Genomic DNA, 446,608 nt, shown 5'->3' with positions numbered 1-446,608 from the left:
TCGCTACGTTATCCCCCACTCTTGGGTACGTTCCGATATATTACTCACCCGTTCGCCACTCGCCGCCAGGTTGCCCCGCGCTGCCGTTCGACTTGCATGTGTAAAGCATGCCGCCAGCGTTCAATCTGAGCCAGGATCAAACTCTTCAGTTTAATCTCTGTTTGTTGACATTTCTGTCACTACCATTGCTGGTAGGTCGCTCACTCAAAATACTGACCGTTACTCATTGCTGAGCAACGTATTTCTTTTTTGTGAACATTTGATAATTTAAGTATTCAAGAACCGAAGTTCCTGGCACCTTCATCAAACGCCCACACTTATCGACTGTTAATTTTTAAAGAACTTTATTCGGTTGGCACGCGCCGAGCGGTGCTTGCTTGCTACTTGTCGACAAAGCGTTGTGTTTGTCAGCAGCAGAGAAGTGAGATTATGCAGCGTTTCGCGTTTTTCGTCAACTTCTTTTTTCCTGCTTTCCCCTCTTGCGACCACCTGAAATCGGCGTGCTTTTCAGCGGGGAGGCGAACTATAGCAAAGGTCGTCCAACCTTGGCAAGGCCCTCCCGGTTAAAATGTCGGCTTTCCTGTTTCACCGCCCGCCATGACGATCCTGCTGTCCACCCTGAACGCCCGCTACACCCATGCATCCCTTGGGCTGCGCTACCTGCTGGCGAACATGGGCTCTTTTAAAGACCAGACGCGCATCCAGGAATTCGTCATCGGTGCGAAGACAACCGACGTCGTCGAGAAGCTCCTCTCTTACGAGCCAAAGGTGATCGGTTTTGGCGTCTATATATGGAACGTCGACGAAACCACCAAAGTCGTCGCAATGCTCAAACGCGTCGCACCCCATGTAACCATCGTTCTGGGCGGCCCTGAAGTCTCCTTCGAGCCGGGCGAACAATGCATCGTCCAGCTGGCGGACTACCTGGTAACAGGCTGGGGTGACGTCACCTTCCCCAAGCTGTGCGGCGAAATCATCAATGGCCCGAAGCCGCTGATGAAGATCCACGCCGGCATGCAGCCTCCCCTGCCCGAGATCACCATGCCTTACGCGCTGTACTCGGACGAGGACATCGCCCACCGCACCTTATATGTAGAAGCTTCGCGTGGCTGTCCGTTCAAGTGCGAGTTCTGCCTGTCGTCGCTGGACAAAACCGCCTGGCCGTTCCCGCTCGACGCCTTCCTGGCCGAGATGGAATCGCTGCACGCCCGCGGCGCCCGTTTGTTCAAGTTTGTCGACCGCACCTTCAACCTGAACATCAAGACCAGCCTGAAGATCATGCAGTTCTTCCTCGACAAGCTGGAAGCGAACCCGGATGACCCGGTCTACGCCCACTTCGAGCTGGTGCCCGACCACCTCCCGGAAGCGCTGAAAGAGACGATCGCCAAATTCCCGCCCGGCGCGCTGCAGTTCGAGATCGGCATCCAGAGCTTCAACCCTGAAGTGCAGGCATTGGTCAGCCGCCGCCAGGACAACGCCAAGGCCGCCGATAACATCCGCTGGCTGTGCACCGAGTCGCACGCCCACCTGCACGTCGACCTGATCGCCGGCCTGCCGGGCGAGGACGTGGCCAGCTTTGCGCGCGGCTTCAACCAGCTGGTGGCGCTGAAGCCGCACGAGATCCAGTTCGGCATCCTCAAGCGCCTGCGCGGCACGCCGATCATCCGCCATACCGAAGGATTCGGCATGGTGTTCGACTCTTACGCGCCCTATACCATCCTGGCCACCAACCTGGTCGACTTCCCCACCATGCAGCGCCTGGTGCGCTTCGCCCGCTACTGGGACCTGGTTGCCAACTCCGGCCGCTTCGCCAACACCATCGAGTACATGCTGGGCGACGCCCCGTTCGAGAACTTCATGGCATTCTCCGACTGGATCTACACCAAGACGGACGCCACCCACCGTATCGCCCTTGAGCGCCTTGCCAAGCTGGTAGCCGAATGGCTGCAGGTCACTGGCATGACCAAAGCCGAGGCCACCGCACTGGTGGCGAGCGATTACGCCGGCCGCGTCGATACCCCTGCCGAAAAACAAGCGGCCGCGGTCGTCGCGCCAATGCGCCAGGCGCGCCATCTTGCAGCCTGAACACTGTAGAGAACACCGGTAGCAGGAAGGCCGAAAGTCTTTTACACTGGCGCAATGCCAATTGAAAATGCGCCAACATTAACCATAAACCACGCCACCGGTGAAGCGGCGCAGTCCGTTGTCGCCACGGGAATCTGGCAGGTGCATGCGTTGGCGCAGTGCGGAGCGATCAAAAAGATCACCGCAACCCTGAAGTCGCTCGACAACAAGCCCGGAATCGAGTGGGACTTGTCGACCGTGACCAGCCTCGATCACATCGGCGCGCAGATGTTCTGGAATGCCTGGGGCAAGAAGCGCCCTGCGCTGCTGAAGCTGGCAGCGCAGCAGGAAGAACTCTTCAAACGCCTCGAAGCGGCCAACGCGCTCAAGCTGCCGCGCGCGCGCCGCAGCCACCTTACCTGGGTGATGGTGCTCGGCTTCGGCATCTTGTCCTTCTTCGAGCACATGCACGGCTTTATCCGCCTGATCGGCCAGGTCGTGCAGGACATCGGGCGCTTCATCCGCCATCCGCGCACGGGCCCGTGGCGCGAAATCTCGGCCAATATCTTCCACTCCGGCTTCCAGGCGCTTGGCATCACCGCGCTGGTCGGCTTTTTGATCGGGGTGGTGCTGTCCTACCTGTCGTCGCAGCAGCTGCAGATGTTCGGCGGCGATATGTACATCGTCAATATCCTCGGCATGAGCGTGATCCGCGAACTGGGCCCGCTGCTGGCGGCGATCCTGGTGGCGGGCCGATCCGGCTCGTCGATTACGGCGCAGCTTGGCGTCATGCGCGTCACCGAAGAACTCGACGCGATGCTCGTCATGGGCATTTCGCACGGCTACCGGCTGATCATGCCGAAGGTCGTCGCGCTGGCGATCTCGATGCCGCTGCTGGTGGTGTGGACCGACGCCATGGCCCTATTGGGCGGCATGGCCTCCGCGATGGTGGAACTGAACCTGTCGCCGCGCTACTTCATCCAGAAGCTGCCCGACGCCGTACCGCTGGCGAACTACACGATCGGCCTGCTGAAAGGGGCCACCTTCGGCATCCTGATCGCACTGGTGTCATGCCACTTCGGCCTGCGCATCAAGCCGAACACCGAGAGCCTCGGCCGCGGCACCACCACTTCGGTGGTCACGGCGATTACGGTGGTTATCCTCGCGGACGCTGTGTTCGCGATCATTTTCAGCGATGTGGGGTTCTGATGACTGACACTGCACCCGACCGCGAACCGCAGCGCCTCAACATGCGCCCGCACGAGGATGTCGGCCCGCCGGTCGTCCAGATACGCGACCTGCGCACCCAGTTCGGCCGCACGGTGGTGCACCAGGACCTGAACCTCGATATCTACAAAGGCGAAATCCTGAGCATCGTCGGCGGTTCCGGCACCGGCAAGACAGTACTGCTGCGCCAGATGCTGGGACTCGAAACCCCGGCGCGAGGCTCGGTGCGGGTATTCGGGGAAGACATCAGCGAGGCCGACGCCCAGCAGCTGCAGCGCATGCGCAACCACTGGGGCATGCTGTTCCAGCAGGGCGCGATGTATTCAGCCCTGACGGTGTTCGACAATATCGCGCAGCCGATGCGCGAGCTGCGCGCCCTGCCTGAAGACGTGATTCGTGACGCGGTGCTGCTGAAGATGGACATGGTAGGCTTGGGCATCGGCGATGCAAACAAGATGCCGGCCGACCTGTCGGGCGGGATGATCAAGCGCGCGTCGCTGGCGCGCGCCTTGGCGCTTGAGCCGCAACTGCTGTTCCTGGACGAGCCGACTGCCGGCCTCGATCCCGACCTGTCGGACGCCTTCGTGGCGCTGATCCAGTCGCTGCACCGCGAGCTGGGCCTGACGGTGGTGATGGTCACCCACGATCTCGACACGCTGTTTGCGCTGTCGTCGCGGATCGCGGTGCTGGCCGAAAAACACGTGATCGCCATCGGCCCGCCGCACGAAGTACTCAAGGTGAAGCATCCCTTCATCGAACAATTTTTCCTGGGCGGCCGCGGCCTGCGAGCGCTGGAAGTGCTCGACGAGCGCTGCGAAGAAGCCAACGAAACAAAGGAATAAGACATGGAAAACAGATCACACGCACTAATGACGGGTTTCTTCACGATCGCCCTGCTGGTCGCCGCAGTCATGGTCGGCCTCTGGCTGAACCGCGACAAAGTCGAGTGGGTGCCCTACCAGATCGCCACCACCCAATCGATTCCGGGCCTGAACCCGCAAGCTGCGGTGCGTTACCGTGGCCTTGAAGTGGGCAAGGTCGACGAGATCACCTTCGATCCGACCACCTCCGGCCGCATCCTGATCCGCCTGTCGGTCGATCCGGAAGCGCCGGTCACCACCACCACCTTCGCGTCGCTCGGCTACCAGGGCGTGACGGGCATCGCCTTTATCCAGCTCGACGACGACAAGACCGGCTCGCCGCTGCTCAAGACGGACCAGGAACGGGTGGCCGTGATTCCGCTGCGTCCCGGCTTCCTCGACCAGCTGGAAAAGCGCGGGCTCGTCATCCTCGAAAAAACCGAAGAACTGATGACGCGCGCCGACAACTTGCTGAGCCCCGAAAACCAGAAGACCATGCTGGCCGCGTTCGAAAATGTCAGCAAGACCGCCGAGGCCTACGCCGAGATCCCGCGCCAGCTTGAGCCGACCCTGGCGCGCCTGCCCCAGCTCACCCGCCAGGCCGAGCAGAGCATGGCCTCGTTTAACGAGCTGTCCAACAGCGCCACCAGCATGACGCGCAACTTCGACCAGCTGGCCACCACCCTGCAAGCGCCGGACGGCCCGATCGCGCGCCTGAACACCACGGTCGACCGGGTCGGCGGCTCGCTGGAAGCGGTCACCAGCGACCTCGAACTGCAAACCCTGCCGCACCTGGTGGCGATGACCGACGAAGCACGCACTTCGCTGCGTGCGGTGCGCCGTACCGCGACCAGCCTGACCGACCGCCCGCAAAGCATCCTGTTCGGCGCGCCCGATGGCGAGCCTGGACCGGGCGAGCCAGGCTTCTCCGCACCGACCAAATGAGGACCACCGTGAACCACACCATGAACCTGACTCTCCGCCGGCTTGTGCTGGCCACGGCACTGGGCGCAGCGGCGCTGCTGGCAGGCTGCTCCAGCACCACCAAAAATTCTGGCAATTCGACCTATGACTTCGGTCCGGCGCCCGCGCCCGCAGCGGCCCAGGCGGCGCCGCCGATGAGCGTGCTGGTGGTGACCGACGTGACTGGCGTCGCGGCGCTCGACAGCGAGCGCATGTTCTACCGCCTTGCCTATTCCGACCCGCTGCGCGCGCGCAGCTATGCGAACAGCCGCTGGGCCAGCACGCCGCTCAGCATGGTCACGCAGCGCATCAAGTCGCGCCTGTCGCAGTCCGGCATCAAGGTGCTGGCCACCACCGACGCGGCGGCTGGCATGCCGATCCTGCGCATGGAGATCGACGACTTCACCCACACCTTCGACAGCGCCACCCAAAGTTACGGCCAGCTGGTGCTGCGCGCATCGCTGTTCCACGGCCATAAGCTGATCGACCAGCGCGTCTTCAACCAGAAGACCAGCGCAGCCACGCTCGACGCCGCCGGCGGCGCACGCGCACTGGCCGAATCGACCGACGCCGCCGCCGCCGGCATGCTCGCCTGGCTGGCCACGCTGCAGCTGCTCAAACAATGATCACGCCTGACGCGCCAGCGGAGAAACGCGGTTCCGCTGTCTCGCGCGCCTCCCTGCTGGCCTACCTGCTGCTGATTATCTACGCCAGCTGGTTCCCGTTTTCGGGCTGGCGCGGCAGCGGCCTGTCGCCGTTCATCTTCCTGAACACCACGATGCCGCAGTACTGGACCGGCTTCGACGTGGTGGTCAACATCATTGGCTACATCCCGCTCGGCATGCTGTTTGCGCTGGCGGTGTACCCGCGCGTGCATGGCATCTGGGCGATCCTTCTCGCGAGCATACTGAGCATGCTAGTGTCGGGCACGGTGGAAGCAGTGCAGACCTACCTGCCGAGCCGGGTGCCGTCCAACCTCGACTTCTTCACCAATTCCGCCGGCGGCTTCGTGGGCGCGATCATAGGCGCCTTCGGCGCGCGCAGCTACCTGGACGAGAGCCGCCTGTACCGGCTGCGCCAACGCCTGTTTGCGCAGCACGCCAGCCTGGGACTGGTGCTGCTGGCCTTGTGGCCGCTGGCGCAGATCTATCCCCAGCCCTACCTGTTCGGCCACGGCCAGATCCTGCCGATCCTGTCGAACTGGCTGTCGCGGTTACTGGATACGAGTGTCGACCTGATCGCCCTGCTGCGTCCCGGCGCGGCGATGAGCGTGGAACAGTACTGGCTGTCCGAGACCATCATCACCGCCTGCGGCATGACGGGCGCCGTGCTGACCTTGCTGTGCATTGCCCGACGCGGCGCACCGCGCGCCCTGCTGGTGGCCGGCCTGCTCATCGCTGCCGTCGTCTTCAAGGCGCTGGCAAGCTCGCTCTTCTTCACCCCGGAAAACGCCTTCGTCTGGGTGACGCCAGGCGCGCAGGGCGGCTTTTTGATCGGGCTGATCATGGTGTCCGGACTGGCGTTTGCGCCCCATGTCGCGCAGCGCCGGCTGGCGGCCGTGACCCTGGTGCTGAGCCTGCTGGTCGTCAATACAATTCCGGTCAACCCTTACTTCAGCGCCACTTTGTCAGGCTGGGTGCAGGGCAAGTTCCTGAACTTCAATGGCGCCGCCCAGTTCCTGTCGCTGATGTGGCCGTTCTTTGCGCTCTGGTTCCTGCTACTTCCATCGCATAAACTCAATCGCCAGTAAGAGCGTATCATTGCGGATTACGCATTCCTGCAAGAAAATTAGCTGACACCATGAGCGATCAATTCTTCCAACACCACGTCTTCTTCTGCATGAACCAGCGCGAGGACGGCCGCCCTTGCTGCGGCAAACAGGGCGCCGAGCAAGCCCAGAAGCACGCGAAAAAGCGCATCAAGGAAATGAACATGAATGGCCCGGGCAAGATCCGGGTCAACCAGGCCGGCTGCATGGACCGCTGCGAAGAAGGCCCGGTGGTCGTGGTCTACCCTGAAGGCACCTGGTACACCTACGTCGACACCAGCGACATCGACGACATCATCGACACCCACCTGGTCGGCGGCAAGGTCGTCGAACGCCTCAAGATCTGAGGCGGACGACCATGCTGAATATTCACTCGCAACGATTCACCCTGATGGGCAAGGCAGGCATGATGGAATGCCTGCTCGACGTGCCGGAAGGCCCGGCGATCGGCATCGCGCTGGTGGCCCACCCGCATCCGCTGTACGGCGGCACGATGGAAAACAAGGTCACGCAGACGCTGGCGCGCACGTTCGTGACGCTCGGCTATGTGGTGGCGCGCTTCAATTTCCGCGGCGTCGGCGCATCAGAGGGCGTGCATGACCGCGGCTTCGGCGAAACCGACGACATGGAAGTGATGCTCGACCACATGCAGCAGCGCTATCCGAACCTGCCGGTCGCCCTGTCGGGATTCTCGTTCGGCACCTTTGTGCAGGCCAGCCTGTACCAGCGCCTGCTGGCGCAGGGCCGCGCGATCGAACGCATGGTGCTGGTCGGCACCGCCGCCGGCAAATGGCCGGTGCCCGACGTACCACAGGACACCATCGTGATCCACGGCGAACAAGACGAAACAATTACCCTGACACAAGTGTTTGACTGGGCACGCCCGCTGGAATTGCCTGTAATCGTCATTCCTGGCGCCGACCACTTCTTCCACCGCAAGCTTGGCCACATTAAAAATCTTGTGATTCAACTGTGGCGCAAGCCCGGCGCGGCCGAAAGCTGAGGCTATAATTATTCGCCTCAGCAATTCTCACCTTTTTAAGTAGCAACTCCATGAAAAAATTATTCACGGCACTTGCTGCCAGCCTCATCGTTATCTCGGCTGCGCACGCGCAGTCCGTTCCGCCGCCAAGCATCGCCGCCAAATCGTGGACCCTGCTCGACGCCAGCAGCGGCCAGATCATCGCGGCACAAGACCAGAATGCCCGCATCGAGCCGGCATCGCTGACCAAGATCATGACCGCCTACGTCACCTTCGGCGCGCTGCGCGACAAGAAGCTGACCCTCGACCAGATGGTCAACGTGTCGGTGCGCGCCTGGAAAGTCGACGCCAGCAGCTCGAAGATGTTCATCGACCCGGCCGTACCTGTCAGCATCAACGACCTGCTGCATGGCCTGATGGTGCAGTCCGGTAACGACGCCGCGGTTGCGCTGGCCGAAGCCGTCGCCGGCGACGAAGGCACCTTCGTGGTGCTGATGAACCGCGAAGCGCAGCGCATGGGCCTGAAGAACACCAAATTCGCCAACCCGCACGGCCTGCCTAGCCCGGACAACTACTCGACCGCCTACGACCTGTCGATTTTGGCCGCCCGCGTGATCGCCGACTTCCCGCAGTTCTACAAGATCGACTCGGTCAAGAGCTTCACCTACAACAAGATCACCCAGCCGAACCGCAACCGCCTGCTGTGGCTCGACCCGACCGTTGACGGCATGAAGACCGGCCACACCGAAAGCTCCGGCTACTCGATGATCGCCTCGGCCAAGCGCCCGAACGGCAACTACAACCGCCGCCTGATTTCGGTGATGATCGGCACCAACTCGGACCAGACCCGCACGCAGGAAAGCCAGAAGCTGCTGAACTGGGGCTTCCAGAACTTCGACACGGTCAAGCTGTACTCGAAGGGCCAGGCAATCCAGACCCCGCAGGTGTTCAAGGGTTCGCAGGGTACGGTCAAGATCGGCTTTACCAACGACGTGATGGTCACCGTGCCGAAGGGCGTGGCTGGCAAGCTCAAGCCTGTGCTCGAGCGCAAAGACCCGCTGGTGGCGCCGCTGCCGCTGAACAGCCGTGTCGGCACGCTGAAGATGGTTGTCGACGGCAAGCCGCTGATGCAGCTGCCGGTGGTCGCGCTGGAAGAAGTGACGGAAGCGTCGATCTTCGGCCGCGCCTGGGATTCGATGCGCCTGATGCTGAAGTAAGCAACGACGAATTGCCGTAATCGGTAGGGCGGAAGAGCGGAGCGTCATCCGCCATGCAAGCGTCAACCAGGCGCAGGCATGGCGGATAACGCTTCGCTCTTCCGCCCTACGTCAATTTCCGGGCATATAATTAGCACAACCATTTTCCGAAAGAAATCATGCCGCATCGCCTCCCCGCCGACCTCCACTGCCCGCGCATCCAGACCACGCCCAACGGCCTCGAGCTGTCGCGCATCGTCGCCGGCATGTGGCGGATGACCGAGTGGGGCATGACGGTCGACCAGCGCATCGCCTTCATCGAGCAGTGCCTGGCGCTCGGCGTTACCAGCTTCGACCACGCCGACATCTACGGCAGCTATGGCGTCGAAGGCCTGTTCGGCGAAGCCCTCGGCCGCAAGCCTTCGCTGCGCGACCAGATGCAGCTGGTCAGCAAGTGCGGCATCAAGCTGGTCGTGCCGCAGCGGCCCCAGCATTCGATCCAGCACTACGACACCAGCGCCAGCCACATCATTGCCTCCGCCGAGGAATCGCTGCGCCAGCTGCAGACCGACCGCCTCGACCTGCTGCTGATCCACCGCCCCGACCCGCTGATGAACTTCGACGAGGTTGCCGAAGCCTTCAGCACGCTGCGCAAGTCCGGCAAGGTGCTGCATTTCGGCGTGTCCAATTTCAGCCGCCACCAGTTTGAGAGCCTCAACCGCCGCATCACGCTCGCGACCAACCAGGTCGAGCTGTCGCCGCTGCACACCGCGCCGATGTTCGATGAAACCCTGGACGGCCTGCAAGACCAGGGCGTGGCGCCGATGGCCTGGTCCCCGCTGGGCGGCGGACGCCTGTTCAACGGCACCGACGCGGCGGCGGAAAACCTGCGACTGGTGATCAAGGACATTGCCGACGAGCTGCAGCAGCCCTTCGCCAGCGTTGTGTTCGCGTGGATCATGCAGCTGCCGTCGCGGCCGGTCCCGCTGACCGGCACCGGCCGCATCGAAGCGATCGCGGTGGCCGTCGCCGGCACCCGCTTCACGCTTGAGCGCAGCGACTGGTTCAAGATCCTCCGCGCGGCGCGCGGCCACGAGGTGGCCTGATGGCCGGCGGGGGCGCCCTGAGCGCCGAACAGAAGAAGGACCTGATGAACCGGCTGGCCCGGGTCGAGGGTCAGTTACGCGGGGTTCAGAAACTGATCGCGATGGCGGAAACGCCGTCCGACTGCGACGCCGTAGCCCAGCAAATGTCGGCGGCGCGCAAGGCGCTCGACCGTTCGTTCGTCCAGCTGCTGGCGGGCGCCATCGTCACCCAGACCGGCAATGCCGAAAACCTCGACGACGCACAGGCGCGCGCCGCCCACCTGGCGGCCATGCTCGACAAGTTCGCCTGAAGCTCAGTCCTTGTAGACGCGCGGCTTCGCAAGGCCGCGCCAGCCCAGTTTCCAGCCGATGTTGATCAGCAAGGTGACGCTGATATACAACAGGAAGAACAGCACAAAGAACCGCATCTGCAGCCAGGCCAGCAGCGCCAGCCCTATGGCGATCAGCAGCATCACCAGCTTGTTCATTGGCTGCTTGGAACTCGGGAAGCGAATCGTCGAGACCATCAGGCCGCCTACTGATACCATCAAGGCGATGATGCCGAGCGCGTGCGGCAGCGAGTTGGCGGGGTCTGGCCACGCTACCACCACCGACGCCACGCAGGCCGCGCCCGCCGTAATAGGCATGCCGACAAAATAACGCGGATCGGTGCGGCCCACGCTGACGTTAAAGCGTGCAAGACGCAATGCGCCGCAGGTCACGAACATGAAACAGGCAACCGCGCCGGCGCGCAGCATGGTCGGGTGGTCCGCCCCCAGCGGCACGAAACCGTAGGTGTAGAGCAGCAGGGCCGGCGCGCAACCAAAGTTCATCACGTCGGCTATCGAGTCGAGCTGCACGCCGAATTCGGACGAGGTGCCAGTGGCGCGGGCAACAAAACCGTCGAGCGCGTCGAAAATGCCTGCCAGCACCAGCAAGATGGCCGCGAGCCGGTAATTGGCGGGATCGCCGACGTGGGCGTTATCGACCGTGATCACGATACTGCCGAAACCGCAGGCGATCGAGAGCAAGGTCACAAAACTCGGCAGCGCGAATTTAGCGCGCGCAAGATGTTGTCGTCGTGTTCGTTTTACATTCATATTTGGCATTCTACAGCGCGGTTAATTGCGCTGCGGTTCGGATGAGCAAATCAAATCTCACCAATTCTCATTTTCCCCTAGAATTGATGGCTGACGTAAATATGTATGGGAGTAAAACCATGAGCACATCGGGTCGCTGGAAGCTGTATACGGCTGGGCTCCTGACTGCACTGGCGCTGGCCGCCTGCGGCGGCGGCGGCGGTGGCGACACCGCCCAGGCAGTCGCGCCCGCATCGGTAGCGCCGAGTGTGCTTCCGCAGGAACCCGGCGCGCCCACACTCCTGAACAACGTGCCGCAAGACGGCATGAACTGGATTAATTACCGCCGCGCACAGGCGGGAATGCCGGTGCTGACCCGCAACGAGTTGCTCGACCGCGCAGCGGCCGGGCATTCCGAATACCAGAAAGCCAACAACATCGTCAGCCACGAGCAGACCGTCGGGAAACCCGGCTTTACCGGCGTGAACCAGGGCGACCGCATGCTCGCTGCCGGCTATGTCTACAACCGCGGAACTTACGCTTATGGCGAGGTCATATCGGCGACCTCCAACGGATCGGGGTTCTATATGGCGGAAGAACTGATTACCGCCATCTACCACCGCTTTGTCATCTTCGAACCAAAGTTCAAGGAAGTCGGCACCGGAGCGGCAACCACCAGCGCGGGCTACACCTACTTCACCACCAATTTCGCCGCCACCAACGGCTATGGCCCCGGCGTGGGCAGCCGCAACCTGGTGACCTGGCCGTTTAACGGACAAGTGAAAGTGGCAAGCAACTTTTTCAGCGACTACGAAGCGCCGGACCCGGTCCCGAACCTGAACGAAGTCGGCTATCCGGTCAGCGTCCATGCGGATATCGACGTCAACGTGGTGGTGCAGAGCTTCACCATGCGTCCACGCGGCGGCGCCGACCTGCAAACCAGGCTGATCAAGGCTGGCGAAAACACCAGCGCACGCACCTCGCCGGCCGCGGCCATCGTCCCGTTGGCGGTGTTGAAGGCCAATACCGTCTATGACGTGACCTTTACCGGCACCCTGAACGGTGTACCGACGACCAAAACGTGGTTCTTCACTACAAAGTAAGTTTCCAAATTACAGGATTTGGATGGAAATCTGATATCGTACGTTGACTCCAACGCATGACTCAGTAAGGCGATGACAGAAGACCACACCCCAGGCACGATCGAACTTCGCGCAGGCGCCGCGGCCCGTGAAGTGGTGGATGTTGGCGACGGCATCGACCGTGTCATGGGCGACCGCGACCTGTACGCGCGCATGCTGCGTCGCTTTCGCAAAGACTACAGCGACGGCGACCAGCCGATCCGCGCGGCACTCGACGCCGGCGACCGGGCGCTGGCCCACCGCCTGTCCCATACGCTCAAAGGCGCCGCCGGCATGATCGGCGCGCGGCCGCTGCACCAGGTGGCGAGCGCGCTGGAAACTGCGCTGCGCACCTCGTCGGGCAGTGAAGCGCAGTGCATGGACGCCCTCAAACCTGCCCTCGCGCAAGTTATCTCCATACTCGACATGCTGCTGAACGACGCGCCCCCTGCCATGGCGCACGCCAGCCCTGCGGGTGCGGCCACGGCCGACCCGGCGCTGCTCGCCGAGCTGCTCGACCTGCTGATGAATGGGGATGGTGCGGCGATCGACCTGCTCGATGAATCTGAAGCAAGCCTGCGGATGATCTTGGGCGACGCCCAGTTTGAAGAAGTCGCGGCGGCCGCCAACGAGTTCGATTACGAGCGCGCGCTTGGCGCATTGCGCCGTCCGGGCCAGGCCGGATAAGCGCTGGCGCGCTTCAGCGCGTGTATTCCGCTTCTTCGTCGAACGAATCCGCGCAATCCTTGCCGCAGAATCGGCGCACGCTGTCGAGCGGCTTCTCGCAGTACCAGCACGAACCCTTGGCCGGCAAAGCCTGGCGTGCGCAGACTGCACCCAGCGGCGGGGCGGCGGGCAACTCAACGTTGCCGTCATTCTCCGGCAAATTCTCCTGTATCGTTCCCAAGATTCACCCCTTCGCAGGCAGTCCATCAAAGTCTTACAGCAAGATTACTCAGTTGGAACTCCGTGGCAATGAGAATCCGCAAACCCGGCATTATTGGCGCGAAGTAAGTGAATTCCTACCGCGAAAAAACAACTCATCCTGCCGCCACTCGCCAGTGCCAGCTAACTGGCGTTGCCTTGCAGTTAAGCAACGCCAACCAGGCGTTGCACAGCTACGATCGCAGTCGTCGGGCAGCGCTGTTTACAACTCAGCTGGATAAATAATAGCAGGAATGCATAGCGGGTAAAGCGTTGCCGTGGACTCCGATGCAGGTATTTTTTTTAGCGTTCTGGTGAGGAAATCTGACGCATGAGATCGGTGCAATTCCTGTCGTCGATGCTGGTGCTGGCCGCCGTCTCCGCCTGTTCGGAACGTGCGCCGGACGCACGCATCGGCAGCGACCACGCGCCGCAGCCGTACGTGCTCGAGGGTACCGAGGTCCGCGATATCCGCGCGAAATCGCTGCACCGCGACTATCAGCTGTTCATCAGCCTGCCGCGGGGCTACGCCGAGAGCACGCGCCGCTATCCCGTGTTGTTTGTCACCGACGCCAACTACGCGTTTCCGCTCATCCGCAGCATCGCCAGACGCATCCGCAACGGCGGCGAAGACATGGAGGACTTCATCCTCGTCGGCCTGTCGTATGCCAAGGGCGAGACGCCGGAATACAGCCGCCGCCGCGATTACACGCCGACCGCGAATGGCGACCGGGATGCTGTGTCCGACATGCTCAGCCCGCCGCCCGTGTACGGCGAGGCCGAAGGATACCGCAAGTTCATCGCCGAAGAAGTCTTCCCGATGGTGGCGCATCATTATCGCGCCGACATGAAGCGCGCGATTTATGCCGGGCACTCGTTCGGCGGGCTGTTCGGGCTGCACGTGCTGTTCACGGAACCGTCGATGTTCGAGAAATACATCATCGGCAGTCCGTCGCTGTGGTTCGACCGGCGCGTGGCCTTTGCTACCGAGCGCAGCTATGCGAAGTCGCACAGCGACCTGCCGGCCAAAGTGTTCATGGCGGTGGCATCGTATGAGACCCTGAACTTCAGTTCAAACAATCCACGCTACAACAAGACGGTGGACATGGTGCGCGACCTGCAGGCGATGGAGCATGTGCTGGAGTCGCGCCGCTACAAGAGCCTTGAGGTGCAGACCCTGATCATCCCGGATGAGGATCACCTGACCGTGTTTCCGGCTGTGATTACGCGGGGGCTGAAGTGGGCCTTGCCGCCGGAGCGGATTGAGGATGGCGATTGATCGGGCATGCGTAGGGCGGAAGAGCACGAAGTGCGTCATCCGCCGAATCAGCGCCCCGTTGACGCAAATCGGCGGATGACGCTTCGCTCTTCCGCCCTACATTTCTAGAGGTTCGTTAGCGAACCGGTTCCAGCGTCACAAGCAGGGCGTCGCGCGCGGCGGTAATCCGGGTCGGCACAAACTGCACGCCCGCATAACGCAAATCTTCCGGCCTGAAGCTGTACACCGGCGTATCCCGCACCAGTTGATCTACCAGCACGTTGGCCACCTTGGTCACCTGCCGCTGGCGCGACTGGTCCATGCCGTCGATCGCGAACTGGTCCACCCGCGGCTCGGCCATCATCACGGCGCCGCGTGCAGCGTCGACATACAAACGCCCCGACATCGCCATGGTCCCCGTCCACGACTGGCGCAGGAACGGCGGCGCAACCGACGCATCCATGGTCAGCGCCACGCGGTTGGTATCGGGCAGCAAGGCGAGTTGCGGCCGGGTCAGCCTGATCTCGAAAAGTTCCAGCACCCGGTTGTTCAGCGGGAAGCGCCGTTCCATGCCGGCCTGCAGTTTATGCAGCGGCAGCTCGACCTGGCGCGGGCCGAACACGTTGGCGCAGGAAGCCAGCAAGGAGCAGGCCAGCAGAGTTGCCGCAAGACGAATTCCGGTCAGTGTTTTCATGCCAAAAGCCTAGCACAGTTCGCCAGGCCCGGCCGTCCGCGAGATCAGCCCGCGCCCAGCTTTCGCCCGCAGTCGCGCGCCCGCGCCAGCAGCAGTTCGCGCTCGCGCAGGTTGTTCGTCAGCGACGCCGCACGCTCGAATTCGGCGCGCGCCTCGGCGTCGCGGCCCAGCTTGGCCAGCAGGTCGCCGCGCACGCTTGGCAGCAGGTGGTAGTTGCGCAGTTGGGGTTCATTCGCCAGCTGGTCGGCCAGTTCCAGGCCCGCCGCAGGACCGTAAGCCATCGACAGCACGACCGCGCGGTTAAGCTCCACCACCGGCGATGGCGCCACTTGCGCGAGCGCGTCGTACAGCGCCGCGATGCGGGTCCAGTCGGTATCCTCCGCCCGCACTGCGCGGGCGTGGCAGGCGGCGATGGCAGCCTGCAGTCCGTACGGGCCAAGCGCCTCGCCGGGCTTTGCCGCCCGCGCCAAAGCAGCGAAGCCGCGGCGGATCAGCAGCTGGTCCCAACGCGCTCGGTCCTGGTCCATCAGCAGTACCGGCTCGCCTTTCGGGCCCATGCGCGCGCGGGTACGCGAGGACTGGATTTCCATCAGGGCGACAAGGCCATGCACTTCGCCTTCAGCTGGCATGCGCGCGGCGAGGATGCGGCCGAGCCGCAGCGCCTCCTCGCACAGTTTGGGACGCTGCCAGTCGTCGCCGGCACTGGCGGAATAACCCTCGTTGAAGATCAGGTAAATCACCTGCAGCACTGAACCGATGCGCGCCACCAGCTGGTCGGCAGCAGGCACCTCGAACGGCACGCGCGCTTCGGACAAGGTGCGCTTGGCCCGAACGATGCGTTGCGCCACCGTGGGTTCGGACACCAGGAAGGCGCGCGCGATTTCGTCGGTACTCAGGCCGCCCAGCAGGCGCAAGGCCAGCGCGGCGCGCGCCTCGGTCGACAGCACCGGGTGGCAGCAGACGAACATCAGCCGCAGCATGTCGTCGCCGAAGTCGTCGTCCAGCGCGGCGTCGAGGTCGGGCGCGGCGTCCTCCAGCTGCGTTTCGATTTCGTAGGTGAGCTCGGATTCCTTGGACTGGTGGAGCTTTACGTGGCGCAGGTGGTCGAGCGCGCGGTTCTTCGCCACCGCCATCAGCCAAGCGGCCGGGTTGTCGGGGACGCCGGACGCGGGCCAGCGTTCCAGCGCGCCCACCAGCGCATCCTGCGCCAGTTCCTCGGCCAGTCCGACGTCGCGCAGCATGCGCGCCAGCGCGCCGATGATGCGAGCCGACTCGATGCGCCAGACGCCCTCGATGACCCGGTGCGTGCTGTCCTTTGTCATCGACGGCGTCGCCTAGCGAGTGGCTTCGAGCTGCATCTGGCGCATGCGCTGCTCCGCGGCGCGCAGCTCCGGCGTGAAGTCGACATCGAGGTCATCGAGCTCGTACATCGGCCGGATTTCGACTTCGACATCAGGCCCGGTCGGGTACGGATTGCGCTTTGCCCATTCGATGGCATCGTTCATCGACGCCACGCGGATCATCCAATAGCCCGCGATCAGCTCCTTGATTTCGGTGAAGGGGCCATCGAGCACGGTTGCCTTGCCACCGTTGAACTGCACGCGGCTGGCGCGCGCGCTTGAACGCAAGCCGTCCGCCGCCAGCAGGACGCCCTTGGCCGCTTCCGCCGCGTTGTGGGCGTCGAGCCGGTCGAGCTTTTCCTGCGCTACCGGCTCCTCCGCCTCCAGCGCGGGGCTGGAGCGCAGCAGGACGGCGAAGCGCTTGCCTTCCGGGTTTGCGTCGGGGTTCGGGCGCACCTCGGCGCACCCGCCCGGGCAGCCAGCCTCGCGGATCTCGACGGTGACGTTGCCGCCGCCATCCTGCATGGGCCACTGCTTGATCCAGTTCACCACCTCCTCGCGCGAAGCGGCTTCGAAGACGGACAGGCCCGCGATCAGCTCCTTGGTTTCGGTGAACGGGCCATCGATGACGGTGGCCTGGCCGCTGGACAGCGTCATGCGCACCGCCTCGCGCGTGGGCCGCAAGCCTTCGCCGGCGCGCATCACACCTGCATCGACCAGCTGCTGGTTGTAGGCGCCCATCGCGGTCAACAGCTCGTCGCTGGGCATTGCGCCCTGCTCGGTGTCGGCATCGGCTTTTCGGAAGATCAGGAATCGCATGGCTGCTTCCTTTACTTAGTGTTTGGCTGCGATCTGTTCGCGCAGGGCTTCTTCCTGCGCGCGCAGCTCGGGCGTGAACTCGTCGCCGAAATCGGAGGCCTCGAACACCTGGCGGATCTCGATCTCGGAGTCGCCTTCCATCGGGTTCGGACAGCGCTTGACCCACTCGATCGCTTCCTCTTTCGACTTCACTTCCCACAGCCAGAAGCCGGCGACCAGCTCCTTGGTCTCGGTGAACGGGCCGTCGACAACGGTGCGCTCGGGCCCCGAGAATTTGACGCGCGCGCCTTTCGAGCTTGGGTGCAGGCCTTCGCCCGCGAGCATCACGCCAGCCTTCACCAGCTCTTCGTTGTACTTGCCCATGTCAGCCAGCAGCTTCTCGCTTGGCATCTTGCCTGCCTCCGATTCGGAGGTGGCTTTTACGATGATCATGAAACGCATGTTGTTCTCCTTATTGTTGTTGTACTTCGGCGCAGCCGGTTTTGGCAGCTGCCATCATTTCTTCCGGCGTCGCGTCACGGACGTGCGTGGCGATTGACCAGTTGTGCCCGAATGGATCGGTCACGACGCCATAGCGGTCGCCCCAGAACATTTCCGTTACCGGCATCATCGCGTTGGCGCCGCTGGCGACGGCCTGGGCGAAGACCGCGTCGGCGTCCTCGACGTACAAGTGTATCGTTACCGGCGAGCCTTTTAAATACTTCGGCCCAAACGCCTGCCACTGCGGGTTCTCGTCGACCAGCATGACGGTCGAGTCGCCGATGCGAAGCGCCCCGTGCATCAGTTTTCCATCCGGGCCCGGCAGGCGGTGCAGCTCGACGGCGCCGAACGCCTTTTTATAGAACTCCATTGCATCGGCGGCGCCGGCGCAAACCAGGTGCGGGGTCACTGTATGCATGCCTTCGGGAATCGGTTTCACGTTTTGCGTTGTCATGATAGTTCTCCTTTTGCAGTTAAGTTAGCCCAGCAGTGGCTGGTTGAGTTCGGTGCACCAGGTCGAAGGGTCGGGGTCGAGGTTTGGCCCTTTCACGTAGACCTCCCACAGGTCGGGCGCTTTTGGCAGGCCCTCCTCGTCGACCCAGGCCATGAACTGGCCCCAGCCGTCGGGCAGGGCTTCGTAGCCGCCATGCAATACGGTGCGCGCGACTTTCGCGCCAGGCAGTTCGCCTGGCTTGACGCGGCCGGTTGGTGCGACAGGGCGCGACACCGGCACGCCGATTTCAAAGTCGAAGGTGTCTGGCTGCATGCTGAAGTGGTGCGAAAAGACAGGGCCGGCGGGACCGATGCCCTGGGCCACAACCGTGTCGATGACTTCCTGGATGCCCGGCCCCATCACTGCGCGAATCTGGTCGCGCGGGATGGTCAGGTGGATGACCGCCGCCTGTTGCGGCGCCGACTGCGTGATGTGCGGAGTTTCAAGCATTGCTTTTCTCCCTGAAAGGTTGAGTGTTTTGGGTGCTGCTAACACTACGACGTATCAGATTCGCGGAAATCGACAGGGGTTGCGAAAAAAAGCAAAAATAATTCAGCGGTACGCGGCGGATGCGCGCGTTGCGCTTATCCGCCCTACCGATCACTGTGTGCGCAGGGCGGATAAGGCGAAGCCTACTTACCGATACAGAACCGGCTGAAGATGACGCCGAGAAGGTCGTCGGGCGAGAATTCGCCGGTGATGGTGGACAACTGTGCCTGTGCCAGCCGCAATTCTTCCGCAAACAGGTCGAGCGACTGGTCGCTCTGCGCCGCGTGCGCTGCAGCATGGTCGAGGTGGGCGCGGGCGTTGCGCAGGGCGATCAGGTGGCGCTCGCGCGCGAGGTACAGCGATTCGCCCGTCTGCTGCCAGCCGGCGATGCGCAGCAGTTCGGCGCGCAGCAGGTCGATGCCCTGGTGTTCATTTGCCGACAGGTACAGGTGGGTGGCGTCGGCGGCCACATCGAGGCCCGGCTTGTGCCCGGACAGGTCAATCTTGTTCCAGATCCGCAGCACCGGCACGCCTTGCGGGAAGGCGGCGCAGATGTGTTCGTCCGAAGCGCTCGGCCCCAGGTTGGCGTCGAGCAGGTGCAGGATCACGTCGGCCTTGGCCACCTCGCCCCAGGTGCGCTCGATGCCGATGCGCTCGACCACGTCGACCGCTTCGTCCACGGTGCGGATGCCTGCGGTGTCGATGATATTGAGCGGAATGCCTTCGATCTGGATTGTTTCGCTGACCTTGTCGCGTGTGGTTCCGGCGATCGGGGTGACGATGGCCACGTCGGAACCAGCCAGGGCGTTCAGCAGCGATGATTTGCCGACGTTCGGCTGGCCGACCAGCACGACGTTCAGGCCTTCGCGCAGCAGCGCGCCCTGGGCCGCCTGGCGGAAGACATGGTCGAGCGAGTCGATGATGACGGCCAGCTGGCCGCGCGCGTCGGATTTTTCAAGGAAGTCGATTTCTTCTTCCGGGAAGTCGAGCGTGGCTTCGACCAGCATGCGCAGGCCGATGGTTTGCTCGACCAGGGTGTTGATGGCTTTCGAGAACGCGCCGGACAGCGATTGCGAAGCGGACTTGGCTGCCGCTTCGGTAGAGGCGTCGATCAGGTCGGCAACAGCCTCGGCCTGGGCGAGGTCGAGCTTGTCGTTGAGGTAGGCGCGGCGGGTGAACTCGCCAGGCTCGGCAAGGCGCAGGCCGTCTTCCTGCCCGGCTTCGAGCACGCGGCCGAGCAGCATCTGGAGGACGACGGGGCCGCCGTGGCCTTGCAGCTCGAGCACATCTTCGCCGGTGTACGAGTGCGGGCCCTTGAAGAAGATCGCGATGCCCTGGTCGATGATGCTGCCGTCGGCTTGCTTGAACGGCAGGTAGCTGGCGTGGCGCGGGGCAAGCGTGGCGCCGGGGAACAAGGTCGCGATCAGGGAGGCGAGCGATTTGCCCGAGGCGCGGACAACGCCGATGCCGCCGCGGCCAGGGGCCGTCGCGATGGCGGCGATGGGGGATGTGTCGAGGTTCATGTTGGGATTGTAATTTATTGGGGGCTGGGTGTAGCAAGCTCAGCATGGGTCCCCGTTTTCACGGGGACGACGGATGCGCCCTATAAAAAAAATGCCCGCGCAACGCACGGGCATTTTCATCTCAGGCAGCCGTCTTACTTGGTTTTGCCCGATTCAAAGTTCTTGGTGATCACCCACTGCTGCGCGATCGACAGGATGTTGTTCACTACCCAGTACAGCACCAGGCCGGCTGGGAAGAAGAAGAACATCACCGAGAAGATCAGCGGCATCCACAGCATCATCTTGGCCTGCGCCGGATCGGCCGGCTGCGGGTTCAGCTTGGTGGTGATAAACATCGAAATCGCGTACAGCACCGGCAGGATGTAGTACGGGTCAGGCGCCGTCAGGTCCTGGATCCAGCCCACCCATGGCGCGCCGCGCATCTCGGCCGACGAGTTCAGCACCCAGTACAGGGCGATGAACACCGGCATCTGCACCAGGATCGGCAGGCAGCCGCCCAGCGGATTGATCTTTTCGGTCTTGTACAGTTCCATCGTGGCCTGGTTCATCTTGGCCGGATCGCCTTTGTACTTCTCGCGGATCGCCTGCATCTTCGGCGTGACCAGCTTCATCTTGGCCATGCTCTTGTAGCTTGCCGCCGACAGCGGGAAGAACAGCAGCTTGATCAGCACGGTCAGCGCGATGATCGTCCAGCCCCAGTTGCCCAGCACCTTGTTGATCTGGTCCATGACCCAGAAGATCGGCTTGGCGATGATGGTCAGCATGCCGTAGTCCTTGACCAGTTCCAGGCCAGGAGCGATGGTTTCCAGCTTGTTCTCATCCTGCGGGCCGGAGTACAGGCGCGCTTCGTTGCTCAGGGTTGCGCCCGGAGCGATCGGGCCCAGCGGGATCAGGTTGCCAATGGCGTACAGGTTGGTGTCGACCTTCTTGGTGTAGATGTCGCGCGGCGCCTTGTCTTGCGGGATGAATGCCGAGACGAAGTAGTGCTGCGAAATGGCGATCCAGCCGTCGTTCGACTTGGTCGAGTGCTCTGCCTTGCCATGCTTTTCGATGGTCTCGAAGTCCAGCTTCTGGTACTTGTCGGCATCGGTGTACAGGGTCGGGCCGGTGTAGCTGGCGTTGAACCAGCTTTCGCCTTCCGGCTCGTTACCATGGTGCAGCAGCTGCATGTACAGCGACGGCGCAACCGCGGCGGCGCCGAGGTTGGTCACGTCGTGGCGCAGGCCGATCAGGTAGTCACCCTTCTTGAAGGTGTAGGTCTTGGTCAGCTTGACGCCACCCTGCTCCGCTTCCAGCACCAGCTGGACTTCGCTGTTGCCATTGGTCGAACGCGGACCTGGCTTGGCAACGAAACCGGTGTTGTGGTTTGGCAGCGCGGTGCCGGTGTTGCTGATCAGTCCGGTCTGGGCAACGTAGATGCCGGTCGGCTTGACGTCGAACAGCACCTGGTTCTTGGTCTTGTCGAGCTTGTCGTGGAACTTCAGCAGTTCGAGGCGCTTGATGACGCCGCCAGCGGTGTCGATGTCGGCCTTGATGACGTCGGTCGTGATCGTGATGATCTCCGGCTTTAACGCCTGCACTGCCGGCGCCTCGCCAGGCAGGGCCGCGGCGCCAGCAACGGCGGGGGCGGTTGGCACTGCCGAGGCGGGTGCTTTTGCAACAGGAGCGGTCACGGCCGGCGGCGGAGGCGTCAGCGAGAACATGGACTGTTTGCCGTTGGCGACCATCCAGTCGTTCCACAGAACGACCAGCGAGACGGAAAACACGATCCACAGGATAGTACGTTTATTGAGTTCCATTGGAATTTCGGTCAGGAGTGGTTGCAGCCGCAATGGGCTGTTGGTGGATGCTTGCTGTGCGCAGGCGGCACGAGATCGACGCCGCCGTCATTGAACGGATGGCATTTGCAAATGCGGCGCAGGGCCAGCCAGCTTCCGCGGGCAGAGCCATGGGTGCGGACGGCTTCGATCGCGTAATTCGAGCAGGTCGGGTAGAAGCGGCAATTCTGCCCCAGCATCGGCGAGACCGCCAATTGATAGGCGCGCAGCAACCAGACGAGCAGCTTGTTCATGATGTGGCCGTTTTTGCCAGGCGCGGCGCTTGCGACGAGAACAGGCGCGCGATTTCCGTGCGCAGTTCCGCCTTCAGCGCGGCGGTGGTGGCCGGGCCGGTTTTGGCGTTGACCGGGCGCGACAGGCGCACCACGCAGTCGACGGCAGGCAGCTTCGCGACACGGAACAGTTCGCGGGTAACGCGCTTGATCGTGTTGCGGGTCACGGCGCGCGGCGCAAAGCGCTTGGCCACCACGACGCCCAGCCGCGCATGCGGCAGTTCGTTCGCGCGGGTATAAAGCACGAAATGCGCTGTCTTTTGCGCAGGGCGCAAACGAAAAACGGATGAAAACTCATCCGTTTTAACGATACGCCGAACGCGCGCGAAGTCGTGTGAACCTTCGCTTGACATGGTCAGGTGCGTCCTAAGCTGCAGCGGGCAGCTTTATACTGCCAGGCGCTTGCGGCCCTTGGCGCGGCGTGCGTTCAGAACCTGGCGGCCGCCACGGGTAGCCATACGTGCGCGGAAGCCGTGCGTGCGCTTGCGACGGACGACGGAAGGTTGGTAAGTACGTTTCATGGTGGTCTCGCTTAAAGCAAAAGTAAGTGCAAAATCGGGTCTGACGTCCCGTCAGTTTTCGGCGCTAAGGACATTTCGCAGATGTTTAAGCCAGCGACACGCCACAGCAAAAATACTCTTTTCTACCCGTGTAGCCAGCGTGATCGGAAGGTAAGGACTTACCAATTTGCACGGAGTACGGGCGGGGAACCCTGAATTAGACAGCATTTCGGGGTCCAATGTCAAGGATGGGTGTGGTTTTCGGCGGATTTTACCGCCTCCGCGTCGCTCCCGCGAAAGCCTCGGCTGCAACGACGAATCAGCGAAAAACTGTCCCGTGCCTGTGGATAACTTTGGCGTTCACAGGTAAAATAGCGTGTTACGTGTGGCGAAGCTCGCGCGCAAACCTGGCGCAGGGCAGCATCATCGAACCGCCTCCCACACACCTTATTTCAAAGACGATTCATGGAAAATTTCTGGCAGACCTGTTCCGCGCAGTTGGAACTGGAGCTGACTCCGCAGCAATACAGCGCGTGGATTAAACCGCTAGCCCCGCTCGATTACGAGGATGGCAAGCTGCGCATTGCTGCGCCCAACCGTTTCAAGCTCGACTGGGTAAAAACGCAGTTCGCCACCCGCATCACGGCGCTGGCCTGCCAATATTTCGAAGCGCCGACCGAAGTGCAGTTCGTGCTCGACCCGCGCAACGCCATGCCGAAAAAGGCCACCGTGCACACCCCGGTACCTGACGGCCCGGCCAACGGCCTTGGCATCAGCCAGGACCACCGCAACAACGACGGCCCGGCCGGCGCGCCGGAATTCAACGTCGGCAAGCAGCCGATGCGCGAGCAAAGCCGCGTCAACACCGAACTGACCTTCGACAGCTTCGTTACCGGTAAGGCCAACCAGCTGGCGCGCGCCGCCGCGATCCAGGTGGCCAACAACCCGGGCGTGTCGTACAACCCGCTGTTTTTCTACGGCGGCGTCGGCCTCGGCAAGACCCACCTGATCCACGCGATCGGCAACCAGGTGATGGCCGACCAGCCAGGCGCGCGTATCCGCTACATCCACGCCGAGCAGTACGTGCGCGACGTTGTGACCGCGTACCAGCGAAAAGGTTTCGACGACTTTAAGCATTACTACCATTCGCTGGACATGCTGCTGATCGACGATATTCAATTCTTCGGCGGCAAGAGCCGCACGCAGGAAGAATTCTTCTACGCGTTTGAAGCGCTGATCGCTGCCAAGAAGCAGATCATCATTACCAGCGACACTTACCCGAAAGAGATTACGGGCATGGACGACCGCCTGATTTCGCGCTTCGACTCCGGCCTGACGGTGGCGATCGAGCCGCCGGAACTGGAAATGCGCGTGGCGATTCTGCTGAAAAAGGCGCAGTCGGAAGGCGTGAGCTTCTCGGATGACGTGGCGTTCTTTGTCGCTAAGCACCTGCGCTCGAACGTGCGCGAGCTGGAAGGCGCGCTGCGCAAGATCCTGGCGTACTCGCGTTTCCACGGCAAGGACATCACGATCGATATCGTGAAAGAAGCGCTGAAGGACCTGCTGTCGGTGCAGAACCGCCAGATTTCTGTTGAGAACATCCAGAAGACGGTGGCGGACTTCTTCAACATCAAGGTTGCGGACATGTACTCGAAGCGCCGGCCAGCGAACATCGCCCGGCCGCGCCAGATTGCGATGTACCTGGCCAAGGAATTGACGCAGAAGAGCTTGCCGGAAATCGGTGAATTGTTCGGCGGACGCGATCACACGACGGTGCTGCATGCCGTGCGGAAAATCGCGCAGGACCGTACCAAGAATCCGGAATGCAACCATGAACTGCACGTGCTGGAGCAGACCCTGAAAGGGTAATTATTTAGCCACGGCAATTTCTGGCAAAATGAACGTTTTGGAACGTTTTGAATTCGGCGGATGACGCTGCGCTCTTCCGCCCTACATTGAGTCGGTGACTCTTGTAGGGCGGGTAAGTGAAGCGCACCAGCCGAGCTGCACCACACAAGAGCAAGCACTAACTAACAACCTTACCGAGGATTACTATGCAATTGGTCAAAACAACCCGAGATACCCTTCTCCGGCCACTGCAGATTGTGAGCGGTATTGTCGAGCGTCGGCACACTATGCCGATTCTGGCCAATATCCTCATCCGCAAGGACGGCGAAAACGTATCGTTCCTGTCGACCGACACCGAAGTGCAGATCACCACGCACGCGAACATCGGCGCCGGCCCGGAAGTTGAAGGCACCACGGTGGCCGCGCGCAAGCTGCTCGACATCCTGCGCGCCCTGCCTGAGTCCGGCGACGTGACGATGACGCTGCTGAACAAGCGCCTGACCGTCCAGAGCGGCAAGTCGCGCTTCGCGCTGCAAACCCTGGCAGCCGAAGAGTTCCCGACCGTCGCGGTTGCCGAAACGCATAACGCCTCGGTGACCCTGCCGCAAAAAACGCTGAAGCACCTGTTTAACATGGTGCACTTCTCGATGGCGCAGCAGGACATCCGCTACTACCTGAACGGCCTGCTGCTGGTGCTCGACGGCCGCAACGTGATCGCCGTGGCCACCGACGGCCACCGCCTCGCGTTCTGCCAGGTTGAGACGGAGCAGGAATTCACGCGCCAGGAAGTCATCATCCCGCGCAAGACGATCATTGAACTGCAGCGCCTGCTGGAAGAGAACGACGAACCGGTCCAGCTCGACATCGCCGCATCGCAGGTCAAGCTGACCTTTGCCGACATCGAACTGGTATCGAAGCTGGTCGAAGGCAAGTTCCCTGATTACACCCGCGTGATCCCGAAGGGCTACACCAACGACTTCACGATCGGCCGCGATGAACTGCTGCGTTCGCTGCAGCGCGCCGCGATCATGACCAGCGACAAGTTCAAGGGCGTGCGTTGCATCATTACCCCTGGCAGCATGAAGATCAGCTCGACCAACGCCGACCAGGAAGAAGCGGTTGAAGAACTCGAGATCGACTACGGCGGCGACAGCGTGGACATCGGCTTCAACGTGACCTACCTGCTCGACGTGCTGAATAACCTGAAGTGTGACCAGGTGAATATCGCGCTGGGCGACTCCAATTCGTCGGCCCTGATTTCGATCCCTGACAACGCGGACTTCAAGTACGTTGTCATGCCGATGCGGATTTAAGAGTAATCAAGAGGCGCCGGAGAACAGCCCGCCACCTCGACACCGTCATTCCCGCGCAGGCGGGAATCCATACAAGAGTGGATGATCCCGCTCAGCATGGGTTCCCGCCTCCGCGGGAACGACGATATAGCAGTAATTTGCAATCGTTTTTTGAGAAAGCAGTCCATGTCCGAGAACACCCCAGCAGTCCCCGCGAAAATTGAAGAATACGGCGCAGCCTCGATTCAAATCCTGGAAGGCCTGGAAGCCGTGCGCAAACGCCCTGGCATGTACATCGGCGACACCTCCGATGGCACCGGCTTGCACCACCTGGTGTTCGAAGTGCTGGACAACTCAATCGACGAATCGCTGGCCGGACACTGCACCGAAATCCACGTCACGATCCACTCCGACAATTCGATCTCGATTACCGACAACGGCCGCGGCGTACCGACCGGCCTGAAGTTCGACGACAAGCACGAGCCAAAGCGCTCGGCTGCCGAAATCGTGATGACCGAACTGCACGCAGGCGGCAAGTTCGACCAGAACTCGTACAAGGTATCGGGCGGCCTGCACGGCGTTGGTGTCTCGTGCGTGAACGCGCTGTCGAAAATGCTGAAGCTGACGATTCGCCGCGACGGCAAAGTGCACTACATGGAATTCGTGCGCGGCGTACCGCAAAACCGCGAACTCGAAGTGATCAACGGCATTGAAGTCTCGCCGATCAAGGTGATCGGCGAAACCGACAAGCGCGGCACCGACGTCCACTTCTGGGCCGACGAAGAGATCTTCACGCACGTCGAATTCCACTACGATATCCTGGCGAAGCGCATCCGCGAACTGTCATTCCTGAACAATGGCGTCAACATCAAGCTGACCGACCAGCGCACCGGCAAGGAAGAAATCTTCGCGTTTGAAGGCGGCACCCGCGGCTTCGTTGAATACATCAACAAGGCCAAGACCGTGCTGCACCCGACCGTGTTCCAGGCGACCGGCGAGCGCATGTCGGACCAGAACACCAATATCACCGTCGATGTTTCGATGCAGTGGAATGACGCGTTCAACGAACAGGTACTGTGCTTCACCAATAACATCCCGCAGCGCGACGGCGGCACCCACCTGACCGGCCTGCGCGCGGCGATGACCCGCGTGATCAACAAGTACATCGACGAGAACGACTTCGCCAAGAAGGCGAAAGTTGAGATCAGCGGCGACGACATGCGCGAAGGCCTGACCTGCGTGCTGTCCGTTAAAGTGCCGGAGCCGAAATTCAGCTCGCAGACCAAGGACAAGCTGGTGTCGTCCGAAGTGCGCGGCCCGGTTGAAGAAATCGTCGCCAAGACGCTGACCGACTACCTGCAGGAAAAGCCGAACGACGCCAAGATTATCTGCGGCAAAATCGTTGAAGCTGCCCGTGCGCGCGAAGCGGCACGCAAGGCGCGCGACCTGACCCGCCGCAAAGGCGTGATGGACGGCCTGGGCCTCTCCGCCAAGCTGGCCGACTGCCAGGAAAAAGACCCTGCCCTGTCCGAACTGTACATCGTCGAGGGTGACTCGGCGGGCGGCTCGGCCAAGCAAGGACGCGACCGTAAATTCCAGGCGATCCTGCCGCTGCGAGGCAAGGTGCTGAACGTGGAGAAGGCGCGCTTCGAGAAGATGCTGTCGTCCGAGCAGATCACGACACTGATCGCGACCCTGGGCACCAGCATCGGCCCGGACGAATTCAACGTCGACAAGCTGCGCTACCACCGCATTATCATCATGACCGATGCGGACGTCGACGGCGCCCACATCCGCACCCTGCTGCTGACGCTGTTCTACCGCCAGATGCCGCAGCTGGTCGAGCGCGGCCACATCTACATTGCGCAGCCGCCGCTGTACAAGGTGAAGGCCGGCCGCGACGAGCGCTACCTGAAGGACGACGTCGAAGAGGCGAGCTACATGATGACCGTGGCGCTCAACACGGCGGCGCTTGTTCCGCGCGAAGGCGCCGACCCGATCACGGGCGACGCGCTGGGCGAACTGGTACGCACGTTTAACATGTCGAACGCCATCATGATGCGCCTGACCCGCGTGATTGACCGCGCAGCGCTAACCGCCATCATGACCGGTGTGCAGCTTAACCTCGACACCGTGGAAGCCGCGCAGCAATCGGCTGAAGCGATGGAAAAGGTCATCGGCGACCGCGCTGTGAAAGTGCGCGTGCATTCAGACGACCTGAACGAGAAACACGCGCTGCGCATCGAGCGTATGCATCACGGTAACGTGAAGGTCAGCTCGATCGACGCTGACTTCGTGCAGGGCGCGGACTACGCGACCTTGTCGACGGCAGCTGCAACCTTCCAGGGCCTGATCGGCGAAGGCGCCTTCATCCGCCGCGGCGAAGGCGACCGCGTGAAGGAATCGGCCGTGGTCGACTTCCACCACGCGATGCAGTGGCTGCGCGATGAAGCGGAACGCACCGTGTCGAAGCAGCGCTATAAGGGTCTGGGCGAGATGAACCCGGAACAGCTGTGGGAAACCACAATGGACCCGACCGTGCGCCGCCTGCTGAAGGTGCAGATCGACGACGCGATTGCCGCGGACCAGATCTTCACCACGCTGATGGGTGATGAGGTTGAGCCGCGCAGGAACTTTATTGAGTCGAATGCGCTGCATGCGGATAACATCGATGCTTAAGACTGCATTGGCGAGCTGAAATACGGTTTCGCCAAGTCCTTCTTGCTCAAAAGCCAGCCTGAGGGCTGGCTTTTTTACGTCTACCCGCCGTCAATTGTGAAACATGCTTTCACCACCAATTCGTCGTTCCCGCGGACGCGGGAACCTAGACTGACCGTTTGCGCTTTCCATTCCAACATCGTAAATAGGTCCTCCTTTTTCCCGGAGGGCAGTACACTTACAGGAAAATGATGGCAGGTCAGCAATTGCTGACAGCCAAACCAGCATTCCAACCCTGTAGGCCAAAATCACCGTAGGCATCGAATTTGACAACAGCCCTCTTCAATCAGCGCGGGCCTGCTCGCTTGAGTACCGCAATGGTGCTCTCGGTGCTGTTTCACGTTCTGCTGTTGAGCATCACCTTTAGTGGTCAGACATTCGGACTTCCCGGCCTGAACTTTCCGTGGAAAGACAGGCGCCTGGGAGCCGATGAGCTGCGCATCATGCTTGCACCGGCGCAGCTTACGCCACCTGCTGCGGCACCGGCGCCGGCAATCGCCGCCCCCACAAAAATTGCCAACCCGGAGCCCGTCGCAGCAGACAAGCCCGCAGTTGCCAACAACCTGCCACCATTGACCACGCCATCTCCCGTCGTTAAGCGTCCTGAGGCAGCCGCAGTCTACATTCCCCCGCCCACACCGACGCAGTTACCCGCCACGCCGGCAGTGAAGCGGCCTGACGTGAAGCCGCCGATCGCGCCCGATGCGCCACCGGTGAGACCACGCGCGAAGTCTGACGCACAAGACCTTCCCGCACCAGTGAGTGAAGCACCGGTACGCGCTTCCACAGCGGACGATGCCGCGCAGAAGCAGCTCGAACAGGAAACCCGGGAACGCGAACTTGAGCAAGCCAGGCTCGAGCAGGAAAAACAGCGAACCGAAAGACTACGACAGGCCGAACTGATGGCCGAGGCCCAGCGCGAAGCGGCGCGGCAAGAGCAACTGCGACAAGAAGCTGTCCGCGCCGAGCAAGCGGCAAGGATTGCTGCTGCGCGAATGGAGGCCGAACGTCTGGAGCTGGCACGTCAAGAAAGCCTGCGTCGAGAGGCGTTGCAACAAGAGCAGGCAAGACAGGACGAGAAGGCGCAGCTGGAGGCGGCGCGACAGGAACGAGAACGTGCCGAGACCGCGCGCTTGGAAGCTGAGCGCAGGGAAGCCGCCCGACAGGAACAAGCAAGTCAAGCGCAGCTTGAAGCGGCTCGACAGGCCCAGGCCCAGGCCGCGAAGCAAGCGCAGGCTCAGCTGGAAGCCGCGCGCCAAGAGGCCATAAAGCAAGAGGCGGCGCGACAAGACGCACTAAAGCAAGAGGCGGCACGGCAAGAACAAGCAAGACAACAGCTGGCCCAGCGCGAGCGGGCTGAGCAGGAGGCGCAACGCGAAGAGCGGCTGCGCGCGATCGGCAATCAAATGAAAGAGGAAGCGGCCCAGCGTGACGCTGCGTTGAATCGTCCTTCAAGTGCGCTGCCGCCTACGGTAAGCAGCCTTCGGCGCGGATGGCTCTTCGGGCGCGCCGACGCTAATACGGATCTCGTCCTCTACGCAGAAGCCATGAGCAAAAAGATCGAGATGAACATGACCTTCGACATGGTGCGCGAAGCGGTGAAAAAGCCTCACGCCCAACCGACCGTGACGGTGGCAATCCGCGCCGACGGCTCGGTAGAGAAGGTGACCTTCGTGGTGTCAAGCGGTGTGGCCGCTATCGACGAAGCAATACGAAAAGTCGTGGCCAGCCAGGCGCCCTATGGCAAGTTCCCGCCAAGCCTGGCGCGCCAGTATGACGTGATCGAAATTCGCCGCACGTGGATATTCGACACGGCCATCCGCCTGCAGTGATGACGACAACTTCGGTTTGGGCTTCCTGCTCGACTTGCTGCCAGCGGTTATCTCTCAACGCATTACGCGTTTAAACTGCCAAAGCGCCAAGGTACCAAACAATGCAGCGAATCCCAGCTGCACGGCCATCGACATCCCCGCCACATCCATCCCAAGCCCACGCCAGGTAACAGCATCAAAGCCATCGACCGCCCAGCGCGTAGGCATGAACATCGTGACTGTCTGAACCCATTCAGGGAACAGGAAAGAAGGTACCCAAGCACCGCCCAGCATCACCAGGATCAGCGTCGCGAACATGGCAATGCCCCGTGCAGCATCAGGCGTGCTGCCGAAAGCCGCGATTAACAGGCCGAAGCTGGCAGTCATGACGGCAAAGCACAGTGCCACACCCAGGAACCCGGGAATATTGGACACCTTCACACCAAACACCAGCACCGCTACCGCAAAGATGATGCACATCAGGGCCATCGCGATAAACGTGCAAGATGTCGCGCGCGCCAGTATCACCGTGGTTTGCGAGATGGGCGCCGCCAATAACCGGTTCCAAATCCCCATTCGCCGCGCAAGCAGGACGCTCACGCCCATGTCGATTCCCATGAAGAGAATGAACTGCACGGCCATGCCAGCAAATGAGTGGGCGTAGCCGTTATACCCGGCCACAGCCTTCTCTGAAGTCATCGCGCGTTCGGTGGTTGAAAACGGAACGCTGAGCGTACCTCCACCCTGCCCAGCCGTTGCAGGTGACGCTTTCTGCTGTGCTTGATATCTCTGCAGGCTACCAAGAAAACCACGCAGCGGCTCGTCTTTGGAGGTCCCTTTCGCATCGATTTCCCGGATGCTCTTCTCGATAAATTTGTCCCCATCTGCACCACCTAGCATGCTCGCGCTGACGGCCTGCATCACATGCTGGGTGAGAATTCCCTTCACCATCGCGATGCCCATCTGCTGCGAAGGATCGTACAGCAGCGCGATAGTCGGTTTGGTGCCAGCGCTGAACAGCGCGGCTCCGGCGGCATCGCCAAAGCCCGCCGGGATAACGATAGCCACCTTTTGAGCGCCCTTGCGCACCAATCGCTCGGCTTCCGCCAGGGGCATTTCGGTCAGGCGGAGTGTGACGTCAGCCTTCAGGGCGCCTGCAATCTTGAGGCTTGTTGCGCTTGTGTCCTGCATTACAAGTGCTACGTTGAGACGGCCCGCCTCCTTCTTGCCGCTGCCGCCGAAAAGATAGCCGAAGAATGCGGCCAGCAAAATCGGCAACAGAAGGTTGATTACCAGCGCGCGGCGATCATGCAGGTACAACAGGATATCCTTGCGGACGAGTGCGATAAATGCCGTCATGTCAGTCGCGCAGCGAGCGTCCGGTCAGGTTGAGGAAGACTTCTTCGAGGCTGGTGCGCGCGGTTTGGAAATGGTTCGCATGCACTCCCTGTTGGGCGAGCCAGCCTGCCAGCGGCAGCGCGTCATCTGCTTCGCGCAGGCGCACCTCCAGCAACCGTTCGTTCTGCGCCACCGAGGTTACGCCCTCTACCGCGCGCATGCGTGTGAGCAGTGCTTCGTCAGGGGCATGGGCCAGTTCAAGGCGTAAGGCCGCCTGGGCTGGCAGCTTGCGATACAGGGCGGTTGGTGTATCGTCGGCCAGCACTTTGCCGTGGTCGATCACGACAATGCGGTCGGCCAGACGCTCGACTTCTTCCATGTAATGGCTGGTGTAGATCATTGAACAGCCAAGCGACTTCAGCTTTTCTAGCGTTTCGAAGATGGCGTTGCGGCTTTGTGGGTCGACGCCAACCGTGGGTTCGTCGAGAATCAACAGCTCGGGATCGTGCATCAATGCGGCGGCGATGTTCAAGCGGCGTTTCATGCCGCCGGAGAAGGTCGATGGGCGATCACTGGCACGGTCTGCGAGGTTGACCAGCGCCAGCACTTCACGGGCGCGTTCCTGGCTGCGCTTGCCTGATAGCCCGTATAGCGATGCGAACAAGCGGAGGTTCTCGAAAGCGGTCAAGTCCTCGTACAGAGCCAGGTCTTGCGGGACCAGTCCGATCTTGCGTTTGGTCGGACTTGCGCCGACGCCGATTGCTGAGTGATCCAGCATGACGCTGCCTGCGTCCGCGGTGAGCAAGCCGCAGATGATCGATACGGTGGTGGACTTGCCAGCTCCGTTGGGCCCGATCAGGCCTAAGGTTTGCCCGCGTTCCACGGTGAACGAAACCCCGTCCACAGCGCGCCTGGTGCCATAGCTTTTCACAACTCCGGATACTTCAAGCATTGATGCCATATACGACCCGTCACAAGGGATGAGAAAACCGTTTGTGCTCTGTCCACGCAGCAACAACGCCAATGTAAACACTTATTGATTAATTTTCAACATGTGGTATGAACGCATTCCTGGGCTTACCGAAGAGCAAATGCATACTGCTCGATATTTTCGGTGCTAGTTATCGGGTTGCTGATCACCCGCTCGGTCGCTCCCATCTGCTATTTCTAGCTCGCCCACCGACTCGAATTCGTTCAGGGTTGTCATGACTTGGGGAGTGGGGGCGTACTTTTTCTTGAGCCTGACCAGCTGCTTGTCCATACCTGTGCACAGGCGTCGAATCTCGCGTTTAACCTCACGCAGACGGGCTCTTTGGTTGGGCTCGGGGATTTCGCCACGAAAATGAGCGCAGCCTTCGCGCCTGGATACAAATGCTTCCACATCTTTCGGCAGCATCGCATTGGTGGGCAATCGTCTATCACGAGGTTCAAATGACCGTGCTCTGCAGTGTGGGCAATATAGATAAATTTTACGGCCGCTACTGAGCGACAAGGACCCGGCACGTAGCTGTTGAATACCCCAAACCCCGGTCATACCATTCTCGAACAGTACGTCACCACTTGCATAACAAGGTGACCAGTCGAGCATATGCAGATAATCGTCCTGTGTCACCTCTCGCGCGGCGAGAAGATAGTCTTTCACCTCGCCTATGGTCAGAACAAATCCTCCGCACTGTTCTTCCGATCCACTAGCCGCTGGCGAGCGCGCGGCGTTCTCCCGGATGCTGATTGATTTGATCGGGGGGAGTTTCGGATCTCGCATATCCGGTTCGACTACGTCCGCTTGCGCCGCATTTGACGAGAGCATGACTCCAATAGCGATGAGGAGGAAAATGTTCACCATACGGCACTTTTCGCTTCGGTTGGATTCTTCCTGGAGACCGTGGGATGCCGGAATATTTCAGTTATGGGTACTGAGAACGTTATGGCGAGTGCATGCACTAGCCATTTAAGCGAAGCATTTTGCCTCTGGTTGACGGCTTCATATACGCCTTTTTCTGCCGGCGACGCCCCATTTGGGGTTACTACGGCGCCGACAATTTCAATACCGATGCTGTCCTCGTTTGCGGGGTAACGGTCGGGTACCGACTTTGCCATTTCGTTCCGATGTTCGATCTTCGGATTAAAGCTGCCAAACAACTTCATCTCGACCTTGGTGCAGCGATACTCAGCGATGCAACGCGCGCGCAATGAACCGACGTGCCACGTTTGCTTGAACAGGGACGCCGTTTGATAGATCGTACCGTCCCGATCGATCAGAAAATGCGCGCCATTTGCTTTCGGTTTGACGTAGCTGCTTAAGCTCGAGTTCAGGGTCGCTCCTCCGGTCTGATGCACAATTATGCCGCTTACCCGCAGCAGCGGACCGCGCTCGATGTGTGGACTCGTCGCCCGTTTTATCCGCGCATTAAAAATATGGCCGAGCTTGTCAATTCGTAGCATGGGTCGGTCTCCTGTGAGCACGCTTGCGTGAATGGGATCCTTTATGGTGTCGCTATTGAGATTTGGAATGTTGACGGATCACAATCGTGACCAACAGTGCGAACGGACCACGCACTGTTAACGATGGCAGCGCCGTTATCCTTCCGCTGCAACGGGAACTGCCCTACCCCTCACGTATTAAAGGGAAATCGAAAAGTCGAACAGCCAGCTTGACGTGCCTTTGGAGGCCAGCGCGACGGCTTGAGCTGTCGCACTCACTAGCGACCTGAGCAGCGCATTCTTGAAACCTAGCGGACCACATCAAAAGGCATTCAGCCCGACAGGTGTCAGCAGCGGTTGTAAACTGATACAGGCAGCGATTGAAAACTGATACACCAATTTGAGAAGATGGTCGCTTTGCGGAGCGGCCTTGAAACCCAAAGAGGTGTACGTGGAAATTCAACTACTGAGTAAGCATGGGTTAAGTCTGCGGCAGATTGCCGCCGAGGTTGGCTGCGCAGTGAACACGGTGCGGCGGCACCTGGCGCTGGAGACGGTGCCCAGGTACGAGCGCAAGGTAAAGCGCCAGACGAAGCTGGCGCGGTTCGAGGAGTATCTGAGGGAGCGCCAGAAGGCTGCACACCCCGACACGATTCCCGCGACCGTGTTGTACCGCGAGATTGTGGCAAGCGGCTACCACGGCGGCATGAGCCAATTGCGCGCGTTCATGCGGACGCTGCGGCCAGCTTCACCTGCCGACCCGGTGGTGCGCTTCGAGACGGCAATGGGCGAACAGCTGCAGGTTGACTGGGTCGAGTTCCGCAAGGGTAGCGCGCCGTTGCATGCATTCTGCGCCACCCTGGGCTATAGCCGTGCCAGCTACGTAGAGTTCGTCAGCAACATGAAGGTGGAACGCTGATCGCCTGCCATGAGCGCGCCTTCGCGGCCTTCGGCGGCGTGACCAGGCGGGTCCTGTACGACAACATGAAGAAATCAAGCTGTGCCAGCCGTACCGTGCCAAGACCAAGGGCAAGGTCGAACGCTTCAACGGCTATTTGCGGCGCTCGTTCTATGTGCCGCTGGCCAGCCGACTGGCGCAAAGCGGCCAGAAGCTCGATGTCGTTACGGCCAACGTGGAAGTGGCGCACTGGCTGGCCGAAGTTGCCAATGCGCGCGTTCATGGCACAACGAAAGAGCCGCCGGCTGAAGCATTGAAGCGAGAGATGGCGCATCTGCAAGCGCTGCCGGCGCCATGGCGGGCGGACATTGCCGCTGCTAGGCCGCAGGCAGCCACGCCGCCACCGCTGCCGACACGACCAGTGGCGGTGGTGAGCCGGATTGCGCAGCCGCTGAGCGAAGCAGTCTGATCGTGACCAGCAACCTGCCGTTCGGCCAGTGGGACACGACGTTTGCGCAGGATGCGACCTTGACCGCCGCCCTGCTTGATCGCCTGCTGCACCATGCGCATATCGTGCCAATTGCCGGAGAGAGCTACCGGCTGAAGAACCAGCGCCAGGCCGGAATGATGAGGGGGAGTGATGTTGCAGAAATTGGCTGAACGCAGACTGTGTTCAGCGACGGAGGTGTATCAGTTTTAAATCGCCGTTGACACGGCACGGCTACCAGTCCGCATGCGTTCCTGCACACCGATGGCGTGATGTTAGACATAAACACGCTAGTGGATCCGCGCTGGGATGGGAGTTTGACGCGGCCCACGACATCAATGAGCGGGGGCAGATTCTTGCTACCGGGTGCAATCCAGATGGGTGTTTCGGCGTGCGGCTTGATCCCGGTAGCGACGCCAAACATTGAACCGTAGCCTTCGGCCTCCCCACGCCAAAATGCTGAGCCAGCGCGGGTTTCGGATAGAGTCTTTCTACTCAAAACGCTTCAGCAACTTATCCTTGGGGTTGGACAAGACTTCGAATGGTTGAGCGCGTCACTCGGCCCGCCATCCTGTGCAGAAAAAAAGCAAAGGGAGGTCTTCGTTTTCTACAGTTAAGCCCGACTGATCGTCATGCCTGCAGTGTTTCCTCATGGCGTGACAGCGAAGACTCGTTGAACGAGGGCAGTGATGATTCCTTATCCAGTCGCCCAAGAAGTTCGCCAAAAATTTTCCCCAGCGCCCGACCTAAGAGCGGCGGTACGGCGTTTCCAACCTGAGTATATTGCGGGACTTCGAATTTCCTCATCTTACCGCCAGTAGTGACCTTGGATCGAAATACAAAGGAATCGGGGAAGGATTGGATTCGCGCCATCTCACGAACACTAAGCGTCCTCAAATTCTCATAGTGGCAAGCATCATCAGGAATAGATAGCGCGGCCGGCGCCGGAACAAGTGGATCGAGCGCTTTTTGCGTTTGCTTTTTCGTCTTGTGTGCAAGCAAAAACGCGATCAGCTCATCTTTACCCGAACTCCCGAATTTTATCCGGCTCTGATCAGCCCCAACGTATTGATGCTTTGCCAGCAGGTCAAAGCTTTCGTCGGAAAGGACCAGTGAATCGCCGCTGAGGATGGCCTTAACTTCCCGCTGCACCTTTCGCGGAAGGGTGCTGAGCACCTGATAAATCCTGAAACGTCTTTGAACCAATGGACTATTCCGTCGCAGATCATGATTCTTCGGTGCCTTCCCGGGAACATGCGCGTAAATTGCAGGGACTCTCGTATGTCGGGCTAAGCTTGAGTCGAGATAGTCGACGTATCCTGACCGCGCGCCGCTTTTGCCCTTCAAGTCATCGATTGCATCGCGAACCGAGTACGGCTTATCACAAAACTTTACAAGCGGGCTCAAAAAGGAATTTCTGAACAACGAAAGATGCCGCGCATTGGCAACGTCGAAGCACGGTAACTCATCGGCGGAATATGCGAGAGAGGGGTCAGCCTTCGCTCTATCGTAGAATTGTTTCGAAGGCGCCATCAATGCTCGCTCATCTTCAGAACAGGTTTGCGCCAGAGAAAGGTACACATCCTTGCGAAACAGAACCATTAAAAATCTCGGACGATTTTGGGCAACGCCAGCAAACTTAGCGTTCACATGAAGGCACAACGGGACATAATTTGCCCCTACAAACGCCTTCGCCACTTCAAACCAAGCGTAAACCTTCTCGCCATCAACATCGAATGGACGAAGAATCCCCGTAACATTTTCAAGCAGCGCCATTTTAGGTTGCGTCATCTTCACAAAATTAGCGAACTCTTGCGGAAGAATATTTCGCGCGTTTGAATATTCCCGCATTCCGGCCATGCTGAAGCTTTGGCATGGTGGGCCACCCGAAACCAAATCAACTCCACCGGTTCCGAATCCGGTTTTTAGCGCGTTCAATGCATCATCATTCCGCGCAAGCCATTTGTTAAGTTCAACAATACTCCCAATTACAAGGCTCCCTTTGAGGTCTTTAGTCTCCTGCAAATCGGATATACCTTCGGCGACGGGTGGAGTACCTCGTGGATCTTCCCGCAAACGAGAAGCCATTTGATCCACGGCGAAGTTGCTGCTGAGCCATTTAGTTTTTGCCGGATGTTTCCGCACGGTTGCGCCGGCCGCTAACCCGTCCAAATCTTCGCCAAAAAAGTTGAACGCAAAGGTCTCTGCGGCCATCGGAGAGAGTTCGTTCGCGAGCAGCAGTTCGAAACCGGTTGATTCAAGCCCAAGCGAGAGACCGCCACAACCGGCAAATAGTTCAATGTGATTCATATGTTCTCCAATTCGCGCTGCCAGTCGTAGGCTTCTCATCCGTTAGCCTATCAACACCAAGTCGGCTCGAGAAAATACTGTACATTTAACCAGTAGTTTTAGCAAGAGTGTCGAACTGTAGGGCCAGTCGGTCGTGGGCTCCGGACGGCAAGTGACGTGCGGACGGCACGCGCAGCTAACATGCGATTGTATGGGAACTTCCAAGAAATGTCCAGGAGGAATTGAGGATCGTTGCTTAAAGCTCAGCGTCATCAGGCCTGCCGCGAATAGATCTGCTGCTTGTCGCGGCTATTGAAGCCGGAACTATTCCCTTGGTTCGGCTTTTGACCAGTGACTCCAGAACCCGATAGACTGTTGTAGGGAGTCGCTTAGGGTTTGTTGCGCATTCCCAGACCACTATCACCTTCCAGCCGGCCATGCGCAGTTGCCGAATGCTCCGAGCGTCGCGCGCACGGTTGGCTACGATTTTCCGACGCCAGAATTCACTATTCGACTTCGGTATATGGCCCGTAGGGCATTTATGTCCATGCCAAAAACAACCGTTTACGAACAAGACCGTTCGAGCTTTTCCAAACACCAAATCAGGCTTGCCAGGTAAGTCTCTCTTATGCAGGCGATACCTAACGCCCGCTGCGTGAAGTGCACGTCGCAACAGAAGTTCTGGTTTGGTGTTGCTTGAGCGAATCAACGACATGCGGTGACTTCGCTCAGCGGGTGTTAGGGAATCAGCCATGTGTGAGGTTTGGAAGACGGCCTCATAGCTTAACCGATCCAAAAATTCCACCGCGCATGAATGCCCAGGGGTGAGGGTTCGGTGCGTTTACGCGCCTTACTGTTCAAATACTATTAGTTGTGATAAATTGTTTCCTAGGTGTCTAGAGACCGCCCGCAGCCCGCAACAGCAAAGGCCCCTTTGTGCCATCTCCGTACATTCAACCCCCATAAGCACGTGTGCTTGGGTTTACTCGTGGGCAGTAACCCCGGTATGCGATTTTTTGGAGGTTCCCAAATGAAAGCTCCCCCGCGGTCATTCGACCGACTCCGCAAAGATGCAAAGCAATTAGCAAGTCAATCCAACGTTTCACTTACGCAAGCCCACGAGGAAGTGGCTCGGGCGAACGGTTATCCAAACTGGAAAGCCGTCGTCAAGTTCGTCGACCAGGCGCGAGCGTCAGCAGTGGTAACGCCCCCGATATCTACGCAGTTCGCCTTCGACGATTTTGGGATGGACCCGGCGTACATTAGCCGGGTTGAACGCCAAGAGGACATTCCCCTCGAAGCTAAGCTACTAGTAGCGGAAAATGCTGCCTTTTTCGGCGCGCAAGGCGTTGAATTCTCAGTTTTTGAGCCAACTCGCACTGGCCTCGAGAAGAGTATTTTAGACGCGACTCAGCCCATAAGGACCCACTTTGAAATTGAAAATCTACATTTTTTTAAAGAACAAGGACAAGGTCTAGAACATAAGGTGCAGAAGCCCGCGTTCTTTGTCGAGCCGCACGCGTTAGTGCCGTCGACGGTCAGTTTGTACCGACCCATGACGAAAAAGGGTGACCCAAGAATGTGGTTTAAAGGGCTTGGCCAGTTTGCCGTGCCGACAGACCAAATTGGTATCGTGGTATTGGATGATAGCCTCTATTTATTCAACCTCAGCCGCACATCGTTAGCGCGCGCCTCACCAGCAACCGAAATCCACAAGGTCATTGGTCGTTATGTGGCAACAAAAGGTAGCGTCGCGTTAGAACTTCTCCTAAAACTGCACGCGATCGCGAAAAGCTCAATTCGTTCTGTAAAACACGGAGATACCGCAGTCGGCATGGCCGTCGAAGCCGCCTTGGGTATCCCGCCAAACAGTGGAAAAAAGCCTGACTATCGCGGTATCGAATTGAAAGCTGGGCGGGGAAATAAGACTCGCTCCACAATCTTCGCTCAAGTCGCGATCTGGCCGCTCAGCAGGTTAAAAAGCAGCGCAGAGATACTGAATGCTTATGGATACGAGCGGGGCACGGATTTTAAGCTCTATTGCACGGTTTCAAGCCAAAAGTACAACAGTCAGGGACTTCGCTTGTTTGTCGATGAAGCAAGCGATTTGGTAGTCGAACGCGACAGGGAGAACAATGAGGTAGCCGTTTGGACCGGTGAGCTTCTCCGCCGAAGGCTGGCGGAAAAGCATGCCGAGACGTTTTGGATTGAAGCGACAAGCTCAACACGAGATGGCGTCGAACATTTTGACTTGCATACTGTCACCCATACGAAGACGCCTCTTTTGAGTCAGCTTATGCCGCTAATTCAATCCGGAGTGATCACGCTGGATCATTTGATCAAGCGGAAGGGTGCTGCTGTGACTGAAAAGGGGCCGCTTTTTAAGATGAATAAACGAGACCTGCCACTGCTGTTCCCGAGCCCCCGACGGCACGTCTTGAACCCAAAAAAGTAGAGATGCACGAAGTGTCGGCTCGATTGTCGAGCCGACAGTCCCGCATCGTCGAGTAAACAATCCCAGTGTTGCAGCGTTCAACTGGCGGACATTCGACTGTTAGATTCGCTTAAGCAACAGTTCAGCGGCGGCCTGTTCACTTAGCACCACGACCAGCTTCAACCGCGCCCGCGTCATCCCCACAAACAACTTCCGAAACACCAGCTCATCAATCTCCTCAAAGTCGATCTCAGTAAAAATCACCGCCGGCGCCGACTGCCCCTTAAACCTATACACCGACTCCGCCAGCAAGCCCCCCTCCCGAAACACCGGATTCCCAAACAAGTCGTACTCCCCAGTGAACGACTTCAGCGTATGCGCGTCGCCTAGCGTATCGCGCCCCAGAATCGCCGACTTCTCCCGTCCCCTGAACGACGCAATCGCAATATCCTGCCGCGCGAACCCTGCCGCCAGGCACAACGTGATCGCATGCTTGGTCTGCGCCAGCATCGCCTCCGTATCGCCCTCCGGGTACACCAGCGCCTCGATATCCGCGCCTTCGAAAGGACTAGCAGCCTCCACCGGCTGCCGCGCCTCGCCTATCGACGCCAGCATGTCGACAATCTGCCGCGGGCTGCGGTAGTTGGTGTGCGAATGCAGCGTCACCCACCCCGGCAGCGGCACCATGTCGCGGCCGTACAGGTTCTGCGTCGGGTCTTCCAGCCAGGTGGCGCGGCCGCCCTCTTTCAGCATGCGCAGCAAGATGTTGCGCCAGGCTACAGAAAAGTCCTGCCCCTCGTCGACGATCAGCACGTCGTACATCCAGGTTTCTGGCAGCTCGGCGGTGGCCAGCGCCTTCTCCATCTCGCCCCACACTTCTGGCGACGAGTAATCTGGTGTAATACCCTGTGCCCGCATGAAAGCGTCGCCCAACATGTGGAAGTTGGCCACGCGTCCACCCGGAGGAACCAGGCGCTGGATGTGATCGGCTAGCGGCCGGTTGAAGCACACGTACAAGGGGCGCAGGCCGGCGTCGATTGCGGCGGCGTATTCGGCCAGCGCCAGCTGGGTTTTGCCGCTGCCGGCTGTGCCCACCACGCGCAGCCGGTAGGGCGTGAAGTCCAGCCTGCGCGCCCATGTTGCCAGGCCGCCCGACAAGCGCGTGACCATATCGGTAGCGCAGCCAATCATGGCGCTCGGGTCGGGCCTCAAGCTGAGGGTGTCGCCGAGAAAGCGTGTGACTTTCTCGAACTGGTCGCTGAATTCGGTAACTGGCAGCACCTCGCGGATCACCTGGGCAAGCTTGGCCGCGGATGTGGCGTCGATGATGTGGCGCGGGTCGATGCCGGCCAGGTGCGGGTCGCGCACGGTGTAGTCGGGGCAATACAGCAGGTAGTCGATCGACAGTTCACTGCCGAAGCGTTTCACCAGTCCATCTATCGTACGCAAGATCTGGTTGCGGATCTTGCGGGGCTTGCCCTGGTAGCTCTTGACCAAGCCTTCCGGCGTCTCAGTCAGAAACCCGGATTTCTGCTCGATCAGCAGTACCCGCCCGTTCGGCGCGACGATGATGAAGTCGATCTCGCCGTAGGCAGAGAAGCCTTGTTCGACGTTGGTCCAGTGTACGCCGTGGTAGATGCTGTAGGGAACGTCTGACAGTTGCTCATCGAGGTAGGAGAGCGTTTCAATCTCGCGCGCGGCGGTGCCGGTGGTGGACATCTCGCGCCAGCCGGTCGGGTGGATGTGGGCCATGGGGTCGTGCGCGGCTGGGCCGCCTCGGAATTATGGGATGTGGCCAGACGGGTCGAAAACCTGTGCTTATGGCTAAGGCGCACTCAGCATGGGTTCCCGCTTTCGCGGGAACGACGTGCTGAGGGCAGCCTTCACGTGTGCGTGTGGGCGGAACGCGTCAATCGAAATCGAACAGCTCGCCCAGGAAGCCTTCGCGCTTCTTTTTCTTGTGGTGAGGATAGCCATGCGACGGCTGCGAATGCCCGAAACCTTGCGGCTGATGTTGTCCCTGGTAGGGATCGTGACGAACCTGCTGCTGAACCGATTGCTGCATCGGTTGCGCCGCGGCCGGTACCGAACGCTCAATGATCTTGTCCAGCTCGCCACGGTCCAGCCACACGCCGCGGCATGTCGGGCAGTAGTCAATCTCGATCCCCTGCCGGTCCGACATTACGAGTTGTACGTTTTTGCATACAGGACAATCCATAGCCTACTCCTTCGTTCAATAAGGTTGTTCAACAGCTTGAGCCGATACCATACCTCGTTTGCCGATGTACAGACGCGTACCGGCCGAAATGTACCGCATCTGAAAGATATGGGGGCTGAGTACAAAAACACAACGACCGGTGCGCTAGAATGAGGGGCTGTTCAACGACAACCGGTCCTCGCACTCGATTTTTCACAGGAGAATTCCATGAAATCAGTCAGCTTTGGTACTGCAGTTCTGTTCGCCCTCTTCACTTTTTCCGCCCACGCCTCGGACAATATGCCGGTCAAGAAAGCCGACGGCATGCTCGTTGATTCGAAGGGTATGACTGTTTATACCTACGACAAGGACTCTGCCGGCAAGAGCGCCTGCACTGGCAAGTGCGCCGAGAACTGGCCGCCAGTCATGGCCGCCGATGCGAAGCCTGCGGGGGACTATTCGACCATCACCCGCGCCGACGGGACCAAGCAGCTTGCCTACAAAGGTAAGCCGCTATACACCTTCATCAAGGACAAGAAGCCCGGGGACAAGACAGGCGACAAGGTGATGGATGCGTGGCATGTGGTGACAGATTGACCGTCTTTTCCCGCATTTAGTCGACGCCGATAACACCTCATTCACGCAAAAGCGGGGACGGGGTGTATCCGTCTTGCAGCCATCAAGTGCTTAATAAAAAATCTATTTAATTTAGAAAGAGGGAATTGTGGCGGTTCTCGGCGGATTGCTATGCCGGCAGTTGGGTCATCATGCTGCCAGTCCTAACGAAACCGACGCCGGAAACCATCATGCCCACGCAAAGCACCGCCATCTTCGCGCCCGACCTGCCGCTGACCGCAAAGCCACTCCGACCAGCCGTCCTTGCGGAAGCATCGGCATTGTCCCCGAACGCGCGCCGCGAAATCATGGCGCTGTCGGGTGCGCGGCCAAAGCGCTTCGCGGCCGAACTGGCATTCACCTGGGCCTCGATCGCGGCGTTTATCGTGGCCGGCGTGTACTTCGACAATCTCGCGGTCACGCTGTTTTGTGTTTTCCTGATCGGCACCCGCCAAATGGCGCTCGCACTGCTGTTGCACGAACAGGTACACCGCCTGGGCATGCGCAGCAAATACGCGGACTGGTTTATTAATGTGTTTGCGGTGTATCCGCTGTTTGTGACGACGGTGGAAGACTATGCCAAGGTGCACCTCTCGCATCACAAATACTGCTTCACGAAGGATGACCCGGACTTCCTGCGCAAATCCGGCGAGGAATGGACCTTTCCGAAGTCTTTAGGCCAGCTGGTGATGATCGCGGTAATAGACCTGACGGCGATGAACCTGATTCGCCTGATCCGCGGTAAAACAGCACCGCGAACCGACGAATTCGAACGCCGCAACCCATCGCCGAAATGGCTGCGCTATGCATTCTTTGCAGTGGCCGCGGGTGTATTAACCGCTGTCGGCGGCTGGACCGTATTCCTGATTTACTGGGTAGTGCCGGCAATGACCGTCACCCAGCTGATGGTGCGCTGGATCGCCGTGTGCGAGCATGAATACAATATTGAGAACGGCACCATCCACGAAACGACTCCGCTGATCCAGCTCACCTGGTGGCAGCGCGCGCTGATGCCTGACCTGAATTTTGGCTTGCATGCCTATCACCACATGCACCCTGGCGTTTCGTTCGCCAACCTGCCGAAGGTGCACGAGATTTACAAGCGCGAAGGCCTGGTGGATGAGAGTGCGATCTTCCACGGACAAGGCGCATATTTGAAGCACCTGTTAGCCCGGTAAAATCCAGCTATAAACTGACAGCGTCCAGCCGGCACACCGCGTGATCGGCCGACTGTTCGAAACTTATCTGCACCGGCAGGAACCGGCTGATCACTTCCGCATTCGTTATCGCGTGTTGCGATATGCGGTGCATGGTGAACTGGCCAGCGCCAGCCAGGGCCATCGGCAACATCACCTGGTCGGCCAGATGTTCGCCGACTGCCGCGCTGGAGCCGAGATAGTCTTCCACTTCAGCCACCACGGCCCCAGCGACTGACTCCGCGCGTACGCGCTTTTCGCCGATCGCCGTGAAGACCTCTGTCACCCCCTCGAAATCAAGCGTGATCAGCACGGCGTTGCCGGGTCCCTGGTCGCGCGGGAGCTCGTTGAGCCGCAGCTGCCCTGCCGTCCACCCAAGACGTTCGCCGACCAGCTGGAGCTCGCGTTCGGCAATGGCGCCTGGAAGGCCGGCCACAATTGCTTCCGCATAGGCACTTCGCAAGGCTCCCCTCTCGATCAGCGCAATCTGGCCGAGCTTTGTGCAGGGCTCGGTCGATGCCGACACCTCGCCACCGCCGGCCGGATAGAAACCGTAGCGCCGAAGCGTGATGTGGACCTTTGCTCCCATCAGTTCCAGCACCCGGCCGTATGCCTGCTGGAGAAACTGCACGGGCGGGGCCATGGGGTTGTGGGTACCGCCGCAGACCAGTACGGTTGACGGCTCGCTCGCGTACAGCAAGGCTGGAATCAAGGTCTGCAGGACGAGGGTTGAACTGCCCGCGGTTCCGATCGAAAACCTGTAGTCCCCCGCCTTGATGCGGCCTGGCCGGAACTCAAGCGCGCTGGAGCCGACTTCTGCGTGCGACACTTCCGCACCGCATACTTGTGCCGCGGCCTGCACCGCCACCAGGTGCTGGCGCATCAGGCCGGGCTTGGCGCGGTTGGCGCGAATGTTCGTCACGCGGAACGGAGTTCCGGTGATCATCGATAGCGTGAGCGAAGTGCGCAGGATCTGGCCTCCACCCTCACCTTGCGATCCGTCGAGTTCGATCATACGCGTCAGTCAATCCGGCGGATGAAACGCGATGCGCTCATCCGCCCTCCGTGCCCGTATCAATATTTAACTGCGGGCGCTGGCGCCGGCTTGGTGTCTTTCGCTGCCGGCGAAGGACGCACCGCACCCGGGGAAGTGTGGTCGTTGGCCTCGCCTGTTACTGGTGGCGACGTTGAGGTACCCGTCGTGCCCATGGTTCCGGAAGCTCCCCGCGACGTGTCCTTCGCCGCTGCCGGCGGTTTGACGGCGCCCGGCGAGGTGTGATCGTTCGCTTCGCCAGTTACAGGGGGCTTCACGCCCTTGGCGTCACTCTTGCCGCCGCCACCCTTGGTCATTGGCATTCCCTTGGCCGAGGTCAGGTGCTCCTCCACTGTCGGCATCATTTTCGACACGAGCGCCTTTACGTCCGGGTCTTTTGCACGGGTCGAATCCTTTTTCAGCATCGCGTGCACTTTCGTGTGGTCGGCAACGCCGGCCTGCTTCATGTACTCGCGGTCGAAGGCATCGCCTTCCAGCTTGTTGAGCTTGGCAGCCATTGCCTTGTGCTTGGAGTCCATCTCAGTCGGCAGGGTCACGCCCTTGTTCTGGGCCAGGGAGGTGACGTCGGCCAGCGCCTTGGTGTGGTCGTCGATCATGCGTTGGGCGTACGCCTTGACCTGCGCATTCTGGCTCTTGCTCACGGCAATTTTTCCAGCCTCGATTTCAGCCATGTTGGCGCGCGCCATGTCCATGACGATTTTCTGGTCAGCTTTATTTAGCGCACTCGCAGCCGGGGTGTTCATTCCGGCCGCCGGGGTTTGCGCCTGCACCGCCATCGGCGCGGCAAAGGCGGCAAGTACGCTTGCACTCAGCAGGGTCTTGATAACTTTTGTTTTCAGCATTTCGATCTCCATTAAAAGTGGACAACAATGCCGGATTAGCTAGCCCGGTTGCCGCAAAGTCTATCTGTGTAATATCTTTACGTGCGCCAGATAGCCTGTCCGCAAGTTTGAGTTCCCTCCACCAGTCGTCAGGGCCGCCTATGTTCCTCATCAATTCAAAGTTTGATCCACATGGATCGACCTCCCGGCTGAAGGTAGACACTTAAGTCCATGGCGGGGTAGCAAAATGGCAATGCGCCGGCCTGCAAAGCTGGCTAAGTTGGTTCGATTCCAACACCCGCCTCCAGCTTTTCGTGGAGGTCTTCTTGACCTCCGCTTGTCGTTCGTGTGACCGTTCCCTGCGGTCACCGGCTTCACTGCGAGGAACTCTCAATGACTTCTTTACTCCGCTCTGCGAGCAACGCGTGTACCGGCTTTTTGATCTGCACCGGTCTTGTGGTCCTCCTGGCCCACGCCGCCGCGGCGCCGCCTCCAGACAACGAGGCCACGCCAGCCAGCAAATACAACGTGTACGTCTCGCCGGACGGTTCAAACAGCAACCCCGGTACCGAAGCCTCCCCTTTCCAGACCATCCAGCATGCCGCCAGCGTCGCGCTGCCCGGCACTACGGTCCATGTCGCAAAGGGCACCTATGCGGGCGGATTTCGCACCACCATGAGCGGGGAATCGAACGCGCGCATCGTGTACAGGTCAGTGGTCAAGTGGGGCGCGCGCATCGTTCCGCCGGTAAAGTCGAGCAGCAACACTGCCTGGGATAACCGCGGCAGTTACGTGGACATCGTCGGCTTCGACATCGACGGACGCGGCTCTACCACGGGAACTGCCTGGCAACATGGCATCTACAACGGTGGTTCCTACGTTTCAGTGCGCAACAACCAGGTGCAGCACATTGGCGAGAAACGCGGTTGCGGCGGTAGCGGCAGTTCGGGGATCGGGCTGGACAGCTACTACAAGGGGGTCAAGTCAGATGTCATCGGCAACAGCGTGCACAATATCGGCACGCCAGGCTGCAAATTTTCCAAGGGAATCTACCTGAACACGACAGGCCGGGTGCAGAACAATGTGCTGTATGCCATCGGCGGCGCCGGCATCCAGCTCTGGCATGACGCGCACCACGCGACCGTGTCGAACAACACCGTGGTCGGCTCGACCAGCGGCATCCTGGTCGGCGGCGGGGACTACTATCACACCAAGGGCCCCAACGATTTCACGAATGTGCACAACAACATTGTTTTCGATAACAAGACGGGCATCACGGAAATCGGCTGGACCGGCACCAACAATACCTACCGAAACAACCTTGTTTTCCAGAACGCCGGCGGCGACTGGGGGCTGCGCAACGGGCTCAAGCACACCGGGACGATCAGCGCCGCGCCGAAGTTCGTCCACTATTCCAGGGATGGAACGCCCGACTTGCGCCTGCTGCCGACGTCGCCGGGCGTCGGCAAAGGCATCGCCTCGCTTACGCCCACGGTCGATATCAACGGCAAGGCGCGCAAGCTGGCCGCTTCCGATGTCGGGGCTTACCAGCGATAAGGCCAGTTGCGGCAAGTGCTGTCAGCCCTTGACGCACACCACCTGTTTGAGCGTGTGCACGACCTCGACCAGCTCGCGCTGGGCGTGCATCACCGCATCGATGTCCTTGTAGGCCATCGGGATCTCGTCGATGACGGCCGCATCCTTGCGGCATTCGACGCCCTTGGTGGCGCCTACATGGTCTTCCACGGTAAAACGGCGTTTGGCTTCGGTACGGCTCATGATGCGGCCGGCTCCGTGGCTGCAGCTATTGAAGCTTTCCGGATTGCCCTTGCCGCGCACGATGAAACTCTTTGCGCCCATCGAGCCTGGAATAATGCCCAGCTCGCCCGGCCGCGCCGACACCGCGCCCTTGCGCGTCACCAGTACATCCTTGCCGAAATGCTGTTCCTTCTGCACATAGTTGTGGTGGCAGTTGACTGCCTCCACGTGCGTCTCGAACGGCTTGGTGATCACCGTGCGCAGCGCGGCGATCAGGTTCTGCATCATCACTTCACGGTTGATGCGCGCAAATTTCTGCGCCCAGCCCACTGCCTGTATGTAGTCGTCGAAGTACTGGGTGCCTTCCGACAGGTAGGCCAGGTCCTGGTCAGGCAGGTTGACCTGGTGCTTGCGCATGTCCTGCTTGGCCAGCTCGATGAACTGGGTGCCGATCGCATTGCCGACGCCGCGCGAACCCGAGTGCAGCATCAGCCAGACGAACCCTTGCTCGTCCAGGCAGACCTCGACGAAATGATTGCCGCTGCCGAGGGTTCCCAGGTGCTTGTAGTTGTTGGTGTTTTTCAGGTTCGGGCGCTTGCGGCAGATTTCATCGAACTCGTCCTTCAGCTGGAGCCAGCCGGCGTCGACTGCCGAAGGCGCCTTGCTCCATGAGCCCTTGTCCGCGCCCTTGAAGCTGCGCGTTTTTGGCGACATGCCGTGCGGAATCGCCTGTTCGATGGCGCTGCGCAATTTCCCAAGGCTGTCGGGCAGGTCGTTTGCCGTCAAGGTGGTTTTTGCCGCCATCATGCCGCAGCCGATATCGACGCCCACCGCTGCCGGAATCACTGCGCCAAGCGTGGGTATCACGCTGCCAATGGTCGATCCCTTGCCAAGGTGTACATCCGGCATCACGGCGACGTGCTTGTAGATAAACGGCAGCTTTGCCGTGTTCGACAGTTGCTGCTTGGCGGCCTCTTCCACCGGCACACCCTTGGTCCACATCTTGATCGGGCGGCCACCTTCGTTATTGATGACCTCGTAGGTGGTGTCCTTCTTCATTGGTTTCTCCGCGTTGCGCTCACCGCCATGATCGCAAAAAACGCCCGGGCGCGGTGCGCGGCAGGAAGGCGCCCTCAGTAAAACTTATACGTGTGCAAGCGAACGGATGAAGTTGCACGCCGCATGTAGCATGAATGGCAAGCGCAACGGCGAAATATCAAATGACAACAATCCACTGGTTTATCCTGATCGGCTGCCTGATGCTGGCGCGCGGTCTCGCCGCGACGTCGATTTCACGTCTGCCGGTATCTTCAAGCATCGTCTACCTTGCCGTCGGGCTGCTCCTCGGTCCCATGGTGCTCGGTGTGTTTGCTTTCGATCCCACCGAAGAATCCCACCTGCTGGAAACGCTGACCGAGATCGCGGTACTGGTCTCGCTGTTTTCCGCAGGCGTCAAGATGCCTGTGCCGATCACCCGCAAGCGCTGGGGAACACCGATCCGGATGGCGTGGCTGTCGATGTCGCTGACGGTCGGCCTGATTGCCGCGTTTACCCATTTTGTGCTCGGCCTGCCCCTCGGAGCCGGCGTCTTGCTGGGCGCCATCCTTGCGCCGACCGACCCTGTGCTTGCCACCGACGTCCAGATCCGCCACGCCGGAGACCGCGATGAGCTGCGTTTTGCCCTGACCTCAGAGGCGGGCATGAACGATGGCTCCGCCTTCCCTTTTGTGATGCTTGGCCTGGGCCTGCTTGGCGCGCACGAGCTTGGCGAGTTCGGGTGGCGCTGGCTTGCCATTGACGTGGTCTGGGCTACCCTGGCCGCGGTTGCGCTGGGCATCGCCGGTGGCGCCCTGCTCGGCCGGCTTGGATGGAAACTACGCAACCGCGAGCCGAAGCACGAGGTGCTGGACGACCTGGTCGCCCTCGGACTGATCGGGGTGGTGTACGGACTGACCGTATTGGTCCATGCATGGGGATTCCTGGCGGTCTTTTTTGCTGGCGTCGCCCTGCGCCAGACCGAGCTGGTCCTGTCGGGCGCCCACAAGGACCGCCAGGGCTTGCTGGTGGCCGACGAGGTCGAGGACCAGGCAACCGGCGAGGAACACGAAGTGCCGCTGACAGTCAGCGGAGAATCGCTGGTGTTCAAGGAACACCTGGAACGGCTGTCCGAACTGACCCTGGTGCTGCTACTTGGCGGCATGGTTGCGAGCACGGACTTCAACTGGCGCTCGGTCAGCACCGCGGTGTTCCTGTTCCTGATCGCCAGGCCGCTGAGCATCATGCTGGGGCTGGCAGGTTCGAATGCATCGATGCGGGTGCGCTCGATCACCGGGTGGTTCGGGGTGCGCGGCATCGGTTCGCTGTATTACCTGATGTACGCAATTAACCATGGCTTGCCGCACCACCTGGCGCGCGACCTGATCCAGTTTACCGTCGTCACCATCATCCTCTCGATCGTCGTGCACGGCTCCAGCGTTACGCCGGCACTGGAGCGCTTCTGGCCAAAGGGAAGAAGGTCGTAGGCGGGAAAGTTTAACCGCCGGATATGAGCCACGGCAAAGCCGGGGCAAGTTGCACGCCTACAATCGGACTGATCAGTTGTCACGAGCGGAAAGGCGGTGCGGCCATGTCGCTGTTTTCCTTCAACCCATGCCGTCGGGCCAGCCTCGCGCTGGTGGCGCCCGCACTGCTGGCCTGCGGCGCCGTCCACGCCCAGACGCCGACGCAGAAGCAGGAAACTGTTCACTTCGGAACCTACGAGAACGATTCATTTTTCGATACCGACCGTTTTTATACCAATGGCGTGCAGCTGTCGATCAAGCGGTCGCGCGACCAGCGCAGCGATTTTGCCAAGGCGCTGACCCGGCGCGCCTGCGTCTGGTTTGACTGCGAAGACAGCGCCTTGCTGACCAGCCAGACCAACTACGGCCAGTTGATGTACACCCCCGGCAATATCACGCTCGCCGCTCCGCAGCCCCAAGACCGCCCGTGGGCGGGCCTGCTGTATGTCGAGCAGTCGTATGCGCTGCTGTCGCCGGACCAGCGGACCCTGACCACGCTGACCGCCCAGGTGGGCGTAACGGGCCCGGCATCGCTGTCCGAAGATGCGCAGAAACTGTTCCACAAGATCATGGACCGTCCCGCCCCCAAGGGCTGGCACAACCAGATTGGCGGATCGCTATCGGTGATGGCCAGCGCCGAGCGGCGCACGGCCCTGGAGGCCTTGTCGGCGGAGCTTCCTGGCGACGTGCAGTTGAACACCGCAGGCTACTGGCGCGTTGCCGCTGGTAATACCATGACGTACGCGGCGGGCGGGCTGGCGGTGGTGGTCGGCAAGGACCTCCCGGCCGTGTCTCCGCCGCCACCGGGAATCGGCAACAAGCTGGCGAAGGAAGCATTCGGGCCAACCACTTGCATGATCAAATGGTTGCAGTGCACGGCCTTCGGCGCGGTGGAAACCCGGCTGATGGCGCGCAACGTGTTCCTCGACGGCCGGATGTTCCGCGATGACCCGAGCGTGAAGCGCCGCCACTTCGTTACCGACCTGATTGTCGGCATGCGGCTCGACTTCCCCGACAGCCGTACCGCTTCGCACGGCCCGTGGTTTGTGCAATTCAAGGTCACGCGGCGTTCGCGCGAGTTCCGCTCATCCTTCCCCATCCCGCGCCACCGCATGGCGGCGATTACCTTCGGCACCGAGTTTTGAGGTTTGTTGCACCAGGTGCAAGCGCCGACTTATACTGCGCAGACTACTTTCGAGGGAAGCTGACATGCGCAGGACATGGGTATTACTGGCGCCGCTGGTGCTGGCGGGCTGCATCAAGGACTCGGAATCGCACTATATCGATGGCAACGAACACACGCTGAGCGTGCGCGTGGCGCAAGATTATTTCTGGAAGGATTCCGTCGACGTTACCGTAGTGGCGGCGCGCTGGCCAGATTGCCAGCGCCAGTTTGACTTTGGCGAGCTGCCGGTGGGCCAGATGGAGCTGGAACTGTTTGCGGCCGGCGAGAATGTGTACAGCTTCAGGGCAGGCCAGCGTACGTGGCAGCTCGAGACGCGCAGCTGCACCCTGCTGCCGACGCCGGCGCCGGAAGCGCTGGGCGAGCCGGTGGGGGTGTTCAGGATGGGTGAGGATAAGTTTGTGTTTGAGAAGGCTGCGGGGGCCTAGCGGAAGTCTTTTCGTGGCGACTCCGGCGGATGCGGGCAAGCCCTTGTCCGCCCTACACTGCTCGCCGTTCCATCAGTTCTTTCAGCCGCGCCACGGCTTTGGGCCGGCCGGCTTTTTCCAGCGCCAGCTCAAGCAAGGAACGCTCGCCTTCGCGCGCCATCGTCCACTGGGTAAAGTATTCATGCACCGTCCGCCACGGGGGAAACTCCTTCGGCAGGCTGCGCCATGCGGCGCCGGTGTCGAGGAAATACAGCATGGCGTTAAAAACGTCGTACAGGTCATGCTTGCGTGGCCTGGTCTTGCGGCGCGCCGCTTCCAGCATGCCGCGAACGGCTTCGAATTCTTCGCGCGAAATGTCAGTCGCGAATTCGGGTCTGGCCATCGCTTTCGCCTCAAATGATCATTTGAGACTTAAATAAGGAACAGGTTCCCTTGCAATGCCCCCTGGCGCAAAAAAGCGTTGGCAGCAGGCGCCGCTGGCCGCTCAGCCGGCCAGGCGTGCTGCCATCTGGCGCAATGCGCTGGCGCGGTCGCTGCGCCCGGTCCAGGCGCCCAGCTTTTCGGCAATGCGCGCCAACTGCGTACCATTGCGCTGGCTGGCGGGGGCCTCGATGCCCGACAGTTCGTTGATAATTTTTCCAGAAAGTCGGTCAATACGGTCGATGTCATGCGGCGCGAAATCCACCAGGCTTTGCAGGTAGGTGGCGCCCCACTGCAGGCGGGTTGCAGGTCCCTGCGCGCGGTCCCATGCCTGGGCGTACCAGTCGATGGCGCGGTCCGGGTCGCCGCGCTTCTTCGCGGTGGTGGCAAGCGTGTGCATGAAATAGAACGGAGAATGCGACCGCCCGAGTTCGCCTTCGAGCAGGGCTTCGGCGTCGTCCAGCAGGCCGCTGTCCGCCAGGATTCCCGCGCAGCTGTTGATCACAACGTGACGCAGCGCAGGCTCGCTGACGCCGGCCACGGCCGCGGCGACACGAGCCCGGACCAGCGCGGCCATGTCGTCGAGCGGGGCGCCCAGCCGCGCCAGCCGCACCCGTACGCGCAGGGCAGACAGCTGGTCGGCCACGCCCAGCGCGGTATCGGATTCCAGCGTGTCGAGCGCGGCGGCCCATGCCTGCGCGAAGGCGGCGCGCTGCTCCGAGCCGGGCTCGGTGAGGAAGCGGATCAGGTCAACCGCGTAGGTAATCACCAGGTCCATCTGCGCGCCGACCGTGCCGGGGTCGGCCAGCGCGGCGCCGATGCGGGCGATCACCGTGCGCTGGTCGATCCCGGCCTTCCCGCCCATCGCGGCGGCATGCAGCGCGTGCCATTCGAGGCGCTGGCGGGCTTCGTCGAGGGTACAGGCGCGCGTCATGCTGGCCAGCGCCGCTGCGAAATCGAGATTTTTGAGGACCTGGTGCTCGTCCGTGTCCCAGGAATAAAAACTGAGCATGCGCCATTCGTCGTCGGACAACGGCCGTTCGCGCGACAAGGCGGCGCTGAGCGATTGCGCCACCGTGTAGTTGGCGCGTAACGCGAGGCCGAGCGTGCGGACAAACAGGCCGCCTGCAAGTTCGCACGGCAGGCGGGCGATCTCGGTGCCGTCGGGGCGCAATACGACCAGGGTCGGATAGCTGCGCAGCTTGTACTGGGCCGCTATCTGCTGGGCGCCGGCGGCGTCGCCGTCGACATGCAAGGAAACGAACGACTCGGCGAGTTCGGCAAAATCAGGGCGCGCAAAGGTGCCCGACTTAAGGCGATTACATGGCGGGCACCAGCTGGCGCCCCAGTACAGGAACAGCGGACGGCCGGTTTCGCGTGCCTGCGCAAATGCGGCCTGCGCGTCGTTTTCGAACCAGGCGATCGTGCGCATCCGGCTCAGGATTCGCGCGCCAGCGCCAGGAATTCCGTGCGCAGTGCGAGGTTGGGCTGAAGCTCGCCAAGCATGGCGGAGGTAATGGTTTCTTCACCCGGCGTACGGATGCCGCGGCTTTCCATGCACAGGTGGCGGCACTTGATGACCACGCCAACTGCCTTCGGTTCGAGTACTTCCATCAGCGCGTTGGCGATCTGGATCGTCATGCGTTCCTGCACTTGCAGGCGCTTGGCGAAGCAGTCGACCAGCCGGGTCAGCTTCGACAAGCCGACAATCTTGCCGTTTGGCAGATAGCCGACGGTGGCCTTGCCGAAAAACGGCGCGAGATGGTGTTCGCAGTGACTGTAGACCGGGATGCCGCGCACCACAATCAGTTCGTTGTACTGCTCGGCGCCATCCTCGAAGGCCTTCAGCAGCTCGACCGGGTCCTGGTCGTAGCCGGAGGTCCAATGCTTCCAGGCCTTGGACACGCGGTGCGGCGTCTCCACCAAGCCTGGACGGTCGGGGTCTTCACCCAGGCTGGCCAACAGGCGGCGCCAGTCTTGTTCGGAGAAGGCTTCCTTGGACATATTTTCTCAACCCTAAATATTTCGATTGCCGACAGTATATAGAAAATGCGGGACCCTTACCCGCGGCGAGATGGCTTCGCCCTACCCGATTCGGGTAATTCACGCCGGTGATGAACCCCTTTCTTGCGCTAACCGGACTCATCCGAAGCGGGACCGCGCTAGCGTAAGTGGCATGTCCGTCCTCTCGGGAGAAAGCCATGTTTGGAAGCACTGTACTGGAAGTGGCAATCGGCCTCACGTTTTGCTATGCGGCGGTGGCGCTGATCGTCAGCACCCTGCAGGAGGCGCTGGCCTCGCTGCTGCGGCTGCGCGCCCGCACCCTGCTCGAGGGCGTCAAGACCATGCTGAACGACCCCGGCTACAACGCGCTGGCGCGCGAGCTGTACAGCCATGCGCTGGTCAATCCCCATGACGACGGCACCGCGGCCGACGAGCGCGCGCTCAAGTTCAAGCCATCATATATAGAGCCGAAGCTGTTTGCCATCGCCATGCTCGACACCATTCAAACGATACCGGGCAACTGGACCCAGCTTGGCCGCGACATCGACGCCATCGGCGACGAGCAGGTGCGGCGGGCGCTGCAAAGCATTTACCAGCAAGCCAACGGTGACCTGGCCAGGATGCAGGCAGGCATCGTGGGCTGGTTCGACAGTGCGATGGAGCGCGTGTCGGGCGCCTACAAGCGCAGGTCGCTGATGGTCAGCCTGGCGCTGTCGCTGTTGCTGGCGATCCTGTTCAACATCGACAGCATCCACCTGTTCCGCACGCTGTGGCAGCAGCCCGCGCTGGCGGCGCAACTGTCGGTTGAGGCCTTCGACAAGGGCGCGGTCAACGCGCTGATGACCTTACCGATCGGCTGGCAGAACTTCCCCGCCCGGGTCGACGGCGCGTTTGCGATGCAGGTGGCAGGCTGGCTGCTGACAGCGTCGACGGCGCTGTTCGGCGCGCCGTTCTGGTTCGACCTGCTGCAGCGCACCGTGCAGATCCGCGGCACCGGCGAAAAACCCGAGCAGCGCAGCAAGGAAGAGCGTTCAGCCGCCCGGCCTGTGGGCGTCGACCAGAACGCTTGAGATGGACATGTGCGGCACGCGTTCGGGCCATTCATCGTTCGGCCCGAACCAGCGTGCTTCCGACAGTTCGTTGGTGTCGATGCGGATTTCCCCATCGAGGTAATCGGCGGTAAACGCGATCATCAGCGAATGCGGGAAGGGCCATGACTGGCTCGAGAAATACTTCAGGTTGTGCACGCGCAGGCCGACTTCCTCGTAGACCTCGCGGTGCACCGCCTCCTCGATCGACTCCCCGGCTTCGAGGAAACCGGCCAGCGGCGTGAAGCGCTTGCTGGGCGATGCCGTGTGCATCGCCATCAGGTAAGAATCACCCTTGCGGATCAACACCATCATTGCCGGGGAAATCCGCGGATACGCGCTCATGCCGCAATTGCCGCACTTGAAGCACCGTTCGCCGGCCACCCGCTCCATCGGCGACGCACAGGCGCCGCAATAGCGGTGCGTGCGGGCCCATTCGGCAAGTTGCGAAGCCCGCCCGGCAACCGCAAGCAGGTCTTCGTCCACCGCACCGAACAGCGAGCGCAGGCCGCGCCACGCATAGCCCTCCGGGGCGGCCGGATCACCCTCGACCCAGCCCGTCTGGCAGTAGCGCTGGCCCAGCATGCCGACCGGTTGCAGGTGGCGCTCATCGAACCCGGCCGCGGCCGTGGTTTCCGCGCGCGGTAGCGCAAGGCTGGCCTCATGCACCAGCAGCTTTCCGCCATTGAAAATGAAGGTTAGCGGATCCGCTGCGGTGCGCGGGTCCATCACCGGGCTGAACGTAAGGGGGCTTTTTAGCATGTCGCGAACGCTTTCGATATAAACGTCCGACCATGATACCGCTGGCCGCCGCCGGCCGCTCAGCTGTCGGGAAATCTTACAGATGAGTTGGCCGAATTTGCGGCAAGCATGTAAGCATATGATTTTATTAATAATAATTTATTTGGCACAATAATTGCTTAATATTATTTTCCAAAACAAATACTATAGGGATAAAAAAATGTTCAAGAAAACTGTCGGGATGTTTGCACTTGCCATGTTGCTTGCTTCGTCCGCAGTGGCCGCTCCGGTCTCCATCAACTTCGGCACTTACGCTTCCGGCACCGCCATCACCAACCAAATCGCTGGCGTATCGTTCTCGCTGATGGGCGGCCCGCACTCCGACGGCGCACCCGTCACTGGCGGTTTTGGCGGCCCTGGCCTGGGCAACAGCACCACCACTGACTACCCGACCGCAGCAATCCTCAACGTGAAGTTCGATGGCGTGGCCAGCAATGTCTTCTTCACCTTCGACAACTACGGCTGGAACAGCTGGGGCGCCGGCGCGACCTTCTTCTCCGCGTTCAACAGCGCCGGAGCACTGCTGGAAACCGGCCTGGTCGGCGGCGGCGGCTCGTTTGCGCTGACCTCGAGCGGTATTGCCGATCTGCAGTTCAACAACAATACCGGCGGCGCCTCCAACTGGCTGTTCACGCTCAATTCGCTGCAAGCCGAAGTCACTGCCAACGACGTGCCTGAACCAGCATCGCTGGCACTGTTCGGCCTGGGCGCACTCGGCTTCGCGGTATCGCGCCGCCGCATCGCCGCCCGCCGCGCCGCGTAAGAACGCCGCTTCACAAGGCACAGCCCGCCGGTTGTCCGAGCGGGCTTTTTTACATCCCGACCGCTGATTTGGGCCACCGCTCAATCCCCGCCAGCCAGCCGAACTAATCCCCGCCGCCCCGCTCCAACTCGTATCGCCGCCGTTCAGCTATACGAGGAAAAAATGACCAATGAACCCCTTGTATTGGGCGTCAACCGCACGCAAGACGCCAGCGCCTGCCTCATGCAGGGTTCCACGATGCTGTGGGCGATCCAGAAAGAACGCCTGACCCGGCATAAGCACCACTGGGGCAAAATCGGCGACATTGGCAACATCTACCTGCCACGCATGCCAGGCCTCGACCGCGAAATCGATGTGCTGGTCGAGTGCTATTCGTCCGATGCAGAATTCGGCAACCTGGCCGGGTACGAGCAGGAGCTTGCGGCATCGCTGCGCCTTGCCCCCGGCTGCAAGCGCGCGCATGTGTCGCACCACCTGGCCCACGCCTACAGCGTCTTCCATCCGTCGCCCTTTGCCGATGCCGCAGTCATGGTTATCGACGGCCAGGGCAGCGCCGTATCCTCGTTTACCGAGCACTGGGACGGCGCCGCCGAAGTGCCGGGCCACTGGCGCGAAGTGTCATCGTTCTACCGCGCCGACCGCAAGCGCCTCGATTGCATCGGCAAGCAGTTGTGGGATTGCGACAACGGCGGCCTCGTGGGGCTGGGCATGTTCTACTTTTTGCTGACGCAAGCGATCTTCCCCGGCGAAGGCAACGAAGGCAAGGTGATGGGGCTTGCGCCCCACGGCGACGCCTCAGCAACGAGGCTGCCGCCGCTGGAGGTAGAGGGACCCCAGGTCAGCATCCCGCGCCCGTGGCGCGAGGTGCTGCGCGAACGTGGCCGCTTCCGCTACGACGGCGCCAGCGACGCGCGTTTCGCGTCGGTCGCCAACCTGGCCGCAGCCGGCCAGCGCGCGTTTGAAGAAGCGCTGCTCGAAGTGGCCCGCTGGCTGCACCGCCACACCGGCGCGGACAACTTATGCTTTGCGGGCGGCACGGCGCTCAACTGCTCCGCCAACGACCGGCTGCTGCGGGAAACGCCATTCAAACGCGTCTTCATCCCCCCCGCTCCAACCGATGCCGGCACGTCGCTGGGCTGCGCGGTGTATGGCCTGACAGAGCTGGCGGGGGCGCGCTGCGACTACCGGTGGCAGCACGACTACCTGGGACCGGAGCCGGCGCAAGCCGATATGGACGCGGCGCTGCAGGGAGCGGACGACCTGGTTGTCGAAAAAACCGGCGAGGTGCGTGCGCTGTGCCTGCGCATGGTGGACCTTCTGTGTGATGCGAAAGTCGTCGGGCTGTACCAGGGGCGCAGTGAATTCGGTCCGCGCGCGCTTGGCCACCGCAGCATTCTTGGCGACCCGCGCAACGAACGCATGCGCGACTGGATCAATGCCGAGGTCAAGCAGCGTGAATGGTTCCGGCCGCTGGCGCCGGTTGTCCTGCTCGACCGCGCCAGCGAGTACTTCGGCATCCATCGTCCGTCGCCATTCATGCAGTTTGCCGCGCCGGTACGACAGCATGCGGCGCCGGTGGTCCCCGCGGTGACCCACGTCGACTTTACCGCACGGCTGCAAACGGTCGGCAGCGACGACGACCCCTTGCTGTGGACGCTGTTGAACGCCTTTGAAGCGCGCACCGGCGTGCCGGTGCTGCTTAACACCTCGTTCAACCGCAAGGAAGAACCGATTGTGGAAACCCCGGCCGAAGCGCTTGAAACCTTCCGCCGAACCCCGATGCACGCGCTGGCAATGCCGCCCTACCTGATTCGTAAGCGCGTCGAGCCGCCCGCCGTCGGCTGATGCGCCATGCACTGCAAGCACGCCTGCCCGTCACTGCCGGCCGCCGCAGGCCTGGCCGCGACGAAAGGATCGCCACAATGGCCACTACGCGAACGGGGCTGGCGATGATCGCCGGATATCCGGCCAGCGCCAGCATCGATCCGGGCGACACCCTGGTGTTGCACGTATCGACAACGGCGCGGCGTTTCAGGGTGCTGTTTTACCGCTGGGCCGACGGCCTGGTACCGGTGCATGTGACCGGCTGGCTGCCCGGAAAATGTGCTGCACCCCGCAGCGCGGCAGACGACTGGGAGTGGCCCGCCTACCCGTTCAAACTTGAAGGCAACTGGCCATCGGCCGTCTACCTCGCATTCCTTGACGATGGCCGGGGCGCAGGGCTGTCACTGGCGGCAAGCAGCGCGGCAGCCTTGTTCATCGTGCGCGGCCAGGGCCAGGCCAGGCTGTTGTACAAGCTGCCGGTTGCCACCTGGCATGCCTACAACTTCACTGGCGGCGGCTGCTTCTACAAGAATCCGCCGCGCTCGCTCGATCCGCCGGGAGGAAAGGTGTGCTTCCGCCGGCCCGGCGGCGGCATCGGCGGCGCGGTCTGGTGCTCGCCCGACTATTACGACCTGAATTCGCCGCGCCAGACCTTCGCGCATTGGGACGCGCCCTTCATCCGCTGGCTCGCGCGCAACGGCTACACGGCCGAATTCTGTTCCGGACTCGACCTCGCGGCTGGCGGCGTACCCGACCATTACGGGCTTTTGCTCAGTGCCGGTCACGACGAATACTGGAGTGAACCTGAACGCGACGCCGTCGAGGCCTTCATCGCCAACGGCGGCAACGCCGCCTTCTTTGGCGGCAACACCTGCTGGTGGCGGGTACGCGTGGTCGATGACGGCGCGGCGATGGTCTGCCACCAGGGCGGGCCAGGCGGTGCGCTCGACCAATGGTGGCCCGACAGCGGCGCCGGCAGGCCTGAGGACGCGCTGTGCGGCCTCAGTTACCGGCATGGCGGCGGCTGGTGGGACGGCGCCCGCGAAACCGCAGGCTACATCGTCCAGCAATCGGCGCACTGGGTGTTTGAAGGAACGGGGCTGGCCGACGGGTGCGCCTTTGGCGCCTGCACAGCGCCGCCGCTCGTTGGCTATGAATGCGACGGTGCGCCGCTTGCCGCGTTCGACCACAGGCGCGGGCGTGCGACGCTCGCGCCCCTTCACGCACGGCACGCCACGCCGAAGGGCTTCGAGTTGCTCGCGGCGAGCGTGCTTGGCGACAGGTGGCAGGAATTACCAACACGGGAAGGCTCCGCTGCGAGGGAAGGCATCCACGCCGCAACAATGGGTATCTACTCCAACGGCGGCACCGTCTTCAGCGCCGGCACAACGGACTGGGCGCAGGTTCTCGGCACCATGCAGGAGCCCTGCGTCGACACCATTACGCGTAATGTGATTGACCGTCTTCAGGCATTGTGAACAAGGACTGAACCGCACAGCACTGCCACGGTCGAACTGGACGAGCACAAGTCAAAACCGACCGATGCGGGAGTAATGGATGAACGCGGAGCAAACACATCTGAAAAGCAGGCTACCCGAGCTCCACCTGCACAACCGCAAACCCGGTTCGCTCGTGATTTTCCGCGCGTTGCAGCTTGGGGACATGCTATGCGCGGTGCCCGCATTGCGGGCCCTGCGCACCGCCCTGCCCACCACGCGTATCGCACTGGTCGGGTTGCCGTGGGCCGTGCAGTTTGCCGAACGCTTTCCAGGCTACATTGATGAGTTCCTCGCGTTTCCGGGCCACCATTCGCTTCCCGAGCAACAGGTTAGAACTGACGCGGTTGCCCCGTTCTACACTGCCGTGCACCAGCGCAGCTTCGATCTTGCGCTGCAAATGCATGGCAACGGTGAAATCACCAATGCGATTGTGCAGTCGTTTGGGGCGCGCTGCGTGGCGGGCTTTGGCGTGCCACTGTTCCATCCGGGGCGCGATGATTATTTCTATCCGTACCCGGACAGCGGCCCTGAACCAATGCGCCTGCTTGAGCTGACCGAGCAGCTCGGGGCGCCGCCGATCGGCACGCACCTGGAATTTCCGCTCACTGCCGCCGACGAGCGTGAACTTGCGGTTAGCGGTGTCGCGGACGGGCTGGAACCTGGCACTTACGTTTGTATTCACCCCGGAGCGCGCTGGCGCGACAAGTGCTGGCAACCGCAGCTGTTCGCGCATGTCGCCGACAGGCTCGCCGCTGAGTTTGGGCTGCGGGTTGTACTGACCGGAGCATCCAACGAGGCCGCGCTCACGGCCGCCGTTGCGCGGCACATGCGCACCCCAGCGCTGGACGCCGCAGTTCCCCTGTCGATCGGTGCGATGGCGGCGCTGATGAGCCGCGCGAAGCTGCTGCTGTGTAATGACACGGGCGTATCGCACATTGCCGCAGGGCTTAAGCTGCGCAGCGTGGTCGTGTTCAGCAAAGCCGATATCCGGCGCTGGGCGCCGCTGGACCAGCAGCGTCACCGATGCTTGTGGGATCCGGAAGGCGAGCGTGCGGATGAGGTGCTGGCGGAGGCGCGCGCGTTGCTGTGCGGAGAATAGGAGCCGGACGGAGGCCGCGGACCCTTACGCCGATGACCTGCTGCGGTGCACCGGTCATTGGCATTCGCATTCGCATTGCATTGCATTGCATTGCATTGCATTACATTGCAGGTGAAGAGTACACGTTTATCGTCCGGCGCCGAATTACCGGCGATTCGGCGGATGACGGGCTACGCCCTCTTCCGCCCTACCGATCGCGACTGAACGCACGACAAAGCGCATGGCATGATCGTACGGCGGAAAAGCGAAGCGCATTCGCCTTGCTTGCCTAAGTTGGCTTTAGCAATCTTACGCTTGTCGATCTTGTTCTTTGCGGCTGAGCCGGCATACGCGATGACATGCCGGGTCGACCTCTTTCACCTCTCCCACACTCAATGTCATACACGCATCGACAGGGCCTAAAGCCGCTCAGTGAAGCGCAATTGCCGCATATTCACGCCGTCGTCCTCGCGAACGCGGGGACCCATACTGAGTCCGTTGAGCGGCTCAGCATGGATTCCCGTTTTCGCGGGAATGACGAGATATTGACTTCGATGGCTCAATTTGGCGGCCTAACCGCCGAGTCCGAACGCCGCCAAACCCGTCCTGGCCCCGCCATCCGTCCGCGTCGTTTGATCAACCGGTACCTGTCCTCATGCCGTCGACTCAAACAGCTCCAGCGCCATCGCCGTAACGTGATCGACCGGCACGTCATCGACAAAACAGACATCATGCTCGCACCGCGTCTTGCGGTTCTCCTGGCCGCACACGGGGCAATGTACCCGGACTGACATCGCGGCACGGTGCATGCCCTGTCGCAATGGGCACGCCTCCATCAGGTTGGTCAGCCAATACACGCCCACACAAGGCGTACCAATCGCAAGCGCGAGATGCAAGGGGCCGGAGTCGTTTGACACCACCATCGCCGCGCGCTCGACCAGGCCGCACAGCCCAGACAGCGACATCGCTCCAGTCAGGTCGATGGCTCGCGCGCGCATGTTGCCGATGACGCCCCTGACCAGGTCGGATTCCTCGACAGTTCCGTTGACGGCAACAACAGCACCGCTATCGGCAAGGGCATCGGCCACCGCAGCAAATTTCTCCACGGGCCATCGCCGCCGCGGGTCGCTCGACCCGGGATGCACGATCACCAGGCGTTCAGCGCGGTCGACAGGGAGCGCAGCTGCGGCCTCAAGCCGGTCGTTGTCGGTCACATGCAGTTCGTGCCCCATCCGCCATTGGTTTGCTCCGGCAAGCGCCACGATTTCCAGCATTTCCAGACGGCGGTTGTTGAAGTCCCCGTAGGCGATCCAGCGGTCAAGCAGCGCGGCGTCCGGCGTGCGGGCGCCAATCGTGACCCTTGCACCCAGCCGCTTGATAAATGGATTGGAGTAGCGCCCGCCCCCAAACATCTGTACGGCCAGGTCGAAACCTTCGCTGCGCATTTCGTCGACGAAGGCGTCAACGGCAACGTGGTCGACGTCAGCGTTTGGATGGGCGCCGACGCCGGGAACGGGAGGAATAACAGCCACCCTGTCGATCGGGCCAGGCCGTCCCATCATGAAGTCGGCATGCCACTGCTTGCCCACGTACCAGATTTCAGCAGCGGGGTAGGCATAGCGCAGGGCGTGTAAGGCAGGCAGCGAGAAGATAAAATCGCCGACGGCGTTGGGCCGCAAGGCGAGAATCTTCTGCACGCCCGAAAGCGCGCCTTCGGATGCCCGCGTCATGTGCCTCCCGCTGGATGCAGCATTTTTGGCGCGTCGAATTGCCGGGCATGGATCGTGGTCGGCAGTTCCATATGGTAAGCGCCAGAGGGGATGATTCCACATCCCCCATGCCTTGCCATCACCCGTACCTGCGCCAGTACGTCCTCACCGCAATGCTCTGCCGGCAGCTCTTGCCAAAAATCGAAACCACCGGCTTCGCGCAGTTTGGCAGTGTCGAACAGCACGCATCCGCCAACCCACGCGACGCGGTAATGCCGTGTCGTGTCGCGCGTCAGCTTCAGCCGCGACTGGACATGAAACAGGTTCGCCGCGCTATGCAGGCGGTGCCGCTCCCACGCAACGCAGTCAGGCGACATTGCCTCCGGCACGACCCGGCCGTCCCAGAATTCGATATGTTGTTCTTGCGGCCTTTGCTCGGCGTGGTAGCTCAGCCCGTGCAGCGCGCTGCCGACGAAGCCGCACTGTTGCTCGCGAATCGTATCGTGGAGACGCTGGAGCAAGTCGTTCTCGATGAGGACATCGTCGTCAAGGAACAGGCTGTATGGCGCGCCAGCGTTCGCTAGCAGGAACGCGCGTTGCTCCGCCATGCCACGTCGAGGCGTGTTGCGGAAGGCGAGGACAGGTATCTCGCGCGACCGCAAAATACGCGTCACCGCCATCACCTCGGGCGTCAGGAAAACACCCTCTTCATCCGACTGGTCCGACACGACGATCCTGATGCGTTCGAAATTTTGCCCGGCTAATGCGGTCAGCACCATCGCAAGGGCGTACGGCCTGTTGCAAGTCGGTATCAGGACGTCGATGACGGCCGCGCTGCTCATGAAGCTGCCTTATCCTGCGTGGCAGTTGAATGGCGCGCGTAAAGATACGGATTCAGCGCAGGGTCGTTGTACATCTTGAACTGGCGATAGACCTTGAAGTAAGCAAGCCCAACGCGCGCGTCAGCAAGCAGCTGGTCGAGACAGGAGGCGAGGTCGGCGCGCTGCATGGCGAGGCGCCGCATTTTGGTCATGCAGGCGCTGACATGATCGGCGCCTGCGTCGGTACGCCGCGTCTGCTCACGCATGTGGAAAATCTTGAGCGCCAAAATGGAAAGCCGGTCGATCATGGCGCCAGCCGTCTCACTGCTCAGGCGTGCGCCCGGAGAGCGCATGACATTACGGAGCATTTGCAGGATGACTTCGTCGATCGCCTCCACAGCATCGTTGCGCAACTGGTTGTGGCGGTCAATCAGCCGCTTGCTCGCCGCCACTTCGGCGGGATCGACATCGGTGCGCCGGGCCCGGTCCTCCTCGTGCCACAACAGGCCATTGAAGCGGTGGTTCGCGTCGATCCAGCGCCACGCATCTTCCAGCGCATGGGAAGTGGCCGCGTTCGGCCATGTGGGATCGATCAGTTTTGCGTCATGAAACTGCGCGATCGACAGGGCATCCAGGTCCACCAGCATGGCGTTTCTCCCAGCAAGGCTGTGCGGCTGCGAATGCAACCGTGCCAAGCTTGGAGAAATACCGACGCACCGAAGTTCTGCGTCACCGGGCGATCATTGATGTGCCCCAACCGCTCGCGGTGCGACAAAGTAAAAACCCCGGACAGCTTACACTGCCGGGGCTTCCTGATGCATCAAGCGTGCTTATCGCGCCGAGCGTTGCGCCTGAGCGCTGGTGTGCGGGCACAGCATTGGGCGAGACACACAACTGGAGGGAAGGGTTTGTGCTGCTGCCGGTCGTTGCGCCTTGGCAGTCTGACAGTGATGATCGAGGCAGGAAAAATAAAAAGCCCGACTCCCCTAAAAAGAGTCGGGCTTTTAAGGGATATTTCGTGCCGCCTCAATCCCTTCAATAGTCTTTCTTAGAAGGGTTGTAATTACCTTCCCAATGTAAACAAGACGTACATCCTTCTTTTAAATGAGGTTTTCCACATAATACGCTAACAGATTGTAAACAATTACCCTTCCGTGACCACCTTGTTTACGCTTTAGTGCAGGTTATGCAGCCGGAAGTGTGGACTTTGTCCCTGCCAGTTGGGTGAGGCCGGCTTCTCGCTCCGAGGCAGTACAGAGTGCGCCGACGTTATAGGTTGAGATTGGGTTGCCGCTATTTTGGCTAAGCATTCAAGCATTTTCTCTCAAGCATTTTCTTCTCAAGCATGTTTGTTTAGGGTAAGGTGATACATGGAGATCATTGCCGCTGGATTGCCCCATGACTGAACCGAAACGTGACCGCCTTCTGATTCCTGACAATAAGATCATTGTCGTTTTAGATACCGCGCCCGTGCGCGGCCTCGCTTACGCCACGGAGACGCCTCCCTGGGTCGACACCTTCACCCGCATGGCGCAGCAGAATTATTCGTTCTCCCTAGCCGACGGCGCTTTAAGTGAGCTCTTGGCTCAACGGCAAAGGAACGCGTTATCACCTGCAGACTGTCAAAGAGTTTTGGAGAGGCTGCAGAGCTTTCTGAACTTGCAAGTCCCTGTCCTACTTGGGAAGAAGGATCTCTTGGGCATGTTGCAAGTTAATGAGGAACCGTGGAGCGAGGATGAATGCCGTGCCGTGTCGCTCACTGGCTGGAAGTTGCTGATGCGTTGCGCGCATCCTAACGATCAACAACCTTCGCCGGAATGGGCGCTTGAGGAGGAGCGTGAGGATTGGAAAGGGCTGTTCGCAGGGTGGCAGAAGATTCTCGACAATATCAATGTTGAGGACCCAGCTGATCCGATTGACGTCAACGAATTGACTCCAATGCTCCTCGATGGCATGGAACGTGGGCAAGATAAGTGGAATTCGCTCGTGCCACCCATGTCGGTGCGTATGCATCTCCAAAACCGCTACCACTGGCGGCAGTTTGTCCGAATGCAACAGAAGAAGGGGGCATACAATCCCAACTCACCTAAGAAGCGAAATGACGGGATTGATGCCGATCTTTACCGTTATTTGGTATTGCCCGCTTTGATTATTACTGAGGATAACGGTTTCTTAACTAAGCTGGCCGATATTCAGAGTTTTCAAAAAAGTTGGCTTTACACACCGCAGCAATTGGCCGACGAGTGGATACAGGGCAACGAGCCCGCTCCAAACTGGCCCGAGCGCACCTAAATGGCGCTAAGTTCGTCATGCAAGAAGTTGTGCTATTAAGAGTACTAGTTTTTGCTTAGTTAGTGGCGCAGACTTCACATCCTTTCAAGGATTACATGGCTGGCATGCTTAATGTTAAGGTTATGTGGCCTACCGGAGCCTCGGCCATTGGTCGCTTTGATGAGATATTGGTGCGCCAAGTGGCCGATATCGAAAACTTGTCAGAAGCCATCGGGAAGATTTTCCTGCCCTCATGCCAAGTGCCCGACGCTTGGCGCTATTATCTCGATGTGACGGCGGGAACGATCACTTCTCCTTTAAGGCTGGCCCCACAGAGGGACTTGGTGCATTCGTGCTACCAGGATACCTTTGCGTGGAGGGCGGCCGGCAAGCAGCCTGTGCTCTTACTGCTTGAATCACCTCATGTCGATGAGTTTTTTTATGACACGGCCTGTGTTTTCAGGCCAAAGGGGCCGGCGCAGCGCAGCAACTACGGAGGGACTGGCTACGGGCTGCGCACGTACGGTAGTCAAGTGCTGTCGCAGCTAAGCCTCCCTACCGGTAGCTATCCCCTGATTGTGGTCAATCCAGTACCCTACCACACATCACTGCGTTGGCTTGTGACCGATGTGACCAAGAGCACTGGACGGCGCAAGCCAAAGGTGCGGGAGATAAATCCTGTCGTGCGCGACCATGTATGGAGTGTATTGTGGCAACTAGCGTTCATGCAGACTGATTTCTTAAGCCGCTGCAGAAACTATGCACCGGTCGCCGTTGTCAATGCCTGCACTCAGCTACTGCAACCGCAGGTCACGCAATTCCTGCGACATCATCCAGTCTGCTCGGCGCTATATGAATGTAGTTCGCATCCGTCCCACTGGACTCGTGCCTTTGGAAAGAACGGCCGAGGCGTGCAACTTACTCGTGTGTGAACTGCCCTTCAAAAAGCTCATCTGGGGGTTAGCGAAGCGGGTCAGCGCGTGAAGCAAAAACCAAAATACTAATCAAGGCCCCAGCACTTCTAGCTCGCTCAACCGTAGTCCTACTACTGCCAAACGATGCATGTCGCCTGACCGCGACGTTCGTTCACACAACTGCTTGGAGATGCTTTGGTTGCGTCTATCTGATCTCCCTGGACTTCGTCTCAGCGTTCCCAGCAAGGTCTTGTTCCACACCCTTGTAGCCGCTTACCGCAGTGCCGGATCTAAATCCTGCAGATGATCGTTTTGCAGAGTAGGCGCCGTCGAGTACTTCGAGGCCAAGTCCAATGTCCCAGACGTAGTCGCTAAACCGAATGAAGCGGTCGTGGGCATCATCGCGAAAGCCGGTGTTCGGCACCATAAAGACTTTGATGCGCTTGATGTTCTTGTGCGGCAATCTGCCGAAAACCAGGCGTAACTCAGCCTCAATGTCGTCGATGGATTTCCTGTTCGCGCCTGATAGGTCGGCAGTCCAAGCGGAATAAATCGTGACGTAGCGTTGGCCAGTGGCATCCGTATCCAGCAGCCGCAGGAAACGCTCAAGCCCGGAGAGTTGGTTCTGCGTGTGGGTAATGTGCTGACCAATGGCATATCGATCAACGACACTTATGAGTTTGATTGGTGCCTTAGCCAGCGCGCTGAAGCGTGCATCCCAAGTTACCTGGAAATTATCGCCAGCTTCGATGTGTGTGCCAGCCAACGCCGTCGCAGCTTGAAAAGCGTGCGCTTGTCCTACTGCCAAGAGACGACAGATAGAGACATCAATCCCGTCGCCCGGTTGAAGCGCCTGATCACAATCATCATTGAATCCAAATCCGACCTCGGCACATGTGTCATCTACCAGTGCCAACTGCGCAACTCCAGAGAAGTCACTCAGGGTTTCCGCGGCGACGTTGCCATTCCATTCGGGGGCGGTCAGTAGCGGGGCTCGTTCCAATACTTCTTGCCAGCGGGGGCGAATGTTCGGCGGTATGGTGGGAACAGCTTGGTGTAGACGTGATGCGGGCAGCGAGTCGCCGTCATGCACAAGCAATCCGGTCCGTTGCCACACGTCGAGCAAGTTGTTGTAACAGGAACGTTGTTGCGTCGGCGTCCATGCTGGATCTGGCGCAAGACTGTCGGCGTCGATTACGAAGGGAACCAGCATTCTTAGCGCCCCGCGAATTTTTCATGGAAAGATTCTTCAAAGAACCCGCCCGGCCATTCATCGGTGAAGTCGCCCTCTTCGTCGATACGCAACTCAATGAAACGACTCCCACGAGCCAAGGGCTCCACAAAAACGACACCAATATCATCTGGACTAACCGTCCCTTCACGGATTCGCCGCATTAGCCGCAAGATCAAATGCTCGCTGTGTGTTTCCAGGATGAAGGTGTTTCCACGCTCACCCAGCGCAGCTTCGATGAAGACGTCACCTAGCTCGGCCTGAAGCGCCGGATGCAAGTGAATTTCCGGCTGCTCCATGGCGAGCAACTTGTTACGGGAGCCATAAGCCATCACGAGCACAGGCAGTACTTGCGAGATGCCGATACCGACGTCGCGGTGGGTGACAACCGTGTTGGTGCGTTGATCGACGAGTACGAGCTCGCGGATGCGGTCTGCGTCAGATGATTCCATTGCACTAAGTAGGTCGGTAGTTGCGGCCTCTACATCTTTGATAATAGGCCAAGCGCCGCCGGTGACGTATTGGGACTCCTCCTCGTGCTCCATGTCGAGTCCGTCGTTTTGCAAACGCTCAAGCCCTTCTTCAAGTGGCACCTGCAACTGGTCCAATGCTACGAGCGACCGCACTACCAGCTTGTATGGTGTTTTCAGCTTGCTGGACCCGAGCCAACCATTCACTGCCTCACGTACGGCATCGTCTCGACGCACGACGTCCCAAGCGTAGCCACCACCGGCGTACCAGTTGGCATCCTCATGCTCGGCAAAGGCCAGATGGCGGGGGGGGAATGAGCGAAGCGGGCCTAGGTACTGCAACTGTTTAAGTTCGTCTGCCAGCGCATCAGCTAGGCCCTTGATCAGATCATTCAGCGTGCGAGGTAAGACGAAGCGAACTGCTTGCGCAATGTCCTCCTTACGGTTGCCCTTACTGACGGGAAACAGAATGCTGACCGGTGAAATATCAGCGCCGTCGCTCTTGGGCAACTCCACACTGGACGGAAAGAACTGGTCGACGCGTACCACGAGTTCCGGTAGCAGTGCGGTAATCGCTTCATTGGCGCCATCGAAATCTTCAGGGCGCATTTGCTCGGAGGTGGTCTGCGCCTCAACGATGGCTTTTAGCACCTGTCGAAACACTGGGTGATCACTGGCTAGGCGGTCTAATCGCAATGTGTTGATGCCATCGTTCGCTGAGAATGGTACCTGTTGCTCGGTCCTATTATTATCAAACAGATCGGACTGAATGCGTGGTCGACGTCTGCTCATGCGCAGCAATTCCGTACCGTCGCCGAGGATCTCGATGGAGTCGACCCGCGGCTCCGCACCCGGCTTAGGGCGGTCCTGATCGTCTAGCTCGATACCAAGGGTAATGTTCAGCGCTACGCTACTGATCGGCGCAAGCAGTTGCACCAATCGCTGATCCTTTCTTTGGGACAATGCTGACACCTTTAGCTCAGCCCCCCATTCCACGCGCTTGTTCAGTTGCCCACGATGAACGTATTGCCGAAAACCGCCCAGGTCAATAGCGCTGCCGCCAACATCGGTGTGGTGTACATCTAGACGAGCCAGGCTGCGCTTTTCACGGCCGAACTGCGCCTCGTGCGCCAGCGCGAGGCTGTGGATGAAGCTCGACTTGCCGGCGCTATTGGGACCGAAGATCAGCGTGATCGGCTTAAGCGGGATGCGCTGTGCATCGGCAAAGGCCTTGAAGTTGCCCACACGCAGGGCTTGCAGGCGGCGTGTCATGACCAGGTCTCCAGTTCTTTTGGTATTGGAAGATTCAGTGCGCGGGCTTGTTGCTCCATCTCGGCCAACAATTCCCGCATGTGAGCTTCACGCCATTTAGCAGTGAGCTGGCCGGAAAAGGCACGTTGAAGCAGATTCAACCACATCGAATCAACGCCCTCCGCTGCATATTTGGCTCGATTAAGAGCCTCCACGACTGACCATGCTAAGGACTCGAAACGCTCTTGCAGGTGAAATGGCGGGACGGGCACCGTAGTACGAAGCATTGCATCTTGGCTAATGTTCAACATTGATCCGCTGCTGCCAGACGAAGCTGCCCTAAATTTGTCCCTAATTCCGTCTCTCCAAAACAGCTCCTTGAGAAATACTCCAGATGCCTCACCGGGAATGGGAGTTAGGCGCCACAGCTTGTCAGGCAAGAACAGGTTTTTATAGTTCGACTCAACAACACAAGTGGCAGCTATAAGTTCGCGCGTATTAGCGCGACTGAAAAGCAGATCGCCGCGCTTTGGACTAATCAGCGAGCGAGCACCGTCCACATTCATAACTACTTTATTTTCTTCTGGCCGAAACACGCCGCTTGTGACCGCACTAACCTTTAGTACACCGTATTCGTCTCCCTTGCGCGGGCGTCCTTCGCTTGGTGCGCTCCAACCTGCCTCAACAGACTGGATGACTTTCGATAATTGCCTCTCCGGCCAGATCATCGGATTCATTGTCGGGTCACCGAACATCTCGAGAAACAGCGTAGGCAGAATGCGGGCGGCTTTGGCGTCGGCTTCTCGGCGCAGGCGGCGCAGGCGGTCGGCTTCGTCAAGCAGTTCGACAATGCGAGATTGTTCTTTTGGTGCAGGGATAGGCATCTCATGCGCCCAAAACCAATCCATGACCACACGTGGCATTTTGGCTCCCGCAACATGGTGTGAGGCTTTATTCACAAACCCAGGAGAACGCAGGTAGTAGGCAAGAAAACGCGGATTGAGTGCTTTCGGATCCGGACGCAGTGGAATCAATTCAGTTGTTGCAAACCCGGCCTCGTCAGGAATTACAACTTTGTTCAGGTAGGGCCGTAGCTTCGAATAGAGTACATTACCCGTATCGAAGTTAAACGTCGAAGTCCCGGCATCTGAAGCCGCGGCATAGCGCTTTCCGATAATTACACCGGTTCCACTCTCAATTTGATCAAGCGATAGCTGCCATACGTGATCATTAGGCGCGAAGGCGATTTGTGCGGGGACTGCCGGTGCCACCTTGCGCAGCGGTGCGGTAATCCACGTCATCGTGGCAACTCCTGCAGCAGTCGCTCCAATCCCGCCATAACCTCGCGGTAATCGCCCAGCACCCCGGCTACCAGCTCGCGCGGATCTTCATCGCTGGTCATTTCCGCCACGCGCGGCTTCCATTGGCCCGCGCCCAAGTTGTAGTCGGCATCGGCCAGCTTCTCGCTGGTGGTCCACCAGCAAGTGGGTTCCTCGCTGCTGTGTGGCAGCAGGGTGTTGGCTTCCAGCCCCGGCGGCGTGACGTAGCCACTAGCCTTGTACGTCTTCCACTGCGCGAGCAGGTCGGGGATGTCGTTTTTTTCCGGCGTTTCCACGCGGCCACCTCCGGAAATCTTGTCCGGGTCGTATCCGTCGTTGCGCACCTCGTAGAACCAGACTTTGTGTAGGCGCTTTGCGGCTTCAGAAGCCGGCTTGCGGAATACCAGCACAGCGGTCTTCACACCGGCATACGGTTTAAACACGCCAGTGGGCAGGCTAACCACCGCCAGCAGGTCGAAGTCGTGCACGAGCTTCTTACGGAGCTCCACATGCGCGCTTGTGGCGCCAAACAGCAGCCCTTCGGGCACCACCACCGCGCAGCGTCCGCCGGGTGCGAGGTGCAGCATCATCAGCGACAAGAACAGCAGCTCGCTCTTCTTGCTATTTGTGGGTAGGTCCGCGCGGATGGAGTCCTTGGGCAGCTGGCCGGCAAAGGGCGGGTTGGCCAGGATGACCTTGTAGCGACGGCGCAAATCATCTTCGGTCAAGCCGCCCATGTCGGATAGTGCGTTGGCACGCTTGAGCTTGGCGCGGCGAATGCCATGTAGCACTAGGTTCATCATGCTGATGCGCAGCATCTGGCGCGACACATCAGTGCCGTACACAGAGGCCTCAAGCAGACTCCAGTCCGGAATTTTCTCGCCCGCGCCCTTGCGGTAGGTTTGAAGGCGTGGGATTTCAGCCTTCAGTTCAGCCAGCGACTTGCCCTTTTTCTCTAGCCAGTCTTCGCCATAGATGGGGTACTCACTGATGTGGTCGGAATACTTGGCTAGCAGGTAGTCTACAGCGTCGATCAGGAAGCCAGCCGTGCCCATAGCCGGGTCAAACATGGAATCGCCGATGTCGGGGTCTACCATCTCGACCATGAAAGCGCGCACTTGGCGCGGGGTGCGGAACTGACCATTAAGCGAACTGGAACCCAGATGCACCAGCAGGTATTCGAAGATATCACCCTTCACATCGGGGCCGAGCTTACGAAACTCGAAGCCGTCCAACTCGTCGATCACCTGTTTGAGGACGTTGGGGTCAACGATTTCAAGCACAGCGTCGCGGAAATACTCGGCCACTTCCGGCTCATCATTGGCGAGCGAGGCCATGTAGGGGAAGACCTCGTCACGGATGAAGTCGCGTAACTCGATGCCGCTCTTGAACCGCCAGTGGGTCCAGCGGTAGCGCTCAGACTGCGCCGGGTACAGCAGCGTGGCGTTGCCCCCAGTGGCGCCAAGACGGGCTCGCAGTTCACGGTCGGACTCCTCCTCATCCAACAGCTTTAGAAAGATGAGGTAAGAGATTTGCTCGATGTAGGTGACCGGATTGGTCACGCCGCCCGCCCAGAGGATGTCAGTGATTTGGTCGAGCTTGCGGCGCAGTTGCTGGTTCATGTTATTTTCCTAATTTCGTCTTAGCATCATGCTGCCAAGACGGACTGATTGATCTCGTCCATCATGTTGCGTAGGCCTTGTTCGCCAAATAGTTCAATGCCGATGTTAGCGGCGTTGAGAATGGACAGCGGCGGGGCGAACAGGTCGTCGAGCGAAACCTTGCCTTTCACTAGGCCACGGTTTTTGAGCAGCGCAAGGTACTGCGCCTGATCGGGAGTGAGGCTCTTGGCCACGAGCCAGGCGCGGAAGTTGTCTTCCACCCGTTCCTCGCGACTCTTAATCTTGAGCATCCCCAAGGCAGCGCGGATGAAGTCCACCAAGTTACCACCTGGATTACGGTAGGCGCGGCGCAGGTTGTCTTCGTTGAAGTAGCGCTGAGGCTGGTTCAAGCGCTGGGCAAGCTGGGTCTCTTGTTCCTCCGTCAGAGCATCGCCAGCTTTGACTTTGGCGATGATGGGATCTGCCTCGGCCTCCTGCTGGACGGTGGCTTCCCAATCCGTCACGTATTCGCGCTTGTCGACGCGCTCGCCGTCCGGCCCCACTTCGATGTAGTGAACAGCATCCAGCCACTCGTCTTCAAGGCCGAGTTCGATCAGCTCACGCGGGGACTTGCCGCCGAGTTGCTTGGGTTTAGGCGTGTATCCGCCACCACCGCTGCCAGAGAAGATGTCAGTGTCCGAGTCGTTGAAGTACTCGTGATTGCGGAAGAAATCGTAAATGACGAACTTCTCTTTTCCGATGTGCGGCGCCGTGCGCGTGCCACGCCCACGCATTTGCTGGTACAGGATGGGGCTGCGCACACGGCGGCACATTACGAGGTGCAACACTTCGCGGCAGTCGAAACCGGTATCGAGCATCCCTACGCTCACCGCAACCATGGGCAGCTCGTCTTGTTTAAAACGGCGGATTAGGTCGTCTGCATTGGCTACGTCGGAGGTGATGACTTCGGCGTAACGGCCCTTGTGATCCGGATGGAGGTCATTGAGATACTGCGCTAGTCGGGCCGCATGGTGCTTAGTAATCGCAAACACCACGGACTTGCCCGGACCGTTCTTTTGCCCTGGCGCCAACTCCTTGTAGCTCTGCCAAGCCAGCCGATCAAACTCTTCCATCATCAGCCGATTGCTGGCCTCGTTGGTCCATTTGCGCTCGAACTCGGCGGGATCGTAGTGCTCCTCATCGACCTTGGTACCTTCGGAGACTAGCGTAGTGATTCCAGTGGCGAACTTGTAGGGGGCGAGGAAACCTTCCTTGAAGGCTTCCTGGATCGGATAAGAGTAGTCGGGCGTGTCGTCCTTACAGTGGTAGAACTGGAAGGTGTTGCGTTCGATGTAAATGGCTGGCGTAGCGGTGAGGCCGATGTGCAGAGCATCGAAGTGCGACAGTGCGGTCTGCCATGCGCCATAGATGGAGCGATGGCATTCGTCCATCACAACCACATCGAAGTAGCCGCTAGTAAGCTCGTGATAGCGCCCGATCATGGTTTGCAGCAGGCAGACGGTGATCTGTTTCTCCTGCCGAACCATGCCGGGCTTGAGCCAGTAGCTGGAATAACCAGGCAATAGGTCCTGAATGGCCTCGATGGCCTGCTTGGCCAGTTGATCGCGGTCGACCAGGAACAGCACGCGCTCGGCCTGTCCGGCCTGCACAAGGCGCTTGAGATAGAGTGCGATCAAGTCAGTCTTGCCGCAGCCAGTGGGCAATTCGATCAGGAAGCGGCGCTTGCCCAGTTCGACCGTTCGGTCGAGCGCCTGCATGGCCTCTTTCTGGTAAGGGCGCAGCAAACGCATTTCTCCCTGGCGCAGGTAGGTGTCCGGGATTGGCACAGTGGCCAATGGTTTGCGCTCGGCACGCATATGTACCAAACGTTCTAGGTCGCGCCTGGAGAAGAATGAGTTAACGATGCGAGCGTCGTCGTTTTGGTAATCCCAGAAATAGATCAGTTCACCGTTGGTGAGGAAGATGAACGGCGCACCGATTTGCTTGGCATAGGGCAGCGCTTGCTGCTTGGCAGTGTACGGCTGAATGGCCTGCTTCTTGGCCTCAATAATGGCCAATGGACGACCACGCTGGTCCAGTAATACATAGTCGGCACGGCCGGTCGGAACAACATCACCGTCCGACGTACTGAGAATGGCGGGTTGCGCCTCTGGCTCGGCCGCAAAATGACCTCGGGGAACCTTGACCTCGGTAAGCACCTGTGACTTGTCAGCGGGAGTCCAGCCGGCAGCGCGCAGTTGATCATCGATCAGGATGCGTGCATCGGTTTCTTTGTTCTGCGCGTTCAAGTCAGTACTCCGTGATTACAAGTTTACTTGTCAATGATAAGTTATAAGCACAAGCCGTGCCAATTAACTTACCCCATCTTTTGCTCCCAGCTACTAAAGGCCCGGTAGCTGCCCAGCCCCAACAGCTCGTTGGCAATCTGATTGCCCCCTCAGCCTTTAGTCTTTTGTGAACTCTTACCCGACGCCTTGATAGATCCCGGCAATGGTAGTGTCCGATCTCGGTTTACACGGGGCAGTGGCTGGCTTAGGAACTCCTTACTGAGCCCTCGCGAATGTGCGTTGTATGCCCACACGACGAATTGTTCCAGCAGTCGCTGGTTCTCTGCCTCGAGACGCTGGTTCTCTATCTCCAGCCGGGCTATTCGGGCCGTTGTCTCGTCCATGGGCTGTACATCACGCGAAACAGCCGATTCATCCCTGCCTGGAGCCCCTTTTCTCAACGTATAAGCTGCACGGATGCGTTCATGCTTATGCAAGGCCTGCCGTGTGTACCTGCAGTGCAGCCTGGCGACGACTGCTTCAATTAACCCTTCCCAAGTTAGCTTGCCGCTCCAGCCGTCAAGAATCCGAACGATCTGCTCGATCGCGTCATCGGTCAAGTTCTTGTCCCTCCGAGCCACGGTTTTTTTGTTCTGACACGCCATTTCAACCTCCCATCAACGCTTTAATGTCTGCTGGCAGGCCGGCCTGCTCGTCGGCTGGCTGCGACAAAATATCCTCGGCTCTATGCGCGGTTCGGAACGCAGTTTTCGGTGGCGACAGCTGAATTACCGCGCCGTCCGGCACGCTTGGGTCGTCCTTAATCTTAGCTAGTTGCGATAGTCGTTCTACGGTCAAGCGATGGTGCTCGATCCAACGATCGCTGCCCGAGTACGCTTCGCTTGCTGCAGCTTCCGCCTTGCGCATAAGTCCCTGTGCTTCGTCAAGCCGCTGCCGCAGCGTTGCCGCCTTCTCGGTATCCCCCTTCACGCACAATAGATCCTCGCACTGGATACAGTCTAAGTGCAGCTGACAAGGCGATGCCGTGTAGTCGTGTACACAGTAGCCAAGATCTGTGGTGTGAGCGGTTGGTATTACCAAGCGTGCAAATTCGTCCCGGCGAATCATCACCTTTTTGGAAAGCTCTGCTAAAGGGCCGAACATCTCGTCGCCACCGACCGCGGCACGGATCTTTTCGAGCATCTGCTCCGGCGTGACGTGGTCGTACGCCTCGTTCTGCCTGACATCCCGGCGGCCTGACCACTTTGCGATGTCCAGCTGGCTCAGATCGCCGGCCCGGGCGAGCGTATTGAGATAGTGGCGGAACTGAGCTTCATCCACAGCCTCGCGCTGGCGCACGAGGCTCGGCATACCAAAGCAGAGCCAGCTTAGCGGATGCAAGAAGCGAAGCAGTTACCGGCAGTCTCGAGAAGTCTAGATGCACATTGTCGATCGCGTCGCGATAAGCCCACCGGTTAGCACTCGGGTCGAACTCAACGCCGGACCGCGTCCGCGCCAGTGGGGGCAATTCGGGCGTAACACCTGGACTGGCTACAACTACTGCAAGCCTATTCATTTCTTCTCTTTTTCGACAAGTTGATGTTGCAACGCCAGAGACACCTCTTTGGCCTTATTGCGGACGTGGCGCCGCGTATATGCAGCGGCTGTGTCTGACGTCGGCGACCACCCCATCAAGTAACTGCGAGCCTGGCGCTCGCTTTCAGGCGTCACGCCGGCTGAATCCATCTTCGCCGAGAATGCATCGTTCCACGTGTGACGTAATACGTGCGCCGAGAGGCTCTCTGGCAAAGACGGAGCCTTCTCGCGCAACTCGTTAAATAGCTTCGCCACGGCCGCTAGACTCATCGGCTCGCCTGTGCGACTGGCTACAAAAAGGAAGGGGTGCTTCTTCGCGCTTGTCAAATTGGCACGATAGTTAAGGATATAGGCCTGAGTCTCAGCCACCAGCGTGGCGCTCAGCGGCAGCACTCGTGCGCGGGTTTTCGTCTGCGGCTGATTCCGGCGAGGATCGTCCGGGTCGTCCGCACGCCGATGGATCGTCACCTCTTTGCGACAAACGACGATATCGGAAACCCGCACCCCAAGCACCTCACCAATACGAAGCCCGAGATATAGCAGCCATCGGATCAGCAGCGCATTCCGATAGCGCGTGTGCGGGTCTCGCCAGGGATTGTCAGGGGAGCCCGGGTCAGTGATCCGCATCAACTCCGTAACATGTTCTTCGGCCAGGCCTTCGCGCTGAGTCAGCGCACCGAGCCCGGATTTGTGCGGAACTCGACTCTCGATGGCTTTAGATACCAACCGGACGGAGTCACTCAGCCTAGCTGCTGCCGCAGGATCAAAGCTATGCCGGCTCTGACGCTCATTTGCGAGCCACTGGATATACGCTCGAACGTAACGTAACATAGTCGCTGCAACAGCCGGATCTACCTCATCTTGAGAACTCTGTTGAACTTTCATTCGCGCCTGCTCATGCGAGACGAGCTTCGGAGCGTTCTGTTCGGCTGCTTTGGACAGCGCAGCTAACTTGGCAAATGGTAGCCGAAACACGCGCGCAAGATCCTCAACTTCCCCGAGAGACAGTAGAGAACAATTCTCGAGCCGTGTGTCCAGATCGATGCCGCGAGCGTCAAGAAACAGTTGAAAGGCCATCACGGCGCGAAGCACTCCGCCAACAGTGTTAGTGGCGAGATTTCTCCCCCGCACTTCGGTCAGAGCAAAGACAGTGGGTTCGAACATCGGCAGCCCTTCCCGATCAAGCAATATAGGAAGTCGCTCTCCCGATGAGAGCATGACTGTTCTGACCCGGTAGTCTGCTGGTGTGCGGGCACCGCATTGGGCGAGACACACAACTGGATGGAAGGATTTGTGCTGCTGCCGGTCGTTGCGCCTTGGCAGTCTGACAGTGATGATCGAGGCAGGAAAAATAAAAAGCCCGACTCCCCAAAAAGAGTCGGGCTTTTAAGGGATATTTCGTGCCGCCTCAATCCCTTCAATAGTCTTTCTTAAAACGGAATATCGTCATCCATATCCGAGAAGTTCGGCGCCGGACGTGGCGCTGGGCGCGCTGCCGGTGCCGGAGGTGCCTGGCGCTGTGGCGCCGGACGGCTCTGCTGTGGCGCGTCGTAGCCGCCACCGTCGTCCATGCCGCCGGCGTCGCCGCCCATGCCCTGGCGTCCGCCAAGCATCTGCATGTTTTCAGCGATGATGTCGGTCGCGTACTTCTCGACGCCGTCCTTGTCGGTGTACTTGCGGGTCTGCAGGCGGCCTTCGACGTAAACCGACGAGCCCTTCTTCAGGTACTGGCCAACGATTTCAGCCAGGCGGCCGAAGAACGAAATACGGTGCCACTCGGTCAACTCTTTCTGCTCGCCGGTGTTGCGGTCCTTCGACTTGTACGAGGTCGCGACGGCGATGTTGGCGATGGCGTCACCGCTCGGCATGTAGCGGATCTCCGGATCGCGCCCCAGGTTGCCGACGATGATGACTTTATTCACTGATGCCATTTATTACTCCTAATGAACGCGGCGGCGCGCGACGCGATGATTTATCCCTAAACGGGGATTATATGTCAGCCGCCCAGTGAAAAGCACTCAATATTGTGCACTCAACATGCGTTTGCATGGGGCATGAATACTGGTATTATATACAGTATCCCGCCACCGATTCCTGAGCGTTATCAATACGCTCTGTCCCCGCTTACGGACTCAGCCAACCGTAGCAGTCCAGAACGTCAAAAACGAATCACGGCTATAGTATGTGGCTGACCATCAAAGGCAAAAATACATGGAACAAATCCGCATTCGCGGCGCTCGTACGCACAACCTCAAGAACATCAATCTTGACCTTCCCCGCAACAAGCTGATCGTCATCACCGGCCTGTCCGGTTCGGGCAAGTCCTCGCTCGCTTTCGACACCTTGTATGCCGAGGGCCAGCGGCGCTATGTGGAATCGTTGTCGGCGTATGCGCGCCAGTTCCTGCAGTTGATGGAAAAGCCTGACGTCGACATGATCGAAGGCCTGTCGCCGGCGATCTCGATCGAGCAGAAAGCCACTTCGCACAACCCGCGTTCGACCGTCGGCACGGTCACCGAAATCCACGACTACCTGCGCCTGCTGTACGCGCGCGTGGGTACGCCTTACTGCATCAACCACCCTGAGAACGCGCTGGCCGCGCAGACCGTGTCGCAGATGGTCGACGCGGTGCTGGCGATGCCGGCCGAGACCAAGCTGATGATTCTGGCGCCGGTGGTGGCCAACCGCAAGGGCGAGCACTCCGACCTGTTTGAAGCGATGCAGGCGCAGGGCTTTGTGCGCTTCCGCATCCAGAGCGGCACGCACGCGGCCAAGATCTACGAGATCGACGACCTGCCGAAGCTGAAGAAAACCGAGAAGCACACCATCGACGTGGTGATCGACCGCGTCAAGGTCAACGACGAGATCAAGCAGCGCCTGGCCGAAAGCTTCGAGACCGCACTGCGCCTGGCCGACGGCCGCGCGGTGGTGCTCGAGATGGAAGGCGGCGCGGAGCACGTCTACTCCAACAAGTTCGCCTGTAACGAGTGCGGCTACTCGCTGCAGGAGCTCGAACCGCGCCTGTTCTCGTTTAATAACCCGATGGGCGCCTGCCCCGAATGCGATGGCCTTGGCCACATCGAGTTCTTCGACCCGAAGCGCATTGTCGCCTTCCCTAACCTGTCGCTCGCATCGGGCGCGGTAAAGGGCTGGGACCGCCGCAACCAGTTCTACTTCCAGATGCTGTCGAACCTGGCGGCCTACTACGACTTCGACATCGATGCGCCGTTTGAAAAGCTGCCGGAAGCGTCGCAGAAGGCGGTGCTGTACGGCTCGGGCAAAACCTCGATTCCGTTCACCTATGTGAACGAGCGTGGCCGCACCGTGATCCGCGAGCACACCTTCGAAGGCGTCGTCACCAACCTCCAGCGCCGCTACCGCGAGACCGATTCGATGGCCGTGAAAGAGGAGCTGGCGAAGTTCATCAACGAGAAGCAGTGCCCCTCGTGCGACGGCGCGCGCCTGCGCACCGAAGCGCGCTACGTCAAGGTCGGCACCGGCAAGCAGCAGCGCGCGATCTACGAAGTGGCCAACAAGCCGCTGCGCGACTGCCTCGATTTCTTCGAGAAGCTGGTGCTCAAGGGCGCCAAGAAGGACATCGCCGACCGCGTGATCAAGGAAATCGTCTCGCGGCTGAAGTTCCTGAATAACGTGGGCCTCGACTACCTGTCGCTCGACCGCAGCGCCGACACCCTGTCGGGCGGCGAAGCGCAGCGCATCCGTCTCGCGTCGCAGATCGGCTCGGGCCTGACCGGCGTGATGTATGTGCTCGACGAACCGTCGATCGGCCTGCACCAGCGCGACAACGACCGCCTGATCGAAACGCTGAAGCACCTGCGCGACATCGGCAACAGCGTGCTGGTGGTCGAGCACGACGAAGACGCGATCCGCACCGCCGACTACGTGGTCGACATGGGCCCGGGCGCGGGCGTGCACGGCGGCCAGGTGATCGCCGAAGGCACGGTCAAGGAGATTTTGAAGAACAAGAACTCGCTGACCGCCAAGTACCTGAATGGCACGCTGGGCATCGCGGTGCCGAAGAAGCGCCACGTGTCGAACCCGGACCGCCAGCTGGTCATCTCGGGCGCGACCGGCAACAACCTGAAGAAAGTGTCGCTGAAGCTGCCGGTTGGCTTGCTGACCTGCGTGACCGGCGTGTCCGGTTCAGGCAAGTCGACGCTGGTGAACGACACGCTGTATCCGGCGCTGTCGCGCCACCTGTATGGCTCGCAGACCGAACCTGCGCCGCACGACTCGATCAGCGGCCTTGAGCACTTCGACAAGGTGATCTCGGTCGACCAGGCGCCGATTGGCCGCACGCCACGTTCGAACCCGGCGACCTACACCGGCGTGTTCACGCCGATCCGCGATTTGTTCTCGACGGTGCCGGCGGCAAAGGAACGCGGCTACAGCGCCGGACGGTTCTCGTTCAACGTCAAGGGCGGGCGCTGCGAAGCCTGCCAGGGCGACGGCGTGATCAAGGTCGAAATGCACTTCCTGCCGGACGTGTATGTGCCGTGCGATGTCTGCCACGGCAAGCGCTACAACCGCGAGACACTCGAAGTGCAGTACAAGGGCAAGAGCATCACCGAAGTGCTGAACATGACGGTGGAAGACGCGCACGAGTTCTTCAAGCCGGTGCCGGTCATCGCGCGCAAGCTGCAAACCTTGCTCGATGTGGGCCTCGGGTACATCAAGCTGGGTCAGAGCGCGACCACCTTGTCGGGTGGCGAGGCCCAGCGGGTCAAGCTGTCGCTGGAGCTCTCCAAGCGCGATACCGGACGCACGCTGTACATCCTCGACGAGCCGACCACGGGCCTGCACTTCTACGACATCGAATTGCTGCTGAAGGTGATCCATCGCCTGCGCGACCAGGGCAATACGCTGGTCATCATTGAGCACAACCTCGATGTGATCAAGACCGCGGACTGGATTGTCGATCTGGGGCCGGAAGGCGGCGCTGGCGGCGGCAGGATCATCGCCTCGGGCACGCCGGAAGAAGTGGCAGCCAATCCGGAAAGCGTGACAGGCAAGTACCTGGGACCGTTGTTGAAGGTGAAATCGAAGGCGGCGTAATTCGGCCCGGATCCGTAGGGCGGACAAGGCCCGAAGGGCCGCCTCCGCCGAATTACGTAAACCAAAAAAGGGACTGCGCAGCAGTCCCTTTTTCACTTGAAGCGCAGTGTGAACTACGCCGACAAGCGCTTCTCCAGCTCCGCCTTCGCTGTCGCCAGCTCCTGCGGCACGCTGCCTTCCAGCTTCTGGAACAGCTCATCATGCAACTTGAGCTCTTCCTTCCACGCATCCGTGTCGATCGACGTAATCTGCTCGAACTGCTCCTGCGTGAAGTCGAGGCCATTCCAGTTGATATCGTCGTAGCGCGGGGTCGTGCCGAAGATATTCTCAGTGCCGCCCGCCGTGCCCTCGATGCGGTCCAGCTTCCACTTCAGCACGCGCATGTTGTCGCCGAAGCCAGGCCACACGAACTTGCCCTCCGCATCAGTACGGAACCAGTTCACGCAGAAGATCTTCGGCAGCACATCGCTGCCGTGCTGCTCGCCGACCTTCGAACCAAGGTTCAGCCAGTGCTTGAAGTAATTGCCCATGTTGTAGCCGATGAACGGCAGCATCGCAAACGGATCACGGCGCACGACGCCCATCTGGCCCGCAGCCGCGGCCGTGGTCTCGGAACCCATGGTCGCCGCCATGTACACGCCTTCGACCCAGTTGCGCGCTTCGGTAACGAGCGGCACCGTGGTCGAGCGGCGGCCGCCGAAAATGAACGCCGAAATCGGCACGCCGGCCGGATCATCCCAGGCCGGGTCGATCACCGGGTTCTGGGTCGCGGCAACGGTAAAGCGCGCGTTCGGGTGCGCTGCCTTGGTGCCCGATGCTGGCGTCCAGTCCTTGCCCTGCCAGTCGACCAGGTGCGCAGGCGGCTCCTTGGTCATGCCTTCCCACCACACGTCGCCGTCGTCGGTCAGCGCGACGTTGGTGAAGATGACGTTCTCGCGCAGCGAGGCCATGCAGTTGTAGTTGGTTTTTTCGTTGGTGCCCGGCGCCACGCCGAAGTAGCCCGCTTCCGGATTGATCGCGTACAGGCGGCCGTCGGCGCCCGGCTTGATCCAGGCGATGTCGTCACCGATGGTGGTGACTTTCCAGCCTTCGAAGCCCGCAGGCGGAATCAGCATCGCGTAATTGGTCTTGCCGCAGGCCGAAGGGAAGGCCGCCGCAACGTAGTGCTTCTTGCCCTCTGGCGATTGAACGCCAAGGATCAGCATGTGCTCGGCCAGCCAGCCGGCGCCGCCCTGCTCTGCCCCCTGGTGGCCCATGTTCGATGCGATGCGCAGCGCAAAGCACTTTTTGCCCAGCAGCGCATTGCCGCCGTAGCCGGAGCCGAACGACCAGATTTCACGCGTCTCTGGGTAGTGCACGATGTACTTGGTCGGGTTGCACGGCCACGATACGTCCTGCTGGCCCGGGCGCAGCGGTGCGCCGACGCTGTGCACGCACGGCACAAACTCGCCGTCCGCGCCCAGCACGTCGTACACGGCCTTGCCCATGCGCGTCATGATGCGCATGTTGACCGCGACGTAAGGCGAGTCGGACAGCTCGACGCCGATGTGGGCGATTGGCGAACCCAGTGGGCCCATCGAGAACGGGACGACGTACAAGGTGCGGCCAGTCATGCAGCCGTCGAACAGGTCGTGCAGGGTGCGGCGCATCTCAGCCGGGTCCATCCAGTTGTTGGTCGGGCCTGCCTGCTCCTTGGTTTCCGAGCAGATGAAGGTACGGTCCTCGACGCGCGCCACATCCGACGGGTCCGACCAGGCCAGGTAGGAATTCGGGCGCTTTGCCGGGTTCAGCTTTTTCATCGTCCCGGCGGCAACCATCTCGCCGCACAGGCGGTCGTACTCTTCCTGCGAACCGTCGCACCAGTAAATGCGGGCAGGCTTGGTCAGGGCCGCGACTTCGGCGACCCAATTGATGAGCTTTTGATGTTTGATGTAAGCTGGGACGTTCAGTGCCGCAACGCCACCCATGACGGGCTGATTCATAGTACCTCCAATTGCCAATTAAAATTCTTCGTGTCCTGCACGGCAGATCGTCGTCAGCTGGAGAGCTTGCGCGCGTGACGGCTGGAACGGGGTGGCGATCCGATGGTCCGGCGATACGGCGGTCATGTCGACAACCTTTTTGAAGGGCTGGTGGACTTGGTAGTGCGGGGATTCGAGGGCCTGGCGGCCCGGGCCAATCCCGATTTTAGAGGCCGATTGTACACCCGCTGTTACTCGTTTAATATGCAAAACCCACAAAAATGTAGGAATAATGACCGAGTAAAGTAGTAAGCTATTTCTATTGCCGCGATTCCTGTTATTTACTTACGTAGGCCACCCCAAGATCTGCCATCTCCCATGAAAATTGCGATTCTCGACGATTACCAGGACAGCGTCCGTGGGCTCTCCTGCTTCCGTTTATTGGACGGCCACGAGGTCAAAACATTCACTAATTCCTCACGCGGAATTGGCCAGCTGGCGATCCGGCTGGCCCCCTTCGATGCGCTGGTCCTGATCCGTGAACGCACTGCCTTTCCGCGCGCGCTGCTGTCGCGCCTGCCGAACCTGAAGCTGATTTCCCAGACCGGCAAGGTCAGCGGGCACATCGATGTTGCCGCGGCGACCGACATGGGTATCGCGATTGCCGAGGGTGCCGGCTCGCCGGTGGCGCCTGCCGAGCTGACCTGGGCGCTGATCATGGCCGCCAGCCGCAAGATCGTTCCCTACGCGATCAATCTGAAAGACGGGCTGTGGCAGACGGCGTCGGTAAACCCCGTGCTCAACGGCCTCGGCACGGTGCTGCGCGGACGTACCCTGGCGATCTGGGGTTATGGAAAGATCGGCCGCATGGTGGCCGGCTACGGCAAGGCGTTCGGGATGCAGGTGCTGGTGTGGGGAAGCGAAGCGAGCCGTGCTGCTGCGGTGGCCGATGGCTTTGATGCGGCCGGCAGCCGGGACGAATTGTTCGAACGCGCCGACGTGCTGACCGTGCACCTGCGCTTGTCCGACAACACCCGCGGCGTCGTCACACACGCGGAACTGGCGCGCATGAAGCCGACGGCATTGTTCGTCAACACCAGCCGCGCGGAACTGGTTGCCGAAGGCGCGCTGGAACAGGCACTAACCGAGGGCAGCCCCGGGTTCGCAGCACTTGACGTTTTCAACAGCGAACCACTGGCGCCTGGCGCGCCCATATTGCGCATTCCGACCGTACTGGCCACGCCGCACATCGGCTATGTCGAACAGGACAGCTACGAAACGTATTTCGGCGCGGCGTTCGAGAACATCGTCAGTTTCGCCAGGGGCGAACCGGCCAATATCCTGAATCCGGAAGCATTGGCGAAATGAGGACTTAGGTTGCAGGAATTGACGTCGTTCCTGCGAAGGCAGGAACCTATAGACCATATGTTCTGAGGTGTTATGGGTCCCTGCCTACGCAGGGACGACGTTGGTTATCGGGTTTCAGGTTTCATTAGCGGCTAGCGTTCTTCTTCCTGCGGCGTGAGGCGAATCTTTGGCGCAGGCATCACATGCGCGCGCGTCCACAGGCCGGCCCAGCCAGGCGGCCAGCCGATTGCCGGGCCCTTGTAAGCAGGCAGCGTTGCGCGCACGGGTATCACCGGCACTGGCGGCGTTTCACGCAAGCCGCCCGCCGCCGGCTTTTCCATATCCAGGCTGTACATGTAGCCGGGCAGCAGCGCGTCGCAAACATGGGCAAACCACGCCGTATGGTCCTCATCGCGGCCTAAAGCCTGTGCCAGTCCCTGCGGATCGAACTTCGCCAGCGCGTGCACCAGCTCCTCTGTGCTGGCGCCGGGCGTGTCGCCCCAGCCCATCACCGGGTTGACGTTGTAGTCGGCGCCCGAGCCATACCAGCCCTCGCGCCACGGGCGCTGCATCCAGTCGCGCTGGCCCGTGAACAGGTGCCAGCGCCAATGCAGGCCGGATGGCTTCGGCCAGGAATACAAGTACAGCTTCTCGTAGCCGGCCTCATGCAGCGAACGCACCATCGCCATCAGCCGCGCGTGCGGCATGCGGTCGGGCGGCGCGCGGCGGAACAGGATCGGCTCGCCGTCGGCGTGCTGCACTTCGTCGGTGGACAGGTTGAGGTCAAGGGTGCGTGATTCGGAGCCGAAGCGCGCGGAGATCCAGCCGGTGAGCAAGTTGACGTGCGTGATCACGCCGTAACCGCGGTGTCGGTGGAATATAACAGTTCCTGGAGCAAGCGCTTTCATCGGATAAGCCGGCAAAAATAAACAAACAGTGTACTGATGCGATACCGTGGATTCCAGCGCGGTCACAACCGGAAACATCATCGCCGCGTATTTCGACAGCAGCTGTGGTAACGGCTATCATAAGCCACTTTTACCCAACCTACATCCATCCATTATGAGCTTGCGCATCATTGCCACCGGCGGCACCTTCGACAAACATTACAACGAACTGACGGGCATCCTTGGCTTTTCCGACAGCCATCTTCCGCAGGTGCTGGCGCGCACGCGCATGACGATTCCGGTCGAGCTGGAAGTGCTGCCGCTGCTCGATTCGCTCGACATGAAGGACGACGACCGCCAGCGCGTGCTCGCATCCTGCCGCGCCGCGAAAGAGAAAGCCATCGTGATCGTGCATGGGACCGATACGATGAAGGAAACCGCGGAAGTGTTGGGCAATGCAGGCCTGGAACAGGCGATCGTGCTGACCGGCGCGATGATCCCTTACGAGATTGCGAACTCGGACGCGCTGTTCAACCTGGGATTTGCTACCGGGGTGGCGCAGACCTTGGCGCCGGGTGTGTATGTGGCGATGAATGGGCAGGTATTCACGTGGAATAACGTGACCAAGAACCGCGCGGCGGGAGTCTTCCAGCCCTTGTAAATAACGCGTCGTTCCCGCGAACGCGGGAACCCATGCGCCAGCGTATTCTGTTTGCCGCCTATGGGTTCCCGCTTCCGCGGGAACGACGTGCGGCTTACGCCTTGGCTTCCCCGCCCAAGGCTTCTACGATGTCGGCCATCATCTGCGACAGTTCGCCCGACATCAGCATCATGTCGTTGTCGAAACGTTCTTCGTCATTGCGCGTGCTGGTTTCGTTTTCCTTGATGACGTCCAAAGGCTTGATGCCCTTGATCGCCAGCGATTCGGTCAGCACGAACGAGATCTTGTCGTTCCACGTCATCGCCAGGCGCGTGCACTGCTTGCCCGCTGCGATGTGGCGGCGGATGTCGTCCGGCTCCAGCGTGTGCTTCACGTAACGCACCGCGGCCTTGCTCTCGCCCGTTGCGCGCAGTTCGGTGTCCTGGTCGACGGTAAAGCCGTGCGGCGCTTCGTCCATCTCCAGCCAAGCCGTCATCACCGCGACCGGCGAGCGCTGCACACGCAGGCTTTCCAGCGGCATGCGGTCGACCGCCTTGAGCAGCAGCTTGATCACGTCATCGGCCTTCGACGGGCTGGCCGCATCGACCACCAGCCAGCCGTTGACCGGGTCGATCCAGGTCCACACATTGCTGCGGATGCTGAATGCACGCGGCAGCAGTTCGTCGGCCACGCGCTCCTTCAATTCTTTCATCGCCTTCTTGCCCGGGGCGAAGCCTTGCGCTTCTTCCAGCTCGGCCGCCTTGGCCTTGGCCACCTGGTTGATGACCGAGGTTGGCAGCAGCTTCTTTTCGGTGCCCAGCAGGATCAGCATCTGCTTGTTGACGGTGTGCACCAGGTTGCCATTGCCGCGCGGCGAATCCCAGCCCTGGCGCAGCAACTCGTTGCTCGATGCCGGAGCAAAGCGCATCGGCGCCAGCGCCTCTTCCAGCTGCTCAGGTGTGTAAGCCCACGGTGCGGGCAGGCGGTAAATCTGTAGATTCTTAAACCACATTTTGCTATGCCTTGTTTCAGTCAGTATTTCCAGGGGAACGCCATTCTACACGCTCGATCCGGCCAGGGAAGGCTGGATGTTGCTTGCGATGACGCTTAAATTTCTCGCTCGCTGTCGGTGAACAAGCTGAGCTGTTCGACGCCTTCGGCCTCGCCCAGCCGCACGCCCAGGCCCAGCAGGCGCACTGGCCGCTTGCCGCGCTGCCACGCGGTTTCGATCAGGCTTTCAAAATGGCCGAGGGTGGGCACGGAAGCGGCGGACTCGACTGTCGTCTGGCGAAAATCGGAAAACTTGATCTTCACGAAAGGCTTCTGCGCCGCCAACTCGGTGCCCGAGCGTTTGATGCGCGCCTGCAGGCGCTCGAACAGTTCCGGCAGCATGGCGATGCAGGCCGCAAGGTCCGGCACGTCAGGCGTGTAGGTTTCCTCGACGCTGACCGACTTGCGCTCGCGCGAGGTAGAGACGGCACGGTTGTCGATGCCACGGCACAGGTCATGCAGGCGCGCGCCGAAGCTGCCGAAGTGGCGCTCGAGGTCGGCCAGGGTCCAGCTGCGCAGGTCGCCGCAGGTTTCCGCGCCGAGCTTGTTGAGTTTCGCTGCGGTCACCTTGCCAACACCCCACAGCTTCTTGACGGGCAAGACGGCGACGAAGGCATCGACTTCATTGGGACGCACGAGGAACAATCCGTCGGGCTTGTTCCAGTCGCTGGCAACCTTGGCCACGAATTTGTTTGGGCCAACGCCGGCCGACGCGGTAATGCCTACCGTCTCGAAAATGCGCTTGCGGATTTCCTGTGCGATCAAGGTCGCACTGCCCTTGCAGTGGGGCGAATCGGACACGTCGAGGTAAGCCTCGTCCAGCGACAGCGGCTCGACCACCTCGGTGTAGTCGTGATAAATCGCCAGGATCTGGCGCGACGCGACCCGGTATTTTTCCATGTTTGGCGGAATGACGACCAGGTCCGGGCACAGCTTGAGGGCTTGCGCCGTTGCCATGGCCGAATGGATGCCATAGCGGCGCGCCTCGTAATTGCAGGTGGCGACGACGCCGCGCTGGTCGGGCCGCCCGCCAACGGCCAGCGGAACCTCGCGCAGGGCCGGATTGTCGCGCATCTCGACGGATGCATAAAAACAATCGCAATCGCAATGGATGATTTTTCGGACGGGGGCGTTCACTCGGCGGCATGCCCCAGCGGGCGACTACTGTAATTCCATACAGTATTATCGGAAATCGGTTTTGTTGCAAGTAAACGCGAAAAAGGAAAGGGACGGATAGCAAACGCTACCCGCCCCTTCTTACACATCAAACGTTAGAACCTTGCTGGGGAATTACCAGGTCAGTTTCAGCGTGTAGGTGCCATTGGTGGAGCCCGTGCCGCCGCTGTAGTACGTTACGCGCACGTAACGGGCCAGCGTACCGGTACCGGTGTTGGTAACGGAAACCGTATCGACCGATCCAGTACCGTTCTCGCTCTGGCCGATCAGGGTGCCAGCGCTGTTGTAGACGTACAGGTCATAGTCCTTGCCCGCGCCTGGGGTCAGGACCGAGGTCAGCGTTTTGCCGGCTGGCAGCTGGACGACGAAGTAGTCGGTGTCGGTCGTGCTACCCATGTTGGCGTTGACGGTGGTGCCACTGGTGGCCACAGGGTCAGCCGTGCCAGTCGTGTTGTTCGACTCGCTTTCGGCCAGGGTGGTGCCACCGCCGCCGCCGCCAATCGCCGAATCAACCGCGGCGTTGGCATCGACGATGCCGGTGCCGCAGCTGGTGCAGGTTGCCGGGAAGGCGCGCGCAGTCGACTTCAGCTTGCTTTCGATCTCATCAGGCGTCAGCGCCGAATTCTTCGACAGCATCAGTGCAGCCACGCCAGCGACGTGCGGCGTCGCCATCGAGGTGCCCTGGTAGAACGCGTAGCTATCCGCACCTGGCGCGCCGGTGCCGGCGTTCAGGGTCGACAGGATGCCGTTGGCTGCAACGCTGGTGTCGCCACCCGGCGCTGCAACGTCGACCACGGTGCCGTAGTTCGAGTAGAAGGCGCGGCCACCGGAACGGTTGGTTGCGGCAACAGTTACCACGCCCGCGCAGTTGGCCGGGTTGGAGTTGCTGGCGTTCTGGTTTTCGTTACCTGCTGCTACGATCACGACGGTGCCGCGCGAACGTGCGCCGTTGATCGCGTTCTGCGTGGTGGTATCGCAAGCGCCGCCGCCGCCGAGCGACATGTTGATGACCTTGGCGACATTGGCATTGGCTGGAACGCCGCTGACGGTGCCGCCCGACGACCAGATGATCGCGTCGGCGATGTCAGAGGTGTAGCCGCCGCACTTGCCCAGTACGCGCACTGGAACAACCTTGGCGTTGTACGCCACGCCTGCGACGCCGGCGCCGTTGTTGGTCGCTGCCGCGATGGTGCCCGCCACGTGGGTGCCGTGCCAGCTGGAGTTCTGGTTCTGGGTTGGCTGGCCGCCGCCGCACTCGCCGACGACGATCTTGTCGCCCGGATCGCTCGCGTCGGAGTCACGGCCGTTGCCGTCGTTTGACACAAAGGTGTCGCTGATGAAGTCGTAACCGCCGACGATCCGGCCGCTCAGGTCGGCGTGTGGACGGTAGCCGGTATCGATCACGGCAACATTAACGCCAAGGCCGGTCGCCTTGTCCCAAGCCAGGTTGGCGCGCAGGCCGCCGGTGCTCTCGAAGTAGTGCCACTGTTCGTTGTAACGGGTGTCGTTCGGGGTGAACAACTTTTGCATGATGCGGTCTGGTTCAGCGTATTCGACGTTAGGATCGCGGTCCATCAGCTCGCGTGCCAATGCCTGCACTTCCGCCACGCTCATGCGCTTGTTCAGCTTCATGACGTGGGCGCCAGTGGCGATGCCGTGCGACAGTTTCATCGTCAGGCCGAACTGCTGGCCGGCGCGGGTCAGGATCGCCTCGCGGTCCTTGCCGACAGCGGCATGCTTCGCGGCGGCCTTGCCAGCAGGCGCGGAATCCTTGTATTTCACGATCATGCGGTCGGTGTGCATGGTCGGTGAGAGCGCCTCGGCCTTAAACTCAGGCACGGCGGCAGTGGCGGTCAGAGGCCCGCCGATGACTACTGCAGCTGCAAAAATCCCCAGCAGCGCTGGGTACGTCGAATGCTTCAGCTTCATGTCAAATCCTTTTTTTCCGTAAGAATTTTTATGGTGGCAGTCACCTCCGGTGTACCGGACGCGCTGCCGTTTTTTTTCTGCGCAATTGTTACGCAGACCCACTTTTTAAGCAGGCTCTGCAGATTACGCCTAAACGGAAAGAAAGATTCGTGAATTCATTCGAATTCGGCGTATTCACAACACTTGAACGGAATGTTTGATCAAAATCAAATGTTGTTCGGCTAAGAGCGGCTATTGCCGCTTTATCGCTTGTTTTTATTTGGACAATTCTTGGCGGAATTGTTAAAAAGATGATGTCAAAATGATGTCATCGAGAACGTGATTCAGGGATCCAGGCGGGCGGCGATGGCTTGAAAAAATCAATTGTCTCAACTTCGGGGTCAGACCCCAAAGCCAAGCAACTTTGGGGTCAGACCCCAAACCATGCAACTACGGGGTCAGACCCCAAACCATGAAGGGAAGCCGCAGAATGGAAAAAGGGCCCGACAAGTCGGACCCTTTTTCTTTTTTCTGGCGGAGCGGACGGGGCTCGCCTACGTGCCGCAGGCCGCGGATTTCCCTGCAGGGAAATCCCTTCGAGCCCCAATCCGTGTTCCCCGCAGGGGGAACACTCTGACCTCGGAATGGAAAAAGGGCCCGACAAGTCGGACCCTTTTTCTTTTTTCTGGCGGAGCGGACGGGGCTCGCCTACGTGCCGCAGGCCGCGGATTTCCCTGCAGGGAAATCCCTTCGAGCCCCAATCCGTGTTCCCCGCAGGGGGAACACTCTGATCTCGGAATGGAAAAAGGGCCCGACAAGTCGGACCCTTTTTCTTTTTTCTGGCGGAGCGGACGGGGCTCGAACCCGCGACCCCCGGCGTGACAGGCCGGTATTCTAACCAACTGAACTACCACTCCGTTTTTACTCTGATCGGTATTGCTGATCATGATGCAGGCCTCTGAGTGCTGGTGGGTGCTGAGAGGGTCGAACTCCCGACCTACGCCTTGTAAGGGCGCCGCTCTACCAACTGAGCTAAGCACCCATTTACGCTTAACCCAAAGACTTCTTGCATCCGACGCTTGTCATCGCGTCTGAAGAGGCCGAATCATAGCAAATACCTTTCGACCTGCGCAAGGGTTTTTCGAAAAATAGCGAAAAACTTGCTGCGACTTATGCGAACTTGAGCATCGGCTCGCCGCTCTCAACCCGGTTGCGCCCGCTGCTCTTGGCCTGGTACAGCGCCTGGTCGGCGCGCGCCAGCGCTGCGTTGATGTCCTCATTCGGGTCGATCAGCACCACGCCGATACTGACAGTCATCGCATAACCATGCTTGGGCAGGATCACCCGTTCGACCGCTTCGCGCAGCCGTTCGGCCGCTTGCAGCGCGCCAGGCAGGTCGGTGCCGGGCAGCGCCAGCGCGAATTCCTCGCCGCCCAGGCGGCCCATGATGTCGTGTTCTCGCAGCACGCCGCGCGAGGTGTCGGCAAACACGCACAGCGCTTCGTCGCCGCAGGCGTGGCCGAAACGGTCGTTGAGCGCCTTGAAGTGGTCGATGTCGAGCATCATCAGCGAGATCGGCTTGCGCATGCGCCCCGACAGCATGCGCGCGGCGTCGGTGCGGTCGAAGAAGGCGCGCCGGTTCACCAGTCCGGTCAGGCTGTCGGTCGTGGCCAGCAGCGCCATTTCGCGGTCGTCTTTTTCCATGCACAGCAGCAGGAAGCCGAAGCCGTTGACAATCACCAGCAGGTAGCCAGTGATGAAGGTGGAGGCGTGCGCCGCATGCGGGGTCAGCAAGGTGAAGCTGCCAGGGAACAGGATCGTCATCGCGAACGCGCCCGTCGCCAGGAAGAAGGCGCCGTCATTGACACCGATGATGCGCCGCAGGAGCGAGCTCTCGCCACCCGGTCGCAGCAACGCGAACGCCATGGCGCCGATCATCGCCGCGATCATGCCTGACATCAGGGCCGTGGCATACTCGACCGGCGCGCCCGCGATCCGCAGGCCAATGTAGGCAACAATCGACAGCGCCGCGAACGGGTACAGCACCCGCTTCCACCTGTTGAATCCGAAGAAAGTGCAATAGGCCGACACTTCCAGCATGATGCCGATCATGACCAGGCTGTTGGCGGAAATACTGTGCCACGGCGGTGAGCCGGGATGCTGGAACCAGCCCATCAGGTAGGCGGAGCCGACCATCAACTTGGACCAGGTCCAGATGCGCATCGCCGGATGGCGCTGCGAGCGGGCGTAGCCAGTCATCAGCATGGCCAGGCCGATGTTGCCGATGGCAAGCACCAGCATGAATGTTTTAAGGTCGATCACTACAGTTCCTCGTCAGGGTCACTACCGGCGGCGCAGGGATGGCCTGCGCTCCGTTCAATTTATTCAGCAAACATGCCGTTGTGGACACGCATCAGATAATAAAATTGTAACAGGTGTTTCCCAAAGGAACTATATTACACGGAATTTGCTGTGTACAGGGATGTGCACGCGGGATTAGTGTGTGGCGTCTATCCGATGTCAGGCGAGCACGCGCTGCGAACGCAGCAGTGCATCGAATTCCTCGGCCGGCATCGGCCGGGCGAACAGGTAGCCCTGCCCGTAATCGCAGCCGGCCGCCAGCAGCAGGTCGCGCTGTTCGGCGGTCTCGACACCCTCGGCCACCACCCTCAGCCCCAGCTTGTGGGCCATCACGATGATCGCCTCCGACAGCGCCATGTCGCTCGACTGCGGCGCCAGGTTACGGGTGAACGAGCGATCGATCTTCAGGTAGTCGATGTCGAACTTCTTCAGGTAGGAAAGCGACGAGTAGCCGGTGCCGAAGTCGTCCAGCGCCACCTGGATGCCGGCGTCGCGCAACTGCAACAGCTTGTCGGTGACGCCGGCGCTGGCGTCGAGCAGCAGGCCTTCGGTGATTTCCACCACCAATGCAGCGCCTTCCAGGCCGATGTCGTGCATATGCGCGAACCAGCGGTCGTAGGCCTGCCCCTCGCGCTGGAATTCCAGCGGCGACTGGTTGACGCTGACCTGGAAATCGGGATGGTGCTCGCCGCGCCAGCGCCGCGCCCAGCGCGCCGATTCCCTGAACATCCATTCGCCGATATCGACGATCAGCCCGCTCGACTCGGCCAGCGCGATGAAGTCGACCGGACTGACCAGCCCGCGCTGCGGATGCTGCCAGCGCACCAGCGCTTCGGCCTTGTGGATGCGCCCGGTGCGCAGGTGGACGATCGGCTGGAAGTACACGCGCAGCTGGTTGGCGCGGATCGCACCGCGCAGGTCGTTGGTCAGGCGCATGCGGTTGAGCGCGGCTACCTGCAGCGCCGGCGTGAAGTAGCTGAAGCGGTTGCGCCCCGCGCCCTTGGCCGCGTACATGGCCTGGTCGGCATGCTTGAGCAGGTCGTCAACGTCGTCGGCGTCGTCCGGGAACAGGGTGATGCCGATGCTGGCCGACACGAAAGCCTGTTCCTGGCCCAATTCGAACGGCGCCTGCATCGCATCGAGGATCTTGGCGGCAATCAGGTCGCTGCGGGCCGACTCGTCCAGCCCGGACAGGATCACCGTGAATTCGTCGCCGCCCAGGCGCGCGACCGTGTCGGTGACGCGCACGCAGGCGCGGATGCGCTCGGACGCCTCGACCAGCAGCACGTCGCCCTGGTGGTGGCCGAGGGTATCGTTAACTTCCTTGAAGTGGTCGAGGTCGATGAACAGGATGGCCGTGCGCAGGCCCTCGCGGCGGCTCTTGGCGATCTCGATTTCCAGGCGGTCATGGAACATGCGCCGGTTCGGCAGCTGTGTCAGGGAGTCGAAATTGGCTTGCTGCCAGATCAGCGCTTCCGATTTCTTCTTTTCAGTCACGTCCTCGATCATGCACAGGTGGTGCGGATGGCCGTGCGACTCGGTTTCGATCGCGGCGACCGACATGTCGATCCACACCACCGAGCCGTCCGGGCGCACCAGCCGCGTCGTCATCTTGAGCCCTGCGGTGCCGTTGGCGGCCAGCGCGGCCACGCATTCGGCGTCGTCCGGATGCACGAAATCGGCCCAGCTGCCGCGCAGCACCTCGTCGAACGAGCGCCCGGTGATCTGCGCGTAGCGCGGGTTGATGTCCTTGAACTCGCCGGTGGCCGAATCGATCAGCGCGATGCCCATCGGCGCTTCCTCGAACATGGTGCGGAAGCGCCGTTCGCCCTTGCGGATGGTCTCTCGCGCGCGCTTGCGTTCGCGCGCCAGCAGCCACAAATGCACCGCCATCGCGGCCAGCAAAACCAGGCAGGCGGCGACCGCGGCGCGGAACATCCATGTCTGGTGCAGCGGTGTTTCCGGCCGGTACAGGAAGCCAGGGAAGGAGGCATTGCGTGGAAGCATGCCCAGCTCCGCATAGCTGTCGGCAATATGGCGCCAGCGGTCCGGGTTCGTATAGCCCAGCTCGACCAGCACAGGCTGCACCAGCGGCACCATCTGGCGCGCCTCGTACAGCAGGTGCTCGCGTTCGTGGCGCGTGGTGTATTTCGCCCGGATCAGGTCGGCGATTTCTTCCTGGTGGCTCATCGCATAGGCCCAGCCCTTCATGCTGGCCGCGCGGAATGCGCGCACGCGCTCGGGATGCAGGGCGATCTCGCTTTCGCTGGTAAACAGGTTGTCGCCGTAGAAGTCGATGCCGGCTGCCCGCGGACTGTAGATGTCGTAGGCGAAGCCGATCCGGTCCAGGAAATACGGCTCATTCGTGATGTAGGCGGAATACGCATCAACCTTGCCGCTGACCAGGTCCTGCGGGTCGAAGCTATGGTCGACCCGCACCATGCTCGACATCGGGATGCCCTCCTTCTTCAGGTAGGCGAACAGCTCGTCGGCCTGGGTCAGTTCGTCGGTGAGCGAACCGATCATGACCCGTTTGCCCATGATCGAGCGCAGGTCCTTGACGCCATCCCGGCGCGCCACCAGCAGCACGTAAGGCGAATGCTGGAAGATGGTGCCGAGCACCACCACCGGCTTGCCGGCCAGCCGCGCCAGCAGCAGGCTGCTGCTGCCCACGCCGAACTGCGCCTTGCCGGCGATTACGTTGCGCTCCGGCTCGTTGCCGTCCTTGCCTTCGAGGATGCGCACATCGAGGCCGGCGTCGCGGTAATAGCCCTTTTCGAGCGCAGCGTAATAGCCGGCAAACTGGAACTGGTGGAGGTGCTTGAGCTGGAGCGTGACCCGCTCAAGCGCATGGGCCGGCAGCGCGGCGCCGAGGACGAGCGCCAGCACGGCAACCTGGCGCAGGTTGGCGAAGGTGCTCATCGTCCGTTGGGCCAGGTGCAGGGATGTCATCTCAGTGGGAGCGGCCGCCGGAACGGTGCGCTGGAGCAATGCATTCTAGTGAGATTGTACGTAAATTCCCTGCAGCCCGACGCGAGAATTGTAACAATCGACTGTTGCACCACAATCATGTAAAAAGGCCACTGCCGCGCGTGCGGAAGTGGCCCTGCCTGGTGTAAGGCGCAGCGCGCCGGGCGGCTTACTTGCGGCCCGTGCGTGCGCCCTTGGCGGCCGCGGCTGGCTTGGCCTTGGTCTTGATGGTCGACAGGATCGAAGGCCGGATCTTGCTTTCCGGCGCCATGAACGGTGTCGACGTCGCTGCGCGCGGCACGGCGCGCTTGCCTGGCGGGACAAACTTCTCCGGACCGAAGCCCGGCGCCATGCGCTTGCCGCGCTCGCCGCCAGCCGGCGCCGCCTCGCTGCCGGATGCGGGGATCAGGTGCTTGTCGCCGTTTCCGATCAGGTCGCCACGGCCCATCTTGACCAGCGCCTCGCGCAGGATCGGCCAGTTTTCCGGGTCCTGGTAGCGCAGGAATGCCTTGTGGATCTTGCGGATCTTGCCGCTGCGCGCCGTTTCGACGACCTCGGAATCCTCGGTCACCTTGTGCAGCGGATTCTTGCGCGTGTGGTACATCGTGGTTGCCATCGCCATCGGCGTCGGCGTGAAGGTCTGCACCTGGTCGAGCTGGAAATTGTTCTTCTTCAGCCACAGCGCCAGGTTCAGCATGTCCTCATCGGTCGTGCCCGGGTGAGCCGCGATGAAGTACGGAATCAGGTACTGCTTCTTGCCCGCTTCCAGCGAGAACTTGTCGAACATGCGCTTGAATTCATCGTAAGCGCCGATGCCCGGCTTCATCATCTTGGTCAGCGTGTTTTCTTCGGTGTGTTCCGGCGCGATCTTCAGCAGGCCGCCCACGTGGTGGGTCACCAGTTCCTTGACGTACTCCGGCGAACGCACGGCCAGGTCGTAGCGCAGGCCGGACGAAATCAAGACCTTCTTCACGCCAGGAATCGCGCGCGCCTTGCGGTACACGGAGATCAGCTTGCTGTGGTCGGTGCCAAGGTTGACGCAGATGCTCGGATACACGCACGACAGGCGGCGGCAGCTTTCCTCGATCTTCTTGTCCTTGCACTGCAGGCGGTACATGTTCGCGGTAGGGCCGCCCAGGTCGGAAATGGTGCCGGTAAAGCCCTTGGTCTTGTCGCGGATGTGCTCGATTTCGCGCAGGATCGACGGCTCCGAGCGGCTCTGGATGATGCGGCCCTCGTGCTCCGTAATCGAGCAGAAGGTGCAGCCGCCGAAGCAGCCGCGCATGATGTTGACCGAGAAGCGGATCATTTCCCACGCCGGGATGCGCGCGTTGCCATAGCTTGGGTGCGGCGCGCGCGCGTACGACAGGTCGAACACGCCGTCCATCTCGTCCATCTGCAAGGGCAGCGGCGGCGGGTTCAGCCACACGTCGCGTTCGCCGTGGGCCTGCACCAGCGCGCGCGCATTGCCCGGATTCGATTCCAGGTGGAACACGCGCGAGGCGTGCGCGTACATCACCGGGTCGTCCTTGACCACGTCGTAGGCTGGCAGGCGCACCACGGTCTTGTGGTGTTTTTCTTTCGCCGCGGCGGCGCGCTCTTCGCGCGTCATGATGCGGATCGGCTTGACGACTTCCGCTTCTTTCGCAGCGGCGTCGGTGGCGCAGGCGGTCTTGTCTTCCACCGTCATCGCGTACGGGTCGGGATGGGCCTCCACCTTGCCGGGCACATCGACGCGGGTCGAGTTGTGCACCGACCAGTCGTCGGCCGGCAGCCAGCCCTGCGGCACCATGAAGCCGGTACCGCGCAGGTCGCGGATGTCCTTGATGTTCTCGCCTGCGTTGAGGCGGTGCGCGAGGTCGACGATGGCGCGTTCGGCGTTACCGAACAGAAGCAGGTCAGCCTTGGAATCAGGCAGCACGGAGCGGCGAACCTTGTCCGACCAGTAATCGTAATGGGCGATGCGGCGCAGCGACGCCTCGATCGAACCGACGATGACCGGCACGTCCGGGTAGGCTTCGCGCGCGCGCTGGGCGTAGACGGTCACGGTGCGGTCCGGGCGCTTGTTCGGCTCGCCGTGGGCGGTGTACGCATCCTCGGAACGGATCTTGCGGTCGGCCGTGTAGCGGTTGATCATCGAATCCATGTTGCCGGCGGTGATGCCGAAGAACAGGCGAGGCTTGCCAAGCGCGCGGAACGGATCGGCCGAATGCCAGTCAGGCTGGCTGATGATGCCGACGCGGAAACCTTGGGCTTCCAGCACACGCCCGATCAGCGCCATGCCGAAGCTTGGATGGTCGATATAAGCGTCGCCGGTGACCACGATGACGTCGCACTGGTCCCAGCCGAGCTTGTCCATCTCCGCACGGGTCATGGGGAGGAAAGGCGCAGCAGCAGCGCGGCTAGACCGCTTCGGGACGGTCGCAAACAGGTTCGATGGGGAGCTCATTGGCCGGTATTGTACCGGAAAAAGGTAGGCGAAGCCGATCGCCAGCCATTTTGCAATGGCGGCCGAGCCCGAAAAATGTCTTAACTATCAATAACTTGTGTCCGGATTGCGACACCCGGACGTCGTTCCCGCGCATGCGGGAACCCATGCTGACTCTGTCGATGAGTTGGCGGATGAGTGCTGCGAACGGGGCATGGATTCCCGTTTTCACGGGAATGACGCCGTTAGGCAGGCCTAGATCCCCATGTTCTGCAGAATCCTGCCCAGCTCACGCAGCGTCGGCTCCAGCGTCGGATGCTCGACCGCAAACCGCGCCGTAATCTCCTGGGTCCGCTCAGCCAGCCCGTATGGCCCGCCCTCTTCCTCCAGCTCCTCCTCGGCGCCCTTCTCGAGCAGGTTCTTGATGTCGCCATCCAGCTGGCGCAGCAACTCCTGCAGCTCGTCATCGACATGTTCCGTCTGTTCGAGGTTAGCGTGCAGGCTCTTCAGGTGTGCCTTCAGGTTCGATGCATCGTCATTCAACATGTCAGGCTCGCTCTAGTTGGTAAAACGTGTGTTCAGGTACAAATCCTCGACTTCCTTGCGCGCCCACGGGGTCTTGCGCAGGAACTTCAGGCTCGACTTGATGCTCGGATCGCTGAGGAAACAATTAATCGCGACCCGCTTGCCCAGCTGGTCCCAACCGTAATGGTCGACCAGGCGGGTCAATATCGCTTCAAGGGTAATACCATGTAATTCCTGGACACTCATTGCTGCTGCGCTTCCGGTTGCGTTGTTGAGAGAAAGTATATACCGATCCTGTACAGGCAGCTCACACGGGCAGCGGCTGCAGGTCAGGGGCGACGAAGCGCTCGCGCGCCTCCGGGGTGTCGAGGCGCTGGCTTGAATAATGGCGGCCGAGGACGGCGCGGGCGTTGTGCATCAGCTCCTGGTTGGCGCTGACGAACTGGTACCAGCTGACGTTGCGGTCACCAGCGCCAGCGGCGCGCAGCAGGTGCATCAGCGCGACCGTGATCGTGGTGTGGAACTTGGTGGCGGCGCCGAGATGGGTGGCGTAGGCGCGGATGCCGCGGCAGGTGCCGTCGACGGCCTGGTCGAAGTCGTGGCGCTGGAGGTTGATCCACGCGAGGCGGATGTGGCCGGCGTGGCTGAACTGCTCGGGTGGCAGGGTGCAGGCATTGAAGCTGGCGAGGAATTCTTCGTCTGTCATATTGTTGTCTGCTCAAAAGGCGTAGGGCGGATAAGCTTGCGCATCCGCGTGCATGCGTCAACGAGACGCCAACACGCGGATGCGCTTTGCTTATCCGCCCTACGTAATACGAACTTCTTAGTTCGCGGTCAGGCCACGGCGGTCCAGCAGCGGCTCGATCTTTGCATCACGGCCGCGGAACTGGCGGTACATGTCCATCGCGTCCATGGTGCCGCCTTTCGACAGCAGCATCTTGCGGAAGTAGTCGCCGTTCTTGCGCGACAGGCCGCCGTTTTCCTTGAACCATTCCACCGTATCGGCGTCCAGCTTCTCGCTCCACAGGTAGCCGTAGTAGCCGGCCGAGTAACCGCCCGCGAACACGTGCGAGAAGTAGGTGGTGCGGTATCGTGCAGGCACCGGTGCGAAGTCAACGCCAGCGGCCTTCATCGCTTCGGCTTCAAAGCCCAGTACGTCGGTCGGGATCTGGTTGGCGCCCAGCTGGTGCCAGCGCTGGTCGAGCATCGACGCGGCCAGGTACTCGGTGGTGCGGAAGCCTTCGTTGAACTTCTTCGAGGCGATGACCTTGTCCAGCAGCGCCTTCGGCATCGGTTCGCCCGTCTTGTAGTGCTTGGCGTAGTTAGCCAGCACTTCAGGATAGACCGCCCACATCTCGTTGACCTGCGAAGGGAATTCGACGAAGTCGCGCGGCACACGGGTGCCTGCGAAGCGCGGGTATTTCACGTCCGAGAACATGCCGTGCAGCGCGTGGCCGAACTCGTGGAACAGCGTGCGCAGTTCGTCGTAGGTCAGCAGCGTCGCTTCGCCGGCAGGCGGCTTCGGAATGTTCAGGTGGTTGGCGATGACCGGCTTGGTGCCCATCAGCTTCGATTGCGAGACGTAGGCATTCATCCATGCGCCGCCACGCTTGTTACCGCGCGCGTAGAAGTCGGCCAGGAAGATGGCCAGCGGCTTGCCGTTGGCGTCGATGACGTCAAACACGCGCACGTCCGGGTCGTACACCGGCAGGTCCTTGCGTTCCTTGAACGTCAGCCCGTACACCTTGCCGGCGGCGAAGAACACGCCGTTGGTCAGCACGTTATTCAGCTCGAAGTAAGGCTTGAGCTGGTTCTGGTCGAAGGCGAAGCGCTCGGCGCGCACCTTGTCGCTGTAGTAGGACCAGTCATGCGCGGCCAGGCCGAAGCCGCCCTTCTCGGCGTCGATCATCTTCTGGATCTCGGCTGCTTCCTTCCTGGCGTTGGCGACGGCCGGCTTGGCGAATTCCGCCAGCAGCTTGTTGACCGATTCGGTGTTTTTCGCGGTCTGGTCTTCCAGCGCGTAGGCGGCGTGGCTTGGGTAGCCGAGCAGCGCCGCGCGTTCGGCGCGCAGCTTGGCGATCTTGACGACGACGCCGCGGTTGTCGAATTCGCCGCCGCGGCTGCCGCGGCCCATCGAGGCTTCGATCAGGCGCTGGCGGGTGGCGCGGTTGGTCAGCACTGCCAGCGGCGCCTGGCCGGTGGTGTTGGTGACCGGGATGACGAACTTGCCGTCCAGGCCACGGGCCTTGGCGTTAGCCGCGGCCGCGTCGATCGCCGCGTCGGACATGCCTGCCAGTTCTTCGCGCTTGTCGACCACCAGCGCCGCTGCATTGGCTTCCTTCAGCACGTTCTGCGCGAAAGTGGTCTGCAGGGTCGCGAGCTGCGAGTTGTAGGCCTTGAGCTTTTCCTTGTCGGCCGCGGACAGCTTGGCGCCGGCGCGCACGAAGTCGGTGTGATAGCGCTCGAGCAGGAACTTCGACTCGGCGTCGAGCTTGAGCTTGTCGCGCTTGTCGTACAGGCTCTTGATGCGCGCGTACAGTTTTTCATTCAGGCGGATCGCGTCGCTGTGCGCCGCCAGCTTTGGCGACAGGCTGCGCTGGATCGCCTGCATGGTGTCGTTGGTGTTCGCACCCGACAGGTTGCCGAATACGCTGCTGACGCGGTCGAGCAGCTGGCCCGAACGCTCCATCGCAACGATGGTGTTCTCAAACGTCGCTGGCTTCGGGTTGTTGGCGATGGCTTCGACTTCGAGCATCTCCTGGCGCATGCCTTCGGCGAAGGCTGGCTCGTAGTGTTCGTTCTTGATCTTGTCGAAGGCCGGGTAGTTCAGCGGCAGCGTGCTGACGCGGGCGAACGGATTGGACGCTTCCAGCATCGAGGCAGGTGCGGCGTATGCGGCATTGGCCACCGCCAGGCTGGCGGCGATGATCAGCATGTGTGGACGATTCATGTGTTTCTCTCTTGGTGGTGTTCAGTACGTCGTTCCCGCGAAGGCGGGAACCTATACCCCGGACGATCAGTAAGAAGGCAAGCGCCATCTTGACTCATGCGGGCATGGATTCCCGCGGTCGCGGGAACGACGGGTGACGTCGTTATTCGCCGGTCAGGCCGCGGCGCTCGAGCAGCGCTTCGATCCTGGCGTCGCGTCCGCGGAAGTTGCGGAACAGGTCCATCGCGTCGGCAGTGCCGCCGCGCGACAGCAGCGTCTTGCGGAAGTGGTCGCCGTTCTTGCGCTGCAGCCCGCCGTTCTCCTTGAACCATTCGACGGTGTCGGCGTCGAGCTTCTCGCTCCACAGGTAGGCGTAGTAGCCGGCCGAGTAGCCGCCCGAGAAGGCGTGCGAGAAGTAGGTGGTGCGGTAGCGCGGTGGCACCGGTGCGAAGTCGACGCCGGCTTCCTTCAGCGCGGCCGCTTCGAACCCCAGCACGTCGGTCGGCACCTGGTTGGCCGCCAGCTGGTGCCAGCGCTGGTCGACCAGCGACGCCGCCAGGTATTCGGTGGTGATGAAGCCCTGGTTGAACTTCTTCGACGCGACCACCTTGTCCAGCAGTTCCTTCGGCATTGGCGCGCCGGTCTTGTAATGCTTGGCGTAGTTGGCCAGCACTTCAGGCCAGATCATCCACATCTCGTTGACCTGCGACGGGTACTCGACGAAGTCGCGCGGGACGTTGGTGCCCGAGAAGCGCGGGTACTTCACGTTCGAGAAGATGCCGTGCAGCGCGTGGCCGAACTCGTGGAAGGTGGTCTTCACTTCGTCGTAGGTCAGCAGGGTCGGTTCGCCCGCAGGCGGCTTCGGGATGTTCAGGTGGTTGGCGACGACCGACCTGGTGCCCATCAGGCCGGACTGCGACACGTATTCGTTCATCCACGCGCCGCCCTGCTTGTTACCACGGGCGTACATGTCGGCCAGGAAGATCGCGATCTGCTTGCCGTTGGCGTCGAACACGTCGAACACGCGCACGTCCGGGTTGTACACCGGCAGGTCCTTTCGCTCCTTGAACGACAGGCCGTACAGCTTGTTCGCGGCGAAGAACACGCCCTTGACCAGCACGTTGTCCAGTTCGAAGTAAGGCTTGAGCTGGTTTTCGTCGAAGCTGAAACGCTCGGCGCGCACCTTGTCGGTGTAATAGGCCCAGTCATGCGCGGCGACCTTGAAGCCGCCCTTTTCCGCGTCGATCACCTTCTGGATCTCGGCCGCTTCCTTCCTGGCGTTGACGACCGCTGGCTTGGCCAGTTCGGACAGCAGCTTGTTGACGGCAGAGGTGTCTTTCGCCGTCTCGTTTTCAAGCGAATAGGCGGCGTAGTTCGGATAGCCGAGCAGTGCGGCGCGTTCGGCGCGCAGCTTGGCCAGCTTGACGACTTCATCGCGGTTGTCGAATTCGCCGCCGCGGCTGCCGCGCGCCATCGACGCCGCCAGCAGGCGTTCGCGGGTGCTGCGGTTGGTCAGCACGGCCAGCGGCGCCTGGCCGGTGGTGTTGATCAGGGCGACGACGAATTTGCCTTCCAGGCCGCGCTCCTTGGCGGCAGCGGCGGCGGCGTCGATGGCGGCGTCGGACATGCCGGCCAGTTCGGCGCGGGTGTCCACCACCAGCGCCGAGGCGTTGGTTTCCTTCAGCACGTTCTGGGTGAAGTCGGTCTGCAGCACGGCGATCTGGCCGTTCAGCGATTTGAGCTTTTCCTTGTCGGCCGCCGACAGCTTGGCGCCGGCGCGCACGAAGTCCTTGTTGTAGCGGTCGAGCAGGTGGGTCGCCTCAGCATCCAGCCCCAGCTTGGCGCGCTTGTCGTACAGGGTCTTCACGCGCTGGTACAGCTTCTCGTTGAGGAAGACCGCGTCGAAGTGGGCCGCCATTTTCGGCGACATCTCGCGGTCGATCGCGTCGAGCTTGTCGTTGGTGTTGGCGCCTTGCAGGTTGGCGAAGGTGGTGGCCACGCGGGTCAGCAGCTGGCCCGAGCGCTCCATCGCGACGATGGTGTTGTCGAAGGTTGGCGCCTTCGGATTGGTGGCGATGGCGTTAATTTCGCGCAGGTGCTCGCGCATGCCGGCAGCGTAGGCCGGCAGGAAGTGCTCGTCCTTGATCTTGTCGAACGCCGGATAGTGGAACGGCAGCGTGCTGAGTTTTGCAAACGGGTTCGATGCTTCCAGCACGGCGGCGGCGGGTGCGCCAGGGGCTGCGTGGGAAACATTCACCAGCGCGAGGCTGGCGGCAAGGATAAGCATGTGTGGACGGTTCATGGCATCTTTCACGGGCGCTAAGTAAAGCTGCCCGCGGATGGCAGGCAGCGCATGAGCGCTCGATCATAGCAGCAAGGAACTCAACCGTCACGACCCGGTTTGTATGGATATGTACAGTGTATGCACATCCGGAAAGGACCCGTATTGACAGGACCCGCGGGTGCGCGGCTCAGTAGTGGGGCGGCTTTTCGTTGAGCGGCATGGCGCCCGACTGCGCGTTGCTGCGGATATGCTCGGCAAGGCCGGCCACCACCGCTTCGAGCTGGTCGATGCGGCGGCTTTGCTGGTACACCATCTGGTTGAGCGATTCAACCAGGTCTTCCTGGTGCGCCAGCTTGATCTCGATATCGACAAAACGGTCTTCGTTACTCACGGCATGTCCCTTGCGGCAAAAACCGCCATTATGACAGCGCGGGTGCGCAGGCCGCTTTCCCTTATCCGATGTACGGAATGTACTCCGCGCCGTTCTCGATGACGCCAATCACCTGGGCCTTGTTTTCGGCGCTTTCGCTGAAGGCGACCAAAATCTCGGAACGGGCGACGCCCTTTTCTTCCAGCGCAACGACCCAGAAGTCGAAACCGGCCTGGTCGAGCGGACGGTGCAGCACATTCTGGTACAGCTTGCTGACGAAGACCTCGTTGCTCAAGGTGTTGATGGCGCCGTAAGTGGCGGTGAATTCGTCGCTTCTCAGGAACAGGTCGGCGACGCCGCGCAGGTCCAGCACCTTGCCCTCGTAGACAATTTTCTTGTCCAGGCGATCGATCCAGAAGCCCAGCCCGGCCAAATCGGGGGCGCGGGCCAACACCGCGGTGTAGAGCCGGTAAGCCTGGCCGCCATTGCCTTCGAGGTCGATCGCTACCGAGGCATCGCCGAACTTGATGCGCTCGATGCCCAGCAGCGAATCAAGGCCGTCGGCCGCGGAACTGACGGTATAGCCGTTGGTCGACTCCGCCACGGTATAGCTGCTGCGCGGACCGGCGTAGACCGCCGTGTCGATGCCGCCCAGGCCTTGCAAAGCGTTGTTGCCCGGCGTACTGACCATCAGGTCGTTACCGGTGCCGCCCGTCGCGTTGAGCGGACTGTTGACGCTGAAGGTCAGCGCCGCGCCGGCGGCGGTGACGTTGTCGGCCTCATCGACCGATTGCACGCTGACGCTGAAGCTGCCGTTGGCCAGCGGGTTGGACATGATGGCCCACTTGCCGTCCACACCGACCTTGGTCTCGCCGATCAGTTCGTAGCCGTTGTTGACCAGCAGGATGGTGGTGCCCACTTCGCCGGTGCCGCTGAACGAGGCCTGGTTGCCGCTGAGCTGATGGGTGCCGCTCGGCGCGCCTGGCGCCGTTGCATCGACCCGGAAGCTGACCGAGGTAGCTGCGGACACGTTTCCAGCCGCGTCGGTAGCGGTGGCCGCCAGGACATAGCTGCCGTTGGCCAGGCCTGGCACCGCAACCTGGAACAGGCCGGTCGTAATGTCAGCCTTGCCCGTTGCAATGTGGTTGCTGCCGCTGAAGATCTTCACGGTCGAACCGGCCTCGGCTACGCCGAAGACGATCGGGGTGTTGCCTTTGATGTAGCCGTTTTCGTTCGTCTCCACCGCGGCCGTTGGCGTCGCCGGGGCGCTGTTATCGACCAGCTGGCTGCGTGTAAACGTGCCGTCGAAAAACTGGAACAACTCGATCGATGCCAGCGTGTCGCTGCCATCGGGACCGCTGACCAGCAGCGTGTCCCCGGCCGCCACATTGAATGCAAATGCCGCGCGATTACCGCCAAAGACTGCGGTATCGGTTCCATCTCCTCCGTTTAACATGTCGTTCCCTTTTTCGCCTCGCAGCGTATCGTTATATTGCGTCCCGTTGATTGTATCGCCGAGGTTGCTACCGGTGAGATAACGCGCCCCGGTCGCCGAATTGACGCCGAGCGCGCCGCGCAGGCCATCGCGCCCGTACAGCCAGTCCAGCGCCGCGATGTCGAGACTGCTGAAGGCGGCATACGGGCCACCCAGGTGGTCATACGACATCAGTGTATTGGACGTGTTGTCTTGCGACGGTGACAGCTGGATCTCATCCTCGTGCGGATGCTTCAGGCCGAGCATGTGCCCCAGTTCGTGCAGCAAGGTCTCGTAGCCGTTGCCGCCCGGCGCCAGGTTGGCGTTGACTCCGGCAAATTCGCGGTTGTCCAGGTAGACATAGGCATCAGCCTGATAACTGACCAGCTCGCCTGTGACCGAATTCGAGCTATAAGCCACATTCCAGCTGCACAGCCCGACCGTGTTGGCGCTGGGGATGTCAAGGTTGGCCAGGTGGACCTGCGCGCTGGCGCCGTCGCTGGTTTCGCTAAACACGATGCCGGTCAGCTTGGAAATGTAGTCCATTGCGCTGCGCGCATGGAACTGCTGCGAGATGGAAAATGACTGCTGCCCGTTGACCGGGGTCCCGTTGCGCACCTCATTGCCCGAGGCGACCGAGAACGTGTACAGGATGGTGTTACCCAAAGGAGTCAGGTAATTCCAGTCCGGCCCCTCGTCAAGCAAGGCGTTGACGTGGTAGAGCGGGGACAGGAGGGTGGTCTCGATGTCGGAAAGTTTAGGCATGCTGGCGCTGCAATCTACAAAAATGGTGCACAAAGTATTTCCTGCCGGACCCTTCGTGTCAACTAAGCGGTTTCAACCGTGCGCACCCCTTTCAGTTGCTTTTTTTACACTTTTGGTGTTGCGAGCAGGGCTTTCAGGCTGGCCAGGCGGTCTTTCGGCGACAAGGTTTCGGCCTCGGTCGGCACCGCGTCGCCGACGTCGAGCGCCATCTCCTTGATGAAGCGCGATACGTCGCAGTGGACCTGCTCGCCCGCCCGCTTGCGCTTCTTGCACCAGGTGATCTGCAAGGTGCGCTGCGCGCGGGTGATGCCGACGTACATCAGGCGGCGCTCCTCCTCGACACGGGCGGCAATGGTTTCCACCGGTGCGTCCGGGTCACCCTTGTGCGGCAGGATGCCTTCCTCGACGCCCACCAGGAACACGTGCGGGTATTCCAGGCCCTTGGACGCGTGCAGGGTCGACATGCGGACCGCATCCTGCTCCTCGTCCGCGCCCTCCAGCATGGACATCAGGGCCACCATCTGGGTCAGCTCGAGCAGGTTCTTTTCCTCGCCCGACTTGTCCCTTCCGCCACAACCGCGTTCTTTCAGCCAGTTGGTAAATTCCAACACATTCTGCATCTTGCTTTGCGCGGCGCGTTCTTCAAAGGTGTCGTACAGATAACCTTCGTAGTTAATCTCTTTCATCATGTCGTCCAGCACCGAGGCCGCGTTCTCGCCGCTGCCCGAGGGTCCCGGCCGGCTGGCGCGCGACTCCAGCTGGTTGATGAAGTTGCAGAAGGCGCGCAGCGGCAGCAGCTGGCGGTCCGGCAGCTTGGCTTCCAGCCCGCCCTTGAACACCGCCTCGAACAGCGAGCAGTTCCACTGCTTGGAAAACTCGCCCAGCACCTCCAGGGTGGCCATGCCGACGCCGCGCTTGGGCGTGGTGACGGCGCGGATGAAGGCGGGGTCGTCGCCCTCGTTGGCGATCAGGCGCAGGTAGCTGATGATGTCCTTGATTTCGGCCTTGTCGAAGAAACTCTGGCCACCCGAGATGGTGTACGGAATGCGCTCCTTGCGCAGGCATTGCTCGATGATCCGCGCCTGGTGGTTGCCGCGGTACAAAATCGCGTAATCGGACCACTTGTTCTTGCGCTGGAAATGGTCGGCCGAAATCATGATCGCCACCTGCTCGGCTTCCTGCTCGTCGGTCTGCATGCCCAGCACCTTGATCGGCTCGCCCAGGCCGTGCTCGGACCACAGCGCTTTTTCGAACAATTTGGGGTTGTTCGAGATGACCGCGTTGGCCGCCTGCAAGATGCGGGTGGTGGAACGGTAGTTCTGTTCGAGCTTGATCACCTTGAGGTCGGGGAAATCGTCGCCCAGGGTTTTCAGGTTTTCGACCGAGGCCCCGCGCCAGGCATAGATGGCCTGGTCGTCGTCGCCCACGGCGGTAAACATCGGCTTCTTGCCGATGCCGGTGACCAGCAGCTTGACCAGCTCGTACTGGCAGGTATTGGTGTCCTGGTACTCGTCCATCAGCAGGTAGCGCAGGCGGCGCTGCCACTTGTCGCGGATCGGGTCGTTATTGCGGAACAGCTCGACCGGCAGGCGGATCAGGTCGTCGAAGTCGACCGCCTGGTAGGCCGCCAGCGTGGCCACATAGCTGCGGTAGATGCGCGCGGCCTGGGCCTCGTCCTCGTCCTTGGCGTTCTTGATCGCCAGCTCCGGGTCGACCAGGCCGTTTTTCCACAGCGAAATGGAATTCTGGATCTGGCGCACCAGTTGCTTGTCGGTCGTGATGGCCAGGTCGGACACCAGCGCAAAGCAATCGTCGCTGTCCATGATCGAAAAACGGTCCTTCAGCCCGACCCCGTTCGCCTCCTGGCGCAAAATCTTCACGCCCAGCGAGTGGAAGGTCGACACCGTCAGCTGCTTGGCCTGGCGCGGCTGCTTGAGCAGCTTGGCGATACGCTCCTGCATCTCCAGCGCCGCCTTGTTGGTAAAGGTCAGCGCCGCGATGGTGCGCGGATCGTAGCCGCGGTCCTCGATCAGGTGCGCGATTTTCTGGGTGATCACCCGCGTCTTGCCGGAACCTGCGCCAGCCAGCACCAGGCACGGACCGTCGAGATACATCACGGCTTCGCTCTGGGGAACGTTCAGGCCAAACTTGGGGGCATTCGACATCGGGAGGGACTTCTTGGAAGAAACAGCCGCCCATTGTAGCGCAAGCGCCGCCGGGCTGAAGCGGCGCCGCAAGCGCGCGCAGGACCTGTCGTAGAATGTCGTGGTGAAAAAAATATTGTTCCTTATGCTGGTCCTCGCGATGCCCCTGGCGCAGGCCGGCACCCTGCTGGTCGCCGCCGCATCGGACCTGGTCTATTGCATCGACGAACTCGGCGCCGCCTTCCGCCGGCAAACGCCGGGCGCCGACGTCAAGGTATCGACTGGAGCGTCGGGAAACTTTTTTGCACAAATCAAGCGCGGGGCCCCGTTCGACGTGTTTTTATCGGCCGACATGGACTACCCGCGCCAGCTGGCGCAGGAAGGCGCGGCCGACCTGGCCACGCTCAAGCCCTACGCCATCGGGCGGCTGGCCGTGTGGACGCTGGACCCGCGCTTCGACCTGGCCCGCGGCATGCGCGCCTTCGCCGACCCGCGCCTGGTGCGGGTCGCCATCGCCAACCCGGACGTCGCGCCATATGGGCGCGCCGCCCGCGCCGCGCTGATCCACCACGGCGCCTGGGAAGCGCTGCAAGGCAAGCTGGCGATTGGTGAAAACGTCGCCCAGGCCGCCCAGTTCGTGCAGACCGGGAACGCCCAGCTCGGCATCGTCTCGCTGGCGACGGTGCTGTCGCCAAGGCTCAAGGGAGTCGGGCGCTACTACCTGGTGCCGGAAGAAGGCATCGCGCCGATCGAACAGGGCGCGGTGGTGACGGCGCACGGGAAAGGCAATCCGCTGGCGGCGCGCTTCGTCCAGTTCTTGCAAACAAAAGCGGCGCGCGACATCCTGCAGCGCAGCGGTTTCGGGCTGCCGCGCGGGCCTGCTGGCGGGGGCGCATGAGCGGTTTCCCGCCCGAACTCTGGGGCGCCATCGGACTCACCCTGAAGCTTGCCTTCGCCTCATCGCTGGTGCTGCTGGTGCTTGGCGTGCCGCTCGCCAACTGGCTCAACAACAGCCGCATGCGCGGCGTCATCTTTATCGAAACCCTGGTCAGCCTGCCGATCGTGCTGCCGCCCACGGTGATTGGTTTCTACCTGCTGGTGCTGATGGCGCCGCAGCAACCGGTCGGCGCGGCCTGGGTATCGGTATTCGGGCAACCGCTGCCGTTCTCGTTTGCCGGGCTGGTGATCGGCTCGGTGATCTACAGCCTGCCGTTCGCGGTGCAACCGTTCCAGGCCGCATTCCGCTCGGTGCGGCGCGAAATGACCGACACCGCCCTCGCGCTGGGGCTGACGAAGCGGCAAATATTCTGGTCCATCGTCATGCCGCTATCGAAGCACGGCATCCTGACCGGCGTCTCGCTCAGCTTCGCGCACACGATGGGCGAGTTCGGCGTCGTCCTCATGCTCGGCGGCAACATCCCAGGCCAAACGCGGGTCGCATCGATTGCGCTATACGACGAAGCCCAGAAGCTCAACTACGCCAACGCCCACGCCTACGCGCTGATTTTGCTGGCGATCTCCTTCGGCATCCTGGTCGGCATCGCCTTCCTGCAACGGCGCCAGAACGCCATCCTGCTGTCCAACTAATTTCCAAAACCGGGGTCAGACCACACGTTTTTCGGAAGATTTTCAAAACCGAGGTCTGTCGCCGGAATTTCCAAAATCGGGGTCAGACCACACGTTTTTCGGAAGATTTTCAGAACCGGGGGTCTGTCGCCGGGACTGGCCCGATTTGGGGAGTTTTAGGAATGTTCTAAAAACCCGGTGGTCTGACCCCGATTTGAGCCCGGTGGTCTGACCCCGATTTGGGAAAGCTTGTTTTGGGAGGGGGGCCGGGGACAGGCCACGGGTCGGCCCGTCGCACCGGCGTGCGGGCTGCTAACGCCCTTTTCGGCGCAACAGCAGCATCGCGGCGAGCGCGGCTACGCTCAACCATAGCGTGTCCGGCTCCGGTATTTCGTGGAGATCGCCGTCGGGCAGGTCCGGCAACGTTCCGGGCGGCCATTCAGGCGGTGCAGGATACTGCCGTGGTGGCAACGGCGTTCCAGGGCCGCCGCCAGGGGATTCAACAGTCGGCGGCGTCACCTTCCCGGGTTTGGCAGGTGGGGCGCCCGGCGTGGGCCCAGCTGTACCGCCAGGCTTTAAGGGCAGCGCCCCGGGCAACACGGCCGATGGACGACCGGCGGCCAGTGGCGCTGCGGCGGGCGTGCCGCCTTTGCCTGCGCCCTCTGATTGCGAGGGCGCTAGCGCGTCCGGTGACCTGTCCGCGCTTCCCTCCTTCAGACTGCCGGGCCTGGAATGGCCGATCGATACGCGGCTGCGCGCTGCACCGGACGCGTTGCCGGCCGACGGCGGCTCGCTGCTGGCCAGCGCAGCACCAAGGCCATTGATCGCTCCGCCGGCGGCAAACTCAGGCTCATCCAGTCCAAGCCCACCCAGGTCCATCGAGACACCGATTACCGAGTCAAGTTCTTCCGCGGAAGGCTCGTTCACTTCGACCGGCAACTGGGGCTCATCGGATATCCGGTTGGCGCAGCGCGCCCGCATTTCGTTGCGGCCGTCCGAAAGCAGCGTTTCGCCTTCGACCAGCATGAGCTTCCTGGACGTCCAGTACACCTGGTCGCCCTTGCGATATGACACGTACACGGCGCGCGGCTTGCTGACCTTCACGTTGACGGCTTTATCCACGTCGAAAGAAGCGTAATGCGCCGCGACGACCTGGTCAGTCTTGATTACGCGCGCCAACTCGTCCCGGCCGGTTACGCCGCCGGGGATGATGGAATAGGGATACACGCGGCGCGCGACGGCCGCTGGCGCCGGCGTTTGCGCTGGCAGCGAGAGGCTGGGCGTGCCTGGCGCCGGCACCGCCGTGCCGCTTACCGACCCACGCGCCACACGGACCTCGTCCGTCCCCAGCAGCATTGCCAGCATCGCAACGCAAGCGGCCGCGCCAAGCACAGCGACGCCAACCAGGCGCTTTGTCACCCGTAAGGACGCTTTGCGGCGAAAATTGGCGGTGCGACGGTTCATACGATGGCAAAGTAGGATCTGTCCTACAGATTACCATTAATTCCGATAGCAAATATACATTCCTATGCGGAAAATTTCATTGACGTTGTAGAAATGTCGCTATGCGGACGCTGCCTACGTCCCGGTCAGATGGCGTGGTGGGCTGGGGCGGCCGCTTTAGATAGCTGCTGGAGAAGTTCCAATTGTTGCTTGTGCTGCTCGGCGAGCGCGTCGACTTTTTCATGCAGCGCCATAATTTCCAGCTCAGCCTTGAGGTTCACTTCGTAGTCGTTTTGCACGTTCTCGCGGTCGATCGCCGATTGCCGGTTCTGCGACATCAGGATCAGCGGCGCTTGCACCGAGGCCAGCATCGACAGGAACAGGTTGAGCAGGATGTAGGGGTAGGGGTCGAAGGCTTTGTGGCCGTTCTTGACCAGAAGGAAGGAGTTGGTGCCGATCCAGGCCGCCAGCACCAGCGCGAACACGATGATGAAGGTCCACGAGCCGCCGAACGTCGCTACCGCGTCCGCCGCCCGCTCGCCGAACGTCGATTCGTCCGGTTCCTCCATCTGGCTGCGCGTGATCGAGCTGCGCTTGGCAATCGATTGCGTGACCATGTCGATACTCTTCAGCTGGGTGGCCTGCAGCTGGTCCATGTACTTGGCGCGCCGGTACTTCATCTTGCTCTCCGTCGATCTTTTCGGGAAGGTCTATCCAATGCGAAATAGTCTATTCGCAGGGATGGTTTCGGGCGCGCACGAATGGCGTTCCGGTGCCCGGCCGCCCATTGCGTTACCATCACGCCTTAACTTACATGGCATGCCTTATGAAATTCGAACACCTGATTGAAATTAACGACCTGCTCAATCCACTGATGGATACCATCACGCGCGAGCAGCTGTGGCGCGGCCTGGTGCTGCGCGCGGAGGCGCCGAAGCTGTTCGTGCCCCAGCTCGACGAGGCGACCATCGACCAGAAGTCGGAAGCGGGATTCCGCCGCCGCCTGCGCTACGGCCAGCTGGTGGTGCTGGACCACGTGAAGCTGACGCCGATGGAGCACGTGCGCTACGACGTGCCTGCGCAGGGCGAGATTGTCGCCTCCAGCCTGGTGATGGCGATCGAGGCGCCGTCGGGAGGCCGCCTGTTCGTGCGCTTTACCTACGACGACGGCCATGCGGCGTCGTCCGATCCGGCCAGCGCGATGTACGACGATATCAAGCGTTCGCACTACCAGGCGGCCGACATCGATACCATCCGCATCCTGCGCGAGATGGCTGCGTCGGGACGCCTGGACGGCGACTACATCAACTGACGCCGCCTTAGACGCCCGGCGTGCAGTCGGGCGCTTTACTCTGCGCCGGCGCGCCCTTCTCAAGCTCCGCGGCGAGGTCGCGCAGCGCCGTGCGCATGCCTTCTTCGATCACCGGGTGATAGAACGGCATCTCCAGCATCTGCGCCACCGTCATGCGCGCCTGGCATGCCCATGCGAGGGTGTGCGACAGGTTCTCCGCGCGCGGGCCGATCATCTCGGCGCCCAGGAACAAGCCACTTCCATATTCGCCATACACGCGCAGCAGGCCGTGGTTCTGCAGCATCACACGGCTGCGTCCCTGGTTTTCAAACGATGCCTTCCCGACCGCGAACTTGTGGCTGCCGCCGGTGCACAGCTCACGGTAAGACGCGCCCAGCGTGGCCACCTGCGGCTCGGTGAAGGCGATCGCCAGCGGCGTGCGGCGCAGTCCCGGGTGCACGTTCGGATAGCGGCCGGCGTTGTCGCCTGCGATCTTGCCGTGGTCTGCCGCCTCGGGCAGCAAAGGCCGCTCGTTGTTGGCGTCGCCGGCGATGAAAATGGCGCTGGTCCCGCACTGCATGGTCAGCGGGTCGAACACCGGAATGCCCTTGGCATCGAGTTCCAGCCCCGTGGTCTCGATGCCGATATTGTCGACATTTGGCGTACGCCCCGCGGACACCAGCACATACTGGAACCGTTCGCTGCGCTCGGCGCCGGCCCCATCGCGTGTGGTAAGCAGCACTTCGGCGCCGTCCTGGCGCGCGCTGACAACCTTGTGCTGGAAGCGCAGGTCGAGTTCCGATCCCAGCACCCTGGCCGCCACATGCAGCACTTCGGGGTCGCTGATTTGCGCCACGCTGCCGCCGCGCGCAAAAATCGACACGCGCACGCCCAGCCGGTGCAGCGCCTGCCCCAGTTCGAGGCCGATCACGCCGGTGCCGATGACCGCTACCGATTCGGGCAGGTCGGTCCAGTCGAACACCTGGTCGCTGACAATGACCCCGGGCCCCACGCCGCGCAATTCTTCAGGCAGGTAGGGACGCGACCCGGTGGCGATGACGACCCGCGACACGTCGATGCTTGTATGGTCGTCGACCTGCAGCAAGTGCGGACCGAGGAACCGCGCGTGGCCGATGATCTTGTCCTGGTCGGGGATATTGTCGACGCCTTCCAGCACGAAGCCGACGAAGCGGTCGCGTTCGCGCCTCACCCGCGCCATGACTTCCTGCCCGTCGATCCGTACCTGGCCCGCGTGCACGCCGAAGCCGGCGGCCGCATGCACCATGTGGGCCGCTTCGCTGGCCGCGATCAGCAGTTTGCTCGGCATGCAGCCGACGCGGGCGCAGGTGGTGCCGTAGGGGCCGCTTTCGATCAGCACCGTGCGCTTGCCCTGCGCGCGCGCGGCGCGGTAGGCCGACAGGCCCGCGGTTCCGGTACCGATCACCGCTACGTCCACTGTCAACTTGTTCATCGCTTTTCCCGCTCCGGTAGGTGGCTTAAGGCTTGATTCTAGTGAAATCCGCGGCTTGCCGCTTGCGGCGGGCAAGTTCAGATGTCGAGCGGGTCGACTTCCAGCGACCATTTGACCCGGCTCTTCATGTCGCGCAGCGCCACGATCCATTCCTTCAGAAAGGCTTGCAGCGCGGGCCGCGACGGCGACTCCACCAGCAGCTGCGCGCGGTCGACGTTGTGCACGCGCGTCATGGTCATCGGGATCGGGTCGTTGATGGTGATGCCTTCGACCGCGCCGAGGTCGCGCGCCGCTTCCAGGAATTCGATCGCAATGGCCAGCTCGCGCGCCTCGGCACGCAGCAGCGCCTGGTACATATAGGGCGGCAGCGCGGCGCCGCGCCGTTCGTCGAGCAGGGTGTTGGCGAAGCGGTCGTAGTCGTGGCTGACCAGCGCGCCATACAGCGGATGCGAGGCGTAGCGCGTCTGCACCAGCACTTCGCTGGGGCTGCCGCCCTCGTTGCGCGCGGCCCTGCCGGCGCGCCCCGCCACCTGCATCAGCTGCGCGAACAGGCGTTCGCTGGCGCGGTAGTCCTGCGAAAACAGCGCGGTATCAGGGTTGAGGATGCCGACCAGCGTGAGCTTTTTAAAGTCGTGGCCCTTGGCGACCATCTGGGTGCCGATCAGGATGTCGACCTCGCCGCGGTGCACGGTATCGAACGCCGCCTGGGCGCTGCCCTTGCGGCGCGTGGAGTCGGCGTCGATGCGCAGGATGCGCGCTTCGGGGAACATCTGCTGCAGGCCTTCTTCGACCCTCTGGGTGCCGCGCCCGAGCGGCTGCAGGTCGACGTTGCCGCAGGTCGGGCAGTGGCGCGGGATGCGCAGTTCCAGGCTGCAGTGGTGGCAGCGCAGCCGGTGTTCCGGCTTGTGCAGCACCATGAACGAGGTGCAGCGGGTGCAGTCGCTGATCCAGCCGCAGGCGTCGCATGAAATCACCGGTGCGTAGCCGCGCCGGTTCAGGAACAGCAGCGATTGTTCGCCCCGGTCCATGCGCTGGCGCAGGGCCGCGATCAGGTGCGAGGTCAGCCCGTCCTTCGGTTTGTCGCGCTCCATGTCCAGCAGGCGCACGCGCGGCAGCACCGCATCCTTGACCGCGCGCTCGCGCAGCTCCAGTTTGCGGTAGCGGCCGGACCCGGCGTGGTGCCAGCTTTCCAGCGACGGCGTGGCCGATCCGAGCACGATCGGTATGCCCAGCTGGCGCGCGCGCCACACCGCCAGGTCGCGCGCCGAGTAGCGCAGACCTTCCTGCTGCTTGTACGAGGGGTCGTGTTCTTCGTCGATGACGATCAGCTTCAGCTGCGGCAGCGACGCCAGGATCGACAGCCGCGTGCCGAGGATGATGCGCGCGCGGCCCTGGTGCGCGGCCAGCCAGTGCAGCATGCGCTCGCCCTCGGACAGGCTGCTGTGCAGGGTCGCCAGCATCACGCCGGGGAAGCGCGCGCGGATATTCCCTTCCAGCTGGGGCGTCAGGTTGATTTCCGGGACCAGGATCAGTATCTGGGCGTCGGCTTCGCGTTCGAGCACCTGGGAGCAGGCCTGCAGGTACACCTCGGTCTTGCCGCTGCCTGTGACGCCGTACAGCAGGATCGGCGTGAAGCCGGTCGCGCCGCCGATCGCGTCGGCCGCCTGCTGCTGGGCGCCGTTCAGCACCGGTACCGAGATGGGGGTGGCGTCATGCACCGCGTCGTGCTTGTCCATCTTCTTGAGCGCGCGGTCGAGGTTGACCGTGGACGGCACGCGCAGGTTCTTCGGCAACCCGGGCAGCGCGACCTCGCCGAGCGGCCGCTGGTAATAGTCGGCGGCGAAGGCGGCCAGCGCCAGCCATTGGCCGGACAAAGGCGCGAGCTGGCTGCGCACGGCCAGGGCATCTTTCAGCTTTTCAGGGGGGACGTCGGTTTCATGCCCTACCCCGACAATGAGCCCGACTACTTCTCGGCGGCCAAAACTGACCAGCGCCAGCTGCCCCACCGCCGGCTCGCTTCCCGGGTCGCAAGGCCAGCGGTAGTCGAAGCAGCTGTCGAGGGGGGTGTCGAGGGCGACGCGAAGGATGCAGAAGCTCATCAGGCAGGCAACCGGTCAGGGTTTTGCGCCGCCAGCGCAGCCGAAAACACGCTTTTTCCCGAGATGCCTGCGCTTTGCACGAAGTTGTGGACAACTTTGTGAACAAACTCTGGATTTAGGGAACAAAATTTGTGCTTTGCACAAGACATGCACGGCTCCGCAAAAAATCAAATAAATTTATACGTTTAAATTCAAGAACTTGCGTACTGTACTTATTCACAGTGTTTTTCAGTCACGCCTGCGCCGCATTGTGCATAACTGTTGGCCGAAACGAAGTTTTTGTAGTCGTTTTTTGCCAGCCCGACGGCTTACGAACAATTTTCGCCTGCCTGGCCGGCCGCCCCGGAGATATTTACTTGAACCGTAAAGCTTATGCAGAAGATACGTATCAAAAATATCATGCGACGCAGCACATACCTCACCTGCTGCATGAGCTTTTCAGCTAAGTCCCGGTAAACGCTAGACATTTTTTGCTTATCCACAAAAGCTGTTGATAACTTTGTGGACAATGCTGGAAATTGTGCAGTCCCAGAGGGAAAATGCCTAATTTTTCAACAGCAGAGCTTACACCAGCAAAATTAAAATCTTTTTATAATCAATCACTTGCAAAACAGCTTACAGCGCAACAACTGCTGAGCGTTAAAGACATTGCAATAAATGCAATATGTGAATAAGTGTGATTTTCACAGTGCCGCATGGTACTGGAAGCGGGTCGGCCAGGAAGCCCTCGCCAACCCGCTTGTAGTGGAACTACATTATCCGCCGCGCTGCTTGCGGCTGAAGGCGTGCACCGCATCGACCATCGCCGTCACCGACTCAGGCGGCGTGAACTGCGAGATACCGTGGCCCAGGTTGAAGACATGGCCGTGGCCCGCCGACGGCGTACCGTAGGCGGTCAGCGAGCGCTCGACTTCAGCGCGGATCTGGTCTGGATTGGCGAACAGGATCGCCGGGTCGAGGTTACCCTGCAGCGCCACCTTGTCGCCGACCAGCGCGCGCGCCTTGCCCAGGTTGACAGTCCAGTCCAGCCCGACCGCGTCGGCGCCAATGCCGGCGATCTGGTCGAGCCACAGGCCGCCGCCCTTGGTGAAGACCACTGCCGGAATGCGCACGCCGTCTTTCTCGCGCTTCAGGCGGTTGACCACTTCCTGCATATAGTTCAGCGAGAACTCCTGGTAGGCGCCGTCGGCCAGCGCACCGCCCCACGAGTCGAAGATCATCACGGCCTGCGCGCCGGCGTCGATCTGCGCGTTCAGGTAGTCGGCTACCGCCGCCGCGTTGATCTTCAGGATGTGGTGCATCAGGTCCGGACGGCTGTACAGCATCTTTTTGATGGTATGCCATTCCTTGGAGCCGCCGCCCTCCACCATGTAGCAGGCCAGCGTCCACGGGCTGCCCGAGAAGCCGATCAGAGGCACGCGGCCGTTCAGCGCGGTGCGGATCTGGGTGACGGCGTTGAAGACATAGTCGAGCGAACCGAGGTCCGGCTCGCGCAGCGCCAGCACATCCGCTTCGGTGCGCAGCGGACGCTCGAACTTCGGCCCTTCGCCATCGGCAAAATACAGCCCCAAACCCATCGCGTCAGGCACGGTGAGGATGTCCGAGAACAGGATCGACGCATCCAGCGGGTAGCGGTCGATCGGCTGCAGGGTCACTTCGGTGGCGTAGTTCGGGTTCTTGGCCAGGCCCAGGAAGGAACCGGCGCGGGCGCGCGTTGCGCGGTATTCAGGCAGGTAGCGCCCCGCCTGGCGCATCAGCCACACCGGGGTGTAGTCGGTCGGTTGGCGCAGCAGCGCGCGCAGGAAGGTATCGTTCTGGAGCGGGGCGAATTGTGGCATGGCTGGCAATAAGGCGTGGGGAAAGCCGCTATTATCGCATTCCCGGGCCCGGCAAAGCGCATCGACGGGGCGCGTTGCACCGCCCCGGTGTATTCTCTATCATGCTGTCCTGCCCCCAACCTGCGCGAATCCCTCATGACCACACCTGAACAAACCGCCCCATTTGGCGCCTGGCCATCCCCGATCAGCGCCAGCATGGTTGCCGCCGGCGCCGCGCCGCTGTCCCAGGTCGCGCTGGACGGCGCCGATTGCAACTGGCTGGCCGGACGCGCCAGCGAGGCGGGCCGCACCACCCTGATGCGCCAGCGCGGCGACGCGGTTACCGAGATAACGCCGGCGCCGTTCAACGTCCGCTCGCGCGTGCACGAATACGGCGGCGGCGCGAGCCTGGTCGCGGGCGGGGTCGCCTGGTTCTCCCATTTTGCCGACAACCGCCTTTACGTTGCGGCCGATGGCGCGGCGCCTGCCCCACTGAGCGCACCGGGCGCCTGCCGCTACGCCGACTTCGTTGAAGATGCCGTGCGCGCGCGCCTGGTGTCGGTGCGCGAAGACCACAGCGCGGGCGGCGCGTACCCCGTCAATACCGTGTGCGCGGTCGGATTTGACGGCGCCGAGACGGTGCTGGTGCAGGGCGCCGACTTCTACGCGGCGCCGCGGGTGTCGCCGGACGGCCGTTCGCTGGCGTGGCTAAGCTGGGACCATCCGCGCATGCCATGGCAGGGCACCGAACTGTGGCTGGCCGACCTCGACGAGAACGGCGCGGTGGCGAATGCGCGGCTGGTGGCGGGCGGCCCGGACGAATCAATCTGCCAGCCCGAATGGTCGCCAGCGGGCGTACTGCACTTTGTGTCGGACCGCAGCGGCTGGTGGAACCTGTACCGGTTCGCCGGCGGCGAAGTACAGCCGCTGTGCAAGCGCACAGCCGAATTCGGCGGCCCACACTGGAGTTTCGGCGGTTCGATGTACGGCTTTCGCACGAACGACGAAATCATCTGCACGTTTATCGAAAATGGCGTGAGCCGCCTGGCCCGGCTTGCGACCGGCAGCGGCAAGCTGGAAGCGATCGCCAACCCATACCAGGAAATCCGCGAACTGCGCGTATCCGGCGACACCGTCGCGCTGCTGGGCGGCGCACCAACGATTCCGCTCGAACTGGCGCGCATCGACCTGGCCAGCGGCCGCCGCGACGTGCTGGCCCATTCGATTACCCAACTGCCGCCGGTGGCTTACCTGTCGGTCCCGGAAAGCATCAGCTACACCAGCACCGGCGGGCGCACCGCGCATGCCTTCTACTACCCGCCGTGCAACGCCGACATCAAGCCTGCGCCGGGCAGCAAGCCGCCCCTGATCGTCATCGGCCACGGCGGCCCGACCGGCATGGCCACCAGCACCCTGAAGCTGGCGACCCAATACTGGACCAGCCGCGGCTTCGCGGTGCTGGACGTGAACTACGGCGGCAGTACCGGCTTCGGGCGCGAGTACCGCGACTCGCTCAAGGGCCAATGGGGCATCGTCGACGTCGAGGACTGCGTCGCCGGCGCGCGCTACCTTGCCATGCGCGGCCTGGCCGACCCGGACCGCCTGGTCATCCGCGGCTCCAGCGCGGGCGGCCTGACCACCCTGTGCGCGCTCACCTTCCATGACGTATTCAAGGCCGGCGCCAGCTACTACGGCGTGTCCGACCTGAAGGGCCTGGACGCGGACTCGCACAAGTTCGAATCGCACTACAACGAATACCTGATCGCGCCAAAGCCGGAATCCGAAGCGCTGTACCTGTTGCGCTCCCCGATCAACCACACCGCGCAACTCAAGCGTCCCATGATCTTCTTCCAGGGCCTGGACGACAAGGTGGTGCCGCCGCAGCAGTCGTCGATGATGGTCGATGCCTTGCGCGCCAGCGGCGTGCCGGTGGCCTACATGACGCTCGAAGGCGAAGGCCATGGCTTCCGCAAGGCCGACAGCATCGTGCGCACGCTTGAAGCGGAGCTGTACTTCTACCAGCGCATCTTCGGCCTGGCAACGCCCGGCGCCCCGGCGCCGGTGGAGATCGAGAACATGCCGGAAACTGAATGACGGTTCAGGATTTGCGCGAAGGCTTCATGGCCTGCACGGCTGAGGACAAACTGGCCCTGGCGCTGCTGGCGCTCGCGGGCGAACCGATGGGCGCTGTCCGGGTTTATGAACACCTGCTTGCCGCCGGCCTGCTTGGCTACGATCCGGACGAAGGCATGGCGCGCCTGCGCAAAGCTGGCCTGGTGACCGCCGTGAACGGGCGTGGTTATGCGGTATCGCCGCAAGCCTCATGGCCTGCCATCAAACACGCCATCGACGACGGCCGGTTTGCCGGGCTGCGGCAGGCGTATGAACAGTGCACGCCACTGCGCAAGAACTGGCAAGGCTTCGTCATCCTGCGCAGCTACCGCCAGGGCGTCGCGCTGCTGCGCATGGCGCTGCTGGGCCGCGACCCGCCACGCCAGGTAGCGTCGCTGCTGTCGGCCTGCCTCGACTGCCACGAGGCTGCCTACCTGCACCCGCTGGTCGACATTTGCGGACGGCCGTTCGAGCCCGAACTGATGGACTACATCCACCCGCAGCTGCTCGACGAGGTGCTCACAGTCGTGGTCAACCACGTGCAGCGCGACCCGGCCAACGCCGCCGCGGTGCGCGCCTATGCGGAAGGGCATGTGGCCAAAGGCGCCGCGTCGATGAGCCTGCGCATCGTGCTGGCCGAACACCTTATCCTGTGCGGCCGCCTGGACGACGCCGCCGCCCAGCTGGCCGACCTGGACGCTTCGCTGGCGCTGTTCTTCCGCAGCGTGATCGAGCTGCTGCGCGACGGGCATGCGGCGGCGCTGGCCAGCTTCGACCAGGCCCTGAAGCTGCTGCGCCGCGAAACCGGCAAGCGCAAGATGTGCTTCTCCGGTATCGGTGGCCACCTCTACGTGCTGGCCCTGATACGCTCTGCCGATGCGAAGTGCGACAAGCTGGCCGAAACCTACCTCGACACCGCCACCCGCGCGGTCCAGAGCCACGACACCGCGGTCTACGAGCAACTGAGCATGCTGCGCCGTATTCGCGGCGGCACCGTCGATGTCGATGTGCTGCCATCGCGGAACTGGGAGGCAGCAATGCAGCCTTTCATGTTCCGCGCGCTGATGCACTACTGGCTGTCGCTGCCGCAGCTGGCCGAGCGCCGGGCGGGGCTGGAACAGATGCTCGAACAGTCCGAACTGGCGGGCTTCGACTTCATCTCGGCACAGCTGGCCGCGCTGCTTGGCCATCTGGGCAGCATCGTGCACGAGCAACGCGCAATCGTGCTGCGCCAGCGCCATCGCCTGCCGGACATGACAGCATGGTTCGAACGCGAGGAAGCATGGCAGCGCCAGCTCAACGCGCTGATCAACCTGCAACCGGCCGCCAGCACCGAGGTGGTCAAGGAAGGCCGCCTGGTCTGGCTGATCGACTTTGACGCCAACTACGGGGTGCGCGAGGTCGAGCCGCTGGAGCAGCGCCGCGATGCGCGCGGCGGCTGGAGCCGCGGCCGGCCAGTCAGCCTGAAGCGGCTGCACGGCGAGGGCAAGGACATTGACTTCGTCAGCGCCCACGACCTGGCCGCGATTGCCCTGATCGATACGCAGCGCTTCTACGGCAGCAATCAATACGTGCTCGACGCCGACAGGGCTGTCCTGGAGCTGGCCGGACACCCGCTGCTGTTCTGGAAGAACTCGCCGGGCACCCGCGTCGAAGTACTGCCCGGCGAACCGGAGCTGCTGGTGCGGGCCAACCGCGAAACCGTGACCATCACCATGCAGCCGCCTATCTGCGGCGGCAATGACGACGTGTGCGTGACGCGCGAAACGCCGACCCGCCTGCGCGTGGTGCGCGTCAGGCCCGAGCACCGCAGCGTCGGCGCCATCATCGGCGATGGGCTGGAGGTGCCCCTGCATGCGGAAAAGCAGGTGCTCAAGGCGATCAGCGCGATCTCGTCGATCGTCACCGTGCAGTCGGACATCGGCAGCAGCGCGGCGGACATCGTCCAGGTCGCGGCGGACGGCCGCATGCATGTGCACCTGCTGCCCTACCAGCATGGCCTGAAGATGCAGGTGCTGGTGCGCCCGCTCCCGGGTTCCGGCGCTTACTACGCACCTGGCAGCGGCGCCGAAAGCGTGATTGCCGACGTCGAAGGCGTGCGCACCGAAGCGAAGCGCGACCTGAATACAGAACGCGAAGCCGAGCGCCAGCTGGTCGGCGCCTGCATCGCGCTCGAAGAAGCCGAATCCGACCATGGCGAATGGCTTCTCGGCCAGCCGGTCGCCTGCCTGGAACTGCTGGCGCAGCTGCAGGAGCTGGACCCGGCCAAGGTGACGGTCGCGTGGCCGGAAGGCCAGTCGTTCCGGGTGACGCGCAAGGTCGATTCCAAATCGGTGCGTATCTCGATCAAGCGCGACAAGGACTGGTTCGCCGCCGATGGCGAAGTGCAGGTCGATGAAGGCAAGGTGCTCGACCTGCGCACCTTGCTCGAGATGCTCAAGTCCGGCAAGGGACGCTTCATCGAGCTGGGCGACAACCAGTTCGTGGCGCTAAGCTCGGAACTGCACCGGCGCCTGATGGAGCTCGCTTCGTTCGGCGAACAGCACGGCGACGGCGTGCGCGTACATCCGCTGGCCAGTTTCGCGCTGCAGGAGCTGGCGGCCGACGCCGGCGGCGTCAAGGCCGACAAGCTGTGGAAGGAACACCTGGCGCGGATCGACGCCAGCGCGGCCTTCGTGCCGCAGCTTCCTTCGACGCTGCAAGCCGAACTGCGCGACTACCAGGTCGAGGGCTTCGAATGGCTGGCGCGCCTGGCCCACTGGGGCGTGGGCGCCTGCCTGGCCGACGATATGGGGCTTGGCAAAACACTGCAGGCGCTCGCGCTGATCCTGTCGCGCGCGCCGCAGGGGCCGACCCTGGTGGTTGCGCCTACGTCCGTGTGCATGAACTGGATGGGCGAAGCGGCGCGCTTTGCGCCTACGCTCAACGTCAAGCTGTTCGGCGCGGGCGACCGCGGCGCCATGCTGGACGACGTCCAGCCATTCGACCTGGTGATCGCCAGCTACGGGCTGCTGCAACTGGAAGCGGATCTGTTCGCCAAGGTAAAGTGGAACACCATCGTGCTCGATGAAGCGCAGGCGATCAAGAACACCGCCACCAAGCGCTCGCACGCGGTGATGGCGCTGCAGGGCGACTTCCGCATGGTCGCCACCGGCACGCCGCTTGAGAACCACCTGGGCGAACTGTGGAACCTGTTCCGCTTTATTAATCCGGGGCTGCTCGGCACCAGCGACCAGTTCAATCTGAAGTTCGCCGGCCCGATCGAGCGCGCGCAAGACAAGCGGGCCGCTGCAGGCGCCCGTGCGCGACTCAAGCGCCTGATCCAGCCGTTCATCCTGCGCCGCACCAAGTCGCAGGTGCTGTCCGAACTGCCTCCGCGCACCGAGATCGTCCTGCCGGTCGACCTGACCGAAGACGAAGCGGCCTTGTACGAATCGCTGCGGCGCGGTGCGCTGGAAAAGCTGGCGTCGCTGGAAGGGCCGGAGAGCCAGAAGTCGATCCAGATCCTGGCGGAGATGATGAAGCTGCGCCGGGCATGCTGCAACCCGCAGCTGGTGGCGCCCGAACTTGGGCTCCAGAGCAGCAAGCTGACGGTGTTCAGCGGCCTGCTCGACGACCTGCTGGAAAACCGCCACAAGGTGCTGGTGTTCAGCCAGTTCGTCGATCACCTGACCCTGATCCGCAAGCACCTCGATGCGCGCGGCATCGGCTATCAGTATCTTGACGGCGCGACGCCCATGCAGGTCCGCAAGGAGCGTGTCGACGCCTTCCAGGCCGGCGAGGGCGACGTTTTCCTTATCAGCCTAAAGGCGGGCGGGGTTGGCATCAACCTGACGGCGGCCGACTACGTGATCCACATGGACCCGTGGTGGAATCCGGCAGTCGAAGACCAGGCGTCGGACCGCGCCCACCGCATGGGACAGCAGCGGCCAGTGACGATCTACCGCCTGGTCGCCAAGAACACCATCGAGGAAGGCATCGTCGACCTGCACAAGCACAAGCGCGACCTGGCCGACAGCCTTCTCGACGGCAGCGACGCGGCGGCGCGCATGTCTCCCGCCGACATGCTGCGCATGCTGCAGGACGGGCTGGGACACTGACGTCCGGCCGCTGTTACAAAACGGGCTGCGCTTTAGCGATTAATGCTAATCTGGCGGCCCGCCGCGCGTGCGCGCCATCATCTGCACGCCCAAGTACTTACGAGGCCAAACACAATGATCAAAACCAAAATAGCCCTGGCAGTCATGCTTGCTTCTTTCGTCCTTGCGCCTGTCGGCGCGGCGAAGCCGAAGAAGCAGGGCAAGGCCAAGGTCACCAAAACCGTCAAGGGAAAAAAAGCCAAGGCCAAGGCGCCGGTCGCGAAGAAGGCCGTGCTGGCCGCCGCGCCAGTCGCGGCAGCCACCAATGACAAGGCACAGGACCGCACCTTCAACACCCGCAGCATGCAGTTCCTGGTGGCGCTGTGGAAGCTCGATCCGGAATCGGCGATCACCGTCGGCAAATATGAGGGCGCTGCCAACCTGACCATCCCTAGCGCGGCGACGCGCGCGCAGCAGCTGGCGTTCACCAACGAATGGCTGGAAAAATTCGGCAAGCTCGATCCGAACAAGCTGTCCGACAAGCAGCGCACCGACCTCGCCCTCCTGGTTAACAAACTGGAAGCGGACCGCTGGTACCTGACCAGCTTCAGGGAGTACGAGTGGAATCCTTCGCTGTACAACATCGCGCAGCCGATCGACGTGGTCCTGAACACGCCCTACGCTTCCAAGCCGCAGCGCCTGCGCACACTGCTCAAGCGGATCACCCACGTGCCGGCCTACTTCGCCGCCGCGCAGTCGAGCATCAAGAACCCGACGCATGAACACCTGCAGCTGGCGCTTACCCAGGCGCCGGGCACCCTCGCGGTGCTCGCCGAACTTGGCAAGGCGGCGCAGGAGTCGATTTTGACCACCGCTGAAAAGAACCTGTTCGCGTCGCGCATCGCCAACGCGGGCACGGCGCTGCTTGGCTATGTCGACTTTTTGATCGCACTCGACAAGCAGCAGCAGGCGGCGGGCACGGCCCGCCCTTTCCGCATCGGCAAAGCGCTGTACGAGCAGAAGTTCAGGCATGACATCCAGTCGGTCAATTCGGCTGAGCAGACTTACCGCAAGGCGCTGGCCGCGCGCCAGGAGCTGCATGCGCGCATGGATGCGTTGTCGGACGAACTGTGGCCGAAGGTGATGGGCGCCGCACCGAAGCCGGCCGACCGCATCAAAAAGATCGGCATGGTGATCGACCGGCTGTCGGCCAACCACGTGCCGCGCGACCAGTTCTTCGCCGAGATCCGCCGCCAGATCCCGCAGCTGCAGCAGTGGGTGACCAGTAAAAATTTGCTGACCCTCGACCCGGACAAGCCGCTCGAAGTGCGCGAGACCCCGATGTACCAGCGCGGCGTGGCCGGCGCAAGCATCGAGGCGCCCGGCCCTTACCGCCCGCAGGACCGCACTTTCTACAATGTGACGCCGCTCGACGGCTTGACGGCCGAGCAGGCCGAAAGCAGCCTGCGCGAATATAACCACTGGATTTTGCAGATCCTGAATATCCACGAAGCGATCCCCGGCCACTACGCGCAGCTGGTCTACGCCAACAAGTCGCCCTCGCTGGTCAAGTCACTGTTCGGCAATGGCGCGATGGTGGAGGGCTGGGCGGTGTACGGCGAGCGCATGATGCTCGAATCGGGCTATGGCGACAACACGCCCGAGATGTGGCTGATGTGGTCTAAGTGGAACCTGCGCGTGGTGACCAACACGATCCTCGACTACAGCGTGCACGTGCTGGGCGCCAGCGAGGCCGACGCGATGGACATGCTGATGCGCCAGGCCTTCCAGACCCGCAGCGAGGCCACCGAAAAATGGCACCGCGCCAAGGTCAGCTCCGTGCAGCTGACCAGCTACTTCAGCGGCTACAGCGACATCATGGACTTGCGCGAGGAGCGCCGCCAGGCGCTGGGACCGAAGTTCGACCTGAAGGAATTCCACGAGCAGTTCCTCAGCTACGGCAGCGCGCCGGTGCGTGTGATCCGGGAGCTGATGCAGTAACCGTCCGATCCGGAAAGAGGTTTTACGCTTCCGGAATCAACATCAGCAGGTCGGTGGATCCCGGATCGACACCGGCCTGCGACAACAAGGTAGTCGCCTGGCCTCGGTGATGCGTCTGGTGGTTGAAAAAGTGCATTACCAGCGCGGAAAACGAGCGCGAGAATGGCGTTCCCTTGATGTTGTTGTACTTGAGCACGTGGCCGAGGTCAGCCTCGGTCAATTCCCCTGCCCATGCGACGATCACCCTGTCCAGCGCGGCGCGGCGTTCGCGCAGCGCCAGGAAGTCGCCTTGGCGCTCGTCGTAGGTGAATGGCCTGGGCATGGCGCGCACCGGGTCCAGCGAGCTGTGCGCCGCCGGGTGCGTGGCGAAGCGCTGAAGCCAGATCGTGTCGCCAAGCAGGATATGGTTCAGGGTGCCGTACAGCGAGCCGAAGAAGGCCCCCTTGTCCGCCAGCACCTCATCCGCAGGCAAACTCATCGCCGCGTCATACAGCCGGGTATTCATCCATTCGTTGTATTGCGCCATCAACCTGATGTGCTCGCACATGCTCATGGGAATCCCTCGTTTCCTGTAGAAATCGCATTGTAGGGCACGCGCATGCGCGTGTGCAATTACGCACACGCGGCGTGCCGGAACGAACCGCGAACACCGGTTTTTCTGCGGGACAATCGCAGTAGAATTCACCTGGGCTGTGATTTTCTGTGCATATTGCCCGGCCGCCAAAGCCTCCCCGCGCGGTCATCACCTTCACCATTTCCAAGAAACCACGTCCCGGACCCCGGCGGCTTCATTCCGCCTGTTCCGCCGTGGCGCTGCATCAGCAAAAAGAGCGAAAAGCCGAACCCACCCTTTAATCTTTAAAGAACGGAGACAGGATATGGCATTGACGATTACACCGACACTCGCAGCATGGGGCGCATCACTGGCGCTGCTGGCCCCCGCAGCCGCGCAGGCGCAGGTACAGGCCGGCCCGGGCACGTGGAGCGCAAACCAGACGTGGGCCAGCGACACCGTCAACGGCGGCGCGCTGACCGGCTACTACTACTGGCCGGCAACGCAGCCGGCTCTCGCGGGCAAGCGCGCGCTGGTCATCGTGCTGCACGGCTGCGCCATGACGGCGGCCGGCGACGTGATCGACAAGGCGGCCGACAAAGGCTTCAACTGGAAGGCCGCAGCCGACCAGTACGGGGCGGTGATCGTGGCGCCCAACGCCACCGGCAATGTGTATGGCTCGCATTGCTGGGACTACGCCAGCACCAGCCACAACCGCAGCACGGGGCATGACGGCATTTTGCTCGACCTGGTCAACCGTTTCGTCTCGAACACGCAGTATGCAATCGACCCCAAGCAGGTTTATATCGCCGGGTTGTCGTCGGGCGGTGGGCAGGCGATGGCGCTCGGCTGCATCGCGCCGGATATCTTTGCCGGCACCGGCATCAACGCAGGACCGCCGCCGGGCACCACCACCAGCCAGATCGGCTTCGTGCCATCCGGCTTTACCGCGACCACGGCGTCCAACAAGTGCAAGAGCCTCGCCGGCAGCTATGCACCAAGTTTCAGCACGCAAATCGCCAGCGTCATCTGGGGAACCAACGACTACACGGTGGCCCAGGCCTACGGGCCGATGGATGCGGCCGCGATGCGCCTGACCTATGGCGGCACGTACACCAAGGGCGCCGCCGTCACCGTGCCTACCGGCGGCAGCAATATTCCCTACACCGACAGCAACGGCAAGGTGCGCACCTCGGAAATCACTGTTACCGGCATGGGCCACGCCTGGCCTGCGGGCACCGGCGGGCAGAACGGTCATTATGTGGACGCCACCAAGGTCAACTACCCGATGTTCCTGATGAATTTCTGGTTCACCAATAACCTGCGGGTAGCACAGGTGCCGCCGCCAGTCATGAGCTCGTGCAGCGCCACGGTGTCGGGCAGCACGGTCACCGTCTCCGGCGCGGGCAGCAGTTCCGGCGGCTCGGTGACCAGCTACAAGGTGGTGCTGAACGGGCCGACACCGGTCAACGATGCGGCTGCGGGCAGCGGCGCCAGCTTCAGCAAGGCGTATGCGTCGCGGGCGGACGGCAATTACAGCGGCACCGTGACGGCGACCGACAGCGCCAAGGGCCTGACCTCGTCGGTGTGCAATATTCCAGGCTTCCTGGTCGGCCCGCCGCCGGCCATCCTGCCGCCATCGGGGCTGACGGTGGGCGCCAGGACCGCCAGTTCGATCGCGCTGTCGTGGAGCGCCGCGTCGGGCGCTACCGGCTACAACGTCTATCGTAACGGCGTGAAGGTGAACGCTTCGCCTGTCGCCGGCACGGCATACACCGATACCGGCCTTGCGGCCAGCACCACCTACAGCTACCAGGCATCGACTGTGGCGGGCGGATCGGAGAGCGCCCTGTCGGGAGCAGTGCAAGGGACCACCGCTTCGGCGTTCACCTGCAGCACGACCAACACCAGCAACTACAACCATGTGCAGGCGGGACGGGCGCATGACAGCGGCGGCTACGCGCTGGCCAACGGTTCAAACCAGAACATGGGGCTGAACAATACGTTCTACACGACCACGCTGGCGCAGACCTCGGCCGGGTATTACGTGATCGGAAACTGTCCGTAAGGAAGGGAGCCCTGCGCGCGGAAACGCGCGCAGGGATGAGGCTCAGACCGGCTCTTCAGGCACCTGGGTGGCGCGCACAAACACCGGCGCCAGCAGCAGGCCCAGTTCGTAGAGCAGGCACATCGGGATGGCCAGCGCCAGCTGGCTGACCACGTCCGGCGGGGTCACGATGGCGGCAATGACAAAGGCGCCGACGATGACGTAGGAACGGATTTCCTTGAGCTTGGCCACGCTGACGATGCCCATGCGCACCAGGATCACGACGACCACCGGCACTTCGAAGGTCACGCCGAAGGCCAGGCACATCGACATCACAAAGTCGAGGTAGTTCTCGATGTCCGGGGTTACCGCGATCGACTGCGGCGAGAAGCCGGCAATGAAGGCGAACACCCGCCCAAACACGAAGAAATAACAGAAGGCGACGCCGCCGATGAACAGCAGCGACGACGAAATCACCAGCGGCAGCACCAGTTTTTTTTCATGGGCATACAGCCCGGGCGCGATGAAGGCCCACACCTGGTAAAACACCCAGGGCAGCGCCAGCATGAAGGCAATCACGAGGGTCACTTTCATCGGCACCAGGAAAGGCGCGATGACGCCGGTGGCAATCATTTTTGACCCGACCGGCAGCGCAGCAATCATCGGCGCGGCCAGGATGTCGTAAATCGCAGCCGGGCCGGGCCACAGCGCCAGCAGGCCGAACATCAGGGCAATGCCGATCGAGGCCTTGACCAGGCGGTCGCGCAGTTCGATCAGGTGGGAGATAAAGGTCTCTTCGCCCGCAGCTTTTTCAGTCATTTAGAAGAACGAAGATTTGGATTGGACACCGGGGCGGAACTTGCGCACGCGGGCGGCGCCCGACATGATGTGGGTCTTGCCGCCATGGCGCTTCTTGTACCAGCCGGGAACGGCCGAATTGCGCACCAGCTTCTTGCGCCGGAAGTCGCGCGCCTTGCGTTCGATGTCGTCCATCGTGGCAGTGACGCCGGGGGACGAATCGTGGCCGCGCCATGCGGCTTCGACGTCGTCGCGGCTTTCGGCCAGCGTGTGCTCGACGTTTTCCTTGATCGAGTGCGCCGTCTCCTCGACTTCCTTCTGCAGGTTGCGCAGTTCGTCGAGTTCGATTTCGCGGCTGACTTCGGATTTGATGTCGTGCAGGTAGCGCTGCGCGCGGCCGTACAAAGTCCCGGCCATGCGCGCCACCTTGGGGAGCTTTTCAGGGCCGATGACTACCAGCGCCACCACGCCGATAATGGCGAGTTTGGAGAGTCCGAGATCGATCATTGAGGGGTAAACCTGGGCTGGCAGGCGTGCGCCAGGGCACGCCGGGCCGGCTTACAGCTTCGTCTTCTCTTTCGTGTCGACGTCGATCGTGGTCTTGTCAGCAACATGCTGGGTTGCAGCAGGCGCAGCCGGCTTGTCTTCCTCGCCCTTGACGCCGTCCTTGAAACCTTTGACTGCCTTGCCGATGTCGCCGCCCATGTTGCCCAGCTTTTTAGTGCCGAACACCAGCAGAATTACGACCAGCACGATCAGCCAGTGCCAAATACTCATTGAACCCATCATTTTCTCCTTGCGGGCAACCAACGGCCCATATCCATGAAACCTGCGGTATTTTACGCGATGCGCCCGGCTACGTCAGAATTAGCGCTGGCCTTTCCACGGGCGCGGACCGCCGTACATGTGCAAGTGCAAATGGTACACCTCCTGGCCGCCATCCGGGCCACTGTTAATCAGCGTCTTGTAGCCACCGCGCGGCTCGCCCTGCCCATCGAAGCTGACGGCGCAGCCATGTTCCGCGGCAAGCTTCGGCACCAGCGCCATCATGCGGCCCAGCATCGCGGCGTGGCCGTCGTTGCATTCGGACAGCGTGGCCACGTGCTGCTTCGGGATCACCAGGAGGTGCACCGGTGCGGCCGGGTTGATGTCCTTGAACGCCAGCAGCTCGTCGTCCTCATAGACGACATCGGCCGGAATCTGTTTTGCGGCGATCTTGCAGAAAATGCAGTTGCTCATGTTGGCTTCCTAGGTCGGTTATCGGATCCATCGTCGTTCCCGCCTGCGCGGGAACGACGCTTTGCTCTCTTATTCTTTGCGGGATGCTTTTTCTTCAATGCCCGACAGGCCTTCGCGCCGCGCCAGCTCGTCGAGCACCTGTTGCGGGCTCAGGTCGAAGCGGGCCAGCAGCACCATTGAATGGAACCACAGGTCGGCGCATTCATACAACACTTTCGACCGGTCGGCGCCGGCGCGCACGTCCTTGGCGGCCATCACCAGCTCGGTCGCTTCCTCGCCGATCTTTTTCAAAATGGCGTCGTCGCCCTTCGACATCAGCTTGGCGACATACGAGGTGGCGGGGTCACCGCCGTTTTCAGGTTTGCGCGATTCGATGGTGTCGGCCACGCGGGCTAGGGTCTGGCTCATTTTTTCTTTTTCGGTTTGGTATAGATGGTGGCCGGGTCCTGCAGCACCGGCTCGACGGACTGCCAGTCGCCGCTCATCACGTCGCCGTCGAACTTCTGGAAGAAGCACGAGTGGCGCCCGGTGTGGCAGGCGATGCCGCCGGCCTGTTCGATCTTGAGCAGCACCACGTCCTCGTCGCAGTCGAGGCGGATTTCAAGCACCTTCTGCACGTGGCCCGACTCCTCGCCCTTGTGCCACAGCTTCTTGCGCGAGCGGCTCCAGTACACCGCCTCGCCCAGCTCCACCGTCTTGCACAAGGCGTCGCGGTTCATCCAGGCGAACATCAGCACATCGCCGCTGCCCGCCTCCTGCGCGATCACCGGCACCAGGCCGTGTTCGTCCCACTTGACCTTCTTGAGCCATTTGGCGTTCGGCGCCGTCGTCGCTACTGTAACCATACGTGTTCCTGTTGTTCCTGGGCGGTCACGCGAGGCGCATCGGAATGCCCTGCGCGGCCATGAAGCGCTTGGCTTCGCCGACCGTGTGCTGCCCGTAGTGGAAGATGCTGGCCGCCAGTACCGCATCGGCATGGCCTTGCTTGATACCGTCGGCCAGGTCCTGCAGGCCGCCCACGCCGCCCGAGGCGATCACCGGAATGCCGATGGCGTCCGAAACCGCGCGGGTCAGGCCCAGGTCGAAGCCGGACCTGGTGCCGTCGCGGTCCATGCTGGTCAGCAGGATCTCTCCGGCGCCCAGGCTTTCCAGCTTGCGCGCCCATTCGACTGCATCAAGCCCGGTGGCGTTGCGCCCGCCGTGGGTGAACACTTCCCACTTGCCAGGTGCGACCTGCTTGGCGTCGATCGCCACCACAATGCACTGCGAACCGTGCTTTTGCGAGGCGTCGAATACCAGCTGGGGATTGGTGACGGCCGAGGTGTTCATGCTGACCTTGTCCGCGCCGGCATTGAGCAGGCGGCGCACATCCTCGACCTTGCGCACGCCGCCGCCGACCGTCAGCGGAATGAATACGCTGGACGCCACCTGCTCGATGATATGCAAAATGAGGTCGCGGCCATCGCTGGACGCGGTGATGTCGAGGAAGGTGATTTCGTCGGCGCCCTGTCCGTCGTAGCGGCGCGCGATCTCCACCGGGTCGCCGGCATCGCGCAGCTCGGTGAAGTTGACGCCCTTGACGACGCGGCCATCGGTCACGTCAAGGCAGGGAATGATTCGTTTAGCGAGCATATGATCAGGCTTCGCCGCTATCGGCCAGGCCGCCGTCGGTCAGTTCGTCGGCGCGTGCTTGCGCTTCCTGCAGGTTGATCGTGCCTTCGTAGATCGAGCGGCCGCAGATCACGCCTTCGATGCCTTCGTCCTGCACCGCGCACAGCGCCTCGATGTCGGCCAGGTTGTGCAGGCCGCCGGACGCGATGACCGGGATCTTCACGGCTTGCGCCAGCTTGACGGTGGCCTCGATGTTCACTCCGCCCATCATGCCGTCGCGGCCGATGTCGGTGTAGATGATCGATTCGACGCCGTAGGCTTCGAACTTCTTGGCCAGGTCGATTACTTCGTGGCCGGACATCTTGCTCCAGCCGTCGGTGGCGACCTTGCCGTCCTTGGCGTCCAGGCCGACGATGATGTGGCCAGGGAAGGCGCCGCAGGCGTCATGCAAAAAGCCCGGGTTCTTGACCGCGGCGGTGCCGACGATGATGTAGCTGATGCCCGCGTCGAGATAGCGCTCGATGGTGTCGAGGTCTCGGATGCCGCCGCCCAGCTGGACCGGGATCTCGTCGATGTCGTTTTCGACAGCGAAGTCCTGGACCGCCTTCAGGATGGCTTTCACGGCTGCCTCGTTCTTCGGCTTGCCGGCAAAAGCGCCGTTCAGGTCGACGAGGTGCAGGCGGCGCGCGCCCTGCTTGAGCCAGTGCAGCGCCATCTCGGCGGGATCTTCGGAAAATACGGTGGCAAGTTCCATGTCGCCTTGTTTCAGGCGGACGCAGTGACCGTCCTTGAGGTCGATGGCAGGAATGAGCAGCATGGCGATGTTCTTGGTTGGTGAAAGGTTAAGTCAGGGATTCCAGTGGACGAAATTCTTGTACAGCGTCAGTCCTGCGGCTGCACTTTTCTCCGGGTGGAACTGGGTGGCGACGATATTGTCGCGCGCGACCGCGCAGCAGAAATCGCCGCCGTAATCGGTCTCGCCGATGACGTCCGAAGGCAGCGAAGGCTGCGCATAAAAACTGTGCACGAAGTAGAAGTAGCTGTTGTCCTCGATGCCGTTCCACAGCGGGTGGGCGGCCGACTGGCGCACCCGGTTCCAGCCCATCTGCGGCACCTTGAAGCGCGAGCCGTCTCCTTGCCGCCGGCCTTCAAGCTGGAAGCGCACCACCTTGCCCGGCAACAGGCCGAGGCCGGGCGTGTCGCCTTCTTCGCTGACGTCGAACAGCATCTGCTCGCCCACGCACACGCCCATCATCGGGCGGGTTTTGGCGGCGCGCAGCAGCGCATCCTGCACGCCGGATTCGCGCAGGCTGCGCATGCAGTCGCGCATGGCGCCCTGGCCGGGCAGCACGATGCGGTCGGCGCTGTCGATGTCAGCTACTTCGCCGGAAATGAGCACCTCGGCGTCAGGCGCCACGGCCCGCAGCGCCTGCGCGACGGAGCGCAGGTTGCCCATGCCGTAATCGACTACAACAATTTTATTCATGAGAGTGGGCAGTCGGTTGGTTACAGGCTGCCTTTGGTCGACGGGATGGTGCCAAGCGCGCGGTCGTCGAGCTCGGCGGCCATGCGCAGCGCGCGGCCGAAGGCCTTGAACACGGTCTCGCACTGGTGGTGGGCGTTCTCGCCGCGCAGGTTATCGATGTGCAGCGACACCAGCGCGTGGTTGACGAAGCCCTGGAAGAATTCGTGCGCCAGGTCGACGTCGAAATTGCCGATCATCGCGCGCTTCCATGGCACGTGCATCTCCAGCCCCGGACGGCCCGAGAAATCGATCACCACGCGCGACAGCGCTTCGTCCAAGGGCACGTAGGCGTGGCCGTAGCGGCGGATGCCCTTCTTGTCGCCAATGGCCTGGGCGACCGCCATGCCGAGCGTGATGCCGGTGTCTTCGACCGAGTGGTGGGCGTCGATATGCAGGTCGCCGATGCACTCGATATCGAGGTCGATCAGGCCATGGCGCGCGATCTGGTCGAGCATGTGGTCCAGGAAGGGCACGCCGGTGTTCAGCTTTTGCTGGCCGGTGCCGTCAAGGTTGATCGCGACGCGGATTTTCGTCTCGTTGGTGTTGCGCGTTATTTCTGCGGTGCGGGTCATGAAAATGGCTCGGTTAATACGACATCATTGCAAACTCGTCGAAGGAATCAGCGCGTTTCGAGGGCGGCCCGCAGGGCCTCGACGAAGGCGGAATTTTCTTCTGGAGTACTCACGGTAACACGGATGCAATTCGCCAGCAGTCCGTGCATTTTACTCATATTTTTGATCATGATCTTGTCCGCTAGGAGTTGCGCGCAAGCACGATCAGCATCGGGTACGCGCACCAGCAGGAAGTTGGCGCGCGAAGGGAAAACGGTCACGCCGGGCAGCGTGGCGAGGCTTGCCGCCAGCTCGTTGCGCGCCGCATTGAGCGCGTCGGCCTGGGCGTTCAGCACGTCGATGTGATCGAGCGCAAATTCGGCGGCCACCTGGGTCAGCACGTTCACGTTGTAGGGCGGGCGTACCTTGTCCAGCTGCTCCAGCAGCGCCGGGCTGGCCGCCAGGTAGCCGAGGCGGATGCCGGCCAGGCCAAGCTTGGACAAGGTGCGCATCACCACCAGGTTCGGATAGCGCGGCAGGCGGTCCATGAAGCTTGCCTGGGCGAACGGCCCGTAGGCTTCGTCCACCACGGCGATGCCAGTGTCTCCCAGCGCCTCGATGATCGCCTCCATGTCCGCTTCGTCGAACAGGTTGCCGGTCGGGTTGTTCGGGTAGGCCAGGAACAGCGCCGCCGGCTTATGCTGGGCGATCGCGGCCAGCATGGCTTCGCGGTCGAGCGAGAAGTCGGCCTTGAGCGGCACGCCGACGAAGTCGCAGCCGGCCATCTGGGCCGAGCGCGCGAACATCACGAACGCGGGAACCGGCGCCATGATGACGGCGCGCCGGTCGGTACGCGCCACCGCGGTCGCGATGATGCTGATGATTTCGTCCGAACCGTTGCCGAGGATGACGTCGAAGCCTTCCGGCACGCCCAGGTTGGCGCGGATCTTCTGCTTCAGGGTGGCGTAGGTGGGAACCGGATAGCGGTTCAGCACCGCATCGGCCAGCCGCATCGCCAGCTCGGTGCGCAGGCGGTCCGGCAGCGCGTAGGGGTTTTCCATCGCGTCGAGCTTGATATAGCCGCTTGCATCGGGCACGTGGTAGGTGGCCAGCGCGCGCACGTCCGGACGGATGGTATTTTCAATCAGCTTTTCAAGCATGCCTTACTCCTGGTTCGCGACCGCGGTGGCGGCGGTCTTGCGTTTGGCGGCCTTGCGGGTCGGCTGCGGCCCGGGTGCGGCCAAACGGCTTTCGATAATCGCGCAGTAGTCGGCATTGAGCTCGAAGCCGACGAAGTTGCGCTCGCAGCGCTGGGCCGCCAGCGCCGTGGTACCGCTGCCCATGAATGGATCGAGCACCACGCCGCCAGGTGGGCAGGAGGCCTTGACCATGCGCTCGATGATTTCGAGCGGCTTCTGGGTCGGGTGGTCGGCGCGCTCCGGATGCTCGCGGTGAAGGCGCGACACGCTCCACAGGTCCTTCGGGTTGTAGCCTACTTCCAGCCATTTGGCGCCAACGAAAATCGAACGCGAACGCGCCTTCTTGGTGGCGGCGTCGTACGGGATGCGCACGGCGTCGAGGTCGAAATAGTAGTCCTTGCGGTTCACGAAGAAACCGATGGTGTCGTGCACCGACGAGAAGCTGCGCACGCTGCCGCCCATCGACGGCACCCGGCGGTCCCAGATAATCTCGTTCATCATCGTCATGCGCTTTTTCAGCATCACGAAGATCTCCGGCGAAAAGCGCCAGGTCAGGAAGATGTACAGGCTGCCGTTGGGTTTAAGCTTGGGCAGCGCCGCATCGATCCACTGCTCGGTCCAGGCCAGGTAGGCGTCGACGCTCTGCTGGTCGGACGCATTGCCATAGTCCTTGCCGAGGTTATAGGGCGGGTCGGTCAGGATCAGGTCGATCGACCCGTCCGGGATGCGCGCAAGGCCGCTCAAGGCGTCCTCGCAGAACACCTGGTTGACCCAAGCGGTCATGGCTGGGGCTTCAGGCGCAGTTCGGCGCTGCGGGCGTGCGCCTGCAGGCCTTCGCCGTAGGCCAGTTCGGCCGCGACCTTGCCGAGCGTTTGCGCGCCGGCTTCGCTGACGTAAAGGATCGACGAGCGCTTCTGGAAGTCGTACACGCCCAGCGGCGACGAGAAACGCGCAGTGCGCGACGTCGGCAGCACGTGGTTAGGGCCGCAGCAGTAGTCGCCCAGCGACTCTGACGAGAAGCGGCCGAGGAACATGGCGCCCGCATGGCGGATCTTGTCGGCCCACTGCTGCGGGTTCTCGGCGGAGATTTCAAGGTGCTCGGCGGCGATGGCGTTGGCGATCTCGCAGGCTTCCTCCATGTCGCGCACCTTGACCAGCGCGCCGCGGTCCGTCATCGAGGTGCGGATGGTGTCCTGGCGCGCCATCGTCGGCAGCAGCTTGTGGATGCTGGCCTCGACCTGCGCGATGTAGCCAGCGTCGGGGCACAGCATGATGGCCTGCGCCAGTTCGTCGTGCTCGGCCTGCGAGAACAGGTCCATCGCGACCCAGTCAGGGTCGGTGGTGCCGTCGCACAGCACCAGGATTTCGGAGGGGCCGGCGATCATGTCGATGCCGACGGTGCCGAACACGCGGCGCTTGGCGGCGGCCACGTAGGCGTTGCCGGGGCCGACGATCTTGTCGACCGCCGCAATGGTCTCGGTACCGTATGCGAGCGCGCCGACTGCCTGGGCGCCGCCGATGGTGATGACGCGGGTGACCCCGGCAATCGCGGCGGCGGCCAGCACGATCTGGTTCTTTACCCCGTCAGGCGTCGGCACCACCATGATGATCTCTGCGACGCCAGCCACCTTGGCGGGAATCGCGTTCATCAGCACCGAGGACGGATAGGTTGCCTTGCCGCCGGGGACATAGATGCCGACGCGGTCGAGCGGCGTGATGCGCTGGCCCAGCACCGTGCCGTCAGGCTCGGTGTAGGTAAAGCCGCCCAGTTCCTGCTTCTGGCGCTCGTGGAACACGCGGATGCGATGGGCGGCCACCTGCAGCGCCTCCCGCTGCGCCTGCGGCAGGCTGCTTAATGCTGCCTGCAATTCATCCTGGCCGATATCGAATGCGGCCATGCCTGACGCGCTGACCCGGTCGAAGCGGTTGGTATATTCCAGCACGGCGGCGTCGCCGCGCACTTTGACATCCTTCAAAATCTTCGCGACCGCGCTTTCGATGGCGTCGTCGGTGGACGCTTCGAACGCCAGCAATGTGTCCAGCTGCTGCCTGAAGCCGGCATCAAGGGAATCGAGTTTGCGGATCTGGATGGTCATGTTTGATTACTTTGCGATGCCCGAGGCGCGTTCGAACGCTGCCAGGATAGGTTGCAGACGCTCGCGCTTGAGTTTGAGTGCGGCCTGGTTGACGACGAGGCGCGACGAGATATCCATGATCTTCTCGACTTCGACCAGGTTGTTGGCGCGCAGCGTGCTGCCGGTGGAGACAACGTCGACGATGGCGTCCGACAGGCCGACCAGCGGGGCCAGCTCCATCGAGCCATACAGCTTGATCAGGTCGACGTGCACGCCCTTGGCGGCAAAGTGCTCGCGCGCGGTCTGGACGAACTTGGTGGCCACGCGCAGGCGCGCGCCCTGGCGCACGGCGGTCTCGTAATCGAAGCCGGCGTGCACCGCGACCGACATGCGGCAGGCGGCGATCTTCAGGTCGATCGGCTGGTACAGGCCTTCGCCGCCGTGCTCGAGCAGCACGTCCTTGCCGGCCACGCCGAAGTCGGCCGCCCCGTACTGCACGTAGGTCGGCACGTCGCTGGCGCGCACGATGATCACGCGCACGTCAGGGTCGCTGGTGTCGAGGATCAGCTTGCGCGAGGTCTCGGGATTTTCGGTGACGGTGATGCCGGCCGCCTCCAGCAGCGGCAGCGTGTCCTCGAAGATGCGGCCTTTCGACAGCGCCAAAATCAGCTGGCGCTTGGCCGGGTTGAATACTTCGCTCATTTACTTGATCCGGACGACGTCGGCGCCAACTGCCGACAGCTTCGCTTCCATGCGGTCATAGCCACGGTCGAGGTGATAGATGCGGTCGATAACGGTGGTGCCTTCGGCAGCCATCGCGGCGATCACCAGCGAGGCCGATGCGCGCAGGTCGGTCGCCATCACAGGTGCGCCCACGAGGCGCTCGACGCCTTTGATAAAGGCGGTGTTGCCCTCCGTCTGGATGCTGGCGCCAAGGCGGTTCATCTCCTGCACGTGCATGAAGCGGTTCTCGAAAATGGTCTCGGTGACGCGGCTGGTGCCCGACGCGATCGTGTTGACAGCCATGAACTGGGCCTGCATGTCGGTCGGGAAGCCCGGGTATTCGGTGGTACGGAACGAGACCGGGCGCGGGCGCGCGTTCATCGTCGCGCGGATCGAATTTGCGCCGACAACCATGTCAAGCCCGAGTTCGCGCAGCTTGTCGAGGGCGACGTCGAAGATGTCGGTCCGGGTGTTGGTGATGTTGATGTCGCCCCCTGTGGCGGCGACCGCGCACAGGAAAGTCGCCGCCTCGATGCGGTCGGAAATCACCGCGTGCTTCGCTCCATGCAGTTCCGGCACGCCCTGGATCACCAGGCGGTCAGTGCCGATACCGTCGATCTTCGCGCCCATCTTCACCAAGAGGTTGGCCAGGTCTGTCACTTCAGGCTCGCGCGCGGCGTTTTCCAGCACGGTCTCGCCTTCGGCCAGGGTGGCGGCCATCAGCAGGTTCTCGGTGCCGGTGACGGTAATCATGTCGGTGTGGATGCGCGCACCCTTGAGCTTTTTACACTTGGCGTAGATGTAGCCGCCTTCGATCGAGATCTCGGCGCCCAGTGCCTGCAGGCCCTTGATGTGCTGGTCGACAGGGCGCGAACCGATCGCGCAGCCGCCGGGCAGCGACACCTTGGCTTCGCCGAAACGCGCCAGCAGCGGGCCCAGTACCAGGATCGAGGCGCGCATCGTTTTCACCAGCTCGTAGGATGCTTCCAGCTTGTCGATGCCGCTGCCGTTCAGGGTCACGCGCTCGTCGTCGTGGTCGACCTTCAGCCCGGTCTCGGCGAGGATGCGCAGGATGGTCTTCACGTCATGCAGGCGCGGCACGTTGGTCAGTTCGAGGTCGCCCGCGGTCAGGAGGCCGGCGCACAGGATCGGCAATGCGGCGTTTTTGGCGCCGGAGATAGTGATGTCGCCATTGAGGCGCTTGCCGCCGACAATCTGGAGCTTGTCCATATTTTTATCCTTGGTATTCAGCAGGGGTGAGGGTCTTCATCGACAGCGCGTGGATCTCTTCACGCATGCGGTCTCCGAGTGCAGCATATACCAGCTGGTGGCGCTGGATCAGGCGCTTGCCTTCGAAGGCAGGCGACACGATCAGGGCGCTGAAGTGGCGGCCGTCGCCATCGACTTCGAGGTGGGTGCAAACGAGTCCGTTGCTGATGTAGCTGTGAATGAGTTCTGGCGTAGTTTCCACAATGGGTCCTATCGAATTAGTGGCGCAGCTTGTAGCCGCGCGAAAGCATGTTGATGGCGAATGCCGACAGGACCGCAAAGAACACCAGGGCGATGCCCAGGCTGGTCCATGGCGACACGTCCGAAACGCCGAAGAAACCGTGGCGGAACCCGTCAATCATATAAAAGAACGGGTTGAAATGCGAGACCGCCTGCCAGAACGGCGGTAGCGAGTGGATCGAGTAGAACACGCCGGCCAGGAAGGTGGCGGGCACGATCAGGAAGTTCTGGAAGGCGGCGAGCTGGTCGAACTTCTCGGCCCAGATGCCGGCGATGACGCCCATGGTGCCGAGGATGGCCGCGCCAATCAGCGCGAACACCGCGATCCATACCGGCTGCGCGAAGTGCAGGTCGGCGAACCATGCGGTGATGATGAAGACGCCCGCGCCCACCGCCAGCCCGCGCGTGACCGAGGCCAGCACGTAGGCCGAGATGATCTCCCAGTGCGACAGCGGCGGCAGCAGGATGAAGACCAGGTTGCCGGTGATTTTGGACTGGATCAGCGAGGACGAGGAGTTGGCGAACGCGTTCTGCAGCACGCTCATCATCACCAGGCCGGGCACCAGGAAGGCGGTGTAGCTCACGCCAGGGTAGACCTCGACCCGGCCTTCGAGCACATGGCCGAAGATCAACAGGTACAGCATGGCAGTCAGGATCGGGGCGGCGATGGTCTGGGTGGCGACCTTCCAGAAGCGCAGCGTCTCCTTGTAGAGCAAGGTCTGGAAGCCTACGGAAAACAAGTTCATACGGTGCCACGCTCCATGATCTGTAAAAAGATGTCTTCCAGGTCGGCCTGCTGCAGCTGCATGTCGTCGATGACGGCGCCCGATTCGCGCAGGCGCGCGAGGATGCCTTCGACTTCGCTGTATTCGTTGACGCGCAGGCTGTATTTGTTGCCGTCATGGTGCTCGTCATGCGAGACCAGGTGGCGCAGGCCCTCCGGCAGGTCGCCGCTGGCCAGGTGCACATTGAGCTGCGAGCCCGAGATGCGGCGCAGCAGGGCGGACATCTTTTCGAGTGCGACCACCTTGCCGCCCTTGAGCATGGCGACGCGCTGGCACATGGCCTGCGCTTCTTCCAGGTAGTGGGTGGTCAGCACGATGGTGTGGCCCTCGCGGTTCAGGCGCGAGATGAACTTCCACAGGGTCTGGCGCAATTCGACATCGACGCCGGCGGTCGGTTCATCGAGCACGATGACGGGCGGCTTGTGGACCAGCGCCTGCGCCACCAGCACGCGGCGCTTCATGCCGCCGGACAGTGCGCGCATGTTGGCGTCGGCCTTGTTGGTCAGGTCGAGGTTTTCCATGACCTCGTCGATCCACTTGTCGTTGTTCTTCAGGCCGAAGTAGCCGGACTGCAGGCGCAGCGTTTCGCGCACCGTGAAGAAGGGGTCGAACACCAGTTCCTGCGGAACCACGCCGAGGCTGCGGCGCGCGGCGCGGAAGTCCTTGACCACGTCATGGCCGTGGACGGACACGCTGCCGGCATCCGGCCGGATCAGGCCGGCGATGGTGGAAATCAGGGTGGTCTTGCCGGCGCCGTTGGGCCCAAGCAGCCCGAAAAATTCACCTTGCTCGATGGTCAATGATACGCCGCCCAGCGCCTTGAGCGACTTGTAGCTTTTTTCGACCTTGCTTATCTGGATAGCACTCATGCTCTTTTTGTTTTAAGCCTGTATAGACAGCATGCCCTTTAACGGCGGGCGCGCTTCGAAGCCCGCTTGGGGAAACAGGCAATTATAGGGGAAATCGGGGTCAGGCGAGTTGGGCGGGAATATTGCCCAGAGAATACGCCGGCGCAGGGCCGGCGTTATGACAGCAAGGTCAATGGTGATGCAGGTTGGCAGGGCTGTCGACCAGGAAGTCGTCAACGCCGTAGAGCGAGGTCAGGCCCTTGAGGCTTGCAGGCATGTTGGTATAAGCCAGCGTGGTGCCGGCCTTGCGCGCGGCGCGCTGCCACGCCAGCAGCACCGCCACGGCGGACGAGTCCGCCGTCTGGATGCAGCCCAGGTCAAACACAGTCTGGCCGTCCTTGATGGCCGCCAGGCCGCGCTCGAGCGCAGCCGTGGCGTTTTCAACGGTCAGGGTTTCAAACGATTCCACAAATGGTCTCCGCTGCCCGCTTACTTGGCGGCTTTAAGTGGCTTGCTGGCGAGCTTCTTGTTGCGCTCGGCCAGGGTCTTGATCAGGCCGTCGATACCCGACTTGTTGATCTCGGCAGCGAAGGTGCCCTTGTAGGTTTCCACCAGCCACGCGCCCAGCACGTTGATGTCGAAAATCTTCCAGCCGGCGGCCGACTTCGCCAGTCGGTAGTTCAGCTGGATCGGTTCGCCGCGGGTAACGTTGACCTGGGTGCGCACTTCCACCTGCTGGTCGGCCGGGTCGGCGCGCAGCGGCTTGAACTCGACGGTTTCATTCTTGATCTGCGACAGTGCACCGGCGTAGGTGAAGATCAGCAGGGTTTTGAATTCATTGGCCAGTTGCTGTTGCTGCTCAGGCGTCGCCTGGCGCCAGAAACGGCCAGCCGCCAGTGCGGTCATGCGCTGGAAATCGACGTGCGGCAGGATTTTCGACTCGACCAGCGCCATGACGCGCTTCTGGTCGCCGGCCTGGATTTCCTTGTCGTTCTTGGCCGTCTCGATGACGTCGGAGCTGATGCGCTTGATCAGGACATCTGGCGCTTCGGTCGCGGCCTGCGCGCCCGCAGCGGCAAATGCCAGCGTTGCCATTGCGAATAATTGTTTAACGAGTTTCATAGGCTCTCTTCTTAAATAGGTTAAGTACGTACCAGTCTAGCTGTCATCTGGCAATTTGCAGACGACAGTTACAATGGTTAACTACTTCGAGGGCTTTTCGGATGACACGGGTTTCTGCGCTGGCGCAGGCGCTTCGGTCGGACCAGGATCATCGGCATACGCTTCCTGGATACCCTTGGCGTCCAGCGGCTCGTCGCTGGACTTGCCCAGCGGCTTGCGCGCGCCTTCGCCGTCGAATACCTGGCTCTGGCGGCGCTGCAGGTAACCGTCGCGGATGAAGACATAACGGTCGCCCAGCGCGGCGCTTTCCACCAGGTTCGACGCTTCAAGCAGCACGGCGCGCTTGTCGACGATGCGCAGGCCGGTACCCCAGCTGCGGGTAGCGGTTGGATCGACATAGTTCCACGGGTCGGCAGCCATGTCCAGCGGCAGCGCGGCGGTGTCGCGCACCGTCGACGGGCCCAGCAGCGGCAGCACGAAATACGGTCCGCTTGGCATGCCCCAGTAGCCCAGGGTCTGGCCGAAATCTTCGTTGTGCTTTTGCAGCCCGGCTTCGGACGCAATGTCCAGCAGGCCTGCGAGGCCCAAGGTGCTGTTCAGGGTGAAGCGGGTGAAATCGGTCATGCCGGCTTCGCCCTTACCCTGCATCAGGTTATTGGCCGCACTCCAGATATCGCCCAGGTTGCCGAAGAAGTTGTTGACGCCGGTTTGCACGAAGCGGGGCGTGACTTCCTTGTAGACGGTCGCGGCAGGCTTGAGCGCGGCGCGGTCGACCGCGTCGTTGAACTGAAACACGGCGCGGTTGTACGACTCGAGCGGATCGCCCGGGGTGCTGCCCTTGGTGGCGCAGCCGGCCAGCAGCAGTGCCGCCCCGGCCAGCGCAACATTGCGCAATGCGAACTTATTGGTCTTGTTGGTCATTCTTTGCTTTCTTCTGTGCCTTCGGCAGCCTTGCTGTAGATAAACCGATTAATCAGGTCTTCCAGCACGGTTGCCGATTGGGTGCTCATGATACGGTCGCCATTGGCGAGGTTGTTGAGGTCGCCACCCGGTTCAATACCGATGTACTGCTCGCCCAGCAGGCCGGCAGTGAGGATCTTCAAGGAGCTATCTTTCGGGAATTTGTAGCCGGACTCGAGCTCCAAGGTTACCAAAGCCTGATAAGTCTTGTCGTCGAATTGAATCGCGCCCACGCGGCCCACCACGACACCGGCGCTTTTCACCGGCGCCTGGGGCTTCAGCCCGCCGATATTGTCGAACTTGGCGCTGACCGCATAGGTCTTCTCGAACGAGATGGTGGCCATATTGCCGGCCTTCAGGGCCAGGAAGACGAGTGCGGCCAATCCCAGCAGTACAAACAGGCCAACCCAGACGTCAATGGTTTTACGATGCATGATTCATTCCTAGCTCTTGTTATTCGCCGGCACAGCGTGGCCGGATTCAAATTAGTTGTTGAACATCAGGGCGGTGAGCACGAAATCGAGCCCCCAGACCATCAGTGAAGCGATCACGACAGTGCGCGTGGTGGCGCGCGACACGTCTTCCGGCGTCGGTTGGGCGTGGTAGCCCTGGAACAACGCCGTGAAGGTCACGGCGATGCCGAAGATAAAGCTCTTGAGCACGCCATTGAGGATGTCCGACTGCACATCGACGTTGGCCTGCATCTGCGACCAGAACGCGCCTTCGTCGACGCCGATCAGCTGCACGCCGACCAGGTAGCCGCCCATCACGCCAACCGCGCTGAAGATGGTGGCCAGCACCGGCATGGCGATCACGCCCGCCCAGAAGCGGGGCGCGAGCACGCGCTGGATCGGGTTAATCGCCATCATTTCCATGGCGGACAATTGCTCGCCCGCCTTCATCAGGCCGATCTGTGCGGTCAGCGAGGTGCCGGCGCGGCCGGCGAACAGCAGCGCGGTCACCACCGGGCCCAATTCGCGCACCAGCGACAGCGCGACCACCTGGCCGAGTTTCTGTTCGGCGCCGTACGGGGTCAGGGTGATGTAGCCCTGCAGGCCCAGCACCATGCCGACGAACAGGCCGGACACGATGATGATCACCAGCGAATAGTTACCGATGAAGTGGATCTGCTCGGAAATCAGGGCCGGACGCGCAAACGCGCCGGGCGACAGCCTCAGCAGGGTCAGGAAGGAGCGCGTGGCGAAGCCGATGTGCTCGATGCTTTCGCGCACGAAGCGGCCGACCGCCTCCAGCACGTTCAGGACGATATTGATGACGGCGGTCATTTCAGTGCTCCAAGGCCGAGGTCGTCAGCAAGCGACTTGCCCGGATAGTGGAAGGGAACCGGGCCATCCGGGGCAGCGTTGACGAACTGCTTGACGTACGGGTCGTCCGACACGCGCAGCTCGGCAGGCGTGCCCTGGGCCACGATTTTTCCGGCAGACATAAAGTAAACGTAATCGGCGATCGCGAAGCACTCGTGCACGTCGTGCGACACCAGGATCGAGGTCGAGCCGAGCACATCGTTCAGGCGGCGGATCAGGTTGGCGGTGACGCCCATCGAGATCGGGTCGAGGCCGGCGAAGGGCTCGTCGTACATGATCAGTTCCGGGTCGAGCGCGACGGCGCGGGCCACGGCAACGCGGCGCGCCATGCCGCCCGAGATTTCGGACGGCTTGAGCTTGGCGGCGTTACGCAGGCCGACCGCGTTCAGCTTGAGCAGCACCAGGTCGCGGATCAGTTCTTGCGGCAGGTCCGTGTGCTCGCGCAGCGGAAAGGCCACGTTGTCGAACACGCTCAGGTCGGTAAACAAGGCGCCGAACTGGAACAACATGCCCATCTTGCGGCGCATGCGGTAGAGGCCAGCGGTATTGAGTTTGTGCACGACTTCGCCGTTGACCGTCACGCTGCCGCGCTGCGGGCGCAGCTGGCCGCCGATCAGGCGCAGAACGGTCGTCTTGCCGCAACCGGAACCACCCATGACGGCCACAACCTTGCCACGTGGAAAGTCCATCTGCAGGTCAGAAAGGATGGAGCGGGTTCCGTAGGCGAAGTGGAGATCGCGGATTTCAACGAGATTAGGCACGGCGGCTGTTCAGATTGGGGAATCCGGTATTGTAGTGCAGAAAGGTCAATCTCTGCTTGAGGGACCCCATTTCCCGGAGGCGCCGCGACGTGATAATACAACACTACTGAACGGCGGGTCAGATATTTCCGAATGTAAGTAATTGTTTTTGTTAGGAAAGATACCGACAGACACGTATGTATGCATATGGCTGACTGACACCCTATTGCGCTACGTCAATGTATTCCGTAAAGCAACGTTCCGGATCGGCCCTCAATTTGGTGCCGTGCGGCAGGTCATTTATGGCGGCGAAAGCGGCGGATGCGCGCTTATCCGCCCTACCTAGAATTCCCGTGGGGCGTATAAGCGCGCAAGCGAGCATCCGCCGGTTTGACGTTTTTATCGCGTCAGTACCGACGAGCCCATCAGGGACTCGTCGACCGCACGTGCCGCCTGGCGGCCCTCGCGAATCGCCCACACCTCCAGCGACTGCCCACGGCGCAGGTCGCTCGCTGCAAATACATTTGGCGCGGATGTCTTGTAGCAGCCGTCGCCATCCGTCGTGGCGCGGACGTTGCCGCGCGCGTCCCTCCCGACGCTAAGGCCATCGAGTAACTGTCCGATTTCTGCTTCAACGCACGTCGCCATATAGAAGCCGACCACCTCGACGTACTTTGAATTGCATGAGATCATTGATGAGCAAGTGGTGTACAGCCTTTAATCTGCTTTCGTCACCCCGACAACGGTAGTATGGCGGACTGTAGGAACCTTAACGATAGGACGGAAGATGTTTATTGAGAGATTGCAGGTGGAAGAGGGCTTTTTGGACGGACTCGACATACGATTTTCGCCGGGCCTCAACACGCTAATCGGCGCTCGTGGAACCGGCAAGACATCAGTTATCGAACTAATCCGGTTTTGCCTAGGCGCGCCTAGCTTCACGTCCGAGACCTCAAAGCGAAGTTTAGAACATGCCACGGCTGTATTGGGCCGGGGTAAGGTTACCGTAACACTCAAAGAAAACGAGGCGGAAATACTGGTTACGCGCTCTGGAGATGACACCGAGCGCTTCGCATCAGCAGCGGTCGATCCCCCAATAATTATGTCGCAAACAGAAGTGGAGTCTATCGGCCTTCAGGCTTCCGGCAGGTTGCAACTAATTGATAGCTTTATTCAAGATAAAACTAAAATACAGGCAAGTGAAGTCTCGTGTGTCGGGTCGATCAAATCGATTACGGCAGAGATAGAGATACTCTCCCGTGAAATAAAGGCTCTAGACGACAAGATTGCTTTATTACCGCAGATCGAGACATCCATATTATCAATCGAGGAGAAAGAAAAAGCGATTTCGACTTTTTCGGAATCGGCGGCGTTGAAGCAGAAAAGCCTGGATGTGCTTTCGGCTCAAATATCAACGCTATCCGTACGCGACTCTTATATTGCGCGATTTGAGACGCACGCGCGCGAACTAGTAAACGAAGTTTACAAAGGAATTAAAAACGGTGCACAAGTTGAGGACTGGCCTTTCAAAGACAGTCCTGATCCGCTAGCCGACACGAAGGTGCGATACTTTGACGCTGTGAACACAATCGTTAAGGCGTACAACGAGATCCATAAAATGGCAACCGACGAGTCGGCAGGGAGGGTTGCGCTTGCGGGCGAACGCTCGCTGTTAGAGAGTCAAGCTCGGGAGCTACGGAAAGAAATCGAAGTAATTATGGAGGGCGCGGGCGCGATCACGCGAGAGGGCGCCCGACTTAGGGAGTCACGAGCGCAGTTGCTTGGGCTAAAAGCCCTAAAGGATGCAAAATTGTCCCGGGATGCGGAGTTGGTTGCGCAGCGAAAAGTAAGACTCGACAATCTTGACGAAATCCGAAATGCGCGCTATGAGCTCCGAAGGGCGGTCTGCGACTCAATCAATCGGAATTTGGGGCCACGAATTAGAATCGACGTAGATCGAGCTGCGCAAATCGAAAGCTATACTCGACTTTTATCCGAAAGCTTAAAAGGAAGTGGCATCCGATACGGCGAGCTATCCAAATCCATCACTCAAATGATTAGTCCACGTGAGCTCACGAATCTTGTCGAGAGTGGAGATTATGAGCAAATTGCCGAGATTGCCAATATATCAGCGGATCGAGCAATCCGGGTGATCGCTCAGCTTAAAGATGCCGGCTTGGGGGAGATTTCGACCTGCCTGGTCGAGGACGACATCAGGTTTATGTTACTGGATGGTTCTGAATTCAAAGATATTATATCGTTGTCTACGGGCCAACGTTGCACAGTAGTTTTGCCAATCGTACTTGAACACGAAGACAAAATTGTTATCGTTGACCAGCCTGAAGACCATATCGATAACGCGTTCATTGCGGATACCCTGATCAAGTCATTAAGCAATCGCGCGGCATCCGCTCAGTTAATATTCACGACGCACAATGCGAATATACCAGTGCTGGGCAACGCCGACAAAGTCATCCAGATGGCATCAGACGGTCGCCGTGGCTATGTGCGATTGGCCGACTCGCTTGAGCATCCGACTGTGGTTGATGCCATAAGTAACGTTATGGAGGGCGGCCGCTTCGCGTTCGCAAAGCGCGCGGAATTCTATCAAGGTAAGGGGCTATCCGATGTCAATAAGCCGTGAGGATGCAATAATGCTGGCCCAATCAGATGGCTCGCACGATCGCCTCCGCGCAGCACGATATTTCGTACGTAATCATACTTATGAAGACCTTAATTTTCTAAGGATATGGTCGGCCAAGGAAAACGTAGGTTGGGTAAAGAGAGCGCTAGCGATGACGCTCGAAACGATCACCCAACACGGACCGCCAGCGCCGCCTTTGGATCAGGTTCCTGCTGGTGAAACAAATACCCCTTCTCCGGAGCTTGCTCATTCGCGAGCATTGAAGGAAGTTGCAAGTGCTCTACTACACGAACTTGAGCCACTTGTCGGCCTCCTAGGTGTTAAGATAAAAAAAGAGATTCCAAACTACGAAGTAAGCGAAACCAAAAGACAATTTGAAATTTTGCGACTATATTTTCATGCTCTAAGTAACCTGCGTTTAGCCTCAGAGGTGACTAACGTCGAGGATCTGGATATTGGCGTTGTGCTACAGGAATTACTTGACGAGACGGACAATTTGGGTCTCGACATTCAATTGCTCGGAACGCCCCGATGCATCGCTCACGTTGATAAAGGACTAATACGGATTGCAGCGATCAACGGAATTCGGAACGCGATTGAGTCGTCAGTTGAAGCGCGCGATAGTCGCCCGGTAGGCCCCATTCTAATCAATTGGGGCGAAACTGACGCGGATTATTGGATAGCCATAATCGACGACGGTGTCGGCCTAGGGCGAATCGAAGATCCTGGAAGAACCCTTGGGCGTACCAGCAAAGCGGGCCATTTTGGTATGGGCCTTTCGATTGTAAAACAAGCGATGCAGGCACTAGAAGGACATCTTTCGGTTACCTCACCAGAGGGAAAAGGTGCAACATTTGAACTTCGGTGGTATAAATAATGAAGATTTTAGTTATCGATGACGAGGATCAGTTTGCGGGGGAACTGATCTCGGAGTTGGGGGAAATCGTTGGGAGCGGTAATGTCATGCGCGCAGCTAGCAGGGATAGCGCCGAGCGAATGATTAGAGAACAATTTTTTGATCTTTTTATAGTAGACCTAAAGATCCCTCCTACTGATGACTCGATTGATGCGAACGTTAGCCATGGTGAAGCGGTCTTTGGGTATTGCCGGGAGCTTGCTCAAGGAACACCAATTTGCTTCCTGACCGGATCTTCAACAGAACCATTCGTCACCAGGCTTCTGAATGAGCATTCTATAGCCGCTGACTATTGGGGTACCGAAGCTGCGCATGCTGGGGTTAAAGTTTATCGGAAGCTCGACTTAGCGGATCTTTTGGCGCACGTCAAACAGCTCCAATCGCTTTTTGAAGGGTTACAGAATATAGAGATTCGCGAGGCTACTGGGCAATCGATCAGTCCCGATCAGAAACGGGTCTTGAAGTTATTTACTCGTCGGATGAAGGGCGTGGTTTGCGAGGTCACTCAGCTTAAGGGCGGGATGTCAGACGCATCCGTCTATAAGCTTGGAGTCTTTAATGGCGCAGGGCGGTGCACAAACCAAGCGGTCGGGCGCATCGGCCCCGTAAATTCTTTAGCAGACGAGGTCCGAAAGTTTGATACCAACGTCACGGCACTCGGAGTTGGTGCCTTCCCCACGCGAATTTGTTTTCTGACGCATGGGGCGAAGTCGACAGGCGGGATTTTCTACAGACTCGCCAACGAACATGTCGATTGTTTCGCGGATTTTCTGGTTAAATGCCCTGAACAATTGGGCGTACTTTCTCTAAAGATGCGTGATCTTTTCGAGCCATGGATCGATGGGGGATACCAACGAAGAATTGCGATTTCAGACTTACGTCGGCAACTCCTAGAGGATAAGGTATTGGAGTCACTGATGGCAAGCTTCCCCTTGGAGTGGATTCATGCCTTCGAAAAAATTGAGGTCAACGTTGTGTGGGGCAAGAAACATGGGGACCTTCACGGAGGCAACATTCTCGTTTCTCCCGCTGGAGATCCTCTGGTAATCGATTTCGGAGATGTCGATGACGGCGCCATAGCTTTCGACCCCATTACTCTTTGCTTGAGTCCATTCTTCCACCCCCAAACATCCGAGTCAATGCTAGGCCGCTTCAACGCTGACGACGTTATTACGTTATTGGTTACCCCATCTGAACATAGGGATAAAGATTTTTCCGAATTTTTCGGTGGATGCAAGATCTGGATCGACCAACTCATCTGCCAGTCCCCACGTACATACTTTGCGTTGATCTATTGTTTCTGTTTAAGACAACTAAAGTACGGCGACACCGACAAGAACTTAGCGCAAGCACTTATTGATTTTTCGAAACGGGAGATCGATGAGACATTGACGTAAACGGTCCTTCCACACGGGCGAGCAATCGCCCGTGTTCCTTGCTAGCAAGGACTGCCGCTCCCGTTAGCGCGGCAGTACCGACGATCCCATCAGGAACTCGTCGACCGCACGTGCCGCTTGGCGGCCCTCGCGAATCGCCCACACCACCAACGACTGCCCCCGGCGCATGTCACCAGCTGCAAATACATTCGGCGCCGAGGTCTTGTAGCAGCCATCGCCGTCCGTCGTGGCGCGCGCGTTGCCGCGCCCATCCTTCTCAACGCCGAAGGCGTCAAGCACTGAACCTACAGGCGCCACGAAGCCCATGGCCAGCAGCACCAGGTCCGCCTTCATCTCAAATTCGGAGTCCGGCACTTCGATCATCTTGCCGTCCTTCCACTCGACGCGGCAGGCGATCAGCTTCTCGACCTTGCCGCCCTTGCCTTCGAAACGCTTGGTCGCCACGGCAAAGTCGCGCACCACGCCCTCCTCGTGCGAGGACGAGGTGCGCAGCTTGGTCGGCCAGTACGGCCACACCAGTGGCTTGTTTTCCTGCTCCGGTGGCATTGGCATCAATTCGAACTGGGTTACCGACGCGGCGCCGTGGCGGTTCGAGGTGCCGACGCAGTCAGAACCGGTATCGCCGCCGCCAATCACGACCACATGCTTGCCGGTGGCCTTGATCTGGTCCTTGACCTTGTCGCCCGCATTGATCTTGTTCTGCTGCGGCAGGAAGTCCATCGCGAAATGCACGCCCTTGAGCTCCCGGCCGGGTACCGGCAAGTCGCGCGGCTGCTCTGCGCCGCCAGCCAGGATCACAGCGTCGAAATCATTCTCCAGGTCTTCCGGGAAGATGGTTTCCTTGGCCCAGTTGTTGACGCTGGCAGGGAAATCCTTGCCGATCAGTACGCTGGTGCGGAAGGTGACGCCTTCGGCTTCCATCTGCTCGACACGGCGGTCAATGTGCGACTTCTCCATCTTGAAGTCGGGGATGCCGTAGCGCAGCAGGCCGCCAATACGGTCGCTCTTTTCGAACACCGTCACCTTGTGGCCGGCGCGCGCGAGTTGCTGCGCGGCCGCCAGGCCGGCGGGGCCGGAGCCCACCACCGCGACTGTCTTGCCGGTCAGCTTTTCCGGCGGTTGCGGCACCACCCAGCCGTGCTCCCAGCCGGTGTCGATGATCTTGTGCTCGACCGACTTGATGCCGACCGGGTCGTCATTGATGCCGAGCGTGCAGGCGGACTCGCAGGGCGCAGGGCAGACGCGGCCAGTGAACTCGGGGAAGTTGTTGGTCGAGTGCAGGTTGTCGAGCGCGGCGCGGTAGTGGCCGTGATAAACCAGGTCGTTCCAGTCGGGAATCAGGTTGTTGACCGGGCAGCCGCTGTGGCAGAACGGAATGCCGCAGTCCATGCAGCGCGCCGTTTGCAGCTTGGCCTGGCCGTCGCTGAGGTGAACCACGAATTCCTTGTAGTTCTTTACCCGCACGGCAGGTTCGAGATGCGCCTCTTCCTGGCGCTCAAATTCCATGAATCCGGTGATTTTACCCACGATAATCCTTCACAAATATTCTTCTTAAGCGGTAGTACCGTTCAGAAGCGCAAGGGCGTCATTCCGGCGCAAACGGGAACCCACGGTTCAATGGATTCCCGCCTTCGCGGGAATGACGGCCGGCGCTCCTTCTTAGGCGGCGATCTGCTCGGCAGCTTCTTCCATGCTGCTGTTGTGCATCTCTTCCAGCGCACGCTTGTACTCGGTCGGGAAGACCTTGACGAACTTGCCGCGGCAGCTGGCCCAGTCGTCGAGCAGGTTGCGCGCCCGGGTGCTGCCGGTGTGCTTGAAGTGGCGCTCGATCAGGCGGCGCAAAATTGCCTCGTCCGATTCGCGCTCGCCGTCGCGCGTCTGGCTGTGCCAGCCGGACTTGTCCGACTGTTCCTTTGTGCTGAGCACGCGCTCGAGGTTGACCATCGTCGTGTTGCACTTCTTCTCGAAGTCGCCTTGCGGGTCGTAGACAAACGCCACGCCGCCCGACATGCCGGCTGCGAAGTTGCGCCCGGTGCCGCCGAGGACGACAACGGTACCGCCGGTCATGTATTCACAGCCGTGGTCGCCGCAGCCTTCCACCACTGCGACTGCACCGGAGTTACGCACTGCGAAACGCTCGCCCGCCACGCCGTTGAAGAAGGCTTCGCCGGAAATCGCGCCGTACAGCACGGTGTTGCCGACGATGATGTTGTCCACCGCCCAGCCGCGGAACTCGGTGTTCGGACGCACGATGATGCGCCCGCCCGACAAGCCCTTGCCGACATAGTCGTTGCCTTCACCCACCAGGTCGATCGTGATGCCGGCCGCCAGGAAGGCCGCAGCCGACTGGCCCGCGGTGCCCTGCAGCTGGATGTGGATCGTGTCGTCCGGCAGGCCGGCATGGCCGTAGCGCTTGGCCACTTCGCCCGACAGCATGGTGCCGACAGTACGGTTGACGTTGCGCACTGGCGAGATGAACGAGACGCGCTCGCCCTTTTCCAGCGCGGCTTTCGCCTGCGTGATCAGCTTGTTGTCCAGCGCCTTGACCAGGCCGTGGTCCTGGAACTCGTTGTGGTACAGCGCCAGGCCGAGGTCGGTCTTTGGCTGGTAGAAGATGTTGCTGAAATCGAGGCCGCGTGCTTTCCAGTGGGTGACGGCCTTCGACTTGTCGAGCAGGTCGGCGCGGCCAATCAGTTCCTGGAAGGTGCGGATACCCAGCTGCGCCATCAGCTGGCGCGCTTCTTCGGCTACGAAGAAGAAGTAGTTCACCACGTGTTCAGGCTTGCCCGAGAACTTGGCGCGCAGCACAGGGTCTTGGGTCGCGACGCCAACCGGGCAGGTGTTCAGGTGGCACTTGCGCATCATGATGCAACCTTCGACGACCAGCGGCGCAGTCGCGAAACCGATCTCGTCAGCGCCGAGCATGGCCGCAATCACGACGTCGCGGCCGGTCTTCATCTGGCCGTCGGCCTGCACGCGGATGCGGCTGCGCAAGCCGTTCAGCACCAGCGTCTGCTGGGTTTCGGCCAGGCCGAGTTCCCACGGCGTGCCGGCATGCTTGACCGAGGACAGCGGCGACGCGCCGGTGCCGCCGTCATGGCCTGCGACCACAACGTGGTCGGCCTTGGCCTTGGTGACGCCGGCTGCGACCGTGCCGATGCCCACTTCCGACACCAGCTTGACCGAGATCGATGCCGCCGGGTTGGCGTTCTTCAGGTCGTGGATCAGCTGGGCCAGGTCTTCAATCGAATAGATGTCGTGGTGCGGCGGCGGCGAGATCAGGCCCACGCCAGGCACCGAGAAACGCAGGCTGGCGATGTATTCCGACACCTTGTGGCCTGGCAGCTGGCCGCCTTCGCCAGGCTTGGCGCCCTGGGCCATCTTGATCTGGATCTGGTCGGCCGAATTCAGGTACTCGGCGGTGACGCCGAAGCGGCCCGACGCCACCTGCTTGATGCGCGAACGCAGCGAGTCGCCTTCCTGCAGGGGAATGTCGACCATCACGCGGTTGGCGCCAAGCACCGACGCCATCGTTTCGCCCTGCTTGATCGGGATGCCTTTCAGTTCCTGCGTGTAGCGCGCCGGATCTTCGCCGCCTTCGCCGGTATTCGACTTGCCGCCGATGCGGTTCATCGCGATGGCCAGCGTGGCGTGCGCTTCGGTACTGATCGAGCCGAGCGACATCGCGCCGGTGGCGAAACGCTTGACGATTTCCTTGGCTGGCTCGACTTCCTCCAGCGGAATTGCCTTGGTCGGGTCGAGCTTGAACTCGAACAGGCCGCGCAGGGTCAGGGTGCGGCGGCTCTGGTCGTTGATCAGCTGCGCGTATTCTTTATAGGTCGAGAAGTTATTGCTGCGCGTCGAGTGCTGCAGCTTTGCAATCGCGTCCGGCGTCCACATGTGGTCTTCGCCACGTACGCGGAAGGCGTATTCGCCGCCGGTGTCGAGCGCGTCAAGCAGCAACGGGTCATCACCGAAGGCCAGCGCGTGCAGGCGCAGCGCTTCGTCGGCCACATCGAACAAGCCGATGCCTTCGACATTCGACGAGGTGCCCTTGAAATACTTGTCGACCAGCGACTTGTTCAGGCCTACCGCTTCGAAAATCTGCGCGCCGCAGTAGGACATGTAGGTCGAGATGCCCATCTTGGACATCACCTTCATCAGGCCCTTGCCGACTGCCTTGGTGTAGTTGTAGATCGCGGTTTCGCCCGACATTTCGCCGGTCATGCCCTGCGCCAGTTCGACCAGGGTTTCCATCGCCAGGTAAGGGTGGACGGCTTCGGCGCCATAGCCTGCCAGCAGCGCGAAGTGGTGGGTCTCGCGCGCCGAGCCGGTCTCGACGACCAGGCCGGTGGACGCGCGCAGGCCGCGCATGACCAGGTGCTGGTGGATGGTCGAGGTGGCAAGCAGGGCGGGGATCGCGACCTGTTCTGCGGACACATTGCGGTCCGACACGATCAGGATGTTGTGGCCGGACTTGACCGCGTCGACCGCTTCCGCGCACAGCGAGGCCAGCGAGGCTTCAATGCCTTCCTTGCCCCACGATACCGGGTAGCAGATGTTCAGTTCGTACGACTTGAACTTGCCGCCGGTGTGCTGGCTGATGTTGCGCAAGCGGACCATGTCGTTGAAGCCCAGCACCGGCTGCGACACTTCCAGGCGCATCGGCGGGTTGACGTTGTTGGTGTCGAGCAGGTTCGGCTTCGGCCCGATGAAGGACACCAGCGACATGACCATGCTTTCGCGGATCGGGTCGATCGGCGGGTTGGTCACCTGGGCGAACAGCTGCTTGAAGTAGTTGTACAGCGGCTTGAGCTTGTTGGACGTGACGGCCAGCGGGGAATCGTTACCCATCGAACCGGTGGCTTCCTCGCCCAGCAGCGCCATCGGCGCCATCAGGAACTTCAGGTCTTCCTGGGTGTACCCGAAGGCTTGCTGGCGGTCCAGCACCGACGCCATTTCCTTTTCGCCTTGCGCGGCCAGGTTCTTGACCTGGTTGCGCGGCAGCTCGCTTTCGGCCAGCTTGAGCTCGCCCAGCTTGATCCGCACGGAATTAATCCACGCCTTGTACGGCTTGGCGTTGGCGTAGGTGTCCTTGAGTTCCTTGTCGTCGATGATGCGGCCTGCCTCGAGGTCGATCAGGAACATCTTGCCCGGCTGCAGGCGCCATTTCTGGACGATCCGCGATTCCGGAATCGGCAGAACGCCCGATTCGGACGCCATCACCACCAGGTCGTCGTCGGTGACGATGTAGCGCGCCGGGCGCAGGCCGTTGCGGTCGAGGGTGCCGCCGATGTGGCGGCCGTCGGTGAAGGCCATCGCGGCAGGGCCGTCCCACGGCTCCATCATCGACGCGTAGTATTCGTAGAAGGCCTTGCGGTTGTCGTCCATCATGGTGTGGTTTTCCCATGCTTCGGGAATCATCATCATCATGGCCTGGGCGATCGGGTAGCCCGACATGATCAACAGTTCGAGCGCGTTGTCGAAGCAGGCGGTGTCCGACTGGCCTTCATAGATCAGCGGGAACAGCTTTTGCAGGTCTTCGCCCAGCACCGCGGACTTCATCACGCCTTCGCGGGCGCGCATCCAGTTGAAGTTGCCTTTGACGGTGTTGATCTCGCCGTTGTGGGCGATCAGGCGGTACGGGTGGGCCAGCGGCCATTCCGGGAAAGTATTGGTCGAGAAGCGCTGGTGCACCAGCGCCAGCGCCGAGATGCAGCGCGGATCTTGCAGGTCCTTGTAGTACACGCCAACCTGGTCGGCCAGCAGCAGGCCCTTGTAGACGATGGTGCGCGCCGACATCGACGGCACGAAGAATTCCTTACCGTGGATCAGCTTGAGCGCCTGGATCGCGTGGCCCGACGATTTGCGGATGACATACAGCTTACGCTCGAGCGCGTCGGTCACCATGATGTCCGGGCCGCGGCCGATGAAGATCTGGCGGATGACCGGTTCCTTGTCGCGCACGGTGGGCGACATTGGCATGGTTTCGTCCAGCGGCACGTTGCGCCAGCCGAGCACGACCTGGCCTTCGATGCGCACGGCGCGCTCGATTTCCTGTTCGCAGGCGATGCGCGATGCGTTTTCTTTCGGCAGGAACACCATGCCGACGCCATATTCGCCCGGCGGCGGCAGTTCCACGCCTTGTTTTGCCATCTCATCGCGGAAGTACTGGTCCGGGATCTGGATCAGGATGCCTGCGCCATCACCCATCAGCACGTCGGCGCCCACTGCGCCCCGGTGGTCGAGGTTTTTCAGGATCAACAGGCCCTGCTCGATGATCGAATGGCTCTTGTTGCCTTTGATGTGGGCGATGAAACCGACGCCGCAGGCATCGTGTTCGTTGGACGGGTCGTACAAACCTTGGGCAATCATGAGCGTTCTCCGCAGCTTTTTTGAAGTCGAGGGACAAGATTAGTGCAATGCACAAGAACACGTCAATGGAAACAATTAGGGTCGGAGTCACATTAATTTAAGGGGCGTCGCTCAAAAAATTAAATGGGGACATAGTAATGGGTATTAATCCTATTTAACGGGTTCAGCCTGTCGAGGGCCAAAAAAAAGCGCCCTATGGGCGCTTGTCACTCTGTTTACGTCCGGTTCATGTCTTTGCAGGAACTACCTTGAAGGGGCGCCCCCTCTTGGCTGGGAGCACCTGGCGCTTCGCCTTCTGCTGCAATTGCGTCTTGAACGCGTCCGATCCCAGGGGCCAGCCTTTCAACACGGCCTGGTTGATTGTGTCGAGTTCCCCGGCCGATAGCGGCTGCCTGGCCAGGTCGATATACGCCGCCTCACGCTGGAAAGGCGTATTGCCCAATTCCCAGTAGAGCGCGTGGTCGACGATCAGCGCATCCTGGCGCACCCCGGCATGGTGGGCGTAGCTGGACCAGCGGTAGTCGGCAGGATCGCTGACGAGGCCGTTGCGCACCGGATTGAACTCGATATAGCGGCTGCACATCATGAAGAAGCGCTCGGAATCGATCAACGAGGTCTTGAAGCGGCCGCGGAAAAGGCCGCCCAGGCGCTCATATTTCTGGTTAAACCACGGAACGTAGTAGCGCCCGACCCGCTGCATCATGCGCGCCAGCCCCTCCTCGGTGGTGGGCGACGCCAGCAGGTGAAGATGATCCGGCATCAGCGCGTAAGCGTGGACGGACACCTTGAACTCGCGCGCGCTTTCCTTCAGCCAGCCCAGGAAGCGCTGGTAGTCCTCATCGTCGCGAAAGATCAGCTGGCGGTCATTGCCTTCCTGGATGATGTGATGGGGGTGGTTGGGGATAACCAGGCGGGGAAGGCGGGCCATAAGGGGGCGAAAATGAACGGAATCCAGGTATTCTACCGAATTACGCTCACTCTGTCCCCATTAAATATCACCACGCGCGAATCGGGGCATGACTCTGTCCCCGAAGGCTCCGGGGCGTAGGGCGGAAGAGCGAAGCGTCATCCGCCGAATGTCGTCGCCCGGTCTCAGGATGCCAGGTTGAACCCGGCGGACAGGCTGTAGCCCTCGCCGTAGGCGCTGCGCAGCGGCAGGTCCTGTCCCAGCCCGAGGCGGGCCTTCTTGCGCAAGCGATACACCAGCATGTCGACGCGGCGGCTGGCCTCCGGATCGTCGCCGCCCATGCGCGCCACGATCACCTGGCGCGGCACCGGCCGGGTGTTCATTGTCAGCAGGTGCAGGAAGTTACACTCTTTTTCCGTCAGGTCGATCACGGCGCCCATCAGTTCGAGCTGGCGCGCGGTCACCTTGAGTGTCCACTTGCTGACGGCCGGGGTCGGCTCATGCGGGCGGACGCGACGGTCCAGCGCCTCGATGTGCGCGGCCAGCTCCGGGAACTTGATCGGCTTGGTCAGGTAATGGTCCGCGCCAAGGCGCAGGCCCAGGATGCGGCTGTCGAACGCCACCCGGCCAGTCAGCACCAGCAGGCCGATTTCCGGATACAGCTGGCGCATGCGTGGAATGACGTTGAAGCCATCCTCGTCCGGCAAGCCAAGGTCGAGCACGACGACAGCATGCGGATTGCGCGTGAGCGCAGCCCACATGTCGCCTGCGGAGGTGGCGACTTCGACCTGGTGGTCCAGTCCGACCAGGAACTCGGCCATATCAGCGGCGTAGTCGCCGTTGTCTTCAACGATAAGAATTTGCGTCATGGGGCGCGCCATTGTTGGTGTTTCATTGATCAGGCTAGTCTTGCTTACAGTTGAGCGCATACCCTTGGTTAGTCGGGTGGATTATCACTGCTGCCCACTTCCGGTGCAACCTTTTTCCCGTCGAAATCCTGGTGCGGCAGCCATAAGCGGAAGACGGCGCCGCACTCGTCGTGGTGATCAACCGTCAGGTTTCCGCCATGTACTTCCACCACAGAGCGCGCCATGTACAGGCCCAGCCCGGAGCCGGGGCGGTTTCCGGCGTTACTGCCGCGATAAAACTTGTCGAAAACCCGGGCCACGTCGGCATCCGGCACGCCTTCGCCTTTGTCGCGCACCAGCAACGCAATCCCGCCGTCCTCCCGCACACCGGACAGCTCGATAACGGCACTTTCCGGCGAATATTGAATCGCGTTTTCCAGCAATACTTTCAGCGCGAGGCGCAGGCCATCGGGGGCGCAACGGATCTGGCCCGGCAAGCCGCCGGCGTCGACCGTGACAGCGCGCCCGGCCGCGCGCGCGATCCCCGCGGCCTCGTCCAGCAGCCGCTGCGGCTCGGCGGTATGCTCCTTGCGTTTATGTCCGGTTGACGCGAGCCGGTCGGGCGACAGGTATTCGTCGAGCATCGCAATCATCCGGTCGACCGCCCCGGCAATCTTGCGGTAGCGCTGGCGGGTCGCATCGTCGGCATCCTTGCCGGTCACCTCGAGGCGCTGGATGGCGCCGTCGATGGTGGACAGCGGCGTGCGGAACTCGTGGTTGAGCATGCTGGCGAAGCGGCGCTGGCCGGCAGCGGCCTCACGCAGTTCGCTGAGGTCGCGAATCGAGCCGGCCAGCGCATATGCGGCGCCGGCGCCGTCCAACAGCAGGGTTGAGGTCACGTGAACCGGCACCGTGCGCGCTTGTGCACCATGTTCAAGGTCGAATTCCCGCACCAGGTTCAGCCGGCTGATGTCCCCGGCAGCGAACCGGCGTAGCCGTTCATCCAGGCCGCCGCACAGGAGGGCCAGGGGGCCATCCCTGCCAGTGGCGAGCTGATCGTCAAACTGGGCAGGGGCATAGCCAAGCATGTCGCTTGCCGAGGGGCTAATGTAGGCCAACGCCCGCGTGCCGCAGTCGACGATCCATGCGATGTCGCCGCGCGACTCGGCAATGGTGCGGAAGCATTCCGTGAGGGGCAAACTGCTTGGCATTGCACGTACTTCCGTTACAAGATGGGCGCAAGTATAAGCTCAATGTTTCCAGAATGTATATATGTCCTGCCTCTATGCGGGCAGCATAGAAACGCCGATCTGGCGAAAGATGAGCTTTACTACTTTACAATGCGGCGAAGCGAACGCCGCCACCGCCGCACTTCAACAAGGCTCCAGGACCATGACTATCGTACAAAGAGCGCTCTCCAATACCTTCCGGCAGTTTTTTGAATCAGAAAAAGTGGGCGGCAGCATGCTGATCGCCTGCACCATCGTTTCCTTACTCATCGCCAACTCCGCGATGGGCGCCAGTTACCTTGGCTTCTGGCAAATGACGGTGGCCGGCATGAGCATCGAGCACATCGTCAATGATGCGCTGATGGCGGTCTTCTTCCTGCTGATCGGGCTGGAACTGGAACGCGAGCTGTACAACGGCGAGCTGTCCAGCCTGAAGAATGCCTTGTTGCCGATTTTCGCGGCGGCCGGGGGCGTCGCCGTTCCGGCGCTGATCCACTTCGGCTTGAATGCCGGTTCGCCGACCCAGTCCGGCATCGGCATTCCGATGGCGACCGATATCGCATTTGCGCTGGGCGTCCTGGCGCTGCTCGGCAACCGGGTACCGGCATCGCTGAAGATCTTCCTCACGGCGCTGGCCGTCATGGATGACTTGGCGGCAATCATTGTCATCGCCATTTTCTATACGACCACGTTCTCGCTGCCCTATCTGCTTGGCGCGCTCGGCGTGTTCGCCGCGCTGCTTGCGATGAACCGTGTGTTACGCGTGATGGCGCTGGCCCCCTACCTGCTCGGCGGCGCGCTGATGTGGTTCCTGATGCTCAAGTCGGGCGTCCACGCCACCATTGCCGGCGTGCTGCTGGCCTTTGCCATTCCGTTCTCGTCCAGGCAGGACGACGCATCGTCGCCGTCGCACCGGCTCGAGCATTTCCTGCACAAGCCAGTCGCCTTCGTGATCCTGCCGATTTTCGCGCTGGCCAACACCGGCATCGTCATTGGCGCCGGCTGGACCGGGGAACTGGCCAGTTCGAACAGCCTCGGCATTATCGGCGGGCTGGTCGCCGGCAAGCCGCTGGGGATCGTCATGATGAGCTACATCGCGGTCGCGGCCGGCATCTGCCGCCTGCCGGTCGACCTGGCGTGGCGCCACATTGTCGGCGCGGGCCTGTTGGGCGGAATCGGCTTCACGATGTCGATCTTCATCACCAACCTTGCCTTCCCCGGCCAAGCGCAAGCCGTCACGGCCTCCAAGATGGCCATCCTGATCGCCTCGTTGAGCGCCGCCGCGCTGGGGCTGGCCTGGCTCGGCCTGTTCGGCAAGCCCACCGCGGAAGATACCGACGCCGATACGATGGATTTCGACGAAACCCCGGTGCAACGGGGCGCGGCCGGCCGCAGCTGAAGCCGCGGGCGGCGCCATCCGTTTGACAGGGCGGCCTGATCGCCGTAGCATCAGGACATCGATCACGCGGCCCGTCTGACCCACAGCCATGAATACGATCAAGGCCATCTTGTTGCGCTCGGCGGTGCTGGCTGGCCTGTGGTGGGTCTTGACCGACGGCGCTGGCGTATCGCTGATCGGCGCCGTCACGGTCGGCGCGGCCGCCGCTGCCAGCATCGCGCTGTATCCTGCGCCCAGCCCGATCTCACTGTCGGCCCTGGCGCACTTCGCCGTATTTTTCCTTGCCCGTTCGCTGCGCGCCGGCATCCAGGTCGCGGCGATGGCCTTGCGGCCGCGTCTTTCCCTCGCCCCTGCCATCCTCACCATTCCCCTGCGGCTGCAAGGCGCCCCTCCGCGCGCGCTGTTGTCAGCCACGCTCAACCTGCTTCCGGGCACCCTGGTCGTGGGCGGCGGCGCCGGCCATCTGCTGGTGCATGTCCTTGACGCGCGCCGCCCGGTGGAGGACGAGGTGCGGGCGGCCGAGCGCCAGGTGGCGCGCATTTTCGGGGTCGCGCTGCCATGACCGGCCTGCCGCTCGTCCTTGCGGTATTCCTGCTGGCCAACCTGGTGGTGGCGCTGGCGCGCGTGGTGCGTGGTCCCACCGACGCTGACCGCCTGCTTGCCGCGCTGCTGTTCGGCACGACGGGCGTCGCCATTTTGCTGTTGCTGGCCGAGGCCCAGGCCGCGCCGGTGCTGGTCGACGCGGCGCTGGTGTTTGCCCAGCTGGCCGCCGTAACCGGGGTCGCCTTCGCCCAGCGCATGTGGCGTCATCCACCAGGAGGGGACACCCATGATGGCCGTGCTCGGCGCGATCAGTGACGCGCTGCTGATCGGCGGCGCGGCTTTCCTGTTTGCCGGCACGGTCGGCTTACTGCGCTTTCCGGACGCGTACACCCGCCTGCACGCGCTGGCAAAAGCCGATAACCTCGGGCTGGGCCTGACGGTACTTGGGCTGATGTTGCGTGCCGACAGCGTCGCCGCGGCGCTCAAGCTCGTGCTGGCGTGGCTGCTGGTAATCAGCGCCAGTGCGGTGGTCAGTTTCCTGATCGCCAGCTACGCCTACCGCCGCGGTATTGACTGCTGGCAGCGGCCAGCGCCGCCATGAGCGCGCTGGTGTTCGACGCGATGCTGCTGGCGGCGCTGCTGTGGAGTGCCGCCCGCGCCCTGACCGTGCGCGAGCTGTTCCGTGCTGTCGTGCTGTTCATCGTGTTCGGGCTGCTGATGGCGCTGGCGTGGGCGCGGCTGGGTGCGCCAGACGTCGCGCTGGCCGAAGCGGCCATCGGCGCGGGCCTGTCCGGCGCCCTCATGCTCGACACGCTCGGCCACCTCGACCGCACGGGCAAGGGAACGCCATGAAAGCCTGGCCGGCGGCCGTGGGGGCGGGTGCGCTGGCGTTGTGGGCGGCGCTGGCAGCGGTCATCCTCGACATGCCCGCGCCCGCCATCGACCTCGCCGCCGCGGTGCAGGCCAGGCTGGCCGACAGCGGCGTCGGCCACCCGGTCACCGCCGTGCTGCTCAATTTCCGAGGCTACGACACGCTGCTTGAAGTTGCCGTGTTGCTGCTCGCGCAAGTGAACATGCTGGGCGCCGGCACGGTCCGCCGGGCGCCGCCGCTGCCGGCGCCATCGATGCTGGCCCTGGCGGCCCGCGCCACCACGCCGCTGACGCTGATGATGGCCGGCTACCTGCTGTGGGCGGGCGCCGACGCCCCGGGTGGCGCCTTCCAGGCCGGCGCGGTGCTGGCCGCCGGCCTGGTGCTGCTCTACCTGGCCGGCATCATGCCCGCGTGGGACGCACCCGGCGTTCCGATGCGCTCGGGCAGCGCCTGTGGTTTCCTGGTGTTCCTGGCGGTCGCCGCGCTGGCCACGCCCGGCGGGGCGCTGCTGCAGTATCCCGCCAGCCTGGCCGGCGCCCTGATCGTGCTGGTCGAATCGGCGCTGGCGCTGTCGATCGGGCTAGGCCTGGCCGGCCTGTTCCTGTGGCTGCCGCGCGAGCGCGGGGGCCAGGCATGAGCGCCGCCGCCCAGCTGTACGCGTTGGCCGGCGCCACCTTGTTCGCCGGCGGGCTGGCCGGCCTGGTCCTGCACCGGCAACTGCTGCGCAAGGTTATCGCCTTTAACGTCATGGGAAGCGGCACCTTCCTCGTACTGGTCGGTCTTGGCACGCGTGGCGGGCAGCCCGACCCGGTCACCCAGGCAATGGTGCTGACCGGGATCGTGGTCGCCGTGGCCGCCACTGCCCTGGCGCTGGCGCTGGCGCGCCGCCTGCTCGACCTGACCGGCGGCATGCAGTTGCCGGGCAAGGCGCCCAATGACTGAACCGGCCGCGTGGCTGATCCTGTTGCCCCTGCTATGGGCCAGCGCAGCCTTCCTGGCCGGGCCCGGACGCGGCGCCCGGCTGGCCATCGCGGCGCAGGCGCTGCAGCTGGTGCTGTCGATGGTGGTGGCCCGCAATGTCCGCGGCGGCAGCGCTTTGCATGCGGCTGGCGGCTGGCCGGCGCCGCTCGGCATCGAACTGGTCATCGATGGGCTGGCCGCCACGATGCTGCTGCTGACCCAGGTGATCGTTTTGCCGTTGGTTATTTACGCGCGCTCCTATTTTGCCGTGCACCCCGAGGGCAGCCGCGGCTTCTGGCCGCTGGCCGGCTTCCTGGTCGCCGCCATGAATGCGCTGTTCCTGTCGGCCGACATCTTCAACCTGTACGTCACGCTCGAGCTGCTCGGCCTGGCCGCGGTCGGGCTGGTGGCGTCCGGCGGCGGCGCCGCCGCCCTTGCCGCCGCGCTGCGCTACCTGTTCGTGACGCTGGCGGCCTCCGGCGCCTACCTGCTGGGGGTGGCGCTGGTCTATGGCGCCTACGGTACCGTGTCGCTGCGCCTGCTGGCGCCGCTGCTGGCGCAAGGGCCCGCGGATGCGGCCGTGCTGGGCGCCGGCCTGATGGTGGCCGGGCTGCTGTTCAAAACGGCCCTGTTCCCCTTTCACGGCTGGCTGCCGCCAGCCCATGGCGGCGCACCGGCGCCCGTGTCGGCGCTGCTGTCGGCGCTGGTGGTCAAGGCGACCTTCTACCTGCTGCTGCGGTTGTGGACCAGCGCGGGCGCGCCGCTGGCCTCGGCGCCGGCCGGCCTGGTGCTGGGCCTGCTGGGCGCGGCGGCGATTGGCTGGGGCTCGGTGATGGCGCTGCGCCAGCAGCGCCTGAAAATGCTGGTCGCCTATTCCACCGTGGCCCAGGTCGGCTACCTGTTCATGGTGTTTCCGCTGTTGGCCGGCGCCGGGCCGGATGCCTCGCGCGCGGCCTCGGGCGCGATCGTGCTGCAGGCCGTCGCCCATGGCCTGGCCAAGGCGGCCATGTTTGCCGCCGCCGGCGCGGTCGCCGTCTCGGCCGGGCATGACGTGGTGGCGCGGCTGGGCGGGCTGGCGGCGCAGCGTCCGGTCACGCTGTTTGCGTTCGGACTGGCCGGCGTGACGTTGATCGGCCTGCCGCCGTCGGCCGGCTTCCTGTCCAAATGGCTGCTGATCGAACGGGCGCTGGCGGCGGGGCTATGGCCGCTGGCGGCGGTCATCCTGGCCGGCGGCCTGCTGACCGCTGCCTACGTCTTCAAGGTGCTGCGCCATGCGTTCGGGCACGCCGCCCCGGGCGTGGCCTACCAGCGGCTGCCGCGCACGCTGGAGTGGCCGGCGCTGTGGCTGGCCCTGGCCAGCATGGCGCTGGGGCTGTATGCCTCGCCGCTGCTCGACCTGGCGGGCCTGCGGTGAACGCGCACGCCGCCATGCCGCTGCTGGTGCTGGCCAGTTCGCTGGTGCCGGGGCTGGTCATCTTTGCGCTGCCCGAACAGTGGCGCTGGCAGCGCACCGTGCTCAACCTGGCTGGCGCGCTGGCCAAGCTGGCGCTGATCGGCGTGATGGTTGCCGGCGTCCTGCGCGGCGAGCACTACGAGGTGCGCCACACGGTGCTGCCGGGCCTGGAACTGGTGCTGCGCGCCGATCCGCTGGCAATCCTGTTCCTGGCGCTGTCGGCCGCGCTGTGGTTCCTCACCACCCTGTACGCGGTCGGCTATCTCGAGGGCGCGCCCGAGCGCAGCCGCTTCTTCGGATTTTTCAGCCTGTGCGTGACTGCCACGGTCGGGGTGGCGATGGCCGGCGACCTGTTCACCTTTTTCTTTTTCTACGAGCTGCTGACCCTGTCGACCTATCCGCTGGTGGTCCACCGCGGCACGCCGAAGGCGCTCAGGGCGGGCGCGGTCTACCTGGCCTACACCCTGGCCGGCGGCGCGCTGCTGCTGGCGGCCATCGCGTGGCTGTACAGCCTGCAAGGGCAGGCCGAGTTTGCCCATGGCGGCGTGCTGGCGGCGCTGGGTCCGGCCCGCCATGGCCAGCTGCGCCTGATCTTCCTGCTGCTCGTCGCGGGGCTGGGCGTGAAGGCGGCGCTGGTGCCGCTGCACGGCTGGCTGCCGCACGCGATGGTGGCGCCGGCGCCGGTCTCGGCGCTGCTGCATGCGGTGGCCGTGGTCAAGGCCGGCGCCTTCGGCATCGTGCGCGTGGTGTACGACGTCTTCGGCGTCGAATTCGCCCAGTCGCTGCAACTACTGGCGCCGCTCGCGGCCGCGGCCTGCATCACGATCCTGTGGGGCTCGCTGCGCGCGCTGTGGCAGGACGGCCTGAAGCGCCGCCTCGCCTATTCGACCATCAGCCAGGTGGCGTACATCGTGCTGGGGGTGGCGCTGTTCGGTCCGCTGGGAACGGTCGGCGCGCTGGCCCACCTGGTTCACCAGGGCATCATGAAGATCACCCTGTTCTTCTGCGCCGGGAACTACGCCGAGACGCTGGGGGTGCACAAGGTCAGCCAGATGGATGGGGTGGGGCGGCGCATGCCGCTGACCACGGCGGCATTCACGCTCGGCGCGCTTGGCATGATGGGGGCGCCGCTCACCGCCGGGCATGTCAGCAAGCACTACCTGATGGCCGGGGCCGACGCTGCCGGCGCGCCATGGGCCGGCTGGGTGTTGATCGCTTCCAGCGTGCTCAATGCCGGGTACTTCCTGCCGATCATCTACCGCGCCTGGTTCCGGCGCCCGCCCGGACATTGGCCGAACGAATCGATCGCGCGCCGCGGCCTGCGCGAGACCACGCTGTTGCTGCTGGTGCCGCCCCTGGTCAGCGCGCTGGCGGTGGTGGCGGCGGCCATCTTCGCCGATGCGCCGTGGAGCCCGGTGTCATGGGCGCGCATGATTGCGGCGCGCGAATACCTGCGCTAGCAGGGCGCAGCCGGTTACACGGACGAGCACTTGTGCTAACGTGGCGTTACCAATGCTTACGCTACAGGAGGCAATGTGAAACATATCCTCGTACCTTGCGATGGCTCGGCCAACGCGCTGCGCGCGCTCGCCTATGCCGCCGGGCTGGCAAAGGACAATCCAGGCGTGCGGCTCGAGTTGCTGCACGTGCTTGACCCGATGCGCTTTCGCAATCCGGCGGCGGCGCTGCCGCCGGATGAGCTTGAAAGGCGCCGCGCCGCCGCGCTTGCGCACGTGCTGCAGCCGGCCCGCGCCGTCCTCGACGCGGCCGGAGTTCAGTACCAGGTCCATGCGCGCACCGGCGACCCGGCCGGCGAGATCGCGGCCCAGGTGGCCGAATCCGGTTGCGACGGGGTGGTGATGGGCACACGCGGCCTCGGGCCGGTCGCCAGTCTGATGATCGGCTCGGTCGCCTGCCATGTGGTCCACCTGGTTCAGGTGCCCGTCACGCTGGTCCACTGATGCCTGAGGTGCGCCCCGGTGACCCTGGCGCGCCGCCCGCATGGCACGCAGCCAGCGCCCAGCACGCGCTTGACCAGCTCGGCACAAGCGCCGGCGGCTTTGCCGCCGCCTGCGGGCCGCGGTCCGCTGCAACGCATGCTGGCGCAATTCAATAATGTCCTGATCTATGTGCTGCTGGGCGCGGCGGCGATCACCGCGCTGCTCGGCCACATGGTCGACAGCGGGGTCATTGCCGGGGTGGTCGTCATCAACGCGCTGATCGGTTTTGTGCAGGAAGGCAAGGCCGAACGCGCGCTCGATGCGATCCGCGCCATGCTGCCGTTCCAGGCGCAGGTGCTGCGCGAAGGCCGCCGGGAGGAGCTTGACGCGCGCCAGCTGGTGCCTGGCGACATCGTGTTCCTCGCGTCCGGCGACCGGGTACCGGCCGACCTGCGCCTGCTGGACGTGCACAACCTGCGTATCGAAGAGGCCGCCCTGACAGGCGAATCGGTGCCCGCCGATAAGCAGGTGGCGCCGGTCGACTCCGCAGCGGCGCTGGGCGACCGCGCCTGCATGGCCTACTCGGGCACGCTGGTGGCCTGCGGCCAGGGCACCGGGCTGGTGGTGGCCACTGGCGCCGCCACCGAAATCGGCCGCATCAGCGCGATGCTCGACGCGGTGGAACCGCTGGCCACGCCACTGCTGCGCCAGCTTGCGCTGTTCAGCCGGCGCCTGACCCTGGTGACGCTGCTGTTTGCCGGATTTGCGTTCGCTTTCGGCACCCTGGTGCACGACTATTCCGCCGCCGAGATGTTCCTGGCCGCGGTCGGCCTGGCGGTGGCGCTGATTCCCGAAGGGCTGCCGGCGATCATGACGATCGCGCTGGCCATCGGCGTCGAACGGATGGCGCGCCGCAACGCCATCATCCGGCGCCTGCACGCAGTGGAAACGCTCGGTTCGGTCACCGTGATCTGCACCGACAAAACCGGCACGCTGACCCGCAACGAAATGACGGTGCGCCGGGTCCTGGCGGCGCAGGCCGATTTCGTCGTGTCGGGGGTGGGCTACGCGCCGCGTGGCGGCTTTGCGCTGGACGGCGCCGAAGCATCGCCGGCGCAGCACCCGGTCCTGGCGGGCATTGCCCGCGCCGCCCTGCTGTGCAACGATGCCGCGCTGGCGCGCGCCGGCGACGCATGGTGCCTGGCAGGCGACCCGACCGAGGGCGCGCTGGTCAGCTTCGCGCTGAAGGCCGGCCTCAGCGAACATGCCGAGCGCGCCGCGCTGCCGCGGGTCGATGCCATCCCGTTCGAGTCGGAACACCGGTTCATGGCCACCCTGCACCATGACCATGCCGGCGGCCACGACATCTTCCTCAAGGGCGCCCCCGAAGCGGTGATCGCGCTATGCCAGTGGCAGCTCGACGGCGGCGGCCAGCGGCCGCTCGATGCCGCCGCGTGGCAGCGGCGCATGGAGGGCGCGGCGGCGGGCGGCTTGCGCCTGCTGGCGGTGGCGCACCGGCGCGTGCCGGCGCTGGCCGAACTGCGCATGGATACGGTGACCGCGGGCCAGTTCACGCTGCTCGGCGTGCTGGGCCTGGAAGACCCGCCGCGCGACGAGGCGGTCGCCGCGGTGGCGCGCTGCCGCGCCGCCGGCATCCGCATCAAGATGATCACCGGCGACCACCTGGCCACCGCGCGCGCGATTGGCGAACAGGTCGGGCTGGCCTTGCCGCTCAGCGCCTGCACCGGGGCCGAGCTGGCGGGCCTGGATGATGCCGGCTTTGCCGCCGCGGCCGCCGCTAACGACGTGTTCGCACGCGCCAGCCCCGAAGACAAGCTCCGCCTGGTAACCGCCTTGCAGGAGCGCGGCGAGGTGATCGCGATGACCGGCGATGGCGTCAACGATGCGCCGGCGCTGAAACAGGCCGACGTCGGCGTGGCGATGGGGGCCAAGGGCACGGAAGCGGCCAAGGAGTCCGCCGAGATGGTGCTGGCCGACGACAATTTCGCCACCATCACGGCCGCCATCGAAGAGGGCCGCGGCGTCTACGACAACATCCGCAAAGCCATCGTCTTCATCCTGCCGACCAATGGCGGCGAGGCCGGCATGCTGCTCGTTGCCATCATGCTCGGCCTGACGATGCCGATCACCCCGGTGCAGATCCTGTGGATCAACATGGTGACCGCCGTGACCCTGGCGCTGGCGCTGGCATTCGAAGCCACCGAGCTGGGGGTGATGGCGCGCCCCCCGCGCGACCCGGCCGCCCCGGTGCTGACCGGTTTCCTGGTGTGGCGCATTGCCTTGGTCACGACGCTGATGGTGGCGGGCGGGATGGGCATGTTCCTGTGGGAACTGCGGCAGGGCGCCAGCCTGGAGGCTGCCCGCTGCGCCGCCGTCAACGCGATCGTGATCGGTGAAATCGTCTACCTGTTCAACGTGCGCCGGCTGTCCGCCCCGGCGCTCGGGCGCGGCGCGCTGGCCGGCAGCCGCAGCGCATTCGCCGCTGTCGCCGTGCTGGTAGTGCTCCAGCTGCTGTTCACCTATTTGCCGGCCATGCAGCAACTGTTCGGCACGGCCCCGCCCGGCGCTGGCGCATGGCTGCGCATCGCGGGCTTCGGCATCGTGCTGTTTGCCGTGGTCGAACTGGAAAAAGCATGGCTGCGCCGCGCGGGCGGCTAGCGCGCCGCAGCCACTGGCGATGGCTCGACGAGTTTCAGCACCAGCAACAAGCCGGTGCCCAGCAGCATGACGCCGGCGGCCAGGTACAGCCCGACTTCATAACTGCCAAGCCGGGTGGCAAGCGCCGCGGTGACGAGCGGTGCGGCAATCTGGGCGGCGCCGTAGGACAGGGTCATCTTGCCCATCATCTTGGCCGGGCGGGTCGGATAATAGCGGCCGGCCATGGTCATGACCAGGCTGACCATGCCGACGAAGGTGGCGCCAAACAGCAGTGCGCCAAGCAGCGTCATCACCAGGCCGCCGGCCAGCACCGGCAGCAGGATGCCGATAACCTGCAGGCCGGCGGCAGCGATCAGGGCATTCACGTCGCCGATGCGCCGCGCCACCAGGTCCCAGACGATGGCGGCCGGCGCCGCGCCCATGCCGATCGCCAGGAAGGCCAGGTTGCCCTGCCCCGCCAGGTTCGGCAGCTTGTTGACGATGGCGACGATGAAGGTAGTGCTGATGACGAAGCCGACACCGGCGCAGAAATAGGCTGCGATAAAAATCCGCAGGTACAGTTTTCCGGGAGGATGGTCGGCCATGCTCTGGCTGCTGGCCGGCAAGCCGGCCGAGTCCGGCCTGGGCAGCCAGCGCAGGGCGGGCACCAGCAGCAGCAATCCGACCGCCGTGAAGGCGAACCATTGTCCGCGCCAGTCCAGCCACGGGGTAAGTAACTCGACCAGCATGGCGCAGCCGGCAATGCCGAGCCCGATGCCTGCGAAGTGAATGCCGAGCTCGCTGCGGTGGCCATGGCGCATCAGCCAGTTGAGGATCAGGCCGGTTCCGAGCAGCATGCTGGCGGCACTGCTCAGGCCGGCAAAGAAGCGCGATACCGCCCACACCACGAGGTCGGTGCTCAGGCCCATGACCAGCGTGCTGGCCACCGCCACCACCATCCCGATCCGGTACAGGCGGTCTTTCAGCGCCAGGTCGCTGATCAGGGAAGCGGTCAGTGCGCCGGCCAGGTAGCCGGCGTAATTGATCGCCGCCAGCCAGCCCGCCTCGGCGATGCCAAGGCCGGCCTGGCCCTGCATCAGGGGCAGCAGCGGCGTGTAGGCAAAACGGGCGACACCCAGCGCCAGCAAGAGGCTGAAGATGCCCGCGCCGAGCACTTTGATGCGCTGTCCCTGGTCATGCATAAGCGGCTCCAAACATGGATGAAAAGCATCCTTGCTTGAAGGGTAACATGAGGGAGGAAGTTGCGTTCCCGGCCGGCCAGAAACCTGCCGGGAACGCTTGCGCGCTTACTCTTCCAGCGGCGCGAAGATGGCCTGCAGGTCTTCCTGCGTCAGCGCCAGCTTGTGCGACTCGCCTTCGGCCAGGATCGAATTGGCCAGGTCCGACTTCTTCTGCTGCAGCAGCTGGATCTTTTCTTCCAGCGTGCCCTTGGCGATCAGCTTGTAGACGAACACCGGCTTGTCCTGCCCGATGCGCCAGGCGCGGTCGGTGGCCTGGTTCTCGGCCGCCGGGTTCCACCACGGGTCGTAGTGGATCACGGTGTCGGCCGCGGTCAGGTTCAGGCCAACGCCGCCGGCCTTCAGGCTGATCAGGAAGATCGGCACCGCCCCTTGCTGGAAGGCGGCGACCTGGGCGGCGCGGTCGCGCGTTTCGCCCGTCAGCAGCGCATACGGGATGCGGCGCGCGTCCAGCTCGGCCTGGATCAGTTCGAGCATGCTGGTGAACTGCGAGAACACCAGGATCTTGCGGCCCTCTTCGAGCAGGTCGTCGACCATCTGCATCAGGTCGATCAGCTTGGCCGAGCCGCTGTCCTTCTTGCGGGCAGGCAGCGCCTTGACCAGCCGCGGGTCGCAGCAGACCTGGCGCAGCTTCAGCAGCGCCTCCAGGATGACGATCTGGCTGCGGGCCACGCCTTTCTTGTCGATTTCCTCGCGCACCTTCTTGTCCATCGCCAGACGCACGGTTTCGTACAGGTCGCGCTGGGCGCCCGACAATTCCACCTTGCGCACCATCTCGGTCTTCGATGGCAGCTCCTTGGCGACATTGTCCTTGGTCCGGCGCAGCAGGAATGGACGAATGCGGCGGTTCAGCAGGGCGCGGCGCAGCGGATCGTCCTGGCGCTCGATCGGATGGCGGAACTGGCTGTTGAACGTCTTTTCGTCACCCAGCAGGCCAGGCAGCAGGAAGTGGAACTGCGACCACAGCTCGCCCAGGTGGTTCTCCAGCGGCGTGCCCGACAGGCACAGGCGGTGGCGCGCGTTGAGCAGGCCGGCGCTTTGCGCCGCCTTCGAGCGGGTGTTCTTGATGTAATGCGATTCGTCGAGGATGACCAGGTGGTACTCGTGCTCGCGCAGCTTTTCCTCGTCGCGCGGCAACAGCGCATAGGTCGTCAGCACCAGGTCGTGCTCTTCGATCTTGTCGAACAGCTCCATCCGCTCCTTGCCCTGCAACAGCAACACGCGCAGGCTGGGCGCGAAGCGAGCCGATTCTTCCTGCCAGTTGGTCATCAGGCTGGTCGGCGCGATGACCAGCGCGGGCTTGGTCATGCGGCCGGATTCCTTCTCGACCAGGATGTGGGCGAGGGTCTGTACGGTTTTGCCCAGGCCCATGTCGTCGGCCAGGATGCCGGCCAGGTTGTATTCGCGCAGGAACTGCATCCACGCAAGGCCGTCGGCCTGGTAGTCGCGCAAGGTCGCTTGCAGGCTGGCCGGCGTCGGCACTTTTTGCACCGAGCCAAACTGGGACAGCTTGCGGCCGGTTTCGCGCAGCTGCTCGCCGCCGGTCCAGCGCAGTTCGGTGCCGCGCGCCAGTTCTTCGAGGCGGGCCGCGTCCAGGGTCGACAGGCGCACCCTGGCCTTGATCTTGTCGTTGAAATACAGCTCGCCCAGCGTGTTCAGGATCGGCTTCAGGCGGCCCCACGGCAGCGCCACGCGCACGCCATCGGGCAAGGTGGCCAGCATCTGGTCGATGTCGGCGTGGGCTGCCAGCACCTCGGCGTCGAAATCGCTCGGCGCGCTGCGGATCAGCTGCACCAGCACCGGCAGCAGCGGCACCCGCTTCTGGTTGACGACAATGCCCAGCTCAAGTTCGAACCAGGCGTTGCCCGCCTCGGCAGGCTCATCTATGTCCGCATACCAGTCGTCGACCGCGACCACGTCGTACCGGTATTTCGGCGACTTGAGCACCTGCCAGCCATGGTCCGGAAGGGTATCGAGCCCGTCGGCGGCAAAGCGCAGCCAGTGCGCCTGGCTTTCCAGCTGCAGCGCCCCGGCCAGGCCGTTCAGCGGCGGCGTGGCTGGCTTGTGGAAACCCAGTCCGGTCAGTTCGGCAAGCGCGCCGGCTTCGGCAGCGGCATCGCGCGCGATAATTTCGGTAACGTCGCCGATCTGGCGCACAACGCGCTGGGCCGGGTCGAACGACACCCGCTCGCCATCGTAATCGTAGGACAGCACGGCGAAGTCATGCCAGCGCGTGGTGGCGCCATCCGGCAGCGCAACGCTGTCGAGCAGCAGCACCGGGCGCGGCTTGACGTCGTCGCGCAGGCGCTGGGTGAGCGGCTGCGGCAGCGGCATCAGCTGTTGCAGTCCATGCGCCAGCAGCAATTGCGACACGCGCTTCTTGTCATTGCCGGTCAGCGCAGGGGCCTGGGCGACCAGCGCCTGCAGCTCGGCCAGCGAAATATCGACGCCGCCGCGGTTCAGCGCCAGCGGGCCGCACGACAGGTTGTCGATGTACCACGGCGGATCGGTCGGCAGCATGTAGTCGATCTGGTCGGCGGCGGTATGGGTGGCGCCGGACGCCGGCTGGACTTGCCAGCCGAGGCGCGCGGTCTTGCCCTCGTCGCGCCACACCAGGTTGGCCTCGCGCTCCGCGCCGGCCTTCAGCGGATAGATCAGGCCGTTGGCCATGTCGGCCCAGGAATTCGCCCACAGCAGCTTGTCCTGTTCCAGCAGCATCTGCAGCAGGATCGCACCGACCTTGCCCTTGGGCTCGGTTGCGCCGCCGCCAGCCGAGGCCGCGCCGCTGCGCATTGCAATGAAGAAACGAACCAGGTCCTCGTCGTCGCCTTCGAGGTAGGCGGGCGGCGCCGACAGCAGCGAAAACACTTCGCTGACCGGGCTGGCCGCCGCCACTTCGCCGGTCGGGCGCAGGCGCGCCTTGCACAGGCACAAGGCCACATGGCGGCCGCCGCTGGTCGGGGCGAGCACGTACACGAAGCGGTACTGGGTGATTTTCGGGTCTTTGATCTCAGCCGTGAGCTGCGGCTGCGGGTGCGCGGCAGCCTCGACGCGCTGCAGCCAGCTCGCCACGGGCGCAGGAAGGCCGGGCGCAGGGCTGGCGGCGCGGGGGGCCGCCGTCGATACTTCGCGGTGTTCTTCGCGCGTGAATTCCATCGTCTGTACTTGTTCTGTAAAGGCCGTATCAAAAACGACAACAACCGATATTATCTAACATCGGAGGGTTCGTGGTCTGTTCTCTTTCACACCTATAAATCGTTGGCGTGGGCAATTCCTTGCCTTTGATCAATCGATGGTAAATCAAATCGGGCCGATCGTGTTGTTCGATTGACAACCGTGCACACGTACCTGACGCTGTCAAGACTGGCGCATTCGCCGCGATTGCGTAATCATTCCGGGCTTGACTCACCTGAGACTGACCCAATGCTGCCCTCCATCGAACAACGCCTCGCCCTTGAACTTGCCGCCAAGCCGGTGCAGGTTGCCGCCGCCATCGCCCTGCTCGACGAAGGCGCGACTGTCCCATTTATCGCACGGTATCGCAAGGAAGCGACCGGCGGCCTGGACGACATCCAGCTGCGCCTGCTTGAAGAGCGCCTGCGCTACCTGCGCGAACTGGAAGACCGCCGCGCGGCGATCATGTCGTCGATCACCGAACAAAACAAGATGACCCCGGCCCTGATGGAAGCCATCGCTATGGCCGAGGACAAGACCCGCCTGGAAGACTTGTACCTGCCGTACAAGCAGAAGCGCCGCACCAAGGCCCAGATCGCCATCGAGGCGGGCCTGGCCCCGCTGGCCGATGCGCTGCTGGCCGACCCGACCCTGAGCCCGGAAACCGAAGCAGGCAAGTTCCTGCGCGAAGCCTTCACCACCACCGACGGCAACAATCCTGGGGTGCCGGACGCCAAGGCGGCGCTCGACGGCGCGCGCCAGATCCTGATGGAACGCTTCGCCGAAGACGCCGCCCTGCTGCAGTCGCTGCGCGAATACGTACAGGAGCACGGCGTGGTCGAATCGAAAGTGGTCGAAGGCAAGCAGGACGAAGGCGAGAAATTCGCCGACTACTTCGATTACTCGGAAACCATTTCCACCGTCCCATCGCACCGCGCGCTGGCGCTGCTGCGCGGCCGCCGCGAAGGCGTGCTCGACGTCACCCTGCGCCTCGACACAGAAGCCGAAAAGCCGAAGTGGGATGCGCCGCACAATCCGTGCGAAGGCCGTATTGCCGCCGCCGCCGGCATCAAGAACCTGGGCCGCCCGGCCGACAAGTGGCTGGCCGACACCGCGCGCTGGACCTGGCGCGTGAAGAGCTTCATGCACCTCGAGACCGAGCTGATGGGCGCGCTGCGCGAAAAGGCCGAGCTCGACGCGATCAACGTCTTTGCCCGCAACCTGAAGGCGCTGCTGCTGGCGGCCCCGGCCGGCCCGCGCGCCACCATGGGCCTCGACCCTGGCCTGCGCACCGGCGTCAAGGTGGCGGTCGTGGACGCCACCGGCAAGGTGGTCGACACTGCCGTCATCTACCCGCACCAGCCGAAAAACGACTGGGACGGTTCGCTGCACCTGCTGGGCAACCTGGCGGCGAAGCACAACGTGTCGCTGATCTCGATCGGCAACGGCACCGCGTCGCGCGAAACCGACAAGCTGGCCCAGGACCTGATCAAGCAGCGCCCGGAACTGAAGCTGACCAAGATTGTGGTGTCGGAAGCCGGCGCATCGGTGTACTCGGCGTCCGAGTTCGCTTCGCGCGAGCTGCCGGACATGGACGTGTCCCTGCGCGGCGCGGTATCGATTGCGCGCCGCCTGCAAGACCCGCTGGCCGAACTGGTCAAGATCGACCCGAAATCGATCGGCGTCGGCCAGTACCAGCACGACGTGTCGCAGACCCAGCTGGCGCGCTCGCTGGACGCCGTGGTCGAGGATTGCGTGAATGCGGTCGGCGTGGACGTCAACACGGCATCGGCGCCGCTGCTGGCGCGCGTATCGGGCTTGTCGGGCAGCGTGGCGCAGGCGATCGTTTCCTACCGCGACATGAAGGGTGCGTTCACCTCGCGCGCGGCGCTGAAATCGGTGCCGCGGCTGGGCGACAAGACCTTCGAGCAGGCGGCCGGCTTCCTGCGCGTGATGAACGGCGACAATCCGCTGGACGCCTCGGCGGTGCACCCGGAATCGTATCCGGTGGTCGAGAAGATTTTGGCCGACATCAAGAAAGAAATGAAGGCGGTGATCGGCGACGCTTCACTGCTCAAGACGCTCAATCCCGCGCGCTATGCGGATGACAAGTTCGGCGTGCCGACCATCACCGACATCATCAAGGAACTGGAAAAGCCCGGCCGCGACCCGCGTCCTGAGTTCACCACCGCCACCTTCAAGGAAGGCGTGGAGGAAATCAGCGACCTGCGTCCGGACATGATCCTGGAGGGCGTGGTGACCAACGTGGCCGCGTTCGGCGCGTTTGTCGACATCGGCGTGCACCAGGACGGCCTGGTGCATATTTCGGCGTTGTCGAACACCTTCGTCAAGGACCCCCACACGGTGGTCAAGGCGGGGCAGGTGGTCAAGGTGAAGGTGCTGGAAGTCGACCCGAAGCGCAAGCGCATCGCGCTGACGATGCGCTTGACGGACAGCGCGCCGCAGGCCGGCTCCAAGCCCGAGCAGCGCGGCGACCGCACCGACGGCAAGCGCCTCGCGCAGCACCAGAACAAGCAGCCGGCGCCGATGGCCGGCAGCATGGCGGCGGCGTTTGCCAAGCTGAAGGGCTAGGAAGGGTCTCGGGCCGCCGCCATGGCGGCCTGCGGCGGATGCGCTCCGCTTATCCGTCCTACCTGCTGTCGTTATCGGTAGGGCGGATAAGGGCAAGGCCCGCATCCGCCGATTTCACGCCGCGGCAATAAATCGAGGCGTTCTGCGCCTTCTCCGCCCTGCGCGACAATTTCTTATAAAATGTCGGCATCTATTCATTTTTTTCACTGAGGCAGCCATGAGCGACGTACAAACCTGGATTAAAGAAACCGTGACCACCACCCCTGTGGTGCTGTTCATGAAGGGCACCGCCCAGTTCCCGCAGTGCGGCTTTTCCGGCCGCGCCATCCAGATCCTGAAAGCCTGCGGCGTCGAGAACATCGCCACCGTCAACGTGCTGGAAGATCCTGAAGTCCGCCAGGGCATCAAGGAATACTCGAACTGGCCAACCATTCCCCAGCTGTACATCAAGGGCGAGTTCATCGGCGGTTCCGACATCATGAACGAGATGTTCGAATCGGGCGAACTCAAAGCCCTGATCAATGGCTGACAGGCCCCGGCGGCTGGTCGTCGCCATCACCGGCGCCACCGGCGCGGTGTACGGCGTGCGCCTGCTTGAGCAGCTGGCCGCCACCCCCGGCGTCGAGACCCACCTGGTGGTGACCGACGCCGCGGCACTTACCTTGCATCAGGAAATGGGCATGCAGCGGCGCGATGTCGAGGCACTGGCCCACGTGGTGCACAAGAACCGCGATATCGGCGCATCGATCGCCAGCGGTTCGTTCCAGTCCGACGGCATGGTCGTCGCCCCCTGTTCGATGAAAACCCTGGCCGCCGTGGCCCACGGCCTGTCGGACAACCTGGTCGCGCGCGCCGCCGACGTCGTGCTCAAAGAGCGCCGCCGGCTGGTGCTGATGGTGCGGGAAACGCCGTTCAACCTGGCGCACTTGCGCAACATGACGGCGGTAACGGAAATGGGCGGGATTGTGTTCCCGCCGCTGCCGAGCTTTTATCACAAGCCGGCGAGCATCGAGGAGATGGTCGACCACACCGTGGGACGGGTCATCGACTTGTTTGGCCTTGAGCATGGCCTGGCGCCACGCTGGGGCGGCTTGAAAGCGTCCGCGGACGCCGGATAGGCCAGCTTGATCCAGCGCCGCGGCGAGGGGCAGTTTCAGCGTTTGTCGTACTGCCAGGCCTCCGCTTTCTTCAGTTCTTTCGCTTCTTCAAGCATGCGTCGATGCTCGATGCGCTTGCGCATCACTTCGGCGTGCTGCTGTGCGGTCATCGGGGGTGCGGTCATCAGGTCCTTCAGTTGCGCGGTATTGGCGTAGTTGCTTTTCATAAGGCGGCTGATCCTCGGCTTCGTTGCAGAACAGGTGAAAATACGGCGCGGTGCCCTTTGATTATGAGCCACTATCACGATTTTGTGCGTTTTCTACGCGCAAAAAATTGCTCGAAGGTATTTTGGCCCGGCGGGCAGCCTCGATAGTGTGCATGAAGGTAGCGATTTCGCCGTGACAAATGCCAAAACCAGCGTCGTGGCGATGTGCTAAAGGAAGGCAGGAAGGGCCGGACATGCCTTGGGTGGGCAAGACAAGCAGGCCTTAAGATGCAGCAACATGCCGCCGAACAAGCCTTCGGCGGGTTGCAAATGTGACAAATACTACTTCTGGTTATTCATCCGGACCAGCATGCGGATAAATTCCCGCGCAATCTGGCGGTGATGCTCATCCAATCTTTGCAGATCGGCGATTAATTTCACGTCAGCGGACTCAAACCGGGCCGTGCCATGGGAAGTTTCGCCATGGCTGGCGGCGTCGCCATCGGTGCCGCCGAAACGCAGCCACTCGGCAGGAACGCCCAGCCAGTGGGCGATCATACGTAACTTTTCCTGCGTGGGAATTGCTTCTCCGACTAACCATTTCCGAGCGGCATGCACGGTAATGGGGCGCCCGTCGAACCGAATGTTAAATTCGCGCGCTAAGCGGGTGGGACTATCGGGAGAGTAATGGGCGTTCTTCAGGGCCTGTTGAAGGCGTTCGCTAAAGCTTTCCCGTTCGTTAGATGAATTCATTATGGCACTATTTCATGCTAAGCCATGAAAGTCAGTCTCTAGGAAGATGAGACCAGTTGTGACGATATTGAACAGGATGGGTAACACTTACTGAACCTCGTTCTGCATGGCATGGCTTTATTGACAACAATGTTAAGTTCTTTGCCACACCGACCGACTGTTCGTAAAATGGTCCGGATTTCGCTTCCGCGGCTGCTCAGGTATCGCGCTCAAAACCAGCATACTATATTCATGCTGCACACGCACGCGTCGCAGATTGTTGGTCTAGGTCAGATGAAAGCGGAACACGGCGTCGGCGCCGGCGCGACGCTGCAAGGCGCCCTGGCGCCAGAGGAAATGGAGGTGGGCAAGCGCCTCGCCCAGCGCGAACGTGAGCTGGTGGGCGTCGAGCTTGCGGCGGAACATGACCGGGACGATATCGGCCGCCGACTGCGGCGTGCGGCACGCCTCGACGACCTCGGCAAGGCGGGCTGCATGGTGCTCGCGCAGCTGGGCGATACGGGTATGCAAGCCGCGGAACGGGCGGCCGTGGGACGGCAGCACCAGGGTGTCCGCAGGCAAGCCGGCAAATTTATCAAGCGAGGCCAGGTACTGGGCCAGCGGGTTGCCCTCCGGCTCGACTGCAAATACCGACACGTTGGTCGAAATGCGCGGCAATACCATGTCGCCCGAAATCAGCACCTGCAGCGCTTCGCAATACAGGGCGGCATGCTCGGGCGAATGGCCAAATCCGGTAATGATCCTCCATTGCTGCTGACCAATCTGGATCAGCTCGCCGTCCTGCATGCGCGTGTATGCCTGTGGTACCGCCGGTACCAGCGAAGGGTAGTAATTGCGGCGTTCGCCCATGCGCTCGATCAGTTCAGGGTCGACCAGCCCGTGGCGCTGGAAATGCGGCAGCGCGGCCGGGCCGTCGACGCCGGGCAAGGCGGCGGCCATCATCCGCGCGAACGCATATTCGCCGGTCGTCATCCACAAGGGCGCGCCGAAACGCGAGCACAGCCAGTCCGACAAGCCCATGTGGTCCGGGTGGCAATGGGTGGCGAAAACGCGCAACAAAGGCGCGCCTCCCGCCCCTTCCGCCAGCACCTGGTCCCATGCCGCGCGCGTGCTGTCGTTGGCCACGCCGCAATCGACGCTGGCCCACCCGCTGCGGCCCTGGAACGCATCGCGCAGCAGCCACAGGTTGATGTGGTCGAGGGCAAACGGCAGCGGCATGCGCAGCCAGCAAAGCCCGGGCGCCAGTTCGACCAGCGCGCCGGGCGCGGGCAGCATGTCGCCGAGGGGATAGTCCAGTTGCGATTCGGAAGGATTCATCAAGCTCTTTCATGGCCGTTCGGCCGGTGGCGCGCTACAATGCACTTTACGTTGACGTAAACGGAAACCACAGCGCTGTACGCGATTCATGTTAGCGCATTTTACCAACAGCAAACAGAAACCTGATCATGGTTACCTATACGATTGCCGAGCTGGCCCGTGAATTCGACATCACGGCGCGTGCCATCCGTTTTTACGAAGACCATGGCTTGCTCAGCCCCTCGCGCGAGGGCGTGGGCGGACGCAACCGTGTCTACACGGCGCGCGACCGCACCCGCCTCAAGCTCACCCTGCGCGGCAAGCGCCTCGGGCTGACCCTGTCGGAAATCAAGAGCATCGTCGACATGTATGAGTCTCCCAAGGACACGGTCGCCCAGATGAACCGGTTCCTCGCGGTGCTCGCCCACCAGCGCGAAACGCTGGAGCAGCAACGCGCCGACATCGAGATGGCGCTGGCCGAAGTGGCCGCCCACGAGGACGAATGCCGCCGCATGCTGGCGCAGAGCACCCAGACCGCTTAAGGGCAGGCTACCTTACGTTTACGTAAACGTCAAACATGCGTATGATTGACGGTTCCACATCCCCATTTTCCACGAGGACGACATGCTGCATCTTCCAGGCTTGACCTTTGACCACGGCGAAGACATCGCCGCGCTGCGCGAAGCAGTCCAACAATTTGCCGCTGCCGAAATCGCGCCGCGCGCTGCCGAGATCGACCGCAGCGACCAGTTCCCGATGGACCTGTGGCGCAAGATGGGCGACCTGGGCGTGCTTGGCATCACCGTCGGCGAAGAATACGGCGGCGCCGGCATGGGCTACCTCGCCCACATCGTGGCGATGGAAGAAATCTCGCGCGCCTCGGCGTCGGTCGGCCTGTCGTACGGCGCCCACTCGAACCTGTGCGTCAACCAGATCAAGCGCAACGGCACCGAAGAGCAAAAGCAGAAGTACCTGCCCAAGCTGATCTCGGGCGAACACGTTGGCGCGCTCGCGATGTCCGAGCCGAACGCCGGATCCGACGTGGTCAGCATGAAGCTCAAAGCCGAATTCAAGGGCGACCGCTGGGTGCTCAACGGCACCAAGATGTGGATCACCAACGGCCCTGACGCCGACGTGCTGGTGGTGTACGCCAAGAACGACCTCGAAGCGGGTCCGCGCGGCATGACCGCCTTCCTGATCGAAAAAGGCTTCAAAGGCTTCTCGATCGCCCAAAAGCTCGACAAGCTCGGCATGCGCGGCTCGCACACGGGCGAACTCGTGTTCGAAGACTGCGAAGTCCCTGCTGAAAACGTGCTGGGCGGCCTGGGCAAGGGCGTCAATGTCCTGATGTCCGGCCTCGACTTCGAGCGCACGGTCCTGTCGGGCGGCCCGCTCGGCATCATGGCGGCCTGCATGGACGCGGTGGTTCCCTACGTCCACGACCGCAAGCAATTCGGCCAGCCGATCGGCGAATTCCAGCTCATGCAAGGCAAGCTCGCCGACATGTACTCGACGATGATGGCCTGCAAGGCCTACGTCTACGCGGTCGGCCAGGCCTGCGACCGCGCCACCACGCCCGAGCAGGTACGCAACCTGCGTAAGGACGCGGCCGGCGCGATTTTGTACAGCGCCGAAAAAGCCACCTGGATGGCAGGCGAAGCGATCCAGACGCTGGGCGGCAACGGCTACATCAACGAATACCCGGTTGGCCGCCTGTGGCGCGACGCCAAGCTGTACGAGATTGGCGCCGGCACCAGCGAAATCCGCCGCATGCTGATCGGCCGCGAACTGTTCGCCGAAACCAAGTAATTTCCCAAAATCGGGGTCAGACCACGTCACGTTGAATTCCCAACATCGGGGTCAGACCGGGTCACGCTGACCACCGCTTTCTGGGAATAATTGCCAAATTCGGGGTCAGACCGGGTCACGCTGACCACCGCCTTTTGGGAATAATTGCCAAAATTTGGGGTCAGACCACCGTCATTTTGCAAATTTGGGGTCAGACCACCGTCATTTTGGAATATTCCGAAAAGGCGGTGGTCTGACCCCGAATTTGGAAACTTATAGAATAGCGGTTCGCCTTCCTGGTCGATTTAACGATGAAACAAGCTGCGTTTCCTAAGCTGTTGTCTTCGCAGATCGCGTTCGATATCGCGCACACGATCCTCGATGGCTTCGATAAGCACTATCGCTTGTTTCGCCAGGCTAGCCAGGTCGCGCGCCAGCACTTTGAAACGGCTAACTGGACCGTCGCCCAGCAGGCGGCGCGCGAGCGCATCGACTTTTACGATAAGCGCGTGCTCGAGTGCGTCCAGGTGCTCGAGGATGAGTACGACGACAGCGAACTGAGCGACAGCGTCTGGCGCGAAACCAAGCTGCATTACATCGGCATGTTGTCAGGCCATAAGCAGCCCGAGCTGGCGGAGACGTTCTTTAATTCCGTGTGCTGCAATATCTTGCACCGGACGTATTTCCACAACGATTTCATCTTCGTGCGCCCGGTGATCTCGACCGAGTACATCGACACCGAAGAGCTGCTGCCGACCTACCGCGTCTACTACCCAGCCACCGACGGCCTGCGCTTCTCCCTCAAGCGCATCGTCACGAACTTCCAGCTCAACTGCAAGTTCGCCAACCTCGACCGAGATATCGCCCAGCTCGAGGAATGCCTGCTGCACAAGCTGGGCGGCGATGCGCCGGAGCCGAACTACCAGATCCAGGTGTTGTCCAACTTGTTCTTCCGGAACAAAGGGGCTTACGTCGTCGGCAAGGTCATCAACGGTACACAGGAATTCCCGTTCGTCGTGCCCATCCTGCACAACCGCCATTGCGAACTGGTGCTTGATGCGGTGCTGCTCGATCACGCGCAGATCACGATTTTGTTCTCGTTTACGCGCGCCTATTTCATGGTGGATATGGAGGTGCCGTCAGCCTATGTGCAGTTCCTGCGCACCCTGTTGCCGCGCAAGCCGCGCAGCGAGATCTATACCATCCTCGGCCTGCAGAAGCAGGGCAAGACGCTGTTCTACCGCGATTACCTGCAGCACCTGAAGCACACCGCCGACCGTTTCGAGATCGCGCCCGGCATCCGCGGCCTGGTGATGCTGGTGTTCGCGCTGCCGTCCTTCCCCTACGTGTTCAAGGTGATCAAGGATTTCTTCCCGGCGCCCAAGGAAACCACCCGCGCCCAGATCAAGGAAAAGTACCTGCTGGTCAAGCACCACGACCGGGTCGGCCGCATGGCCGATACGCTGGAGTATTCAAACGTCGCCTTCCCGGTCGAGCGCTTCTCGGAAGAGCTGATCGCCGAGCTGCTGCACCACGCGCCCTCGCTGGTCGAGTTCGAAGGCGACCGCATCATCATCCGCCACCTGTACATCGAGCGCCGCATGGTGCCGCTGAACATTTTCTTGTCGAATGCGGAAGCGGCCGGCAACGATGCGCTGATCGAACACGGCGTCATCGAATACGGCAACGCCATCCGTGAACTGGTGGCCGCCAACATTTTCCCCGGCGATATGCTATACAAGAACTTCGGCGTGACCCGTCAAGGAAGAGTGGTGTTTTACGATTATGACGAGATCGAGTACATCACCGACTGCAATTTCCGCGACATCCCGCAGCCGCGCAACGAGGAAGACGAGATGTCCGCCGAGCCGTGGTATTCGATCGCCAAGCACGACGTGTTCCCCGAGCAGTTCGGCGCTTTCTTGCTGGGCAACGCCAAGATCAAGCAGTATTTTATGAAGCATCATGCCGAGTTGTTGACCAAAGACTTCTGGCAGTCGCGCAAGCAGCGCATCATGGACGGTTTCATCGAAGACGTGTTCCCGTATCCGCAGCACATCCGTTTCCGTAACCAGGCACCGGCCTTCGCGCCGGCCACCACCCCACCTCATTTGGAGAACCTTAACAATGAATGATCCAGTCGTAATCGTCGGCGCCGCGCGCACTCCGATGGGCGCCTTCCAGGGCGATTTCTCCTCCAAGACCGCCAGCGACCTGGGCGCCGTTGCGATCGCCGCGGCGGTCGAGCGTTCGGGTGTCGATCCGAAGCTGGTCGAACATGTCTACTTCGGTAACTGCCTGATGGCGGGCCAGGGCCAGGCGCCAGCGCGCCAGGCTGCGATCAAGGGCGGCCTGCCGCTGTCGACCGGCGCCGTTACCCTGTCGAAGATGTGCGGCTCGGCGATGCAGTCGGCGATCTTCGCGCACGACACCCTGATGGCCGGCAGCGCCGACGTCGTCATCGCGGGCGGCATGGAGTCGATGACCAACGCGCCATACCTGATCCCGAAGGCGCGCGGCGGCTACCGCATCGGCCACGGCATGATGTTCGACCACATGATGTACGACGGTTTGGAGGACGCCTACTCGCGCAACGAGAAGACCGGCGAAGGCCGCTCGATGGGCACCTTCGCTGAAGAATGCGTGACCACCTACTCGTTCACCCGCGAAGCGCAGGACGCGTTCGCGATCGAGTCGGTCAAGCGCGCGCAAAACGCCACCAACGAAGGCCACTTCAAGTGGGAAGTCGCGCCAGTGACCGTCACCTCGCGCACCGGCGACACCGTCATCGAAAAGGATGAAGGCCCGCTCAAGGCCAAGCTGGACAAGATCCCGACCCTGCGCGCCGCGTTCAAGAAGGATGGCACCATCACCGCCGCATCGTCGTCGTCGATCAACGACGGCGCCGCAGCACTGGTGATGATGCGCGAATCGAAAGCGCGCGAGCTGGGCCTGACCGTGATCGCCAAGATCATCGGCCACGCAACCCACGCGCAGGAACCGAACCTGTTCACCACCGCACCGATCGGCGCGATGCAGAAGCTGATGAAGAAGACCGGCTGGACCGCCAAGGATGTCGACCTGTTCGAGATTAACGAAGCGTTTGCAGCGGTGCCGATGGCGGCGATGCATGAGCTGGATATCCCGCACAGCAAAGTCAATATCCACGGCGGTGCCTGCGCGTTGGGCCACCCGATCGGCGCCTCGGGCGCGCGCATCATCGTGACGCTGCTTGGCGCGCTGAAGAAGACCGGCGGCAAGCGCGGCGTGGCGTCGCTGTGCATCGGCGGCGGTGAAGCGACCGCGATGGCGATCGAGATGGCGTAATCAATTCGGCGGATGCGCTTGCGCTTATCCGCCCTACGTATACCTCAATGCGTAGGGCGGACAAGGCCGAAGGCCGCCTCCGCCGATTTGACCTTAACGAACCTATGCCCACAGCACTGATCATCGGCGCCTCGCGCGGCATCGGCCGCGAACTGGCCCGCCAATACCTGGCCGACGGCTGGCGCGTCATCGCCACCGCCCGCAAGCCTGAAGACTGCGCATCCCTCGCCGCGATGGGCGCCGAGCCGCACCGGCTCGACGTCACCAGCGCCGATTCGATCGCGGCCATCGGCTGGAAGCTCGACGACGAACGCATCGATGTCGCCATCCTCGGCGCCGGCCTGTACGGACCGCGCCACGACGGCTTCCCAACCGAAGCCGATTTCGACGCCGTCATGCACACCAATGTGCTGGCCGCCATGCGCCTGCTGCCGATCATCGCCCCGCTGGTCGCGTCGACCCAAGGCAAGCTTGCGGTGATCTCGTCGCGCATGGGCTCCATCGGCCTGCGCCACAGCTCTATCGGCACCCTGTACCGCGCCAGCAAAGCTGCGCTCAACTCGGTGCTGGCCGATAGCGCGCTTAACTTCGGTCCGCAAGGCGCCACCTGCGTGGCCTTCCACCCGGGCTGGGTCAAGACCGACATGGGCGGCGACCAGGCCGACCTGACGGTCGAACAAAGCGTCACCAGCATGCGCACCACGCTTGCCGGACTTACCGCTGCCGACAACGGCAGATTCCTGAACTACGATGGCACGCCGCTACCCTGGTAAGCCACCCAACCCCATGCGACCATGATACTGAACGACGAACACCAGATGATCCGCGACGCCCTGCGCGCCTTCTCGCAAGAGCGCCTGGCGCCCAACGCCGCGCGCTGGGACAAGGAAGCCACCTTCCCGAAAGAAGAACTGCAGGAGCTTGCCGCGCTCGGCGCCTTCGGCGTGGCTGTCCCCGAACACCTGGGCGGCGCGGGCCTCGACTACGTGTCGCTGGCGCTGGTGCTGGAGGAAATCGCAGCCGGCGACGGCGGCACATCGACCATCATCTCGGTGAACAACTGCCCGGTCTGCAGCATCGCGATGATGTATGCGAACGACGCGCAGAAAGAGCAGTGGCTGCGTCCCCTCGCACAAGGCAAGATGCTGGGCGCCTTTGCGCTGACCGAGCCGCACACCGGCAGCGACGCGTCCGCGCTGCGCACCACCGCCACCCGCGATGGCGACCATTACGTCATCAACGGCACCAAGCAGTTCATCACCAGCGGCAAGAACGGCGACGTGGCGATCGTCATGGCCGTGACCGACAAGGCGGCCGGCAAGCGCGGCATCAGCGCATTCTGGGTGCCTACCAACACCCCGGGCTACATCGTCGCCGGCATCGAACACAAGATGGGCCAGCACTCGTCCGACACCGCGCAGATCCTGTTCGAAAACTGCCGCATCCCGGCGGAAAACCTGATCGGCGAAGAAGGCCAGGGCTACAAGATCGCCCTGTCGGGCCTTGAGGGCGGCCGCATCGGCATCGCCTCGCAGTCGGTCGGCATGGCGCGCGCGGCGTTTGACGCCGCGCTGGCGTATGCCAAGGACCGCGAAAGCTTCGGCAAGCCGATCTTCGAACACCAGGCGGTGCAGTTCAAGCTGTCCGACATGGCCACCAAAATCGAAGCTGCGCGCCAGCTGATCTGGCACGCGGCGTCCATGAAGGACGCTGGCCTGCCATGCCTGAAAGAGGCGGCGATGGCCAAGCTGTTCGCCACCGAAATGGCCGAACGCGTGGTTTCCGACGCCATGCAGATCCTCGGCGGCTACGGCTACGTCAGCGACTTCCCGGTCGAACGCATCTACCGCGACGTGCGCGTGTGCCAGATCTACGAGGGCACCAGCGACATCCAGAAGATCCTGATCGCCCGCGCGCTTTGATCGCGATCCGTCCCGCGGTCCACACCGACCTGGCCGCGCTGTTCGCCTACCTGAACGACCACCTTGCCGACAACGGCAAGGACGGCACGCCGCTGTTCCAGCCAATGGCGCGCAGCGAGTCGCGCCTGCCGCCTGAAAAAGAGGCAGGCTTCATTACGGGACTGGGCACGGCGGTCGGGGAGCCGGGCTGGCGCCGCGTCTGGCTTGCGCTGGACGATACCGGCGCCATCGCCGGGCATATCGACCTGCGCGCACGGCCTGAGCGCCCGGCGGCGCATCGCGCGCTGCTGGGCATGGGCGTGCACCGCGACCATCGCCGCAAGGGCCTGGGCGTGCGCTTGATCGACGCGGCCATGGCGTGGGCGCGCGGTGAGGCAGGTATCGACTGGATCGACCTGGAAGTCCTGTCCGACAACCGCGCCGCGCGCGACCTCTATACCCGCACCGGCTTCGCGACAGTGGGCGAAATACCGGACATGTTCCGCATCGACGGCGAGCAGCACGCGTACACCTTCATGACGCGCAGGCCGTAAGCCTTATTTGCGTTGCAGCGCCACCGAATAGGGATGCAGGGTCGCCGTCATCACCCCGGCCACCACCGCCGGATCGGCCTCCATGAAGGCGCGCGCGGCCTTTTCATCGTCCGCCTCGAACACCACCAGTCCGAAGGTCTTGTCCATCTGTTCCGTGGTCCGGCCGGCCAGGATCACCTTCCCGTCCGCCGTCGCCTTCTTCAGCCGCTCGAAGTGGCGCGAGGTCGCGGCCTTGTCCTTGTCGCTCCACTTTGCCGCGTCGTGCAGGTGCGGCGCCACGCGCAGCATGTACACGAACTGTTGCGGCCTGGCGGCCGCCGGGGTTTCAGCCAGGGCGGCGGGCGCGATCAGGAATGCCGCGAGGGCGGCGGCCAGCACTTGTTTTGAGCGGTGCATCCGGACTCCTTGTTGATGTTATTAACTGCATCTTGCCATAGCGGGCCCCGATTGTGGGTGCAGCAAAAATGAAACAATCGGATAGATTTGTCCATACTAACAGTTGCACTTTTTGTACGAAGCGTTCTACACTTGACTCAAGTTACCGGCGCAAAAGACCAGGTAACATCGATAAAAAAGTGCACCCAGCATACGCCGGAGACAACGCACTAAGCTGAACGGAAAAAACCATGACGTCAAATTCGTACCTGGCATTCGCACTTTTTTCACCCATCCCTTCCGGCTTCCCCATGCCTGGCGGCGCGTTGATCACGTAAGCCGCAGCGGACGTTTTCGCGTCCTCCAGCAGCGCTAACACATCCATCTTTATTCGAGCCGTCGAAGGCCTTCCTGCGTTCGTTCGCCGGAACTTCGTCCTATCGAGCCAGTTGAGGAGGCCATATGCTTTCCATCGCGACCAAAGTAGAACAAATCGTCTCTGAATCGCCGTTCCTCACCGAAGGGATGGCGCTCGGGCTGATCAACCTGTCCGAACTGGCCCGCCAGCTACGCCCGCAGCTGGAATCGGACCTCTGGAAGCCGGTCGGCCAGGCGGCGGTGGTGATGGCCCTGCGCCGCGTGTCCGAACGCCTGCCGCCGCCGGACAAGACGAACCCGATCATGATCGCGCCGCGTTCGGGCGAGCTGACCACGCGCACCGAGCTCACCATCTCTACCTACCGGCTGTCGGACAACAGCAATGAATGCCAGCGCCAGCTGCTGGCCCTGGCCGAACCTTTCCCGGGGATGTTTGTTACGGTGACGCGCGGCGTGCACGAGGTGCTGGTGGTGAGCAGCGGTTCGCTGCTGCACATCGTCGAGGAAGCGTTTAGCGGCGAGCGCCTGCTGGCGCGGGTCAACAACCTGACAGCGCTGACCTTGCGGCTCAATCCCGACACGCAGAAAACGCCGGGCATTTATCACGCGGTGCTCAAGAAACTCGCGTGGGACAAGATCAGCGTGACGAACATGATGTGCACGTTCTCGGAGCTGACCATTTTGCTGGAACACTCGCAGACCGCGCCGGCGTTTTCGGTGCTGTCAAAAATCGTGTCCCACTGATTTTTGCCTAGGCTACCGCCGGCTCCAGCAAGGTCAAGGTTTGCCGCTCGGTGTCGAGCCGCGCCATCACGCCCACCGGAATGGTGAACTGGTGGCGAATATGCCCGAACGAATAGCCGCTGACCGCCGGCACAAGCAGTGGCTTCAAATGCAGGTCGAGCGTCTCCTGCAGCGTCAGCGACAGTTCCGGGTCTTCCGGCACGCACTCGTCGCAGATCCCTATCATCACCGCGGCGGCATTCTTGAAGCCGACCGCCAGGTCGAGCTGCGTCATCCAGCGGTCGATGCGGTACGGTTCCTCGTTGACCTCTTCTATGTAAAGGATCGCGTCCCTGAAGTCGGCAGCGTAGGGCGTACCCGCCAGTGCGCTCACCAGGCTCAGGTTCCCGCCGATCAGCGGGCCCGTGGCCTGCCCGTGCGTCGCCGTGCGCATCGCGAAGTGCGGTTCTTCCAGCGCGCGCCGGCTGTTCTCCAGCGCCATCGGGATGGTGTAGGTCGGCTGCGGGTCCATCAACACCGCCAGCATATGCTCGCGTGCGTAATCGGACTGGCCGGAAATCGCCACCGGCCCGTGGAAGGTCACCAGCCCGGCGTGGCGGTAGAACGCCAGGTGCAGCGCGGTGATGTCGGAGTAGCCGAGCAAGACCTTGGGGTTCGCGCGCACCAGCTTGTAGTCGAGCGACGACAGGATCGAGATGCAGCCCGATCCGCCGCGGATGCACCACATCGCCTTCACTTCCGGGTCCTGGACCATCGCGTGCAGGTCGGCCACGCGCTGCTGGACTGAGCCAGCATAGTTGCCGTGCACCGCGCGCAGGTTGGCGCCGAGCTTGACCCGGAAGCCCAGCGCTTCGATATTGCGCACCGCCTTTTCAATCGAGGCGTCGTTGGTGCGTCCGCCAGGTGCAATCAGGCCGACAAGGTCGCCCGTGTGAAGACGCGGTGGTTTGATCAGTGCTTGTTTCATCGGTCGTGAAGGGCGCTTGCCCCGAGGGTGCGCAGAAGCGGGAAGCGCGACGGCGGCCGCCATCAGGGCGCCGAAACTACGTCGGCTGATTTTGTCGCTTGCGGCCATATGGGTTCGTCATCGTGAAATAAAAAAAGCCCGTCGGGGGAAGCTTACGCCTCCCCGCGACGGGCCGCTACGTCGCCGTTATCAGAGGAACTTGTAGTTCGCGGTGAAGGTGAACGAACGGCCGCGTGGATCGGCTACGCGTGGTTCCCACGAGCTGCCTGCACCGGTGTTGCCGTCGTAGGTGATCGCGAACGGTGGGTCTTCGTCGAAGATGTTCTTGATACCTGCGGTCAGGGTCAGGTTCTTGAAGCCGGCGTACGACACGCTCGTGTGGAAGATCGAATACGGATCAACCTTGGCGTCGTAGTTGCTTGGCGTAACCTTGCCGCTTGCAACACCTGGCAGTACCTGGTCCAGGTAGCCGTGACGGTAGACGTTCTGGAACAGCCCGCTCCAGTCACCCTTCTTGAAGCCGACGTAGGCGGTGTGCTTCCACTTCAGGCCGAGGTCGCCGGTGAAGGTGAACACGCCCACTTCGCTCTTGCCGAATTCTGCGCCTGGCAGTGGACGGCTCTTCTTTTCCAGCAGCTTGGAGCCATCGATGCCGGCAGTCCATGCACCGTCCCAGATCTTGCCGCTGGTACGGGCGCCGATTTCCAGGCCGCGGGTGACCGATGCGCCGGCGTTGACCCAGCGCTGGTCGATCGCAACCAGGTTGCCGCTGGCGTCGCGCAGGAACTGCTCGGTGAACAGGCCGTAGTTGGACAGCATGGTCGACAGCGGAACCGACTTGATGGTGTCGAAGCGGCGGATTTCCCACAGGTCGAGGTTAGCCGAGAAGTTGCGTACTGGTTCAAACACGACGCCGATCGAGCCTTGCTTGGCAGTTTCAGGTCCGAGCGAAACCTTGCCGCCCGTGAAGACCACAGGGGTGATCGATTCGCAGCCTGGCTTCGAGCTGTCGGCCTTGGCGCCTGGGCACTTGCCCGGGTCGGCCAGGTCCTTGCCGGCGTACGGCGATTCGGTCACGCCGTTGAACAGCTGGTTGAATGCCGGTGCGCGGAAGCCTTCGTTGTACGAACCGCGGAACAGCAGCTGTTCGGTCGGCTGGTAGCGGAACGATACCTTCGGGTTCACGGTGTTGCCGAAACCGGAGTAATCGTCGCGGCGTACGGCGACGTTCAGTTCCAGCGCTTTCGTGACAGGAACGATCACTTCGGCGTAGATCGCCTTGATGTCGCGGCTGACGTTCGGCAGCGCGTTGACGTCGTCGAATGCTGCGTTCAGGATCGCTGGACGGGTCGCGGCTTCACGGCGGTCGCCGTTGAACTCGTACTCTTCCTTGCGGATGTCGGTACCCACGGCCATCAGCACAGGGCCGGCTTCGAGCTTGTAGATCTCGCCCGAGATCGCGGCGTCAAACGCGGTCAGCACGGTCTTGCCGCCGTACAGCACGACGCCAGCAGCCGATGCGTTGTTGATCAGGTCCAGCGCTGCCTGCGACTGGGTTTCGCCAGCCTTCAGGAACGGGTTGATGATGCCGGTGCCCAGCGCGTCGCGCAGTGCCGCCGTGTAGTGGTAACCAGTACCCAGGGCCGATTCGGACTCGCTGAATGCGCGCGCCAGGCCGAGCTTGTAGTCGAACGCGTAGCTGCCGATGTTCAGTGGGCCATCCGCGCCCAGCTGCAGGCGGCCGGCTTTGGTTTCGGTCACGATTTCGCGGTTGCCGCACTCCATGCAGCGCCAGCGGTAGGCGATCGGCAGGCCGCGGTTCGCTTCGATCGAAGGGAATACTTTGGCGATGCTGTTGAATACTTCGTTGTAGGCCGAGCCGGTGCTAGGGTAGAACGCGCGCGCGTCAAAGGTGCTGGCGCTTGGCGAGATCTGGTTCGGCGAGAAGCTCTTTGCCACTTCGGTGTTGGAGCCGAAGGCTTCGGCGAACAGCTCGTGGTTGCCGACGCGAACGGTACCGCGCGCAACGAAGTTGTCGTTCTTGACTGGCTGCTGCAGCACTGCCGCGCGGCCGGTGTCGTAGGCGCAGCCGAAGCCGGCGCTTGGGGTATCCCACAGCTTTTCGTCGTACGCGCCCATGCCGTCGACCGATGCGCAGCCCGCGCCGCCCGGCAGGTCGAGGATGCTGATGCCGCTGTAGGCCTGGGTGGTGCCCGGCAGGATAGGGCCGGTGTTGCTCTTGCGGCTGAGGATGGTGTCGCCCAGCGAGGTGGCAAACACGTTCGCGTGCGGTGCGCCGCGGGTGTCGACCGACAGGCCGCGGTCAGGCTGGAAGGTGTTGACGAAGTCGCGCTGGTCGCCGCGCAATGCCTTGTTTTCGCTGGTGGACGCAGCGATCAGCACGTTGTAGCCCTGCTCGGCCAGGTCGCCGAAACCGCCGGTGACCTGCAGGCGGCCGATTTCGCCGCCGCCCGCTTCGGTGACGTCGGTGAATACCTGGGCTTCCAGGCCTTTGTAGTTCTTCTTGAGGATGAAGTTGATCACGCCGCCGATCGCGTCGGTACCGTAGATCGCGGAAGCGCCGTCCTTCAGCACTTCAACGCGGTCCACCGCGGCGAACGGGATCGAATTCAGGTCGACTGCCGAGCCCTTCATGCCGTGCGGCGCCACGCGGCGACCGTTCAGCAGGACCAGGGTGCTGTCGGCGCCCTGGCCGCGCAGGTTGGCCGACGATGCGCCGTTGTTGCCGCGCTGCGCGCCGGAGGTGACGTCGGCGTTACTGGCCAGGTTGTCGGAGCCGTTGCCGTTGACGTTCAGGCTGGCGATCAGCTGCTCGGCGTTGACGATGCCTTGCTCTTCGAGCTGCTTGCGCGAGATGATTTCAACCGGCAGCGCGCCTTCCTTGGCGATGCGCTTGATGCTACTACCCGTGATCTCGACACGCTGGATATATTGCTGGGGCACATCCTGCGCCAGCGCCGGGCTTACAACGCCGATCAGGGCGATCAATTGCGCAATCTTTTTCAACTTCACGGTTCTCTCCTCTTGGGGTCTCGCAGGCCTGGTTTGGCAGGTATGCATATCGGGTAATGTGCTTGGCATTACGCTATTGGTCGTTTCAGAGTACGCGGAGCAATATGCAGCGTGCCAATGAAAATTCCGGCGGCAACCATAACTTACGGGAATGTATTGCCTTACAACATCAGCGGGCTATTCTACCGAGGCGGTCGCGTTGCGCAAGGTCTAGCTGGAGATAGCGCCACGGAGTGAACTCCACAGGGTGGCGCTTGTAGTTTTTAAGCCACGGGTGGCGGATATCGGCGGAAATCGGGTGCGTCAACGGCACCCATGGGTTATACGCATGGATCAGCTGGTTCATTTCGCGGTACAGCTGTTGCCGTTCAGGCGAGTCGGGCAGCTTGCGGGCTTTTTCGTAGCGTTCGTTGTAGGCCGGCAGGTTGAAGCGCGCATAGTTGGCGCGCCCGCTGTTGGGACCGTACAGCAACTGGTAGAAGTTGTCGCCGTCGGGAAAATCGGCAATCCAGTTGCTTTCGAACATTTGAACCTTGCCAAGGCGCGATGCCTTGATGATCTCGGTTTTCTTGTCGCTGCGGAACACCACGCGCAGGCCGATTGCCGTCAGGTTCTTGCGCCACAGCTCATCGCGCAGGCGTCCGCCCACGGTCGCTTCGCTGTGCATCGTCAGGGTCAGGGACTGGCCGCCGGGGCTGCGCCGAAAGCCATCCGGGTCGCGCTTACCGTATCCAAAGCGGTCGAGCAGGGCGTTGGCGAGCACCGGGTTGTAGCCCACCGGGCTGCGGTACGCTGTGTCATGCCCGAGCACGTTTGGCGGCAGCGGCGACTCTGCCCGGATCGCAAAGCCCTTCTTCAGCAGGGCAATATCTTCCGGGCTGTTGTAGCTCAGCGAAATGGCGCGCCGCAGCGCCACTTTCTCTTTCGAATAGCCGCCGATGACGGGGTCTTCGGTGTTCATCCACATGTAGTAGGTCTGCAGCACCGGGAAGCGGGTCAGTTCCATCCCGCGCGCCACCAAGGACTCCTTCAGCTTGCCGTCCTGGATCACCATGTCGGTCATCGATTCGGGCACCTGCTCGATATAGTCGTATTCGCCGCTCAGGAAACCCAGCATGCGGCCCTGGAATTCCTCGGCAATCTTGACTTCCACCCGGTCAAGCAAGGGCAGGCGCTTGCCGTTCAGGGCTGCCGCGATGGCCTGGTCCTGCGGGTTGTCGCCCGGCGTGCCCTTGAACACCGCCGTTGAATCCGGGTTGGCCAATAGCACGATGCGGTCGCTGCGCTTCCATTCGCCGATCATGAATGGGCCGGTGCCGACCGGGTGGTTGCCGACCTGTCCGGGGTAGGCCTCGACCACTTCGCGCGCGACTACGCCCGAGGCAGGTGTGGTGAGGTATAGCAGGAAATTATTGTCCGGTGCGCTGAGGCGGATGCGCAGGGTGTAGCGGTCAGGCGCCGACAAGCCCGGAATCGCCGTGGCATAGCTGAAGTTCTTCTTCAGCGCCGAGTCGCCGGCAATCTTTCCTTCAAAGAGGAACAGCCACGGCGATTTGAGCGCCGGGTCGTACAGGCGGGTGAAGCTGTAAACATAGTCGGCCGCCGTCATCTCGCGCTTTTTGCCCTTGAACGCGGGGTCGGGCGTGAAATAAATGCCGGGCCGGATCTTGAACGTATAGGTCAGACCGTCGCCTGACACCTCGGGCATGGCGGTCAGCGTGTTCTCGCGCAGCTTGAGCGGGCGCGCCAGGTAATCGTAGCGCAGCAGCGGATCGAACAGGTTTTCCAGCAGGCTCAGCGTAGCGATGTCGGACGCCACCGCGGGGTCGAGCCCGGTTTCGCTGGTCGACAGGAAGGTATGCAGGACTTGCGGCCGCGCCGGCGTGTCGGCGGCCATCGCCGCAGCGGTGCCGAAACAGGAGGCTGCGAGCAGGGCGGCGACAACGGTTTTGCTGAATTTCATCGGGTTTATCCGGATTGTACGATGCGTATCATATGCGAGCCGGGGTGCCAGTGAGCACCTGTGCCGATGAAATCAGCTAGGCGCCGCATAACTTTTTTACATAGTCGTGCTGCATTCTTTCATCAAATCATCGCGGCCTGCGCCTATACTCTCGCTGCACAATCTTCATATATCCCATACGCAAGTAGAGCACTCATGCTGAATTACATCTGGTCTGGCTTTTTCCTTGTAGGTTTCCTAGCGGCACTGGCCCAGTGGATTTTCATGGGCGACATGGAGATCTTCAAGCGTGTCATCGACGGCACCTTCGAATCGGCCAAGAGCAGCGTGATGGATATTGCCTTGCCTTTGGCAGGCGTGATGACCCTGTGGCTTGGCATCATGAACATCGGCGAAAAAGCGGGTGCGGTCGGCTTCATCGCGCGCGTCATTGCACCTTTCTTCTCGCGCATCTTCCCCGGCGTCCCGAAAGACCATCCGGCCACCGGCCACATGGTGATGAATTTTTCGGCAAACATGCTTGGCCTCGACAATGCGGCGACGCCATTCGGCCTGAAAGCCATGGAAAGCCTGCAGGAGATCAACCCGAAGAAGGACGAGGCCAGCGACGCACAGATCATGTTCCTGGTGATCCAGACTTCTGGCCTGACCGTCATCCCGCTGTCGATCATGGCCCAGCGCGCCATTTTGGGCGCCGCCGATCCGTCCGACATCTTCATCCCCTGCCTGATCGCGACCTATGTGGCTACGCTGGTCGGCATCATTACGGTCGGCGTGCGCCAGCGGCTCAACCTGTTCCATCCCGTCGTGCTGGCGTGGCTGGGCGGCGGCACTGCCGTCGTCGGCGGGCTGGTGTGGTACATCGCAGAATTCATGAGCAAGCCGGAGATCGAGCTGTTCTCTAAAGTCACGGCCAACCTGATCCTGTTCTCGATTATCGTCACCTTCATCTTCGCGGCGCTGCGCAAGCGGGTCAATGTGTACGAAGCCTTCATCGAAGGCGCGAAAGGCGGCATCCAGACCTCGCTGAACATCATCCCTTACCTCGTCGGCATGCTTGTCGCCATCAGCGTGGTGCGCAACTCCGGCGTGCTCGGCATGATCGTCGACGGCGTCAACTGGGTACTGGCGTCGCTTGGCCTGCGCAACGACTGGACTGGAGCCCTGCCGACCGCACTGATGAAGCCGCTGTCGGGCAGCGGCTCGCGCGCCATGATGATCGATGCGATGAAAACCTATGGTGTCGACTCCTTCGTTGGCCGCCTCGCCAGCATCATGCAAGGCGCCGCCGATACGACCTTCTATATCATCGCCCTGTACTTCGGCTCGGTTGGCATCCGCAAGACACGCTACGCGATTTCTGCCGGCATGATTGCCGACGTCGCCGGCATGGTCGCCGCCGTCTTCGTCGCCTATCTCTTCTTCGGTTAAGGAGCCCCATGCTGCGCCGCACCGCCCTCGTTACCCTGCTTGCGTGGAGCTTCGCTGCCCACGCCCAACTGCCGCAGCCGGTCAGCACCCTGCTGGCCACCAATGGCATCCCGCAAGACGCGATGAGCGCCCTGGTCATCCGCGGCAACACCATCATGGTGTCGCAGCAGCCCGAAAGGGCGATGGCGCCGGCGTCGACGATGAAGCTGGTGACCACCCTGGTCGGGCTGGAACAGCTGGGCCCGGTATTCAAGGGCCGCACCGAGCTGCTCAGCAACGGCGAAATCATCGGCGGCCGCCTCAAGGGCGACCTGGTGCTGCGCGGCGGCGCCGATGCCGACCTCGACGGCGACGTGCTGCGCCGCATGCTGCAGGCGCTGCGCAACCAGGGCATCCGCAAGATCGACGGCAAGCTCATCGTCGACCGCAGCTTGTTCAATCCGTCGCGCATGGATGTCGGCGTGCCGCCGTTCGACGAATCGCCCGAAGCGTATTACAACGTGATTCCCGACGCGCTGCTGATCAACAAGAACATGCTGCAGGTCGACATGCGCTCCACCGCCAAGGGCATCAAGCTGGCGATGGAACCGGCGCTGGACCGGGTCAGCATCGAATCTGCCATGACCCTGGTCGACGGCGACTGCGCGAAATGGGAAGACGGCTGGAAACTGCCGGAAGTAAAAAAAGAAACCGATGGCCGCATCCGCGTGGTGCTGAACGGCACCTTCCCGAAAGACTGCGTGCGCACCAACAGCATCAACGTGCTCGACCGCCAGGACTATGTCGAGCGCCTGTTCCGCATCACCTGGAAGCAACTGGGCGGCGGCCTGAAGGGCCCGGTTGTCGAAGGCACGGCGCCGCTCGACGCGAAGGTGCTGGCCGCGCATGTATCGCGCGCGCTGCCGGAAGTCGTACGCGACATCAACAAGCCGTCCGACAATGCACTGGCGCGCACCGTGTTCCTGAGCCTCGGTACGCTGGAAGCCGATACGGCGTTGGGCAGCCGCCCGATTGCCGGCGTCACCACGCAGACTACCTTCATCCGTGCCGACCTCGCCGTGCGCGACTGGATGCGCCGCCAGGGCATCAACGACACCGGGCTGGTGATGGAAAACGGCTCGGGCCTGTCGCGCCTTGAACGTATCACGCCGCAGCAGATGGCGGGATTGCTGCAGGCGGGCCTGCGCAGCAAATGGGCGCCGGAATTCCAGGCCAGCCTGCCGATCGTCGCGGTCGACGGCACCATGCGCCGGCGCCTGCCGGACAGCCCTGCCGCGATGCGCGCGCGCATAAAAACCGGCACCCTGCGCGACGTGGTTGCGCTGGCCGGATACGTGCCCGACGCTACCGGCCAGATGTGCGTTGTGGTCGCGATGATCAACAGCGACGAGGTCAAGGACGGCAAGGGCCGCGCGGTGCTCGACGCGCTGGTCGATTGGGTTGCCCGGTCCGGTAAACCGGATGGAGCGTAGCGCGAACCGCCGGGGCGCCGCGGGCGGCCTGGTCTACTCCACTGAAGCCGGGCGCATGTGCCCGGACTGCCGCAACGCGCTCGCCCAATGCACCTGCAAGGCGAAACCAGCGCCGGTTGGCGACGGCCAGGTACGCGTGATGCTGCAAACGAAAGGCCGCGGCGGCAAAGCGGTCACGCTGGTCAAAGGGCTGGCGCTCGATGCCGATGCGTTAAACGCGCTGGGCAAGCAACTGCGTTCCGCCTGCGGCTCCGGCGGAACGGTAAAGGATGGCGTGCTTGAAGTGCAGGGCGACCACTGCGTGCGCATCATCGCCGAACTGGAAAGCCGCGGCTTCGCACCAAAGCGCGTCGGCGGCTAATCCTTCAGGCTTGCCTGTTCCGGCCACGCCAGGAACAAATCCGCCACCCACTCGACGAAAACGCGCACCTTGGCCGACAAATGCCGGTTGTGCGGGTACACGGCATTGATGGGCAGGGGCTCGGTTGTCCATCCGGGCAGCACGATTTCCATCTGCCCCGATGCGATCAGGGGCTCGGCAACCATGCTCGCCATTTGCACGATGCCCAGCCCAGCCAGGCCCGCGCTGGTGTAGACGGTCGAATCGTTGACTGCCAGGCAGGCCGGGGTTGGAATGTTGAGCGTCTCGCCGTCGCGCGAGAAATCCCAGTCGTGCACCTTGCCGGTCTTTGAGGAAAAGTAGTTGACGCACTGGTGGCGCAACAGGTCGTTCGGATGGCTTGGGCGCCCGTGCTTGGCAAGATAGGCGGGACTCGCACAGGTAACGAACTCGAGGATGCCCAGCCGCCGCGCGATCAGCCCTGAATCGGGCAGGATGCCGCCGCGGATCGCGCAGTCCACACCCTCCTCGATCAGGTCGACCGGCCGGTCGCCGCAGCCCATGTCGAGGCGGATGTCCGGGTAGCGCGCAAAAAAATCCGGCAGCCGCGGGATCAGCATGGTGTTCGCCAGCCCTGTGGACACGTCGATACGCAGGCGCCCGCTGGGACTGAGCCGGGTGGTCGACAGCGACTCCTCCGCTTCCTTCACGTCGGACAAGATGCGCACGCATCGTTCATAATAAGCCGCGCCATCCGTCGTCACGTGCACCTGCCGCGTTGTGCGGTGCAGCAGCTTGACCGCCAGCGCCTGCTCCAGCCCTTGTACCAAAGTGGACACAGTGGCCTTCGGCAGCTGGAGATGCTCCGCTGCGCGCGTGAATCCTCCCGCGTCCACAACCTGTACAAACACTTCCATCGCTTGCAGTTTATTCATAAATCCTCTCATTGTTCAGTTTTCTGAACAATCAATTCGGTTTTGTCATCTTTATCAGATTGTAGATCGAATATACAGTGTACGTACTGCTTCAAGCGAGACAGGCAAATCTGAACCGGGGAGAACAATCATGCGTTATCAAAATGGAATCGTTGCAGTGGCAACCGTCCTGTTGGGCGCGTTGATGTTGACCGGCACCCTGTTCACCGGCCATTTCCCTCAGGCGACCCGCGCCGAGGCAGTCGGATTTGATGCACTCGCACATGACCTGTTTGCCGCCGCACCCGCGAACGAAGCAGGCAAAGACAAAAAAGGAGGCCTGTGATGAACAAGCCTGTTGAACCCGCACTGGGCGTCGCACGGCGCGACATCCAGGCGCAGGGCGCCGAGGGCCCGCTTGAAGCCCGCGTATATTCGAATGGCGCGCGCAAGAAGGCCGACCGGCTGATGGTGTTCTTCCACGGCGGCGGCTTCGTCGAGGGCGACCTCGATGAAAGCGACCAGTTCCTCAGCCACCTGGTGGAGTGCGTACCGAACTACGTGGTGCTGGCGTCGCGCTACACGCTGGCTGGCGAAAAGCCATTTCCTGCCGCCGTCGAAGATGCGCACGCCGTGCTGGTCTGGGCCAAGAAGAACAAAGCCAGCATCGGCTGGAGCGGCAAGAGCATGGTGGTCGCCGGCATCGAGGCTGGCGCCAACCTGGCCGCGGTGTGCGCCCTGATGTCGCGCGACCGCGGCGCACCGAAACTGGCCGGCCAGGTACTGGTGATGCCGATGCTCGACCCCGGCCTGACCACCTGCTCGATGCGTGAAGTGGCGCCTGGCGCCGAGACGATCGAAGTGGCCAACAGCTGCGCCGCCAGCTACCGCGGCTATTTGCCGAATGCCGCCGACCGCAGCCACCCCTACGCCTCGCCGCTGCAGTCCAGCCGCCTGCGCAACCTGCCGCCCGCATTGATCCTGTCTGCCGAGGACGACCCGTTGCGCGACGAGGCCGAACAATACGGCGCAAAGCTCACCAGCTCCGGCGTATCGACAACGATGAAAAGGCTGGTGCCTGAATCCATCCAGGATGCCGCCGCCCGCAACGAGTGTGCGTGCGAAGCCGCCGCGCTCACCGAAATCTCCCGCTTCCTGGCGACGCTCGACGGTTCCCTGACCGCTTCCTGACCTAACTCCGCTTTCAACCCCTGCGACGCCTTTTTCAAGGCGTCCGGGGACCGCTTTACCCTCGACTTTGCGTCCTGCCGTCCCGGCGGCAGGGCCGGGGCCACTTTTCGACTAAAAAAAGGAAACATCATGAAAACAGCGCATCGAATCTCCATCTTTGCCAAGCCGCTGGTTGCCGCCATGGCCGTCGCGGGCCTGGCCGCCACGGTGCTTTCTGGCTGCGACAATGCCACGGCCAACAGCGCCGCCGCCGCTCCGGCCGCGCCGCCGATCACCGCCGCCACCGTCATCGAAAGGCCGGTCACCGAAACGCAGGAGTTCTCCGGCAGGCTGGAGGCAGTCGAACGGGTCGACATCCGCGCCCGCGTCGGCGGGTTTATCACGCAGGTGCATTTCAAGCCGGGTAGCCTGGTCAAGAAAGGCGACCTGCTGTTTGAAATCGATCCGCGCCCGTTCCAGGCGGAGGCCAGCCGCGCGGAAGCCGCGGCCAACTCGGCCATCGCACGCGCCGACCTGGCCAAACTTGAACTCGACCGCGCCCAGCGCCTGCTGGCGGACAAGGCGATCGCGCAGCGCGAGTTCGACGAGAAGGCCTCGGCGCTGAAGGAACTCGACGCCAACGTGCGCGCAGCGCAGGCTTCGCTGCAAGCGGCACGCCTGAACATCGCCTACACCAAAGTGCAGTCGCCAATCACCGGGCGCGTATCGAAAGCCGAAATCACCACCGGCAACCTGGTCGACCCGACCGCGGTACTGACCTCGGTGGTTTCAAACAACCCGATCTACGCCACCTTCGACGGTGACGAAGCGACCTACCTGCGTGTCGGCCGCGACGCCCACAAAGGCGCGCCAGTCGCCGTCAAGGTTGGCCTGGCGAACGAAACCGGCTTCCCGCATGAAGGCAAGCTCGAATTCGTCGACAACAGCCTCGACACCGCAACCGGCAGCGTACGCATGCGCGCCACCTTCAACAACGACGACAACACCCTGGTGCCTGGCCTGTTCGCGCGGGTCCAGCTGGGTGGCAGCGCGGGCAGCCAATCCAATGCGGTCCTCATCAACGACCGCGCGGTGGGCACCGACCAGAACCGCAAGTTCGTCTACGTGATCAGCGCCGCCAACAAAGCCGAATACCGCCCGGTGGTACTGGGGCCGACGGTGGACGGCTTGCGCATCGTGCGTAGCGGCGTGCGCCCTGGAGAGAAGATCGTGGTCAACGGCCTGCAGCGCGTACAGCCGGGCGCACCCGTCAACGCGCAGATGGTTGCGATGGATGCTGACCGCAAGGCAGAACTGAAAGTGGCCGCGGTCGCAGCCACGGGCAAGGAATAAATCATGAACTTCTCCAGATTCTTCATCGACCGGCCGATTTTCGCGGCCGTCCTGTCGATCATCATTTTCGTCGCGGGCCTGCTGTCGATCTTCAACCTGCCGATCTCGGAGTACCCGGACGTGGTGCCGCCGTCGGTGGTGGTGCGCGCGCAGTTCCCGGGCGCGAACCCGAAGGTGATCGCCGAGACCGTGGCGGCGCCGCTCGAAGAGCAGATCAACGGCATCGAAAACATGCTGTACATGTCGTCGCAGTCGACCTCCGACGGTTCGCTGGCGCTGACCGTCACCTTCAAAGTGGGCACCGATGTCGAGCAGGCCGAATCGCAGGTGCAGAACCGCATCCAGCGCGCCTTGCCGCGCCTTCCGGAAGAGGTGCGCCAGATCGGCGTCACTGCGGTCAAGAGCTCCCCCAACCTGACGATGGTGGTCCACCTCGTATCGCCGAACGGCCGCTACGACGACGTCTACCTGCGCAACTACGCGGTGCTGAACGTGAAAGACCAGCTGGCGCGCATCAACGGCATGGGTGAAGTCCAGCTGTTCGGCGCGGGTGACTACGCGATGCGCGTCTGGCTTGATCCGCAAAAAGTGGCGGCGCGCGGCATGACCGCGTCCGACATTGTTGGCGCGATCCGCGAGCAGAACGTGCAGGTCGCCGCCGGCGTTATCGGCGCCTCGCCGGCAAAGGACGCCGACTTCCAGCTGACCGTGAATACCCAGGGCCGCCTCACCTCGGTCGAGGAGTTTGGCGCCATCGTCGTGCGCACCGGCGCCGACGGCGCCATCACCCACCTGAAGGATGTGGCGCGCCTTGAGCTGGGCTCCAACTCCTACTCCCTGCGTTCGCTGCTGAATAACAAATCGGCTGCGGCAATCGCCGTGTTTGAAGCCCCTGGCGCCAACGCGCTGCAGCTGTCGGCCGATGTGCGCGCCACCATGGCGGCACTGAAGAAGGACTTCCCTGAAGGCGTAGACTACAGCGTGGTCTACGACCCGACCCAGTTCGTGCGCGAATCGATCCGCGCCGTCATTACTACCCTGCTGGAAGCGGTGGCGCTGGTGGTGCTGGTGGTAATCATCTTCCTGCAGACCTGGCGCGCATCCATCATTCCGCTGCTGGCCGTGCCGGTGTCCATCGTCGGCACGTTCGCAGTGATGCTTGGCCTTGGCTTCTCGATCAACACGCTGTCCCTGTTCGGCCTCGTGCTGGCCATCGGTATCGTGGTCGATGACGCCATCGTGGTGGTTGAAAACGTCGAACGCAATATCGAAGACGGCCTGACCCCGCGTGAAGCGACGGTGCAGGCGATGAAGGAAGTCAGCGGTCCGATTATCGCCATTGCGCTGGTGCTGTGCGCGGTGTTCGTGCCAATTGCATTCGTCTCTGGCCTTACCGGCCAGTTCTACCGCCAGTTCGCGCTGACCATCGCCATTTCGACCGTGATCTCGGCATTCAGTTCGCTCACCTTGTCGCCTGCACTGGCCGCCGCGCTGCTCAAGCCGCACGACGCGCCGAAAGATGCACTGACCCGTGGCATGGACAAGGTATTCGGCCGCTTCTTTGGCTGGTTCAACCGCTTCTTCGGCCGTGCGTCGACGCGCTACGAAGGCGGCGTCAACACGGTACTCAAGCGCAAGGGCATGTCGGTGGCGGTGTACGCGCTGCTGACCATCGCAGCGGTATTCATGTTCAAGGCCGTACCAAGCGGCTTCGTACCGGCACAGGACAAGCAGTACCTGGTCGGCTTCGCCCAGCTGCCCGACGCGGCGTCGCTCGACCGCACGGAAGCTGTTATCCGCCGCATGTCGGACATCGCAGCCACCGTGCCGGGCGTCGAATCGTCGATCGCCTTCCCAGGCCTGTCGATCAACGGCTTCACCAATGCGCCGAATGCCGGTATCGTGTTCACGGCGCTCAAGCCGTTCGACCAGCGCACCGGCAAGGGCGAGTCGGGTCCGGAAATCGCGCAGGAGATCAACAAGCGCCTCGGCGAAATCCAGGACGCGTTCATCATGGTGTTCCCGCCACCGCCGGTCAACGGCCTTGGCACCATCGGCGGCTTCAAGATGATGGTGGAAGACCGCGGCAACGTTGGCTACGACGAGTTGTACAAGTCGGTGCAGGCGCTTCAGGGCAAGGCGTGGCAGGACCCGCAGCTGGCAGGCGTCTTCTCCAGCTTCCAGATCAATGTCCCGCAATTGTTTGCTGACGTCGACCGCGTCAAGGCCAAGCAGCTGGGCGTGCCGCTGGCGACGATCTACCAGACCTTGCAGATCAACCTCGGTTCGCTGTACGTGAACGACTTTAACCAGTTTGGCCGCACCTACCAGGTGCGGGTGCAGGCTGACGCGCAGTTCCGTTCGCAGCCAGAGCAGATCGCCCAGCTGAAGGTACGTAACGACAAGGGCGAGATGATCCCGCTGTCATCGCTGATGACTGTAAAAGACAGCTATGGACCGGACCGCGTACAGCGTTACAACGCTTACGTCTCCGCCGACATCAATGGCGGCCCTGCGCCGGGCGTGTCGTCCGGCCAGGCCCAGGCCGCGCTGGAAAAGATCGCCGCCGAGGTGCTGCCGAAGGGCGTCACCTTCGAATGGACCGAGCTGACCTACCAGGAGATTTTGTCCGGTAATACGATGACCCTGGTGTTCCCGCTGTGCGTGCTGCTGGTCTTCCTGGTGCTGGCCGCGCAGTACGAAAGCTGGACCCTGCCGCTGGCAGTCATCCTGATCGTGCCGATGTCGATCCTGTGCGCGCTGATCGGCGTGAAGCTGACCGGTGGCGACAACAACATCTTCACCCAGATCGCGCTGTTCGTGCTGGTGGGGCTGGCGTCGAAGAATGCGATCCTGATCGTGGAGTTTGCGCGTGAACTCGAAGACCACGGCCGTACGATCGTCGAAGCTGCCCTCGAAGCTTGCCGCCTGCGCCTGCGTCCGATCCTGATGACGTCGATCGCCTTCATCATGGGTGTGGTGCCGCTGGTGTTCTCGACCGGTGCTGGCGCCGAGATGCGCCATGCGATGGGCGTGGCGGTATTTGGCGGCATGCTGGGCGTGACCTTCTTCGGCCTGTTCCTGACGCCGGTGTTTTATGTCCTGCTGCGCACATTTGCAGACCGCCTCGGAAAGAAGACCCCTGTGGCAGCCGCTGCAAAACTGGAAGGGACCGTGTAATGAACAAGCTCACACAACGACTCTCGCCGCTGCTCGCCGCTTTACTGCTGGTTGCGTGCTCCACGGTGCCTGAACTGAAACAGCCGCAGGTCGAGGTGCCGCAGGCCTTCAAGGAAGTACAGGCGCCGGACGGCACGCAATGGAAGCCGGCGCAGCCCGCGGAAGCGCAGGCGCGCGGCCAGTGGTGGCTGGCGTTTGGCGACAGCACGCTGACCAGCCTGATCGACGAGGCCACCCGTGCCAACGCCAGCCTGGCGGTGGCGGCGGCGCGTGTAAAACAGGCGCGCGCCATTGCCGGCATCACCGACGCAAGCCGCGGTGTGCAGCTGGGCGCTGGCGTCGGCGGCCAGCGCGGCCGCGCCTCCGCTGTATCGCTCGGGCTGCCCGAAGGGACTGATGTCGCAGCAACGAATTCCTACCAGGCGGCGCTGACCGCCAGCTACGAAGTGGACCTGTTCGGCCGCCTCGCCGCCGGCAGCAGCGCTTCGCAGGCCGATGCGCAGGCATCGGAAGCGACCTACAAGTCCGTGCTGCTGGCGTTGCAGGCCGACGTGGCGCAAACCTGGTTCCGCCTGCGCGCCGCGAATGCTGAACTGGAAACGCTGAACCGCACGGTCGACCTGCGCACCCAGAGCGTCAAGGTCAACCAGAGCCGCTATGACAACGGCGACATCGGCGAATTCGACCTGGCCCGCGCCAAGACCGAACTGGCAACCGCCAAGGCGGAAGCCATCGGCGTGCAGCGCAAGCGCACGCAAAACGAGCACGCGCTTGCCGTCTTGCTGGGTAAGCCCGCATCATCGTTCACTGCGGAAGACAAATCGCTGGCCGACGCGGCGCAGTTGCCCGCGATTCCGGCCGGGCTGCCCTCCACGCTGCTCGAACGCCGTCCCGACATCACCGCCGCGCAGCTTGCAATGACGGCGTCGAACGCGCGTATTGGCGTCGCAAAGTCCGCGATGTTCCCGGCGCTCGCCCTGACCGGCAGCGGCGGCGGCGAGTCTGCCAGCCTGTCCGACGTCTTCAAGTGGAGCAGCCGCTCGTGGGTGCTGGGCGCGCTGATGTCGATGCCCATACTCGATGGTGGCCGCAACAAGGCCAACATCGCCCGCAGCGAAGCGGTGCTGGAGGAGTCGGTGGCCTCGTACCGCCAGAGCGTACTGGTGGCGTTTGCGGAAGTCGAGGACAACCTCGCCGGCCTGCGCATCCTGGCGGGGCAGGCGGAGCAGATCGATGCGGCAGTCGTGTCGGCGCGCCGTTCGGCGGACCTCGCGCAGAAGCTGTACGACGCCGGACGTTCGAGCTACCTGGACCTGCTGGACGCGCAGCGCAACCTGGCAGCCATCGAACGCAATGCAGTCCTGCTGCGCGGCGACCGCGCGGTGACGACGGTGGCGCTTATCCGCTCGCTGGGCGGCGGCTGGGATTGACGCAGGTAGTACCTGATAATTGAGATAGCACCGCACCCCCATATTTTCCTGGATAATGTCTCGATGACATGGCCAGGCTGATATGGGGGTTTTTTTATGCGCGGGACTTTGCCGGGGGCTGCGTACACGGGCTGCCCAATTGAAGTGAGAGAGGCCGACACATGACCACATTCATCGCCCTCCTTCGCGCCGTCAATGTTGGCGGAACAGGCAAGCTTCCAATGAGCGAACTGAAGACGATGTGTGAAGCCATCGGTTTTTCCAATGTACGCACCTACATCGCGAGCGGCAACGTGGTGTTCGACAGCGCGCTGGCGGAAAACCAGGTCGCCAAAAAACTGGCTGCGAGCCTGGAAGAATATGCCGGCAAGCCGGTTGGCGTAATGGTGCGCACAGGGCCGGAAATGACTGCCGTCCTCAAGGCAAATCCGTTCAAGGATGCGGCACCCAATCTGACGTTTGCGATCTTTCTCGACACAGCGCCGCCGGTTGACGCGATTGATAATGTACGCGGCCGGCAGGACGAAGAACTGGCGTTGGGCACACGGGAGATCTATGTTACCTACCCAGGCGGCAGCGGGGCGTCCAAACTGAAAATCCCCGCAGCAGCGACCGGGACCGCCCGCAACATGAATACCATCGCCAAGCTTGCTGAAATGGCGGGCGCATAGCGTTAGGCGATCAAAGTCAATCCCGTCATTCCCGCGAAAGCGGGAATCCATGCTGAGCAAGCTCTGGACACGCAGTTTGGGTCCCCGCATTCGCGGGGACGACGGTTAGAGAACCCGCTTGAACGTGCGGCGCACGGTCTCGCGGTCACCACAGTCGAAATGCCACCACTCGCTGTTGATGCCGACGAAACCGGCATGCGTCATCGCGTCACGCAGCAGCTGGCGGTTGGCGATATGTTCATGCGTGATCTCGCCGCGTTCCAGCAGCTGCGATTCGAGCGCGGGATGCGACTTCTCGCTCAGGTCATCGAAACCCGTTCCCATGTCCAGCTCACGCCCTTCTTCGTCGAGGATCGTCAGGTCCAGCGCCATGCCGAACGAGTGGATCGAGCCTCGCTCAGGGTTGGCAAGGTACATGCGCAGGTCGGTGCCGTCGAGCGCGTCCCACAGCTGCTGCTGCACGCGTTGCGGGCGAAGCGCATCGAGGATCAGCGGCGTGTAGCCAGGCCGCTTGTCGGCCAGCCATGCCACCACTTTTTCCAGCGCGGCCGCCGCGTCGCGGTGCAGCCATGCGCAATCAAACGGCGAGTACAAGTCGCGGCCGACGAAATTGTCGGGAGTGCCATATCGCAATTCGACAGCGATTCCATCGATCGTCGACAGGTGCCGGAAATCCGGGCTGCTTTCGATATCTTCGCTGGCAATACCTTGAATCACTGACATCCCCTCTCGATACATTTGCGCGCGGTCGCGCCGATACTGTTGGCTAATTCACGGGCCACGTGCGACAGCGGCGAGTGGCTCGCCGTCAGCAGGTAGAGCTGCACCGGAATCGCCGGCGCCCACGGGCGTCGTTGCAGCTTGTCGCTCGCCGACGCAGCGGTAAACGGGTCGACCACCGCCATGCCGGCGCCGGCTTCCACCAGTGAGCGCGCAATCTGGTAGGTCTGCACCACGGTGTTGAAGACCGGTTGGATGCCCTGTGCTTCGCAGGAGGCAACCAGTAGCTCGCCCAGCGGGTCGTTGTCGGTCATGCCGATCAGCTCGCCGACAAGGCCTTCGGCCGCCACCGGCTGGCGGCATTCTTCCTCGGTCCAGGTTCCGGCAGGCGCAATAACAGTCATCACGCCCTGCGCGATTGGCTCGGCGACGATGCCTGGGTGACGCGGATCTTGCAGCGACAGCGCCAGGTCGGCTTCGCCAAGGCGCAGCGTGTTGACGATTTCGCTGGTGTGGTGGGTGCCGAGCTCGCAGCGGGTTTCCGGATATTCGCGCCGCCACAGCGTCATCGCTTCAGGCAGCACACTGATGGCGATGGTTGGCGTCGATACCAGCCGCACCGTTTCCAGCGCGCGGCCCTTGAGGCTGGCCGCCAGGCGGCGGATGCCTTGCAAGTCGCGGTTCAGCTTTTCGGTTTCGACGAACAGGCGGTGCGCTTCCGGCTTCGGGTACAGCTTGCCGCGCACGCGTTCGAACAGCGGCATGCCGAGCTGGAGTTCGGCGTGCTGCAGCACCTTGGTCACCGCAGGTTGCGAGATATGCAGGACCTGGGCGGCACCGCTGATGGTACCGACCTGCATGATGGCGTGGAATACTTCTATATGACGCAGCCGCATCGCTTTATCCCTTGTATGGTGGACGCGCGCCGATGCGCGAATGTTTCGCAGGATAGCGCAAAACCCGGGCCACCGTTAATAATCACTTCTGGACCGGAATGACCGGCGCTGGGACTGGCGCAGGCTCTGGCGCCGGCGCTGGTACTGGTGCTGGCACCGGTTCTGGTACTGGCGTCACCACAGGCGCTGGCACAGCTGCTGGCAGGACCGGCGATGGCACGAGCGCTTCGAGCATTGCCGCAGTTTCCGCGTCCGGGGTGCCATCGATCGTCATTGGACGATAGCGCATCTGGAATGCGGTAATGACATTGCGCGTTTCCTTGTCCAACAGGCCGTTGCGCGGAACCGCGTAGCCGAAGGTGGCCAGCTTTTCCTGGAACCACAGGGCGTCAGGCAGCAGTTGCTCGAAGCCCGGCCTGGCGGCGGCGACCTTCGCGGCGTCCGGCCACACGGTCAGGCCGTGTTTCGCCAGCTCATGCCACGGGAACATCGGGCCCGGGTCCTGCTTGCGCTGCGGGGCGATGTCGGCGTGGCCGATGATGTTTTCCGGCGGGATGTTGTGCTCCTTGACGATCTTCTTCAGCAGCGGAATCAGTTCGTCGATCTGCTCTTTCGGGAACGGATACCAGATGCGCTTGCCGTCGGTCGATTCGGTAAAGCCCGGGTTGACGATCTCGATGCCGATCGAGCTGGTGTTGAGCAAGGTGTAGTTCTTCCAGCTCGACACGCCGGCGTGGTTGGCCTGGCGGGTTTCGTCAACCAGGCCGTAGATCACCGGCTTTTTTTCGTCGGTCAGCAGGTAGTGGCTGCTGACGACCTGCTCGGTCAGGATCTTGATCGAGCTCGGCAGGTTGGCCACCGTGTAGTGTAGGACAACAAACTTGACGCGGCTGCTCTGGCTCTTGGCAGTCAGCGACTTGTCGATGCGTGGTCCGGTGGCGCAGCCAGCGAGCAGGGCAATCAGGGAGAGGGCGAGCAGCTTCTTCATGTGTCGTTTCCGGTAGCGTTAATCGTTAATACGTGCGGCGATGCGGGCGGCGGCATGGTGCGCGCGCCCGACGGTGTGGGTTAGCTGGATATCGGCGGGCAGTGCCGCGCGCATGGCGGCGGCAATTGATGGATGCAGCGCCGATGCGCGGCCAGCCAGCACGACAGGGCGCGGGCCGAAGCGGCGGGTCAGCGCGCTGGCGAGGCGCGCCAGTTCGCGTCCGGCTTCCTCCAGGATGCGCGCGGCGACCGGGTCTTGTCCGGCAGTGGCGGCGACGGCCAGCGCCAGTTTGCCGACTTCACCCCGCTCCTGGCCATAGATGAACTGGCGCGACAGCGACCAGTCGCTGCCGCCGATATAGTCAAACACGGCGCGCGCCATCGCGGATTTTTCCCAGCAACCGGGGTCTTCGTCCTCGGCGCGCCAGATGTGGCGCAGCGCTTCGCGGGCGATCCAGAAGCCGCCGCCGCCGTCGTCGAGCACGACGCCGCGGCCGCCTGCACGGTGGAACTCGCCTTCATTGTCGATCCACGCGCCAATCGAGCCGGTGCCGGCGTACACCAGGTAGCCTTCACCGCGCTTGAAGCTGTCGAGGTAAGCGATTTCGATGTCGTTGCAGAGGGTAACCGCGGATGGGTCGAGGCCAAGCAGTTCGCCCAGCCAGGTTTGCAGCAGCGCGCCGTCGCCGCCAAAGCCGGTCAGGCCGGCAGAAACATGGCTCGGGCGCCCATGCGCCAGCGCCGCGGCCGCCAGCTCGCTGAAGCTGGCGTGGATACGTTCGCGTCCGTCGGTGCTGCCCATATGTAAGGCAGACAGGCCCGCGACCTGTCCTTCGGCCACGATGCTGCCGTCGCACCGGGCCAGGGCCCAGCGCGTCTGCGTGCCGCCTGCATCGATACCAAGGCCGAGGCCGCTTTCCGGTTCGCCGTCCAAACTGTTCATTTCCTGTTCCGCAGTCTCATCTCGTCATTCCCGTGCAAACGGGAATCCATGCTGAGCTTGTATGCCAGCGCTGTATGGGTTCCCGCGTTCGCGGGAATGACGTTTAGTAACTTGCAAGTGTACGGCCAAGCATTTCCCCCTGCGAATGAAAGCTTGGCCCGTATTCATGACAAAAGGTTATACGGGGGTAGTTTCCGTTTATTTCGTGGCAACGCCTGGCACCGATACCCGCTTGCCTTCGATGCCGAGCCGGTCGACGCCGCTGACCACGACTGCGCTGGCCGGGCCGTACTTTGCATCGTCAGCGACGGTAAAGTCGGTCGTCGACACTGGCGCCACCGCAAACTTCCACTGGTCGCCATGGCGCGACCAGATCGCGTACTGCGCGTTGGCGCGGCCGGCGGCCAGTTTCAGCTTGACGCCGCCTGCTGCGCGGGCAGCACGCACTGTTGGCGTACCGGGCGCCGTATTGCCCAGCCACGGCGTGGCCGGCACCAGCGCCGGCGCCGTGTAGTGCACCGCCTTGAGCTGGTCGGCGATGCCCTCGCGGTTTTCCATGATCGCCGCCATGCTGAAATGCACGTGGCCGGTGGCGGCCGGGCGCTCGCGCGTCACCTGGATCTGTTTCAGCACTTCGGCCGGTGCATACGACTTGGTCGCCGCGCCGATGCGGCTGGTGAACAGGCCCGGCCAGATATGGCGGCCCTTTGCATTCTGCGCCAGCCAGTAGTCGAGCAACACGTCGTAGGCCTGCGGCGTCTGCGAGATCGGCCAGTACAGCTGGGGCGTGAAGTAATCGACCCAGCCTTTTTCGAGCCACAGCTCGGCGTCCGCGTACAGCTTGTCGTACTGGCTGAAGCCCGAGATCGTGGGCGGGCGGCGGTCCGGACGGGCGATCCCGAACGGGCTGATGCCAAAGCGGACCCAGCTTTTCTCGCGGTGGACGCCCTTGTAGATTTCTTCGATCAGGCGGTTGACGTTATCGCGGCGCCAGTTGGCCCGGTCGAGCCTGCCACCGCCCTGCACATAGCGGTTCCACGACGGCTGGTCCGGGAAATCGAGCTCGGTCTTTGCCGCGGTGCCGTCCAGCGCCGCAGCTTCGGCGCCGGTGGCGCCAGGCGCTTCGATCGGATACGGGTAGAAATAGTCGTCCAGGTGCACGCCATCGACGTCGTAGCGGCGCACCACGTCGAGGATGACGTCGAGGGTCTGCTTCGATGCCGATGCTTCGCCCGGGTCCATCCACAGGAACTTGCCGTAGCTTTTCACGGCGGCCGGGTTACTGCGCGAAATATGCGAGGCCACGTTGGGCGACTTGGCCGTTGCATGGCGCGCGCGGTAGGGGTTGAACCAGGCGTGCAGCTCGAGGCCACGCGCATGCGCCTCGGTTACCCAGAACTTCAGCGGGTCGTACCATGGCTTCGGCGATTCGCCCTGCGTGCCGTTGAGGTACTCGGTCCAAGGCTCCAGCTTCGACGGATAGATCGCGTCGGCGCTCGGGCGCACCTGCAGCACGATCGCGTTCATGTTCAGCGCCTTGGCACGGTCCAGGATGGCAATGGCTTCGGCCTGTTGCTGCGCGGCGGTCAGGTTCTGTTTGGTCGGCCAGTCGATATTGGCCACCGTCGATACCCACGCTGCGCGAAATTCGCGCGGGGCTGCCGGCGGTTCGACCTCGTTGCCCACGGCAGGGATGGTGGCTGGTGTGGCGGTCAACGGCGCGCCAGCAACCGTCTTGCCCGGCTTCACCGTGGTACAGCTCGTCATCAGACCGCCAAGCGCCACCGCGCCGGCAATACCCGCAAGCGCAAACGCGCGTTTTTTCAAATTAGGCTGCACAACCGTTCCCCAAATATTTTCGTTTTTAAACTTTTACAAACCACTTCTTGCGCCACATGAACCATGCAATGGCGAACATGCCAGCGTTAAACAGCAAAGCATAAAGCAAAGACGTGTTGACCGGCGCTATCGGCAGCGCGCGGATCGGTGCATACAGGCTCTTGCCCAGCGATAGGGCGGCGCCGTCGGGCTGATCAAATTTGATGAAGCCGAACATCTTTGCCACCAGGCCCGAGAAAGCGAAGATGAACAGCGCGTTCATGCCGTAGATGACGAAGGGCCTGCTCCAGCGCGCCGCCGCTTCCCGGACCGCGGCATGCGGGTTGACGTCGAGCAGCCAGTAGAACGCGGCAAAGATCACCGTGGCCCAGCCGGCAGCGAGCAGGCTGTATGACGGCGTCCACAGGCTTTTATTGATCGGCATGAGGATGCTGTCGAAAATCACGCCCAGCCACACCAGCAACAGGCCGGCCAGCAACAGCCACACCGTCTGCTCCTGGCGCGGCTGGCGCGACAGCAGCCAGCGCCCGGCCAGCACGCCGAGCAACTGGCTGGCCAGCGCCGGGATGGTGCTGAGCAGGCCTTCCGGGTCCCAGGTTTTGGACTGCGCCCACATGTGGCCGTCGAGCACCATCCGATCGATGTAGGCGCCGAAGTCCTGCCCCGGTTCGAGTACGCCCGCGCCGATGCCGGGCACCGGTACATAAAGCATCAGCACGCTGTAGACGGCGTACAGTCCGGCGATCCAGGCCAGCTGTGCGCGCCAGCTGAAGTAGACGACGATCGGCGCCGCCAGCAGGGTACAGATGGCGATGCGCTGCAGCACCCCGGGAATCCGGACGGTGGCGAAGTTAAAGTGCGGGATCAGGTTCAGCAAAAAGCCGATCAGGAAGATCAGCGCGGCGCGTTTGGCCAGCTTGGCCAGCAGCTGCGGCTTGTCGGCGCCGGCCGCGGCCAGCCGGCCCAGCGACAGCGCCATCGAGACGCCGCCGATGAACAGGAAGAACGGGAAGATCAGGTCGGTGAAAGTCCAGCCGTGCCATTTGGCATGCGCCAGTTGCGGATACAGGTTGGACCAGTCGCCTGGGTTATTCACCAGCACCATGGCGGCGATGGTGAAGCCACGGAATGCGTCGAGCGACGTGAGCCTGCCTGCCGGTGCCATCCCTTACTGCTTCTTCCCGAATTCGGGGTCGATCTTGACCAGGCCGGCCATGATGAATGCTGGAATCGTCGCGACGCACACCCAGATGAAGAAGTTCTGGTAGCCCATGTACTCCTGGATACGCCCGCTGAACATGCCCGGGACCATCATGCCAAGCGCCATCAGCCCGGTGCAGATCGCGTAGTGCGCGGTCTTGTGGGCGCCTTCCGACACCATGATCATGTACAGCATCATCGCGGTGAAGCCGAAGCCGTAGCCGAATTGCTCGATCGCCAGCGCGGTCGACACGACGTAGATGCTTTGCGGCTGCTCGCTTGCCAGGTAGACAAACACCAGGTCAGGCAGGTGGACGGAAAACACCATCAGCCACAGGCAGCGCTTGAGGCCAAGGCGTGAGATCAGGTAGCCGCCGGCCAGTCCGCCCAAGGTCAGCGCGGTCACGCCGACAGTGCCGTAGGCGATGCCGACCTGCGAGGTGGTCAGGCCGAGGCCGCCTTTTTCCAGCGGGTCCATCAGGAAAGGCGTCACCAGCTTGATCAGCTGCGACTCGCCCAGGCGGTAGGTGAGGATGAAGCCGAGGATCAGCCAGATGTCCTTGCGGCGGAAGAAGCTGGCGAAGGTGGCGAAGAATTCTTTCAGGTAATTATCGCCTTGCACTACTGCGCGGTCGGACTCCGGACGCGGCAAAATGAAGTGGTGGTAGACGAACAGAGCGATGAACATGGCTGCAAGCACGAAGAACACGACCGACCAGGCATAGGCAACGTCGCCGGTTGACTTGATCAGTTCGCCTGCGAGGTAGACCAGCAAGCCCTGGCCCGCAATGTTGGCCAGGCGGTAGAAGGTACTGCGCACGCCGACAAAGGCGGCCTGCTCGTGCTGCTTGAGCCCGAGCATGTAGAAGCCATCGGCGGCAATGTCATGGGTGGCGGAACTGAACGCCATCAGCCACAGCACGGCCAGGCTGACCTGGAAGAAGGACGGCATCTCGATGGTAAATGCCACCAGCGCCAGCGACGCTGCAATGAGGCCCTGCAAGCCGACTACCCACCAGCGCTTGGTGCGGAACATGTCGACGAAGGGAGACCACAGCGGCTTGATGACCCACGGCAGGTACAGCCAGCTGGTATACAGCGCAATGTCGGCGTTGGAGATGCCGAGGTTCTTGTACATGGTGACCGACAAGGTCATCACCACAACGTAAGGAATGGCTTGGCCGAAATACAGCGTCGGAATCCAGGCCCATGGATTTCTCACTTGCGCGTTTTGCATAGATCTTTCTTGATGAGGCGGGCGCTGGCGCCCGCCGGCAACTTATGCGGCGAGTGCCCGGCGCACGCTGCCGCGCGCCGTTTCAAGCAGGGCCCTGGCCTGGGTGACGTCGGTATTCCGCTTCAAGGCCACGACCGCAACCTTGACATGGAAATCGCATTGTTCCAGCACCGCCCGCGCTGCCGTTTCGTCGGCGCCTGTGGCAATCATGGTCAGGCGGACCGCGCGCCGGATCAGCTTGGCGTTGGTGGGCTTCAAGTCTACCATCAGGTTGCCATAAACCTTGTTCAAACGCACCATTAATGCACTTGAGAAGGTGTTTAGCGCGATCTTCTGCGAGGTGCCTGCCTTCAGGCGGGTGCTGCCGGAAATGATTTCGGAACCGGTGTCGAGGGTCACGCCGATCTCGGCTTCGTTGGCGACCGGCGCGTCGGTGTTGTTGGCAAAGCCCACGGTCAGCGCGCCCAGCTCGCGCGCGGCGCGCAGGGCGCCCAGTACATACGGCGTGCCGCCCGATGCGGCGATCAAGAGGACCACGTCGTTCGGCCCGGCGCCCGCGGCGCGCAGGTCGGCATCGCCCTGGACAAGGTCATCCTCGGCGCCTTCGACCGCGACGAACATCGCCTTGGTGCCGCCGGCCAGCAGCGCAACCGCGCGCTCGGTCGGCCAGGAGAAGGTCGGGTACAGCTCGACGCTGTCGAGTACGCCCAGGCGGCCGGAGGTACCGGCGCCGACATAGATCAGCCGACCACCCGCTTCGATGCGGGGCAGGGCCGCGGTAACGGCCGCGGCGATGCGCGGGGCTGCCGCGCGCACCGCGTTGACGGCGTTGATCTGGTCATCCACCAATGTATTGACCAGTTCAACGGTCGGATACTGGTCGAGTTCGGCGTGCTGCTGGTCTGGAGTTTCGGTTTTTAACATCAGGGGCTCGGTGCGGCGTCAAATTCGTCGGATGGATTGGCCAAGCGAAAACCGCCCGATAGCAATCCGATAAAACCAGTGTAATACCAAATTCGCAGCCTTCGCCATGAAAGGATCAGGCATTGTCATTCCGAAAAGTTATGAAACGCGCCTCATTTCAGCGACGAAATCGTAATGGTCGCTGCGGCAGTAGGAATGGGTCAGCTCGACCGCCTGGCCCGATTCGAGATAGCCGATGCGGGTGATGAACAGCACCGCCTTGCCTTCAGGGATGCCCAGCTGCTCGGCCAAGGTGGCCGGGGCATTCATCGCGCGGATGTGCTGGAGCGCGCGCACCGGCATGTGGCCGGTCTTGTCCAGGTGGGCATACAGGGAATCGCCGACGCCTTCCGGACGCGGCAGGATAGTGGCCGGGATTACGCTCACTTCGTACGCCATCACGACGTCATCTGCCAGGCGCAGGCGTTCGAGGCGGGCCACGCGGGTGTTCGACGGCAGTCCCAGGCTGAGTTGTTCATCGGGGGCGGCCATCACGATGGCCCGCTTCAGCCATTGTGAGCCGGCACGGTAGCCGCGCTGCTCAAGCTGCTCGGAAAAACTGGACAGGTTCGACAAGGGCTGCTCAATGCGCGGCGCCACATAATTGCCGGAGCCACGGCGGCGCACCACCAGGCCCTGGTCGACCAGTTGGTCGATGGCCTTGCGGGCAGTGACGCGGGAAATATCGAGCTGGTCGGACAGCAGGCGTTCTGACGGCAGTGCCTGGTCGACACGGTAGCGGCCCTCGCGCACGTCCTGGATCAGTTTGCGCGCGACCTGCATGTACAAGGGGGAATTGTCGTTCAGGTCGACCCTGAACTCGGTGATGCTGTTGCTCATTGCGGTTCCGCTCATGCTGACGAGTCCGGTAATGGTGCTGTGACCTCAGTGTAATTGCAATAATAAAGTGTGAATAATCACTCCCGCATGAAAGAAAGGCGGATCAATATACTAAAAGGTTATGGGGCCGGATGCACATTTCATTGGCAGCGGCGATGATGGCAATCTATCCTCGCTGAACAACAATCCAAGGGAGACAGCATGAAACAAGGCAGGCGTGCAGTGCTAGGCATGGCGTTATTGGGCGGCGTGGGGCATGTTCTTGGCGGCGCGCCAAAACCAGTAGTCGCCGGTCCGCCGGAGGCCCGCACCGCGCTCGACGCGGAGCTGACGGCCATCGCCCAGGCGCCCGAGTGCCAGCTGTCGAGCATGTCGGTACTGGCCATCCGCGACGGCAAGATCGCCTATGAATTCCAGACTGGCCAGCGCGTTATTGGCACTGGCGGCGCGCCATCGAAAGCAGCCAATGAGCGCACCTTGTACCGGATGGCGTCCATTTCGAAGATGATGACGACACTCGGGCTGATGCGCCTGGTAGAGGACGGCAAGCTGGCGCTGGACGCCGACGCCGGCGGCTATCTCGGCTATCCGCTGCGCAACCCGCACTTCCCGGACCACCCGGTCACCCTCCGCCACCTGCTGAGCCATACCTCCACGCTGCGTGACGACCTCGGCTACTCCTTCCCCGCCGCGAAACCGCTGAAAGCGCTGCTGGTCCCCGGTGGCGAACTGTACGGAAATGGCGCGATGTGGGCGCCCACTGCGGCGCCGGGCCGCTATTTCACCTACTCGAACCTGAACTGGGGCGTCATCGGCACGATCATGGAAAGGGTCAGCGGCGAGCGTTTCGACCGCCTGATGAAGCGCCTGCTGCTTGAGCCGATGGGCCTGCACGGCGGCTACAACCCCTCCGAATTCCCCGCCGGCGACCTGGCCAACCTGTCCACCCTGTACCGCAAGCGCACGGTCGACACCGAAATCTGGAACGCTGCCGGTCCGTGGATTGCCCAGGTGGACGACTACAGCCAGCGACCGCCTGCGCGCCCGGCCGGCATCGATACTTACGTCATCGGCACCAACGCCACCCCGTTCAGCCCGACTGGCGGCATGCGCATGTCCGCGCGCGACATGGGCAAGGTCATGCTGATGCTGATGAACGGGGGCAAACACGAAGGCCGCCAGATTTTGCGGGCGGACACGCTTGCCACCATGTTCGCGCCCCAATGGGCGTTTGACGGCAGCAACGGCGACACCGACAAGGGCCTGTTCAATTACTGGGGACTGGGTAACCAGCACTTCCCGGACAAGCCCGGCATGCAACTGGTCGAAGGCGGCGGATTTGCCGGCGTCGGCCATTTGGGCGAAGCGTACGGGCTGATGTCGGTATTCGCCGCCGACCTGGCTGGCAAGAATGGCATGGTGGTGCTGGTGGGCGGCGTGTCGTCCGACCCGGAGGTGTACAAGGGCAAGTATTCCGCCATGCCCCGTTTTGAGGAACAGATCCTCAGCGCCCTGCACCGCCATGTCATCGCCGGTAAAAAAACCTGAATTCCAACGCCCCGTAAGGGTGCATGAGCAGTGGTTATGGCCGTTCGATCTACATTCATTGGCCCGAAGCGGGGCCAGCGCCTAAGCTCATGCACTAAATTGTAACTATTGGGTCGGAAATGCAGCATGTGATCGTAATTGGTGGAGGTGTCGTTGGCCTGACGTCAGCCTGGTGGCTGGTTGAGGCCGGATACTCGGTCACGCTGCTTGAACGCGAAAGCGAGGTAGGCACCGCCGCCAGCTACCGGAATGGCGGCCAGCTCAGCTACCGCTACGTCTCGCCGCTGGCCGACGCCGGCGTACCGCTCAAGGGGCTGCAATGGCTGATGCAAGCCGACGGCCCGTTGCGCTTCCGTCCCGAAGCCGACCTGCGCCAGTGGCGCTGGCTGGCCAGCTTCCTGGCCAACTGCACAGCCGGCGCCAATGCGAAAACCACCGCCCGCCTGCTCAAGCTCGGCGAGCTCAGCCGCAAGAAAATGGCGGAACTCGAAGTCGTGCTGCCACTGGACGAGTTCGCATGGCGCGACGCCGGCAAGCTGGTCGTCTACCGTTCACGCAGCGTCTTCGACGCCGCGGTAGCCCGTCCCGACTCGGAAGAATCGCGCCAGGTCCTGTCGCCGTCCGAATGCGTGGCGCGCGAACCGGCGCTGGCCGACGCCGAAGGCGTTCTCGCGGGCGGCATCTTCAACAGCGGCGAAGCGGTGGCCGACTGCTACGGCTTCTGCCGCGCGCTCGAAGAGAGGCTCGCGGCCAGCCCGCGCTTCCGCGGCGTGGTCCATGGCGAAGCGCGCGGCTTCGTCACCGAAAACGGCAAGGTCAGCTGGCTCGACACCACGGCGGGCATGCTCTCGGCCGACAGTTTCGTGCTCGCCGCCGGCATCCAGAGCCGCACCCTGGCCGACAGCGCCGGCATCTACCTGCCGCTCTACCCGCTCAAAGGCTACAGCCTGACGGCGCCGATCCGTCCGACCGACCGCGCGCCGGAGATCAGCGTCACCGACTTCGAACGCAAGGTACTGTACGCGCGCATCGGCGACAAGCTGCGGGTAGCGGCGATGGTCGACATGGTCGGCGAAGACAGCTCGATCAACGCAAAGCGGATCGCAAGCCTGACGCGGCAAGTGCGCGCCACGATGCCGCGCGCGGCCGACTACGAGCACATCGAAACCTGGGCCGGGCTGCGTCCCGCCACGCCGACCAGCGCCCCGATTGTCGGCGCCACCGAATACCCGAACCTCTGGCTCAACGTCGGCCACGGCCCGCTCGGCTTCACCTTCGCCTGCGGCACGGCCAGCATCCTTGCCGACCTCATGAGCGGCAAGCCTGCGCCGATCCCCCTAGCCGGCCTGACCCTCTAAAAAGATTTCCCAATTCGGGGTCAGACCCCGATTCTGGAAAGATTACCTGGCCGCCCCCCCCAAAGTTCGAGGTTCGTCCAGGAGACGGACCCACGGCCGGGCTGACTCGCTAAAACTTGTCCAATTCGGGGTCAGACCCCAATTCTGGAAAGATTACCTGGCCATCACCCCAACTTCGGGATGTGCCCCCGGGGACGGACCCCGAAGTTGCCGGCAGCCGCGCGAACATCAAATGCGTCGCACGCGCGCATTGCCAGAACCACCCCTGACTGCCGGGAAATTGCCAGAATTGGGGTCTGACCCCGATTCTGGAAAGATTGCCGAAAATGAGGTCTGACCCCGATTCTGGAAAGATTGCCGGAAACGGGGTCTGACCCTGATTTTTCTGTCCCGCGGGACGGACCCCGAACTGCGGGACGTGGCTTCACTTCAGAATCCGCTGCTTGATGCAGGGCGTTGTGCCAAGTATTCTTTACTTGTAGGCGTTCTTGTCAGGAGGCTGAGTGAGCATTCCTTCAGTTGCCGAAAATATGGGCCAGCCCAGCCTTAAGCGGGTGATGGGGCCGTGGCTGCTGATGCTGTTTATCGTGGGCGATATCCTCGGTACCGGCATCTACGCACTCACCGGCCAGGTGGCCAAACAGGTCGGCGGCGTGGTGTGGCTGCCCTTCGTCGTGGCCTTCGCCGTCGCGCTGATGACCGCTTTCAGCTACCTCGAACTCGTCACCAAGTATCCAAGGGCCGCCGGTGCCGCCCTCTACACCCACAAGGCTTTCGGCATCCACTTCGTTACCTTCATCGTCGCGTTTGCCGTCATGTCTTCGGGCATCACGTCGGCGTCGACCGCTTCGCGAGCATTTGCGGCAAACCTGTCCAATGCCTTCGACCTCAACCTGGCCGGCGGCATCGGCATCACGCTGGCCGGCCTCGCCTTCATGGCGCTGGTGGCGGCAGTTAATTTCCGCGGCGTGGGCGAGAGCGTGAAATTCAACGTCGTCCTTACCTGCGTCGAACTGAGCGGTCTCTTGATCATCATCGTCATCGGGGCGCTGGCCATCTCCGCCGGCGAGGGCGACGTGTCCCGTGCCTTCGAATTCAAGGCCGCCGAGGATGGCGGCACATTCTGGCCCGTTATGGCGGGAACCACGCTCGCCTTCTTCGCCATGGTCGGCTTCGAGGATTCCGTCAACATGGCCGAGGAGTGCAAGGACCCGGTCCGCCACTTCCCGAAAGTGCTGCTGGCCGGACTCGTCATAACCGGGCTGATCTATGTCGCGGTGTCGGTGTCCGCAATCACGCTGGTGCCCGCCCAGCAACTGGGGGAAGGCGAGACGCCGCTGCTGCAGGTCGTCGAAGCAGGCGCTCCCAACTTTCCGCTCTGGATCTTCGGCATCATCACGATGTTTGCGGTGGCTAATAGTGCGCTGATCAACATGCTGATGGCCAGCCGGCTGCTGTATGGCATGAGCAACGAGCACGTGTTGCCCGCCGTGCTGGGCAAAGTGCACCTGAAGCGGCGCACGCCCTACGTTGCGATCGGTGTTACGACCTTGCTTGCCTTTGGCCTGATTACCTTCGTCGGCGAAGTGCCCGCACTGGGTGGAACCACCGCCTTGCTATTGTTGTGCGTATTTGCAGTGGTGAATATCGCCGTGCTCGTGCTACGCCGCGACCCGGTCGCCCACGAGCATTTCAGGACCCCTGTGTTCCTGCCGGTCCTGGGCGCGCTGTCATGCGCCTTCCTCGCCGGGCCGTGGACGGGACGTGACCCGGTCCAGTACAAGGTCGCCGGCGTCCTGCTCGGTATCGGCGTTGCCCTCTGGGTGGTCACAGTCCTGCTGAACCGCGCAAGCGGGAAGACGCCGGTTAACGCACCGGCAAGCGGGAGTGATTAAGCTGCCTTACGGCGGCGCGCGGCGAGTACGCCGAACAGTCCCAGTCCCAGCAAGGCGACCGAAGTAGGTTCCGGCACTGCAGTATCCGGCAGCGCGACCGTCACCTGGCCCAGGCTGCGAGCATCGGCGTCGAATGCGCTATACAGGAGATTGTCGTTGACGTCGAAAAACGCCACGTTATACATATCACGGTCGGAGCAGCAATCGAGACGGCCGTAGATCGTAAAGCTGTCGAGTTCAACGGTCGAGGCAAAGCGAATCGTCAGGTTTCCGCTATAGCCAAATGCCGGGTGGTACATATTGGGGAAGTTCTGGTTGAGGTTGCCGTCAATCGCCTTGTCCGGCGTCGAAGCCCAATCCCAGGTGCCGGTAGTGGTGCTGGCAGTTGCTCCCTGCGATGCCAGCGCCACATTCGTGCCCGTCCCGTGCTCGAACGCCTGGAACTCAGCCACTTGCAGGCCACGCGGGTTGGTCAGCGTGACGTAGCTGACATTAATCAATCCGGCATGCACAGGTGCTGCGAGGGTGGCGGCGAGTGTCACGAGGGCGAGGGCTAGTTTCATGGATGGGTCCGAGTAGTGTGATTAATAAGTTTAATATCATCAAAGCAATTTTGATGCCAGAAATAAATAGTTCATTTAATCAACACGTTAGCGCCGCGCGTCAGGGCGCAGTGTTGGGCGGTGTAAAGTTTGCCGACACGACACCCTGCGCCGGCGGGCTGAAATAACGGATAATGTCGCCATGCCAAAAATACCAGCCTCCTGCCCCTGCGGCGGCCCATCGTTTCCCACCTGTTGCGGGCCTTACCTGTCCGGCGAAGCGGTGCCGCAGACCGCCGAAGCCCTGATGCGTTCGCGCTATACGGCGTACACGCTCGGTGACGGGGCCTACCTGAGCGCGACCTGGCATCCCAGCACCCGCCCCGACGAGCCGATCGTGAACGAAAACGAAAGATTGCAGTGGCTGGGACTTGAGGTAAAATCTGCTTTACGTTTACGTCAACGTAAAGTAAATACAGCGGACGACGACACGGTGGAATTTGTCGCCCGCTACAAGATCGGCGGCCGCGCCCATCGCCTGCACGAAGTGAGCCGCTTCGTGCGCGAGACCGGCAGCGGCGGCGTGCCGCGCTGGTACTACCTTGACGGCAGTTTCCCCGAATAAGACGAAGGTCAGAAAAGGATCGCAATGCCCCATATCGACAGCAAACTCAATCCGCGCGGCGACGATTTCAAAGCCAATGCCAGTGCCATGCAGCTCATCGTCGACGATTTGCGCGCCAAGGTGGCGGCAGCGTCGGCCGGCGGCGGCGCCGCAGCCAGCGCCAAGCATGTCGCACGCGGCAAACTGCTGCCGCGCGACCGCGTGCAGATGCTGCTCGATCCGGGCACGCCCTTCCTCGAGCTGTCGCAACTGGCGGCCTACGAAATGTACGACAACGCCGCCCCTGCGGCCGGCATCATCACCGGCATCGGCCGCGTGGCCGGCCAGGAGTGCGTGATCGTCTGTAACGACGCCACCGTCAAGGGCGGCACCTACTACCCGATGACGGTCAAGAAGCACCTGCGCGCGCAGGAGATCGCCGACCAGAACAACCTGCCGTGCATCTACCTGGTGGACTCGGGCGGCGCCAACCTGCCAAACCAGGACGACGTGTTCCCGGACCGCGACCACTTCGGCCGCATCTTCTACAACCAGGCCAACCTGTCCGCCAAGGGCATCCCGCAGATCGCCGTGGTGATGGGTTCCTGCACCGCGGGCGGCGCCTACGTGCCTGCGATGAGCGACGAGTCGATCATCGTCAAGGAACAGGGCACCATCTTCCTGGGCGGCCCGCCGCTGGTGAAAGCCGCCACCGGCGAAGTGGTGACCGCAGAAGACCTGGGCGGCGGCGATGTCCACACCCGCCTGTCCGGCGTGGTCGACCACCTTGCCCAGAACGACCTGCACGCGCTGTCGCTGGCGCGCACCATCGTGTCGAACCTGAACCGCACCAAGCCGCAGCAGATGGCCTTGCGCGAATCCGTCGAACCGAAATACGCCGCCGAAGAACTGTACGGCGTGATCCCGGTCGATACCCGCAAGCCCTTCGATGTCCGCGAAGTCATCGCGCGCATCGTCGACGGCAGCGAGTTCGATGAATTCAAGGCGCGCTACGGCACCACGCTGGTGTGCGGCTTTGCCCACATATACGGCGTCAAGGTCGGCATTATCGCCAACAACGGCATCTTGTTCTCGGAGTCGGCGCTCAAGGGCACCCACTTCATCGAGCTGTGCTGCCAGCGCAAGATCCCGCTGGTGTTCCTGCAAAATATCACCGGCTTCATGGTCGGCCGCAAATACGAAAACGAAGGCATCGCCCGCAACGGCGCCAAGATGGTGACCGCCGTGGCCACGGCCGCGGTGCCGAAGTTCACCGTGATCATCGGCGGCAGCTTCGGCGCCGGTAACTACGGCATGTGCGGCCGCGCGTTCTCGCCGCGCTTCATGTGGATGTGGCCGAATGCGCGCATTTCCGTCATGGGCGGCGACCAGGCCGCGTCGGTGCTGGCCACCGTCAAGCGCGACGGCATCGAAGGCAAGGGCGGCCAGTGGTCGGCCGAAGAGGAAGCCGCGTTCAAGCAGCCGATCAAGGAGCAGTACGAGCACCAGGGCCACCCTTACTACGCCACCGCGCGCCTGTGGGACGACGGGGTCATCGACCCGGCCGACACCCGCATGGTGCTGGGCCTCGGCTTGTCGGCAGCGCTGAACGCCGAAATCCCGGACACGAAGTTCGGCGTCTTCCGGATGTAAGGAGATTACCTTGAACACGCACCAGACCCTCGACGTCACCGTCGAGAACCGCGTCGCCACCGTCACGCTCAACCGCCCCGACGTGCGCAACGCGTTTAATGAAACCACCATCACCGAGCTGGCGCTGGCCTTCGATGAACTCGGGCGCCGCGAGGACGTGCGCGCGATCGTCCTCGCCGCCAACGGCGTGGCCTTCTGCGCCGGCGCGGACCTGAACTGGATGAAGAAGATGGCGGCCTACTCGGACGCCGAAAACCTCGACGACGCCACTCGCCTGGCCGACATGCTGCGCACGATCTACCTGTGCCCGAAACCGGTCGTGGCCAAGGTACAGGGCGACTGCTACGCCGGCGGCATGGGCCTTGTGGCCGCATGCGACATCGTGGTGGCGGTCGAGGAAGCCAACTTCTGCCTGTCCGAAGTAAAGCTCGGCCTGATCCCGGCCACCATCTCGCCCTACGTCATCAAGGCGATGGGCGAAAACGCCGCGCGCCGCTACTTCGTCACGGCTGAACGCTTCAGCGCGAACGAAGCGCACCGCATCGGCTTCGCGCATGAAGTGGTCGCTGCCGACAAGCTCGACGAGCAGGTGGCGGCCATCGTCAAATCGCTGGTTACCAACAGCCCGAACGCCGTCGCTGAAGCGAAGGTGCTGGTGCGCGACATCGCGGGCAAGGATGTTACCGACGCGCTGCTGCTCGATACCGCGCAGCGTATCGCCAAGATCCGTTCATCGCTTGAGGGGCGCGAAGGTGTCGCTTCCTTCCTCGAAAAGCGCAAACCGTCCTGGCTGAACTGATTGGAATCACGCATGTCACAAGATTGGGTTGCCCGTAGCCTGAAAAGTGTCTGGCACCCGTGCACCCAGATGCAGCACCACGAGACCGTGCCGCTGATCCCGGTCAGCCACGGCCGCGGCGTATGGCTGTACGACCATGACGGCAAGCGCTACTTCGACGCCATCAGCTCATGGTGGGTGAACCTGTTCGGCCACGCGAACCCGCGCATCAACGCAGCGCTGAAGGACCAGCTGGACATGCTGGAGCACGCGATGCTGGCCGGGTTCACGCACGAACCGGTCATCCAGCTGTCGGAGCAGCTGTCTGACATGACCGGCAATGTGCTCGGCCATGCGTTCTACGCATCGGACGGCGCGTCGGCCGTTGAAATCGCGCTGAAGATGAGCTTCCACGCGTGGCGCAATGGCGGCCAGGCGGACAAGCAGGAATTCGTCTGCCTTGAAGGCAGCTACCACGGCGAGACCATCGGCGCGCTTGCCGTGACCGATGTGGCGCTGTTCAAGGATGCTTACGGCCCCCTGCTGCGCGCCGCGCGCACCGTGTCGTCGCCGGACGCGCGCAATGCGCGCGAAGGCGAGACTGCGCAGGATGTCGCGCGCCGCGCCGCCGCCGATGTGGAGCGGCTGTTCGAGGAACGCGCCGGCAAGATCGCGGCCATCATCATCGAGCCGCTGGTGCAGTGCGCCACCGGCATGGCGATGCACGACCCGCTCTACCTGAAGCTAGTGCGCGAGCTGTGCGACCGCCACCAGGTGCACATGATCGTCGACGAGATCGCGGTCGGCTGCGGGCGCACCGGCACCTTCTTCGCCTGCGAGCAGGCCGCCATCTGGCCCGACTTCCTGTGCCTGTCCAAAGGCATCAGCGGCGGCTACCTGCCCTTGTCGCTGGTACTGACGCGCGACGAGGTCTACCAGGCTTTCTACAGCACCGACGTACGCCGCGGCTTCCTGCACTCGCACTCGTACACCGGCAATCCGCTGGCCTGCCGCGCCGCGCTGGCCACCCTGGCGATCTTCCGCGAAGACGATGTTTTGAACCGCAACCGCACGCGCGCCGAACGCTTGAGCGCCGCGCTGGCGCCGCTGGCCAGCCATGAGCGCGTGAAGAACTTCCGCCAGCGCGGCATGATCTGGGCCTTCGACGCCGTCGAGCCGGACGCCGCCCGTGCATCCACTTTTTCGCGCCGCTTCTTTGCCAGCGCCCTCGACAACGAGCTGCTGCTGCGCCCGATCGGCCGCACTGTGTACCTGATGCCGCCGTACGTATTGAGCGACGACGACATCGACGGACTGGCCGCGCGCACGCGTACCGTGTTCGAGTCCGTGATTACGGCCTGACCGATGGACCTGATCGCATCCCTCGACCGCAAGCTGAAGGCCCTCGACGAGCAAAGCCTGACCCGCCGGCGCCGAATCGTCGAAACGCCCTCGGCGCCGCGCCTGGTCGTCGATGGCCGCCCGATGCTGGCGTTCTGCAGCAACGACTACCTTGGCCTCGCCGCCCACCCGGTGGTCATCGAAGCGCTGCGCGAAGGCGCGTCGCTGTATGGCGCCGGCAGCGGCGCATCGCACCTGATCAGCGGCCATGGCCGCGCCCATGAGCTGCTCGAGGAGCGCCTCGCCGGGTTCCTCAGCCCGCACCTCGAATCGGCGCGCGCGCTGTCGTTCTGCACCGGCTACATGGCCAACCTGGCGATGTTGACGGCGCTGGGCCAAGACGCCGACGCCGAGATCTTTTCCGAGTCGCTGAACCACGCCTCGCTGATCGATGGCGCCAGGCTCGCGCGCGCCAGCGTCAAGGTGTATCCGCACGCCGACCTCGATGCGCTGGCCGCGCTGCTCGAAGCCAGCAACGCCACCACCAAGCTGGTTGTCACCGACAGCGTATTCAGCATGGACGGCGACCTGGCGCCGCTGCCGCAGATGCTGGCGCTGTGCGAACGCCACGGCGCCTGGCTGGCGATCGACGATGCGCACGGCTTCGGCACCCTGGGCGAGCATGGCCGCGGCGCGCTGGAACACTTCGGCCTGCGTTCGCCCAACCTGGTCTATATGGGAACGCTGGGCAAGGCCGCCGGCGTGGGCGGCGCTTTTATCGCGGCACATGCCAGCGTGATCGAACTGATGATCCAGCGTGCGCGCCCTTACATTTTCACCACCGCCGCCCCGCCGGCGCTGGCGCACGCGCTGCTGGCCAGCCTGGACATCATCGGCGGCAGCGAAGGCGCCGCGCGCCGCGCCCGTCTGCAAGCCCTGATCGGCCAGCTGGACGACGAACTGACACTGTCGCGCTGGCAGCGTCCCGCGTCGACGACCGCGATCCAGCCAGTTATCATCGGACGTAATGACGAAGCCATGCGGGTCGGCGCCGGCTTGTACCAGCGCGGGCTGTGGGTCGCGGCGATCCGCCCCCCGACCGTACCCGTGAATACCGCGCGCCTGCGCATTACACTGTCCGCAGCCCATACGCGCGAAGAGGTAACGCACCTGGCTACTGCGCTTAACGAACTGGAAAGGACATGGGATGAGTCTCAATGATCCAACTGACACCGTAGCCGGAACCAAGCTGGCGCCCGAAGCGGAGGCCGCACCTGTGGCGGACCGCCTTCCTTCGCGTTTTTGCTGCTTTGTGACCGGCACCGATACCGAAATCGGCAAGACCCTGGTGTCCGCCGCAATGCTGCACAAGCTGGCGTCAGGCGGCGTGCGCGCCTGCGGCATGAAGCCGGTGGCCGCGGGCGCCGTGATGCGCGACGGCGAACTGCATAACGAAGACGCCGACATGCTGGCCGCCGCGGGCAACGTCCACATGCTGGGTTCCATTACCACCCCGTTCATGCTGACCGAACCGTGCGCGCCGCATATCGCGGCAAAGGTGGACGGCGTCACCATCACCGCGGTGCCCATCATCGCCGCCTATGCCGAAATCGCGGCGGCAGCCGATGCGGTCGTCGTGGAAGGCGTCGGCGGCTTTTGCGTGCCTTTTTCAGATGAATTCGACAGCGCCGACATGGCGCAGCAACTCAACCTGCCGGTGATCCTGGTGGTTGGAGTTCGCCTTGGCTGCATCAACCACGCGCTGTTGACGATCGAAGCGATTGTCGCGCGCGGGCTGGTGCTGGCCGGCTGGGTGGCCAACGAGGTCGACCCGGCGATGGCGTACGTCGATGAGAATATCGAAGCGCTTGCACAGCGGATTCCGGCGCCGATGCTGGGCCGCGTGCCTTACCTGTTAAAACCTTCGGCCGCCGCGGCTGCCGAATTTATCGATCTCGCGGGCTTGCCAGGCTGGCCGACCGCGCGTGACTGAACCACGTCCAAGGAATCACGATGTCCCAAATCCAATCTGTCTCGTTCCACCCGCCTGCCGATCCGATCGGCCTGCCAAAGGAAGCCACCTGGCCGCTGGCCGACGTGCTGGCGCTGTTCGAGCTGCCGTTCAACGACCTGATGTTCCGCGCCCAGACCGTGCACCGCGCTAACTTCCCGGCCGGTGACGTCGAACTGGCCACGCTGTTGTCGATCAAGACCGGCGGCTGCGAGGAAGACTGCAGCTACTGCCCACAGGCGGCACGCTACGACACCGGCGTCGAGGCCAAGAAGATCCTCGGCATCGACACCGTGCTCGATGCAGCCCGCCAGGCCAAGGCCAACGGCGCGACCCGCTTCTGCATGGGCGCGGCATGGCGCAGCCCGAAGGAGCGCGACATGGAGAAGGTCGAGGAGATGGTGCGCGAAGTAAAAGCGCTCGGCCTCGAAACCTGTGCGACCCTCGGCATGCTCGAAGAAGGCCAGGCCGACCGGCTGAAGAAAGCTGGCCTCGACTTCTACAACCACAACCTCGATACCGCGCCCGAGTTCTACAACAACGTGATTTCGACCCGCGAATACCAGGACCGCCTCGATACCCTGGGCCAGGTGCGCAATGCGGGCCTGAAGGTCTGCTGCGGCGGCATCGTCGGCATGGGCGAGTCGCGCCAGCAGCGCGCCGGCCTGATCGCCCAGCTGGCCAACCTGAACCCATATCCGGAATCGGTGCCGGTCAACCACCTGGTGCAGGTGGAAGGCACGCCGCTGCACGGCCTCGACCCGCTCGACCCGTTTGAATTCGTCCGCACCATCGCCGTTGCGCGCATCACCATGCCGCAAGCGCGCGTGCGCCTGTCCGCAGGCCGCCGCCAGATGGGCGAAGCCGTGCAGGCGATGTGCTTCCTCGCCGGCGCCAACTCGATCTTCTACGGCGACAAGCTGCTCACGACCGACAACCCGGAAGCCGAAGACGACCGCACGCTGCTGAACAAGCTTGGCCTGCCGACCCGCGCAGCCACGCTCGACTCCGCGCCGAAGGCAAGCTGCGGCGGCTAATCCCAATAACCTGTAAAAAACCGATCGGATACTACGCATGTTCACAAAAATCCTCATCGCCAACCGCGGCGAAATCGCTTGCCGGGTTGCCGCTACGGCGCGCCGCATGGGCATCAAGACCGTCGCCGTGTATTCGGAAGCGGACGCCAACTCGAAGCATGTGGCGGTTTGCGATGAGGCAGTGCTGATCGGCCCCGCAGCGGCCAAGGAAAGCTACCTGGTGGGCGAACGCATCATCGCCGTCGCGATGGCGACCGGCGCGCAGGCCATCCATCCGGGCTACGGCTTCCTGTCCGAGAACGCGGAGTTCGCAGACGCCTGCGACGAAGCGGGCCTGGTATTCATCGGGCCGCCGGGTTCGGCGATGCGCGCGATGGGCTCCAAGTCGGCAGCCAAATCGCTGATGGAAACGGCGAACGTGCCGCTGGTGCCGGGCTACCACGGTGAGCGCCAGGACCCGGATTTTTTGCAGGAACAGGCCGACCGCATCGGCTACCCGGTGCTGCTGAAAGCCAGCGCCGGCGGCGGCGGCAAGGGCATGCGCGTGATCGAACGCGCGGAAGACTTCAAGGCGGCGCTGGACTCGTGCAAGCGCGAGGCGATCAGCTCCTTCGGCGACGACAAGGTGCTGGCTGAAAAATACCTGACCCGCCCGCGCCACATCGAAATCCAGGTGTTCGCGGACACGCACGGCAATTGCGTCTACCTCCACGAGCGCGACTGCTCGGTGCAGCGCCGCCACCAGAAAGTGCTGGAAGAAGCGCCGGCGCCCGGCATGTCGGCCAAACGCCGCAACGAGATGGGCGAAGCGGCGGTGGCCGCGGCCAAGGCCGTGGGCTACGTCGGCGCAGGCACGGTGGAGTTCATCGCCAACCAGGACGGCTCGTTCTACTTCATGGAGATGAACACCCGCCTGCAGGTCGAGCACCCGGTCACCGAAATGATCACCGGGACCGACCTGGTGGAGTGGCAGCTGCGCGTGGCGGCCGGCCAGCAGCTGCCGAAAACGCAGGACGAGCTGGCGATCCACGGCCACTCGATCGAGGCGCGCATCTATGCCGAGAACCCGGAGAAGGGCTTCCTGCCGTCGATCGGCACGCTGCGCCACATGGACACGCCTGCTGCCGTCACGTTCGAACTGGGCGGCACGCCGGGCGGCGCTCCCGCCGCCGTGCGCATCGACTCCGGCGTTCGTGAAGGCGACGCCATTTCGCCGTTCTACGACCCGATGATCGCCAAGCTGATCGTCTGGGGCGCGGACCGCACGCAGGCGCTGGCGCGCATGTCGCAGGCGCTGGCGGAGTTCCAGATCGTCGGCCTGGCGACCAATATCGCCTTCCTCAAGCGGCTGGTGGAAGGCGCCGCCTTCTCCAGCGCCGACCTCGATACCGGCCTGATCGAACGTAACAGCGATACGCTGTTCCCGAAAGCCAAAGCGGCTCCGGTCGGCGCGCTCGCGCTGGCTGCGGTGGCATTGATCGGCGAGGAGACCCACAAATCGGCAGCGGCTTCGGCCAACCCGGACGACCCGTGGGGCAATGCCCGCGGCTGGCGCCTGAACAGCGCCTACCAGCGCCAGCTCTCGTTTACCGATGAATACAGCGCGGCCACGGACACCAAGGCCTATGCGCTCGGCTTGACCTACCATCCGGCCGGCTGGCACCTTGAAGTCGGCGGCGTCGAAGCCGAACTGTCGGTCACCGCGCGCGCCGGCTCGGAAGTGTCGATCAAGCTCGGCGCCACTTCGATACACGGCAATGTAAGGCGCGACGGCGACGTGTTCCACGTCTTCACAGGCGGGCGCCACTTTACGCTCACCTACAACGATCCAATGGCGCACGCAGGCGAAGCCGAAGCCGCCGGCGGCCGCCTGACCGCGCCGATGCCCGGCAAGGTCGTGGCGGTGCTTGCAAAAGCCGGCCAGGAAGTGAAGAAAGGCGATGCGCTGGTCATCATGGAAGCGATGAAGATGGAACACACCATCGCCGCGCCATCCGATGGCTTGGTCGAGGAAGTGCTGTACCAGGTTGGCGACCAGGTAGCCGACGGCGCACCGCTGCTGGCTTTCAAGGCAGCGTAAAGCAGCATGCGCATCCTCCTGCACCGCGCCGACGGCGTGACCGAACCGTGGATACGCGACTTCGCGGAACTGCTGCCCGAGGCCGAGGTCGTGGTGTGGCAGGAGGGCGCAAGTATCGCGCCGTGCGATTACGCGGTGTTGTGGATGCCGCCGCAAGGGCTGATGGCCGAACTGGCGCATGTAAAGGCGATTTTCCTGACCGGCGCGGGTGCTGACGCCATCCTCAAATATGGCGACGCGCTGCCGCCGGTGCCGATCATCCGCCTGGGCGACGCCGGCATGGCCATCCAGATGGCCGAATATGTGTCGCACTTCGTGCTGCGCTACTTCCGCCGCTTTGACGAATACGAACAACAGGCGCGCGCCGGCGCCTGGGCCCAGCTGCCCCAGCACCGCAAGGAAGATTTTGCGGTCGGCGTGATGGGCATGGGCGTGCTCGGGATGCGCACAATCGAGGCGCTGCTGCACTTCGGCTTCCCGGTACGCGGCTGGAGCCGCACCGCAAAACAGCTCGACGGCGTGGCGTGTTTCAGCGGCTCCGATGGCCTGGCTGAATTCTTGTCCGGCACGCGGGTGCTGGTGTGCATGCTGCCGCTGACGCCCGACACCGCCAACCTGCTCGACCACGCGCGCCTGTCGCAGCTGCCGCAAGGCGCCTACCTGGTCAACGTGGCGCGCGGCGGCCATGTGGCCGAACCGGATCTGCTGGCACTGGTAAGATCGGGGCATATCGCCGGCGCCGCGCTGGACGTGTTCCGCGAAGAGCCGCTGCCGGCGCCGCACCCGTTCTGGGGCGAACCGCGCATCACGGTCACGCCGCACATGTCGGCGCTGACGATCCGCACCGAGAGCATCCGCCAGATGGTGGGCAAAATACACTCGCTGGAAAAAGGCGAGCCAGTGGCCGACGTGGTCGACCGCACCCGAGGTTATTGAGATAGCGAGGACGAACATGAGCACCCAGCCAGAACTGCCGAAAAAGGTAAAGATCGTCGAAGTCGGCCCGCGCGACGGCCTGCAAAACGAGAAGGAAGCCGTGCCTGCCGACGTCAAGGTCGAGCTGGTCGACCGGCTGTCGCGCGCGGGCTTCCGCAATATTGAGGCGGCATCCTTCGTGTCGCCAAAATGGGTGCCGCAGATGGCCACCAGCACCGAGGTAATGGCCAACATCACCCGGCGCGAAGGCACGGTTTACTCGGCGCTGACACCGAACATGCAGGGCTTCGAGGCGGCGCTGGCCAGCCGCGCCGACGAGGTGGTGATTTTCGGTTCGGCCTCCGAGGCTTTCTCGCAAAAGAACATCAACTGCTCGATCGCGGAATCGATCGCGCGCTTTGAAAGCGTCGCAAAGGCGGCCAAGGAAAATGGCCTGCGCCTGCGCGGCAGCATCAGCTGCGCGTTCGGCTGCCCCTACCAGGGGGAGGTGCCGCTCGACGCGGTGGCCGACGTGGTGGCGCGCATGCGTGACCTGGGCTGCGACGAGATCGACATCGCCGACACCATCGGCGTGTCGACCGCGCGCAAGACGCAGGCGGTGATGCTGGTGGCGGCGCAGGAATTCCACATCGACCGCATCTCCGGCCACTTCCACGACACCTACGGCCAGGCGCTGGCGAACATCTACGCCAGCCTGGAAGTGGGCGTGTCGATCTTCCATTCGTCGGTGGCGGGACTGGGCGGCTGCCCGTATGCGAAAGGCGCCACCGGCAACGTGGCGACCGAGGATGTGCTGTTCCTGATGAACGGCCTTGGCATCGACACCGGCATCGACATCGACCTGGTGGTCGACGCCGGCCAGTTCATTTCGCAGCACCTCGGCCGCAAGGCAGCCAGCCGCGCGGGCAACGCGCTGTTTGCCAAGCGCGCGGGATAATCAGCGGCGGCGAAACAGGGCGACCAGCCCGAGGCCGGCAAGCACCAGCGCGAACGCTGCCGGCTCCGGCACCCCGGTCACGTGTCCGGGTGACGGCAGGACGACGGGGGTGTCCGCCAGGTTGGCGCTGACCACCCTGAAGTCGTCGAAGGAAATCGCATGCAGGTCGTTACGGCCGTGTATTTCAAGCAGCGTGGCGTTGGCGCTCGCGTACAGGCCCGAGAAGGTCGCCTGCGACATCGCGCCGTTCGGCGCCAGCAAAATATCGTCCAGCAACACCCCATCCCAGAACACCGAATACTCCCCGTTGCCCTTGAAGCTGCGGATCCAGAAGCTGAGGTCATATTCGGCGCCGGCGATCGTCGGCAGCAGCTGGCTGATGTAAGCGCCTTCCATCAGCGAGTCGACACAGTGCAGGCCGACGCAGGTGGTGCGCGCCATGCCGGGATCGGTATGTGCCCACAGCGGATCGTTGCCGACGATGAAAAACTGCGCATGCCAATGCGCGGTCCCCAGCTCAAAGCCCGGATTGCGGACAATGTTGATCGGCACCGCCACGACAGGCACGGCCAGCAGGCACAGGGCTGCTGCGGCCAATAGATTCCGTGCTTTCTGGATCATGATTTCCTCGCGAAACGACAGGGGGGTGGGATTCACGCAGGGTGATCATATTTGCCCGTAGGAAATTTGACGCAGGGTTAGATCAAACTCTGCGGGTGGCGGGTTTGAAATTACTCAGGGGTTTTCGGATTTGGGGTGATGCGAAACCGGCGCCCAAAACAAAACAGGCCGACGAGAATAAACTCGTCAGCCTGCCTGCTGAAAACTGGTCGGAGTACAAGGATTCGAACCTTGGACCCCCTGGTCCCAAACCAGGTGCGCTACCGGACTGCGCCACACTCCGAAGAGGCAAGATCATAACGGTTGGAATCGCCGTCGTCAAGGGGGATCGAAAATATAAGAATTTGTAAGCACGCTGTTGTTAGAAAAGCATCCATGGCACCATGTGGCACCGCGATAAATGGGATGCCAGTGAACGCGAATACAGTTCAGTTTGATACAACCGGCGGCGCGGCGCCAGGGCGACCGTACCGGCTGGCTGCGGGCCTGGCGGTTTCGCTGGCCCTGCACGCCGTGCTGCTGGTCGTCTGGCGCCAGCATCAGGCGGGCGGGCCTGCGCCCGACGAGGAAGCCGCCAGCCGCACCATCGCCGTGTGGCTGCGCCCGCCTCCACCGCCGGAGCAGAAGCCTGAACCTGGGCCCCAAGCCACGCCATCCCGGGCCAAATCGGTGGAGAAGACACCGCCAGTGGCCCGGAGCAAGCCGGCGCGTTCCAGCGAATTGATGGCCATACCCGACCCATCGCCAGGCGAGGCCGGGCCGGCCGATGTGTTCTCGGTCGAACCTTCGAAGGAGCCCGCCGGAGGCAAACGCTTCGACCGCGACGCCGCGTTGCGTGTGGCGCGAGACATGGCGGACGATCCTGATCCAGCCAAAGCGGGCACCGCCGTCGGCCAGGTTCCGCCCAGGCCGTATGCCACCGAAACCAAGCTGGCGCGCGCCATCGCCGGCGCCAAGCGGCCCGATTGCAAGGATGGGATTCCGGGAGGACTGCTGGCGCCGCTGATCCTGTTGATGGACAAGAAGGACAGCGGGTGCAAGTGGTAGCAAGCCCCGGTACGCGGGCGGCCTCGCAGACGCCTGCAGCAGCGGCCCCCGATTTTGCCGCTGCTGCCGAGCCTCTCCGGGAGCCGCCCGCGCAAAAAGTTAGACCGCGCCGGTCCGTCGCAGTGCCGCCCCTCGTCAGTCCTGCTGGCCTTTGATCTCCAGGGCGCGTTCGTACAGCGCGTTTTTCTTCAGGCCGGTGATCTGCGCGGCAAGGCTGGCCGCCTGCTTGACCGTGCATTCGGCCAGCAAGATATTGAGCACGCGCTCGGCCTCGACTTCCTGCGCGTCGCTGCTTTCAGCGGCGCCCTCAAGCAGTACGACAAATTCGCCGCGCTCGCGGTTAGGGTCCGCTTTCACCCAGGCCAGCGCTTCCGACAACGGGCAGCGGTGGATTTCTTCAAACAATTTAGTCAGTTCACGCGCAAAGACCACCTGCCGGGCCGGCTCGAACACCTCGGCCAGCGCCCCCACGCAGTCGAGGATGCGGTGGGGCGCCTCGTAGAACACCATGGTTGCCGTCTCGGTCAGCAGGCCGCGCAGCATGTTTTCGCGCTGCTTCGCCTTGGCCGGCAAAAAGCCGATAAACGAGAACCTGTCGTTGACCAGCCCGCTGGCCGACAACGCGGTAACGGCCGCCGACGCGCCCGGCAAGGGCAGCACGCGCAGCCCCGCCGCCAACACGGCGTCGACAATGCGCGCGCCCGGGTCGGACACCGCCGGCGTGCCCGCATCGGAAATCAGCGCCACCCGCTCGCCCTTGTGCAGGCGCGCGATCAGCTTGTCCGCCACCTCGCGTTCATTGTGCTGGTGGGCGGCAATCATCGGCACCGACAAACCGAAGCGGCTGATCAGTTTCGAACTGTTGCGGGTGTCTTCGCAAGCGATCACATCGGCAATCGACAGCAGGTGCAGCGCGCGCAAGGTAATGTCGGTGACATTGCCGATCGGGGTCGCCACGACATACAGGGTTGCGGTAGGATAGGACTGTAATGCCGCTTCGGCAATAACCGGAAGTTGTGCAATCTTGCTTGCGTGAGGTTCTGTCATTTGGGGATGAAATGCTAATAAAAAGTCTGAAAGGCGTGCTGGCCGCCGTGGCCGTGACGATGTTGGGCGCCTGCAGTACGCCTTGCGACGTGTCGGGGCGATTGTGCGCGCCAATTGATCCAAACACAAGGGCGCCGCTGGCCCAGCCACGGGCCGCGCCGCCGGTCCAGCCCGTCGAGCCTGCCGTTCCGGAAGCGGATGTGCAGACCATGCCGATCGATTCGCCCGACAGCCCGGCCCCTGAGGGCCAGTCGGGGGCCGTCCCGGGCGGCAAACAGGTGCGGGTGGGCCTGCTGCTGCCGCTGCGCTCGACAACCCTGGCGCAGCCAGCCGACATCTTGCGCGCCGGCTTCATGGCCGCGCATGCGCGCGAAGGCGCAGGCTTTACCGTGGAGGTGATCGAAACCGGCGACGGCGCCCAGGAAGCCCTCGACGCCTACGCCCGCGCCGTGCAAAGCAACGATATCGTGGTCGGCCCGCTGTCGCGCCCGGCCGTGAGCGCCGTGGCCGGCAGCAGCGCCGCGCGCAAGCCGACCATTGCGCTGAACCACCCGGATGCGGGCACCGTGATTCCCCCGAACATGCTGGTGATCGGCCTGTCGATTGAAGACGAGGCCCGCCAGGCAGCCGCCTGGGTCAGCCGCGAACAGCCGGGCGCGAACGCCCTGATCGTGTCGGGCCCGGCCGCATGGCAGCGCCGCATCGCCACCGCCTTCGCCGACGAGTGGGCCAGGCTGGGGCATGAATCCCAGCTGGTGGAAATTTCCTCCGGCAGCGGCTATGAAATTGAAATGTCGATCGGCAAGCTCAACAGCAAAGTCCAGAACGAAGCGCCGAACCTGATCTTCGCCGCGCTCGACCCTTTCCAGACCCGCCAGGTGCGCGGAGTGATCGGCGCTAACGTCCCGTTTTATGGCGCTTCCTCGGTCAACCCGCGCGCTGTCGCCGGCGACACGCTGCCGGAACTCGACGGCATGCGCATGCTCGACCTGCCGTGGGTGGTCCAGCGCGACAACGCCACCGTGATGGCCTATCCGCGCTGGGCCGGCGCTGAACTGGGGCTCGACATGGAGCGCCTGTACGCGCTCGGCATCGACGCCTTCCGGGTCACCCGCGAAATTGCCCAGGGCCGCACCGCGTTCGAACTGGACGGCGTGACCGGCAAGCTGAAGGGCAGCTTCGGCAATGGCAACGCGCAATTTACCCGCACCATCCCCGCCGCCGTCTACCAGGCCGGCGCCACCCGCCCCATCCTGACCCAGTGACATGTGGCCCGCCCGGCTCAGCGCGAAGCAGCAGCAGGGCCAGCTGGGTGAACAGGAGGCGCTGGCCTACCTGCAGCAGCGCGGCCTGACGCTGCTGGAAGCCAATTTCAACTGCAAGGCCGGCGAAATCGACCTCGTCATGCGCGAGCGCGACACCGTGGTGTTCGTCGAAGTGCGCAAGCGCAACGGCAAGCGCAAGGGCGCCGCCGCCGACAGCATCACCCCCGCCAAACAGCGCCGCATCATCTGCGCAGCCCAGCTGTATTTATCGCGCTTTCCGCGCATGCCCGCCTGCCGTATCGACGTCGTCACCATCGATGGCGGCGCCCTCGAATGGCTACCCAACGCCATTGAGGTGTAAGCATTTTTTTCAGCACTTGCCCGGCTTGCTTTGCGGCTGCACTATAATCGGCACTTATGAATACTCAACGCATCCTCGCACACTTCCAGGAAAGCGCCGACCTGAAGCTCCAATCGGCAAACACCCTCGCCCAACCGATCTCCCAGGCCATCGAACTGATGTTCGGCGCCTTGTCGAATGGCAACAAGATTCTTGCCTGCGGCAACGGCGGCTCGGCTGCCGACTGCCAGCATTTCGCGGCAGAACTGGTTGGCCGCTTTGAACGGGAACGCTTCCCGCTGCCCGCCCTGGCCTTGACCACCGACAGCTCGATCATGACCGCGGTCGGCAATGATTACAGCTACAAGGAGATTTTCTCCAAGCAGGTGCAGGCCTTCGGCCAGGCCGGTGACGTGCTGCTGGCCATTTCGACCTCGGGCAATTCGGCCAACGTGCTGGCGGCAGTCGAAGCGGCGCTGGAACGCGAGATGCGCGTCGTTGCCATGACCGGCAAGGATGGCGGCGCACTCGGAAAAATGCTGACGGACGCCGACGTGCATATCAACGTCGCGCACTCCCGTACCTGCCGCGTCCAGGAAGTTCACCTGGTCACGATTCACTGTATTTGCGACGGCATCGATGTCGCGCTGTTTGGAGGAGATGTTAATGAATAAGCCTGGTTCCCTGATGCGCCCGATGGCGAAAGCCCTTGCTTGCGTCGCACTGCTGACCACGCTCAGCGGCTGCGTCGGCCTGGTTGCCGGCGGCGCCGTGATGACCGCCGTATCGGCCAATGACCGCCGCACCCTGGGCGCCCAGACCGAAGACAAGGCGATCGCGCTCAAGGGCGAATCGCGCGCCAGGAGCATCGTCGGCGAACAAGGCCATGTCAACGTCACCAGCTTCAACCGCAAGGTGCTGCTGACTGGCGAAGTGCGCGACGAAGGCATGAAGGCCGCCGTCGAACGCGAAGTGCGCGCCGTTGGCGGCGTGATGAGCCTGGTCAACGAGCTGGAAATCGGCTCGCCGTCGAAGTACACCACCCGTTCCAACGACGCGCTGATCACCACCAAGGTCAAGGCCAGCCTGGTCGATATGCAGACCATCTCGGCCAACTCGTTCAAGGTGGTCACCGAACGCGGCAACGTCTACCTGATGGGTATCGTCACCCCGCGTGAAGCGCAGATCGGCACCGACGTCGCCCGTGGCGTGTCGGGCGTGCAAAAGGTCGTCAAGGTGTTTGAGTACATCAACGACGTCGACCTGAAGGCGCTGCCGCCGGTGTCGAACGCCACCGGCTCGTAAATTACTGCGATGGCGACCAACAGCTCCCGTTCCTGGATCAAGCCAGCCGTCATCGGCGCGCTGGTGATCGCGCTCGCCGGCGTCGGCTATGCCACGTTCACCAGGAGCACGCCGGCCCCGGATGTCACCTTCATCGACCTCAAGGGCCAGAAGGTCAGCACCCAGAGCCTGCGCGGCAAGGTTGTGATGGTCAATTTCTGGGCGACTTCCTGCGTCACCTGCGTCAAGGAAATGCCGCAGATGGTCGAGACCTACAACAAGTACAAGGGCCAGGGGCTGGAATTCGTTGCGGTGGCGATGCAGTATGACCCGGCCAACTACGTGATCAATTTCACCGAGACGCGCAAGCTGCCGTTTACGGTGGCGCTCGATTCAGGCGGCGACATCGCCAAATCGTTTGGCGACGTGTCGCTGACGCCGACCACTTTTGTGATCGACAAGAACGGCAAGATCATCAAGCGCTACGTGGGCGAACCGAAATTCGCCGACCTGCACAAGCTGCTGGAAAAAGAACTGGCCGGCTAAGCGGCGCACGTCGTTCCCGCGCAGGCGGGAACCTATAAGGCCTGTGAACCGGCGTGCCATGGATTCCCGCCTTCGCGGGAACGACGGCTTGACGGAATTACTTCGGATACAAAATCATCTGGGTGCAACGGAACAAGGCGATCGTCTTTCCGTTTGCCTCATTCGTTACCACCACATCCCACACCTGCGTTGTCCTGCCGAGGTGAATTGGCTTCGCCAGCGCGGCGATTGCGCCTTCACGCACCGTTCCCAGGTGGTTTGACTTCAGTTCGATGGTGGTAAAGCTGTTGGCGCCCTCTGGCAGGTTGGCCATGCAGGCATAGCCGGCGGCAGTGTCGGCAAGGGTGACCACGGTGCCGGCGTGCAGGAATTCATTCGGCGCGAGATGGTGCGGCTTGATGTCGATGCGGGCGCCGACTTCGCCATCTTCGACGCGGGTGATTTCGATGCCCAGGTGGCCGGGCAGGCGCTGGGCGCCGATGGCGTTTGCGCGGTCGAGGGTAAAGTCTGGTGCAGTCATGGTCATGGCCGGAAGTGAAAAGGTAACGGACATTGTACGACCTTGTCCGGAAGGCCGCTGACCGCTGCCTTAACGCCGTTTCCCGCCGCCCTGCTTGACAGCGCCACCCTGCTTCTTGCGCGCCGCCGCGTTCTGCGCGTGCAAGATCGAATCGACCCGCTCCGACGCCGTGCGCGCCAGCTCCTGCGCCAGCTCGATGCTGGGGAAATACTCCGGCACGCGGTAGCTGAGCCACGCATAGGCGGAATACATGCGGCAGGTATCCTCCACCTCCTGCAGGCTCTGGAACATCAGGTCGTTCGGATGCGGCTGCAGCTTGCACACCTTCTTTTTCGCCAGCGAATACGACCAGTGCTCCCACGCGCCCTGCAAGGTCGGCACCTTGGTCGAAATCGGCACCAGCGACAGCATGAACTTCTCGGCCAGCGACAGGGTCAGCGTATCGAGCCAGATCGCCCGCTCCGACTGTTCCTCGGTGATGCGCGGGTAGAAGAACCCGTCCGGCACGTCGATGTTATGCACGAAGCGCTTGAGCAGCTTGACCAGCGAGGTCTCGCCCGTCACCGACGCGATGCGGTGCAGGTGCTCGATCGACGGCGCCACCGAGAACCCGCTGGTGCTCACCGGCGGTATCTTCTCCTTCAGCAGCGAGCGCATCACCTCGTGCGTTTCGTCGTCATAGCCGGCCACAAAGCCTTCCTCGTGCACCCCGTAGCGCCCCGCGCGCCCGGCGATCTGGCGCGCCAGCGCGGCCGGAATCTCTTCTTCCTCGACGCCGTTGAACTTGACGGTCGTGGTCATCACGATGCGCGAAATCGGCAGGTTCAGGCCCATCGCGAGCGCATCGGTGCCCACCACCACATCGGCGGTGCCGTCGCGGAAGCGCTCGGCCTGCGCGCGCCGCACTTCCGGCGACAGGTTGCCGTAGACAGTGGCGACCGACAGGCCCATGTCGGTGATCATGTCGCGCCACATCAGCACTTCGCGGCGCGAGAAGGCGATGACCGCATCGCCGCGCTGCAGGTTGCGCAGCTTGCGCACGGCAGACGGCTCCATCGACAGCGGCGCCTTGCGTTTCAAGACGTGCACTTCGAGTTCGCACTCAAGCCGGTCGGCCAGCGCTTCGATCGCGCGCCGCGCTTCCGGCGCGCCGACCAGGTAGACCACGTTGGCCGGGGCGCCGCAAACCGCGGCGGTCCATGCCGCGCCGCGGTCGCGGTCGGCCAGCATCTGGATCTCGTCGATGACCGCCACTTCAACCGGCGTGCGCGCGTCGAGCATTTCGACCGTGCTGGCGACGTGGGTCGCGCCTTCGACCACGCGGCGTTCCTCGCCGGTGATCAGGCTGACCTTGAGGTCTTCGCCTTCGTGCTCCACGTTGAGCAGGCGCTCGTAGTTCTCGAGCGCCAGCAGGCGCAGCGGCGCGAGGTAGACGCCGCTTTTGGCCTTGGCCAGCGCTTCCATCGCCTTGTGGGTCTTGCCGGAGTTGGTCGGGCCGAGCAGGGCGATGAAGCGGCGGCGCATGCGGCTGGCCACTTCGAACGAGGCCGGATACTCGGCCAGGTTGATGCTTTCCTTGGTGCGCGCGGCGTGGCGTTCTTCCTGTTCGCGCTCGACCGCGTGGGTCAGGCGCTGACGGATCCGTTCGAATACGTATTCGGCCGGCTCGGACGTCTCCAGCTCATCGAGCACGTTGAGGAAGGTGAGGGCGTCGAGGCCGACGTCGTCGGCCGCTTCGAAGATTTCTTCGACAAAGTCGACCGCGCTGCGGTGCAGCGCTTGCGCGGCCGCGTCGGTGACGCGCTCGGTGAGCAGCGCGCGGCGGGCGTCGCGGTCCATCTTGCGCCATTTGCTCGGCTTGGCGAGCACGCCCTGGCTGGGCACCAGCTGGTAGGGAACCGACAGGCCGGCGGTTTCGACCACGCCGGTAAAGCGCACGAAGACCCGGCCTTCCATCTTGATCAGCTGGGCGCCGCGCGCTTCCAGTCCGAGTTCGCGCACCAGCGAGTCGTCATCGCCTTCTTCACGGGCGTCGGGTGAAGCGGATGACGGTGCTGATGTTTTCATGACGGCCTCCGTGGCAATGTTGGCATATACGCCACTATAGCGTAGATGCACGGTCGCCACGGGCACGCCAGGCTGGTGTCCTCAGCTCGCTTTCCAGACCAGCGCCGCCACCCGGCGCAGCTTCGGATAAACCACCGGCACCGTGAGCATCGTGCTGCCTACGGCCATCAGCAACAGGGCGGTGAAGGTGTCGTTGGTGATCACGCCCTTGTCGAGCAGGATATTGACAAAGATGATCATGATCAGGGCCTTGGTCTGCAGCAGCCAGCCGATGATCGATGCTTCGCCGCGCTCCCAGCCGAGGAACCTGCCGGCGATGTGGGTACCCGCCAGCTTGCCGGCCACCGACGCGGCCAGCAGCACGGCTGCGGCCAGGAACACCGCCGGGCCGCCTACCGACCAGTCGGTGCGCAGGCCGGTGCTGAGGAAAAATACCGGCATGATCACCATCAGCACATTGTGGCGCAGCATATCCAGCCTGGCCTGGTCGAACCAGCTGGCGTCCATGACGGCGCCGGCGAGGAAGGCGCCGACCATGAAGTGCAGCCCGGCCCAGTCGGCGGCGAGGGAACACACGGCCAGCCAGACCAGGCTGACGTACCAGCGGTCGCGCTCTTCCAGCCACACCATCAGGCGGCGGAAGGCCGGCGTGGCGACGCCAAACACGGCCAGGAAACCCGCCTGGCGACCTACACGCTCCCAGTCGAGCAGGATCAGCGCCAGCACGCCCCAGATCGCGATGTCGTCCAGGCTGGCGTAGCGCAGGATGCGCTGCCCGATCGGCTCGCGCAGGATCTCCAGCTTTTCCATCAGCAGGATCAGGATAGGCAGCGCGGTCACGGCGCAGGCCATGCCAACGCCGAGGACAAACTGCCAGTCCCGCGCACCTGGTCCCTGCCAGCCGGCATAGCCCAGCATGCCGAGCGCGGCCACGCAGCCGAACAGCAGCGGCGTGCCCAGCGCCAGCGAGGCGGTGATGGTGCTCTCGCGCCGGTGCTCCCAGGCTTTCTTGAGATCGAGCTCGATCCCGGCAATCATCACGAAGATCATCACCGCCCACCAGGCAATGCCGTTGAGCGCCTGGATCACCTGCGCATTGAAGACGAAACTGTAGTACTCCGGATAAGCGCGGCCCAGTATGCCCGGCCCGAGCAGGATGCCGGTGATAATCTGGACAACGACCAGCGGCGCGAAGTAATCGGTGTTACCGACCCGCCAGATCAGGTACGGCAGCGTAAAAATAACCCCCATCGCGATCAGGAATATCTCGACGGTCCCCATTGCACTGAACATAATGTCTCCAATATTTCTTATTGCTTAGTTTGACACCCAATTTCACCTGGTGCTATAGTCGGGAAAAGTCAATGGTAACGTTTCCAACGGGCGCCGTAAATGACAAGATTTGATCGGAGACACAGATGTACCACCTATCCAAACTGGCGCTGGCAGCCGCAATGCTGGCCGCGCCAGCCGCGCACGCGCAGTCCAGGCCAACCGCCGAAGTAATCCACTGGTGGACCTCGGGCGGCGAATCGGCCGCCGTCAAGCAGGTCGCCCAGGCATACCGCAACGCGGGCGGCGCCTGGATCGACACGGCGATTGCCGGCGGCGACCAGTCGCGCGCCGTGACGATCAACCGCATTGTCGGCGGCAACCCGCCTACCGCAGCCCAGTTCAACACATCCAAGCAGTTCCTCGACGTGATCGAACAGGACATGTTGAACAACGTGGACGACATCGCGCGCAAGGAAGGCTGGGACAAGGTTCTGCCCGAGCCGATCATCAAGGTCATCAAGGTGGACGGCCATTACTACGCCGTGCCGCTCAACATCCACATGCAGGCCTGGACCTGGTATTCGAAAGCCGCCTTCAAAAAGGCCGGCATCGCCAAGGAGCCAGCCACCGTCGGCGAGCTGTTTGCGGCGCTCGACAAGCTGAAGGCCGCCGGCATCGTGCCGCTCGCGCATGGCGGGCAGTCGTGGCAGGAAACCATCCTGTTTTCGGCGATGCTGTCGAACGTGGGCGGCAAGGACCTGTACCTGCGCGTGCTGCGCGACCGCGACCAGCGCGCCATCGGTTCGGACGCCTTCCGGAAGGTGCTCGCCGCCTTCAAGCGCCTGCAGGCCTATGTCGACCCGGGTTCGCCGGGCCGCAACTGGAATGACGCCACCGCGATGCTCATCTCCGGCAAGGCCGGCGTGCAGATCATGGGCGACTGGGTCAAGGGCGAATTCACGGCAGCGCGCCAGAACGCCGGCCAGCATTACGGCTGTATCGCCGGATTCGGTCCGGCCTCGCCTTACCTGATCCAGGGCGACGTGTTCGTTTTCCCGAAGTCCAGCAACCCGAAGGTAATCCAGGCGCAGAAGCTGCTGGCCAGCGTGGTTGCAGCGCCCGCGACCCAGCTTAGCTTCAGCCAGTACAAGGGCTCGATCCCGGTCCGCATGGACGCCGATCCAGGCAAGGCCGACGCCTGCGCCCAGAAAGGCATGGCGATCATGAAGGACCGCAGCCGCCATGTGGGCGTGTCCGAGATCTATCTCACGCCCGACCAGAACGGCGCGCTGCAGGATGTGCTGACGGCCTATTGGAACTCGGGCATGACGGTCGAGCAGGCACAAAAGCGCATCGCCAGTGCGCTGCGCGACTGAGGCCCCGATGCGCGCGATGAGAGTTGGCAGGCTGACCCCGCACGCCGCACTGCTGCCGATGGCGCTGACGGTCATCGTTGCCTACCTCGGCACGGTGCTGTGGACGCTCAAGGTGTCGTTCACCAGCTCGCGCACCTTCGCGTCCGATAACTTCGTCGGGCTGGCGCAGTACACGCGCCTGTTCGAGAACGAACGATGGTTGCTGTCGCTGCATAACCTCGCGGTGTACGGCGTGCTGTTCATCCTTGCGTGCATGGTCATCGGCTTCCTGCTGGCGGTATTCATCGACCAGAACGTCACCGGCGAGGGAGCGCTGCGCACGGTCTTCCTCTACCCGTACGCAATGTCGTTCGTCGCCACCGGGCTGGCCTGGCAGTGGATGCTCACTCCCGGAAACGGCATCGAACAGGCAGTGCGCCAGCTTGGCTTCAGCGAGTTCCGGTTCGACTGGATCATCGACCAGGACATGGCCATCTACACCATCGTCATTGCCACCGTGTGGCAGTGCTCCGGGCTGGTGATGGCGCTGATGCTGGCCGGCCTGCGCGGCATCGACCCCGAAATCCTTAAAGCCGCCCGCCTCGACGGCATCCCGGCGTGGCGTGTGTACGCATCGATCGTGCTGCCGATGCTGGGGCCGACAGTGGCCACGGTATTCCTGCTGCTGTCGACCGCCGTGGTCAAACTGTTCGATGCGGTGGTGGCGATGACCCAGGGCGGGCCGGGAACGGCCAGCGAAGTGCCGGCCAAGTTCATCATGGACCACCTGTTCCTGCGCTCGAACATCGGGCTGGCGTCGGCCGGCGCGATCGTGATGCTGGTCCCGGTGCTGGCGCTGCTGGCGCCCTACGCCTATGCCCGCAGCCGCAGGAGGCGCGCATGACGCATTCCGCAATCGGCCGGCCGCTTGCCGCTGCAGCGCCGGGCGCCCGGGCCGCGGGCCGCAAGCGCCGCCTGACGCCCGCGCGCATCGGCATCTACGCTTTCCTCATCAGCGCCGCGCTGTTTTTCCTGCTGCCGCTGTACGTGATGCTGACAACGTCGCTCAAGCCGATGGACGAGATCCGGCTGGGCAGCATCTTCGCGCTGCCGTCCAACCCTACCTTCGAACCGTGGCGGCAGGCCTGGAGCGAGGTATGCACCGGCGCCTCGTGCGAAGGCGTGCGGGCCGGCTTCTGGAACTCGGTCGCAATCACCGTGCCGGCCACCATCCTGCCGATCCTGCTGGGCGCGATCAACGGCTACGCCTTGTCGTTCTGGAAGCCGCGCGGCGCCAACCTGCTGTTCGGTATCCTGCTGGCGGGCGCATTCATCCCGGTACAGGTGATGATCTATCCGCTGGTGCGGCTGCTGGCCGGCATCGGCATTTTCGGCTCGCTGCCGGCCATCGTGCTGGTGCACCTGGTGTTCGGCATGCCCGTCATGACGCTGCTGTTCCGGAATTACTACGCGTCGCTGCCGCATGAGCTGTTCCAGGCCGCCCGCATCGACGGCGGCGGCTTCTGGCGGATTTTCGCGTACGTGATGCTGCCGATGTCGGTCCCGATCATCGTCGTCGCCGCCATCATGCAGGTCACCGGCGTATGGAACGACTATATCCTCGGGCTGGTGTTTGCCGGCCGCGACAACCTGCCAATGACGGTGCAGCTCAATAACGTGATCAACACCACCACCGGCGTACGCCTGTACAACGTCAACATGGCCGCAACGATCCTCACCGCGCTGGTACCCCTGGCGCTCTACTTTTTCTCCGGCCGCTGGTTCGTGCGCGGCATCGCCGCCGGCGCAGTGAAAGGCTGATGCATGTCGAGTGTTCATTTACGTAACTGGTCGATCACGCTGGGCGGCGCCCGCATCATCAAGGATCTCGACCTCCAGGTGGACGAAGGCGAGTTCCTGGTGCTGCTCGGTCCCTCCGGCTGCGGCAAGTCGACCCTGCTGCACAGTATCGCGGGACTGATCGACGCCGACAGCGGCGCCATCGACATCGGCGGACGCGACATGCGCTTTACCGATCCGAGCGAGCGCGGAATCGGCATGGTGTTCCAGTCGTACGCGCTGTACCCGACCATGACGGTCAGGGACAACATGTCGTTCGGGCTGCGCATCGCAGGCACGCCGAAGGCGGAAATCGCGGCGCGGGTGGAACGCGCGGCCGAGATGCTGCAGCTCGAAGCGCTGCTCGGCAAGAAGCCTGCGCAGCTGTCCGGCGGCCAGCGCCAGCGCGTGGCCATCGGGCGCGCACTGGTGCGCGAAGCCAGCGTATTCCTGTTTGACGAACCGCTGTCCAACCTGGATGCCAAGCTGCGCGCCGAACTGCGCCGCGAACTCAAGCTGCTGCACCAGCGCCTGCGCTCGACGATGATCTACGTCACCCACGACCAGGTCGAAGCGATGACCCTGGCCACCCGCATCGTCGTGATGCGGGGCGGGGAAGTGCAGCAGATCGGGTCGCCCGCGGAGGTCTACCAGCGCCCGGCCAACCGTTTCGTGGCCGGATTCCTGGGTTCGCCGGCGATGAACTTCATTGACGGCGAGGTCGATATCCACAACTGCTTCCGCGCCGGGGCCATGTCGCTGGCGCTTGCACCTGATGCGCCGGTGGGCTGCGCAGTGCTGGGCGTCCGGCCCGAGCATGTGTCCATCGATGCGTTCGGGGCGCTGGCCGGCACGGTCGCGCTGGTCGAGCCGATGGGCAACCACCAGGTCGTCTGGATCGATTGCGCCGGCCACATGCTGTCGTCGATCGCGCCCGAACTGCAGCACTTCGCGCCCGGGCAGGCGGTGCGGTTTGCGATCGACGGGGCGCGCGTCTCGCTGTTCGATCCGGATGGCGGGAAGCGGCTGTGAGGACCAGGTGCGGCGAGCCCGCGCATGCAGTATGCTTCGGCTTGACGTTGAAAAACCGCGCCCCTTTTATCTAAGGATTGTTTGTGGCCACTATCAAAGATGTAGCACGCCTTGCCGGTGTCGGCCTCGGAACCGCCTCGCGCGTCGTGAGCGGCAAGGGCTCGGTATCGCCCGCCACGCTGGCGCGCGTGAAGAAGGCGATCGACGAACTCGGGTTCCGGCCTTCGCACGCCGCGCGCGCGCTGCTGTCCGGTTCGAGCCGCATGATCGGCGTCTACATCCCGGTCCTGAGCGGCACCTTTTACACACCTATCCTGCAGATCATCGACACCGAATTGCGCGCTGTCGGGCTGCACATGGTGGTGGCGTTCGGCGTCGGCCTCGGCAACGAACGGCGCCAGGCCATCGAAGGCATCGAGTTCCTGATGGAGCGCGGCTGCGACGGCCTGATCGTGATGACCAGCGCGCTGCTCGAAGAAGATGTGAAGGCGCTGGGCGCCAAGCAGGACCGGCTGGTGGCGCTCAACCACAACTTCGAGAGCATGCCCGGGCAGTGCTTCACGGTCGACCACCGGCTGGGCGGCAAGCTGGCGGCGCGCGCGCTGCTCGACCATAAGCATCGCGACATCGCGGTGTTTGCCGGGCCCTCCAGCCTCGCCGATAACATCGACCGTATTGCCGGCTTCATGGAGGAACTCGACGCCAACGCCATCGACACCAAAAAGATGTGGGTCGCAGAAAGCGACTTCTCGCCGGCCGGCGGCTGGAACGCCGCCAAAGAGCTGGTCGAATCGGGCCGTGCCTGCAGCGCACTGTTCTGCGCCAACGATGAAATGGCGGTCGGCGCGCTGTCATACTTCCAGGAGGCCGGCATCCGCGTGCCGCACGACCTGTCGGTGATCGGTTACGACGACACACCGAGCGCCGCTTTCTCGGCCCCGCGCCTGACCTCGGTGCACATGCCGTGGCGCGAGATGACCCTGAACGGCCTGAATGCCTTGCTTAACCGATGCTACGACCTGCACCGGCCGGTTGAGCGCAGCTACCCGACCACGGTAACACTGCGCGCCTCCCTTGCCAAAGCCGGCGCCGCCAAGCGAAAACCCAGGTGAACCCCGGTCCCGCCGGTTGGCGGACTTTTTTTTAAGCTGCAACTGGAAAGCTTTCCAATTCTTTGAACGAATGCACGATAACCGAACCGCTAACATGACGACACCACACAGCACCGCGCCAACCGCACCGTCCCGCGCCGAATTCCCCCGCGACTTCCTGTGGGGTTGCGCCACCTCGTCCTACCAGATCGAGGGCGCCGGGTCGGAGGACGGCCGTGTCGAGTCGATCTGGGACCGCTTCGCCGCCACGCCCGGCAAGGTGCGCGACGGCTCCAACGGTTCGGTGGCCTGCGACCATTACCACCGCTGGCCCGAAGACCTCGACATCGCGCGCGGCATGGGCCTGGACGCCTACCGTTTTTCGATCGCCTGGCCGCGCATCTTCTCGGCCAGCGGCGGCAAGCCGAACGAACGGGGACTGGACTTCTATTCGCGCCTGGTCGACGGCATGCTCGAACGCGGCCTGCAGCCCTGGGCCACGCTCTACCACTGGGACCTGCCGCAGTTCCTGCAGGATCAGGGCGGCTGGAACGAGCGCGCCACGGTGGACGCCTACCTGGCGTTTGTCGACGCGATGACGCGCCGGCTGGGCGACCGCGTACAGCACTGGATCACCCACAACGAGCCGTGGTGCACCGCCATGATCGGCAATTTCGAGGGCCTGCACGCGCCGGGGCTGACCGACTTCAAGACCGCACTGCAGGTCTGCCACCATGTGCTTCTGTCGCACGGCAAGGCGGTGCCGCTGATCCGCGCGAACGTACCCGGCGCCCAGGTTGGCATCTCCCTCAGCCTGCATCCGGTGCGCCCGGCCAGCGCCAGCGCGGCCGATCAGGCAGCAGCCGAACGCCACGACGGCCTGCGCTACCGCTGGTTCCTCGACCCGCTGTATGGCCGCGGCTATCCGGCCGCGACGATGGCGCAAGTCGGCGACGCGGCGCCGTCGGTCCTGCCAGGGGACATGGAAGCGATCGCCGTGCCGACCGATTTCCTGGGCGTGAACTACTACTTCCCGGAGACCATCGCCGACGCGCCGGGCGCCGCGCCGCTGGGGAGCCGCGTGCTGGCGCCCGCCAGCGTCGAGACCACCGCGCTTGGCTGGGAGGTAGCGCCGCAAGGCATGACCGAACTGCTGGCGCGCATCGAGAACGACTATCACCCCGGCGACATGTACATCACCGAGAACGGCTCGTGCTACGACGACCAGGTCGACGGCAGCGGCGAGGTCAACGACACCGATCGGCGCCGCTACCTGCAGCGCCACCTCGGTGCGCTGAAGGACGCGGTGGCATCGGGTGTCAAGGTCAAGGGCTACTTCGCATGGAGCCTGATCGACAACTTCGAATGGGCCGAAGGCTACCTGCGCCGCTTCGGACTGGTCCACATCGACTACGCCACCCAGCAACGGCGCCTCAAGGCCAGCGGAAAGTGGTACCGCGCCTTCCTTAAAGACGAAACATAAAGACCGGGACACTGATATGAAAACCAAACTGAACATGCTGGCGCTTGCTGTTGCCGCCGCCGTCGCACCTGCCTTCGCCGCGCCGCTGGCCGACTGGCCGAAAGTGCAAAGCGAGATCCAAACCGACGCCGCGCTTGAAGCCCGGGTTGCCGCCATCGTCGGCAAAATGACGCTGGCGCAGAAAATCGGCCAAATGACCCAGCCCGAGATCAAGAGCGCCAGCCCGGCCGACGTCACCAAATACTATCTCGGCTCCGTGCTCAATGGCGGCGGCAGCTGGCCGAACCTCAACAAGCGCGCATCGGCGGCCGACTGGGTCGCCCTGGCCGACCGCTACCACGATGCCTCGATGGCCACCGACATGGCGGTCAAGGTGCCGGTCATCTGGGGCATCGACGCGGTCCACGGCAACAACAACGTCTTCGGCGCGACCATCTTCCCCCACAATATCGGGCTTGGCGCGGCGCGCGACCCGAAACTGGTCCGCGAGATCGGCGCCGCGACCGGCAAGGCCGTGCGCGCGACCGGCATCGCCTGGGTGTTCGGCCCGACGCTGGCGGTGGTACGCGACGACCGCTGGGGACGCACCTACGAAAGCTTCTCGGAAGACCCGAAGCTGGTCGGCAGCTACGCCGGGCCTTATGTGCGCGGCCTGCAGGGCGGGTTCAAGGACGACGCCAACGTTCTGGCCAGCGCCAAGCACTTCATCGGCGACGGCGGCACGGAACACGGCAAGGACCGGGGCGTCACCAAGGCCAGCGCCGCCGACATGATCAACATCCATGGCCAGGGCTACTACCCGGCGCTGCGGGCCGGCGCCCAGACGGTGATGGCTTCCTTCAACAGCTGGAACGATGTGGCCGCCGGTGTCGATTACGGCAAGATGCACGGCAGCCGCGCGCTCATGACCGACGTCCTGAAGGCCAAGCTGGGCTTCGACGGCTTCATCGTCAGCGACTGGAACGGCATCGCCGAAGTGCCGGGCTGCCGCAACGACAGCTGCCCGCAGGCGGTCAACGCGGGCATCGACATGTTCATGGTGCCCGACGACTGGAAAGCCTTCATTGCCAACACCACCGCGCAGGTGAATGCGGGCGAGATCCCGATGTCGCGCATCGATGATGCGGTTACCCGTATCGTGCGGGTCAAGCTGCGCGCCGGCCTGTTCGGCAAGCGGCCTTCGCAAAACGCCCACGCCGGCAAGGAGCAGTCGCTGCAGGCACGCGCGCTGGCGCGCCGCGCGGTGCGCTCGTCGCTGGTGCTGCTCAAGAACGAGGGCCCTTCGCTGCCGCTTGCCCGGGGCAAGAAGATCCTCGTGGTGGGCAAGAGCGCCGACAACCTGTCGAACCAGGCCGGCGGCTGGTCGCTGACCTGGCAGGGCACGGACAACAGCAATGCCGACTTCCCGAACGCCGACACCATCCTGGCCGGCATCCGCGACGCGGCCGGCGCCGCCAACGTGACCTACAGCATGGACGGGCGCGGCGTCGACCTGTCGCGCTTCGACGCCGTGATCGCGGTGATCGGCGAGCGCCCTTACGCGGAAGGCGACGGCGACATCGGCCCATCGGGCACGCTGCGCCACAGCAGCCGCCATCCGGAAGACCTGGCCGTCCTCGAGGCGGTGGCCGGCAAGGGCAAGCCGGTCATCACCGTGATGGTGGCGGGGCGTCCCCTGTTCGTCAACGACCTGCTCAACCTGTCGGACGTATTTATCGCGGCGTGGTTGCCGGGCACCGAAGGCAAGGGCGTGTCGGATCTGCTGGTCAAAGGCCGCAAGACCTATGATTTCACCGGCAAGCTGTCGTTCTCATGGCCTAAATCGGCCTGCCAGACCAGCCTGAACGTGGGAGATGCCAATTACGCGCCGCTGTTCGCCTACGGCTATGGCCTGAACAGGGCGACGCGTTCGCGCCTGGGCAAACTGGACGCGTCGTATGCGCCGGGCGGCTGCGGCGTCACCAACAGCTACCCGGTCTTTGGCCAGGCCGACCGCGCCAGCTTCCCGCTGGCGATCCGCAGCGGCGACGCGCTCAAGCCGCTGGGCGACGACCTGAACGCCACCATCACGCTGCCCGGCGTGACCGCCCAGACCTCGCAGATCAACACCCAGCAGGATGCGAAGCTGCTCACCTGGACCGGGCCGGCGGCGCTGGAAGCGCGCGGCGTCCGTCCGATCACCCCGCCTGCACAGGCGCTCGCTGGCGGCGTGCTGCGTTTCGATACCATCGTCAGTACGGCGCCAGCCGGCAAGGTGACCATTGCGATGCAGTGCGCGCAAGGATGCGGCACGCCGCTCGATGCGACCGCGCTGTTTGCGCGCCTGGTCGGCAAGGGCAAGCAGGCGGTCAAGATTCCGCTGTCCTGCTTCGTGTCGAAGGGCGTCGACCTGGCCCGCGTCGTTACGCCTTTCAGCGTCAGGAGCGAGGCGCCGTTTGCCGCCTCGTTTGCCAATATCGAGATCCTCGGCGGCGCCGCCGCCGATGCCGACGCGGTGCGCTGCGAGGAGCTGCCATGAGCGCCACAACGGAAGAACTGCGCCTGCTGGCCGACATCGGCGGCACCAATGCACGCTTTGCGCTGCAGTCACACGACGGACAGCTGGAGCACATCGAGGTACTGCAGTGCGCCGGCCACGCCACCCTCGGCGACGCCATGACGGCCTACCTTGAAGGTGCAGCGCGGCGCGGTGCAGCCGTGCAGTCGGTGCGCCGCGCCGGGATTGCCATCGCCAATCCCGTCGAGGAAGACCTGGTCAGCATGACCAACCACCACTGGAGCTTCTCGATCTCGCAGCTGCGCGCCGAGCGCGAGCTCGACACGCTGCTGGTGGTGAACGATTTCGCCGCGCTGGCCATGTCGCTGCCTTACCTCGCCCCCTCGCAGCGCACCCGCATCGGCGGCGGCCTCGAACTGTCGGGGCGCCCGATCGGCCTCATCGGCCCCGGCACGGGGCTGGGCGTATCAGGCGTGATCCCGACGGGGACAGACTGGATCGCGCTGGCTGGCGAAGGCGGCCATGTCAGCTTCGCGCCGGCCAACCGCGAAGAGGTCGCGATCCTTGACATGCTGTGGAACGAGTACGGCCATGTGTCTGCCGAGCGCCTGCTGTCGGGGAAGGGGCTGGAGCTGATCCACCGCGCCCTGTCGGGGAAACAGGCCGCCGCTGCAGCGATCACCCAGGCTGCGCTCGACGGCAGCTGCGCCGATGCGCGCCGCACCGTCGACTGCTTCTGCGCGGTGCTGGGCAGCGTCGCCGGCAATGTGGCGCTGACACTTGGGGCCACCGGCGGGATGTATATCGGCGGCGGCATCGTGCCGCGTTTCGGCGCGCTGTTCGCGCAATCAACGTTCCGCCAGCGCTTCGAAGACAAGGGCCGGCTCGGCGCCTACCTCGCGCGCATCCCGACCTACCTGATTACCGAGCAGTATCCGGCACTGCGCGGCGTTGCCGCAATGCTGTCGCGCGCACACTAACATTACGGAGACACCATGGAACATTCGGCACACAACACCGCGGCGCTGGCGCCCGACACCGGCAACGCGTCCGCATCGAACACCGGCCCGCTGGTCATCGTTACCATCCTGTTCTTCATGTGGGGGCTGTTGACCTCGCTGAACGACGTCCTGATCCCCCACCTGAAGTCGATTTATACGCTGACCTACCTGCAGGCGATGCTGGTGCAGTTCTGCTTCTTCGGCGCCTACTTCATCGTGTCGCTGCCGGCCGGTATGCTGATCAAGAAGATCGGCTACCAGAATGGCGCCGTGACGGGGTTGCTGATCGCGGCAGCCGGCTGCGCGCTGTTCTACCCGGCCTCAAAGAACGGCTACGGCCTGTTCCTGTTTGCGTTCTTCATCCTTGCCAGCGGCATCACGATCCTGCAGGTGGCGGCCAATCCGTATGTGACCGTGCTTGGCTCGCCGCGCACGGCATCGAGCCGCCTGACCCTGACGCAGGCGTTTAACTCGCTGGGCACCACCGTTGCTCCGAGCCTGGGCGGCATCCTGATCCTGTCGGCCGGCGCACTGGGCGCCGACCAGCTGGCGCAGATGTCGGCCAGCGAGCAGGCCAGTTACCGCGCCGCGGAAGCAGCGACCGTGCAAGGGCCTTACCTGGTGCTGGCCGGCGCGCTGGCCCTGCTGGCGATGCTGTTCGCCATCGCGCGCCTGCCGAAGATCAGTTATACCGCCGACGCGGCCGGCGACGCCGGCGCCAAGGGCTCCGTCACCGCGCACCGCCACCTGGTGCTGGGCGCGGTCGCGATTTTCTTGTACGTGGGCGGTGAGGTCAGTATCGGCAGCTTCCTGATCAACTTCCTCGGCGAGAGCAATATCGCGGGCCTGAACCATGCCGCCGCTGCGCATTACGTCAGCCTGTACTGGGGCGGCGCGCTGGTGGGACGCTTCATCGGTTTTGCCGTGATGCGCTACGTTAGCCCAGGCAAGACGCTGGCGTTCAACGCGCTGGGCGCGATTGCGCTGATTGTCACCGCCATTGTCGGCGAAGGCCAGGTTGCGATGTGGGCCATCCTTGCGGTAGGCCTGTGCAATTCGATCATGTTCCCGACCATCTTCAGCATGGCGCTGCATGGCCTGGGCAAGTTCACCGGCCAGGCTTCCGGCGTGCTGTGCACCGCCATTGTGGGTGGGGCGCTGGTGCCGTTTGCGCAGGGCCTGCTGGCCGACACCATCGGATTGCAGCTGTCGTTCGTGGTGCCGGCGCTGTGCTACGGCTTCATCCTGTTCTACGGCGTCAAGTACGCCAACCTGCACAAGCTGCCGGGCGCGCCGGCCTGATTGGCGGCGTTACGCCGGCGCGCGGCAGTACTTGTCCACATACTCCTGGTGCAGCGGCAGCTGCACCACGGTCTTGTCGATCGCCGAGCTGATGTTACCGAGGAAGTGGGACAGTTCTGCGTCCCCCATCAGGTCGGCGCTCTGGTGGTGCCGGCGCGGCATGACGCCCTGGCCCAGCATGACCTGGATCCACGAGTTTTCGGCGAACAGCTCGTTCGGTACGCGGAACACGCGCCCGGTCTCGCGGAACAGGTCGATCCGGTGCTGCAGCGATGCCGGGATGGCCATGCTGCAGCAGTCGCGCCAGAACGCCGAATCCTGGCGGTTGGTGACGTGGTAGTGCAGGATGATGAAGTCGCGGATATGCTCGATCTCGGCGTTTGCCTGCTTGTTGTACTCATCGATGTCCGACTGGCAGATGCCATCGGACGGGAACATCTGCATCAAGCGGACGATGCCGCGCTGGATCAGGTGGATGCTGGTCGATTCGATCGGCTCGAGGAAGCCGCTGGCCAGCCCGATCGCCACGCAGTTCCCATTCCAGACCTTGCGGCGCTGGCCAGGCGTGAACTTGATCACGCGTGGTTTGGTCAGCGGCTCGCCGTCGATATTGGCGAGCAGCGTGCCGACTGCCCGCTCGTCGTCCATGTAGCGGCTTGAGAATACGATGCCGTTGCCGACCCGCGATTGCAGCGGGATGCGCCATTGCCAGCCCGAGTCGCGCGCGATCGAGCGGGTAAGCGGTATCGCCGGTCCGGTCGACGGGGTTTGCACGGCCACCGCGCTGTCGCAAAACAGCCAATGCGACCAGTCTTCGTATTCCACGCCCATGGCCTGGCCGATCAGCAGGGCGCGAAAACCGGTGCAGTCGATGAACAAATCACCTTCGATCTCGGCGCCCGAGTCGAGCCTGATCGAGCGGATATCGCCCGAACCAGCGTGCTGGCTGACTTCGACAATCTTTCCTTCGATGCGCTTGACGCCGAAGCGCTCGCTGAACTTGCGCAGGTAGCGCGCATAGGCGCTGGCGTCGAGGTGGTAGGCGTAGTTCATGCCGTTGCGCGGCAGGTGGGCGAACTTGTTGGCCTGTGCGGCCTTCAGTTCGAGGCAGTAGTCGCCGTAATCGCCCGCCAGCCCGCGCTCGCGGCCCTTCATCCAGAAGTGCTGGAAGCCGGCGGTCCAGTGATCTGTGCCGGTCAGGCCGAAGGAGTGGATGTAATCCTGTTTGACGTCGCGCCAGTTTTCAAAGCTGATGCCAAGCTTGAAGGTGGCCTGGGTGGCCGCCATGAATTCCTGCTCGTTGATGTCAAGGAGGTGATGGAAGTTCATCAGGGTCGGTATGGTGGCCTCGCCCACGCCCACCGTGCCGATTTCGTCCGATTCGACCAGGCGGATGTCGAGCAGTTTGCCCAGCGTTTTCGACAGCCCGGCCGCCACCATCCAGCCAGCGGTGCCGCCGCCTGCGATCACGACCCGGCGAACCTTGTTATCCCTATTATCTTTTTGCATCCCAGTCTCCTTCAGCGGTTCATTCGTTTCAGCAGTTGTGCGCGCAGTGCGCGGGTGGCGTCGGCGTCAAGCGGCGACAGGATGCGGCGCGCGCCCGGTTCGATATGTGCCGCGGTGTCTTCGCCGGCCTCGAACACGTAGTGCCTGAACAGCTCCTGCCAGGCCTTGCGCTGCGCAGGCGGAAGATCGCGCACGCTCATGATGGCGTGCATCAGCGCGTTGGTTGGGGTATCCATGTACTCGGGCGACTGCCGCCACCAGTAGTTGACCAGCACATTGAACGGGTCGAGCGCCTCGACGTGGTGCCACCACATGCTTGGTATGAAGATGGCGTCGCCGGGGCCCAGTTCGGCGACCTGGGCGTGTTCCAGCGCGGTGGCGAACTTCGGGAAGCGGCCAAAGTCGGGCTGCGCGAAGTCGACCAGGCTGATTGCCTGCCCTGCGGGCGTATAGTCGAGCGGCCCGACATACAGGTTGCTGAGCTGGTCAGGCGGGAACAGCGTAAAGCGCCGGTGGCCTACGGCGACACAGGCCAGGTTGTCGGGCAGGTCGTAATGGGCGGCGATGCGGGTCTTGTTGCCGATCCAGACACTCATCAACGCGTCGCGTTCGCCCAGGCCGATGTCGTTCTCGGCCCGCAGCCCCGGCAGGCAGGTGTCGACCGTGGTGGAGCCGACGTAGATGGCCGGTGGCCTGGCGTCGTTGCGGCGCGCCTCAAGTTCGCCCAGTACGGTGTCGAGCTTGACGTGCACCGGGCGAAAGTTAAAGCCGCCCAGGTCCTGGTTGTAGAAGAAGCGTCCATCGATGTCAGGGGCGCCCAGCATCGCCACCACGGTCGCGTCCTGGTAGAAGCGGCGCAGGTAGGCGTCCGCCGCCTGGCTCGATTCCAGTCCCGCGCGCACCAGCGGCCAGTGCGACACCAGGCTCCGGATGATGACTGGCTCGGTCGACTGGAGCAGCGCGTCGTCGAGCACCAGGCCGGCGCCGTCGATTTCACGCACGGCGGTTCTTGCGCTCGATCAGCGCGCGGAAGTTCGACAGCGACGCCATTGCAAAGTAGATGGCGGCCAGGTAGCCGGCCCGGTTCAGCCGTTCCAGCACCGCCCCGTCCAGCATGGCCAGGCGTTCTTCGTTGATGGTGTAGAAGCCGGCCAGCCGGTTCTGCGATCCGTCATTGAGCTCGATATCGAATACGAACGATTCCAGCAGTTCGTTTTGCAGCAGCGCTTGCGTGAAGCCTGCCACGTCCTGCAGGCCCTGGTGCAGCGCCAGCAGGGTGGAGTTCATGCGCTCCAAAAATTCGGTGTTGCCGCCATGCGGCAGGAATACCGGCTCGCCCTCGCTGCTGCCCACGCGCGGGTTATCGAGGTCCACATGCACCATCAGCTCGTCGCCGCTGACGCCGATCAGGAAGGGCAGGCGTTCGACCGACAGCGGCAGGTCGGTGGCGTCCCATGCGCCTTCGTCCAGGAACAGGTTTTCGCCTTCCTGGAAGCCGAACAGGGCCACCGGCTCGAAGGCCCCATCGCGGGTCTTGCGGAACACGATCGGGTAATGCGCCTGGAGGGTACGGAATTCGGCGGGGAAGGTCAGCGCCAGCATGAGGTTGTCGCCCCAGGCGGCGCCGCGGCGGGTGACCACGCGCAGGTCCTTGTGGTCTACGTTGTTCAGCAATACTGGATTAGCCATGTCTCTTCGCTCTTTGTCGTTGTTGTGGTGTCAGTGTTACGTCAGATCCGCGGCAGCCCGTGGCGGCCGATGTGCGCCAGCAGCGCACGGTTATCGGGCAGCGCCGCCAGCATCTTGCGGGTCAGGTCGGCGGCTTCGCGGAAGCAGGCGTCGGCCGCGCCGGCAAATTCCGCCTTGCGCAGTGCGTGTTCGGGTTCCATGCCGCGGCCCATCCCGTACAGCACGTACTGGTAGCTCGCCGACGGGAAGACTTCCTCGGTGCGGAAAAAATCGTGGCGCGACGGCGACCGGTGGCGCCACAAGGCCATCAGTTCGGCGAGGCGCTCGGGAATCGCCTCGGGGCGGCAGTTGTCGCGCCAGTAGGCGGAGTCGCGGCGCTGGCTCAGCACGTAATGCAGCTTGAGGAAATCGATGACCCGTTCCCAGCGGTAGGTGAAGGCGTCGTTGAAGCGGCGCGCGGTGATGTCCATCGCCTCACGGGTGGCCGGCATGTCCTCGCTGAGCATGGCGGCGGACAGCTCGACCAGCGCCAGTGCGGACGCCTCCAGCGGTTCGATGAAACCCGCGGACAGGCCGATCGCCACGCAGTTGCGGTGCCAGAAGCGGCTGCGGTAGCCCGGCTCGAAACTGAGCTTGCGCGGGGTGGCGATGTCCGCCGGCCCGCCGTTGTCGCGGATGTAGGCGCGCAGTTCGCGCTCGGCCTGCTCGTCGCTGATGTGGGCGCTGGAGTAGACGTGGCCGATGCCGCGCCGGCTCGGCAGGCCGATGTCCCAGATCCAGCCGCTGCTTTGCGCGGTGGACGTGGTCTGCGAGGCGATCGGGCTGTCCTCGCTGGCATAGGGAACCTGCACCGCGAGGGCGCTGTCGTTGAACAGCACGTGCTTTTGCGGCAGCAGCGGCACGCCGAAGTGCTGGCCAAGCAGCAGCGAGCGCATGCCGCTGCAATCGATGAACAGGTCGCCCCCAATCGCGCCGTGCGCGCGGGTGAGCAGCGCCGCGATGTCGCCGCTGTCGTGCGACTCGATGCCATCGACATGGTCAAGGATGTGGCGCACGCCAAGCCGCTCGACGCAGTGGCGGCGCAGGAAGACGCCGAACTTGCCGGCGTCGAGGTGGTAACCGTAATTGGCCACCGCTGCGAATTCAGGCGTGGCGGCCTGTTTCGGCGCCCGGCCGTTGACGCACAGGTGCGGCTGGAAGCTGACAAGGTCGGCGAATGGCACGCCGGGATGGCGCGCCTGCCAGCGCGCGGCCAGGTCGGCATCGCCGTAGCCCTGGGGCAGCACGAAAGGGTGGAAGTAGTAGTCGTTGTCGCCGCCGGTGACCCAGCGGTTGAAGCGCGAGCCCTGTTTGAATGAGGCGTCGCATTCGCGCAGGAATTCCGACTCGGACACGCCGAGCTTGCGCAGCGTGTCGCGCATGGTCGGCCAGGTGCCTTCACCGACGCCGATCGGCGGCACGTCGGGCGACTCGATCACCGTTACCTGCAGGCCGCCGCCGGAACTGGCGTGGTGTTCGGCCGCGATGACGCCGGCGGCCAGCCAGCCGGCCGATCCGCCCCCCAGGATCACGATGTGCCTGATCGATGTACTCACCATGCAAATGCCCTTGTTATACAAGCCTCGACATTAACCCGAAAAGGCCGCGGCACCGCCGCGGCCTTTTCAAGTCACTATTATTGTCGATTAAAACTTGTAACGGGCACCCAACATGTAACGCGGGCCCGACTGGGTCACGAACAGCAGCTGGTTTTCGGTGCGGCCGTGGATGCGCTGGATCTCGTCGGTGACATTGATCGCCTCGAACTGCAGGCTCAGCTTGTCATTGACCGCATAGCCCACACTGATGTCGAGCTGGCCGTACGCTTCGGTGTAGTTCGGGTTAGGCCCCGAACCGTCGAAGGTCCCCGACAAGAACTTGCCGCGCCAGTTGTAGGCTGCACGTGCGGTCCAGGTCGCGTCTTCGTAGATGGCCACCAGGTTGGCCGAGTCGCTCAGGCCGACCAGCGCGAACTGTTCGCCGACGCTCGCGTTGTCGTATTCCAGCCCCGAATTGACGTAGGTGTAGTTGGCCGACAGCCCGAAACCGCTGTTGCCGAACATGTGCTGCACGTTGACCTCCACGCCATTGAGGTCCGCCCGCTTCTGGTTGGAGAAGGAGGTGATCTCGAAATTGGCGATCGGATCGCCTGGCTGGCCGACGATGGTGCCGGTGGCGTTGCCCGCCGCGTCATCCGGGCCGCGCGTCACGCCGGCGCTGCCGGCATGGTTGCGGAAGATGTAGTTGCGGATGCAGGTGGTGTCGCCGCCGCTGCAGCCATTGGCAAGCGCCAGGTTCCACAACGCGCCGCCGACCGGCGTACGCAGGTTGAACGGCGTGGCCGACACCTTCGACTGGCCGGCATAGTTCTCCAGGTCCTTGCGGAAGTAGCCGACCGAGAAGAAGTTCTGCGGCGCGTAGTACCACTCGTAGGACAGGTCGATGTTCTTCGACTTGACCGGCTTGAGCGACGGATTGCCCTGCGAGCCAGTGCCGCCGTTGATGCGCGCCAGCTGGTCGAGCACCTGCCCGCCCTGGATCTGGTCATAGCGCGGACGGCCGATCGTATGGCCATAGCTGAAGCGCAGCTTCATGTCCTTGTTCAGCTCCACGTCAGAGTCGAAGCTCGGCAGCACGTGGCGGTACTTGCCTTCCAGGCTGGTAAACGATGGCGCTCCGAAGCTGATCGGGAACTCGTTCTGCGACACCCACGAGATACTCGTCGCGGTAGGCACCAGCGCCGTCGAGCGCACGTCGGTCTCTTCGTAGCGTACGCCGATGGCGGTGTGGACCGGCAGCGCGGTATCCCAGTCGGTATTCACCTGCAGGTAGGCGCTCTTCGATTTTTCCGTGGTGCGGCGGTCGGTATCGTAGGTGGTCTTTGGCAGGTACAGCTGCGGCAGGCCCGACGCGGTTGCCGCGATCTGGCGCACTTCTTCGAAATCGAAGGTGTAGAACTGGTTGAACAGGCCCGCATTGTCGCTGCCGCTGATCTGGTCGAAGTACTGGCGCACGGTTTCCGGATGCCAGACGCTGCTTGGGTAGTCGGCCGGCGAAGTGGCGCCACCCCAGGTGTCGCGCTGCTGGTTGGAGAACGCGGAGCGGTTTTCTACCTTGGTGGCGGCGAGGCCGAAGTTCAGGTTGGACGCTTCCATCATGCGCAGGCGGCCCTTGAACTGCAGCTGGTCGATATCGCCCTTCATGTAACCATTCTGGAACACCGAGCCCGTCACGTGCTGGCGCGCGCGCTGGAAGTCCGCCCCCTGGATCGACAGCACCGGGAAGTCCTGGCTGAAGTCGACGCCGGTGGTGCCGCGGCTGAAGCTCGCCGTGCCAATCGTGTTATTCGAGCCGAACGGGCTGTCAGGCACCGATTCGGCGCTCGACTTGTGGGCGTCGAGTTCAAGCTTGAGCGAGCTGTTGACGCGCCATGCCGTGTTGAAGCCGATCGATTCGTTCTGGGTCTTGGTCGCGAACTGGGCGCCGCCCATGGCGATGTCGCTGGCCGCAGGATTGATGATCTCGGTGTAGAGGAGCGGGCTCGCTACCGGGCCGTCGGTCCAGCTGGTGGACGACGGGCCGAAGTTGAACCAGGCCGACAGGTCGTTGCGGCGGGTCTGGATCTTGTTTTCCGAGTAGGTGAAGTCCAGCGTGGTGGTCAGGTCCTTGGTTGGCGCGAACTGCAGGGTAAGCTGGCCGTTGGTGCGCTGGCGCTGCACGCCGTTCATGTTGTAGTTCAGGTTCTGCGGGACCGAATACAGGTCGCCCGGTGCGGGACGGTTGACGATGTTCTCCGAGCCAGGGGTGCCTGGCTGGGGGATCGTGCCCCAGTTGTTCTCGTCGCCGCGGAACGGGCCCTTCCAGCCGTTGGAGACGGCGGCCTGGTTGAAGCCCAGGTTGCGCTCCTGGTAGCTGGCGCTGATCGCGACGCCGAATTTTCCGTCGGCGAAGGTGTTGCTGTAGATGCCGGAGACTTCGGGCGTGACCTTCTCGCCGCGCTTGACGTCATCTGGCAGGTTGGAGGCCGAGGTGTCATACACGCCCTTGACGCCGATGCTGGCCTGCAGGCCAGGACGGTCGAGCGGGCGGGCCGTCATCACGTTCAGCGTGGCGCCGATGCCGCCGGTCGGGGTCTCCGCGCGGCTCGACTTGTACACCTGGATCTGCGAAATCGCTTCGGACGCCAGGTTGGCGAAGTCGAAGGCGCGGCCGTTCAGGTCGCCCAGGTTGGAGGTCGGCATCTGGCGCCCGTTCAGCAGCACCATGTTGAAGTCGGGGCCTACGCCGCGGACGGTGACCTTGGAGCCTTCGCCGATCGAGCGGTCGATCGACACGCCGCTGATGCGCTGCAGCGATTCGGCCAGGTTGGTATCCGGGAATTTGCCGATGTCCGCCGCGACGATGCCGTCGACGATGCCGTCCGAATTACGCTTCAGGTTCATGGACGAGACCATGCTGTTGCGCAGGCCGGTCACGACAACGCGCTGGACGGCAGGTTCTGCTGCGGCGTCAGTGGTGGTCGTGGTGGTGGTGGTGGCCGCTTCCGCCTGGGCGGCTGCTACCTCCTGAGCGTAGGCCGGCGCGAGCGCGGCGCAGGCAGCGGCAACTGCCAGGCTCATTAACTTCTGGTTCGCCTTTGGGTAGTGCATGTGATCTCCTCAATCTCTATTTTTATAGATTTATTCTTGTGCCACTGGGTGCGTTTTCCTGCTCATTTCCAGCGATTTGTGGAAACGTTTCCATCAAAGCTGTCTGAATATTAGGGTCAGCGAAAAAAATTGTCAACGGAATATTTTGCCAAGGGGTTCACGACGATTGCCGAATGCCGGGAACGCAACAGAATCAGCGGAAAACGCCGCGTGCGGTGTCGGTTGACATGACAAAAACCCGAAGGTATAGTGAAATAGGAAACGTTTCCAATCTCGCTGCCGAAAAGGGCGCCACCATGAACATTCGAGCACTGTGCCTGCTGACTGGCGCGTTCCTGCTGCCACCCTGTTTCGCGCGGGCCGAACCGCCCCCTGCTGCGGTGGCTCCCCCGGGCTGGGTGCTCGACTGGAGCGATGAATTCGACGGCGCCACACTGGATGCGCGCAACTGGATTGCCGAAACCGGCGGCAATGGCTGGGGCAACAACGAGCTGCAGTACTACACGGCCCGGCCCGAGAATGTGCGCGTGTCCGATGGCTTCCTCGTTATCGAAGCGCGCAAGGAGCGTTATGAACAGCGCGAGTACACATCGGCGCGGATCAAGACCGCGGGGCTGAAAGAGCGTACCTACGGGCGCTATGAGGCGCGGATCAAGGTGCCGAAGGGCCAGGGCATCTGGCCCGCGTTCTGGATGCTGGGCAGCGGCATCGCCACGGCCGGCTGGCCGCGCAGCGGCGAGATCGACATCATGGAAAACATCGGCAAGGAACCGGCAACGGTGCACGGCACTGTGCATGGCCCGGGCTATTCGGGCGAACACGCATTCGGCAAACCATCAGTGCTCGCAAGCGGGAATTACGCGGACGGCTTCCACGTGTTTGCGGTGGAGTGGGAACCACGCGAGATCCGCTGGTACCGCGACGGGCAGCTGTATCACACCGCGCGGCCAGAACTGGTAAAGGGCGACTGGGTGTTTGAACAGCCTTTCTTTGTGCTGCTGAACCTCGCGGTCGGCGGCTACTGGCCAGGCTATCCGGACGCTACGACCGTGATGCCGCAGCGGATGCTGGTCGATTACGTGCGGGTGTACCGGCGCCCACAGTGAGCCGCTGACCGGCCGGCGGCCGATTCGGCGGATGCGCTTGCGCTTATCCGCCCTACCTGCACGGATCGCCTGCTAGGCGGCGACGCCGGCGTTGTGCGCCTGTACGTCGGCGTGGTACGAGCTGCGCACCATCGCGCCAACCGCGGCGTGCACGAAGCCCATCTCGTATGCCTTCTCCTCAAACATCTTGAAGACGTCCGGGTGCACATAGCGGCGCACCGGCAGGTGCGAGTTCGACGGCGCCAGGTACTGGCCGATGGTCAGCATGTCGATGTTATGGGCGCGCATGTCGCGCATCACTTCGAGGATCTCTTCGTCGGTCTCGCCCAGGCCAACCATCAGGCCCGACTTGGTGACCGCGCCCGGGTACATCGCCTTGAAGTCGCGCAGCAGCTGCAGCGAGTGCGCGTAGTCGGCGCCCGGGCGCGCTTCCTTGTACAGGCGCGGCACGGTTTCGAGGTTGTGGTTCATGACGTCCGGCAGGCCGTCCTTGAAGATGTCGAGCGCCTTTTGCAGGCGGCCGCGGAAGTCCGGCACCAGCACTTCGATCTTGGTCGATGGCGTCAGCGCGCGCGTCTTCTGGATGCAGTCGACAAAGTGGCCTGCGCCGCCGTCACGCAGGTCGTCGCGGTCGACCGAGGTAATCACCACGTAGGAGAGGCGCAGGTCGGCGATGGTCTTGGCCAGCTTGCCCGGTTCTTCCGTATCGAGCGGGTCAGGGCGGCCGTGGCCGACGTCGCAGAACGGGCAGCGGCGGGTGCACTTGTCGCCCATGATCATGAAGGTCGCGGTGCCCTTGCCGAAGCATTCGCCGATGTTCGGGCAGCTGGCTTCTTCGCACACCGTCACCAGGTTATTGGCGCGCAGGATGTCCTTGATTTCGTAAAAGCGGCTCGATGCGGTGGCAGCCTTGACGCGGATCCAGTCCGGCTTCTTCAGGCGCTCGACCTGCTCGATCGGGACGATCTTGATCGGAATGCGCGAGGTCTTGCTTGCGCCTTTTTGCTTTTCGCTCGGGTTGTAAGCGGGGACGGTGCCGGTGTCGATGTCGGTGGTCATTTGGCTGCTTGCCCTGGAGGGGCATGGTTGATGTTGTTCGGGTCGGGCATGGCCAGCTGGCGTACCAGTTCAGCCGCCAGTTGCTGCTGCACGTCGGCCAGTGCCGCATGCACGCCCATGGTGCGCATGTCGACGGTGGCCAGGCCGGAATAGCCGCAAGGGTTAATCCATGAAAACGGCGAAAGGTCCATCGCGACATTCAGCGACACGCCGTGGTAAGTGCATCCGTTACCGCGCACCTTGAGGCCCAGCGCCGCGATCTTGGCGCCTTTGCGCGGGCCGGCGGCGATATAGATGCCTGGCGCGCCCGCGATGCGCTCACCTTCCAGATTATACGCCTGCAGCACGTTGATGATCGCCTGTTCGATTTTTGTCACAAACTGGCGCGCATACAGCTTGCCGCCCGGCTTACTGCGGCGCAGGTCGATCAGCAGGTAGATCACCACCTGGCCGGGACCGTGGAAGGTCACTTCGCCGCCACGGTCGGTCTGCACCACGGGGATGCCGTGGGCGGGAACGCCAGGGCCGGCCAGCAGGTGGCCACGGTCGGCGCCGAGGCCCAGCGTGAACACCGGCGGGTGCTCGACGATCCACAATTCATCCGGCGTGCCGGTGTCGCGCGCGTCGGTAAAGGCGCGCATCGCGGCGAACACGGGTTCGTAGTCGGCGCGGCCGAGATCACGGATGATCGCCGGTGCGGGGCAGATGGCAGGCATGAAGATAGCGGGTGGCGGTTGGGTTACGGCACCCGCCATTATAAGCCAGCGCCAGCTTGCTGCCAGCGCCGGCCCAGGTGTGGCTTACATGACAATCTTGACCATTGGGTGGGCCGACAGGGCGCGGTACAGGTCGTCGAGCTGGGCGCGGCTGGTCGCGCGCACGGTGACGGTCAGGCCAGTGTAGTTGCCTTTGGCCGAAGGGCGCTCTTCCAGGCGGCCGATGTGGAAGGTCGGGTCGAATTCGAGGACGACATCGACGATCGTGGCGGCGAAGTCCACATGCGTCGCGCCCATCACCTTGATCGGAAAGTCACTCGGGTATTCGATAAGGGAGTCAGGGGTCGTGGTCATACACATTCCAGTTCAAACGCGTTCAAAGGTACATTGTAGCCAATGTTTTGCGTTTGGCCAGCCGCGGAAAAAAAGCGGCCAGCGCGAGGCTGGCCGTAAACTACTTCCATCGTTGGGGGGGAAAATAGCGGAGGACAAAAAGTCGGTAGCGGAAAAACCATTGCGCTACCGAGTGATGCCACTGTACCGATTCGCCCCCTTCAATGCGGCATGGATGCGACGAACGGTGCGATACGCCGCCTGTGATGCAGAAATGGCGGAATGAAACGCACGGCCGCGCAGGTCTTAGTGCTGGTCGAAACCACGACTGTTACCACGGTTCTGCGACTCTTCCCGGCTGCGGCGTTCCTGCCTGGACACCGGATTGTCGGCATGGGGTGCAGGCGCCTGCACCTGGGGCTGCGGTTGAGGCTGGGGCGCGATGCGGCGCGGTTCTGGCTGCGCCTGCTGCATCTGCTGTGGCGCCGGCTGCTGGACCGCCGCCGGCGCGGCCTGCAACTGGCCCTGGCGCGCGCGCCGCATTTCTTCCATCTGGCTGCGGCGCATCTCGTCCATTTGCATGCGGCGCATCTGGTCGGCCTGCCCCCGGCGTGCCTCTTCCAACTGCGCCTGGCGCAGCTGGTCCAGCTGGCTGCGGCGCGCCGCTTCCGCCTGTTCGCGGCGGGCTGCTTCCATTTGCTGGCGGCGCGCTTCTTCGACCTGGCCGCGACGCTCTTCGCGCCAATCGCCGCGCTGGTCGTCGGCAACGCGTGCTTCACGGCGGTCATCGCCGCCACGGTGCTCGCGGCGCGGCGCCGGCTGGACCTGCACAGGAACGGTAACCGGCGCCTGGACCTGCGGCTGCACCGCCGCAGCCGGTGCTGCCTGCAGCGGACGGCGCACACGGTACGACACGTCGCCGGCTTCGACGTCGGCGTCACGGTGGCGGCGAATGCGTCCGGCGCGCTCTGCCGGGGCCTGCGGCGCCAGTACCGGCGCGTTCTGCAGCGCCAGCGGGGTGACCACGGCGCGCGGGGTGGCCGGCACCACGATCGGCGCGCGGCGCTTGAAGTGGTCATGCGGGACCACGGTCAGGCCGTGGCGGCGGTGGTCGTCGCCGCGGCGGCGGCCCTCATGCGGATGCACATGGCGGTTAATGTGGCGCAGGTGGTCGTGCCGCATCCGGTACGAAGGCGCATAGTGTTCGCCGAATCCGAGCGGGTACCAGCCTTGCGCGGGCGCCGAGCGGTGCAGCGGACCCGAGTTGAACGCCAGGCTCCAGCCGCTGCCGCCGACCCAGCCCACCAGTGCCGGCGCCCACACAGGGCGGCCGATGTGGCGGCCAGGCGCCCAGCCCCAGCGCTGGTTGATCATCACCCAGCGGCCGTAGTGCGAGGGCGCGTAGCCCCAGGGCGCGTTGTCGATCCAGGTCCAGCCCCAGGGCGAGACCCAGGTCCAGCGGCCGTCGCGGTAAGGCGCCCAGCCGGCCGATACGTGGCGTGGCAGCCACACCGGGCCGTATTCGCTGTTGTCGCTCCAGCTGCCGTAGCGGTCCAGCTCTTCGTACCCGGTCATTTCGGTGGTGACGTAGCGGTCGGAGACCACGCGGTCGTCCTGCTGGTCGCGCAGGCGCGCCCAGTCGTCGAAGCTGGTGCGCACCGCCAGCGCGGTGACCAAGTCGCCGTGGCGCATTTCGACGCGGCGGCCGGGACGCAGCGAGAAGGTCGAGCCGTCAACCTCCACCAGCGCGACGCCGTCGAATACGTCGACCAGGCTGGCGTCGGGGTTGGCGTCGACGCGGATGCGGCCCGCTTCGCGCATGCGCACGCGGCCCTGCGGCGTCTCGATCGAGAAGCCGTCGAGCACCTCGGCGTTGCGCACGCGGATGTTGGCGCTGCCGTAATGCAGCAGCAGCTGCAGGCGGTCATCGTCCAGCTCGAGCACTTCGAGCGACGAGTCGCCGTCAAGGCGCACGGCGGTCGAGCCGATGCGGATTTCGGTGCGCCCGTTGCGTTGGGTGGTGATGCGGTTATCGCTGGTCACCGGCCAGTTCACCAGGGCGCTGTCGGGCTGGTCGCCGTCTTCGGTGCTGATGGTCACCGGCCCCTGGACCAGGGACACGCGGCCGACGCGCCCGGGCGCTTCGGACTGGGCTTGCGCGAGGACGGAGCAGGCCATCAGCGCCAGCACGGCCGCAGCTCTCATAAAGGGACTACGCATGGTGAACTCCAGGGAGATGGATTAGGGCATTTGCCAAGTATAAAACGCGGCATGGCGGCGAACGGACCACAACCGTTACAAACGGTTGCAATCGGCCGGGGACGAACGCTTTATGCGGCGGAGGCGCCGCGCTTGACGAAGAACAGGGCGCCGCCGACCAGCATCAGCACGCCGCCAAAAAAGCGGTTCTGCTTTTTGACTGCACGCGCATCGCGGAAGAAGCGCTGCATCGACGAGGCCAGGAAGGCGTAGCCGTTCATGACCACCGAGTCGATGCAGACCATGGTGATGGCCAGGATGCCCAGCTGGGGCAGCAGCGGCGCTTCTTTGGAAATGAACTGCGGCAGCACGGCGACCATGAAAATGATCCCTTTCGGGTTGGTCGCATTGGTCAGGAAGCCGGTCAGCACGCGCTTGCCGAACGCCGGCACGTAGGCCTGCACTGGCGCCGCGGCGGTGCCGGGCATGATCTCGACCTTCGAGCGCCACTGCGCGAGGCCGAGCCAGATCAGGTAGAGCGCGCCCACGGTCTTGACGATGTTAAAAGCCAGCTCCGAGGCCAGCAGCAGCGAGCCGACGCCGGCGCCGGCGATCGCCAGCACCAGCAGCAGGCCAAGCTGGAGCCCGAGCACCGTTGCGCTTGCCTTCTTGACGCCATACGACAGCCCGTGCGACATCGCGAGCACGGCGCCCGATCCGGGCGAGACGGCAATGATCGACGCGGCAAAGACAAAGGCAATCCAGGTGGCGAAGCTCATGGGGGGAATTCGGGGAGGGGAAACGGCGCGGCGCCACGCCGCGGCGCCCGGCGTACCGGGCCCGCTGCGGGCACGCGGGGGTGGTGCTTACTTCTTCTTAGGATTGACAGCCGACTTCAGGGTCGCGCCAGCCGAGAATTTAGGCGTCTTCGAAGCAGCGATCTTGATTGCTTCGCCGGTCGATGGATTGCGGCCCTTGCGTGCAGCGCGCTTGGCTACGGAGAAGGTGCCGAAACCGGTGATACCTACCGTGTCGCCCTTTTTCAGGCGCTCGGTGATGATGTCGATGATCGTGTTGACGGCGCCGTTCGCGGCCGCGCCGGACATCTCCGTACGCTTCGCAAATTCTGCAATCAGTTCGCCTTTTTTCATACTATCCTCCGGGGTTAAAAGAGCGGGAAGATTAGCATAATTATTGCCGTGTGTAATAAATTCTAAGGCGGCGACGCAAAAGTAAGCCCTGCTGTGACTGGCTTGCGACGGTTTTGGTGCATTGCGGCGCGCACCGCCACACGCCTGGCCCGCTCAGTCGGCCAGTACCGGCTCGGCCTTGGCGGCGGTGGCCAGCCGTGTGCGCAGCGCAGCATTGATCAGGGTCTGGTAGCCGGTGCCGCAGCGTTCGGACAGCGAGCGGAACTCTTCAAGCACCTCGTCGTCGAGGTAAATGGTGATGCGGGTCTTGCGCTTGACCGGGCGCGCGGCGCCGCGTGCCGGGGCGGTCGAGAAGTCGTGTTCGGTATTCATGATGAACCTCGCTGGAAAAATCGGGCAGCCTGTTAATGCACCGGACTATACGGGCGCGGGGCGCGAAAATACGAACAAAGCGACGAGATGCAGTATTTGCGGACTGAACTGCAAAAAACGGGGCTGGTTTGCGTACGCGGCGCGGCCGTCGCGTCAGGTAAGATGTGTGTTTTAGACATTTACACGGAGCAGCGCCCATGGCAAGCAGCTTGCTGGCTTTACTCGACGACATCGCGACCATCCTTGACGACGTAGCCGTCATGAGCAAGGTCGCCGCCAAGAAAACCGCAGGCGTGCTGGGCGACGACCTGGCGCTCAATGCGCAGCAGGTATCGGGGGTGAACCCGGACCGCGAACTGCCGGTGGTGTGGGCGGTGGCCAAAGGCTCGTTCGTCAACAAGGCGATCCTGGTCCCGGCAGCGCTGGCGATCAGCGCGTTTGCGCCGTGGGCGGTGACGCCGCTGCTGATGATCGGTGGGGCCTTCCTGTGCTTTGAAGGCGCGGAGAAGCTGGCGCACAAGTACCTGCACAAGGAAGAAGAATCGGCGCACGAGCAGGAACTGGCGGCCGCGCTGGCCGACGAGTCGGTCGACATGGTGGCGCTGGAAAAGGACAAGATCAAGGGTGCGATCCGGACCGACTTTATCCTGTCGGCGGAGATTATCGTGATTTCGCTCGGCACCGTCGCGGCGGCCACCTTCACCGAGCGCGTGATGGTGCTGACGACCATCGCGCTGGTGATGACGGTCGGCGTTTACGGGCTGGTGGCGGGCATCGTCAAGCTGGACGACGCCGGTTTGTATCTCAGCAAGCGCGACAACGGCGGCGCGCGGCGCTTCGGCGACTTTTTGCTGCTGATGGCGCCCAAGCTGATGAAGACCTTGTCGGTGCTGGGCACGGCGGCGATGTTCATGGTCGGCGGCAGCATTTTGATGCACGGCGTCCATGCGCTGGCCGAGATCGTCGAGGGCGCGGCGGCGGCGGCGGGCACCGTGCCGGCGATCGGCGGCGTCCTCAAGGCGGTGACGCCGACCCTGATCGACCTGGTGGCGGGATTGGTGGCGGGCGCGGTGGTGCTGATGGTGGTAACCGTGATCCAGAAGATGTTCAAGCGGGATAAGGTGGTGGCGCATTAAGCTGCGGCACGTTTTTGGTAGGGCGGATGCGCGCTTTGCGCTTATCCGCCCTACGTACTGCAACCCTCCCTTACGCGAAACTGACACCGAAATTTGATGTGTTGTTATCTGCGTCACATATCGTGTTGCAGAATTGACTTCGTTGCCTGTAAGTACGAGTATCAAAAGAGGTTCGCCGCTTTTGTTGTCGGTATTTTCATCAACGAGGAAAAAATAATGCATAGAAAATTCGTACCCAAGAAACAGGTTCTCGCTTTAACGATCGCTTCGCTGTTCGCCTCGGGCGCCGCCGTCGCGCAGGCTGTTCCCGATGAAACGCCGACAACCGTGGTGGTCACCGGCACCCGGGTTGCGAACCGCACCGCGCTCGACACCGTCGCCCCGGTCGACATCATTTCCGCCGATACCCTCAAAGCCAGCGGCAGCACCGAGATGAACCAGGCGCTGTCCGTGGCCCTGCCATCGCTGAACTTCCCGCGCCCGGGCCTGGCCGACGGCACCGATACCATCCGCCCGGCCACCCTGCGCGGCATGGCGCCTGACCAGACCCTGGTGCTGGTCAATTCGAAGCGCCGCCACGCGTCCGCACTGGTGAACGTGAACGGCACCATCGGCCGCGGCTCGGCTTCGGTCGACATGAACACCATCCCTACCGCGATGGTCCGCACCATCGAGGTGCTGCGCGATGGCGCCGCCGCCCAGTACGGCTCGGATGCGATCTCGGGCGTGGTCAACATCCGCCTGCGCACCGACCGCGATGGCGGCGAGGCCACCATGTCCTACGGCGCCCGCGATTCCGAATACGACATCGTGGCCAGCCCGACCCCGGCAGGCGCGATCTGGAGCGCGCCATCCTCGCGCAAGCGCACCGACGGCGAGACCCTGACGGTCAGCCTGTGGAAAGGCCTGAGCCTGGGCGAAGACGGCCACCTGACCCTGGCCGCCGAAGTCAAAGACCAGAAGCGCACCGAGCGCGGCGGCTGGGACTACCGCCAGCAATACCCGCTGGTAAACGGCGCCTTCGACCCGCGCGAAGCCACCATCGACCGCTTCAACGCCTGGTACGGCGAGCCGGAAATGGAGCAGGCCACCCTGTTTGCCAACGCCGGCTACAACCTCGGCAACAACGTCAAGCTGTACGGCTGGGCCAGCTACCAGAAGCGCGACGCCCGTTCGGCCGGCTTCTTCCGCCGCGCCCTGCAGGACCAGAACATCATCTCGATCTACCCGAACGGCTACCTGCCGATCATCGCCCCGTCGGTCGACGACTACAGCGCCACGGGCGGCGTGTCGTGGACGATGGGCGAGTGGGACATGGATGCCTCGCTCGGCTACGGCAAGAACAAGATGGCCTTTACCATCGAAAACACGCTGAACCGCTCGATCGGCCCGTCCAGCAAGACCCAGTTCGAGGCCGGCGGTTTCTCCTACGACCAATTGGTCGCCAACGTTACCGGTGTCCGCTCGGTGCCGATGGCCAACCTGGCCTCGCCGCTGAACATCGCCGTGGGCGTCGAGGCGCGCCGCGAGGGCTACACGCTGTTCGCGGGCGAGCCTGATTCCTACCGCCACGGCGGCGTTACCCTGGCTAACGGCACGCCAGCGCCTCCGGGCGCCCAGGTGTTCCCTGGTTTCCGTCCAGCTAACGAAAGCGATACGCACCGCACCGCGATCGGCGCATTCGTGGACCTGGAAGCGAACCTGACCAAGGAACTGCTGGCATCGGTGGCTGTTCGCGGCGAGCACTACTCCGACTTCGGCGAAAGCCTGGCCGGCAAGCTCGCGCTGCGCTACGACTTCAACCCGGCGTTCGCGCTGCGCGGTTCGGTCCAGAACGGCTTCCGCGCACCGTCGCCGCAGCAGCAGAACTTCACCACGACGTCGACCAACTTCATCAACGGCGTACCGTTCGAGATCACCACCTTCAAGCCGAACGATCCGGTCGCGGTGGCCCTCGGCGCCAAGCCGCTGGATGCGGAAAAATCGCTGAACGCGTCGCTGGGCGCGGTGATGCGCTTCGGCACCGTGAACGTGACGGTGGACGCCTACCGCATCGACATCGAAGACCGCATCATCCTGTCGGAAAACCTGACCGCCGCCAACGTGCGCGACTACATCCGCTCGCAGGGCTTCATCGGCGTCGGCGGCGGCCGCTTCTTCATCAACGGTGTCGATACCAGCACCCGCGGCGTGGACGTGGTTGTCAGCTGGCCGATGAGCATGGGCGAAGCGGGCAAGCTCGACTTCACCGTGGCGGGCAACTTCACCGATACCGACGTAACCAAGGTACCGGTCACCGCGCAGTTGTCGGCGCTGACCCCGGCGCCGTCGCTGTTCGACCGCCTCAACGTGCTGTCGCTTGAGAAAGGCCAGCCGGCCAACAAGCTCAACGCCAACGTGAACTGGAAGCTCGGCCAGTGGGGCGCCACCTTCCGCGCCACCCGCTACGGCAAGGTGCTGTCGCCTGGCACCACCGCTGCGCTGGACTTCGAGATGGGCGCGCAGACCGTGGTCGACCTGGAAGCGCGCTACGCAGTCACGCCAAAGCTGAACCTGGCGATCGGCGCGGACAACGTGTTCGACGAGTATCCTGAAGCGCTGCCGCCGTCGCTGAACACGACCGGCAACGCGGCGTTCGCCAACTACGCGCCGTTTGGACGTTCGGGCCGCTTCATCTACGCCCGCGCGGCGTACAGCTTCTAAGCTGAACGCAGGACGGGTGGCGCTGCGGCGCTCACCCGCCCTGCGTCTTGCGGAATAATTGCCTTGCACGCAAGCCGTCGCGCAGCGACCATCCCAGCGATACCACCGACATCGCACTGAGCACCCAGCTCGCCCATCCGTAATCGACCCGCACGACCCCATCAGCGAGCTGCATCCAGCCAGACAGCACGGGCGCCAGCAACGCCAGCACGATCCCGAAGTTGATGAACAGCATCACGTGCATGACCCGCTCGGTCACCGGCAGCACCCGCGTGTCGAACTCAAGCACGGTATCGATCGTCGAAATGCACAGCTCGGCCAGGAACAGGCCGACAATTGCCCAGGCAAACAGTCCGCGCCACTCGAACCAGGCCAGCGCGAAAAAGATTGCGGCAAATGCCAGCTCGCGCGCGCAGTGCAGGCGCTGCTCGGGCCCCGCGCCCCGGCGTTGCGGCAGGCGCGTGATCACCTCATGGTTGAGGATCACATCGCTTCCGCCAATGACGCCATGGGCAAGCAGCGCGATCAAGAAGGGCGGCGCAACTTCCATCGCTGGCTTACACTAGCGATGCCGGCACAGCATTGCGCCAGCCGCGAGCCCGAGGCCAAATGCGCCGTAGACGACCGCCAGCGATGGCTTCGACAGGCGTTTTTCGTAACCCGGGTGCAAGCGCCTTGGCGTGAGCTGGTAGTCGGTGAAGCACGCCACGGCGGACGCCGCCGTTGCCAGCCCGATGGTCCTGGCGGTGTCGCGCTTGTCGAGCTCAGCCGCGCAGGCCCGCTCGAACAGCACGGCCCAGAAGGTGGCGCTGGCGTGGTGGATCAGGTAGCCGGGCAAGGTGTACTTGACCGACGGTTCGTCCTGGCGGGCGGCGCGGTCGCCCCAGATCCAGTGGCTGATGGCGTTGGTCGGGCCGAACATGCTGTTGCTGGTGCCTTTGCCCAGCGCGGCAAGGGCGGCGGTTGACAGCAAGCTGGAAGTGGTCCCGGACACCAGGCCGCGTTGTAAGGCAGTTTCCCATTTATCCATATCGTCCTCGGTCGAATGAACTGGAACTCGTCATTAATGAAGGCTGAAGCAGCGCTGCGGCTGGTGCAGGCATGAGGATCCTGCTCACCGGAGCGACCGGCTTTGTCGGCGGCCATGTGCGCGATGCACTGCTGGCCGACGGTCACGAAGTCATCTGTGCTGTCCGCAGGAAAATGGATAGCGACAATCCCTGCCTGGGCTACATCACAGCCGACTTTGCCAAGGATACCGATAAATCCGTCTGGCTGGCGCGCCTGGCGGGCATTGACGTGGTAATCAATACCGTCGGCATTTTTCGTGAAAGCGGCGGGCAAACCTTTTCTGCGCTGCACACTGAAGCGCCGTGCGCGCTGTTTGCCGCCTGCGTCGAGGCGGGCACGGTGCGGCTGGTGGTCCAGCTGTCAGCCCTCGGCGCCGATGAGCACGCGACCACTGCCTACCACTTGAGTAAAAAGGCAGCCGACGATTTCCTCGCTGCATTGCCGCTGGCATCGTGGATTGTCCAGCCCTCACTGATTTACGGAAAGGATGGGGCGAGCGCCCGCGTGTTCCGCATGCTTGCAAGCATGCCGCTGACCCTACGCTTTGGCAACGCCCCACAATTGGTGCAGCCGATCCATATCGGCGATCTGACGGATGTTTTCCTTGTGTTGCTGCACGGCGCGGCGCCAATGCCTGGCACTCGCCTGCCGCTGGTGGGACCGGAGGCGCTGCCGTTCACCAGTTACATCGGTGCGCTGAGGCGCGCGATGGGCATGGGGCGCCAGCGCTTGCTGCGCCTGCCAGGCGCCGTGGCGCGTACGCTCGCGGGCCTGGGCCGGTGGCTGCCGGGGGCGATGCTCGACCGGGACGCGCTCGCCATGCTCGATCGCGGCAATACCGCGGACGTGGCCATGACCGCACAACTGCTGGGCCGGGCGCCGCGGCCGATTTCCTCCTTCATCGACGACCCTGCCGCCGAGCGGGCGCAGGCAAAGCTGCAGTGGCTGCTGCCGGTGCTGCGCGCCAGCATTGCCGCGGTCTGGATTGCCACCGCACTGGTATCGTTCGGCTTGTACCCGGTGGAGCTGAGCTATGAGCTGCTGGCGCGCACAGGCATTTCGGCGGCGTTGCAGCCGCTGATGCTGTACGGCGCCGCGACCTTCGACCTGGCGCTGGGGCTGGGCATCCTGCTGTTGCCGAAACGGCGTTGGCTATGGCTGGCGCAGGTGGCGCTGATCGGGTTTTACACGGTCGTCATCGCGGTCAAGCTGCCGGAGTTCCTGCTGCATCCATACGGGCCGCTGACCAAGAACCTGCCGATGCTGGCGGCGATCTGGCTGCTCTATGAACTGGAGGAATGAACGTGGACTACCTGACCGTCAAATGGCTGCATATCCTGTCGTCCACATTATTGTTCGGCACGGGCATCGGCTCGGCGTTCTACCTGCTGTTCGCCAATATCAGCCGCGACATCAGGGCAATTGCCGTGGTGACGCGTTACGTGGTGCTGGCCGACTGGCTGTTTACCGCGACCACGGTCGTGCTCCAGCCGCTGACCGGGTATTACCTGATGAAACTTGCCGGCATCCCCTTCCACACCCGCTGGATCATGTGGTCGTTTGCGCTGTATGGAATCGCCATTGCATGCTGGCTTCCGGTGGTGTGGCTGCAAATGCGCCTGCGCGACCTCTCGAAAGTCGCCGCACGCGATGGCACTGCCTTGCCTGCGGAATACTGGCGCTACTTCAAAGCCTGGATCGCGCTGGGCTTCCCGGCATTTTTCGCTTTCCTCGCGGTGTTTTATTTGATGGTTGCCAAACCCGCGTGACGCGCCGGCACCGCGGCTCAAGGTCAGCGATTGCACTTATTTGATAATTAGGGAACGATTGGTGAAAACCAAAGCATTGGGAGGACTCATGGCAACAATACGACAAGCAACAACAGCAGACCTGCCGAGCATCGGCGAGATTCTCGAAAATGCGGGGCTCCCGTTTTCCGATATCAGCACGTCCCACCTGCCTGATTTCCTCGTCGTCGAAAAAGACAAGGCCATCGTCGGTTGCGTCGGGATCGAGCGCTACGGCCGGGATGCGCTGCTGCGCTCGCTGGCAGTCGATGCATCGCGGCAGGGAACCGGGCAAGGACGCCACCTTGTCGAAGCGATCGAAGCCCACGCGCGCGAGACGGGTATTGCCCACTTGTTCCTGCTGACTACCAGCGCATCAAGTTTCTTTGAAGATCACGGCTACCGGGAAATCGCGCGCGACGCGGCCCCGGAAGCGCTGCGGCACAGTACGCAATTCGTCAAAATGTGTCCCGCCAGCGCGGTGTGTATGGAGAAGGATCTCGGGAACGGCTGATTGGATGCCCCGCTAGGCGGAGTGAGCGGTTTCCTGGTGGGACTGCTCCGGCTGCATCAGTTCCGGCTGCATCAGTTCCGGATGGATCAGTTCAGGATTGCGCAGGCGGACCGTATCCGACCGGATGCCGCCGATCAGGCCCCATGCGGCAACCCAGCGGATTGCCTTGTCCTGCTCAAGCGGCGTCGGGGCGCCGATGGCCCGGCTGATCGCGCGGCTCATGCGCAGCATGCCGTAGCTTTTTCGTTTCTGGCGGTCAGTCGTCATGGCTTGAACAGTTGCAGTTATTCCATATTGATATTGTAAGGCTGAGCTCGGCAAAAACTACTGGCCGCTTATACAGCACCGACATTCTGACCTCAGCATCTCTTTGAGGCGTGTCAAGGTTAATTCGCCCGATTGGCGATGAAACATTTCCGGCTGTATTCACATTCATTGCGCTACTGCACAAATAGGGCGAAAAACCCTGTTGCACGCTCCTGACCGTTCGTCAACGCACAGTCTGCACCTGCTTGCGGACGATAGTGTGGTCCCAAGAGTTATAAGCAGTAGGGTAAATTTTATGAGTCACCGTCCCAGGGATCAACGTAAAGCGTACGCAATGCAGCGCATGGCTGAAGCGATTGGACGTGCCATCCGATCCGAATCGGCGCAGGAGCAGGAACGTGCCAAACGCTGGGCTGCGGCGTGGGGAGTGGTCAGCGGCATCCGTTCAAGCGGTATCCGGTTGCGGCGCAGCGTGTTGTTCGACCGGCGCGGCAAAGGCGGGCCGAGAATGGCATGATTGGCGCTCCACGCTTGTCCCGCAGCGACGCGGAAATCCTAACTTTGCTTGACCGCCTCTTCATTGTAAGCTGGCCCTGGCGCCTCGTTTCTGGCCCGCCGGGAAGGGAGTTGCAGCGTAACGGTAGTGCCCGGTGATTTTATAAGCGAACAAGACGTCGCTCTCTTCGGCCCCGGCGCCAATGTTGTGAATGATGAGGGGCGTGCCCCGGCCCGACCGGGTGTTCGACACGATGCCGATATGAGGCAGTGCCCCAGGCAAAAGCCAGGCCACAATATCGCCTGGGATGTAATCCTGCGGCTTCTGGCTGGGTTCAAGCGATGTCCCGTGACGCCGGAAGAACGTGGCAAGGTTGAGGACACGGCGGTGATCAATGTTTTCATCCCGCGCCTTTAGGCCCCACTTTAGCGGATGCGGATATTCCGCCCACGCCGCGCCCATGTCGCGATGCACCTTTTCTTGCAAGTCGATGCCAAGTCGCCGGTATGCGCGAATCACGACATCCGTGCACACGCCCGTTTCCATTGGCACATCGCCACCGGGATACGCCAAACGCTGGTAGCGCCCGTCATAGCGTATGGTGACCCCGATCTGCTGTCTGGCTGCGGCTACCAGCTGTTCGCCGGGGGTGGCGTATGCGATCGGGGCAAGCAGTAAAAATGACAGCGTAAGCGAGAGTGTGCGCATGGCGACGTGCCGGAAGATGTCGACCCCCAAGCGTAATCGGTGCCGCGCAGGCGATGTTGATAGTGCGCATCTGCCCCGCAGTACGCGCGTTAAAACGTCATGATGAAGCGGGCCCCGCCACCGACCGGCCTGGCATAGCGAACCGCGCCGCCGTTCCGGTGCACCAGCTGGCGCACCATCGCCAGGCCAATGCCGCTGCCCTTCTCGCGCGTCGAGAAGAAGGGCGTGAAAATGTCGGCGATGAGCTCATCCTGCACACCCGGCCCGTTGTCGCTGACAGAGATGTGCAGGCGGCCCCCGCGCACGAGCCTGGCGCTTACCCTGACTTCCGGCGCCGCGACGCCTGCGCTCGCTTCGGCGGCATTTTTCAACAGGTTGACCAGGGCTTGCTCCAGTTGCCCCGGGTCGGCCATCAGCTCAAGCGAGTCGGGCTCGACATGGAAAGTGGCGCGGCCTCCGCGCGCCTGCCACGATGGCGCCACCAGTGCGGACAAGCGCGCGAACATGCGCGACACGGGAATCCGCTGGGGTTTCGCTTCCGGCACGCTGGCCAGGCTGCGGTAGCCGCTGACAAACTGGGTCAGGCTGTCCGCGCGGCGGGAAATGGCTTCGAGGGCAATATCGAGGTCGCCGGCCAAGTCCGCCGGCAACACATCCCCGGCGCCCCGCAGCAGGTCGCGCGAGGTTTGCGACAGCGATGCCACTGGCGTGAGCGAATTCATGATCTCGTGGGTCAGCACGTGCACCAGCTTCTGCCACGCCTGCATGGCCTCGGCTTCGAGCTCGTCTTCCATTGGCATCAGTGCCGCCAGCCGCTGGGGCTCGCCGTCGATCGTCATCGCGTTGGCGGTGGCAAGGGCGCGCTCACTGCCGCGCTCGGTGTCGAAGTCAAGGATGCAGCGCTGGCCAACCACAAGGCCGGCCAGGGCGCGGTGCAAAGCCGCCACATCGGACGCGCGCCCTGGGGCCGTCAGCCGACGGGCGCTGGCATTGGCCGGCTCGACCGCATTCTGGCGCGACGGAAAAATGCGAAACAGCGCGATCGGCGCATGCTCGAGCTGGGATTCAAGGCCAAGCGCACGCGCTGCCAGCAATGTCTGGTCGGGTGGAACCCCAACCGCGACCTCAAGCGGCGGCAATTGAGAAAGCGCCGTGAGGCCGCGCCGCATCAGGGCGACGCCAGCCAGCGCGGCAACGGCGCTGGCGCCAAGGCGCACCGGTGCTGCCGTGGCTGAACCCGCGCTCCACGCGGCCATTGCCAGCAGGGCGGCCCCTGCGTACACAAGGCGCTTCGGGCGCTGGTCAGAGGCCATGCTTTTCCAGCTTCCGGTACAGGGCGGCGCGGCTGATGCCGAGCAGCCTGGCCGCATGGCTGATGTTGCCCTGCGCCTGTTCAAGGGAAGCCGCAACGGCGTCGCGTTCGAGCGCATCAAGCTTGAGCGCGGTTGCGGTCACGGGGGCGGCCACCGGCTCGGCCGTGTGCAAGCCGAAGTCCGCGATGCCGTACAAGTCGGATTCCGCCAAAATGACCGCCCGTTCGCAAGCGTGGCGCAGGGCGCGCACATTGCCTGGCCATGCATGCGCGCACAGCGCATCGAAGGCGGCTGGCGAAATGGCGCGCTCCGGGCGCCCATACTGGCTTTGGTATAAGTTCAGGTAATGTTCCAGCAGCCCCGGGATATCGCCGGGCCGTTCGCGCAGCGGCGGCACCCGGATAACGATGGTGTTCAGGCGGAACAGCAGGTCGGGGCGGAAGACCTGCGCGTCATACAGCCTGGCTTCGTCGAGGTTGGTGGCGCTGATGATACGCACATCAATTGTTTGCGGGCGATCCGCTCCAAGGGGGGTCACCTCGCGCCGTTCCAGCGCAGTGAGCAGCTTGGATTGGGCCGGCAGCGCCAGGTTGCCGATCTCATCGAGGAACAGCGTGCCGCCCGAGGCGGACTGGAAGCGGCCGGGCCGGTCGCTGCGCGCATCCGTGAACGCGCCCTTGCGGTGCCCGAAGAGTTCGCTTTCGAGCATCGATTCCGGCAGGCTTCCCATGTCTACCGCAAGAAACCCGGCCGCGGCGCGGCGCGACGCCAGGTGGATGCCGCGCGCAACCAGTTCCTTGCCGACCCCGTTTTCCCCCAGCACCATGACGTTGGCCCCGGTCGGCCCGACAATGCCGATTGCCGCGCGCAACTCACGCATGGCCACGGAGTTGCCGAGCAATGCCGCGGTGGCCGCCGGCGTAGTGGATGCCGGCGCGGCGCGCCGCGCCAATGCCGCATCGACAGCCGCCGCGAGGCGGGCGTTGTCCCATGGCTTGGTGATGAAGTCGCAGGCGCCGCATTTCATTGCGGCGACGGCGAGCGGCACATCGGCGTAGGCAGTCATGGCGATTACCGCCGGCGCCCTCGGCAAAGCCTGCAGCTGCTCAAGCACCTTCAGGCCCTCGGCGCCGTCGGCCCTGCCGGGGGTGAAGTTGAAATCAAGCAGCACGACATCGGGCGTGTTCTGCTGCAGGTAGCGCGGCACCTGGGCGGGATCGGCCAGCGTGGCGACCTGCCCCGCGCGGCGCAGCAGCAGTTTGGCGGCATAGGCCACGTCGGCATCGTCGTCGAGGATCAGGATCTGCGCTGGGATGCCTGGCATAAGGGGTCGCGTTGGAAGTGGTGCGCCGATTCTAGCAGCAGCGTCTGGCGGCCACCAATCAAATAGCCGGGTTCGCTGCGAAGTGTCCGGAAGCGAACACCGTGACTGTCCGCTTCTGGACAGTTTCAATCGCCAGGCCGCCAAAATGCGCCCAGCCGGGCGTGGCATGGAAGTTGCGATGAAGGGTTCATCTTGTTTTCGTATCGCGATGCTGATGACCCTTCCCTTTCCCCGTTCAGCCGAGCGCCCAAGTGGCGCCGCAATGGACCAGCCCCTGCCCCCGCGGGGCGGCCGCCGCGCCGCCATCGCGCTCGCCATCATCGCAGCCTTGTTCGCGATGGCCGCAGCGCTCTGGCAGCTTGCGCCGCGCGGACTGCAGGTTCCCCTGGCTACGGCTCGGATCGCAGCGGTGGAGCGCGGCATGTTCCGGGACGATGTTGCGCTACGGGCGATCGCCGCGCCGCTGCACTCCGTCATGCTGGACGCGGTGGAAACCGGGAGAGTCGAGGAGGTGTTTGCAGCCGACGGCGCGCTGGTGGCGCGTGGCGACGTGCTGTTTCGCCTGTCGAACCCGCAGCGCAGGCTTGAGCTGCTGGCGCGCGAGGCCGAGCATGCGCAACAGATATCCAACCTGACCAACCTGCGCGTGTCGCTGGAAGCGAGCCGCAGCCAGCGGCAGCGCCGCCTGTCCGAGCTGGCGTTCGCGTTGCTGCAGGCGCAGAAGCAGCACGACCGCAACCTGGCGCTGGCGCAGAAAGGCTTTATTTCGACCGCAGTGCTGGAAGACTCGGCCGACAAGGTGGCGCAGCAACGCCGCTTGCTTGAGGTGGACAAGGCCAGCGACCAGGTCGAAAGCGCGACCCAGCGCGATGCGGTCCGGCAGATGGAACAGGCCATCGCCCGCGTCGAAGCGGGCATGCGGCTGGCCAATGCGACGTTCGAGGCGCTGGCCGTGCGCGCGCCGGTAGCGGGCCGCCTGACCGGCTTCGGCCTGCAGGTCGGCGAAACCATCAAGCCCGACCAGCGTCTCGGCCGCATCGACGACGTGGCGCAGTTCAAGCTCACGGCGCAGGTCGACGAGTATTACCTCAACCGCCTTGTGGCCGGGCGTAACGGCGTTGCGACGGTTGGCGGACGTGCCCATCCGGTCTCGGTGAGCCGCATCTACCCGCAGATCAGCGAGGGGCGATTCGCCGTTGAACTGGCTTTCGATCAAGGCCAGCCACGCGCGGCCAGCCCCGGCCAAGGGGTGGAAGTCTTGATCACGCTGGGCGGCGCCACCGAAGCGCTGCTGTTGCCGAACGATGCGTTCATGAACGACAGCGGCGGGGCCTGGGCCTTCGTCGTCGGGCAGGGCGCGGCAGGGGCGGAACGCCGCGCGATCCGTACCGGGCGCCGCAATAACAGCCAGGTGGAGGTCATGTCCGGCCTGGCTGCAGGCGAACGCGTGATCGTGTCCTCGTATGCGAACTACGGCAAGGCAACCCGCCTGCAACTCACAAAATAGATTTCCCAAGCTTTCTTCCTGGAGGTGACACAATAATGAACTCGATATCAGACAAACAAGCCGGCATGCTCAAGCTCCATAACGTCAGCAAGACTTACCAGGGTGGCGAAGTGCGCACCACCGCGCTCGACCGCATCAATCTCGAGATCGATGCCGGCGAGTACCTTGCCATTACTGGACCGTCCGGCTGCGGCAAGTCGACCCTGTTGTCGATGCTGGGCCTGCTCGATGCGCCCGACAGCGGCGACTACTGGTTCGACGGCCAGAACGTGGCGGGCTGGAGCGAGGCCCAGCTGAACCAGCTGAGGCGCGGCAAGGTCGGCTTTATCTTCCAGAGCTTCAACCTGATCGAAGAATTGTCGGTTGCGGAGAATGTGGAGCTGGCCCTGGAATACATGGATGTGCCGGCGAAGGAGCGGCGCGAGCGTGTGGCCGCCATGCTGGACAAGCTGGGGATCGCACACCGCGCGCGCCATCGCCCATCGCAACTCTCCGGCGGGCAGCAGCAACGCGTGGCCATTGCGCGTGCGCTGGTGTCCAATCCCGCCATGCTGCTGGCCGACGAGCCGACCGGCAACCTCGACACCGCCCACGGCGACGAAGTCATGCGCATCCTGCGCCAGATTAATGCCGAGGGTACCACCATCGTGATGGTGACCCACTCGCCCGAACACGCGGCGCAGGCCTCGCGTACCGTGCGGCTGCTCGATGGCCGCATCCTGGTCGATGCGCTGCAAGCCGCGTAACCGGGGGCGATCATGAAACTTAGAGATTTCCGAGTCGGCTGGCGCACGCTGGTGCAAGAGCCGGCGTATTCGCTGGTTGTCATCCTTGGACTGGCCATCGGCCTGGCCGCGTCCTTGCTGCTGTTCGGCTTCGTCCAGTATTCGTGGCAATACAACGCCAGCGTGCCCGATGCCGACAGCGTGTACGTCGTCAAGCAGCGTCTGAACCTGGACGCGAGGGCGCCCAGCTTCGAGCACGCGCCATTGTTTTTACGGCTCGCCGCGCAGAAGATCCCGGGCGTCGCAGCTGCCACCGCCTACCTTCCTTCGCGCCCAAATGATACGGGCTTCACGGTGAGTATCGACGGCAGGCTGGCCCAGGTCGCCAGCCTGACGACGACGCCGGGATTCGCCGCGATGGTCGGGCTGCAAACAATATTCGGCAATCTCGAGGCGGCGCTTGCCGGGCCCGACAGCTTTGTCCTCAGCGAAGACGCGGCGCTTCGGCTGTTTGGCATGGCCAACGTGGTTGGCCGGTCGGTGCAGGTCGAAGGCAAAGTAGCGCGTGTCGGGGCCGTGGTAAGTACGCCTCCTTCGAACACGACCATTCCCTTCGAGATGCTGCTGGGTGTCGATTCAGTGCTGATGGACAAAAACGTGCGGGACGAGATGAAGACCGGCGCAGAGGGCTGGGATGGCAAGCTGCTGGTGCGCGTCGGTCCGGGCGCATCGCTGCCCGCGATTACAGCTTCCTTGCAGCAAGCGGTAGACAGCGCGCCGCAATTTGCAAAGCTACCACCCGAGGTGAAACAACGCCTGGGACAACGCAAGGTGCTCGACATTACATTGTCACCGCTGCGGGAAGCCTACTTCGACCTCGAAGTGGAAGGCAACTTTATCGCCGGCGCGGGCAACCGTGCCAATCGCACTGTTGTCGCCGGACTCGGCGTGATTGCCGTGCTGATCCTCGCGCTTGCGGCCATGAACTACGTCAACCTCGCGGTGGTGCGGGTACTGCGGCGCCAGCGCGAAGTGGCGATGAGAAAAGTGCTGGGCGCGAGCATGCGCCAGATTGTCCTGCAGATGTTGGCGGAATCGATGCTGGTCGCATTGGTCGCGACCGGACTCGGCTTGCTGCTGGCATGGATTGCGCTGCCGATATTCTCGGAGCTGGTCAACCGCGACCTCGACGGCTTGCTTTCGTGGCCAAATATTGCCTCCGCGCTGGGCGTCGGAGCCCTGCTTGGCGTAATCACCGCTGCCTGGCCGGCCTGGATCGCCATCCGCGTCCGGCCCGCTGAAGCGCTGGCGGGGCGTGCCGGCACCGAGTCGCGGCGCGGCATGCAACTGCGCCGTGCTATGACTGTGGTGCAGGTGTCCACGGCGATGGGCTTTGCCAGCATCACCCTGGCGGTTGCATGGCAGACCGAATTCGCGATGCGCGCCGATCCGGGATTCGATCCGGCGCCGATGCTGGTGGTCGACCTGCCCTTCGAGGCGATGAACTCGGCCCCGGCGGCACGTAATTTGTTGACGGCATTGTCGGAGCATCCTGCCATTGCCGGCTACGCCGTATCGGAAGACGCGATTGGTCGGAAGAATGGCCTCTATCACCAGGAACTGAAGCGGCCAGATGGTGGCGCGGCCTCCACGGAAATGAAGTGGGTCGGTCCAGGCTTTTTCGAGCATTACCGCATCAAGCCGGAAGCGGGCAGGCTGTTCAATTCAAAAATCGACAGGGAAGACGATCGGGTTCCGCTCGTTATCAACGCGATCGCCGCGCGCGAGCTGGGGTATGCGACGCCATCGGCGGCTGTCGGCCAGACACTGTCGTACCCAGGCGGTCGTGATGGAAAGCCTGTGTACAAACGGGTGGTGGGTATTGCGCCGGAGATCAGGTTCCACTCCCTCCGGGATGCACCGCGGGCGATGGGGTACGAGCTGTCGACGGCGAGCACGATCCTGAGCGTGCGCGCCGCGGGCACGGTGGCCGATGCGGAACGCGCGCTGCGTGACGCCTGGCCGAAGCACTTCCCGAGTGCGATCCTGAAGGTGCACCACGCGAGCGACATCCTGGCTTTGAACTACGCGGACGACGCGCGGATGGCGAAGCTGCTGGCAGTGGCGACCGGCATCGCGCTGGCGATCGCGGCTTTCGGCACCTACGTGCTGTCGGCGCATACCGTTCAGCGGCGCGCGAAGGAGATCGTGATGCGCAAACTGCACGGCGCGCGGCGCCGCGATATCGGCAAGCTGGTGGTGCGCGAGATTGGCGCACTGACCCTGGTGTCGGCGCTGATCGGCTTGCCGCTGGCGGCAGTTGCCATCGAACGCTACCTGGCCACCTATGTCGAGCACGCCCCGATTGGCTATTGGACGATGCTGTTTGCGCTGGGATCGACGCTTGTGGTGGCCATGGGCGCCGTGGCGCGGCAGGCCTGGATTGCGATGCGCATGATGCCGGCAGAAGCCCTGCGCGTTTAGCCGAACCGCCGGGCCTGCGCCGTTGTCTACTTCTGACTGGCGGCGGTACGGCGGAATGCGGGGGCGCGATGACGGCATTGCCTGTCTGGCTGCAGGCTGGCGTGTGGGGCCTGGTAGCTGGGTCGGCGCTGGTCATAGGCGCGGTGGCCGGCTATTTCACGCGCATTCCGCACCGCGTCATCGCGTCGATTATGGCCTTGGGCAGCGGAGTGCTGATCGCCGCGCTGTCGTTCGACCTGGTGGACGAGGCACACAAGCGGGGCGGCTTCCTGGCTTCGGCTGTCGGCTTCTTTGTTGGCGCCGCCATTTTTACCGGCGCTAACCTCTACCTCGCGCACCGCGGCGCCGCCGCCCGTAAATTATCCGGACAGCAGCAGCCGTCCGAAACGGAGGAGCACGGCAGCGGCCTGGCAATTGCGCTGGGTGCGCTGATCGACGGCATCCCTGAGGCGATTGTGATCGGCGTGAGCATGATCGCCAGCAAAACCGTCAGCATGGTGGCAGTTATTGCGATTTTTCTCTCAAACATTCCCGAAGGCCTGTCGAGCGCCGCGGGCATGAAGCGGGCCGGGCGCACGGCCTGGTACGTGTTTGGCGTGTGGGGCGGCATCGCGATCGTCAACGGCGTTGCCGCCGCGCTGGGCAACCTGCTGTCCATCGGCTTGTCCGAGCAGGTCATCGCCGCGACGATGGCGCTCGCCGCGGGCGCCATCCTGGCAATGCTGGTCGATACAATGATCCCCGAGGCTTTCGAGGTTGCGCAACACTACGCGGGAATCATCGCCGTGATCGGCTTCCTGGCCGCCTTCTATCTCTCCAAGATCAGCGGCTAGGCGATGTCCTGATAATCTTGTAGATGGCCCCCTTGGAAGCGATCAGGTACAGCTCGCCATCTGCGTCCCTGCCGAAGGACAGGATGTTGCCGGCGCCACTGATCAGCCAGTCCGTTGGCGCCGCGATGCCGCTGCCCGTGTAGACGAAGCTGCGCAGGAAGCCGCGGCAGAAGTCAGAATAGAGATAATGCCCGGCCAGCTCCGGAATCGCCTTGCCGCGATAGACGTAGCCGCCAGTGATCGAGCAGCCGTGGCCATGGTCATACTCGAAAGCCGGCAAGGTCAGCCCGGTACGGTCGCAGGTAGGGCGGTCATAGCAGATCGAGCCCTCCATGATATTCCATCCGTAATTGAGCCCGCCCTGGGTGACGCTCGAAATGTCGACCTCCTCGCGCACGGCCTGGCCGACATCGGCAAGGTAGAGCAGGTTGGTGTCGAAGGAGAAGCGCCAGGGGTTGCGCAGTCCGTAGGCCCATATCTCGGGGCGCTTGCCTTCCTGGCCGACGAATGGATTGCTGGGCGGCACCCGGTAGCGCTCGCCCTGGGTGGAATGGGCGACGTCGATCCGCAATACCTTGCCAAGCAGGGAGTCGAGGTTCTGGCCGTTGCGGTAAGGATCGCCAGTGCCGCCATCGTCACCGGTTGCCATGTACAAGTAGCCGTCCGGCCCGAAGCCGGCCAGTCCGCCATTGTGGGTGGTGCCGATTTTCTGGATGCGGATGATGACGAGCTCAGAATCGGCATCGGCCCGGTTGCGGTTGGCGGAAACCCGGTAGCGCGCCACTACGATGCCGTGGAGCTTGTCGCTGAGATAGAGGTAGAAGTAGCCGTTAGTGGCGTAATCCGGGTGGAAGGCCATCGACAGCAAGCCGCCCTCGCCGTGGGACAGGACCCTCTCATGGATGTCGAGGAATGGTGTGCTCAGGAGCACGCCGTTTTCCATGATGTGAACCAGGCCTTCGCGCTCAACGATGAACTGGCGCGGGTCGCCCGGCGGCGACGCGAGGAACACGGCGCCGGGCAGGGTCGCCACCTGCTGTATGCCGAGCCTGAAGGTGACGCCGGTGTAGCTGATGCTGGCATGCGCTGTTGCGCGGGGTGCCACGACCGCCAGCTGAACACCTGCACTGGGCAAGTAGGTCAGGCCGCTGCCGGGCACGGCGTTCGCGGTCACGGTGTATTCACCGGGGGCCAGGTTGACCAGGGTCTGGCTTTGCGCGAGGTCCTGCACGTATCCGCCGGGTCCGGTAACGCGGACCGCAGCGGGCAGGCCGGCGGGGAGGTCAATCACCGTCACGGCCAGCGCGCCCGGTGCAGGGTCCGGATCGGGGCCCGGGGGCGGAGTCTTGCAGGCGACGAGCAGGCCCAGGACAAGCAAGCCAAAGAGGTTCCGCGTTCTTTCGATCAGCATGTCAGCCCCCGTTTATTCCGGTTGTTCGGTCTGCTACATGCTTTCAACGTACATCACGCCTTACAAGCGGGCTCTGCGGTATCGCAGACCGCCAGGTGTGTTGCTCCGCCGCAGTACTGTCAGCCCCCGCAGCCGCCGCAGCAGGAATGGCGCGCCGGTTCCTCGCCGACCACGTAGCCGGCCGACTGCACCGCGCCGCGCAGCTGCGCCAGCGAGGCGAGCGACTCGTCGAAGCCGATGCGCGCGGTGGTGTCGGCCAGGGTGATATGCACCTTGTCGACGCCGGCCACCGATTCGAGGACCTTGGCCACTTCGATGGCGAGTACTTCAGTACGCATGGCGGGAATGTTGAGGGTTGCTGTTTGCATGGTAAAAATCTCCTTGAGTTGGTGCGCCAAGCGTATTCAGGAATGCCGCAGCCGTCTACAAGATCGGCGCGTTTTCGGCCGCTAACATTGAAAAACCTAAACCAGGTCAATTCCCCTGTAGTTTTGGCTTCTTCCCGTTGCCGCCTGCCTCGCTTTGAAGTAGTATTTCAAATGTATATTTAATAGAGGGCGAAAAAAATGAGCTTGCTGACCATCGAAGAACCGGCCGCCGAAGCGCGCCATCCGCTGTGGGCCGGCGGCCATGCCTTCTGGGCGCTCGGGTTCCGCCCTTTCTATGTGCTGGCAGCCGCGCTTGCGGTGCTGGCCGTGCCGGCGTGGCTGTCCCACTACCTGGGCTGGCTGGTGTGGTCGCCCAACATCACGCTGGCCTGGCATATGCACGAGATGGTGTTTGGCTTCGCCATCGCGGTCGTGGTCGGCTTCCTGCTCACCGCCGTGCGTGCGTGGACGGGCCTGTGGACCCCGCGCGGCATGCACCTGGCTGGCCTGGCGCTGCTATGGACGCTGGGCCGCGTCACCATGCTGACCGGCCCGGCGTGGCTGGCCGCCGTGATCGACCTCAGTTTCCTGCCGCTGGCCGCATGGTCGCTCTACCGGGTGCTGCACCGCGCGGGTAACAAGCGCAATATGTTCCTGGTGGGCCTGCTGGCGTTGCTGGCGCTCGCCAACGGCGTCTTCCACGCCGCCGCGATGGGGCTGGTTCCGCTGTCGGTGTTCGCCCCCATCCATGCCGCCATCCTGCTGGTCGTCATCATCGAATCGGTCATCGGCGGCAGGGTCATCCCGATGTTTACCGATAACGGCGCGCCCGGCACCCCGAAGTCGGTGGTGCGCCCGCGTAACGACAAGATCGCGCTGGCGGTGGTCGCCGCCGCCGCCGCCGGCTGGGTGTTCGGCGCGCCCGGCCCGCTGATGGCTGCGCTGGCGCTGGTGGCAAGCGTTGCTACCGCGATCCGCCTGGCAGGCTGGCGGCCCTACCGCTCGGTACGGGTGCCGCTGCTGTGGATTTTGCACCTCAGCTACGCCTGGATCCCGATCGGCTTCCTGATGCTGGGCCTGGCCGCGCTGGGCGTCGGCACCGCCAGCACCGCCCTGCATGCCCTGGCTGTCGGGTCGATGGCTGGCCTGATCGTCGGCATGATCACGCGCACAACGCTCGGCCACACCGGGCGCAAGCTGGTGGCAGGGCGCGCGGAAGTGGCGATGTACGCCCTGATCCAGGCCGGGGCGGTGATCCGCGTCGCGGCCGGCATGGCGCCGCCAGAGTGGCGCGCGAGCCTGCTCACGGTGTCGGGCGCCTGCTGGAGCCTGTCGTTTGCGCTGCTGCTATTGGTGTATGCCCCCTACCTGTGGCGTGCCCGCATCGATGGTAAGGAAGGCTGAGCGGGTTCAACCCGTTTGGCCCTGCAAGGGTAAAATGCTGTCTGGCTTGCGCCACAACCAGGACATGGAACATGAGGCTGACTGCTTACACCGATTACTCGCTGCGAACCCTGATCTTCCTTGCCATGAACCGCGAGCAGCTCGTGACCGTCCAGCAAATTGCCGACGCCCACGGGATTGCCAAGAACCACCTGACGAAGGTGGTGCATCATCTTGGAACGCTGGGCTATATCGTTACCGTGCGCGGCCGCAATGGCGGGCTGCGCCTGGGACGCGATCCTTCCGAGATTGTCATCGGCGACGTGGTGCGGCACACGGAAACGGACTTCTATATGGCGTCCTGTTTCGACCAGGCCACGGCGAACTGCATGTATTCGGCCGCTTGCTCACTCAAGGGCGAGCTGTCGAAGGCGACCGCCGCCTTCCTCGAGGTACTCGATGCGGTGACGCTGGAGCAGATGGCGATCAAGGAAGAGCGCAAGCGCGGCGCCAAAGCTGCAGCCAAGGCCGGCGCTGGCGCAAAACCCGTGGAACTGCATTTCAAACCAAGGCGCAAGGCCGCGTAAAGCGCTTCTACCTGGCGGCCCGCGCCGGTAAATGGGCGTCGAGGTCTGCCTTGGTGACCTGCCCGAGGCGGGTCATCACCAGCTTTCCCTGCGCGTTGAACAACATGGTGGTGGGATACGCCTGCACCTTGAATTCCTTCATCAGCTTGTCGTTGCCTGCAATGATGGGATAAGTGACGCGCAGCGCCTGGGCGAACTGGCGCAGGCGCGCGACATCGTCGCCGTCCGCAGCCAGTCCCAGCACCACCACATCATCGCGCGAGCGCGCCAGTGCCTGCAGTTCGGGCATCTCCTTGATGCACGGCGCGCACCAGGTGGCCCACACATTGAGCACCACCCACTTACCCTTATGAACCTCAAGCGTGTGCAGGTTTCCCTGCACATCCATGAGGTGCATGGCGTGGGCCGGCGCCCATGCCATGGCGGCCAGCAAGGCGGCAGCGGCGGCGCGGCACGCCCTGGCCGCCGCGCGCGGGGCGTAGGCGTGCCGGGCCATCACAGCTGCCCCGACAGTCCGACGACCAGCGCGCGGTTCGCCGTCAGCTGTACACCTTCCACATGGCGGTAGACCGGCACCTGGTAGAACATGTAGACCTGCGCGGACGATGCGATTGCGTAGCTCAGCCCCGGGCTGGCGTACAGGTAGCGGCCGCCGCTGCTTTCAGGCTCGGCTTCGCTGCCGTGGTCGGCGCGCTTGTGCACGTAGTTGAGCTGGGCCAGCAGCCCCAGCTTTGCGCCCAGGCCTTTGCGCACGCCGGCGTCCAATCCCAGTTGCGCGCCCGGACGGTAATGGTCGCGGGTGTTGAGCGCGTGCTGGTACTGCCCTTGAGCAAACCAGAACACGCCATGCTCGGTCAGCTTCTGGTGGTAGTAGCCGCCCAAGATCAGGTCGGTAGTGCCGGTACCTGGCTGCAGGCTGCGCTCGGCCTTGTCGCCCTGGTCGTTGGCCACGTCGAACTTCCCGGTAGGCAGCTTGAGGCCGAAGGTGAGGCCCGCATTGGCCGGCTTTAGCGGGTCGGCGACCGTGTTCAGCTGGTAGCGGCCGACCACGCGCACATCGCCCAGTTCAGTAAATTCCCAGCTGTCGAGAATCTTCGCGCCGTGATGGTTGTGGATGTGCTGGTGGTCGCGCGAGCCGGCGCTGGCGCTGACCGTCACGCCGAAGCGGCCGGCGAAATTGTGGCTGTAGCTGGCCACGACGTTGCGGTTTTGCGTGCTTACTTCATCGTGGTGCGCGCGCACCTGGCCGGCGTAGACCTTGTCCGAGCCAGCCATCGGCTGGTCCTGGTTCAGGTATTCGTAGCGCAGGTCGACAGCGTGCTTTGCATCGGCCAGCGCGCTTTCGGCAGTCCAGTTGCTGTTGACTGCGCAGAACGAGGCGCCGCAGCTGGCAAGGGCGACTGATGGAGCAAGGGCTGCGAGGGCCAGGGCGAGGAGGGTGGGGGTGGTTTTCATCTTATTGCCTGTGAAGGAATGCCTGCCGTGGCTGTTGTTCGACATCGTTTGTCGTGGCATCAAAAATCATACTTTTCACATGGGCAAAAAAAATATGATCCACATCAAAAATTTCTCGAAGGATCAATTAAATACGGGTCTTTAAAGATTTTTGATGTGAGTCAATTTTTTAAGATACCCCCCAAATGTATGATTTGTACATGGTCAAACGGTGCAGTTCCGCACCAGACATAACTAGGTGATAAAAACATGAAAAGGACAATCATTTCCCAAGCCATCCTGGCACTCGTTATCGGCGCAGCTACCATGGCGCCTGCAATGGCACAGCATGCTGGCCACGGCAAAGCTGATACGAGCTCGGCGGTCCAATACCGCCCTGACGTGACCTTCACCCTGCGCACCGACATCGCCGATGGCAAGCTGGTATTCGTCAGCGAAACCGGCGCCACCAAGGGCCAGGCCAACCCGACCCTCAACGTGCCTGAAGGCGCGGTTGTACAGATCAACCTGGTCAACGGCGACGGCGCCACCCACGATGTGAGCGTGCCAGAATTTAACGCCAAGTCGAACCAGATTAACGACAAGGGCGCCAGTACCTCGATCGTGTTCAAGGCCGGCAAGAAGGGCGTCTACACCTACATCTGCACCCTGCCCGGCCACGTGGCGGCAGGCATGATCGGCAAGATCGTGGTCGGCGGCGCTGTCGAAGCCCCGGTCGCCAAGGGCGTGGACGTGTCGATGAACCCGAAAGAAGTCGGCAAGCCAGTCGGCGCGCGCGGTCCGAAGAAGCTGACCGTCAACCTCGAAACCACCGAAATCACCGGCCAGCTCAGCGACGGCACGACTTACAAGTACTGGACCTTCAATAACAAGGTACCAGGTCCGTTCATCCGCGTGCGCGTCGGCGATACGGTCGAGGTCAACATGGCCAACGCCAAGGACAGCCACATGATCCACTCGGTCGACTTCCATGCGGTGACCGGACCGGGCGGCGGCGCGGCAGTCACCCAGGCGGCCCCCGGCAGCACCAAGAGCTTCACGTTCAAGGCCCTCAACCCTGGCCTGTATGTCTACCACTGCGCAACGCCGATGGTGGCCCAGCACATCTCGAACGGCATGTACGGCATGATCCTGGTCGAACCGGAAGGCGGCCTGGCGAAAGTCGACCGCGAGTTCTACGTGATGCAAGGCGAGCTGTACACCGCTCAGCGCCATGGCACGCAGGGCGAAGCCGAGTTCTCGCTGGAGAAGCTGCTCAACGAACAGCCTGAACACCTGATGTTCAACGGCACCCACGATGCGCTGACCAAGACGCACCGCATGGAAGCCAAAGTGGGCGAGACGGTGCGTATCTTCTTCGGTGTCGGCGGTCCTAACCTGACCTCGAGCTTCCACGTCATCGGCGAAGTGTTTGACCGCGTCTACTCGCAGGCAGACCTGACCTCGCCGCCGCTGAAGAACGTGCAGACCACCACGGTAGCGCCTGGCGGCGCAACGATGGTAGAGTTCAAGGTGGAAGCGCCGGGCCGCTACATCCTGGTCGACCACGCACTGTCGCGGATGGAAAAAGGCCTGGCCGGATTCATGTATGTGACCGGCAAGGAGAATCCGGAAGTGTTCCGCACCTCAAGCAAGCCGGACGGCGATTCGGGTCACTGATCTGACCTGACTCCCTCCAAGACCCGCTGCATGCGGGTCTTTTTTGCGTTGTGGGGAGCGCATTTGCAGCTCCCATTTTGAAGGAAATACACATCATGCTCACGTCGAAAATCGACCCCCGGGAGTTCCTCAAGCGACTGCCGCTGTTCGCCGACTTCACGTCCGACGAGCTGCAGGACCTTGCTGCCGGAACCCAGGAGCACTACATTCCGCGTGGCACCCACATCTTCAACCGGGGCGATCCCTGCCGCGGCTTCCACATCGTGATCTACGGCCAGGTCAAGCTGGGCTTCCTGTCGGCACGGGGCGATGAAAAGATCATCGAGATCATCGGTCCGGGATTCAGTTTCGGCGAAGCGCTGATGTTCATGGAAAAGCCCTACATCGTCGGCGCTGCGGCGCTGGCCGATACGATGCTGCTACACATTGCCAAGGAGTCGGTATTCGGTACGCTGGAGCGCAACCCGGCGTTTGCCCGGCGTATGCTGGCCGGCATGAGCCGGCGCCTGCATGGCCTGATCAAGGATGTGGAATCGTATTCGCTGCGCTCGGGCAGCCAGCGCATCGTCGGCTACCTGCTCAAGGACGAACCGGATGGCGACGGCGCCAAGGTCACGCTTGAAGTCAGCAAAAAGTCGCTGGCCTCACGCCTGAACCTGACGCCTGAGTATTTCTCGCGCGTGCTGCACGACCTGACCGAACAGGGAATGATCGCCGTCCAGGGCCGCCAGATCACGATCTGCGATATCGGCCGCCTGCGCGCCTACGAGGGCTGAAACTGCGCCTGCGCGCGGCGCGCGCGCATTGCCGCGCCGGCCAGGTCTAGCGCCAGCTGCAGGCTGGCGATGGCCAGCAGCAGCGCCGCGGGGCGCGCCAGCCATTCGGGCCAGGCCACTGCGCCCATCAGCACCAGCAGCGCGGCGGAGTGCCACCAGAACTGTCGGCGGCCCCGTTCGTCGGGCAGGATGGTACGGATCGGCAGCACGTTCGCCTTGCTGGCGCGCGGGTCCTGCTGCATGTGGTACCACAGAAGGAACGGCACGATCTTGTACAGCATGCCGTTGACCGCGCCCATCGCAAACCCGCCCACAAACATCACGCCGGTGGCCAGCGCCACCGTCTCCCCGGGCGGCAGCACGTACAGCAGCGTGCTGGCGCACAAGCTGGCCAGCGAGAGGCGCCAGTACAGCGTGGTCGGGTCGGTGTCCTTGCGCTTGCGTTTCGTGAGCAGCCACGCGGTGAGCCCGGCGAAGGCGGCCAGCACCGCGGCCACTGGCGCCCCTGCCACGGCGGCGTAGTCCGGCCAGCCGACCGACGCGGCGCTCCAGATGGCCAGCAGGCCGGCAAGCAGCCAGACCGCCCAGCGGGTCACCGGCGCGGGATAGGTTTTCGATGACTGGAACATGGGGATGACCTGGTAGGCCACGCACACCACCAGCATCGCCACCCAGCCGACCAGGCCCCATGCGGCGTGCAGGTTGGTCAGGCTGACCACGGGCAGGCTGGCGCGTCCGCCCAGGTGAAGCGTCAGCGCGGCGCCGAGGCCCACCGTCACCACCAGGCCGCCGACTGCCACGCGCATGCCGCGCACCATCGGCATCGCGGCAGGCGTGGCTGGCCGGGCCAGGGCGCGCGCGATCGGCGCCATGATGATGGTGAACGACGCCGCCAGCAGCAGTGCGGCGGGCAAAAACAGGGAGGTGGTGTTGCGGGTCAGGGCAAAGGCCAGCAGAAGTGCGCCCAGCCCCAGCCCGGACCAGGCGGTAACGACGCTGCCGCGCGCAGGCGCCAGCGCGGTGCCGGTGACCACGGGGATCAGCTGCAGCATGGCGCCCGCCATCGCCATCGACAGATAGCCGAGCGTGAGCAGGTGGGTCGCGCCCAGGGTGGGCGCCGACCAGCGCGAGACGAAGGCCTGGTCGCCCGCCCACAGCAGCAGCAAGGCCGCCAGCAGGGCAAACCACGGCGCGGTCAGCAAAAAGCGCAATGACGCGCCAGGCGCTGGCGACAGCGCATACGCCAAAGCGCGCTGCATCAGTTTTCCTGGATGATGACCTGGTACAGGCCCGGTTCCGGCTCGCTGCAGCGGAAGGTGTAGCCGTTGCGCTCGAGGATGCGGTACAGCGGATGCGGTTCGCGGTCGATCAGCATGCGCACCTGCTGCCCGGGGGCCAGCATGGTGAGCGCGTCGAGGACGCGCTCCATCGGCTCGGGCGGGAACATGCCGCGCAGGTCAAGATAGATTTCGGGGATATCGGTTGGCTGTGGCATGGCGGCTGTCAGAGGAAGAACAAGGGATTCTTGGTCACGGCGGTCGTGGCGATGTAAGCGAAGCAGCCGATCGCCGCGATAAAGGCGGCGAGGCGGGACAAGCGTGTTTTTCCGTATTTGAGGGCGATCGAGCCAAGCACGATGTAGGCAACCAGCGCGCCGATCTTGGCGCCGAGCCAGGGGCTCGACAGCGGCGAAATGCCGGCCATCCCGGCCAGTGCGATGGCGCTCGACAGCAGCAGGGTATCGACCAGGTGCGGCGTGTGCCTGACCCAGCCGCGCGAGAGCATTGGCGAGCCGGCCAGCATCCACAGCCCGCGGATCAAAAAGAACGAGACGCTGGTCGCGGCCAGCGTAATGTGCGCGTGTTTAAGCAGGATGTAGGACATGGGTCGGGTCGAAAGTCGTTGCCAGCGGCCGGCAGCCGGGCTGGCCGTCCGCGCCATTGAGCAGCACCGACAGCGGTACGCGGTCGAGCCGCTCCAGGAACGCGCTGGTGGCATCTGCCAGCAGGCGTTTGAGCTTGCAGCGGCCGGCCAGCACGCAGCTGTTGTCCTGCTCGGAAAAGCATTCGACCATCTGGAAGTCGGGCTCGGTCGCGCGGATCACCGCACCGAGCATGATTTGCGCGGGCGGCTGCGCCAGCTTGATGCCGCCGGCGCGGCCGCGCAAGGTGGTCAGGATGCCCAGCAGTCCGAGATGGTAGACGATCTTGCTGAGGTGATTATGCGAGATTCCGTGGGCGGTGGCAATCTCGCGAATGGTGATGGTCTTGCCCGGGTGCGTCCCCAAGTGCATCAGTACGCGCAATGCATAGTCGGTGTAGTCGGTCAGGCGCATGGCAGTATCCGGATGGTGGCGTTAACCGACGATCTTGAAGTCGATGATGACTTCGCCCGGTTCGCGCGCCAGGTAGGCGGCGTGCAGGCGCGGGCCGAAGTGCTGCGACAGCTGCTGCAGCAGCGGCAGCGGGTCGTGGTCGTTATAAAAGCGCATGGTCTCGCCGGGGGTCAGGACGCTCAGCGCGCCAAAGATGGCGGCGTGGCGGAAACGGCGGGCGACGCCGCGGGCGTCGAAGGCGTAGACGCCGTGATCGACCTGCGGTGTGGAGCAATCGTGTGGCATGTAAATCTCCTGCTAACTGGTTGGTGATGCCGGCTGCGGGTGGCGCAGCCGGCGGGTCTTACACTTACTTGGCGGCGGTCAGCGAGCTGGCCAGCTTGCGCTCTGCGCGCTTCTGGAACACCAGGCGCCACATGAACAGAGCCAGGAACACGATACCGATCGAGAACACGATATCGCCTGGTACGCGCAGCCAGACCATGGTCTCCATGAAGCTGGAGTGAACCACTTCCGGCGAACGTGCGTACCACACGCCGCGGGTGATGCTTGCCCAGGCCTGGTAGATACCGGCTGGGACCAGCGACAGGAACACCATCATCGACAGGCCGAGGTTAAGCAGCCAGAACGCTGGACGCAGGGCCGAATCGGACCATGCCAGGCGGTCGGTCAGGCCGCGCAGGCAGAACAGCATCAGGCCGATACCCAGCATGCCGTACACGCCAAACAGTGCGGCGTGGCCGTGGGCTGCCGTCATGTTCATGCCTTGCATGTAGTACAGCGCGATTGGGGTGTTGATCGCAAAGCCCAGCAGGCCGGCGCCAACGGTGTTCCAGAAACCCACTGCGATGAAGCACAGGATAGGCCACTTGTAGGTTTCCACCCATGGCGCGGCTTTCGAACGCTTGTAGTTGCGGAATGCCTCGATACCGATGATCGACAGCGGTACCACTTCCAGGGCCGAGAACATCGAACCGATCGCGATGACCGAAGTCGGCGTGCCGGTGAAGTACAGGTGGTGCAGGGTGCCCAGGATGCCGCCGAACAGGAACACGATCGTTTCGAGCACGATGGCGCTGTTGGCCGAAGCGGCGCGAATCAGGCCAAGGCGGGTGAACAGCAGTGCGATGACGGCGGTGGCGAACACTTCGAAGAAGCCTTCGACCCACAGGTGGACCAGCCACCAGCGCCAGTATTCAACCATCGAGTAGTGCGTGGTCTTGCCCCAGGTGAGCGAGGTGGCGTAGAAACCGCCGATGCAGACAGCAGCCAGGAACACCATGGCGATCAGGCCGCGGCTTTCGGAAGGCTTCTTCAGCGCTGGCCACAGGCCACGGCCAAGCAGGGTTGCCCAGAACAGCAGGCCGACGAACAGCAGGATCTGCCAGACGCGGCCCATGCTGGTGAATTCGAGGCCCTGGTTACCGATCCAGAAGGCGAAGTCGGTGCCCTGCTTCTGCAGGGTGCCCAGCCAGCCGAACAAGGTCGAACCGGCGACGATGAACAGCAGCGCGTAGAACAGCACGTTGACGCCGAGCGCCTGGTACTTTGGCTCTTTGCCCGAGATGGCCGGTGCGATATACAGGCCGGTGGCCAGCCATGCGGTGGCGATCCACAGCACCGCGAACTGGGTGTGGATGGTGCGGGAGACGGTAAATGGCAGGATCTCGGCCAGCGGGAAGCCGAAGAAGCTGGTGCCCTCGACCGCATAGTGCGCGGTGATGACGCCCATGCCGACTTGCGCCAGGATCAGCGCCACCACCACGAAGAAGTACTTGCGCGTGGCTTTCATCGAAGCGGTAGGCTTCAGGTCAAACAGCGGGTCGCTCTTTGGCGGAGCGGGATCGTCTTCTTCCTTGTGCATGCCGTGGAAGAAAACCATGCCGGCGATCGCGCCGATCATCAGGATCACGCTGGCGATCGACCAGATACCGGCACCGGCCGTTGGTGTGTTGTCAACCAGCGGTTCGTGCGGCCAGTTGCTGGTGTAGGACAGGCCGGTTTCGCCTGGGCGGTCGGTGGCGGCTGCCCACGCGGTCCAGAAGAAGAAGCCGGTCAGCGACTTGCGGTCATTCGCTTCTGGAAGCGCGTTCGGCGTCATCGCATACTGTTCGCGCAGGGCGTCGAGTGCAGCGGCGTCGCCGAACAGGTCGTCGAAGTGCTGCGCGGTCTGGCGCACCGCTTCGGCGCGGATCGGCGAGAGCAGCAGCGTGTCGGACTTGGCGTCGTAGGTGTTGGTGCGCAGCTCGGTCTTGACCAGCACGTCGACGCGGGCCTTGTCGCCTGCATCGAGCTCGGCGTACTTCAGCTTGAAGTCGCGCAGCGCGAACAGGTCTTGCAAGGCCAGCGCCTCGCGGTGGAGCCAGTCGGCCGACCAGTCGGGCGCCAGGTAGCTGCCATGGCCCCAGACGGTGCCCAGCTGCTGGCCGCCGGCCGAGAGCCAGGCCTGCTGGCCGTACTGCAGGTGGTCTTTGGAGAACAGGATGTCGCCGTCGGCAGTGCGGACCTGCGTCGGGATAGGTGGCTTCTCAAGGTAGATCTCGCGGCCGACCCAGCCAAGGGCGGTAAACGAAAGTACGCAGATGATTGCTAGCCATGTCCATAGTTTGCGCGTGGAGTGCATGACAATTTCCTTATTGATGTGGTGAAGGTGAAGCGGGGTGAACGATAAGATGCATTTTATTAGTATGTTTTATAATCTGCAAATGAAATGGCTGTTTAAAATTGATCTGGTTTAGGTAATTGTTCAGTTAGTGAAGAAGCGTGAACACGGCGCGACACTTGCAGCAGGACCCGATGGTAGCCGGGAGCCGCCCGCCGGGAACATGATGTGGATCAAATTTTTCCTACAAGCAGCGCGCCGTGCAAATATAGTTTGGAAACGCACATTTGATATTGCCGGGTGCCGTGCTCGTCACTAACATGGATGCTGAATATATGTTAGCGGCCAGCCGCTTACCTTCAGGAGAACATGTTGAGTGATACCACCTTTGCCCCGTCCACGGCTGTCCAGTTCGACGCGCAGCTAATCGCCAAAATGAGCCAGCAGGGCCCGCGCTATACGTCCTATCCCACCGCCGACCGGTTCCGCGCCGGTTACGGCCACAATGAATATGCGGCGGTGGTCGCCGGCCTGGGCAACGCTGCGGCGCGGCTGCCGCTGTCGCTCTACCTGCACATCCCGTTTTGCGAATCGCTGTGCTACTACTGCGCTTGCAACAAGATCATCACCAAGGAACACGAAAAGGCCGAGCTTTACCTTGGCTACCTGATGCGCGAGATCAGCATGCAGGCGCAGCTGCTGGGAAGCGAGCAGCGTGTCGAGCAGCTGCACCTGGGCGGCGGCACGCCGACCTACCTGTCGGACGCGCAGATGGACAGGCTGATGGCGCACCTGCGCAGCAGCTTCGAGTTTGCCGACGACAGCACCGGCGAATACTCGATCGAGATCGATCCGCGCACAGTCGACGGCGACCGTATCCGCTCGCTGCGCAGGCAAGGGTTCAACCGGGTCAGCCTTGGGGTGCAGGACTTCGATCCTGAAGTGCAGAAGGCGGTCAACCGCATCCAGCCCGATGCGCTCACCCTCGACGCCATCGCCGCCGCCAGGGAAGCGGGCTTCCGCTCGATCAGCATCGACCTGATCTACGGCCTGCCCAAGCAGACGTTGACGACCATTGGCCAGACCCTGGCCAAGGTGGTGGCGGCAAGCCCTGACCGCATCTCGATCTACAACTACGCGCATATGCCGCAGCTGTTCAAGTCGCAGCGCCTGATCGTCGACGCCGACCTGCCGTCCGACCAGGACAAGCTGGCCATGCTCGGCCTGTGCATCGAACGCCTGACCGCCGCCGGCTACGTCTACATCGGCATGGACCATTTCGCCAAGCCGGACGACGAGCTGGCGGTGGCCCAGCGCAGCGGCCAGCTGCACCGCAATTTCCAGGGCTACTCGACGCATGCCGACACCGACATGGTGTCCTGCGGGGTATCGGCCATCAGCGCGGTTGGCAACTCGTACTGCCAGAACGAGAAGTCGCTGGAGCGCTACTACGCCGGGCTGGACGAAGGACGCCTGCCGGTGGCGCGCGGGATCGAGCTGACGCGCGACGACGTGATCCGCCGCGACGTGATCGGGCGCCTGATGTGCGACTTCCGCCTGGGCGTGCGCTCGGTGGAGCGCGCCCACGGCATCGAGTTCGACGCCTACTTCGCCCCCGAGCTGGCGCGGCTGCGCGAGTTCGAAGCCGACGGCCTGCTCGACATGTCGGCCTCCGAGCTGACGGTGACGCCGAAAGGCCGGCTGCTGGTGCGCAACCTGTGCATGGTGTTCGACAAGTACTTCGGCACGCCGAGCGACATTCCGCTCACGCGCATGCGCTACTCGAAGACCATCTGATCTTAAGGCGCTTCAAGGATTTGTAAACGGCCCCGGCCTACAATTATTCCGCCGTGTTTGCGGCTTTATGGGAGATGTAAATGAAAACCGTATTACTCGTTTTACTTGCATGCGCAGGCATCGCGATGGGCGGCCAGGCGCGCGCCAACGCCGACCTGGCCAAGGCGAAGAACTGCATGGGCTGCCATGCGCTCGACAAAAAGGTGCTGGGCCCGGCGTTCAAGGACGTGGCCGCAAAGTACAAGGGCCAGAAGGACGCGGAAGCGAAGATCGTGACCAGCCTGACCAAGGGCAGTACCGGCGTCTGGGGCCCGATGGCCATGCCGCCGAATGCCCTGAGCGCGGCCGAAGCCAAGACCCTGGCCGGCTGGGTGATGGCGCAGAAGTAGAAGTAAATGTAAATGCAGGCGTTGAAGGCCCGGCATTGCGCCGGGCCTTTATTTTTTCTAACCGCAGCTGCCGATGTAGTGGCATTCAGCGCAATGGCTGCAGCCGTCGATCTTGCGCAGCGCGTGGGCGCCGCACTCCGGGCACTTGCGCCCACCGTTCTGAACCGGCGCCGCGGCGACGTCGCCGAGCGCGAGCGCACTCGGCGCCGCTGGCGCGGCCGACGCTGCGGCCAGCTGGCGCGCCAGTTCGGCCACCGGCACCTGGTTGCCGTAGCGGTCGAGGAATCCACGCCGGATCAGCACGCGCTGCAGCATGAAGGCGATCGCCGCCACTTCCGAATCGTGATACACGGGCACTTCGCTGCCATCGTCGCGCGTCAAGGTGCCGCAGCGAACCGGTCCCTTTTCCCACACCACTTCGCGCATGTCCGCCAGCGCCTTGGCCACCGAACTGCCGGCCCGCGCGACCAGCGATAACAGGCGCATGGTCGAGGTGCTCCATTGCTGGCCGTCGCTGCGCTGGTTGGTCGGCATGAAGAACTCGAACGGCCGCTCGATGACCACGGGCTGCCCTGCGAGGCGTCCTTCGACGCGGATGAAGCTCACCGTCAGGTAGGCCGCCTTGCTGCCTTCCTGCGTCGAGTAGCGGACCTTGCAGGTGACCGATTCGAGCTCCCCCGGCGCGCGGCTGTCGAAACGCTTGCGCAGCGGGTCTTCGTCCGGCAGGGCCGATGGCTGGGCCGCCGGCGCCACGCTCAGGACGCTGTCGAGGCCTGCGTTGGGGCGGTAGGTTGCCAGCCCTTTCAAGCCCGCGCGCCAGGCGTTGCGGTACAAGTCCTTGAAGTCTTCATAAGGATAGTCCGCCGGCACGTTGACGGTCTTTGAGATCGCGGTGTCGATAAACGGCTGGACCGCCTGCATCATGCCAAGGTGGTCGCGCGCGGCCATCTGCAGCGCCGTGACGAACTGCGGCGGCAGCGCCGCATCGTCGCTGACGTCGTGGCCGAGGTGGCGGTACAGGCGCCACGCATGGTCGGCCACCTCGTAGGAACGGGTACTGCCGTCGGCCATGCGCTTCTTGCGGTGGTAGACCCACGAGAACGCCGGCTCGATGCCGTTCGATGCATTGTCGGCAAAGGCGAGCGTGATGCTGCCGGTGGGCGCAATCGACAGCAGGTGGGAATTGCGGATGCCGTGTTCGGCGATCTGTTCGCGCAGCTCCCCGGGCAGGCGCGAGATGAACTGGCCGGCCAGGTAGGCCTCGGCGTCGAACATGGGGAATGGCCCCTTTTCGCGTGCCAGCTCAATCGAGGCGACATAAGCCGCGTTGCGCAGTTCTTCGGCGATGCGGCTGGCCATCGCGCGCCCTTCATCGCTGTCGTAGGCGATGCCCAGCATGACCAGCGCACTGCCCAAGCCAAGGAAACCAAGGCCGACGCGGCGCTTGTTGCGGCCTTCTTCGGCTTGCTGCGGCAACGGCCACTCGGTGGCGTCAAGCGCCAGGTCGAGCATGCGCACGCCGATGGCGGCCACCTGGCGCAGGCGCTCGAAATCGATCGCGGCCTCGGCGGTGAAGGGGCGGTCGACAAAGCGGGTCAGGTCGACCGAGCCGAGGTCGCAGCATCCGTACGCCGGCAGTGGCTGTTCGCCGCAAGGATTGGTGGCGCACAGGCGCTCGGCGTAATAGAGGTTGTTCTCCGAATTGATGCGGTCGATGAACAACACGCCTGGCTCGGCGTGGTCGTAGGTGGAGGTCATCACCGCATGCCACAGCGACGCCGCATCGACGGTGCGGTAGACCCAGCTGCCGTCCGGCCTTTGGAAGGCGCCTGCCGCGATCTGGTCGTCGGCCGGTTCGGCCGCGTGCACCAGTTCAAACGGCGCGCCCGCTTCAAGCGCCTGCATGAAGGCGTCGGTGACGGCGATCGACAGGTTGAAGTTGGTGAACGAGCCATTGTGTTTGGCGGCGATGAAGCGCTCGATGTCCGGATGGTCGATGCGCAGCACGCCCATCTGGGCGCCGCGGCGCGCGCCGGCCGATTCCACCGTCTTGCAGGACGCGTCGAACACTTCCATGTACGACACCGGGCCGGAGGCGCGCGAATGGGTGCCCTTGACCTTGCTGCCGCAGGGGCGGATGGCGCTGAAATCGTAGCCGACCCCGCCGCCGCGGCGCATCGTCTCGGCCGCTTCGGCGACCGCCGTGTAGATGCCGGGCAGGCCCTCGTGCCAGCCGGTCACCGAATCGCCGACCGGCTGCACGAAGCAATTCATCAAAGTGGCCTTCATGCCCATGCCGACGGCGGAGTTGATGCGCCCTGCCGGAATGAAGCCGTGCAGCTGGGCCCACAGGAAGCGTTCCTCCATGGCGTCGCGCAGCTCGGCGCTTTCGTACTGGGCCAGCGAGCGCGCCACGCGCGCCTGCACCGCCCCGATGGTCGCTTCGCTGCCCTTGGCGTACTTTTCACACAGGACATCGACCGAGACCTCCTGCGGCGGGAGCGACCGGTTCAACATTTTTTCGTTGGCGTTCATGTTTGTCCTGGTATCAGGTTGTCGGATGCTCGACGGTGAGCGAGCCGGTCATGCCCGACTCGTAGTGCCCGGGCAGCAGGCAGGCGAATTCAAATTTGCCTGGCCGGTCGAACTGCCAGATGATCTGCTGGCTTTCGCCGGGCGCCACATGCGCCATGTACGGTGCGCCGTGCGCCATGCCCGGCTCCTCGCGCATGGCCGCGCGGTGCTTCTCGATCTCCTCGCGGGTGCCAAGCACGATCTCGTGCAGCACTTCGCCGTCGTTGCGGGCGATGATCTTGACGGTCTGGCCGCGTTCGACCACCAGGTCGCCGGGCGTGAAACGCATCGTGTCGGCCATGCCGATGGTGACGGTGCGGGTGACGTTCGACAGCTGGCCGGCGCGCCCGGCGCCGGTGACGGTGGCGCCGTGGCTTGCATCGGCGTTGCCGGTGTGTGCGAAGGCGGTCAGCGGGACAAAGAAGGTCGCTGCGATAACCGCAGCGCCAGTAAGGCGGGAAGTCATGGTGTGTCCTTGTGGGTTGAAGCAGGCCGCGGGCGCAGGTGCGCGACGCGCTGCAGGAATAAGTCAAAGGCGCCGAGGTCGAAGGCGTCGAGGCAGTTCTTGAAGATCAGCCCCAGCTCGGTGTCGCCTTCGAGCAGCAGGCGGCGGCTGAAAAACAGGCTGTCGGGGTCTTCCTGGCGGCGCGCCATCAGCCACAGGTCATTGAGCGATGCGGCGACAGTCAGGTCGGGCTGCGCGACCGGGTGCAAGGCCACAAAGGCTTTGCCGCGCCAGCAGACATCGAAGGCGATGCCAAGGTTGATGATGCGCAGCCGCAGGGGCCGCGCTTCGAGCGCCGCGCGCACGTCGGCGGGCAGCTGCCGCGCGAGCGTCGCATTAAGCATGCGCGCGAACAGCCACGAGCCGGGATAGGCGGGCAGGCGCGAGGTGAAGCCCGCTACGGACAGGGGCGGCAGGCCGCTTGCGGTACGCTGGCGCCAGTTCATGCGGCCACCTGGTCCATGCCGGGAACGCCGTACCAGTAGCCATTGCAGGCTTCGCCCGGGAGCAGCGGTTCCAGCTGCTGGCGCGCCTCTTCCGCGCCCAGCAGGCCGCGCCGCGCCTGGTCGTAGATCTCGAGCACCCGTACCGTGCCGGTTGCCTGCGGGCTGATGCGGATGATGTCCACGCCGGCTTGCGCAAGCTGGGCCAGTTCGCCAATCAGGCAATAGACGCTGGACGATTGGGTCTGCGTTCCGTTCAAGACCAGGAAGGGCTTGTGCTCGCGCGTGCGCAGCAGCAGGCCGTCGGGATGCTCCATGCAGCTGAATTGGCAATCGTCCTTCGGCAGGTTGCGGTTGCGCGCGGTGAAGCAGCGCGCCGAGAAGGCCAGCGGCATGCGGCCGTGCGCGAACACCTCGGTCTCGATGCCGGCCGGGCCGTCGCGCAGCACATCTGCCAGCTGCTCGCGGCCCATTTCAAGCGGCGGCACCCAGCGCGTGGCGCCAAGTTCGGCAAGCATGGCCAGCGACGGGCCGTTGTACAGGTTGAGATGGGGGCCGGCGACAAACGGCGTTGCCGGCGGCAGGCTGTGGACCGCGCCGAAATCGTTGGCTTCGACCAGGTAGCGGCCATTGGCAGTGATTTTGCGCAGCGTGGCCAGCTCGGTGTTGGCCTCGATCAGCGCCTGGGTGGACAGCACCACTTGCTTGCCGGCGCCGGCCAGCAGCTCGGCCACGTCGAGCCAGTCGCTCAGTTTAAGTTCGTGGCGGCGCGAGCACACGGTCTCGCCGATGTAGACGATATCGGCCGGTCCTTCGGCCACCTGCTGGTAGAACTCGAAGATGATGGCGCGCGGCCAGTAGGTCAGGACAGGCCCCAGGGCCAGCTTTAACATGGGAAGACTCCAGTAGATTTTATTTCCAGGCACGGTGATATGCGCCCAATGTGTGCTGCTGCCCTTCGGCCACCTTGCCGAGCGACGCTTTCCAGCCAGGGTTGACGGAATAGCGCGCCGGGTTGTCGCGGCAGGCGTCGAGCGCCGCGCGCCAGACCTTGGTGACCTGGGTGACATAGGCAGGGCTGCGCTGGCGGCCTTCGATCTTCACGGCGCGTACGCCCGCGTCGATCAGCTGCGGCAGCAGCTCGAGCGTGTTCAGGCTGGCCGGCTCCTCGATGGCGTAGTAGCTTTCGCCCTCCACCTCGAAGCGGCCCTTGCACAGCGTGGGGTAGCTGGCGTTTTCTTCCGGCGCGTAGCGGTCGATCAGCACGCCGTTCAGGCGCGCCTCGACGCCTTGCGGCGTGCCGACCCAACGCACCGCCTTGGCCGGCGAACACACGCCGTGGGTATTCGGCGATTCGCCGGTGGCGTAGGACGACAGCGCGCAGCGGCCCTCGACCATCACGCACAGGCTGCCGAAACCGAACACCTCGATCTCCACCGGCGTGTTGGCGATCAGCTGGCGTACCTGGGCCATCGACAGCACGCGCGGCAGCACCGCGCGCGAAATGCCGAAGTGGCGGTGATAGAAGTTGATCGCTTCATAATTGGTGGCCGAGCCTTGCACCGACAGGTGCAGGCGCAGGTTGGGATGGTGCTCGGCCACCCAGGCCATCAGGGCCGGGTCGGCGCAGATCAGCGCGTGCACCCCGGCCTCGGCGGCGCGGGCGGCGGCGCTGCGCCAGTCGCGCCAGCTGCCCGCCTGTGGATAAGTGTTTAGCGCGACCAGCACCTTGCAGCCTTGCCGGTGGGCGTAGGCGATGCCCTGCTCGATGGCCTGGTCGTCGAAATTAAGCCCGGCGAAGTTGCGGGCATTGGTGGCGTCGCGAAAGCCGAGGTAGACGCAATCGGCGCCGTTGTCGACCGCCGCCTTCAGGGCGGGCAGGCTGCCTGCGGGGCAGACCAGTTCCGGGACCTGGTGGGTCTGTGGTGTATTCATGTTGTGGTATCCGGTGTCAGAGGGCTGGCTCGAGCTCGCGCGGCACTGCCACGGCGACTGCTTGCGCGGGGCGCTGCAGGCGGCGCACGCCGTCGACAAAGCGCGCCAGCGTGTCGGAGACGGTACCGCGCGGGATCATCACCTCGATCAGCTCGAACTTGCCGCGCCGGCCGAGCGCCGCGTCCAGCGCCTCGCCCAGTTGGGCGCGGGTGGCGACACGGCTGCCGCGGCCGCCGAGCGCCTCGGCCATGTCGGCGAAATGCCAGTCGCTCAGGTCGGTGAAGCCGGAGTCCGGCTCGAACGCGCGCAGCATCTCCCAGCTGCAGTTGTTAAAGACGATGACGACCGGGTCCCAGCCGTAGCGCTGGCAATTGCCCAGCTCCCAGCCAGTCATCTGGAAGGCGCCGTCGCCCACCAGGACGATGGGACGGCCGGCGCCGGCAGCCTGCAGTCCAAGGCCGGCCGGAACGCCATAGCCCATGGTGGCGTAGTAGCCGGGTGCGACCAGGTCGGTGTGGGCGATGTCGAGGGCGGTGAACAGGCAGTCGCCGATGTCCGCCGCCAGCGGCAGGCCGGGGTGCTGCGCCAGTACGTCGTTGAGGGCGCGGGCGATATCGCGCGGGGCGATGCTGGCCGCGTCGCGCTTCAGGCCGCGCGGGTAGATCGCCGGCTGCAGCTGGATCGCCGCTTCGCTGAGCGCGTCGCCGCGCGCCAACAGGGCGTCGACCAGCGCTTCCAGCGACACGCCCGGATAGACCTGGTAGTCCATCGTGACGGCGCCGTCGCTGGCGCGGATGCTGCGCTGCAGGTCGATCTTGTTGCCTGAAATGCCGAAGTTCGTGTCCGAAACGATCACGCCCAACATCAGCAGGGCATCGGACTGCTCCACCGCCGTAGTGAGCTGGGCCGGCCCGGCCACGCCGAGGTAGGTGCCGAGCAGTGGCGCATCGGTGTCGGCCAGCAGGCCGCGGCCCATGAAGGTGGTCACCACCGGGATGTTGAGCAGGCGCGCCAGGCGGGCGACCTTTTTCTCGATGCCGTAGCGGCGGATTTCGACGCCGACCAGCAGCACCGGGGCGGCGGCAAGCGACAGGCGCGCGAACACGGCGGCGGCGCAGGCCGCCAGCGTGTCGGGGTTGACCGCGGGCGCGGCCAGGCGCGGCGCGCGCGCGCAAGGCGCGTTGACCAGGTCGCGCGGCAGTTCGATATACACGGGGCGCGACTGGGCCAGGCAGTTGGCCAGCACGCGCGCCAGGTCTTGCGGGGCGCGCGCAGGATCGTCCAGCACGACCTGGTCGCAGGTGATTTCGCGGAAGATGGCCAGCTGCGAGTCGAGCGTCTTGGCCTGGTGGTGCAGCAGGTAGCCACTGGTGCGCTCGGCGGCGCCGGGAGCGCCCGAGATGACGACCAGCGGCACCTTCTCGGCATACGAGGAGGCCACCGCATTGACCATGTTGAGCGCGCCAGCGCCATAGGTGACGGCGGCCACGCCAAGGCGGCTGTGGTAGCGCGCCGCGGCATCGGCGGCGAACCCGACGGCGGGTTCATGGCTCAGGGTGTACATTGGCAGGATGCCGGAGGTTTCGATTTGGCGGAAGAAGGCCAGGACGAAGTCGCCGGGGATGCCGAAAATTTCACGCGCGCCGTGGTCGCGGAGTGCGTGGAGGAGTGCCTGTGACAGGTTCATGTGTAGGCTCAATGGAAAAAATAGGCACAGGATGGTGCATGCGCAATGTATCCCGCGCCGACCTTGTGCCGCCTTAAACTGCCTTAAGGAATCTGAACGCGAATGGCTGTACACACGGCGCTACACTCTGGGGCACCAGGCGCCAATGTTGCCGTTGGGTAGCGTATGATTCGTTACCGCAATTAAATGCAATTCACTGGAGAAGGCGATGTCACGCCAGGAAGTCACATTCGACCAAGTTTCGGCGGCGGCCATCGGCTTGCAGAACGATGGCGAGCAGGTCACCATCGACGCGGTGCGCGAGGTGCTGGGCACCGGTTCACCTTACACAATTCACAAGCACCTTACCCAGTGGCGCGCAGGCCAGGCCAAGCCGGCAGAAGCGCCGAAGGTGGAGATTCCGGAGGCGCTGGCCGCTGCCCTGGGCGCCTGGGCGCAGCAATTTGCGCACGATGCGGGCGCCGGCGTGCGCGAGGCGCTGGAGCAGTCCGAGAGCGACATGGAAGCCCTGCTGCAATCGGGCGAAGCGCTGGAGGAAGCGCGCGAAGAACTGGCGGCCGAGGTGGAAGCGATTACCTCCGAACGCGACCAGGCCATGGCGACCGCCATCGAGCGCAGCGAAGAAATTGAACGGCTGACAACTGAGCTGCGCGACGCGCGCAAGGTGGCCACCGATGCGCTGGTCGGCAAGGCAAAGGACCAGCTGGCGATCGACGGCAAGGATGCGCAGCTGGCAACCCTGCGCGAGCAGGTCGAGCGCAATGTGGCGGCGCTGGCGACCGAGTCGGATGCGCGTCTTGCCGCCGAAATGGAGCTGGTTGGCGCCGTGACCGCGCGCGACAATTTCGCCGCCGAAATCGCCGAATTGCGCACCCAGCTCGACGCCGCCAAGTCCGAGCGCAACGCGCTGCGCGAGCAGGTGCGGCGCGCAAAACCAGCCACCGCAAGCTAAGGTTCGCCCGCGTCGGGAAATGCGGGCGACGAAATTAGTGCTTGACATGTGTGTGCACACACATCAAAATCGCAGCATGCCTACCACCGAACGCCTTGATTCCTGCAACTGCTTTGCTTCGCGCAAGGCGGCGCGCCTGATTACCAAGATGTACGAAGACCATCTTGCGCCCGCCGGCCTCACCAGCTCGCAGTTCGCCTTGCTCGCCCACCTCGACGAAGCGGGCAGCGCATCGATCAAGGAACTGGTCGAGGCGCTGGCGATGGAACGCACCAGTATCGTGCGGGCGTTGCAGCCGCTTGAGCGCGACGCGCTGGTGGACCAGGCGGTCGACCAAAACGATGCGCGGCGCCATGTCATCAGCCTGAGCGCGGCGGGGCGCGAGCGCCTCCAGCAGGCCATTCCCTTGTGGCAGGAAGCCCAGGCGGAATTCGAACGCATCTTCGGCGCCGGCCTGGCGCAACAGATGCGCGAATCAATACGGGGACTCAGCAGCTAACTTGATTCAGCCAGTGCCAGCGACGCGAGCACTGGCTTGCAGTACAGGGGTTTGTCCGAATATGTGTGTACACACATGTCAGCGCGCCCGTTTTATTTAACTGTCCATAGGAGAGCAACATGAACGATTCGAACCTGGGCACTGCCCTGATCACCGGCGCATCGACCGGCATTGGCGCCTTGTATGCGGAGCGGCTGGCAGCACGCGGCTACGACCTGATCCTCGTGGCGCGCAACGAAGACCGGCTCCAGGACCTGGCCGGGCGCTTGGAGCAGCACAGCGGACGCAAGGTCAGGACGGTGCGAGCCGACCTGACCGTCGACGATGAGCTGCGCCAGGTCGAAACCTTGCTGCGCACAGACAGCAGCATCACCATGCTGGTGAATAATGCCGGTGTCGGCGCCACCGGCCCGTTGCTGGAATCGGACATCGGCAAGATGGACGACATGATCGCGCTGAACGTCACCGCGCTGACCCGCCTGACCTATGCAGCGGCGCCCGGCTTCGCCGCGCGCGGACACGGCACCTTCATCAACATTGCTTCCATCGTCGCGATCGCACCCGAGCTGCTCAATGGCGTGTATGGCGCGACCAAGGCCTATGTGCTGGCGCTGAGCCAGTCGCTCAAGCATGAACTGGGCGAGCGCGGCGTGCGCGTGCAGGTCGTGCTGCCCGGCGCCACCGCGACGGAGTTCTGGAGCGCGGCCGGCCTGCCGGTCGAGCACCTGCCGCAAGAGATCGTGATGCGCGCCGACGCCATGGTCGACGCGGCGCTGGCCGGCCTGGACCTGGGCGAGTTCGCCACCCTGCCAGGGCTGGAGGACGGCGCCAAGTACCAGGCGTTCGAGTCGGCCCGCACCGCCATGCATGGCGAACTGTCGGGCAGCGCGCCGGCAAGCCGCTACACGGGCCGGCCAGCCTGAGCCGGCGCGGGTCGGCGCGTGCGCGTCAACTGTTTGGAGTCAACGCAGCGCGGCCGGCTTACCGCAACCACGCCCATCGCGCGAAGTGATCGTCATCCGACCACAGCGGCGAAGCCGCTGGGTCCGCCGCGTCCTCGGTCCAGCCCCGGTAAGGGGATGGTGATCGATGAATCGATTGCCTGCAGGTCGCTTTCCCCAGGCCGGCGCGCCGGCCCCGGCGGCATCGGACCGGGCTTGACGGCCTGCCTTTATCGGTAGATAAAGATGTTATCGGCATCGGCGGAGTGGCGTGCCATGGCTACCGTGATTGAGAGCGAGATCGTCCAGGGACTGCGCAATGGCGAGTTCATCCTGTACTACCAGCCGAAGGCGTCGCTGGTCACCAACCGCATCGTGGGCGCCGAGGCGCTGGCGCGCTGGCGCCGTCCCGACGCCCTGGAAGTCCCGCCGGGCGTGTTCATCCCGCTGGCAGAACGCAGCTCGCTGATCAGGCAACTGACGCTGCAGTTGCTGGACAGGCTGCTGGAGGACGTAGCGGGTAACGGCCTGGGGCAGGGCTTGTCGGTTTCGCTCAACGTTTCCGCGCGCGACCTGGAAGACGCAACCCTCACCAGGACGATCTTGCATGCCCTTGCGCACCGGCGATTGGCGACGACCGTCCTCGAACTTGAGATCACCGAGACCCAGGCGTTGCAGGGCGGCGAACGCATGCTGTCGAACGTGCAGGCGCTTGCCGAGGCCGGGATCGGCCTGGCCATGGACGACTACGGCATCGGCTACTCCACCATGGACACGCTGAGCCAATGGCCATTTACCACGATCAAGCTGGACCAGGGCATTGTTGGCAGGATGCTCAATTCGCCCAAGAACGCGACCATCGTGCGCTCCTCGATCAGGCTCGGCCACGAGCTTGGCCTGAGCGTGGTGGCAGAAGGCGTGGAATCGCCGGAGCAGCACGATTTCCTGGTGGAGTCGGGCTGCAGGGTGGCACAGGGCTACCTGATCAGCCGTCCTTTACCGTTCAACGAATTCGACGTGTTCCGGCACAACATCGGCAAATGCCACGGGATGCCGATCGGGCTGGTGTACATGGCGATCCTCGACCACATCCAGTGGCGCCGCCAGATGGTCAGCTACGCGATCCAGCGCACGGCCCTGCCGAAGGACTCGCCGGTCCGCCAGCTCGACGGCTTTCCGGCCCTGTGCCTGACCCAGTGCGCGCTGGGCAAGTGGTATAACGGCGAAGGCCGCTACTTCGCCGACAATCCCATGTACCAGGCCATCGACGCGCCGCACCGGGCGCTGCACGATGTCGGCGCCAGGATCGTCGAAGCGGTGCGCGCCGGCGCGGGCCTGCGCGATATGGCGCCGCTGCTGGGCGGGTTGAAACAGGCTTCCACCAGGCTGGTCTGCCTGCTGGAAGACCTGGAAGACGCTGGCCTGGAGGCCCTGTACACGGCGCCGGAGCCGGACTGCCCGGCTGCCTCGCAGGCATCCTTAGGGTGAAGCAAGCCGGTGGCGATGCCTGAACGTGTCGTGCAGGAACTCGACGAATACCTTCACTTTGGCGGCGCGCAGCTGGCGCTGCTGGAACAGCACAGCAACGTCCGGCCCGGGGGCCATCCAGTCGGCGAGCAGCGGCACCAGCGCGCCGCTGGCGATCCTTTCCTGGACCGAGATCGACAGCACCTGGATGATGCCGCTTCCGGCCACCGCCGCGCTGACCAGGCTTTCGACGTGGTCGGTGACAAGGATCCCGCGCGGGGCCACCGCGATGGCCTGGCCCTCATGCTGGAAATACCAGGGCCGGATGCGGCGCGACTTCGGGTAGAGAAAATTGAGGCAGTCGAAACCGTCCAGGTCGTCCGGTGAGCGCGGGCTGCCGCGCCGCGCCAGGTAGTCGGGTGATGCGCAGCAGACGTAGCGGGTGCTTGCCAGGGTCTGCGCGACCAGGCGGGAATCGGGCAGGTTGCCGATCCTGACCATGACGTCGATGCCTTCATCGACCATGTCGACCAGCCGGTCATTGGCGCTCATGCGCACCGTCACATCCGGATAGTCCAGCAGGAACCGCGGCAGGGCCGGGGCAACGATATGGTTGCAGATAATGCCGGGCATATCGACCGTCAGCAGGCCGCCCGGCGCCGCAGTCGACTGGCGCAAGGCGTCTTCCAGTTCGCCCATGAGGCCCAGCATGCGCACCGCGTTGTCGTAACACTGGCGCCCCTCGTCGGTCAGCGACATGCTGCGCGTGGTCCGGTGCAGCAGCTTTACGCGGAAGCGCGCCTCCAGCGCCGCGACCTGGTTGGTGACCGACGACGTGGAGATTCCCAGCCGATCGGCGGCGCGCCTGAACCCTCCCGACTCCACGACACTGCAAAAAACTTTCAAGGCATCCAGGCGGTCCATGCTCTTCCTTCACGAGGGCTTCCACGAAGCGAAGCCATTGTAGCCGTTCAATTGTTCACGAATTCGAAATACTGCATTGATCAATGCCTCATTTATCCCGCCGTGCGCCGGTCCTACACTGGTGCATACCGATCAAAAGGAGTGTTCATGACTACCCCAACCACGATGAAAGCTGTCGTCCTCGAATCCTTCAACAAGCCGATGGCCGTGGCCGATGTCGCCCGCCCCGTGGCAGGGCCTGGCCAGGTGCTGGTGCGGATTGCAGCGAGCGGCGTCAATCCGCTCGATACCAAGATCGCCGCCGGCAAGGCGGACCATGCCCGCAGCGTATTGCCGGCGATCCTGGGCATCGACCTGGCTGGCGTGGTCGAAGCAGTCGGCCCGGACGTCGCCGGATTCGCGCCGGGCGACGAGGTGTATGGCATGACCGGCGGCATCGCCGGCGTGCAGGGCTCGCTGGCCGAGTATGCCGCGGTCGACGCCGACCTGCTGGCGCACAAACCGGCGAACATGTCGATGCGCGAAGCCGCCGCCTTGCCGCTGGTCTTCATTACCGCTTGGGAAGGCCTGGTCGACCGGGCCCGGGTGCGCGCCGGCGCGAAGGTGCTGGTGCATGGCGGCGCAGGCGGCGTCGGCCACATCGCGGTGCAGATCGCCCGCGCCTTCGGCGCCGACGTTTACGCGACCGGCGAGGCCAGCCAGCGCGCAACGATCGAGGCTTACGGCGCCACCGCCATCGATTTCCGCGCTGTCACGGTCGACGAGTATGTTGCGCGGTTCACCGATGGCGAAGGGTTCGACATCGTGTACGACACTGTCGGCGGCGCCGTGCTCGATGCCTCGTTCCGCGCTGCGCGCCTGTACCACGGACACGTCGTCAGTTGCCTCGGCTGGGGCACCCATGCCCTTGCACCGCTGTCGTTCCGTGCGGCGAGCTATTCCGGCGTGTTCACCCTGCTGCCGCTCATCAGCGGCAAGGGCCGCGCCGCCCACGGCGCCATCATGCGCGAAGCCAGCCGGCTGGTGGAAGCTGGCAAGGTCAAGGTGCGCGTCGATCCTGGCCGCTACACCCTGGACAGCGTCGCCGATGCCCACCGCGACCTGGCCGAAGGCCGGGCCGAGGGCAAGCTGGTGGTGTCGGTAGCAACAGGAGAGCAAGCATGAGCAAGGAACGGGAAGTACAGCAGGTGCTCGCGAAATATGTGCGCGCAGCGGACAGGCGCGACGGGGCGGCGATGAGCCAGTTGTTCGTCGAACAGGCGCAGGTCGAGATCTTCGAGGGCCAGCAGGCGCCGCGGCAGATCGGCCGCATCGAAGGAGCGGGCGCCATCGGCGCGGCCGTCGCGGGACTGATGGAGCCGCACCCGGCCGGCGGCTGGAGCCATCATACGACCCACGACCCGATCGTTGAGGTTGACGGGGACGCGGCGACAATCGATGCCCAGTTCATCGTATATGACACGGTTGGCGCAACGAAGCCGCCGGCGGGCTGGCCCGGCAATGCCTTCGGGGCACAGGGTACGGTCATGCCGATCGAAGCGGGCTATTACCGTTCGCGGCTGGTCCGCGAGGACCAGCAGTGGAAGATTGCCGAACATCGCATCTATCTCGACCTGCCGATGGCATTTCCCGAGAGCAGCACGTGAGCGGGGCGACCTCCATCCCTGTGGCGGGGCAGGTGAGCCCCGGCGATGAGGCGGTCGAGATCGTTACATTTCGACTGGCGCAAGGGGTTTCCTTCGCCGGCTTCGTCGCTGCCAACCGGGAAATAGACGCCTGGCTGCTGCAGCAGCCAGGCTTTAAGTCGCGCCGGATCGGCGAGCAGCCCGGCCCTTGCGTTGTTGATGTGCTGCTGTGGGAATCCGAGGCCGCGGCGCGTGCCGCGATGCACCGGATGATGGATGAGCTAGGCGATTCGCCTGTGCATGCGCTGATCGATCAGGAGACGGTTAGCTGGACAGTTGCAAGCATCAGGCACAGGCAGGAAATCGATGGATGAGGGGGGATGCTATCCTATTAGGCTCGCCAATTCGAACAGTGTGTTGCGTTGACCGGTTGAATCCGCAACCCAAAGCGGACCTTCCCTCTCTATGCCTGTTTCTTCTTTTCTTTTGCTTCCTTGAGGATCGACGTGCACTCTTCCGCCGTAGGAATCGTGCGTTCGGTAATGATGTCGTACCACCCGCCGCAGTTAGGATCAGGGCAGCCACAGACAGTCGCTCGTATGGGATGCATGGTTAAACCAACCCGTTTCCGTATAGAGTTTGTTCGCTCTTCGCTCTTGATGAGATCGACGATCGCCCCGGGCTTCAAGAATTTTCCGACCATTGTGTTCTCCTGATACGGAACCAGATTAAAGCTGACAAAACGCGTCGGTAATGCGACCGCGTTTGGCCGAGCCGGCCGATGAACTCAGCATAGCAGGTCTTGCCGAACAATGGCGAGCAGGTCACCATCGACGCGGTGCGCGAGGTGCTCGGCACCGGTTCACCTTACATAATTCATAAGCACCTCGCCCAATGGCGCGCAGGCCAGGCCGAGCCGGCCGAAGCGCCGAAGGTGGAGATTCCGGAAGCGCTGGCCGCTGTGCCGGGCGCGTGGGCGCAGCAATTTGCGCACGACTCGGGCGCTGGCGTGCGCGAGGCGCTGGAGTAGTCCGAGAGCGACATGGAAGCCCTGCTGCAATCGGGCGAGGCGCTGGAGGAAGCGCGCGAAGAGCTGGCGGCCGAGGTGGAGGCGATTACTGCCAAAGAGGCTGGCGACCTTGCGCGACCAGTTCGAGCGCAACGTGGCGGCGCTGGCGACGGAGTCGAATGCGCGACTTGCCGCCGAGATGGAGCTGATTGGCGCCATGACCGCGCGCGACAATTTTGCTGCCGAAATTGCAGAACTGCGCACCCAGCTCGACGCCGCCAAGTCCGAGCGCAACGCGCTGCGCGAGCAGGTGCGGCAGGCTAGACAGCTAACCCTCGTGAATGCATGATTCTGCGGGCGTTAAGCGATAGTTTTTGCTTAATCGCATCACGCCCTGCTTAACGTACGTCAATAATCTTTTTTTTCGACAGCACCGCGCGAACACCATCATCCGGGCTTTACCAGGACTCTTTTGCTTCCCACGCAAAACAGACCATGGCCTTCCAGGACTTGTGTCGCGATCGGTCGCCAAGGACGATGACAGATGGCACATACTCGCACCATGCATGATCTTCGGCTTGCCCTTTCGAGGCTTGGCACGCGCGATCGCCCTTTAGGACTGGCGCTTGCCCACGCAGACGGAGTGGATGAAGATGTACTGCTACCCCAGAGGATAATCGGCACGGAAGCCGTCTGCGGCGGCTTCGAATACCGCATTCTGTGCGTAGCCGATAATGCAGGGCTACCCCTGAAAGAGTTTATTGGCTTACCCGCCGAACTACGGGTGGTCACCGACCGCGGGCAGCGTCGCCGCATCTGCGGAATTGTCACCGAGGCAGCATCGGGCCAGAGCGACGGCGGGCTGGCGACCTACCAACTGGTGATGCGCGATGCGCTGTCGGTCATGGAAGGCCGGACCAACACCCGGGTGTTCCGCAACCAAAACGAGCTGGACGTCATTAAGACGCTGGTGGCCGAATGGCACGAGCGCAACTCTGTGCTGCGCGCGACGTTCGAGCTCCAGGTCGGCGCGGGGCTTGGCCGCAAACTCGCACCCCGCGAATTTATCATGCAACACAACGAGTCGGACGCCGCTTTCATCCGGCGTCTTCTGCAGCGCCGCGGTATTGCTTGGTTCTTACGATCCGGCCTGCCAAGCAGTTTTTCCCGAAGCCACGCTCAGCAGGAAGCAATCGGGCATACACTGTTCCTGTTCGATGATGTCAGCCAGCTCGAACAGAATGCGGCTGGCAGTGTGCGCTTTCACCGGGACGACGCCACGGAGCAGCGCGACGCTATTACCGGCTGGAGCGGCGTACGCACCCTGCGGCCTGGCAGCGCTTCTTTGCACACCTGGGACTATAACAATCCATCCAGCGCCGTGTTTATGGAAACCTGCGCGCAATCACGGACCGATCAGGGCAGGCGCGGGAACGAACTGGCAGCCAGCCTCGATGACTACTACGTGGCGGCGCCGCGCCTGAGTGACAATGCACGAGACCTGACCGATTTGGGCTATGCGCAAATCGCGCACTATGAGTATGAAGCCAAGAGCTTCCACGGTGAAGGCGGCGTGCGCGACCTGGCGGTAGGTGAATGGTTCAGCCTTGAAGGCCACCCCGAGATTGACACCCACCCGGCAAAAGAACGCGAGTTCGTCATCACAGCGCAGCACATCGCGGCCCAGAACAACTTGCCGGTCGAGGTCGGCGCTCGCGTCGAGCGGTTGTTCAACCGCAATGGCTGGAGTCGGGGCGACTACGCAGTTTTTGCGAATGGCGACGGTGAGCCGATCCGCTACAAGACGCGCTTTACCTGCGTGCGACGCGGCATTCGTATCGTCCCGCCGCGTGCCACGTTGCCGCAGCCGGCGTTGCAGACGGCAATCGTGGTCGGCCCCACGAACGAACAGGTCTGGTGCGACGAAATGGCGCGCGTCAAGATCCGCTTTCCGGCCACGCGCCTGCAAGACCACGAACACGCCAACGGTGTCGGTAGCTCGGACTCGGACGCCGATTCGGCCTGGGTACGTGTGGCTTCCAACTGGGCCGGCAACGGTCCCGGTACCGCCGGACAGTGCGGTACGCGCCTGCTGCCTCCGGTCGGCACCGAGGTACTGGTCGGATGGGCCGGTGGCGATCCCGACAAGCCGATCATCATTGGCCAGCTGTACAACGGCAGTGGCCTTCCGCCCGCATTCCGCCATGAGGGCGGACTGCCGAACACCAAGTACCAATCGGGCATTCGTTCGCGCGAAATACGCGGCAGGCGTGGCAACCAGCTACGTCTGGACGACACTACTGGCCAGATCAGCGCGCAGCTGGCGAGCGATCACGCGACCACGGAGCTCAACCTTGGCTATCTGACCGAGCTGCGCCAGGACGTCAGCGCCGCTCCGCGCGGCGAAGGCGCGGAGTTGCGTACCGACGAAGCGATCGCACTGCACGCTGCCAGAGGCATCTTGCTGAGCACATGGAAGCTGCTGGGAGGCGCGGGCTCGAAGGGCAGCCAGCTTGCGCGAGACGACTATCTGGGGCTATTGCGCGAGTGCGGTGAACTGTGTGCCGCGCTCGGCAACTTCGCGGCCGAGCATAACGCCATGCCGATCGACATCAAGGAGCAGGACGAACTGCTGTCCCGCTTCAAGAAGTGGGAAGACGGCAGCAACACCGCACCCAAGGCAGCCGAGCCGGGCGAGCCAGTTATCGGCGTCACATCCCCGGCAGGTATTGGTTTTGCCAGCAGCAAGGCCATCGTCAGCTACTCAGCCCGGAACATCGACACCGTAGCGCAGCAACACCTGCAGATGACCGCCGGCCAACGTTTCAGCCTGAACGCCGGCAAAGGGATTTCCATGTTCGCGCAGAATGGTGGACTCACCGGCATTGCGCACTTCGGCAAGTTGCTGCTCCAGAGCCAGCACGATGACATCGACATCAACTCGGCCAAGAACCTGAATGTGACCGCTACCGAAGGCACGGTCATGGTCTGTGGAAAGGTCATCCTGCTAGTGGCGGAAGACGGCTCATTCCTGAAGCTGGGCGACGGTCCACCGGTCTTGGGCAGCAAACAGCCGCTCAAGTTCTACGCACCGGACTTCCTGTACGACGAGCCCGAGAGCATGACGGCCCAGTTCCCAAAATTCGGCGAGGGCGGCGCCGACCTGAAGCTGGCGGTGCACTACGCGCGCGGGACGCCGCTCGATAACGGTGACCGGCCGCTGGGCGGCGCCGTCAAGGACGCCAAGATGAAAATCGGGCTGAGCGACGGCAGCGACATGCAGGTGCGCAGCGGTGCCGATGGCAAATCCGAACTGATCGAGCGCAATGCCATGCACATGGCGGAAATCAGGCTGATGCGCGGCGGCGAACTATAGCCCTATCGGAAGGTGAACTCATGGCAGATTCGAGCAGAAATTATCCGAAGTCTGAATATTTGGCGAACCACACCTGCACGGTTTTGCGAAATCAGCGTGCGTCCGACAAGGTCATCGAGCACCCTCGCGACAAGCCTTGTAACATCATCATCATCCATGGCGTGAACGATGTCGGCACCAGCTTCAGTGAAGTGGAGGAAGGCCTGTGCGTCGGACTAGAGCAACGCCTTTCCCGCTGCTTCAAGCCGGCGAAGTACTCGCTGCCGACCGACAAGGACACGGTGGTCGAGGACCCCGATGCGACCTACTTCAAGCGCAATGTAACCACCGACACCGACAGTCCGGTTATTCCGTTCTACTGGGGCTTCCGGGAGGCGACCGATAAAGCGAAACCCGTCAACGGCCAGAAGACCGACCGCTACGGTAATCGCCTCGACAAGGACTTGTCCAAAGGGGGCGGCCCGTTCGCCAATGCCACCAGCAGCCTGCCCGACATATGGAACCGCGGTGCCGGGGCACCAATGGATCCCATTAAAGACCGGCTGCGGCCGCTCAATAATGCTCCTGGCCGTATGTACATGGTGCTCGCCGCGCGGCGTTTGGCAGCCCTGATCGCGATGATCCGTGACTACGGCCAGGACGAGACAGTCACGATCGTTGCCCATAGCCAAGGATGCTTGCTGAGTTTGCTCGCACAGGCGTTCCTGATGGAGCGTGGGGAGCGCACCGCCGATACCCTGATCCTGACCCATCCGCCCTACAGCCTCGATGATGACACCGACACGCTGGTCGACCTTGCGAATCTCTTCACTGGCGGTATGGATGCCCCGATGGGACCGCACTACGACAAGATTGCGGCGCCGCAGACCCTGCATGGCAGACTGCAAACCCTGGTGAACATCGTCAAGGGCGTGGCCAAGGCAAAAGCAACCGCGCCTGCCTTTGCAAAAATCGGCGAGGCCGAATGCGGCGGCATGGTTGAGGGCCGATGGAAGCCGGATGCCGATCGCGACAACCGGGGCAAAGTGTACCTTTATTTCAGCCCGGAAGACATGACGGTCGCGCTCCAGAACATGAAGGGAATCGGCTGGCAAGGCGTACCGGACTACCTGCAAGGAACAAGGGCTACCGGGCAGCGCGACGTGAGCGGATACGCGGCCAGCAAGGGGTTGAACATTGGCCCTGTGCGCAGCATTACCGAAAAAATCAGCCGGCAACCGCTTCTGGAACTGGGAAGCAGTTTCCGCCAGCGCGTGTTTACCTCAAAGCAGCGTTGGGACCCGCAAAAGCGGAAAACGCTGCCGGTACTGGTCGGTAAGCCGCCCCACGATTTCGCGCTATGTATTAAAGGCGAAGACGACCATGCACACGTCGCGAAAGGCGGGCGCAGTTTACGCGCCTCTCTCCCGGTCGCAAAATGGCCAATCCAGCCGGGCGACAAACCCGAGGATCAGCGCTATGGGATTCGCAGGATCAACGGAGAGCCGTTGCCCAACCCCTGCCTGGCAGACATGCGCGGCAGTCAAATCGACGCCAATAAGATCCCAGCCAGCTCAGCGCATTCGACACTGAAGTTGGCAGACCGCGGACCATGTGAAGAAGTGGACCCCATCACCGCGTCGATCGCGATCGCCAGTGAAGGCGCCTTGCGCATTAATCCTGAGGTGCGCCCCGACCCGACGGGAAAAGTCAGCTATCCAGGCGTTCAGGAACCACTGCCCCAGCAGGAAGTTCAACGGATGGAAGCAGCGTACAACGCGGAGAAGAATCCAAAGGGTACGAACGAAGAGAATAAGTTCGCGATCGTGCGTGCGATACGCCACCCCGACGGCACGGTGGTCGCGATGGTGCGGGAAAGCCGGGATGCGGCGCGGCGGCGCTGGCAGCACGAGGTCAGCGCGAAATCCTTCCACAGCGCGATCTTCGACAGTCGCAAGAACCATAGCCAGGTTACGGCCTACGACGTTTCCATCGGCAGGGGAAGGGCCTCCACGGATCCGAATTTCTATGCCTACCTGTGCGCGGTGGCGGACTGGCGGTTGAAGGATCCGCCTTCTGGGCGGAAGCCCCGCAAGGGAATCATGACGTGGAAGGACTTCTTGACTACTTTCAGCATCTATCTCGAGTGCGAACCCATGTGGCGGCGTGAGCTCATTGAAGGCAACATGAAGTACTACACGGACGGCACCTTGCCAACATGCCTGCCGCTGTTGACGGGCACACTCCTCGATATCGTGGTATCGGAAACGACGGGAACGCGGATCACGCGGACGGCGCCGAAGGAGAAAGCATGAGCGCCGCCGCCCTGGTTGACGAGGCGGCAGTAAAGCGCCCCATGACATGGCGGTATCTTGCCGGAGCGGGTGTTGCATATCCCCTCTTGCTCATGCTGTGGCTGATTTTCGATTTCCGAGTTCTCAACCCGGAACTGGTGAATGTTGACGTGGAGACGACGATGGACAAGATGCGTTGGTTCGGGGTACCGCTGGCAGCCATTGCGCTCCTGTTCGGCGGCAGCTGGCTGGTCGCGTCCTTCAAGGCGGACGCGCGGGAACGCGAGTGGCAACAGAAAACGCAACAACTCAAGGCGCAGGAGGCCACAGCGAACACCGAGCAGGCACGCCGGGAATACGTGCTGGAGGTTATCGGCCTAGGCGTCACGGTCGAGAAATACCGACAAGGCAAGCTATGGGAAGCCCTGCAAAAGGGGACGCCTTTCAGCAGTATTCGTGAGCCGGACCCGAAGAAGTATGAGTGGAGCAGATTCGACAAATCTGGCGTGGCCGGGTCCCGCGCGAATGACGCACTAGAAAACGGCGCAGCGGCCTCGCCGATGTACTGGGGCGCGCCGTCATTCTATGCCGGGAGCCCAATGCTGGATCCCGCCGAACAGCCCAGCGAGATACGGCCCATGGAGGGGCTTGCCGGTGGCGCGGAAACCACCGGAATGGCCTGGCACCTGTTCGTGACGGGGCCGTGGCAGTTGGCAGAGCGCCCCGACCAGCTGTTGGAACAGGTATTCGCATTCTTCGACGCTCACCCGGACGTCCCGTACGTAATGCTGCATTCGGAAGACAGCTCGTCAACGCGCGACGACTTTTTGCCTCCAGGCGCGGCTAGGCTTGTCGAGGATGGTTACTACATCCCGGAAATGCCTGATTCAACCGCCGTCTTCGTGCTGGCGCGCCGTGAACGGGTTGAACCGCTGCGCCCGTATGTGTGGGACGACCCGGACAACGACTACCTGCAGGAGAACCTGCGGATGATGTACTACGACCTGCAGAAGAACGTGCCGACGCCCGAAAAGCTGGCCAATCCCGAAAAACACCATCGTACGCGCCTGCCGACTGTCGCTGAATGGCTGACAGCCGCAGCGGCATTCGCAAAGCGCCCGGTGTTCGACAAGGACCAAGCAGACATCTCCTTGGCGGCTTTCCGCCGCTGGCTGAACGACCCGCCGAAGGACTGGAAGCCCACGCCCTGGTTCCCGGTCCCATGGAACCGCAATCAAATGGAAGCATTCGACAACTTGCCTTCGCTGGGCTTTATCCACCGTCCGGTCTTCGTCAAATTCGATGACGAGCACGGCCAGCCGGTCAAGCGCCGCGAGGCGCGCCAGAAGATTCTGGAAGCAGGCTGGCAACAGGCCCTCCAAACCTTGCCGGCTGCCGAGCGTGCAAAAGGCCCGGCCCGCATCATCGGCGCCTTCGGCAAGCAGGTCGAACAGCAGCTAGCGTTCGAAGCCACCCTGCACAGCTATGCGGCGCAGGGCGGCCCAGAGATCGATACCAGCAAGACGGCGCAGTTCATCAACACCGACCATCGATTCGGCAACACCGGGGCCAGCACCTTCTTCGTACAGATGGCGGTCGGTGTGATGGGAAGCTACTACGAAGGTGGTACCTCGGCCGCCGTCAACCTGCGCGATCCTGCCGGAGCCAGCATCGTGTTTATCAGCCCGCCGTCGGAAGAGAGGCGCAAGGCGCAGAAGGACCGGGACCTGTTTAAGCACCAGGTACAGCCGGCGATCGATCCGGAAAACTACAAGCCGCCGACAGTGGGGGCAGTCTTACAGACAGAAGGGGCGACGGGAATCGAGGAAAAGACCACGTCAAAGTAGTGACGTTCAAACCAGTAGAGTTTTGGGGAAAAAATGCGTAAAGTCATCCGTTTAGGTGATACCACATCCCACGGCGGCAAGGTGATCAGTACCCGCGCTACCCATTTGAAGGTGGGGGGTATTCCAGTCGCTTGTGTCGGCGATCGTTGCACCTGCCCCATCTCCGGGCACAATGGGTGCACGATCGTGACTGGCTCCCCTCGCCATCACATCAACGGTGTTTCAGTTGCTTTTGAAGATGACGTTACCAGCTGCGGGGCTAAGCTGGTGTCGACTTTGCAGAACTTTCGCACTACATAAATACACCTGGCCGTCCCCCCGCCCGGGGCTTCAGGATTTACTCGACCGTGACCGACTTCGCCAAATTGCGTGGCTTGTCGACGTCAGTGCCACGTGCCAGTGCCGTGTGATACGCCAGCAATTGCAGCGCAGCCACGTGCAGGATCGGGGACAGCTGGCCGTAGTGTTCCGGCAGGCGGATTACGTGGACGCCGTCGCCGGAGTTGATGCGGGAGTCGACGTCGGCGAAGACGTACAGCTGGCCGCCACGGGCGCGCACTTCCTGCATGTTCGACTTCAGCTTTTCCAGCAGAGCATCGTTTGGTGCGATCGTAACCACCGGCATTTCGTCGGTGACCAGCGCCAGTGGGCCATGCTTCAGTTCGCCTGCTGGGTACGCTTCCGCGTGGATGTACGAAATTTCTTTCAGCTTCAGCGCGCCTTCGAGGGCGATCGGGTAGTGCAGGCCGCGGCCGAGGAACAGGGCGTTTTCCTTGCGGGCGAATTCTTCTGCCCAAGCGATGATCTGCGGCTCGAGCGCCAGTACCGCGGCGATGGCGACCGGCAGGTGGCGCATCTGCTTCAGGTAGGTTGCTTCCTCTTCTTCGCTGAGGCGGCCGTTGACTTGCGCCAGGGTCAGGGTCAGCAGGAACAATGCGGCCAGTTGGGTGGTGAATGCTTTGGTCGAGGCAACGCCCACTTCGACGCCGGCGCGGGTGATGTACGACAGCGCGCATTCACGCACCATTGCGCTGGTGGACACGTTGCAGATCGTCAGCGTGTGTTCCATGCCGAGGCTGCGTGCGTGTTTCAGCGCGGCCAGGGTATCGGCGGTTTCGCCGCTTTGCGAGATCGTGACGACCAGCGTGTTCGGGTTTGGCACGCTGTCGCGGTAGCGGTATTCGCTGGCGATCTCGACGTTGACCGGTACTTTGGCGATCGATTCGATCCAGTACTTGGCGGTCAGGCCGGCGTAGTAACTGGTGCCGCAGGCCAGGATCAGCACGCGGTCGATCTGCTTGAAGACCTTGTAGGCGTTGTCGCCGAACAGTTCCGGCATGATGCCGGTGACGCCTTCGAGGGTGTCGCCGACAACGCGCGGCTGCTCGAAGATTTCCTTCTGCATGTAGTGGCGGTACGGGCCCAGCTCGGCGGCGCCGGTGTGCGCGTGCACGGTCTTCACTTCGCGGTTGGCCGCGCGGCCTTCGCTGTCGACGATCCAGTACTTGCCAATCTGCAGGTCGACAACGTCGCCTTCTTCCAGATAGATGATGCGGTTGGTCGTGCCGGCCAGCGCCATCGCGTCCGAGGCGACGAAGTTTTCGCCTTCGCCGACGCCCAGGATCAGGGGCGAGCCCTGGCGGGCCGCGACCACGCGGTGCGGTTCTTCGCGGCTGAACACGGCGATTGCGTAGGCGCCATGCAGGCGCTTGACGGCGCGCTGGACGGTGTCGAACAGGTCGCCGTCATACATGTGGTCGACCAGGTGGGCGATCACTTCGGTGTCGGTCTGGCTCTGGAACACGTAACCAAGGCCGGTCAGTTCGGCGCGCAGTTCATCGTGGTTTTCGATGATGCCGTTGTGGACCAGCGCGATGCGTGCCGACTCTTCGGTTGGCGAGAAGTGCGGGTGGGCGTTGTGGGATGCTGGCGCGCCGTGCGTGGCCCAGCGGGTGTGGGCGATGCCGGTGAAGCCGCCCAGCTTGGCTTCTGCCACCTGGGTTTCGAGGTCAGCCACGCGCGAGGTGGAGCGCGAACGCTTGAGGCGGCCATCGACGTGCAGCGCAACGCCGCAGGAGTCGTATCCGCGGTACTCAAGGCGCTTCAGTCCTTCGATCAGGATCGGGGTGATGTTACGCTGCGCTACTGCTCCGACGATGCCGCACATAAAGACCTCTTTTAATGGGTAAATTAACAATAGGGCAATACTAGTGCAGAGCTTGTGAAATATGCTTTCTAAATACGCTGTATTTCGTTATATTATTTCATGATGAATGACTGATGAAATTTACTTTCATTGAACTTATTAATCTGAAGTTTTATTTCAACATACATGTCAGAACAACACTACCAGATGGATGATTTGGATCGTCGCATCCTCAATACGCTACAGCTTGACTCATCGCATACGAATGCCGAACTGGCGGAACTGGTGCATGTGTCGCCGCCGACCTGCCTGCGCAGGGTCAAGCAGATGCATGAGGCAGGCATCATCGCGCGCCAGGTCACCCTTGTCGTGCCCGAGAAAGTGGGCGCGCGGCTCACCGCCATCGTCGAGATTACGCTGGATGTCCAGGCTGCCGAGCGTATGGATGAGTTCGAACAACATGTGGCCGGGGAAGCGGCCGTCATGCAGTGCTACCGGGTGTCGCCGGGGCCGGATTTTGTGCTGATTGTCCAGGTGGCGGACATGCCCGCCTACCACGCCTTGGCGCACAAGCTGTTCGCCGCCCACGCCAATGTCCGCAATGTAAAGACTTACTTCTCTACCTTCCGCAGTAAATTCGAAACCCGCATCCCAGTCTGATCGGAATTGACCCCACGCAACTTGTGCCACTAGGAAATAGTGTCTACTGGCAACAGATGAGCCAGCGGCCCGCTGGCCGGTAAGATGCGAGGCGAGTTGCGATGGACATGATGCAGAACCTGAAGGCCGGCCCGCCCCCTGCGGCCCCTGAACTGGTGCAGTTGGCCGGCGTGCACAAGCGTCACGGGCAGGGACTTGCCGGCGTGCAGGCGTTGCACGACATCGACCTGACCGTGGCGCAGGGCGAGATGGTGGCGATCTGCGGGCCCTGTGGCAGCGGCAAGACCAGCCTGCTCAATATCATCGGCATGCTCGACACCGCCAGCGAAGGCAGCGTGATCATTGCGCGGCTGCTGGTGTCCAAAATGTCCGACCAGGCGCGCGCCGACCTGCGCAGCGAGATGATCGGTTTCGTGTTCCAGTCATACAGCCTGATCCCGGTGATGACCGCGCATGAAAACGTGCTGCTGCCGCTGATGCTGCGCGGGCGGCTCGACGAAGCCGCGCTCGAAGAAGCCGAGCAGCGCGCCGCCGACCTGCTCTCTCGCCTCGGCCTGGCGACCCAGATGCGCCACTATCCCGGCCGCCTCGACGCCAGCCAGAGCCAGCGGGTTGCAATCGCGCGCTCCCTGGTAACCCATCCGCGCCTGGTGGTGGCCGATGAGCCGACGTCGCGCCTCGACAACGGCTGCGTGCGGCTGGTGATGGACCTGTTTGCGCGCCACCAGTACGAGCACGGCACCGCGTTTGTGCTGTCGACGCGCGACCAGCGCCAGTTCAGCCGGGTGACCCGCACCCTGCAACTGACTGAGGGGCGGCTGGCGGGCACGCCGCTGGAAGCGCGGCGGCGGCCGCTGCGGGTGCAGGTATGAGTCCGCAGCGGCTGGCGCTGCGCACGGTGCTGCTCGGGCGCCCGCGCACCGTGCTGGCCGTGCTGGTGATCGCCGCCAGCCTGTCCGCGCTGGACTTGTTCGCGGGCCACATCGCCAGTACCCGCGCCCAGCTGGAATACCGCTCCGTGATCGGCGAGCGGCTCGGCCACCTGGCCATCCAGCGGCCGCGCGCGAAGCAGAACGAAGGGGCGCCGATGTTCGACCGCGAAGAAGCGGCGCGCATCAGGCAGCTTGTCGAAGGCACGGCTGGGATTGCGCTGGTGCTGCCCCAGATGAGCCTGGGCGGGCTGGCGTCGACGGGAGAGCGCTCGGCCTTGTTCCATGGCGAAGGGGTCGATGCGGCCTCGCCGGCCGACGCGCCGGGCAAGCTCAGGGCCGGCGTGCGCAATGGGATAGCGGTGAGCGTTGGCCAGGCGCGCACGCTGGGACTGCGCAACGGCAGCAATGTCACGCTGACCGGCGCGGCGGCCGATGCGCAAACCCGGCCCTTGCATGCGGAAGTGGTCGACATCTTCAGCACCGCCGGCCTGAGCGCCGATGCGCGCTCGGTGCTGATGCCGTTTGAACTTGCCCAGAGCCTGCTCGACACGCAGCGAACCGAGCGGTTTGTCGTTTTCCTGAGCGACCCTGCCCAGCTGGAAGAAAAACGCGACCAGCTGCGGCGCGCGCTGAAGCAGGGCGGGGTGACGGCGGAGATCCGCACATGGCAGGAGCAGTCGCCATCGTTCATCGTTGCCGACAAGACCGCCAACGTCTCGTTTGACAGCGTGGCGGGGATGGCCTTCGCGGTGATCGGCGCCGCCATTGCCGCGACGGTCTCCATGAACGCCTTCGAACGCCGGCGCGAGGTCGGCACGCTGCGAGCGCTGGGCATGCGCAACGTGTCGGTGTTCCTGATGTTTGCGGCCGAAGCCCTGTGGATGGCGGCGATCGGCGTGGTGATCAGCCTGGTTGCAAGCGGGCTGATCGCGTGGGTAGTGAACCGCGCGGCGCTGTCGTACTCCGCGCACCACGCGCTGCGGCCGGCGCCGATGCTGGTCGAGCTCGATCTGAACCGGATGACGATGGCGGTGGTGACGGTGCTGGCCGTCGCCCTGCTGGCGGCGCTGGTGCCCGCCTTCAAAGCCGCCCGCGGCGGCATCGCCGAAGCGCTTGCGTGAGCAGCAAAAGCCGTTGCGTCTACTTAGGCAACATTGCAAAAATCGGGGTCAGACCACCGGTGTTTTGGAATATTCCAAAACACCGGTGGTCTGACCCCGAATTTGGGAAACTGTTGCCTTATTTTTTTACTTTGACCGGGCGCTTCCAGCCTTCAATCGTCATCTGCTTGGCGCGCGAGATCGTCAGCTGGCCGGCAGGCGCGTCTTTCGTCAGCGTGGTGCCGGCGCCCAGGGTCGCTCCGGCGCCGACCGTGACCGGCGCGACCAGCTGGCTGTCGCTGCCAATGAAGGCGTCGTCGCCGATGACAGTGCGGAACTTGTTGGCGCCGTCGTAGTTGCAGGTGATCGTGCCGGCGCCGATGTTGACCCGCGAGCCGACCGTGGCGTCGCCGACATAGGCCAAATGGTTGGCCTTGCTGTGCGCGGCGACCTGGCTGTTCTTGATTTCGACGAAGTTGCCAATGTGGACGTCTTCGGCCAGCTCCGTGCCCGGACGCAGCCGCGCATACGGTCCGATCATCGACTTGGCACCCACCACCGCGTCTTCAATGTGGCAGAACGGCTTGATCTGCGCGCCGGCGGCGATCTTGGCATTGACGATGACGTTGTGCGCGCCGACCGACACGCCGTCAGCCAGCTCCACCCGGCCTTCGAACACGCAGCCGACGTCGATCGTGACGTCGCGTCCGCAGATGAGCTCGCCACGGATGTCGATCCGCGCCGGGTCCATCAGCGTCACGCCTTTTTCCAGCAGCGCATTGGCGAGGTTGAGCTGGTGGCGGCGCTCGAGCTCGGCCAGTTGGACCTTGCTGTTGACGCCGGCTACTTCCCACTCGCCCGATGGCTGGGCCGAGACCACCGCGACCTCGTCCGCCACGGCGCGGGCGACGATGTCGGTGAGGTAGTACTCACCCTGGGCGTTGTTGTTCTGGAGCGTAGACAGCCATTGCTTCAGGTGGCGCGTCGGCACCACCATGATGCCGCTGTTGATTTCGCGGATGGCGCGCTCTGCTTCGCTGGCGTCTTTTTCCTCGACGATGCGCACAATCTTGCCGCCTTCGCGGACGATGCGGCCAAGGCCGAAGGGATTCTGTTGCTCCACGGTGAGGATCGCAAGCTTGTCGGCGCCAGCGGCCTCGACCAGGCGCTTGAGCGAGTCGAGCGTGGTCAGCGGGACGTCGCCGTACAGCACCAGGGTCGGCGCGTTCTCGTCGAGCTGCGGCAGCGCCTGCATGACGGCGTGGCCGGTGCCGAGTTGCGGCTCTTGCAGGGCGGTATCGATGTTGGCGTGGGCGCCATTATTCTGCTTGGCAACCATCTCCGGCACCGCTGCGCCGCCGTGTCCGTAAATCACGCATAATTTGCTCGGCGACAGCCCACGCGCGGTGTCGATCACGTGCGCCAACAGCGGCTTGCCGGCCAGCGGGTGCAGTACTTTCGGCAGCGCGGATTGCATCCGCTTTCCCATGCCAGCGGCGAGTATCACTACATTCATGAGCAGTCGTTCAGAAAAGTTAATAAGATGAAAAAGTTTAACACGCAAGACACTTTATTCCATCGGATTCGATTGCTGTGCGTGATCGCAGTCATGCTGACCGTCGCTGCCTGCAGCAGCGTCCGTTTTACCTACAACAATGGCGACACGCTCTTGTATTACTGGCTGAACGCCTATGTCGACATCGATACCGACCAGTCCGACTGGGTGAAGAAGGATATCGACGACTTGTTCCAGTGGCACCGCAGCACCCAGCTGAAGGATTATGTGCAGCTGCTCCAGAAGGGGCAGCGCCAGCTGGCAGGCAACCTGACCCAGGCCGACCTGCTGGCAGACTACCGCGAAATCCGCGCCCGCTCCGAGAAACTGGCCAACAAGGCGGTGCCCGACCTGGCCGAGCTTGCCATTTCCCTCAAGCCAGACCAGATCAATACGCTGGCGCGCAAGTTTGAATCGAACAATGACAAGTACCGCAAGAAGTTCCTGCGCGGGGGCACCGAGGAACGCAACAAGGTGCGCTTCAAGAAGGCGATGGAGCAGTTCGACCTGTGGTTCGGCGACTTCAGCCGCCAGCAGGAGGCGGCGCTGCGCAAGGCGTCCGACGCGCGCCCGCTCGACAACGAAGTCTGGCTCGACGAGCGCATGCGCCGCCAGCAGATGATCCTGGCGCTGCTGCGCAAGGTGCACGACCAGAAGCTGAGCCGCGAGGCAACCATACCGCTGGTGCAGCAACTGGTGCGCGATGTCTTCGCGCGCATGGATTCGCCCGAGCGCAAGGCGTTCTACGACGCGTCCATCGACGGCACCACCAAGATGATCCTGACCGCTGTAAAGATTGCCACGCCGGAGCAGAAAGCCCACGCGCACAAGCGGATGCAGGGCTGGATCGACGACTTCAACGTGCTGGCGGCGGCCAAACAGGAGTAGGGGGCGCGGCTGGGCCGGATGTCGCGTGGTATAGTCGCGCCGCGTTAATTCCACCCTGATATGCCATGCCTAAAAAACCAGCAAAGCCCGCCAAAGTCCCGGTCCACCGCGCCCCGCCGCCCCAGCAGGTGCGCATCATCGGCGGCGAATGGAAACGCACGCCCTTGCCGGTGCTGGACGCGCTGGGCCTGCGCCCGACCCCGGACCGGGTGAGGGAAACGGTATTCAACTGGATCAACCACTTGCGCGGCGGCGACTGGAACAACGCCACCGTGCTTGACCTGTTCGCCGGCAGCGGCGCCCTCGGTTTCGAGGCCGCCAGCCGCGGCGCCCGCTCGGTGCTGATGCTCGACAGCCATACGCCAGTCGTGCGCCAGCTCGAAGTCATCAAGGACAAACTGAAAGCCGATGCCGTGACCATCATGCGCGGCGACGCCTTCGTTACCGCCCAGGGCATGGCCCAGCGCGGCCAGCGTTTCGATCTGGTCTTCCTCGACCCGCCCTACGGCCAGGATTTCCTCGCCAAGGCCTTGCCGCTGTGCGCAGGCTTGCTCAATGAGGGCGGCCTGGTCTACGCCGAAGCCGGCGAAGCCTTGCCTTTCTCACCAGAACAGGGCGAAACGCCGGCCTGGCTGGCGCCGTGGGAACAGGTACGCGCTGACAAAGCGGGCATCGTGTTCTATCATCTGCTCAAACTGCACGAAAAGTCGGCGTAAACGCCACAGATGAGTGCTTATCAGTGTGGTCAATGACCCAACAAGGGTAGGCTGGCCGAATTCAGGCATAATGCGCGTTTAAATTGGTGCATCGCAAGGGAGCCGAAATGGTTGTAGCCGTCTATCCGGGAACGTTCGATCCGCTCACCCGCGGTCATGAAGATTTGGTGCGCCGCGCATCCGGTCTTTTCGACGGCCTGGTCGTTGGCGTGGCCGACAGCAAGAACAAGAAACCGTTCTTCTCCCTCGACGAACGCCTCGAAATCGCCAACGAAGTCCTTGGCCATTATCCGAATGTGCGGGTCGAGAGTTTTTCGGGCCTGCTCAAGGATTTTGTGCGCAAGCATGATGCACGGGTGATCGTGCGCGGCCTGCGCGCGGTGTCCGACTTCGAATACGAGTTCCAGATGGCGGGCATGAACCGCTACCTGCTGCCCGATGTCGAAACCATGTTCCTGACCCCTTCCGACCAGTACCAGTTCATCTCCGGCACCATCGTGCGCGAGATCGCCATGCTGGGCGGCGATGTGTCGAAATTCGTGTTCCCATCGGTCGACCGCTGGTTACAGAAAAAAATCGCAACGATGACGCCGCCTACGGCGTAAGCAAAGCAGCACTATGGCCTTAATCATTACCGACGATTGCATCAACTGCGACGTCTGCGAACCGGAATGCCCCAACGAGGCCATCTCGATGGGCCCGGAGATCTACGTGATCAACCCGAGCAAGTGCACCGAGTGCGTCGGCCATTTCGATGAGCCGCAATGCCAGCAGGTGTGCCCGGTTGCTTGCATCCCGTTCGACCCGGCCTGGCGCGAATCACGCGAGGAACTGATGGTCAAATACGAGCGACTCACCGCCGATAAAGCGGCCTAAGCAGCCCACGCCCTCAGTCGGCAAGTTCCCACTTGCCGCTTTTTTCATCCTTCCGGTACTTCTTCTTGACAGCGCTCCAGGCGACCTTGTGGGCGGTTTCCTCACGCCCTTCGGCGCCGCGTTCCTTGTACTCGTCGTAAGCGCTGTTGAACGCTTCTTTGTAGATTTCTTGCGCATGCTTGGGCACGTTATCGCGCACGCTGTCTGGCAAGTCTGCTATCGATTTGTAGGGCATCGCTTGTCCTCCTTGTATCACTAGTGTGCCGAAAAGAGGATGCCGACGGCGCACAGATGCGGCTGTGCAGCATGGAAATAATGCGAGGTGGTTACTTTCTCTGAATTAATGGATGCTATATTTGTTGATAAAAAATTAGCACGCCCATTCTTTTTAGAGGCCTACGGACAATGAGAGTCAGAGACATGAATATCGGCCAGCGCCTGGCCATCGGGTTCGGTATCGTCATCGCCCTGCTGGTGATGCTTGCCGCGCTTTCCTACCAGCGTATCGCCAGCCTGAACAAGGAGGTGGAAGCGATGGTGCAGGACCGCTTCCCGAAGACCGTGGCGGCGAACCAGGTCAAGGCCGACGTCAGCGAGGCCACCCGCAGCATGCTGAGCGTGCTGGTGATGAGCGATCCTGACCAGGTCAGGAAAGAACTGGCCAATGTGGAGGCGCGCAACGCCAGTGCCGCCGCGGCCATAACTGCGCTGTCCGACAGCACGCACGATGCGCGCGGCAAGGAAATCCTGAAGGAAATCGCGCTGGTCCGTGCCAAGTTCCTGCCTGCGCAAGCGGCCTTCATCAAGCTCGTCAATGACGACCTGAAGGATGACGCGATGGTGAAGTTCATGTTCTCGCTGCGCCCGCAGCAAGCCAAGTATTTCGCCCAGATCGACCACTTTATCGCCTACCAGGAAGGCGTCATGGCCAGGGCCGGCGCCGAAGCGGCGGCAGTCAGCAACCGCACCCAGACCCTGATCCTGATCCTGGCGGCCGTTGCAGCCGCCATTTCGGTCGGCATCGCGGTGATCACCACGCGCGGCATCACCGGGCCGCTCAGCTACGCCGTCAGGGTGGCGCGCCGGGTTGCCGAAGGCGACCTCACCAGCGTTATCAAGGTCAATAGCCGCGATGAAATGGGCCAGATGCTCGAAGCGCTCAACCACATGAACGCGAGCCTGGTCAAGATTGTGGGCGATGTCCGGCTGGGCACTGAATCAATTTCCTCGGCCTCCGGTCAAATTGCCAGTGGCAACCTCGACCTGTCCTCGCGCACCGAGCAGCAGGCGGCGGCGCTGGGCGAGACCTCGGGCGCGATGCGCGCGCTGACCGATACCGTGCAACAGAACGCGGACAACGCGCGCCAGGCGAACCAGCTGGCGGCGAAGGCATCGGAGGTCGCTGTGCGCGGCGGCAAGGTGGTATCGAACGTGGTGGTCACGATGAGCTCGATTACCGATTCGTCGAAGAAGATTGTCGACATCATCGCGGTCATTGACGGCATTGCCTTCCAGACCAACATTTTGGCCCTGAACGCAGCCGTCGAGGCGGCGCGCGCGGGCGAACAGGGCCGTGGCTTTGCCGTGGTGGCGTCCGAAGTGCGCAACCTGGCCCAGCGTTCGGCTGCGGCGGCAAAGGAAATCAAGTCGCTGATCGGCGACTCGGTCGACAAGGTGCGCGATGGCAGCACCCTGGTCGAGCAGGCCGGCGCGACGATGCAGGAAGTGGTGGCCAGCGTCCGCCAGGTAACCGACATCATGGCGGAAATCACCGCTGCCAGCCAGGAACAGAGCACCGGCATTGCCGAGGTGAAGCAGACGATACTTGAAATGGACGAGACAACCCAGCAAAATGCGGCGCTGGTCGAAGAAGCGGCCGCTGCCGCAGCCTCGATGCAGGAACAGGCAGCCAACCTGGCCCGGGTCGTCAGCATTTTCAAGGTCGAGGCGGGCACGGCGCAGGCGGCGATTTCGGCGCCCGTGTCTACCGTTCGGCCTCGGCCTGCGTTAAGGAAACAGATTGTCCTCTCACAAAAGGCAAAACGGGTAGTAAAGCAGGAACCTGAACTGACCGCTACTGAAGAATGCTGACCTCAGTCCAAAAACATTTTCAACAATGGAGACACCATGATTGCTACGAAAAACCTCGGTATCAAAGGCCTGCTGGCCGGCCTGGCGATTGCCTGCTCACTGACGCTGCCGGCGACGGCCGCCGAAATCAACGGCGTCAAGTTCGCCGATACCGTCAAGGTCGGCGGTAGCGACCTCAAGCTGAACGGACTGGGCATGCGCACCAAGGTCGTATTCAAGGTGTACGCCGCCGGCCTTTACCTCACTGAAAAGAAAACCACGCCTGCCGACATCATGGCGGTCCAGGGCCCGCGCCGCGTCACGCTCGTAATGATGCGCGACCTGACCTCGGAGGATTTCGGCCAGGCCTTCATGACCGGGCTGAACAACAACCTGAGCCAGGCCGAGAAGTCGAAGATTGTCAGCCAGATCAGCAAGTTCGGCGAAATGTTCGCCAGCATCGAAAGCCTGAAGAAGGGCGACGTGCTGCACATCGACTGGATCCCGGGCACCGGCACCCAGACCCAGCTGAACGGCAAGAACATTGGCGAAGCGGTGCCGGACATTGCGTTCTACAACGCGATCCTGCGCATCTGGATCGGCAACAAGCCGGCCGACAGCTCGCTCAAGCCAGCACTGCTGGGCGCCCGCAGCTAGGTCAATCGCGCAAATTAAAAAACGCGGCGCCGGTAATCCGGACGCCGCGTTTTTTTGCGTGGCTTCAACTTCGGGGTCAGACCCCGAAGTTGGGCTGTTTGCTTAGGCGCGCGAAGCGAGGGCGCGCAGTTCGGCCGCATGGCTGGGGCCGTGCGACGAGTTGATCATGCGTTGCAGCATCTGGGCGTCGCGCATGTGGCGGCGCGCCAGGCGCTCTTCCTTGGTGAGGCGGGGACGCACGACCAGGAACAGGGCGCGTGCGATGCCTACCAGCAGCGGCTTGAAAAACACCAGCAGGCCAGCAACGGCGGCGACGCTGAACACGCCACGCACCAGTGGAAAAATCTGCACGCCGGCAGCGGTTTGAAGTAGTGTAGCAGTTGTTGACACGATATTTCCTAAAGCCAATTACGTTAGTTGGAACTATACTGCGCCGCAACATATAATGCCAATTCCAGTTTCCGATAACCATTATGCGAATCGTGAATGGAATGCGGTACTATTCAGTAATCACCCTTATTTCGGTTTCCCATGAGCTTCCTGACGCTTGACTTGAACCTGCTGCGCGTTTTCGACGCAGTGATGACCGAGCAAAACCTCACCCGGGCCGCCGGCCACCTGGCGATGACCCAGCCGGCTGTCTCGAACGCCATCAAGCGCCTGCGCGAAAGCCTGGGCGACGAATTGCTGATCCGCACCGCCTACGGCGTCAAGCCGACCCCGCGTGCGGAAGCGCTATGGCCAGCGGTCCGCTCGGCGCTTGCCGGACTGGAAGCGGCGGTGATGCCGGAAACGTTCGACGTGTCGCAGGCACACGCCACCTTCCGGATGGCGATGGCCGATGCAACCGCCGTGCTGTGGCTGCCTTCCCTGATGCGTTCGATCGAGAGCGAAGCGCCGAAGGTCAATGTGCGCATGGTGCCGCTGACCACGCGCGAACCGCGCCCGATGCTCCTGCGTGGCGATATCGACCTGGCGGTAGGCTTCTTCCCAGGCGTCGCTGCGCAATTGTCGAGCGACATGAGCTCACCGATCCGGCACGAGCGGCTTTATTCAGGAAAGTATGTGTCGGTGATGCGCAAGGATCACCCGCTGGCCCAGGGCGAGCTGACTTTGGACAATTACTGCAAGGCGAATCACCTGCTGGTGAGTTTCTCGGGCCGGGCGCACGGCCTGGTCGACGAGGCGCTTGCGCAACTGGGGCGCGAGCGCCGGATCTGGCTGACCGTGAACCAGTTCTTCACGGCGGGTAAGGTGGTAGCGAACTCGGACCTGATTACGGTGCTGCCGAAGCACCTGATCGCGTCGACGGGTATGACCAATGCGCTGGTGTGGCGCGAGTTGCCGTTCCAGATGCCGGCGGTGCACCTCGACATGCTGTGGCACGAGCGGGACGCCCGCAGCCCCGCGCACAAGTGGCTGCGCAAGCATCTTGAGAGCATGAACGCCACGTCGATCAAGTCGGGGATGGAGAGCGACTAAACGCTCAGCCAAACGAAGGGGTAGGGCGGACAAGGGCGAAGCCCGCCTCCGCGTGCGTGCGGTAACGGGACGCTTGCATGGGTTCCCGCCTTCGCGGGAACGACGTTGGCGCGGCTACTTAATCGGCAGCTTGGTCGAGTTCTTCACTTCTTCCATCACCGCATACGTGTGCGTCTCGCGCACACCCTTCTGCAGCAGCGTCTTGCCCAGGAACTCCCGGTACGCCGCCATATCCTTCACGCGCGCCTTGACCAGGTAGTCGAAGCCGCCGGCCACCATGTGGCATTCCAGCACTTCCGGAATCATCTGCACGCTGCTCTTGAACGAATCGAACACTTCCGGTGTGGTCCGGTCCAGCACAACTTCAATAAACACCAGCAGCGACACATCGAGCAGGGTCGGATTCAGCTGGGCCGTATACCCCATGATGTAGCCCGACTCATGCAGCTTGCGCACCCGTTCCAGGCAGGCCGCTGGCGACAAATTGACACGGGCGGCAAGCTCCACATTGCTGATGCGGCCATCATTTTGTAGCTCTGAAAGAATTTTTTTGCTAATCTTATCCAGCATGTGAATCGTCCCCAAATTAATATTATTTGGTTAAATTCTCTCACCAAAAACTATCTATGGCTAGTCTTCTGTATTACCAGAATTAATCCAGAAGATTTCGCTCTACAATCGAATCATCTTTTCGCGCAACTTCCTCTCCTTTTTTTGATCAAAAGCAGGAGCGGATGCTGCGCGCGTTCAAGTTTTCCCGATTCTTTTGTGAAGAGCTTTGCCAATGTCTACAGCGCCATCCGTCCCTTTTTCCGCCCTCCAGTCAGAAATCAAACGCGAGCAATCGCCACTGCGCGCCGCCATCACTGGCGCCTATCGCCGCAATGAAACTGAGGCTGTCGAGTGGCTGCTGGCGCAGGGTGCGACACCATCGCCTGAGGCCGCTCCGCTGGCCCATCGCCTGGTCTCCGCAGTGCGCGAAAAACGTACCCGTTCGTCCGGTGTCGATGCGCTGATGCACGAGTTTTCGCTGTCGTCGGAAGAAGGCGTGGCGCTGATGTGCCTGGCCGAGGCACTGTTGCGCATTCCCGACAGTCAGACCGCGGATCGCCTGATTGCCGACAAAATCAGCAAGGGCGACTGGCGCAAACACCTTGGCGAATCGCCTTCGCTGTTCGTCAATGCGGCCACCTGGGGCCTGCTCATCACCGGCAAGCTGGTCTCGACCAGCAGCGAAAACAGCCTCGGTTCGGCCCTGACCCGCCTCATCGGCAAGGGCGGCGAACCCTTGATCCGCAAAGGCGTGGACATGGCGATGCGCATGCTGGGCAACCAGTTCGTCACCGGCCAGACCATCGGCGAAGCGCTCAAGAACAGCCGCGACAACGAAGCGCGCGGCTACCGCTATTCGTACGACATGCTCGGCGAAGCCGCACTGACCGAAGCCGACGCCAAGAACTACTACGCGTCGTATGAAGCGGCGATCCACGCGATCGGCAAAGCCTCGAACGGCCGCGGTATCAAGGACGGCCCGGGCATTTCGATCAAGCTGTCGGCCCTGCACCCGCGCTACAGCCGCGCGCAGCATGCCCGCGTAATGGATGAACTGCTGCCGCGCGTGCGCAGCCTGGTCCTGCTGGCCAAGCAGTACAACATCGGCCTGAACATCGACGCCGAAGAAGCCGACCGCCTCGAAATTTCGCTCGACATGATGGAATCGATGGCCTTCGATCCTGAACTGGCGGGCTTCGACGGCATCGGCTTCGTGGTGCAGGCTTACCAGAAGCGCTGCCCGTTCGTGCTCGATTACCTGATCGACCTGGCAAAGCGCAGCGGCCGCAAATTCATGGTGCGCCTGGTGAAGGGCGCCTATTGGGACGCCGAGATCAAGCGCGCCCAGGTCGACGGCATGCCTGGCTATCCGGTCTACACCCGCAAGGTCTACACCGACGTGTCTTACCTGACCTGCGCGCAGAAGCTGCTCGGCGCCTCCGGCTCGATCTATTCGCAGTTCGCGACGCACAATGCGCACACGCTGTCGGTCATCTACACATGGGCGAAAGAGAAGGGCATCGAAGACTACGAGTTCCAGTGCCTGCACGGCATGGGCGAAACACTGTACGACCAGGTCGTCGGCGCAGAAAACCTCGGCAAGGCTTGCCGCATCTACGCGCCGGTCGGTTCGCACGAAACGCTGCTGGCCTACCTGGTGCGCCGCCTGCTGGAAAACGGCGCCAACTCCTCGTTCGTCAACCAGATCGTCGACGCCAAAGTGTCGATCGATACCTTGATCACCGATCCGTTCGAAGCGTCGCGCAAGCAGGGCGGCGTGCCGCACCCTGGCATTCCGCTGCCGCTGGAACTGTTTGGCCTTGAGCGTAAAAACTCGGCCGGCATCGACCTGACCGACGAAAACGTGCTGCGCGCAGTTGGCGAAACCCTCGCCGCGCCGCGCAATTACAAGGCCGCTCCGCTGATCGACGGCCCGATCGACGCACCCGGCTGGGCCGCTGTGGTCAATCCGGCGAACCACCACGACATCGTTGGCCAGGTCAGCGAAGCCACCGCTGCCGACGTCGAAACCGCCCTGGCACGCGCCGACGCCTTTGCGATGGACTGGCAGGCGACCCCGCCGGCCGGCCGCGCCGACATCATTGCCCGTGTCGCTGACCTGTTTGAAGAAAACCGCGACGAGCTGATGGCGCTGGCTGTGCGCGAAGCAGGCAAGTCGCTGCCGAACGCAATCGCAGAGATCCGCGAAGCGGTCGACTTCCTGCGCTATTACGCCGCGCAGGTTCACGGTTCAAAAAACATCCTCGCGCTGGGACCTGTCACCTGCATCAGCCCATGGAACTTCCCGCTGGCGATCTTCACCGGCCAGGTCGCCGCCGCGCTCGCGGCAGGCAACGTGGTGCTGGCCAAGCCCGCCGAACAAACGCCGATCATCGCCTACCGCGCGGTTGAATTGTTCCACGAAGCGGGCATCCCGAAAGCGGCGCTGCAGTTCCTGCCAGGCCGCGGCGAAGTGGTTGGCGCCGGCCTGTGTAACGATGCGCGCGTCAAAGGCGTCATCTTCACCGGTTCGACCGAAGTCGCCCAGCTGATTAACAAGACGCTGGCAGAGCGTTCGGTGCGCGAATCCTGCGACATCGCCCTGATCGCTGAAACCGGCGGCCAGAACGCGCTGATCGTCGATTCGTCCGCATTGCCAGAACAGGTGGTGCAGGATGTGATGACGTCGGCCTTCGACAGCGCCGGCCAGCGCTGCTCGGCGCTGCGCGTGCTGTTCCTGCAGGACGAAATCGCCGACAAGACCATCAAGATGCTCAAGGGCGCCATGCTGGAGCTGCGCGTCGGCTCGCCCGACCGCCTGTCGACCGACATCGGCCCGGTGATCGACAGCGAAGCACAAGGCAACCTGCTGGCGCACATCGAACGCATGAAGGGCAAGGCCAGCGCGCACTACTCGCTGCCTTTGTCGCCGACGGCAGAAGCAGCCGGTACTTTCGTGCCGCCGACCGTACTGGAGATTGGCTCGCTGTCGGAACTGACGCATGAAGTTTTCGGGCCTGTGCTGCACGTGATCCGCTACCGCCGCGCCGACCTGCCGAAAGTGATCGACTCGATCAACGCCACCGGCTACGGACTGACCCTCGGCATCCATTCGCGTATCGACGAGACCATCGACTTCATCGTGTCGCGCGCCCACGTTGGCAATATCTATGTGAACCGGAATATCGTCGGCGCCGTGGTTGGCGTGCAGCCGTTCGGCGGCGAGGGCAAATCGGGCACCGGCCCGAAGGCTGGCGGCCCGCTGTACGTCAAGCGGCTGCAGCGCAGCGCGCCGCCTTTGCTGCAGCACGAGCGCCAGCCGACGCCAGCCCTGGACGCCTTGCTGGTATGGGCCAAAGCCAATGGCCACAACCATGTCGTCAAGCTGGGTACCGAATACATGCGCACGACCTTGCTCGGTTCGACGCTGGCATTGCCAGGACCGACCGGCGAGCGCAATTCGCTGGCCTTCTTCCCGCGCGGCGTGGTGCTGTGCGCAGCCATCACGACTGCGGCGCTGGTCAACCAGCTTGCGGCCGCGCTGGCGACAGGTAACCGCGTCGTGATCGTCGCGTCGTCGAAGGACCTGATTCCGGATAACCTGCCGCCAGAGGTTTCAGACCGCATTGAATTGGTCGGCAGCGTCGAGAACTGCAAATACGATTACCAGGTCGCGCTGGTGGAGGCGCCTCTGGCGCCAGGCCTGCGTCCTGCACTCGCCGCGAACAGCTGGGCGATTGTGGGAGTGATCGAGACGTCGGATGATGCGGCGATCCCGCTGTGGCGCCTGGTGGCCGAGCGCGCCGTGTGCGTCAACACGACTGCTGCTGGCGGAAACGCAAGCCTGATGACACTGGGTTTGTAATAGTATGAGGATGTAAATAAAACGGGGACAACCCCGAGTCGTTGCGTTTTAACTTGGAGGATCACATGATAGTAGGCGTTCCAAAAGAGATTAAGAATAACGAGTATCGGGTTGGCCTCACGCCTCCCAGCGTCCGCGAACTGACACAGCGCGGGCACCAGGTGCTGGTCCAGAAAAACGCCGGCGGCGAAATCGGGCTCTCCGACGAGCAGTACGCCGCCGCCGGCGCCACCATGGTCGACACGGCCAAGGAAATCTTCGCGCGCGCCGAAATGATCGTCAAGGTCAAGGAACCGCAGCCGGGCGAGTGCGCCATGCTGGGCGAAGGCCAGATTCTTTACACCTATCTCCACCTCGCTCCAGATCCGGAGCAGACCGCGGCGCTGGTCAAGTCGGGCGCCGTGTGCATCGCTTACGAAACCATTACCGGCGCCGGCGGCGGCTTGCCCCTGCTCGCGCCAATGAGCGAAGTGGCGGGCCGCATGGCCATCCAGGCCGGAGCGGCGCACCTTGAAAAATCAAAGGGCGGAATGGGCCTGCTGCTTGGCGGCGTACCCGGCGTGGCTGCGGGCCATATCGTGATTATCGGCGCCGGCGTGGTGGGCGCCAATGCAATGCAAATGGCGGTGGGCACCGGAGCGCGCGTCACTGTCCTCGACAAGAACGTCGACCGCCTGCGCCATCTCGACCTCATTTACGGTAACCGCATCTCGACGCAGTATTCCAACGCGCACTCCATCGAAGAAGCCGTGCTGTCGGCCGACCTGGTAATCGGCGGCGTGTTGGTGCCGGGCGCCGCAGCGCCAAAGCTGGTTACGCGCGACATGATCTCGCGGATGAAGAAGGGCGCTGTGGTTGTCGACGTGGCGATCGACCAGGGCGGCTGCTTTGAAACCTCGCATCCAACCACCCATGCCGATCCGACCTTTGTCGTCGATGGCGTTATCCACTACTGCGTAGCGAACATGCCAGGCGCCGTGGCCCGCACGTCGACCTTTGCGCTCAATAACGCCACCATCGGCCATGCGGTGGCGCTGGCGACCAAAGGCTGGCAGAAGGCGCTGATGGACGATCCTCACCTCAAGAACGGCCTGAACGTCTGCAAAGGCAAGGTCACCTACGCCGCGGTGGCGCAGGCGTTGGGCTACGATTACGCCCCGGCCGATTCCATGCTCGGCTGATAACCCTGATGCGTCGCCTGGCAGTAGCGCCGGACGATGTGGAATGCATACCGCGCGGCTACCGATTTCACAAAGCGCATGAAATCGGTGGCCGCGTCTTCGTTTGCGTTGTCCGAAATCGTACGGATCACCGCGAATGGCACGCCCAGCTCGAAGCACACCTGGGCCACCGCCGCCCCCTCCATTTCCACAGCCAGCAAACCCGATAAAGATTCGTTGAGCTGCGACATGTGCACGCCGCAGCTGACGAAGCGATCACCGCTCCCAATGAGTCCCCGGTGAACTTTTGGGCGTGCCAGGCGGAATACAGCGCGTTCCTTGTCGTCAATCGCTCCCGTGAAGTCGTACGCCAGGAACTGGTGCGCTGCGTCTGCGACAACATTGCTGATATGGACATCAGAAGGAAAGTGCGACAGGCCTGTGAGCGGAACTTCAAATTTTGGAAATAGTGGACTGGCATCCATGTCGTACTGAACCAGCGAATCGGCCACCACGATGTCGCCAACAGCCACCCCAGCGTCTCCAGCACCAGCAACCCCGGTAAACAGGATGTGGGTAACTCCGAACTTCTCCACAAGCATGGTCGCGGTGGTGGCTGCTGCAACCTTCCCAATACGCGACAGGACGCACACAGCGTCGATTCCGAAGAGTGTCCCCTGGGTGTAGTCGCGCATGCCATGGATGAGCGTGGAGACCCCTTGCATGGCTTCCACGAGGCCCTGCTGTTCTTCGTGGAGAGCGCTGATGATACCTAAACGCATATTTTGACCCTGTTTTTCAGTCCTGGAGACCGGTTTTTGCATCTCTCAGCTGCTTGCGGGGGACTTGTCCCCGCACTTCAGCTGTTCTTTTGGTTTACATAGTAAGTATGTATACAAAAATAGTAGTGATAGTAAACGGGCTTATTTTTGTGGATAAGTCTGTTTACATCTTTACGATCATCGACTTAGGTGATTCGTAACTTGCTGGACAATGATTGTATCTGGGGAGGATGGATGGTGGATAAAAAACGAGTTTTGCACAAGTAGGTGGCTTCTGCACATCTCATCCTGTGGATATGCAGTGACTTATCCACACAACGACCGGCGCGTAGCGCCGGTTTTTTTGTTTTCCAGCCTGGCCTGTGAACTTGCAAAGGATCCGGCTTTCAGGAAAAACACGCGACCTCGTTTTTTTAGCTCATCAGAAAAATTTCTCTTGCGATAAGTTTTCCAGAACAGGCGGCTGTGTGTTTTTTCCATCGCAGGCGAAGCCGCGATGAATTTTTTTCGTTTTTTGTTTACTTAAAAGGTATGTATACAAGCATAGTAGTAATGGTTAACGCACGCACTTTCCTGTGGATAAGGCGATAATTCGCTCTACAATCATGCGTTTACGCGTTTTATAAGCCAGTTGCCAACTCTGTATGTGGCTGGTATCAATTCTGGACAAAAACTGGCTTGTGAATAAAGTTGGGTTTATCCACAAATGGTACCTGTGGATATTCATAGAGTTATCCACACCCTCCCCCTGCCCAAGCGCTACAGCTTCTGTTAATCTGGTGCTTCAGACAGGGGAGGAGCCATGGATCTGCAGTCGCTGTTCAAGTTTCCGATCATCCAGGGGCCGATGGCAGGCGGGTCATGCACACCTGAACTAATTGCGGCCGTTTCCAACGCCGGCGGTCTGGGATCATTGCCGGCATCGCTGCTTTCGCCCGATGCCATGCGTGACCAGGCCGCGAAGGTGCGACAGCTGACCGACCGGCCTTTCCTGATCAATCTTTTTGTCCTCAAGACGCCCCAGCCAAGCCGTGAAGAAATCGAGCGGGCCGCCGAACTGATGCGTCCGATCTGGGAAAGCCTGGGCTGGACCGACCTGCCGGTCCCGTCCCAGTGGTGCCAGGATTTCGAAGCCCAGCTCGACACCTTGATCGAACTGCGTCCCGCTGCCGCCAGTTTTACCTTTGACATCCTGACCGCCACCCAGGTCGAGCGACTTCATGACGCGGGCATCTTTGTCATGGGCACGGTCACGACGGTCGAAGAAGCCGAGGCATGGGAGGAGGTTGGCGCCGATGCGGTGATCGCATCGGGCGTTGAAGCGGGCGGACATCGCGGAACCTTTATCGGCCCGCAGGAAGACGCCACCCTGTCTGCCCGTGTTCTCTGGCCAAAAGTTGCGCGGGCAGTCGAGATTCCGGTGATCGCAGCGGGTGGAATCATGACCGGCATCGACATCAACGAGGCCCTTGCCGCCGGGGCGAAAGCAGTCCAGATGGGAACGGCCTTCCTTGTCTGCGACGAGTCCGGCATCTCCCCCGAGTACAAGTTCCGCCTCATCAATGCCGGCGATACGCCAACCCGCCTGACCCGCGCTTTTTCGGGCCGGTATGCACGCGGCCTTGAGAATCGTTTCATGAAGCAATTAGAAGATGTTGAAAAACAACTTCCAGCGTATCCTGTACAAAATGCATTAACGACACCTATCCGCGCGGCTGCTGCCGCCAAGGGTGAGACCGAACTGATGTCGCTGTGGGCAGGCGCGGAAGTGCGGCGTGCGCGGGCCATGCCGGCGGCCAAACTGATGCAAACCCTGATCGCAGAGATGAGAACCGAGTAGAGGAGACTTGATTGGAATCGGCTGGGGAATACGACTACATCATCGTTGGGGCTGGAACTGCAGGCTGTGTTCTTGCCAACCGTCTTACCAAGAATCCGGACATCGACGTATTGCTGATCGAAGCGGGCGGGCGCGACGATTACATGTGGATTCACATCCCGGTCGGCTATCTCTACTGCATCAACAACCCGCGCACCGACTGGCTTTACCAGACTGAAATCGACGCGGGACTGGGCGGCAGGGCGCTGATTTATCCCCGCGGCAAAGTCCTCGGTGGCAGTTCCTCGATCAACGGCATGATTTACATGCGTGGCCAGGCCGCGGACTACGACCGCTGGGCCGAGCTGACGGGGGATCCATCCTGGGCATGGGATGAAGTGCTTCCCCTGTTCAAAAAGAGCGAGGATTACCACGGCGGCGCCGGACCCATGCATGGCGCGGGCGGCGAGTGGCGCGTGGAAAAACAGCGGCTTTCATGGCAGATCCTCGATGCTTTCCGCGATGCTGCCGAACAAGCGGGCATTCCGAAGGTTTCCGATTTCAACGGCGGCGATAACAGCGGCTGTGCCTATTTCGACGTCAACCAGAAGCGGGGAATCCGCTGGAATACGGCCAAGGCTTTCCTGCGCCCTGCCTCCAAGCGCCCCAACCTGACCATCATGACTGGCTGCCACGTCGAGCGGCTGGTATTGGAAGACAGTGAACAAGGCAAGGTCTGCCGTGGCGTCGAATTCACCGGCGGCGGCAAGGCCTGGCGTGCGACTTCGGCAAAGGAAACCTTGCTTGCAGCGGGCGCCATCGGCACGCCGCAGATCCTGCAATTGTCCGGTATCGGGCCGGCTGCTGCCTTGCACGCGCTGGGGATCACGCCGCAGGTCGACCTGCCAGGGGTCGGCGAGAACCTGCAGGATCATTTGCAGCTTCGCATGATTTACAAAATCAATGGCGCCCCGACATTAAACACCCGTGCGGCCAGCTGGGTAGGGCGCATGAAGATCGGCATGGAATACGCGCTGTTCCAGAGCGGGCCCATGTCGATGGCGCCGTCGCAGCTGGGCGCCTTTGCCAAATCGGACGCCAGCCAGGCCACGCCGAACCTGCAGTACCACGTGCAGCCCTTGTCGCTGGAAAAATTTGGCGAGCCGCTCCATCCCTTCCCGGCCTTTACCGCCAGCGTTTGCAACCTGCGGCCAACCTCGCGCGGCCATGTGCGGATTTGCTCGAACGACTCGTACGCTCCGCCGAAAATCACGCCTAATTACCTCAGCACGCCTGAAGACCGCAAGGTCGCGGCGGCCGCGCTCAACGTCACTCGCAACATCGTCGCTTCGCCCGCGCTGGCGAAGTACGAGCCGGAAGAATACCGTCCTGGCGTGCATTACCGCACCGAGGACGAGCTGGCCGAAGCGGCCGGTCTGATCGGCACGACGATTTTCCATCCGGTGGGCACCTGCAAGATGGGGCGCACCGACGATCCGGCCGCCGTGGTCGACAGCCGCCTGTGCGTAAAAAATGTGCGCGGACTGCGGGTAGTGGACGCTTCCGTCATGCCATACATCACGTCCGGCAATACGAATTCACCAACGTTGATGATCGCGGAGAAAGCCGCCGCGATGATCCTCCAGAAGAGTACTTAGACTACATTTGCCTGCACTGGTTGCCTAAAAAATGCGCATTTTTGATGGCCGCCAGTGATGCACACATGGTAGTTATACTATGTTGTGACACAAATATAATGTGTGTATTATCCAAATAAAAGCTTGCAAAACGGTATGAAAACAGAATACTGGAGACCCAATGACAGACGTCATTCTGGAAACAAAAAGCTTGACCAAGGAGTTCAAAGGCTTCACGGCGGTAAGTGACGTGAACTTGAAAGTAGAGCGCGGTCACATCCATGCGCTCATCGGCCCCAACGGCGCCGGTAAGACCACTTGCTTCAATCTTCTCACCAAATTCCTGGTGCCGACCTCGGGAGAAATCCTGTTCAACGGCAAGGACATCACGCACGCCAAACCGGCCCAGATTGCCCGCATGGGCATCATCCGGTCGTTCCAGATTTCGGCGGTGTTCCCACACCTGACCGTGCTGCAGAATGTGCGCATCGGACTACAACGCGGCCTCGGCAACTCGTTCCACTTCTGGGAGAGTGAGCGCGGGCTCGACCGTCTCAACGACCGCGCGATGCAGTTGCTGAAGGAAGTCGACCTGGAAAGCTTTGCCGACACCATCACCATCGACATGCCGTACGGCCGCAAGCGCGCACTCGAAATTGCTACCACCCTGGCGATGGAACCTGAACTGATGCTGCTCGACGAGCCGACCCAGGGCATGGGCCACGAGGACGTGCACCGCGTCACCGAGCTGATTAAAAAAGTATCGGCAGGCCGCACCATTTTGATGGTGGAGCACAACATGAGCGTCGTGTCCGGCATCTGCGACAAGATCTCCGTGCTCCAGCGCGGCGCCATGCTGGCCGAAGGCACGTATGCGGAAGTTTCGAAGAATCCACAAGTGATGGAAGCCTACATGGGTACCACGAGCGTCGAGCTGGAAGGAGCGCACTGATGACGGCTGCGCTTGAAATCACCAACCTGCAGGCCTGGTACGGCGAGTCGCACATCCTCCACAACGTGAATTTGTCGGTCAATCAAGGCGAAGTTGTGACGCTGCTGGGCCGTAACGGCGCCGGCCGCACCACCACGCTGCGCGCGATCATGGGCCTGACTGGCGCACGCCAGGGCTCGATCAAGATTAACGGCGTCGAAGCGATCGGACTGGCAACGCACAAGATTGCGCACCTGGGCGTTGGTTACTGCCCGGAAGAGCGCGGTATTTTCTCGTCCTTGTCGGCCGAAGAAAACCTGATGCTGCCGCCCACGCTGGACAGCGGCAAGGGCATGTCGATCGACGAGATCTACGAAATGTTCCCGAACCTGAAGGAACGCCGCAACAGCCAAGGCACCCGCCTGTCGGGCGGCGAACAGCAGATGCTGGCGGTGGCGCGCATCCTGCGCACCGGCGCGCGCCTCTTGCTGCTCGACGAGATTTCCGAAGGCCTCGCGCCGGTCATCGTGCAGGGCCTGGCCCGCATGATCACGACGCTCAAGGCCAAGGGCTACACCATCGTTATGGTGGAACAGAATTTCCGCTTCGCCGCACCGCTGGCGGATCGGTTTTATGTGGTGGAGCACGGTCAGATCGTCGAGACCTTCGCCTCATCCGAATTGGACGCCAAGATGCCGGTGCTAACCGAGTTGCTTGGTGTCTGAGAAGTGCTTTCATTACTGATACTTATACATCCAAAAACGGAGACAAAATGAAACGTAAAGCTATCGCCATCGCCGCCGCCGCTACCTGCGCCATCGGTTTTTCCCTGCCTGCGGCAGCGCAGGTTTCTGGCGACACCATCAAGATTGGCCTGCTGACCGACATGTCGGGCGTCTACTCCGACATCGACGGCGTCGGCGGTGCTGAAGCCGTCAAAATGGCGATTGCAGATGCGGGCGGTAACATCGCCGGCAAGAAAATCGAATTCGTCTCGGCCGACCACCAGAACAAGGCAGACATCGCCGCCAGCAAGGCGCGCGAATGGTTCGACCAGCAGGGCGTCGACATGCTGATTGGCGGCACCAACTCCGGCGCCAACCTGGCGATGGCCAAGGTTGCTGCAGAAAAGAAGAAAGTCTTCATCTCGATCGGCGCCGGCTCAGCCCGCCTGACCAATGAAGAATGCTCGCCATACACCATTCACTATGCCTACGACACCATCGCACTGGCGCGCGGCACCGGCGGCGCGATCGTCAAGCAGGGCGGCAAGTCGTGGTTCTTCCTGACCGCCGACTACGCCTTCGGCCAGTCGCTCGAGAGCGACACCACCGACGTCATCAAGAAGAGCGGCGGCACCGTGGTGGGCAGCGTCAAGCACCCGCTGTCGGCATCGGACTTCTCGTCCTTCCTGCTGCAGGCGCAAAACTCGAAGGCGCAGATCCTGGGCCTGGCCAACGCCGGCGGCGACGCGATCAACTCGATCAAGGCAGCTGCTGAATTTGGCATCAACAAGAAGATGAAGCTGGCTGGCCTGCTGATGTTCATCAACGACGTGCACACGCTCGGCCTGAACATGACCCAGGGCATGTACCTGACCGACGGCTGGTACTGGGACATGAACCCGGAAACCCGCGCCTGGTCGAAGCGCTACTTCAGCAAGATGAAGAAGATGCCATCGATGCTGCAAGCGGCTGACTACTCGGCGACCATGAACTACCTGAACGCGGTCAAGGCGACCAAGACCGACAGCTCCGACGCGGTCATGGCCCACCTGAAGAAGACCAAGATCAACGACATGTTCGCCAAGAACGGTGTTGTCCGTGGCGACGGCCGCATGGTGCACGACATGTACCTGATGGAAGTGAAGAAGCCATCCGAGTCGAAGTACCCATGGGATTACTACAAGATCGTCCAGACCATTCCGGGCGACCAGGCTTACGCCACCAAGGCGGAAACCAAGTGCGCCGCCTGGAAGTAAGCGTACTGTTATAGCTTCATCGTAGGGCGGAAGAGGGGCGAAGCCCCGTCATCCGCCGAACGCATGCGTCATCGCAAAATCGGCGGATGACGCGCGTTGCGCTCTTCCGCCCTACGTCCGCATTCCCTCTTTGCAGACAAAATCCATGGAAATTTTCGGCGTCCCCTTGCAGGCAATGATGAGCCAGCTCTTGCTGGGCCTCGTAAACGGCTCGTTCTACGCGATGCTGTCGCTCGGCCTTGCCGTCATTTTCGGCCTGCTCAATGTAATTAACTTCTCCCACGGCGCGCTCTACATGATGGGCGCCTTCCTTGCATGGATGGGACTCTCCTATTTCGAGGTCAACTATTGGGTCATGCTGATCGTGGCCCCGCTGCTGGTTGGCCTGTTCGGCATCGTCATCGAGAAGACCATGCTGCGCTGGCTCTACAAGCTGGACCACCTGTACGGCCTGCTGCTGACCTTCGGCATCACCTTGCTTCTCGAAGGCATCTTCCGCTCGTTCTACGGCGTATCGGGCCAGCCCTACCCGGTGCCTGACGCGCTGGCGGGCGCGACCGACCTGGGCTTCATGATCCTGCCGAACTACCGCGGCTTCGTCGTGTTCGCCTCGCTGATGGTCTGCCTGGCCACCTGGTTCGTGATCGAAAAGACCAAGCTCGGCTCCTACCTGCGTGCCGGCACCGAGAATCCCAAGCTGGTGGAAGCGTTCGGCATCAACGTGCCGCTGATGGTCACCCTGACCTACGGCTTCGGCGTCGCTTTGGCGGGCTTTGCAGGGGTGCTGGCGGCCCCGATCATCAATGTGACCCCCCTGATGGGTTCGCACCTGATTATCGTCGTGTTCGCCGTTGTGGTGATCGGCGGCATGGGTTCCATCATGGGCTCGATCCTCACCGGCCTCGCGCTGGGCGTGATCGAAGGCCTGACCCGCGTGTTCTACCCGGAAGGTTCCGAGGTGGTCGTGTTCGTGGTGATGGTCATTGTCCTGCTGCTGCGTCCTGCCGGTCTGTTCGGCAAAGAAAAGTAACCGAGAAGATTCGAGCAAATCATGAAAAAACAACTTCCTTACCTGATTGCGCTGGTCATCGCGATCGCGATGCCGTTCTTCGCGTATCCGGTTTTCCTGATGAAGCTGCTGTGCTTCGGCCTGTTCGCCTGCGCCTTCAACTTGCTGATCGGTTTCACCGGCCTGCTGTCGTTCGGCCACGCCGCCTTTTTCGGCAGCGCTGGCTACATCGCCGGCTACATGCTGCGCGACATGGGCTGGCCGGTTGAACTGGCTATCCTTGCCGGTGTCGGTGGCGGGGCGCTGATCGGCCTGGTGATGGGTTCGCTGGCGATCCGCCGCTCCGGCATCTACTTCTCGATGATTACCCTGGCCCTGGCCCAGATGGTCTACTTCGCAGCCCTTCGCGCGCCCTTCACCGGTGGCGAGGACGGCCTGCAAGGTGTACCGCGCGGCAAGCTGCTTGGCGTCATCGACCTGGCCAACGACGTGACCCTGTACTACTTCGTGCTGGCGATCTTCATCGGTGGCTTCGCGCTGATTATGCGTACGGTTCACTCGCCGTTTGGCCAGGTGCTCAAGGCCATCAAGGAAAACGAGCCGCGTGCCATTTCGCTGGGGTACGACGTCGACCGCTACAAGCTGATGGCCTTCGTCCTCTCCGCAGCGCTGGCAGGCCTTGCAGGAGCCACCAAAACGCTCGTGCTGGGCTTTGAGACGCTGACCGACGTCCACTGGACCATGTCGGGCATGGTGATCCTGATGACGCTGGTAGGCGGCATGGGAACGCTGGTTGGCCCGATCCTCGGCGCGTTCATCATCATCACGCTGGAGAACAAGCTGGGTGACGTCGGAACGTTCCTGGCGCAGGCGACCAATATCGAGTGGTTTGGTACGCTGGGTGAGTCGGTAGGTATGGTGACCGGGCTGATCTTTATTGCCTGTGTGCTGTTGTTCCGCCGCGGAATTGTGGGCGAGATTGGTGCTGCGATTGCAGCGGCAGGGCGCAAGCGTAGTTCGTAATTAAGTAGTGTAGTAGGGCGGATAAGCGGAGCGCATCCGCCGGGTTGGCGTCAACGGGACGCGAATTCGGCGGATGCGCTTTCGCTTATCCGCCCTACTTTTTTGCACGGTGGCGTAGGGCGGAAGAGGCCGACAGGCCGTCATCCGCCGAATGCCGAGATACCGTTATCGGCGTTAAGACCGTAGTCGGTCAATCAGAGTGCGGCGGCATAGATCGCGTACGCATCCGCCCGCGTCACATCCCTCGGGTTATTCCCCAGCAGCCTGGTCTGCAACATCGCGTCGTCCGCCAGCCTGTCCAGGTCCGCCTCGGCGATCCCCACTTGCCGCAACGAGGTTTGAATCCCGGTCATCCGCGCCACTTGCTGCATCGCAGCAATCAATGCCTCCGCCCGCGCCTCGTCGCTGCCACTGACATGCGGAGCGACCACCGATGCCAGTTCGGCATAATGCGCGGTGGCCTCGGGCAGGTTAAACCTCAGCACATGCGGCAATACCAGCGAGTTCGACAGCCCGTGCGGTACATGGAAGATTCCGCCGATCGGGTAGGCAAGGGCGTGCACCGCAGCCACCGGCGCGTTCGAGAATGCCTGCCCGGCAAAGCACGCTCCGAGCAGCATCGCCTGGCGAGCCTGCAGGTTCCCGCCCTGCTCACACGCAGTCAGTAAGTTGCTTGAAAGTAATGACAATGCCTGGCGTGCGAGACTGTCCGACATCGGGTTTTTCTTGTGCTTGCTCGTGAATGCTTCAATTGCGTGCACCATCGCATCGATACCGGTAGCTGCCGTTACCAGCGGCGGCAAGCCGAGGGTCAGTTCCGCGTCGAGTACGGCCAGGTCCGCATACAGCTGTGGCGCGACGACCCCCATCTTGGTCGTCTCTCCCGTGGTGACGATGGCGATGTTGGTGACCTCCGATCCGGTGCCTGCTGTCGTTGGTACCTGCACCAGCGGCAGGCGCTCTCCTTTCACATTGCCGATCCCGTAGATTTCGGAAATTGGCTGCTCGCTACCCGCGAGTACTGCAATAAGTTTCGCCACGTCCATCGAGCTGCCGCCGCCCAGGCCGATCACGATATCGGTGTCGTGGGCTCGGGCGAACTCGACCGCACTGGTCACTACGGCCTCGGGCGGATCTGCCACGACGTCCGAGAAGACCTGGACACTCATCCCATGCTGTTCCAGGCTTGCGCGTGGTGCATCGACGAGCCCGGTTCGAAGGAAGCCGGGGTCGGTCACGATCAAGGCGCGGCGGACATTGGGAAAGCGCATTGCGATGTGCTTGCCCAGCTCCCGTGCACTGCCCGGCTCGGAGACAATATGAGGAACGGTACTAAAGGTGAATGCTTTGAACTCGGTCATAGGGTGGGGCTCCGGTGCGTTGAATGTTTAGCTTACACCAAGCTGCCCTCGGAAGAAATGCACCACCGGCAGCGGCGGACGTTCTTCCGTACAATATTGCTTTTAGCGTGCGGGAGCGGTAATGGTGGATGTGGTGTTGCTGGGAAGCGCGGCCTTCCTCGCCGGCCTGGTGGATGCGGTGGTGGGTGGGGGAGGGTTGATCCAGCTGCCCGTCATGTTTTCTGTCTTTACGAAAGAAGTTCCCGCGACACTGCTTGGTACGAGCAAGCTGGCGGGCATCTTCGGCACCGGCGCCGCTGCGGTCAACTACGCGCGGCAGGTACGGGTAGCATGGAGCGCTGCGGCACCCGCCGCCCTTGCCGCTTTCGCCCTGTCGTTCGCCGGGGCCTATACGGTCACCAAGGTCCCCGCCGACTTTGTGCGCACCCTGCTTCCGATCCTGCTTGTCGCGGTCGCCGTCTACACGTTCAGGAAGAAGGATTTCGGCAGTGTGCACGCACCGGTCCACAGCGGTCACGCCGAGCGAATGTTTGCGGTAGCGATGGGGGCGGGCATCGGTTTCTATGACGGCTTCTTCGGTCCCGGTACCGGTAGCTTCCTGATGTTCCTTTTCGTTCGGTTCTTCGGGTTCGATTTCCTGAGCGCGTCGGCCGCGGCAAAGGTGGTCAACGTCGCGTGTAACCTCTCTGCGCTCATGTGGTTCGGCTATAGCGGTCATCTGTTGTGGCAGCTCGGTTTGATGATGGCCGCGTGCCAGGTGGCGGGATCGCTGGTCGGAACGAAGCTGGCCATCAAGCATGGCACCGCTTTTGTCCGGAAATTGTTCCTCGTGGTGGTCACGCTGTTGATCTTGAAGACGGGGTATGACGCCTTCATTAAGTGGTAAGTAAGTCCATTGTTTCACGTGGAACATAGGTCGGGTTCGCTAACCCGGCTGTTCCACGTGAAACAATTTCACGCTCATCCGTCGTAATTCCGGCCCTTTTTAAGTCTTCCATACGAAAAGACTCTATAATTTGGCCTCACTCCTCGCATCGCGCTTTCCATCATGCTATTTCCTACTGAATTCGACGTCATCGTCGTCGGCGGCGGCCATGCCGGCACCGAAGCGGCACTCGCCTCGGCCCGCATGGGCCAGAAGACCTTGCTGCTCACCCACAACATCGAGACCCTCGGTGCAATGTCTTGCAACCCGTCAATCGGCGGTATTGGCAAGGGGCATCTGGTCAAAGAAGTCGATGCCATGGGTGGAGCAATGGCGATCGCCACGGACGAAGCCGGTATCCAGTTCCGCATCCTTAACTCGTCCAAAGGTCCTGCTGTACGTGCTACACGCGCCCAGGCCGACCGCATCCTGTACAAGCAGGCCATTCGTTCGCGCCTGGAAAACCAGCCGAACCTCTGGCTGTTCCAGCAGGCAGTGGACGACCTGATGGTGGAGGGCGAGCGCGTGGTTGGCGCCGTGACGCAGATCGGCCTGCAGTTCCGTGCACCTGCGGTGGTGCTGACAGCGGGCACTTTCCTCGACGGTAAGATCCACGTGGGCTTGCAAAGCTATTCTGCGGGCAGGGCAGGCGACCCGCCGGCGATGTCGCTGTCGGCCCGCCTGAAGGAGCTCAAGCTGCCGCAAGGGCGCCTGAAGACCGGCACGCCACCGCGCATCGATGGCCGCAGCATCGATTTTTCGGCAATGTCCGAGCAGCCCGGCGATCTTGATCCTGTGCCAGTGTTCTCGGTAATGGGGAATGCCGCGATGCACCCACGCCAGGTGCCTTGCTGGGTCACCCACACCAACGCCCGCACGCACGACATCATTCGCGCCGGTCTCGACCGCAGCCCAATGTACACGGGCGTTATCGAAGGCGTCGGTCCGCGCTACTGCCCGTCGATTGAAGACAAGATTCACCGCTTCTCGGCCAAGGAATCGCACCAGATTTTCCTGGAGCCGGAAGGCCTGACCACCAATGAGTTCTACCCGAACGGCATCTCGACCAGCCTGCCATTCGACGTGCAACTGGAACTGGTGCGGTCGATGAAGGGCATGGAAAACGCCTTCATCCTGCGCCCGGGCTACGCGATCGAATACGATTACTTCGATCCGCGCGGGCTGAAAGCATCCCTTGAAACCAAGGCCATCAAGGGCTTGTACTTCGCCGGCCAGATCAACGGCACGACAGGCTACGAAGAGGCTGCGGCCCAAGGCATGCTGGCGGGTATCAACGCCGCATTGCAGACCCAGGGGCGCGAAGCATGGGTGCCGGGCCGCGCCGACGCCTACCTTGGCGTGCTGGTCGATGACCTGACCACCCAAGGTGTCGCCGAGCCATACCGCATGTTCACCAGCCGCGCGGAATACCGCCTGAGCCTGCGCGAAGACAATGCCGACATGCGCCTGACCGACATCGGCCGCAAGCTGGGTTGTGTCGGAGATGCACAGTGGAAGGCCTTCGAGACCAAGCGCGAATCTGTGGCCCGCGAGCTGGAACGCCTGCGTTCCACCTGGGTGAACCCGCGTATCCTTGCCGCCGCGGAGTCCGAAAGGGTGATCGGGCAGGCGATTGAGCGCGAATACTCGCTGGCCGACCTGCTGCGCCGCCCCGGTGTGCAGTACGACACCCTGATGGGCATGGTCGGCGCCGAAGGGCAGGTGTTGGCCGGTCCGGGTGTCGAAGATCCTTCGGTAAAAGAACAGATCGAAATCCAGCTGAAGTACGCGGGCTACATCGACCGCCAGGCCAAGGAAGTGGAACGCCATGAGCACTACGAGAACCTGAAGCTGCCCGAGAGCTTCAACTACCTCGACGTGACCGCCCTGTCGATCGAAGTGCGCCAGAAGCTGGATAAACAGCGCCCTGAAACGCTTGGCCAGGCATCAAGAATTTCCGGGGTGACACCTGCCGCTATCTCACTTTTGCTGGTACATTTAAAGAAACGCGGTGCGAAGGGCTTTACCTCGCTCAACGAGGAGCTGGCTGGATGAAATTCTTCGACCGCGCCGCACTGGCGCACGTACTGGCCGATGGCATCAAGGAACTGAAGCTTGACCTGAACGAGAAACAGCACGAACAGCTGCTCGACTATCTTGCGCTGCTGTTCAAATGGAATTCTGTATATAACCTGACCTCGCTGCGCGACCCGATGCAGATGGTCACGCTACACGTGCTCGACTCGCTCACAGCCGTGCCTGCCTTCAGTGGGGCGCAGAACGTGCTGGACGTGGGAGCAGGAGGCGGACTGCCAGGCATTGTGCTGGCGATCGCTCGCCCGGACATGAAGGTATCGCTGATCGACACGGTGCACAAGAAAACCGCATTCCTGACCCAGGTAAAGGCAGAGCTCGGCCTTTCAAACGTCACCGTGTACACGGCCAAGGTCCAGGAACTGCAGGTAAAGCAGCTTTTTGACGTCATCACCTCGCGCGCTTTTGCCGACCTGTCCGATTTCGTCAACTGGTCCGGGCATTTGCTGGCGCAGGGCGGGCAGTTCATCGCGCTAAAAGGCGTGGCTCCGCCCGAGGAGCAGGAAAGGCTGCCGGCGGAGTGGAAAACGACAGGGCTACAGCCAATCAGGGTGCCAGGGCTGGATGCGGAGCGGCACCTCGTTTTCATCAAGCGATCCGAGCAAACCATATAAACGGTATAAATAGTTTATACCCGATATACTAAATAAATCGTATTTACGGTTTAGATAGTATAAACGGTATAAATCGTTATTGTTGCGTCTACGATAAGAACATACATGGCAAAGATATTCTGCGTTGCAAACCAAAAGGGCGGGGTAGGCAAGACCACGACCAGTGTGAACCTGGCCGCGGGCCTGGCCAAGCTTGACCAGCGCGTGCTGCTGGTCGACCTTGACCCCCAAGGCAACGCGACGATGGGCGCCGGCATCAACAAGGCCGGCCTCCAGTCATCGATCTACGAAGTGCTGCTTGGCGAGTCGGATGTGAAGGCGGCGCGCATGCGTTCAGAGGCGGGCCGCTTCGACGTGCTGCCATCGAACCGCGAACTGGCCGGCGCCGAAGTCGAGATGGTCCAGCTGGAGCAGCGCGAGCGCCGCCTGAAGGATGCACTGGCCGTGGTCGACAGCGAATACGACTTCGTGCTGATCGACTGTCCGCCTGCCCTGTCGATGCTGACCCTGAACGGCCTGTGCGCCGCCCATGGCGTGATCATTCCGATGCAGTGCGAGTACTACGCACTGGAAGGCTTGTCCGACCTGGTCAACACCATCAAGAAGGTGCACGCCAACCTGAACACCGACCTGAAGATCATCGGACTGCTGCGCGTCATGTTCGATCCGCGCATGACGCTGTCGCAGCAGGTCTCCGCCCAGCTCGAGGAACACTTCGGCGACAAAGTATTCAATACCATCATCCCGCGCAACGTGCGGCTCGCCGAGGCGCCGTCGTACGGCATTCCCGGCGTGGTGTTTGACCCATCCTCCAAAGGTGCGCAGGCGTATGTCGCTTTCGGCGCGGAGATGGTCAAACGTATCAAGACAATGTAATCAGAGAGAGTAACAAAGCATGGCTACCAAAAAACTCAAGGGCCTCGGCCGCGGGCTCGACGCGCTGCTCGGCGGCGCTGACGGCAATGGCAATGGCGCATCCGCCGAACAGGGGCAGCCTTCCGTGCTGGCGGTGAGCCAGATGCAGGCTGGTAAATACCAGCCGCGCACCCGCATGGACGAAGGCGCGCTGGCCGAACTGGCCGCCTCGATCAAGACCCAGGGCATCATGCAGCCGGTGCTGGTGCGTCCGGTAGGGCAGGACAGCATCACCGGTGCGGTGAAGTACGAGATCATCGCCGGCGAGCGCCGCTTCCGCGCGGCGCAGCTGGCAGGGCTGGAAGAAGTGCCGGTGCTGGTGCGCGACGTGGACGACCAGGCCGCGGCGGCGATGGCGCTGATCGAGAACATCCAGCGCGAAGACCTCAACCCGCTGGAAGAAGCGCAGGGCATTCACCGCCTGATCTCGGATTTCGCGTTTACGCACGAGCAGGCGGCCAACGCGGTCGGCCGTTCGCGCAGCGCGGTGTCGAACCTGCTGCGCCTGATGAACCTGGCCGGCCCGGTGCAGACCATGCTGATGGCCGGCGATATCGACATGGGCCATGCGCGCGCGCTGCTGGCGGTCGATGCGGCCAGCCAGATCAACCTGGCCAACCAGGTGGTCGCCAAGCGCCTGTCGGTACGCGAGACCGAAAAGCTGGTGACGCGGACGATGGAAGAACAGTCGTCCCCGGCGCCTGAAGCGCGCCAGAAGGAAAAGTCGGGCGACATCGTGCGCCTGGAAGAGGAGCTGTCGGACAAGCTGGCCACGCCGGTGGTCTTCAAGATGGGCGCCAAGGGCAAAGGCCAGATGATCATCGACTTCGCTGACCTCGACATCCTTGACGGCGTGCTGGCCCGCCTGCGCGCGTAACATTCGCTAACGTCGTTCCCGCGAAAGCGGGAACCCATACCCCAACATGGGTTCCCGCCTGCGCGGGAACGACGATTTAACGTTCGCCCATGGTGCATACCCTCGTACTTACGTCCAGTACCGCACATAAGCCCGTGATTTATCGTGGTTTTTCAACAATTCGCACCATATTGATGACTCACTGTGTTTGACTCAGTTCATCATCAACCGCTATAATCCCGCTGATTCACGTAATCCTAGACCCGAAACACGGCATTTCACAATGGCTGGCGCGAAGAAGAAAAAATGTTGCGCTTAGTCTCCCTGCAATTGATGGTAACGATAGTCGCTGGCGCAATCGCCGCACTGTTCGGGGGACTGCCTGCGATGTTTTCGGCGGTGCTGGGCGGATTATGTTGTGTCGTGCCCAACGGATTGATGGCGTTTCGCCTTTACGTCAATTCGAAAACGCCAGGCGGGGTCAACCCGTTCTCGTTTTTCATCTGGGAATTTATAAAGATTGCATTAACGCTGGCGCTCCTCGGGGCGACCGCGTGGCTCTACCGCGATCTGAACTGGCTGGCCATGTTGGCCGGGTTCATCGTGGCGCTGAAAAGTTACATAATCTTATTATTTAGGCACTGACATGAGCACACCAGTTGAAGGCGCAGCGGCAGCACATGCACCGACTGCATCAGAATACATCAGCCACCACCTCGGCCACCTCTCCAACAAGCACCAGGACTTCGTTGTCGACTTCACCGTCTTCAACATCGATACCATTTTCTGGTCGATCTTCGCCGGCGTACTCGGCTGCTTCATGATGTGGCTGGCCGCGCGCCGCGCCACCTCGGGCGTGCCGGGCCGCTTCCAGGCCGCAGTCGAACTGCTGGTCGAAATGGTGGAAAACCAGTCGAAAGCCATCGTGCACGGCGACCGCAGCTTCATCGCGCCGCTGGCACTGACCGTGTTCGTCTGGGTTGCCCTGATGAACTCGCTGGACTTCCTGCCAGTCGACATGTTCTCGTCCTTCTTCGCCCTGATGGGCTGGGACAGCGTCATCGCCTACCACCGCGTCGTGCCTACCGCCGACCTGAACGGTACCCTGGGTATCTCGCTGGGCGTGTTCTTCCTCATGATTTACTACGGCATCAAGATCAAGGGCTTCGGCGGCTGGGTCCACGAACTGCTGGCTGCACCGTTCGGCATCTGGATGGCGCCGTTCAACCTGCTCCTGAACATCATCGAATATTTGGCAAAAATGGTGTCGCTCGGTATGCGACTCTTCGGCAACATGTACGCCGGTGAATTGCTGTTCCTGTTGATTGCACTGCTCGGTTCCATGGCAACTACGTTCGGCTTCCTGGGCCATGTGGTGGCAGGTTCGATTTGGGCGATCTTCCACATCCTGATCGTGTTCCTGCAGGCATTCATTTTCATGATGCTGACGCTGGTGTATATCGGTCAGGCCCATGAAGGCCACTGATCGACGCTGTAAAAGATTCGAAAGATAGTGGTTGTAACGAAGTTGTAGTTTTTTAATCAAGTTTTTAATTTAACCTTTTGGAGTACTTTCATGACTGATACCTCTTTTGTTGCTCTGGCTTGCGGTTTGATCATTGGCCTGGGCGCTATCGGCGCTTGCATCGGCATCGCACTGATGGGCGGTAAATACCTGGAAGCGTCGGCACGCCAGCCTGAACTGATGAACACCCTGCAGACCAAGATGTTCCTGCTGGCTGGTCTGATCGATGCTGCATTCCTGATCGGCGTAGGTATCGCAATGCTGTTCGCATTCGCATCCCCGTTCACCCCGATGGTAGTAGGCGGCTAAGAGCACGCATTGTTGTCCTGAATAGCCGAACCATCGCGGTTCGGCATCCGTTTTTGTGAGAAGGAAAATACCGTGAACTTAAACGCAACCTTGTTTGCCCAGTTCGTGGTCTTCTTCATCCTGGCGGGCTTCACGATGAAATTCGTGTGGCCACCACTGATGAAAGCGCTCGACGAGCGCGCAGAGAAGATCGCGAGTGGCCTGGCCGCAGCTGACCGTGGCAAGGCAGAAATGGCTGCAGCCGAGAAGCGCGCACAAGCCGAACTGGCGACCGCACGCGACGAAGGCCAGAAGCGCATTGGCGACGCTGAGAAGCGCGCTGCTGCGATCATCGAAGAAGCCAAGAAAACCGCATCGGAAGAAGCTGCCCGCATCGTGGCCGCCGCTAAAGCCGACGCCGAGCAGCAGGTAGTACGTGCACGCGAAGAACTGCGCGGCCAGGTCGCGACCCTCGCGGTCCGTGGCGCTGAACAGATCCTCAAGCGCGAAGTGAACGCAGCGGCCCACGCCGACCTGCTGTCGCAACTGTCTGTCGAGCTGTAATCATGGCTGAACTCGCAACCGTCGCCCGTCCCTACGCCGAAGCGCTGTTCCGTGTTGCCAAACAAGGCAACATGGCAGCCTGGTCCGAACTTGTGTCCGAACTGGCGCAAGTTGGCTCCAACCCTGATGTGCAGGCGTTTGCGGCTAACCCGAACGTCACCGACACCGACATGGCCGCTACCCTGGCCTCGCTGGTGAAGTCGCCGATGACGCCTGAAGCGAACAATTTCGTCCGCATGCTGGTCGAAAATGGCCGCGTCTCGCTGCTGCCGGAAATCGGCGAGCAGTTCCAGGTACTGAAAAATGCCGACGCCGGCGCCGCTGACGCTGAGATCACCAGCGCATTCGAGATCTCGGATGCCCAGGTAGCCCAGCTGGTCGCTCTGTTGGAAAAGAAATTCGGCCGCAAGCTCAACCCAACGGTCAAAGTGGATCCAGCACTGATCGGTGGTGTGCGCGTGGTTGTTGGCGATGAAGTGCTCGACACCTCGGTGCGCGCCAAGCTGCAACAGATGCATGTTGCGCTGGCTGCCTGACCGACATTCGCACTCGCCCACGGCAACGCCCTTGCCCTACGCATCAAGAAACTATTAGGAGTTAGCATTATGCAACTTAATTCATCTGAAATCAGCGAACTGATCAAGAGCCGCATCCAGGGCCTGGAAGGTTCCGCTGAAGTTCGCAACCAAGGCACGGTTATCTCCGTCGCTGACGGTATCTGCCGCATCCATGGTCTGTCGGACGTGATGCAGGGCGAGATGCTGGAATTCCCAGGCAACACCTTCGGCCTGGCGATGAACCTCGAGCGCGACTCGGTCGGCGCCGTTATTCTGGGTGCTTACGAGCACATCTCGGAAGGCGACACCGTCAAGACCACCGGCCGCATCCTGGAAGTACCAATCGGTCCTGAACTGCGTGGCCGCGTGGTCAACGCACTGGGCCAGCCGATCGACGGCAAGGGTCCGATCAACACCACCCTGACCGCACCAATCGAAAAGATCGCTCCGGGCGTGATCGCCCGTGAATCCGTGTCGCAGCCGATGCAGACCGGCCTGAAGTCGATCGACGCGATGGTACCTATCGGCCGTGGCCAGCGCGAGCTGATCATTGGCGACCGCCAGACCGGCAAGTCGGCTGTGGCAGTCGATGCGATCATCAACCAGAAGGGTCAGAACATGACCTGCGTGTACGTTGCGATCGGCCAGAAAGCATCGACCATCAAGAACATCGTGCGTTCCCTGGAACAGCACGGCGCGATGGAGTACACCATTGTTGTCGCAGCATCGGCGTCGGAATCGGCAGCGATGCAGTACATCTCGGCCTACTCGGGCTGCGCGATGGGCGAATACTTCCGCGACCGCGGCGAAGACGCGCTGATCGTCTACGATGACCTGTCGAAGCAAGCTGTTGCTTACCGCCAGATCTCGCTGCTGCTGCGCCGCCCACCAGGCCGTGAAGCTTACCCAGGCGACGTGTTCTACCTGCACAGCCGCCTGCTCGAGCGCGCAGCACGCGTGAACGCCGACTACGTGTCGGCCTTCACCAACGGCGCAGTCACCGGCAAGACCGGCTCCTTGACCGCACTGCCGATCATTGAAACCCAGGCAGGCGACGTTTCGGCGTTCGTTCCTACCAACGTGATTTCGATTACCGACGGCCAGATCTTCCTGGAAACCTCGCTGTTCAACGCCGGTATCCGTCCTGCGATTAACGCAGGTATCTCGGTATCGCGCGTCGGTGGCGCCGCCCAGACCAAGGTCATCAAAAACCTGTCCGGCGGTATCCGTACCGACCTGGCGCAGTACCGTGAACTGGCTGCGTTCGCGCAGTTCGCTTCCGACCTGGACGAATCGACCCGCAAGCAGCTCGACCGCGGTGCACGCGTGACCGAACTGCTCAAGCAGGCTCAGTACTCGCCGCTGCCGATCTCGCTGATGGCCGTGTCGCTGTTCGCAGTGAACAAGGGCTACTTCGACAGCATCGAAGTGAAGAAAGTACTGGCATTCGAAGCCGGCCTGCACGGCTTCATGAAGTCCAGCCACGGCGCCCTCCTGAGCAAGATCGAAGAAACCAAGCAACTGGACAAGGACGGCGAAGCTGCCCTGGCCGCGGCCATTGCTGATTTCAAAAAATCTTTCTAAAGTTTGAGCCGCAGGCGGCGCCCGTCGCCGCCTCGCGCTCGACATGATATGGCTGGCAACAGTCATAAGGAGTAAGGACTCATGGCAGTAGGCAAAGAGATACGTGGCAAGATCAAAAGCGTAGAGAATACGAAGAAGATCACCAAGGCGATGGAAATGGTCGCCGCATCCAAAATGCGCAAGGCGCAGGACCGGATGCGCGCCGCCCGTCCCTACAGTGACAAGATTCGTAATATCACCGCTAATCTTGCAACTGCTAATCCAGAGTACACGCACTCGTTCATGGCGCAAGCCAAGGGCGCGGAAGCGAAGGCAGTTGGCTTCATCGTCGTGACGACCGACAAGGGTCTGTGCGGCGGCATGAACACCAACGTGCTGCGCCTGGTGACGCAAAAAATGCGCGAGCTGGAAACGGCTGGCAAGAAGATTGAAGTTGTTGCGATTGGCAACAAGGGTTTGGGGTTCATGAACCGGGTAGGCGTCAAGGTGGTATCGCACGCGATCTCGATCGGCGACACCGCGCACCTCGACAAGCTGATCGGGCCTGTAAAAGTCATGCTCGACCGCTACGAGGCAGGCGAGCTCGACGCGGTTTACGTGTGCTACACCAAGTTCGTTAACACGATGAAGCAAGAGGCGATGGTCGAGCAGCTGCTCCCGCTGTCGTCCGACAAGCTCGAAGCCGACAAGGATAGTCTCTCCTGGGACTATATCTACGAGCCGGAAGCGCAGACCGTGATCGACGAACTGCTGGTGCGCTACGTGGAAGCGCTGGTCTACCAGGCAGTTGCAGAAAACCTGGCGTCCGAGCAGTCGGCGCGCATGGTGGCGATGAAATCGGCAAGCGACAACGCCGGCAACGTCATCGGCGAACTGAAGCTGGTCTATAACAAGACCCGCCAGGCAGCGATTACCAAAGAACTCTCCGAGATCGTCGCCGGTGCGGCAGCGGTCTAAACCCGTTTTATATAAATATTGAAGGAACGAACATGGCTGATGGCAAAATCGTTCAGTGTATCGGTGCAGTTGTTGACGTTGAGTTTCCGCGCAACGCAATGCCGAAGGTTTTCGACGCACTGAAAATGGCAGGCTCCGAACTGACCCTGGAAGTACAGCAGCAGCTGGGTGACGGCATTGTCCGTACCATTGCGCTGGGCTCCTCCGACGGTCTGCGTCGCGGCATGATGATCCAGAACACCGGCGCACCGATCATGGTTCCAGTGGGTACTGCTACCCTGGGCCGTATCATGGACGTGCTGGGCAACCCGATCGACGAATGCGGCCCGGTATCGAACGAGCGCATGGCATCGATCCACCGCGTGGCTCCTGCGTACGACGAACTGTCGCCATCGCAAGACCTGCTGGAAACCGGCATTAAAGTTATTGACCTGGTCTGCCCGTTCGCAAAAGGCGGTAAGGTCGGTCTGTTCGGCGGTGCAGGTGTGGGCAAGACCGTCAACATGATGGAACTGATTAACAACATCGCCAAGGCACACTCGGGTCTGTCCGTGTTCGCCGGCGTGGGTGAGCGTACCCGTGAAGGTAACGACTTCTACCACGAGATGGCTGATGCCAAGGTTGTTGACCTGGAAACCCCAGAGAACTCCAAGGTAGCGATGGTCTACGGCCAGATGAACGAACCACCAGGCAACCGTCTGCGCGTCGCGCTGACCGGCCTGACCATGGCGGAAGCGTTCCGTGATGAAGGCAAGGACGTTCTGTTCTTCGTCGACAACATCTACCGCTTCACCCTGGCCGGTACCGAAGTATCCGCACTGCTGGGCCGTATGCCTTCCGCAGTGGGTTACCAGCCTACCCTGGCCGAAGAAATGGGCCGCCTGCAAGAGCGTATTACGTCGACCAAGACCGGTTCGATCACCTCGATCCAGGCCGTCTACGTTCCAGCGGATGACTTGACCGACCCGTCGCCAGCAACCACCTTCGCCCACCTCGACTCGACCGTCGTTCTGTCGCGTGACATCGCCTCGCTGGGTATCTACCCTGCGGTTGATCCACTGGACTCGACCTCGCGCCAGCTGGACCCGCTGGTCGTTGGCCAGGAGCACTACGACACCGCGCGCGCTGTCCAGGGCACCCTGCAGCGCTACAAGGAACTGCGTGACATTATCGCGATTCTGGGCATGGACGAACTGGCGCCGGAAGACAAGCTGCTGGTAGCACGTGCACGTAAGATGCAGCGTTTCCTGTCGCAGCCGTTCCACGTCGCTGAAGTCTTCACCGGTTCCCCAGGCAAATATGTTTCGCTGAAGGACACCATCAAGGGCTTCAAGATGATCGCATCGGGCGAGCTGGATCACCTGCCGGAACAAGCGTTCTACATGGTTGGCACGATCGACGAAGCAATCGAAAAAGCCAAGAAGCTCGGCTAAGACTGGCACAAGCGCCGCGCTGGACACAGTGCGGCGACTTAACCCGATAGGACACACATGGCAAACACAATTCACGTTGACGTGGTATCGGCCGAAGAGAGCATCTTTTCGGGCGAAGCCGAGTTCGTCGCGTTGCCGGGTGAAGCAGGTGAGCTGGGTATCTACCCGAAGCACACCCCGCTGATCACGCGCATTCGGCCGGGTGCTGTACGGATCAAGGTGCCTGGCCAGGCAGAAGATGAATTCGTCTTCGTCGCCGGCGGCATCCTGGAAGTTCAGCCGAACGCAGTGACGGTTTTGGCCGACACCGCGATCCGCGGCAGCGACCTGGACGAAGCGAAAGCACTGGAAGCGAAGAAGCAAGCGGAAGAACTGATGGTCAACCGCGAGTCGGAGATCGACTATGCCAAGGCGCAAGCCGAACTGGCAGCCGCGATCGCCCAGCTGGCCGCAATCGCCAAGCTGCGCCAAAAGCGCTAAGCAGTACAAGCAGCACATTCAAAAGGCAGCCTCGGCTGCCTTTTTTTATGGTCAAAGACCAGGCGTAGGGCGGATAAGCGCAGCGCATCCGCGTGTCGGCACCGACGGGATGCACGCGCGCGGATGCGCAGGTCAGCGCAAGGCTTCCGTCAGCCGTGCAATCTCGACCGACCCATGCTCGTCAAAAATCGGGCAAGCCTCCGCCAGCCGGACGGCCGCGTTGAAATCCGCCGCTTCCACGATCGAATACCCCGACAAGGAGCTGCTCGACAGTTTCGGGCCCAGCAGCCGGCTCGGCACCTCGACGCTGCTGTGGGTCAGGCTGCCGCGGTCGACAACTGCCGCCCCGAGCGAGTCGAGCCAGGCTGTCCAACGCTCGGGATTGTGTTCAGGCGCCTCTGGCGTACCGCCAGCTGCGCCGCGATAGACAACCAGGAATCGGTCCATGCTGGCTCCTTTGTTCTGAGTTAGGTATGCCAGAAACCTTACCAGAACAGCCACGCCCGCGACGCACCGCTGGCCGTTACGCCCGCTCCAGCTCGCGGGAATGTTTCGCTTCCCCAAGCATCACCGCGTCGAGAAGCATGTCGATCTGCTGGTTCAGGTCGGCCAGTTCGCCATGCAGCTTCTTGCGGCGGTAGCGGATCGCGTGGATATCGGTGCTGGTGCTCTCCTGTTCTGCGCGGACATACAGCGACACGCTCAGCGAATAGCCATTCTCGGCAATCTTGTCGATCGCAGCGAGCGCCGACACACCCGGCTTTGCCGTGCGCGCCGCGCAGGCGTCGGCGATCCAGGCGATGCCCTGCGGCGAAAACGTGTTCTTGCCCCCGGCCGCAGTGGCGAAGCCGCGCGCATCGATGAACAAGACCTCGCGGCTGCTGCGCTGGCGGCGCATGACCAGCATTGCCCCGGCAACTGTCGTGCCCTGGAACATCTTCTCAGGCAGGGCAATGACCGCGTCGACCAGGTTGTCTTTCAGCAGGCCCATGCGGATGCGCCCCTCCTGGGCCCCACGCGACAATACGCCGCTCGACACGATCGCCACCATGCGGCCGGAGTCGGCCTTCATCGACGCGACCATGTGCAGCAGGTAGGCGTAGTCGCCGTTATTTTTAGGCGGCATGCCGCGCCGGAAGCGCTCGTGCCGCTCCGGCGGCGGGTTCTCGGCGCGCCATTCCTTGGCGCCCCAGGGCGGGTGCGCCAGCACGACATCGAACTTGCACTGGCCGTCTTCCGACTCCAGCACGTTCTCTGGCTGCAGTGCATCGGACATGCCGATGTGCTCGGATGAAAACCCATAATAGAATGCGCTGACTTTCGCCAGCGCCCACGCGGCCTGGTGCGGTTCGGCGCCATACAGGCGGACCCGCTTGCGCCTGCACTCGAGCGCGCCTTCCATATGGATCAGCATCTGCCCGGTGCCGCAGGCCGGGTCGTAGACAGTCTCGTCGGACTTGGGCTGCAGCAGCCTGGCGGCCAGCTCGCACAGTGAGGCCGGTGTATTCCACTCCGGCGCGGCGAAGCTCGTCACCAGGCAGCTTCGCGACATGGCCAGGGCTTCTTTCATCAGTTCAAAACTGCACTGGTAACGGTCCTTGAACCACAGGATTTCCACCGCGCGGATCAACAGTCCGCGCTCTTCGTCATTGCCTTGGAAGTGGGGCGCCGCAAAGTCCAGCCCGGTGAACAGGCCGCCGAGCTCGCGCCGGTTCAGGTCTTCCAGCTGCTCGAACATCGCGACGAACCAGTGGCCAAGGTGGTTTTCGTCGAGGGTAAGGGGCGTGTGGTATTCAAGGCAGCCCGGAAGCTCCAGATGGCAGGGCAAGGGCCTTGAATCGCGCTTGGCATCGGCAAGCCAGCGCAGGGTGACGAGGGCGATCAGGAAGTGGACGGACTGGGCGGGCTGGAAAACATGGCGGAGCAGGGCAAGGATTTCGGTGACGCCCGCTCGGGCTTCTTTCTTTGGAGTTTTAGCCATGCAAGCCTCGTTGTTCGAGTAGCGCCTCGCACGCATGCTCGATCTCGGCATGGTCGAGTTGTTCAAGCTCCAGCCGCAGGCGGGAACGGCGTTGCGCGAGCGACTGCAAATCGGCGATGTGCTGCTGTTGTTCCAGCGATGGCAAGGCCACCTCGATCCGCAGCAGGCTGGATTTGTTGAGCGCCTGGATGGCCGAGCCAGCCAGCAGTTGCGTGATGCCGGCCTGGACATCAGGACGGTTCAGGTACCAGCACAGGTAGCTGGGCCTGGCTTGCCTGCTCGTCCGGATCACGAATACCTGCCCGGAGGTAAAGGCCGGCAGCGGCGCGCCCTGGAACAGGCGTGCCGGGTAGGAGGAACCCCGACCTGGCAGCAAGATGTCACCCTCGTGCAGTCGATCCGCCAGCTGGTCGTCGTTGGCGTCGACCCTGGGCAGGCTGGCGTAGTCCGGCGGCCAGCGCGAGACAATGTCGCGGATGGCGAGCACGCAGGCGTTACCGTCCCCGCCGTCAAGCGGGGCCCGGTCGCGGAACGTCATCAGGGTTCGAACGGATGCAATCTGATCGAGTTTCACGTTCATGGCTTTGCATCTGCCTTCGCCGGAAACACCGGCGAAGGCGCGGTGGCTGCTGGTCAGGACGATTTCGGTCGTCCGCTCTTTAGACTCACTACGGCAAGCATGATTATGCAAACAATGAGTCCACCCATGGGATGATCGTCGATAACCAAGATGGCGCGAGTCGTTGCGTCAATGACGCTGATCAGTGATTGTTCCATTTCATGTTCCTCTTTCCAACAGATTGACGGGAAAAGCAGTCGGCTTTACGTAACGCTGACACAATTTAATTTCCTCCTACATAGAAGAGTCATCGACCCAGGTCAAACAGATCCCCGGGTACCGTGCCTACACTAGCTCGACGGGCCACACGTTTTCCGCTCCAGCTGGTGACGGCGGTACGCTGTCTACACTGCTTTACTACTCCCATACCCTCTGCGTACTGAACGGTTGGAGCGCTCCGCGCCACCGTCGTTCCGTATAGATGAGTTCCGCTTGCTCTACCTCAATGTCCTGACCGTCAGCCCACGCCATCTGGTCCCAGTTTTCCGCCCGGCGAAACGCCATCGCGTTCTGGACCCCGAAATCGCCATTCCGTCGTAAACACAGGAAAATGGGCGACGCAACCTTATAGGATTGTTAACACGAGAAGCCGACCGTGCTTCCCCCCAACCTAAAAAGGACCGCATCATGCCCAAACTTTCCGCCATCAGCCTTGCCGTACTGCTGTTGTCACCCGCATCGTTTCCGGCGGCCCATGCAGCGCCCGCCACGGCAGTGGCCGGCAAGACCCTGGCCGAGCGGATCGATGCGGGCATCAGCGGCTACTACAAGGCGGACGAACCGGGCGCCACCGTGATCGTCACGCGCGACGGCGCGACCGTTTTCCGCAAGGCGTACGGCGTGGCCGATGTCGGCAGCAAGCAGGCGATGGACGCCGCGATGACCCTGCGCCTGGGTTCGATCACCAAGCAATTCACGGCCGTCGCCATCCTGATGCTGGCCGAGCAGGGCAAACTGGCGCTGACCGACGAGATCAGCCGTTTCCTGCCCGACTACCCGACCCAGGGCAAGAAAATCACTATCGAACACCTGCTGACCCATACTTCCGGCATCCAGAGCTACACCGGCAAACCGTCCTATTCGCAAACCATGGACAGGGATTTCAGCGTCAGCCAGATGATCGACAGCTTCAAGAACGACCCAATGTTGTTCGCGCCGGGCGAGCGCTTCGACTACAACAATTCGGGCTACTTCCTGCTGGGCGCCATCATCGAAAAAGTATCGGGGCAGTCGTACGCCCAGTTCCTTGAGCAGCGCATCTTCACGCCGCTCGGCATGGCGCACACTGCCTACGAAGGCAAGGAGCGCAGCAAGGGGCCGCGCGCAGCCGGCCACAGCAAGGGTGAGACGGGCTTCGGCCCCGCCCGTCCGCTGAGCATGACCCAGCCGTATGCGGCGGGCTCGCTGGTATCGAGCGTGGACGACCTCGCGCGCTGGGACAAGGCGATTGCGGATGGCAAGCTGCTCAAGCCAGCAAGCTGGAAAAAAGCATTCACGCCCTACAAACTGGCAGATGGGAACAGTACGGGATACGGGTATGGATGGGAGATCGGCAGGCTGAACGGCTCGGAACGCATCGCCCATGGCGGCGGCATCAACGGCTTCTCCACCTATGCGCTGCGCGTGCCTGGGAAGAAAGTGTTCGTGGCCGTGCTGTCGAACACCGAATCAGGCCGCACCCATCCGGAAATGGTCGCCACCAAGGTCGCCGCCATTGCCATCGGCAAGCCATTCCCCGATTTCAAGGCCATCACCGTGGCGCCGAAAGTGCTGGAGCAGTACGTCGGCGTGTACAAGATCGACGACCAGAACACCCGCACGATCCGCCTTGAAGACGGCAAGCTGACGATGCAGCGAACCGGTCGCGAGCGCTTCCCGCTGATGGCATACAAGGAAAATGGTTTCTATTTTGCCGATTCGCTCGCGACGCTCGAGTTTGTACGGAACGCGAAAGGCCAGGTGACCAGCCTGCGCATGACCCACGACGGCGGTGACCCGGTCCTGCATGCGCGCACCGGCGAGAAGCCGCTCGAACGCACTGCGGTCGCCATTGCGCCTGCAACTTTCGACACCTACCTTGGCCGTTACGAGCTGGAGCCAGGCTTTGTTCTGGAGGTGAAACGCGACGGCGACAAAATGCTCGCCCAAGGTACAGGCCAGCCGGCCATCGAGATCCTGCCTCTCTCCGACACGGTCTTCTTCTCGAAAATGGTGGACGCGGAACTGCACTTCGAAAAGAATGCGGACGGCGTGGTGCAGCTGGTACTGAACCAGGGCGGCCGCAAGATGCCGGGCAAGCGCCTGTAAGGCCTACCCCGGCACGACGGCTTACTTCGCGCGCGCCAGCCGCTCGGCCACGCGTTGGTGGAAGTAGCCGTTCTCCAGGTAGCGGTACAGGTTGGCGCCCGGGCACGCAGTGTGGGCGTAATCCTTGTGCCCGTGGATACGGTCCACGGGCACGTTGTGCTTCGCGGCCAGCAGCGCCATCAGGTTGACCACGGCGTCGAGTTGCCTGGTATTCGGCTGCACCTCCTCGAAATTGCCCACCACTTCGATCAGCGCATGGCCCTTGGGGTCGTATTGGGTGTTGGTATCGCCCGCGAACGCGATGTCGCGCCCGCCGTAGATGTTCCCGTCCAGGTCGATGATGTAGTGGTAGGGAATGTCCGCCCAGTTTTTCGTATTGCGTGACCACGTCTGCAGATTGCGCAGGTAGGCGCGCGGATCGGTTCCGGCCTTGAACGGCTCGCCCTGGTGGTGCAGGGTAATATGGTCGATCGTATGCGGCCGCACCTTCGCCGGGTCAGCCGGGGTGCCGCCCCAGGCCTGCACCGTAACGATGTCCTGCTCGACCTTGGCCAGGGGCGCCTCGCCGAATGTGGTGCAGCCTGCGAGCATCAGGGCGGCCAGGGTGGCCGCCAGGGAGGTGCGTACTGTCATGGAATCTCCAATGGTTGAGGACGCCATCTTTCCACACTTGCGCCCTTAACGCCAGGTGCCCGTCCCGGGCGATCAGAACGCTTCCCACTCCTCGATTTGTTGAGCCGCTGTGGGTGCCGGCTTGCGCGCCGCCGCGCGCGGTACCGGCAATTGGGCAGCGCGCGTCACAGCGGCCACGGGACGGCGTTCCGGCGCCGCCGCCTGGCTTGATTTCAGCTTGAACACGCTGACGACCTGGGACAGCCTGTCGGCCTGGTCCTGCATCGACGCTGACGCGGCCGCTGCTTCTTCCACCAGTGCCGCGTTTTGTTGGGTAACTTCGTCCATTTCGCTGATCGCCTGGTTGACCTGCTCGATCCCGGAGCGCTGCTCTTCGCTTGCGCTGGCGATTTCGCCAATGATATCGCTGACGCGCCGCACGCTGGCCACGACATCGTTCATGGTGCTGCCAGCCTGGCCCACCAGGCGCGAGCCGACGTCGACCTTCTCGACTGAGTTGTCGATCAAAATCTTGATTTCTTTGGCGGCAGTGGCCGAGCGTTGCGCCAGGTTGCGCACTTCGCTCGCCACAACGGCAAAGCCGCGGCCTTGCTCGCCAGCACGGGCCGCCTCCACTGCCGCGTTCAGCGCCAGGATATTCGTTTGGAAGGCAATGCCGTCAATGACCGAGATGATGTCGACGATCTTCCTGGCCGATTCATTGATCGCGCCCATCGTATCGATCACTTCCGACACCACCTCGCCGCCCTTGACCGCCACGTCCGACGCCGACACTGCCAGCTGGTTGGCTTGGCGTGCATTATCTGCGTTCTGCTTCACGGTCGAGGTCAGTTCTTCCATCGACGACGCGGTTTCTTCCAGCGATCCGGCCTGCTGCTCGGTGCGCGAGGACAGATCCAGATTACCCGAACTGATCTGGGCCGAGGCCGTCGCGATGGTGTCGGTGCCGGAACGTACCTGCCCGACAATCTCCGCAAGCGAGGCGTTCATGCGCTTGAGTGCTTCGAGCAGCTGGCCGGTTTCGTCGCGCGAATCGACCTGTACATCGACGGTCAGGTCGCCTGCCGCGACCTGCTGGGCGATGGTCACCGCGCGCCGCAGCGGCGCGGTGATATTGCGGGTCTGCCACGCCGCAATCAGCGCCGCCAGCACGATCGCCAACAGCCCGCCGCCAAGCAAGGTGGCGACCGTCGTTTCGCGCAGCGCCAGCGCATCGGCCTTGCGCTGTTCCAACAGGATTCTCTCAGCCTTCTCGATGTCGGCGATCAAGGCCCGCATCGCGTCCATGCCGCGCTTGCCTTTGCCCTGTTGGACTTCTGCGACCACCATGTCGATATTGTTGCCTTCAGCAGCACGGCGCAGGGTGATGACCGGGTCGACCGCGCTGCTCACCCATTCGGCCTGGGCGTCCCCGAGGCGCTTGAAGCGGTCTTGCTGCTGCGGGTTGTCGACGGTGAGCGCGACGACTTCCGCTAACGCTTTCTTGAAATCTTCTTTGCCTGCGTTGTAAGGTCCAAGCGAGGCCTCATTGCCGGTGAGCGCATAGCCGCGCTGGGCGGTTTCAATGTTGAGCAGCGCTTCGAGCGACGCGTTAACGCGGGCAAGGACGCGGTAAGTGTGAACGTTGGCATCATTTGCCTCGGTTAAGCGGGTCAGGTTGACATAGGCAATCGCCACCAGCGCAATAAGTAATACTGCTATGGCGCTATAGCCCAGATACATCCGGGTGCCGATTTTGAGGTTTGAAAGTTTCATCAATGAGTCCGTAATATGGCGGTGGTTAGCGACTTTGTTGTTGCCGTATGGAAAGTCACATTATGAGGGGAAGATATTTAACAAGTTGGGAAATTTCGTGCCAGAGGTGGCGTCCGTACGACAATTTGGCGCGTTTTCTTAGTAAGAAAAAGCCACTAACCGAAATGCGTTAACTTTTTTGTTCGATACTCCGGCTTGTCCAGCTACTTCCGATCTTCATCTGTTACGCTAAGGGACGACGCTCTGGAAAAGCTTGATATGAGAACAATCACGGAAATCCTTCAACAAAGCAAAACCATCGCCGTGGTCGGCATGTCGAACAAGCCCGACCGCGACAGCTTTATCGTCGCCCGCTACCTGCAGTCGCACGGCTACCGCGTGGTCCCCGTCAACCCGACGTATGCCTGCACCGAGATTCTTGGCGAAAAGGTCTATGCATCGCTGCAGGAAGCCGCCGATGCGCTGTCGGGCAGCGGACAGCAGATCGACGTGGTCGACTGCTTCCGCAAGTCCGACGACATCCCGCCGGTCGCGCGCGAAGCCATCGCGATCCGCGCGCGGGTACTGTGGATGCAGCTGGGCGTCGAGAACCAGGCCGCGGCCGACATGGCCAGCGCCGCCGGGCTGGACGTCGTCATGGACCGCTGCATAAAAATTGAGCACGCTGCGCTCGAGGGGTAAAGGGCGGGAGGGCGCATGAAGGCACGCGAGCAGTTCCGGGTTCCCAAACACTTCGCGTTGCGCGACGAAGACGCAGGCGCCAAGCCGCTGCGCGACGGCGCCGCCGGCCAGGGGCTGGACAAGGACCAGGTCAAGCAGCGCGAGCGCGAGCTGACCACGCAGCTGATCGAACAGGTCGCCGTGTGCCAGGAGATGCTGTACGCCCAGCGCAAGCACAAGGTGCTGCTGATCCTGCAGGGCCCGGACACCTCAGGCAAGGACGGCACGATCAAGTCGCTGTTCAGCCACATCAACCCGATCGGCCTGCGCGCCGTCGCCTTCCGCGCGCCCAGCGACGACGAGCGCGCGCACGACTTCCTGTGGCGGGTGCACCGCCATGTGCCGGTGCAGGGCGAGATCGCCATCTTCAACCGCAGCCATTACGAAGACGTGCTGGTGCCGCTGGTGCACGGCGAGATCGACGGCCAGGAAGTGGCGCGCCGGTACGGCCATATCCGCGACTTCGAGCGCATGCTGGTCGAGACGGGCACTTTGGTCGTCAAGATTTTCCTGCACATTTCGAGCGACGAGCAGCGCAAGCGCCTGCAATCGCGCATCGACGATCCCGACAAGCAGTGGAAGTTCGACCCGATGGACGTCGCCAAGCGCAAGCACTGGGGCGACTACCAGCGCGCCTACGAGCAGGCCATCAGCGCAACCGATACCGACGACGCGCCCTGGTACATTATCCCCGCCGACTCCAAGACGCACCGCAACCTGATGGTCGCGACCCTGCTGCTTGAGATCATGCAGGGGCTGAAGCTGCAGTTCCCCGAGCCCGACCGCAAGCTGTCGAAGCTGAAGATCGAATGACCCGTGTCCGCGGATGCGCGCCGCCGCGCTTATCCGCCCTACGCGCACGTCGCAGGCTATACACCCTTCCTTCCTACCGATGCGGCGAATTGCGCAACTGACCCAGGCGCTGAACCATCGCAAACACGGCCCTTACCTGCGACCCTTCGCGCGTATGGAAATCGGGCTGGAACGGATCGGCCGACGAATAGCCCCAAAAGTCCCAGCACCCCCTCGGGTTATACGGATAAAACCGGCTGGTGCGCACCTGGGGGTACAGCACGATGATATGGTTCGCATCCGCCACCGCGTTATAGCCTGCCCGGCCGTAGAAGTGATCGCCCACTAACGCCGCGCCCTGCCTGCAGCCGTGGAATGCCACATGCACCCTGCAGGTCTGCCTGCGGCAAATGTCCGGCACATACGCGTATCCGGTGTCGTCCAGCCCCGCGCTGTATCCGGCATAGGGCCGCTGGTCGAACTTCAGCACCGTGCCGCCCAGCGTCGCTGAGGGCGGCCCCAGTCCCGGATAAAGATGCGCCAGCAGCTCATGCGCCAGCGGCAGGCCGCAGTTGTTGAAGTAGGGCGCTGCGGTGACCGGGCAAGGGTTGTCCGCGCTGTCAGCCGTCACCATGCCGTGTCCCGCGTCGAGGTTATCCCGGTAGCGAATCCTGCTCGCGCCTGCCAGCACGTGGAAGTTATGCGCCTGGTCGACCACTGCGGTGGTCACGGTCCGGTCCGCGCCGCCGCTGAACAGGTAGATCGACTGCCGGCGCAGGTTCGCCACATTATCGATCAGCCCCGCGCGGGCAAAGGCCTGCGCCTGCCGCCACAAAAACACGGCATCGGGCGGGTTCGCACCAGCGTCGCCCGGGTTCATGCACACGCTCATGGCGTTGGCCAGGTAGGGAATGAAGGGCGGCCGCCCTGGGTGGCCGGCGCAGTAATATGGTCCGCCAGCGATGAACGCCGCGCCGGTGACAAGGCTGGAATGGATGACGGCGAACTGCCCGGCCATGTAGGCGCCGGAAGACAGGCCCGACACGGTGGTCTGGCCAAGGTCAGCCTGGAGCGCGGGCAGGGGCGGGGCGCTGGTTGCCTCGGTACGCAAGGCCAGCGCCACCAGCAGCCAGGCAGCCAGCATCAACAATCGTCGGGTCAGGCGCATGAGTATTCCCTTCATGCGTTCGCCACTTCCGCAGCGGTGGCATAATATGAATTCCCATTCACTCAGACCGCAGGCCGACGCCAAATGTTCAACCCTACCGTATTCGCCATGGCCGCGTTGTCCGCAGCCGCGCTGGCCAGCGTACCAGCCTTTGCGCAAACCGCGAGCGCCGCGCCTTCCGTAACGGCCCGCACCAGCTGCCCGGCCACGCTGCGCCACACCTTCAAGCGCCTGCAGGACGAAGCGCCGCAGGACCTGTGCCAGTACGCTGGCAAGGTGGTCCTGGTGGTGAACACGGCCAGCTACTGCGGCTTCACGAACCAGTACGAAGGCCTTGAAAAGCTGTACGCCAAGTATGGTCCGAAGGGGCTGGTTGTGCTGGGCTTCCCGTCGAACGACTTCGGCAAGCAGGAACCGGGCAACTCGAAGGAGATCGCCGACTTCTGCTTTAACACCTACGGGGTCAAGTTCCCGATGTTCGCCAAGAGCTCAGTCAAGGGCGCCGAAGCGAACCCGCTGCATGCGGAGCTGATCAAGGCTACCGGCAAGGAACCGAAGTGGAACTTTACCAAGTACCTGATCGACCGTAACGGCAAGGTGATCGAGCACTATCCGAGCAAGGTGACGCCCGAGGACAAGCAGCTGGTGAGCAAGATCGAGCAGGCGCTCGGCTCTTAAGCGGCGGATGCGCTGCGCTTATCCGCCCTACAAACGGACAGCGCGCAGCGGGCCTCGCAGCGCGTTGCACACCACGATTTCTTCTGCGCGGTCGAGCATCGCGCGGGTGATGACGCGTTCGGCGGCATCCCATGCGGGATCCGCCAGCAGCCTTGACCGCATCACGCCGGGCAGGACGCCTGAGGACAGCGGGGGCGTGTACCAGCGCCCGTCCAGCTTCACAAATACATTTGAACGCCCGCCTTCGGTCAGTTCTCCACGCTCGTTGAAAAATAGCGTATCGAAAGCACCTTGCGCCTCGGCGGCGCGCCACGCAGTGTCGTAGCGGTTGCGTACACTCGTTTTGTGGCGCAGGAAAAGGTCATCCGAGCGCGTCGCGTCAGGCGCCAGCAGCACCTTCACCGGCTCGTCCAGCGCTACCAGGGGCGCTGCATGTATCGACGTCGCCCCGTCCTGCTTCAGCGCGAAGCGCATGCGGAAGGCGCCGTCTCCAAGTTCTGCACACGCTTCGTTTAATGCGGCATCGGCGGCAGCGCGATCGAAGGCGAAGCCGAAATACGCCGCCGACGCGCCGATCCGCGCCAGGTGTAAATCGCGGTGCGCGACCCCGTCGCGCGTGGCGCGCATGGTTTCGAACAGCTCGAAGTCGTTGGACAGCCCGGTGAGGAAGCGCGCCTTGAGGCGGCACTCGGCAAATTCGCCGGCCGGATCGCTGTCGAACACGATGCCCGCACCAACCCCCATCTCACCGGCGCGCACGCCGTCATGCAAAGGCTTGAGCGCGAGCGTGCGGATCGGCACCGACATGCAGAAGTCCCCGATTTCCCGCCCAGCCGGCAGCGGATCGAACCAGCCGATCGCGCCAGTGTAGATGCCGCGTGGCGCCGCTTCCAGCTCGTCGATGATCTCCATCGTGCGCCGCTTCGGCGCGCCGGTGATCGAGCCGCACGGGTACAGGGCCTGGAACACATCGGCCAGCGGCACGCCGGGCCTGAGCGTCGCGCGCACGGTCGATGTCATCTGCAGCACGCTGGTGTAACGCTGCACGTCGAACAGCGCGGGCACCTCGACGCTGCCAGTGACGGCGATGCGGCCAAGGTCATTGCGCAGCAGGTCGACGATCATCAGGTTCTCGGCGCGGTTCTTGGTGTCCTGCGCCAGCGCAGCGGCGCGGCGCGCGTCTTCTGCGTCATCGCCCGATGCAGGCGCGGTGCCCTTCATCGGCCGCGTTAGCAGTTCGCCGTCGGCGTGGCGCACGAACAGTTCCGGCGACAGCGACAGCACCGCCTCGCCGCCGGGCAGCGCCACCAGCGCGCCATAAGGCACCGGCTGGCGCGCGCGCAGGCGGGCGTACAGGCCGTGCAGCGAACCGAAAGCGTCGAAGCGCAGGCGGTAGGTGTAGTTGACCTGGTAGGTGTCGCCGGCGGCGATGTAATCGTGGATGCGGTTCAGCGCGCGCGTGAACGCGGCTTCGTCGACGTTCGGGTGCACTGCCGAGATGCCGGCCGGACCGGTAGCGCTGTGCGCGGCCAGCCATGCCTCGACCTGCGCTGGCGTCAGCCGCTCGCACTGGCCGAACAACAGTACCTGCGCCAGCGGTGTGTTGCCAGCTTTGCCCGAAATGCGCTGCAGCTGTCCGCCCAACTCATAGGCCAGCAGCGTTACCGCGTACTGCCCGCGCGCCAGGGCGCCCTGCATGTCGGCCAGCAGCTGCGGCCAGCCGGCGGCGTCGTCGCAGCGAAGCACGGCCTTGCAGTCGCTGTACAGGCGTGAACGCGCCTGTCCCGCATCGGGGCTGGCATCGTCAAGCAGGGCAAAGCAATCGGCGTGATTCATCGTGCAGCGGGAACAATCATGCAGCGAGCATCAGGGCCAGCTGGAGCGATGTGCCTTCGGTAGGGTTCTGGCGGAAGCCGCTCTTGGCGTAGCGGTGCCAGCGCCCGACCACGTAGCTGACCAGCAGGCTGGCGCGCGCGGTGACGTCGGCCTCGTTGCCGTGGCCCTGGGTGACGGCGACGCGCAGCGACTGCTTGCATGCCAGTTCCACCTTGTCGTAGAACTGGTTCATGCGCAGCTGCAGGCGCTCGTCTTCGTTGACCAGCGCATCGCCGATCAACACGCGCGTCATGCCTGGGTTGTTGGCGGCGAAGGCGAGCAGCATCTGCATGATGGCGCGGGCCTGTTCGACGCCATTGGCTTCGCGCTCGGAGATCTGGTTGATCAGGCCGAACACGCTCGACTCGATGAACTCGATCAGGCCTTCGAACATCTGCGCCTTGCTGGCGAAATGGCGATACAGCGCCGCTTCGGACACGCCAAGCCGCGCCGCCAGCGCCGCGGTGGTGATCTTCTCGCCTTTGGGCTGCTCCAGCATCGCTGCGAGGGCCTGGAGGATTTGCAGCTTGCGCTGTCCCGGCTTGGTGCTTGCCATGTCGTCTCTGCGGTTTGGGTTGATTGGCTCAGCGCAGCCGATGCAAGCGGGCGGCCAGCTGACGTAGCGATTTTACTTTGACATCGACGTAAGCGGGGCGTTTTAGCATTTTCGGCAGGGCCGCGGCGCCGATCGGGTCGCTCATGCGCAGGTACTGCGTGACCCACACGGTGCGCACCCCCAGCTGATTGGCGGTGCGCAGGTTGGCCAGGGTGTCTTCCACCAGGATGGCGCGGCGCGCCGATACGCCGTACTTGCGCAGCAGGCGGCGCATCATCAGTTTCGATGGCTTGGGCCGCAGCTGCCCGTGCACGTGCATGTCCTCGATTGCCACATGGTGGCTGAAATGGCGCCGCAGGCCGAGGTGGCGCACCACGTCGGTCGAGTAGCGGGCAGGCGCGTTGGTGAACAGGACTTTGCGGCCGGGCAGGTGGCGCAGCAGGCGTTTGAGCCCGCGCTCGCTGCGGATCATCTGCTGCAGGTCGCCGATGGCATGGGTCTCTTCCAGGAAGTGGGCCGCGCTCACTTGGTGGTGCTTGATCATCCCCAGCAAGGTGGCGCCGTAGCGCTTCCAGTACAGCAGCCGCGCGGCGTTCACCGCCTCAAGCGTCGCCGGCGTGACGCCGTCGCCCAGCACCCGCGCGATGAACACGTTCATGTTGGCGCTGATCGCCGGGAAGATCGAATGCGAGGCATCATGCAGGGTATTGTCCAGGTCGAACAGCCATAGCGGGGAGGACGGGTTAGTATGCGACACGGGCACCTTTGCAAAGACGACGAGGAAAACGAATGCGACGCCAGATTATAGTGATTTTGCTTAGCCTGTTTTGCTTTGCCCTGCCTTCGGCATGGGGCGCGGACCGTGGCGCACTGTTCAAGGTAAGCGCAAACGGCCACACCATGTACCTGTTCGGCACCATGCACGTGGGCGTGCCCGGCTTTTATCCGCTGGAGCCGCGCATCGAGCAGGCGGTGGCTGGCGCGTCCACGCTGGCGCTGGAGATCGACACCGGGCACGATCCCGCCGCGACGGCGCAGGCGGTCGGCAGGCATGGCATGAACGCGCCGGGCGTGAGCTTGTACGACCAGATGGCGCCGGAACTGAAGGAGCGCCTGGTGAAGGTGCTGGGCCGCGCCGGTATCGATGCGGGCGCGGTGGCCGGTGTCAGGCCGTGGCTGGTGGTGATGATGCTGGCGCTGTCCGAATACGGCGCGCAGGGTTACCGTCCCGACCTGGCTGTCGACCAGCACCTGGCGCAGCTGGCGCGCGCCAAAGGTGTGCCGGTGATGGAACTGGAATCGGTCGATGCGCAGCTGTCGCTGTTCAGCAGCATGCCACTGGAGCGGCAGCTGCGCTTCCTCGAGGAGGTGGTTGAGATGATCGAGCAGGGCAGGCAGGCCGCCGAGGTGCGCCAGGTGATCGAGGCATGGAGCGGCGCCGACCAGGCCGGCCTGGAGGCGATCGCGCAGCGTATCGAGGAAGACCAGACGGTATCGGGACGCTTTTTGCAAAAGGTGCTGCTGGAAGAGCGCAACCGCAAAATGGCGGACAAGCTGGCGCAGTTGCTGGCGCAGAAAAACAACAGTGTTGCGGCGGTCGGCGTGTTGCACCTGGTCGGAAAGACAAGCGTACCGGCGTTGCTGCGCGCACGCGGCATGGCGGTGGAGCGGGTGTACTGAGAGGGGAGTGGTGCCCTTTACGTGGATTGAACACGTGGCCTCTCCCTTACCAAGGGAGTGCTCTACCACTGAGCTAAAAGGGCGACTGAGTGGCAGGGAACCCTGCCACAAATCTTTAGTGCGACCGAATCATAGTTCCGAAAGCCTGCTCGGTCAAGACTTCCAGCAACAAAGAGTGCTCGATGCGGCCGTCGATGATGTGAACCGTATTCACGCCCGACTTGGCGGCGTCCAGTGCCGACGAGATTTTCGGCAGCATGCCGCCGGAAATCGTGCCGTCTGCAAACATCTCGTCGATCTCGCGCGCCGACAGGTCGGTGACGAGGTTGCCCTTCTTGTCCTGCACACCAGCAATGTTGGTCATCATGATCAGCTTTTCGGCTTTCAGGATTTCCGCGATCTTGCCCGCGACCACATCGGCGTTGATGTTGTACGCCTGGCCATCCTGGCCGAAGCCGATTGGCGAAATGATCGGAATGAACGCGTCGTCCTGCAGCGCCTTCACCACGGCCGGGTTGATCGCCTCGATCTCGCCGACGAAACCGATGTCCAGGAACTCGCCCGGCTTTTCGCGGTCAGGCATGCTCATCTTGCGTGCTCGAATCAGGCCGCCGTCCTTGCCGGTCAGGCCCACTGCCTGGCCGCCGTAGTGGTTGATCAGCATCACGATGTCCTGCTGAACCTCGCCGCCCAGCACCCACTCGACCACTTCCATCGTTTCTTCGTCGGTGATGCGCATGCCCTGGACGAAGGTGCCTTGCTTGCCGATTTTTTTCAGCGCGTTGTCGATCTGCGGCCCGCCGCCGTGGACCACAACCGGATTCATGCCGACCAGTTTGAGCAGGATCACGTCGCGTGCGAAGCCGTGCTTCAGGCGCTCGTCGGTCATTGCATTGCCGCCGTATTTGATGACGATGGTTTTGCCGTGGAAGTTACGGATGTACGGCAGAGCCTCAGCCAGGATCTGCGCCTTGATCTGCGGGGACACCGAAGTCAGGTCGTTGTGCTGGTCGAGTTTCAGATTAGTCAGGGTAGCGGTCATGGCGGGTCCGAAAAAGAATTGGCGAGATTTTACAGGCAAACAGGGCAGGGCTTGTGGGCATTATAGGGCCATCTTGTTGTATTTTATTTCCCGGTCCGCTATGGTGCGGCTGTAAGGCAAGTTACCGGGCGGCGTAAGGAATCAAACGCGATATCAGGGATTTAACATGAGCACATGCACACGCTGTGGTACCGAGTTCGGTTGCGCGATGGCGGACGGCCTCGACGCACCGTGCTGGTGCACCGAATTGCCGCCGGTCGTTCCGGTCCCGGGCGAAGCGGCGGCTTGCTGGTGTCCGGCTTGCCTGCGGCAGCACATTGCAGCGGCCACGCCGCCACAACAGACTTCCTAAAAGCGCGCTGAACCATCTCCGATCGCGCGCATCTAACCACTGTCACATTCACGTTAATAAACGGGGGCCGCGCATGAGCAAGCTCTACGACGGCGATGTTGTTGCCTGGGCGCTTGAGCAGGCGGCCTTGCTGCGCGGCGGCATGCTCGAGCGCATTGATGCGCTCAATATTGCTGAGGAGATCGAAGCGGTGGCCAGAAGCGAACAGCGTGAGCTGGCAAGCCGATTCGGCGTGCTGGTGTGCCATCTGCTTAAGTGGCAGTTTCAGCCCGCGCGCCGCAGCCAGAGCTGGCAACGCACCATCCGCGACCAGCGCGCTGCGATTGCACGCCGCCTAGCCAAAATGCCCAGCTTGCAGCCCCTGCTTGATGACGAGGAATGGCTTGCCGATGCCTTCAACGACGCGGTGCACCTTGCATCAGAGCAAACGGGCATCCTTGAATTCCCTGACAGCTGTCCCTGGACAGTTGAGCAAATTCTCGATACCGATTTTCTGCCTGGCTGAAATAGAAAGCTATGTAACCGTAGATGTCGCCAACGTCTTTCCCGCGAATGCGGGAACCCACACCCCGCAAGCGCCGGCAAGGTGGATGATCTTGCCACTGACTTGCTGGGTTATGGGTATTCGCCTCGGCGGGCACGACGTTTCACTCAACCGCGCCATAGCCAAATATAATGCCGCACCTGTATTGTTTCGGAATCGTCGGATGGACTTGGATATCAACCAGCTTGGCTACATCGCCGCAGCCTGCACCACCAGCGCCTTCGTGCCGCAAGTGCTGATGGTATGGCGCCAGCGCGGCGCGCCCGGCATCTCCACCGGCATGTACCTGATCTTCATCATCGGCGTGGCCATGTGGACGGCCTACGGGCTCGCGATCTCCTCGTGGCCAGTCGTCATCGCCAACACGCTGACCCTGCTGCTGGCGTCCGGCGTGCTCGGCATGAAGTGGTACTTCGAGCGCGCCGGCGCCGCGCCTTAGCGGCGCGTCTGGAAGAAGCGCATCATTTCGCGGCTGGCGTCCGGACCCTTGCTGTCGGTATAACTGCCGCTTGCATGCCCGCCCGACCACGCGTGGCCCGCTCCGTGGATCAGCCACTGCTCTGCGTGCGGCGTACCTTCCTCGGTGTGGTGGACGATCCGCGTATATTTGTGGCCGTTCGGCACGCTGCCTGGCTCGGTCACTGGCGCGCCCTGCAGGTGGCGCACCCCGCGCTTGACCAGTTCATCCCCGTTGGCCGGGTGGACGGTGTTGTCTTTGTCGCCGTGGAACACGATAATCGGCACCCCACGGGATTCGATATCGGGCCGTTTGAAATCGCCGCGCATTGCCGCCAGCGCCGATTGCAGGTCGTTCGCCGACGCGAAAGGCAAGCCTGAGTGAACGCCCACAGCCGCATACAGCTCGGGATACAGGGTTCCCATGATGGTCGCCATCGCTCCACCCGCGGATAGTCCAGCCACATAGACCTGGCTATCGACAACCGCGTGGCTGGACATGACCTTGCGCGTGATGCCGGCAATAATCGAAGGCTCACCCTGGTCGCGTTGCTGGTCGAGCGCGTTAAACCAGTTCCAGCAGCGCGACGAATTAGCCTGCTGCGACTGGGCCGGGTACACCACCAGGCAATGCATTTCCTCGGCAAGCTGGTTCATGCGCGTGCCTGCGGCGAAGTCGTCCGGGTTCTGGGTGCAGCCGTGAAGCATCACCACCAGCGGCATCGGCGTGCCGTTGTAGCTGCTCGGAATATACAGCTTGTAGCTGCGCGTGCCGGCCGCGTTGGTATAGCTGTCATCGAGGAACTGGCCGGGCAGGGGCGTGGTGGCAGGACGGGTCGGGTCGATCCCGGACATTACGCCCGGAATCAGCTGGTCGAGCAAATCCTGCACGCCAGCAGGCGCCTGCGGCATGTGCTTGCCCATTTGCGCGCCAGGCAGATTGCGCAGCGCGTCCTGGATTTTCTTGGTGGCAGCTGTAGGCGACTTGCCCATCAGGTTCCTGGTCGCCGCGCGCATTTGCGCCAGCAGCTTCGGATTGAGATTCATGAGTGGTCCTCGGTTGCGTGCTTCTTAGTCTACCCATTGCGATCTCAGCGTCAACCGCAATTCGCTGCGGTGCGATAATGGCGGTTTCGCTAGCTGGGCAAACGGTGATAAAAGTAACAGGTAAGGCAATGAATGCCTTTGGGACATCTCTTGATGGGCCCGGACCTGAAACGCGGCATTGCGTTTGACGAAAGCTTCACCGGGCAAAAAATGCTGCGGTGCCGCATTGACGCCACCTTACCGCTTTTTTGCCCTGTATGGCTGGTTTGTTTCAATAGGACATGTAGAAATAATGAGCGATTTCCCTAGTGCCTTAGGCGTGCCGCAGAGGCGAGAAGGGCCAAACGGTCGTGCTTGTGGGACTACTCCCACACGCATGCAAGTTAGTCATAACCGGCTCAAATTGGCGCATTGCAGCAAACGCGCCTTCATCGCGGCCAGGGGTGCCGTGTGAGCGCCGAGCCGCACACTCCTGTTCCGTCGCCGTGCATCAACCTGTGCGAGATGGGGCCGGACGGCCTGTGCCGCGGCTGCATGCGCACCCTTGACGAAATCGTCAACTGGAGCAGCGCCGGCGACGATTACAAGCGCGCGGTGTGGATCGAAATCCACCGCCGCGAACAAGGCATTCAATTCGACTAGGCCATGAACTTCTATCAACCTGAAAAAATCGTGACCGGTCCCGCCTACGGCCCCGGCTTCAAACTGTTCGCCACCGTGCTCACCTTCGGGCTGGTGGCGTACGCGGTCAGCATTGGCCTGCGTTATCCGCTGCTGCAGTTCGGCGTCGGCGTCAAAATGCTGCTTGCAGGCGCCGGCTTCATGCTGGCCATTAGCTATTACTGGTTCCTGCGCGCCCGCACGACCATCGACGCCGAAGGCATCCGCCAGACCTGGATGTACGACAAAAAAGTCGAATGGCGCGACGTACGCGGCGCCAAGATGATCGGCATTCCCTATCTCTCCTGGCTGTTCCCGCCGCGCATGGTCATCAGGACCGGCAACTCCTTCACCACCTTCAACGGCGGTTCGCGTGAAGTACTGATCGAGTTCGCCAAGATATCGCTGGCATTCCAGATGAAACGATGAACGACAACGCATTTACTACTCCCGCCTCGATGCGCATCCTCGAACGCGGCTGGCTCTCATCGAACAATGTGCTGTTCATCGGCCGCGACGACACCGCGCTGGTCGACACCGGCTACCTGAGCCACGTGCCGCAGACGCTGGCGCTGGTAAAGCATGAACTGGGCGATCGCCGGCTCGACCGCGTCCTCAACACGCACCTGCACTCGGACCACTGCGGCGGCAATGCCGCGCTCAAGGCGCACTACGGCAGCCGCATCGCGATTCCCGTCGCGGAAGCGGCAAAAGTCAGCGCCTGGGACGAGGAAGCGCTCAGTTTCAAGGCGACCGGGCAGCAGTGCCAGCCCTTTACGCATGATGACGTGCTCACCCCAGGCGACGAGCTGGTGCTGGGCGACATGCCGTGGAAGGTGCTTGGCGCGCCGGGGCACGATCCGCACTCGGTGATTTTGTACTGCGAGCAGGAAGGCATCCTCATTTCGGCCGACGCGCTCTGGTTCAATGGTTTTGGGGTGATCTTCCCCGAGCTCGATGGCGAGTCGGGCTTTATTGAAGCACGGGCCACGCTGGAACTGATCGATACGCTCGATGTGCGGCTGGTGATACCCGGGCATGGACCGGCGTTTACCGACGCGAAGGGCGCGGTACAGCGGGCGCTGAAGCGGATCGACTTTTTGGAGGCGGACCCGAAGCGCAATGGCGAAAACGCGGTCAAGGTGCTGCTCAAGTTCCTGCTGCTGTCGCGCCAGCGCATTGGCCTTGATGAAGTGTGGAAGATGTTCGAGACCGTGCCGCTGCTGGTGTCGACAAACGCGCGGTATTTTGGCTGGCCGGCTGGCCAGATGGCCGAGTGGACCGTGCATTCGCTGGTGCGGGCAGGGGCCGCGAAGCGCGAGGATGGGATGCTGGTGAACCGGGAGTTTTAGTTGAAGCGACCGTAGGGCGGATGCGCTGACGCTTATCCGCCCTACAAACTTCGAACGTCTTAGAAGTGGTACTCGGCGCGCACCATCGGCGTCTTGGCAACATACCCGTTGCCGCCCGTGGTCGCCGCGGTATTTCCAAACTTGTTCCGCCAGTACTGGTACTCGATACCAATACGGAACTTGTTCTTCGCATAGCCCATCAGGGTGCCGACGTCGTACATGACCTGCATGTCGATGTTGGTCTCCACGCCGGTGTCATTGCCGACTTCGTCCTTGCCTTTTGACGCGATCCAGTTCAGGTAACCCTCGAACGACACGCGTTCGCTCAGCGGAATGCCCCACGCCGCGTTGAACATCGGATGCACGTCGTAGGTGTAACGGCCGTTCACATTGGAAATCGGCGCAAACGCACCGCTCGGCGCATTGCTTTCATGCAGAACCAGGATGCTGGTGTTCAGGAAACCAGGCACGTCCCACATCAGGGTCGGGCCGGCAACCAGCATGCGCTTGCGCGAGTTGTAGCCGACGTCGTTCTTCGCGTTCCAGTCAAAACCGAAGGTCGCGCCAACGCCGCGGACCTTGCCGAACTTGATGTCCGAACCGCGCACCTTGCCGAAGTCGACCGTGTGGCGATACACCACATAGGCTTCCTGCGCGCCTTCGTCCTGGGTCAGCGAACCCGGGTCGTTTTCGTCCGATTGCAGCAGGTCGACGTTGAAGAAGTTGCTGCCGTATTTGTAGCCGCTTGCATGGGTCAGGGCGAAGATGTTCTTCTTGATGTCCTGTGGGTTGAACGGCTCGGCGAACTTGTTGCCGGCCCTCCAGCTGATCGAAGTATCGCTCCAGTCGGCTGCTTGCGCGCTCGCGCTCATTGCAAAGGCGGCGGCCAGGCACAGCGGCACAAGGCGTGTCTTCATTTGATGCATTTTGACTCCCAAAGTAAGTGCTAAAAAAGAAAGCTGCCGCCGGCCGCACGGTGTCCTGATCCCATCATGGAAGAGTCCTTGCAGCCAAAGCGGTTAAAAAATTCAATACCTATTATATTTTGTTGCGTATAATCATTGCCTCTTCGGGCGACATGGGCGCCAAAATTTCTTGTTTTTCGGCGCGATGCGCAGGTTTGGTGTTGTTTCTACGCCTAATCGATGTTTCGCCGCTATTCCTATGACGAATAAAAGTTGCAGATACGGCTACGATACGTGCTCGTTACATGAGCAGGGCGAACCATGACGACACGTCTGGAATTGCACGACATCACAAAACGGTATCCCTCCGTTGTCGCTAACGACAGCATCAGCCTGACGGTCGAGCCTGGGCAGATCCACGCCGTGCTGGGCGAAAATGGCGCCGGCAAATCGACCCTGATGAAAATCATCTATGGCGCGGTCAAGCCCGATGCCGGCCGCGTGCTGTGGAATGGCAAGGAAGTGCACATCGCCAATCCGGCGCAGGCGCGCGAACTTGGCATCGCCATGGTGTTCCAGCACTTCTCCCTGTTCGACACCCTGACCGTGGCCGAGAACATCGCGCTCGGCCTGCCCAAAGACACCAAACTCGACGAACTGGCGCGGCGCATCGAAGAGACGGCGCGCGAGTACGGCCTCGAACTCGAACCGCAGCGCCACGTGCACACGCTGTCGGTCGGCGAGTGCCAGCGCGTGGAGATCGTCCGCGCATTGCTGGCAAGGCCGCAGCTGCTGATCCTCGACGAGCCGACCTCGGTGCTGACGCCGTCCGCGGTGGAGTCGCTGTTCGACACCCTGCGCAAGCTGGCCGCTGGCGGCTGCAGCATCCTGTACATCAGCCACAAGCTCGACGAGATCCGCGCGCTGTGCCACACCTGCACGGTGATCCGGGCCGGCAAGAACAGCGGCGTGTGCGATCCGCGCCAGGAAACCGCGGCCAGCCTGTCGCACATGATGATCGGCTCTAACCCGCCGCGCATCGAGCACGTCGAACGCCCAACCGGCGACACCATGATGGCCGTGCGCGGCCTGTCGCTGGCAAAAAGCCACCCGTTTGCCGTCGAACTGAAAGACATCAGCTTCGACGTCAAGGCCGGCGAAATCGTCGGCCTGGCCGGCGTGTCCGGCAACGGCCAGCAGGAGTTGCTGGCCGCGCTGTCGGGCGAAGACCGCCGCGCCGCCGCCGATGCGATCAATCTGTGCGGCGCCGCCGCCGGGCGCCTGCCGCCCGGACGGCGCCGCCGTCTCGGCTTCGGCTTTGTGCCGGAGGAGCGGCTCGGACGCGGCACCGTGCCGGAGATGTCGCTGGCCGAGAACGTCCTGCTGTCGCTCCAGACCCCGCTGACGATCGCGTACGGCTTCGTGCGCCGCCATGTGCTGGTTGAGCGCGCCGCAAACATCATTGAACGCTTCAAGGTCAAGGCGTCCGGCCCTGCCGCGCTGGCGCGCAGCCTGTCGGGCGGTAACCTTCAAAAATACATCGTTGGCCGCGAGGTGATGCGCGGCCCGAAGGTGCTGGTCGTCGCCCAGCCTACCTGGGGCGTGGACGTCGGCGCCGCCGCGCAGATCCGCGCCGAACTGGTCGCCCTGCGCGACGCCGGCTGCGCGCTGCTGGTCATCTCCGAGGAGCTGGACGAATTGTTCGAAATTTCAGACCGCATGCACGTCATCGCGAAGGGGCGGGTGTCGCCGTCGATTAAAACGGCCGACGCCAGCACCGCGCTGGTCGGGCAGTGGATGAGCGGGCTGTGGACGCAAGGGGAGGGCGCGCATGTTCAGCCTTGAGCAGCGCCCCACGCCATCGAAGCTGATGGGCATCCTGTCGCCGCTGCTGGCCGTGCTGCTGACGGTGCTGTGCGGCGCGGTCATGTTTGTCGCGCTGGGCAAAGATCCGCTGGCCGGGCTGGCGGTGTTTTTCGTCGAGCCGGTACGCGACCTGCAGGGCTTGTCGGAACTGGGCGTGAAGGTAGCGCCGCTGTTGATGATTGCCGTCGGCCTGGCGATCTGCTTCCGCGCCAACGTCTATAACATCGGCGCCGAAGGCCAGCTGGTGCTCGGCGCGATCACGGGCGGCGCGGCCGGCCTGTGGCTCGACGAAGCCGGGATGGGCGGCGCATCCGCCATCACCCTGATGCTGATGGCCGGCATGGCTGGCGGCATGGCGTGGGCGGCGATTACCGCCTTCCTGCGCGACCGTTTCAACGCCAACGAGATCCTGGTGTCGCTGATGCTGGTGTATATCGCCCAGCTCCTGCTCAGCTACCTCGTGCACGGCCCGCTGATGGACCCGGAAGGTTTCAACTTCCCGCAATCGAAGATGCTGTCGGACGGCCTGTTGCTGCCGGTCCTGCTGCCTGAAACGCGCCTGCACCTCGGCCTCGTGCTGGCGCTCGCCGCCGCCGCCGCCGGGTGGCTCTACCTGTCGCGCAGTATCTCGGGCTTCCGCCTGCAGGTGGGCGGCATGGCGCCGATGGCCGCGCGCTACGCCGGATTCTCGTCGCGCGGCGCCCTGTGGACCTCGATGCTGGTATGCGGCGCCCTCGCCGGCCTGGCTGGCGTGGCCGAAGTGGCGGGCCCGCTTGGCCAGCTGACGCCCTCGGTATCGCCCGGCTACGGCTTCGCCGCCATCATTGTCGCCTTCGTCGGCCGCCTGCATCCGGTTGGCGTGGTGTTCGCCAGCGTGATCATGGCCATGTTCTATATCGGCGGCGAACTGGCGCAGTCGCGCCTCGGGATGCCGTCGGCCATTACCGGCGTGTTCCAGGGCATCCTGCTGTTCGCGCTGCTGGCCTGCGACGTGCTGATCCACTACAAGCTGCGCTTCGGCGCGGGGAGGAAATAATGGAAGCCTACGCAGCGCTGCTCGCAGCAGCGATTAACGCCGGCACGCCGCTGATGCTGGCCGCATTGGGCCTGCTGGTCAACGAAAAGGCGGGCGTCGTCAACCTCGGCGCCGAAGGCATGATGCTGGTGTCGGCCATCGTCGGCTTCGCGGTCGCGGTCAACACCGGCAGCGTGGGGCTGGGCTTTGCCGCTGGCGCGGCGGCCAGCATGGTCCTGTCGGGCTTCTTCGCCTGGCTGGTGGTCTGGCTGGGGACCAACCAGTATGCGACCGGCCTGGCGCTGGCGCTGTTTGGCGGCGGCGCATCGACCTACATGGGCATCAGCTATGTCGGCGCCACGCTGGATAACCCCAAGTTCGCGGTGCCCGGGCTTGAAGGCATTCCCTTCATTGGCGAGGCCTTGTTCCGCCACCACCCGATGGTGTACGCGGCGATGCTGCTGTGCGCGGCGATTGCATGGTTCCTGTACCGCACCCGCGCCGGCCTGGTGCTGCGCGCGGTCGGCGAATCGCCGCAATCGGCGCACGCCATCGGCTACAACGTCCGCCTCATCCGCCTGTACGCCATCCTGTTCGGCGGCGCCTGCTGCGGCCTGGCCGGCGCCTTCCTGTCGCTGGTGTACACGCCGCTGTGGGTCGAAGGCATGGTGGCAGGGCGCGGCTGGATCGCGTTGGCGCTGACCACCTTCGCCACCTGGCGCCCGGCCCGCGTGCTGGGCGGCGCCTACCTGTTTGGCGGCGTGACCATCCTGGCCTTCCATGCCCAGGCGGTTGGACTTCCGGTGCCATCCCAGTTATTGTCGATGCTGCCTTACCTCGCAGCGATCCTGGTGTTGACGCTCATCTCCAGCAACGCGAACTACATCAAACTGAACATGCCGGCATCGCTCGGCAAGCATTTCAAGCCTGGCGCGTAGTCGCCGGGCTCGCATCCATCGCCCAGCCGTAATTCCCCGGCGGCCGGGCCGATGCTGATAGTTGACGGGGGTCACGATAGGAAAACCATGTCGAAATTCACGCTGCGCCGCGCCCTGTGCGCCGCAATCCTGCTGCCAGCCGCCGCGCTCTCCCAAGCTGCCCCAGCGCAAGCGCCGCTCAATGTCGGCTTTGTGTACGTGAGCCCGATCGGCGACCTTGGCTGGACCACCCAGCACGACATCGCGCGCAAGCAGATGGAAAAGAACCTGGCCGGCAAAGTCACCACCAAGTTCGTCGAAAACGTGCCCGAAAGCGCGGACGCCGAGCGCGTGATCCGCGACCTGGTGCAGCAGGGCAGCAAGCTGGTCATCACCACCTCGTTTGGCTACATGAACCCGACGCTGAAGGTCGCCAAGCAGTTCCCTAACGTGAAGTTCGTCCATGTCACCGGCTACAAGAACGCGCCGAACGTGGCCAACACCAACGCGCGCTTCTACGAAGGCCGCTACCTCGCCGGCATCCTGGCCGGCAAGATGAGCAAGTCGAACGTGGCCGGCTATGTGGCCGCCTTCCCGATTCCGGAAGTGCTGCAAGGCATCAACGCCTTCACGCTGGGCATGCGCAGCGTCAACCCGAAGGCACAGGTCAAGATCGTCTGGGTCAACAGCTGGTTCGATCCGGGCAAGGAACGCGACGCCACCCTGACCTTGCTGGGCCAGGGCGCCGACATCGTCACCCACCACACCGACTCGACCGCGGTAGTGCAGGCTGCCCAGGAAAAAGGCAAATACGCCATCGCCTACCACTCGGACATGGCCAAGTTCGGTCCTAAATCGCAGCTGGCAGCGGTCACCCACCACTGGGGCGACTACTACACCAAACAGGCCAGGATGGTCCTGGACGGCACCTGGAAGACCAGCAGCACCTGGGGCGGCATCAAGGACGGCATGGTCAAGCTCGAAGGCATCTCGGCGATCGTGCCGGCTGACGTGAAGAAGCTGGTGCAGGAGCGCGAGAAGGCACTGGTCGCAGGCACCCTGAACCCGTTCACCGGCCCGATCAAGGACAACACCGGCAAGGTTCGCCTGGCGACCGGCACCATCGACGATGCTGGCCTGAACAAGATGGATTACTTCGTTGAAGGCGTGCAGGGCAAGGTTGGCAAGTAAGTTAGTACTCACGTACCCAGCGTCGTTCCCGTGAAAACGGGACCCTATCCGGTACATGCATGCTTGAGGTGCAGTATGGATTCCCGCTTGCGCGGGAACGACGGCGGCGGCGGCGGTATTCCCGCCTCCGCTTTTTTTTATTTTAAAAACTAGCACGACCGTTCTTTTTTCGAACTATAATAAGTTCGCTGTCCCGATCAACTTTTGTCTGCGAGTTCCCGCCATGGCATTACCCGCCGCGTTACAACACCTCAGCCTTCCCGTCATCGCCTCGCCGATGTTCATCGCCAGCGGCCCGCAACTGGTCGCGGCGCAGTGCAAGGCCGGCATCGTCGGCGCTTTCCCGGCGCTCAATGCGCGTCCTGCGGCGCTGCTCGATACCTGGCTGACCGACCTGCAGAAGGAACTGGCTGACTTCCAGGAAGCCAATCCGGGCAAGCGGGTAGGGCCGATCGCGGTCAACCAGATCGTCCACCAGTCGAACGACCGGCTCGAGCACGACGTCGAGGTGTGCGTGCGCCACAAGGTACCCATCATCATTTCGTCGCTGCGCGCGCCGCCGAAGGAAATGCTGGACGCGGTGCACAGCTACGGCGGCATCGTGCTGCATGACGTAATCTCGATCCGCCACGCGCAAAAGGCGCTCGAGGCGGGCGTCGATGGCCTGATCCTGGTCGCTGCCGGCGCTGGCGGACATGCAGGCGCGCTGTCGCCGTTTGCGCTGGTCGGCGAAGTGCGCAAGTTCTTCGACGGTCCGCTGGCGCTGTCAGGCTCGATCGCCACCGGCGACGCGATTCTCGCGGCGCAGGCGATGGGCGCGGACCTGGCGTATATCGGATCGCGCTGGCTGGCCACCAAGGAATCGAATGTCAGCGACGAATACCGCAACGCGATCGTGGAATCGGCCGCCGCCGATATCGTGTACACCAATTTGTTCACCGGCGTGCACGGCAACTACCTGAAGAAATCGATCGTCAACGCGGGACTGGATCCGGACGCGCTGCCGGAGTCGGACAAGAGCAAGATGAGTTTTGGGTCGGGCAGCGCCAAAGCGTGGCGCGATATCTGGGGCGCGGGGCAGGGCGTCGGCTTGATGGATGACGTGCCGACCGTGGCCGAGATGGTGGAGCGCTTGAAGCGCGAATATGATGCGGCGCGCGGGCGGCTTGGCCTTAATTAAGTGAAAAGGGACGGCGATGCCGTCCCTTCTTGATGCATGCAGTTCGGCGGAGGCGCCCCTTTGGGGCTTGTCCGCCCTACGTGTCAGGCAAATCGTAGGGCGGACAAGCCCGAAGGGCGCCTCCGCCGAATTGACGTGATCAATCGCGCGGCGTCAGGTCTTCCTCGCGGATCGCCCACAGGCCCGGCAGGTTACGCCAGTAGCCATACACATCCATCCCGAAGCCAACCACGAACTTGTTCGGAATCGTCAGCCCGACGATGTCGGCCTGCACCGGCTTGGCCTTCTTCAGGTCCTTGTCCGCAAACACGGCCAGGATCACTTCCGCGGCGCCCATGTCCAGCAAGCGCTGCTTCACATGCGCCAGCGTTTCGCCTTCGTCGAGGATATCGTCGACCACGATAATGGTGCGGCCCTCGACGTTCGAACGCGGAATCACCTTCCACACCACCTGGCCGCCCTTGTCGTCGTCGCCGTAGCGGGTGACGTGGATGTAATCGAATTCGAGCGGGAAATCGAGCTGGGTCAGCAACTGGCCGGTGAAGACGACAGCGCCGCCCATCACGCCCAGCACCAGCGGGAATGCTTCGTCTTCGGGATTGCCGAAGCGCTCGTTAAGGGTGCCGGCAACGCGCGCGACGGCCGCCTTGACGGTGTCGGCGTCGAAGATCTCTTCGGCGTTCTTAATCAGGTCGCGCGCACGCTTGTAGTGGAAGTCTTGCATTGTGGTCATCGTAAAAGGGATACCCAGCAATTATCCTTCATATCCCCTGGACAGGCCGGACAGCAGTTGGTTTTCCGCCACAAGCTAGCTGTAGTCGCGTGCATCTTCAATGACCTTGCCGTCGGCCGGCAGCGATCCGGGCGGCGCGAACGCTACCTCGCCACGCAGCTTGGTCACGTCGCGGATCGACTCGACAATGGCCGCCGCCAGCGCTGGCGCTGCGTCGCCGGCCACTTCGCAGTGCAGCGTCATCGCATCGTTGGCCATGCGGCCCGATACCACCAGGCGCGCTTTCAGCACTTCCGGATGGCGGCGTACGATATTGTCCACTTGCGATGGATGCACGAACATCGCGCGCACCTTGGTGGTCTGGTCGGCGCGGCCCATCCAGCCTTTGATGCGGCTGTTGGTGCGCCCGCATTTCGATGGCGGCGCGTCGACCAGCAAGGCGGACATGTCGCCGGTGGCAAACCGGATCAGCGGATAGTCCGGGTTGAACGACGTGACCACGACCTCGCCCGTATCGCCCGGCGCTACCGGCTCGCCGCTGCCCGGCCGCACGATTTCGACGATCAGGTCTTCGTCGAGCACCATGCCGGGATTGACCACGCCATCGGTGGCGGTTTCGTAAGCAATGCTGCCGATATCGGCCGAGGCGTAGGTCTGGATCACGTTCGGTACGCCGTTTTCCTGGAACCAGGCGCGCAGCGATTGCGGCAGCGCTTCCGCGCCCATCACCGCATTGCGCACGCTGCTGATGTCCGCGCCCATCTCGCGCGCCTTCTCGATGATGATGCGCAGGAAGGAGGGCGTGCCCACGTAGGTATCGGGCTTGAGGTCGGCCATCGCCTGCACCTGCATCTCGGTTTGTCCGGCGCCAGCCGGGATGACCGCGCTGCCGATGCGGAAAGCGCCGCCTTCGACCATGAAGGCCGCCGGCGTGAAGTGATAGGAGAAGCAGTTCTGCAGCAGTCCGCCATCGCGCACGCCGCCCGCATACAGCGGCCGTGCGAAGCGCCACCAGTCCTGGCCGCGGCCCTCGGGGTCGAAGATCGGGCCGGGCGACACGAACACGCGCGACATCGCCGACAGCGGCGTGGCGTTCAGGCCGCCGAACGGCATCGGGTCTTTCTGCAGTGTTTTCAGGTCGGACTTGCGGGTGATCGGCAGCGTCGCCAGTGCGGCGCGGCTGTCGATCGAGGCCGGGTCGACCCCTTCCAGGATGCGCTGCCAGCCCGGCGCGCGCTTGGCCAGCGCGACCAGCTGCGGCAGGCGCGCCATCAGGTCGCGTTCGCGCACGGCGGGGTCGCGCGTTTCAAGCGCGTCGAGGGTATCGAAAGTCATGCCGGTTCTCCTATTTCGCGCTGGAGCTTTTTGGTCAGCTTGGCGAATACCAGTTCGTAAGAGCGGCGCAGCAGCGCCTCGGCTTCGGCGTCGCCAAGCGCCTTGCCGTCTTCGACGTAAACCCACTTTGCCCGCGCCAGGTAAGGTGCGGGGATAATGCCGGGGCGGTCGGTCAGCTCGAGAAAGCGTTCGTCGTCCACCTTGAAGCTCATGCCATTTGCCGGACTGTCGTTGTTGGTCACCGCGAACATCTTTTCGCCAACCGAGAACACCAGGTCGGCGCCCCACTTGATGTCTTCGGTGGCGCCGGGGAAGCTGCGGCACAGCGCCTTGGCACGCTCAAAATCCATAGTGCTTTCTTTCGTCGTCGTCTTTGATGATGGTATTTCTTACGCCAGCCAGCGTTTGCGGCGGCGGTAGAACTTCATGTCGCGGAAGCTCTTGCGTTCTGCGCCCGATACGCCGAGGTAGAACTCCTTGACGTCTTCGTTGTTGGCCAGTTCGCTCGCGTCGCCTTCCATGACCACCCGCCCGTTTTCGAGGATGTAGCCAAAGTCGGCATAGCGCAGCGCGACCGCCGTGTTCTGTTCGGCCAGCAGGAAGGACACGCCCTCCTTGTGGTTCAGGTCTTTCACGATGTCGAAGATCTCCTCGACGATCTGGGGTGCGATGCCCATCGACGGCTCGTCGAGCAGGATCATCGATGGCTTGGCCATCAGCGCGCGGCCGATGGCGCACATCTGCTGTTCGCCGCCCGAGGTATAGCCGGCCTGGCTGCTGCGGCGCTCCTTCAGGCGCGGGAAATACTGGTACACGGCGTCGAGCGAGTCTTTCAGCTGCGCGCGCGATACGGTTCGCGTGTAGGCGCCGGTCAGCAGGTTTTCTTCGATGGTCAGGTGGCCGAAGCAGTGGCGGCCTTCCATCACCTGCGACAGGCCGCGCTTGACCAGTTCGTTGGGGGTCAGCTGGTCCACCCGCTCGCCCTGGAACCGGACTTCGCCTTTGGTGACGTCGCCGCGTTCGCCGCGCAGCAAGGTCGAGATGGTTTTGAGCGTGGTCGATTTGCCGGCGCCGTTGGCGCCCAGCAGGGCCACGATTTTCCCTTTCGGTACCTGCAGCGACACGCCTTTCAGGACCAGGATCACGTGGTCGTAAATGACTTCGATGTTATTCACCGACAGGTAAGGCTGGCTGGCTGTGTCGTTCGTCATGGGCTTTTCACTTGTTCGTCAAACGCCCCGGCTGCACAAGCAGCCGGGGTGCGGTCGTGCTGCTTAGTTCAGGCAGGCCGGCGTGATGTTTTTCTCTTTGGCGTAAGCCGCCGAAGATTCTTCAACCAGCTTGCGGGTCAGCGCCTTGTCGCCCACCACCCAGTTCGGCGTGATGGCTTTCCACTTGGTGCCGTCCCACTGCTGGACCTTCACCGCACCCGAGCCTTCGTGGTCGTCGCAGCTGGTCTTCACGGTCGGGAACATGCCGAACGCGCCGAGCGCCTTCTGGCGTGCCTCGTCGATGTTCAGGTTTTCCAGGCCCCAGCGCACCTGCTCGCCGGTCATGGTCTTGCCCTTGCCGTACTTCTCCTGCGCCTTGCGGATGCCTTCGACCCACAGGATGCCCATCGTCATGCCGCGCATGTGGTACACGGAGCCGATGCGCTTCTGGTCGGCCAGGTTGCCGTTGCCGGCGGCGTAGACCTTCTTGCGGATCTCGTCGATGACAGGGTAGTTACCCGGCGTATTGAAGGTCATCGAGGTGTAGCCCTTGGCTGCATCGCCCGACGGGATGGTGTCTTCTTCCGAACCTGCCCACCACACGCCGAGGATCTTCTCGCGCGGGAAGCCGTTGCGCTGCGCGGTCTTGATCGCGACCGAGTTCATGACGCCCCAGCCCCACAGGATCACGTGGTCAGGCCTGGCCTGGCGGATCTGCAGCCACTGCGACTGCTGTTCGCTGCCCGGTGGCGCCACCGCAATCTTGATCAGTTCAAAGCCGTACTGCTTGGCCTGCGCTTCCAGAACCGGCAGCGGCTCTTTGCCGAATGCCGAGTCGTGGTACAGGTGGACGATCTTCTTGCCCTTGAGCTTTGCGTAGCCGCCGTTCTTGTCGGCCAGGTACTTGATCATCGCCGCGGCCTGGTTCCAGTAGCTGGTAATCAGCGGGAACACGTACGGGAAGACCTTGCCGTTGGCTGCATCGGAGCGGCCATAGCCGAGGGTCGTCATCGGGATTTTGTCCTGCGCGACGCGGTCAAGGATGCCGTACGCGATACCAGTCGACAGCGGCTCGACCAGCGTGGCGCCGCCCTCCTGGGTTTTCAGGCGCTCGTAGCACTCGACGCCGCGCGACGGGTTGTATTCGGTTTCGCACTCCTGCCACTTGATCTTGACGCCATTGACGCCGCCATTGGCGTTGACCAGGTTGAAGTAGTCGATCGCGCCGCCGTAGAAGCCGGAGCCGCCGGCCGCATAAGGGCCCACGCGGTAGGAAGGCAGCGCGACGAACTGGTCGGCGGCGCTTACCTGGTTGAAGGCGCCTGTCAGCGCGGCGCACAGCAAGAGCTTGGTGGTCAATTTCATTTTTGTCGTCTCCTAAGGTCCGTAAAAAGCTACCGTTTTGTATTGCGTCCGTGCGGCCCGGTTAGTGCGGGAAGGGCCACAGGCGCAATTTTTCTTTACCTACTTGCCACAAGCGCGCGAGGCCATGCGGCTCCACGATCAGGAAAAATATGATCAACGCGCCAAACACCATCAACTCCAGGTTCGATGCCACCGATGTCGGCAAGGCCAGGCCGTGCGCAACGATGTTGAGGAAAACCGGCAGCAGCACAATGAAGGCGGCGCCAAGGAAGGACCCGAGGATCGATCCGACGCCGCCGATGATGATCATGAACAGGATGCGGAACGACAGGTCGAGGTTGTAGGCCTCCGGTTCCACCGTGCCGAGATAGGCGTAGGCATACAGCGCGCCAGCCACGCCGCAGTAGAACGAGCTGACCGCGAACGCCAGCAGCTTGGTGCGCATTGGACGGAAGCCGATGACTTCCGCCGCCACGTCCATGTCGCGCACCGCCATCCAGGACCGCCCGACGTTCGAGCGCACCATGTTCTTGGCCAGCAGCGCCATCAGCGCCACGATGGCCAGCACCAGCATGTATTTGCTGGCCGGGGTGTCGAAGGCGTAGCCGAAGATGTTGATCTGCTGCGCGGTAATCACGCCCGAGCTGCTGTAGTTGGTCAGGTAGGGGATCTTGGTCAGGCACCAGACCACGAAGAACTGCGTGGCCAGGGTCGATGCGGCCAGGTAGAACCCGCGGATGCGCAGCGACGGCAGGCCGAAGGCGATGCCGACCATGGCCGCGCACAGGCCGCCCAGCACGAAGGCAAGCAGCATCGGAATGCCCGGAATGCGCGCGACGAAGTTCCACGACGCGAAGGCGCCGACCGCCATGAAGGCCGCGGTACCGAGCGACAGCTGGCCGCAGTAGCCGGTCAAAATGTTCAGGCCCAGCGCGGCCAGGGAGAAGATCAGGAACGGAATCAGGATCGCCGACAGCACATAGGGCGAGGCGAACATCGGCACGACCAGCAGCGCCGCGGCCACCAGCGCGAGCATGGCGACGCGGTCCTGGCGGATCGGGAATACCTGTCCGTCCGACTGGTAGGTGGTTTTAAACTGCCCGGCTTCACGGTAGAACATCTCAAATCCTCCGGATGATTTTTTCGCCGAACAGCCCTTCAGGGCGAACCAGCAGGAACAGCAGCGCAAGCACGTAAGGGAACCAGCCCTCGATACCGCCGCCGACGTAAGGCCCGAGGTAGACCTCGGCCAGTTTTTCGGAGGCGCCGATGATCAGGCCGCCGACGATGGCGCCCGGCACCGATGTAAAGCCGCCGAGGATCAGTACCGGGAGTGCTTTGAGTGCGATAAAGGTCAGCGCGAACTGCACGCCGTTGCGGGCGCCCCAGAGCATGCCCGCCACCAGCGCGACCAGTCCGGCCACGCCCCACAACACAGCCCAGATGCGCTGCAGCGGGATACCCACGGCAAGCGCCGCCTGGTGGTCGTCGGCGACGGCGCGCAGGGCGCGGCCGACCTTGGTCTTCGAGAACAGCAGCGCGAGGGCGGTCACCAGCACGGCGCAGATGGCGGCGGCCGTCATGTCGAAGTTGGACACCAGGATGTTGTAGTTATCCATCAGGTAGGCGTTCGGTATGTCTTCGATCGGCAGGTCCAGCTTGCGCACCTGCGAACCCCAGATCAGCTGCGCCAGGCCTTCGATGAAGAAGGCCAGGCCAATGGTGGCCATGAACAGCGTGATTTCGGGCTGGTTGACGAGCGGGCGCAGCACGATGCGTTCGATGCCGATACCGAGCAGGATCATCACCGCGATGGTGGCCGGGACGGCGATCCACAGCGACACGCCGAACTTGTCGATGATGCCGACGCAGGTCAGCGCCGCGAAGAACACCATCGCGCCCTGGGCGAAGTTGAATACGCCGGACGCCTTGTAGATCAGGACGAAGCCGATGGCCACCAGCGCATACATCACGCCGGAGAGCAGGCCGCCGAGAAGCACCTCGATAAAGAAACTCATTTTATAACCCTCGAACCTGTAAGACCGTCGTTCCCGCGAAAGCGAGAACCTATACTTCGCGGCCAGAGTTTTTCAGCATAGGTTCCCGCCTGCGCGGGAACGACGTTAATGTGCCACTCCAAGATAAGCATTGATGACGTTCTGGTTGTTGCGGACCTCGTCCGGCGTGCCGTCGCCGATCTTCTTGCCATAATCGAGCACCACGACGCGGTCCGAAATATCCATCACCACTCCCATGTCGTGCTCGATCAGCACGATGGTGGTCCCGAACTGGTCGTTCACATCGAGGATGAAGCGGCACATGTCCTGCTTTTCCTCGACGTTCATGCCCGCCATCGGTTCGTCAAGCAGCAGGATTTCCGGCTCGGCCGCCAGCGCCCGTCCCAGCTCGACGCGCTTTTGCAGGCCATACGGCAGGCGTCCCACCGGCGTCTTGCGGATCGCCTGGATCTCCAGGAAGTCGATGATCTCCTCGACCTTCTCGCGGTGGGCGATTTCCTCGCGCCGGGCCGGGCCGAGGTACAGGGCCTGCATCAGGAAGTTCGACTTCATCTTCAGGTTACGGCCGGTCATGATGTTGTCGAGGACCGTCATGCCCTTGAACAGCGCGATGTTCTGGAAGGTGCGCGCCACGCCGGCCTTGGCGGCGGCGTAGCAGTCCATGTTCTTGCGGTGCGCGCCGCGCAGCACGATTTCGCCCTGCTGCGGGCGGTACACGCCGTTGATCACGTTGAGCATCGAGCTTTTACCGGCCCCGTTAGGCCCGATGATCGCGCGGATCTCGTGCTGCTTCACATCGAAGGAGATGTCGGTCAGCGCCTTGACGCCGCCGAAGGCCAGCGAGATGTTCTTCAGGTCGAGGATGACGGGCCCGATCAGGCGCGTGGCGCCCTGTGCGCCAATCTCGTTCATGTTCATGGTTTCGGTCTCCGTCACGCTGCGCGCTCCATCGATGGGAAGGTCTTGGCGTCGACAATGCGCAGGTCGGCGCTGACCACGCCAGTGCGGCCGTCCTCGAACTTGACCTGCGTGCTGATGAACTGGCTGGCCTTGTCGCTGTACAGCGCGTCGATCAGCACCGCGTACTTCTCGGCGATGAACTTGCGGCGTACCTTGCGGGTGCGGGTCAGTTCGTCATCGTCGGGATCGAGTTCCTTGTGCAGGATCAGGAAGCGATGGATCTGGGTATCGCCCATCATCGCTTCGCTGGCCAGGTCGGCATTGACCTTTTCGACGCAATCGCGGATCAGCTCATACGCCTGCGGGTGCGCCGCCAGGTCCGTATAGCCCGAGTACGAGATGTTGCGGCGTTCGGCCCAGTTGCCGACTGCTTCCATGTCGATGTTGATGAAGGCGCAGACACGGTCGCGCCCATTGCCGAAGGCGACTGCCTCTTTGATGTACGGGAAGAACTTGAGCTTGTTCTCGATGTAGTTCGGCGCGAAGATGGCGCCGCCGTTCATCTTGCCCACATCGGCCGCGCGGTCGATGATCTTCAGGTGGCCGTCGGCGTCGAAGATGCCGGCGTCGCCGGTGTGGAAGTAGCCATTCGCATCGATCACTTCGGCCGTCGCGTCTGGACGCTTGAAGTAGCCGTCCATCGTCGCGGCGGAGCGCACCAGCACTTCGCCATTGTCGGCCAGCTTGACCTCAACCCCTGGCGCCGCCACGCCGACGCTGTCGAACTTGATGTTCCCGTCAGGCTGCAGGCACACGTAGGCGCAGGTTTCGGTCGAGCCATACAGCTGCTTGAGGTTGACGCCGATCGAGCGGTAGAAGCGGAACAGGTCCGGGCCGATCGCCGCGCCAGCCGTGTAGGCCACGCGGATGCGCGACATGCCCAGCACGTTGCGCAGCGGCCCATACACCAGCAGCTTGCCGACCGCGTACTTGATCCTGTCGCTGGCCGCTACCGGTTTGCCGTCGAGGATATCGGCGCCGCAGCGCTTGGCCACGTCCATAAAGTAGTGGAACATGCGGCGCTTGATGGCGCCCGCGTCCTCCATGCGGATCATCACGGTCGTCAGCATGTTCTCGAACACGCGCGGCGGGGCAAAGTAGTAGGTCGGCCCGATTTCGCGCAGGTCGGTCAGCACGGTGTCGCCCGATTCGGGGCAGTTGACGGTGAAACCCGCTACCATCGCCTGCGCCAGCGAGAACAGGCAGTCGCCCACCCACGCCATCGGCAGGTAGGACAAGATGTCTTCGCGGTCGGTCAGCTTGTCGAATCCGACGCCGCCAATGCCAGCCGCGATCAGCGAGGTATGCGACTGCACCACGCCTTTCGGCTTGCCGGTGGTGCCGGAGGTGTACAGGATGATCGCCGGGTCGCTGCCACGGCCCGCTTCCACCTGCGCTTCGAAGAAGCCAGGGTTGGCCTGGTCGAAGGCGCGCCCGAGCTTGGCCAGTTCGGCCATCGACAGCAGTCCCGCGTGGCTGTAGTGGCGCATGCCGCGCTCGTCCTCGTAGGCGATGTTCGCGATCAGCGGGCAAAGCGACTTCAGTTCGAGCAGCTTGTCGACCTGCTCCTGGTCTTCGACCATCGCGAAGGCGACTTCGGCGTCATTGAGCACATAGGCCATGTCGGCAGCCGGCGCGTCCTGGTACAGCGGCACCGGAACGCCGCCGAGGCTTTGCGCCGCCAGCATCGCCCAGTACAGGCGCGGACGGTTGTCGCCGATGATGGCCAGGTTCATGCCGCGCTTGAAGCCGATCGACGCCAGTCCGCACGCCATCGCGCGCACTTCGGCGTTCACCTCAAGCCAGTTCCAGGTCTGCCAGATGCCCAGGTATTTTTCACGATATGCAGGCCGCGTTGGGCGGGACTGGGCGTGCGCCAGCAGCCGCCGCGGAAAAGTCTGCAGTTGCGATCCGTCGGGTGTATCCACCGCGTGTCTCCTTCTCTTGTAACGTCATTCCCGGCGCGCAAAAGGATTTGCATGGCAGGATGCGTTTTTGTGTGATGATATTAGCTTGCGTTTCAATCCTGCGTTGTCATTTGGATGACAATTGCGCGACTTTCGATGCTGCGACGCACAAATGGACAATCAAGTACAAACACTGACAGAACACCTCCGGGCCACCATCTGGGCACGTTGCCTTACGGCTGCACAGATGAAACGGGTCGAGACCGACACTTTCGAGCAATTTGTCCCGAAGGGCGGATTCGTCTGCCGCAAGGGCGAGCCAATGGAAAGCTGGACCGGCATCATCGACGGGCTGGTGAAGATGAACAATTTTTCGCCGGCCGGAAAAAGCGTGACCTTTACCGGCGTGCCGGCGGGCGGCTGGTTCGGCGAGGGTTCCCTGCTCAAGGACGACCGCCGCAAGTACGACGTGATCGCGCTGCGCGATACGCGGGTGGCGCAGATGCCGCGCGCGACCTTCGAGTGGCTGCTGGAAACCAGCCTGCCGTTCACGCGCTTCCTTTTGATGCAGCTCAACGAGCGCCTCGGCCAGTTCATCGGCCTGGTCGAGACCGACCGCCTGCTGAACGTCGACACGCGCGTGGCGCGCTGCCTGGCGTCGATGTTCAACTCCCACCTGTATCCGGGCATCGAGAAGGTGGTGCAGATTTCGCAGGAAGAGATCGGCTACCTGTCGGGCGCCTCGCGCCAGAGCGCCAACCAGGCGCTGCAGCTGCTGGAGAAGGAAGGGCTGGTGCGCATCGATTACGGCGGCATCCGCGTGCTCGACGTCGAAGGCCTGCGCCAGTTCGAGACTTAGGCGCCCGTTCGAATCTCGCGGCCGGCGTCCGGCAGCGCGTGCGTGTGGCAGGTCGAGCCTTGTAACCGGTATAGTCGGTTAACAAGGGAGAAATGATGCACGATCACGAAAATACTGCGATGGCGGAACTGGCGTTCAAGCTGGGCCGCATCACGCGCCACGCGATGTATAAGGCGACGGAGGTCCAGCGACCGCCTGACTCGTCGAAAATCGCAGCCGAGCTGCTGGAACTTGGGGACAGCACGATTGCGCCCAACATCCTGATGATGTTTGTGGCGGGATTCCACGAGACGGACCCGATGCCCGAACGCAGGACAACGCAGGTTGCCGGCGCCGAACGGGACGACTAAGGGGCTGCGCGGGCCGCCGCCTCCGCCGCGGCAGCCCGCTGCCGTTCCAGGATTTCCTGTTGGGCCACGCTCGGCGCGGCAGGTGCGCACGGAAAGCCGTCCGGGATGACGGCCGGCCCGGCGCTGGCCGCTGTCGGCGCGCTTGCCTGCACAAGCTGCTGGCGGCCGCAGCGCGCGCTGCCCGGCATCGCGCCATCCTTCAACCCGAATAAAGCGAGCAGCGACGGCGCGACGTCGTACAGGCTGGCGCCCTGCGGCCACAACTGGTCGGCAGGGATGCCTGCGCCATGCGCAATCCAGAACGGCTTGCCTTCAAGGCCGCCAGTGACCATGAACACCGCGTCCTCGCCGGCCAGGAATTTCAGCCGCGCGACGAATTTATCGATCAGTTCGATCAGCAGCCACGCTGCGCCTTTACCGGTCGGCATGGTTGCCGGTTCGGCGAACTGTCCGCCGAGCTGGGCGAACATCGGGTAGCGCACCATGCAGACATCGTAAGCGCCGTGTTCGACCAGATGGGTCGCCACCGAGTGCGCGCCGGTGCTTTCAGAAAGGGCCTTTGCCATCGTGCGCAGCTGCGTCGCAGTGTCGCCTTGCGCTTCGCGCGCCATCAACGGGCCAAGTTGCGCCGCCTGCAGGTCTTCCGGATGCACGCGCAGGTCGGCCAGTTCCCCGGCCATGTCCAGCGGCGCAAGCGCGCCGGGCGGGATGCCCCAGTCATCGAAGGTGCGGGCGCGGATTTCGAAGAACGCGTCGCCAGCGACCACGCCATTGGGCAGTGCGCCGAAATTGGTCGCGCGCAGGTTCACCGAGGCGCAGCGTATGCCTGCGGCATCCATGTAGTCGGTGACGGTTGGTGTCTTGAGGAGCATGGCGCTTGCCAGGTCGGTCCCGAAGCCATCGGGGCGAGGCGCCTGGCGCGTCAGCAGGCCGTTGTCGGCCGGGCGGCGGCCTGTCAGGATCACGCCATCCATCAGGGGATCGGGGCCGACGGGCGGCAAGGGGCCGGCGCTGCCGCCTTCGATCATCGCCAGCAAGCTGGGGACAAACTGCGCGGCGTCGTCGCGCGCGATGCATTCCCACGGCAGGCAGGGGATGTGGACCAGGACTGCTTTCATGCCGGATCTCCGGCGAGGGCCAGCTCGTAAAGGGTATCAACCCCGGTCACCTCGGTGCCAAAGCGGCCCATCACGGCGATCATCTTGCGGTTGTCTTCATGGATCTTGGCCAGCCCGTGCGTCACGCCACCGGCGACCAGCGTGCGAAGCACGGTGGCCGTCACGAAGGGGAACGCCCAGGTGCTGCGCTTGTCCTCCGCGATCAGCAGCGGATCGAATACCGCCGTGCCTGCGCGAACGACGACACCCCAGGCGCCGATCAGCGTTCCGTCCAGCCGGAACGCGCGCGCGTGCGACAGGTCCGCGCCGGGCGCCGGATATTCGCCCATCGCTTCGAGGTGGCCGTGGGTGAGCATGCCGAAACTGCGCTGGCACATGGCCGACAGGTCGTGCGCCTGGTTGTCGCGGTAGGGATCGCTGCTGATGCCTGCCGGGACGCGGCCGGCGTGCTCGAGCTGCATCAGCTGGGCATCCATGACCTTGAGGGAGGCAGCAAGACTGAATTCAAAAACCAGGGTACGGCGCAGTTGTTTGAAGCCGGCGCGCGCCATCAGCTGGTGGCCGCCATCGGACATGACCGGCACCAGCGGGCGCAGTGATGGCGCCCGGAGCGTCCGGGCAGTGTCGGCGACGTGCTGTGTCAGTGCGGCGCCGATGCCACGGCGGCGGGCGTGCTCCGCGACGACGACTGCAAAGCGAAAGCAGGGATGCTCGGCGCCGGTAGGCGAGCAAAGCAGCGCAAAGCCGGCAGGCTGGGCGCCGTCCGGCGTGTCGAACGCCGCGTACAGGGCCGGCGTGGCCTTGACGTCGCGTGCGTCGGGGAACAGGGACGGGATCAGTGCGCTGTGACTGCGCGTGACATCGCGCACATGAATCAATCCCATCCTCAACCCTCGTTATTTGCCAGTCCCGCAGTTTAACCCTTAACTGCGCGGCGGCGGCGCATTGCGCCGATGCCGATGGCGCCAGCTGCCAGCAGTGCCAGCGATGCTGGTTCAGGGACTTCTTCGGCCGGCGGGACAACCACTGGTGCGCAGCTGGTGGTGGTCTGGCCGGCGGTGATGGCCACGTTGGCACATGTTTCCATGGCGGTGCCATGTACGTAGGCGCTTCCCCAGTAGTTCATCGTCACGTTGGCCCAGCCGTAGAACTTGTCGTCCCCGTTCGACAAGGCGAAGCCGAGGTAGCCAGTGACGGCGTTGGAACCATTATTCCAGGTGCCGGTGAAGGTGCTGTGACTCCGGCTGCAAGTCGAATTGCCGCGATAGCCGCAGCTATAGAAGGTGGTCCAGCTAGCGTAATCAGCCATATGATTACTGCTCGCAAACAGAGTATTGGCATCGATCGCGTTGCCAAAGGCCAGCGGACCGCCAGCGCTGACCACGGCGCCGTTCAGGCCAACTGCGTACAGGTCGTAGTCGGACCAGTACCAGCCAGAGGAGCTGTATTGGTTAAATTGCAGGTCGCTGGTGCCGTTGGCATCGACGTCAATGCCCCAGTAACCGCTGCTGTCACCGGTCCGGATGATTTCGGCATGCGCGGCACCGCTCGCGAGGGCAAAACCCGCAGTGGCGAGGGAGAGGAGGAGCTTGGACGGAAGGACTTTCATTTTTTATGTTCTCTAGGAAATTATGATGTTGGCTAGATAAGCAAAATTTATGCCAAGCATCTTACCTTGTTATTAATCAATGACTTGCAAAAAGGCATCAGATATTTCTTTCGCGACTGTAAAGTTTCTCGACAGCGAATGGCGGTTTGCGTCGCGAGCAGTTGCAGGAGGTATCATAGTGAGATTGAACCTTTCCCCATGAATCCATGAGTCTTTCAGCTGTCGGCGACCGGATCGCCTCCCTGCAAGCGTCGATGCAGCGCCATCGCATCGACGCCGTTGTCGTGCCTTCGGCAGACCCGCACCTGTCCGAGTACCTTCCCGGTCATTGGAAAGGCCGCGAATGGCTGTCGGGTTTCACGGGTTCGGTGGGCACCTTTATCGCCACATCGTCGTTCGCCGGCGTGTGGACCGACGCTCGTTACTGGACACAGGCGGAAACCGAACTGGCTGGCAGCGGGGTCGAACTGATGAAGATTCCATCAGGCGCCAGCCTGCTGCACATTGACTGGCTGGCGGCGAACATGGCGCCGGGCCAGACGGTGGCGGTGGATGCGCGCGTGCTCGGGTTGTCGACCGCGCGCCTGCTGTCCGATGCCCTGGCGGCGCGCGGGGTCCTGCTGCGCACCGACATCGACCTGCTCGACGAAGTCTGGAGCGAGCGCCCGGGCCTGCCCACCGATCCGGTGTTCGAGCATGCCGCGCCGTTTGCTTCCACCAGCCGCGCAACGAAACTGGCCGCGACCCGCGAGGCGATGGCCAGGCTCGGGGCGAACGCCCACTTCATCTCGACGCTGGACGACATCGCCTACCTGTTCAACCTGCGCGGTGCCGATGTCAGCTTCAACCCGGTGTTCCTGGCGCATGCGCTGGTCACGATTGACCGCGCTACCTTGTTTGTCGGCGACGACAAGATTCCGGCCGCCCTGCGCGCGAGCCTGCAAGCCGATGGCGTCCACCTTGCGCGCTACGATGACGCGGCCGGCGCACTGGCGACGCTGGGCAGCGAAACCACGCTGCTGGTCGATCCACGCCGTATTACGGCAGGCATGCGCGCCGCAGTCGGCGCCAGCGCACGCGTTGTCGAAGCGGTCAACCCGACCACCTTCGCCAAATCGCGCAAGACCAGCGACGAAGCGGCGCATGTGCGCGCCACGATGGAGCAGGACGGCGCGGCGCTGTGCGAATTTTTCGCCTGGCTCGAAACCACGCTGCAAGACCCGCAGCGCGACCCGCTGACCGAAGTGGCCATCGACCGCCACATCACTGCGGCGCGGGCGCGCCGTCCCGGCTTCGTCAGCCCGAGCTTCGGCACCATCGCGGGCTTCAATGCCAACGGCGCGATCATGCATTACCGCGCCACCGAGCAGTCGCATGCCATCATCGAAGGCCACGGCCTGCTGCTGATCGATTCCGGCGGCCAGTACCTGGGCGGCACCACCGACATCACGCGCGTAGTGGCCGTCGGCAATGTCACGGAAGCGCACCGCCGCGACTTCACCCTGGTGCTGAAAGGGCTGATCGCGTTGTCGGCGGCCCAGTACCCGCGCGGCACCCGCTCGCCGCTGCTCGACGCCATCGCGCGCGCGCCGATCTGGGCGGCCGGCATCGACTTCGGGCATGGCACGGGCCACGGTGTCGGCTACTTCCTGAACGTGCACGAAGGTCCGCAGTCGATCTCCCCGAGCACGCCGCCGGACCCCCACACGGCAATGGAGCCGGGCATGATCACCTCGATCGAGCCCGGCATCTACCGGCCGGGCAAGTGGGGCATCCGCATCGAAAACCTGGTGCTCAACGTACCGGCGCAAACCACCGGGTTCGGCGAGTTCCTGCGCTTTGAGACGCTCACACTGTGTCCGATCGACACGCGCTGCCTCGACCTGTCGATCCTGCGAAGCGACGAGCGGGCATGGATCAACGATTATCATGCGACCGTGCGCGCACGCCTGGCACCCCACGTTACGGGTGCGGCGGCCGCATGGCTTCACACCCGGACGGAGGAAATCTGATGGCAAGTGGACGTTCAACCCGCGCAAGCAGCGCGGTAGACCGGCTCAAGGAACGCACCGGGAACCAGGGCTACTCGATGGCGCGCACCGGTGATGGCCTGTTCCAGCTAAGCGAGAAACCGGGCGAGCCGCCCCTGTGCGAGCCGCTCGAACTCGACGACTTCGTCGCGTTCGTGAAAAAACTGGGGCCGCAGGAGGTCAGGCGCGTCAGCAAGTACGACGTGGCATTCGAAAAACAGCTGGTCAAGAAAAAGATCTGAACATGCCCCTGAATCAGCTGGTGGCCTCCTACTGGTCACAACCCGAGCTTGCAACCAACCTGCTGGTGTTGGCCAACATGGTCGGTGCGCTGCTGCTTGGCCTGTTGGTCGGCTACGAACGCAGCTACCACGGCCGCGCCGCCGGCATGCGCACCTACGGCCTGGTATGCATGGCGTCGGCCGCGCTGATGATGGTGGCCGGCTATCCGGATTCCTGGTACGGCGGGCAGGGCACTGCGATGACGCTCGGGATCGACCCGACCCGCGTCATCCAGGGCATCGTCACCGGCATCGGCTTCCTTGGCGCGGGCGTGATCATGCGCGAAGGCTTCAACATCAGCGGCCTGACGACGGCCGCTTCGATCTGGACCGCATCGGCCATCGGCGTCATGGTCGGCGTGGGCTTCTACCTGGCGGCAATCGGCCTGGCCCTGCTGTCGGCCGGTATCATGATCTACCTGTCGCGCCTCGAAGGCGTCCTGCCGTCGCGCCATGCGATCGCCATTTCGCTGCGCTTCGATCCGGGCTTCGCGCCGCGCGAGAGCGAGTTGCGACGGCTCGCGCTTGAGCGTGGCTACGAAATCGCCGGCGGCTCGCTCACGATCAGCAATGACCAGGGCGTGCACGAATGGCATTTCGTCGCGCTGGCGCTGTCCAAGCATAGCGGTGCGCCATTGTCCGACCTGGCCCACGAACTGTCGAAGTACGAAGGCATCTCCAGCTTCAAACTCGCGCACGCGCGCAACTAATAAAAAAGGAAGACCGTGACCCCGCAAGACGTTCTCGATTTCTGGTTTTTGCCTGCTTCCCACGAAGGGCACGGCAAGCCGCGCGACGCATGGTTCCGCAAGGACGCCGCGTTCGACGCGGCCATCCACGACCGCTTCGGCGCGCTGATCGCGCTGGCAGTGGCCGGCGGCCTGCGCGAATGGGACCAGCAGGGGCCGCAGGGCAAACTGGCGCGCATCCTGGTGCTGGACCAGTTTACCCGCAACAGCGCACGCGGCAAGCCGGATGCATTTGCCGGCGATGCGCTGGCGCTGGCCGCCGCCCGCGAACTGGTGGACAGCGGCGCTTACCTTGACCTGACACCTGTGCAGCGGTCGTTCGCCTACATGCCCTTCGAGCACGCCGAGGACGCGGCGATGCAGGAACTGGCGGTGCGGCTGTTCAGCGAGCTGTCGAAAGAACACCCGGGCTTCGAGTCCGCGCTCGATTACGCCCACCGCCACCGCGGAGTGATCGCGCGCTTCGGACGTTTCCCCCACCGTAACCCGATCCTTGGCCGCGCCTCCACGGCCGATGAACTGGCGTACCTGAGCCAGCCGGGCTCCGGCTTCTAATGGCGCCCCTGCTCAACATCATTGGCGCCGGCCACGTCGGCCGCGCGCTGGGGCGGCTGTTTGCGGCCAGCGGCGAATTCGAGATCGGCGCCGTCCTCACACGGTCCGCCGGCAGCGCCGCCGATGCCATCACCTTCATCGGCGCGGGCCATGCCGCCGGGGGCATGGGGCAGCTTGGCCCTGCCGACGCGTGGATGCTGGCGGTGCCCGACGACCAGATCGCCACGGTCTGCGCGCAGCTTGCCGCCGCGGCGCCGCTGGCGGGCGCGCTGGTGTTCCATTGCAGCGGCGCCAAATCGTCGCTGGAACTTGAGGCTGCGGCCCATGCGGGCGCGCTCACGGCGAGCGCCCATCCGATCCGCAGCTTTGCGGACCCCGAGGCAGTGGCCGGGTCGTTTGGCGGCACCTGGTGCGGCGTCGAAGGCGCGCCGGGCGCCATCGCGATGCTGGAGCCTGCGCTGCTGGCCATTGGCGGACGGGTGGCGCTGATCGATGCCTCTGCAAAGACCGTCTATCACGCGGCCGCGGTGTTCGCTTCCAACTACCTGGTCACCGTCATCGACACGGCCTTGCGCGCTTACCAGGCAGCCGGCATTCCGGCGGCGGCGGCGCGGGAGCTCGCCCGGCCGCTTGCGACCGAAACGCTGGCCAATGTGTTCCGGCTGGGACCCGAAACCGCGCTCAGCGGCCCGATCGCACGGGGCGACATGGCGACGGTAACGCGCCAGCAAGCCGCTGTGTCCGCATGGGATGCCGATGCGGGCAAGCTCTACGAAGCGCTTGCCGCCGCAACCGTCCAGTTGGCGGGCCGCCGCACATAGTTGCCATCTTGCACAGCTGATCCCTCGGTTTTGGGCGACGTTGGCAACTTTTGATGTTGCAGTTCAAAAAAGATGCAACGATGGATCGACAAACACCATAAATGGCAATAAGCTTGTTCCGTTACGGCAACTCACACCCGAATATTGTCGAAAGTCAGCCTTGGTAAGGGCCAAGCGGAGAAAAGAATGCTATTCCTGAAAACTACATCTGTGACGAAGGCTCCAGGTATCTACGAGGTGGATATCGCGGCTAAGCCACCTGGCAAGACCTTTGGCATCTTCATGGCGACCGATCCGGAGAATCCGCCAGCCAGCGTGCTGGCCGCGCTGGAATCGCTGGGCTTCCAGAACACCTACAAGCAAAGCTACACCCACAAGGACAAGGGCAAGGTGCTTGACCTGCATTTCCAGAAGAACGGTACTGACCTGTTCAACGGCTGGAAAACCGAAGAGTGCGAAGCCAACCTGGCCGCCATCGACACCTTGTTTGGCAATGTCGGCATCAAGGTCGCGCCGCGCGTGATGAGCCTGGCCGAAGCCTACGCCTGAACCTCGATGTGATACAGCGCCCACGGACACGCTCCGAAGCGCTCCGCGACCGGCCGCGCCGCCATTTCCGGCACGCGGTCGGCATCGTACACCGCCCATAACGGTCCCAGTCCTCCCAGCGGCATCGGCTTGCCGTCGAGGTGGGTCGCCACAATGAAGCGCCAGGCATTCGCCTGGGCTGGCGTTACCGCAGCAACATAACCATCCACCGCCCGCAGCAACAGCTTCGCCTGGCTTGATAGCTGTGCGCCGGCGCGCGCCAGCACGTCCGTCAGCAGGGGGCCGCGCAGCGAGTGCTGGCGGTTGTCGTACTCCAGCGTGGGCCGGATCGCCAGCGCGGGCATCGCCGCCAGTGTGCTGAAATCGAAGGCGTGCGCTGCCGGAAAGGTGATCTTTTGCTTGTGCATCATCTGGTCAAGCGCCGGATCGAGCGCGCCGCGGTTGGGCTTGCCGATGGCGCCGCTGATGGTCAGCAGCGCCGGGCCGCCTGCGTTGGGGCGTGCCGGAGCGGCGATCGCGGCGCCCGCCGTGGCCAGGGCGGCCGCGCCAAGAAAATGTCGTTTGTCCATGCTGGTATCCTGTCCTCGAATCCCATCATCATAGCCCGGCAGCACACGTATGGACCTGTTCCCCTCAAGCAATACCCTGATCCCGATACCGATTCCCGACGGTGAATTGCTGTGGCTGGCGCAGTTGCCCCTCGGGCTGGCCAATGAGGAGGTGCTGGCGCGGCTGGTGGCCCAGACCAGCTGGCGCGCCGAGTCGATTACCTTGTGGGGCAAGCAGCACCTGCAGCCGCGCCTGACCGCCTGGTACGGCGATGCGCGCTACAGTTACTCGGGCCTGGACCTTGAGCCGCTGCCGTTCACACCACTACTGCTGGAGATCAAGCGGGCCGTGGAGACCGTTACCGGCGAAGCGTTCAACAGCGTGCTTCTCAACTACTACCGCGATGGGCGCGACAGCATGGGCATGCACAGCGACGACGAAGCGGAACTGGGGCCGGAACCGGCCATCGCTTCGCTCAGTCTGGGCGCGACGCGGACCTTTATCCTGCGCCACCGGCAGTCGAAACAGACCGTGAAACTCGACTTGACGAGCGGAAGCGTGCTACTGATGAGGGGGAAGACACAACACTTTTGGTTGCACGGAATTAACAAATCCGCACGGCAGACCGGACCCCGCGTGAACCTAACTTTTCGCAAAATATGCGCTTCTGCCGACAAACTGCAGCAAAAAACCAAATAAAATAGCTGAACAGCGGGTCATCTATTTTCGATTTCGCTTACATCTCATTACAAATCTTACGGGATACCCACGGACTCAGCCTTGTCGTTGATGCTATCTTGGCTACCTCGCAATTCAATATCGAATTGCGGACCAGAACGTCTCAACAACACAGGAGTCCGTATGAAAAAGCTTATCTTCGCATTGATCGCAGGTGCAACCGCAATGGGCGCAGCCCAGGCTCAGAACCGTCCTTACGTCGGCGTGGGTGTTGTAGCGGCCGACAACGAGTTCGAGGTCGCCGGTACCACCAACCGCAGCGCTGAAGGCCACAAGGCCGGCGGCAAGATCTTCGGCGGTGTCGAGATCGACCAGAACTTCGGCGTTGAGGTGGGCCACGCAGACTTCAAGAAGACTGATGTCAGCTTCACCCAGAACGGCGTGAATGGCCGTGGCGAAGCCGATGGCCGCGCGACCTACATCGCCGCCAAGGCAACCGCACCGATGAATGAGCAGTTCTCGTTCTTCGGCAAGCTGGGCGTTGCCCACACCAAGAACAAGCTGAGCAGCGCTACCCCTGGCATGAACCGCAGCGAGTCCGACAACGGCCTGTATGCCGGCCTGGGCGCCCAGTACAACCTGAGCCAGCAAGTTGCGCTGACCGTGGAATACGAGCGCTATGGCAAGAGCCGCGATTTCGGTCCCAAGCCGGACGCCGTGACCGTGGCAGCGCGTTACAACTTCTAAATTGATGTTGTAAGGCTGTAAGCATCAACGCAGGGCGGGAGGAGCCGATGGCTTTCCCGCCCTGTTCTATTTGGGCAAGGGTTTTAGCTGGGCGGGGCGTAGCCGGCCGCGACGAAGCGGTGCAGGGACGACCATGGCCATTCTTCGAGGCGCTGGCACATGCCGTGGCGCAGCGGGTTACGGTGGACGTACTCGATCAGGCGGCGGTATTCGGCGTCGTCGGGCACCAGGTGGTCCTGGTAGTGGCGGGCCCAGATCGTGCGTTCGTCGGCATTGCCCAGCCCCGATTTGCGCAGCGACTTGGAAAACGCAATCTTGACCGCGCGCCAGCGGGCAGCGCAATCGTGATCGCCGGGAGGAAGGGTCCAGATCGCGTGGGCATGGTCCGGGAGCACGACCCAGGCGTCCACATGGAAGGGCTTGCGGGTGCGCACCAGGCGGATGGCTTCGCCAAAGGCGGAGATGTGGTCGGTCAGCAGCGAGCTGGCCGGATCGCGCAGCCTTACCGTAAAGAAGTAGGTTCCGCCGGGAACCCGGTTACCCTGGTAGTCATTCATCAGCCTAGTCTGGGGGATGAAACCCCGCTGCCATGTCGATTCGATCAATGGGAGAGGCGGCTCCCAGGCGGCCTCAGCTGTGAGAATCTTACACAATTGGTATCCGGGCTGACGTTCGCTTGCCTATCGGAAAGCAAAAAAAAGCTCCCCGAAGGGAGCTGGTGACGACGCTTACACTGTCAGCGGCTTGTAGCGAATGCGCTTCGGCTTGGCGCCTTCTTCACCCAGTCGCTTCTTCTTGTCGGCTTCATACTCTTGGTAGTTACCGTCGAAGAAGGTGACCTGCGAATTGCCCTCGAAGGCCAGGATGTGCGTTGCGATACGGTCGAGGAACCAGCGGTCGTGCGAGATCACCATCACGCTGCCGGCGAACTCGAGCAGCGCATCTTCCAGCGCGCGCAGGGTTTCCACGTCGAGGTCGTTGGACGGTTCGTCCAGCAGCAGGACGTTGCCGCCCTGAAGCAGCGTCTTGGCCAGGTGCAGGCGGCCACGTTCACCACCGGAGAGGTTGCCGACGATCTTCTGCTGGTCCGAACCCTTGAAGTTGAAGCGGCCCAGGTAGGCGCGCGACGGCATTTCGAAGCGGCCGACGGTGAGCATATCGGCGCCGCCCGAAACGTCCTCGAAGACCGACTTCTTGTCCGACAGTTCGTCGCGGTGCTGGTCGACGATCGAGACCTTGGCGGTCTTGCCGATCACGACTTCGCCGCTGTCCGGCTGCTCTTTGCCCGTGATCATCTTGAACAGGGTCGACTTACCGGCGCCGTTCGGGCCGATGATGCCGACAATCGCACCCGGCGGCACGGTGAACGACAGGTTGTCGATCAGCAGGCGGTCGCCGAAGGCCTTCGACACGTTCTTGAATTCGATGACTTCGTTGCCCAGGCGCTCGGCCACAGGGATGAAAATCTCCTGGGTCTCGTTGCGCTTCTGGTATTCGTGCTCGGACAGCTCGTTGAAGCGGGCCAGGCGGGCTTTCGACTTGGCCTGGCGCGCCTTCGGATTCTGGCGCGACCATTCGAGTTCCTTCTGCAGCGCCTTCTGGCGCGCCGATTCGGTCGACTCTTCCTGCTTCAGGCGGGCCTGCTTCTGGTCCAGCCACGAGCTGTAGTTGCCCTTCCATGGAATGCCGCTGCCGCGGTCCAGTTCCAGGATCCACTCGGCCGCGTTGTCGAGGAAGTAGCGGTCGTGGGTGATGCCGACCACGGTGCCGGGGAAGCGCAGCAGGAACTGCTCCAGCCAGTCGACCGATTCCGCGTCGAGGTGGTTGGTCGGCTCGTCGAGCAGCAGCATGTCCGGCTTGGACAGCAGCAGCTTGCACAGCGCCACGCGGCGCTTCTCGCCGCCCGACAGCACGGCGATCTTCTGGTCCCAAGGCGGCAGGCGCAGCGCGTCGGCGGCCATTTCCAGCTGCAGGTTCAGGTTGCCGCCATCGGACGAGGAAATGATCGCTTCCAGGCGCGCCTGCTCGGTGGCGAGCGCGTCGAAGTCCGCGTCTTCATCGGCATAGGCCGCGTACACAGCTTCGAGCTTGGCTTGCGCTTCAAACGCTTCGCCCAGGCCCGATTCCACTTCCTGGCGCACGGTGAGTTCTGGATTGAGTTGCGGTTCCTGCGGCAGGTAGCCGATGTTCAGGCCCGGCATCGGGCGCGCTTCGCCCTGGATGTCGGTATCGATGCCCGCCATGATTTTCAGCAGGGTGGACTTGCCGGAGCCGTTCACGCCCAGCACGCCGATCTTGGCGCCTGGGAAAAATGAGAGCGAAATGTCTTTCAGAATCTGGCGTTTCGGCGGAACAATTTTGCCGACGCGGTTCATGGTATAGACGTAATTTGCCATTGAATATCTCGGTTAAAGCGAAAGGTCAACAGGATACAGTAATCGGCAGGGCTTATGGCCGTTTCACATCCATTTCACAGGGCGGCGCGCAAGCTGGGGGTCATTCATTACTCAGGAGAACAACATGACCCGCACTTTCCTCCGCATCGCCGCCTGGCTGGCGGCCATCCTGGCCATTTTCGCCGCGCTCGCATGGGGACGTTACCTCAGCTACGACCTCGACAGCATCCCGAAGGCCAACCCGCATGCCGCCCCGGCCGACCTGGCCTACCTCAAGCAGGCAGTGAGCGAACAGCGCGGCCGCATACTGGCGGTCGTCAGCAGCGCCGAGCGAGGCGGCCCGCTGAACAAAAAAGCGGGCTACGAACTGACCGAATTGTCGCGCGCCTATTACGCGTTCAAGGTCAACGGCTATCAAGTGGACGTCGCATCGCCGCAGGGCGGCAAGCCGCCGGCCCGGATCGATACCGAGGACATGCAGGACATCGACTACGCTTTCCTCAACGACGCCGAGGCCCAGGCAAAAGTCAACCAGTCGATTCCGCTGGGCCGGGTGGACGCGGCGCGCTACGACGCGGTCTACTTCGTCGGCGGCAAGGGCGCGATGTTCGACCTGCCGGGCAATGCCGACGTCGCGCGCATCGTGCTGGCCGTCGCGCAGCGTGGCGTGGTCGGCGCGGTCTGCCATGGTCCCGCCGCACTGCTGGGCGTAACCACGGCCGACGGCAAGCCTTTCGTCGCCGGCAAACGGATGACCGGCTTCACCAACGATGAAGAGCTGTTCCTGGACGCGAACGCGCGCGCGCGCTTCCCCTTCCTGCTGCAGGACCGCGCGCTCGACCGCGGCGCGCAGTTCGTCTCGGCGCCCAATTACCTTGACCACACCATCGTCGACGGCCGCCTGGTGACGGGACAGAATCCGTGGTCGACATGGTCGACCGTCGAGGCGATGATCAAGGCGCTGGGCCACGCGCCGGTTGCGCGGGAGCCGGGCCTTGATGAAAACAGCGTGCGCATGCTGGCCGCCTACCAGCGCGGCGGCCTGGCCGCGGCCCGCGCCGAGCAGGAGCGCGTTGCGCGATTTGATAAGATGCTGGTACTGATGCACGCGCTGGTGGCTGCGATGGAGTGGCGCCTCGCCGACGCATTCCAGCTACAGCGCCTGGTAAACCGTTAAAGGACCGCAGTCCGTGCACATACTCGTCGTCGAAGACCATGCGCCCCTGGCGCGCAACCTGGCCGAAGGCCTGGAGCAGCATGGCCACAGCGCCGACTTTGCCGCCGACGGCGCGCACGGGCTGCAGCTTGCGCTCGACAACCATTACGACCTCGTACTGCTCGACCTGACCTTGCCGGGCCTCGACGGGCTCGAAGTGTGCCGGCGGTTGCGCGAACAGCATGCGCGCCGCATTCCGGTGCTGATGCTGACCGCGCGCGACGCGCTGCACGACAAGCTGGCGGGCTTCGACAGCGGCGCCGACGATTACCTGGTCAAGCCATTCGCGCTCGAAGAACTGCTGGCGCGCTGCCATGCGCTGGCGCGGCGCCACACGCTGCACCAGCATCACACTTTAGCGATTGGGAGCCTGGCCATCGACCGCCAGGCCCAGACGGCCGCGCGCGATGGGCAGCCGCTGCGCCTCCACCCGGCCGGCTACCAGATATTGCTGGCGCTGGCCGAAGCGCACCCGCGCACGGTGACGCGCTCGGAACTGACGCATGCCTTGTGGCGCGACGATCCGCCCGACTCGGATGCGCTGCGCAGCCACATGTACCTGCTGCGCCAGGCGCTGGACAAGCCGTTCGCGCGCCCGATGCTGCTGACAGTGCACGGCGTGGGTTTTCGTATCGACGCAGCCGCATGAGCGCCAGGCCATATAGCCTTCGCCGCAGGATTGTCGGCGCGTTCACCGTGTTTGCGCTGGCAACGGCGCTGTGCTTCTCCGCATTCAGCCTGGTGTTCGTGTACACGGTCGAGGACAGCTTCTTCGACAACATGCTGCGCCAGGAGACCGCGCACCAGCTGCGGGGCGGCGGGCAGCCGGTCAAGCCGCTGCGCGACTTTGTCAGCATCCACCGCGACAAAAGCACCTTTCCGGCCGACCTGGCGCGCCAGTTCGATGGCGGGCGCGAATACTTCGGCGACGCAGGCCGCCACTACCATGTGGTGCCGCCAGGCGCGGCGCCGTATTACATCGTCGCCGAAGTAAGCCGTGAGCTGGTGGTGCGCCCGCGCCTGCCTTTCCTGGCCGGCGTGCTTGGCGTACTCGCGCTGGCGATGGTGGCGCTGACCGCGGGCTTCGGCTACTGGCTGGCGCGCCGCGCGACCGCGCCGCTCGACCGCCTGGCGACGCTGGTCGCGCGGGCGGAGCCGGGGCGGCTGCCGCGCGGCTTTGCGCGCGAATTCCCGGACAACGAAATCGGCGCACTGGCGAAGGGGCTGGAGCAGGCGATGGACCGGATCGCCGACTTCATCGAACGCGAGCAGCACTTCACGCGCGACGCCAGCCACGAGCTGCGCACGCCGCTGGCCGTGGTTGGCGGTGCGGCGCGCCTGCTGGCCGGCCAGCCGCTGGCGCCGCAACAGGCGGCGCAGGTACAGCGCATCGCAGCGGCGTCGCAGGCGATGGCGCAATCGGTCGACACCCTGCTGGCGCTGGCCCGCGAACACCTCGGCCAGGCGCCGTTGGCCGAACCTGTGCTCCTGCTGCCGCTGGTTGAAAGCGTGGTGGTCCAGCATGCGCACCTGCTCGACGGCAAAGCGGTGGAGGTAGTGGTGGACGTGGACGCGAAGGATTGCGCGGTGTGCCGCCGCGGCGCGCTGTCGATTTTGCTGTCCAACCTGGTCAGCAACGCGTTCGGCCACACGATGGCCGGGCAGGTCCGCATCGCCGTTGATCAGGGCTGCCTGGTGGTGACGGACAGCGGGCCTGGCATCGCGCCCGGCCTGCACCAGGCGGGCGCGAAAGGGGAGGCCAGTAAAGGCCTGGGGCTGGGCCTGTCGATTGTCGGCCGGCTGGCCGCACGGAGCGGAATCGGGCTGGAGATCGAAAGCGCCGCCGGCACTGGAACCCGCGCGGTGTTGCGCTTTTAGAAAGCAGCTGTGTTGATCAGGGCTGCTTCAAGTTGCCAATGACACTGGCTACCTTGGCGGTAATCATATCGACTGCCGGGCCATTGGCGCCGTGGGGCAAGATGACGTCGGCGTGGCGCTTGGTTGGCTCGATGAATTGCTTGTGCATCGGGCGTACCGTGTCCAGGTACTGGCCGACGATGCTGTCGAGCGTTCGGCCGCGTTCGGCGATATCCCTTTGCATGCGGCGAATGAAGCGAACGTCCGGAGCGGTGTCGACAAAGATCTTCAGCGACATCATTTTGCGCAGGTTCGCGTCGTACAAGGCAAACAGGCCTTCGATCACGATGACCGGCGCCGGGTTGACCAGGATGGTCTTGTTTGACCGGTTGTCGATTGTAAAATCGTACTCCGGCATCTGGATCGCTTCGCCAGCGCGCAAGGCGCGTACATGCTCTACCAACAGTGGCCAGTCAAAGGCCTGGGGATGGTCGTAATTCTGCTTGCGGCGGACCTCGGGGGTGAGGCCGGATTGGTCGCAGTAGTAATCGTCCTGCATCACGACCGATACCATGTCAGGGCCGAACGACGCCAGTACTTGCTGGGACACCGTTGACTTGCCGCTGCCGCTTCCGCCAGCGACGCCAATGACAAACGGATGGAAGGAAATCTCATTCATCCCCGAATGATACCGGAGCGGCGACCGAACTGACAGTGCCCGGCGGATCCTGGCGGGCGACACCGCAACGAACTGTAGCTTAAGCTGAAGGACGGCTGGCGGTAAAAACAACGCGCCAGGCTCAACCACATGCATAGGGGTGATAACGATGAACAGTCGGAGCTTGCTGTCCTCCATCCTGATCGGCGCGGTAGCAAGCGCGCGATCGATGACGCCAATGGCCACGATCGCGGCGGCGCGCCTGGCCGGGCGTCGTACGCCTGGCGAACTATTCCTGCTGGATCGGCCCCTGTTCAAGTTCGGTGCGCTGGCGATGGGGGCCGGGGAACTACTTGGCGACAAGATGAAGACCGCGCCCGACCGGACCGCCGCCCTGGGCTTGCTGGCGCGCGTCATGAGCGCCGGGATCGCGGGCGCGGCGTTGGCGCCGCAGGGGCGCGAGCGTACCGGAGCCGCAGTGGCGGTCGCTACCGCAGTCCCGCTTGCCTACCTGACGCTCGCCGGCCGCAAGGAGGCGATGGCGCGCATCGGCCAGACCCGCAGCGGCCTGGTTGAAGACGCTTTGATGGTCGCTGCAGGTGCGGCGATCGTGGCCTTGTCAACGCAACCGGCCCGCGCCTGACCGGCGCCCATCCGCACGCTTAGTTCGAGCGCTTCCACAGCCCTTCGGCGGCGTACAGCGCCAGCGCGCTCCAGATCATCAGGAAGCCGATCAGCTTGCCCGAGGTGAAGGCTTCGTGGAACAGGAAGATGCCCAGTGCGAACTGGATGGTCGGGCCGATGTACTGCAGCAGGCCGAGCACCGACAGCGGGATCTTGCGCGCGCCCGCGGCAAACAGCAGCAGCGGAATGGCGGTGATCGGCCCGGCGGCGACCAGCAGCCAGCGGGTGCTGTCGGAGGCCGTGTTGATGAAGGAGTTCTCGCCATTCATCGACAGCCACGCCACATAGCCCGCCGCGAATGGGAACAGCAGCATGGTTTCGAACGACAGGCCTTCCAGCGCGCCCAGCGCGGCCGTCTTGCGCATCAGGCCATACAGACCGAAGGACGCGGCCAGCAACAGGGCAATCCATGGCATGCGGCCGGCGTCCCACGCCAGCCAGGCCACGCCGCATGCGGCCAGCGCAATCGCCGCCCACTGGCCGCGGCGCAAGCGCTCCTTCAGCACCACGTAGCCCAGCATGACGTTGACCAGCGGGTTGATGAAGTAGCCCAGGCTCGATTCAATCACGTGCCCGTTGTTGACCGCCCAGATGTACAGCAGCCAGTTCCCTGACAGCAGCAGCGAGCTGATGGCGAAACTGCCGATCACGCGCGGCTGGCCCATCAGCGGCCGCACCCATGCCCACTGGCGCCGCACGGTCAGCACGATCATCAGGAACAGCAGCGACCAGACCACGCGGTGGACCAGGATCTGGGTCGGCGGCACCTCGTTCAGCGCGTGGAAGTAGAGAGGGAACAGGCCCCAGCACAGGAAGGCCAGGGCGGCGGACAGGATGCCGGTGCGCATGAGGAACAATCAAAAGAATTCGCTAGGACAACATTATCGCTGAGTTGAAAAATCGCCGCTGGCGCTGGCTCCTTATTGAAAGAGCCACACCGGTGCGTCGATGGTAAAGTGCATCCGGACACAAACCCAATTCCACTTGCAAATTGCCTTTCCTTGGCATATTGTGCAACGCATCAAAACAACAATAAGGTGCAATTTTGACCTCGGATCACAGGAAAAGCAGTATTGCTGGCCTGACGCTGGCCGCCGTCGGCATCGTCTACGGCGACATCGGCACCAGCCCGCTCTACACGCTGAAAGCTGTTTTCGACCCCACCCACGGCCTCGCGCTCAACACTCCCAACCTGCTCGGCATCCTGTCGCTGATCTTCTGGGCGCTGACCATGATCGTTTCGCTGAAGTACGTCACCCTGGTACTGCGCGCCGATAACCGCGGCGAGGGCGGCGTCATGGCGCTGATGGCGCTGGCGCTCAATTCAGTCACCAAGGCCTCGGGCTGGTATGTGCCGCTCATGATGCTTGGCGTCTTTGGCGCCACCATGTTCTACGGCGACAGCGTGATCACCCCCGCCATTTCGGTGCTTGGCGCAATCGAAGGCCTCGAAGTCGCCGCGCCGGGCATGAAGCAGTATGTGGTGCCTATCTCGATGGTGGTGCTGGTCGGGCTGTATTCGCTGCAGTCGCGCGGCACCGGCGGTATCGGCCGCTGGTTCGGCCCGGTCATGGTGGTGTGGTTCATTGCGCTGGCTGCGATGGGCATCGTGAACATCATCGAGGCGCCGCAGATCCTGGCGGCGCTCAACCCGTTGCATGCGCTGCGCTTCATGCTGGAAAACGGCTTCATCGCATTCATTGCGCTGGGCGCGGTGGTGCTGGCGATCACTGGGGCCGAAGCGCTGTACGCCGACATGGGCCACTTCGGCAAGAAGCCGATCCGGCTCGCGTGGTTCACGGTGGCCTTCCCGGCGCTGGCGCTGAACTACCTGGGCCAGGGCGCGGTACTGATCAATCATCCGGAAGCGGTATCGAACCCGTTCTACAACCAGCTGGGCAGCTGGAGCGTGTACCCGCTGGTGCTGTTGTCGACGATGGCGGCGGTGATCGCATCGCAAGCCACCATCTCAGGCACCTTCTCGATGACCAAGCAGGCCATCGCGCTTGGCCTGCTGCCGCGCATGCGGGTGTTGCATACGTCGGCCAGCGAGATCGGCCAGATCTACATTCCAGCCGTGAACTGGCTGCAGCTGGCCGTTGTGCTGCTGGCGGTGGTGTCGTTCGGGTCGTCCGACGAACTGGCCGGCGCCTACGGCATTGCCGTCACCGCGACCATGCTGTGCACCACCATCCTGACCTTCTTCGTCACCCGCTACCGCTGGCACCTGCCGCTGGCGCTGTGCTTCGCTGCGACCGGCTTCTTCTTCGTGATCGACGTGATGCTGCTGTCGTCGACCGCGCTGAAGCTGTTCCACGGCGGCTGGTTCCCGCTGCTGCTCGGCGCGATCCTGTTCACCGCGATGATGACCTGGAAGCACGGCCGCGAGCTGGTGTTCCAGAACCTCCAGAAGCACGCGATCCCGCTGCCCGATTTCCTCGACTCGCTGTTCGTGGCGCCGCCGGCGCGCGTGTACGGCACCGCCATCTTCCTGCGCGGTGAAAGCGATGGCGTGCCGCACGCGCTGCTCCACAACCTGTCGCATAACAAGGTGCTGCACGAGCGCGTTGCGTTCCTGACGGTGCATATCATGGAAGAGCCATGGGTGCCAGAAAGCGAACAGGTCAAGATCGTCGACCTGGGGCACATGTGCTACCAGCTGAACGTGTATTACGGCTTCAAGGATGAACCGGATATCCCGCACATCCTCAAGCTGGCAGCCGCGGGCGGCTTGGAGTTCGAAATGATGGAGACCTCGTTCTTCATCGCGCGCCAGACGGTGATCTCGGCGCCGGGCGGCGGCATGTCGCCATGGCGCGAACACCTGTTCGTGGCGATGTCGCGCAATGCGCGCGGCGCGGCGGACTATTACCAGATTCCCCCCAACCGGGTAATCGAGCTGGGCACCCAGATCGCCATCTGACAATTGCCGCGTGCGCTTGATGAATTCGCAACGTCCATGGCGCGCGAATGATCTGGCGCAGACCCTGGAACGCCGCGCGCCAGCATGCTTGGGATTCCAATCGAAAGGAATCCCGCCATGTTTTCAAAAGCCAAAATTGCAGGCATGCTCGCGGCACTGGGGCTGTGGGCTCCACCCGCGCTGGCCGCGCCTTTGTATTCCATCACGGCATTGCCGGCCAATACTTACGCACACGCGATCAATAACGCCGGCCAGGTCGTGGGCGACGTCGGCGTCGGCGGCGAAGGGCACGCATTCATCTGGTCCGGGGGCGTGCTGACCGACCTGGGCGCCGCCGGCAACATGAGCAGCGCGCGCGCCATCAGCAGCAATGGCCTGGTGGCCGGGTACACGAGCTCAAGCGAGCAGAGCCGCGCCTTCCTTTACGACGGCAGGAGCATGGCGCCGCTTGGCACGCTTGGCGGGGCCAGCAGCTTCGGGCTGGGCGTCAACGCCGCAGGGCAGGTGGCGGGCCAGTCCAACAACGCTGCGGGCGAGTTCCGCGGCTTTCTCTTTTCCGATGGCCAGATGCGCGACATCGGCACGCTCGGCGGCGATTTTGCGCTCGCCACGGCCATCAACAATGCGGGGCAGGTGGCCGGCGAATCCTCGGTCAGTATGGAACCGGGGCCCGGCACGCCTGTGCACGCCTTCATCTATGAGAACGGTGCGATGCGCGACCTGGGGACGCTCGGCGGCAGCCTCAGCAGCGCGGCCGCCATCAACGACGCCGGCCAGGTCGCGGGCCATTCCTACACCGCCGGCAGCGTTGAGCATGCTTTCCTGTACACCGACGGCATCATGATTGACCTCGGCACCCTGGGCGGCGGGCGCAGCTTTGCGTACGGCCTCAACGGGCTTGGGCAGGTGGTCGGCACTTCCGGCCTCGCAGGCGACTTCGACAGCCGCGCATTCCTCTACAGCGGCGGCGCGATGACCGACCTGAATTCGCTGATCGACCCGGCGTCGGGCTGGGTGCTGCACGAGGCGCGCGGCATCAATGACATGGGCCAGATCGCGGCCTTTGGCTGCATGGGCGACAACTGCCAGGCCTTGCTGCTGGAGGTGGTGCCGCAGATTCCGGAGCCCGGCACCGTGATGCTGATGCTGGCGGGGCTGGGCGTGCTGGCGGCCGGACGGGCTAGCGCAGCATCTCGACGTGCATGATGCCGTCTTCGTCGTAGGGCTCGGACACGGTCTTGAAACCGAAGCTGCCGTAGAAGGCTTCGAGGTACTGCTGGGCGCCGATGCGGATGCGGTGGCCCGGGTACAGCTGTTCGGCGCGCGCGATGCCCTCACGCAGCAGCTCGCGGCCGATGCCGGTGCCGCGCGCAGCAGTTGTCGACAGCACCCGGCCGATGGACATCTCGGCGTACTTCACGCCGGGCGCGATCACGCGCAGGCAGGCGGCCAGCTGGCGCTTGCCGTCGATAACACGCCAGCCCAGCAGGTGCCAGGCATCCTGGTCGTAGCCGTCCAGGTCGGGATAGAGGCATTGCTGTTCAAGGACAAACACGTTCTGGCGCTGGGCCAGCATCTCGTACAGGTCTGCGTTGGGGAGGTCAGCAAAGCTGCTCCACTGCCATTCGGTCATGCGGAAAATCCTTTTAATCTTTAAGCGGCGGTCTCGAAACCTTCGAGCACGTTGACGACATTGATGCCGATTTCATCGACGGCGTAACCGCCTTCGAACACGAAGGCGGTGGGCAGCCCGAGGTAGCCCAGGCGTTCGCCGATGCGCAGGAAATCGGCGCTTTGCAAGGTGAATTTCGAGATCGGGTCGCCGGCCCAGGTGTCGACGCCGAGCGACACCACCAGCGCGTCCGGCGCATAGCTGTTGATCCGGATGCAGGCCGTCTCCAGCGCGGCGAACCACTGCGCCGGGGTGGCGCCTGCCGCCAGCGGCAAATTCATGTTGTAGCCAAGGCCGGCGCCTGTCCCGGTTTCATCGGCATAGCCCAGGTAGAACGGAAACTCGGTACGCGGGTCGCCGTGGATCGACACGAACAGCACATCGTCGCGGCCATAGAAAATGCTCTGCGTGCCGTTGCCGTGATGGTAGTCGATGTCGAGGATGGCGACCCTTTTTGCACCGTCGTCGAGCAGGTGCTGGGCCGCGAGCGCCGCGTTATTCAGGAAGCAGTAGCCGCCGAAGAAATCGGCGCCTGCATGGTGGCCGGGCGGACGGGTCAGCGCGAACGTGCCCTTCTCGCCAAGGCGCAGCGCATGCGCGGCGTTGACGGCGCAGTCGGCGCCGGTCTTGGCGGCGATCCAGGTGCCGGCAGTCAGCGGGGTGCCGCTGTCCATCGAGTACAGGCCCATGCGGGCGCAGAAGTTTTCCGGCTCGACGTCGTCACGCAGGCTGCGCACCGGCCACACGGCGGGGAAGGCGTCCTTGGTCGCATTGGCCGGGTCGAGCGCCAGCCATTCGCTCCAGGCGGTGCGCAGGAAGTGCAGGTAGCGCGGCGTGTGGATGCGTTCGAGCGACACCAGCGGCACGCCGTGCGGCGTGACGACCTGGCCTAAACCGCGGCGCGCGAATTCGGCGACGACGAGGTCCGCGCGTTCCGGCTTTTCAAAGCACGGCACCATCTCGCCGCGGAAGATCTCGAAGCGGCCGCGGTGCTGCGCGTGGTGTTCGTTGTAAAAGGCGAGCACGCGGGGCCTTCGATTAGTCGCCGCACAGGGTGCTGCTGTTGTAGGCGGCGACAAAGTCGTCGAAGCTGCCGGTGTCCGTCTGTTCGATGCGCGCCTGTTCGGCCAGCGACGCGGCCGCCATCTCGGCGAACATCGCTTCTTCGGCCGGCATCAACGGGCTTTCGCGGAACCAGGCCGCGTGCAGTTCGCTCTGGCGAAGGCCAAAGGCCGCACTGGAGCCGAGCGCGCGCACTTCTTCGAGCACGCGCGCCGATGGCGTCAGCGCCGGGTTGGCGATCTTCGCCTCCTGCACCGCCAGCGACGCCGCGTGCACGCCGGCTTCGTTGTGCTGCTCGTCGAGCAGCGCGGCAATCGGCCGGATGCGGTCGATCAGTTCGCGCGCCCATTCCTGCAGCGGGACTTCCTCGCCATGGCGGGTCAGGGTCAGGCCAGGCTTGCGGCCTTCCTTGACGGTACGCGAGAAGTTACGCGCGTGGACCTGGCTTTCGATGCCATCGATCACCGGGCTCTCGTCTAGCGCGCAGAACAGCAGGAAGGCGTCGAGGAAGCGGCCCGTTTCGACGCTGATGCCGACCGGTTCGAACGGGTCGACGTCAAGGCAGCGCACCTCGATGTACTGGACGCCGCGGCGGCACAGGGCCTGCACCGGGCGTTCGCCGGTGCGGATCACGCGCTTCGGGCGGATCGTCGAATAGTATTCATTCTCGATCTGCAGCACGTTGGTCGACAGCTGGATCCACTCGCCGTCCTTCTTGGTGCCAAGCTCCTGGTAAGGCGGGTAGGGGCGGTTGACCGCATCCATCAGGGTGGTGACGTAGCTTTCGAGCGAATTCTCGTGCGGGGTCAGGCCCGACTGCGCGGCGTTCTGGTAACCGAGGTCGCTCATGCGCAGGCTGGTGGCATACGGCAGGAACAGGGTATCTTCGGACAGCGTTTCGAGGTTGTTCGGGCGGCCGCGCAGGAAGCTTTTCGACAGCGCCGGCGAGGCGCCGAACAGGTACATCAGCAGCCAGCTGTAACGGCGGAAGTTGCGGATGGTGGCGATATAGCCTTCCGACTGGAAGTCGCGCAGCGGGCAGCGGCGTTCTTCGGGTATGCCTTCGTTGGCCGACAGCAGCTGCCAGAATTTTTCAGGGAGCGAGTAGTTGTAATGGATGCCGGCGATGCACTGCATCGCCTTCCCGTAGCGCAGCGCCAGGCCACGTCGGTACACGTGCTTGAGCATGCCGATGTTGGACGTGCCGTAGTACGCGATCTGGATATCTTCTTCCTCCGGCAGCTCGCATGGCATCGATTCGCTCCACAGCATCTCGTCGCCCATGTGCTGGTAGGCGAAGCGGTGGATCGCGTCGAGCTGGTGCAAGGTGGTGGCGATGTCGTGTTCCGCCGGGGTGATAAATTCCAGCAGGGCTTCAGCGTAGTCGGTGGTGATTTGCGGGTGGGTGAGCGCGGATCCCAGCGCTACCGGATGCATGGTCGCCGCGAGCTTGCCGCGCGGGTCAATGCGCAGCGTTTCACGCTCGATCCCGCGCAGTCCCTGGCCCAGGATGGAACGGTGCTCGTCGTCGTCGAGAAGTGCCAGGCGGCGGCTTAATTGGTTGGACACTTGGGATCCTTTCTTCTACTGCTAAGTTGTGAGTTGTGCAGAGATTAACCGAAAATCGGGGACTGCGTCTGGCGTCTCCCGATTTTGCTGACCCACCTTATTTTCAGCTCCCATTTGCCGCTCGCGCAGGGGCGGGATGGGACGCCGCTTCCAGCGATTCCTCGATCCAGCGCCCGACCTGGCGCTCCAGGATCGGCAGCGGCAGCGCGCCATTGCCCAGCACCGCTTCGTGGAACTGGCGCACGTCGAAGCGCTCGCCCAACACCATTTGCGCGCGCGCCCGCAGCGCCTGGATGCGCAGCTGGCCGGCCTTGTACGCCAGTGCTTTCGCTGGCTGCGCGATGTAGCGGTCCACTTCGATTTCATTGTCGGCCAGCGCGTTGGCGGTGTTGGCGTTGAGGTAGTCGATGGCCTGCTGGCGCGACCAGCCCATGGCGTGGATGCCGGTGTCGGCCACCATCCGCGCCGCGCGCAGCAGTTCGGAATTGAGCTGGCCGAAGGCCGAAAAGGCATCCTTGTAGAAGCCCATCTCGTAGCCCAGCGACTCGGCGTACAGCGCCCAGCCTTCGCCGAAGGCAGGGTACCAGGCGTGGCGGCGAAACGCCGGCAGCCCCGCCAGCTGGTGCGCGCGCGCGACCTGGAGGTGATGCCCCGGCACGCCCTCGTGCAGGGCCAGCGCCTCGACCTCCCAGATCGGGCGCGCATCGAGCCGCGCGGTATTGACCACCAGCCCGGCCGGGCGCAAGGCGCTGCCCTCTTCATAGTAGGCGCCGCCGACTGCCTCGCCGTTTTCGCGCGCGGCCGGCTTGACGACCAGGTCTTCGGCGGGCAGCGTCAGGAACAGCCGCCCAAGCCGGGCGTTGGCGCGTCCCATCACCTTGCGGTAGCGCGCCAGCAGCTTGTCGGGGGACTTGAAGAACAAGCGCCTGTCGCTGTTGGCGAACGCGGAGAACTGGGCAAACGAGCCGTGAAAGCCGGTACGCGCGATCGTGCCGCGCATGAGCGCGCGGATGCGGTCGACTTCGCGCAGGCCGAGGGCGTGCACGTCCAGCGGCGCCAGCGAGCCGCCGGTCTGCTGCGCCACCAGCAATGCGTAGTATTCCGCGCCGCCGGGCAGGGCAGATGCGGATATGGTGTCGCGCGCGGCGGGCAGGTACTCGGTGCGGATGAACGCTTCGAGCGCCTGCAGCGCGGGAGCGACTTTGGTGCGCAGCGCCGCCGGCCCGGCGGCGGCGAACTCCTCGCGCGCGGCCGGCGTGATGGTGGCCGGTATGCTGCCAAAGGGCGCGGCCAGCGGGCCGCTTTCGATCGATTCGCGCATGGCGCGCAGCATGGCCGGCACGCCGGCCATTGTGGTCTTGGGTGCGACCCAGCCGGTGACCATCCCTTCGCGCATCTGTTCAACCAGGCCGTCCACATGGGCCGGCACGGCGTCGAGGCGCGCGAGGTAGTTGCGGTAGTCGCTCTCGGACGCAAACGGCGTCGAGGCGACCATCTGCGCAAAACGGATGTGCAGGCCGTCCTGGTTCGAGATGGGCTGCAGCTGGTAGGGATAGAACGCCAGCTGCCTGAGGATTTCTTCCTGCTCGTGGATGAACAGCTCAAGCGACAGCCGGTCCTGGCCCTGCAGGCGCTCGGTGGCGATGGCGCGCGCCTGCTGCAGCATGGCGCGGTGGTGCAGCAAGGCCGCGCGGCTGGCGGCCAGCGAGGTGTCGGACAGCGTATGGTTGAAACGGTGTTCGCCAATGGCGGTGGCGTAGTCGGGACGTGCCTGCAGGCGCCACTGCCAGTCTGCCGTAAACAGCGCCCGCGCCTGTTGTTCCGCCGTGTCCACGGCCCCCGCCACCAGCGGCAGCAAGGAGAAAACACAGATGGCGAACAGTTTGCGCATGCAGAGCTCCCTGGGGTGGGTAGCCATTCTAGCAAAGGCTAACATGGCGGGTAGCGCCTACGGTGCGCGCCCGCCGGTGACACGCTCGATTCCGGCCAGGTCGCGCCAGCTTGCTACGTCGACATATCCGTGTTCTTCCAGTAACTGTCGCACCTGCGCGGCCTGGTCGTAGCCGTGTTCCATCAGCAGCCAGCCGCCGGGTTCGAGGTGGCCGGGGGCGCCTGCGATGATGATGCGCAGCGCCGACAGGCCATCGGCATGGTCGGTCAGCGCGCCGCTCGGTTCAAAGCGCAGGTCGCCCTGGGACAAGTGCGCGTCGCCTTTGGCGATATACGGCGGGTTGGACACCACCATGTCGAAGCGTTCGCCGGAAATCGCGGCAAACCAGTCGCTTTGCACCAGGCGCACGCGGGCGCCGTTGGTGACGGCGTTCTGGCGCGCGATGTCGAGCGCGGCGGGGCTGACGTCGAGTGCCGTCACCTGGGCGTCGCGGCGCGTGTGGGCGATCGCGACGGCGATGGCGCCGCTGCCGGTGCCCATGTCGAGCACCCGCCCTTGCTGCGGCAAGTGGGCCAGTGCCAGTTCAACCAGCAGTTCGGTGTCGGGACGGGGAATCAGCACCGCGCTGGTGACCCGGAAGTCGAGCCCGAAGAACTCGCGCCGGCCGACGATGTAGGCGATCGGCTCGCCGTGCAGGCGGCGCTCGACCAGCGCCGCAAGCGTGGCCGCTTCGGTATCGGTGATCGTGCGTTCGGACTGGGTGATCAGGCCGACCCGGGTCAGGCCGAGCGCGTGGCACAGCAGGATGCGGTTCTCCAGCGGCTCAAGCGGCAGCCCCGCCTGCAGCGCCGCGACCGTGGCGCCAGCCTTGACATCCATCAGCGGCTGCGGCGCACCAGCGCGAACAGCAGCGCGATGGTGATGATGACGAACCAGACCCCCGACCACTGCGGGATCGACAGGCCGAACAGGGTGTCGCGCGCGTCTTCGCACAGGCCGTCGGCGCGGAACAGCCACGGCATGACTTCGGCGGTCGGGATCTTGTTGAGGAAGGTCTCCATCGGGTCGATGCCGCACGAGAAGCCCGGGTTGGCCAGCACGTACAGGTGCTTGGCGACATAGCCGATGCCGGTCAGCGCGCCGGCCGCGGCGAGGACGGTCCAGACCTTCGGCTTGTTCGCCAACGCGGCCACCAGGCTGAAGATGCCCGCCGCCAGGAAGGCGTAACGCTGGATCACGCACAGGGGGCAGGGGAGCATATCCTTGGCGTGCTGCAGGTAAAGGGCAAACCCGACCAGCGCAAAACAGGTTGCGGCTACGGCCAGGAGCAGGGTGCGGTTGTTGGGCATCGTCTCGTCCAGTGAAGGGTTGTTAAATTTTATCTATTATTGCTGTGCAAACTTATTGCTGGCTTAATCGCCCAGCGCCGCCAGCAGTTCGGCCTGGTGTTCGGCCGCCAGCGCGTTGGTCAGCTCGGTCAGGTCGCCGTCCATGATGAAGTCGAGCTTGTACAGGGTCAGGTTGATGCGGTGGTCGGTCATGCGGCCCTGCGGGAAGTTGTAGGTGCGGATGCGCTCGCTGCGGTCGCCCGAGCCGATCAGGCTCTTGCGGGTGGCCGCTTCCTTCGACTGCTGCTCGCGCAGCTGCACGTCCTTGATGCGCGCGGCCAGCACCTTCAGCGCCGACGCCTTGTTCTTGTGCTGGCTGCGGTCGTCCTGGCATTCCACCACGATCCCGGTCGGCAGGTGGGTGATGCGCACCGCCGAATCGGTCTTGTTGATGTGCTGCCCGCCGGCGCCCGATGCGCGGTAGGTGTCGATGCGCAGGTCGGCCGGATTGATGTTGACGTCCTCGACTTCATCGGCTTCGGGCATCACGGCCACGGTGCAGGCCGAGGTGTGGATGCGGCCCTGGGTCTCGGTGGCCGGCACGCGCTGGACGCGGTGGCCGCCCGACTCGAACTTGAGCTTGGAGTAGGCGCCATTGCCGACCAGGCGCACGATGACTTCGCGGTAGCCGCCCAGGTCGGACGGCGACTCCGACACCATCTCGACCTGCCAGCGGTTACGCTCGGCGAAGCGGGTGTACATGCGCAGCAGGTCGCCGGCGAACAGCGCCGACTCGTCGCCGCCGGTGCCGGCGCGAATCTCAAGGAAGATGTTGCGCTCGTCGTTGACGTCCTTCGGCAGCAGCATCTTCTGCAGGTCCAGTTCCAGTCCCGCCACGCGCGCCTTGCCGGCCTCGATTTCTTCCTGCGCGAAGTCCTTCATGTCCGGGTCTTGCAGCATCTCCTGTGCTTCGGCGATGTCGGCCTGGGCCCTCTGGAAGTCCTTGTACAGCGCCACCAGCGGGCCGATCTCGGCGTGCTCGCGCGTCATCTTGCGGTAGGTGTCCATGTTTGACGTGGCTTCCTGGTGCATCAGGAGTTCGTCCAGTTCCACAAGGCGGTTGGCCAGTTGGTCCAGCTTGGCCAGCATCGATGGTTTCATAGGGCTGTTCTAAAAAGGTGTAGGAGATGCGCGGGGCGCGCAGGCATGCAGATCGCCGCGCCAGGCGCGGCACAGCGGGGGCAGGGCGCTAACGGCGGCCGCGGAACAGCTGCGGCAGCAGCGACGCGAGGCGGGCGCGCTCGTCGCCCTGGGCGCGGTGCAGCGCCTGCTGCGGGCCGTGCAGGAATTTGGCGGTCAGGCCCTTGGACAGCGCTTCGAGCACCGCCTCGACGTCTTCGCCGCGCGCCAGCATCTTGCGCGCGCGTTCGAGTTCGAACAGGCGCATCGCTTCGCTGTTTTCCTGGATGTCCTGGATGACCGGGACCACGGCGCGGTCGTCCATCCAGTGCATGAAGGACTGAACCCGCGTTTCGATGATGGCTTCAGCCTGCGAGACGGCTGCCTGGCGGCTTTCGATGCCGGTCTGTACCACCTGGCCGAGGTCGTCGACGGTGTACAGGAAGGCGTCGTCAAGGCGCGCGACTTCCGCTTCGATATCGCGCGGCACCGCCAGGTCGACCATGAACATCGGCTTGTGGCGGCGCGCCTTGAGCGCGCGCTCCACCAGTCCGAGGCCGATCAGCGGCAGGGTCGATGCGGTGCACGAGATGACGATGTCGAACTGCGGCAGCTGCTCGGGCAGGGCTGACAGTGCGATGGCGCGGCCGTTGAAACGGTGCGCCAGCGCCTCGCCGCGCTGCATGGTGCGGTTGGCGATCGTGATGCTTTTCGGGTTCTGGGCCGCGAAGTGGGTCGCGCACAGCTCGATCATTTCGCCGGCGCCGATGAACAGCACGTTCTGGTCGGCGACCTTGTCGAAGATGCGCTGCGACAGGCGCACCGCGGCGGCGGCCATCGACACGCTGTGGGCGCCGATTTCGGTGGTGCTGCGCACTTCCTTGGCCACCGAGAAGCTGCGCTGGAACAGCTGGTGCAGGTAGGTGCCAAGGCCGCCCGCCTCGTCGGCGTGGCGCACCGCGTCCTTCATCTGGCCGAGGATCTGCGGCTCGCCCAGCACCATCGAATCGAGGCCGGAAGCGACCCGGAACGCATGGCGCACGGCTTCGCCCTGGGGCAGCATGTACAGGTGCGGGCGCAGTTCGGCAAAGGCCAGGCGGTGGTAGCTGGCCAGGAAGTGGGCGCTGGCGTCGAGCGGATCGGGCACCTGGCTGGCCGCGTACATCTCGGTGCGGTTGCAGGTTGACAGGATGGCCGCTTCGTCGCTGCCGCGCGAGTCCAGCCTGGCAAACCACCCGCGCGCAGCCTGTACCGCCTGGCCGAGCTGGTCAGGCGCCAGCGCCAGCTGCTCGCGAATCGAGACCGGTGCGGTGTTGTGGTTCAGGCCAACGGCGAGGAGTTGCATGTCTGTACATTATGCGGTGTGGTACCGTCATTATACCTTGACGGGTCTGGTCCTACATCAGAACAGCCCGGTATTGCTACTGTGAAAACGGTTTGGCTAAACACGTCGTTCCCGCGAAGGCGGGAATCTATAGCCCCTGTGAGCGGCCCCATGGATTCCCGCTTTCGCGGGAATGACGCCGGTAACTGAACGCAATTAGCTGGCACCCAGCTTTTCGAGCCGGTAACCGTAGCTGTAGACCGGAACCAGGCGGAAGCCGTTCTCGGGCTTGAGCTGCAGCTTGTTGCGTACGCGCGAAACGTGGGTGTCCATGGTGCGGGACGGTACATCGGTCTCGCGGATCCACACCGCTTCATGGATATAGGCGCGCGACAGCGGGCGTCCGATGTTCCGGAAGAACAACAGGGCCAGGTAGAACTCCTTGTGGGTCACGTCGATGACGGAACCGTCCATCAGCAGGCGGCCCGGCCGGGTTTCGAACACGTAGGGGCCGAACTGCAGCATCTCGGCGCCGTTCTGCGACGGGTAGGCGCGCCTGAGCATGGCCTGCACGCGCGCCACCAGCTCGCCGCGGCGCAGCGGCTTGATCATGTAGTCGCTGGCGCCGGCGCCCACGCCGGCCACGATGTCGTCCTCGCCCGCGCTGCTGGTCAGGAACATGATCGGCAGGTGGGAAGGCATTTTTTCACGCGCCCGGCGCACCACGTCCACCGCGCTCATGTCAGCAACCTGCCAGTCGAGGATCAGCATGTCGGTACTGTCCTTGCGCAAATGGGTGAGCAGCTCCTTGCCATTGTCGTAGGACTGGCAGGAATGGCCGGCGGCAGTCAGTACCTGGCAAATCAGGTCTGCCTGGCTGCGATCGTTGTCGAGGACTGCGATTCTCATAATGGTTGGTCTGACGTAAAACGTCATTGTAGGACACATCCTACATTTATTTAAAGAATAGTTACTCGAAATATAACAGCCTTTTACAAAATAAGACGTATTAGAGACACTTCTTTACTAAAAGCGGGCAGGCAGGCACGGCAGCCAGCCGTGCTCCGTACTAAATTTATAACAAGGTACACTGTAAAAACTGTGATTTCAATATTTATAAATCTCGACGGAAACTTTTAATCAGGGAGAGCGAACATGACCAGCTACGAAGCGACGCAATGGGGACCGATCCCCGTAAACAGCAAAGAAATCAATGACGTACGTGAACGCTGCCGCCAGTTGGTGCGCCGCAAGGCGATGATGGCGGCGGGCGTGTCGGCGATTCCCATTCCGGGTATCGATGTGGTGTCGGACCTGTCGATGTTCGCGAAACTGGTCGATGAGGTGAATACATCGTTCGGACTGACGCCCGAGCAGATCGACCGCCTGCAGCCCAGCCACAAGCTGATCGCCTACAAGGCGGCGGTGGGCATCGGCGGAATGTTAGTGGGAAAGATTGTGTCGCGCGAACTGCTGCTTGGCGTGTTCAAACGGATGGGAATGCGCTCGGCCGCCAAGTCGGCGACCAAGTTCGTGCCGATTGCCGGGGCGATCGCCGCGGCGGGCATTGGCTTTGCCGTGTTCCGCCACCTCGGCTACAAGCACGTCGAGGCCTGCGCCAATGTGGCGCGCGAGCTGTCCGGCGCGCAGCCGGAGCCGGCGTGGGCGGGCCCGAATGAAAAACCGGCCGCGCAGGAAGAGCACGGCCGGTTGTAAGGGTTAGCTGGCAGCTGCCCGGTCAGGCGTCCGGCAGCACCACGTTGACGTCCAGCACTTCAAGGTTGCCCTGGCGATCCAGGGAAATCTTGATGTCGTCCGCGTTGACCTTGGTGTATTTCGAAATCACTTCGATCAGCTCGCGGTGCAGCGCCGGCAGGAAATCCGGGCCGGTGCGGTTGGTGCGTTCACGCGCAATGATGATCTGCAAGCGTTCCTTGGCGGCGGTGGCGCTCTTCGGCTTCGAAGGGAACAGGAATGAGAGCAGTGCCATGTCACTTCGCCCCAAAGATGCGCTGTAGCAGCCCCGGCTTTTCGTAGCTGGTGAAGCGCAGCGGCACGTCTTCGCCCAGGAAGCGCGAAATCACATCTTCGTACGCCTCGGCAACGTCAGTACCTTTGAAATGGATGGCCGGATTGCCCTGGTTCGATGCGTGCAGCACCGATTCGGATTCCGGGATGATGCCGATCAGCGGGATGCGCAGGATTTCCTGGACGTCCTGGTAAGACAGCATTTCGTCCGCTTCAACCCGCTTCGGCGAGTAGCGCGTGATCAACAGGTGCTCCTTGACCGGCTCGGCGCCGGTCTGGGCGCGGCGCGACTTGGCCTGGATGATGCCGAGGATGCGGTCGGAATCGCGCACCGACGACACTTCCGGGTTGGTCACGATGATCGCTTCATCGGCGAAGGTCAGCGCCATCAGCGCGCCGTGCTCGATACCGGCCGGCGAATCGCAGATGATGTACTCGAAGCCCATGTTGATCATCTCGTGCAGCACGCGCTCGACGCCTTCTTCCGACAGCGCATCCTTGTCGCGCGTTTGCGAGGCAGGCAGGATGAACAGGTTGTCGCAGTGCTTGTCCTTGATCATGGCCTGGTTCAGGGTCGCTTCGCCATTGATCACGTTGATCAGGTCGTACACCACGCGCCGCTCGCAGCCCATGATGAGGTCGAGGTTACGCAGGCCGACGTCGAAGTCGAGCACGGCGGTCTTGTGGCCACGCATGGCCAGCCCGGTGGAGAAGCTGGCGCTGGAAGTGGTCTTGCCGACGCCACCTTTGCCGGACGTCACAACAATAATTCTTGCCACAGAAGGTCCTTTTCAGTATCTGGTTTTCAGGCGCGGGTAGCCGAACTGAGCGATAGTATATCGAGTCGGTCTCCGTGCAAACGGATTTGTGCAGGCCGCAGCGCCAGCTCGGGCGGGAACCCTTCGTCGAAGGTGCGGTACACCCCGGCGATGGAGACCAGCTCCGGCTGCATCGACAGCGCGAAAATGCGCGCGTCTGCATTGCCGGACGCGCCGGCGAGGGCACGCCCGTGCAAGGCGGCGTACACGTGGATGCTGCCGTCGGCAATGATTTCAGCGCCATTGTTGACGACAGCAGTAATGATCAGGTCGCAGCCGCGCGCATACACGCGCTGGCCGGCGCGCACCGGGGTATCGACAATCATCGTCCCGATTGGCGCGGCTGCCGCCGGGGCGGGTGCGACGGCGGGTGTGGCAGCGGGCGCCGGGGCGGGCGCTGCGGCCGGTGCCGGCGCGGTTTCCTCGCGCGGCTTGGCGCCGCTGCTGCCGTCGTCGATCGACAGGCCGCGCGCGCGGATCGCATCGGCCATGGCCGGGGTCGCGCCGCGCACCGCCACCGCGTTCAGGCGGTATTTCTTCAGCACATCAACCAACTGGTCCCAGTCGATGTAGGGCAGGTCGGCGGCGATGGCGCCGACGTCGATCACGGCGAATTCATCTTCGAAGAAGTCGGACACGCCGCCGGTCATCTGCTTCAGGGCGGCGTCGATTTGCAGCGGCTCGGCCGAGTGCAGGATCGTGGAGATCGCAACGACGGTGGAAATCTTGATTTCGATGGGCAGTTGGGACGGGCTTTTGAGCATAAATTTCTGGCTGGGAGGTCGGCGCGATCGGTCGTTCCTGACGGCAACTAAGCCCGGCGGATGCAGGGCCCGTGCATTCTACTGTGAAATTTGCCTGAAGGGGAGCATGGGAGAAGCCGCGCGCGCCGGGCCCGGCAATCTGGGGCGGGCGATTATGAGAAATGTGTGGCCCCTACTGGTGGCTTTTTGTGATTTAGCTGATAAGATTGATTTTGCTCAAACGTGAGTCGGGTCAGCTATTTAGGATAGATGACTTTGCCGCTTGTGCAGCAGTGCCCTGAAACCCTTCGGCCCTGGGCCGGAACATCGGAGACTTACATGGAAGACGTCGTAATCGTGGCCGCCGGCCGAACCGCAGTCGGCAAATTTGGCGGCACGCTATCCAAGATCCCTGCTGCGGAGTTGGGCGCCCACGTAATCCGCGGCCTGTTGGCCAAAACCGGTATCGATCCCGCTACCATCAGCGAAGTGATCCTCGGCCAGGTGTTGACGGCCGGCGTCGGGCAAAACCCGGCGCGCCAGGCTGCCATCAAGGGCGGCATCCCCAACATGATCCCGTCGTACACCATCAACAAGGTGTGCGGCAGCGGCCTGAAGGCCACCCACCTGGCGACCCAGGCCATCCGCTGCGGCGACGCCAGCATCATCATCGCCGGCGGCCAGGAAAACATGAGCGCCTCCCCGCACGTGCTGAACAACTCGCGCGACGGCTTCCGCATGGGCGACGCCAAGCTGGTCGACACCATGATCGTCGACGGCCTGTGGGACGTGTATAACCAGTACCACATGGGCGTCACCGCCGAAAACGTCGCGAAGAAGTTCGACGTCTCGCGCGCCGAGCAGGACGAGTTCGCGCTGCAGTCGCAGCACAAGGCCGAAGCGGCCCAGAAGGAAGGCAAGTTCAAGGACGAGATCATCCCGCTCGAGATCCCGTCGAAAAAAGGCGCGGTCATGTTCGATACCGACGAGTATCCGAAGCACGGCGTGACGCTTGAGTCGCTGGCCGGGCTGCGCCCCGCATTCGACAAGGCCGGCACGGTCACCGCCGGTAACGCATCGGGCATCAACGACGGCGCCGCCGCCGTCATCATGATGCCGGCATCCAAAGCACGCGAACTCGGCCTGACCCCGATGGCGCGCATCAAGGCCTACGCATCATCTGGCGTGGCTCCTGAAATCATGGGCATCGGCCCGGTGTCGGCATCGACCCTGTGCCTCCAAAAAGCAGGCTGGACCCACAAGGACCTGGACCTGATGGAAATTAATGAAGCGTTTGCCGCACAGGCGATCGCGGTCAATCGCGAGATGGGCTGGGACACCAGCAAGATCAACGTCAACGGCGGCGCGATCGCCATCGGCCATCCGATCGGCGCATCCGGCGCGCGCATCCTGGTGACCCTGCTGCACGAAATGGTGCGCCGCGACGCCAAGCGCGGCCTGGCGAGCCTGTGCATCGGCGGCGGCATGGGCGTGGCGCTGGCGATCGAGCGCGACTGAAACTAGGGATTCATCCGCAATCACATAGAAAAACTGGAGAAGACACATGGCTAGAGTTGCATTGGTAACGGGCGGTATGGGCGGTTTGGGCGAGGCAGTCTGTTTCAAGCTGGCGGCGCTGGGTTACCGGGTCGTGACCACCTATTCGCCCGGGAACAAAAAGGTTGATTCCTGGCTCGCGTCCACCAAAGAGATGGGCTACGACTTCAAAGCCTACGAGTGCGACGTGGCTGACTACGATTCGGCCCAAGCCTGCGTGGCAAAGATCGAGCAGGAAGTCGGCCCGATCGATGTGTTGGTCAACAACGCCGGCATCACCCGCGACATGACCTTCAAGAAGATGGACAAGCCGAACTGGGACGCCGTGATGTCGACCAACCTTGACTCCGTGTTCAACATGACCAAGCCGGTATGCGACGGCATGGTCGAACGCGGCTGGGGGCGGATCATCAACATCTCGTCGGTCAACGCATCGAAGGGCGCCTTCGGCCAGACCAACTACTCGGCGGCCAAGGCCGGCATGCACGGCTTCACCAAGGCGCTCGCGCTGGAAGTGGCGCGCAAGGGCGTTACCGTCAACACCATCTCGCCGGGCTACATCGGGACCAAGATGGTGACCGAGATTCCGAAGGAAGTCCTGGAAACCAAGATCATCCCGCAGATTCCGATGGCGCGCCTGGGCAAGCCGGAAGAAGTGGCCGGCCTGGTGGCTTACCTGGCGTCGGACGAAGCGGCATTCGTCACCGGTGCTAACATCGCGATTAACGGCGGCCAGCACATGTCGTAAAAAGCAGCAAAATGTAAACCGTCATTCCCGCGCAGGCGGGAATCCGTAACGCCTGTGAACTGAGGTGCTATGGATTCCCGCTTTCGCGGGAATGACGTTTTCAGGAAGCGTTTTTTTGTCCAGGACTTTTGTAGATGTTGATGACCACAACCAGCTACCGCGTCGCCTGCGCACAAGACATTCCGGCGATGTCGGCAATCCGCCTTGCCGTCGGCGAGAACAAACTGCGCGATCCCGGGCGCATCACGCCGAAGATGTATGCGGATTATCTCGATGCCCTGGGCCGCGGCTGGGTATGCGAACGCGACGGCGTCATCGCGGGCTTTGCTTATGCCGACCGCGAGGACGGGGCGATCTGGGCGCTGTTTGTCGACCCCGCGCATGAAGGATGCGGCATCGGCAAGCACTTGCTGGCGCTGGCGACCGGGTACCTGTTCGAACAGGGGCATGCCAGGGTAGTCCTCAGCACCGGACCGGACACGCGCGCGGACCGGTTCTACACCGCGCAGGGCTGGCAGCGCAGCTTCACCGCCGGCGACCGGGACGCATGCTTCACCTTGAACCGGCCCGCGCAACCGTCCTTCAACAAGCAGAGGTAACACCATGTTCACACTTAATCGAGGCGGCCTGACGCTGTCGTCACTCGACGAACAACTGCTGCACCCCGGCGTGAAGGGCCTGCCGATCACCGAGCCGCTGCGCCAGGGCGCGATCGGCGTGCAGGGCTGGAACGTGCTGCGCGCCGATACCAGCTTCCCGGTTGCGGTGCTCAAGACGTCGGCGCTGCGCCATAACCTGGAGTGGATGCGCGCGTTCTGCGACCGCTACGGCGCAACGCTTGCGCCGCACGGCAAAACCACCATGAGCCCGCAGCTGTTCGGCGCCCAGCTGGCCAACGGCGCCTGGGGCATCACCCTGGCCACCGCCACCCAGGTCCAGGTGGCGCACCGCTTCGGCGTGCGCCGCGTGCTGCTGGCCAACCAGCTGGTCGCACAGGCCGACATCAACAGCGTGCTGGACTTGATGCGCGGCGACCCGGACTTCGAGGTGTTCGCGCTGGTCGATTCGCTCGACGGCGTCGCGCGGCTGGGTAAGGCGGTGGCGGCACACCCGCTGGCGCGTCCGCTGCCGCTGCTGGTCGAACTCGGCCTGCCGGGCAAGCGTGCCGGCTGCCGAAGTGCCGAAGAAGTCATGCAGGTGGCGCGCGCCGTCGCCGCGGCACCGGGACTGCAGCTGGCGGGCATCGAGGGCTATGAAGGCCTGTTGGTATCGAACGACCGCGAGGCCGACGTCCGTGCTGTCGAGGCCTTCGTCGGGCGCATCGCCCAGCTGGCGCGCGCGGCCGACGCCGAAGACCTGTTCGGCAGCGCGGAGATCCTTGTGTCCGCGGGCGGATCTGCCTATTTCGACCTGGTGGCGCGGGGCTTCGGCGGCATGCGCGGCCTGTCGCGCCCGGTGCGCCCTGTGCTGCGCAGCGGCTGCTACCTGACCAGCGACCATGGCTCCTACCAGCGCCTGATCGGGGCGCTCGACGAACGCGAAGAGCGCGGCCCCGGGCTGCTCCCCGCGCTGGAAGTGTGGAGCATGGTGCAGTCGCGCCCCGAACCGGGCCTGGCGATCCTCACGATGGGCAAGCGCGACGCCTCGTATGACGTCGACCTGCCGGTTCCGCTGTACGCGCACCGGCCCGGCCCTGGCGCTCCTTCGGCCTTGCCGGAGGGCTGCCGCATCGTCAAGATGAACGACCAGCACGCCTACCTGCAGCTTGCCGAAGGCGATCCGGTATGCGACGCGCTGGCGGTTGGCGACCTGGTCGGCTGCGGCATTTCGCACCCCTGCACCACCTTCGACAAATGGGCGCTGCTGCTGGCCGTCGATGACGCGTACAACGTGCACCATGGGGTGAATACGTTTTTCTAGTGCGCTACAATCCGGACTCGACCACCACGAGACTAGCCATGCCTGCGATTCCGACGTCCCTGTTCCCACCGATCCTGCCGACGCGGCAAGGCATGCTCGAAGTCGACGAACTGCACACGATCTACTGGGAGGAGGTGGGCAACCCGAACGGCGTGCCGGTGGTGTTCCTGCACGGCGGCCCGGGCGCGGGCCTGTCGCCCCAGCACCGCCGCTTTTTCGATCCGCAGCACTACCGCGTGATCCTGTTCGACCAGCGCGGCGCCGGCAAGTCCACGCCGCTGGGCGAATGGCGCAACAACACCACCCAGCTGCTGGTGGAGGACATCGAAAAGCTGCGCGTCAAATTCGGCATCGAGCAATGGCTGGTGTTCGGCGGTTCGTGGGGATCGACGCTGGCGCTGGCCTACGGCGAAGCGCATCCCGAGCGCTGCCTCGGCTTTATCCTGCGCGGGATCTTCCTGTGCACCGCCTCCGAGATCGACTGGTTCCTGAACGGCGTGCGCTGGTTCTATCCCGAGCTGTACGACGAGTTCGTGGCGCCGATTCCCGAAGCCGAGCGCGGCGACCTGCTCAAGGCGTACAGCCAGCGCATGCTGGGCGCCGACCCCGAAGTCTACTGGCCGGCCGCGCGCGCGTGGAGCCGCTACGAAGGGCGCCGCGTGTTCCTGCTGCCGCAGGAAGAAGAACCGTCGTCCGACACGCTCGACCTGGGCGTGGGCCGCCTCGAATCGCATTACATGGCCAACCTCGGCTTTTTCAGCGACGACCAGCTGGTCAGGAACGTCGGCCGGATCGCCCACCTGCCGTCGGTGATCGTGCAGGGCCGCTATGACGTCATTTGCCCGCCGCTGTCGGCTTACCGCCTGCACCAGGCCTGGCCCGGCTCGCGCCTGCGCATGATCCCCGACGCCGGCCACGGCGCGCTGGAAGCCGGCATCTCGAAGGCGCTGGTGGCGGCTACCGAGCAGTTCAAGCGCCTCGGCCGCTTCGACTAAGCCTCTGTGCGGCCGGGGCGCCTGCTACACTAGCGCCACAAGACCGATAAAACTTTCATTGCCTTACTCATGAATATCCAGATCAGCGACATAGGCCACGTCATCCAGCTGGCGATTGCACCGGTATTCCTGCTGACCGGCGTGTGCACCATGCTGACGGTGCTGATCAACCGGCTGGCGCGTATTATCGACCGTTCGCGCGTGCTGGAAGACCGGCTCGAGATCGCCGCCCACGATCCCTACATGGACGAACTCGACGTGCTGGACCAGCGTTCGCACCTGATTAACTACTCCATCACGCTCAGCACGACCTGCGGGTTCCTGATCTGCCTGGTCATTGCGCTGCTGTTCGTCGGCGATACCGCCAACCTGCCGCTGGACCGGTACATCGCCGGCTTGTTCGTGCTTGGCATGTTCGCCCTGATCGGCAGCTTCGCTTATCTGCTGCGTGAAATTTTTATCGCGTCCAGATTCATGGGCGAACGCCGCCACATGCGTCCACGCCGCATGCGCAGCGATGGCGCTTAACCACAAAGTTTAACTATGCACGATTACAAACGTCCTCCTACCCTGTACCGCTACTCGCTGCGTTCGGAACTCGAACAGTCGCTGAAGGAAGGCGCGTTCATGCTGGTCTCGGCGAATAACTTCCTGACCCTGTCGTTCTCGAAAGCCTGGGACAAGTCGCTGTTCGACGTGCACGGCGCCGACAGCTGCCTCGTCATCCACAATACCGAGGAATTTGGCGAGCGCCTGCACCGCGCGGTACAGCGCACGCTGCCTAACTGGGCCGGCATCGACGGCGCCGTCGAATACGGCGTGCGCGCCGCGCTGGGCGCCGCGTTCACCAAATCCAGCGCCGAAGCCGATGAGCAGGAATGGCTGTTCGCGTGGCGCGCCATGTCGCCAAACCTGAGCATGAACCCGGTCACGGTGCGGATCGGGAATATCGAAAGCTTTGCAGAGCTGCGCGGGCGCGACTACTACGCTGCCTAGCATCGGTGCTGCCAAGGAGTAGCGATTAGAACCCGGCATCTACATGAATCGGGTTCTAATGCGGATTGGCGTCGCTACCTTTAAAAACAATGACCAATCCTGGCTACCCGCACCTGCTCGCTCCACTCGACCTCGGCTTTACCACCCTGCGCAACCGCGTCATCATGGGTTCGATGCACACGGGCCTCGAAGACCGCTTCTACAACTACGGCAAGCTGGCCGAGTTCTACCGCGAGCGCGCGCGTGGCGGCGTCGGACTGATCGTCACGGGCGGCATCTCGCCCAACCGCCAAGGGTGGCTGCTGCCGTTCGGCGGCACGATGAACTTCGCGGGCGACGTGCTGAACCACCGCCGCGTGACCAAAGCCGTGCACGAAGAGGGCGGCAAGATCCTGATGCAGATCCTGCATTCGGGCCGCTACGGCTACCAGCCCTTCGTCGTTTCCGCCTCCAGCGTCAAATCCCCGATCTCCAGGTTCAAGCCGCGCGCGCTGACGGAAGAGGGCATTGAAGCGACCATTCGCGATTACATCCGCTGCGCCAAGCTCGCGCAAAAGGCCGGCTACGACGGCGTCGAGGTCATGGGCAGCGAAGGCTACCTGCTGAACCAGTTCCTGTGCGCGCGCACCAACCTGCGCACCGACCGCTGGGGCGGCAGCATCGAGAACCGCATGCGCCTCGCGGTGGACATCGTCACCCGCATCCGCAAGGCAGTTGGCGAGCGCTTCATCATCATGTACCGGCACTCGCTGCTCGACCTGGTCGATGGCGGCAACAGCTGGGACGAAGTGGTTGCCGTCGCAAAAGCGCTCGAACAGGCTGGCGTCACCATCCTCAACACCGGCATCGGCTGGCACGAGGCGCGGGTGCCGACGATTGTCACCTCGGTTCCGCGCGCGGCCTTTGCCAGCGTGGCGGGCCGCCTGCGGCGCGAAGTGAAGGTGCCGGTGGTGGCGTCGAACCGCATCAACATGCCGTTTGAAGCGAACGACATCATCGAGCGCGGCGACGCCGACATGGTATCGATGGCGCGGCCCTTCCTTGCCGATCCGTTTTTTGTCGCGAAAGCGGCGCAGGGCCGCGCCGATGAAATCAATACCTGCATCGGCTGCAACCAGGCCTGCCTCGACCACACCTTCTCGAACAAGCGCGCCACCTGCCTGGTCAATCCGCGCGCCTGCTACGAGACGGAGCTGGTGTATTCGAAGGCCGGCACGGTGCGCAAGGTCGCCGTGGTCGGCGCCGGGCCTGCCGGCCTGTCGGCGGCGACCGTTGCGGCGCAGCGCGGGCACGACGTGACGCTGTTCGATTCAGGCGACGCCATTGGAGGCCAGTTCCGCATCGCGATGCAAATCCCGGGCAAGGAGGAGTTTGCCGAGACGATTCGCTACTTCGGGCGGCAGGTCGAACTGACCGGCGTGAAGCTGCGCCTCGGCCAGCGCGTCTCGCGCGATGAACTGGTGGCCGCGGGGTTTGACGATGTGATCGTCGCCACCGGCATCAAGGTGCGCATGCCCGCGATTGACGGCATCGGCCACAGGAGCGTGCTGTCGTATATCGATGTGCTGCAGAAGAAGGCGGCGGTCGGCAAGCGCGTGGCGATCATCGGCGCTGGCGGCATCGGCTTCGATGTCGGCGAATACCTCGTGCATAACCCGTCGCACCCGCTGCCGGTGCCGATTCCTGCGTGGACGGGCGAGTGGGGCGTGGACCTGAACGCGACCACCGCGGGCGGGCTGGTGAAGCCGGTGGAGCCGGAGCCGCCGCGCAAGGTGTACCTCATGCAGCGCAAGGCGTCCAAGCTGGGCGCCGGGCTGGGGAAGACGTCGGGCTGGGTGCACCGCGCGACCCTGGCGCGCAACGGCGTGGTCATGATGGCAGGCGTGCAGTACGACCGGATCGACGACCAGGGGCTGCATGTGACCGTGGGCGGCGAGCAGCGCCTCATCGAGGTGGACAACGTGGTGATCTGCGCGGGGCAGGACAGCCTGACCGAGTTGATGCCGCCGGAAGGTACCAGCGGCGGGCCGAAGTTCTACAAGATTGGCGGGGCGGCGCTGGCGGCGGAGCTCGATGCGAAGCGCGCGATCAGGGAAGGGGCCGAGATCGCGGCGAGGCTGTGACGGCAACCGTAGGGCGGATAAGCGAAGCGCATCCGCCATTGCATGCGTCTACGCGACGCTGAAATCGGCGGATGCGCTTCGCTTATCCGCCCTTGTATCTTGTTCGAGTTAGTGGTTAGCTACTACTAACTGAGGTGAGGACCAGCTTGGATCCGCCCTGAAGGCTTGACCTTGCAATGTAG

406 protein-coding genes, 5 tRNA genes, 1 rRNA gene and 5 pseudogenes (1 of these 417 cut by a window edge) are annotated in these 446,608 nt (G+C 62.9%); 212 read left to right on the top strand and 205 right to left on the bottom strand.

Annotated features, from left to right (window positions below; genetic code table 11):
• A 16S ribosomal RNA gene (locus LMJ30_RS06500) occupies window positions 1-152 on the bottom strand; it reaches 1,295 nt to the left of the window's first position.
• A gap of 445 nt (window positions 153-597) precedes the next feature.
• Here LMJ30_RS06500 and LMJ30_RS06495 point away from each other — a divergent pair.
• The 11 genes from LMJ30_RS06495 (at window position 598) to LMJ30_RS06445 (ending at window position 10,456) form a co-directional block, all read left to right on the top strand.
• On the top strand, window positions 598-2,085 hold the full coding sequence (locus LMJ30_RS06495) for a B12-binding domain-containing radical SAM protein (RefSeq protein WP_229431518.1): 1,488 nt from the start codon (window positions 598-600) through the stop codon (window positions 2,083-2,085).
• A 54-nt stretch (window positions 2,086-2,139) separates the two neighbouring features.
• Window positions 2,140-3,273 carry an MlaE family ABC transporter permease gene (locus tag LMJ30_RS06490; protein ID WP_229431517.1) on the top strand — a complete coding sequence of 378 codons (1,134 nt, stop codon included), beginning with the start codon at window positions 2,140-2,142 and terminating at the stop codon, window positions 3,271-3,273.
• 41 nt (window positions 3,274-3,314) lie between these two features.
• Window positions 3,315-4,133, top strand: a complete 819-nt coding sequence (locus LMJ30_RS06485; protein WP_229431532.1) for an ABC transporter ATP-binding protein — start codon at window positions 3,315-3,317, stop codon at window positions 4,131-4,133.
• A 3-nt stretch (window positions 4,134-4,136) separates the two neighbouring features.
• On the top strand, window positions 4,137-5,096 hold the full coding sequence (locus LMJ30_RS06480) for an MlaD family protein (protein WP_229431516.1): 960 nt from the start codon (window positions 4,137-4,139) through the stop codon (window positions 5,094-5,096).
• A gap of 20 nt (window positions 5,097-5,116) precedes the next feature.
• On the top strand, window positions 5,117-5,740 hold the full coding sequence (locus tag LMJ30_RS06475) for an ABC-type transport auxiliary lipoprotein family protein (protein WP_229431515.1): 624 nt from the start codon (window positions 5,117-5,119) through the stop codon (window positions 5,738-5,740).
• Window positions 5,737-6,864, top strand: coding sequence for a VanZ family protein (locus tag LMJ30_RS06470; RefSeq protein WP_229431514.1), 1,128 nt, complete (start codon window positions 5,737-5,739; stop codon window positions 6,862-6,864). Before LMJ30_RS06475 ends, LMJ30_RS06470 begins: the two co-directional genes overlap by 4 nt.
• A gap of 50 nt (window positions 6,865-6,914) precedes the next feature.
• Window positions 6,915-7,229, top strand: a complete 315-nt coding sequence (locus tag LMJ30_RS06465; RefSeq protein WP_229431513.1) for a (2Fe-2S) ferredoxin domain-containing protein — start codon at window positions 6,915-6,917, stop codon at window positions 7,227-7,229.
• Between the two features lie 14 nt (window positions 7,230-7,243).
• A complete protein-coding gene (locus LMJ30_RS06460; protein ID WP_229431531.1) occupies window positions 7,244-7,885 on the top strand; it encodes an alpha/beta hydrolase in 642 nt (213 codons plus the stop codon).
• 50 nt (window positions 7,886-7,935) lie between these two features.
• Window positions 7,936-9,081 (top strand): D-alanyl-D-alanine carboxypeptidase family protein, encoded by a 1,146-nt coding sequence (locus tag LMJ30_RS06455; protein ID WP_229431512.1) that lies wholly within the window; start codon window positions 7,936-7,938, stop codon window positions 9,079-9,081.
• 158 nt (window positions 9,082-9,239) lie between these two features.
• Window positions 9,240-10,166, top strand: a complete 927-nt coding sequence (locus LMJ30_RS06450; RefSeq protein WP_229431511.1) for an aldo/keto reductase — start codon at window positions 9,240-9,242, stop codon at window positions 10,164-10,166.
• The gene (locus LMJ30_RS06445; RefSeq protein WP_229431510.1) at window positions 10,166-10,456 is read left to right on the top strand and encodes a metal-sensitive transcriptional regulator; all 291 of its coding nucleotides are present in this window, start codon (window positions 10,166-10,168) and stop codon (window positions 10,454-10,456) included. The genes LMJ30_RS06450 and LMJ30_RS06445 overlap by 1 nt, the downstream gene beginning before the upstream one ends.
• Window positions 10,457-10,459: 3 nt before the next feature.
• On the opposite strand, the gene pssA is transcribed toward LMJ30_RS06445, so the two are convergent.
• On the bottom strand, window positions 10,460-11,245 hold the full coding sequence (gene pssA / locus LMJ30_RS06440) for a CDP-diacylglycerol--serine O-phosphatidyltransferase (protein WP_229431509.1): 786 nt from the start codon (window positions 11,243-11,245) through the stop codon (window positions 10,460-10,462).
• A gap of 119 nt (window positions 11,246-11,364) precedes the next feature.
• On the opposite strand from pssA, the gene LMJ30_RS06435 reads away from it, so the two are divergent.
• Entirely contained in the window at window positions 11,365-12,327 is a 963-nt protein-coding gene (locus LMJ30_RS06435; protein WP_229431508.1) for a CAP domain-containing protein, read from the top strand.
• A 72-nt stretch (window positions 12,328-12,399) separates the two neighbouring features.
• On the top strand, window positions 12,400-13,032 hold the full coding sequence (locus tag LMJ30_RS06430) for an Hpt domain-containing protein (protein ID WP_229431507.1): 633 nt from the start codon (window positions 12,400-12,402) through the stop codon (window positions 13,030-13,032).
• Window positions 13,033-13,045: 13 nt separating this feature from the next.
• Here LMJ30_RS06430 and LMJ30_RS06425 read toward each other — a convergent pair whose 3' ends face one another.
• Window positions 13,046-13,252 carry a hypothetical protein gene (locus tag LMJ30_RS06425; protein ID WP_229431506.1) on the bottom strand — a complete coding sequence of 69 codons (207 nt, stop codon included), beginning with the start codon at window positions 13,250-13,252 and terminating at the stop codon, window positions 13,046-13,048.
• Between the two features lie 348 nt (window positions 13,253-13,600).
• Here LMJ30_RS06425 and LMJ30_RS06420 point away from each other — a divergent pair, with 348 nt between their 5' ends.
• On the top strand, window positions 13,601-14,548 hold the full coding sequence (locus LMJ30_RS06420; RefSeq protein ID WP_229431505.1) for an alpha/beta hydrolase: 948 nt from the start codon (window positions 13,601-13,603) through the stop codon (window positions 14,546-14,548).
• 115 nt (window positions 14,549-14,663) lie between these two features.
• On the opposite strand, the gene LMJ30_RS06415 is transcribed toward LMJ30_RS06420, so the two are convergent.
• The 11 genes from LMJ30_RS06415 to rpmH all read right to left on the bottom strand — a co-directional run bounded on the left by LMJ30_RS06415 (window position 14,664) and on the right by rpmH (window position 22,996).
• Window positions 14,664-15,221, bottom strand: a complete 558-nt coding sequence (locus LMJ30_RS06415) for a DUF1439 domain-containing protein (RefSeq protein ID WP_229431504.1) — start codon at window positions 15,219-15,221, stop codon at window positions 14,664-14,666.
• A 44-nt stretch (window positions 15,222-15,265) separates the two neighbouring features.
• The gene (locus LMJ30_RS06410) at window positions 15,266-16,543 is read right to left on the bottom strand and encodes an RNA polymerase sigma factor (RefSeq protein ID WP_229431503.1); all 1,278 of its coding nucleotides are present in this window, start codon (window positions 16,541-16,543) and stop codon (window positions 15,266-15,268) included.
• A 12-nt stretch (window positions 16,544-16,555) separates the two neighbouring features.
• Window positions 16,556-17,380, bottom strand: coding sequence for a YciI family protein (locus LMJ30_RS06405; protein WP_229431502.1), 825 nt, complete (start codon window positions 17,378-17,380; stop codon window positions 16,556-16,558).
• Between the two features lie 15 nt (window positions 17,381-17,395).
• The gene (locus tag LMJ30_RS06400) at window positions 17,396-17,821 is read right to left on the bottom strand and encodes a YciI family protein (RefSeq protein WP_229431501.1); all 426 of its coding nucleotides are present in this window, start codon (window positions 17,819-17,821) and stop codon (window positions 17,396-17,398) included.
• A 10-nt stretch (window positions 17,822-17,831) separates the two neighbouring features.
• Window positions 17,832-18,314 (bottom strand): VOC family protein, encoded by a 483-nt coding sequence (locus LMJ30_RS06395; RefSeq protein ID WP_229431500.1) that lies wholly within the window; start codon window positions 18,312-18,314, stop codon window positions 17,832-17,834.
• Window positions 18,315-18,338: 24 nt separating this feature from the next.
• Entirely contained in the window at window positions 18,339-18,803 is a 465-nt protein-coding gene (locus tag LMJ30_RS06390) for a GyrI-like domain-containing protein (protein WP_229431499.1), read from the bottom strand.
• A 182-nt stretch (window positions 18,804-18,985) separates the two neighbouring features.
• Entirely contained in the window at window positions 18,986-20,365 is a 1,380-nt protein-coding gene (mnmE, locus tag LMJ30_RS06385; protein ID WP_229431498.1) for a tRNA uridine-5-carboxymethylaminomethyl(34) synthesis GTPase MnmE, read from the bottom strand.
• 134 nt (window positions 20,366-20,499) lie between these two features.
• Window positions 20,500-22,164, bottom strand: coding sequence for a membrane protein insertase YidC (gene yidC / locus LMJ30_RS06380; RefSeq protein ID WP_229431497.1), 1,665 nt, complete (start codon window positions 22,162-22,164; stop codon window positions 20,500-20,502).
• Between the two features lie 11 nt (window positions 22,165-22,175).
• Window positions 22,176-22,436 carry a membrane protein insertion efficiency factor YidD gene (yidD, locus tag LMJ30_RS06375; protein WP_229431496.1) on the bottom strand — a complete coding sequence of 87 codons (261 nt, stop codon included), beginning with the start codon at window positions 22,434-22,436 and terminating at the stop codon, window positions 22,176-22,178.
• Window positions 22,433-22,828: a ribonuclease P protein component gene (rnpA, locus tag LMJ30_RS06370; protein WP_229431495.1), complete on the bottom strand. Its 396-nt coding sequence runs from the start codon at window positions 22,826-22,828 to the stop codon at window positions 22,433-22,435. The genes yidD and rnpA overlap by 4 nt, the downstream gene beginning before the upstream one ends.
• 33 nt (window positions 22,829-22,861) lie before the next feature.
• Window positions 22,862-22,996 (bottom strand): 50S ribosomal protein L34, encoded by a 135-nt coding sequence (rpmH, locus tag LMJ30_RS06365; RefSeq protein ID WP_040378179.1) that lies wholly within the window; start codon window positions 22,994-22,996, stop codon window positions 22,862-22,864.
• Between the two features lie 444 nt (window positions 22,997-23,440).
• On the opposite strand from rpmH, the gene dnaA reads away from it, so the two are divergent.
• From dnaA to LMJ30_RS06345, 4 genes are all read left to right on the top strand, one after another.
• Complete coding sequence (gene dnaA, locus LMJ30_RS06360; RefSeq protein WP_229431494.1) at window positions 23,441-24,844, top strand: chromosomal replication initiator protein DnaA; 1,404 nt, start codon at window positions 23,441-23,443, stop codon at window positions 24,842-24,844.
• Window positions 24,845-25,029: 185 nt separating this feature from the next.
• Window positions 25,030-26,136 carry a DNA polymerase III subunit beta gene (gene dnaN, locus LMJ30_RS06355; protein WP_229431493.1) on the top strand — a complete coding sequence of 369 codons (1,107 nt, stop codon included), beginning with the start codon at window positions 25,030-25,032 and terminating at the stop codon, window positions 26,134-26,136.
• Window positions 26,137-26,301: 165 nt separating this feature from the next.
• The gene (gene gyrB, locus LMJ30_RS06350) at window positions 26,302-28,794 is read left to right on the top strand and encodes a DNA topoisomerase (ATP-hydrolyzing) subunit B (protein ID WP_229431492.1); all 2,493 of its coding nucleotides are present in this window, start codon (window positions 26,302-26,304) and stop codon (window positions 28,792-28,794) included.
• Between the two features lie 305 nt (window positions 28,795-29,099).
• Window positions 29,100-30,665: a TonB C-terminal domain-containing protein gene (locus LMJ30_RS06345; RefSeq protein ID WP_229431491.1), complete on the top strand. Its 1,566-nt coding sequence runs from the start codon at window positions 29,100-29,102 to the stop codon at window positions 30,663-30,665.
• A gap of 54 nt (window positions 30,666-30,719) precedes the next feature.
• On the opposite strand, the gene LMJ30_RS06340 is transcribed toward LMJ30_RS06345, so the two are convergent.
• The 4 genes from LMJ30_RS06340 to LMJ30_RS06325 all read right to left on the bottom strand — a co-directional run bounded on the left by LMJ30_RS06340 (window position 30,720) and on the right by LMJ30_RS06325 (window position 34,424).
• Entirely contained in the window at window positions 30,720-32,003 is a 1,284-nt protein-coding gene (locus tag LMJ30_RS06340) for an ABC transporter permease (protein ID WP_229431490.1), read from the bottom strand.
• Between the two features lies 1 nt (window position 32,004).
• Window positions 32,005-32,934: an ABC transporter ATP-binding protein gene (locus LMJ30_RS06335; protein ID WP_229431489.1), complete on the bottom strand. Its 930-nt coding sequence runs from the start codon at window positions 32,932-32,934 to the stop codon at window positions 32,005-32,007.
• 165 nt (window positions 32,935-33,099) lie between these two features.
• Window positions 33,100-33,825, bottom strand: coding sequence for a hypothetical protein (locus LMJ30_RS06330; RefSeq protein WP_229431488.1), 726 nt, complete (start codon window positions 33,823-33,825; stop codon window positions 33,100-33,102).
• A complete protein-coding gene (locus LMJ30_RS06325) occupies window positions 33,819-34,424 on the bottom strand; it encodes a peptidoglycan recognition protein family protein (protein ID WP_229431487.1) in 606 nt (201 codons plus the stop codon). The genes LMJ30_RS06330 and LMJ30_RS06325 overlap by 7 nt, the downstream gene beginning before the upstream one ends.
• 409 nt (window positions 34,425-34,833) lie before the next feature.
• On the opposite strand from LMJ30_RS06325, the pseudogene istA reads away from it, so the two are divergent.
• From istA to LMJ30_RS21850, 3 pseudogenes are all read left to right on the top strand, one after another.
• A pseudogene (gene istA, locus LMJ30_RS06320) lies at window positions 34,834-35,770 on the top strand (IS21 family transposase).
• Window positions 35,755-35,961: pseudogene (locus LMJ30_RS06315) on the top strand (ATP-binding protein); the annotation flags it as partial. The pseudogenes istA and LMJ30_RS06315, both read left to right, overlap by 16 nt.
• 66 nt (window positions 35,962-36,027) lie before the next feature.
• A pseudogene (locus tag LMJ30_RS21850) lies at window positions 36,028-36,222 on the top strand (hypothetical protein); the annotation flags it as partial.
• 196 nt (window positions 36,223-36,418) lie between these two features.
• Here LMJ30_RS21850 and LMJ30_RS06310 read toward each other — a convergent pair.
• Both LMJ30_RS06310 and LMJ30_RS06305 read right to left on the bottom strand, forming a co-directional pair.
• The gene (locus tag LMJ30_RS06310; RefSeq protein WP_229431486.1) at window positions 36,419-38,098 is read right to left on the bottom strand and encodes a DNA cytosine methyltransferase; all 1,680 of its coding nucleotides are present in this window, start codon (window positions 38,096-38,098) and stop codon (window positions 36,419-36,421) included.
• A 235-nt stretch (window positions 38,099-38,333) separates the two neighbouring features.
• On the bottom strand, window positions 38,334-38,831 hold the full coding sequence (locus LMJ30_RS06305; protein WP_267869562.1) for a very short patch repair endonuclease: 498 nt from the start codon (window positions 38,829-38,831) through the stop codon (window positions 38,334-38,336).
• Between the two features lie 276 nt (window positions 38,832-39,107).
• Between LMJ30_RS06305 and LMJ30_RS06300 the strand changes: the two genes are divergently transcribed.
• Entirely contained in the window at window positions 39,108-40,532 is a 1,425-nt protein-coding gene (locus tag LMJ30_RS06300) for an MvaI/BcnI family restriction endonuclease (RefSeq protein ID WP_229431484.1), read from the top strand.
• A 99-nt stretch (window positions 40,533-40,631) separates the two neighbouring features.
• Here the strand turns inward: LMJ30_RS06300 and LMJ30_RS06295 are convergent, their stop codons facing one another.
• Window positions 40,632-42,263 (bottom strand): ATP-binding domain-containing protein, encoded by a 1,632-nt coding sequence (locus LMJ30_RS06295; RefSeq protein WP_229431483.1) that lies wholly within the window; start codon window positions 42,261-42,263, stop codon window positions 40,632-40,634.
• Between the two features lie 157 nt (window positions 42,264-42,420).
• On the bottom strand, window positions 42,421-42,729 hold the full coding sequence (locus tag LMJ30_RS06290; protein ID WP_229431482.1) for a TFIIB-type zinc ribbon-containing protein: 309 nt from the start codon (window positions 42,727-42,729) through the stop codon (window positions 42,421-42,423).
• Window positions 42,730-42,936: 207 nt separating this feature from the next.
• Here LMJ30_RS06290 and LMJ30_RS06285 point away from each other — a divergent pair, with 207 nt between their 5' ends.
• The gene (locus LMJ30_RS06285) at window positions 42,937-43,305 is read left to right on the top strand and encodes a COG4315 family predicted lipoprotein (RefSeq protein ID WP_229431481.1); all 369 of its coding nucleotides are present in this window, start codon (window positions 42,937-42,939) and stop codon (window positions 43,303-43,305) included.
• A gap of 209 nt (window positions 43,306-43,514) precedes the next feature.
• Entirely contained in the window at window positions 43,515-44,501 is a 987-nt protein-coding gene (locus tag LMJ30_RS06280; RefSeq protein WP_229431480.1) for a fatty acid desaturase family protein, read from the top strand.
• Between the two features lie 7 nt (window positions 44,502-44,508).
• Here LMJ30_RS06280 and rtcA read toward each other — a convergent pair whose 3' ends face one another.
• Entirely contained in the window at window positions 44,509-45,534 is a 1,026-nt protein-coding gene (gene rtcA, locus LMJ30_RS06275) for an RNA 3'-terminal phosphate cyclase (RefSeq protein ID WP_229431479.1), read from the bottom strand.
• Between the two features lie 59 nt (window positions 45,535-45,593).
• Window positions 45,594-46,415 (bottom strand): DUF4142 domain-containing protein, encoded by an 822-nt coding sequence (locus LMJ30_RS06270; RefSeq protein WP_229431478.1) that lies wholly within the window; start codon window positions 46,413-46,415, stop codon window positions 45,594-45,596.
• A gap of 212 nt (window positions 46,416-46,627) precedes the next feature.
• Between LMJ30_RS06270 and LMJ30_RS06265 the strand changes: the two genes are divergently transcribed.
• Window positions 46,628-46,701 (top strand) — tRNA-Cys (locus LMJ30_RS06265).
• An 86-nt stretch (window positions 46,702-46,787) separates the two neighbouring features.
• Window positions 46,788-47,951, top strand: coding sequence for a DUF1565 domain-containing protein (locus tag LMJ30_RS06260; protein ID WP_229431477.1), 1,164 nt, complete (start codon window positions 46,788-46,790; stop codon window positions 47,949-47,951).
• 21 nt (window positions 47,952-47,972) lie between these two features.
• Here LMJ30_RS06260 and LMJ30_RS06255 read toward each other — a convergent pair whose 3' ends face one another.
• Window positions 47,973-49,211, bottom strand: a complete 1,239-nt coding sequence (locus tag LMJ30_RS06255; protein WP_229431476.1) for an RtcB family protein — start codon at window positions 49,209-49,211, stop codon at window positions 47,973-47,975.
• Between the two features lie 161 nt (window positions 49,212-49,372).
• On the opposite strand from LMJ30_RS06255, the gene LMJ30_RS06250 reads away from it, so the two are divergent.
• From LMJ30_RS06250 to LMJ30_RS06240, 3 genes are all read left to right on the top strand, one after another.
• Window positions 49,373-50,674 (top strand): cation:proton antiporter, encoded by a 1,302-nt coding sequence (locus LMJ30_RS06250; protein WP_229431475.1) that lies wholly within the window; start codon window positions 49,373-49,375, stop codon window positions 50,672-50,674.
• A 104-nt stretch (window positions 50,675-50,778) separates the two neighbouring features.
• Window positions 50,779-51,858: a lipid A deacylase LpxR family protein gene (locus LMJ30_RS06245; RefSeq protein ID WP_229431474.1), complete on the top strand. Its 1,080-nt coding sequence runs from the start codon at window positions 50,779-50,781 to the stop codon at window positions 51,856-51,858.
• Window positions 51,859-51,922: 64 nt separating this feature from the next.
• Complete coding sequence (locus LMJ30_RS06240; protein WP_229431473.1) at window positions 51,923-52,324, top strand: hypothetical protein; 402 nt, start codon at window positions 51,923-51,925, stop codon at window positions 52,322-52,324.
• Between the two features lie 106 nt (window positions 52,325-52,430).
• Here LMJ30_RS06240 and LMJ30_RS06235 read toward each other — a convergent pair.
• The 3 genes and pseudogenes from LMJ30_RS06235 to folE form a co-directional block, all read right to left on the bottom strand.
• A pseudogene (locus LMJ30_RS06235) lies at window positions 52,431-52,706 on the bottom strand (transposase); the annotation flags it as partial.
• Between the two features lie 102 nt (window positions 52,707-52,808).
• A complete protein-coding gene (locus LMJ30_RS06230; protein ID WP_229431472.1) occupies window positions 52,809-54,176 on the bottom strand; it encodes a thioredoxin family protein in 1,368 nt (455 codons plus the stop codon).
• Window positions 54,177-54,181: 5 nt separating this feature from the next.
• Window positions 54,182-54,748 (bottom strand): GTP cyclohydrolase I FolE, encoded by a 567-nt coding sequence (gene folE / locus LMJ30_RS06225; RefSeq protein WP_229431471.1) that lies wholly within the window; start codon window positions 54,746-54,748, stop codon window positions 54,182-54,184.
• 197 nt (window positions 54,749-54,945) lie between these two features.
• Between folE and LMJ30_RS06220 the strand changes: the two genes are divergently transcribed.
• Window positions 54,946-55,818 carry a hypothetical protein gene (locus LMJ30_RS06220; protein WP_229431470.1) on the top strand — a complete coding sequence of 291 codons (873 nt, stop codon included), beginning with the start codon at window positions 54,946-54,948 and terminating at the stop codon, window positions 55,816-55,818.
• Here the strand turns inward: LMJ30_RS06220 and nudC are convergent.
• Window positions 55,780-56,598: an NAD(+) diphosphatase gene (gene nudC / locus LMJ30_RS06215; protein WP_229431469.1), complete on the bottom strand. Its 819-nt coding sequence runs from the start codon at window positions 56,596-56,598 to the stop codon at window positions 55,780-55,782. The two genes, LMJ30_RS06220 and nudC, sit on opposite strands and share 39 nt — an antisense overlap.
• A 199-nt stretch (window positions 56,599-56,797) precedes the next feature.
• On the opposite strand from nudC, the gene LMJ30_RS06210 reads away from it, so the two are divergent.
• The 4 genes from LMJ30_RS06210 (at window position 56,798) to LMJ30_RS06195 (ending at window position 61,822) form a co-directional block, all read left to right on the top strand.
• Window positions 56,798-57,400, top strand: a complete 603-nt coding sequence (locus LMJ30_RS06210; protein WP_229431468.1) for a PEP-CTERM sorting domain-containing protein — start codon at window positions 56,798-56,800, stop codon at window positions 57,398-57,400.
• 162 nt (window positions 57,401-57,562) lie between these two features.
• Window positions 57,563-59,245, top strand: coding sequence for a carbamoyltransferase family protein (locus LMJ30_RS06205; RefSeq protein ID WP_229431467.1), 1,683 nt, complete (start codon window positions 57,563-57,565; stop codon window positions 59,243-59,245).
• Window positions 59,246-59,322: 77 nt separating this feature from the next.
• Window positions 59,323-60,702, top strand: coding sequence for a N,N-dimethylformamidase beta subunit family domain-containing protein (locus tag LMJ30_RS06200; RefSeq protein ID WP_229431466.1), 1,380 nt, complete (start codon window positions 59,323-59,325; stop codon window positions 60,700-60,702).
• Between the two features lie 79 nt (window positions 60,703-60,781).
• Window positions 60,782-61,822 carry a glycosyltransferase family 9 protein gene (locus LMJ30_RS06195; RefSeq protein WP_229431465.1) on the top strand — a complete coding sequence of 347 codons (1,041 nt, stop codon included), beginning with the start codon at window positions 60,782-60,784 and terminating at the stop codon, window positions 61,820-61,822.
• A 632-nt stretch (window positions 61,823-62,454) separates the two neighbouring features.
• Here the strand turns inward: LMJ30_RS06195 and LMJ30_RS06190 are convergent.
• Genes LMJ30_RS06190 through LMJ30_RS06180 form a run of 3 tightly spaced genes read right to left on the bottom strand, consistent with a single transcriptional unit; the run spans window position 62,455 to window position 64,978 of the window.
• On the bottom strand, window positions 62,455-63,531 hold the full coding sequence (locus LMJ30_RS06190; RefSeq protein WP_229431464.1) for a glycosyltransferase family 9 protein: 1,077 nt from the start codon (window positions 63,529-63,531) through the stop codon (window positions 62,455-62,457).
• Window positions 63,528-64,352, bottom strand: a complete 825-nt coding sequence (locus LMJ30_RS06185) for a glycosyltransferase family 2 protein (RefSeq protein ID WP_229431463.1) — start codon at window positions 64,350-64,352, stop codon at window positions 63,528-63,530. Before LMJ30_RS06185 ends, LMJ30_RS06190 begins: the two co-directional genes overlap by 4 nt.
• Window positions 64,349-64,978 (bottom strand): DUF4254 domain-containing protein, encoded by a 630-nt coding sequence (locus tag LMJ30_RS06180; RefSeq protein ID WP_229431462.1) that lies wholly within the window; start codon window positions 64,976-64,978, stop codon window positions 64,349-64,351. Before LMJ30_RS06180 ends, LMJ30_RS06185 begins: the two co-directional genes overlap by 4 nt.
• A 751-nt stretch (window positions 64,979-65,729) precedes the next feature.
• Between LMJ30_RS06180 and LMJ30_RS06175 the strand changes: the two genes are divergently transcribed.
• The gene (locus tag LMJ30_RS06175) at window positions 65,730-66,623 is read left to right on the top strand and encodes a hypothetical protein (protein WP_229431461.1); all 894 of its coding nucleotides are present in this window, start codon (window positions 65,730-65,732) and stop codon (window positions 66,621-66,623) included.
• A gap of 95 nt (window positions 66,624-66,718) precedes the next feature.
• Window positions 66,719-67,534 (top strand): hypothetical protein, encoded by an 816-nt coding sequence (locus tag LMJ30_RS06170; RefSeq protein WP_229431460.1) that lies wholly within the window; start codon window positions 66,719-66,721, stop codon window positions 67,532-67,534.
• A 187-nt stretch (window positions 67,535-67,721) separates the two neighbouring features.
• On the opposite strand, the gene LMJ30_RS06165 is transcribed toward LMJ30_RS06170, so the two are convergent.
• From LMJ30_RS06165 to ssb, 8 genes are all read right to left on the bottom strand, one after another.
• Window positions 67,722-68,729: a hypothetical protein gene (locus tag LMJ30_RS06165; RefSeq protein WP_229431459.1), complete on the bottom strand. Its 1,008-nt coding sequence runs from the start codon at window positions 68,727-68,729 to the stop codon at window positions 67,722-67,724.
• Window positions 68,730-68,731: 2 nt separating this feature from the next.
• Entirely contained in the window at window positions 68,732-70,489 is a 1,758-nt protein-coding gene (locus LMJ30_RS06160; protein WP_229431458.1) for an AAA family ATPase, read from the bottom strand.
• Window positions 70,486-71,769, bottom strand: a complete 1,284-nt coding sequence (locus LMJ30_RS06155; RefSeq protein WP_229431457.1) for a restriction endonuclease subunit S — start codon at window positions 71,767-71,769, stop codon at window positions 70,486-70,488. Before LMJ30_RS06155 ends, LMJ30_RS06160 begins: the two co-directional genes overlap by 4 nt.
• Window positions 71,766-73,409 (bottom strand): type I restriction-modification system subunit M, encoded by a 1,644-nt coding sequence (locus LMJ30_RS06150; RefSeq protein ID WP_229431456.1) that lies wholly within the window; start codon window positions 73,407-73,409, stop codon window positions 71,766-71,768. Before LMJ30_RS06150 ends, LMJ30_RS06155 begins: the two co-directional genes overlap by 4 nt.
• A 26-nt stretch (window positions 73,410-73,435) precedes the next feature.
• Window positions 73,436-75,697 (bottom strand): type I restriction endonuclease subunit R, encoded by a 2,262-nt coding sequence (locus LMJ30_RS06145; RefSeq protein WP_229431455.1) that lies wholly within the window; start codon window positions 75,695-75,697, stop codon window positions 73,436-73,438.
• A gap of 645 nt (window positions 75,698-76,342) precedes the next feature.
• Window positions 76,343-77,047: a hypothetical protein gene (locus LMJ30_RS06140; protein ID WP_229431454.1), complete on the bottom strand. Its 705-nt coding sequence runs from the start codon at window positions 77,045-77,047 to the stop codon at window positions 76,343-76,345.
• A gap of 201 nt (window positions 77,048-77,248) precedes the next feature.
• The gene (locus LMJ30_RS06135; protein WP_229431453.1) at window positions 77,249-78,436 is read right to left on the bottom strand and encodes a tyrosine-type recombinase/integrase; all 1,188 of its coding nucleotides are present in this window, start codon (window positions 78,434-78,436) and stop codon (window positions 77,249-77,251) included.
• A gap of 266 nt (window positions 78,437-78,702) precedes the next feature.
• Window positions 78,703-79,203: a single-stranded DNA-binding protein gene (ssb, locus tag LMJ30_RS06130; protein WP_229431452.1), complete on the bottom strand. Its 501-nt coding sequence runs from the start codon at window positions 79,201-79,203 to the stop codon at window positions 78,703-78,705.
• 280 nt (window positions 79,204-79,483) lie between these two features.
• On the opposite strand from ssb, the gene uvrA reads away from it, so the two are divergent.
• On the top strand, window positions 79,484-82,348 hold the full coding sequence (gene uvrA / locus LMJ30_RS06125) for an excinuclease ABC subunit UvrA (protein WP_229431451.1): 2,865 nt from the start codon (window positions 79,484-79,486) through the stop codon (window positions 82,346-82,348).
• Between the two features lie 113 nt (window positions 82,349-82,461).
• Here the strand turns inward: uvrA and LMJ30_RS06120 are convergent, their stop codons facing one another.
• A complete protein-coding gene (locus LMJ30_RS06120) occupies window positions 82,462-84,330 on the bottom strand; it encodes a phosphoenolpyruvate carboxykinase (GTP) (RefSeq protein WP_229431450.1) in 1,869 nt (622 codons plus the stop codon).
• Window positions 84,331-84,687: 357 nt separating this feature from the next.
• Here LMJ30_RS06120 and LMJ30_RS06115 point away from each other — a divergent pair, with 357 nt between their 5' ends.
• On the top strand, window positions 84,688-85,677 hold the full coding sequence (locus LMJ30_RS06115; protein ID WP_229431449.1) for a D-2-hydroxyacid dehydrogenase family protein: 990 nt from the start codon (window positions 84,688-84,690) through the stop codon (window positions 85,675-85,677).
• Window positions 85,678-85,808: 131 nt separating this feature from the next.
• Here the strand turns inward: LMJ30_RS06115 and LMJ30_RS06110 are convergent, their stop codons facing one another.
• Entirely contained in the window at window positions 85,809-86,564 is a 756-nt protein-coding gene (locus LMJ30_RS06110; RefSeq protein WP_229431448.1) for an L-asparaginase, read from the bottom strand.
• Between the two features lie 154 nt (window positions 86,565-86,718).
• Here LMJ30_RS06110 and LMJ30_RS06105 point away from each other — a divergent pair, with 154 nt between their 5' ends.
• A complete protein-coding gene (locus LMJ30_RS06105; RefSeq protein ID WP_229431447.1) occupies window positions 86,719-87,204 on the top strand; it encodes an asparaginase domain-containing protein in 486 nt (161 codons plus the stop codon).
• A 94-nt stretch (window positions 87,205-87,298) separates the two neighbouring features.
• Here LMJ30_RS06105 and LMJ30_RS06100 read toward each other — a convergent pair whose 3' ends face one another.
• From LMJ30_RS06100 to LMJ30_RS06015, 16 genes are all read right to left on the bottom strand, one after another.
• Window positions 87,299-88,195: a recombination-associated protein RdgC gene (locus LMJ30_RS06100; RefSeq protein WP_229431446.1), complete on the bottom strand. Its 897-nt coding sequence runs from the start codon at window positions 88,193-88,195 to the stop codon at window positions 87,299-87,301.
• A 95-nt stretch (window positions 88,196-88,290) separates the two neighbouring features.
• Window positions 88,291-89,307: a DNA polymerase IV gene (gene dinB, locus LMJ30_RS06095; protein ID WP_229431445.1), complete on the bottom strand. Its 1,017-nt coding sequence runs from the start codon at window positions 89,305-89,307 to the stop codon at window positions 88,291-88,293.
• 216 nt (window positions 89,308-89,523) lie between these two features.
• Entirely contained in the window at window positions 89,524-91,338 is a 1,815-nt protein-coding gene (locus LMJ30_RS06090) for a S8 family peptidase (protein WP_229431444.1), read from the bottom strand.
• Between the two features lie 819 nt (window positions 91,339-92,157).
• Window positions 92,158-92,234 (bottom strand) — tRNA-Asp (locus LMJ30_RS06085).
• Window positions 92,235-92,283: 49 nt separating this feature from the next.
• Window positions 92,284-92,359, bottom strand: a tRNA-Val gene (locus LMJ30_RS06080).
• A gap of 128 nt (window positions 92,360-92,487) precedes the next feature.
• Window positions 92,488-93,639 carry a GGDEF domain-containing protein gene (locus LMJ30_RS06075; RefSeq protein ID WP_229431443.1) on the bottom strand — a complete coding sequence of 384 codons (1,152 nt, stop codon included), beginning with the start codon at window positions 93,637-93,639 and terminating at the stop codon, window positions 92,488-92,490.
• Between the two features lie 198 nt (window positions 93,640-93,837).
• A complete protein-coding gene (locus tag LMJ30_RS06070; protein ID WP_229431442.1) occupies window positions 93,838-96,630 on the bottom strand; it encodes an EAL domain-containing protein in 2,793 nt (930 codons plus the stop codon).
• A gap of 187 nt (window positions 96,631-96,817) precedes the next feature.
• Window positions 96,818-99,097, bottom strand: coding sequence for a YgiQ family radical SAM protein (locus LMJ30_RS06065; protein ID WP_229431441.1), 2,280 nt, complete (start codon window positions 99,095-99,097; stop codon window positions 96,818-96,820).
• Window positions 99,098-99,331: 234 nt separating this feature from the next.
• Window positions 99,332-99,622: a DUF4404 family protein gene (locus LMJ30_RS06060; protein WP_229431440.1), complete on the bottom strand. Its 291-nt coding sequence runs from the start codon at window positions 99,620-99,622 to the stop codon at window positions 99,332-99,334.
• A 12-nt stretch (window positions 99,623-99,634) separates the two neighbouring features.
• Window positions 99,635-99,847: a VF530 family protein gene (locus LMJ30_RS06055; protein ID WP_229431439.1), complete on the bottom strand. Its 213-nt coding sequence runs from the start codon at window positions 99,845-99,847 to the stop codon at window positions 99,635-99,637.
• 61 nt (window positions 99,848-99,908) lie between these two features.
• A complete protein-coding gene (locus tag LMJ30_RS06050) occupies window positions 99,909-100,307 on the bottom strand; it encodes a hypothetical protein (RefSeq protein WP_229431438.1) in 399 nt (132 codons plus the stop codon).
• Between the two features lie 117 nt (window positions 100,308-100,424).
• Entirely contained in the window at window positions 100,425-102,551 is a 2,127-nt protein-coding gene (locus tag LMJ30_RS06045) for a M3 family metallopeptidase (protein ID WP_229431437.1), read from the bottom strand.
• 142 nt (window positions 102,552-102,693) lie between these two features.
• Window positions 102,694-104,832, bottom strand: a complete 2,139-nt coding sequence (locus tag LMJ30_RS06040) for a M3 family metallopeptidase (RefSeq protein ID WP_229431436.1) — start codon at window positions 104,830-104,832, stop codon at window positions 102,694-102,696.
• Window positions 104,833-105,001: 169 nt separating this feature from the next.
• Complete coding sequence (locus tag LMJ30_RS06035) at window positions 105,002-105,205, bottom strand: SlyX family protein (protein ID WP_229431435.1); 204 nt, start codon at window positions 105,203-105,205, stop codon at window positions 105,002-105,004.
• 61 nt (window positions 105,206-105,266) lie between these two features.
• Window positions 105,267-107,423, bottom strand: coding sequence for a DUF4214 domain-containing protein (locus LMJ30_RS21750; RefSeq protein ID WP_307729223.1), 2,157 nt, complete (start codon window positions 107,421-107,423; stop codon window positions 105,267-105,269).
• Window positions 107,424-107,527: 104 nt separating this feature from the next.
• A complete protein-coding gene (locus LMJ30_RS06015) occupies window positions 107,528-109,588 on the bottom strand; it encodes a UvrD-helicase domain-containing protein (RefSeq protein WP_229431434.1) in 2,061 nt (686 codons plus the stop codon).
• 103 nt (window positions 109,589-109,691) lie between these two features.
• Between LMJ30_RS06015 and modA the strand changes: the two genes are divergently transcribed.
• Together modA and modB are read left to right on the top strand one after the other, a co-directional pair.
• Window positions 109,692-110,465, top strand: coding sequence for a molybdate ABC transporter substrate-binding protein (modA, locus tag LMJ30_RS06010; protein ID WP_229431433.1), 774 nt, complete (start codon window positions 109,692-109,694; stop codon window positions 110,463-110,465).
• The gene (gene modB / locus LMJ30_RS06005) at window positions 110,462-111,154 is read left to right on the top strand and encodes a molybdate ABC transporter permease subunit (protein WP_229431432.1); all 693 of its coding nucleotides are present in this window, start codon (window positions 110,462-110,464) and stop codon (window positions 111,152-111,154) included. Before modA ends, modB begins: the two co-directional genes overlap by 4 nt.
• Window positions 111,155-111,445: 291 nt before the next feature.
• On the opposite strand, the gene LMJ30_RS06000 is transcribed toward modB, so the two are convergent.
• Together LMJ30_RS06000 and LMJ30_RS05995 are read right to left on the bottom strand one after the other, a co-directional pair.
• Complete coding sequence (locus LMJ30_RS06000; protein ID WP_229431431.1) at window positions 111,446-112,597, bottom strand: hypothetical protein; 1,152 nt, start codon at window positions 112,595-112,597, stop codon at window positions 111,446-111,448.
• A gap of 125 nt (window positions 112,598-112,722) precedes the next feature.
• Window positions 112,723-113,256, bottom strand: a complete 534-nt coding sequence (locus LMJ30_RS05995; RefSeq protein WP_371872979.1) for a DUF1003 domain-containing protein — start codon at window positions 113,254-113,256, stop codon at window positions 112,723-112,725.
• A 146-nt stretch (window positions 113,257-113,402) separates the two neighbouring features.
• Between LMJ30_RS05995 and LMJ30_RS05990 the strand changes: the two genes are divergently transcribed.
• The gene (locus LMJ30_RS05990; RefSeq protein ID WP_229431430.1) at window positions 113,403-113,888 is read left to right on the top strand and encodes an SRPBCC family protein; all 486 of its coding nucleotides are present in this window, start codon (window positions 113,403-113,405) and stop codon (window positions 113,886-113,888) included.
• Window positions 113,889-113,895: 7 nt separating this feature from the next.
• Here the strand turns inward: LMJ30_RS05990 and LMJ30_RS05985 are convergent, their stop codons facing one another.
• A complete protein-coding gene (locus LMJ30_RS05985; RefSeq protein ID WP_229431429.1) occupies window positions 113,896-115,338 on the bottom strand; it encodes a dihydrolipoyl dehydrogenase in 1,443 nt (480 codons plus the stop codon).
• Window positions 115,339-115,415: 77 nt separating this feature from the next.
• Window positions 115,416-117,437: a primosomal protein N' gene (locus LMJ30_RS05980; RefSeq protein WP_229431428.1), complete on the bottom strand. Its 2,022-nt coding sequence runs from the start codon at window positions 117,435-117,437 to the stop codon at window positions 115,416-115,418.
• 539 nt (window positions 117,438-117,976) lie between these two features.
• Between LMJ30_RS05980 and LMJ30_RS21640 the strand changes: the two genes are divergently transcribed.
• The gene (locus LMJ30_RS21640; RefSeq protein WP_267869561.1) at window positions 117,977-118,111 is read left to right on the top strand and encodes a hypothetical protein; all 135 of its coding nucleotides are present in this window, start codon (window positions 117,977-117,979) and stop codon (window positions 118,109-118,111) included.
• Window positions 118,112-118,192: 81 nt separating this feature from the next.
• On the opposite strand, the gene hemE is transcribed toward LMJ30_RS21640, so the two are convergent.
• Window positions 118,193-119,275 (bottom strand): uroporphyrinogen decarboxylase, encoded by a 1,083-nt coding sequence (hemE, locus tag LMJ30_RS05975; RefSeq protein ID WP_229431427.1) that lies wholly within the window; start codon window positions 119,273-119,275, stop codon window positions 118,193-118,195.
• 135 nt (window positions 119,276-119,410) lie between these two features.
• Here hemE and LMJ30_RS05970 point away from each other — a divergent pair, with 135 nt between their 5' ends.
• The 3 genes from LMJ30_RS05970 to LMJ30_RS05960 all read left to right on the top strand — a co-directional run bounded on the left by LMJ30_RS05970 (window position 119,411) and on the right by LMJ30_RS05960 (window position 127,446).
• Window positions 119,411-121,348: a dipeptidyl-peptidase 5 gene (locus LMJ30_RS05970; protein WP_229431426.1), complete on the top strand. Its 1,938-nt coding sequence runs from the start codon at window positions 119,411-119,413 to the stop codon at window positions 121,346-121,348.
• Window positions 121,345-125,466: a DEAD/DEAH box helicase gene (locus tag LMJ30_RS05965; RefSeq protein ID WP_229431425.1), complete on the top strand. Its 4,122-nt coding sequence runs from the start codon at window positions 121,345-121,347 to the stop codon at window positions 125,464-125,466. The genes LMJ30_RS05970 and LMJ30_RS05965 overlap by 4 nt, the downstream gene beginning before the upstream one ends.
• Before the next feature lie 114 nt (window positions 125,467-125,580).
• Window positions 125,581-127,446 carry a DUF885 domain-containing protein gene (locus LMJ30_RS05960; RefSeq protein ID WP_229431424.1) on the top strand — a complete coding sequence of 622 codons (1,866 nt, stop codon included), beginning with the start codon at window positions 125,581-125,583 and terminating at the stop codon, window positions 127,444-127,446.
• Window positions 127,447-127,468: 22 nt separating this feature from the next.
• Here the strand turns inward: LMJ30_RS05960 and LMJ30_RS05955 are convergent, their stop codons facing one another.
• Window positions 127,469-127,999 carry a DinB family protein gene (locus LMJ30_RS05955; RefSeq protein WP_229431423.1) on the bottom strand — a complete coding sequence of 177 codons (531 nt, stop codon included), beginning with the start codon at window positions 127,997-127,999 and terminating at the stop codon, window positions 127,469-127,471.
• 325 nt (window positions 128,000-128,324) lie between these two features.
• On the opposite strand from LMJ30_RS05955, the gene LMJ30_RS05950 reads away from it, so the two are divergent.
• Window positions 128,325-130,067 (top strand): extracellular catalytic domain type 1 short-chain-length polyhydroxyalkanoate depolymerase, encoded by a 1,743-nt coding sequence (locus LMJ30_RS05950; RefSeq protein ID WP_229431422.1) that lies wholly within the window; start codon window positions 128,325-128,327, stop codon window positions 130,065-130,067.
• A 42-nt stretch (window positions 130,068-130,109) separates the two neighbouring features.
• Here LMJ30_RS05950 and tatC read toward each other — a convergent pair whose 3' ends face one another.
• The 25 genes and pseudogenes from tatC to gltD form a co-directional block, all read right to left on the bottom strand.
• A complete protein-coding gene (gene tatC / locus LMJ30_RS05945) occupies window positions 130,110-130,865 on the bottom strand; it encodes a twin-arginine translocase subunit TatC (RefSeq protein ID WP_229431421.1) in 756 nt (251 codons plus the stop codon).
• Complete coding sequence (tatB, locus tag LMJ30_RS05940; RefSeq protein WP_229431420.1) at window positions 130,866-131,351, bottom strand: Sec-independent protein translocase protein TatB; 486 nt, start codon at window positions 131,349-131,351, stop codon at window positions 130,866-130,868.
• A gap of 51 nt (window positions 131,352-131,402) precedes the next feature.
• Window positions 131,403-131,630, bottom strand: a complete 228-nt coding sequence (tatA, locus tag LMJ30_RS05935) for a Sec-independent protein translocase subunit TatA (RefSeq protein WP_229431528.1) — start codon at window positions 131,628-131,630, stop codon at window positions 131,403-131,405.
• A gap of 81 nt (window positions 131,631-131,711) precedes the next feature.
• Window positions 131,712-132,083: a histidine triad nucleotide-binding protein gene (locus LMJ30_RS05930; protein WP_229431419.1), complete on the bottom strand. Its 372-nt coding sequence runs from the start codon at window positions 132,081-132,083 to the stop codon at window positions 131,712-131,714.
• Window positions 132,084-132,152: 69 nt separating this feature from the next.
• Window positions 132,153-132,491, bottom strand: coding sequence for a phosphoribosyl-ATP diphosphatase (locus tag LMJ30_RS05925; RefSeq protein WP_229431418.1), 339 nt, complete (start codon window positions 132,489-132,491; stop codon window positions 132,153-132,155).
• Complete coding sequence (hisI, locus tag LMJ30_RS05920; RefSeq protein WP_229431417.1) at window positions 132,488-132,928, bottom strand: phosphoribosyl-AMP cyclohydrolase; 441 nt, start codon at window positions 132,926-132,928, stop codon at window positions 132,488-132,490. The genes LMJ30_RS05925 and hisI overlap by 4 nt, the downstream gene beginning before the upstream one ends.
• 25 nt (window positions 132,929-132,953) lie before the next feature.
• Window positions 132,954-133,715: an imidazole glycerol phosphate synthase subunit HisF gene (gene hisF, locus LMJ30_RS05915; RefSeq protein WP_229431416.1), complete on the bottom strand. Its 762-nt coding sequence runs from the start codon at window positions 133,713-133,715 to the stop codon at window positions 132,954-132,956.
• Window positions 133,716-133,719: 4 nt separating this feature from the next.
• Window positions 133,720-134,511, bottom strand: coding sequence for a 1-(5-phosphoribosyl)-5-[(5-phosphoribosylamino)methylideneamino]imidazole-4-carboxamide isomerase (gene hisA, locus LMJ30_RS05910; RefSeq protein WP_229431415.1), 792 nt, complete (start codon window positions 134,509-134,511; stop codon window positions 133,720-133,722).
• 30 nt (window positions 134,512-134,541) lie between these two features.
• Window positions 134,542-135,180, bottom strand: coding sequence for an imidazole glycerol phosphate synthase subunit HisH (hisH, locus tag LMJ30_RS05905; protein WP_229431414.1), 639 nt, complete (start codon window positions 135,178-135,180; stop codon window positions 134,542-134,544).
• Between the two features lie 20 nt (window positions 135,181-135,200).
• Window positions 135,201-135,791 (bottom strand): imidazoleglycerol-phosphate dehydratase HisB, encoded by a 591-nt coding sequence (hisB, locus tag LMJ30_RS05900; protein ID WP_169464279.1) that lies wholly within the window; start codon window positions 135,789-135,791, stop codon window positions 135,201-135,203.
• A 47-nt stretch (window positions 135,792-135,838) separates the two neighbouring features.
• The gene (gene hisC / locus LMJ30_RS05895; RefSeq protein WP_229431413.1) at window positions 135,839-136,930 is read right to left on the bottom strand and encodes a histidinol-phosphate transaminase; all 1,092 of its coding nucleotides are present in this window, start codon (window positions 136,928-136,930) and stop codon (window positions 135,839-135,841) included.
• A gap of 3 nt (window positions 136,931-136,933) precedes the next feature.
• The gene (locus LMJ30_RS05890) at window positions 136,934-137,752 is read right to left on the bottom strand and encodes a DNA-methyltransferase (RefSeq protein ID WP_229431412.1); all 819 of its coding nucleotides are present in this window, start codon (window positions 137,750-137,752) and stop codon (window positions 136,934-136,936) included.
• Window positions 137,749-139,065 (bottom strand): histidinol dehydrogenase, encoded by a 1,317-nt coding sequence (gene hisD / locus LMJ30_RS05885; protein ID WP_229431411.1) that lies wholly within the window; start codon window positions 139,063-139,065, stop codon window positions 137,749-137,751. Before hisD ends, LMJ30_RS05890 begins: the two co-directional genes overlap by 4 nt.
• 6 nt (window positions 139,066-139,071) lie before the next feature.
• Window positions 139,072-139,746: an ATP phosphoribosyltransferase gene (gene hisG / locus LMJ30_RS05880; RefSeq protein ID WP_229431410.1), complete on the bottom strand. Its 675-nt coding sequence runs from the start codon at window positions 139,744-139,746 to the stop codon at window positions 139,072-139,074.
• Window positions 139,747-140,997, bottom strand: a complete 1,251-nt coding sequence (murA, locus tag LMJ30_RS05875) for a UDP-N-acetylglucosamine 1-carboxyvinyltransferase (protein ID WP_229431409.1) — start codon at window positions 140,995-140,997, stop codon at window positions 139,747-139,749. It abuts the gene before it with no gap.
• Between the two features lie 4 nt (window positions 140,998-141,001).
• Window positions 141,002-141,238 carry a BolA family protein gene (locus tag LMJ30_RS05870; RefSeq protein WP_229431408.1) on the bottom strand — a complete coding sequence of 79 codons (237 nt, stop codon included), beginning with the start codon at window positions 141,236-141,238 and terminating at the stop codon, window positions 141,002-141,004.
• Between the two features lie 16 nt (window positions 141,239-141,254).
• Window positions 141,255-142,022, bottom strand: coding sequence for an ABC transporter permease (locus tag LMJ30_RS05865; RefSeq protein WP_229431407.1), 768 nt, complete (start codon window positions 142,020-142,022; stop codon window positions 141,255-141,257).
• Window positions 142,019-142,930, bottom strand: a complete 912-nt coding sequence (locus LMJ30_RS05860; protein WP_229431406.1) for an ABC transporter ATP-binding protein — start codon at window positions 142,928-142,930, stop codon at window positions 142,019-142,021. Before LMJ30_RS05860 ends, LMJ30_RS05865 begins: the two co-directional genes overlap by 4 nt.
• Window positions 142,931-143,099: 169 nt before the next feature.
• A complete protein-coding gene (locus LMJ30_RS05855) occupies window positions 143,100-143,378 on the bottom strand; it encodes an STAS domain-containing protein (protein ID WP_229431405.1) in 279 nt (92 codons plus the stop codon).
• Between the two features lie 20 nt (window positions 143,379-143,398).
• Window positions 143,399-144,031, bottom strand: coding sequence for an MlaC/ttg2D family ABC transporter substrate-binding protein (locus LMJ30_RS05850; RefSeq protein WP_229431404.1), 633 nt, complete (start codon window positions 144,029-144,031; stop codon window positions 143,399-143,401).
• A gap of 81 nt (window positions 144,032-144,112) precedes the next feature.
• Window positions 144,113-144,952: an MlaA family lipoprotein gene (locus tag LMJ30_RS05845; protein WP_229431403.1), complete on the bottom strand. Its 840-nt coding sequence runs from the start codon at window positions 144,950-144,952 to the stop codon at window positions 144,113-144,115.
• Window positions 144,949-145,425, bottom strand: a complete 477-nt coding sequence (gene mlaD / locus LMJ30_RS05840; RefSeq protein WP_229431402.1) for an outer membrane lipid asymmetry maintenance protein MlaD — start codon at window positions 145,423-145,425, stop codon at window positions 144,949-144,951. The genes LMJ30_RS05845 and mlaD overlap by 4 nt, the downstream gene beginning before the upstream one ends.
• A gap of 51 nt (window positions 145,426-145,476) precedes the next feature.
• Complete coding sequence (mlaE, locus tag LMJ30_RS05835; protein ID WP_267869560.1) at window positions 145,477-146,277, bottom strand: lipid asymmetry maintenance ABC transporter permease subunit MlaE; 801 nt, start codon at window positions 146,275-146,277, stop codon at window positions 145,477-145,479.
• Entirely contained in the window at window positions 146,274-147,077 is an 804-nt protein-coding gene (locus tag LMJ30_RS05830) for an ABC transporter ATP-binding protein (RefSeq protein WP_229431401.1), read from the bottom strand. The genes mlaE and LMJ30_RS05830 overlap by 4 nt, the downstream gene beginning before the upstream one ends.
• A gap of 378 nt (window positions 147,078-147,455) precedes the next feature.
• Window positions 147,456-147,647: pseudogene (gene gltD / locus LMJ30_RS05825) on the bottom strand (glutamate synthase); the annotation flags it as partial.
• Between the two features lie 196 nt (window positions 147,648-147,843).
• On the opposite strand from gltD, the gene LMJ30_RS05820 reads away from it, so the two are divergent.
• From LMJ30_RS05820 to LMJ30_RS05810, 3 genes are read left to right on the top strand one after another with little or no spacing between them, the layout of a single operon-like run.
• Window positions 147,844-149,700: an AAA family ATPase gene (locus LMJ30_RS05820; RefSeq protein ID WP_229431400.1), complete on the top strand. Its 1,857-nt coding sequence runs from the start codon at window positions 147,844-147,846 to the stop codon at window positions 149,698-149,700.
• A gap of 10 nt (window positions 149,701-149,710) precedes the next feature.
• The gene (locus tag LMJ30_RS05815) at window positions 149,711-150,577 is read left to right on the top strand and encodes a sensor histidine kinase (RefSeq protein WP_229431399.1); all 867 of its coding nucleotides are present in this window, start codon (window positions 149,711-149,713) and stop codon (window positions 150,575-150,577) included.
• Complete coding sequence (locus tag LMJ30_RS05810) at window positions 150,577-152,013, top strand: phosphotransferase (protein WP_229431398.1); 1,437 nt, start codon at window positions 150,577-150,579, stop codon at window positions 152,011-152,013. Before LMJ30_RS05815 ends, LMJ30_RS05810 begins: the two co-directional genes overlap by 1 nt.
• Before the next feature lie 63 nt (window positions 152,014-152,076).
• On the opposite strand, the gene LMJ30_RS05805 is transcribed toward LMJ30_RS05810, so the two are convergent.
• The 5 genes from LMJ30_RS05805 to LMJ30_RS05785 all read right to left on the bottom strand — a co-directional run bounded on the left by LMJ30_RS05805 (window position 152,077) and on the right by LMJ30_RS05785 (window position 161,354).
• Window positions 152,077-153,540, bottom strand: a complete 1,464-nt coding sequence (locus LMJ30_RS05805) for a glutamate synthase subunit beta (RefSeq protein WP_229431397.1) — start codon at window positions 153,538-153,540, stop codon at window positions 152,077-152,079.
• A 132-nt stretch (window positions 153,541-153,672) separates the two neighbouring features.
• Window positions 153,673-158,388 (bottom strand): glutamate synthase-related protein, encoded by a 4,716-nt coding sequence (locus LMJ30_RS05800; protein ID WP_229431396.1) that lies wholly within the window; start codon window positions 158,386-158,388, stop codon window positions 153,673-153,675.
• Window positions 158,389-158,614: 226 nt separating this feature from the next.
• Window positions 158,615-159,316 (bottom strand): transposase, encoded by a 702-nt coding sequence (locus LMJ30_RS05795; protein WP_229431395.1) that lies wholly within the window; start codon window positions 159,314-159,316, stop codon window positions 158,615-158,617.
• Window positions 159,317-159,480: 164 nt separating this feature from the next.
• Complete coding sequence (locus tag LMJ30_RS05790; protein ID WP_229431394.1) at window positions 159,481-160,164, bottom strand: response regulator transcription factor; 684 nt, start codon at window positions 160,162-160,164, stop codon at window positions 159,481-159,483.
• A 68-nt stretch (window positions 160,165-160,232) separates the two neighbouring features.
• Entirely contained in the window at window positions 160,233-161,354 is a 1,122-nt protein-coding gene (locus LMJ30_RS05785; RefSeq protein ID WP_229431393.1) for a PAS domain-containing sensor histidine kinase, read from the bottom strand.
• 181 nt (window positions 161,355-161,535) lie between these two features.
• On the opposite strand from LMJ30_RS05785, the gene nhaA reads away from it, so the two are divergent.
• From nhaA to LMJ30_RS05730, 11 genes are all read left to right on the top strand, one after another.
• Window positions 161,536-162,771, top strand: coding sequence for a Na+/H+ antiporter NhaA (gene nhaA, locus LMJ30_RS05780; RefSeq protein WP_229431392.1), 1,236 nt, complete (start codon window positions 161,536-161,538; stop codon window positions 162,769-162,771).
• 88 nt (window positions 162,772-162,859) lie between these two features.
• A complete protein-coding gene (locus LMJ30_RS05775) occupies window positions 162,860-163,333 on the top strand; it encodes a Na+/H+ antiporter subunit E (protein ID WP_229431391.1) in 474 nt (157 codons plus the stop codon).
• Window positions 163,330-163,629 carry an MrpF/PhaF family protein gene (locus tag LMJ30_RS05770; RefSeq protein WP_229431390.1) on the top strand — a complete coding sequence of 100 codons (300 nt, stop codon included), beginning with the start codon at window positions 163,330-163,332 and terminating at the stop codon, window positions 163,627-163,629. The genes LMJ30_RS05775 and LMJ30_RS05770 overlap by 4 nt, the downstream gene beginning before the upstream one ends.
• Window positions 163,601-163,915: a monovalent cation/H(+) antiporter subunit G gene (gene mnhG / locus LMJ30_RS05765; RefSeq protein ID WP_229431389.1), complete on the top strand. Its 315-nt coding sequence runs from the start codon at window positions 163,601-163,603 to the stop codon at window positions 163,913-163,915. The genes LMJ30_RS05770 and mnhG overlap by 29 nt, the downstream gene beginning before the upstream one ends.
• Window positions 163,912-164,166 (top strand): Na(+)/H(+) antiporter subunit B, encoded by a 255-nt coding sequence (locus LMJ30_RS05760; RefSeq protein WP_229431388.1) that lies wholly within the window; start codon window positions 163,912-163,914, stop codon window positions 164,164-164,166. The genes mnhG and LMJ30_RS05760 overlap by 4 nt, the downstream gene beginning before the upstream one ends.
• Complete coding sequence (locus LMJ30_RS05755) at window positions 164,163-164,822, top strand: MnhB domain-containing protein (RefSeq protein WP_229431387.1); 660 nt, start codon at window positions 164,163-164,165, stop codon at window positions 164,820-164,822. The genes LMJ30_RS05760 and LMJ30_RS05755 overlap by 4 nt, the downstream gene beginning before the upstream one ends.
• Window positions 164,819-165,127: an NADH-quinone oxidoreductase subunit K gene (locus tag LMJ30_RS05750; protein ID WP_229431386.1), complete on the top strand. Its 309-nt coding sequence runs from the start codon at window positions 164,819-164,821 to the stop codon at window positions 165,125-165,127. Before LMJ30_RS05755 ends, LMJ30_RS05750 begins: the two co-directional genes overlap by 4 nt.
• A complete protein-coding gene (locus LMJ30_RS05745; RefSeq protein WP_229431385.1) occupies window positions 165,120-166,559 on the top strand; it encodes a complex I subunit 5 family protein in 1,440 nt (479 codons plus the stop codon). Before LMJ30_RS05750 ends, LMJ30_RS05745 begins: the two co-directional genes overlap by 8 nt.
• Window positions 166,556-168,058 carry a complex I subunit 5 family protein gene (locus tag LMJ30_RS05740; protein WP_229431384.1) on the top strand — a complete coding sequence of 501 codons (1,503 nt, stop codon included), beginning with the start codon at window positions 166,556-166,558 and terminating at the stop codon, window positions 168,056-168,058. Before LMJ30_RS05745 ends, LMJ30_RS05740 begins: the two co-directional genes overlap by 4 nt.
• A 75-nt stretch (window positions 168,059-168,133) precedes the next feature.
• On the top strand, window positions 168,134-168,559 hold the full coding sequence (locus LMJ30_RS05735; protein ID WP_229431383.1) for a universal stress protein: 426 nt from the start codon (window positions 168,134-168,136) through the stop codon (window positions 168,557-168,559).
• A gap of 18 nt (window positions 168,560-168,577) precedes the next feature.
• Window positions 168,578-171,217, top strand: a complete 2,640-nt coding sequence (locus LMJ30_RS05730) for an HAD-IC family P-type ATPase (protein WP_229431382.1) — start codon at window positions 168,578-168,580, stop codon at window positions 171,215-171,217.
• Here the strand turns inward: LMJ30_RS05730 and LMJ30_RS05725 are convergent.
• The gene (locus LMJ30_RS05725; protein ID WP_229431381.1) at window positions 171,214-172,398 is read right to left on the bottom strand and encodes a YbfB/YjiJ family MFS transporter; all 1,185 of its coding nucleotides are present in this window, start codon (window positions 172,396-172,398) and stop codon (window positions 171,214-171,216) included. The two genes, LMJ30_RS05730 and LMJ30_RS05725, sit on opposite strands and share 4 nt — an antisense overlap.
• Window positions 172,399-172,503: 105 nt before the next feature.
• Window positions 172,504-175,611, bottom strand: a complete 3,108-nt coding sequence (locus LMJ30_RS05720) for a DEAD/DEAH box helicase (protein WP_229431380.1) — start codon at window positions 175,609-175,611, stop codon at window positions 172,504-172,506.
• 267 nt (window positions 175,612-175,878) lie between these two features.
• Here LMJ30_RS05720 and LMJ30_RS05715 point away from each other — a divergent pair, with 267 nt between their 5' ends.
• The 3 genes from LMJ30_RS05715 (at window position 175,879) to LMJ30_RS05705 (ending at window position 179,339) form a co-directional block, all read left to right on the top strand.
• Window positions 175,879-178,221 (top strand): Tex family protein, encoded by a 2,343-nt coding sequence (locus LMJ30_RS05715; RefSeq protein WP_229431379.1) that lies wholly within the window; start codon window positions 175,879-175,881, stop codon window positions 178,219-178,221.
• Between the two features lie 217 nt (window positions 178,222-178,438).
• Entirely contained in the window at window positions 178,439-178,750 is a 312-nt protein-coding gene (gene grxD / locus LMJ30_RS05710; protein WP_229431378.1) for a Grx4 family monothiol glutaredoxin, read from the top strand.
• A complete protein-coding gene (locus LMJ30_RS05705; RefSeq protein ID WP_229431377.1) occupies window positions 178,743-179,339 on the top strand; it encodes a UbiX family flavin prenyltransferase in 597 nt (198 codons plus the stop codon). The genes grxD and LMJ30_RS05705 overlap by 8 nt, the downstream gene beginning before the upstream one ends.
• A 35-nt stretch (window positions 179,340-179,374) precedes the next feature.
• Here LMJ30_RS05705 and LMJ30_RS05700 read toward each other — a convergent pair whose 3' ends face one another.
• From LMJ30_RS05700 to LMJ30_RS05690, 3 genes are all read right to left on the bottom strand, one after another.
• Window positions 179,375-179,545 carry a hypothetical protein gene (locus LMJ30_RS05700; protein ID WP_229431376.1) on the bottom strand — a complete coding sequence of 57 codons (171 nt, stop codon included), beginning with the start codon at window positions 179,543-179,545 and terminating at the stop codon, window positions 179,375-179,377.
• A gap of 321 nt (window positions 179,546-179,866) precedes the next feature.
• Window positions 179,867-180,277, bottom strand: coding sequence for a hypothetical protein (locus tag LMJ30_RS05695; protein WP_229431375.1), 411 nt, complete (start codon window positions 180,275-180,277; stop codon window positions 179,867-179,869).
• A 264-nt stretch (window positions 180,278-180,541) separates the two neighbouring features.
• A complete protein-coding gene (locus LMJ30_RS05690; RefSeq protein WP_229431374.1) occupies window positions 180,542-181,594 on the bottom strand; it encodes an MBL fold metallo-hydrolase in 1,053 nt (350 codons plus the stop codon).
• A 128-nt stretch (window positions 181,595-181,722) separates the two neighbouring features.
• Between LMJ30_RS05690 and LMJ30_RS05685 the strand changes: the two genes are divergently transcribed.
• The 7 genes from LMJ30_RS05685 (at window position 181,723) to LMJ30_RS05655 (ending at window position 189,143) form a co-directional block, all read left to right on the top strand.
• The gene (locus LMJ30_RS05685; RefSeq protein ID WP_229431373.1) at window positions 181,723-182,115 is read left to right on the top strand and encodes a MerR family transcriptional regulator; all 393 of its coding nucleotides are present in this window, start codon (window positions 181,723-181,725) and stop codon (window positions 182,113-182,115) included.
• Window positions 182,116-182,197: 82 nt separating this feature from the next.
• Window positions 182,198-183,382, top strand: a complete 1,185-nt coding sequence (locus LMJ30_RS05680) for an isovaleryl-CoA dehydrogenase (RefSeq protein ID WP_229431372.1) — start codon at window positions 182,198-182,200, stop codon at window positions 183,380-183,382.
• 290 nt (window positions 183,383-183,672) lie between these two features.
• The gene (aceK, locus tag LMJ30_RS05675) at window positions 183,673-185,496 is read left to right on the top strand and encodes a bifunctional isocitrate dehydrogenase kinase/phosphatase (RefSeq protein WP_229431371.1); all 1,824 of its coding nucleotides are present in this window, start codon (window positions 183,673-183,675) and stop codon (window positions 185,494-185,496) included.
• Window positions 185,489-186,688, top strand: coding sequence for an acetyl-CoA C-acyltransferase (locus LMJ30_RS05670; RefSeq protein WP_229431370.1), 1,200 nt, complete (start codon window positions 185,489-185,491; stop codon window positions 186,686-186,688). The genes aceK and LMJ30_RS05670 overlap by 8 nt, the downstream gene beginning before the upstream one ends.
• Window positions 186,689-186,792: 104 nt before the next feature.
• On the top strand, window positions 186,793-187,461 hold the full coding sequence (locus tag LMJ30_RS05665; protein ID WP_229431369.1) for an SDR family oxidoreductase: 669 nt from the start codon (window positions 186,793-186,795) through the stop codon (window positions 187,459-187,461).
• A 21-nt stretch (window positions 187,462-187,482) separates the two neighbouring features.
• Entirely contained in the window at window positions 187,483-188,610 is a 1,128-nt protein-coding gene (locus tag LMJ30_RS05660; RefSeq protein WP_229431368.1) for an acyl-CoA dehydrogenase family protein, read from the top strand.
• Window positions 188,607-189,143: a GNAT family N-acetyltransferase gene (locus LMJ30_RS05655; RefSeq protein WP_229431367.1), complete on the top strand. Its 537-nt coding sequence runs from the start codon at window positions 188,607-188,609 to the stop codon at window positions 189,141-189,143. The genes LMJ30_RS05660 and LMJ30_RS05655 overlap by 4 nt, the downstream gene beginning before the upstream one ends.
• A gap of 3 nt (window positions 189,144-189,146) precedes the next feature.
• On the opposite strand, the gene LMJ30_RS05650 is transcribed toward LMJ30_RS05655, so the two are convergent.
• Window positions 189,147-189,539, bottom strand: coding sequence for a YciI family protein (locus LMJ30_RS05650; RefSeq protein WP_229431366.1), 393 nt, complete (start codon window positions 189,537-189,539; stop codon window positions 189,147-189,149).
• A gap of 441 nt (window positions 189,540-189,980) precedes the next feature.
• Between LMJ30_RS05650 and LMJ30_RS05645 the strand changes: the two genes are divergently transcribed.
• Window positions 189,981-190,640, top strand: coding sequence for a hypothetical protein (locus LMJ30_RS05645; RefSeq protein ID WP_229431365.1), 660 nt, complete (start codon window positions 189,981-189,983; stop codon window positions 190,638-190,640).
• 7 nt (window positions 190,641-190,647) lie between these two features.
• On the opposite strand, the gene LMJ30_RS05640 is transcribed toward LMJ30_RS05645, so the two are convergent.
• From LMJ30_RS05640 to LMJ30_RS05630, 3 genes are all read right to left on the bottom strand, one after another.
• Window positions 190,648-191,607 (bottom strand): S66 peptidase family protein, encoded by a 960-nt coding sequence (locus LMJ30_RS05640; RefSeq protein ID WP_229431364.1) that lies wholly within the window; start codon window positions 191,605-191,607, stop codon window positions 190,648-190,650.
• A 189-nt stretch (window positions 191,608-191,796) separates the two neighbouring features.
• Complete coding sequence (locus LMJ30_RS05635) at window positions 191,797-194,640, bottom strand: TonB-dependent receptor domain-containing protein (protein ID WP_229431363.1); 2,844 nt, start codon at window positions 194,638-194,640, stop codon at window positions 191,797-191,799.
• A gap of 169 nt (window positions 194,641-194,809) precedes the next feature.
• A complete protein-coding gene (locus LMJ30_RS05630; RefSeq protein ID WP_371872978.1) occupies window positions 194,810-196,603 on the bottom strand; it encodes an ABC transporter substrate-binding protein in 1,794 nt (597 codons plus the stop codon).
• A 195-nt stretch (window positions 196,604-196,798) separates the two neighbouring features.
• On the opposite strand from LMJ30_RS05630, the gene LMJ30_RS05625 reads away from it, so the two are divergent.
• The 3 genes from LMJ30_RS05625 to LMJ30_RS05615 are packed head-to-tail and all read left to right on the top strand — an operon-like array spanning window position 196,799 to window position 199,867.
• Entirely contained in the window at window positions 196,799-198,034 is a 1,236-nt protein-coding gene (locus LMJ30_RS05625) for a spore maturation protein (protein WP_229431362.1), read from the top strand.
• Between the two features lie 8 nt (window positions 198,035-198,042).
• Window positions 198,043-199,506, top strand: a complete 1,464-nt coding sequence (gene dacB / locus LMJ30_RS05620; protein WP_229431361.1) for a D-alanyl-D-alanine carboxypeptidase/D-alanyl-D-alanine endopeptidase — start codon at window positions 198,043-198,045, stop codon at window positions 199,504-199,506.
• The gene (locus LMJ30_RS05615; protein ID WP_229431360.1) at window positions 199,496-199,867 is read left to right on the top strand and encodes a translation initiation factor Sui1; all 372 of its coding nucleotides are present in this window, start codon (window positions 199,496-199,498) and stop codon (window positions 199,865-199,867) included. The genes dacB and LMJ30_RS05615 overlap by 11 nt, the downstream gene beginning before the upstream one ends.
• On the opposite strand, the gene LMJ30_RS05610 is transcribed toward LMJ30_RS05615, so the two are convergent.
• Entirely contained in the window at window positions 199,864-200,781 is a 918-nt protein-coding gene (locus LMJ30_RS05610; RefSeq protein WP_229431359.1) for a LysR family transcriptional regulator, read from the bottom strand. The two genes, LMJ30_RS05615 and LMJ30_RS05610, sit on opposite strands and share 4 nt — an antisense overlap.
• A gap of 130 nt (window positions 200,782-200,911) precedes the next feature.
• On the opposite strand from LMJ30_RS05610, the gene LMJ30_RS05605 reads away from it, so the two are divergent.
• From LMJ30_RS05605 to LMJ30_RS05580, 6 genes are all read left to right on the top strand, one after another.
• A complete protein-coding gene (locus LMJ30_RS05605) occupies window positions 200,912-201,106 on the top strand; it encodes a hypothetical protein (RefSeq protein WP_229431358.1) in 195 nt (64 codons plus the stop codon).
• On the top strand, window positions 201,106-201,951 hold the full coding sequence (locus LMJ30_RS05600; RefSeq protein ID WP_229431357.1) for an alpha/beta hydrolase: 846 nt from the start codon (window positions 201,106-201,108) through the stop codon (window positions 201,949-201,951). Before LMJ30_RS05605 ends, LMJ30_RS05600 begins: the two co-directional genes overlap by 1 nt.
• Window positions 201,952-202,080: 129 nt before the next feature.
• Window positions 202,081-203,283 (top strand): efflux RND transporter periplasmic adaptor subunit, encoded by a 1,203-nt coding sequence (locus LMJ30_RS05595; RefSeq protein ID WP_229431356.1) that lies wholly within the window; start codon window positions 202,081-202,083, stop codon window positions 203,281-203,283.
• Window positions 203,284-203,286: 3 nt separating this feature from the next.
• Window positions 203,287-206,463, top strand: a complete 3,177-nt coding sequence (locus tag LMJ30_RS05590; protein WP_229431355.1) for an efflux RND transporter permease subunit — start codon at window positions 203,287-203,289, stop codon at window positions 206,461-206,463.
• Window positions 206,463-207,893: an efflux transporter outer membrane subunit gene (locus LMJ30_RS05585; protein WP_229431354.1), complete on the top strand. Its 1,431-nt coding sequence runs from the start codon at window positions 206,463-206,465 to the stop codon at window positions 207,891-207,893. Before LMJ30_RS05590 ends, LMJ30_RS05585 begins: the two co-directional genes overlap by 1 nt.
• 161 nt (window positions 207,894-208,054) lie before the next feature.
• Window positions 208,055-208,564, top strand: a complete 510-nt coding sequence (locus LMJ30_RS05580) for a DUF1697 domain-containing protein (protein WP_229431353.1) — start codon at window positions 208,055-208,057, stop codon at window positions 208,562-208,564.
• 105 nt (window positions 208,565-208,669) lie between these two features.
• On the opposite strand, the gene LMJ30_RS05575 is transcribed toward LMJ30_RS05580, so the two are convergent.
• The 9 genes from LMJ30_RS05575 to LMJ30_RS05535 form a co-directional block, all read right to left on the bottom strand.
• Entirely contained in the window at window positions 208,670-209,287 is a 618-nt protein-coding gene (locus LMJ30_RS05575) for a M15 family metallopeptidase (RefSeq protein ID WP_229431352.1), read from the bottom strand.
• Entirely contained in the window at window positions 209,278-210,180 is a 903-nt protein-coding gene (locus LMJ30_RS05570; protein WP_229431351.1) for a LysR family transcriptional regulator, read from the bottom strand. The genes LMJ30_RS05575 and LMJ30_RS05570 overlap by 10 nt, the downstream gene beginning before the upstream one ends.
• Window positions 210,181-210,262: 82 nt before the next feature.
• The gene (locus LMJ30_RS05565) at window positions 210,263-211,168 is read right to left on the bottom strand and encodes an N-acetylmuramoyl-L-alanine amidase (protein WP_229431350.1); all 906 of its coding nucleotides are present in this window, start codon (window positions 211,166-211,168) and stop codon (window positions 210,263-210,265) included.
• A gap of 18 nt (window positions 211,169-211,186) precedes the next feature.
• Window positions 211,187-212,110 carry an N-acetylglucosamine kinase gene (locus tag LMJ30_RS05560; protein WP_229431349.1) on the bottom strand — a complete coding sequence of 308 codons (924 nt, stop codon included), beginning with the start codon at window positions 212,108-212,110 and terminating at the stop codon, window positions 211,187-211,189.
• Between the two features lie 198 nt (window positions 212,111-212,308).
• Entirely contained in the window at window positions 212,309-213,949 is a 1,641-nt protein-coding gene (locus tag LMJ30_RS05555; protein WP_371872977.1) for a glycoside hydrolase family 10-like protein, read from the bottom strand.
• Between the two features lie 25 nt (window positions 213,950-213,974).
• Window positions 213,975-215,114 (bottom strand): acyltransferase family protein, encoded by a 1,140-nt coding sequence (locus LMJ30_RS05550; protein WP_229431347.1) that lies wholly within the window; start codon window positions 215,112-215,114, stop codon window positions 213,975-213,977.
• A 3-nt stretch (window positions 215,115-215,117) separates the two neighbouring features.
• A complete protein-coding gene (locus LMJ30_RS05545; RefSeq protein WP_229431346.1) occupies window positions 215,118-216,386 on the bottom strand; it encodes an AmpG family muropeptide MFS transporter in 1,269 nt (422 codons plus the stop codon).
• A 42-nt stretch (window positions 216,387-216,428) separates the two neighbouring features.
• Window positions 216,429-217,310: an N-acetylmuramic acid 6-phosphate etherase gene (locus tag LMJ30_RS05540; RefSeq protein ID WP_229431345.1), complete on the bottom strand. Its 882-nt coding sequence runs from the start codon at window positions 217,308-217,310 to the stop codon at window positions 216,429-216,431.
• Between the two features lie 138 nt (window positions 217,311-217,448).
• Window positions 217,449-218,189: a GntR family transcriptional regulator gene (locus tag LMJ30_RS05535; protein ID WP_229431525.1), complete on the bottom strand. Its 741-nt coding sequence runs from the start codon at window positions 218,187-218,189 to the stop codon at window positions 217,449-217,451.
• Window positions 218,190-218,390: 201 nt separating this feature from the next.
• Here LMJ30_RS05535 and LMJ30_RS05530 point away from each other — a divergent pair, with 201 nt between their 5' ends.
• From LMJ30_RS05530 to LMJ30_RS05520, 3 genes are all read left to right on the top strand, one after another.
• Window positions 218,391-219,737 (top strand): serine hydrolase domain-containing protein, encoded by a 1,347-nt coding sequence (locus LMJ30_RS05530; RefSeq protein ID WP_229431344.1) that lies wholly within the window; start codon window positions 218,391-218,393, stop codon window positions 219,735-219,737.
• A gap of 119 nt (window positions 219,738-219,856) precedes the next feature.
• Window positions 219,857-221,095 carry a D-amino acid dehydrogenase gene (locus LMJ30_RS05525; RefSeq protein ID WP_229431343.1) on the top strand — a complete coding sequence of 413 codons (1,239 nt, stop codon included), beginning with the start codon at window positions 219,857-219,859 and terminating at the stop codon, window positions 221,093-221,095.
• A gap of 503 nt (window positions 221,096-221,598) precedes the next feature.
• Window positions 221,599-222,990, top strand: a complete 1,392-nt coding sequence (locus LMJ30_RS05520; RefSeq protein ID WP_229431342.1) for an APC family permease — start codon at window positions 221,599-221,601, stop codon at window positions 222,988-222,990.
• Here LMJ30_RS05520 and LMJ30_RS05515 read toward each other — a convergent pair.
• Complete coding sequence (locus LMJ30_RS05515) at window positions 222,987-223,553, bottom strand: PEP-CTERM sorting domain-containing protein (protein WP_229431341.1); 567 nt, start codon at window positions 223,551-223,553, stop codon at window positions 222,987-222,989. The genes LMJ30_RS05520 and LMJ30_RS05515 overlap by 4 nt on opposite strands.
• A gap of 181 nt (window positions 223,554-223,734) precedes the next feature.
• Between LMJ30_RS05515 and LMJ30_RS05510 the strand changes: the two genes are divergently transcribed.
• From LMJ30_RS05510 to LMJ30_RS05455, 10 genes are read left to right on the top strand one after another with little or no spacing between them, the layout of a single operon-like run.
• Entirely contained in the window at window positions 223,735-224,157 is a 423-nt protein-coding gene (locus tag LMJ30_RS05510) for a YchJ family protein (protein WP_229431340.1), read from the top strand.
• A 24-nt stretch (window positions 224,158-224,181) separates the two neighbouring features.
• Window positions 224,182-225,789, top strand: a complete 1,608-nt coding sequence (locus LMJ30_RS05505) for a carboxyl transferase domain-containing protein (protein ID WP_229431339.1) — start codon at window positions 224,182-224,184, stop codon at window positions 225,787-225,789.
• A gap of 10 nt (window positions 225,790-225,799) precedes the next feature.
• A complete protein-coding gene (locus LMJ30_RS05500; RefSeq protein ID WP_267869559.1) occupies window positions 225,800-226,588 on the top strand; it encodes an enoyl-CoA hydratase/isomerase family protein in 789 nt (262 codons plus the stop codon).
• A gap of 12 nt (window positions 226,589-226,600) precedes the next feature.
• On the top strand, window positions 226,601-227,929 hold the full coding sequence (gene bioA / locus LMJ30_RS05495; RefSeq protein ID WP_229431338.1) for an adenosylmethionine--8-amino-7-oxononanoate transaminase: 1,329 nt from the start codon (window positions 226,601-226,603) through the stop codon (window positions 227,927-227,929).
• A 3-nt stretch (window positions 227,930-227,932) separates the two neighbouring features.
• A complete protein-coding gene (gene bioF, locus LMJ30_RS05490; RefSeq protein WP_229431337.1) occupies window positions 227,933-229,129 on the top strand; it encodes an 8-amino-7-oxononanoate synthase in 1,197 nt (398 codons plus the stop codon).
• Window positions 229,116-229,901 (top strand): dethiobiotin synthase, encoded by a 786-nt coding sequence (gene bioD / locus LMJ30_RS05485; RefSeq protein ID WP_229431336.1) that lies wholly within the window; start codon window positions 229,116-229,118, stop codon window positions 229,899-229,901. Before bioF ends, bioD begins: the two co-directional genes overlap by 14 nt.
• Window positions 229,902-229,921: 20 nt before the next feature.
• Window positions 229,922-230,956 carry a biotin synthase BioB gene (bioB, locus tag LMJ30_RS05480; protein WP_229431335.1) on the top strand — a complete coding sequence of 345 codons (1,035 nt, stop codon included), beginning with the start codon at window positions 229,922-229,924 and terminating at the stop codon, window positions 230,954-230,956.
• Between the two features lie 37 nt (window positions 230,957-230,993).
• The gene (locus tag LMJ30_RS21845; protein WP_371872976.1) at window positions 230,994-233,036 is read left to right on the top strand and encodes an acetyl/propionyl/methylcrotonyl-CoA carboxylase subunit alpha; all 2,043 of its coding nucleotides are present in this window, start codon (window positions 230,994-230,996) and stop codon (window positions 233,034-233,036) included.
• A gap of 6 nt (window positions 233,037-233,042) precedes the next feature.
• On the top strand, window positions 233,043-233,972 hold the full coding sequence (locus LMJ30_RS05460; protein ID WP_229431334.1) for a 2-hydroxyacid dehydrogenase: 930 nt from the start codon (window positions 233,043-233,045) through the stop codon (window positions 233,970-233,972).
• 16 nt (window positions 233,973-233,988) lie between these two features.
• Complete coding sequence (locus LMJ30_RS05455; protein WP_229431333.1) at window positions 233,989-234,909, top strand: hydroxymethylglutaryl-CoA lyase; 921 nt, start codon at window positions 233,989-233,991, stop codon at window positions 234,907-234,909.
• Here the strand turns inward: LMJ30_RS05455 and LMJ30_RS05450 are convergent, their stop codons facing one another.
• Window positions 234,910-235,530 (bottom strand): PEP-CTERM sorting domain-containing protein, encoded by a 621-nt coding sequence (locus LMJ30_RS05450; protein WP_229431332.1) that lies wholly within the window; start codon window positions 235,528-235,530, stop codon window positions 234,910-234,912.
• 206 nt (window positions 235,531-235,736) lie between these two features.
• Window positions 235,737-235,813, bottom strand: a tRNA-Pro gene (locus tag LMJ30_RS05445).
• A 128-nt stretch (window positions 235,814-235,941) separates the two neighbouring features.
• Between LMJ30_RS05445 and LMJ30_RS05440 the strand changes: the two genes are divergently transcribed.
• The gene (locus tag LMJ30_RS05440) at window positions 235,942-236,577 is read left to right on the top strand and encodes a hypothetical protein (protein ID WP_229431331.1); all 636 of its coding nucleotides are present in this window, start codon (window positions 235,942-235,944) and stop codon (window positions 236,575-236,577) included.
• 135 nt (window positions 236,578-236,712) lie between these two features.
• On the opposite strand, the gene rsmI is transcribed toward LMJ30_RS05440, so the two are convergent.
• Complete coding sequence (rsmI, locus tag LMJ30_RS05435) at window positions 236,713-237,624, bottom strand: 16S rRNA (cytidine(1402)-2'-O)-methyltransferase (RefSeq protein ID WP_229431330.1); 912 nt, start codon at window positions 237,622-237,624, stop codon at window positions 236,713-236,715.
• A gap of 11 nt (window positions 237,625-237,635) precedes the next feature.
• Between rsmI and LMJ30_RS05430 the strand changes: the two genes are divergently transcribed.
• The 5 genes from LMJ30_RS05430 to LMJ30_RS05410 are packed head-to-tail and all read left to right on the top strand — an operon-like array spanning window position 237,636 to window position 241,059.
• A complete protein-coding gene (locus LMJ30_RS05430; protein WP_229431329.1) occupies window positions 237,636-238,889 on the top strand; it encodes a penicillin-binding protein activator in 1,254 nt (417 codons plus the stop codon).
• 1 nt (window position 238,890) lies between these two features.
• Window positions 238,891-239,250, top strand: a complete 360-nt coding sequence (locus LMJ30_RS05425) for a YraN family protein (RefSeq protein ID WP_229431328.1) — start codon at window positions 238,891-238,893, stop codon at window positions 239,248-239,250.
• 56 nt (window positions 239,251-239,306) lie between these two features.
• Entirely contained in the window at window positions 239,307-239,903 is a 597-nt protein-coding gene (locus LMJ30_RS05420) for a phosphoheptose isomerase (RefSeq protein WP_229431327.1), read from the top strand.
• Window positions 239,896-240,534: a BON domain-containing protein gene (locus LMJ30_RS05415; protein ID WP_229431326.1), complete on the top strand. Its 639-nt coding sequence runs from the start codon at window positions 239,896-239,898 to the stop codon at window positions 240,532-240,534. Before LMJ30_RS05420 ends, LMJ30_RS05415 begins: the two co-directional genes overlap by 8 nt.
• A gap of 9 nt (window positions 240,535-240,543) precedes the next feature.
• Window positions 240,544-241,059, top strand: a complete 516-nt coding sequence (locus tag LMJ30_RS05410; RefSeq protein ID WP_229431325.1) for a TlpA family protein disulfide reductase — start codon at window positions 240,544-240,546, stop codon at window positions 241,057-241,059.
• 97 nt (window positions 241,060-241,156) lie between these two features.
• Here LMJ30_RS05410 and LMJ30_RS05405 read toward each other — a convergent pair whose 3' ends face one another.
• From LMJ30_RS05405 to LMJ30_RS05395, 3 genes are all read right to left on the bottom strand, one after another.
• Complete coding sequence (locus tag LMJ30_RS05405; protein ID WP_229431324.1) at window positions 241,157-241,585, bottom strand: PaaI family thioesterase; 429 nt, start codon at window positions 241,583-241,585, stop codon at window positions 241,157-241,159.
• A 63-nt stretch (window positions 241,586-241,648) separates the two neighbouring features.
• The gene (locus tag LMJ30_RS05400; RefSeq protein WP_229431323.1) at window positions 241,649-243,646 is read right to left on the bottom strand and encodes a helicase-related protein; all 1,998 of its coding nucleotides are present in this window, start codon (window positions 243,644-243,646) and stop codon (window positions 241,649-241,651) included.
• 81 nt (window positions 243,647-243,727) lie between these two features.
• Window positions 243,728-244,927, bottom strand: coding sequence for a cation:proton antiporter (locus LMJ30_RS05395; RefSeq protein ID WP_371872980.1), 1,200 nt, complete (start codon window positions 244,925-244,927; stop codon window positions 243,728-243,730).
• Between the two features lie 137 nt (window positions 244,928-245,064).
• Here LMJ30_RS05395 and LMJ30_RS05390 point away from each other — a divergent pair, with 137 nt between their 5' ends.
• The 9 genes from LMJ30_RS05390 (at window position 245,065) to LMJ30_RS05350 (ending at window position 256,521) form a co-directional block, all read left to right on the top strand.
• On the top strand, window positions 245,065-246,297 hold the full coding sequence (locus LMJ30_RS05390) for an ABC transporter substrate-binding protein (protein ID WP_229431321.1): 1,233 nt from the start codon (window positions 245,065-245,067) through the stop codon (window positions 246,295-246,297).
• Between the two features lie 7 nt (window positions 246,298-246,304).
• Entirely contained in the window at window positions 246,305-247,180 is an 876-nt protein-coding gene (locus tag LMJ30_RS05385; RefSeq protein WP_229431320.1) for a carbohydrate ABC transporter permease, read from the top strand.
• The gene (locus LMJ30_RS05380; RefSeq protein WP_229431319.1) at window positions 247,177-248,097 is read left to right on the top strand and encodes a carbohydrate ABC transporter permease; all 921 of its coding nucleotides are present in this window, start codon (window positions 247,177-247,179) and stop codon (window positions 248,095-248,097) included. Before LMJ30_RS05385 ends, LMJ30_RS05380 begins: the two co-directional genes overlap by 4 nt.
• A 3-nt stretch (window positions 248,098-248,100) precedes the next feature.
• Window positions 248,101-249,147, top strand: a complete 1,047-nt coding sequence (locus tag LMJ30_RS05375; protein WP_229431318.1) for an ABC transporter ATP-binding protein — start codon at window positions 248,101-248,103, stop codon at window positions 249,145-249,147.
• Window positions 249,148-249,230: 83 nt separating this feature from the next.
• Window positions 249,231-250,259, top strand: coding sequence for a LacI family DNA-binding transcriptional regulator (locus LMJ30_RS05370; protein WP_229431317.1), 1,029 nt, complete (start codon window positions 249,231-249,233; stop codon window positions 250,257-250,259).
• 94 nt (window positions 250,260-250,353) lie between these two features.
• On the top strand, window positions 250,354-251,721 hold the full coding sequence (locus LMJ30_RS05365; protein WP_229431316.1) for a GH1 family beta-glucosidase: 1,368 nt from the start codon (window positions 250,354-250,356) through the stop codon (window positions 251,719-251,721).
• Window positions 251,722-251,737: 16 nt separating this feature from the next.
• Entirely contained in the window at window positions 251,738-254,239 is a 2,502-nt protein-coding gene (locus tag LMJ30_RS05360) for a glycoside hydrolase family 3 protein (protein WP_229431315.1), read from the top strand.
• Entirely contained in the window at window positions 254,236-255,198 is a 963-nt protein-coding gene (locus LMJ30_RS05355; RefSeq protein ID WP_229431314.1) for a glucokinase, read from the top strand. The genes LMJ30_RS05360 and LMJ30_RS05355 overlap by 4 nt, the downstream gene beginning before the upstream one ends.
• A gap of 15 nt (window positions 255,199-255,213) precedes the next feature.
• Window positions 255,214-256,521 (top strand): sugar MFS transporter, encoded by a 1,308-nt coding sequence (locus LMJ30_RS05350; RefSeq protein ID WP_229431313.1) that lies wholly within the window; start codon window positions 255,214-255,216, stop codon window positions 256,519-256,521.
• A gap of 9 nt (window positions 256,522-256,530) precedes the next feature.
• Here the strand turns inward: LMJ30_RS05350 and LMJ30_RS05345 are convergent, their stop codons facing one another.
• From LMJ30_RS05345 to LMJ30_RS05325, 5 genes are all read right to left on the bottom strand, one after another.
• Window positions 256,531-258,030, bottom strand: coding sequence for a tryptophan halogenase family protein (locus LMJ30_RS05345; protein WP_229431312.1), 1,500 nt, complete (start codon window positions 258,028-258,030; stop codon window positions 256,531-256,533).
• A gap of 11 nt (window positions 258,031-258,041) precedes the next feature.
• Window positions 258,042-259,031: a cupin-like domain-containing protein gene (locus LMJ30_RS05340; protein ID WP_229431311.1), complete on the bottom strand. Its 990-nt coding sequence runs from the start codon at window positions 259,029-259,031 to the stop codon at window positions 258,042-258,044.
• Window positions 259,024-259,719, bottom strand: coding sequence for a SapC family protein (locus LMJ30_RS05335; protein WP_229431310.1), 696 nt, complete (start codon window positions 259,717-259,719; stop codon window positions 259,024-259,026). Before LMJ30_RS05335 ends, LMJ30_RS05340 begins: the two co-directional genes overlap by 8 nt.
• Before the next feature lie 41 nt (window positions 259,720-259,760).
• A complete protein-coding gene (locus LMJ30_RS05330; RefSeq protein WP_229431309.1) occupies window positions 259,761-261,317 on the bottom strand; it encodes a tryptophan halogenase family protein in 1,557 nt (518 codons plus the stop codon).
• A gap of 87 nt (window positions 261,318-261,404) precedes the next feature.
• Window positions 261,405-264,407, bottom strand: a complete 3,003-nt coding sequence (locus tag LMJ30_RS05325) for a TonB-dependent receptor (RefSeq protein WP_229431308.1) — start codon at window positions 264,405-264,407, stop codon at window positions 261,405-261,407.
• 296 nt (window positions 264,408-264,703) lie between these two features.
• Here LMJ30_RS05325 and LMJ30_RS05320 point away from each other — a divergent pair, with 296 nt between their 5' ends.
• Window positions 264,704-265,513 (top strand): glycoside hydrolase family 16 protein, encoded by an 810-nt coding sequence (locus LMJ30_RS05320; protein WP_229431307.1) that lies wholly within the window; start codon window positions 264,704-264,706, stop codon window positions 265,511-265,513.
• A 72-nt stretch (window positions 265,514-265,585) separates the two neighbouring features.
• Here LMJ30_RS05320 and lipA read toward each other — a convergent pair whose 3' ends face one another.
• The 7 genes from lipA to LMJ30_RS05285 all read right to left on the bottom strand — a co-directional run bounded on the left by lipA (window position 265,586) and on the right by LMJ30_RS05285 (window position 271,343).
• Window positions 265,586-266,572, bottom strand: coding sequence for a lipoyl synthase (gene lipA, locus LMJ30_RS05315; protein WP_229431306.1), 987 nt, complete (start codon window positions 266,570-266,572; stop codon window positions 265,586-265,588).
• Window positions 266,569-267,288 (bottom strand): lipoyl(octanoyl) transferase LipB, encoded by a 720-nt coding sequence (gene lipB, locus LMJ30_RS05310; RefSeq protein WP_229431305.1) that lies wholly within the window; start codon window positions 267,286-267,288, stop codon window positions 266,569-266,571. The genes lipA and lipB overlap by 4 nt, the downstream gene beginning before the upstream one ends.
• 84 nt (window positions 267,289-267,372) lie before the next feature.
• Entirely contained in the window at window positions 267,373-267,642 is a 270-nt protein-coding gene (locus tag LMJ30_RS05305; RefSeq protein ID WP_229431304.1) for a DUF493 family protein, read from the bottom strand.
• A 285-nt stretch (window positions 267,643-267,927) separates the two neighbouring features.
• Window positions 267,928-269,841 carry a DUF6600 domain-containing protein gene (locus LMJ30_RS05300; RefSeq protein ID WP_229431303.1) on the bottom strand — a complete coding sequence of 638 codons (1,914 nt, stop codon included), beginning with the start codon at window positions 269,839-269,841 and terminating at the stop codon, window positions 267,928-267,930.
• A gap of 110 nt (window positions 269,842-269,951) precedes the next feature.
• Window positions 269,952-270,599: a LysE family transporter gene (locus tag LMJ30_RS05295; RefSeq protein ID WP_229431302.1), complete on the bottom strand. Its 648-nt coding sequence runs from the start codon at window positions 270,597-270,599 to the stop codon at window positions 269,952-269,954.
• 87 nt (window positions 270,600-270,686) lie between these two features.
• Window positions 270,687-270,971, bottom strand: a complete 285-nt coding sequence (locus tag LMJ30_RS05290; protein ID WP_131423695.1) for an HU family DNA-binding protein — start codon at window positions 270,969-270,971, stop codon at window positions 270,687-270,689.
• A 153-nt stretch (window positions 270,972-271,124) separates the two neighbouring features.
• Window positions 271,125-271,343, bottom strand: coding sequence for a BrnA antitoxin family protein (locus LMJ30_RS05285; RefSeq protein WP_229431301.1), 219 nt, complete (start codon window positions 271,341-271,343; stop codon window positions 271,125-271,127).
• A gap of 197 nt (window positions 271,344-271,540) precedes the next feature.
• Between LMJ30_RS05285 and LMJ30_RS05280 the strand changes: the two genes are divergently transcribed.
• A complete protein-coding gene (locus tag LMJ30_RS05280; protein WP_229431300.1) occupies window positions 271,541-272,479 on the top strand; it encodes a DUF808 domain-containing protein in 939 nt (312 codons plus the stop codon).
• A gap of 216 nt (window positions 272,480-272,695) precedes the next feature.
• Entirely contained in the window at window positions 272,696-275,182 is a 2,487-nt protein-coding gene (locus tag LMJ30_RS05275) for a TonB-dependent receptor plug domain-containing protein (RefSeq protein WP_229431299.1), read from the top strand.
• Window positions 275,183-275,213: 31 nt separating this feature from the next.
• On the opposite strand, the gene LMJ30_RS05270 is transcribed toward LMJ30_RS05275, so the two are convergent.
• Both LMJ30_RS05270 and LMJ30_RS05265 read right to left on the bottom strand, forming a co-directional pair.
• Window positions 275,214-275,732, bottom strand: coding sequence for a hypothetical protein (locus LMJ30_RS05270; protein WP_229431298.1), 519 nt, complete (start codon window positions 275,730-275,732; stop codon window positions 275,214-275,216).
• Window positions 275,733-275,744: 12 nt separating this feature from the next.
• Window positions 275,745-276,212, bottom strand: coding sequence for a hypothetical protein (locus LMJ30_RS05265; protein ID WP_229431297.1), 468 nt, complete (start codon window positions 276,210-276,212; stop codon window positions 275,745-275,747).
• Window positions 276,213-276,283: 71 nt separating this feature from the next.
• On the opposite strand from LMJ30_RS05265, the gene LMJ30_RS05260 reads away from it, so the two are divergent.
• The 3 genes from LMJ30_RS05260 to arsN2 all read left to right on the top strand — a co-directional run bounded on the left by LMJ30_RS05260 (window position 276,284) and on the right by arsN2 (window position 278,554).
• Entirely contained in the window at window positions 276,284-277,555 is a 1,272-nt protein-coding gene (locus tag LMJ30_RS05260) for an SDR family oxidoreductase (protein WP_229431296.1), read from the top strand.
• Window positions 277,556-277,557: 2 nt separating this feature from the next.
• Window positions 277,558-278,022: a DUF2269 family protein gene (locus LMJ30_RS05255; RefSeq protein WP_229431295.1), complete on the top strand. Its 465-nt coding sequence runs from the start codon at window positions 277,558-277,560 to the stop codon at window positions 278,020-278,022.
• Between the two features lie 61 nt (window positions 278,023-278,083).
• Window positions 278,084-278,554, top strand: coding sequence for an arsenic resistance N-acetyltransferase ArsN2 (gene arsN2 / locus LMJ30_RS05250; protein ID WP_229431294.1), 471 nt, complete (start codon window positions 278,084-278,086; stop codon window positions 278,552-278,554).
• A 12-nt stretch (window positions 278,555-278,566) separates the two neighbouring features.
• Here arsN2 and LMJ30_RS05245 read toward each other — a convergent pair whose 3' ends face one another.
• From LMJ30_RS05245 to LMJ30_RS05230, 4 genes are all read right to left on the bottom strand, one after another.
• Window positions 278,567-278,821: a hypothetical protein gene (locus LMJ30_RS05245; protein WP_229431293.1), complete on the bottom strand. Its 255-nt coding sequence runs from the start codon at window positions 278,819-278,821 to the stop codon at window positions 278,567-278,569.
• 577 nt (window positions 278,822-279,398) lie between these two features.
• Entirely contained in the window at window positions 279,399-280,025 is a 627-nt protein-coding gene (locus tag LMJ30_RS05240) for a DUF1287 domain-containing protein (protein ID WP_229431292.1), read from the bottom strand.
• Window positions 280,026-280,114: 89 nt separating this feature from the next.
• Complete coding sequence (locus LMJ30_RS05235) at window positions 280,115-281,338, bottom strand: sensor histidine kinase (RefSeq protein ID WP_229431291.1); 1,224 nt, start codon at window positions 281,336-281,338, stop codon at window positions 280,115-280,117.
• On the bottom strand, window positions 281,328-282,662 hold the full coding sequence (locus LMJ30_RS05230) for a sigma-54-dependent transcriptional regulator (RefSeq protein WP_229431290.1): 1,335 nt from the start codon (window positions 282,660-282,662) through the stop codon (window positions 281,328-281,330). Before LMJ30_RS05230 ends, LMJ30_RS05235 begins: the two co-directional genes overlap by 11 nt.
• A 262-nt stretch (window positions 282,663-282,924) precedes the next feature.
• Between LMJ30_RS05230 and LMJ30_RS05225 the strand changes: the two genes are divergently transcribed.
• The 4 genes from LMJ30_RS05225 (at window position 282,925) to LMJ30_RS05210 (ending at window position 288,211) form a co-directional block, all read left to right on the top strand.
• Complete coding sequence (locus LMJ30_RS05225) at window positions 282,925-284,169, top strand: efflux RND transporter periplasmic adaptor subunit (protein ID WP_229431289.1); 1,245 nt, start codon at window positions 282,925-282,927, stop codon at window positions 284,167-284,169.
• A gap of 65 nt (window positions 284,170-284,234) precedes the next feature.
• Complete coding sequence (locus LMJ30_RS05220; RefSeq protein WP_307729227.1) at window positions 284,235-284,915, top strand: ABC transporter ATP-binding protein; 681 nt, start codon at window positions 284,235-284,237, stop codon at window positions 284,913-284,915.
• Between the two features lie 12 nt (window positions 284,916-284,927).
• Entirely contained in the window at window positions 284,928-287,378 is a 2,451-nt protein-coding gene (locus LMJ30_RS05215) for an FtsX-like permease family protein (protein ID WP_229431287.1), read from the top strand.
• Window positions 287,379-287,446: 68 nt separating this feature from the next.
• Complete coding sequence (locus LMJ30_RS05210) at window positions 287,447-288,211, top strand: ZIP family metal transporter (RefSeq protein ID WP_229431286.1); 765 nt, start codon at window positions 287,447-287,449, stop codon at window positions 288,209-288,211.
• Here the strand turns inward: LMJ30_RS05210 and LMJ30_RS05205 are convergent.
• Together LMJ30_RS05205 and LMJ30_RS05200 are read right to left on the bottom strand one after the other, a co-directional pair.
• The gene (locus LMJ30_RS05205) at window positions 288,201-289,622 is read right to left on the bottom strand and encodes a PQQ-dependent sugar dehydrogenase (protein ID WP_229431285.1); all 1,422 of its coding nucleotides are present in this window, start codon (window positions 289,620-289,622) and stop codon (window positions 288,201-288,203) included. The two genes, LMJ30_RS05210 and LMJ30_RS05205, sit on opposite strands and share 11 nt — an antisense overlap.
• Window positions 289,623-289,741: 119 nt before the next feature.
• The gene (locus LMJ30_RS05200) at window positions 289,742-289,990 is read right to left on the bottom strand and encodes a heavy-metal-associated domain-containing protein (protein ID WP_229431284.1); all 249 of its coding nucleotides are present in this window, start codon (window positions 289,988-289,990) and stop codon (window positions 289,742-289,744) included.
• 198 nt (window positions 289,991-290,188) lie between these two features.
• On the opposite strand from LMJ30_RS05200, the gene LMJ30_RS05195 reads away from it, so the two are divergent.
• Both LMJ30_RS05195 and LMJ30_RS05190 read left to right on the top strand, forming a co-directional pair.
• Window positions 290,189-291,394 (top strand): NnrS family protein, encoded by a 1,206-nt coding sequence (locus LMJ30_RS05195; RefSeq protein ID WP_229431283.1) that lies wholly within the window; start codon window positions 290,189-290,191, stop codon window positions 291,392-291,394.
• Between the two features lie 71 nt (window positions 291,395-291,465).
• Window positions 291,466-291,960, top strand: coding sequence for an RrF2 family transcriptional regulator (locus LMJ30_RS05190; protein ID WP_229431282.1), 495 nt, complete (start codon window positions 291,466-291,468; stop codon window positions 291,958-291,960).
• A gap of 7 nt (window positions 291,961-291,967) precedes the next feature.
• Here LMJ30_RS05190 and LMJ30_RS05185 read toward each other — a convergent pair whose 3' ends face one another.
• Window positions 291,968-292,456, bottom strand: coding sequence for a TlpA family protein disulfide reductase (locus LMJ30_RS05185; RefSeq protein ID WP_229431281.1), 489 nt, complete (start codon window positions 292,454-292,456; stop codon window positions 291,968-291,970).
• Window positions 292,456-293,415: a transporter gene (locus LMJ30_RS05180; RefSeq protein ID WP_229431280.1), complete on the bottom strand. Its 960-nt coding sequence runs from the start codon at window positions 293,413-293,415 to the stop codon at window positions 292,456-292,458. The genes LMJ30_RS05185 and LMJ30_RS05180 overlap by 1 nt, the downstream gene beginning before the upstream one ends.
• Window positions 293,416-293,664: 249 nt before the next feature.
• On the opposite strand from LMJ30_RS05180, the gene nirK reads away from it, so the two are divergent.
• Complete coding sequence (nirK, locus tag LMJ30_RS05175; RefSeq protein WP_229431279.1) at window positions 293,665-295,074, top strand: copper-containing nitrite reductase; 1,410 nt, start codon at window positions 293,665-293,667, stop codon at window positions 295,072-295,074.
• Window positions 295,075-295,169: 95 nt separating this feature from the next.
• Window positions 295,170-295,850, top strand: a complete 681-nt coding sequence (locus tag LMJ30_RS05170) for a Crp/Fnr family transcriptional regulator (protein WP_229431278.1) — start codon at window positions 295,170-295,172, stop codon at window positions 295,848-295,850.
• Here the strand turns inward: LMJ30_RS05170 and LMJ30_RS05165 are convergent.
• The 6 genes from LMJ30_RS05165 to LMJ30_RS05140 form a co-directional block, all read right to left on the bottom strand.
• Window positions 295,838-297,109, bottom strand: coding sequence for a hypothetical protein (locus tag LMJ30_RS05165; protein ID WP_229431277.1), 1,272 nt, complete (start codon window positions 297,107-297,109; stop codon window positions 295,838-295,840). The genes LMJ30_RS05170 and LMJ30_RS05165 overlap by 13 nt on opposite strands.
• On the bottom strand, window positions 297,109-297,345 hold the full coding sequence (locus tag LMJ30_RS05160) for a DUF2249 domain-containing protein (RefSeq protein ID WP_229431276.1): 237 nt from the start codon (window positions 297,343-297,345) through the stop codon (window positions 297,109-297,111). Before LMJ30_RS05160 ends, LMJ30_RS05165 begins: the two co-directional genes overlap by 1 nt.
• A gap of 8 nt (window positions 297,346-297,353) precedes the next feature.
• A complete protein-coding gene (locus tag LMJ30_RS05155; protein ID WP_229431275.1) occupies window positions 297,354-297,734 on the bottom strand; it encodes a SirB2 family protein in 381 nt (126 codons plus the stop codon).
• Window positions 297,715-298,185 (bottom strand): RrF2 family transcriptional regulator, encoded by a 471-nt coding sequence (locus LMJ30_RS05150; protein ID WP_229431274.1) that lies wholly within the window; start codon window positions 298,183-298,185, stop codon window positions 297,715-297,717. Before LMJ30_RS05150 ends, LMJ30_RS05155 begins: the two co-directional genes overlap by 20 nt.
• Before the next feature lie 21 nt (window positions 298,186-298,206).
• Window positions 298,207-298,470 (bottom strand): DUF2249 domain-containing protein, encoded by a 264-nt coding sequence (locus LMJ30_RS05145; RefSeq protein ID WP_229431273.1) that lies wholly within the window; start codon window positions 298,468-298,470, stop codon window positions 298,207-298,209.
• Between the two features lie 64 nt (window positions 298,471-298,534).
• Window positions 298,535-300,808: a nitric-oxide reductase large subunit gene (locus tag LMJ30_RS05140; RefSeq protein ID WP_229431272.1), complete on the bottom strand. Its 2,274-nt coding sequence runs from the start codon at window positions 300,806-300,808 to the stop codon at window positions 298,535-298,537.
• Between the two features lie 348 nt (window positions 300,809-301,156).
• Between LMJ30_RS05140 and hemN the strand changes: the two genes are divergently transcribed.
• Window positions 301,157-302,584, top strand: a complete 1,428-nt coding sequence (gene hemN, locus LMJ30_RS05135) for an oxygen-independent coproporphyrinogen III oxidase (RefSeq protein ID WP_229431271.1) — start codon at window positions 301,157-301,159, stop codon at window positions 302,582-302,584.
• A gap of 80 nt (window positions 302,585-302,664) precedes the next feature.
• The gene (locus tag LMJ30_RS05130) at window positions 302,665-302,973 is read left to right on the top strand and encodes a c-type cytochrome (protein WP_229431270.1); all 309 of its coding nucleotides are present in this window, start codon (window positions 302,665-302,667) and stop codon (window positions 302,971-302,973) included.
• Window positions 302,974-303,030: 57 nt separating this feature from the next.
• Here the strand turns inward: LMJ30_RS05130 and LMJ30_RS05125 are convergent, their stop codons facing one another.
• From LMJ30_RS05125 to ipdC, 6 genes are read right to left on the bottom strand one after another with little or no spacing between them, the layout of a single operon-like run.
• Complete coding sequence (locus LMJ30_RS05125; protein ID WP_229431269.1) at window positions 303,031-305,508, bottom strand: adenosylcobalamin-dependent ribonucleoside-diphosphate reductase; 2,478 nt, start codon at window positions 305,506-305,508, stop codon at window positions 303,031-303,033.
• A 13-nt stretch (window positions 305,509-305,521) separates the two neighbouring features.
• A complete protein-coding gene (locus tag LMJ30_RS05120) occupies window positions 305,522-306,013 on the bottom strand; it encodes a cupredoxin domain-containing protein (protein ID WP_229431268.1) in 492 nt (163 codons plus the stop codon).
• The gene (gene ubiT / locus LMJ30_RS05115; protein ID WP_229431267.1) at window positions 306,010-306,498 is read right to left on the bottom strand and encodes a ubiquinone anaerobic biosynthesis accessory factor UbiT; all 489 of its coding nucleotides are present in this window, start codon (window positions 306,496-306,498) and stop codon (window positions 306,010-306,012) included. The genes LMJ30_RS05120 and ubiT overlap by 4 nt, the downstream gene beginning before the upstream one ends.
• Window positions 306,495-307,388: a U32 family peptidase gene (locus LMJ30_RS05110; RefSeq protein WP_229431266.1), complete on the bottom strand. Its 894-nt coding sequence runs from the start codon at window positions 307,386-307,388 to the stop codon at window positions 306,495-306,497. The genes ubiT and LMJ30_RS05110 overlap by 4 nt, the downstream gene beginning before the upstream one ends.
• Window positions 307,389-307,407: 19 nt before the next feature.
• A complete protein-coding gene (ubiU, locus tag LMJ30_RS05105) occupies window positions 307,408-308,430 on the bottom strand; it encodes a ubiquinone anaerobic biosynthesis protein UbiU (RefSeq protein WP_229431265.1) in 1,023 nt (340 codons plus the stop codon).
• A gap of 16 nt (window positions 308,431-308,446) precedes the next feature.
• Entirely contained in the window at window positions 308,447-310,117 is a 1,671-nt protein-coding gene (ipdC, locus tag LMJ30_RS05100) for an indolepyruvate/phenylpyruvate decarboxylase (RefSeq protein WP_229431264.1), read from the bottom strand.
• A 208-nt stretch (window positions 310,118-310,325) separates the two neighbouring features.
• Here ipdC and LMJ30_RS05095 point away from each other — a divergent pair, with 208 nt between their 5' ends.
• The 4 genes from LMJ30_RS05095 to LMJ30_RS05080 all read left to right on the top strand — a co-directional run bounded on the left by LMJ30_RS05095 (window position 310,326) and on the right by LMJ30_RS05080 (window position 313,997).
• Window positions 310,326-311,069, top strand: a complete 744-nt coding sequence (locus LMJ30_RS05095; protein ID WP_229431263.1) for a DNA-binding protein — start codon at window positions 310,326-310,328, stop codon at window positions 311,067-311,069.
• Window positions 311,070-311,145: 76 nt separating this feature from the next.
• Window positions 311,146-311,568, top strand: a complete 423-nt coding sequence (locus tag LMJ30_RS05090; protein ID WP_229431262.1) for a MarR family winged helix-turn-helix transcriptional regulator — start codon at window positions 311,146-311,148, stop codon at window positions 311,566-311,568.
• 119 nt (window positions 311,569-311,687) lie between these two features.
• Complete coding sequence (locus LMJ30_RS05085) at window positions 311,688-312,491, top strand: SDR family NAD(P)-dependent oxidoreductase (protein WP_229431261.1); 804 nt, start codon at window positions 311,688-311,690, stop codon at window positions 312,489-312,491.
• Window positions 312,492-312,785: 294 nt separating this feature from the next.
• Entirely contained in the window at window positions 312,786-313,997 is a 1,212-nt protein-coding gene (locus tag LMJ30_RS05080) for an EAL domain-containing protein (protein WP_229431260.1), read from the top strand.
• Here LMJ30_RS05080 and LMJ30_RS05075 read toward each other — a convergent pair.
• Window positions 313,989-314,900, bottom strand: coding sequence for a LysR family transcriptional regulator (locus LMJ30_RS05075; RefSeq protein WP_229431259.1), 912 nt, complete (start codon window positions 314,898-314,900; stop codon window positions 313,989-313,991). The two genes, LMJ30_RS05080 and LMJ30_RS05075, sit on opposite strands and share 9 nt — an antisense overlap.
• Window positions 314,901-315,047: 147 nt before the next feature.
• Between LMJ30_RS05075 and LMJ30_RS05070 the strand changes: the two genes are divergently transcribed.
• The 3 genes from LMJ30_RS05070 to LMJ30_RS05060 are packed head-to-tail and all read left to right on the top strand — an operon-like array spanning window position 315,048 to window position 316,899.
• Window positions 315,048-316,064: a zinc-dependent alcohol dehydrogenase family protein gene (locus LMJ30_RS05070; protein ID WP_229431258.1), complete on the top strand. Its 1,017-nt coding sequence runs from the start codon at window positions 315,048-315,050 to the stop codon at window positions 316,062-316,064.
• Window positions 316,061-316,546 carry a nuclear transport factor 2 family protein gene (locus LMJ30_RS05065; RefSeq protein WP_229431257.1) on the top strand — a complete coding sequence of 162 codons (486 nt, stop codon included), beginning with the start codon at window positions 316,061-316,063 and terminating at the stop codon, window positions 316,544-316,546. Before LMJ30_RS05070 ends, LMJ30_RS05065 begins: the two co-directional genes overlap by 4 nt.
• Window positions 316,543-316,899, top strand: coding sequence for a hypothetical protein (locus tag LMJ30_RS05060; protein ID WP_229431256.1), 357 nt, complete (start codon window positions 316,543-316,545; stop codon window positions 316,897-316,899). Before LMJ30_RS05065 ends, LMJ30_RS05060 begins: the two co-directional genes overlap by 4 nt.
• 89 nt (window positions 316,900-316,988) lie before the next feature.
• Here the strand turns inward: LMJ30_RS05060 and LMJ30_RS05055 are convergent, their stop codons facing one another.
• Window positions 316,989-317,228: a hypothetical protein gene (locus LMJ30_RS05055; RefSeq protein WP_229431255.1), complete on the bottom strand. Its 240-nt coding sequence runs from the start codon at window positions 317,226-317,228 to the stop codon at window positions 316,989-316,991.
• Between the two features lie 99 nt (window positions 317,229-317,327).
• Between LMJ30_RS05055 and LMJ30_RS05050 the strand changes: the two genes are divergently transcribed.
• From LMJ30_RS05050 to LMJ30_RS05025, 6 genes are all read left to right on the top strand, one after another.
• A complete protein-coding gene (locus LMJ30_RS05050) occupies window positions 317,328-317,555 on the top strand; it encodes a DNA-binding protein (protein ID WP_229431254.1) in 228 nt (75 codons plus the stop codon).
• 109 nt (window positions 317,556-317,664) lie between these two features.
• The gene (locus LMJ30_RS05045; RefSeq protein WP_229431253.1) at window positions 317,665-317,883 is read left to right on the top strand and encodes a hypothetical protein; all 219 of its coding nucleotides are present in this window, start codon (window positions 317,665-317,667) and stop codon (window positions 317,881-317,883) included.
• Between the two features lie 195 nt (window positions 317,884-318,078).
• Window positions 318,079-320,910 carry a type VI secretion system Vgr family protein gene (locus tag LMJ30_RS05040; RefSeq protein WP_229431252.1) on the top strand — a complete coding sequence of 944 codons (2,832 nt, stop codon included), beginning with the start codon at window positions 318,079-318,081 and terminating at the stop codon, window positions 320,908-320,910.
• 20 nt (window positions 320,911-320,930) lie between these two features.
• Entirely contained in the window at window positions 320,931-323,204 is a 2,274-nt protein-coding gene (locus tag LMJ30_RS05035) for a T6SS effector phospholipase Tle3 domain-containing protein (RefSeq protein ID WP_229431251.1), read from the top strand.
• A complete protein-coding gene (locus LMJ30_RS05030) occupies window positions 323,201-325,030 on the top strand; it encodes a type VI lipase adapter Tla3 domain-containing protein (RefSeq protein ID WP_229431250.1) in 1,830 nt (609 codons plus the stop codon). The genes LMJ30_RS05035 and LMJ30_RS05030 overlap by 4 nt, the downstream gene beginning before the upstream one ends.
• Window positions 325,031-325,063: 33 nt before the next feature.
• Window positions 325,064-325,330: a PAAR domain-containing protein gene (locus tag LMJ30_RS05025; protein ID WP_229431249.1), complete on the top strand. Its 267-nt coding sequence runs from the start codon at window positions 325,064-325,066 to the stop codon at window positions 325,328-325,330.
• Between the two features lie 37 nt (window positions 325,331-325,367).
• Here the strand turns inward: LMJ30_RS05025 and glmS are convergent, their stop codons facing one another.
• Window positions 325,368-327,197: a glutamine--fructose-6-phosphate transaminase (isomerizing) gene (glmS, locus tag LMJ30_RS05020; RefSeq protein WP_229431248.1), complete on the bottom strand. Its 1,830-nt coding sequence runs from the start codon at window positions 327,195-327,197 to the stop codon at window positions 325,368-325,370.
• Between the two features lie 165 nt (window positions 327,198-327,362).
• On the opposite strand from glmS, the gene LMJ30_RS05015 reads away from it, so the two are divergent.
• The 3 genes from LMJ30_RS05015 to LMJ30_RS05005 all read left to right on the top strand — a co-directional run bounded on the left by LMJ30_RS05015 (window position 327,363) and on the right by LMJ30_RS05005 (window position 329,889).
• A complete protein-coding gene (locus LMJ30_RS05015; RefSeq protein WP_229431247.1) occupies window positions 327,363-327,836 on the top strand; it encodes an Lrp/AsnC family transcriptional regulator in 474 nt (157 codons plus the stop codon).
• A gap of 101 nt (window positions 327,837-327,937) precedes the next feature.
• Window positions 327,938-328,708: an ABC transporter ATP-binding protein gene (locus LMJ30_RS05010; RefSeq protein ID WP_229431246.1), complete on the top strand. Its 771-nt coding sequence runs from the start codon at window positions 327,938-327,940 to the stop codon at window positions 328,706-328,708.
• Window positions 328,705-329,889, top strand: coding sequence for an ABC transporter permease (locus tag LMJ30_RS05005; protein ID WP_229431245.1), 1,185 nt, complete (start codon window positions 328,705-328,707; stop codon window positions 329,887-329,889). Before LMJ30_RS05010 ends, LMJ30_RS05005 begins: the two co-directional genes overlap by 4 nt.
• Window positions 329,890-330,007: 118 nt before the next feature.
• Here LMJ30_RS05005 and glmU read toward each other — a convergent pair whose 3' ends face one another.
• On the bottom strand, window positions 330,008-331,384 hold the full coding sequence (glmU, locus tag LMJ30_RS05000; protein WP_229431244.1) for a bifunctional UDP-N-acetylglucosamine diphosphorylase/glucosamine-1-phosphate N-acetyltransferase GlmU: 1,377 nt from the start codon (window positions 331,382-331,384) through the stop codon (window positions 330,008-330,010).
• A gap of 27 nt (window positions 331,385-331,411) precedes the next feature.
• Here glmU and LMJ30_RS04995 point away from each other — a divergent pair, with 27 nt between their 5' ends.
• The 4 genes from LMJ30_RS04995 (at window position 331,412) to LMJ30_RS04980 (ending at window position 333,903) form a co-directional block, all read left to right on the top strand.
• Window positions 331,412-332,311 (top strand): DUF6279 family lipoprotein, encoded by a 900-nt coding sequence (locus LMJ30_RS04995; RefSeq protein ID WP_229431243.1) that lies wholly within the window; start codon window positions 331,412-331,414, stop codon window positions 332,309-332,311.
• 65 nt (window positions 332,312-332,376) lie between these two features.
• Window positions 332,377-333,027 (top strand): 16S rRNA (guanine(966)-N(2))-methyltransferase RsmD, encoded by a 651-nt coding sequence (rsmD, locus tag LMJ30_RS04990; protein ID WP_229431242.1) that lies wholly within the window; start codon window positions 332,377-332,379, stop codon window positions 333,025-333,027.
• A gap of 107 nt (window positions 333,028-333,134) precedes the next feature.
• Window positions 333,135-333,632, top strand: a complete 498-nt coding sequence (coaD, locus tag LMJ30_RS04985; RefSeq protein ID WP_229431241.1) for a pantetheine-phosphate adenylyltransferase — start codon at window positions 333,135-333,137, stop codon at window positions 333,630-333,632.
• A gap of 13 nt (window positions 333,633-333,645) precedes the next feature.
• A complete protein-coding gene (locus tag LMJ30_RS04980) occupies window positions 333,646-333,903 on the top strand; it encodes a YfhL family 4Fe-4S dicluster ferredoxin (RefSeq protein WP_229431240.1) in 258 nt (85 codons plus the stop codon).
• A gap of 13 nt (window positions 333,904-333,916) precedes the next feature.
• Here LMJ30_RS04980 and LMJ30_RS04975 read toward each other — a convergent pair whose 3' ends face one another.
• Entirely contained in the window at window positions 333,917-334,138 is a 222-nt protein-coding gene (locus LMJ30_RS04975; RefSeq protein WP_229431239.1) for a ChaB family protein, read from the bottom strand.
• A 185-nt stretch (window positions 334,139-334,323) separates the two neighbouring features.
• On the opposite strand from LMJ30_RS04975, the gene LMJ30_RS21745 reads away from it, so the two are divergent.
• Complete coding sequence (locus LMJ30_RS21745) at window positions 334,324-335,994, top strand: methyl-accepting chemotaxis protein (protein ID WP_307729221.1); 1,671 nt, start codon at window positions 334,324-334,326, stop codon at window positions 335,992-335,994.
• Between the two features lie 36 nt (window positions 335,995-336,030).
• On the top strand, window positions 336,031-336,630 hold the full coding sequence (locus tag LMJ30_RS04960; RefSeq protein WP_229431238.1) for a chalcone isomerase family protein: 600 nt from the start codon (window positions 336,031-336,033) through the stop codon (window positions 336,628-336,630).
• Between the two features lie 102 nt (window positions 336,631-336,732).
• On the opposite strand, the gene LMJ30_RS04955 is transcribed toward LMJ30_RS04960, so the two are convergent.
• Window positions 336,733-337,020 carry a hypothetical protein gene (locus tag LMJ30_RS04955; RefSeq protein ID WP_229431237.1) on the bottom strand — a complete coding sequence of 96 codons (288 nt, stop codon included), beginning with the start codon at window positions 337,018-337,020 and terminating at the stop codon, window positions 336,733-336,735.
• A 141-nt stretch (window positions 337,021-337,161) separates the two neighbouring features.
• On the opposite strand from LMJ30_RS04955, the gene LMJ30_RS04950 reads away from it, so the two are divergent.
• Complete coding sequence (locus LMJ30_RS04950; protein WP_229431236.1) at window positions 337,162-338,112, top strand: LysR family transcriptional regulator; 951 nt, start codon at window positions 337,162-337,164, stop codon at window positions 338,110-338,112.
• 114 nt (window positions 338,113-338,226) lie between these two features.
• On the opposite strand, the gene LMJ30_RS04945 is transcribed toward LMJ30_RS04950, so the two are convergent.
• Window positions 338,227-338,682: an Lrp/AsnC ligand binding domain-containing protein gene (locus tag LMJ30_RS04945; protein ID WP_223465423.1), complete on the bottom strand. Its 456-nt coding sequence runs from the start codon at window positions 338,680-338,682 to the stop codon at window positions 338,227-338,229.
• A 214-nt stretch (window positions 338,683-338,896) separates the two neighbouring features.
• Between LMJ30_RS04945 and putA the strand changes: the two genes are divergently transcribed.
• Together putA and ald are read left to right on the top strand one after the other, a co-directional pair.
• Window positions 338,897-342,529 carry a trifunctional transcriptional regulator/proline dehydrogenase/L-glutamate gamma-semialdehyde dehydrogenase gene (gene putA, locus LMJ30_RS04940; protein WP_229431235.1) on the top strand — a complete coding sequence of 1,211 codons (3,633 nt, stop codon included), beginning with the start codon at window positions 338,897-338,899 and terminating at the stop codon, window positions 342,527-342,529.
• A 65-nt stretch (window positions 342,530-342,594) separates the two neighbouring features.
• Window positions 342,595-343,710 (top strand): alanine dehydrogenase, encoded by a 1,116-nt coding sequence (gene ald, locus LMJ30_RS04935; protein ID WP_229431234.1) that lies wholly within the window; start codon window positions 342,595-342,597, stop codon window positions 343,708-343,710.
• Here ald and LMJ30_RS04930 read toward each other — a convergent pair.
• The gene (locus LMJ30_RS04930; RefSeq protein ID WP_443094039.1) at window positions 343,680-344,513 is read right to left on the bottom strand and encodes a 5'-methylthioadenosine/adenosylhomocysteine nucleosidase; all 834 of its coding nucleotides are present in this window, start codon (window positions 344,511-344,513) and stop codon (window positions 343,680-343,682) included. The genes ald and LMJ30_RS04930 overlap by 31 nt on opposite strands.
• Before the next feature lie 760 nt (window positions 344,514-345,273).
• Here LMJ30_RS04930 and LMJ30_RS04925 point away from each other — a divergent pair.
• The 7 genes from LMJ30_RS04925 to LMJ30_RS04895 all read left to right on the top strand — a co-directional run bounded on the left by LMJ30_RS04925 (window position 345,274) and on the right by LMJ30_RS04895 (window position 352,871).
• Window positions 345,274-346,311, top strand: coding sequence for an NAD(P)H-dependent flavin oxidoreductase (locus LMJ30_RS04925; protein ID WP_229431233.1), 1,038 nt, complete (start codon window positions 345,274-345,276; stop codon window positions 346,309-346,311).
• Between the two features lie 11 nt (window positions 346,312-346,322).
• Entirely contained in the window at window positions 346,323-347,948 is a 1,626-nt protein-coding gene (locus tag LMJ30_RS04920; protein ID WP_229431232.1) for a GMC family oxidoreductase, read from the top strand.
• 160 nt (window positions 347,949-348,108) lie between these two features.
• Window positions 348,109-348,879, top strand: a complete 771-nt coding sequence (locus tag LMJ30_RS04915; protein ID WP_229431231.1) for an ABC transporter ATP-binding protein — start codon at window positions 348,109-348,111, stop codon at window positions 348,877-348,879.
• Window positions 348,879-349,583, top strand: a complete 705-nt coding sequence (locus tag LMJ30_RS04910) for an ABC transporter ATP-binding protein (protein ID WP_229431230.1) — start codon at window positions 348,879-348,881, stop codon at window positions 349,581-349,583. Before LMJ30_RS04915 ends, LMJ30_RS04910 begins: the two co-directional genes overlap by 1 nt.
• 47 nt (window positions 349,584-349,630) lie before the next feature.
• Window positions 349,631-350,839: an ABC transporter substrate-binding protein gene (locus tag LMJ30_RS04905; RefSeq protein WP_229431229.1), complete on the top strand. Its 1,209-nt coding sequence runs from the start codon at window positions 349,631-349,633 to the stop codon at window positions 350,837-350,839.
• A gap of 145 nt (window positions 350,840-350,984) precedes the next feature.
• Window positions 350,985-351,869 carry a branched-chain amino acid ABC transporter permease gene (locus LMJ30_RS04900; RefSeq protein ID WP_229431228.1) on the top strand — a complete coding sequence of 295 codons (885 nt, stop codon included), beginning with the start codon at window positions 350,985-350,987 and terminating at the stop codon, window positions 351,867-351,869.
• Window positions 351,870-351,890: 21 nt separating this feature from the next.
• Window positions 351,891-352,871 carry a branched-chain amino acid ABC transporter permease gene (locus LMJ30_RS04895; RefSeq protein ID WP_229431227.1) on the top strand — a complete coding sequence of 327 codons (981 nt, stop codon included), beginning with the start codon at window positions 351,891-351,893 and terminating at the stop codon, window positions 352,869-352,871.
• A 194-nt stretch (window positions 352,872-353,065) separates the two neighbouring features.
• Here the strand turns inward: LMJ30_RS04895 and LMJ30_RS04890 are convergent, their stop codons facing one another.
• The gene (locus tag LMJ30_RS04890) at window positions 353,066-354,232 is read right to left on the bottom strand and encodes an iron-containing alcohol dehydrogenase (protein WP_229431226.1); all 1,167 of its coding nucleotides are present in this window, start codon (window positions 354,230-354,232) and stop codon (window positions 353,066-353,068) included.
• Between the two features lie 121 nt (window positions 354,233-354,353).
• Between LMJ30_RS04890 and LMJ30_RS04885 the strand changes: the two genes are divergently transcribed.
• The 14 genes from LMJ30_RS04885 (at window position 354,354) to LMJ30_RS04820 (ending at window position 367,024) form a co-directional block, all read left to right on the top strand.
• The gene (locus tag LMJ30_RS04885) at window positions 354,354-355,118 is read left to right on the top strand and encodes a sulfite exporter TauE/SafE family protein (protein WP_229431225.1); all 765 of its coding nucleotides are present in this window, start codon (window positions 354,354-354,356) and stop codon (window positions 355,116-355,118) included.
• 162 nt (window positions 355,119-355,280) lie between these two features.
• Window positions 355,281-357,212 (top strand): tRNA uridine-5-carboxymethylaminomethyl(34) synthesis enzyme MnmG, encoded by a 1,932-nt coding sequence (gene mnmG, locus LMJ30_RS04880; protein WP_229431224.1) that lies wholly within the window; start codon window positions 355,281-355,283, stop codon window positions 357,210-357,212.
• Window positions 357,209-357,865, top strand: coding sequence for a 16S rRNA (guanine(527)-N(7))-methyltransferase RsmG (rsmG, locus tag LMJ30_RS04875; protein WP_229431223.1), 657 nt, complete (start codon window positions 357,209-357,211; stop codon window positions 357,863-357,865). The genes mnmG and rsmG overlap by 4 nt, the downstream gene beginning before the upstream one ends.
• 105 nt (window positions 357,866-357,970) lie before the next feature.
• Window positions 357,971-358,741: a ParA family protein gene (locus LMJ30_RS04870; protein WP_229431222.1), complete on the top strand. Its 771-nt coding sequence runs from the start codon at window positions 357,971-357,973 to the stop codon at window positions 358,739-358,741.
• A gap of 19 nt (window positions 358,742-358,760) precedes the next feature.
• Window positions 358,761-359,657, top strand: coding sequence for a ParB/RepB/Spo0J family partition protein (locus LMJ30_RS04865; RefSeq protein ID WP_229431221.1), 897 nt, complete (start codon window positions 358,761-358,763; stop codon window positions 359,655-359,657).
• Window positions 359,658-359,942: 285 nt separating this feature from the next.
• Window positions 359,943-360,281, top strand: a complete 339-nt coding sequence (locus LMJ30_RS04860; protein ID WP_229431220.1) for an ATP synthase subunit I — start codon at window positions 359,943-359,945, stop codon at window positions 360,279-360,281.
• Window position 360,282: 1 nt separating this feature from the next.
• Entirely contained in the window at window positions 360,283-361,122 is an 840-nt protein-coding gene (gene atpB / locus LMJ30_RS04855) for a F0F1 ATP synthase subunit A (protein ID WP_229431219.1), read from the top strand.
• A gap of 90 nt (window positions 361,123-361,212) precedes the next feature.
• The gene (gene atpE / locus LMJ30_RS04850) at window positions 361,213-361,470 is read left to right on the top strand and encodes a F0F1 ATP synthase subunit C (protein ID WP_229431218.1); all 258 of its coding nucleotides are present in this window, start codon (window positions 361,213-361,215) and stop codon (window positions 361,468-361,470) included.
• 72 nt (window positions 361,471-361,542) lie between these two features.
• Window positions 361,543-362,013, top strand: a complete 471-nt coding sequence (locus LMJ30_RS04845) for a F0F1 ATP synthase subunit B (RefSeq protein ID WP_229431217.1) — start codon at window positions 361,543-361,545, stop codon at window positions 362,011-362,013.
• A gap of 2 nt (window positions 362,014-362,015) precedes the next feature.
• Complete coding sequence (locus LMJ30_RS04840; protein ID WP_229431216.1) at window positions 362,016-362,549, top strand: F0F1 ATP synthase subunit delta; 534 nt, start codon at window positions 362,016-362,018, stop codon at window positions 362,547-362,549.
• Window positions 362,550-362,618: 69 nt separating this feature from the next.
• Window positions 362,619-364,154: a F0F1 ATP synthase subunit alpha gene (atpA, locus tag LMJ30_RS04835; RefSeq protein WP_229431215.1), complete on the top strand. Its 1,536-nt coding sequence runs from the start codon at window positions 362,619-362,621 to the stop codon at window positions 364,152-364,154.
• Between the two features lie 81 nt (window positions 364,155-364,235).
• Entirely contained in the window at window positions 364,236-365,111 is an 876-nt protein-coding gene (atpG, locus tag LMJ30_RS04830; protein WP_229431214.1) for a F0F1 ATP synthase subunit gamma, read from the top strand.
• Between the two features lie 32 nt (window positions 365,112-365,143).
• Window positions 365,144-366,544: a F0F1 ATP synthase subunit beta gene (atpD, locus tag LMJ30_RS04825; protein WP_229431213.1), complete on the top strand. Its 1,401-nt coding sequence runs from the start codon at window positions 365,144-365,146 to the stop codon at window positions 366,542-366,544.
• Between the two features lie 57 nt (window positions 366,545-366,601).
• Complete coding sequence (locus tag LMJ30_RS04820) at window positions 366,602-367,024, top strand: F0F1 ATP synthase subunit epsilon (protein WP_229431212.1); 423 nt, start codon at window positions 366,602-366,604, stop codon at window positions 367,022-367,024.
• Window positions 367,025-367,156: 132 nt separating this feature from the next.
• Here LMJ30_RS04820 and LMJ30_RS04815 read toward each other — a convergent pair whose 3' ends face one another.
• From LMJ30_RS04815 to LMJ30_RS04805, 3 genes are all read right to left on the bottom strand, one after another.
• Window positions 367,157-367,471 (bottom strand): hypothetical protein, encoded by a 315-nt coding sequence (locus LMJ30_RS04815; protein WP_229431211.1) that lies wholly within the window; start codon window positions 367,469-367,471, stop codon window positions 367,157-367,159.
• A gap of 76 nt (window positions 367,472-367,547) precedes the next feature.
• A complete protein-coding gene (locus tag LMJ30_RS04810; RefSeq protein ID WP_229431210.1) occupies window positions 367,548-369,005 on the bottom strand; it encodes an N-6 DNA methylase in 1,458 nt (485 codons plus the stop codon).
• Entirely contained in the window at window positions 368,998-369,585 is a 588-nt protein-coding gene (locus tag LMJ30_RS04805) for a restriction endonuclease subunit S (RefSeq protein WP_229431209.1), read from the bottom strand. Before LMJ30_RS04805 ends, LMJ30_RS04810 begins: the two co-directional genes overlap by 8 nt.
• A 666-nt stretch (window positions 369,586-370,251) precedes the next feature.
• Here LMJ30_RS04805 and LMJ30_RS04800 point away from each other — a divergent pair.
• Window positions 370,252-371,931 (top strand): serine hydrolase, encoded by a 1,680-nt coding sequence (locus tag LMJ30_RS04800; RefSeq protein ID WP_229431208.1) that lies wholly within the window; start codon window positions 370,252-370,254, stop codon window positions 371,929-371,931.
• A gap of 21 nt (window positions 371,932-371,952) precedes the next feature.
• Here LMJ30_RS04800 and LMJ30_RS04795 read toward each other — a convergent pair whose 3' ends face one another.
• Together LMJ30_RS04795 and LMJ30_RS04790 are read right to left on the bottom strand one after the other, a co-directional pair.
• A complete protein-coding gene (locus tag LMJ30_RS04795; protein ID WP_229431207.1) occupies window positions 371,953-372,564 on the bottom strand; it encodes a peptidoglycan recognition protein family protein in 612 nt (203 codons plus the stop codon).
• A 72-nt stretch (window positions 372,565-372,636) separates the two neighbouring features.
• A complete protein-coding gene (locus LMJ30_RS04790; RefSeq protein WP_229431206.1) occupies window positions 372,637-374,319 on the bottom strand; it encodes a methyl-accepting chemotaxis protein in 1,683 nt (560 codons plus the stop codon).
• Between the two features lie 258 nt (window positions 374,320-374,577).
• Here LMJ30_RS04790 and LMJ30_RS04785 point away from each other — a divergent pair, with 258 nt between their 5' ends.
• Window positions 374,578-375,000 (top strand): CoA-binding protein, encoded by a 423-nt coding sequence (locus tag LMJ30_RS04785; RefSeq protein ID WP_229431205.1) that lies wholly within the window; start codon window positions 374,578-374,580, stop codon window positions 374,998-375,000.
• A 15-nt stretch (window positions 375,001-375,015) separates the two neighbouring features.
• Window positions 375,016-375,852 (top strand): PPK2 family polyphosphate kinase, encoded by an 837-nt coding sequence (locus LMJ30_RS04780; protein WP_229431204.1) that lies wholly within the window; start codon window positions 375,016-375,018, stop codon window positions 375,850-375,852.
• Window positions 375,853-375,925: 73 nt separating this feature from the next.
• On the opposite strand, the gene LMJ30_RS04775 is transcribed toward LMJ30_RS04780, so the two are convergent.
• On the bottom strand, window positions 375,926-377,014 hold the full coding sequence (locus tag LMJ30_RS04775; RefSeq protein ID WP_229431203.1) for an extracellular catalytic domain type 2 short-chain-length polyhydroxyalkanoate depolymerase: 1,089 nt from the start codon (window positions 377,012-377,014) through the stop codon (window positions 375,926-375,928).
• 69 nt (window positions 377,015-377,083) lie between these two features.
• On the opposite strand from LMJ30_RS04775, the gene LMJ30_RS04770 reads away from it, so the two are divergent.
• Window positions 377,084-377,677, top strand: a complete 594-nt coding sequence (locus LMJ30_RS04770; protein ID WP_229431202.1) for a glutathione peroxidase — start codon at window positions 377,084-377,086, stop codon at window positions 377,675-377,677.
• Window positions 377,678-377,704: 27 nt separating this feature from the next.
• Here the strand turns inward: LMJ30_RS04770 and pabB are convergent, their stop codons facing one another.
• Genes pabB through LMJ30_RS04755 form a run of 3 tightly spaced genes read right to left on the bottom strand, consistent with a single transcriptional unit; the run spans window position 377,705 to window position 380,871 of the window.
• Complete coding sequence (gene pabB, locus LMJ30_RS04765; protein WP_229431201.1) at window positions 377,705-379,513, bottom strand: aminodeoxychorismate synthase component I; 1,809 nt, start codon at window positions 379,511-379,513, stop codon at window positions 377,705-377,707.
• 16 nt (window positions 379,514-379,529) lie between these two features.
• Window positions 379,530-380,108 carry a nucleoid occlusion factor SlmA gene (gene slmA / locus LMJ30_RS04760; RefSeq protein ID WP_229431200.1) on the bottom strand — a complete coding sequence of 193 codons (579 nt, stop codon included), beginning with the start codon at window positions 380,106-380,108 and terminating at the stop codon, window positions 379,530-379,532.
• A 28-nt stretch (window positions 380,109-380,136) separates the two neighbouring features.
• Window positions 380,137-380,871: a pyrimidine 5'-nucleotidase gene (locus LMJ30_RS04755; protein WP_371872974.1), complete on the bottom strand. Its 735-nt coding sequence runs from the start codon at window positions 380,869-380,871 to the stop codon at window positions 380,137-380,139.
• A 26-nt stretch (window positions 380,872-380,897) separates the two neighbouring features.
• Here LMJ30_RS04755 and LMJ30_RS04750 point away from each other — a divergent pair, with 26 nt between their 5' ends.
• Window positions 380,898-381,788 (top strand): TraB/GumN family protein, encoded by an 891-nt coding sequence (locus LMJ30_RS04750; RefSeq protein ID WP_229431198.1) that lies wholly within the window; start codon window positions 380,898-380,900, stop codon window positions 381,786-381,788.
• An 8-nt stretch (window positions 381,789-381,796) separates the two neighbouring features.
• Here LMJ30_RS04750 and LMJ30_RS04745 read toward each other — a convergent pair.
• Window positions 381,797-381,871: transfer RNA gene (locus LMJ30_RS04745), tRNA-Thr, on the bottom strand.
• 32 nt (window positions 381,872-381,903) lie between these two features.
• Window positions 381,904-382,830, bottom strand: coding sequence for an acetylglutamate kinase (gene argB, locus LMJ30_RS04740; RefSeq protein ID WP_229431197.1), 927 nt, complete (start codon window positions 382,828-382,830; stop codon window positions 381,904-381,906).
• Window positions 382,831-382,996: 166 nt separating this feature from the next.
• Here argB and LMJ30_RS04735 point away from each other — a divergent pair, with 166 nt between their 5' ends.
• From LMJ30_RS04735 to LMJ30_RS04725, 3 genes are all read left to right on the top strand, one after another.
• Window positions 382,997-383,182 (top strand): cysteine-rich CWC family protein, encoded by a 186-nt coding sequence (locus LMJ30_RS04735; protein WP_267869557.1) that lies wholly within the window; start codon window positions 382,997-382,999, stop codon window positions 383,180-383,182.
• 73 nt (window positions 383,183-383,255) lie between these two features.
• Window positions 383,256-383,687: a DUF29 domain-containing protein gene (locus LMJ30_RS04730; protein WP_229431196.1), complete on the top strand. Its 432-nt coding sequence runs from the start codon at window positions 383,256-383,258 to the stop codon at window positions 383,685-383,687.
• A 202-nt stretch (window positions 383,688-383,889) separates the two neighbouring features.
• Complete coding sequence (locus LMJ30_RS04725) at window positions 383,890-384,165, top strand: SemiSWEET transporter (RefSeq protein ID WP_229431195.1); 276 nt, start codon at window positions 383,890-383,892, stop codon at window positions 384,163-384,165.
• Here LMJ30_RS04725 and LMJ30_RS04720 read toward each other — a convergent pair.
• Window positions 384,162-385,229 (bottom strand): extracellular catalytic domain type 1 short-chain-length polyhydroxyalkanoate depolymerase, encoded by a 1,068-nt coding sequence (locus LMJ30_RS04720; protein ID WP_229431194.1) that lies wholly within the window; start codon window positions 385,227-385,229, stop codon window positions 384,162-384,164. The two genes, LMJ30_RS04725 and LMJ30_RS04720, sit on opposite strands and share 4 nt — an antisense overlap.
• A gap of 450 nt (window positions 385,230-385,679) precedes the next feature.
• Between LMJ30_RS04720 and LMJ30_RS04715 the strand changes: the two genes are divergently transcribed.
• From LMJ30_RS04715 to LMJ30_RS04705, 3 genes are read left to right on the top strand one after another with little or no spacing between them, the layout of a single operon-like run.
• Window positions 385,680-385,871: a DUF1289 domain-containing protein gene (locus tag LMJ30_RS04715; RefSeq protein ID WP_229431193.1), complete on the top strand. Its 192-nt coding sequence runs from the start codon at window positions 385,680-385,682 to the stop codon at window positions 385,869-385,871.
• Window positions 385,872-385,874: 3 nt separating this feature from the next.
• Window positions 385,875-386,318 carry a hypothetical protein gene (locus tag LMJ30_RS04710; protein ID WP_229431192.1) on the top strand — a complete coding sequence of 148 codons (444 nt, stop codon included), beginning with the start codon at window positions 385,875-385,877 and terminating at the stop codon, window positions 386,316-386,318.
• Window positions 386,315-387,241, top strand: a complete 927-nt coding sequence (locus LMJ30_RS04705) for an MBL fold metallo-hydrolase (protein ID WP_229431191.1) — start codon at window positions 386,315-386,317, stop codon at window positions 387,239-387,241. Before LMJ30_RS04710 ends, LMJ30_RS04705 begins: the two co-directional genes overlap by 4 nt.
• Before the next feature lie 59 nt (window positions 387,242-387,300).
• Here LMJ30_RS04705 and LMJ30_RS04700 read toward each other — a convergent pair whose 3' ends face one another.
• Window positions 387,301-388,158: an outer envelope protein gene (locus LMJ30_RS04700; protein WP_229431190.1), complete on the bottom strand. Its 858-nt coding sequence runs from the start codon at window positions 388,156-388,158 to the stop codon at window positions 387,301-387,303.
• A 309-nt stretch (window positions 388,159-388,467) separates the two neighbouring features.
• Here LMJ30_RS04700 and LMJ30_RS04695 point away from each other — a divergent pair, with 309 nt between their 5' ends.
• The 5 genes from LMJ30_RS04695 (at window position 388,468) to LMJ30_RS04675 (ending at window position 394,315) form a co-directional block, all read left to right on the top strand.
• Window positions 388,468-389,991, top strand: a complete 1,524-nt coding sequence (locus LMJ30_RS04695) for an ABC transporter ATP-binding protein (RefSeq protein WP_229431189.1) — start codon at window positions 388,468-388,470, stop codon at window positions 389,989-389,991.
• Complete coding sequence (locus LMJ30_RS04690; protein ID WP_229431188.1) at window positions 389,978-391,048, top strand: ABC transporter permease; 1,071 nt, start codon at window positions 389,978-389,980, stop codon at window positions 391,046-391,048. Before LMJ30_RS04695 ends, LMJ30_RS04690 begins: the two co-directional genes overlap by 14 nt.
• Window positions 391,048-391,965, top strand: a complete 918-nt coding sequence (locus tag LMJ30_RS04685; protein WP_229431187.1) for an ABC transporter permease — start codon at window positions 391,048-391,050, stop codon at window positions 391,963-391,965. Before LMJ30_RS04690 ends, LMJ30_RS04685 begins: the two co-directional genes overlap by 1 nt.
• Window positions 391,966-392,052: 87 nt before the next feature.
• Window positions 392,053-393,135 (top strand): BMP family ABC transporter substrate-binding protein, encoded by a 1,083-nt coding sequence (locus LMJ30_RS04680; protein WP_229431186.1) that lies wholly within the window; start codon window positions 392,053-392,055, stop codon window positions 393,133-393,135.
• 223 nt (window positions 393,136-393,358) lie between these two features.
• On the top strand, window positions 393,359-394,315 hold the full coding sequence (locus LMJ30_RS04675; RefSeq protein WP_229431185.1) for an NAD(P)H-dependent flavin oxidoreductase: 957 nt from the start codon (window positions 393,359-393,361) through the stop codon (window positions 394,313-394,315).
• A 139-nt stretch (window positions 394,316-394,454) separates the two neighbouring features.
• Here LMJ30_RS04675 and LMJ30_RS04670 read toward each other — a convergent pair whose 3' ends face one another.
• From LMJ30_RS04670 to LMJ30_RS04630, 9 genes are all read right to left on the bottom strand, one after another.
• The gene (locus tag LMJ30_RS04670; protein WP_229431520.1) at window positions 394,455-395,039 is read right to left on the bottom strand and encodes a hypoxanthine-guanine phosphoribosyltransferase; all 585 of its coding nucleotides are present in this window, start codon (window positions 395,037-395,039) and stop codon (window positions 394,455-394,457) included.
• Window positions 395,040-395,123: 84 nt separating this feature from the next.
• The gene (locus LMJ30_RS04665; RefSeq protein ID WP_229431184.1) at window positions 395,124-396,383 is read right to left on the bottom strand and encodes a phenylacetate--CoA ligase family protein; all 1,260 of its coding nucleotides are present in this window, start codon (window positions 396,381-396,383) and stop codon (window positions 395,124-395,126) included.
• Entirely contained in the window at window positions 396,380-396,733 is a 354-nt protein-coding gene (locus LMJ30_RS04660; protein ID WP_229431183.1) for an MmcQ/YjbR family DNA-binding protein, read from the bottom strand. The genes LMJ30_RS04665 and LMJ30_RS04660 overlap by 4 nt, the downstream gene beginning before the upstream one ends.
• A 39-nt stretch (window positions 396,734-396,772) precedes the next feature.
• Entirely contained in the window at window positions 396,773-397,594 is an 822-nt protein-coding gene (locus LMJ30_RS04655; protein WP_229431182.1) for an ABC transporter ATP-binding protein, read from the bottom strand.
• A gap of 63 nt (window positions 397,595-397,657) precedes the next feature.
• Window positions 397,658-398,959 carry an ABC transporter substrate-binding protein gene (locus tag LMJ30_RS04650; RefSeq protein ID WP_229431181.1) on the bottom strand — a complete coding sequence of 434 codons (1,302 nt, stop codon included), beginning with the start codon at window positions 398,957-398,959 and terminating at the stop codon, window positions 397,658-397,660.
• Between the two features lie 61 nt (window positions 398,960-399,020).
• The gene (locus LMJ30_RS04645) at window positions 399,021-400,079 is read right to left on the bottom strand and encodes a branched-chain amino acid ABC transporter permease (RefSeq protein ID WP_229431180.1); all 1,059 of its coding nucleotides are present in this window, start codon (window positions 400,077-400,079) and stop codon (window positions 399,021-399,023) included.
• A gap of 1 nt (window position 400,080) precedes the next feature.
• Entirely contained in the window at window positions 400,081-400,977 is an 897-nt protein-coding gene (locus LMJ30_RS04640; RefSeq protein ID WP_229431179.1) for a branched-chain amino acid ABC transporter permease, read from the bottom strand.
• Window positions 400,978-401,082: 105 nt separating this feature from the next.
• A complete protein-coding gene (locus tag LMJ30_RS04635) occupies window positions 401,083-401,895 on the bottom strand; it encodes an ABC transporter ATP-binding protein (RefSeq protein ID WP_229431519.1) in 813 nt (270 codons plus the stop codon).
• A 14-nt stretch (window positions 401,896-401,909) separates the two neighbouring features.
• Entirely contained in the window at window positions 401,910-403,865 is a 1,956-nt protein-coding gene (locus LMJ30_RS04630) for an AMP-dependent synthetase/ligase (protein WP_229431178.1), read from the bottom strand.
• Between the two features lie 151 nt (window positions 403,866-404,016).
• Between LMJ30_RS04630 and LMJ30_RS04625 the strand changes: the two genes are divergently transcribed.
• Together LMJ30_RS04625 and LMJ30_RS04620 are read left to right on the top strand one after the other, a co-directional pair.
• Window positions 404,017-404,703, top strand: coding sequence for a Crp/Fnr family transcriptional regulator (locus tag LMJ30_RS04625; RefSeq protein WP_229431177.1), 687 nt, complete (start codon window positions 404,017-404,019; stop codon window positions 404,701-404,703).
• Window positions 404,704-404,798: 95 nt separating this feature from the next.
• Entirely contained in the window at window positions 404,799-405,053 is a 255-nt protein-coding gene (locus LMJ30_RS04620) for a hypothetical protein (RefSeq protein WP_229431176.1), read from the top strand.
• Here the strand turns inward: LMJ30_RS04620 and LMJ30_RS04615 are convergent.
• From LMJ30_RS04615 to LMJ30_RS04605, 3 genes are read right to left on the bottom strand one after another with little or no spacing between them, the layout of a single operon-like run.
• Window positions 405,050-406,171, bottom strand: a complete 1,122-nt coding sequence (locus LMJ30_RS04615) for a KH domain-containing protein (protein WP_229431175.1) — start codon at window positions 406,169-406,171, stop codon at window positions 405,050-405,052. The two genes, LMJ30_RS04620 and LMJ30_RS04615, sit on opposite strands and share 4 nt — an antisense overlap.
• Window positions 406,168-407,055 (bottom strand): GNAT family N-acetyltransferase, encoded by an 888-nt coding sequence (locus LMJ30_RS04610; RefSeq protein WP_229431174.1) that lies wholly within the window; start codon window positions 407,053-407,055, stop codon window positions 406,168-406,170. The genes LMJ30_RS04615 and LMJ30_RS04610 overlap by 4 nt, the downstream gene beginning before the upstream one ends.
• 32 nt (window positions 407,056-407,087) lie before the next feature.
• Entirely contained in the window at window positions 407,088-407,780 is a 693-nt protein-coding gene (locus tag LMJ30_RS04605; RefSeq protein WP_229431173.1) for a PEP-CTERM sorting domain-containing protein, read from the bottom strand.
• A gap of 206 nt (window positions 407,781-407,986) precedes the next feature.
• On the opposite strand from LMJ30_RS04605, the gene LMJ30_RS04600 reads away from it, so the two are divergent.
• The 6 genes from LMJ30_RS04600 to LMJ30_RS04575 all read left to right on the top strand — a co-directional run bounded on the left by LMJ30_RS04600 (window position 407,987) and on the right by LMJ30_RS04575 (window position 412,765).
• Window positions 407,987-409,792, top strand: coding sequence for an aminopeptidase P family protein (locus LMJ30_RS04600; RefSeq protein WP_229431172.1), 1,806 nt, complete (start codon window positions 407,987-407,989; stop codon window positions 409,790-409,792).
• Window positions 409,792-410,052, top strand: a complete 261-nt coding sequence (locus LMJ30_RS04595) for a hypothetical protein (RefSeq protein ID WP_229431171.1) — start codon at window positions 409,792-409,794, stop codon at window positions 410,050-410,052. The genes LMJ30_RS04600 and LMJ30_RS04595 overlap by 1 nt, the downstream gene beginning before the upstream one ends.
• Window positions 410,053-410,054: 2 nt before the next feature.
• Window positions 410,055-410,801, top strand: a complete 747-nt coding sequence (locus LMJ30_RS04590; protein WP_229431170.1) for an MgtC/SapB family protein — start codon at window positions 410,055-410,057, stop codon at window positions 410,799-410,801.
• 15 nt (window positions 410,802-410,816) lie between these two features.
• Complete coding sequence (locus LMJ30_RS04585) at window positions 410,817-411,395, top strand: DUF924 family protein (protein ID WP_229431169.1); 579 nt, start codon at window positions 410,817-410,819, stop codon at window positions 411,393-411,395.
• Window positions 411,395-412,216, top strand: coding sequence for a Rossmann-like and DUF2520 domain-containing protein (locus tag LMJ30_RS04580; protein WP_229431168.1), 822 nt, complete (start codon window positions 411,395-411,397; stop codon window positions 412,214-412,216). Before LMJ30_RS04585 ends, LMJ30_RS04580 begins: the two co-directional genes overlap by 1 nt.
• A 186-nt stretch (window positions 412,217-412,402) precedes the next feature.
• Complete coding sequence (locus LMJ30_RS04575; RefSeq protein ID WP_229431167.1) at window positions 412,403-412,765, top strand: hypothetical protein; 363 nt, start codon at window positions 412,403-412,405, stop codon at window positions 412,763-412,765.
• Here the strand turns inward: LMJ30_RS04575 and LMJ30_RS04570 are convergent.
• Window positions 412,756-413,334 (bottom strand): putative pterin-binding protein, encoded by a 579-nt coding sequence (locus LMJ30_RS04570; protein ID WP_229431166.1) that lies wholly within the window; start codon window positions 413,332-413,334, stop codon window positions 412,756-412,758. The two genes, LMJ30_RS04575 and LMJ30_RS04570, sit on opposite strands and share 10 nt — an antisense overlap.
• 49 nt (window positions 413,335-413,383) lie before the next feature.
• Here LMJ30_RS04570 and LMJ30_RS04565 point away from each other — a divergent pair, with 49 nt between their 5' ends.
• Window positions 413,384-414,013, top strand: a complete 630-nt coding sequence (locus LMJ30_RS04565; protein WP_229431165.1) for an alpha-ketoglutarate-dependent dioxygenase AlkB family protein — start codon at window positions 413,384-413,386, stop codon at window positions 414,011-414,013.
• A gap of 162 nt (window positions 414,014-414,175) precedes the next feature.
• Window positions 414,176-414,739 (top strand): porin family protein, encoded by a 564-nt coding sequence (locus LMJ30_RS04560; RefSeq protein WP_229431164.1) that lies wholly within the window; start codon window positions 414,176-414,178, stop codon window positions 414,737-414,739.
• Window positions 414,740-414,822: 83 nt separating this feature from the next.
• Here LMJ30_RS04560 and LMJ30_RS04555 read toward each other — a convergent pair whose 3' ends face one another.
• Both LMJ30_RS04555 and ettA read right to left on the bottom strand, forming a co-directional pair.
• The gene (locus tag LMJ30_RS04555) at window positions 414,823-415,296 is read right to left on the bottom strand and encodes an REP-associated tyrosine transposase (RefSeq protein ID WP_229431163.1); all 474 of its coding nucleotides are present in this window, start codon (window positions 415,294-415,296) and stop codon (window positions 414,823-414,825) included.
• A gap of 171 nt (window positions 415,297-415,467) precedes the next feature.
• Entirely contained in the window at window positions 415,468-417,135 is a 1,668-nt protein-coding gene (gene ettA, locus LMJ30_RS04550; RefSeq protein WP_229431162.1) for an energy-dependent translational throttle protein EttA, read from the bottom strand.
• Between the two features lie 124 nt (window positions 417,136-417,259).
• Between ettA and LMJ30_RS04545 the strand changes: the two genes are divergently transcribed.
• From LMJ30_RS04545 to LMJ30_RS04535, 3 genes are read left to right on the top strand one after another with little or no spacing between them, the layout of a single operon-like run.
• Window positions 417,260-418,312, top strand: a complete 1,053-nt coding sequence (locus LMJ30_RS04545; RefSeq protein ID WP_229431161.1) for a type 1 glutamine amidotransferase domain-containing protein — start codon at window positions 417,260-417,262, stop codon at window positions 418,310-418,312.
• Window positions 418,313-418,325: 13 nt separating this feature from the next.
• Window positions 418,326-419,000 (top strand): response regulator transcription factor, encoded by a 675-nt coding sequence (locus tag LMJ30_RS21840; protein WP_229431160.1) that lies wholly within the window; start codon window positions 418,326-418,328, stop codon window positions 418,998-419,000.
• Window positions 418,997-420,229 (top strand): sensor histidine kinase, encoded by a 1,233-nt coding sequence (locus LMJ30_RS04535; protein ID WP_229431159.1) that lies wholly within the window; start codon window positions 418,997-418,999, stop codon window positions 420,227-420,229. The genes LMJ30_RS21840 and LMJ30_RS04535 overlap by 4 nt, the downstream gene beginning before the upstream one ends.
• Window positions 420,230-420,245: 16 nt before the next feature.
• Here LMJ30_RS04535 and udk read toward each other — a convergent pair whose 3' ends face one another.
• Window positions 420,246-420,887: a uridine kinase gene (udk, locus tag LMJ30_RS04530; RefSeq protein ID WP_229431158.1), complete on the bottom strand. Its 642-nt coding sequence runs from the start codon at window positions 420,885-420,887 to the stop codon at window positions 420,246-420,248.
• Between the two features lie 148 nt (window positions 420,888-421,035).
• On the opposite strand from udk, the gene LMJ30_RS04525 reads away from it, so the two are divergent.
• Window positions 421,036-421,509: a hypothetical protein gene (locus LMJ30_RS04525; RefSeq protein ID WP_229431157.1), complete on the top strand. Its 474-nt coding sequence runs from the start codon at window positions 421,036-421,038 to the stop codon at window positions 421,507-421,509.
• Window positions 421,510-421,528: 19 nt separating this feature from the next.
• Here LMJ30_RS04525 and rarD read toward each other — a convergent pair whose 3' ends face one another.
• Window positions 421,529-422,398 (bottom strand): EamA family transporter RarD, encoded by an 870-nt coding sequence (rarD, locus tag LMJ30_RS04520; RefSeq protein ID WP_229431156.1) that lies wholly within the window; start codon window positions 422,396-422,398, stop codon window positions 421,529-421,531.
• Window positions 422,399-422,595: 197 nt separating this feature from the next.
• Here rarD and LMJ30_RS04515 point away from each other — a divergent pair, with 197 nt between their 5' ends.
• Both LMJ30_RS04515 and LMJ30_RS04510 read left to right on the top strand, forming a co-directional pair.
• Window positions 422,596-424,473, top strand: coding sequence for a potassium transporter Kup (locus LMJ30_RS04515; protein ID WP_229431155.1), 1,878 nt, complete (start codon window positions 422,596-422,598; stop codon window positions 424,471-424,473).
• Between the two features lie 117 nt (window positions 424,474-424,590).
• Complete coding sequence (locus LMJ30_RS04510) at window positions 424,591-425,679, top strand: PEP-CTERM sorting domain-containing protein (protein WP_229431154.1); 1,089 nt, start codon at window positions 424,591-424,593, stop codon at window positions 425,677-425,679.
• Here LMJ30_RS04510 and LMJ30_RS04505 read toward each other — a convergent pair.
• The 9 genes from LMJ30_RS04505 to LMJ30_RS04465 form a co-directional block, all read right to left on the bottom strand.
• Window positions 425,654-426,106, bottom strand: a complete 453-nt coding sequence (locus tag LMJ30_RS04505) for a GNAT family N-acetyltransferase (protein ID WP_229431153.1) — start codon at window positions 426,104-426,106, stop codon at window positions 425,654-425,656. The two genes, LMJ30_RS04510 and LMJ30_RS04505, sit on opposite strands and share 26 nt — an antisense overlap.
• Window positions 426,107-426,126: 20 nt before the next feature.
• Complete coding sequence (locus LMJ30_RS04500; RefSeq protein WP_229431152.1) at window positions 426,127-427,170, bottom strand: histone deacetylase family protein; 1,044 nt, start codon at window positions 427,168-427,170, stop codon at window positions 426,127-426,129.
• 13 nt (window positions 427,171-427,183) lie between these two features.
• A complete protein-coding gene (gene gshA / locus LMJ30_RS04495; protein WP_229431151.1) occupies window positions 427,184-428,776 on the bottom strand; it encodes a glutamate--cysteine ligase in 1,593 nt (530 codons plus the stop codon).
• A 103-nt stretch (window positions 428,777-428,879) separates the two neighbouring features.
• Window positions 428,880-430,667: a DUF885 domain-containing protein gene (locus tag LMJ30_RS04490; RefSeq protein ID WP_229431150.1), complete on the bottom strand. Its 1,788-nt coding sequence runs from the start codon at window positions 430,665-430,667 to the stop codon at window positions 428,880-428,882.
• Window positions 430,668-430,724: 57 nt separating this feature from the next.
• Window positions 430,725-431,546, bottom strand: coding sequence for a peptide chain release factor N(5)-glutamine methyltransferase (gene prmC / locus LMJ30_RS04485; protein WP_229431149.1), 822 nt, complete (start codon window positions 431,544-431,546; stop codon window positions 430,725-430,727).
• Window positions 431,546-432,016 (bottom strand): disulfide bond formation protein B, encoded by a 471-nt coding sequence (locus LMJ30_RS04480; RefSeq protein WP_229431148.1) that lies wholly within the window; start codon window positions 432,014-432,016, stop codon window positions 431,546-431,548. The genes prmC and LMJ30_RS04480 overlap by 1 nt, the downstream gene beginning before the upstream one ends.
• Window positions 432,017-432,079: 63 nt before the next feature.
• The gene (gene prfA, locus LMJ30_RS04475; protein ID WP_229431147.1) at window positions 432,080-433,156 is read right to left on the bottom strand and encodes a peptide chain release factor 1; all 1,077 of its coding nucleotides are present in this window, start codon (window positions 433,154-433,156) and stop codon (window positions 432,080-432,082) included.
• An 88-nt stretch (window positions 433,157-433,244) separates the two neighbouring features.
• The gene (gene hemA, locus LMJ30_RS04470; RefSeq protein WP_229431146.1) at window positions 433,245-434,519 is read right to left on the bottom strand and encodes a glutamyl-tRNA reductase; all 1,275 of its coding nucleotides are present in this window, start codon (window positions 434,517-434,519) and stop codon (window positions 433,245-433,247) included.
• Between the two features lie 195 nt (window positions 434,520-434,714).
• Window positions 434,715-435,407: a response regulator transcription factor gene (locus LMJ30_RS04465; RefSeq protein WP_229431145.1), complete on the bottom strand. Its 693-nt coding sequence runs from the start codon at window positions 435,405-435,407 to the stop codon at window positions 434,715-434,717.
• A 246-nt stretch (window positions 435,408-435,653) separates the two neighbouring features.
• On the opposite strand from LMJ30_RS04465, the gene LMJ30_RS04460 reads away from it, so the two are divergent.
• Window positions 435,654-436,214 carry a hypothetical protein gene (locus tag LMJ30_RS04460; RefSeq protein ID WP_229431144.1) on the top strand — a complete coding sequence of 187 codons (561 nt, stop codon included), beginning with the start codon at window positions 435,654-435,656 and terminating at the stop codon, window positions 436,212-436,214.
• 22 nt (window positions 436,215-436,236) lie between these two features.
• Here LMJ30_RS04460 and minE read toward each other — a convergent pair whose 3' ends face one another.
• Genes minE through minC form a run of 3 tightly spaced genes read right to left on the bottom strand, consistent with a single transcriptional unit; the run spans window position 436,237 to window position 438,108 of the window.
• Window positions 436,237-436,488, bottom strand: coding sequence for a cell division topological specificity factor MinE (gene minE / locus LMJ30_RS04455; protein ID WP_229431143.1), 252 nt, complete (start codon window positions 436,486-436,488; stop codon window positions 436,237-436,239).
• A 1-nt stretch (window position 436,489) separates the two neighbouring features.
• Window positions 436,490-437,305, bottom strand: a complete 816-nt coding sequence (minD, locus tag LMJ30_RS04450) for a septum site-determining protein MinD (protein ID WP_229431142.1) — start codon at window positions 437,303-437,305, stop codon at window positions 436,490-436,492.
• A 26-nt stretch (window positions 437,306-437,331) separates the two neighbouring features.
• Window positions 437,332-438,108 (bottom strand): septum site-determining protein MinC, encoded by a 777-nt coding sequence (gene minC, locus LMJ30_RS04445; RefSeq protein ID WP_229431141.1) that lies wholly within the window; start codon window positions 438,106-438,108, stop codon window positions 437,332-437,334.
• Between the two features lie 318 nt (window positions 438,109-438,426).
• Between minC and LMJ30_RS04440 the strand changes: the two genes are divergently transcribed.
• The 8 genes from LMJ30_RS04440 to LMJ30_RS04405 all read left to right on the top strand — a co-directional run bounded on the left by LMJ30_RS04440 (window position 438,427) and on the right by LMJ30_RS04405 (window position 446,426).
• Window positions 438,427-439,605 carry an acetyl-CoA C-acetyltransferase gene (locus LMJ30_RS04440; protein ID WP_229431140.1) on the top strand — a complete coding sequence of 393 codons (1,179 nt, stop codon included), beginning with the start codon at window positions 438,427-438,429 and terminating at the stop codon, window positions 439,603-439,605.
• Window positions 439,606-439,651: 46 nt separating this feature from the next.
• On the top strand, window positions 439,652-440,392 hold the full coding sequence (gene phbB / locus LMJ30_RS04435; RefSeq protein WP_229431139.1) for an acetoacetyl-CoA reductase: 741 nt from the start codon (window positions 439,652-439,654) through the stop codon (window positions 440,390-440,392).
• A 140-nt stretch (window positions 440,393-440,532) separates the two neighbouring features.
• A complete protein-coding gene (locus LMJ30_RS04430; RefSeq protein ID WP_229431138.1) occupies window positions 440,533-440,991 on the top strand; it encodes a GNAT family N-acetyltransferase in 459 nt (152 codons plus the stop codon).
• Window positions 440,992-440,995: 4 nt separating this feature from the next.
• Window positions 440,996-442,312 (top strand): amino acid deaminase, encoded by a 1,317-nt coding sequence (locus LMJ30_RS04425; RefSeq protein WP_229431137.1) that lies wholly within the window; start codon window positions 440,996-440,998, stop codon window positions 442,310-442,312.
• A 38-nt stretch (window positions 442,313-442,350) separates the two neighbouring features.
• Window positions 442,351-443,307, top strand: a complete 957-nt coding sequence (gene pip, locus LMJ30_RS04420) for a prolyl aminopeptidase (protein WP_229431136.1) — start codon at window positions 442,351-442,353, stop codon at window positions 443,305-443,307.
• Window positions 443,308-443,376: 69 nt separating this feature from the next.
• The gene (locus tag LMJ30_RS04415) at window positions 443,377-443,835 is read left to right on the top strand and encodes a DUF2721 domain-containing protein (protein WP_229431135.1); all 459 of its coding nucleotides are present in this window, start codon (window positions 443,377-443,379) and stop codon (window positions 443,833-443,835) included.
• Window positions 443,836-443,850: 15 nt separating this feature from the next.
• Entirely contained in the window at window positions 443,851-444,303 is a 453-nt protein-coding gene (locus tag LMJ30_RS04410; RefSeq protein WP_229431134.1) for a hypothetical protein, read from the top strand.
• 89 nt (window positions 444,304-444,392) lie between these two features.
• Window positions 444,393-446,426, top strand: a complete 2,034-nt coding sequence (locus LMJ30_RS04405) for an NADPH-dependent 2,4-dienoyl-CoA reductase (RefSeq protein ID WP_229431133.1) — start codon at window positions 444,393-444,395, stop codon at window positions 446,424-446,426.
• Window positions 446,427-446,608: the final 182 nt, after the last annotated feature.

It is taken from the genome of Massilia agrisoli (assembly GCF_020831365.1).
GTDB classification, from domain to species: Bacteria; Pseudomonadota; Gammaproteobacteria; order Burkholderiales; family Burkholderiaceae_D; genus Telluria_A; species Telluria_A agrisoli.
Note: the sequence above shows the minus strand (reverse complement) of the source record. Positions and strands in the feature narration are given on the sequence as shown.

Coding starts and splice junctions, on each gene's coding strand:
- LMJ30_RS05720 (WP_229431380.1), bottom strand. CDS start 175,611: ATGGAATTCACGCGCGAAGAACACCGCGAAGTATCGACGGCGGCCCCC.
- LMJ30_RS04565 (WP_229431165.1), top strand. CDS start 413,384: ATGGACCTGTTCCCCTCAAGCAATACCCTGATCCCGATACCGATTCCC.
- LMJ30_RS06090 (WP_229431444.1), bottom strand. CDS start 91,338: ATGAAGCTGAAGCATTCGACGTACCCAGCGCTGCTGGGGATTTTTGCA.
- LMJ30_RS04810 (WP_229431210.1), bottom strand. CDS start 369,005: ATGGCTAAAACTCCAAAGAAAGAAGCCCGAGCGGGCGTCACCGAAATC.
- LMJ30_RS05810 (WP_229431398.1), top strand. CDS start 150,577: ATGAAGATTTTAGTTATCGATGACGAGGATCAGTTTGCGGGGGAACTG.
- LMJ30_RS04900 (WP_229431228.1), top strand. CDS start 350,985: ATGGAAATTTTCGGCGTCCCCTTGCAGGCAATGATGAGCCAGCTCTTG.
- LMJ30_RS06175 (WP_229431461.1), top strand. CDS start 65,730: ATGACTGAACCGAAACGTGACCGCCTTCTGATTCCTGACAATAAGATC.
- LMJ30_RS05280 (WP_229431300.1), top strand. CDS start 271,541: ATGGCAAGCAGCTTGCTGGCTTTACTCGACGACATCGCGACCATCCTT.
- aceK (WP_229431371.1), top strand. CDS start 183,673: ATGAAACAAGCTGCGTTTCCTAAGCTGTTGTCTTCGCAGATCGCGTTC.
- LMJ30_RS05335 (WP_229431310.1), bottom strand. CDS start 259,719: ATGGCTAATCCAGTATTGCTGAACAACGTAGACCACAAGGACCTGCGC.
- argB (WP_229431197.1), bottom strand. CDS start 382,830: ATGACCGCTACCCTGACTAATCTGAAACTCGACCAGCACAACGACCTG.
- bioB (WP_229431335.1), top strand. CDS start 229,922: ATGTCCCAAATCCAATCTGTCTCGTTCCACCCGCCTGCCGATCCGATC.
- LMJ30_RS06405 (WP_229431502.1), bottom strand. CDS start 17,380: ATGCGATTCCTGATCTTCCGAAAAGCCGATGCCGACACCGAGCAGGGC.
- LMJ30_RS05355 (WP_229431314.1), top strand. CDS start 254,236: ATGAGCGCCACAACGGAAGAACTGCGCCTGCTGGCCGACATCGGCGGC.
- hisH (WP_229431414.1), bottom strand. CDS start 135,180: ATGAATAAAATTGTTGTAGTCGATTACGGCATGGGCAACCTGCGCTCC.
- LMJ30_RS05215 (WP_229431287.1), top strand. CDS start 284,928: ATGAAACTTAGAGATTTCCGAGTCGGCTGGCGCACGCTGGTGCAAGAG.
- LMJ30_RS04905 (WP_229431229.1), top strand. CDS start 349,631: ATGAAACGTAAAGCTATCGCCATCGCCGCCGCCGCTACCTGCGCCATC.
- LMJ30_RS05775 (WP_229431391.1), top strand. CDS start 162,860: ATGAATACGATCAAGGCCATCTTGTTGCGCTCGGCGGTGCTGGCTGGC.
- tatC (WP_229431421.1), bottom strand. CDS start 130,865: ATGACTGAAAAAGCTGCGGGCGAAGAGACCTTTATCTCCCACCTGATC.
- hemA (WP_229431146.1), bottom strand. CDS start 434,519: ATGCAACTCCTCGCCGTTGGCCTGAACCACAACACCGCACCGGTCTCG.
- LMJ30_RS05645 (WP_229431365.1), top strand. CDS start 189,981: ATGCTTTCCATCGCGACCAAAGTAGAACAAATCGTCTCTGAATCGCCG.
- LMJ30_RS05540 (WP_229431345.1), bottom strand. CDS start 217,310: ATGTTAAAAACCGAAACTCCAGACCAGCAGCACGCCGAACTCGACCAG.
- LMJ30_RS05820 (WP_229431400.1), top strand. CDS start 147,844: ATGTTTATTGAGAGATTGCAGGTGGAAGAGGGCTTTTTGGACGGACTC.
- dacB (WP_229431361.1), top strand. CDS start 198,043: ATGCTGCGCCGCACCGCCCTCGTTACCCTGCTTGCGTGGAGCTTCGCT.
- hisI (WP_229431417.1), bottom strand. CDS start 132,928: ATGGTTACAGTAGCGACGACGGCGCCGAACGCCAAATGGCTCAAGAAG.
- LMJ30_RS05685 (WP_229431373.1), top strand. CDS start 181,723: ATGGTTACCTATACGATTGCCGAGCTGGCCCGTGAATTCGACATCACG.
- LMJ30_RS04860 (WP_229431220.1), top strand. CDS start 359,943: ATGTTGCGCTTAGTCTCCCTGCAATTGATGGTAACGATAGTCGCTGGC.
- LMJ30_RS05590 (WP_229431355.1), top strand. CDS start 203,287: ATGAACTTCTCCAGATTCTTCATCGACCGGCCGATTTTCGCGGCCGTC.
- gyrB (WP_229431492.1), top strand. CDS start 26,302: ATGTCCGAGAACACCCCAGCAGTCCCCGCGAAAATTGAAGAATACGGC.
- LMJ30_RS04705 (WP_229431191.1), top strand. CDS start 386,315: ATGAACGACAACGCATTTACTACTCCCGCCTCGATGCGCATCCTCGAA.
- LMJ30_RS04685 (WP_229431187.1), top strand. CDS start 391,048: ATGGAAGCCTACGCAGCGCTGCTCGCAGCAGCGATTAACGCCGGCACG.
- LMJ30_RS05245 (WP_229431293.1), bottom strand. CDS start 278,821: ATGACGACTGACCGCCAGAAACGAAAAAGCTACGGCATGCTGCGCATG.
- LMJ30_RS04615 (WP_229431175.1), bottom strand. CDS start 406,171: ATGAAAGCAGTCCTGGTCCACATCCCCTGCCTGCCGTGGGAATGCATC.
- uvrA (WP_229431451.1), top strand. CDS start 79,484: ATGGAACAAATCCGCATTCGCGGCGCTCGTACGCACAACCTCAAGAAC.
- LMJ30_RS06190 (WP_229431464.1), bottom strand. CDS start 63,531: ATGACGCGGGCATCCGAAGGCGCGCTTTCGGGCGTGCAGAAGATTCTC.
- hisA (WP_229431415.1), bottom strand. CDS start 134,511: ATGCTGCTCATTCCTGCCATCGACCTCAAGGACGGTCACTGCGTCCGC.
- LMJ30_RS05260 (WP_229431296.1), top strand. CDS start 276,284: ATGAGGATCCTGCTCACCGGAGCGACCGGCTTTGTCGGCGGCCATGTG.
- grxD (WP_229431378.1), top strand. CDS start 178,439: ATGAGCGACGTACAAACCTGGATTAAAGAAACCGTGACCACCACCCCT.
- LMJ30_RS05190 (WP_229431282.1), top strand. CDS start 291,466: ATGAGGCTGACTGCTTACACCGATTACTCGCTGCGAACCCTGATCTTC.
- LMJ30_RS21750 (WP_307729223.1), bottom strand. CDS start 107,423: ATGCCTAAACTTTCCGACATCGAGACCACCCTCCTGTCCCCGCTCTAC.
- LMJ30_RS05415 (WP_229431326.1), top strand. CDS start 239,896: ATGAATAAGCCTGGTTCCCTGATGCGCCCGATGGCGAAAGCCCTTGCT.
- LMJ30_RS06015 (WP_229431434.1), bottom strand. CDS start 109,588: ATGTCGAATGCCCCCAAGTTTGGCCTGAACGTTCCCCAGAGCGAAGCC.
- LMJ30_RS05640 (WP_229431364.1), bottom strand. CDS start 191,607: ATGAAACAAGCACTGATCAAACCACCGCGTCTTCACACGGGCGACCTT.
- hisG (WP_229431410.1), bottom strand. CDS start 139,746: ATGAGCGAAGTATTCAACCCGGCCAAGCGCCAGCTGATTTTGGCGCTG.
- LMJ30_RS05570 (WP_229431351.1), bottom strand. CDS start 210,180: ATGCGGCTGCGTCATATAGAAGTATTCCACGCCATCATGCAGGTCGGT.
- LMJ30_RS04975 (WP_229431239.1), bottom strand. CDS start 334,138: ATGCCCTACAAATCGATAGCAGACTTGCCAGACAGCGTGCGCGATAAC.
- LMJ30_RS04425 (WP_229431137.1), top strand. CDS start 440,996: ATGTTCACACTTAATCGAGGCGGCCTGACGCTGTCGTCACTCGACGAA.
- mlaE (WP_267869560.1), bottom strand. CDS start 146,277: ATGACCGCCGTCATCAATATCGTCCTGAACGTGCTGGAGGCGGTCGGC.
- coaD (WP_229431241.1), top strand. CDS start 333,135: ATGGTTGTAGCCGTCTATCCGGGAACGTTCGATCCGCTCACCCGCGGT.
- LMJ30_RS05380 (WP_229431319.1), top strand. CDS start 247,177: ATGACGCATTCCGCAATCGGCCGGCCGCTTGCCGCTGCAGCGCCGGGC.
- mnhG (WP_229431389.1), top strand. CDS start 163,601: ATGATGGCCGTGCTCGGCGCGATCAGTGACGCGCTGCTGATCGGCGGC.
- rnpA (WP_229431495.1), bottom strand. CDS start 22,828: ATGTCAAGCGAAGGTTCACACGACTTCGCGCGCGTTCGGCGTATCGTT.
- LMJ30_RS04560 (WP_229431164.1), top strand. CDS start 414,176: ATGAAAAAGCTTATCTTCGCATTGATCGCAGGTGCAACCGCAATGGGC.
- LMJ30_RS05560 (WP_229431349.1), bottom strand. CDS start 212,110: ATGAACAGTTTGGACGGCGAACCGGAAAGCGGCCTCGGCCTTGGTATC.
- LMJ30_RS05585 (WP_229431354.1), top strand. CDS start 206,463: ATGAACAAGCTCACACAACGACTCTCGCCGCTGCTCGCCGCTTTACTG.
- LMJ30_RS05270 (WP_229431298.1), bottom strand. CDS start 275,732: ATGGAAGTTGCGCCGCCCTTCTTGATCGCGCTGCTTGCCCATGGCGTC.
- LMJ30_RS05180 (WP_229431280.1), bottom strand. CDS start 293,415: ATGAAAACCACCCCCACCCTCCTCGCCCTGGCCCTCGCAGCCCTTGCT.
- LMJ30_RS05405 (WP_229431324.1), bottom strand. CDS start 241,585: ATGACCATGACTGCACCAGACTTTACCCTCGACCGCGCAAACGCCATC.
- LMJ30_RS05725 (WP_229431381.1), bottom strand. CDS start 172,398: ATGCATGACCAGGGACAGCGCATCAAAGTGCTCGGCGCGGGCATCTTC.
- atpG (WP_229431214.1), top strand. CDS start 364,236: ATGGCAGTAGGCAAAGAGATACGTGGCAAGATCAAAAGCGTAGAGAAT.
- rsmG (WP_229431223.1), top strand. CDS start 357,209: ATGAAATTCTTCGACCGCGCCGCACTGGCGCACGTACTGGCCGATGGC.
- LMJ30_RS06305 (WP_267869562.1), bottom strand. CDS start 38,831: ATGGCTGATTCCCTAACACCCGCTGAGCGAAGTCACCGCATGTCGTTG.
- LMJ30_RS05265 (WP_229431297.1), bottom strand. CDS start 276,212: ATGGATAAATGGGAAACTGCCTTACAACGCGGCCTGGTGTCCGGGACC.
- LMJ30_RS06000 (WP_229431431.1), bottom strand. CDS start 112,597: ATGAACCGTCGCACCGCCAATTTTCGCCGCAAAGCGTCCTTACGGGTG.
- bioD (WP_229431336.1), top strand. CDS start 229,116: ATGAGTCTCAATGATCCAACTGACACCGTAGCCGGAACCAAGCTGGCG.
- LMJ30_RS05205 (WP_229431285.1), bottom strand. CDS start 289,622: ATGCTGATCGAAAGAACGCGGAACCTCTTTGGCTTGCTTGTCCTGGGC.
- LMJ30_RS04750 (WP_229431198.1), top strand. CDS start 380,898: ATGCGACGCCAGATTATAGTGATTTTGCTTAGCCTGTTTTGCTTTGCC.
- LMJ30_RS05550 (WP_229431347.1), bottom strand. CDS start 215,114: ATGGCACCGGCAGGCAGGCTCACGTCGCTCGACGCATTCCGTGGCTTC.
- LMJ30_RS05755 (WP_229431387.1), top strand. CDS start 164,163: ATGAAAGCCTGGCCGGCGGCCGTGGGGGCGGGTGCGCTGGCGTTGTGG.
- slmA (WP_229431200.1), bottom strand. CDS start 380,108: ATGGCAAGCACCAAGCCGGGACAGCGCAAGCTGCAAATCCTCCAGGCC.
- LMJ30_RS05035 (WP_229431251.1), top strand. CDS start 320,931: ATGGCAGATTCGAGCAGAAATTATCCGAAGTCTGAATATTTGGCGAAC.
- LMJ30_RS06255 (WP_229431476.1), bottom strand. CDS start 49,211: ATGAAGAAGGACACCACCTACGAGGTCATCAATAACGAAGGTGGCCGC.
- LMJ30_RS06340 (WP_229431490.1), bottom strand. CDS start 32,003: ATGACGGCATTTATCGCACTCGTCCGCAAGGATATCCTGTTGTACCTG.
- LMJ30_RS06210 (WP_229431468.1), top strand. CDS start 56,798: ATGTTCAAGAAAACTGTCGGGATGTTTGCACTTGCCATGTTGCTTGCT.
- LMJ30_RS04410 (WP_229431134.1), top strand. CDS start 443,851: ATGCACGATTACAAACGTCCTCCTACCCTGTACCGCTACTCGCTGCGT.
- LMJ30_RS04510 (WP_229431154.1), top strand. CDS start 424,591: ATGTTTTCAAAAGCCAAAATTGCAGGCATGCTCGCGGCACTGGGGCTG.
- nudC (WP_229431469.1), bottom strand. CDS start 56,598: ATGCTAAAAAGCCCCCTTACGTTCAGCCCGGTGATGGACCCGCGCACC.
- LMJ30_RS05610 (WP_229431359.1), bottom strand. CDS start 200,781: ATGAATAAACTGCAAGCGATGGAAGTGTTTGTACAGGTTGTGGACGCG.
- pip (WP_229431136.1), top strand. CDS start 442,351: ATGCCTGCGATTCCGACGTCCCTGTTCCCACCGATCCTGCCGACGCGG.
- rsmI (WP_229431330.1), bottom strand. CDS start 237,624: ATGACAGAACCTCACGCAAGCAAGATTGCACAACTTCCGGTTATTGCC.
- LMJ30_RS06270 (WP_229431478.1), bottom strand. CDS start 46,415: ATGCTGAAAACAAAAGTTATCAAGACCCTGCTGAGTGCAAGCGTACTT.
- LMJ30_RS06195 (WP_229431465.1), top strand. CDS start 60,782: ATGAACGCGGAGCAAACACATCTGAAAAGCAGGCTACCCGAGCTCCAC.
- LMJ30_RS05535 (WP_229431525.1), bottom strand. CDS start 218,189: ATGAGCAACAGCATCACCGAGTTCAGGGTCGACCTGAACGACAATTCC.
- LMJ30_RS04815 (WP_229431211.1), bottom strand. CDS start 367,471: ATGGACCGATTCCTGGTTGTCTATCGCGGCGCAGCTGGCGGTACGCCA.
- LMJ30_RS05925 (WP_229431418.1), bottom strand. CDS start 132,491: ATGAGCCAGACCCTAGCCCGCGTGGCCGACACCATCGAATCGCGCAAA.
- LMJ30_RS06105 (WP_229431447.1), top strand. CDS start 86,719: ATGAGCTTGCGCATCATTGCCACCGGCGGCACCTTCGACAAACATTAC.
- LMJ30_RS05095 (WP_229431263.1), top strand. CDS start 310,326: ATGTCACGCCAGGAAGTCACATTCGACCAAGTTTCGGCGGCGGCCATC.
- LMJ30_RS05140 (WP_229431272.1), bottom strand. CDS start 300,808: ATGCACTCCACGCGCAAACTATGGACATGGCTAGCAATCATCTGCGTA.
- LMJ30_RS05410 (WP_229431325.1), top strand. CDS start 240,544: ATGGCGACCAACAGCTCCCGTTCCTGGATCAAGCCAGCCGTCATCGGC.
- LMJ30_RS05605 (WP_229431358.1), top strand. CDS start 200,912: ATGCGTTATCAAAATGGAATCGTTGCAGTGGCAACCGTCCTGTTGGGC.
- LMJ30_RS04890 (WP_229431226.1), bottom strand. CDS start 354,232: ATGACCGAGTTCAAAGCATTCACCTTTAGTACCGTTCCTCATATTGTC.
- LMJ30_RS04735 (WP_267869557.1), top strand. CDS start 382,997: ATGAGCACATGCACACGCTGTGGTACCGAGTTCGGTTGCGCGATGGCG.
- hisD (WP_229431411.1), bottom strand. CDS start 139,065: ATGACCATCCAGATCCGCAAACTCGATTCCCTTGATGCCGGCTTCAGG.
- LMJ30_RS05575 (WP_229431352.1), bottom strand. CDS start 209,287: ATGTCAGTGATTCAAGGTATTGCCAGCGAAGATATCGAAAGCAGCCCG.
- LMJ30_RS04640 (WP_229431179.1), bottom strand. CDS start 400,977: ATGAGTTTCTTTATCGAGGTGCTTCTCGGCGGCCTGCTCTCCGGCGTG.
- LMJ30_RS06480 (WP_229431516.1), top strand. CDS start 4,137: ATGGAAAACAGATCACACGCACTAATGACGGGTTTCTTCACGATCGCC.
- LMJ30_RS04575 (WP_229431167.1), top strand. CDS start 412,403: ATGCTATTCCTGAAAACTACATCTGTGACGAAGGCTCCAGGTATCTAC.
- LMJ30_RS06170 (WP_229431460.1), top strand. CDS start 66,719: ATGGCTGGCATGCTTAATGTTAAGGTTATGTGGCCTACCGGAGCCTCG.
- pabB (WP_229431201.1), bottom strand. CDS start 379,513: ATGAATCACGCCGATTGCTTTGCCCTGCTTGACGATGCCAGCCCCGAT.
- LMJ30_RS04505 (WP_229431153.1), bottom strand. CDS start 426,106: ATGACCGAATGGCAGTGGAGCAGCTTTGCTGACCTCCCCAACGCAGAC.
- LMJ30_RS05785 (WP_229431393.1), bottom strand. CDS start 161,354: ATGCCAAGCAGTTTGCCCCTCACGGAATGCTTCCGCACCATTGCCGAG.
- LMJ30_RS05865 (WP_229431407.1), bottom strand. CDS start 142,022: ATGAACTTGTTTTCCGTAGGCTTCCAGACCTTGCTCTACAAGGAGACG.
- LMJ30_RS06150 (WP_229431456.1), bottom strand. CDS start 73,409: ATGAACCAGCAACTGCGCCGCAAGCTCGACCAAATCACTGACATCCTC.
- LMJ30_RS06295 (WP_229431483.1), bottom strand. CDS start 42,263: ATGGCCCACATCCACCCGACCGGCTGGCGCGAGATGTCCACCACCGGC.
- LMJ30_RS05990 (WP_229431430.1), top strand. CDS start 113,403: ATGAAATTCGAACACCTGATTGAAATTAACGACCTGCTCAATCCACTG.
- LMJ30_RS05930 (WP_229431419.1), bottom strand. CDS start 132,083: ATGAGCAACTGCATTTTCTGCAAGATCGCCGCAAAACAGATTCCGGCC.
- LMJ30_RS05130 (WP_229431270.1), top strand. CDS start 302,665: ATGAAAACCGTATTACTCGTTTTACTTGCATGCGCAGGCATCGCGATG.
- LMJ30_RS05565 (WP_229431350.1), bottom strand. CDS start 211,168: ATGAAGAAGCTGCTCGCCCTCTCCCTGATTGCCCTGCTCGCTGGCTGC.
- LMJ30_RS06475 (WP_229431515.1), top strand. CDS start 5,117: ATGAACCTGACTCTCCGCCGGCTTGTGCTGGCCACGGCACTGGGCGCA.
- LMJ30_RS05750 (WP_229431386.1), top strand. CDS start 164,819: ATGAGCGCCGCCGCCCAGCTGTACGCGTTGGCCGGCGCCACCTTGTTC.
- prmC (WP_229431149.1), bottom strand. CDS start 431,546: ATGGATGTCAAGGCTGGCGCCACGGTCGCGGCGCTGCAGGCGGGGCTG.
- LMJ30_RS05705 (WP_229431377.1), top strand. CDS start 178,743: ATGGCTGACAGGCCCCGGCGGCTGGTCGTCGCCATCACCGGCGCCACC.
- LMJ30_RS06495 (WP_229431518.1), top strand. CDS start 598: ATGACGATCCTGCTGTCCACCCTGAACGCCCGCTACACCCATGCATCC.
- LMJ30_RS05085 (WP_229431261.1), top strand. CDS start 311,688: ATGAACGATTCGAACCTGGGCACTGCCCTGATCACCGGCGCATCGACC.
- LMJ30_RS05065 (WP_229431257.1), top strand. CDS start 316,061: ATGAGCAAGGAACGGGAAGTACAGCAGGTGCTCGCGAAATATGTGCGC.
- hisC (WP_229431413.1), bottom strand. CDS start 136,930: ATGCTTGAAAAGCTGATTGAAAATACCATCCGTCCGGACGTGCGCGCG.
- LMJ30_RS06205 (WP_229431467.1), top strand. CDS start 57,563: ATGACCAATGAACCCCTTGTATTGGGCGTCAACCGCACGCAAGACGCC.
- LMJ30_RS05510 (WP_229431340.1), top strand. CDS start 223,735: ATGCCAAAAATACCAGCCTCCTGCCCCTGCGGCGGCCCATCGTTTCCC.
- LMJ30_RS05700 (WP_229431376.1), bottom strand. CDS start 179,545: ATGAAAAGCAACTACGCCAATACCGCGCAACTGAAGGACCTGATGACC.
- LMJ30_RS05165 (WP_229431277.1), bottom strand. CDS start 297,109: ATGCAGCGCGCTTTGGCGTATGCGCTGTCGCCAGCGCCTGGCGCGTCA.
- LMJ30_RS05650 (WP_229431366.1), bottom strand. CDS start 189,539: ATGCACCGCTCAAAACAAGTGCTGGCCGCCGCCCTCGCGGCATTCCTG.
- LMJ30_RS05305 (WP_229431304.1), bottom strand. CDS start 267,642: ATGACCACGACCCCTGACTCCCTTATCGAATACCCGAGTGACTTTCCG.
- LMJ30_RS05460 (WP_229431334.1), top strand. CDS start 233,043: ATGCGCATCCTCCTGCACCGCGCCGACGGCGTGACCGAACCGTGGATA.
- LMJ30_RS04545 (WP_229431161.1), top strand. CDS start 417,260: ATGACCCGCACTTTCCTCCGCATCGCCGCCTGGCTGGCGGCCATCCTG.
- LMJ30_RS05235 (WP_229431291.1), bottom strand. CDS start 281,338: ATGGCCTCTGACCAGCGCCCGAAGCGCCTTGTGTACGCAGGGGCCGCC.
- LMJ30_RS04840 (WP_229431216.1), top strand. CDS start 362,016: ATGGCTGAACTCGCAACCGTCGCCCGTCCCTACGCCGAAGCGCTGTTC.
- rsmD (WP_229431242.1), top strand. CDS start 332,377: ATGCCTAAAAAACCAGCAAAGCCCGCCAAAGTCCCGGTCCACCGCGCC.
- LMJ30_RS04695 (WP_229431189.1), top strand. CDS start 388,468: ATGACGACACGTCTGGAATTGCACGACATCACAAAACGGTATCCCTCC.
- tatB (WP_229431420.1), bottom strand. CDS start 131,351: ATGATCGATCTCGGACTCTCCAAACTCGCCATTATCGGCGTGGTGGCG.
- phbB (WP_229431139.1), top strand. CDS start 439,652: ATGGCTAGAGTTGCATTGGTAACGGGCGGTATGGGCGGTTTGGGCGAG.
- LMJ30_RS04415 (WP_229431135.1), top strand. CDS start 443,377: ATGAATATCCAGATCAGCGACATAGGCCACGTCATCCAGCTGGCGATT.
- hemN (WP_229431271.1), top strand. CDS start 301,157: ATGTTGAGTGATACCACCTTTGCCCCGTCCACGGCTGTCCAGTTCGAC.
- udk (WP_229431158.1), bottom strand. CDS start 420,887: ATGAATGAGATTTCCTTCCATCCGTTTGTCATTGGCGTCGCTGGCGGA.
- LMJ30_RS05545 (WP_229431346.1), bottom strand. CDS start 216,386: ATGCAAAACGCGCAAGTGAGAAATCCATGGGCCTGGATTCCGACGCTG.
- LMJ30_RS04885 (WP_229431225.1), top strand. CDS start 354,354: ATGGTGGATGTGGTGTTGCTGGGAAGCGCGGCCTTCCTCGCCGGCCTG.
- LMJ30_RS04910 (WP_229431230.1), top strand. CDS start 348,879: ATGACGGCTGCGCTTGAAATCACCAACCTGCAGGCCTGGTACGGCGAG.
- LMJ30_RS04580 (WP_229431168.1), top strand. CDS start 411,395: ATGGCGCCCCTGCTCAACATCATTGGCGCCGGCCACGTCGGCCGCGCG.
- LMJ30_RS05790 (WP_229431394.1), bottom strand. CDS start 160,164: ATGACGCAAATTCTTATCGTTGAAGACAACGGCGACTACGCCGCTGAT.
- yidC (WP_229431497.1), bottom strand. CDS start 22,164: ATGGAACTCAATAAACGTACTATCCTGTGGATCGTGTTTTCCGTCTCG.
- LMJ30_RS05170 (WP_229431278.1), top strand. CDS start 295,170: ATGCTCACGTCGAAAATCGACCCCCGGGAGTTCCTCAAGCGACTGCCG.
- LMJ30_RS05795 (WP_229431395.1), bottom strand. CDS start 159,316: ATGGCCCGCCTTCCCCGCCTGGTTATCCCCAACCACCCCCATCACATC.
- LMJ30_RS05965 (WP_229431425.1), top strand. CDS start 121,345: ATGACGGTTCAGGATTTGCGCGAAGGCTTCATGGCCTGCACGGCTGAG.
- LMJ30_RS05515 (WP_229431341.1), bottom strand. CDS start 223,553: ATGAAACTAGCCCTCGCCCTCGTGACACTCGCCGCCACCCTCGCAGCA.
- LMJ30_RS04820 (WP_229431212.1), top strand. CDS start 366,602: ATGGCAAACACAATTCACGTTGACGTGGTATCGGCCGAAGAGAGCATC.
- LMJ30_RS06410 (WP_229431503.1), bottom strand. CDS start 16,543: ATGACAAAGGACAGCACGCACCGGGTCATCGAGGGCGTCTGGCGCATC.
- LMJ30_RS04950 (WP_229431236.1), top strand. CDS start 337,162: ATGAGCTTCCTGACGCTTGACTTGAACCTGCTGCGCGTTTTCGACGCA.
- glmS (WP_229431248.1), bottom strand. CDS start 327,197: ATGTGCGGCATCGTCGGAGCAGTAGCGCAGCGTAACATCACCCCGATC.
- LMJ30_RS04725 (WP_229431195.1), top strand. CDS start 383,890: ATGGACTTGGATATCAACCAGCTTGGCTACATCGCCGCAGCCTGCACC.
- LMJ30_RS05385 (WP_229431320.1), top strand. CDS start 246,305: ATGCGCGCGATGAGAGTTGGCAGGCTGACCCCGCACGCCGCACTGCTG.
- LMJ30_RS05350 (WP_229431313.1), top strand. CDS start 255,214: ATGGAACATTCGGCACACAACACCGCGGCGCTGGCGCCCGACACCGGC.
- LMJ30_RS05080 (WP_229431260.1), top strand. CDS start 312,786: ATGGCTACCGTGATTGAGAGCGAGATCGTCCAGGGACTGCGCAATGGC.
- LMJ30_RS05985 (WP_229431429.1), bottom strand. CDS start 115,338: ATGAACAAGTTGACAGTGGACGTAGCGGTGATCGGTACCGGAACCGCG.
- LMJ30_RS06430 (WP_229431507.1), top strand. CDS start 12,400: ATGACAGAAGACCACACCCCAGGCACGATCGAACTTCGCGCAGGCGCC.
- LMJ30_RS05695 (WP_229431375.1), bottom strand. CDS start 180,277: ATGAATTCATCTAACGAACGGGAAAGCTTTAGCGAACGCCTTCAACAG.
- LMJ30_RS05360 (WP_229431315.1), top strand. CDS start 251,738: ATGAAAACCAAACTGAACATGCTGGCGCTTGCTGTTGCCGCCGCCGTC.
- LMJ30_RS06485 (WP_229431532.1), top strand. CDS start 3,315: ATGCGCCCGCACGAGGATGTCGGCCCGCCGGTCGTCCAGATACGCGAC.
- LMJ30_RS05980 (WP_229431428.1), bottom strand. CDS start 117,437: ATGAGCTTCTGCATCCTTCGCGTCGCCCTCGACACCCCCCTCGACAGC.
- LMJ30_RS04465 (WP_229431145.1), bottom strand. CDS start 435,407: ATGAGAATCGCAGTCCTCGACAACGATCGCAGCCAGGCAGACCTGATT.
- LMJ30_RS05850 (WP_229431404.1), bottom strand. CDS start 144,031: ATGAAACTCGTTAAACAATTATTCGCAATGGCAACGCTGGCATTTGCC.
- bioF (WP_229431337.1), top strand. CDS start 227,933: ATGGACCTGATCGCATCCCTCGACCGCAAGCTGAAGGCCCTCGACGAG.
- LMJ30_RS05040 (WP_229431252.1), top strand. CDS start 318,079: ATGGCACATACTCGCACCATGCATGATCTTCGGCTTGCCCTTTCGAGG.
- LMJ30_RS05815 (WP_229431399.1), top strand. CDS start 149,711: ATGCTGGCCCAATCAGATGGCTCGCACGATCGCCTCCGCGCAGCACGA.
- LMJ30_RS06465 (WP_229431513.1), top strand. CDS start 6,915: ATGAGCGATCAATTCTTCCAACACCACGTCTTCTTCTGCATGAACCAG.
- LMJ30_RS05075 (WP_229431259.1), bottom strand. CDS start 314,900: ATGGACCGCCTGGATGCCTTGAAAGTTTTTTGCAGTGTCGTGGAGTCG.
- LMJ30_RS04915 (WP_229431231.1), top strand. CDS start 348,109: ATGACAGACGTCATTCTGGAAACAAAAAGCTTGACCAAGGAGTTCAAA.
- LMJ30_RS06160 (WP_229431458.1), bottom strand. CDS start 70,489: ATGACACGCCGCCTGCAAGCCCTGCGTGTGGGCAACTTCAAGGCCTTT.
- LMJ30_RS04570 (WP_229431166.1), bottom strand. CDS start 413,334: ATGGACAAACGACATTTTCTTGGCGCGGCCGCCCTGGCCACGGCGGGC.
- LMJ30_RS05330 (WP_229431309.1), bottom strand. CDS start 261,317: ATGGTGAGTACATCGATCAGGCACATCGTGATCCTGGGGGGCGGATCG.
- LMJ30_RS04930 (WP_443094039.1), bottom strand. CDS start 344,513: ATGCAAAAACCGGTCTCCAGGACTGAAAAACAGGGTCAAAATATGCGT.
- LMJ30_RS05055 (WP_229431255.1), bottom strand. CDS start 317,228: ATGGTCGGAAAATTCTTGAAGCCCGGGGCGATCGTCGATCTCATCAAG.
- LMJ30_RS04535 (WP_229431159.1), top strand. CDS start 418,997: ATGAGCGCCAGGCCATATAGCCTTCGCCGCAGGATTGTCGGCGCGTTC.
- LMJ30_RS05630 (WP_371872978.1), bottom strand. CDS start 196,603: ATGAAATTCAGCAAAACCGTTGTCGCCGCCCTGCTCGCAGCCTCCTGT.
- LMJ30_RS05375 (WP_229431318.1), top strand. CDS start 248,101: ATGTCGAGTGTTCATTTACGTAACTGGTCGATCACGCTGGGCGGCGCC.
- LMJ30_RS05960 (WP_229431424.1), top strand. CDS start 125,581: ATGATCAAAACCAAAATAGCCCTGGCAGTCATGCTTGCTTCTTTCGTC.
- LMJ30_RS06230 (WP_229431472.1), bottom strand. CDS start 54,176: ATGCGCACGATCGCCTGGTTCGAAAACGACGCGCAGGCCGCATTTGCG.
- LMJ30_RS05365 (WP_229431316.1), top strand. CDS start 250,354: ATGACGACACCACACAGCACCGCGCCAACCGCACCGTCCCGCGCCGAA.
- LMJ30_RS04600 (WP_229431172.1), top strand. CDS start 407,987: ATGAGTCTTTCAGCTGTCGGCGACCGGATCGCCTCCCTGCAAGCGTCG.
- dinB (WP_229431445.1), bottom strand. CDS start 89,307: ATGCGCGACAATCCGGCCCTGCGCGAGGTTCCGCTGGCCGTTGGCGGG.
- LMJ30_RS05390 (WP_229431321.1), top strand. CDS start 245,065: ATGTACCACCTATCCAAACTGGCGCTGGCAGCCGCAATGCTGGCCGCG.
- LMJ30_RS06110 (WP_229431448.1), bottom strand. CDS start 86,564: ATGAAAGCGCTTGCTCCAGGAACTGTTATATTCCACCGACACCGCGGT.
- hemE (WP_229431427.1), bottom strand. CDS start 119,275: ATGCCACAATTCGCCCCGCTCCAGAACGATACCTTCCTGCGCGCGCTG.
- lipB (WP_229431305.1), bottom strand. CDS start 267,288: ATGCCTGCCATCTGCCCCGCACCGGCGATCATCCGTGATCTCGGCCGC.
- LMJ30_RS06060 (WP_229431440.1), bottom strand. CDS start 99,622: ATGTTGAATGACGATGCATCGAACCTGAAGGCACACCTGAAGAGCCTG.
- LMJ30_RS05230 (WP_229431290.1), bottom strand. CDS start 282,662: ATGCCAGGCATCCCAGCGCAGATCCTGATCCTCGACGACGATGCCGAC.
- LMJ30_RS06335 (WP_229431489.1), bottom strand. CDS start 32,934: ATGCTTGAAGTATCCGGAGTTGTGAAAAGCTATGGCACCAGGCGCGCT.
- LMJ30_RS04865 (WP_229431221.1), top strand. CDS start 358,761: ATGGCTACCAAAAAACTCAAGGGCCTCGGCCGCGGGCTCGACGCGCTG.
- LMJ30_RS05970 (WP_229431426.1), top strand. CDS start 119,411: ATGACCACACCTGAACAAACCGCCCCATTTGGCGCCTGGCCATCCCCG.
- LMJ30_RS05760 (WP_229431388.1), top strand. CDS start 163,912: ATGAGCGCGCTGGTGTTCGACGCGATGCTGCTGGCGGCGCTGCTGTGG.
- LMJ30_RS04960 (WP_229431238.1), top strand. CDS start 336,031: ATGATTGCTACGAAAAACCTCGGTATCAAAGGCCTGCTGGCCGGCCTG.
- LMJ30_RS04700 (WP_229431190.1), bottom strand. CDS start 388,158: ATGAAGACACGCCTTGTGCCGCTGTGCCTGGCCGCCGCCTTTGCAATG.
- LMJ30_RS21845 (WP_371872976.1), top strand. CDS start 230,994: ATGTTCACAAAAATCCTCATCGCCAACCGCGGCGAAATCGCTTGCCGG.
- LMJ30_RS06455 (WP_229431512.1), top strand. CDS start 7,936: ATGAAAAAATTATTCACGGCACTTGCTGCCAGCCTCATCGTTATCTCG.
- nhaA (WP_229431392.1), top strand. CDS start 161,536: ATGACTATCGTACAAAGAGCGCTCTCCAATACCTTCCGGCAGTTTTTT.
- LMJ30_RS06140 (WP_229431454.1), bottom strand. CDS start 77,047: ATGCCGAGCCTCGTGCGCCAGCGCGAGGCTGTGGATGAAGCTCAGTTC.
- atpD (WP_229431213.1), top strand. CDS start 365,144: ATGGCTGATGGCAAAATCGTTCAGTGTATCGGTGCAGTTGTTGACGTT.
- LMJ30_RS05030 (WP_229431250.1), top strand. CDS start 323,201: ATGAGCGCCGCCGCCCTGGTTGACGAGGCGGCAGTAAAGCGCCCCATG.
- LMJ30_RS05195 (WP_229431283.1), top strand. CDS start 290,189: ATGAGCTTGCTGACCATCGAAGAACCGGCCGCCGAAGCGCGCCATCCG.
- LMJ30_RS06290 (WP_229431482.1), bottom strand. CDS start 42,729: ATGGATTGTCCTGTATGCAAAAACGTACAACTCGTAATGTCGGACCGG.
- LMJ30_RS05345 (WP_229431312.1), bottom strand. CDS start 258,030: ATGCAAAAAGATAATAGGGATAACAAGGTTCGCCGGGTCGTGATCGCA.
- LMJ30_RS06490 (WP_229431517.1), top strand. CDS start 2,140: ATGCCAATTGAAAATGCGCCAACATTAACCATAAACCACGCCACCGGT.
- LMJ30_RS06155 (WP_229431457.1), bottom strand. CDS start 71,769: ATGACGTGGATTACCGCACCGCTGCGCAAGGTGGCACCGGCAGTCCCC.
- LMJ30_RS05670 (WP_229431370.1), top strand. CDS start 185,489: ATGAATGATCCAGTCGTAATCGTCGGCGCCGCGCGCACTCCGATGGGC.
- LMJ30_RS05595 (WP_229431356.1), top strand. CDS start 202,081: ATGAAAACAGCGCATCGAATCTCCATCTTTGCCAAGCCGCTGGTTGCC.
- LMJ30_RS06040 (WP_229431436.1), bottom strand. CDS start 104,832: ATGAACCGTCCACACATGCTTATCCTTGCCGCCAGCCTCGCGCTGGTG.
- LMJ30_RS06390 (WP_229431499.1), bottom strand. CDS start 18,803: ATGCTTGAAACTCCGCACATCACGCAGTCGGCGCCGCAACAGGCGGCG.
- LMJ30_RS05010 (WP_229431246.1), top strand. CDS start 327,938: ATGGACATGATGCAGAACCTGAAGGCCGGCCCGCCCCCTGCGGCCCCT.
- LMJ30_RS05505 (WP_229431339.1), top strand. CDS start 224,182: ATGCCCCATATCGACAGCAAACTCAATCCGCGCGGCGACGATTTCAAA.
- murA (WP_229431409.1), bottom strand. CDS start 140,997: ATGGACAAGCTCCAGATTGTCGGCGGCAAGCGCCTCAATGGCGACATC.
- LMJ30_RS05625 (WP_229431362.1), top strand. CDS start 196,799: ATGCTGAATTACATCTGGTCTGGCTTTTTCCTTGTAGGTTTCCTAGCG.
- LMJ30_RS05580 (WP_229431353.1), top strand. CDS start 208,055: ATGACCACATTCATCGCCCTCCTTCGCGCCGTCAATGTTGGCGGAACA.
- LMJ30_RS06450 (WP_229431511.1), top strand. CDS start 9,240: ATGCCGCATCGCCTCCCCGCCGACCTCCACTGCCCGCGCATCCAGACC.
- LMJ30_RS05220 (WP_307729227.1), top strand. CDS start 284,235: ATGCTCAAGCTCCATAACGTCAGCAAGACTTACCAGGGTGGCGAAGTG.
- lipA (WP_229431306.1), bottom strand. CDS start 266,572: ATGACCACCGACATCGACACCGGCACCGTCCCCGCTTACAACCCGAGC.
- LMJ30_RS05690 (WP_229431374.1), bottom strand. CDS start 181,594: ATGAATCCTTCCGAATCGCAACTGGACTATCCCCTCGGCGACATGCTG.
- LMJ30_RS05860 (WP_229431406.1), bottom strand. CDS start 142,930: ATGAGTGCTATCCAGATAAGCAAGGTCGAAAAAAGCTACAAGTCGCTC.
- LMJ30_RS06070 (WP_229431442.1), bottom strand. CDS start 96,630: ATGACATCCCTGCACCTGGCCCAACGGACGATGAGCACCTTCGCCAAC.
- LMJ30_RS06100 (WP_229431446.1), bottom strand. CDS start 88,195: ATGTGGTTTAAGAATCTACAGATTTACCGCCTGCCCGCACCGTGGGCT.
- LMJ30_RS05615 (WP_229431360.1), top strand. CDS start 199,496: ATGGAGCGTAGCGCGAACCGCCGGGGCGCCGCGGGCGGCCTGGTCTAC.
- LMJ30_RS04460 (WP_229431144.1), top strand. CDS start 435,654: ATGACCAGCTACGAAGCGACGCAATGGGGACCGATCCCCGTAAACAGC.
- LMJ30_RS06135 (WP_229431453.1), bottom strand. CDS start 78,436: ATGTTCGAACCCACTGTCTTTGCTCTGACCGAAGTGCGGGGGAGAAAT.
- LMJ30_RS04720 (WP_229431194.1), bottom strand. CDS start 385,229: ATGAATCTCAATCCGAAGCTGCTGGCGCAAATGCGCGCGGCGACCAGG.
- LMJ30_RS05530 (WP_229431344.1), top strand. CDS start 218,391: ATGAAACAAGGCAGGCGTGCAGTGCTAGGCATGGCGTTATTGGGCGGC.
- LMJ30_RS04690 (WP_229431188.1), top strand. CDS start 389,978: ATGTTCAGCCTTGAGCAGCGCCCCACGCCATCGAAGCTGATGGGCATC.
- LMJ30_RS05015 (WP_229431247.1), top strand. CDS start 327,363: ATGTCAGAACAACACTACCAGATGGATGATTTGGATCGTCGCATCCTC.
- LMJ30_RS05770 (WP_229431390.1), top strand. CDS start 163,330: ATGACCGGCCTGCCGCTCGTCCTTGCGGTATTCCTGCTGGCCAACCTG.
- ubiU (WP_229431265.1), bottom strand. CDS start 308,430: ATGAATACACCACAGACCCACCAGGTCCCGGAACTGGTCTGCCCCGCA.
- minC (WP_229431141.1), bottom strand. CDS start 438,108: ATGCTCAAAAGCCCGTCCCAACTGCCCATCGAAATCAAGATTTCCACC.
- atpE (WP_229431218.1), top strand. CDS start 361,213: ATGACTGATACCTCTTTTGTTGCTCTGGCTTGCGGTTTGATCATTGGC.
- LMJ30_RS06420 (WP_229431505.1), top strand. CDS start 13,601: ATGAGATCGGTGCAATTCCTGTCGTCGATGCTGGTGCTGGCCGCCGTC.
- LMJ30_RS06050 (WP_229431438.1), bottom strand. CDS start 100,307: ATGACAGACGAAGAATTCCTCGCCAGCTTCAATGCCTGCACCCTGCCA.
- LMJ30_RS05450 (WP_229431332.1), bottom strand. CDS start 235,530: ATGATCCAGAAAGCACGGAATCTATTGGCCGCAGCAGCCCTGTGCCTG.
- LMJ30_RS06045 (WP_229431437.1), bottom strand. CDS start 102,551: ATGAATCGTCCACACATGCTGATCATCGCCGCCAGCCTGGCGGTGGCC.
- LMJ30_RS04870 (WP_229431222.1), top strand. CDS start 357,971: ATGGCAAAGATATTCTGCGTTGCAAACCAAAAGGGCGGGGTAGGCAAG.
- LMJ30_RS06115 (WP_229431449.1), top strand. CDS start 84,688: ATGAAAATTGCGATTCTCGACGATTACCAGGACAGCGTCCGTGGGCTC.
- LMJ30_RS04490 (WP_229431150.1), bottom strand. CDS start 430,667: ATGCGCAAACTGTTCGCCATCTGTGTTTTCTCCTTGCTGCCGCTGGTG.
- dnaN (WP_229431493.1), top strand. CDS start 25,030: ATGCAATTGGTCAAAACAACCCGAGATACCCTTCTCCGGCCACTGCAG.
- LMJ30_RS21640 (WP_267869561.1), top strand. CDS start 117,977: ATGCCTAATTTTTCAACAGCAGAGCTTACACCAGCAAAATTAAAATCT.
- LMJ30_RS05425 (WP_229431328.1), top strand. CDS start 238,891: ATGTGGCCCGCCCGGCTCAGCGCGAAGCAGCAGCAGGGCCAGCTGGGT.
- ald (WP_229431234.1), top strand. CDS start 342,595: ATGATAGTAGGCGTTCCAAAAGAGATTAAGAATAACGAGTATCGGGTT.
- mnmE (WP_229431498.1), bottom strand. CDS start 20,365: ATGAACCTCGACACATCCCCCATCGCCGCCATCGCGACGGCCCCTGGC.
- LMJ30_RS05845 (WP_229431403.1), bottom strand. CDS start 144,952: ATGACCAACAAGACCAATAAGTTCGCATTGCGCAATGTTGCGCTGGCC.
- LMJ30_RS04785 (WP_229431205.1), top strand. CDS start 374,578: ATGAGAACAATCACGGAAATCCTTCAACAAAGCAAAACCATCGCCGTG.
- nirK (WP_229431279.1), top strand. CDS start 293,665: ATGAAAAGGACAATCATTTCCCAAGCCATCCTGGCACTCGTTATCGGC.
- LMJ30_RS05210 (WP_229431286.1), top strand. CDS start 287,447: ATGACGGCATTGCCTGTCTGGCTGCAGGCTGGCGTGTGGGGCCTGGTA.
- mnmG (WP_229431224.1), top strand. CDS start 355,281: ATGCTATTTCCTACTGAATTCGACGTCATCGTCGTCGGCGGCGGCCAT.
- LMJ30_RS05200 (WP_229431284.1), bottom strand. CDS start 289,990: ATGCAAACAGCAACCCTCAACATTCCCGCCATGCGTACTGAAGTACTC.
- LMJ30_RS04980 (WP_229431240.1), top strand. CDS start 333,646: ATGGCCTTAATCATTACCGACGATTGCATCAACTGCGACGTCTGCGAA.
- LMJ30_RS06395 (WP_229431500.1), bottom strand. CDS start 18,314: ATGACAACGCAAAACGTGAAACCGATTCCCGAAGGCATGCATACAGTG.
- LMJ30_RS04995 (WP_229431243.1), top strand. CDS start 331,412: ATGAAAAAGTTTAACACGCAAGACACTTTATTCCATCGGATTCGATTG.
- LMJ30_RS04480 (WP_229431148.1), bottom strand. CDS start 432,016: ATGCCCAACAACCGCACCCTGCTCCTGGCCGTAGCCGCAACCTGTTTT.
- LMJ30_RS04770 (WP_229431202.1), top strand. CDS start 377,084: ATGTTCAACCCTACCGTATTCGCCATGGCCGCGTTGTCCGCAGCCGCG.
- LMJ30_RS04780 (WP_229431204.1), top strand. CDS start 375,016: ATGAAGGCACGCGAGCAGTTCCGGGTTCCCAAACACTTCGCGTTGCGC.
- mlaD (WP_229431402.1), bottom strand. CDS start 145,425: ATGCATCGTAAAACCATTGACGTCTGGGTTGGCCTGTTTGTACTGCTG.
- LMJ30_RS05150 (WP_229431274.1), bottom strand. CDS start 298,185: ATGCGCCTGACCGACTACACCGACTATGCATTGCGCGTACTGATGCAC.
- LMJ30_RS05800 (WP_229431396.1), bottom strand. CDS start 158,388: ATGATTGCCCAAGGTTTGTACGACCCGTCCAACGAACACGATGCCTGC.
- dnaA (WP_229431494.1), top strand. CDS start 23,441: ATGGAAAATTTCTGGCAGACCTGTTCCGCGCAGTTGGAACTGGAGCTG.
- pssA (WP_229431509.1), bottom strand. CDS start 11,245: ATGAATGTAAAACGAACACGACGACAACATCTTGCGCGCGCTAAATTC.
- LMJ30_RS21745 (WP_307729221.1), top strand. CDS start 334,324: ATGAATATCGGCCAGCGCCTGGCCATCGGGTTCGGTATCGTCATCGCC.
- LMJ30_RS05420 (WP_229431327.1), top strand. CDS start 239,307: ATGAATACTCAACGCATCCTCGCACACTTCCAGGAAAGCGCCGACCTG.
- LMJ30_RS04645 (WP_229431180.1), bottom strand. CDS start 400,079: ATGTTCTACCGTGAAGCCGGGCAGTTTAAAACCACCTACCAGTCGGAC.
- ettA (WP_229431162.1), bottom strand. CDS start 417,135: ATGGCAAATTACGTCTATACCATGAACCGCGTCGGCAAAATTGTTCCG.
- LMJ30_RS06285 (WP_229431481.1), top strand. CDS start 42,937: ATGAAATCAGTCAGCTTTGGTACTGCAGTTCTGTTCGCCCTCTTCACT.
- LMJ30_RS05660 (WP_229431368.1), top strand. CDS start 187,483: ATGATACTGAACGACGAACACCAGATGATCCGCGACGCCCTGCGCGCC.
- LMJ30_RS06245 (WP_229431474.1), top strand. CDS start 50,779: ATGTCGCTGTTTTCCTTCAACCCATGCCGTCGGGCCAGCCTCGCGCTG.
- LMJ30_RS05160 (WP_229431276.1), bottom strand. CDS start 297,345: ATGCCACAGCCAACCGATATCCCCGAAATCTATCTTGACCTGCGCGGC.
- LMJ30_RS06330 (WP_229431488.1), bottom strand. CDS start 33,825: ATGGTGAACATTTTCCTCCTCATCGCTATTGGAGTCATGCTCTCGTCA.
- LMJ30_RS04440 (WP_229431140.1), top strand. CDS start 438,427: ATGGAAGACGTCGTAATCGTGGCCGCCGGCCGAACCGCAGTCGGCAAA.
- LMJ30_RS04525 (WP_229431157.1), top strand. CDS start 421,036: ATGAACAGTCGGAGCTTGCTGTCCTCCATCCTGATCGGCGCGGTAGCA.
- LMJ30_RS04590 (WP_229431170.1), top strand. CDS start 410,055: ATGCCCCTGAATCAGCTGGTGGCCTCCTACTGGTCACAACCCGAGCTT.
- LMJ30_RS06435 (WP_229431508.1), top strand. CDS start 11,365: ATGAGCACATCGGGTCGCTGGAAGCTGTATACGGCTGGGCTCCTGACT.
- LMJ30_RS05715 (WP_229431379.1), top strand. CDS start 175,879: ATGCTGCCCTCCATCGAACAACGCCTCGCCCTTGAACTTGCCGCCAAG.
- LMJ30_RS04795 (WP_229431207.1), bottom strand. CDS start 372,564: ATGACAGTACGCACCTCCCTGGCGGCCACCCTGGCCGCCCTGATGCTC.
- LMJ30_RS05300 (WP_229431303.1), bottom strand. CDS start 269,841: ATGCGTAGTCCCTTTATGAGAGCTGCGGCCGTGCTGGCGCTGATGGCC.
- bioA (WP_229431338.1), top strand. CDS start 226,601: ATGTCACAAGATTGGGTTGCCCGTAGCCTGAAAAGTGTCTGGCACCCG.
- LMJ30_RS05680 (WP_229431372.1), top strand. CDS start 182,198: ATGCTGCATCTTCCAGGCTTGACCTTTGACCACGGCGAAGACATCGCC.
- LMJ30_RS04620 (WP_229431176.1), top strand. CDS start 404,799: ATGCACGATCACGAAAATACTGCGATGGCGGAACTGGCGTTCAAGCTG.
- LMJ30_RS04610 (WP_229431174.1), bottom strand. CDS start 407,055: ATGGGATTGATTCATGTGCGCGATGTCACGCGCAGTCACAGCGCACTG.
- LMJ30_RS04430 (WP_229431138.1), top strand. CDS start 440,533: ATGACCACAACCAGCTACCGCGTCGCCTGCGCACAAGACATTCCGGCG.
- LMJ30_RS05005 (WP_229431245.1), top strand. CDS start 328,705: ATGAGTCCGCAGCGGCTGGCGCTGCGCACGGTGCTGCTCGGGCGCCCG.
- LMJ30_RS04655 (WP_229431182.1), bottom strand. CDS start 397,594: ATGACGAACGACACAGCCAGCCAGCCTTACCTGTCGGTGAATAACATC.
- LMJ30_RS04680 (WP_229431186.1), top strand. CDS start 392,053: ATGTCGAAATTCACGCTGCGCCGCGCCCTGTGCGCCGCAATCCTGCTG.
- rarD (WP_229431156.1), bottom strand. CDS start 422,398: ATGCGCACCGGCATCCTGTCCGCCGCCCTGGCCTTCCTGTGCTGGGGC.
- LMJ30_RS06250 (WP_229431475.1), top strand. CDS start 49,373: ATGACAACAATCCACTGGTTTATCCTGATCGGCTGCCTGATGCTGGCG.
- LMJ30_RS05400 (WP_229431323.1), bottom strand. CDS start 243,646: ATGAAAACATCAGCACCGTCATCCGCTTCACCCGACGCCCGTGAAGAA.
- LMJ30_RS04675 (WP_229431185.1), top strand. CDS start 393,359: ATGGCATTACCCGCCGCGTTACAACACCTCAGCCTTCCCGTCATCGCC.
- LMJ30_RS04775 (WP_229431203.1), bottom strand. CDS start 377,014: ATGAAGGGAATACTCATGCGCCTGACCCGACGATTGTTGATGCTGGCT.
- LMJ30_RS04555 (WP_229431163.1), bottom strand. CDS start 415,296: ATGAATGACTACCAGGGTAACCGGGTTCCCGGCGGAACCTACTTCTTT.
- LMJ30_RS05155 (WP_229431275.1), bottom strand. CDS start 297,734: ATGTCCTACATCCTGCTTAAACACGCGCACATTACGCTGGCCGCGACC.
- LMJ30_RS04635 (WP_229431519.1), bottom strand. CDS start 401,895: ATGAACATGAACGAGATTGGCGCACAGGGCGCCACGCGCCTGATCGGG.
- LMJ30_RS05325 (WP_229431308.1), bottom strand. CDS start 264,407: ATGCACTACCCAAAGGCGAACCAGAAGTTAATGAGCCTGGCAGTTGCC.
- ssb (WP_229431452.1), bottom strand. CDS start 79,203: ATGGCATCAGTGAATAAAGTCATCATCGTCGGCAACCTGGGGCGCGAT.
- LMJ30_RS05600 (WP_229431357.1), top strand. CDS start 201,106: ATGAACAAGCCTGTTGAACCCGCACTGGGCGTCGCACGGCGCGACATC.
- LMJ30_RS06470 (WP_229431514.1), top strand. CDS start 5,737: ATGATCACGCCTGACGCGCCAGCGGAGAAACGCGGTTCCGCTGTCTCG.
- LMJ30_RS05995 (WP_371872979.1), bottom strand. CDS start 113,256: ATGAAGTACCGGCGCGCCAAGTACATGGACCAGCTGCAGGCCACCCAG.
- LMJ30_RS04405 (WP_229431133.1), top strand. CDS start 444,393: ATGACCAATCCTGGCTACCCGCACCTGCTCGCTCCACTCGACCTCGGC.
- LMJ30_RS05070 (WP_229431258.1), top strand. CDS start 315,048: ATGACTACCCCAACCACGATGAAAGCTGTCGTCCTCGAATCCTTCAAC.
- LMJ30_RS06310 (WP_229431486.1), bottom strand. CDS start 38,098: ATGAATCACATTGAACTATTTGCCGGTTGTGGCGGTCTCTCGCTTGGG.
- atpA (WP_229431215.1), top strand. CDS start 362,619: ATGCAACTTAATTCATCTGAAATCAGCGAACTGATCAAGAGCCGCATC.
- modB (WP_229431432.1), top strand. CDS start 110,462: ATGAGCGGTTTCCCGCCCGAACTCTGGGGCGCCATCGGACTCACCCTG.
- tatA (WP_229431528.1), bottom strand. CDS start 131,630: ATGGGTTCAATGAGTATTTGGCACTGGCTGATCGTGCTGGTCGTAATT.
- LMJ30_RS04710 (WP_229431192.1), top strand. CDS start 385,875: ATGAACTTCTATCAACCTGAAAAAATCGTGACCGGTCCCGCCTACGGC.
- LMJ30_RS04625 (WP_229431177.1), top strand. CDS start 404,017: ATGGACAATCAAGTACAAACACTGACAGAACACCTCCGGGCCACCATC.
- LMJ30_RS06415 (WP_229431504.1), bottom strand. CDS start 15,221: ATGAAAACACTGACCGGAATTCGTCTTGCGGCAACTCTGCTGGCCTGC.
- LMJ30_RS04730 (WP_229431196.1), top strand. CDS start 383,256: ATGAGCAAGCTCTACGACGGCGATGTTGTTGCCTGGGCGCTTGAGCAG.
- LMJ30_RS05110 (WP_229431266.1), bottom strand. CDS start 307,388: ATGTTAAAGCTGGCCCTGGGGCCTGTCCTGACCTACTGGCCGCGCGCC.
- LMJ30_RS05275 (WP_229431299.1), top strand. CDS start 272,696: ATGCATAGAAAATTCGTACCCAAGAAACAGGTTCTCGCTTTAACGATC.
- LMJ30_RS04650 (WP_229431181.1), bottom strand. CDS start 398,959: ATGAAATTGACCACCAAGCTCTTGCTGTGCGCCGCGCTGACAGGCGCC.
- LMJ30_RS04595 (WP_229431171.1), top strand. CDS start 409,792: ATGGCAAGTGGACGTTCAACCCGCGCAAGCAGCGCGGTAGACCGGCTC.
- LMJ30_RS04670 (WP_229431520.1), bottom strand. CDS start 395,039: ATGCAAGACTTCCACTACAAGCGTGCGCGCGACCTGATTAAGAACGCC.
- LMJ30_RS06065 (WP_229431441.1), bottom strand. CDS start 99,097: ATGAGCTCCCCATCGAACCTGTTTGCGACCGTCCCGAAGCGGTCTAGC.
- LMJ30_RS06055 (WP_229431439.1), bottom strand. CDS start 99,847: ATGAGTGTCCAGGAATTACATGGTATTACCCTTGAAGCGATATTGACC.
- LMJ30_RS05525 (WP_229431343.1), top strand. CDS start 219,857: ATGCAGCATGTGATCGTAATTGGTGGAGGTGTCGTTGGCCTGACGTCA.
- LMJ30_RS05950 (WP_229431422.1), top strand. CDS start 128,325: ATGGCATTGACGATTACACCGACACTCGCAGCATGGGGCGCATCACTG.
- ubiT (WP_229431267.1), bottom strand. CDS start 306,498: ATGAACTGGCGCCAGCGTACCGCAAGCGGCCTGCCGCCCCTGTCCGTA.
- putA (WP_229431235.1), top strand. CDS start 338,897: ATGTCTACAGCGCCATCCGTCCCTTTTTCCGCCCTCCAGTCAGAAATC.
- LMJ30_RS05125 (WP_229431269.1), bottom strand. CDS start 305,508: ATGAACGCCAACGAAAAAATGTTGAACCGGTCGCTCCCGCCGCAGGAG.
- ipdC (WP_229431264.1), bottom strand. CDS start 310,117: ATGAACCTGTCACAGGCACTCCTCCACGCACTCCGCGACCACGGCGCG.
- LMJ30_RS05320 (WP_229431307.1), top strand. CDS start 264,704: ATGAACATTCGAGCACTGTGCCTGCTGACTGGCGCGTTCCTGCTGCCA.
- LMJ30_RS05395 (WP_371872980.1), bottom strand. CDS start 244,927: ATGGGGACCGTCGAGATATTCCTGATCGCGATGGGGGTTATTTTTACG.
- LMJ30_RS05890 (WP_229431412.1), bottom strand. CDS start 137,752: ATGACCGCTTGGGTCAACCAGGTGTTCTGCGAGGACGCCTTGAGCGGC.
- LMJ30_RS05455 (WP_229431333.1), top strand. CDS start 233,989: ATGAGCACCCAGCCAGAACTGCCGAAAAAGGTAAAGATCGTCGAAGTC.
- folE (WP_229431471.1), bottom strand. CDS start 54,748: ATGTCCAAGGAAGCCTTCTCCGAACAAGACTGGCGCCGCCTGTTGGCC.
- LMJ30_RS05295 (WP_229431302.1), bottom strand. CDS start 270,599: ATGAGCTTCGCCACCTGGATTGCCTTTGTCTTTGCCGCGTCGATCATT.
- rpmH (WP_040378179.1), bottom strand. CDS start 22,996: ATGAAACGTACTTACCAACCTTCCGTCGTCCGTCGCAAGCGCACGCAC.
- LMJ30_RS05745 (WP_229431385.1), top strand. CDS start 165,120: ATGACTGAACCGGCCGCGTGGCTGATCCTGTTGCCCCTGCTATGGGCC.
- LMJ30_RS05665 (WP_229431369.1), top strand. CDS start 186,793: ATGCCCACAGCACTGATCATCGGCGCCTCGCGCGGCATCGGCCGCGAA.
- minE (WP_229431143.1), bottom strand. CDS start 436,488: ATGGCACTGCTCTCATTCCTGTTCCCTTCGAAGCCGAAGAGCGCCACC.
- LMJ30_RS04665 (WP_229431184.1), bottom strand. CDS start 396,383: ATGACTTTCGATACCCTCGACGCGCTTGAAACGCGCGACCCCGCCGTG.
- LMJ30_RS04895 (WP_229431227.1), top strand. CDS start 351,891: ATGAAAAAACAACTTCCTTACCTGATTGCGCTGGTCATCGCGATCGCG.
- LMJ30_RS04790 (WP_229431206.1), bottom strand. CDS start 374,319: ATGAAACTTTCAAACCTCAAAATCGGCACCCGGATGTATCTGGGCTAT.
- LMJ30_RS05120 (WP_229431268.1), bottom strand. CDS start 306,013: ATGACTTCCCGCCTTACTGGCGCTGCGGTTATCGCAGCGACCTTCTTT.
- LMJ30_RS06220 (WP_229431470.1), top strand. CDS start 54,946: ATGTTTGGAAGCACTGTACTGGAAGTGGCAATCGGCCTCACGTTTTGC.
- prfA (WP_229431147.1), bottom strand. CDS start 433,156: ATGAAACCATCGATGCTGGCCAAGCTGGACCAACTGGCCAACCGCCTT.
- LMJ30_RS05090 (WP_229431262.1), top strand. CDS start 311,146: ATGCCTACCACCGAACGCCTTGATTCCTGCAACTGCTTTGCTTCGCGC.
- LMJ30_RS05025 (WP_229431249.1), top strand. CDS start 325,064: ATGCGTAAAGTCATCCGTTTAGGTGATACCACATCCCACGGCGGCAAG.
- LMJ30_RS06445 (WP_229431510.1), top strand. CDS start 10,166: ATGGCCGGCGGGGGCGCCCTGAGCGCCGAACAGAAGAAGGACCTGATG.
- yidD (WP_229431496.1), bottom strand. CDS start 22,436: ATGAACAAGCTGCTCGTCTGGTTGCTGCGCGCCTATCAATTGGCGGTC.
- LMJ30_RS05285 (WP_229431301.1), bottom strand. CDS start 271,343: ATGAATACCGAACACGACTTCTCGACCGCCCCGGCACGCGGCGCCGCG.
- LMJ30_RS04800 (WP_229431208.1), top strand. CDS start 370,252: ATGCCCAAACTTTCCGCCATCAGCCTTGCCGTACTGCTGTTGTCACCC.
- LMJ30_RS06260 (WP_229431477.1), top strand. CDS start 46,788: ATGACTTCTTTACTCCGCTCTGCGAGCAACGCGTGTACCGGCTTTTTG.
- atpB (WP_229431219.1), top strand. CDS start 360,283: ATGAGCACACCAGTTGAAGGCGCAGCGGCAGCACATGCACCGACTGCA.
- LMJ30_RS06400 (WP_229431501.1), bottom strand. CDS start 17,821: ATGCGTTTCATGATCATCGTAAAAGCCACCTCCGAATCGGAGGCAGGC.
- LMJ30_RS06300 (WP_229431484.1), top strand. CDS start 39,108: ATGAAAGCTCCCCCGCGGTCATTCGACCGACTCCGCAAAGATGCAAAG.
- LMJ30_RS06240 (WP_229431473.1), top strand. CDS start 51,923: ATGCGCAGGACATGGGTATTACTGGCGCCGCTGGTGCTGGCGGGCTGC.
- LMJ30_RS04925 (WP_229431233.1), top strand. CDS start 345,274: ATGGATCTGCAGTCGCTGTTCAAGTTTCCGATCATCCAGGGGCCGATG.
- LMJ30_RS05290 (WP_131423695.1), bottom strand. CDS start 270,971: ATGAAAAAAGGCGAACTGATTGCAGAATTTGCGAAGCGTACGGAGATG.
- LMJ30_RS05225 (WP_229431289.1), top strand. CDS start 282,925: ATGGACCAGCCCCTGCCCCCGCGGGGCGGCCGCCGCGCCGCCATCGCG.
- LMJ30_RS05145 (WP_229431273.1), bottom strand. CDS start 298,470: ATGCCACACGATTGCTCCACACCGCAGGTCGATCACGGCGTCTACGCC.
- LMJ30_RS06325 (WP_229431487.1), bottom strand. CDS start 34,424: ATGCTACGAATTGACAAGCTCGGCCATATTTTTAATGCGCGGATAAAA.
- LMJ30_RS06200 (WP_229431466.1), top strand. CDS start 59,323: ATGGCCACTACGCGAACGGGGCTGGCGATGATCGCCGGATATCCGGCC.
- LMJ30_RS05240 (WP_229431292.1), bottom strand. CDS start 280,025: ATGCGCACACTCTCGCTTACGCTGTCATTTTTACTGCTTGCCCCGATC.
- LMJ30_RS06280 (WP_229431480.1), top strand. CDS start 43,515: ATGCCCACGCAAAGCACCGCCATCTTCGCGCCCGACCTGCCGCTGACC.
- LMJ30_RS04660 (WP_229431183.1), bottom strand. CDS start 396,733: ATGGATTTTGAGCGTGCCAAGGCGCTGTGCCGCAGCTTCCCCGGCGCC.
- LMJ30_RS06180 (WP_229431462.1), bottom strand. CDS start 64,978: ATGCTGGTGGACCTGGATGCCCTGTCGATCGCGCAGTTTCATGACGCA.
- LMJ30_RS05185 (WP_229431281.1), bottom strand. CDS start 292,456: ATGGCCCGGCACGCCTACGCCCCGCGCGCGGCGGCCAGGGCGTGCCGC.
- LMJ30_RS05955 (WP_229431423.1), bottom strand. CDS start 127,999: ATGAGCATGTGCGAGCACATCAGGTTGATGGCGCAATACAACGAATGG.
- LMJ30_RS06185 (WP_229431463.1), bottom strand. CDS start 64,352: ATGAGCAGCGCGGCCGTCATCGACGTCCTGATACCGACTTGCAACAGG.
- hisB (WP_169464279.1), bottom strand. CDS start 135,791: ATGACCCGCACCGCAGAAATAACGCGCAACACCAACGAGACGAAAATC.
- LMJ30_RS04945 (WP_223465423.1), bottom strand. CDS start 338,682: ATGCTGGATAAGATTAGCAAAAAAATTCTTTCAGAGCTACAAAATGAT.
- glmU (WP_229431244.1), bottom strand. CDS start 331,384: ATGAATGTAGTGATACTCGCCGCTGGCATGGGAAAGCGGATGCAATCC.
- hisF (WP_229431416.1), bottom strand. CDS start 133,715: ATGCTCGCTAAACGAATCATTCCCTGCCTTGACGTGACCGATGGCCGC.
- LMJ30_RS04805 (WP_229431209.1), bottom strand. CDS start 369,585: ATGAACGTGAAACTCGATCAGATTGCATCCGTTCGAACCCTGATGACG.
- LMJ30_RS06165 (WP_229431459.1), bottom strand. CDS start 68,729: ATGCTGGTTCCCTTCGTAATCGACGCCGACAGTCTTGCGCCAGATCCA.
- LMJ30_RS05430 (WP_229431329.1), top strand. CDS start 237,636: ATGCTAATAAAAAGTCTGAAAGGCGTGCTGGCCGCCGTGGCCGTGACG.
- LMJ30_RS06120 (WP_229431450.1), bottom strand. CDS start 84,330: ATGAATCAGCCCGTCATGGGTGGCGTTGCGGCACTGAACGTCCCAGCT.
- LMJ30_RS04605 (WP_229431173.1), bottom strand. CDS start 407,780: ATGAAAGTCCTTCCGTCCAAGCTCCTCCTCTCCCTCGCCACTGCGGGT.
- rtcA (WP_229431479.1), bottom strand. CDS start 45,534: ATGATCGAACTCGACGGATCGCAAGGTGAGGGTGGAGGCCAGATCCTG.